A 448,568-nucleotide genomic window follows, 5' to 3' on the forward strand; every position below is an offset into this window, starting at 1 on the left:
ATCGGCCGCGACCGCGAAGCCGCGCCCCGCGCCGAACTGGTGCGGAACCGTCGCCAGCAAGGCGCAGGCCGTCAGGATGCCGCCGATCCGGGCGCTTGCAGGAAACATGGCTGGGTCCGCCTTCTGGATCGTCCAGCCATAGCCGGCCCTTGCACGACGTGCAATTCGTCAGCCGCCCGCCACGAAGGGCAGGCGATAGCTGATCGCTTCGGCCAGGTGGGGGGCGCACACCGCGTCCGACCCGGCCAGGTCGGCGATGGTGCGGGCGGTCCTCAGGATGCGGTGATAGCCGCGCGCGGTCAGGCCCAGCCGGTCCGAGGCCCTGAGGATCAGCGCCCGGCCTTCCTCGTCCGGGGCGGCGATCCGGTCCAGCAGCGCACCCGACGCCTCGGCATTCACGCGCACCTGCGGGTGGTCGCGGAACCGCGCCGCCTGAACGTCCCGCGCCGCCGCGACCCGCGCCGCGACCTGCGCCGATGTGTCCCCGCCGGGCGGCAGCTCCAGGTCGGCAAGCCCCACCGCCGGCACCTCGAGCCGCAGGTCGAAGCGGTCCATCAGCGGGCCCGAGATCTTGCCCATGTAGTCGCCCCCGCAGACGGGCGCGCGCGAACAGGCGCGGGCGGCATCGGCCAGATAGCCGCAGCGGCAGGGGTTGGCGGCGGCGATCAGCAGGAAGCGGCAGGGATAGCGGACATGGGCATTCGCCCGGGCCACCACGACCTCGCCGGTCTCGATGGGCTGGCGCAGGGTTTCCAGAACCTGCCGGGGAAACTCGGGGAACTCGTCCATGAACAGCACGCCGTTATGGGCCAGGCTGATCTCGCCCGGCTTGGCGCCGCGCCCGCCGCCGACGATGGCGGCCATCGAAGCGGTGTGATGGGGTTCGCGGAAGGGCGCGCGGCGCGAGATGCCGCCATCGTCCAGCGTCCCGGCCAGCGAATGGATCATCGAGGTCTCCAGCGCCTCGACCGGGCCCAGCGGCGGCATCAGGCCGGGCAGGCGCGCCGCCAGCATCGACTTGCCCGCGCCGGGAGGGCCGACCATCAGCAGGTGGTGGCGCCCGGCGGCGGCGATTTCCAGGGCGCGCTTGGCGCGTTCCTGGCCTTTCACCTCGGACAGGCAGCCACCGGCGGGCGGTTCGCCGATCATGCCGGGCCGGGCGCGGGCCAGCGGCGCGCGGTCGGTCAGGTGGTCGATCACCTCGCGCAGGGTGGCGGGGGCAAGGACCGGAACCGCATCGACCCATGCCGCCTCGGGGCCGCAGGCGCGGGGGCAGATCAGCGCGCGGTCATCCTCGGCCGCGGCCATGGCGGCGGGCAGGGCGCCGGCGACCCCGACCAGCCGCCCGTCCAGCGCCAGTTCCCCCAGCGCGACGCAGCGCGACAACTCGTCGCCGGGAATGATGTCCAGCGCGGCCAAAATGGCCAGCGCGATGGGCAGGTCGAAATGCGAGCCTTCCTTGGGAAGGTCGGCGGGCGACAGGTTCACCGTCAGGCGGCGGTTCGGCATGGCGATGGCCAGCGCGCCGAAGGCGGCCTTGACGCGCTCTCGCGCCTCGCTCACGGCCTTGTCGGGCAGGCCCACGACGGCAAATCCCGGCAGGCCTGCCGCAACCGAACACTGAACCTCGACCAGCCGCGCCTCGATCCCCTCGAAGGCGACGGAATAGGCGATTGCGACCATGACTTTCCCTTCACGTTCCGCATGGGTTAACGGCAGGAGCCTTAAGGAAGGGTTAATGGCCGGGGATTGCTTGCAGCACGGGGGGCCTGGGGCTATGTGACGGGCACGCTAGATCGAGGTGGCAAGATGAACGGCAAGCGGATCCTGCTGATCGTGGGCGGGGGCATCGCGGCGATGAAGGTGCCGCAGTTGATCCGCCTTCTGCGGGCCGAGGGCGCCGCCGTGACGCCCGTCCTGACCAAGGCCGGCGCGCAGTTCATCACCCCCATGACGCTGTCGGTCCTGGCCGGGGAAAGCGTGCATGACAGCCTGTGGGACGCCGCGTCCGAGGCCGAGATCGGCCACATCCAGTTGTCGCGCAACGCCGATCTGGTCGTGGTTGCGCCGGCCACGGCGGACCTGCTGGCCAGGATGGCGCAGGGGCTGGCCAGCGACCTGGCCTCGACGCTGCTGCTGGCGACGGACAAGCGCGTGCTGGTGGCGCCGGCGATGAACGTGCGGATGTGGCATCACCCGGCGACGCAGCGCAACCTGCGGACCCTGCGCGAGGACGGCATCCTGTTCGCCGGCCCCGAGGACGGCGACATGGCCTGCGGAGAGTTCGGAACCGGCCGCATGTCCGAGCCCGAGGCGATCCTTCAGGCAATCCGCGCCCATCTTGCCCCGTCCTCGCCGCTCAGGCTGTTGCCCGAGGCGCAGGTGCGGTCGGGGATGCTGTCCGGGCGGCACGTGATCGTGACCTCGGGGCCGACGCACGAACCGATCGACCCGGTGCGATACATCGCCAACCGGTCCTCGGGGGCGCAGGGCGCGGCGATCGCGGCGGCGCTGCGCGATCTGGGCGCCCGCGTCAGCTTCGTCACCGGCCCGGCCGAGGTTCCGGCGCCCGCCGGGGTCGAGGTGGTGCGCGTCCAGACCGCCCGGCAGATGCGCGATGCGGTCGAGGCCGCGCTGCCCGCGGATGCCGCCGTCATGGCGGCGGCGGTGGCGGACTGGCGGATCAGCAACGCCTCGCCCAGAAAGCTGAAGAAGGATGGCTCGGGCCAAGCCCCGCTGCTGGAGATGACCGAGAATCCCGACATCCTGGCCTGGATCAGCCAGGACGGCGCGCGGCGGCCCCGGCTGGTGGTCGGCTTCGCGGCCGAAACCGACGATGTGGTTGCCCATGCCACCGACAAGCGGCTGCGCAAGGGCTGCGACTGGATCGTGGCCAATGACGTCAGCGAAGGCACCGGCATCATGGGCGGCACCGAAAACGCCGTGACCGTCATCACCGCAAACGGCCCCGAGGAATGGCCGCGCATGGGCAAGGACGCCGTGGCCCGCAGGCTGGCGCAGAAGATCGCCGAGGCGCTGTCATGAGAACCTATCTGGACTGGAACGCCACGACCCCGCTGCGGGACGAGGCCAAGGCGGCCATGCGCGAGGGCATGGAGATCGTGGGCAACCCGTCCTCGGTCCATGCCGAGGGGCGGGCGGCCAGGATGGCCATGGAACGCGCGCGTGAACAGATCGCCGCGGCGCTTGGGGCCGAGGGCGCCGACGTCATCTTCACCTCGGGCACAACCGAGGCCGCGGCGATGGTGCTGGCGGGCAAGGCCATCCACTGCGCGGCCGTCGAACACAGCGCGATCAAGATCTGGTGCGAGCAGGATCTGGAGGTGGACGGGAACGGCATCGTCACCGTGCCCGATCCCGCCCGGGCCAGCCTGCAGCTGGCCAACAACGAAACCGGCGTTATCCAGACCCTGCCGCAGGGGCTGGCGTCCAGCGACCTGACGCAGGCCTTCGGCAAGATCCCCTTCGCCTTCAACTGGCTGGGCGTGACGGCGGGCTTCGTCAGCGCGCACAAGCTGGGCGGGCCCAAGGGGATCGGCGCCCTGGTCGTCAGGCGCGGCACCGATGTCGAGGCGATGATCCGCGGCGGCGGCCAGGAACAGGGCCGGCGCGGCGGGACCGAGAACCTGATCGGCATTCTGGGCTTTGCCGCGGCGGCGACGGCGGCGCAGAAGGATCTGGAAGCCGGGCTGTGGGACGAGGTCGCGGCCCGGCGCGACGCCCTTGAGGAACGCCTGCTGTCCTTGCCCGGCACCATCGTCGCGGGAAAGGGCGCCAGGCGCTTGCCGAACACCACCTGCCTTCTTACATCGGGCTGGAAGGGTGAGACCCAGGTCATGCAGATGGATCTGGCCGGCTTTGCCATTTCGGCAGGCTCTGCCTGTTCGTCGGGGAAGGTCCGCGCCAGCGGCGTGCTGCAGGCCATGGGGTTCGATGATAAGGCCGCGCAATCGGCGATCCGGGTTTCGATAAGCCCAGCTTTGGGCGAGGATCAGGTGAACCGATTTGCGGATGCGTGGGAAAGCGCGTATTCACGTTGGCGCGAACGGATTGGCTAGGCCACGGCCCAGCCCGAGGAAGGACAAGGGATGACTGCAACCACCGATCTTGATGTGCGCGAGGGCGTCGACCGCGAAACGGTCGAGGCCGTGCAGAGCGTCGGCAGCTACAAATACGGCTGGGATACCGAGATCGAGATGGACTATGCCCCCAAGGGGCTGAACGAGGATATCGTCCGCCTGATCTCGCAGAAGAACGAAGAACCGGAATGGATGACGGAATGGCGGCTGGAAGCCTATCGCCGCTGGGTCACCATGGCCGAGCCCCGCTGGGCGATGCTGAACTATCCCGACATCGACTATCAGGACCAGTACTACTACGCCCGGCCGAAAAGCATGGCGGTCAAGCCCAAGTCTCTGGACGAGGTCGATCCCAAGCTGCTGGCCACCTATGAAAAGCTGGGCATCCCGCTGAAAGAGCAGATGATCCTGGCCGGGGTCGAAACCACCGAGGAGGACCGGGCCGATGGCCGTCGGGTCGCCGTGGATGCGGTCTTCGATTCCGTGTCGGTCGGCACGACCTTCAAGGACGAATTGGCCAAGGCCGGGGTCATCTTCTGTTCCATCAGCGAGGCGATCCGCGAACATCCCGACCTGGTGAGGAAATACCTGGGATCGGTAGTGCCCCAGTCCGACAACTTCTTCGCGACGCTGAACAGCGCGGTGTTTTCGGACGGCAGCTTCGTCTATGTGCCCAAGGGCGTCAGGTGCCCGATGGAGCTGTCCACCTATTTCCGCATCAACGCGGAAAACACCGGCCAGTTCGAACGCACGCTGATCATCGCCGACAAGGGCAGCTATGTCAGCTATCTGGAAGGCTGCACCGCCCCCAAGCGCGACACCAACCAGCTGCACGCGGCGGTGGTCGAAATCGTCGTGCTGGAAGACGCCGAGGTGAAGTATTCCACCGTCCAGAACTGGTTTCCCGGCGACGAGGAAGGCCGCGGCGGCATCTACAACTTCGTCACCAAGCGCGCCGACTGCCGCGAGGCCCGCGCCAAGGTGATGTGGACGCAGGTCGAAACCGGCAGCGCGATCACCTGGAAATATCCGTCCTGCATCCTGCGGGGCGACGAATCCCAGGGCGAGTTCTATTCTATCGCCATCGCCAACAACCACCAGCAGGCCGATACCGGCACCAAGATGATCCATCTGGGCCGCAACACCCGGTCGCGCATCGTGTCCAAGGGGATTTCGGCGGGCCGCGCGCAGAACACCTATCGCGGCCTGGTGACGATGCATCCGCGCGCCGCGAACAGCCGCAACTATACGCAATGCGACAGCCTGCTGATCGGCGACAAGTGCGGGGCGCATACCGTCCCCTATATCGAGGTCAAGAACACCTCGAGCCGGGTGGAACACGAAGCCACCACCAGCAAGGTCGATGAGGATCAGCTGTTCTATTGCCGCCAGCGCGGGATGGACGAGGAGGAGGCCGTGGCCCTGGTCGTGAACGGCTTCTGCCGCGAGGTCCTGCAGGCCCTGCCGATGGAGTTCGCGATGGAGGCGCAGTCGCTGGTCGCCATTTCGCTGGAGGGATCGGTCGGATGATCGTCACCACCACCCCCGGCATCGAGGGCCGCGCCATCACGGCCTATCATGGCGTCGTCACGGGCGAGACGATCATCGGCGCCAACATCTTCCGCGACATGTTCGCGGGCATCCGCGACATCGTCGGCGGACGGTCCGGTTCCTATGAAAAGGCCCTGGCCCGCGCCCGGGAAAGCGCGATCTCGGAAATGGAGGATCGTGCCCGCGCGCTTGGCGGCAATGCGGTGGTGGGCGTCGATCTTGATTACGAGGTCATCAACAACATGCTGATGGTGTCGGCTTCCGGCACCGCCGTCACCATCAACTGAGGAAAATCATGCTGAAAATCGACAACTTGCACGTGAAGCTCGAGGAAGAGGACAAGCAGATCCTGAAGGGTCTGTCGCTGGAGGTTCCGGCCGGTCAGGTTCACGCCATCATGGGGCCGAACGGGTCGGGCAAGTCCACGCTGTCCTATGTGCTGTCTGGCCGCGACGGCTACCAGGTGACGGAAGGATCGGCCACCCTGGACGGTCGAAGCCTGCTGGACATGGAGCCCGAGGAGCGCGCCGCTGCCGGCCTGTTCCTGGCCTTCCAGTATCCGGTCGAGATCCCCGGCGTCGGCAACATGACCTTCCTGCGCACCGCCGTGAACGCGCAGCGCAAGGCGCGCGGGCAGGACGAACTGTCCTCGGGCGACTTCCTCAAGCTGGTGCGCGCCAAGGCCGCCGATTTGCAGATCAGCCCCGACATGCTGAAGCGCCCGGTCAACGTGGGCTTCTCGGGCGGCGAGAAGAAGCGCAACGAGATCCTGCAGATGGCGATGCTGGAGCCGCGCATGTGCATCATGGACGAGACCGATTCGGGCCTTGACGTGGACGCGATGCGGCTGGTGTCCGAAGGCGTGAACGCGCTGCGTTCGCCCGACCGCAGCTTCCTGGTCATCACGCATTATCAGCGCCTGCTGAACCACATCCAGCCCGATGTCGTGCATATCATGGCCAATGGCCGGATCGTGACGTCTGGCGGGCCGGAACTGGCCCTTCAGGTCGAGGAAGAAGGCTACGGCGATCTTCTGGCGGAGGCGGGCTGACATGGCTGATACCGCTGTCCGGGCCAAGGACCAGACCCCGACCGTCGAAGGTGCCCCCAGGCACGCGACCCCGCTGGACGCGCGGCTGGCGGCCCTGACGCTGCCGCAGGGGGGCTTTGCCGCCCAGCGCCGCGATGCGCTGGACCGCCTGCGGGACATGGGCCTGCCGGGTCCGCGCGACGAATACTGGCGCTATACGGACCCCCGGGCATTCAACGCCCCCGAGCCCGCGCCCCTGGCCGTCCCGCAGCAGCAGGACACGCCCTTGTTCGACAGGCTGGACCGGCTGACGCTGGTCTTCGTGGACGGCGCCTTCGACGAGGCCGCCTCGGACGATCTGGCGCTCGAGGGGCTGGAAATCACCACCCTTGCCAAGGCCGGCGAGGCTGCCGGATGGGCCGCCGATCTCTATGGCCGGCTTGAAGCCGCAGGCCAGCATCCGGTCCGCCGCCCGTTCGCGGCGCTGAACACCGCGGCTGCCCGGGACGGGCTGCTGATCCGCGTGACGTCCCGGCCCTCCAAGCCCATCCATATCGTGCATCGCCGCGGATCGGACCGCGCGGACGCGATGTGGCATCACCTGATCCGCGTCGAACCCGGGGCGGAGCTGACCCTTCTGGAAACCGGCATGTCCGGCGCGCGGTCGAACAGCGTGATCGAGGTTGACCTGGCCGAAGGCGCCGCCTTCCACCACGTCGCGGTCAAGCGGTCGACCGAGGCGAAGCTGGGCCTGTCGCAGATTTTCGCGCGCGTCGCGGCAAGGGCGCAGTTCAAGTCCTTCACCCTGGCCGTGAACGGCACCCTGATGCGCAACGAGGCGGTGATCGACATGGTCGGCGACGATGCCGTGGCTCATATCGCCGGGGCCGTTCTGGGCGATGGCGGGCTGGCGCCGTTCCATCAGGACGACACCGTGTTCATCAGCCACGGGGCGCAGCGCTGCGAAAGCCGCCAGGTCTTCAAGAAGGTGCTGAAGAACGGGGCGCAGGGCGTGTTCCAGGGCAAGATCCTGGTCAAGCCGGGGGCGCAGAAGACTGACGGCTATCAGATCAGCCAGGCGCTGCTGCTGGACGAACGCAGCCAGTTCCTGGCCAAGCCGGAACTGGAAATCTACGCCGACGACGTGAAATGCTCGCACGGATCGACCACCGGCGCCCTTGACGAGGAAGCGTTGTTCTATCTCCGCTCGCGCGGGGTGCCGCGCGAACGGGCCATCGTGTTCCTGGTCCTGTCCTTCCTGGCCGATGCGCTGGCCGAGGTCGAGGACGAGGAGATCCGCGACTGCATCTATGATCGGCTTGACGTGTGGCTGACCCTCAACGCGGTTCAGTGAAGGCGGCGCCCGCGGGCATGGTCCCGCGGATCCTGCAAAGCTGGGTGGCTCCGCGCCGGGTGGTGCGGGGCCTGTCGGGCATGCCCGAGGGGTCGAAGCTGGCGGTGCTGATGGCGGCGATGCTGATCTTCCTGATCGCCCAGGCGCCCGGGCATGCGCGGCTGGCGCAGCTTGATCCCTCGGTGCCGTTCCAGGTCCGGATGGGCGGGGCGCTGCTGGCCGTGATGTTCATGATGCCGATCCTGGCCTATGCGCTGGCGGGGCTGACATCGCTTCTGTCGCGGCTGACGCCGTGGCGCCTGACGCCCGAGGATGCGCGGCTGGCGCTGTTCTGGGCCTTGCTGGCGGTGGCGCCGGCGATGCTGCTGGCCGGGCTGGTGGCGGGCCTGGTGGGGCAGGAGCCGGCCCTTGCCGTGGTCCAGGGGGTCTGCGGGTTCGGTTTCCTGATGATCTGGGGCGCGGGCATGTCGGCCCTGGCGAGGCGAAGATGACATTCGACGACTTCAAGGCCCTGATCGGCCTGTCGTTCCGCGACCCGCAAGCGGCGGCCCGCGACCTGATGGCGCAGGGCTGGCCGATCCAGGCGCGGTGGATGGCGCTTCTGGCCGCCGTCTCGGTCTCGGCCTTGCTGGCCTCGCTGGCGGCGGCACTGTTCGGCCCGCCCGTCCCGGAAGGGGCCGAGCCCGCCATATTTGCCCAGCAGCCGATGGTTCTGGCGGTCATGCAGATGGGCGCGATCGTCCTGGCCGCGGGGCTGATGGCCGGCGTCGGGCGGATGTTCGGCGGGCATGGCCGGTTCGAGGACGCCCTGCTGCTGACGGTCTGGATCGAGGTCCTGCTGCTGGTCGTGCAGGCGGTGCAGCTGGTCCTGTCGCTGGTCCTGCCGGGCGTGGCCGGCATCTTCGGGCTGCTGGCGATCGCGCTGTTTCTTTGGCTGACGGTGCAGTTCACCAAGGCGCTGCACGGCTTTCACAGCACGCCCAAGGTGGTGCTGGGTCTGATCGGGACCGTTTTCGTGACGGGCTTCGTCCTGTCCCTTTTCGCCGCCGCCCTTGGCATCATGCCGGAGATTCCCCAATGAGCTTCGATATCGACAAGGTCCGCGCCGATTTCCCGATCCTGTCGCGGCAGGTCAACAACCGCCCGCTGGTCTATCTGGACAGCGGCGCAAGCGCCCAGAAGCCGCGCCAGGTTATCGAGGCCGTCACCCGCGCCTACGAAGGGGAATACGCCAACGTCCACCGTGGCCTGCACTTCCTGTCGAACCTGGCCACCGAGAACTACGAACGCGTCCGCGCCATCATCGCCCGCTTCCTGAACGCCCCGCACGAGGACGAGGTGATCTTCACCAGCGGCTCGACCGAGGGGATCAACCTGGTCAGCTATGGCTGGGCCGCGCCGCGGATGCAGCCGGGGGACGAGATCGTGCTGTCGGTGCTGGAACACCACGCCAACATCGTGCCCTGGCATTTCCTGCGGGAACGGCAGGGGGTGGTGCTGAAATGGGTCGAACCCGAACCCGACGGCTCGCTGCCGCCCGAAAAGGTGCTGGCGGCGGTGGGTCCGCGCACCAGGCTGATCGCGGTCACCCACATGTCGAACGTGACGGGCACCATCGTGGACCTGGGCGCCATCGCGCGCGGCACCGACGTGCCGGTGCTGGCCGATGGCAGCCAGGCGGCGGTCCACATGCCCGTCGATCTGGCGGCGCTAGGCGTCGATTTCTACTGCATCACCGGCCACAAGCTCTATGGCCCATCGGGATCCGGCGCGATGTGGATCCGCCGCGACCGGCAGGCGGAGATGCGGCCCTTCCTGGGCGGCGGCGACATGATCCGCACGGTCACGCGCGAGGCCATCGACTATGCCGACCCGCCCCTTCGCTTCGAGGCGGGCACCCCCGGCATCGTCAACCAGATCGGCCTGGGCGCGGCGCTTGAATACCTCATGGACCTGGGGATGGACAACATCGCCGCCCATGAACGCGGCTTGCGCGATTATGCCCGCGACCGGCTGCGCAGTCTCAACTGGCTTCAGGTCCAGGGCGACGCGCCGGACAAGGGGGCGATCTTCTCGATGACCATGCAGGGCGCCCATGCCCATGACCTGTCCACGATCCTGGACAAGCGCGGCATCGCCATCCGCGCCGGCAGCCATTGCGCCATGCCGCTGATGGAGTTCTTCGGGATCACGGCAAGCGCGCGGGCGTCTTTCGCCATGTACAACACCCGACAGGAGGTCGATGCGCTGGTCGAAGGTCTGATCTTCTGTCGCGACCTTTTCGCCTGAATCTTGCAAAGATCTTGCTGACCCCGGCAGATCCTCTTGTCTGCTGCGGCAATGTCTGCATCCCTGCCCGAAACTGCCTCAAGGTGCGGACATGGCCGAGATTCTGGTTCTGGGTGCGGGAATGGTGGGCGTTGCGACCGGGCTGGCCCTGCAGGCGCGCGGCCATCAGGTCACCATCATCGAGCGCGGCGTGCCGGGCCGGGAAACCAGCTATGGCAACGCCGGCCTGATCCAGACCGAGGCGGTCGAACCCTATGCCATGCCCCTGGCGCCCGGGGCGCTGATCCAGATTGCCCTGGGCCTGGGATACGACGTCAAATGGAACATCCCCGGCCTGCTGTCCCAGTTGGGCGCGGTCTGGGCTTATGCCGTCAATTCCCTGCCCGCAGGACACCGCCGCGCCACCCTGACCTGGGGCAAGCTGATCCGGCAATCGACCGAACGCCACGCTCCGCTGATCGAAGCCGCTGGCGCCGACAACATCATCCGCCGCGACGGCTATATCGAGGTCCACCGCACCCCCGCCCGCATGGAAAGGGCCCGCGTCACCGCCAGGCGCTTCATGGACGAGTTCGGCGTCGAGGCGAGGCTGATGGACGGCCGCGCCCTGCGCGCCATGGAACCCGCCATCAGGATCGAGGTCGAGGGTGCGACCCACTGGGCCGATGCCTGGACCTGTTCCGATCCCGGCGGGCTGGTGGCCGCCTATGCAGCGCTGTTCGAACGGCGCGGCGGGCGGATCGTGAACGCCGACGCGGGCGACCTGCACCGCGCGGGCAGCGGATGGCGCGCGGGCGACGAGACGGGCGAACACGCGGTCGTGGCGCTTGGTCCCTGGTCGCCCATGCTGCTGCAGCGCTTCGGCCTGACCGTGCCGATGGTCTTCAAGCGCGGCTATCACCGCCACTACCGCATGGAGACGCCGCCGAACCACCCCGTCGCGGACTTCGGCAACTCGGTCGTGCTGTCGCCGATGCGGCGGGGCCTGCGCATCGCCACCGCCGCCGAACTGACCAGTCACCCGCGCCTGACCCCGCCGCAGTTGAAGCGCGGCGAACGGGCCGCCCGCGAATTGTTCGACATCGGCCCCCCGGTCGAGGCCGAACCCTGGACGGGCCGCCGCCCCTGCATCCCCGACATGCTGCCGGTGATCGGACGGGTGCCGGACCAGCCCAACCTGTGGGCGCATTTCGGCCACGGCCACCAGGGCTTCACCCTCGGTCCGGTGACGGCGGAAATCCTGGCTCGGGAACTGGACGGCGGGCAGGGCTGGGCGGAACTCCAGCCCGCGCGCTTCAAGCGCTGACCGGCGCTTCTTCTTTGCCGAAATACCCTCGGGGGTGAATTGGCCGCAGGCCAAGAGGGGCGCGAGCGCCCCTTCCGCCGCGTTCCGCCTTTCAGCCCGGTTGACTTTCCCGCGCGCCACCACACCTTACAGGCTCTGCCGCATGAAGGTTGCCGATGGGCCACAACAACACCAACGCGCCGGTCGCGCGCCCGATCGAAGTCACCCGCCCCAAGCTGGAGGGCGGGCGGCGCTTCGTCATGAAAAGCGACTTCCAGCCTGCGGGCGACCAGCCGACGGCCATTGCGGAACTGACGCAGGGCGTACAGGCGGGCGAACGCGACCAGGTGCTGCTGGGGGCGACCGGGACCGGCAAGACCTTCACCATGGCCAAGGTGATCGAGGCCACGCAGCGCCCGGCCATCATCCTCGCCCCCAACAAGACGCTGGCCGCCCAGCTTTACGGCGAATTCAAGGGCTTCTTCCCCGACAACGCGGTGGAATACTTCGTCAGCTATTACGACTACTACCAGCCCGAGGCCTATGTGCCGCGCAGCGATACCTATATCGAGAAGGAATCGCAGATCAACGAGGCCATCGACCGGATGCGCCATTCGGCCACGCGCGCGCTGCTGGAACGCGACGACGTGATCATCGTGGCCTCGGTTTCCTGCATCTACGGTATCGGCTCGGTCGAGACCTATTCGGCGATGACCCAGGACATGGTGGTGGGCGACAGCTATGACCAGCGCGAGTTCATCGCCCAGCTTGTCGCCCAGCAGTATCGCCGTCTGGACGCGGCCTTCCAGCGGGGCGGCTTCCGCGTCAAGGGCGACGTGGTCGAGGTCTGGCCCGCCCACCTGGAAGACCGCGCCTGGCGCTTCGACTTCTTCGGCAACGAGCTTGAGGCGATCACCGAATTCGACCCGCTGACCGGCTCGAGGACCGACAACTTCCGCCAGATCCGCATCTATGCCAACAGCCACTACGTCACGCCGCGCCCGACGCTGCAGCAGGCGATCAAGGGCATCAAGGCGGAACTGCAGGCCCGTCTGAAGCAGCTTGTCGACGAGGGCAAGCTGCTCGAGGCGCAGCGGCTGGAGCAGCGCACCAATTTCGATCTGGAAATGCTCGAGGCCACCGGCGTCTGCAACGGCATCGAGAACTACAGCCGCTACCTGACCGGCCGCGCCCCCGGCGAGCCGCCCCCCACGCTATTCGAGTTCATCCCCGACAACGCCATCGTCTTCGCCGACGAAAGCCATGTCAGCGTGCCGCAGATCGGCGGCATGTATCGCGGCGACTTCCGGCGCAAGTTCACCCTGGCCGAACACGGCTTCCGCCTGCCCAGCTGCATGGACAACCGCCCCCTCAAGTTCGAGGAATGGGACGCCATGCGCCCGCAGTCGGTCTTCGTCTCGGCCACCCCCGCGCAATGGGAACTGGACCAGACCGGCGGCGTCTTCACCGAACAGGTGATCCGCCCCACCGGCCTTCTGGACCCCGAGATCGAGATCCGCCCGGTCGAGATGCAGGTGGACGACCTGCTGGACGAGATCCGCAAGGTCAGCAAGGCCGGCCTGCGCACCCTGGTCACCACCCTGACCAAGCGCATGGCCGAGGATCTGACCGAATATTTCCACGAACAGGGCATCCGCATCCGCTACATGCACAGCGACATCGACACCATCGAGCGGATCGAGATCCTGCGCGACCTGCGCCTGGGCGCCTTCGATGTGCTGGTGGGCATCAACCTGCTGCGCGAGGGCCTCGACATCCCGGAATGCGGGTTGGTGGCGATCCTCGACGCTGACAAGGAGGGCTTCCTGCGGTCGGAGACCAGCCTCATCCAGACCATCGGACGGGCCGCGCGCAACGTCGATGGCCGCGTGATTCTCTATGCCGACCGGATCACGGGAAGCATGGAGCGCGCGATCGCCGAAACCGAACGCCGCCGCCAGAAGCAGATGGCCTACAACCTGGAACACGGCATCACCCCGCAGACCGTCCGCAAGAACGTCGAGGACGTGCTGGCGGGCCTGTGGCAGGGCGATACCGACCAGTCGCGCGTGACTGCCAGGCTGGACCGGCCGATGGTCGGCGCGAACCTGCAGGCCCATCTGGACGCCCTGCGCACGCAGATGCGCAAGGCGGCCGAGAACCTGGAGTTCGAGGAAGCCGCACGCATCCGCGACGAGGTCAAGCGCCTGGAGGCCGTGGAACTGGCCGTGGCCGACGACCCCCTGGCGCGCCAGTCCGTGATCGAGGAAGCCGCCGAGGAAGCCGTCAAGGCGTCCGGCCGCTCCACCGCCGGCAGGGCAGGACAACGGGGCGGCAACAAGCGGTCCAAGCGCCGGCGCTGAAGCGGGACCCGCCGGGGCGCCAGCCCCGCGCCGTCCAGCCTCAGGCGGCGGTCCTTTCGCGGGCCACGTACTCCTCGACCGCGGCGGCCTGTTCGGGCGTCATGCGCAAGCCCAGCTTGGACCGCCGCCACAGCACGGCCTCTGCGTCGCGCGCCCATTCGTTGCGGATCATCCACTGCACCTCGGCTTCCGTCAGGGTGGCGCCGAAATCGCGGCCCAGATCGGCTGCCGTCCGGGCGCCGCCCAGAACCTGCGCGGCCTCGGTCCCATAGGCACGGACCAGCCGCATCGCCCAGGCGGGCGTCAGGAAGGGATGGTCGTCCCGCAGCGTTCGGGCCAGGGCCTCGGCCCCGTCCACCGCGAAGTCGCCGCCCGGAAGATGGGCGCCTGCCGTCCAGGACCCGCCCGCGCCCGGCAGATGCGCCGCAAGCCTGGCCATCGCGGCCTCGGCCAGACGGCGATAGGTGGTGATCTTGCCGCCGAAGACGTGCAGGCACGGGGCGCCCCGATCGTCCAGCGACAGCACATAGTCCCGCGTCGCCGCCGTGGCCGATGCCGAGCCATCGTCGTAAAGCGGCCGCACCCCGGAATAGGTCCAGACCACGTCATCCGGCGTGACCGGCCTGCGGAAATAGCCCGAGACGAAGCGGCAGAGATAATCCACCTCCTCGGGCGTGCAGACGGCGCGGTCGGGCGGGCCGTCGTGGTCCACGTCGGTGGTGCCGATCAGCGTGAAGTCGCCTTCGTAGGGGATGGCGAAGACGATCCGGCCGTCCTGGCCCTGCAAGAAATAGGCCTTCGGATGATCGAACAGCCGCCGCGTGACGATATGGCTGCCCCGCACCAGCCGCACACCCTCGCGGCTGGGCAGATGCGCCACGTCGCGGATCACCTGGCCCACCCAGGGACCGGCGGCGTTCACCAGGACCCTGGCGCGGAACGTCTGGCCGTCGGACAGCCGGATCCGCCAGCCGCCATCCTCGCGCCGCGCCTCGGTCACCCTGGACCCGACCATGATCTGCGCTCCGCGGGCTGCGGCGTCGCGGGCGTTCAGGACGACCAGCCGGGCGTCGTCCACCCAGGCATCCGAATATTCGTAAGCCCGCGTCAGCCGGTCCTGAAGCGGCGCGCCTTCGGGCGCACGGCGCAGATCCAGTGCCGAGGTGCCCGGCAGGATCTGCCGCGCGCCAAGGTTGTCATAGAGAAACAGCCCTGCCCGGATCACCAGGCCGGGGCGATGCCCCCGCCCCCAGGGCATCAGCACGGACAGAAGCCGCGACACCGGCGTGGGGCCGGCGAACCGCATCTTCGGGTCCAGCGGCAGCACGAAGCGCATCGGCCAGGAGATATGCGGCATCGCACGCAGCAACACCTCGCGTTCGCGCAGGGATTCGCGGACCAGACGCAGTTCCAGGAACTCGAGGTAGCGCAGCCCGCCGTGGAACAGCTTGGTCGAGGCGCTGCTGGTAGCCCCCGCAAGATCCCCCTGTTCCGCCAGCCGCACCGAAAGCCCCCGGCCTGTCGCGTCCCGGGCGATCCCGGTGCCGTTGATCCCGCCGCCGATGACGAACAGATCCGTGGACTGGGACATGGCAGGCTTGCTCCTTGATGAAAAACCGAACGGGTTCGCGCGCGGCTGAGGGCCGTGCGTGTTCGGTTTAGCGCGTTTTCTTTCGCTTGACACGTGGATCTTGCGCGTTCTTCTGGAGGCGACGCAGAAAGGGCCGGGAAAATGAACATCCGCCAGATGCAGATCCTCGATGTGGTCCGCGCCTCGGGCCGCGCCAGCGTCGAGGAGCTTTCGGCCAGGCTCGACGTGACCCCCCAGACGATCCGCCGCGATCTGGCGGAACTGGCGGACCAGGGGGTTCTGGACCGCGTGCATGGCGGCGCGATCCTGCGGGGCGGCGTCAGCAACATCGCCTATGACGAACGCCGCCGCATGAACGAAGCGGCGAAGGCGGCGATCGGCCGGGCCTGCGCCGCGCGGATCCCCGACAACAGTTCGCTCATCCTCACCATCGGGACGACGACCGAGGCAGTCGCGCGCGCCCTGCTGCGCCACCGGAACCTGACGGTGGTGACGAACAACATGAACGTGGCCAATATCCTGGCCGCCAACGACAGCTGCGAGGTGCTGGTGGCGGGCGGGTTGCTGCGCCGGTCCGATGGCGGGCTGGTCGGGGACCTGACCAGCGAGTTCATGGCCAACTTCAAGGCGGACTACGCCATCATCGGCTGCTCTGCCCTGGACGGGGACGGCGACATCCTCGACTTCGACCTGGCCGAGGTGCGCGTCAGCCGCGCCATCCTGCGTCAGGCGCGCGAATGCTGGCTGGTCACCGATGCCGCGAAGCTGGGACAGAAGGCGCCGATCCGGGTGGTGTCGCTGGCGGATCTGGACGTGCTGTTCATCGACCGACCGCTGCCGGACAGGTTGCAGCGCCTCTGCGACCAAGCCGGAACACAGGTGGTCGTGGCGTCCGACGGGGCATAAGGGCCTGCGGCGCGGCCCTTCGGCCTTGTCCTGCCTGGGAACGGCGCCCTAGAACCACTGCCCCGGTTCCATCAGGCCCAGCTCCATCAACTGCTGGGCGCGCCAGCCGAAGGGTTCCGAATTGCGCCAGCGAAACCCCGTCACCGCTTCCCGCGACCCCGGATTGGTCGCCAGGGCCTTGGCCGCCCGGAACGAGACGACTGCGGCCGTCAGGTTGTTGTGCCAGGGACAGGAATAGGTGTTGTATTCCGGCAGGTTCAGACGATGGTCCGGTTCCAGCCGAAGGCCGGGGGCAGTGCGGAACAGGGCGATCCGGTCGATCCGCCGGCCCAAGGGGGGCACGTGTTCCTCGAACCGCCAGCGAAGGCCGCCGTGGAAATCAAGCTGCCGCTCCAGCGGCTGTCCGTCCGGTCCCCGACGCGCCAGGGCAAAATATCCCGCGCGGTCGAACATCGCGTCGGACAGGCTGACGCCATTCGGGTCGCGCGACAGATCCGGGGAATACAGGTCGATGACATAGGTCAGCATGGCATCGCGGCGTTCCTCGGCATGGAAGGCCAGAAGCTCGGCCACGCTGCGGGTTTCCGAGAAGGGATAGAACAGGAACTCGGCGTTGTAGCAGTAATACAGCCAGGTGCCTGCGGGAACGGCGGCGATCACCGCATTCACCGCGCCCTGATGGGCCAGCGGATCGCGCGTCTGCCAGTGCAGGTTCGTCACGCGGGGCGCGATCCCGGCCGGGATGGCCAGGGGATCGGGCGACAGGGCCAGGATGTGGCGGAAGCCGATCTGAAGGTGATGGCACAGGGTTTCCTGCGCGGCGGCATCGTCCTCGAGAAGGACGATGGCCAGCGGTCCGCGCGCCAGCACGGGCGGGCGGGACTTCAGGAAGGCCGTCAGAGACGGGTGGGCCGTCACGGCATCACGGCCTTCACCTGGTCAAGGGCCTGCCGCAGCAGTTCGGGGTTGCTGGCGGCGGTTTCGACCAGGCGCCGAAGGGTCGCTTTCTGGCTGTCGCTGATGGCTGCCCCGTCGATGATCCGGTTGACCTCGGCCGCGTCGAACCCTTCGGGCGTCAGCAGCGACTGGATGTGGCGTGCTGCGACGGCGGCGGATGCGGCCTGATCGGTGGCGGCCGCGGCCTCGTTCGCGGCGCGAGCGGCTTCGGCGGCCGCCTGTGCCACGGGCGCCGTCGCGCCGCTGGTGGCAAGGGCCGCGGCATCCGCAGCGCGGTCGGCCGCATCCAGGGCGGCTTCGGCGGCGGCCTCGGCTTCGGCGGCGGCGTCGCTGACGGGCGCCACCTCGGCCTGTTCGGACGCCTGGACGGCTTCGGCGGCGACATCGGCAGCGATGGCTGCCGCATCCGCCGCGGCATCGGCGGCGGCCTCGGTCGCGGCGGCGGCGGGGGCCGCGGCGTCAGGCGCGTCGCCGGCCGGCAGGGGTGCCGCCGGCGCGGTTGGGGCAGGGCGGGGATTGGCCGCCGTCTCAGGCGCGGCCTGCTGGTCCTGCCAGATCCACCACCCCCCAATCCAAGGGCCAGAACGGCGACGAGGGCCAGAAGACTACGCATGGCGGCTTTCCTTGCAGACGGTCCCCGCTGCTATGCCACAGGGGTGGGGCCGGGGAAAGACCGCGCCTTGCAGACCGGCCGCAACAGGCGGCGGCATCGGGGCCAGGCATCAAATCCGGTTGAATATCCCGGCCTTCACGCTTATTTTCCGTCTATTCCGATTTGGCTATCAAAGGAGCACAGCCATAGCCCGCCGACCGCATAACGCACCGCCTACCCGTGATACCGGCCCCCGCGTGAACGAGCGCATCCGAGTATCCGAAATCCGCCTGATCGGCGCCGATGGAGAGAATGTCGGCGTGGTCCCGCCCTCGGTCGGATTGCAGATGGCACAGGAAGCCGGGCTGGATCTGGTCGAAATCTCGCCCAATGCCACCCCGCCGGTCTGCAAGGTCATGGACCTGGGCAAGTTCAAGTATGAACAGCAAAAGCGCGAGGCCGAAGCCCGCAAGAAGCAGAAGATCATCGAAATCAAGGAGATCAAGTTCCGTCCGGGAACCGATACCCATGATTACGACGTCAAGATGCGCTCGGTCATGAAGTTCCTGAGCGAGGGCGACAAGGTCAAGGTCACCCTGCGCTTCCGCGGTCGCGAGATGGCCCACCAGGATCTTGGGCTGGAACTGCTGAACCGCGTCCGCGACGATGTGGGCGAAGCCGGCAAGATCGAATCGATGCCCAAGCTGGAAGGCCGGCAGATGGTCATGATGATCGCGCCGAAGTAAGGCGCGGGTCCGGCCGCGCGGGGAACCGTTGCAAGGACAAGGGCTGCGCGGGATCGCCTGCGCAGCCTTTCCGTTTTGGTGTCGGCGCCCTTAGCGCTGGCCGGCCATCAGCCTGTGCCGGATGACGGCCTGATCGTTGCGGATCATGCCGGGGATCAGGAACAGGTCGATGAAGGCCCAGACGCAGACCAGGGCGATGGGGATCCAGCCGATCAGGATCGGCGCCGTCAGCCAGCCGATGCCCCACATCACCAGCATCAGGATGCCGCTGGCCCAGCGTCCCAGATACATGCGATGCAGGCCGAACCCCCACAGAAGGATCGCCAGCAGATAAGCGACCAGTTGGGACTTGGATTCATTGGCAACCCGCTGCTCGATCAGAAGTTGTTGCTGGACGTTGTCGGACACCGTTCTCTCCTTCCTGGGGCGGCGGCGCCGCCCGGTTCAGATCATAGATAGGAACGCCCGCCCCCCACGCAAGGATGGCGCCCCGGCCCTGCGATCCGGCAGCCGGCCCCCGCGCCGCGGCAGGGGATATTTCGCGGCTTTGGGCGGGCGGCCGCCGCTTGCCGCTTGACCATCGCGGCCGGGATGGGTTCAACGCAGGCAAACCTTTGCGCTGACGACACCGGAAGGCAAGATCATGAAGTTCACCCTCTCCTGGCTCAAAGAGCATCTGGAAACGAATGTCTCCCTGGATCAGATCGTCGAGGCGCTGACCGATCTGGGGCTGGAGGTCGAGGAGGTGCGCGACCCCGCCGCCCGGCTGAAGACCTTCACCCTGGCCCGTGTCCTGCACGCCGAACAGCATCCCGATGCCGACCGCCTGCGCGTCTGCCGCGTTCTGACCGACGAGGGCGAGAAGCAGATCGTCTGCGGCGCTCCCAACGCGCGGGAGGGGATCACCGTGGTTCTGGCCAAGCCGGGTGACTATGTGCCGGGGATCGACGTGACGCTGGGGGTGGGACGGATCCGCGGGGTCGAAAGCCACGGCATGATGGCCTCGGAACGCGAACTGGAACTGTCCGACGAACACGACGGGATCATCGAACTGCCCTCGGGCGAGGTCGGGCAACGCTTCGTCGACTGGCTGGCGCAGAACGTGCCCGAGAAGGTCGACCCGATGATCCACATCAAGATCACCCCCAACCGCCCCGACGCGCTGGGCGTCCGCGGGATCGCGCGCGACCTGGCGGCGCGCGGGCTGGGCAGGCTGAAACCCCTGGCCGAAACCGTCGTGCCTGGGCTCTTCGCGGCCCCCATCGGCGTCACGATCGACCCCGCCCTTGCCGACAAGGCCCCCTATTTCGCCGGCCGGGTCATCCGGGGCCTCAGGAACGGGCAGGCGCCGGACTGGCTGCAGCAGCGCCTGCGGGCGATCGGCCTGCGCCCGATCAACACGCTGGTCGACATCACCAACCTGTTCACCTACGATCTGAACCGTCCGCTGCATGTCTTTGACATGGCAAAGGTTTCAGGCGACCTCTCAGTCCGGCCGGCCCGGGCCGGAGAGGAGATCCTGGCCCTGGACGGCAAGACCCATCGCCTGCCTGAAGGGGCGATGGTGATCGCCGATGCCAACGGCGCCGAAAGCATCGCCGGGATCATGGGCGGAGAGCATTCGGGCTGTTCCGACGAAACCACCACGGTGTTCCTGGAAAGCGCCTATTGGGATCCCATCGCCATCGCGGCCACGGGCCGGGCCATGAAGATCAACAGCGACGCCCGGTATCGCTTCGAACGCGGCGTGGACCCGGCCTTCACGCGGCCCGGGCTGGAACTTGCTACGCAGATGATCCTCGACCTCTGCGGCGGCGAGCCCTCCGAGGTGGCCGAGGCTGGCGCCGTCCCCGACACCGCCCGCGCCTATCGGCTGGACCCGGCCCGCACCGCAAGCCTCGTGGGCCTCGACATTCCCGCCGACCAGCAGCGCGCGACACTGACCGCCCTTGGCTTCCGCATGGAGGGGGACATGGCGCACGTCCCGTCCTGGCGTCCCGATGTCCAGGGCGAGGCCGATCTGGTCGAGGAGATCGCTCGCATCGCCAGCCTCAGCAAGCTGCGGGGCCAGCCCCTGCCGCGCCCGCGCCCGGGCGTGCCCAAGCCGGTCCTGACGCCGTCGCAGGTCCGGGAACGGGCGGCGCGGCGGCAGACGGCCGCGCTTGGCTACAACGAATGCGTGACCTACAGCTTCATCGACCAGGCCTCGGCGGCGCTGTTCGGCGGGGGCGGCGACGCCGTGCGGGTGGAAAACCCCATCAGCAGCGAGATGACCCATCTGCGGCCCGACCTTCTGCCCGGCCTTCTGGCCGCGGCCGCCCGCAACCAGTCGCGCGGCATCGCCGACCTTGCGCTGTTCGAACTGGGGCCGGTCTTCACCGGTGGCGAGCCGGGCGAACAGGCCACGCAGCTGTCGGGGCTGATGATCGGCAGCACGGCGCCGCGCGACCCCTTCGGCAGCCGCCGCAAGGTGGATCTCTACGACGCCAAGGCTGATGCCGAAGCGGTGCTGGCGGCCGTCGGCGCGCCCGCCAAGGTGCAGATCAACCGCAGGCTGGACGCCTGGTGGCATCCAGGCCGGGCCGGCAACATCGCCCTTGGCCCGAACACCCTCGCCACCTTCGGCGAGATCCACCCCCGCGTCCTGCGGGCCTTCGACGTGAAGGGGCTCGCCGTGGCCTTCACCCTGCGCATCGCCAACGTGCCGTTCCCGAAGACCCGGACCGCGACGCGCCCGGCCCTGTCCGTGTCGGAACTTCAGGCCGTCGAACGCGACTTCGCCTTCGTGGTCGATCCGCAGGTCGAGGCGCTGACCCTGGTCAATGCCGCAGCCGGCGCCGACAAGGCGCTGATCGACAGCGTGACCGTCTTCGACCAGTTCACCGGGCTGGAGGGAGAGCGGAAGTCCATCGCCATCACCGCCCGCCTGCAACCGCGCGACAGAACCCTGACGGATGCGGAAATCGACGCCGTCAGCCAGAAGATCATCGACAAGGTCCAGAAGGCGACGGGCGGCACGCTGCGCGCCTGATCCATCCCCTGTGTGCAAATATCCCACAGGGGGTCCGGGGGACGTGAAGTCCCCCGGCCTCCGCGGGACGCCATCAGCCCCGCAGCTCGGCCATCACGAACAGCCGCAACGCCGTCGCCAGCCCGACTTCGGGCGGGCGGGCGTGGTCGATCCGGCCGATCAGGTCCGCGCGGGTCATGCCTCGCGCGCGGGCGGCCTCGGCGAGGCCGCGCCAGAACGCGTCCTCCAACGACACCGAGGTGCGGTGCCCGTCGATCGTCACCGACCGCTTCAGCGGCGGGGTCATGGGGGGCAGGTCAATCATCGTCGCGCGCATCGTCGCGGCGATGCGCGTCGTGGATGCGGGCGGCGCGGTCCGCCTCGGACTGGCGCGCTTCGCGCAGGGGCCTTGGCTCGCCGAACTTCGCGGCGTTCGCGTCGCCAGCCGCGCGTTTCTCGTCGCGGGTGCGCTGCTTGCGGGCCTGGCGCAGGTTGATAATCTTGGTCATGCGGCTCCAACGGAACGGGGCGCGGACATGATACCGCGCCCCGTCCCGATGCGGTCAAGCCCGATCAGCCCTTCGGGCTGATCATGTCCTCGGGGCGCACGACGCGGTCGAAGGTCTCGGCATCGACGAAGCCCAGGTTGATCGCTTCCTCGCGCAGCGTGGTGCCGTTCCTGTGCGCGGTCTTGGCGACCTTGGTGGCGTTGTCATAGCCGATGGTCGGCGCAAGCGCCGTCACCAGCATCAGCGATTCCTTCATCAGCTTCTCGATCCGCGCGACGTTCGCCTGGGTGCCGACCACCATGTTGTCGGTGAAGGACCCCGCCGCGTCCCCCAGAAGCTGCATGGACTGCAGGACGTTGTAGGACATCATCGGGTTATAGACGTTCAGCTCGAAATGCCCCTGCGAGCCGGCAAAGCCCACCGCCGCGTCGTTGCCCATCACATGCGCGCAGACCATCGTCAGCGCCTCGGCCTGGGTCGGGTTGACCTTGCCCGGCATGATGGACGATCCCGGCTCGTTTTCCGGCAGGATCAGTTCTCCCAGCCCCGACCGCGGCCCCGATCCCAGCAGGCGCATGTCGTTGGCGATCTTGAACAGCGAGGCCGCGACCGTCTTCAGCGCGCCCGAGAACATCACCATCGCGTCATGCGCGGCAAGCGCCTCGAACTTGTTGGGGGCGGTGACGAAGGGCAGGCCGGTGATGCGGGCGATCTCGGCGGCGATGGCGGTGTCCCAGCCCTTCCTGGTGTTCAGCCCGGTGCCGACGGCGGTGCCGCCTTGGGCCAGTTCGTAGATGTCGCCCAGGGCCAGCCTGACCCGGTCGATCCCCTTGGCGACCTGATGGGCATAGCCGCCGAACTCCTGGCCCAGGGTCAGCGGCGTGGCGTCCTGCGTGTGGGTCCGGCCGATCTTGATGATGTCCTTGAACTCCTCGGACTTCGCGGCCAAGGCCTTGTGCAGCTTTTCTAGGCCGGGGATCAGCGTGTCGCGCGCCATCATGGCGATGGCCACATGCATGGCGGTCGGGAAGGTGTCGTTCGACGACTGGCCCATGTTCACGTGGTCGTTGGGATGGACGGGCGTCTTGCTGCCCATCTCGCCCCCCAGGATCTCGATGGCGCGGTTCGAGATCACCTCGTTGGCGTTCATGTTCGACTGGGTGCCGGACCCGGTCTGCCAGACGACCAGCGGGAAGTTGTCGTCGAACCTGCCCTCGAACACCTCGGTCGCGGCCTGTTCGATGGCCTTGCCGATAGCGGGATCCAGATCGCCGCTGGCTTGGTTCACCCGCGCCGCCGCCAGCTTGATGGCCCCAAGCGCGCGGATGATCGCGACGGGCTGGCGTTCCCAGCCGATCGGGAAGTTCTGGATCGACCGCTGCGTTTGCGCGCCCCAGTACTTGCTGGCATCAACCTCCAGCGGGCCGAAGCTGTCGGTCTCAATGCGGGTCTTGGTCATCGAAATGCTCCCTCGCGGTTTTGCCGGGTTCTAGCTGCCGCGCGGCCGCAAGGCAATTGGTGTGCCACGGTATGCCCACGCGCATCCGTGGCCCGCGCGCAGCGCCTCATCCCGGCCTTGCGACCGCAACGGCAAGCGTCAGGCAAACAGCATTCCGTCCAGTTCGTTGCCCGCCTCATCGACGGCGTGGCACCAGACCCGGAAGCCGGACAGGGTATGGGGGCCGAAGCTGTTGATCAGCGGCACGTCGGCGGCGTCCATGCCGCGCGCCACCACCACCCGGCCGATGCGGCGGTCGTTGTTGCGGGGGTCGAAGGTCCACCATTTGCCACCCAGAAACACCTCGATCCAGGCCGCGAAGTCCATCGGCGCGTCGGCCGCCGGCACGCCGATGTCGCCCACATAGCCGTTGACGTAGCGGGCCGGGATGTTCAGCGCCCGCAGATAGGCCAGGGCCAGATGGGCGAAGTCGCGGCAGACGGCGAAGCGGTCGGTGCGGGCGCTTGCCGCGGTGCGGTACTGCGAGGCCAGCTTGTAGTCGAAGACCAGGCTGCCGTTCACGTGGTCGACGATGTGCTGGACGCGGTTCCAGCCGGGCGCGACCTGGCCGAACAGGCTCCAGGCCTCGTCGCTGACCAGATCCGCCTCGACATAGCGGGATGCCGTCAGGAACCCCAGAACCTCGGAAGGAAGCGCCTCGACTGGCCATTCGGCGGCACCAGGGTCGGCCTCGTCGCGGGTGCCGGGGTCGTTGAGGGTGATGTCGCTGTAGATCGTGAACGATCCCGCCGGGGCGACCATCCGGCGGCAGATGTTGCCGAAGCGGTCCACATAGCTTTGGACCGGAACATGCGGCGTGGTCCGCGCGTCTTCGGGAAAGACATAATCCCGGTGACGCGCGGGTTCGGGTGTGGTCAGACTGATCAAGGGCGTGTCCTGAGCGGTCTGGATCGTCATCTCGTGCCCCACCCGGATGCGCATCAGGCGACCGTCGCCTCCATCGTGACCTCGGCGTTCAGCAGCTTCGAGATCGGGCAGCCCGCCTTGGCCTTCTGCGCCAACTCCTCGATCTGCGCCCGGTCGCCATTGCCCGAGATCCGGGTGACGAGGTGGGCCTTGGTCACGGTGAAGCCGTCGCCGTCCTGTTCGAGGGTGATCCTGGAGCTGGTCCTGATGTCGATGTCGCCGATCCCGGCTTCGGACAGCATGTTCGACAGCGCCATGCTGAAGCAGGCGGCATGGGCGGCGCCGATCAGTTCCTCGGGGTTGGTGCCCGGCTCGTCGGCGAAGCGGGTGTTGAAGCCGTAGCCCAGATCCTTGAGCGCCCCCGACTGGGTCGAGACCGTGCCCTTGCCGTCCTTCAGCCCGCCCTGCCAGGTGGCCGATCCGCTGCGTGTGAACATCGCCTTGTCCTTTTCTGCGTTCATTGCTTGCCGTGGGAACGCGGCGGAACGGGCAGGGGTTCGCGGCGCACGGAAATATCACCGGCGGGGAAACAGCCGCTGGTGTTCGGCGATGGCAAAACGGTCGGTCATGCCCGCCACGTAATCCAGAACGATGCGGGCGCAGGCAGTTTCGTCACCGGCCTTGCGGGCAACCTCGCTCCAGTGGTCGGGCATCTGGCCCGGATCGTGCAGGAACAGCGGGAACAGGTCGTTGAGCATGGCCGTGACGTTGCTGCGTTCGACGACTACCGACGGCGCGCGGTACATGCGGGTGAACAGGAAGGACTTGATCGCCTTGAGGTTCTGGTAGAGCGGCTTGGAAAAGCGGATGATCGGGCCGTCCATGTCGCGGATTTCCTGGGCCGACTGGGGCTGCAGGCCGGCCAGGCGGTTCTGGGCCACGGCGATCACGTCCTCGACCATGACGCCAAAGACCCGGCGCAGCGCCTCGTAGCGGCGGCGGGTGGGATCCAGCCCGGGATAGAGATGGTCGACTTCCGCGAAGGCGGGGCCGACAAGGGGAAGTTCGGCCAGCTCGTCCTCGGTGAACAGTTCCGCCCGCAGGCCGTCGTGCAGGTCGTGGTGGTTGTAGGCCACGTCATCGGCGACGGCCGCCACCTGCGCCTCGGCGCTGGCGTTGGTGTGCAGTTCCAGATCCCAGTCGGCGTTCACCTCGGCCAAGGCATAGGGCAGGGTCGGGACGGCAGGCCCCGCTGCCGCGCGGCTTGCCCGGATGACCGGCCCGTTGTGCTTGGCGATGCCTTCAAGCGCCTCCCAGGTCAGGTTGAGACCGTCGAAATCGGCGTAATGGCGTTCCAGCCGGGTCACGATCCGCAGGGCCTGGGCGTTGTGGTCGAAGCCGCCATAGGGCTGCATCAGCGCGGCCAGCGCGTCCTCGCCGGTATGGCCGAAGGGCGGGTGGCCAAGATCGTGGGCCAGCGCGACGGTTTCGGCCAGATCGGTGTTCAGGCCAAGCGCGCCGGCGATGGTGCGGGCCACCTGCGCCACCTCGATGGTGTGGGTCAGGCGGGTGCGGAAATAGTCGCCACGATAGGCTTCGCCATCGTGTTCGACGAAGACCTGCGTCTTGTGCTTCAGGCGGCGGAAGGCCGAGGAATGGATGATCCGGTCGCGGTCGCGCTGCCAGGGACTGCGGAAGGTGGACATACGTTCGGGATGCAGCCGCCCGCGGCTGGCCTCGGGATGGCAGGCATAGGGAGCGGTCGCGCTGGACATCGGGCAGGGCCTTCCTTGCAACGGGTGCCACGGACCCTATATTCTGGGCCTGCCGCCGAAAACGGGAACGCCCCATGAACCTGCCGCCGAAAGTCACCGAACGCGCCTTCACCCGCCTGGCCGAGATCAACGATTCCAGCGAGGCGCGCCCCTTGCGGGTGGCCGTGGCCGGCGGCGGCTGTTCCGGCTTCCAGTACGACATCCGGCTGGACCAGGCGCAGCCGGACGATCTGGTGCTGGAGGGGGCTGGCCAGAAGGTCGTCGTTGATCCGGTGTCGCTGCCCTTTCTGGCCGGCGCGACCATCGACTTCGCGGACGAACTGATCGGGGCGCGCTTCGTGATCGACAACCCCAACGCCACGTCCAGTTGCGGCTGCGGGACCTCGTTCTCGATCTAGCCGCAGATCCTGTTGCGGGTGTCCAGGTCGATGTCCAGCCGGCGCAGCCCCGGTGTCGGCAGGCGGTTGGGATAGTAATCCTCCAGTTCTTCGTCCAGGTCGGTGACCTCGGTCGTCACCGTCAGCCCCTGGCACAGATCCAGCGGCCCTGCCGAGGCGACGCGGACCTTGCCCTCGGTCTCGATCAGGCGGATGATGTAGCCGTGCTTGCGCGCGACCGAGGCGCCGAAGGTCATCGGCTCGGCCATCTCGGTCCACTCGGTCTCGGGCCCGAACAGCGCGTCCTCGCCCTGCCAGTCGGTGCCGTGGGCGAAGCGGACCGTCCAGGTGCCGGGCGGCACCAGCAGGCGGAAATACTGCCCGCCGTGGATATATCCCGCCATCACCGCATCACCCCCGGTCGGCGGCGACAGGAACACCGCGTAGTCGCGCCCGGGCAGCGTCTGGACCACCAGCGGCAGGGTCGCGGGCAGCCCGCTGCGGTTCCACATCAGGCCGGCGCGGGGCCGGTCAGCGGCCCATGCCGGCAGGGCCAGGGCGATCGTCAGCAGAAGGGCAAGAAGGCGGCGCATGGGGTGGAACGCGCTCATCGCGCCTCTGGTTGCCAATCCCGGGACGGCGGATAAAGATGCCGCCATGAAGATCGCGACATTCAACATCAACGGCGTCAAGGCCCGCATCCCGGCGCTGACGGACTGGCTGGCCGGATCCGGGGCGGATCTGGTGGTTCTGCAGGAAATCAAGTCGGTGGACGAAGCCTTTCCCCGCGCCCACTTCGAGGATTTGGGCTGGACGGTCGTCACGCATGGGCAGAAGGGCTTCAACGGCGTGGCGATCCTGTCCAGGCTGCCGCTCGAGGACGTGGTGCGCGGCCTGCCGGGCGACGACACCGACGAGCAGGCCCGCTACATAGAAGCGACGGTCGTCGGCGACCAGGCGATCCGCGTCGCGGGTCTTTATCTTCCGAACGGCAATCCCGCGCCCGGGCCGAAATACGACTACAAGCTGGCCTGGATGGAGCGGTTGCGCCTGCGCGCAGCCGACCTGCTGAGGACCGAGCTTCCGGTGGTGATGCTGGGCGATTTCAACGTCATCCCCGAACCCCGCGACGCCGCCCGGCCGCAGGCCTGGGTGGATGACGCGCTGTTCCTGCCCGAAAGCCGCGCGGCCTTCCGGCGGATCGTGAACCAGGGCTGGACCGATGCCGTCCGCATCCGCGACCCCTGGGCCACGCGCGGGCCGTTCACCTTCTGGGACTATCAGGCCGGTTCCTGGTCGCGCGACGACGGCATCCGCATCGACCATCTTCTGCTGTCGCCGCAGGCCGCCGACCTTCTGGTGGAAACCGGCATCGACAAGGAAGCCCGCGCGGCCGAAAAACCCAGCGATCATGTGCCGGTCTGGGTGCGGCTAGCCGCCTAGAGGACCAGCACGCCCGAATGCTTGGCCTTGTGTTCGGGTTCGACATGGATGGTGATCTGCGCGTCGTCCAGGCGCTTTTTCAGCGCGGCCTCAATCCGGTCGCAGATCGCGTGGGCTTGCGCCACGGGGATTTCCCCGTCGACGACCAGATGGAAGTCGATGAAGGTCATCGAGCCGGCGTGGCGGGTGCGCAGATCGTGTGCCTCGATCGCGCCATCCGCATGGTCCGAGATGGTCGCGCGGATGTCGCGAAGCACGTCGTCCGACACCGCCTTGTCCATCAGCCCGCCGACCGAGGCCGACATCACCCGCCAGCCGGACCAGAGGATGTTGACGGCGACCAGCCCCGCCAGGATCGGGTCCAGGATCGGATATCCCGTGGCGATGGCCACGGCCACGCCCAGGATCACGCCCGCCGAGGTGACGACGTCGGACAGCAGGTGATAGCCGTCGGCGACCAGGGCAGGCGACTTCAGGCGCCGCCCCTGCCGGATCAGCACAAGGCACCAGGCTGCGTTGATGCAGCCCGCGACCCCGTTCAGCAGCAAGCCGTTCAGTGGCGCGTCCAGCGGCCGGGGATCGCGGATGCCCTGATAGGCCTGTTCCAGGATCAGCAGCGCCGCGACGATGATCAACACCCCTTCCAGCACGGCCGACAGGAACTCGGCCTTGTGGTGGCCATAGGGGTGGCCACGATCGGCAGGACGCTGCGCGATGCGAATGGCGATCAGCGCGGCCAGGGCAGTCGCCACGTTGATCGTGCTTTCCAAAGCGTCCGACAGAAGCGCGACCGATCCGGTGACCTGCCAGGCCAGCGTCTTGAGGCCCAGGACCACGATCCCGACCGCGATGCTGCCCAGGGCGATCCTGATGGTGCGATTCATCGCGACGGTCCTTCGTGTCGTGGCCTCCCGCCCCGGGGCGTCTGACAGATCAAGGGGTCAGTTGCAACTGGAAAGACATCCGCTGGACGTCCGCGGCGGGCGCCGACAGGCCCATGCGGCCTATGGCGGCTCTCCGTGGCCGCGTCGGTGGTCTGGATGTGGCTGGCGGAGGGTTCAGGCCCTACCTGTGGGGCCTGACCAGGGCAGGCGTCTGCCCGGCGGGCGCGGCCATCATCCTGCGGGGGCCGCGCGCCGCCTGATCGTCAGTCGCCGTCGTCGCGCACCTCGTCGTCGTCGCCAAAGCGGGCGTCGTCGGAATATTCGTCCTCGCCCTCGTTCACGTATTTCGCGCTGAGCGCGATTGAGTGGTTGTCGTGGATCGGATCCATGACCACGTCCGACGGGATCTCGCCGGCCAGCCATTCGCGCAGTTCCTCGCGGATCTCGGACGGCTCCTGGCCCGTGGCCTCGGCCAGATAGGCGACGAAGGCGCGCTGATCCCCGTCGATCTCGTCCAGGTCGGATTCATCGACCTCGGGCCATTTCTCGACGATGGCCTCGTAGAAGGCGGCCCAGTTCTGTTGCACATGGCTCCATTTCATCAGTATCCGCCTCCCATCGACGATTGCGCCCAAGTCGCAATCCCGGTTATGTCTTCGCCCACGCCCGCGACCGTGTTGCAGCCGGCCAGCACCATGCAGGCCAGCAGCGTGCCCAGCACTGCTCTCATTCCTCTGCCTCCTGCCACCACAGCTCGGGCATGAAGCCCGGCCAATCTCCGTAAAGCGGCGTTCTTTGGGCAGGATAGCGCAGGTCCGCGGCATGGGCCAGCCGCGAGACCGGCGAGAACCCTGCCGGTATCACGTAACGCCCCGCCGTCAGGATTCGATCCAGCGCCTGAACGGCTGCGGTGAAGTCGGCGTCCGATTGCGCATTGACCATGGCGGCGATGGCGGCTTCGGCGGCGGGGCTTTTCATGCCCATCCAGTTGCGGCTGCCGGGCTGGTCGGCCGCGGCCGATCCCCAGTAGAGCATCTGTTCGTTGCCCGGCGACAGCGACAGGGCGCGTTCGTACCAGGTCATGTCGAACTGGAACTCGTTGGTGCGCTGCACGAACTGCGCGGCGTCCAGAAGCGTGATGCGGACCTGCATCCCCAGGTTCCGCAGCGCCTGGACATAGATATCCGCGATCTGCTGGGTTTCGGACGCGCTGCGCATGGCGGTCCCGGACTGGTTCAGCAGGATCTCGAAGGCGAAGGGCTGCCCCTGGGCGTTTCTCAGGACGCCGTCCTGAACGGTCCAGCCCGCCTCGGACAGCAGGGACATGGCCCGCCGCAGCCCCGCCCGGTCAAGAACCCGGTCCGAGCCCTCGGGCAGCTCATAGCCTTCGATCGTCCCGGGGGACAGGTCGGCTGCGAAGGGCGCCAGCAGGTCGGCCACGCGGCCCGTCGCGGGTCCGGGCTGCATCGCCAGATCCGAATTGGCGAAATACGAGGTGATCCGCCGGTCCTTGCCGCCGTTCAGCGTGTCGTTGATGAAGCGGAAGTTGAACGCCTCGATCATAGCCTGACGGACGCGCCAGTCGGAAAACAGCGGATTGCGCGTGTTCATCACCAGGCCCATGATCCCCGAGGGCCGGCCGCTCGGGATCTCGGACTTGACGGCATCGCCGCGCGCCATCAGCGGAAATCCGTAGTCCTGATCCCACCGGTTCGCGGACAGTTCACGCCAGACCGTGACCTCGCCGGCCTTGAAGGCCTCGAACATGGCGTTGGCGTCGCCGAAATAGTCGTAGCGGATCACCTCGATGTTGTTGCGCCCCCGGTTCACCGGCAGATCCTGTCCCCAGTAGTCGGGATCGCGGCGGAAGGTGATCATCCGGCCGGGGTCAACCTGATCGACGACATACGGCCCCGATCCGATCGGCGGCTCCAGCCCCGACGCGGAAAAGTCCGTTCCCTGCCACTGCGCCTTCTTCAAGACCGGGCGCAGTCCCATCAGCATCGCCAGTTCCCGGTCGTTTTCCGAGAAGGTGAAGCGGATGCTGCGGGGGCCGGTCTGTTCCATCTTCGTCACCTTGGCCCAGGCGCCGTGATAGCGTGGATGGCCCTGCGTCCCCAACACCTCATAGGACCACATCACGTCCTCGACAGTGACCGGGCTGCCGTCGGAAAACCGCGCCTCGGGGCGCAGGGTGAACTGCACCCAGCTGCGGTCCGGCGCGGTTTCGACGCTTTCGGCCAGCAGGCCGTAGAGGGTGAAGGGTTCGTCCAAGGTGCGATACATCAGCGTCTCGGCCACATGCGCGCCGACGCCCCATGCTGCGTTGCCTTTCAGGACCCAGGGCTTCAACGAGTCGAGATCCCCCCGGTTCGGCCAAGCGAATCATCCCGCCCTGTGGCGCCTTGGGGTTGACATAGGGAAGTTCCGAAAATCCTTCCGGTAGAGCGGGTTCCCCATACATCGCGATGGCGTGGGCCGGTTCCGCACGGGCTGGAAGCGACATTGATGCAACACAGGGAAAAGCGGCCAAAAACAGGCACAAGGGGCGAAGAAGTGCCAATTTGCTAACGTTTCTTAAGATTCTCACTGCCTGTCCGCCCGCGTTTCTTGTTTTCGATACGATTTCAACAAAGTTGCGCGGGGATCGTCAATGGCGGGTCAAACTTCTCGGTTGGACTTTCGCGGGCGTTGGCGTATAAATGACTTACTGCTCGATAGGTTTCTTGCCTGTATGAAACCTGCCTCATGACTTGCGCCCGCCTTGTGCGGGCGCTTTTTTTCACCATGCTGCACCTGCAAAAGGGCTGCGGGACCACGTCGCGCGGTTGAAGCCATCCATGAGGAGCGGGGCGATGTTCGAGAAGTTTCTGGCCGGTAAGACGGCAGTCGTGACGGGTTCTAACTCGGGCATCGGGCTTGGGATCGCCCACCAGCTGGCCAGGGCCGGGGCGGATGTCGTCCTGAACAGCTTCACCGACCGGGACGACGATCATGCCCTGGCCGAAAGCCTTGCGCGCGAACATGGCGTCGCGGTCCGCTATGTCAGGGCGGACATGTCCCGGGGCGAGGACTGCCGCGCCCTGATCGCCCAGGCGGGGCGCTGCGACATCCTTGTCAACAACGCCGGCATCCAGCACGTCGCCGCCATTCCCGATTTCCCGGTCGAGAAATGGGACGCGATCATCGCCATCAACCTGACATCCGCCTTCCATACTACGGCTGCGGCCCTGCCGCTGATGCGGGCTGCCGGCTGGGGGCGGATCATCAACGTGGCCTCGGCGCACGGGCTGACGGCAAGCGCCTACAAGGCCGCCTATGTCGCGGCCAAGCACGGCCTTGTCGGCCTGTCCAAGGTGACGGCGCTGGAAACCGCGAAAGAGCCGATCACCTGCAATGCCATCTGCCCGGGCTACGTCCTGACCCCCCTGGTCGAGGCGCAGATCCCTGACACCATGAAGGAATACGGCCTCGGTCGCGACGAGGTCATCCAACAGGTGATGCTCGAGCGCCAGCCCTCCAAGGAATTCGTCTCCGTCGAACAGCTGGGGGACACGGCGGTGTTCCTGTGCAGTCAGGCTGCGGCGCAGATCACCGGCACCACGATCAGCGTGGACGGCGGCTGGACCGCGCTGTAGGGGCGGGCGGGCCCCGGTCAGGCGAGGGCGTCCTCGATGGCGCCCTCGATGGCACCCGGTGCCAGATCGGTCAGGTTCCTGTCGATTTCCCTGTGCAGGCGGAACTGCAATTCCTTGTGGTAGCGCTTCCGAAGCACGCTCAGGGTCGGGGCATCGGCGATCACCACCACATCATCCACCTTGTGCCTGAGAACCATCGCGTTCAGGTAATCGGCAAGCTGCGCCGCAAAGGCCAGCGCCTCGTCGCCGCCCCAGGCGACCCGCGCCGCGTTCCCGCAGTGCGGTAGCCGGTTCAGGCTGTCGGGGCTGACCCGCTCGATCTCGGACAGGTGGACGCCATGCTCGGCCTCGTTGCGGAACAGTCTCGCCGAATGGCCGTCGGCAACGACGACCAGTGCGTATGGGGGCAGCATTGTCTCCTCCTGTTCCGGTGCTGCCAGGGGAACGCCGGCACCAAGAGGTCAGTTGCAGGCGTCGCAGAACTGCCGGATGCGATCGACCGCCGCCGCCAGCCTGTCGTCGCTGGTGGCGTACGAGATACGGAAATGCGGCGACAGGCCGAAGGCCGCGCCAAAGACCACCGCCACCCCCGCCTCGTCCAGCAGCGCATTGGCGAAGGCTTCGTCATCCGCGATCAGCCGTCCGGCCCCCGAGGTCTTGCCGATCAGCCCCGCGATCGAGGGATAGACGTAGAAGGCCCCCTGCGGCACCGGGCACTGGATCCCGGAACAGGCGTTCAGCCCCGCCACCACCAGATCGCGCCGCCGCTGGAAGACGGCGCGGCTTTCCGTGATGTAATCCTGCGGCCCGGTCAGCGCCGCCTCGGCCGCGTACTGGCTGACCGAGCAGGGATTCGACGTCGATTGCGACTGCAGCTTGGCCATGGCCTTGACCAGCGGTTCGGGCGCCGCGCCATAGCCGATGCGCCAGCCGGTCATCGCGTAGGCCTTGCTGACGCCGTTCATGGTCAGGGTGCGGTCCTTCAGCCGCGGCTCGACCTGTGCGGGCGTCGCGAAGCGGAAACCGTCGAAGACAAGATGTTCATAGATGTCATCCGACAGGACCCAGACCTGCGGGTGGCGCAGCAGCACGTCGGTCAGCGCCTGCATCGCCGCCCTGTCATAGCCCGCCCCCGAGGGGTTCGACGGCGAATTGAGGATCAGCCACTTGGTGCGCGGGGTGATCGCGGCCTCCAGGGCCTCGGCCGTCAGGCGAAACCCCTGGTCCAGGCCGCAGGCGACGATCACCGGCCTGCCCCCGGCCAGCAGCACCATGTCGGGATAGCTGACCCAGTAGGGCGCGGGGATGACGACCTCGTCGCCCTCATCCAGCGTCGCCATCAGCGCGTTGAACAGGATCTGCTTGCCTCCCGTGCCCACGGTGATCTGGGTGGGCGCGTAGTCCAGCCCGTTCTCTCGGGCGAACTTGTCGCAGATCGCCCGCTTCAGCGACGGCGTGCCGTCAACGGCGGTATAGCGCGTGTGGCCTGCATCGATCGCTGCCTTGGCAGCCTCGCGGATATGGGCCGGGGTGTCGAAATCGGGCTCTCCGGCGGACAGGGCGATGATGTCGTGCCCCTGCGCCCGCAGTTCGGCCGCGCGCGTCGTCATCGCGATCGTGGGCGAGGGCTTGATTCGGGTCAGGCGGTCTGAAAGGAAAGCCATGGCGGCCCCCGATGGTTGGAACGGCGTCGGGCCTTGGCTTAGTCTGCGTCCGGGTGAACGGCAAGCGCGGCGGAAGGATGAACGAATGACGGAAACGGCCGATAGCCGCCTGCGGCGCCTGAGGATGCGCAGCTGGCGGCGCGGGATGAAAGAGATGGACCTGATCCTGGGTCACTTTGCCGACGGTCCGCTGGGATCGCTGGATGAGGCAGACCTGGAGGCCTATGAGGCGGTGCTGACGGAAAACGACCAGGATCTGTATCTGTGGATAACCGCGCGGGTGAACGGCGGCCCCCATCGCGGCCCCCAGCCGATCGCGGCGATGCTTGACCGCATCGCCGCCCATGCCGCCCAGCGGCTCAAGCCGGTCCGCTAAAATTTTCCCCAATCGCTTGCGGAAGTTGCCTTGCATTAACTGAAGATTTTGGATTCTGCGGCATGGTGGGTTCATGTCGAACAAATCAGGACCGCGAGACGCCATGATCTCACCCGCGCCGCGCGATATGCGCCCCCAGGCCGACGTCCAGGCCCTGCCGGATCTGGCAGACACGACCGACGCCTATCTTGAATCCCTGCAGCTTCTGGAACGGCTGCACCGGCTGATGCTGGATCTGGTCAAGGACGAATTCGAACGCCTGGGCCAGCACGACCTGACCCCGGTGCAGGCGATGATCCTGTACAACCTGGGTGGGGCCGAGGTGTCGGCAGGCGAATTGCGGTCCCGCGGCATGTATCAGGGATCGAATGTCAGCTACAACCTGAAGAAGCTGGTGACGATGGGCTACGTCCATCACGAACGCAGCGACATGGACCGCCGGTCGGTGCGGGTCAAGCTGACGGTCCAGGGTCAGGCGATCCGCGACATGGTCCACCGCCTGTTCCTGCGTCATGCCGAAGGGCTGGCCATGTCCGGCGTGCTGGAAGACCCGCCCCTGGACAGGGTCAACCTGCAGAACCGCCGGATCGAGCGGTTCTGGCTGGAGCAGATCCGCTATATCTACTGAGGCGCCCTACCAGTGGCCGGTGTTTTCCATGCTGGCCCAGGGTTCCGCGGGGGGCAGGTGATCGCCTTCCTGCAGCAGTTCGATGGACACGTTGTCGGGGCTGCGCACGAAGGCCATGTGCCCGTCCCGCGGGGGGCGGTTGATGGTGACGCCGGCATCCATCAGCCTCTGGCACATCTCGTAGATGTTGCCGACCCGATAGGCCAGATGCCCGAAGTGGCGGCTGTCCGAGGGAAGCCCTTCGTCTCCGTCCCAGTTGTAGGTCAGTTCGACCGGGCATTCCGGCTGGCCCGGGGGGGCCATGAAGACCAGCGTGAAGCGGCCCTTGTCGTTGTCGATGCGGCGCGTTTCCTCAAGCCCCAGCAGCTTGAAGAAGGCCATGGTCTTGTCCAGATCCTTCACGCGGACCATTGTGTGCAGATAGCGGATGTTCACGGGTCAACCTCCTGTCAGGGTTCAGCGGCGGCGCAGGTATTCGTAAAGGGTGCAGCAGGGCGCCTGGCTGCGCAGCACGACGGCCGCCAGGCAATGCCACTCGGCCGGATTGAAAGGGGGAAGAAGGCGTCGGCGCCCTCGACCGCAAGATCGACCTCGGTCAACAGCAGCCGGTCGGCCAATGGCAGCATCGCCCGGTAGATGCCGGCACCGCCGATGCCATAGACGCGGCGATGATCTGCGGCATGGGCATGGCCCAAGGCCTCGCCAGGCGTGGCGACGACGTTTTCCGCAAGGCCCCGATCGGACGAGACCACCAGGTTCAGCCGGTTCTTCAGCGGCTTGACGGGAAGGCTTTCCCAGGTGCGGCGGCCCATGATGACCGCGCCGCCGGTGGTTTCCCGCTGGAAGAAGGCCAGATCCTCGGGCGCGCGCCAAGGGATGGCGTTGTCCTTGCCGATGGCGCCGTTGCGGTCGCGGGCCGCGATCAGGGTCAGCATCAGACCGCCACCGGGGCCCTGATGGCCGGATCGGGGTCATAGTCCAGCACCTCGAAATCCTCGAAGCGGAAGTCGAAGATCGAGGACACCTCGCGGCGCAGGCGGATCCGGGGCAGGGGCTTCGGGGTCCGGGCAAGCTGGGTGCGAACCTGGTCCAGATGGTTTGCGTAGATATGGGCGTCGCCGATCGAATGGACGAAGTCGCCGGGCTCGTATCCCGTCACCTGGGCCAGCATCACCAGCAACAGCGCGTAGGAGGCGATGTTGAACGGCACCCCCAGGAACATGTCCGCGGACCGCTGATACAACTGCAGATGCAGCCGTCCGCCCAAGATGCGCACCTGCCACAGCGTGTGGCACGGGGGCAGGGCCATGTCGGGCACTTCACCGGGGTTCCAGGCCGAGACGATCAGGCGGCGCGAGATCGGGCGTCCTGCGGATCGCCTCCACAAGGTCGGCGATCTGGTCGACATGCCCCGCAAAGAACAGCGGACGGCCTTCGGCGTCCAGCCCGCTGGGCACCAGCCTGGGAAAGCGGCGCCACTGCTGGCCATAGACGGGGCCCAGATCGCCGCTTTCGTCCGCCCATTCGTCCCAGATCGACACGCCATTTTGTTGCAGATAGCGGATATTGGTGTCGCCCGACAGGAACCACAGCAGTTCGTGGATGATCGACTTCAGGTGCAGCTTCTTGGTCGTCACCAGGGGAAAGCCTTCCGACAGACGGTAGCGGCACTGCAGCCCGAAATGACTGATGGTGCCGGTGCCGGTGCGGTCCGTGCTGTCCTGGCCCTGTTCCAGAACCGTGCGCAGGGCATCGTGATACTGTTGCATGTCAGACGTCCAGCTCTTCGGCGAAGCGGGCGTTTTCCTGGATGTATTCGAAGCGCAGTTCCGGCTTCTTGCCCATCAGGCGTTCGACCAGATCGCCGGTTTCGCCGCCTTCCTCGTCGTCGATGCTGACCCGGATCAGCTTGCGGGTGGCGGGGTTCATGGTGGTGTCCTTCAGATCCTTGGCGTCCATTTCCCCCAGGCCCTTGAATCGCTGCACGTCGATCTTGCCGCGGCCGCCCAGGCCCTTGGCCAGCATCCGTTCCTTTTCCGCGTCGTCCGCGACATAGACGCGATGCGCGCCCTGCGTCAGCCGGTAAAGCGGCGGGCAGGCCAGGTACAGGTGGCCCTTGTCGATCAGCGGCCGCATCTGCGTGAAGAAGAACGTCATCAGCAGGCTGGCGATGTGGGCCCCGTCCACATCGGCGTCGGTCATGATTATGACCTTTTCGTAGCGCAGGTCATCGACCTTGAATCTGGATCCCATACCCACGCCAAGTGCCTGGCATAGATTGCTGATTTCCTGGTTGGCACCCATCTTGGTCGAGGCCGCGCCCAGCACGTTCAGGATCTTGCCCCGCAGCGGCAGAAGCGCCTGGTTGGTGCGGTCGCGCGCCATCTTGGCGCTGCCGCCGGCGCTGTCGCCCTCGACGATGAACAGTTCCGTCCCCTCGCGGCTGGTGGCGCTGCAATCCACCAGCTTGCCCGGCAGGCGCAGCTTCTTCGTCGCGGTCTTGCGGGCGGTTTCCTTTTCCTGCTTGCGGCGCAGGCGTTCGTCCGCGCGCAGGATCAGGAAATCCAGGATCGCGCCCGCCGACTTCGTGTCCGCCGCCAGCCAGGTGTCGAAGTGGTCGCGCACGGCGTTTTCGACCAGCCGCGCGGCCTCGGTCGTGGCCAAGCGGTCCTTGGTCTGGCCGACGAATTCAGGTTCGCGGATGAAGCAGGAAACAAGCGCGCAGCCCCCGGTCAGCAGATCCTCGCGCGTGATGTTGGCCGCCTTCTTGTTGTTGATCCGCTCGCCATAGGCACGCAGCCCCTTCAGGATCGCGGCCCAGAAGCCCGCCTCGTGCGTGCCGCCTTCGGGGGTCGGAACGGTGTTGCAATAGGACTGGATGAAGCCGTCCTTCGACGGCGTCCAGTTGATCGCCCAATCCACCTTGCCCGGTGCCCCCTGGCGGCGGAAATCGACGCTGCCGGCGAAGGGCCGGTCGGCATAGGTGCTGGCGCCCGTCAGGGTCTCGGCCAGATAGTCCGCCAGCCCGCCCGGAAAATGGAACGTCGCCTCGCGCGGGGTTTCCCCGTCGTCGATCTCGGACTTCCAGCGGATCTCGACGCCGCTGAACAGATAGGCCTTGGACTTCACCATCTTCAAAAGCCGCGCGGGCTTGAAGCGGTGGTGGCCGAAGATCTGTTCGTCGGCGTGGAAGACCACCGTGGTGCCGCGCCGGTTGGGCGCTGCCCCGATCCGTGCCACCGGCCCCTGCGGCACCCCGCGCGAAAAACGCTGCTCGAACAGTTCCCGGTTGCGCGCCACCTGCACCACCATGCTGTCTGACAGCGCGTTCACGACCGAGGCGCCCACCCCGTGCAACCCGCCCGAGGTCTGGTAGGCATCGCCCGAGAACTTGCCCCCTGCATGAAGCGTGCAGAGGATCACCTCGAGCGCCGACTTGCCGGGAAACTTCGGATGCGGATCGACGGGGATGCCGCGGCCGTTGTCGCGCACCACCACGCTGTGATCGCCCAGCAGTTCGACCTCGATGCGGGTGGCGTGTCCCGCCACCGCCTCGTCCATGGCGTTGTCGAGGATTTCCGCCACCAGGTGATGCAGGGCGCGTTCATCCGTGCCGCCGATATACATGCCGGGCCGCTTGCGCACGGGCTCCAGCCCCTCCAGCACCTCGATCGAGGCGGCGGAATAGCTGTCGGTCGCATCGGCTGCGGAAAGAAGGTCGTCGGCCATCTGGTTCTGCTCTTGTTCTTGGTGCGGCTGGTGGGACTATCTCATGGCGAAAACGTCATGGCCAGAGCCGCCGGACCGGTCGCCGTCCTGCGGGACAAGGTCCGGTGCGCAGAAGGCGGGAGACGCCTGTGATCCGGCAGGATGGCATGTCGGCACTGCGGGCGCCGGTTTCAATGTCACTCGGGCTCGGCCAGCCGGGCCTCCCACATCCTGCGGAAGGCGGGGCGGGCCTGGCAGCGTTCCAGCCAGGCCATGACCGCGGGAAACTGGCCCATCAGCGCGCCGTAGCCCTGCGCATAGCGCAGAACCTCGGCCAGGTTCAGGTCGGCCACCGTGAAGCGCCCGCCGACCAGGTGCTCGTGCGTCGCCAGATGGTTTTCGATCACCTTCAGGGGGCGGACCAGCCGTTCGGCGGCATTGGTCACGATGGCCTGATCCCCGCCCGGCTGCGCGCGCGAGGGCGCGTGCAGGAACAGGATCGTCAGGGCGTCGGGTTCGACGCTGGTGGCGGCGTAAAAGCTCCACTGCATCATCAGCGCGTCCTCGGCCAGATCGGCCGGGCCGAGGCTGCCGCCATACTTGCGCGCCAGATACAGCGTCGCCGCCAGCGATTCCCCGACCACCAGCCCGTCATCCTCGATCACCGGGATGGTGCCTGCCGGCGACAGCGCCAGGAAGGCCGGCGACTGGGTGTTCAGGGGCGCCTCGGGGGCGGCGGGGTTGGCGACGCGATAGGCCTGGATCACGGGGATCTGGCGGAACTCCAGCCCCATCTCGTGGCAGAGCCAGACGATGCGGGATGCGCGCGAGCGGGTGACGCCGTGGATGGTCAGCATGGCAAGCTCCTTCTTCGGGGACGCGGCGATGGCCTCCGGTGCGCGTCAGACATGACGGATGATCCGCACCGGCGCAAGCAAGGCCCCGTGACCGGGCCGCATTTGATGCAGGTCAAGGAACCGCCCCCGGATCCGGTCTAGACCCAGGGCGCGAAACAGGAGCGATAATCACATGTCCAGCCCCGAGTTGGACCACCCCAGCCTTTACGCCAAGCGGGAGCCGATCTTTCCCAAGCGCGTCAAGGGGCGGTTCAGGAACCTCAAGTGGACCGTCATGGCATTGGCCCTGGCGGTCTATTATGTCATGCCGTGGATCCGGTGGGACCGCGGCCCGTCCATGCCGGACCAGGCGGTGCTGGTCGATCTGGCGAATCGGCGTTTCTTCTTTTTCTGGATCGAGATCTGGCCCCACGAATTCTATTTCGTGGCGGGCCTTCTGGTGATGGCGGGGCTTGGGCTGTTCCTGTTCACCAGTGCGCTTGGGCGGGTCTGGTGCGGCTACGCCTGCCCGCAGACGGTCTGGACCGACCTTTTCATCGTCGTCGAACGCTGGATCGAGGGCGACCGCAACGCGCGCCTGCGCCTGCACCGCCAGCCCTGGGACGCGCGCAAGATCAGGCTGCGGCTGTTCAAGTGGGCGGTCTGGCTGCTGATCGCGCTGATGACAGGCGGCGCCTGGATCTTCTATTTCACCGATGCGCCGACGCTGCTGGAAAACCTGCTGACCGGGCAGGCCCATCCGGTCGCCTATACCACCATGGCGATCCTGACCGGGACCACCTTCCTGTTCGGAGGCTTCGCCCGCGAACAGATCTGCATCTATGCCTGCCCCTGGCCCCGCATCCAGGCCGCCATGATGGACGAGGACACGCTGACCGTCGCCTATCGCGAGTGGCGGGGCGAGCCGCGCGGCAAGACCAATGTCCGCCACCGCCCGGCCGCCGTCGCCTTCCAGGCCGAGGCGGAAAGCCACGCCGCCGGTCCCGCCGCCGGCGGCAAGTATCCGCCCGTTCCTTATCCGGGCGTGCCATCGGGCGTCGGCGGCCCTGTCCCGGCCGCGTCGGCGGGCGATTGCATCGACTGCCTAGCCTGCGTGAACGTCTGCCCCATGGGCATCGACATCCGCGAGGGCCAGCAGTTGGAATGCATCACCTGCGCCCTGTGCATCGACGCCTGCGACGAGATCATGGACAGGATCGGCAAGCCCCGCGGGCTGATCGGCTACATGGCCCTGAAGGACGAGACGGCCGAACGCGCTGGCGCCAGGCCGAAGTCCGTCTGGAAGCACATCTTCCGGCCCCGCACGATCCTGTATTTCACGCTCTGGGCCGGGATCGGCATGGCCCTGATCCTGGCGCTGTTCCTGCGCTCGCCCCTTGACGTGAACGTGTCGCCGGTGCGCAACCCGCTGTTCGTGACCATGTCCGACGGCTCGATCCGCAACACCTACGAGGTGCGGCTGCGCAACAAGCGGCACGAGGCGCGCGAGTTCGGCTTTGCCGTCGAAGGCGCCGAGGGACTTGAGGTCGTGGTCGAGGGTTCGCCGGCAGGCCTGGTCACGGTGCCGGCGGACGACACGCTGAGCCGCCGCCTGTACGTGACCGCCCCGGCCGGTTCGGATCTGGCCGCAAGCGCGACGACGCCCCTGGATCTGGTGGTGCGCGACAACCGCGACGGGACGACCGCATCGGTCGGCACGGTCTTTCATGGAAAGGGCAACTGAGATGGCACGGGAACTGACGGGACGCCATGTCCTCATCATCACGCTGTCGGCCTTCGGCGTCATCATCGCTGTCAACCTGGTGATGGCCTTCCTGGCTGTGGGCAGCTTTCCGGGGCTCGAGGTGAAGAACAGCTATGTCGCCTCGCAGCAGTTCGATCGGGAACGCGCCGCGCAGCAGCATCTTGGCTGGACGGCGTGGGCCAGCCAGGACGGCGGCCAGATCGCCATCGAGATCGTTGACGGCCAGGGCCGCCATCCCGTCCTGCGGGACTTCTCGGCCACGATCGGCAGGCCCACGCACAAGCGCGACGATGTGACGCCGGCGTTCGATCTGGCCGGCGGCGGCGTCTATCGCGCGCCGTTGCAGCTGGCGCCCGGGGCCTGGACCATCCACGTCCAGGCGGTTGCCCCCGACGGCACGCCCTTCCGGCAGCGCCTGGACCATCTTGCCGGTGTGAAGGGGAACTGACATGGCCGACCTGACCGCATCGGGCTTCAGCGCCTGCCCGGCCTGCGACGCAGCGCCGCTGGCGCAGCGCCTGGCCGACCGGGCCGAGGTGGCGCAGGGCACCGTCATCCTGTCCCTGCCCAAGGCGCATTGCGCCACCTGCATCACCGATGTCGAAACCGCGCTGTCAGGCCATCCCGGGGTGCGCAGCGCCCGCGTCAACCTGACGCTGCGCCGCGTCACCGTGGATGCGCCCGGTCTGACGGCCGACGACCTGATCCCGGTCCTGGCGCGCGCGGGCTACGAGGCGCACGAGCTTGACCCCGACGCGCTGTCGGCCACCACCGCCGACCGGCAGGGCCGCGACCTGCTGATGCGGATCGGCGTGTCGGGCTTCGCGATGATGAACATCATGATTCTGTCGGTGGCCGTCTGGTCCGGGGCCGAAGCCGCCACCCGCGACCTGTTCCACTGGATCAGCGGGGCCATCGCGCTGCCCACGGTGTTCTTCGCGGGACAGCCCTTCTTCCGCAGCGCCTGGGCCGCGATCCGCGCGGGACGGCTGGGGATGGACGTGCCGATCTCTCTGGCGCTGATCCTGGCCAGCGCGATCTCGGTCTATGAAACCGCGCGGTCGGGGCATCACGCCTATTTCGACGCCGCCGCGATGCTGTGCTTCTTCCTGCTGATCGGCCGCTATCTGGACCACCGCACCCGCGCCATCGCCCGCTCGGCCGCCGCCGAACTGACGGCGCTCGAGGTGCCGCGCGCGACCTTGCTGCTGGAGGGGGCCGAACAGACCGTCGCCGTGGCCAGCCTGCGCCCGGGAGACCTGATCCGCGTCCGGCCCGGCGCGCGCATCCCGGCAGACGGAGAGATCGTCGAGGGCCGCTCCGAGATCGACCGGGCGCTGCTGACGGGCGAGACGCTTCCGGTGCTGGCCCAGCCGGGCCAGATGCTGTCGGCAGGCGAGGTGAACCTGACCGGCCCCCTGACCCTGCGCGTCACCGCGGCAGGTCGCGATTCGTCGCTGGCCCGCCTGACCGCCCTGGTCGAGGCCGCCGAGGCCGCGCGCGGGCGTTACACCTCGCTGGCGGAACGTGCCTCGCGCCTCTATTCCCCCAGCGTTCACCTGATGGCGTTGTGCAGCTTCGCGGGGTGGTTCTGGGCCACCGGCGACCTGCGGCTGGCCGTCAACATCGCAGCCGCGGTGCTGATCGTGACCTGCCCCTGCGCGCTGGGACTGGCGGTTCCGGCGGTGGCGACGGCGGCCTCGGGCAAGCTGTTCCGGCGCGGGCTGCTGATCAAGGACGGCACCGCCCTGGAGCGCCTCGCCGAGGTCGACACCGTCGTCTTCGACAAGACGGGCACCCTGACCCTGGGGCGCCCGACGCTGGTCAGCGCCCAGCCGCTGCCCGCCGAGCTGCGACCGGTCGCGCGCGCCCTGGCGCAGGCATCCGCCCATCCCCTGTCCCTTGCCCTGGCACACGCCCTTGCCGATCAGCCGGCGGCCGAACTGACCGATCTGGCAGAACATCCGGGCTTCGGGGTGTCGGCCCGCTGGCGGGGGCGGCGGGTCCGGCTGGGCCGCGCCGACTGGCTGGACGCGGCCGAGGACGATGACGCGCGTCCCACAAGCGCCACCTGGCTTGCCGTCGAAGGCCAGGCTCCGGTGCGGCTGGATTTCACCGATGAGCCGCGTCCCGGGGCCGCCGACTGCATAGCCCGGCTGCGCAGCGCCGGGCTGCGGGTGGTGTTGATCTCGGGCGACCGGGCGGCGGCGGTGGGCGATCTGGCCGCCCGCCTGGGCATCGACGACCATCACGCCGCCGTCGATCCCCGCGGAAAAGAGGCAATGGTGGCGGATCTTGCCGCCCGGGGCGCGCGGGTCCTGATGGTGGGCGACGGGCTGAACGACACCGCCGCGCTGGCCCGCGCCCATGCCTCGATCTCGCCCGCAAGCGCCCTGGACGCGGCGCGGGTCGCCAGCGACATGGTGCTGACTGGCGCCGATCTGGTGCCGGTGGCCGAGGCGATCGCCACGGCCCGGCTGGCCACCCGGCGGGTCCGGCAGAACTTCGCGATCTCGATCGCCTACAACGTCGTGGCGGTGCCGCTGGCCGTGGCGGGCATGGTGACGCCGCTGATTGCAGCCCTGGCGATGTCGCTCAGCTCGATCACGGTGACGCTGAACGCGCTGCGGCTGCGCGACTGAAAGGACAGGCCGATGCAGATCCTCTCGATCCTCATTCCCGTTTCCCTGGGCCTTGGCGCGGCAGGTCTTGCCGCCTTCGTCTGGGCGCTGCGCGCGCGCCAGTTCGAGGATCCCAAGGGCGACGCCGAACGCATCCTCAGCGACCAGTGGGACGACCGGCCGCGCCCCGATTGACGCGGCGCGCATGAGAAAGGGGCGGAGTCACCTCCGCCCCTTTCTGCGATGCGTCGGCGGCCGCCGGTCAGTGGCTGACGACCTGACATTCCTCGGAACGGCTGAGCAAGCGCTCGCAGACCAGTTCGGCGTTGGCCCTGGTGAGATTGGCGAAGCTGGGCTGGAAGCCGCGGCTGGTGTCGGCCACATGGCGCTGCGCCCCGCCCAGAACCGCGCCATCCTCAAGCGCGCTGCGCAGCAGAAGCTTCTCGGCCTCGGCTCTGGACTTGAACATCCCCAGCGTCACCCCCCAGGTGCGGCCGCTGTTGGCCGGCCGCGAGACGATTTCCAGTTCCTCGGGGTTCGTGCGGTCGCCTTCGCCCATTGCCGCAAGGATCACGGTTTCCGACCGCGGCTTGGGCGCGGGCGAGGCCAGCAGGGACATCGAGGAACCGCCACCGGGGGGCACGGCTTCGGCGACGGCGCGGGCAATTGCCTCGGGGTCAGAACCCGGATCTGCGCTGTCCGAGGACGCGGCGAGGGCGGCGGTGCTGGCCGAGGCCGACCGGGGCGCCGGCAGGGGACGGGCGGAAGCCGCCAGGACGGGCGCGGCAAGGCTGGCCGACTGCGTCTGCTCCGAAACGGGGGCTGGCGCCTCGGCGACGGCGGTTGCGCCGGGCCGGCCGATGGGACGAGCACTGGAGGCCAGCGTCAGGCCGCCGGCGGGGCTGGGTTCGGGCGCGGGTTGGGGCGCCTGCGCCACCGCGGCGGTCGAGGCCAGGGCAGGGCGGCTGACGCGCATCGGCGGCGCGGATGCCGAAAGCACCAGTCGCTGCGTCTGCGGTGCGGTCGCCGCGGCGGTGGGTTGGACCTGGGCGCGACGGACCACGCGCTGCGCCAGCAGGCGCGGCGCCTCGGGGCGGACCTCGCGGACGCGGCTGGGGATGCGGGCGAAGCCGGCATCCAGCAGTTCCGCCATCACCTGGTTGCGCTGCGCGGTCGAGGTGCCGCCCAGCACGGTCGCCACAAGACGCTTGTTGCCGCGCTGCGCCGAGGCGGTCAGGTTGAACCCCGCGGCGCGCGTGTAGCCCGTCTTGATCCCGTCCGCGCCTTCATAGGCGTCCAGGAAGCGCTTGTTGGTCGAGGAAACCTGCGCGATCCCCGCATCCGCCGAACGGCGCGAGAAGATGTTGTAGTATTGCGGGAAGTCATAGAACAGCCGCCGCCCGAGGATGGTCATGTCATGGGCGGTTGAATAATGCCCTTCCGTCGTCAGGCCGTGGGCGTTGCGGAAGTTGCTGTTCCGCATCCCCAGGGCGCGCGCCATCTGGGTCATCTGCTGGGCGAAGGCCTCCTCGGACCCCGCCAGACCCTCGCCGATGGCGGTGGCGGCATCGTTGGCCGACTTGATCGCGGCGGCGCGGATCAGATAGCGCAACTCGATCCGCTGCCCCGCCCTCAGGCCCAGCTTCGAAGGCGGCTCGGAGGCGGCATTGGTCGAAACCGGAAACTGCGAATCCAGCCGGACCTGGCCACGCTCGATCGCCGTGAAGGCCAGATAGAGCGTCATCATCTTGGTGAGGGACGCGGGATGAAGCCGCGTATCCTCGTTCTGGCGGTAGATGGGCTGGCCGGTGCGCGCGTCGATCACATAGGCGGCGAAAGGGGCCGCCGAAAGCGTCGCCGGCGCCAGGATGGCCAGCAGAAGAAAAGCCCACAGTCGGGCTGTCTGGAAAATGGGGATCACTGTCGCTGTCTCTCTGCCTCGGGACGGCATGTCGTTTGTTGCATGCCCTTGCTTAATTTTCCGATAATAACACGTCGTTCACGGTCATGTAACCAGTCATTTGGTGAATTTTACTGCCCCCGTTCGCGCGCGGGCGGGGTTTCATCGGCGCTGAAATGCACTATATTGCAAGCGGAACCCCATCAGCTTGACCAGACTGGACCCATGGCGCACTGGATGACGGACGGCGACGGACCCGACGACCACATCGAACTGGCCGTCAAGCCGCGCACGCGGACGCAACGGCCGCCGATGTACAAGGTGCTGATGCTGAACGACGACTTCACGCCGATGGAATTCGTGGTCCACGTCCTCGAGCGGCTGTTCAACATGACCCACGCCCAGGCGATCGAGATCATGCTGACCGTGCATCGCAAGGGCTTGGCGGTGGTGGGCGTCTTTTCGCACGAGGTCGCCGAAACCAAGGTCGCGCAGGTCATGGAACTGGCGCGACGGCAGCAGCACCCGCTGCAATGCACCATGGAAAAAGAATAGCAGTGACGACGACACGCTTGGCCCTGGCCCTTCCGGGTGACGCGCCCGAGGGGGATTTTCTTGTGATCGGCGCGCGGGGCGGCGATGATCTGTCGCCGCTGGATCCCCGCCGGACGGTGATCCAGCAAGGCCATTTCCCCGATCACCGCGCCCTGGCAGCCCGCGGCTTTCAGGTCGCGACGAAGGCCAGCGGGCGATTCTGACGGGGCGCTTGTGATCCTGCCCCGATCACGGGCCGAGGCCCGTTCCCGCATTGCCGATGCCGCCGCGCGGCTGGGGCCGGGGGCGGCGCTGTGGATCGATGGGCAAAAGACCGACGGGGTCGATTCGGTCCTGAAGGACTTGCGTCGGCTTGCCCCCGTGGACGAGGTGCAGAGCAAGGCCCACGGCAAGATCTTCCGCGTCATCGTGCCCGCGGGCGACTGGATGCCCGGCGACTGGGCAAGCGCCGCGCGGGAAGTGGTGCCCGGCTTCGTGACCCGTCCGGGCGTCTTTTCCGCCGATGGCGTCGATCCAGGATCGGCGATGCTGGCCGCGGCGCTGCCGGACCGGATGCCGGCGCGGGTCGCAGATCTGGGCGCGGGCTGGGGCTGGCTGTCGGCCCAGGCCCTGACCCGGCCCGGCATCGAGGTGATCCACCTGGTCGAGGCCAGCCACGCCGCGCTCGAATCGGCGCGCGACAACATCACCGACGCGCGGGCGGTCTTTCATTGGGCCGATGTCCGTGATTTCACGCTGCCCGATCCGGTGAACGGCGTCATCATGAACCCCCCTTTCACCAGGAGCGTGCCGCCGACCCGCGCATCGGCGCCGATTTCATCGCGGCCGCCGCGCGGCTGCTGACCGGGGCGGGACGGCTGTGGATGGTCGCGAACCGGCACCTTCCCTACGAGCAGGTTCTGACGCAGCATTTCGCGCAGGTGACCGAACTGCGCGGCGACAACCGCTTCAAGGTGATCGAGGCAACCGGCGCAGGCCGTGGCGCCGCGCGCAGGGGACGGCGCTGATGGGCCTGTCGATCCAGGGCAGGACTGCCATCGTCACCGGCGCGGGACGCGGAATCGGCCTGGCCGTCGCCCGCCGTTTCGTTGAGCTTGGCGCGAACGTGATGTTCGCCGATGCCGACGAGGGCGCGCTTGCCAAGGCCATGACGGATTACGACGAACGCGACCCTTCGGTGCGCAGCTTCGCGGGACGGATGTCGGAAAAGCTGGCAATGGCCAACCTGCTGTCGGCGACGCTGGATGCCTTCGATCGGGTGGATATCCTGGTGAACGCGCATCGGCTGGTCAAGGCCTCCGATCCGCTGGACACCGACCTCGAGGTTCTGGAACAGCTTCTGCGCCAGAACATGATCGCCGGGCTGAGGATGACGCAGATCGTCGCCAGGCGCATGATCCGGCAGGCCGAGGACGACCCCGACGCCGTCACCGCAGGGGCCATCGTCAACCTCTCGACCCTTGCGGCGCTTGATCCGGTACCGTCGATGCTGGGCTATTCCATTGCCTATGCCGCGCAGGAACAGGCCACGCGGGGCATGGCCCTGGCGCTTGCGCCCCATCGGATCCGCGTGAACGGCATCCGCTTTGGCAGCGTCATGTCCCACGAGCTCAAGGATTCGCTGCGCGACAAGCCCGACCTGCGCGACCGCATCATCGCGGCGACGCCGATGGGCCGGATCGCCCCTGCCGACGAACTGGTGGATACGGTCCTGTATCTGGTCAGCGACGCGGCGCGCTTCGTCACCGGCCAGATCCTGACCGTCGATGGCGGCCGCAGCCTAGCCCGGCAGGTCGGGGTGCAGACGGCCTAGCCCTGCTGTTCGGGATAGGCGGCCCGGCAGGCCTGCACGACCGCCGCCGCCCTGTCGGCCAACTGGGCCTGCCGCGCCGCCAGGTTGTCCCGCTTGCGCTGTTCGGACGCGGGGTCGATCGGCACCCGGTATCGTTCGGTGTCCACGTAGTCCCGCCAGCAGGGTTCGTAGTCCACGACCGTCCGGCCGTCCCTGTCGCGCCAGATCCGGCGGCACTGGGTCAGCCGGTCCCGCACCACCTGCCGTTCTTCCCAGGCATAGCCGCGCGCCAAGTTCCCCTCGACCTCGGCCAGCAGGCGGCTGACGGCGCGGTATTCGCCGGTGTTGCTGCTGATGCAGCGTTCCTGGGGGTGCCGCAGGCCGCCACCAGCAAGGGCAGGACCAGGGTTGCGGCGAAGGCGGTGTTGCGGGTCATGGCCTGTCTCATTACAGCGGTGGTGGATGCTAGCGCCGCGCCGCCCGGCTGGCAAATGAAGTTGAGGACACGTCGATGGAACAGGAACGCAGCAGCGCCGCCGCATGGTTCCGCAGCCTGCGCGACCGGATCGTTGCCGCCTTCGAGGGGCTGGAGGATCGCGGACCGGGCAGCGATCCCGCGGGGCGGTTCGAGGTGACCGCCACCACCCGCGCCCAAGATGGCGGCGGCGGGCTGATGTCCGTGATGCGCGGCGGCCGCGTCTTCGAGAAGGTCGGCGTCAACTGGTCCGAGGTCCACGGCACGCTTGCGCCCCGTGCCCAGGCGGCGATGGCGTCCCGTGGCGTGCCGGGCATCGACCGCGACCCGCGCTTCTGGGCCAGCGGCATCAGCCTTGTCGCGCATTTGCGCAACCCTCATGCCCCGGCTGTGCACATGAACACGCGGATGTTCTGGACGCCGGGCGCCTGGTGGTTCGGCGGCGGCGCCGACCTGAATCCCTGCATCGAATACGCCGAAGACACCGCACATTTTCACGCCACCCTGCGCGCGGCCTGCGACGCGCATGACGCGGGCTATTACGGCCGCTTCAAGGCTTGGGCGGACGACTATTTCTTCATCCCCCATCGCGGCCGGGCCCGCGGCGTCGGCGGCATCTTCTTCGACGACCTGAACACCGGCGACTGGCAGGCCGACTTCGCCTTCACCCGCGCGGTGGGTCAGGCCTTCCTGCCCGCCTTCCTGCCGCTGGCCGAAATGCGCATGGCGACGCCCTTCACCGACGCCGACCGCGACACGCAGCTGATCCATCGCGGGCTTTATGCGGAATACAACCTTGTCTATGACCGCGGCACCAAGTTCGGGCTGGAGACCGGCCATAACGCCGACGCCGTGCTGATGAGCCTGCCGCCGCTGGCGAAGTGGGTCTGACGCCCGCGGGGGTCAGCCCACCGACACCGCCAGCAGCCAGCCCACGCCCGCCAGGATCAGCCCAATCCCCAGCAGCTGGGACGGCGCGGCCTTCTGGCGGAACAGGCGTCCGGACAGAAGCTGCGCCATCACCACCTCGACCAGGGCCAGGGTGCGGACATTGGCGGCGGATGTGGTCGCGAATCCCACGAACCAGAAAAGCGACGCGAAAGCCCCCAGAAAGCCCGCCCCCAGGGAGGTGCGCCACTGCGACAGGATCCCCGCCAGGGCGCGGCGGTCCCGCGCCAGCAGCCAGCCGGTCATCAGCACGGCCTGGATGCCCAGGCTGATCGCCAGGATCGTCACCGCGCGAAGCGCATGGCTTCCCTCTGGTAAGGCCAGCAGCGCCGCCCGAAATCCCAGGGACGACAGCCCGAACAGCGCCCCCGACAGCACCCCCGTCGCCACCGCCCCCCAGGCCGCCTGGCCCCACCGCGCCCCCGAGGCCAGAACGACACCCAGCGTCGCCAGCCCGATCGCCCCCAGCCGCGCCGGACCCAGAGGCTCGGCCAGGACGACGGCGCCGACCAGGGCCAGGGTCACGGGTTCGGTCTTCATCAGCGCGGTGGCGATGCCGAAACCCTGCCCGCGCATGGTGACCAGCATGAGGGCCGTCGCCGCGGTCTGGGTCGCCGCGCCCAGCAGGGTCCAGCCCAGCACCGCCGCATCGGGCCGCGGAATGGGCAGCCAGACCGCAGCGAGGCCCAGAGCCGCGGCGGCAAAGGGAAAGCCGAACACGAACCGAACCGCCGTGGCGCCGATGGTGCCGACCTGCCGCGTCAGCCCCGCCTGTGCCGCGTTGCGCGCGGTTTGCGCGGTGGCCGCGATCAGGGTGGCCGCGACCCAGATCATGCGCTGCGGACGGCCTCGATCATCGCGGCGACATGGGCGGGGTCGGCATCCGGAGTGATTCCGTGACCCAGGTTGAAGATGTGGGGTCCGCCGCGCAGGGCGCGGGTGATCCGCTGCGCCTCGGCCACCAGGGCGGGGCCGCTAGTGACCAGATGGCGCGGATCCAGGTTTCCCTGCACACAGCCGTCCGGCTGGACATGCCGTGCCGCCCATTCCGCGCTGACCGAATTGTCCAAGGCCACGCAGTCGGCGCCCGTCGTGCGCGCAAAGCCGACATAGCGTTCGCCGGCCTCTCGGGGGAAGGCGATGACAGGGATACGGGGGTGGCGTTCCTTCAGCGCCGCGATGATCCGCCGGGCCGGAGCAACGGCGAAGTCGTCGAAATCGCTGCCCTTCAGGCTGCCCGCCCAGCTGTCGAACAGCTTGACCACCTCGGCCCCCGCCTCGATCTGCGCGGACAGATAGAGGATCGTGGCGTCCGTAATGCGGTCGATCAGCGCCGAGAAGGTCGCCCGGTCCTGATCCTTCAGCCGGTGCGCGGGCCCCTGATCGCGGGTGCCGCGTCCCGCCACCATGTAGGTCGCCACCGTCCAGGGCGCGCCGGCAAAGCCGATCAGCGCGGTGTCCCGCGGCAGTTCGCGCGACAGGATGCGCAGGGTCTGATAGACGGGCGAAAGACGGTCGTGGATGGCCTCTGCCGGCCTGAGGCGCGCCAGGTCGTCGGCCGTCGTCAGGGTCGACAGGCGCGGCCCCTCGCCGGTGACGAACCACAGATCGGCGCCAAGTGCCTGCGGGACCAGCAAGATGTCGGCAAACAGGATAGCGGCGTCGAAGCCGTATCGCCGGATCGGCTGCAGCGTCACCTCGGCGGCAAGCTCGGGCGTGTAGCACAGCGACAGGAAATCGCCCGCCTGCGCGCGCGTGGCGCGGTATTCGGGCAGATAGCGGCCCGCCTGCCGCATCATCCAGATCGGCGGAACGGGCAGGCGTTCACCGGCAAGGGCACGCAGAAGAAGTTTTGTCATGACGCCTCCTGCGGGACCTTCAAGGCGACGCGGGGGGCGTTGTCAAGCTGCCCGCCTGCCGCTATGCGAGGGGGCATGATGCAGATGCCCGATCCCACCCGGCCCCTGAAGATCGGAACGCGCGGCTCGATGCTGGCGCTTGCCCAGGCCCACGAAACCCGCGACCGTCTGGCTGCCGCCCACGATCTGCCGGCCGATGCCTTCGAGATCGTCGTCATCAAGACCACCGGCGACCGGATCGTGGACCGCCCCCTGAAGGAGATCGGTGGCAAGGGGCTGTTCACCAAGGAGATCGAGGATGCCCTGATTGCGGGCCGAGTCGATATCGCCGTGCATTCCATGAAGGACATGCCGACGATCCAGCCCGAAGGTCTGGTGATCGACTGCCTGCTGCCCCGAGAGGATGTGCGCGACGCCTTCGTCAGCCCGTCCTTCGCGGCCATCGGCGATCTTCCGGCGGGATCGGTGGTCGGAACCTCCAGCCTTCGCCGGCGGGCGCAACTGGCCCAACGCCGGCCCGACCTGCGTCTGGTCGAGTTTCGGGGGAACGTCCAGACCCGACTGAAGAAGCTGGAAGAAGGGGTTGCTGCGGCCACCTTCCTGGCGATGGCAGGTCTTTCGCGGCTGGACATGCTGCATGTCGCCCGCGGGCCGATCGATCCGGCCGAGATGCTGCCCGCCGTGGCGCAGGGCGCCATCGGCATCGAACGGCGGCACCAGGACGAGGCGGCAGCAAGGCTTCTGGCGCCGATTCATCACGACCCGACGGGGCACCGCGTCGCCGCCGAACGCGCCTTCCTGGCCAGGCTTGACGGTTCCTGTCAGACGCCCATCGCCGGGCTGGCCGAAGTCCGCGAGGGAACATTGCTTCTGCGGGGAGAGATCCTTCGGCCGGACGGGTCGGCCTCGATCAGCGGGCACCGCGAAGGGGTGCTGACAGACGGCCCGATGATGGGCGCAGACCTGGCCGAAGAACTGCTGGCGCGGGCAGGCGACGGGTTCTTCGACGCCCCCTGACCCTCTCGCGGGTTCAATAGCTGCGGATCAGGCCGACCAGCCGCCCTTGAATGCGCACGCGATCCTCGGGCAGGATCCGCGGCTCGTAGGCGGCGTTGGCGGCCTCCAGCGCGATCATCCCGCCCCGGCGGCGATAGCGTTTCAACGTCGCTTCGCTTCCGTCCACCAAGGCCACGATGATGTCGCCATTCTCGGCGGTGTCCTGTTCGCGGATCACCACAACGTCGCCGTCATTGATCCCGGCCTCGATCATCGAATCGCCCTGCACCTCGAGCGCGTAATGATGTTCCCGCCCCGACAGCATGGTGCCCGGCACCGCCACGTGGTGCGACACCTCGGAAATCGCCTCGATCGGCACACCGGCGGCGATCCGCCCCATCAACGGCAGTTGCACCGCCGGGCTGTCCACGATCGAGATGGCGCCGCGCGGTCGGGCCGGTTTCGCATTGGCAATGACCCGGGGCGAGAAACCCGCCGGCTTTCCATCAGCCTCGGTCGCGGGCGCAGGACCTTGCAGGGCGTCGGGAAGGCGCACGATCTCCAGTGCGCGGGCGCGATGGGGAAGGCGTCGGATGAAGCCCCGTTCCTCCAGCGCCGTGACAAGACGATGGATCCCGGACTTCGAGCGCAGATCGAGCGCTTCCTTCATTTCATCGAAAGAGGGCGGGACGCCATCGCGCGCCATCCGCCTCTGGATGAAATCCAGCAGCTGGATCTGCTTCTTGGTCAGCATCTGGTTCATCCCCGACATCGCATTGTTCCGTGTATGTTCTATAGCACAAGCTGGATCGCGTCAATGCAACAGACCATAAGGACCTGAATATTTAGTTAATCCCTCACCCGCGGAGCGGGATGAACGGGACGATTTCTCCGGCCAGGCGGGCGGGGTCGTGGGCTGCTCTGACAAGAAGCGCGTCGGCTTGGGCCATCAGCGACAGGCGGGCAGAATCCTGGTTCGAAAAGGGCTGGATGACCGGCACATCCGGTCCTTCGGTCAAGGTGGCGCGCAGGTAATGCTGCCGGGGCCCTTCAGCGGGAAGATCGGCGGCCAGACGCCCCTTGAGAACCTTAACTTCTGGAACACCCCCAGCATCGCCGTGATGATAGGTTGCATGAACAAGATCGCGCAAACCATTGCAGAAACCGGATTCCCAGGAAGGCCCAGCATGGCGACGCCAGACAGATTTCCGGCCATAAGCGGCTTGCCCGGACGCATCGCGACCTTGTAGAAGGCCCTTTCGAGACCCAGATCGCCGGCCACCCTGCCGATCAGGTCGTGATCCCCAACGGATGCGCCGCCGATCGTGACCAGCAGATCGGCCTGACGGGCTGCGGCGAAACCGGCACGAAGGCTGTCCTCGGTGTCGCGAGCGATCGGCAGGATCATCGGCTGGCCCCCCGCCTGCCGCACCAGGCCGGCGATGGCCAGATCGTTCGAACTGATGATCTGGCCCGGTCCCGGGTCGGTTCCCGGCGGCACGAGTTCGTCGCCCCCTGCCAGGATCGCGACCTTGGGCCGCTGGGCCACGGTCACGAAGGGCAGGTTCATCGCCGCCAGCAGGGCGATGTCAGCCGCCCGCAGCCTGCGCCCGGGTGGGATCGTGCTGCCCTCGCGGAAATCGTCCCCCGCGCGCCGGATGTTGTCGCCTGCTGATTGGAGGTCGATGGTGATGCGATCGCCGTCGCGCGTGACGTTTTCCTGCATCACGACGCGGTCATAGCCCGGGGGAACAGGCGCACCCGTGAAGATCCGCACGGCTGTTCCGGGGATGGCCGTGCCGTTGAAGGGATGGCCTGCGGCCGACTCGCCGATCACCATGAGGTTTTGGCCCGCGTCAGCCGAACGGACCGCGTAACCGTCCATGGCCGAGGCATCGAAGGGAGGCTGGGTCATCCGCGAAACCGCCGGCTGCAGCAGGACCCGGTCCCAGGCCTGGTCCAAGGCCACCTGCTCGCCCTTCGCTGGGGTCGCGAGCGCCAGAACCCGTGCCAGGGCTTCTTCGACCGAGATCACAGATCTGCCTCGTAGACTCCGGATTTGCCGCCGCTTTTTCGCCTTAATCTGATCCGGGTTATGGTCATCGACTTCTGGGCGGCCTTCAGCATGTCGTAGATGGTAAGGCACGCGACCGAGGCGGCGGTCAGGGCTTCCATCTCGACCCCTGTCTGCCCGGTGGTGCGCACCGTCGCCGTGACCCGGATGCCGGGCAGCGACGGATCGGCGGTCAGATCCAGCGCGACCTTGCTGAGGGGCAGGGGATGGCACAAGGGGATCAGGTCGGCCGTGCGCTTCGCGGCCATGATCCCGGCCAGCCGGGCAACCCCCATGACGTCGCCCTTTGCGTTGCTGCCCTGGGCCAGGGCCAAGGTCTCGGCGGACATGGTGACGCAGCCTTCGGCCACGGCCTCGCGCGTTGTCGCAGGCTTGTCGGATACGTCCACCATGTGCGCCTGTCCGCTGTTGTCGAAATGCGTCAGGCTCATGCGGCGGGCTCCAGGATCCGGCGGGTGGCGGCGGTGACATCGGGCTGGCGCATCAGGCTTTCTCCGATCAGGAAGCGGCGTGCGCCGACCCTCATCATCGCGGCCAGATCCGCTGCGGTGAACAGCCCGCTTTCGCAGACGATGTCCCGCCCGGCAGGAATACGCGGCGCCAGTTCGCGCGTCACGCCAAGATCAAGCTCGAACGTCCTGAGATTGCGATTGTTTATGCCGATCAGCGACGATTTCAGGCGCAGCGCCCGGTCAAGTTCCCTGCCGTCGTGAACCTCGATCAGCGCGTCCATGTTCCAGTGATGCGCCGCGTCCTCGAGTTCGGCCGCAAGGGTGTCGTCAACCGCCGCCATGATGATCAGGATGCAGTCGGCACCCCAGGCACGGGCCTCGATGACCTGGTAGGGGTCGTAAAGGAAATCCTTGCGCAGGGCCGGCAGGTCGCAGGCCGCGCGGGCGGCAGCCAGAAACTCGGGTGCGCCCTGGAAGCTGGGCCCGTCCGTGAGGACCGAAAGACAGGCGGCCCCGCCCTCCTGATAGGCCCTGGCCAGGGAGGGCGGGTCGAAATCCGCCCGGATCAGGCCCTTCGAGGGGCTGGCCTTCTTGATTTCGGCGATAAGCGCGGGGCCGTCCGCGGCCTTGGCCGCCAGCGCCCGCGCGAAGCCGCGCGGGCCGGGCGCGGCGCGTGCGGCAGCCTCGAGGTCGGCAAGGGGACGCGCGGCCTTGGCGGCCGCGATCTCGTTCAGCTTGTAGGCCTTGATCTTGTCCAGAATGTCCATGGCGGTGTTCTAGCGCCGCCGGCCGGCTTGGGAAAGGGCGATCAGGCCGGCATCTCGTGCGCCCAGGGGGGATTGGCGCCCGGACGAGAGACGGTGATCGCCGCCGCCTGCGCCCCCAGGGCTAGGGCCTGGGCGATCTGCCCGGAGGTGAGCTTGGCCAGCCCCGCCTTCGTCAGCACCCCCTGACGGCGCAGGCTGGCCAGCACCCCGGCGTTGAAGGTGTCGCCCGCCCCGATCGTGTCGGCCACGGTAGTGCGGATCGCGGGCACGGTGACGGGGCCGCCCGCCCAGTACGCCCGGGCGCCTGCGGCCCCGCCGGTTTGCAGCACCATCCTTGGCCCTTGCCCCAAGACCTGACGCGCCGCGTCGTCGGGCGTGGACCCGGGATAAAGCCATTCCAGATCGTCGCCGGACAGCTTGACGATGTCCGCGCGTGCGATCAGCCGCGCCAGGCGCGCGCGATAGGCATCGGCATCCTGGACGAAGAACGGCCGGATGTTCGGATCCAGCATGACCGGCAGGCGCTCGCCGTCGCGGGCGATCAGCGCCTCGATGGCCGCGCCGCAGGGATCGGGAACCAGGCTGATGCCGCCGGCGAACAGCGCCTGGATGCGGCCGGGCAGGGTGGGAATGTCCTCGGGCCTCAGCATCCGCCCGGCCGAGCCTTCGTCATAAAAGGAATAGCGCGCCTCGCCGCCCGACAGGGTCACCAAGGCCAGCGTCGTCAGCCGGTCGGTGCGGGGGCAAAGGTCGGTGTTCACGCCGGCCTCGGACAGCGGCCCCAGCAGGGTATCGCCGAAGGCATCGCGGCTGATCGGCCAAAGATAGGCCACCGGCTCGCCAAGCCGGCCCAGGGCAATGGCAGTGTTGTACACCGACCCGCCGGCCAGGGGGCGGAACGTCCCCCCTTCGGGCACCATGTCGATCAGCGATTCGCCGGCGCACAGGATCATCCTACCCTCCCCACAAGTCTTGGCCCACGCTGCCCCGTCGCAGGGTACCGTGGCCGTCCGTTCGCAGCAGATACAGGACAGGCGTTACCGCGACCAGACCCGCGATCGCCTGGCACGCGCCATCCGGGCCGCGACCGGCAAGGGTCAGCGCCGGTCAGATTCCCTTTCCCTGGCCCAGCAATTCGCCGGCGATCTGGCGGACGATCGGCTCGGCCTCGGCCGCGGACATGCCGGGGCTCAGCCGCGGGTCATAGAGGATCTGCAGCAGCAGTTCGTCGTGCCGGGTCAGCAGGGCGAACTCCTCGTCGTCGTTGAAGACCGATGGCCGTGCGGTCGGGCTGTCGTTTGCCAGGCCCATCCCCTGGGCCAGTTCCTCGTGGATGCACGAGGTCTGCAACAGGGGCGGAAGTTCGGCCCGGATCAGGGCAACGGCGTTGGAATAGACCGGCTCGGCGCCGCGCGAATAGGCGAAGACCGTGCAGAAGTTGTCGGGATCGAGGTCCTGCATCACGGCGATGTCCTGGGCGGGGATGCCGGGGACCAGTTGCGCGAGCCTGGGGCCGATGGCGCGGCGTTCGTCGTCGGACAGCACCATGACGACGAAGTTTCCGCTGCCGTCGGCCAGCGATACAGGGTGCCCCGTGGCCTGCGACAGTCGCTGCGCGAACTGGCTCACCTCGACCCGGTAGGCCCGGCGCGCAGCCACGTCCGTCGTGGCGCCGAACTCGAGTTGCAGCCGCACCGGATCCCGCCACCGCCGCAGCGGCGCGGGCACGCCGCCCGCAGTGGCCTGCATCCCGCCCGAGCCGTATTCGTCGCGCAGCGCGATGGCGACGAAGTTGCGCGTCAGCGTCTCGGCGTCGATGGGTGCATCCATCGGGATCCGGTCGCGGCGCAGGCGGCCCTGGTCGCGCAAGGTCCTTTCCGCGCGGGAATAGAACTCGCGCTGCGCGTTGCTGGCCAGACTGGCCTTCGTCAGCGCCTCGGCCGCGGCGGCATTGGCGGCGCGGTTGCGCTCGGCCCGGGCCCTGCGCAGCTCGGCTTGGCTGGGGGCGGTATCCTCGGCGCCGGGCCGGGGGCCGGCAGGCGCGGGCTGCGGAGCCGGGTCGCGCGCCTGGCAGGCGGCAAGCGCCAGAACGCCCAGAAGAGGCAGGGTCCGCCAGAAGCCGCTGCGCATCGTCTGCATCATTGCCCGACCGGCGTTCCCTGCCGCCGCGCGGTCGCACGGGCCAGCGTGTCGCGCAGATCGGCCTCCATCCGGGTCAGGTCGCTTTCGGCGGCGGCGCGCCGGGCGCGGCCCTCGTCGGCGATCCGCAGGCTGTCCTCGATCGTCGCGATCAACTGGGCGTTGGCCGCCTTGATCGAATTGATGTCGAAGACGCCGCGTTCGGTCTGGGTGCGGATCTGCACGTTCGCCTGGCGCAGGTTGTCGGCGTTCCGGGTCAGAAGCTCGTTCGTGAGGTCGCTGGCTTCCTTGACGGCACGGGCGGCCTCGGCGCTGCGCTGGATGGTCACGGCCTGGGCAAGCTGCGTTTCCCACAGCGGCACGGTGTTCACCAGGGTCGAGTTGATCTTGGTGACCAGCGACTTGTCGTTTTCCTGCACCAGCCGGATCGAGGGCAGGGATTGCATCGTCACCTGCCGCGTCAGCTTCAGGTCATGGACGCGCCGTTCCAGATCGTCGCGCAGGGCGCGCAGGTCGCGCAGCGCCTGGGCCTTCATCACCTGATCGTCCTCGGGCGCGGCGCTGACGGCCGCCTCCATTTCGGGGATGGCCCGGGTGTCAAGCTCCTGCAGCTTTTCCTCGCCCGCCGCGATGTACAGGGCAAGTTCGTCATAGAACTTCAGCGTGTGGTCATAAAGCAGATCCAAGGCCTTGATGTCCTTCAGCAAGGCCTGCTCGTGGCGCTCCAGCTCGACGGTGATGCGATCGATCTGCGTCTGCACCTCTTCGTAGCTGGCCACGAACCGGGCGAACGGGGCCGAGCGGCCCAGCAGCTTTTCCCACCAGCTGCGCCCGCGCCGCATGTCCAGTTCCGATGTCGAGAACCCGCGGATCGTCGTCACGATGCTGCGCAGGCTTTCGCCCGCGGGGCCGACATCCTTGCTTTTGACATCGGCCAGCATCTTCTGGCTGATCTCCTGCAGGCCCGCCTGGGCCCGCGTGCCGAAGCGGACGATCGAGCCCGAATCGTTCAGGTCGATCTCGTCCATGCGGCGCCGGATCTCGGCCTGAAGCTCGGGGTCGGCGGTGCGGACCGACGGCGGCTCGGGCTGCGGCTGCGGCAGGACCGTGGACGTCACCTTGTCGATTTCGCTGCGGATGTCCTGGGCGCGGCGGCGGGTTTCGTCGGTCATTGTCTTTCTTCCTCTTCCCGGTGCGGGCCAGGCATGTCGCAGCGCAGCATAGGCGGAAAGCGCCGCAATTCAACCGGACTGCGCGCCCGGGGCCGATCCGCCGGCGGGCAGGGTGGATCGCCGGGAAGATCCCCTTCCCGAACGGGCGTCACGGCATGGCCCGAAAGCTGAACGATCCCGCGCCTATCCGAAATGGCAGGTCAAAAGACATTTTAATTCAAACTTTACGCATACCCATCCGGTTGCCGAAGTGTTAACGTGACCTGGTTATCGATCCGGCCCCTTGGCTTGTCCGGGGCATTTGATTCAAGATGTTGTTGTAGGTGGTGATGCAGGTTAAGTCCCGGACGGTTGCCTTGGCCCATGTTGCCCCCTCGCCCTTGGCCAAGGGTGCGCGGCCCTGGCTGTATCGCAGCCTTCTCAAGCGCCCGCTGGACCTGCTGGTGGTCCTTCTGGGTTCCCCGGTAGTTCTGCCGCTGGTCGTGCTTCTGGCCCTGGTTGTCATGCTGGACGGCAAGAACCCGTTCTATTGCCAGCAGCGGGTCGGGCGGAACGGCCGGACGTTCCGCATGTGGAAGCTGCGCAGCATGGTGGATGGGGCGGATCAGTGCCTGGAAGCCTATCTTGCTGGCAATCCCCAGGCCCGCCGCGAGTGGGACGAGACGCAGAAGCTGCGCGACGATCCGCGCGTCACCCGCTTTGGCCGGATGCTGCGCGCCACCTCGATGGACGAATTGCCGCAGTTGTGGAACGTCGTGACCGGCGACATGAGCCTGGTCGGTCCCCGTCCGATGATGCCCGATCAGCAATCGCTGTATCCGGGGCAGGGATATTACAACCTGCGTCCGGGCATCACCGGCTTCTGGCAGACGGCGGGCCGCAACAAGACCACCTTCGCTGCCCGCGCCTCGTATGACGACCGCTACGAACGCGGCCTGACCTTCGCGGGCGACCTGGCCATCCTGCTGCGCACGGTCTCCGTGGTTCTGGGCCGCACTGGCTGCTGATCAGCGGCGTTGTTTCCAGGCGGCCGCCGCCTCGGACGGCAGGATCGCGGCGCATCGGGCATAGCGCGGCACAAGGCGCCGCGGGGCCGAGGCCATCCGCCACGCCCATTCCATGGCGATCCGCCTGACCCATTGCGGCGCGCGGGCCTGGTTGCCCGCCAGAAAATCCAGTCCCGCCCCGACCGAGGCAAAGCCGATCTCGGGGACCAGCGATCGGCCCCGGGCCGCAAGCCGTTCCTGCCGGGGGGCACCAAGCGCCAGAAAGCACAGCCCGGCCCCGCTGTCGCGCACCCGCAGCAACAGGTCGCGCGCCATGTCGCTGTCGGGGTCGAACCCCATCGGCGGCGAGATCAGCGCGTCGATCCGGCACCCCGGCACGCGGCGCGTGATGTCCGCGGCGGCGGCCTTCAGCGCGGCATCGGTGGTGCCGACCAGGGCCAGGCCCACATCCTCATCGGCGGCCAGTTGCGCCAGCGGGATCACCAGATCCGACCCCGTCACCAGATCCACCGGCCGCCGCGCAAGCCTGGACAGCCAGACGATGGGATTGCCGTCCGCCACCACCAGATCCTGCCGGGCATAGGCCTGGCGGAAGGCCGGGTCCTGACGCAGCTTGACCAGATGATCCAGGTTGATCGTCGCCAGCGCGAAGCCCTGGCGGCTGCGCAGGCGCCGGGCGATCTCGGCCAGAAGCGATGCGCGGTCGGGCATGTTGACCCGGACGACCGAGGATCCATACGAGAATTGCATTGCCATGCTCCGCAACGGCCCCAACGGCCACGCCGCTTCCTTGCAGCTTTGCGCGGGCCGTGCAATCGGACCGATCAACCTTTCGGCAGATAGGGAATCCCGCCCGCCAGGTCGCTGTCGTCGATCAGGTGGAAGTTGCTGATGCTTCCGGCCTTGCGGGCCTGCGCGAAGGGCGCATAGTCGGGGTCGCTGGCAAAGGCCCGGGCGGCGTCCTTCGAGGGAAACTCGATCAGCGCGACCAGCGTGCCGCCCAGCGGCTTGCCTTCCAGCGTGTCCACGTTGCCGGACCGGGACAGATAGCGGCCGCCATGACGGGCGGCGATCTCGTGGACGCGGGCCGCGTATTCGGGCACCCAGGAATCATCCGTCACGGTCACGTCTGCGATCAGATGGGCGGGCATCGACCTCACTCCGCTTGGTTTGTCGGGGCCAGATTGCCCGGCCGCGGGGAACCGCGCAAGAACGTGATGATGCGTAGGCGAAAGGATGCAATGGACAGGTTGTTCTTCATCAGGCTTGACGATAATGTGCGCGGCGGCGATTGGCTGCCTTGCGCGCGCGGGCAGACGCCGGCTTCGATCAAACCTTCACACGGGCGGACAGCATGGCCACGCTGACACGATTTCTTGTTCTTGCCGGCGTGCTTGCCGCAATCGTCCCGTCCGGGGTCGCGGCCCAGGCTCCGGGCGGCGAGATGCCGCCGCCCAGCGTCACCGTCGTCACGCTGCAGGCGCAGGACGTGACGCTGACGGCGACCCTTCCGGGCCGTGTCGTCGCCTCGGCCGAGGCGGAGTTGCGCCCGCAGGTCGGCGGCCTGATCGTCGAGCGCCTGTTCGAGGAAGGCAGCGTCGTCGCCAAGGGCGATCCGTTGTACCGCATCGATCCGCGCAGCTATCAGGCGGCCGAGGCGCAGGCCGAGGCGTCGCTGGCCCAGGCCCAGGCGCAGGCCGACGCCGCCCGCCGCGAGGCCGAGCGGGTCGTGCAGTTGCGCGACCGCCGCGTGGCCAGCGAACAGACCCAGGACAGCGCCATTGCCGCCCGCGACGCGGCCGAGGCTGCCGTCAAGGCGGCCGAGGCGCAGGTGCTTGCCGCCCAGATCGACCTGGACCGCACCACCATCACCGCGCCCATCGACGGCGTGATCGGCCTGGCCCAGGCCAGCCCGGGGGCCCTGGTCACCGCCGGGCAGGCCAACCCGCTGGCGGTGATCCGCCGCATCCACCCGGTGCGCGTGGACGTGACGCAGTCCGCGGCCGAGATCGTCCGCTGGCAGCGCATGGGCCCCGAGGCCGCCCTTCCGGCGGGCGCCGACCGCACCGTTTCACTGCGCCTTGCCGATGGAAGCGTCTATGAACACACCGGCTCGATGACCGCAGCCGAACCCTATGTCGACGAGACGACCGGCGTCATCACCCTGCGGATGGAGTTCGCCAATCCCGACGGGCTTCTGCTGCCGGGGATGTATGTGCAGGCCGAAATCCCGCAGGCCCAGCTGAAGGACGCCATCCTGGCCCCGCAGGAAGGCGTCAGCCGCGACCGCCGCGGGCGTCCCGTCGCGATGGTGGTCAACGACCAGAACATCGTCGAGGAGCGCGCCCTGGAAATCGCGCAGGACCGGGGCAACCAGTGGGTCGTCACCAGCGGCCTGACCAGCGGCGACCGCCTGATCGTGTCGGGCCTTCAGCGCATCGCCCCCGGCGCGACCGTGACCCCGCAGGAACGCGGCAACGAAGCCGAGGCGACCGCCTTGGCCGAACAGGCCGCCCCGCCCGCCGGCGCGGCGTCCACCAACTGACGCCACCACAGCGAAGGCGCGACAGATCATGGCCCGTTTCTTCATCGACCGTCCGGTTTTCGCCTGGGTGATCTCGATCATCATCATGGGCATCGGCATCCTGTCGATCCTGACGCTGCCTGTGGCGCAGTATCCGCAGATCGCGCCGCCCTCGGTGACGATCCGCGCCACCTATCCCGGCGCCTCGGCCGAGACGATCTCGAACACCGTGACGCAGGTGATCGAACAGCAGATGACCGGCCTGGACGGGCTGCGCTACATCTCGTCCGGCTCGACCTCGGCGGGCACCTCCTCGACCACCCTGACCTTCGAGACCGGGACGGACGTGGACATCGCCCAGGTGCAGGTCCAGAACAAGCTGTCGCAGGCCACGCCGCTTCTGCCCGAGCCCGTGCAGCGCCAGGGCGTCGTGGTCGAGAAATCCACCGCTGGCTTCCTGATGGTCATCGGCCTGATCGGCAACGAGAACTACGACCAGGCCGACCTGTCCGACTACATGTTCTCGAACCTGGTGGACGATCTGTCCCGGGTCGAGGGCGTGGGCAGCGTGCAGGTCTTCGGGGCGCCCTACGCCATGCGCATCTGGCTGGACCCCAACAAGCTGGCGGCCTACGAGATCGCGCCCTCGGACGTGGTGGCGGCGGTGTCGGCGCAGAACACGCAGATTTCCGCCGGGGCCTTCGGCGACCTGCCCACCGTGGAGGGCCAGCAGCTGAACGCCACGGTCACCGCGCAGTCGCTGCTGTCCACCCCCGAGGATTTCCGCCAGATCGTCCTGCGGGCGCAGGAAAACGGCGGCCTTGTCCTGCTGCGCGATGTCGCGCGGGTCGAGATCGGGGCGGAAAGCTATTCGACGCAGGCCAACTACAACGGCCGCCCGTCGTCGGGCATGGCGCTGTCGCTGGCGCCGGGGGCGAACGCGCTTGACACCGCCGAACGCGTCAAGGCGCGGATGGAGGAATTCGCCCAGTTTTTCCCCGAGGGCGTGGACTACGTGATCCCCTTCGACACCACCCCCTTCGTCGAGATCTCGATCGAGGAGGTGGTGAAGACCCTGATCGAGGCGATCGTGCTGGTCTTCATCGTCATGTATGTCTTCCTGCAGAACTGGCGGGCGACGCTGATCCCCACGCTGGCGGTGCCGATCGTGCTGCTGGGAACCTTCGGGATCATGGCGGCCTTCGGCTTCACCATCAACACGCTGACCATGCTGGCCATGGTGCTGGCCATCGGCCTGCTGGTCGATGACGCCATCGTGGTGGTGGAAAACGTCGAGCGGATCATGGAGGAGGAGGGCCTCGAGCCGCGCGAGGCCACGCGCAAGTCGATGAGCCAGATCACCGGCGCGCTGATCGGCATCGCCCTTGTGCTGTCGGCGGTGTTCGTGCCGATGGCCTTCTTCCCCGGATCGACCGGGGTGATCTATCAGCAGTTCGCCGTCACCATCGTCTCGGCCATGGCGCTGTCGGTTCTGGTGGCGCTGACGCTGACGCCGGCGCTGTGCGCGACGCTGCTGCGGTCCAAGGATCATCACAGCAAGCGCGGGCTGTTCGGCTGGTTCAACCGGAACTTCGACCGCACCACCGCCGGCTATACCGGCGCCGTGGGCTGGATCGTGCGCCGGCCGCTGAGGATGCTCTTGATCTATGCGGGAATCGCCGCCGCGATGGTCCTGCTGTTCCTGCGCACCCCCGAGGGATTTCTGCCCGACGAGGATCAGGGCATCATGTTCGTCCTGATCCAGGCCCCGACCGGGGCCACCGCCGAACGCACCGCCGCCGTGGTGGACCAGGTGCAGGACTATTTCCTGACGCAGGAAAAGGAATCCGTCGATTCGATGTTCGGCGTGGTGGGCTTCAGCTTCGCCGGGCAGGGCCAGAACGTCGGCATCGCCTTCGTGCGGATGAAGGACTGGAAGGAGCGGCCCGATCCCTCGCAGTCGGTTCAGGCCGTCGCCGGCCGGGCCTTCGGCGCGCTGAGCCAGATCCAGGACGCGATGGTGTTTCCCATCGTGCCGCCCGCGGTGATCGAGCTGGGCAACGTCTCGGGCTTCGACTTCTATCTGCAGGCACGCGGCGGACAATCGCACGAGGAGCTGCTGGCGGCGCGCAACCAGTTCCTGGGCATGGCCGCGCAAAGCCCGCTGATCGCCCAGGCCCGCCCCTCGGGGCTGGAGGACGCGGCCCAGTTCCGGCTGGGGATCGACTGGCGCAAGGCCGGGGCGATGGGCGTCACCGCGACCGACGTGGCCAACCTGCTGCAGACCGCCTGGACCGGCCGCTACGTGAACGATTTCGTGGATCGCGGCCGCATCAAGCGGGTCTATGTCCAGGGCGAGCCCGACTCGCGCGCGACGCCCGCCGATTTCGACAAGTGGCGGGTCCGCAACGCGATGGGCGGGCTGGTGCCTTTCTCGAACTTCTCGACCGGAGAGTGGACCTTCGGGCCGCAGGGCCTGAACCGCTATAACGGCATCCCGGCGATGCAAATCCAGGGCAGCCCGGCGCCCGGCGTCAGTTCGGGCGAAGCGATGGCCGAGGTCGAACGGCTGGTGGCGCAGATGCCGGGCTTTGCGGTGGCCTGGACCGGCCTTTCGCTGGAGGAACAGGAATCGGGCGACCAGACGACGCTGCTCTACGCGCTGTCGCTGGCGGCGGTGTTCCTGTGCCTGGCCGCGCTTTACGAAAGCTGGTCGATCCCGCTGGCGGTGATCCTGGTCATGCCCATCGGCGTGCTGGGCGCCCTGATCGGGGCCTATCTGGGCGGCTTCGACAACGGCGTGTTCTTCCAGGTGGGCCTGCTGACCGTGATCGGCCTGACCGGCAAGAACGCGATCCTGATCGTCGAATTCGCGCGCGAACAGTCGGAATCCGGCGTCCCGCTTTACAAGGCGGTGGTCGAGGCCGCGCGGCAGCGGTTCCGGCCGATCGTGATGACCTCGATCGCCTTCACGCTGGGCGTGCTGCCGCTGCTGCTGTCCACCGGCGCGGGGGCCAACGGCCGCAACGCCATCGGCGCGACGGTGATCGGCGGGACCATCGCCTCGACCGTCATGGGCATCCTGTTCGCGCCGCTGTTCTATGTGCTGATGCGGCGCCTGCTGACCCGCAAGGACCGAACGGAGGAGGCGCAGGCCGTGCCTGCCGAGTGATCGACAAGCTGGAGATGTTCCTGGCCGTCGCCAAGGAACGCCATTTCGGCCGGGCCGCCCAAAGCCTGGGGATCACCCAGCCGACCCTGTCGGCGGGCATCAGGCAGCTTGAAGAACAGCTTGGCGTGCTGCTGATCTTCCGCGGCTCGCGCTATGGCGGCCTGACGCCCGAGGGGCAATCTGCCCTGGTCTGGGCGCGCCGCATCGTCGGCGACACCCGCCAGCTGAAAGAGGAGATGCGCGCCACCCGCCATGGGCTTGCGGGCCAGTTGCGCATCGCCGTGATCCCGACGGCGCTGACCTGGGCGGCGCGGATCAGCGCCCGGTTCGGCGCCGCGCATCCCAATGTCGGCATGACGATCCTCTCGCGCACTTCGGTCGAGATCCTGCAGATGATCGACGATCTGACGGTGGATGCGGGCATATCCTATCTGGACAATGAACCCTTGGGGCGGGTCAGCACCGTGCGCCTCTACGACGAACGCTACATGCTGGTCTGCGCCGGGGATTCGCCGCTGGCCCGGCAGGACCGGATCGGCTGGGCCGATCTTGCCGGGCAGCGGATGTGCCTGCTGACCGGCGACATGCAGAACCGCCGGATCATCAACCGCAACCTGATCGAGGCCGGCGTGACCCCTCAGGCCCCGGTCGAGATCGAGTTCCACGGTGGTCTTGGTCGCGCATGTCCTGGAAGGCGGCTGGATCACCATCCTGCCCAAGGACATCGCCGCCTTCCTGACCCAGGGCAAGCCCCTGCGGATGATCCCGCTGGACGGCGCCGGGGCCAGCCACGCCGTCGGCCTTGTGGCCCCCTGGCGCGAGCCCCATACGCCGGTTCTCGAGGCGCTGCTGGCCGAGGCGCGGCGGATGGCGATTGATAGATAGATTCTATCGACTGACGGAACAACGATATTGATTTCCGCATCGTCCCGCTGCTTTGATGGCAGCGAACGATCGTTGAGAGGCCCGTCCATGCACCCCCTGCACCCGATCCGTCCGAGGAGGAGATCCGGGCAATCGTCGCTCCGCTCACCTCGCTCGAGGGGCCGCTACTGCCGATGCTGCACGCCCTGCAGGACGCTTGGGGCTTCGTTCCGCGGGCGGCCGTTCCGGTGCTGGCGGATGTGCTGAACCTGGGCCGGGCAGAGGTGCATGGGGTCATCAGCTTCTATCACGATTTCCGCGATCATCCGGCCGGCCGCCATGTCCTGAAGATCTGCCGGGCCGAGGCCTGTCAGGCCATGGGCGCCGGCGCCTTGGCGGAATCCACCCTGCATCGGCTGGGCATCGGCTGGCACGGCACGACCCCGGACGGCGCGGTGACGGTAGAGCCGGTCTATTGCCTGGGGCTGTGCGCCTGTGCACCCGCCGCCATGATCGACGGGCGGGTGCTGGGCCGCCTTGACGACGCGCGCATGGACCGCATCCTTGCGGGGCTGGGCGCATGAGGATCTTCGTCCCCCTGGACAGCGCGGCGAAGGCGGTGGGCGCCGACGAGGTGGCCGCGGCGGTGGCGCAAGAGGCGTCCCTGCGCGGGCTGGACGTGCAGATCGTCCGCAACGGCACGCGCGGGATGATCTGGCTGGAGCCTCTGGTCGAGATCGCCACGCCCGAGGGCCGGATCGGTTACGGCAACGTCACGGCCGATCAGGTGCCGGCCCTGCTGGACGGCCGGCTGGAGAGCCTGGGACGGGTCGAGGATCTGGACTGGCTGGCCCGCCAGACGCGGCTGACCTTCGCCCGCTGCGGACTGACCGACCCGCTGGATCTGGACGACTATCAGGCGCATGGCGGTCTTGCGGGGCTGCGCCGGGCGCTGACCATGACCGGCCCGCAGATCGTGCAGGAAGTCATCGGCAGCGGCCTGCGCGGGCGCGGCGGGGCAGGCTTTCCGACCGGCATCAAGTGGCAGACCGTGGCCGAGGCCGAGGCCGCGCAGAAATACGTCGTCTGCAACGCCGACGAGGGCGACAGCGGCACCTTCGCCGACCGCATGATCATCGAGGGCGACCCGTTTTCGCTGATCGAAGGCATGGTGATCGCGGGTCTGGGCGTGGGGGCCACGCGCGGCTATGTCTATTTGCGGTCGGAATACCCCGACGCCATCCGCATCCTGACGCAGGCCGCGACCGTCGCCCGCCGGCACGGCCTGCTGGGGCCGGACCTGCTGGGATCGGGCCGCGCCTTCGACATCGAGGTTCGCACCGGCGCGGGCGCCTATGTCTGCGGCGAGGAGACGGCGCTGCTGAACAGCCTGGAAGGCAGGCGCGGCACGGTGCGCGCCAAGCCGCCGCTGCCCGCGATCCAGGGGTTCCTGGGGCAGCCGACGGTGGTGAACAACGTCATTTCCCTGGCCACCATCCCGGTGATCTTCGAAAAGGGCGCCGCCCATTACGCCGGCTTCGGCCTTGGCCGGTCGCGCGGCACGGTGACCTTGCAGATCGCCGGCAACGTCAGGCGCGGCGGGCTGTTCGAAACGGCCTTCGGCCTGACGCTGGATCAGGTCGTGAACGACATCGGCGGCGGCACCGCCAGCGGCCGGCCGGTCAAGGCGGTGCAGGTCGGCGGCCCGCTGGGAGCCTACATGCACATCGACCAGTTCCAGACCCCCATCGGCTACGAGGAGTTCGACCAGCAGGGCGGGCTGATCGGCCATGCCGGACTGGTGGTGTTCGACGACAGCGTGAACATGCTGCGCATGGCCCGCTTCGCGATGGAGTTCTGCGCCATCGAATCCTGCGGCAAATGCACGCCGTGCCGCATCGGCGCGGTGCGCGGCGTGGAAACCATCGACCGCATCGCCCAGGGCGACGCAGAAGCGATCCCGTTGCTGACCGAGCTTTGCGAAACCATGCGGGACGGATCGCTCTGCGCGCTGGGGGGTTCACGCCCTTCCCGGTCATGTCCGCCCTGACCCGTTTTCCCGACGATTTCGCCACCTTGCAGGAGGCAGCCGAATGAGAGACTTCATCATCCCCCCTTTCCGCCGGGCGACGACCGCGACATGGGCACGCCCGCCAAGGTCGGCCTGCCGGTCACGATCAGCGTGGACGGCATCGCCGTGACCGTGCCCGAAGGCACCTCGGTCATGCGCGCCGCCGCCGAGGCCGGGATCATGGTTCCCAAGCTGTGCGCCAGCGACAACCTCGAGGCGTTCGGATCCTGCCGGCTTTGCGTGGTGGAGATCGAAGGCCGCCGCGGCACGCCGGCCTCCTGCACGACGCCCGTCGCGGAAGGCATGGTGGTCCGCACCCAGTCCGACAAGCTGCGCCGGATGCGCAAGGGGGTGATGGAGCTTTACATCAGCGATCACCCGCTGGACTGCCTGACCTGCGCGGCCAACGGCGATTGCGAATTGCAGGACATGGCCGGGGCGGTGGGCCTGCGCGACGTGCGCTACAAGGCGCCCGAGGGGGCGACGTTGCTCAACCACTTCGCGCCGCGCGAGGGCGCAGGCGTGAACGCGCGATACACGCCCAAGGACGACAGCAACCCCTATTTCACCTATGACCCGGCCAAGTGCATCGTCTGTTCGCGCTGCGTGCGCGCCTGCGAGGAGGTGCAGGGCACCTTCGCCCTGACCATCGAGGGGCGCGGCTTCGACAGCCGCGTGAAGGCGGGGGCCGCGGGCGACGACTTCCTGACCTCGGACTGCGTATCCTGCGGGGCCTGCGTCCAGGCCTGCCCGACGGCGACGTTGCAGGAAAAATCGGTGATCGAACTGGGCACGCCCCAGCGGTCGGTCATCACCACCTGCGCCTATTGCGGGGTGGGCTGTTCCTTCAAGGCGGAACTGAACGGCGATCAGCTGGTGCGCATGGTCCCCTACAAGCACGGCAAGGCCAACCGCGGCCATAGCTGCGTCAAGGGCCGCTTCGCCTATGGCTATGCCCAGCACAGGGACCGCATCCTGCGCCCGATGATCCGCGAGACCATCGACCAGCCCTGGCGCGAGGTCGGCTGGGCCGAGGCGCTGGCCTTCGCTGCGACCAGGCTGAAGGGCATCCAGGCGAAATACGGCCGCAAGTCGGTCGGCGTCATCACCTCGAGCCGCTGCACCAACGAGGAAACCTATCTGGTGCAGAAGCTGGCCCGCGCGGTCTTCGGCAACAACAACACCGACACCTGCGCCCGCGTCTGTCATTCCCCCACCGGCTACGGCCTTGGCAAGACCTATGGCACATCCGCGGGGACGCAGGATTTCGACAGCGTCGAACAGGCCGATGTGGTCATGGTCATCGGCGCCAACCCGACCGACGGCCACCCGGTCTTTGCCAGCCGTCTGAAGCGGCGGCTGCGCCAGGGGGCCAGGCTGATCGTTGTCGATCCGCGCCGCACCGACATCGTGCGCTCTCCCCACATCCAGGCGGCGTATCACCTGCCGCTGAAGCCCGGCACCAACGTCGCCGTCGTCACCGCGATGGCGCATGTGATCGTGACCGAGGGGCTGTTCGACCAGGATTTCATCCGCAGCCGCTGCGACTGGGACGAGTTCCAGTTCTACGCCGATTTCGTCGCCGATCCCCGCCACGCGCCCGAGGCCATAGGACCGCTGACCGGCGTTCCCGCCGCCGATCTGCGCGCGGCGGCGCGGCTTTACGCGACCGGCGGCAATGGCGCGATCTACTATGGCCTGGGGGTGACGGAGCATTCGCAAGGCTCGACGACCGTCATGGCCATCGCCAACCTGGCGATGCTGACCGGCAACATCGGCCGCCCCGGCGTGGGCGTGAACCCGCTGCGGGGGCAGAACAACGTCCAGGGCGCCTGCGACATGGGGTCGTTCCCGCACGAACTGCCCGGATATCGCCACGTCAAGCTGCCCGATGTCCGCGCGATCTTCGAGCAGGCCTGGGGCTGCACCATCGACCCCGAGCCCGGCCTGCGCATCCCGAACATGCTGGATGCGGCCGTCGAGGGCACCTTCAAGGGCCTTTACTGCCAGGGAGAGGACATCCTGCAGTCGGACCCCGACACCCATCATGTCGCTGCCGGGCTGGCGGCGATGGACTGCGTGATCGTCCACGACCTGTTCCTGAACGAGACGGCCAACTATGCCCATGTCTTCCTGCCGGGTTCGACCTTCCTGGAAAAGGACGGCACCTTCACCAACGCCGAACGCCGCATCAACCGCGTGCGCAAGGTGATGGCGCCGCGCAACGGTCATGAGGATTGGCAGGTCACGCAGCTTCTGGCGAACGCGCTGGGCGCGGAATGGCGTTATACCCACCCCCGCCAGATCATGGAGGAGATCGCCGCCACGACCCCCAGCTTTGCCGGCGTCAGTTACGACCTGCTGGAGGAGAAGGGATCCGTCCAGTGGCCCTGCAACGAGGCCGCGCCGGACGGCACGCCGCTGATGCATGTGAATGGCTTCGTGTCGGGCAAGGGGCACTTCATGGTGACCGAATACGTGCCGACCGACGAACGCACCGGACCGCGTTTCCCGCTGCTGCTGACGACGGGGCGCATCCTGTCGCAATACAACGTGGGCGCCCAGACCCGCAGGACCCAGAACGTCGTCTGGCACCCCGAGGACGTGCTGGAGATCAACCCCCACGACGCCTTGCAGCGCGGCATCAACGAAGGCGACTGGGTGCGTCTGGCGTCGCGCGCGGGGGAAACCACGCTGCGGGCGACCCTGACGGACCGGGTGGCGGCAGGCGTCGTCTTTACGACCTTCCATCACCCGGCGACGCAGGCTAACGTCGTCACCACCGACTTCTCGGACTGGGCGACGAACTGCCCGGAATACAAGGTGACGGCGGTGCAGGTCAGCCTCTCGAACGGTCCCTCGCAGTGGCAGGAAAGCTACGGCGACCATGCCGGGCGGTCGCGCCGGATCCTGCCCGCCGCCGAATAGGCTGGAGAAGGCCATGAACCTGCCGCCGCCCTTCGGGGCCTGGGACGCGATCCACCACCGCCCCGAAAGCAGCGTCGCGGTGACCCGCGCCCTGCCCGAGGAGGCCGCCATCGCCATGGTCTATGACGGTTCGACCCATGCCGTGATGATGGCGACGCCCGCCGATGTTCAGGACTTCGCCCTGGGCTTCTCGCTGACCGAGGGGATCGTCACCGACCCCGGGCAGATCGCCAGTTGCGAGGTGATCGCCCACGACAAGGGCATCGAGGCGCAGATGTGGCTGGCCGAGGATCGCGGCGCGGCGCTTGCCGCCCGCCGCCGGTCGCTGGCCGGTCCGGTCGGCTGCGGCCTTTGCGGGATCGACAGCATCGAGGCCGCCGTCCGGTCGCTGCCCAGCCTCGCCGGCATCGGCCCGGCCCTGACCGCGGCCGAGATCGCGTCCGCCACCGACTCTGCTGCGCGGCTGGCAGCCGCTGCACGACCGCACGCGGGCAGTCCATGCGGCGGGTTTCCTGCGGCCGGGGCAGGGGGTGGTGCTGGCGCGAGAGGATGTGGGCCGCCACAACGCGCTGGACAAGCTGATCGGCGCGATGGCGCGCCAGGGCGTCGATCCCGCGCAGGGGGCCATCGTCCTGACCAGCCGCGTCTCGACCGAGATGGTGCAGAAATGCGCGATGGCCGGCTGCGCCGTGCTGATCGCCGTATCGGCGCCGACCCTGCACGCGCTGCGCCTGGCCGAAGGCGCCGGCCTGACCCTGGCCGCCTTCGCGCGCGGCGAGGGTTTCGACCTGTTCTGCCACCCGGAACGCCTTCGCGCAAAGGTGTCCGATGTCGCCTGAGAAGATGGTCACGATGGCCAACCAGATCGCCGCCTTCTTCGACACGCAGCCGGGCGATGCGCCCGAAAGGATCGCCGCGCATCTGAAGGACTATTGGGAACCGCGGATGCGCGAGCAGCTGAAATCCTATGTCGCCCAGGGCGGCGCGGGGCTGCGTCCTTCGGTCCGGCAGGCGGCGCAGAGCCTTTGATGCGGGCGCGGTGAAACTGCCCCGCGGCCCCGCGTGTTGAGAAGGGCAATCAACCGGGGCTTCCCATGCGCGACATCGCCGACAAAGTCGATCTTTCAGCCTGCAGGCTGTGCGTGATCCGCAACCGCGGCTCGGGCAAGCAGCAGGCGCAGGCCGATGTCATCCGCGAGGCCCTGCAGGACAAGGTGGCCGAATTCGCGCTGCGTGAAACCGGCCAGGGCGACCAGTTGATCCACCTGGCCAGGCAGGCCGTGAAGGACGGCTTCGATGTGGTCGTGGCGGCGGGTGGCGATGGCACGCAGTCGGCCGTGGCCGGCGCGCTGGCGGGAACCGACACGCTGATGGGGGTGCTGCCGGGCGGCACCTTCAACTATTTCGCCCGCGATCTGGGCGTGGGCGAGACCATCGAGGAGGCGCTGGAAACCCTGCTGGACGCACGGCCCCGCGCCGTCGATGTGGGCCGGATCGACGGCCTCGTGTTTCTCAACAATGTCAGCCTGGGGGTCTATCCGCATATCCTCAAGACCCGCGAGGGCATCTACAAGCGGTGGGGCCGGTCGCGCATCGCCGCCTACTGGTCGGTTCTGGTGGCGATGCGCCGGTTGCGGCATCCGATGCGGCTTGCGGCGATCGTCGATGGCGAGGAACGCCGGTTCACCACCGCCCTGGTCTTCGTGGCCCGCAGCGCCTACCAGCTTGATTCGGTTGGCCTGGACGGGGCGGACGCGGTCCGCAACGGGCAGATGGCCGTGCTGATCGCCAAGGCCCGCAAGCCGCTGCCGCTGATGCGTTCGGCCTTGCGGCTGGCCCTGGGCCTCAGTGCCAAGAACAGCGACTTCGACCTGATCGTGACGGACAGCATGACGATCGAGACGAACCAGCCCCGCCCGCTGGTCGCGCATGACGGCGAAAAGACCCGGATGGAAAGCCCGTTCCATATCGACGTGATGCATGGCGGGCTGAAGGTGCTGGTTCCCGCCGACGGCCGCAGCAAGACGCCGGATCCCAAGGCGTGACCCGCATCGCCCATCTTTCGGACCTGCATTTCGGCTTCCACCGCGCGGAACTGGTCGACCCGCTGCTGGACCGGCTGAACGCCGCCCGGCCGGATCTGGTGGTGGTGACGGGCGATGTGACGCATCGCGCCCGGTCGCGTCAGTATGACCAGGCGGCGGCCTTCCTGTCGCGGATCGAGGCGCCGGTGATGGTGATCCCGGGCAATCACGACGTGCCGCTCTACAACCTGCCGATGCGGTTCCTGGCGCCTTGGCGCGGGTTTCGCCGGGCAATGGGGCCGACGCTGCCCCCGGCCCGGCAGATCGGCAAGGTCCGGGTCCTGCCCCTGAACAGCGCAAACCCCTTCGCGGTGCAGCGCGGCATCATCCGCAACCGGGAACTCGGGCGGTTGGAGGAGGATCTCGATCCCGGGTCGGTCAACATCGTGGCGCTGCATCATCCCCTGGAACACCTGGCCGAGGTCAACAAGGATCTGACCCTGCGTGCCCCCGAGACGCTGGCGCGGCTGGCCCGCGCGGGGGCGCATATCGCGCTGTCGGGGCATCTGCACGTCTGGGCGACCGGTGCGATGCTGGACCAGACCGCCCATCCGGGGCTGCTGCAGGTGCAGGCGGGCACGGCCCTGTGCGGGCGGGTGACGGATCGGCAGAACGAATTCGCGATCCTCGAGGTGGCCGGCCCCCTGCTGTCGATCGAACGCCACATCGCGCCGATGGACCGTACCGCGTTCCAGCCGCCGGAATACGAATACTTCTCGCGCGAGAGCGGGATCTGGGTCGCGCATCAGCCGGCGGAAAAGCCGGTGGTGCCGGGCGCCAGCGAAAGCGTCTTCAGCACCGCGTGACGCGGGGCCGGGCGCAGTTTGGCATTGAGTTGCGCCCCAAGCCGCCCTATATCACGTCCAGTCTTTGGGCGACATGGTCACAACAGGCCACCACGGAACGGGTCGGGCGTCATGCCGCGACCCTTTGTCGTTACCGCAAGGCAGCCATAAAGACCGGCGGAGCCAACCGCATGGCCAGTCAAATCGTCGTAAAGGAAACCGATCATATATGTGCGCTAAAGCGACCATGGAGGAATTCGAAGCCCTCCTCAACGAAAGCTTCGACATCGACACTCCGGACGAAGGTTCGGTCGTCAAGGGCCGCGTCATCGCCATCGAGGCAGGCCAGGCCATCATCGACGTCGGCTACAAGATGGAAGGCCGCGTCGATCTGAAGGAATTCGCAAATCCCGGCGAGGAACCCAGCATCAAGGTGGGTGACGAGGTCGAGGTCTATCTGGACCGCGTGGAGAACGCCCGTGGCGAGGCCAGCATCTCGCGCGAGAAGGCTCGCCGCGAGGAAGCCTGGGACCGCCTGGAAAAGGCCTATGCCAACGAGGAACGCGTCGAAGGCGCCATCTTCGGCCGCGTCAAGGGCGGCTTTACCGTCGATCTGGGCGGCGCCGTGGCCTTCCTGCCGGGGTCGCAGGTGGACGTGCGCCCCGTGCGCGATGCCGGCCCGCTGATGGGTCTGAAGCAGCCGTTCCAGATCCTCAAGATGGACCGCCGCCGCGGCAACATCGTCGTGTCGCGCCGCGCCATCCTGGAGGAAAGCCGCGCTGAACAGCGCGCCGAGGTCATTGCCAACCTGACCGAAGGCCAGGTGGTCGATGGCGTCGTCAAGAACATCACCGAATACGGTGCGTTCGTGGATCTGGGCGGCGTTGATGGCCTGCTGCACGTCACCGACATGGCCTGGCGCCGCGTCAACCACCCTTCGGAAATCCTGTCGATCGGCGAGACCCTGAAGGTTCAGGTCATCAAGATCAACAAGGACAGCCACCGCATCAGCCTGGGCATGAAGCAGCTGCAGGCCGATCCCTGGGATACCGTGGCCGAGAAGTTCCCGATCGGCTCGGTCCATCAGGGCCGCGTGACCAACATCACCGACTACGGCGCCTTCGTCGAACTGGAAGCCGGGGTCGAGGGTCTGGTCCATGTCAGCGAGATGAGCTGGACCAAGAAGAACGTCCACCCGGGCAAGATCGTCTCGACCTCGCAAGAGGTTGACGTGATGGTGCTGGAGATCGACGAGGCCAAGCGCCGCGTCTCGCTGGGCCTGAAGCAGACGCAGCGCAACCCGTGGGAGGTCTTTGCCGAAACCCATCCGGCCGGCACCGTCATCGAGGGCGAGGTCAAGAACATCACCGAGTTCGGTCTGTTCATCGGTCTGGAAGGCGACATCGACGGCATGGTTCACCTGTCCGACATCTCCTGGGACACCCGGGGCGAGGACGCGATCCAGGACTTCCGCAAGGGCGACGTGGTCAAGGCCGTCGTCCAGGACGTGGATGTCGAGAAGGAACGCATCAGCCTGTCGATCAAGTCGCTTGAAAACGAGCACATGGCCGAGGCCGTCGATGGCGTGAAGCGCGGCTCGGTCGTCACCGTCGAGGTGACGGCGATCGAGGATGGCGGCATCGAGGTGGAATACAACGGCGTCAAGTCGTTCATCCGCCGCAGCGATCTGGCCCGCGACCGCCAGGATCAGCGCCCCGAGCGCTTCCAGGTCGGCGACAAGGTCGATGCCCGCGTCACCAACATCGACACCAAGACCCGCCGTCTGGGCCTGTCGATCAAGGCGCGCGAGATCGCCGAGGAAAAGGAAGCCATCGACCAGTACGGCTCCTCGGATTCGGGCGCGTCGCTGGGCGATATCCTGGGCGCGGCGCTGAACCGCAACAACTGATCGCCGCCTTCTCGCGGCCAGGCCCGTCCCGCTGTTGCGGGGCGGGCCTTTTCGCGTTGGCGCGGGCGGGCGGGGGCCGCACCTCCCTTGCGCGCGGGGGACAAAACTGGCATCGCTATGGAAACTGGGGACCTTTTGCTGCGTTGCCTTTTCTCGCAAGTCTTTCGGACGACGACTTGCCGTTACACCGCCTGGGGGAATGATGATCCGGTCCGAACTGATCCAGCTTATCGCTGATGAAAATCCGCACCTGTTTCGGCGCGATGTCGAAAGGATCGTGAACACCGTGTTCGAGGAGATCATCGACGCCATGGCACGCGGGGACCGGGTCGAACTGCGCGGCTTCGGCGCCTTTTCCGTCAAGAAACGAGACGCCCGGACCGGCCGCAACCCCAGGACGGGGAAGCCGTGGACGTGGACCAGAAATACGTTCCCTTCTTCAAGACCGGCAAGCTGTTGCGGGACCGGTTGAACGGGGACGCCTGAACGGATTAACAGGGCGCAGCATCCCGTGCCGCGCCCGGCGGCCGCAACCAAGGACATCCCATGCGCTTTCTCCGACTGATCTTCCTGGTGCTGCTGGCGGTCATCCTGATCGCCGTGGCCTTGGCTAACCGCGACGTCGTGACGCTGTCGGCGTTTCCGGCGAATTTCGGGGCCTATCTGGGGGGCCGCTGGTCGGTGGATCTGCCGCTGTTCCTGGTGATCTTCCTGGCCTTCGCCCTGGGCATGGTGGCGGGCCTGATCTGGGAATGGCTGCGCGAATCCCACCTGCGCCGCGAGGCCAGGGCCAATGCCAGCCGGGCTGCCCAGCTTGAAGGCGAGGTCGGCCACCTGCGCCACCGCCACGCCGCGCCCAAGGACGAGGTGCTGGCGATCCTCGACCGGCCGCGCGCCGAGGCACGGCCCGCCCTGCCGGTGGCCTCGGCCGAACCCGCGCCCGGCACGACCCTGCCTGCCCGGACCTGAGGCGTGGCTCAGGTCAAGATCTGCGGCCTGCGCCGGCCCGACCACATCGCCGCCGCGGCCCAGGCCGGGGCGCGTTATGTGGGCCTTGTGTTCTTCCCGACCTCACCGCGCGCGGTCACGCTGGAACAGGCGGCCGCCCTGGTGCCCCATGTCCCTGTCGGCGTGGCGACGGTCGGCCTGTTCGTGAACCCCGACGACGCCCTGCTGGATCAGGTGCTGGACCGGCTGCCGCTGGACGTGATCCAGCTTCATGGCGGCGAAACCCCCGACCGGGTTGCGGCCGTCAAGGCGCTGACCGGCCTTCCGGTGATGAAGGCGGTCGGCCTTGCAGGCCCCGAGGATCTGCCGGCGCTGACCGATTACGCTCTGGTGGCCGACATGCTGCTGATCGACGCCAAGCCGCCCCGCGACGCGGACCTTCCCGGCGGCAACGGCCTCTCGTTCGACTGGCGCCTGCTGGTCGGGCGGACATGGCTGCGTCCCTGGATGCTGGCCGGCGGCCTGACCGCCCAAAACGTGGCCGAGGCGATCCGGCTGACCGGCGCCCCGGCGGTCGACGTGTCCTCGGGGGTCGAGGCCGAGCCCGGCGTGAAGGACGCGGCCCTGATCCGCGCCTTCGTGGCGGCGGCTTCGTGACGGTCCGGTTCGTTCCGGCCCTGCGCGATCAGCTTCCGGCGGTCGTGGCCCTTCTGGCGGACGACATCCTGGGACGGGACCGCGAGACGACGGACATGCAGCCCTATCTGGCCGCCTTCGACGCCATGCAGGCCCAGGGCGGCAACCGGCTGATCGTCGGCCTGTCGGGCGACAGGGTCGTGGCCTGCTACCAGCTTGTCCTCATCCCCGGGCTATCGGCCGCGGCGATGCTGCGGGCGCAGATCGAGGGGGTGCGGGTGGCCTCGGACCTGCGCGGGCAGGGGATCGGGACCAGACTGATCGTCGATGCCGAGGCGCGGGCGCGCGCGGCGGGATGCGGGCAGATGCAGCTGACCACCCATGCAAGCCGCAGAGACGCCCATCGCTTCTATGACAGGCTGGGCTTCACCCCCAGGCATATCGGCTATAAGAAGGCCCTCTGAGGCTTCTTCTTTGCCCAAATACCCATCTTCAACCGTGAAGGCGAACCCGATGGCCGATGACCTGGTGAACAGCTACAAGACCGGCCCCGACGAACAGGGCCGGTTCGGCATCTATGGCGGCCGCTTCGTCAGCGAAACCCTGATGCCGCTGATCCTGGATCTGGAAGCCGAATACGAACGCGCCAAGACCGATCCGGCGTTCTGGGCGCAGATGGACGACCTCTGGACCCATTATGTGGGCCGCCCCTCGCCGCTCTATTTTGCCGAACGCCTGACCGATCATCTGGGTGGCGCGAAGATCTACATGAAGCGCGACGAGCTGAACCACACCGGCGCCCACAAGATCAACAACGTGCTGGGCCAGATCCTGCTGGCGCGCCGGATGGGCAAGACCCGGATCATCGCCGAAACCGGCGCCGGCCAGCACGGCGTCGCGACCGCCACCGTCTGCGCGCGCTTCGGGCTTCGATGCGTGGTCTACATGGGCGCCCACGACGTCGAGCGCCAGTCGCCCAACGTGTTCCGGATGCGGCTGCTGGGGGCCGAGGTCGTGCCCGTCACCAGCGGCCGGGGCACCCTGAAAGACGCGATGAACGACGCGCTGCGCGACTGGGTGACCAACGTCCGCGACACCTTCTACTGCATCGGCACGGTGGCCGGGCCGCACCCCTATCCGGCGATGGTGCGCGACTTCCAGTCGATCATCGGCAAGGAGGTCAAGGAACAGATCCTCCCGCGCGAGGGGCGGCTGCCCGACACGATCATCGCCGCGATCGGCGGCGGATCGAACGCCATGGGCCTGTTCTATCCCTTCCTCGACGACACGCAGGTTCGCATCATCGGCGTCGAAGCCGGCGGCAAGGGCGTGGACGACCGGATGGAACATTGCGCCAGCCTGTCGGGCGGGCGCGCCGGCGTGCTGCACGGGAACCGCACCTACCTGCTGCAGGACGAGAACGGCCAGATCCTCGAAGGGCACTCGATCAGCGCCGGCCTGGACTATCCCGGGATCGGTCCGGAACACGCCTGGCTGAACGACACCGGCCGGGCCGAATACGTCAGCATCACCGATGCCGAGGCCCTGGAGGCTTTCCAGCTGTGCTGCGCGCAGGAAGGGATCATCCCCGCCCTGGAACCTAGCCATGCCCTGGCTCATGTGATGAAGATCGCCCCCGGTCTGCCGCGCGACCACATCATCGTGATGAACATGTGCGGGCGCGGCGACAAGGACATCTTCACCGTGGCCCGGCATCTGGGCTTCGACATCAAGACCTGACGCCGCCTGCTGCCCTTGCGGCGGCCCTTCGGGCCGCAGCCGGGGCAACCTCAGCCCTGGGCATCGACGGCATGCGCGCGCAGAAGTGCCAGGGGGATGATGTCAAGCGCCCGCGCATGGGTCGCCTCCAGCACCACCTTCGGCGCGGCGAATTCCTGGGCGGCCTGCAGGAAGCGCGCGGCGCAAAGGCACCAGCGGTCGCCGGGGCGCAGCCCATCGAAGCGGTATTCCGGGCGCGGGGTCGTCAGATCGTTGCCCAGATATTTCGACAGGGCCAGAAATTCGGCGTCCACCACCACGCAGACGGTGTGGCTGCCCCGGTCTTCCCGGCCGGTGTCGCAGCAGCCGTTCCGGTAAAACCCGGTCAGTGGCTTCATCGAGCATGGCTCGAGCCTTGTGCCCAGCACGTTCAGCGACGGTTCCATGTCCGATCCTCCTGCCGGTCAGGCTAGCGCCCGCCGCGCCTCGCGCCAAGCCCGGATCAGCGAAAGCGGTCCGTCAGCTGGCGCAGCCTGTCAGCCAGACTACCCGGTTCCTTGGGATCGTCCGGGGCCGGTGCCGAGGGTGGTGCGGGGGACGCTTCGGGACGCGCGGGCAGGGAGCCGGGCGCCTTTTCCGCGGCCTTGGGCCGAGTGCCGCTGTTCCGCGCCGGGTGCGTGCGGGCCGCGACCAGGGTCTGGAACCTCCCGCCGTCGCCCTGCGCCAGGGCCTCGGCTCCGTCGGAAACGCCGCGCAGCAGGTCCTCAAGCCAGTCCTGGTCGGCCTTGGCGAAGTCCGACAGCACGTGGCCGACCACCCGATCCTTGTGGCCGGGATGCCCGATCCCCAGCCGCACGCGCCCGTAATCGGGCCCGATGTGCTGGTGGATCGACCGCAGGCCGTTATGGCCGGCATGGCCGCCGCCCTGCTTGACGCGGCATTTGCCCGGCGGCAGATCCAGTTCGTCGTGCAGCACGATCACCTCTGCCGGCGTCAGCCGAAGATACCGCATCGCCTCGCCCACCGACTGCCCCGACAGGTTCATGAAGCCCTGCGGCTTCAGCAGGGTGACCCGCATCGGCCCCAGCCGCCCTTCCGAAACGAGCCCCTGAAAGCGCGCCTTCCAGGGGGGAAAGCCGTGGTCGGCGGCGATGCGGTCGATGGCCATGAAGCCGATATTGTGCCGGTTGGCCGCATATCTTGCGCCGGGATTGCCCAGGCCCACGATCAGTTTCACCTCTGCCTCCTTGGGTCGGCGGCGTCCGCCGCGGGCCGAAGTTCGTTCCATGCCTTGCAGCGGACCTTGCCGGTTACTAAGACTCTGTCAACCTTTCGCGGCTAACGATGGGATCAGCGCCCTGGCGAATCGCGGGACAGGGACACAAGGCAAGGACAGACGATGACCGATCCGGCAGACTTCTACATGAATACCCTTGTCCCCATGGTGGTCGAACAGACCTCGCGCGGGGAACGGGCCTACGACATCTTCTCGCGTCTGCTCAAGGAACGGATCATCTTCGTCTCGGGGCCGGTCCATGACGGCATGTCCACGCTGATCTGCGCGCAACTGCTGTTTCTGGAAGCTGAAAATCCCAACAAGGACATCAGCATGTACATCAACAGCCCCGGCGGCGTCGTGACCTCGGGCCTGTCGATCTATGACACGATGCAGTATATCCGTCCACGCGTCTCCACGCTGGTGGTCGGGCAGGCCGCGTCGATGGGCTCGCTGCTGCTGGCGGCGGGCGAACCGGGGCTGCGCTATTCCCTGCCCAACAGCCGGGTGATGGTGCACCAGCCCTCGGGCGGGTTCCAGGGCCAGGCCACCGACATCCTGATCCACGCCCGCGAAACCGAAAAGCTGAAGCGCCGCCTGAACGAGATCTACGTGGCCCACACCGGCCGCACGCTCGAGGAAGTGGAGCAGGCCCTGGAACGTGACCGCTTCATGTCGCCGCAAGAGGCAAAGGAATGGGGCCTGATCGACGAGGTCGTGGCCCCGCGGGGCAAGGCGGAACCCGAGAAGAAATAGACTTGTTGGGGATTGTGACGCGCCTGCGTCAACCCTAACATAAAGGGACGGGCCGCGGCGATCCTGTCGCCGCTGGACAATTCAGACGCGGCCCCCGGTATCAGGGCCGCCCGCGGTGGGCAGAGCTGCGGCAATCAAGGAACGTGGACGATGGCAAACCAGTCCGGCAGTGACAGCAAGAACACGCTCTATTGCAGCTTTTGCGGCAAGAGCCAGCACGAGGTGCGCAAGCTGATCGCAGGGCCAACCGTGTTCATCTGCGATGAATGCGTCGAACTGTGCATGGACATCATCCGCGAGGAAACCAAGTCCTCGGGGTTGAAGTCGGGCGACGGCGTGCCGACCCCGAAGGAAATCTGCGCCGTCCTGGACGACTACGTGATCGGCCAGGAACACGCCAAGCGGGTTCTGTCAGTGGCCGTCCACAACCACTACAAGCGGCTGAACCACGGCGGCAAGGGCGACATCGAACTGGCCAAGTCCAACATCCTGCTGATCGGGCCGACCGGCTGCGGCAAGACGCTGCTGGCGCAGACCTTGGCACGGATCCTGGACGTCCCCTTCACCATGGCCGACGCGACCACGCTGACCGAGGCCGGCTATGTCGGCGAGGATGTCGAGAACATCATCCTGAAGCTGCTGCAGGCATCCGAATACAACGTCGAGCGCGCGCAGCGCGGCATCGTCTATATCGACGAGGTCGACAAGATCACCCGCAAGTCCGACAACCCCTCGATCACCCGCGACGTTTCGGGCGAGGGGGTGCAGCAGGCCCTGCTGAAGATCATGGAAGGCACCGTCGCCAGCGTCCCGCCCCAGGGGGGACGCAAGCATCCGCAGCAGGAATTCCTGCAGGTCGACACGACCAACATCCTGTTCATCTGCGGGGGCGCCTTCGCGGGCCTGGACCGGATCATCGCGCAGCGTAACAAGGGCACCGCGATGGGCTTCGGCGCGTCGGTCAAGGAAAACGACGACCGCGGCGTGGGCGAGCTGTTCAAGGAACTGGAGCCCGAAGATCTGCTGAAGTTCGGCCTGATTCCCGAATTCGTCGGCCGTCTGCCGGTCATCGCCACCCTGACCGACCTGGACGAGGAAGCGCTGATCATCATCCTGACCAAGCCGAAGAATGCTCTGGTCAAGCAGTATCAGCGCCTGTTCGATCTGGAAGGCGTGCAGCTGACCTTCACCGAAGACGCGCTGCAGGCCATCGCCAAGCGGGCCATCAAGCGCAAGACCGGCGCCCGGGGGCTGCGGTCGATCATGGAGGACATCCTGCTGGACACCATGTTCGAACTGCCCGGCATGGACAGCGTCGAGGAAGTCGTCGTCAACGAGGAGGCGGTGGACAACCCGCTTGCCAAGCCGCTGCTGATTCATGCCGATCCCAAGAAGGAAACCGCTTCCGCCGGCTGATCGGCAGCGGTTTCTTGCGCGGGGGCGGTTCCGTGCGGGGTTGCCGGGATATTTCTCCGCAGCAGAGGGGGCAGGCTGGATCTCGGATGCGCTTTGCGTCATATCTGCGGCAGCCACGATCGAGAGGTTCCAGCCCCATGTCCTTCCTGCTTCGCGCCCTGACCTGGTGGAACAGCCAGACCATCAACACCCAGTTCTGGACATGGCGCAACGGCATCAAGGTCGGCGAGGATGCGGAAGGCAACGTCTTCTACCAGAACAAGGACGGATCGCGCCGCTGGGTGATCTTCAACGGAGAATCGCAGGCCAGCCGCATCAGCCCGGAATGGCATGGCTGGCTGCACCACACCTGGAACGAGCCGCCGACCAAGGCTCCGCTGGCCCACAAGCCCTGGGAAAAGCCCCACCGCGAGAACCCGACCGGGACCGTGGGTGCCTATTACCCCGAAGGGTCGCTTTATCACGCGGACCAGCCGGTTCGCCGCGACTATGACGCCTGGCAGCCCGAATAGATGACCGCGGGGGCCGAACAACGGGCAGAACTTCTGGTCGGGGCCGTCGTCCTGGCGGTGGCTGCGGGGTTCCTGGTCTGGGGCTTCGGCAAGGGCATGGCGCAGGAAACCGGCTACGAGGTTCGGGCCTCATTTCCCGATGTCGACGGGGTGGCCGTGGGAACCGAGGTGCGTCTGGCGGGCGTACCGGTGGGCCGCGTGTCGGACGTGGCGCTCAACCCCCAGACCTACATGGCCGACGCCCGTCTGACACTGCCCGCCGACATTCTTCTTCCAGCGGACAGCGCCGCCCTGATCCAGTCCGACGGGCTGCTGGGCGGCGCCTATATCCTGATCCAGCCCGGCGGCAGTCCCGACAACCTCCGGCCGGGGGATGAGATCGAGGATGTCCAGGGCGCCGTCAGCCTGCTGCAACTGATGATGAAGTTCGTGGACAGCCAGGCCCAGGACGAGGAAAATTCGTGATCCGGGTCCTGGCCGTCCTGCTGGCGCTGTCCCTACCCGCCGGCGCGCAGCAGGTGGCCCGGGCCGAGGGGGCCTTGCTGCGCGGCCTCGACAAGATTTCGGGCCGCACCACCGATCTGACCCTCAGGGTCGGAGAGGCCGTCCGCTACGGCCGGCTGGAGGTGAGGCTGGGTGAGTGCCGCTATCCCGCCGTTGATCCCAGTTCGGATGCCTATGCGCAGCTGACCATCGCCGACATGACGCAGAACGTCACGCTGTTCAGCGGCTGGATGATCGCGTCGTCGCCGGCATTGTCGGCGCTTGACGACCCTCGCTATGACGTCTGGGTGATTTCCTGCCAGAGCTGATCGGCCCCGGGCAGGGGCTGCGATCGAAGATCCGCCGGCCGCGCAAGGGCGTCGGCAAGCAGCCGGCGGTACGCGGCCCGAGGGATTTCGCGACCTCCCATCCGTTGAAGATGGGGCGTCAGGAACTGCGTGTCGAACAGCACGAAGCCGCAGCGCGCCAGTTGGCTCGAGGTCCACAGAAGCGCCATCTTGGACCCGTTCGGGCGCGCCGAAACCATGGATCTCGCCGAAGAACGCCGCCCCGATGGTCACGCCGAAGATGCCGCCGGCAAATCGCCCGTCATGGCGGATCTCGAGGGCGTGGGCGTGGCCCGCCCGATGCAGCCGCGAATAAAGCCGGGTCAGCGGCGCGTTGATCCAGGTCGTCTCGCGCCGCGCGCAGGCCGCCACCACCGCGTCGAAATCGCAGTCCAGATGCGCCGACCACCCGCCGCGCCGCAGGTCGCGCCGCAGCGACCGCGAGGCGTGGACGCCTCCCACCGGCAGGATCCCCCGCAGCGGCGGGTCGAACCAGTGGAGGCGCGGATCATCGGCGCTTTCGGCCATCGGAAAGACGCCCTGCGCATAGGCCTGCAGCAGTTGCGCCGCCGTCAGCATGGAGGCCGGATCAGCCGAACTTCTGATCCAGCCAGCGTTCCAGCCAGTGGATCGAGTAGTTGCCGGACCGGATGTCGGGTTCCTGGAGCAGCGCGGTGAACAGCGGAACCGTGGTGTCGATCCCGTCCACGATCAGTTCGCCCAGGGCCCGTTGCAGCCGCGCCAGGGCCTCGGGGCGGTCGCGGCCATGCACGATCAGCTTGCCGATCAGGCTGTCGTAGTAGGGCGGGATCGAATAGCCGTCATAAAGGGCGCTGTCGATCCGCACGCCCAGCCCGCCCGGCGCATGATACTGCGTGATCCTGCCGGGGCAGGGCGAGAAGCCGGGAACCTTCTCGGCGTTGATCCGCACCTCGATCGAATGGCCCCGGATCGACAGATCCTCCTGGCGGAACTCCATCTCGTGTCCGGCGGCCACCAGGATCTGCTGGCGGACCAGATCCACCCCGAAGATCGCCTCGGTCACCGGGTGTTCGACCTGCAGCCGGGTGTTCATCTCGATGAAATAGAACTCACCGTCCTCGTAGAGGAACTCGATCGTGCCGGCGCCCGAATAGCCGATGCGGGCGACGGCGTCGGCGCAGATCTTGCCGATGCGGGCGCGTTCCTGGGCGCTGATGGCGGGGCCGGGGGCTTCCTCGAGCACCTTCTGGTGGCGGCGCTGCAGCGAACAGTCGCGTTCGCCCAGATGGACGGCGCGGCCCTGGCCGTCGCCAAAGACCTGGATCTCGATGTGGCGCGGCTTCTGGAGGTATTTCTCCAGGTAGACGTCGGGATTGCCGAAGGCGGCCTTGGCCTCGGCCCGCGCGGTGCGGAAGGCGACCTCGAGGGCCGCCTCGTCCTGCGCCACCTTCATGCCGCGTCCGCCGCCCCCCGCGGTGGCCTTGACGATGACCGGATAGCCGATCTGCGCCGCCACCCGCCTGGCCTGATCGACATCATCCACGCCACCGTCGCTGCCGGGTACGCAGGGCACGCCCAGGTTCTTCATCGTGTCCTTGGCGGTGATCTTGTCGCCCATGATGCGGATATGGTCCGCGCGGGGGCCGATGAAGGTGATGCCGTGGTCCTCGACCATCTGCACGAAGGCGGCGTTTTCCGACAGGAAGCCATAGCCGGGATGGATTGCCTGCGCGCCCGTGATCTCGCAGGCCGAGATGATGGCGGGCATAGACAGGTAGCTGGCCGAGGACGGCGCGGGGCCGATGCAGACGGATTCATCGGCCATGCGGACATGCATCGCGTCGGCGTCGGCGGTGGAATGGACGGCAACGGACGCGATGCCCATCTCGCGGCAGGCGCGGATCACGCGCAGGGCGATCTCGCCCCGGTTGGCAATCAGGATCTTGTCGAACATCGGCTTACTCGACCACCATCAGCGGCGTGCCGAACTCCACCGGGGTGCCGTCGTCGATCAGGATGCGCCTGACGGTGCCCGCGCGGGGGGACGGGATGTGGTTCATCGTCTTCATCGCCTCGACGATCAGCAGCGTGTCGCCCTCGGCCACGGCCTGGCCGATCTGGACGAAGGGCGCGGCGCCGGGTTCCGCCGACAGATAGGCGGTGCCCACCATGGGCGAGGTGACGGCGCCCGGCAGGCTGGCCGGATCCATGCTGGCCGCGGCGGGCAGGGGTGCCGCCGCCGGGGCGGGGGACGCGGCCGCCGGCGCAGGGGCGGCAGCCGCGGGGGAGGGGGCGGGGGCGGGGGCAAACGAGATCTGCCGGCCCTGCTTGGACAGGCTGACCGTCAGGCGGTCATGTTCGCCGTATTCCCGCTTGACCGACAGTTCCGACAGGTCGCTGGACTTCAGCAGGTCCGCAAGCGACTGGATGAACGCCACGTCGCCTTCGTGATGCTTGCCGTTCCTGGAATCGTTGCTCATGCGGTCCTCTGCCAAGTGCGTTCCGTCGGGGCCCGGCCACGACATTTTGCCCGCTTATAGCCTTCATGCCGCGCCAAGGGGAAGGGTTGACGGTTCAGGACCCCCGGGAGGCCTTTTCCGTGATCCCCGAGCTGCCCGCGCGGCGTTCCAGTTCCCGTTCCACATCGGCCAGCGTCACGTCGCGGGCGGCCAGCATCACCAGCAGGTGGAAGATCACGTCGGCCGCTTCGCGCGTCAGCCGGTCGCGGTCGCCCCGGACGGCCTCGATGATCGCCTCGACGGCTTCCTCGCCGAACTTCTCGGCGCATTTCTCGGGGCCGGCGGCCAGCAGCCTGGCGGTCCAGCTTGCGTCGGGATCGGCCGTCCGGCGGGCGGCGATGGTGGCGGCCAGGTCGTGCAGCGCGCTCATGTCAGCCTCATGGGGATGCCGGCGGCGGCCATGTGGGCCTTGGCCTGGGCGATGGTGAAGGTGCCGAAGTGAAAGATCGAGGCGGCCAGCACGGCGCTTGCATGGCCCTCGGTCACGCCCTCGACCAGGTGATCCAGCGTGCCCACCCCGCCCGAGGCGATGACGGGGATGCTGACGGCGTCGGCGATGGCGCGGGTCAGCGGGATGTTGAAGCCGGCGCGGGTGCCGTCGCGGTCCATGCTGGTCAGCAGGATCTCTCCGGCGCCCTTCGCCTCGACCGTGCGGGCGAAGTCCACGGCGTCGATGCCGGTGGGCTTGCGGCCGCCATGGGTGAAGATCTCCCACCGGCCGTCGGCCACGGTCTTGGCGTCGATGGCCACGACGATGCACTGGCTGCCGAAGCGGTCGGCGGCCTGGGCCACCACGTCGGGATCGGCCACGGCGGCGGAATTGAAGCTGACCTTGTCGGCCCCCGCCAGCAGCAGCGCCCGCACGTCCCGATGGCTGCGGACGCCTCCGCCCACGGTCAGCGGAACGAAGCACTGTTCGGCCGTGCGCGTCACCAGGTCGAACATCGTGCCGCGGTTTTCATGGGTGGCGTGGATGTCCAGAAAGCAGATCTCGTCCGCGCCCGCGGCGTCATAGGCCTTCGCCGCCTGCACCGGGTCGCCGGCGTCGATCAGGTCCACGAAGTTGACCCCCTTGACGACGCGGCCATCGGCGACGTCCAGGCAGGGGATGATGCGGGTCTTGAGCATGGCTTTCTCCTTGCGGGACCGTCCTAAGCGCAAACGGGGTTCCGTTGAAGATGCGATTTGCCGGTGATAGCGTGTCGCGAACCGAAGGAGACCGTCATGGACGACCAGCACAAGACCGAACCCCGCCTTACGTCTCTGTCCCACGGCGGCGGCTGCGGCTGCAAGATCGCGCCGGGCGTGCTGACCGGCCTGCTGCGCGGGACGGCGATGCTGCCGGTTCCCGAGGCGCTTCTGGTGGGGATCGAGACATCGGACGATGCGGCGGTCTATCGGCTGAACGACCGGCAGGCGCTTGTCGCGACGACGGACTTCTTCATGCCGATCGTGGACGATCCGCTGGACTTCGGACGCATCGCCGCGACCAACGCGATCAGCGACGTCTATGCGATGGGCGGCACGCCGATCATGGCGCTGTCGCTGGTGGGGATGCCGATCAACACGCTGTCGGCCGAAACCATCGCCCGGATCCTGGAAGGCGGCGCCGCGGCCTGCCGCGAGGCCGGCATCCCCATCGCCGGCGGCCATACCATCGATTCGGTCGAGGCAATCTATGGGCTGGTGGCCCTGGGGCTGGTCGATCCGGCGCATGTGAAGCGCAATTCCGGCGCCCGGCCAGGGGACGTGCTGATCCTGGGCAAGCCTCTGGGGGTGGGGGTCATGTCGGCCGCCCTGAAGAAGGGCGCCCTGCCGGAGGCGGGCTATCGCGCGATGCTGGCGGCCACCACGCGGCTGAACACGCCCGGCCCCGATCTGGCCCGGCTGGACGGGGTTCATGCCATGACCGACGTGACCGGCTTCGGGCTGGCGGGGCACGCCCTGGAGATGGCGCGGGGGTCTGGATGCACGGTGCGGCTGGACTGGGCGTCGGTGCCGCTGCTTCCGGGCGCGCGTGACCTGGCCGGCGCCGGCCATGTCACCGGGGCCTCGGGGCGGAACTGGGCCAGCTACGGGTCCGAGGTGATGCTGCCCGAGGCGTTCGACCCGGTGGACCGCGCGCTGCTGTCCGACCCCCAGACCAGCGGCGGCCTGCTGGTCGCCTGCGCCGGCGATCAGGCGGACGCGGTGCTGGAGGTCTTTGCCGAGCATGGGTTTGCCGAGGCCGCGGTGATCGGCCGCGTGGCGGAGGGCCAGGGCCGCATCGTCGTCGCCTGAGGGCGCGGTCGCCGGGTATTTGGGCAAAGAAGAAGCTGCTCAGGCTGCCCGGGGGTGCGGGCGCGGGCGATCTCGTCGGCGGTCAGGGGGCCGGGGAAGTGGCAGGCGGTCCGGTGGTCGCTGCCGGCCAGGACCGGCACCTCGGCCGCGCAGTGGGGTGCGGCGCGCGGGCAGCGGGTGCGGAACACGCAGCCCGAAGGCGGGCTGACGGGCGAGGGCAGTTCGCCTTGCAGCGGCACCACGCGCGCGGCGGCGTCATGGGCCGGGTCGGGGACCGGAACCGCCGACAGGAGAGCTTGGGTATAAGGGTGCTGCGGTTGGGCATAGAGGCTGCGCGAAGGCGCGATCTCCATGACCTTGCCAAGATAGAGGACCATCACCCGGTCGCTGATATGGCGCACCACCGACAGGTCATGGGCGATGAAGATCAGCGACAGGCCCAGGTCCTTCTGCAACTGCATCAGCAGGTTGATGACCTGCGCCTGGATGGACACGTCAAGCGCGCTGACGGGTTCATCGCAGATGATCAGCCGCGGCTCGACGATCAGGGCCCGGGCAATGCCGATCCGCTGGCACTGGCCGCCGCTGAATTCATGGGGATAGCGGTTGATCTGCCCCGGCAGAAGGCCCACGCGGTCCATCATCCTCTTGACGCGGTCGCGGACCTCTGCCCGGGGCAGCGACGGGTGGTGGGTCACCAGCGGCTCGGCGATGATCTGGCCCACGGTCATGCGGGGGTCGAGGCTGGCCAGCGGATCCTGGAAGATCATCTGGATCTGGCTGCGATAGGCCATCATCTGCCGCGGCGACAGGCCGATCAGGTCGGCGCCGTCGATCCATTCGGCACGGCCCGTCGCCGGAACCAGCCCGATCAGCGCGCGCGCCAGCGTGGACTTGCCGCAGCCGGATTCGCCGACGACGCCCAGCGTCTGCCCGGCCTTCAGCGTGAAATCCACCCCGTTGACCGCCTGCAGGCGCTGCGGCCTGGCCCAGGGCATCGTCCCCGCGCGGCGGATGGAGAAGGCAACCCGCAGGTCGCGCACGTCAAGCAGAGGTTCGGTCACGGGCATGGTCCCTTCCTGAGCGGAGTTCATCCAGAGGCGCAAAGCAGGCCCGCCAGCGATCGGGGGCAAAGCCCGCAAGGGCCGGGGGATCCAGGCAGGCGTCGCGGCGATAGGCGCAGCGTGGCCGGAAGGCGCAGCCCTGCGGCGGGCGGCTCATGTCCGGGGGCTGGCCGGGAATGACGGCCAGTTCGGCGTCATCCCCGTCGATGCGCGGGATCGCCGCCAGCAGACCCTGGGTATAGGGATGGGCGGGATCGGCAAAGACCGGACCCACCGGACCCAGTTCGCGGATGCGCCCGCCATACATCACCGCGACCCGGGAACAGGATCCCGCCACCACCCCCAGGTCGTGGGTGATCAGCATCATCGCCATGCCGAGGTCGCGCTGCAGGTCGGCCAGCAGGGTCATGATCTGCGCCTGCACCGTCACGTCCAGGGCGGTCGTCGGTTCGTCCGCGATCAGCAGCGTCGGGCGGCACAGCAGCGCCATCGCGATCATCACCCGCTGACGCATCCCGCCGCTGAATTCGTGGGGATAAAGGCGCACGCGGCCCCTGGCGTCGGGGATCCGCACCGCGTCCAGCATCCGCACGGCTTCCGCCACCGCCGCGCGCCGGGACAGGCCCTTGTGCAGGACCAGCACCTCGGCCATCTGGTCGGACACGCGCATGTAGGGGTTCAGAGAGGTCATCGGATCCTGGAAGATCATCGCGACCTTCTCGGCCCGGACCTGGTTGATGACCTTCGCCGGGGCGTTGAGGATTTCCTGCCCCTCCAGCCGGACGCTGCCCGAGGCCCGGCCGTTGCGGGCCAGAAGCCCCATCACGGCGAAGGCCAGCTGCGACTTGCCCGAGCCGGATTCGCCGACGATGCCCAGCGTCTCGCCCGGCTGGACGGTCAGGCTGACGTCGCTGACGGCGTGAACCTCGCCGTCATGGGTGCGGAAGCGGACGGACAGATCGCGGATGTCCAGAAGGGCCATGTCAGCGTTCCTTGGGGTCAAGCGCGTCGCGCAGGCCGTCGCCCACGAAGAAAATGCCGAACAGCGTGATGACGAAGAAGAACAGCGGGAAGGCCAGTTGCCACAGCGTGCCATAGTTCATGGTGCCCGCCCCTTCCGAGATCAGCGCCCCCCACGAGGTCAGCGGTTCCTGCACGCCAAGGCCCAGGAAGCTGATGAAGCTTTCGGTCAGGATCATCAGCGGCACCAGAAGCGTGGCATAGACCGCGACCACGCCCAGCAGGTTCGGCACGATATGGCGGATGATGATGCGCCAGGTCGAGACGCCGGTGGCGCGCGCGGCCTCGACGAACTCGCGGTTCTTCAGCGACAGGGTCTGGCCGCGCACGATCCGCGCCATGTCCAGCCAGGAGATCAGGCCGATGCCCAGGAACAGCATCGACATCGACCGGCCGAACATGACCAGCAGCAGGATCAGAACGAACATGTAGGGGATCGACATCAGGACATCGACGGTCCGCATCATCAGCTGGTCGGTGCGTCCGCCGACATAGCCGGCGACCGCGCCGTAAAGCGTGCCCACGACCACCGCGATGCCGGCGCCGACGATCCCCACCAGCAGGCTGACCTGCGTGCCCTGCACGGTGCGCGCGAACAGGTCGCGGCCCAGATCGTCGGTGCCGAAGTAATGACCGTTCGACCACGAGGGACGGCCCATCGTCGCGACCTGCCCCATGACGCTGAAATCCAGCTCCTCGTTCGACCAGACGGCCAGCCGGTTGCCGAAGACCGCGAACAGGACCACCAGCAGCAGGATCACCAGGCCCGTCATCGCCGCCTTGTTGCGCAGGAAGCGCCTGCGGGCATCCGCCCAGGGCGACCGGCCGCGTACCTCGGGCTGGGCCATGCGCGCGGCAAGCGAGCGCATCTTGTCCTGTTCGATCACCATGCGTCAGTACCGGATCTTCGGGTCGATCCAGGCATAGAGGATATCGACCACCAGGTTGAACAGGATGGTCAGCGTGCCGACCAGGATGGTGACGCCCATCATCACCGCATAGTCGCGGTTCAGCGCGCTGTCCACGAAGGCCTTGCCGATGCCTCCGGTCGAGAAGTAGATGTCGATCACCACCGATCCGGTAATCATCGACACGAAGACCGGCCCCAGATAGCTGACGACCGGCAGCATCGCCGGGCGCAGCGCGTGGCGCAGGATCACGCGGCGTTCGGGCAGCCCCTTGGCGCGTGCCGTGCGGATGTGGTTCGACCCCAGCACCTCGAGCATCGAGGACCGGGTGATCCGCGCGATCGAGGCCATGTAGCTGGTGGACAGCGCGATCACCGGCATGATCCAGAAGGACGGGTCCGAAAAGCTCCACCCGCCGCCGGGCAGCCAGCCCAGCCACAGCGTCAGGACCAGCACCAGCAGCGGCGCCATGACGAAGTTCGGCAGCACCTGCGCGCCGATCGAGACGCCGACCGCCAGATAGTCCAGCCAGCTGTTCTGGCGGATTGCGGCCAGCGTCCCCAGCGTCACGCCCACCAGGACCGCCGCCAGGAAGGCCAGCGTGCCGTAGGTCAGCGTGACCGGGAAGCCGTCGGCGATCAGCTGGTTCACGCTGCGGTCGGGATAGACGAAGCTGGGGCCGAAATCGAAATGCGCGACGACGCCCCAGACATAGTTCCACAGCTGGCGCCACAAGGGATCGTCCAGCCCGTATTTCGCATTGAGGTTCGCCAGCACCTGCGGCGGCAGGGCGCGTTCCTGGGTGAACGGCCCGCCGGGCGCCAGATGCATCAGCAGGAAGGACAGCACGATCAGCACCAGCAGGGTGGGGATCGCCACCGCCAGCCGCCGCAGGATGAAGGCGAACATCGGGGCCGCGCCTTATTCCGCGATCCGGTACATATCCTTGGCGTACCAGGCGTTCGTCACGTTCTGCGTCGGGATGCCCTTGACCGCCGGATTGATCATGTCGACCTTGGCATAGTGATAGACGAAGACCGCAGGCACTTCCTCGGCCAGGATTTCCTCGGCCCGCTTGTAGAGCGGCGCGGTATCCTGGGCAATCTCGGAATCGGCCATCAGCTTGTCGTATTCGGCGTTCGACCACTTGCCCGAATTGTAGCCGTCGGTGCGGAACCAGTCGAGGAAGGTCGTCGCCTCGTTGTAGTCCGCGCACCAGGCATAGCGGGCCATGTCGAAGTCCTGGTTCTGCAGGCGGTCGGTGTGGACCTTCCATTCGACGTTGTTCAGCGTGATGTTCACCCCCAGCGGCTTCCAGAACTGCTGCGCGGCAATGGCCAGCTTCTTGTGGTTCTCGTCGGTGTTGTACTGCAGCGTCAGCGACAGGGGGTTGTCGGGGCCATAGCCCGCCTCGGCCAGCAGGGCGCGGGCCTTCTCGGTCCGCTCTTGCTGGGTCATCTTGGCGATCGCGGCGTCGGGAGCCTGGAAGCCCTCGATCGCCCAGTGGGTCCAGCTATAGGCCGCCTTCTGCCCGCCCTGCAGGACCTGGTCCACGATGATGTCGCGGTTCAGGCCAAGGCTCAGCGCCTGGCGGACGCGGACATCCTTCAGCGCCTCGGGACCCTTGTCCGACAGGTTGAGGACATAGGCGTAGGAACAGGCATAGGGGATCGAGGTCGCCTGATCGGGATATTCCTGCGACAGCCGCGGATACTGGCCGGCAGGGATCTGCACGCGGTCAAGCTCTCCGGCAAGATAGCGGGTCAGGCCGATGTTGTTGTCGTTCACCGTGACGCCGCGGACGGTTTCCATCACGACGTTGTCGGCGTCCCAGTAATGGGGGTTCTTCGCCAGCGTGATGTCCACGCCCAGGTTGTGGCTTTCCAGCATGAAGGCGCCGTTGCCGACCAGGTTGCCGGGCTGCGTCCAGGCGTCTCCGTGCTGTTCGACGACCTTCTGCGGCACCGGGAAGGTGGTCGCGTGGGACAGGGTCTTGAGGAAATAGGGGGTGCGGGTGGTCAGCTTGACCTCCAGCGTCCTGTCGTCCACCGCGCGCACGCCCAGCTGGTCCGGCGTCATCTCGCCGGCGATCACCTGCGTCGCGTTCTGGATGTTCATCAATTCCAGGAACCAGGCGTATTCCGATGCGGTTTCGGGGTTGGCGACGCGCTGCCAGGCATAGACGAAGTCCTGCGCCGTGACCGGATCGCCGTTCGACCACCTGGCCTCGCGCAGCGTGAAGGTGTGGGTCAGCCCGTCCTCGCTCTCCTGGTGGCTTTCGGCCACGCCCGGCACCATCGCCCCGGTCGCGTCCTCGTTCATCAGGCCCTCGAACAGCTGGCGCAGCACGTCCGAACCCTCGACATCCGTGTTCTTGGCAGGGTCAAGCGACTTGATCGCGTCCAGAAGCCAGTAGGTATAGGTCTGGCTGTCGGCCAGCGTCTCGCCCTCGGCGGGCTGGACGGCCTGGGCAGGCAGGGCCAGGGCGGCCAGAAGGGCGGTGGTGGTGAACAGCTTGGACATCGGCTCCTCTTTGCGTTGTTCGATGGTCTCTTGATGCGCGCGGGGCAGAATTAACCCATGAGCCCGGGGGTAAAGGCGCTTTCGCCCGCCCGCCCGGTCCCATTCCCGTGAGGAAAACCGGGACTGACCGGCCGGGCACGGCCTTTTCCGGCGGCGGCGCCTTTCCGGCAGGGGATGGTCGGGGTCCGGCCGCCGGCCGCCACGCGGCGTCACATGGCGACCGGGCCGGAACAAGATCTGCCAACAGGGCGCGGATCGCCGAACTTCTTGACCCGTTTTGCCGCTTCGCGCATACCGCAACGGAAATGAACAGTCGGCCTTTCGGCCCATAAGGCTGGAATTCATGGGGGAGGACTCTGGATGAACGGCCTTTTGGCCCTCTCGCGCGGGATCGACCGCGTCAACACCGTCATCGGCAGAGGCGTGTCCTGGCTGATCCTGCTGGCGATCTTCGTCAGCGCGATCAACGCGGTGGTGCGCAAGGCGTTCAGCATGTCGTCGAACGCCTGGCTTGAACTGCAATGGTATCTTTACGGCGGGGCCTTCCTGCTGGCCGCGGCCTATACCCTGCTCGAGGGCGAGCATATCCGCATCGACATCCTGTTCGGCGCCCTGTCGCGCCGCACCCAGCACTGGATCGAGCTGCTGGGCCACATCTTCTTCCTGATGCCCTTCGTGCTGCTGACGCTGTGGCTGACCTGGCCCTGGCTGGCCCGGTCCTACCGCACCGAGGAGATGTCGATGAACGCGGGCGGGCTGTTGCTGTGGCCCGCCAAGGCGCTGCTGTTCACCGGCTTTCTGCTGCTGCTGCTGCAGGGCATGTCCGAGATCGTCAAGAAGATCGCGGTGATGCGGGGGCTGATCCCCGATTACAACGCGCCGTCCGGCCATCATGCGCCGCCCGACCTGGACGAGGAGCTGCTGAAGCAGGCGGGCTTTGTCGATCCCGACCACCCGCTGACCGACATCCCGGTCGACAAGACGCCCAAGGACGCCCGCAAATGATGGAGTTCATCGCGCAGAACATGGCGCCGATCATGTTCCTTTCGCTGATCGTCTTCATGCTGGTCGGCTATCCGGTGGCCTTCGCCCTGGCCGCCAACGGGCTGTTGTTCTTCGTCATCGGCGTCGAGCTGGCGCCGCTGTCGGGGGGTCCATCAACCTCAGCTGGCCGCTTCTGGGGGCGCTGCCGGACCGCTTCTTCGGGGGGGTCGTCGCGAACGAGACGTTGCTGGCCATTCCCTTCTTCACCTTCATGGGCATCGTGCTGGAGAAATCCGGCATGGCCGAGGATCTGCTGGACACCATCGGCCAGTTGTTCGGCCCGATCCGCGGCGGCCTTGCCTATGCCGTCATCATCGTCGGCGCGCTGCTGGCCGCCACCACCGGCGTCGTCGCGGCCTCGGTGATCGCGATGGGCCTGATCTCGCTGCCGATCATGCTGCGCTACGGCTATGACCGGCGGGTGGCCTCGGGCGTGATCGCGGCGTCGGGGACGCTGGCGCAGATCATCCCGCCCTCGCTGGTGCTGATCGTCCTGGCGGACCAGCTGGGCCGGTCGGTGGGCGACATGTACAAGGGCGCGCTGATCCCGGGCCTGGTGCTGACCGGCATCTACATGTCCTACATCTTCTTGGTGTCGATCATCCGGCCGCAGTATCTGCCGGCCCTTCCGAAAGAGGCGCGGACCCTTGGCTCGGGCGTCATGTCGCTGATCGTCGCCCTGGCTGCGGCGGGCGCGATCTTCTGGCTGACGACCCGCTGGCTGGGCCCCGAACACGCGACCGATGCGCCGATCTGGGGCATCGTGATCGCCGTCGCGGTGATCTATGTGGTGGCGCTGCTGGACAAGGCCACGGGCATCAACATGATGTCCCGGCTGGCCCAGCAGGTCGTCATCGTGCTGATCCCGCCGCTGGCGCTGATCTTCCTGGTGCTGGGCACGATCTTCCTGGGCATCGCCACGCCCACCGAGGGCGGCGCGATGGGCGCGGTCGGCGCCCTGGCCATGGCCGGCATCAAGCGGCGGCTGTCGATGGACGTGATCCGCCAGGCGCTTTACGCCACCACGCGGCTGTCGGCCTTCGTCATGTTCATCCTGATCGGCGCCCGGGTGTTTTCGCTGACCTTCTACGGCGTAAACGGGCATCTGTGGGTCGAACACCTGCTGACCTCGCTGCCGGGGGGCCAGTACGGCTTCCTGATCGTGGTGTCGATCCTGGTGTTCTTCCTGGCCTTCTTCCTGGACTTCTTCGAACTGGCCTTCATCATCGTGCCGCTGCTGGCCCCCGCGGCCGAGGCTTTGGGCATCGACCTGATCTGGTTCGGGGTGATCCTGGGCGTGAACATGCAGACCGCCTTCATGCATCCGCCCTTCGGCTTTGCGCTGTTCTACCTGCGATCGGTGGCGCCGAAGGCGGAATACATCGACAAGGTGACCAAGCAGCGGACGGCCCCGGTCAGGACCGGCCAGATCTACTGGGGCGCCGTGCCGTTCGTCTGCATCCAGCTGGTCATGATCGCCATCGTCATCGCCTTTCCGGGCATGGTCATGCACTATCGCGGCCCGGCGATCGACACGTCCGATGTCCGGCTGGAGATCCCGGCCGGCGGCATGGGCAGCGGCGGCGGGTTCGGCTCGCTCGGCGGCCTGGGGGGCCCCTTCGGCCAGCCGGCCCCTGCCGACGGCGCCGCCCCCGCGGCCCCTGCGCCTTCGGGCGGCGGCCTGGGCGGGACGCCGCCGGGTCTTGGGGCGCCCCCTGCAGGTCTGGGCGCGCCTGCGGCACCGGCACCGGCGGCGCCCGCCGGAGAGGCCGCCCCGGCCCAGCCGCAGCAACCCGCGCCGTCCTCGGGCGGCGGGCTGGGCCTGGGCGGGCCGCCGCCGGGACTGGGCGGCGGCAACTGACGCATCCTGGGGCCGGGTTCATCCCGGCCCTTGTCATCCGGCCGTTGTCATCCAGCCCCACCGCCGGCATCCGGGCATGAAAAAACCGCCGCAGGATCGACCTGCGGCGGTTTTTCCATCGGGAAGCCGATCAGCCCTGCTGGGGGGCCAGCTTGCCGTTGCGCTGCTGGATCATCATGAAGGTATCGAAGGTGTATTCCGCGGTCTGGTTGTACAGGTACCAGTCGTCGCGGAACTGCAGCTGCGCTTCGTACTGCCGCTTGAAGTGCTCGTTCTGGGCGGAAATCTCGGCGTAGACCTCGTTGGCGGCGGCGAAGGCCGCGTTCATGATCTCTTCGCTGAAGGACCGCAGCTGTGCCCCCGAGGCCGCCAGTTCCTTCAGCGCCGTCGGGTTGCGATAGTCATACTTGGCCAGCATGTTCTGGTCCGCCGCCTGGCAGCAGGTCCGCAGCAGCGACTTGTAGTGTTCCGGCAGCTCGTCGTATTTGGCCTTGTTGATGAAGAGGCTGACGGTCGGACCGCCTTCCCAGAAGCCCGGATAATAGTAGTAGGGCGCGACCTTCTGGAAGCCCAGCTTGCTGTCGTCGAAGGGGCCGACCCATTCGGCGGCGTCGATGGTGCCCCTTTCCAGCGAGGGGTAGATGTCGCCGCCGGCGATCTGCTGCGGCACCACGCCCAGCTTCTCCACCACGCGCCCGGCAAGGCCGGAAATGCGCATCTTGAGGCCCTGCATGTCGGCCAGCGTGTTGACCTCCTTGCGGTACCAGCCGCCCATCTGCACGCCGGTGTTCCCGCTTGGGAAGGCCACGAGCCCGACGGTGTCGAGGAACTGGTTGTACTGGTCGATGCCGCCGCCGTGGTAGTTGTACGCAGACTTCGCCCGCGCGCTGAAGGTGAAGGGCAGGTCGGCGCCGCAGGCAAAGGCCGGATCCTTGCCCCAGTTGTAGTAGCCCACAGAATGGGCGCATTCCACGGTGCCGTCACCCGCCGCGTTGATGGCGTCAAGACCCGGGACGATCTCGCCTGCGGCGAAGACCTGCAGGTTGAACTTGCCTTCGGTGGCTTCCCGCAGGCGGTTCGCGACTTCTTCCCCGCCGCCATAGATGGTGTCCAGCGATTTCGGGAAGGACGACGCCACGCGCCAGTTGATGGTCGGCGCCTCCTGGGCGATGGCGGGGGCTGCCAGGGTGGCGCTGGCGGCGGCGGCAACGCCGCCGACCGAAGCCGTCGTCAGGAACGACCTGCGGTGCAGCGTCTTGGAATCTTTCATGAACTCTCCTCCAAACAGGGCATCGGGATGGCCTCCCACGGGTTCCCGGCCCGAATGAGGTGCAGTTTAGTGCTTGTCCGCCGTCTGTCGAGTCGTCAGCGGCCCCGCCGCGCAAAAAGAGCGCCGCCCGCGCTGTCGCGGGGCGGCGCTTCGCCTTCGGGATCGCGGGTTCAGCGCAGGATGGACCGGCCCGCGTATTCGGCGGTGGCGCCCAGCATCTCCTCGATGCGGATCAGCTGGTTGTATTTGGCCAGCCGGTCCGACCGGGCAAGGCTGCCGGTCTTGATCTGGCCGCAATTGGTGGCCACCGCCAGGTCGGCGATGGTGGCGTCCTCGGTTTCGCCGGACCGGTGGGACATGACCGAGGTGTAGCCGGCGCGATCGGCCATGCGCACCGCGTCCAGGGTTTCGGACAGGGTGCCGATCTGGTTGACCTTGACCAGCAGCGAATTGCCGCAGCCCTTGGCGATGCCTTCGGCAAGCCGCGCCGGGTTGGTCACGAACAGGTCGTCGCCCACCAGCTGGACCTTGCCGCCCAGGCGGTCGGTCAGCAGTTTCCAGCCCTCCCAGTCGTCCTCGGCGCAGCCGTCCTCGATCGACAGGATCGGATAGGCGCCGCACAGCGCGGCCAGATAGTCCACGTTCTCGGCCAAGGTCAGCGATTTGCCCTCGCCCTTCATCTCGTAGCGGCCGTCGCGATAGTATTCGGTCGAGGCGCAGTCCAGGGCCAGCATGATGTCGTCGCCGGGCTTGTAGCCGGCCTTCTCGATCGCGCGCAGGATGAAGTCCAGGGCGTCGCGCGTGCTGGAGAGGTTCGGGGCGAAGCCGCCCTCGTCGCCCACGCCGGTCGCCAAGCCCGCCGCCGACAGTTCCTTCTTCAGCGTGTGGAACACCTCGGACCCCATGCGGACGGCCTCGCGGATGTTTTCCGCGCTGACCGGCATGATCATGAATTCCTGGATGTCGATGGGGTTGTCGGCGTGTTCGCCGCCGTTGATGATGTTCATCATCGGCACCGGCAGGATCCGCGCCGCCGTCCCCCCCACATAGCGATACAGCGGCTGGTTGGTGGCATCCGCCGCGGCCTTGGCCACCGCGAGGCTGACGCCCAGAATGGCGTTGGCGCCCAGCCGGCCCTTGTTGGGGGTGCCGTCCAGGTCGCACATCATCGCGTCCAAGGCGCGCTGTTCGGTCGCGTCCTCGCCCACCAGGTTCTCGGCGATCTCGCCGTTCACGGCGGCCACGGCCTCCAGCACGCCCTTGCCCATGTAGCGCGCCTTGTCGCCGTCGCGCTTTTCGACCGCCTCGTGCGCGCCGGTGGATGCGCCCGAGGGCACCGCCGCCCGGCCCAGGGTGCCGTCCTCCAGCGTCACGTCGACCTCGACGGTCGGGTTGCCGCGGCTGTCCAGGATCTCTCGGGCGAAGATGTCGATGATGGCGGTCATGGGGCCTCTCCGTTGCCTGTGTCGGCGCCTTCATAGCCGCCGCGGTGTCAGGCCGAAAGCGGCAATTTCACGGCTGCTCGATCTCGGCCCAGATGGGCAGGTGGTCCGAGGCGTCGCGCGCCGGGGCACCGGTGAAGACCCCGCAGCGCAGCAGCGTCAGGTGCTGGGACATGGCGATGCGGTCCAGGCGGAACTGCGGCAGCGGCGCCGGATAGGACGGCCCCGGCGCGATGACCCGGAAGCCCGCCAGCGATTCCAGGCCGCGGCTGTCGTGCCATTCGTTGAAGTCGCCCATCAGCACGATGTTGTCGTCCGCGATCCGCGCCGCCTGCGCCGTCAGCCGCGCCAGCTGCGCCCGGCGCGAGGACCGCGCCAGCCCCAGATGCACGCCGATCACCGTCAGCCGCGGCAGGCGCAGCACCACCGCGCCGCGCGGCTCGATCCCCGGCAGGGGCAGGCGGCGCAGCACCGCCTGCGCGGCCAGTTCGGGACGCATCAGGATCGTCTGCCCGTGCCAGCCCAGCGAATGTTCCCCCGTGGTGGTCATGTTCGCGGGCACCAGCCCGGTGGTCTTCTCGATGAGGCTGCGGGGCAGGGCCTCGGGGCGGGCGCCCAGGCGGAAGTCGACCTCTTGCAGGGCGATGATGTCGGGCTGCAGGGCGGCGATGACGGCAAGATTGCGTTCCGGCGCGTGGGGGCCGGTCAGGCCCCGGCACTTGTGGAGATTATAACTTGCCAGTCTCAGCAACGATGTGGGGTCCTTGGATTTGTGGCGCAGGATAGCCAAGCGCCCTTGGGCCGCAAGGGGCTTGCGCCGCTGCCGGTGCCGGATCAGGTGCCGCAGAAGGTCTGCTGCACGATCTGGTCCTGGCGCGGCGCCGTCGCCAGCCCGGCCCATTCCGGCCGCGCCTCGCGCGGGTGGGTCGCGGCCTGGAACAGCGTCTCGAACGGCGCCATGTCGCCCGCCACGGCCGAGGCGATGGCTTCCTCGACCCGGTGGTTGCGCGGGATGCGCAGCGGGTTGGCGTGGCGCATCAGGTCGGGATCCGGGTTGCGGGCCTGCCAGTCCGCGTGCCAGGCGTCGAAGGCCTCGCGGTCCAGGAACTCGTCCCGGGCGGTGCCGTCGGCAAGGCCCGCGAAGACGCGGGTGAAGTCCGCCCGCTGCTGGGCCATCAGGGTCAGCAGGCGTTCCGCCAGGGGCTGGGCGTGCGCGCCCTCGGTCAGGCCCAGCTTCTCGCCGAAGCGGCGCCGCCAGGCGGCTTGGTAAAGCGGCGCGAAGGAATGGACGGACCGGGTCGCGGCCTCGATCGCGGCCTCGCGTTCGCCCATCAGGGGAACAAGGCAGGTCGCCAGTTGCGCAAGGTTCCAGACCGCGATCTGCGGCTGCTGCGCCCAAGCATAGCGCCCGCCGCGGTCGATGGACGAAAACACCGTGTCGGGATGGTATGCATCCATGAAGGCGCAGGGGCCATAGTCGATGGTCTCGCCCGACACCGACATGTTGTCGGTGTTCATCACGCCGTGGATGAAGCCAAGCGCCATCCACTGCGCGATGGTTTCCGCCTGCCGCGCCACCACGTGATCCAGCAGCGACAGCGGGCCGCTGGCGGTCGGGTAATGGCGGGCGATGACGTGATCCGTCAGCGCGGCCAGGGCGTCCTGCTGTCCGCGCACCGCGAAATATTCGAACGTGCCGACGCGGATATGGCTGGAGGCGACGCGCGTCAGCACCGCCCCGGGCAGGGCGGTTTCGCGCCACACCGTCTCGCCGGTGGCCACCGCCGCGAGGGCGCGGGTGGTGGGCACGCCCATCGCGTGCATGAACTCGCTGACGACGTATTCGCGCAGCACCGGCCCCATCCAGGCCCGTCCGTCCCCGCGGCGCGAAAGGGGGTGGGCCCGCTGCCCTTCAACTGGATGTCGAAGCGCGCGCCGTCGGGGGCCACCACCTCGCCCAGCAGGACGGCGCGGCCGTCGCCCAGTTGCGGGACGAAGCCGCCGAACTGGTGCCCGGCATAGGCCTGGGCGATCGGCTCGGCGCCCTGGGGGACGGCGTTGCCGGCCAGCATGGCCACGCCTTCGGGGCCTGACAGCCAGGCCGGATCCAGGCCCAGCCTGCGCGCCAGCCCCTCGTTCAGCGCCAGCAGGCGGGGTTCGGCGACCGGCGTGGGGGTGACGCGGGCAAAGAAGCCTTCCGGCATCCGGGCATAGCTGTTGTCGAAGTGGATCATGGCGGCTCTCCTTCGTTTCTTACATAGGGCGGGGCCGGCGCATTGCCAGACCGCGCCCTTGCACGACCGAAACCAAGGGCGTATCGCATTCCCCTGAACCAGGAGCCCGCGCCATGAAATTCCTCGACCTCGCCAAAGTCTATATCCGCTCGGGCGGCGGCGGCGCGGGCAGCGTGTCCTTCCGGCGCGAGAAGTTCATCGAATTCGGCGGCCCCGACGGCGGCGACGGCGGCAAGGGCGGCGATGTCTGGGCCGAGGCGGTGGAAGGGCTGAACACCCTGATCGACTTCCGCTATCAGCAGCATTTCTTCGCGAAGTCCGGCCAGCACGGCATGGGCAGCCAGATGACCGGAAAATCGGGCGAGGACATCACCTTGCGGGTGCCCGTTGGGACCGAGATCCTCGAGGAGGACGAGGAGACCGTGATCGCCGACCTGACCGAACCCGGACAGCGGGTGCTGCTGGCGCGGGGCGGCAACGGCGGCTGGGGGAACCTGCACTTCAAGACCTCGACCAACCGCAGCCCACGCAACGCCAATCCGGGGCAGCCGGGGGTGGAACGCACGATCTGGCTGCGGCTGAAGCTGATCGCGGATGCGGGCCTGGTGGGGCTGCCCAACGCGGGCAAGTCCACCTTCCTGGCTGCGGTGTCGAACGCCCGGCCCAAGATCGCGGACTATCCCTTCACCACGCTGCACCCGAACCTGGGCGTGGTCGGCATCGACGGCCACGAATTCGTCATGGCCGACATCCCCGGCCTGATCGAGGGCGCCAGCGAGGGCAGGGGCCTGGGCGACCAGTTCCTGGGCCATGTCGAACGCAGCAATGTGCTGCTGCATCTGGTGGACGGCACCTCGGCGGACGTGGCGGCCGACGCCCGCACCATCCTGACCGAGCTTGAGGCCTATTCCCCGGTCCTGATGGACAAGCCCCGGGTCACGGCGCTGAACAAGATCGACGCCCTGGACGACGAAACCGCTGCCCGACGCCAGGCCGAACTGGAAGCCGAGATCGGCGGCCCCGTCCTGCTGATGTCCGGCGTCGCCAAGCTGGGCGTGACCGAGGTCCTGCGTGCGCTGTGGTCCCTGATCGAGCCGACTCGCCGCAAGGCCAGGGCCGAACCCGAGGCGCCATGGCAGCCCTAGGCCCTGCGCTGGCAAATGCCCGGCGGCTGGTCGTGAAGGTCGGCTCGGCGCTGCTGGTGGACGACCGGGGCCTGCGGGGCGACTGGCTGCGGGCGCTGTGCGACGACGTGGCCCTCTGGCGCGGGCGCGGCTGCGACGTGGTGCTGGTGTCGTCGGGGTCCATCGCGCTGGGCCGGCGGGTGCTGGGGCTGGAAGCGGGGGCCCTGCCCCTGGAACGCGCCCAGGCCGCCGCCGCCGTGGGCCAGATCCGGCTGGCGCGGGCCTATGAGGAGGCGCTTGCCCCCCACGGCGTGACCACCGCGCAGGTGCTTCTGACGCTGGAGGACAGCGCCGACCGCAGGCGATACCTGAACAGCCGGGCGACCATGCAGACGCTGCTGGGTCTGGGCGTGGTGCCCATCGTCAACGAGAACGACACCGTGGCCACCGACGAGATCCGCTTTGGCGACAACGACCGGCTGGCCGCGCAGATCGCCGTGACCTGCGGGGCGGACCAGTTGCTGCTGCTGTCGGACGTGGACGGGCTTTATACGGCGAACCCCAAGACCGACCCGACGGCGCGGCACCTGCCGGTGATCGACCATCTGACCCCCGAGATCGAGGCCATGGGCGGCGATGCCGTTTCGGGTCTCTCCAAGGGCGGGATGAAGACCAAGCTGATGGCCGCGCGCACGGCCATCGCCGGGGGCTGCGCCATGGCGATCGCCGAAGGGTCGGTGCTGCGCCCCCTGTCCGCGGTGGCGAACGGCGCGCGCTGCAGCTGGTTCCTGCCCGAAAGCGATCCGCAGCTTGCCCGCAAGCGCTGGATCGCGGCGATGAAGCCCAAGGGCGCGCTTGTGGTGGACGAAGGCGCGGCCTTGGCGCTGGGCCGGGGCAAGTCGCTTCTGCCCGCGGGGGTCCGCACCGTGGTGGGCGACTTCGGCCGGGGCGACCCGGTGGCCATCACCGGCCCCTCGGGCGAGACGCTGGCGACGGGCCTGACCCGCTATACCGCCGACGAGGCGCGGCGCATCGCCGGCCACCGGTCCGACCGGATCGAGGCGATCCTGGGCTATACGGCCCGCGCCGCCCTGGTCCACCGCGACGACATGGCGCTGTAGGCTTCATCGCAGGCAGGGAACGGCCCCCGGCCGCTGCGCTGTCAACCCCGCCGTCGGAATGGCCTTGCCCCGGCCCTTGGCCCGGGGCAAGGCCCGTTTGCCTCAGGCAGCCTTCTTGCCGCTGCCATAGCGGTCATAGAAGGTCTGGCCGCTGCCGGCCATGTCGCGCAGCAGGTCCGGCGCGGCGAAGCGGTCGCCGTGCTGGGCCGACAGCCTGTCGCAGATCTGGACGGCGCGCGCGGCCCCCAGCATGTCCAGCCAGGAAAACGGCCCGCCCGTCCAGGGCGCGAAGCCCCAGCCCAGGATCGCACCCACGTCGCCTTCGCGGATGTCCTCCAGCACGCCATCCTGGAAGGCACGCACGGCTTCCAGCGCCTGCACGAACATCAGGCGGTGCTGCACCGTGGTCAGATCCGGCTGGTCGTCCGACTGCGGATAGCGCGCGGCCAGCCCTTCCCACAGGCCCTGCCGCTTGCCGTCCTGGTCATAGGCATAGAAGCCCGCCTTGGACTTGCGTCCCATGCGGCCCTGGTCGGCCATCCAGAACAGCACCTCGTCCACCGCGCCGTCGGGGTAGGCATCGCCCATCGCCGCGCGCGTGGCCTTGGCGATCTTCACGCCCAGGTCGATCGAGGTCTCATCGACCAGTTGCAGCGGCCCCAGCGGCATCCCCATCATCTTGGCGGCGTTTTCCACCAGCACGGGGTTCACCCCCTCGGCCACCATGCGGATGCCTTCGTTGATGTAGGGGATGATGCAGCGGTTGGCATAGAAGAAGCGCGCGTCGTTGACGACGATCGGCGTCTTGCGGATCTGGCGCACGAAATCCAGCGCCTTGGCCACTGCGCGCGGTCCCGTCTGCCGGCCCTTGATGATCTCGACCAGCATCATCTTGTCCACCGGGCTGAAGAAGTGGATGCCGATGAACTGGTCCGGCCGGGCGCTGGCGCGCGCCAGATCGGTGATCGGCAGGGTCGAGGTGTTGGTGGCGAAGATCGCGTCCTGCGGGATCGCGGCCTCGGCCTTCTTCGTGACCTCGGCCTTGACCGAGGGATCCTCGAACACCGCCTCCACGATCAGGTCGCAGTCCTCAAGCGCGGCGTAGTCGGTGGTGGCCTTGATGCGGGCCAGAACCTCGGCCTTCTTCTCCTCGGTCGATTTCTTGCGGCTGATGGCCTTGTCCAGAAGGCCTTCCGAATAGGCCTTGCCGCGTTCGGCAGCCTCTTGTCCGGCGTCGATCAGCACCACCTGGATGCCAGCCATGGCGCTGACATAGGCGATGCCCGCGCCCATCATCCCGGCGCCCAGGATGCCGACCTTCTTCACCGACTGGTCCGGCGCCTCGGGGCGGTTCGCACCTTTCTCGAGGGCTTCCTTGTTGATGAACAGGCTGCGGATCATCGCCGTACTGGAGGGGTTCATCAGCACGTGGGTGAACCACCGCGCCTCGATCTTCAGCGCCGTGTCGAAGGGCACCTGCGCGCCTTCATAGACGGCCGAGAGCAGCGCCTTGGCGGCGGGATAGACACCCATCGTCCTGCCGTTCACCATGGCGGATGCACCCACGAAGGTCATGAATCCCGCCGGGTGATAAGGCTCGCCCCCGGGCATCTTGTAGCCCTTCTGGTCCCATGGCTTGACCAGGTCGGCGTCCTTGGCGTTCAGCACCCAGTCGCGGGCGGCAGCGACGGGATCGGCCACCACCTCGTCGATGAGGCCCGCGGCCTTGGCCTTCTTCGGATCCGACAGCTTGCCTTCCAGAAGATATGGCGCGGCGGCCATGGCCCCCAGCTTGCGCGACAGGCGGATGGTGCCGCCGCCGCCGGGGAAGATGCCGACCATGATCTCGGGCAGGCCGATCTTGGCCTTCGGGTTGTCGGCTGCAAAGATGCGATGCGTCGCCAGCGGCAGTTCAAGGCCGATGCCAAGCGCGGTGCCCGGCAGGGCGGCCGCGATGGGCTTGCCGCCCTTCAGGGTCTTGGGGTCCATGCCCGCGCGCTCGATCTTGCGCAGGACGTGGTGCAGCGACATGATCCCGTCGAAGACCTGCTGCGGGCCGCCCTGCTTCATGGCGGCGATGACGTTCAGATCCATCCCCGCGGCGAAATCCTTCTTGCCGCTGGTGATGACGATGCCCTTCACGGCCTCGTCCGCCAGGGCCTCGTCGATCAGCGCGTTCAGTTCCGAGGCGCCGTCCATCGACAGCACGTTCATCGACTTGCCGGGAACGTCCCAGGTGATGATCGCGACGCCGTCGGCGTCCTTCTTCATGGTGAAATCGGTCATGTCCGCAGCCTCCCTCAGACGCGTTCGATGATGGTGGCGGCGCCCATCCCCGAGGCGATGCACAGCGTGGCAAGGCCCAGGGTCTTGTCCTGCCGTTCCAGTTCGTCCAGCAGGGTGCCGATGATGATGGCGCCGGTCGCGCCCAGCGGATGGCCCAGCGCCATCGCGCCGCCGTTGACGTTGACCTTGCCGGGATCGACCTGGAAGGCCTGCATGAAGCGCAGCACCACGGCGGCGAAGGCCTCGTTGACCTCGAACAGGTCGATGTCGTTGATCGAGATGCCGCTTTCGGTCAGGATCTTCTCGGTCACGGGGACCGGGCCGGTCAGCATGATCGTGGGATCGGTGCCGATCTTGGCGGTGGCGCGGATCCGGGCACGGGGCCGCAGGCCGTGGGCGCGGCCGAACTCCTCGTTGCCGATCAGCACGGCGGCCGCCCCGTCCACGATGCCGCTGCTGTTGCCGGCGTGGTGGATGTGGTCGATGCGGTCCAGATGCGGGTATTTCAGCATCGCGACCTTGTCGAAGCCGGGCATCACCTCGCCCATGTCCTTGAAGGCGGGTTTCAGCTTGGCCAGATCCTCCATCGTCGTGCCGGGGCGCATGTATTCGTCGCGGTCCAGGATGGTCAGCCCATTCTGGTCCCTTACCGGCACGATCGAGCGGTCGAAGCGGCCTTCCTGCCAGGCGCGGGCGGCGCGGGCCTGGCTTTCGACGGCCAGCCTGTCGGCCTCCTCGCGGGTGAAGCCGTATTCGGTGGCGATGATGTCGGCGCTGATGCCCTGCGGAACGAAATAGCTTTTCATCGCCAGGGTGGGATCGACCGCAATCGCCGCCCCGTCGCTGCCCATGGGCACGCGGCTCATCATCTCGACCCCGCCGGCGATATAGCCGTTGCCGGCCCCTGCCTTGACCTGGTTTGCGGCCAGGTTCACGGCCTCCATGCCGCTTGCGCAGAAGCGGTTGATCGACAGGCCCGGGATGCGCTCGTCGAGATCCGAGGCCAGAACGGCGGATCGCGCCAGACATCCCCCCTGTTCCTTGACCTGGGTGACGTTGCCCCAGATCACGTCCTCGACCGCGTTGCCTTCCAGGTTGTTGCGGTCCTTGACGGCGTTCAGCAGCCGGGCCGACAGCGCCAGCGTGGTGACTTCGTGCAGGCTGCCGTCGGAACGGCCCTTGCCGCGCGGGGTGCGGGCGGCGTCATAGATGAATGCGTCGGTCATGCGTCCTCCTTGGGCGCCCGGTCCGAGGGGTTGCCGGGCATCAGGTCATAGGGGTGTTTCCAGCCGGGCAGGGCGCTGATGGCGTCCAGCCAGCGGTCGATATTGGGCCAGTCCCTGCGGTCGAAGCCGAAGGGTTCGGGGTAGAACAGGTAGCCGCAGCAGGCGAAGTCGGCGATAGTGGGGCCGGTATGGGCGACCCAGTCGCGGCCCGACAGGTGATCGTCCAGCACCCGGTAGCTGGCCTTCAGCCGCCCCATCAGATAGTCCGCAGCGCCCGCGGGACGCCGGTCCGGGGGAAGGAAGTTCAGCAGGAAGCGCGCCGGACCCGCCTGCCCCGAGAGCCGGTGGTTGTCGAACATCAGCCAGCGCAGCGTCTCGTTCCGGTCAGCCCCCAGGAACCTGCCGCTGCGCTCGGCGATGTGAAGCTGGATGACGGCGGATTGCGTCAGGGTCAGGTCGCCCTCGCGGAAGACCGGAACCTCGCCCATCGGGTTGATGGCACGGAACGCCGGGCTGCGCGTCTCGCCGTTGAAGAAATCGACATAGACGGGCGTCCAGTCGTGGCCCGTCAGTTCGAGAGTCAGCGCCGCCTTGTAGGCATTGCCGGATTCGCCGAAGCACCAGAGTTGTGCAGTCATGCTGTTCCTCCACCGCCGGGGGCTTCGCGCCCCCGGACCCCCGCGGGGTATTTCGACAAAGAAGAAGGGGCTTGATTAACCCTTTCTCAAGGTTTCGCTGTCAGTCCTGTCGATGCGGTACAGGCTGGGGAGCCGATGACCGCCAAAGGAGAAGCCGCCCCGGTTCCTGGCCGAGACATGCCGTACCTGCCGGAAGGCCGGAGGGGCCGGGGCGCACCCGCCTGTGCTTCTTCTTTGCACAAATACCCATCAGGACCCTCCGCCAAGGGCGACGGTTCAGAATGCCTCCGCCTCCAGTTCCATCACCGGCGCGGCGCCTGACTGGATGCGCGCCAGATGGGTGGCCGTCATCGGCAGTTGCCGCTTCATATAGTAGCGCCCCGTCGCCAGCTTGGTCTTCAGGAACGCGGCGTCACCTCGGCCGGCCGCAAGCGCGTCCTGCGCGGCGACAGCCATCTGCGCCCACATGAAGCCCAGCGCGACATGTCCGAACAGGTGCATGAAGTCGTAGCTGCCCGACAGCGCGTCGTTGGGGTTCTTCATCCCGCGCTCCATGAAGAACATGGCGGCGGCCTGCAGATCCTTGGATGCGGCCTTCAGGGGCGCCACGAAATCCGCGGCGACCGGCCCCTCGGCGTGGTTGTTGCAGAAGGCCTTGACCATGTCGAAGAAGGCCATCACGTGCCGGCCCCCGTCCTGGGCCAGCTTGCGGCCCACCAGGTCAAGCGCCTGGACACCGTTGGCGCCTTCGTAGATCATGGTGATCCGGGCGTCGCGGACGAACTGCGACATGCCCCATTCCTCGATATAGCCGTGGCCGCCATAGACCTGCTGGGCCAGGACGGCGGTTTCGAAGCCCTTGTCGGTCAGGAACCCCTTGATGACCGGCGTCATCAGCGACACCAGGCCCTCGGCTGCCGCATCGCCGGAATGGCCGCGGTCGATCAGGTGGGCGCCCCAAAGGACCAGCATCCGGGCGCCTTCCAGGAAGGACTTCTGGTCCATCAGGCTGCGGCGGATGTCGGGATGCACGATCAGCGGGTCGGCCGGCCCGGCGGGATTGGCGGCTCCGGTCACGGCCCGGCCCTGAAGGCGGTCCTTGGCGTAGGCAACGGCGTTCTGGTAGGCGGGCACCGCGCAGGCATAGCCCTGCAGGCCGACCCCCAGGCGGGCTTCGTTCATCATCGTGAACATGGCCCTCATGCCCTTGTGCAGGTCGCCCAGCAGCCAGCCCCGCGCGCCGTCATGGTTCATCACGCAGGTCGCGTTGCCGTGAATCCCCATCTTTTCTTCAAGGGCGCCAACGCTGACCTTGTTGCGTTCGCCCAGCGAGCCGTCCGGGTTCACCAGGAACTTCGGGACGATGAACAGGCTGATGCCCTTGGTCCCCTCGCCGCCGCCCGGCGCCTTGGCCAGCACCAGGTGGATGACGTTCTCCGCCAGATCGTGGTCGCCGGCCGAGATGAAGATCTTCTGCCCGGTGATCAGATAGCTGCCGTCGTCCTGGGGTTCGGCCCGGGTGCGCAGCAGGCCCAGATCGGTGCCGCAATGCGGTTCGGTCAGGTTCATGGTGCCGGTCCAGTCGCAGCTGACCATCCGGGGCAGGTAGGTCTGCTTCTGCTCGTCCGTGCCGTGGGCATGGATTGCGGAATAGGCGCCGTGGGTCAGGCCCTGATACATGTTGAAGGCCATGTTGGCCGACACGAACATCTCGCCCGTGGCCACGCCCAGCACGTAGGGCATCCCCTGCCCGCCGTATTCCGGGTCGCAGTCGAGCGCGGTCCAGCCGCCCTCCTTGACGGCTTGGAAGGCCCTGTCGAAGCCGTCCGGGGTGCGGACCACCCCGTTTTCCAGCCGGCAGCCCTGCTTGTCGCCCACCGCGTTCAGCGGGGCCAGGACCTCGGCCGCCAGCCGGCCCGCCGCCTCCAGGATCGCCTCGGTGAAATCGGGATCCAGATCCTCGTGGCCGGGCAGGCCGGATCGTGACAGCTTCAGCACGTCGTGCAGCGCGAACTGCATGTCGCGGACAGGTGGAAGATAGATCGTCATGGCATTACCCTGTGGTCGTGTCTGGGGACGCGGCGGACAGACGGGCCTCTGCATCGGAAAGCTGCTTCCTGAGATCGGCGATCGCCTCGTTCAGTTCGGCATGCTGGCGCTCCATGTCGTCAAGGCGCTGCCGCGCGACCGCGATGGTCGCGGCGATCTGCGCCCTGTTTCCCCCGCCCGGCTCGTAGAGTTCCAGAAGCTGGCGGATCTCCTCGAGGCTGAAGCCGAACCGCTTGCCGCGCAGGATCAGCGTCAGGCGTGCCCTGTCCCGCCGGTCATACAGGCGATGCTGCCCGCGACGTTCCGGAAAGATCAGCTCGCGCGCCTCGTAGAAGCGCAGCGTGCGGGGGGTCACGCCGAAGGCGTCGCACATCTGGCGAATCGTCATCAGCTCGTCGGACATGGATCGCGGTTCCTCCTCATTCACCGTCTGCCGTCCTTGACCGTGATATAGGGGCAAGTTGACGCGAACGTAAGCAGGACGCCGCGTCACGGGTGAAGTCAAGGGTCAAGATGACGCAGGGTCAACCCATGTCGCTCAGTTCCTGCGCCACCGTCTTGCGCAGCGCCTCGAGGTCGGCGCGCGCGGCCTGCAGGTCGGCGATCTGGCCGTCCAGGACCTTCAGCTGACGATCGGCCAGGTCCAGCCAGACCTGGTACTGTTCGCGCGATCCCTTCTGTTCGTAGATCAGCAGCCACTGGCGGATCTCCTCGAGCGAGAAGCCGAAGCGCCGGCCGCGCCGGATCAGCGTCATGCGCGCGATCTCGCGCGGGCCGTAGAAGCGCGACCGGCCTTCCTTGCGGGGATCCAGAAGCTCGATGTATTCATAGTAGCGCAGCGTCCGGGGCGTGACGTCGAAGAGCGCGCACATTTCCTTGAAGCTGACCGTCTGCTCGTCGGGCATGGGCTCCTCCGTCATGATCCGGGCGCAAGGCTAGCCCCTTGGCGCGTCCCTGTGCAAGGGAGGGGGGTGCGCAAGGGCGGGGCCATGCACCGGAGGGGGTTGAGTGGGCCTGCCGGTCGCGGATAGCCTGCCCGCGGCAGGAACAGGGCGAACAGGAATCCCAGATGACCCAGACCGACATGACCCGGATCGCCCAGCAGTTCATCGAGTCGATCCCCCATGCCCGCGCCCTGGGGATGCGCGTGGACGCGCTGGGCGAGGGGACGGCCACGATCAGCATGCCCTGGGCGGAACATCTGGTGGGCGATCCCCGCAGCGGCGTGGTGCATGGCGGCGTGGTCTCGGCGCTGATGGACACCTGCTGCGGGGCGGCCGTGATGTGCCATCCCTCGGGGCCGGCTTCGACGGCGACGATCGACCTGCGCATCGACTACATGCGGTCGGCCAGCAAGGGACACCGGATCACGGCCAGGGCGGACTGCTATCACATGACCCGGACCGTGGCCTTCGTGCGCGCCGTGGCCCTGGACGAGGACGCGGGCGACCCCGTCGCCGCCGCCACCGGCGCCTTCACGGTGGAACGGTGAGCGCCGTGGTCGATCGTCGCGAACCGCTGGTCCAGATCAAGAACCGCCGCGATTCGGCGCTGTCGGCCCTGGTGTCGGGCGTGCCCTATCTGGCCTGGATGGGCATCCGCTTCGACCGCCGGGGGGACGAGCTGACCGCGATCCTGCCCTATGACGAGAAGCTGATCGGCAATCCGATTCTGCCCGCGATCCACGGCGGCGTGACGGCGGCCTTCCTGGAGACCACGGCGATCATCGAACTGGCCTGGGCCGCCATGTGGGAGGATCTGGAATCCGGCCGGATCGTCCCGGACGCCGCCGCCTCGGGCAGTCCGCCGCGCCTGCCCAAGACCATCGACTTCACCGTGGATTATCTGCGCAGCGGGCTGCCGCGCGACGCCTATGCCCGGGCCAAGGTGGTGCGGTCGGGGCGGCGCTATGCCAGCGTCCAGGTCGAGGCCTGGCAGGACAACCGCGCCCGGCTTCTGGCCCAGGCGACCGGGCATTTCCTGATGCCCGTGGCCTGAGGATGGCCCCCTCCAGCCCCGGCCGTTGACCCATCGGCGGGTGCTGGCGATTGCCCTGCCGATCGTGCTGTCGAACGCGACCGTGCCGCTGCTGGGACTGGTGGATACGGGCGTGATAGGCCAGCTTGGCCGGCCCGAGCCCATCGGGGCCGTCGCCATCGGCGCGGTGATCCTGACCTCGATCTACTGGATCTTCGGGTTCCTGCGCATGGGCACTTCGGGTCTGGTGGCGCAAAGCCACGGGGCGGGCGATACCGCCGAGACCGGTGCCCATCTGCTGCGCGGGCTGATGATCGCGGGGGCCGCGGGGCTGGCCTTCATCCTGCTGCAGATGCCGGTCTTCGCCGCGGCCTTCCGCATCGCCCCCACATCGGCCACGGTCGAGGATCTGGCGCGCACCTATCTGGGCATCCGCATCTGGGGCGCGCCGGCCACCATCGCCCTTTACGCGATCACCGGCTGGCTGATCGCGGTCGAGCGGGCCAGGTCGGTGCTGGTCCTGCAACTGCTGCAGAACGGGCTGAACGCCGTCCTGTCGGTGTGGTTCTTGCTGCCCCTGGACCTGGGCGTGCCGGGGGTCGCCTGGGCCACGCTGCTGGCCGAATACGGCGGGCTGCTGGTCGGGCTGTGGATGGCCCGGCGGGCGGTGGCGCAGGGCCTGGGCGCCGCGGGGCTGTTCGCGCGCGACAGGCTGGTGCGTCTGGCGCGGGTCAACACCGACATCATGATCCGCTCGGTCCTGCTGCAGGCCAGCTTTGCCGGCTTCGTCTTTATGGGCGCGGGGCAGGGGGACGTGACGCTGGCGGCAAATCAGGTGCTGCTGCAGTTCCTGTCGATCACCGCCTATGCCCTGGACGGCTTTGCCTTCGCCGCCGAAAGCCTGGTCGGGCAGGCCGTCGGCGCGCGCAGGCCCGACCAGGTGCGCCGCGCGTCCCGCCTGACATCCGCCTGGGGCATCGGCGGGGCGATGATCCTGGGCCTGGCCTTCTGGCTTGGCGGCGGGGTGGTCATCGACCTGCTGACGACCTCGGCCGAGGTCAGGGCCGAGGCCAGGGCCTATCTGGGATGGGTGGGGCTGGCGCCGCTGATCGGCGTCGCGGCCTGGATGCTGGACGGCATCTTCATCGGCGCGACGCTGACCCGCGACATGAGGATGGCGATGATCTGGTCCACGCTGGTCTTTCTGTCCGCCGTCCTGATCCTGCCGCCGGTCTGGGGAAACCACCGGCTGTGGGCGGCGCTGATGGCGCTGAACCTGTCGCGGGGCATCACCATGGCCCTGCGCTATCCCCGTGCCGAACGCGCGGCGCGGCCGGCGTGACGGGCAGGCCTGCCTACCCGCCGCAGCCGGTGCGCGGACGTTTCGTCAACCGGCCTCGTCGATGATCTGCCGGCGGGCGACCAAGGTCAGTTCGGCCATCTTGGTGCGGATTTCCGATTCACCGACCTTGCCGTCAAGATCAGCCGCCAGCTTGCGATAGACGTCATTTTCGCCCGGCTCCTCGAAGTCCGACGTCACGACCGTCAGCGCATAGGCGCGGGCGTCGTCGCCGGTCTTGCCCAGAAGTCCCGCAGCCCATTCGCCCAGCAGCCGGTTGCGCCGCGCCTCGGCCTTGAAGCGCAGGTTGGCGTCATGCGCGAACTTGGATTCGTAGCCCCGTTCACGATCGTCGAAGGTGGTCATGCTGGCCTCCGTTATGGCTGGGGATGATGTTATCCCCGGCGCGGTTGCTTGCAAGCCTCTCGTATTGCCCCGGGTGTTGCTTGTAAGGTAAGGCCCGTGGGACAAGGACATGCGAAAGGACGCCGCCATGGCACCGCGCCGCAAGAAGATCTACGAAGGCAAGGCGAAGATCCTGTACGAGGGCACCGAGCCCGGCACGCTGGTCCAGTATTTCAAGGACGACGCCACCGCCTTCAACGCGCAGAAGAAGGCCGTGATCGAAGGCAAGGGCGTCCTGAACAACCGCCTGTCGGAATTCTTCATGAACGGGCTGACGAATATCGGCGTCCCCAACCACTTCATCCGCCGCATCAACATGCGCGAGCAGCTGATCCGCCAGGTCGAGATCGTCCCGCTCGAGGTGATCGTGCGCAACTTCGCCGCCGGCTCCATCTCCAAGCGCCTGGGGCTGGAGGAAGGCACCCTGCTGCCGCGTCCGATCGTCGAATACAGCTTCAAGAACGACGAACTGGGCGACCCGATGGTGTCCGAGGAATACATCATCGCCTTCGGCTGGGCCAGCCAGCAGGATCTGGACGACATCGTGTCGCTGGCGCTGCGCGTCAACGACTTCCTGTCGGGGGTCTTCTACGGCGTCGGCATCAAGCTGATCGACTTCAAGATCGAGATCGGCCGGGTCTGGGACAACGACTTCATGCGCCTGATCGTGGCCGACGAGATCAGCCCCGACAGCTGCCGCCTGTGGGACATGAAGACCGGGCAGAAGCTGGACAAGGACGTGTTCCGCCGCAACCTGGGCAATCTTACCGACGCCTATACCGAGGTCGCGCGCCGTCTGGGCCTGATGCCCGCGAACACCACCAGCCTGAAGCCGACCGCGATCAACTGAAGGACGACGCCATGAAAGCCCCCCTGAAAGCCCGGGTCACGATCATGCTGAAGGACGGCGTCCTGGATCCGCAGGGCGAGGCGATCCGCCATGCGCTGGGCGGGCTGGGCCACCGCGGCGTCGCCGGGGTCCGCCAGGGCAAGCTGATCGAACTGGATCTGGACGCCCCGGACGCCGCCTCGGCCCGCGCCGAGGTCGAGAGGATGTGCCAGGGCCTGCTGGCCAACACCGTGATCGAGAAATATTCGATCGAGATCGTCTGACGCGGCGGCAACCTGCGTTTATCGTCAGGTTGCCCTGCGGACCCGGTTGCAAAAACCCGGGGATTGTCGCCCAATGCGCCGATGATGAACGATAAGACCGCCCACATATCCGCGGAACCCGATGCCGCCCCGGTGATCCGCATCGAGGGGCTGCACAAGGCCTATGGCAAGATCGAGGTGCTGAAGGGCGTGTCCCTGACCGCGCCGCGCGGCCATGTGGTCAGCCTGATCGGGTCGTCGGGATCGGGCAAGTCCACGCTGCTGCGCTGCTGCAATCTGCTGGAAAATAGCCAGGCCGGTGACATCAGCTTCGAGGGCGAGATCCGTGCGGTGGAGGGGCAGGGCATGGCCCGCATTCCCGCCGACCGCGCGCAGGTGCTGCGGTTCCGCACCAACCTGTCGATGGTCTTTCAGCAGTTCAACCTGTGGTCGCACATGACGATCCTGCAGAACGTCATAGAGGCGCCGGTGACGGTGCTGCGAGAGGATCGCACCGCCGTTGAGGCCCGCGCCCGCGCGCTTCTGGACAAGGTGGGCATCGCCGACAAGGCCGACGCCTGGCCCGCGCAGCTTTCGGGCGGCCAGCAGCAGCGCGCGGCCATCGCCCGGGCCTTGTGCATGAACCCCAAGGCGCTGCTGTTCGACGAGCCGACCAGCGCGCTGGACCCCGAACTGCAGCAAGAGGTCGTGCGCGTCATCAAGGATCTGGCCGCCGAACATCGCACCATGATCATCGTGACCCACGACATGCGCCTGGCCGCCGATGTCAGCGACCACGTGGTGTTCCTCCACCAGGGCCTGATCGCCGAGGAAGGCCCGCCCGACCGATTGTTCGGCGCGCCGCAGACCGACCGGCTGCGCCAGTTCCTCAGCGCCTCGATGGCGCATTAGAAAAGACGACCAACAGGAGAAGACGAATGAAGAAACTGCTGCTTGCCGCGACCGCTCTGGCCCTGACGGCCGGCATGGGCCTGGCCCAGACCGTGCGCATGGGCACCGAGGGCGCCTATCCTCCGTACAACTTCATCAACGAGGCCGGAGAGGTCGCGGGCTTCGAGCGTGAACTGGGCGACGAACTGTGCCGGCGTGCCCAACTGGAATGCACCTGGGTCAAGAACGACTGGGATCTCGATCATCCCGAACCTGGTGTCGTCGAACTATGACACCATCATGGCCGCCATGAGCATCAACGACGAGCGCAAGGCCGTGATCGCCTTCACGCAGGACTACCTGCCGCCCGCGCCGTCGTCCTATGTGGCGCTTCAGGAGGGCGTGGATCTGGAAGGGGGCGTGATCGCGGTCCAGACCGGCACCGTGCAGGCGTCCCACATCGCCGAAACCGGCGCGACGCTGCTGGAATTTCCCAACATCGACCAGGTCCTTGCCGCCGTCCGCAACGGCGAGGCCGATGCGGGCTTCGGCGACCACGAGGTGCTGCGCCCCTTTGTCGAGGAAAGCAACGACCTGGTCTTCGTGGGTGAACAGGTGAACCTGGACGAGGGCATCGGCGTGGGCCTGCGCCAGTCCGACACCGAACTGCGCGAGAAATTCGACGCCGCCATCACCTCGATGAAGGAGGACGGCAGCCTGAACGACCTGATCCGCAAGCACTTCGGCGAGGAAGCGCAGACCTACAAATGATCTGACGGACCGCGGGCGACCCCGGCGGTCCCCTGGCGGGGCGGATGATGTTTTCCTTTTGCAGCGACCCTTCGGTGCTGGACGGGCTTGCCTGGCTGTCGTGCTATCTGACGACGGGCACGCATATGCTGTTCTATGCCAGCTTCGGGGTGGTCCTGCTGCTGCTGGCGGTCACCGCGCCCATCGCGCTGCTGTTCGGCTATGGCGGCGCGATGGCCTCGCGGTCGCGGATCGCGCCGCTGCGGTGGTTCGGCAGGATCTACACCTTGATGGTGCGGGGCGTGCCGGACATCGTGTTCTTCCTGTTCGTGCCCATCGCCCTGGATCAGGGGCTGGAGTGGCTGCGCCATCAGGCCTTGTGCGACAGCGACGCGCCGGTGCGGCAGGGCAACGACTTCGTCGTCTGCGCGGCCGCCAAGCTGCCGCTGTCCAGCAGCCCCGAATGGGTCCACGACATCTATGCCATGACCCTGGCCGTGGTCGCCTTCTCGATCGTCTTCGGCGCCTTCGCGGCCAATGTCCTTTACGGCGCCATGCAGGCGGTTCCCCGCGCCCAGCTTGAAACCGCCGAGGCCTACGGCATGACGTCGCGGCAGGTCACGCGGCGCATCCTGGTGCCGCAGATGTGGACCTATGCCCTGCCTGGGCTGTCGAACCTGTGGATGATCCTCATCAAGGCGACGCCCCTGCTGTTCCTGCTGGGGATCGAGGACATCGTCTATTGGGCGCGCGAACTGGGCGGGGCCAAGACATCCTCCTATGCCTATCCGCATCCCGACTGGCGGCTCTATTACTTCATCGCCGTGCTGGGGTTCTATCTGCTGATGACCTGGATTTCGGAACGGGTTCTGGACCGGCTGATCCGCCGCCTGTCGGCCGGGCAGGCCACCATGGCCGGCGAGGCGCAGCGCAAGGCGGCCGCGCCATGAGCTGCGCGCAGACGATCCTGGATTATGGGCTTCGTTCGCTGGGCTTCGGCGAACGGCTGCTGCCGCGCACGGACTTCACGCTGTGCCAGCAGGTCACGCTGATCGGGTCGGGCCTGATCTGGAACCTGTATTTCGCCTTCTTCGCGCTGCTGTTCGGCTTTTTCCTGGCGACGGCGCTGGCACTGGCCAAGACCAGCACCAGCCCCTGGCTGCGCCGCCCGGCCGATGGCTTCATCTTCCTGTTCCGCGGCAGCCCGCTGTTCATCCAGTTCTTCCTGGCCTACGAGGCGCTTGTGATGCTGCCCCGCGCCGGGATCGAGATCTTCGGCCTGACGGTGCAGACGGGCTGGCTGGCAAGGGCCTGGGCCGGCGCGCTGATCGTGCTGACGCTGAACACGGCGGCCTATTCGGCGCAGATCTTCCACGGCGCACTGATGGCGGTGCCCAAGGGCGACATCGAGGCCGCCGAGGCCTATGGGATGACCGGCTGGACCAAGTTCCGCCGGATCCTCTGGCCGACGATGCTGCGGCTGGCCTGGCCGTCCTACACCAACGAAGCGATCTTCCTGTTCCACGCCACGACGCTGGTGTTCTTTTCCGGCTTTCCCGCCTTCCAGCAGCGCGGCGACAGCCTGTACTACGCCAGCTATTTCGCGGGCCAGACCTTCAACCCCTTCGTCGCCTATCCCATCGTCGCCGGGTATTTCATCGTGGCGACCCTTGCGCTGATCGGATTGTTCGGCATCGTGAACCGGCGGCTGAACCGCCACCTGCCGGGCGCGGCGCAACGCATCCGCTATCGCCCGAACATCTTCCGGTGAATCATGGACTGGCTGAAAGAACATCCCGAGGTCAAGACCATCCGCGTGGCCGCCGCCGACCTGAACGGCGTCGCGCGCGGCAAGCGCATCCCCGCCCGCTATGCCCGCAAGCTGCTCGAGGAGGGGACCAAGTTCCCCTATTCCGTCCTGAACCTGGACATCTGGGGCGAGGATGTCGAGGACAGCCCCCTGGTGTTCCAGATCGGCGACCCCGACGGGCTGCTGCTGCCGACCGAACGGGGCTTCCTGCCGATGCCCTGGCTGGACGCGCCTACCGCCCTGCTGCCCCTGTGGATGTTCCATCCCGACGGGCGCCCCTACGAGGGCGATCCCCGGCAGGCTCTGGCGCGCGTGGTCGAACGCTACAAGGCGGCCGGGCTGACCCCAGTCGTGGCGACCGAGCTGGAGTTCTTCCTGATCGACGATTCGGGCCGGCAGTTGCGCGTGCCCCCCAGCCCGCGTTCCGGCAAGCGCCGGACGGGGGGCGAGGTTCTCAGCCTGCGGGCGCTGGATGCCTTCGACCAGTTCTTCACCACGCTCTATGACGCCTGCGAGGCGATGGACATTCCCGCCGACACGGCCATTTCCGAAGCCGGGCCGGGTCAGTTCGAGATCAACCTCATGCACCAGCCCGATCCCCTGAAGGCGGCCGACGACAGTTGGCTGTTCAAGATGCTGGTCAAGGGGATCGCGCGCCAATACGGCTTTGCCGGCAGCTTCATGGCCAAGCCCTACGAGACGTTCTCGGGCAACGGGATGCATATGCACTTCTCGATCCTGGACAGCGAGGGGCGCAACATCTTCGACAACGGCGGCGACGAGGGCACGGCGGAACTGCGTCATGCCGTGGCCGGATGCCTGCGCGCCATGCCGGGATCCACGCTGCTGTTCGCCCCGCACGAGAACAGCTATGACCGGCTGGTTCCCAACGCCCACGCGCCCACCGGCATCGGCTGGGCCTACGAGAACCGCACCGCCGCGATCCGCATCCCGTCATCCAGCCCACGGGCGCGGCGCATCGAACACCGCGTCGCGGGGGGCGACGTGAACCCCTATCTGACGGTCGCTGCGATCCTGGGGGCGGCGCTGAACGGGCTGCTGGAAAAGCTGGAGGCACCCGAGCCGTTCAAGGGCAACGCCTATGACCAGCACCTCGATCAGCTTCCGGCAAGCTGGGGCGAAGCGATCGAGGTGTTCCACCGCTGCCCCGAAATGCGGCGCATCTTCCCCGACCACCTGATCGAGAACTTCGTGATGACCAAGCGGCAGGAACTGCACTACATGGCAGAACTGTCCGACGAGGAAACGGTCGAACTGTATCTGGACACGGTCTGAACAGGCCGCTGGGCGACAGGCCACCGTCAGGCCCCGGCCTGACGGTGGCTCTGGCTTCTGCGTCAGGGCTGGTCGGGTGCGATCCGCCAGATGGTGTTCGACAGGTCGTCCGCCACGATCAGCGCGCCGCGCGGATCCAGCGTCACGCCCACGGGGCGGCCCCGGGTGTTGTCCTCGTCCAGCAGGAAGCCCGTCACGACATCCACCGGCTCGCCCGCCGGGCGGCCGTCCTGGAACGGCACGAAGACCACCTTGTAGCCCACCGGCTCTCTGCGGTTCCAGCTGCCGTGCATCCCCACGAAGACGCCTTCGGCAAAGTCCGGGCCCATGACGGGGTCCGAAAAGGCCACCCCAAGCGCCGCGACATGGGAACCAAGCGCATAGTCCGGCGTGATCGCCTGCGCCACGAGTTCGGGATTTTGCGGCTGGGCACGCGGATCGACGGTCTGGCCCCAGTAGCTGAAGGGCCAGCCGTAGAAGCCACCTTCCTGCACCGCGGTCAGGTAGTCGGGCACCAGGTCGGGGCCGATCTCGTCGCGTTCGTTGACCACGGCCCACAGCTGGCCGGTGCCGGGCTGGATGGCCAGTGCGGTCGGGTTGCGCAGGCCGGTCGCATAGGGGCGATGGGCGCCGGTCTGCACGTCGATCTGCCAGATCATCGCCCGGTCCTGCTCGGCCTCCAGGCCGCGCTCGGTGATGTTGCTGTTCGATCCGATCCCCACGTAAAGGAACCGCCCGTCGGCGCTGGCCGTCATCGCCTTGGTCCAGTGGTGGTTGATGATCGAGGGCAGATCGGTCAGCTTGACCGGGGCGGCGCTCGCCTGGGTCTGGCCGTCGGCATAGTCGAAGCGCAGCACCGCGCCCTGCGTGGCGACATAGATGAAGTTGCCGATCCGCGCGAGGCCGTAGGGCGAGTTCAGCCCTTCGGCAAAGACGCCCTGGGTTTCGTAGGTACCGTCGCCATCGGCGTCGCGCAGCAGGGTCAGGCGGTTGCCACCGGCGACGGGGCTTTTGCCAAGCGCCTTGATGAGGCCCGCGATGATGTCCTTGGGCCGCAGCGCGGGCGCACCCTGGCCCTTGCCCTCGGCCACCAGGATGTCGCCGTTTGGCAGCACCAGCGTCTGGCGGGGGATCGCAAGATCCGTCGCGATGGCGGTGATCGAATAGCCTTCGGGAACCGTGGGCAGGTCATCGCCCCACAGCGCGGGCCGGGGGATCACCATGTCGGGCAGAAGGCCGCGCCGGGGTTCGGGCAACTGGACCGAGGTGCCCTGCGTCACAACCTCTTGCGCCGGGGCCGACAGCGGCAGGGCTGCCAGGACCGAGATCATCAAAGCGCCGCGCATCACGCCCACCTTCCGCTGCGAAAACCGCTGAAACCGACCCAGGACGCCAGCAGCGCCAGCAGGGCCGAAATGGCCGACAGCCACGGCGCCTCGGGCATGATCGCCCAGGCGTCCTTGGAATGGATGAGGGCATTGATGAAGCCCAGGACCCACATGGCCAGGACCAGAACGAAATAGACGACCCGCCGCCGGTCGCCACGGTTGGCGCGCAGGAACAGCGCAACCAAGGCCCACAGCAGCACGAAGCCACCGACCAGAAGGCCGCCCGCGTTCAGCCACTGGGCGAAGTTCGACCACTGGATCTGGTAGCTGCGGCCATAGGCGATGTCGCTGGCCAGCGTTCCCAGAAACAGCGGGAACGGAAAGGACAGCAGGATGGCGTGAAGCGGGTGCAGGGGCCTGGGCGGCAGGGGTTCGGACAGGGCAACCACGGCATCTCCTTTCGGTGAAAGCGGGCGGAGCCCGGAGCCGGTTAGTCCTTCAACGCGCGGGACGACAGGCGGTTTCGCGCGCCCGTTGCAAAAGCTGCCTTGCAGTGCCTGTCCTTGCTGCGTCGGCCAGCCCATCCGCGGACAGTCGCCGGCCGATCACGGGCGGTGGTCCAGACCGCCGCTGCCTTCGGGTCCTGCGACAAGCCGCCGCGCCGAAGGCATCTTCGGCGCAATCCGGGCCAGCTTCGACGCTGGGCTGCCTGCCTTAACTGGCCTGGGGACCCGAGGTTTCGAGGATTTCTTCCTCGGCCCGCTGCCACAGTTCGTAGGAAATCGGGTTCTCGCTTTCCTCGAGGATGTGGCCGACCAGCCCGATGGACCGGGCCATCACCCCGAAGCCGCGCACGATCTGCCAAGGGAAGCCGAATTCGCAGCAGATCGCGCCGATCGCGCCGGTGGCGTTGATGGGCAGCATCTTGCCGGACCGCTGTTCCGCGACCGCCTGGATCTTCTGGATCAGCGCGACGTATTCGCCCGACTTGCCGTTCTCGGCCGCGATCTGGAACAGCCGGGGGGCGCGGGGATCGACGGGCTTGTGGACCGGATGTCCCAGGCCCGGCACGATGGCCTTGCTGGCGCGGAAGGCCTCGACCGTCTGCTGGGCGATGGCGTCCAGATCGGCCCCGGTGCCGGCCCGGTCGGGCGGCAGCGCCTCGTAGAGCATCCTGGCCGCGCCCTCCATCGAGCCGACAAAGACCGTCCCCAAGCCGCAAAGCCCGGCCGCCACCGCAGCCTGAAGCGATTCCGGCGCGCCCATGTAGGTCATCCGGGCAACCATGGCCGAAGGCGTGATGCCGTGTTCGACCAGGGTGATGATGATGGCGTTGAAGACGCGGCTTTCCTCGGGCGTGGCCCTGCGGCCGGTCAGTTGCAGGAAGGCGAAGTCGCCCAGGTTCATGTGGCCCAGGATCTCGTTGGGCAGATCAAGGCCGCGCACGCAGATCTTGTCCGGCGTGCTCCAGCCGATCTTCGAGGTGATCTTTCCCTTGCGCTTGCTCATCAGACCGGATCCCATGAAAAGACGTCCGCGGACACTTCCAGCGGCGTGAATTGCGACCTGAGCGCCGGGATGGCGCGTTTGGCGATGTCGTCGGCGGTCCAGCCATCGCCCGAATGGACCGAGCGCACCGGCCGCGGCTGGTTGAACAGGAAGATCTCGTTGTTGCGAACCGCGAAGATCTGGCCGCTGACGCCCTCGGCCTGGTCGGACATCAGGAAACAGGCCATCGGCGCGACCTTGGCGGGCGTCATCTGCTTCAGCTTCTCGACCCGCGCCACCTGTTCGGGCGTGTCGGTCTTGATCGACGAGATCATCCGGCTCCAGGCGAAGGGGGCGATGCAGTTCGACCGCACGTTCCAGCGCCGCAGATCCAGTGCCACCGACTTCGAGAAGGCGGCGATCCCCAGCTTTGCCGCGGCATAGTTGGCCTGGGCATAGTTGCCGATCAGCCCCGAGGTCGAGGTCATGTGGACCAGCGACCCGCTTTCCTGTTCGCGGAAATAATCGGCCGCCGCGCGGCTGGTGTTGAAGGCGCCGTAAAGATGGACCTTCACCACCGCGTCGAAGTCCTCGTAGCTCATCTTGTGGAAGAAGCCATCGCGCAGGATGCCGGCGTTGTTCACCACGGCGTCGATGCGGCCGAATTCCTTGACCGCAGCCTCGACCATGGCGCGCGCGGCCTCGGGGTCGGCGACGCTGCCGCCGTCGGCGATCGCCTCGCCGCCCGCCGCCCGGATTTCCTCGACGACCTTCTGGGCGGCGGTCTCGGTCTGGCCGGTGCCCTTCAGCGACGCGCCCAGGTCGTTGACCACCACCGCAGCCCCTTCGGCCGCCGCCATCAGCGCGATGTCGCGACCGATCCCCCCGCCCGCGCCGGTGACCAGCACCACCTTGCCATCAAGTGCCTTCGCCATCTTCGTCCTCCCTCAGCCTGCCTTGCGGTATTTGTCGAGACTGCCGGAATGCATCACCCGGCCCATCAGCGGCGCGCCGATGATCTGTTCGGCCTTGAGCGCCGCCGCGATCAGTTTTTCCAGGTCGATCCCGGTTTCGATGCCCAGTTCGTGGCACAGGAAGACCGCGTCCTCGGTGCAGACGTTGCCCGCCGCCCGGGCGTGGCCGTGGCCCGCGAAGGGGCAGCCGCCCAGTCCCGCGACCGAGCTTTCGAACATGTCCACGCCCATCGACAGCGCCGCGTGGACATTGGCGATGCCAAGGCCTCGGGTGTCGTGGATGTGCATGCCGATGCGCGCCTGCGGCGCCAGATCGCGCAGCGCGCCGATCATCCGCTTCACCGCCTCGGGGTTGCCCCAGCCCATCGTGTCGGCGATCACCAGGATCGGCACAGGGATCTGCTCCTCGTCGCACAGGCGCAGGATGAAGCGGAAATCGTCGAGGATGCGTTCCTGCGGGATCTCGCCTTCATAGTTGCAGCCGAAGGCGGTCATCACATAGGCCGCATCGACGGTATAGCCCTCTTGCTTGTAGAGGCGCACCCAGTCGCGCTGCCGTTCGCGCATCTCGGCGGACGAGCAGTTGTTGTTGGCCCGGGCGAAGGCCTCCGAGGGATAGAACAGCAGCCGCGGGTCAAGATCGACCTTGTGCGCGCTGAGCGCCTTGCGGAAGCCCTTGTCGTTCAGCCACAGCGAGGTGTAGTTCACCCCCGGCCTGCGCTTGATGCGCTGGAAAAGCTCGGCCGTGTCGGCCATCTGCGGCACGTATTGCGGGCTGACGAAGCTGCCCACCTGGATCCGCTTCAAGCCGGTTTCGCTGAGCAGGTCGATCAGCTCGATCCGCTCCTCGATCGGGTAGATCTTCTTTTCGATCTGGAAGCCCTCGCGCGGTCCTTCCTCGCGGAACTCGACGAATTTGGGAAAGTCGCTCATGGGCTCACTCCTCGGGTGGCTGGATCTCGGCGATGACCTGGCCGCGATCGACCATGTCCCCCTTCGAGACGGTAATCCTGGTGGCGGTCCCGGCGGCGGCCGCCCGGATCGAGATCTCGAGCTTCATGGACTCCATGACCGCGATGACATCGCCCTCGACGACGGCCTGACCGTCGGCGACCTTGACATCGACGATCATGCCGGTCAGCGGGGCAGTCACATCCCGTTCCGCAGCGGCGTCGGCGCCGACGAAATCCAGCGGCGTGGCAGGCCGGAATACCAGCCGGCCTTCGGGGGTGTCCATCTCGATCACGCCGTTGCCGATCCGGGCCTCGATCACCAGCACTGCGTCGCCCATGCCAAGGCGCCAGCGTCCCGGCGCGATCTCGCGCGCCGTCAGGGTGATCGCATCGCCGCTTTCGGACAGGACGCGATAGCGGTCGCCCGGCCCGACCGGCCCCACGCGCAGGTCGTCCGAGCCGCCGTCGATGCCGGTCAGCGTCACCCGTTGGCCCGCTTCCAGCGCATCGCCACCCAGGCCCAGCCGCCAGCCGGTGAAGGTCTCGCGGTTGATCCAGGGGTCGGCGGTCTGGCCGCGCCGGCGGCCAGCCACGAACAGGATCGCGGCGGCGGCCTTCCACAGATCCGGGCGCAGCAGTGGGGCGGGCCGGGTCAGTTCCGCGATCCGCCCGTCGATCCAGCGCGTATGGACCGCCATCCGTTCGAATTCCGGATTGCGCGCCAGGGCGGTCAGGAAGGCACGGTTGGTCTGCACCCCCTCGACCGCGACGTGATCCAGCGCGGTCGCCAGCCGGGCCAGCGCTGTTTCGCGGTCCGGCGCGTGGACGATCAGCTTGGCAATCATCGGATCGTAATAAGGGGTGACGGAATCGCCCTCCTGAACGCCGCTGTCGATCCGCAGCCCCTGCGGCAGACCAAGCGTCGTCAGAACCCCTGTCGAGGGGGCGAACTGCATCGCCGGATCCTCGGCGTAAAGGCGCGCCTCGACGGCGTGGCCATTGATGGTCAGGTCGTCCTGGACCAGACCGAGTCCGGCCCCTTCGGCGATGCGCAGATGCAGCGCGACCAGATCAAGCCCGGTGATCGCCTCGGTCACGGGATGTTCGACCTGGATGCGCGGGTTGACCTCGAGGAAGAAATAGCGGTCCCCGGCGACCAGGAACTCGACGGTGCCCAGGCCGCGATAGTTCAGCGTCTCGCCCAGGCGCACGGCGTCGCGGGCGATGGCGTCCAGCAGCGTCCTGGGCAGGCCCCAGGCCGGGGCTTCCTCGATCACCTTCTGGTGGCGGCGCTGAAGCGTGCAGTCGCGTTCGAACAGATGCACCACATGGCCCTTGCCGTCGCCGGCGATCTGGATCTCGACGTGGCGGGCCTCGGGGAGGAAGCGCTCCAGCAGCAGCCCTTCCGAGCCGAAGGTGGATTTCGCCTCGCGCAGCGCTCCCTCGATGTCTTCCATCAGCGTAGATTCATCAGTGACGAGGCGCTGCCCGCGCCCGCCGCCGCCGCCCACCGCCTTCAGCAGGACCGGCAGGCCCATCCGGCGCACCTCGGCGGCGATTTCGGCCGGATCGGACCGTGCCCCTTCGGCGCCCGCGATCACCGGGACGCCGGCGGCGATGGCCGCCTGCTTGGCGCTGGCCTTGTCGCCGAAGCGCTCCAGCGTCTCGGGCGTCGGCCCCATGAAGATGATCCCCGCCGCTTCCACGGCGCGGGCGAAGTCGGGGTTTTCGGCTAGAAAGCCATAGCCGGGGTGGATGGCATCGGCGCTCGCCGCGCGCGCCGCGGCCACCACCGCGTCGATGCGCAGATAACTTTCCGAGGCCGGTCCGCCGCCGATGCAGATCGACTGCCCGATCTCGCGGACGTGCAGGGCATTGGCGTCGGCCTGGGAATGGACGCCGACGGGGGTGATGCCGGCGGCCCGCGCGGTGCGCGCGATCCGGCAGGCGATTTCGCCGCGATTGGCGATCAGAAGCGTCTTGATCTTCATGGCTCGCCCCTCACATCCTGAACACGCCGAAATGGGTTTCGACCTTGGGTCTGCGCGATGTCAGGTCCAGCATCAGCGCCATAACCTCGCGGGTTTCGCAAGGGTCGATGACGCTGTCGATCCACAGGTTCGAGGCGAAGTTGTAGGCGCCCTGGAAATCCTCGTATTCCTTGCGGATCGGGGCCTTGAAGGCCTCTTCTTCCTCGGGGGTCCAGCTTCTGCCCTCGCGCTCGTTGATCTGGGCGCGGACCTGCGCCAGCACGCTGGCGGCCTGTTCGGGCCCCATGATGGCGGACCGCCCGCTGGGCCAGGCGAACATCGCGTCGGGCTGGAAGGGCCGGCCCAGCATGGCCAGATAGCCCGCCCCGTAAGAGCCGCCGGTGATGATCGTGAACTTCGGCACCCGGGCCGAGGACATGGCGGTGATCATCTTCGCCCCTGCCTTGGCGATGCCCATCTGCTCGACCTCGCGGCCGACCATGAAGCCGTTCACATCCGCCAGGAACAGCAGCGGAATGTCGCGCTGCACGCACAGATTGATGAAATGCGTGGCCTTCAGCGCCGCCTCGACGAACAGCACGCCGGTATTGGCAAGGATCCCGACCTCGTGGCCCAGGATGCGGCCCCAGCCGGTCATGATAGTGTCGCCGTAAAGCGGCTTGAACTCGTGGAAGTCGCTGCCATCGACCAGACGCGCGACGATCTCGCGGTTGTCGGTGGGCACCTTGGGGTCGCGGCTGACGATGCCGTAGATCTCCTCGACCGGATAGGCGGGCGGGCGAGGCGCCGCAGGGGTCTTGCGCGGCACCAGCCGTTCGCCCAGATGGCTGACGATCTCGCGCGTGATGGCCAGGGCATGGGCGTCGTCCTCGGCCAGATGGTCGGTCACGCCGGATACGGACGAATGCATCTTGCCGCCGCCCAGGCTTTCGGCATCGACCTTTTCGCCGGTCGCGGCGAAGGTCAGTTCCGGGCCGCCCAGATACATGAAGCCCTGGCCGCGCACGATCACCACCTCGTCGCAGAGCGCGGGGATATAGGCGCCGCCGGCGGTGCAGGGGCCCATGACCACGGCGATCTGCGGGATGCCGTCGCCCGACATGCCGATCTGCTGGTGGAAGATCGAGCCGAACTGCCCTTCGTCGGGGAAGATGTTTTCCTGATCGGGCAGGAAGGCGCCGCCGGAATCGACCAGGGTGATGACCGGCAGGCGGTTCTTCCAGGCGATCTTCTGGGCGCGGACATGCTTGCGGCAGGTCATGCCGAAATAGGTCCCGCCCTTCACGGTGGCGTCGTTGGCGATGATCATGCAGCGCCGGCCCTCGATCACGCCGATGCCAGTGATGATGCCCGCGCCGGGGGGCACGCCGTCGTATTTGTTCAGCCCGGCAAGTTCGCCGATCTCGAGGAAGGGCGTACCGGGGTCGATCAGCCGCTCGATGCGTTCGCGCGGCAGGATCTTTCCCTTCTGGACGTGGCGTTCCCGCGCCTTTTCCGGGCCGCCGATGCGCTGCTCGCGCCGCAGCGCGTGCAGTTCGTCGATCCTCTGGCGATAGCGTGCGTCGTTTGCCCGGAAGTCGTCCGACCCGGTGTCGAGAAGGGATTTCATGCGTGTCATGGCAGGTCGGGATACTTTCTGAGGACGAAGGCGACCTTGGCGGCACCGGGTTTCTCGAAGGTGTCGGGGGCGACCAGTCGGACATCGGCCTTGAACACCAGGGCATCGCGCAGGCGCTGCTCGATCTTGCTTTTCAGCGCGGGATCGTCGGCGGGATCGCGGCCCGGACCCCGTTCGACGATGACGGTCAGCGCGCCCTGGGTGGTGTGGCCCTCGAAATCGGCCACGATCCGCATGACGCCGTTGGTGTCGGGCACCATCTCGGCGATGACGCTGTTGATGGCCGAGGGGAACACGTTCGCCCCGCGCACGATCAGCATGTCGTCGGTCCGCCCGGTGCAGCGGATCTTGGGGCCGGTGCGGCCGCAGGAACATTCGGTGCCCGTGACCTCGACATAGTCGCCGGACCGGAACCGCACCAGCGGGCTGGCCTGCCGGCCCAGCGCGGTATAGACCATCTCGCCCTTGGCGCCCTGTTCCCAGGGGATGATCCTGCCGGTTTCGGGGTCCAGAAGCTCGGTGATGATATAGTCCATGTTGACCATGTGCATCCCCGACTGGGCATCGCATTCCGCCCAGTAGGTGACGCCCAGATCGGTGCCGCCCAGCATTTCGGTACAGGTCGCGCCCCAGGCCGCCTCGATCTTGGCGCGGATCGCCGGGATGCCGCCGCCCGGCTCGCCGCCGACGATCACGCGTTCGACGCCCAGTTCGCTGGCCTTGCAGCCCAGCACCTCGGGCGCCTTCTCGGCCAGGTGCAGCACGAAGTTCGGCGCCCCCACGACGCAGCGCGGTCGGGTGTCGGCGCAGGCGCGCAGCAGCCGTTCCACGCCGCCGTCGGCCCCCACCGGCACGTCGATCACGCCCATGTATTGCAGGCCCTGCATGACCGGAATGCCGCCGACAAAGCCCTTGGCCAGCGAAAAGGCGTGCAGCGCCATGTCGCCGGGGCGCAGGCCGTTGGCGAAGAAGCATCGCGCCGTCATCTCGTGCCACATCTCGGCATCGGCCTCGGTCAGCGCGATATAGGAGGGGCTGCCGGTGGTCCCGGACGAGGCCTGCATCTGGATGATGTCGGCCATCGGCGCGGCCCGGTGCCTGCCGAAGGGCGGCTCGGCCGCCAGGCTTTCGCGGATTTCCGTCTTGTAGGTATAGGGCAGCTTCTGCAGATCCTCGATGCTGCGGATCTCGTCGAAATCAACGCCCGCTTCCGCGAACTTCTGCTGGTAGAAGGGCGAGTTCGCCTTCAGATAGGCCATCTGCGCGCGCAGACGTTCCTCCTGGATGCGACGCACCTGATCCAGCGGCGTGCCCTCGATCTCGTGCCAGAAGCGATCATTCGCCTTCTGCGCGGCGTCCTGGCGCCGGAAGCGCATTCCGAATTGCATGTCGTCCTCCCTGTCCTGCGGTCAGTAGGACCGCGGCAGACCCATGACCTTTTCCCCGATGAAGCTGAGGCACAGCTCGCGGTTCACGGGGGCGGTGCGCAGCAGGCGCACCAGCGGATACATCTCGTAAAGCCCGGTATCCTCGGTGAAGCCGGAACCGCCATGCGCCTGAAGCGCCGCGTCGACGGCCTCGATGCCGGCCTCGGCGGCGGCGTACTTGGCCATGTTCGACGACGCGCCCGCGGGCAGCTTGCTGTCGAATTCCCAGGCCGCGCGCCGCGTCATCAGGCTGGCCATCTCGACCGCCGTGAAGGCCTTGGCCATCGGGTGCTGGACGCCCTGATGCGCGCCGATCGGCTGGCCGAAGACGTTGCGTTCCGAGGCGTAGGCGACGGCCTTGTTCAGGGCGAAGCGGCCGATGCCGCAGCACAGCGCCGCCAGGATGATGCGTTCGGGATTGAGGCTGTCGAACAGGATCGAGAAGCCCTCGTCCACCTGGCCCACGACATCCTCGGGGCCCAGGTCCACGTCGTCGAAGAACAGCGTCCACTGTTCCTCGGGCAGCGGGATCGAGATCTTCACGCGCTGCTTCTCGACGCCCTTCTTCCTCAGATCCACCGCGAACAGGGTGAAGCCGTCGGTCTTGCGCAGGACCTCGGTATGGGGCTTGGTGCGCGCCACCACCAGACAGTAATCGGCCACCTCGGCGCCGGTGATGAAGGTCTTTTCGCCCGACAGGCTGAAGCGGTTGCCCCGGGGCCGGGCCAGGGTGGTGGCCTTCATGGTGTTCGACCCCGCGCCCGGTTCGGTGATCGCGAAGCAGAACTGGATCTCGCCCCGGCAGGCCGCCGGCAGCAGTTCCTTCTTGTGGAACTCGGTGCCGTGGCTGGCGATGTGGGCCAGCGACATGGTCGGCCCGACCACCATCATCAGCAGCGGAACGCCGTGATTGGCGGTGCCTTCCATGAACAGCGCCATCTCGGTCATGCCAAGGCCGGCGCCGCCGTACTCCTCGGGGACCATGATGCCCAGGAAGCCGTCATCGGCGATCTGGCGGAACATCTCGTGCGGAAACTCGTGCCGGCGCGCGTGCGCCAGCCAGTAATTGTTGTCGAATTTCTGCGCCAGCTGGCCGCCGTATTCATAGATCTGGCGTTGCTCGTCGTTCAGCGTGAAGTCCATCGTCCGTCCTCAAGACTTGAATGCGGGGGCGCGACGGTTCTCGAAGGCGTCCAGCCCCTCGGCCACGTCGTCGCTGGGCAGGGCGCGCACCGCCGCGTCCCGTTCAAGCCGCATCTGCTGGTCGATGCCCAGATCGGCGCCCTCGCGCGCCAGCCGCTTCATCTCGGCGATGCCGGTGCGCGACCGGGTGGCGATCTTCTGGCAATAGTCCAGCGCCGCCTTGTGCAGATCCGCATCGGGCACGACATAGTTCACCAGCCCCGCCTCGCGGGCCTCGTCCGCCTTCAGCCAGCGGGCCGAGAACATCAGATCCAGCGCCCGCCGCATCCCCATGAGCCGCGTCAGCCGCTGCGACCCGCCCCAGCCGGGGATCAGGCCGAACTGCGCGTGCTGGTCGCCGAACTGTGCGGTTTCCGCAGCGAAGCACACGTCGCAGGCCAGCATCAGTTCGATCCCGCCGGCCAGACACAGCCCCTGCACCGCCACGACGACCGGGAGGGAGGAGGTTTCGAGCGCGCGCAGGTTCTTCATGCCGAAGGCGATGAAGTGGTCCAGCGCGGCGGGATCGTTCAATTTGCCCTTCACTTCAGACAGGTCGGCGCCGGTGCAGAAATGCTTGCCCTGCGCGCGGATGAGGATCGCCCGGATCTCGGGCTTCGCCTCGAACTCCGCCCGCGCGGCTGAGATCCGCTCGTGCACCTGAAGGGAAAGGCAATTGAACTTCTCGGGGCGCGCCAGCTCGATGATGCCGGTGCTGCCCTCGGTGGTGGTAATGACGGGATCGCTCATTTCGTGGCTCCCCGGACGCGCTTGTCGTATTGCAGCGCGACGCGGCCGACCTTCTCGCGGGCGATGACAAGCTTCTGGATCTGGGCGGTGCCGTCGCCGATCTGCAGGCCCAGCACGTCGTTGTAGCGCTGATGGTGGGGAAGGTCGGTGGTATAGCCGTAATGGCCGTGCAGGATCAGGCATTGGTGGATGATCTCGCAGGCGGTCTTGGGCAGATACCACTTGCACATCGCCGCCTCGGCGGTGTGGGGCAGGCCGCGGTCGCGCAGATCCAGCGTGTAATAGCACAGCTGGCGCATCATGGTCAGCTGCGTCTCGGCCTCGGCCAGGGGGAAGCTGACGCCCTGGTACTGGACGATCGGGGCGCCGAAGGCCTCGCGCTCCTGCACGTATTTCCAGGTCTCGTCCACCGAGGCCTGCGCCGCGCCCAGACATTCCAGCCCGATCAGCGCGCGGGAATAGTCGAAGCCCGCCATGATCGTGCCGAAGGCGCGGTCCTGTTCGGCCATGATGTTCTCGGCCGGCACGAACACGTCGTCGAAGAACACCGAGCCGCGGCCCACGGGCTTGGTGCCGATGTCGTCGAAATGGGTGCGGCTGATGCCCGGCTGGTTCAGATCGACGAAGAAGGCGCTGACCCCGCGCGATCCGCCGGCGGGATCGCCGGTGCGCGCGAAGACCACCGCCGCGTCCGCTTGGGCGGCGAAGCTCATCGAGGTCTTTTCGCCGTTCAGCCGCCAGCCGTTGCCCGACTTCTCGGCCTTCAGGATCAGGTTCGCCGCGTCCGATCCGCCCCGCGGCTCGGTCAGGCCCAGGCCGATCACCGCGTCGCCGGACACCACCCGGGGCACCCATTCCGAGGCGATGTCGCGCGAGGCGTGCTTGGCCACCATGCCCCCCATCAGGGACCCCAGAAGCTGCACGTAGCTGGCGTTGAAATCGGCATAGGCGATTTCCTCGACGACAAGCCCCGCGGTGACAGAGCTTTCGCCAAGCCCGCCGAACTCCTCGGGCAGGTCGGGCGCGATCAGGCCCAGCGCGCCCATCTCGGAGATGAGGGCGCGGTCGAAGGTATGGCCGCTTGCCCGCTGCTGATAGCTGGGCGCCAGTTTTTCCGTGGCGAAGCGCCTGGCGGTATCGCGAAACGCCTTCTGATCCTCTGTCGGCTGGAATTGCATCGGAACGCCTCTCCCTGTCCCCAAATAGGCCCTTTCCAAAAATCTAACAAATGTTAGAATGACGATCAAGGGGAGTTTTCGGAGGAGGAGAGGGGTCGTGCAGACCACGCAGAAGAACAGCTTCGGGACCATGCTTTCGCCCATCCGCGCCGGGCAGCACAGGCTTCGCAACCGCGTCATCATGGGGTCGATGCACACCCGTCTGGAAACCGAACCCGACGGCATCGCCAAGCAGGTCGCCTTCTACGCCGAACGCGCCCGCGGCGAGGCGGCGGTCCTGGTGACGGGGGGATTCTCTCCCAATGCGGAAGGGATCTTCGACCCCGAGGGCCCGCGGCTGGACGATCCCGAAGCCGCCATGCACCTGCGCCCGATCTGCGAGGCCGTGCAGGCCGAAGGCAGCCTGATCTGCGCCCAGCTTCTTCACGCCGGCCGCTATGCGAAGATCCAGGACTGCGTGGCCCCGTCGCCGATTCGCTCTCCGATCAACCGCCACACCCCGCGCGAGATGACCGAGGCCGACATCCGCCGCACCATCGCCGACTTCGCCTCGGCCGCGGCCAACGCCCAGGCCGCAGGGTTCGACGGCGTCGAGATCATGGGGTCGGAAGGCTATCTCATCAACGAATTCACCGTCACCCACACGAACAGGCGCAGCGACGACTGGGGCGGCAGCGCCGAGAACCGGCACCGCTTCCCGGTCGAGATCGTGCGCGCCGTCCGCGACCGCTGCGGGCCCGATTTCCTCATCATCTATCGGATCTCGGCCGCCGATCTGGTCGAGGGGGCGCGCCCGCCGACGAGATCGCGGCCCTTGCCCGGCGGGTCGAGGCCGCGGGGGCTGACATCCTGAACACCGGCATCGGCTGGCACGAGGCGCGGGTGCCCACCATCGCCTATCACGTGCCGCGGGGCGCCTGGCGCAAGGCCGCGGCCAACGTCAAGCGGGCGGTGTCGATCCCCGTGGTGGCCTCGAACCGGATCAACACCCCGGCCCTGGCCGAGGAGATCCTCGCCTCGGGGGATGCCGACATGGTGTCGATGGCGCGGCCCTTCCTGGCCGATCCGCATTTTGTCCGGAAAGCGCGCGAGGGCCGCGCGGACGAGATCAACACCTGCATCGCCTGCAACCAGGCCTGCCTGGACTTCATCTTTTCCGATCGCCCGGTCAGCTGCCTGGTCAACCCCCGCGCCGGCCGCGAGACCGAGTTCCGCGACACGCCGGCCCAGACCCCGCTGAAGCTGGCGGTCGTGGGCGGCGGCGCCGCCGGCATGGCCGCCGCCGCCGAGGCTGCCCGGCTGGGCCACCACGTCACGCTGTTCGAGGCGCAGGACAGGCTGGGCGGGCAGATCAACCTGGCGCGCGCGGCGCCGGGCAAGGACGAGTTCGACGAGACCCTGCGCTATTATTCGGGGCAGTTGCAGAAGCACGGCGTCACGCTGCGCCTGGGGCAGGGGGCCCGCGCGGATGATCTGCAGGGCTACGATCACGTCGTCATCGCCACGGGGGTGGTGCCGCGCATCCCCGATCTGCCCGGCATCGACCATCCCAGCGTCGCGACCTATGCGGAAATCCTGTCCGGCGCGCGCCTTGCGGGCGAGACGGTCGCGGTGATGGGGGCGGGCGGCATCGGCCATGACGTGGCCGAGTTCCTAGTGACCCACCCGGCCGAGCTTCAGGCGGGAAACAGCTTCTGCGCCAGCTGGGGCGTCGATCCCGACTTCGCGGCGCCGGGTGCCTTAACCGGGGATCCGCTGGCGCCGCTGCCCGCCCGGCGCAAGGTGGTGATGCTGCAGCGCAAGGCCTCCAAGCCCGGCAGCGGCCTTGGCGTCTCGACCGGCTGGATCCTGCGCAACGCGCTGCGCAAGCACGGTGTCGATACCCTGGGGGGCGTCGTTTACGACCGCATCGACGACGCCGGGCTGCATATCCTTCTGGACGGCGAGCCCAGGGTGATCGCGGCGGACACGATCGTGCTGTGCACGGGGCAGGAATCCGAACGCTCGCTGGCCGACGAACTTTCGGCGCGCGGCGTGCCCGTGACGCTGATCGGCGGCGCCCACGAGGCCGCGGAACTGGATGCGCGTCGCGCCATCGACGACGGGGTGCGGCTGGCGCAGGCCCTGTAGCCCGCGAAAGGGGCGGGCGGGCCGCTAGCCCGCCACTCCCGTCCGCCCGACCAGCGCCATCAGCGTCCCGGTCATCGTCGCCACCAGCCTTTCGGTCCCGTCCTTCAGCGCGAAGGCCCGCCCTTCGCTGATGGTCAGGGTCCTGCCCGGCTTGATCACGTCCGCGACGAAGCGGAACCGCTCGCCATCCGCGGGGTTCAGCAGGTTGATCTTGAACTCGACGGTCAGGACCGCCGCGTCGGCCGGCATCAGCGAAAAGGCCGCATAGCCGCAGGCGCTGTCCAGCGCGGTCGAGACGATGCCCGCGTGCAGGAAACCGTGCTGCTGCGTCAGATCCGGGTCATGGGCCATTTCCAGGACGACATGGCCCGGCGACAGGTCGGCGATGCTGATGCCCAGCCGGTGCATGACCTTCTGGCGGTTGAAGCTGTCGCGCACGCGCGCGTCGAAATCGGGGTTCTTCGGCTGGAACGGCATGATCCGGTTCTACTCCTTGCAGTTTTCCACGATCATGCGGGACGGAAGGCATCCCGGTGTTCGGCAATGAAATCGCGGAACCGGCGCGGCGGGCGGCCCAGCAGGTCGCTGACCGTTGTCTCGATCCCCGCCAGCCAGCCCTTGGGCGCGATCGACGCCAGTTCCACCATGGCCGCGGCGACCTCCTCCTGCATCCCGCCGGCCATCATCGCCGCCTTCGATTTTTCGGGCGACAGGGGCGCGCAGGTGACGGCGCGCCCGGTCGCCTCGGACAGCAGGGCGGCGATGTCCTGGCCGGTCAGGGCTTCGGGGCCGGTCAGCCCATAGGCCTTGCCCTCATGGCCCTGGCCCGTCAGCGCCTCGGCCGCGACATCGGCGATGTCGCGCGCGTCGATCCAGGCGACGGGGCCGCCCATATCGTCGTGATAGACGCCTTCGCTGGCGATCGTCCCGGCCTGCCACAGCAGGTTCTGCATGAAATAGGTGGGCTGGACGAAGGTCCAGGCGAGGCCGCTTTCCTTCAGCAGTTCCTGGGTTTCTGAATGCCAACGGCCGAAGGTCAGCCCGGCCTTGGGCGAAGCGCCCAGCCCGGTGGCCAGAACCACGTGCCGCACCCCGGCGGCCTTCGCGGCTTGGATCGCATTGGCCTTCCAGCGGCGCATCTGGGCATGGGCCGGCGTGACCAGATAGATCCTGTCTGCCCCGGCGCAGGCCTGTTCCAGGGCAGCGGGGTCGGCGAAATCCGCGACCACCGCATCGCAGCCCCGGGCCTTCAGGGCGTCGATCCTGGCCGGGTCGCTGGTGACGGCGCGCACTTCCGCGCCCTTGGCCAGAAGCGCATCGACCAACGGCGAGCCGGTCGTGCCGGTGGCTCCGAAAACGACGATCATGGCAAGTCCTTTCTGAGCGCCGCGATGGGCAGCATGGTGTCAGGATTGCTGACGGACGACAGATCCCCGGGATCCTCGCCCAGGAAGGCCGCGCGCACGATCCGCCGCATCGTCTTCATGCTGCGGGTCTTGGGCAGCGCCTCGACGAAATGGATCTCGCGCGGGCGGAAGGGTTTCGACACCACCTCGCCCACGCGGTCCTTGAGGTGCTCGACCAGGGCGGCATCGGGCGTCACGCCCGGCGCGGCGACGCAGATGCAGACCACCGCGACTCCCTTGAGGCTGTCCGGGGCGGCGATGGCGGCGGCATCGACCACCTGCCCGGTGCCGGTCAGGGCGGCCTCGATCTCGGGCGGGCCGATGCGCTTTCCGGCGATGTTCAGCGTGTCGTCCGACCGGCCCAGGATATACCAGGTCCCGTCCGCGTCGCGGCGCACCCAGTCCCCGTGGCGCCACATGCCGGGGAAGGTGGACCAGTAGGTTTCCAGATAGCGCTGCCGGTCGCCCCAGATCCCCGGGGTCAGGCCCAGGGGCGGCTGGGTGACGACAAGTTCCCCCACCTCGCCCGGCGCGGCTTCCCGGCCATCTTCTCGCAGCACCTTCGCACCCACGCCCAGGGCCTCGGCGGAAAAGCCGCCCGGCTTCAGATCGTGCAGGACGGTCGAGGTCAGGATCGCGCCGAACAGCTCGGTCCCGCCGGAAATGTTCAGCGGCACGGCGCGGTGGCGGCAGACATGCCGAAGGTGCCACAGCCAGGCGTCATCGGTCCAGGGTTCCCCGGTCGAGGCGACGATGCGCAGCCGCGACAGGTCAAGATCGGACAGCGGCGCCGGATCCTGCGCCATGAACTGCCGCACCAGGGTCGGCGCGATGCCCAGATGGGTGACCTCCATCCGGGCGGCGATCCGCAGAAGCCTGAAGGGATCGCCGGGCATCGAGGGCGCGCCCTCGGCCAGAACCAGCGTCGCGCCGGACAGCAGCACCGAGAGGATGGTCAGCGGCCCCATCACCCAGCCCATGTCGGTCATCCACAGGTGGCGATCCTCTCGCTTCATGTCGAGGCACAGAAGGAAATCCGCCGTGGCCTTGGCCTGCACGCCAAGATGGGTGTGGACAACACCCTTGGGCCGGCCGGTCGTCCCCGATGTATAGGCGATGAGGAACGGCGCTTCCGCATCGACGGGCTGGGCCGGCCGGCCCGGATCCGCCCGACCGACAGTGGCCTGCCAGTCGAGATCGCGGCCCGGATCGGCCACCGCGCCGCCGAAGCGGCGCAGGCTGAAGACGGTATGGACCGAAGGCACCTCTGTCAGGACCTGGGCCAACGTGGCCTCCATCCACACCGGTCGGCCCCGGCGCGGCGTGGCATCGGCCGTCAGCACCGCCACCGCCCGCGCGTCGCCAAGCCGGCTGGCGATGGCGGGTGGCGCGAAGCCGGAAAACAGCGGCACCGCCACCGCGCCAAGCCGGGCAATGCCCAGAAGCGCCGCCTGGATTTCGGGGATCATCGGCATGTAGATGCCGACCGCCTCGCCGGGTTTCACGCCCCGCGCCGCAAGGGCCGAGGCGACGCGGGCCGCCTCGGCGGCAAGTTCGGCCCAGGTCCAGCTTCGGCGGCTGCCGTCCTCGCCGACCCAGTCGATCGCGGTCTTGCCGCCCAGACCTTCGGCGATCCGGGCGTCCAGGCAGGTCTCGGTCAGGTTCAGGGTTCCGCCGACGCCCCAGCGGATCGACTCGGGGCCGTCCGAGATGTCCCTCAGGCGCGCGGGCGACCGGCTGAAGCGGATGCCGGCGTGGGCCAGGATGCGGCCCCAGAACCAGTCCGGGTCGGCATTGGCGCGGTCGGCAAGATCCTCGTAGCTGGCGGCCCCGCAGTCGCGCAGGAAGGCCGCCAGCGTGCTTGAACGTCGGATATCGGGGTCTGGCTGGAACATCCGTCACCTTTCCTCAGCGCTGGGCAAGCCGCCCGCAAGGCGGCGCGGCGGCAGCGGCCCGTTGCGGCCCCTGCCGCCAAGGGTCAGCCATGCATCGACAACCCGCCCGATACCGAGATGACCTGCCCGGTGATGAAGCCCGCGTCGTCGGACGACAGGAAGCAGATGATGCCCGGATAGTCGCTGGGCTGCGCCAGGCGCTTCATCGGGATCGCCCGCTTGAGGCCCTCGGCGATCTTTTCGCCGGCTTCGCCCTGGGCAACCTCGGCGAACAGCGGCGTATCGGTGGGACCGGGGGCGACCGCGTTCAACTGGACGCCCTTGCGGGCCAGCTCGCGCGCCATGGTCTTGGTGAAGGAAATGATGCCGCCCTTGCAGGCCGAATAGACGGCCTCGCCGGACGAGCCCACGCGCCCGGCATCCGAGGCGATGTTGACCACCCGGCCGCCGCCGTTCTTCACCATTCCCGGAAGCACCGCATGATGCATGTTCAGCGGGCCGTAAAGGTTGATGTCGATGACCTTCTTCCACAGCGCCGCGTCCGTATCCAGGAACGGCTTGATGAGATCCCAGCCGGCGTTGTTCACCAGCACGTTGATCGGGCCCTGCGATTCGAAGGCGGCAACGGCCTCGTCAACCTGGGCGCGGTCGGTGATGTCCACCTTGAAGGCCTGCGCCTTGCCGCCGACCTCGGTGATCAGGCGGACGGTTTCCTGCGCGCCGCTTTCGTTCATGTCGAAGACGGCAACCTCGCTGCCTTCCTCGGCAAAGCGCTGGCATACGGCGCGTCCGATGCCGCTGCCGCCGCCCGTGACGATGACCCGCTTCCCATTCAACCCTCGCATGCCGAGGTCCTCCTCTTGCGCAGACATGTTGGCAAAGAACTTGATTCGACTTGTCCCTCAAGCTATTCTAACAATTGTTAGATTTAATGCAATGGACAGCCTTGTGATCGACACGTATCGACAAAGAATGCGGCAGGACGATGCAGGCAGGATGACCGAGGTTGATCTGAGCAAATCCGAAAGGACGCGCGAAGGCATTCTGTCTGCCGCCGCCCGGCTGTTCCGGCATGAAGGCTACTACGCGACGACGATGCGCGAGATCGCGCAGGAATCGGGGGTCGAGGCCGGCAGCATCTATTACCATTTCCAGTCCAAGGACCAGATCCTGGGCGAGGTTCTGGAACTGGGCGTGCGGCAGCTTTACGAGCAGGTCAGGGAAATCGTCCGCCTGTCCCGCGACAGGCCCGAGGATTTCCGCAAGACCTTCGCGCTGCTGATCGAGACGCATCTGACCTATCTTCTAACCGCCAGCGACTTCACCTCGGCCAATATCCGCAACTATTCGATGCTTTCGGACGAAAACCGCGCGCCGCATCGCGAACTGCGCGCGGCCTATGCCGGGGTCTGGAGCAGTTTCCTGAACGACGCCAAGCGCGCAGGCCACCTGCGAAGCGACATCTCGGTGACGGCGATCCGCCAGTTCATCCTCAGCGCGATGAACTGGACGGTCGAATGGTATGACGTGGACCGCTATCCCGTCCGCGTCCTGGCCGAACGCATGAGCAAGCTGATCCTGGACGGCATGTGCACGAACCGCCGCGCCGATCCGGGCGATCTGACCCTGATCGCCGCCAGTCCGCTCAAGCCCCCGGAAAGCGGCGGCAAGGCCGCCAAGACCCGGGCCGAAATTCTGCGCGCCGCGGCGCGGGTCCTGCGCGACAGGGGTTACAAGGCCACCACGCTGAGACTGATCGCCGAGGAGGCGAACATGAAGGCGGGCAGCGTCTATTACCACTTCAAGTCCAAGGAAGCGATCGTGGACGAGGTTCTGAATGCCGGGCTGAGCGATCTGCTTGCCGGCGTCGGCGCCGCCGTCAAGAAGTTCGACGGGCCCTGCGATCATCACGCCAGGATCGCCAACGCCATCTGGGCGCATCTGGACTTCCTGTTCAAGGCCAGCGAATTCACCTCGGCCAACATCAGAAGCTACGGGATGCTGCCCAACCATTTCCGCGAACGGCATCGCGGCATCCGCCACGAATACGGGCGGCTGTGGGACCGGATCCTGCGCGAGGCGCAGGAGGACGGCGCGATCCGGTCCGACATCAAGATCGTCCCGCTGCGCCAGGTGATGCTGGGGGCCTTGAACTGGACGGTCGAATGGTTCGACCCGAACCGGGCCGGAGAGGAAGGCTATCTCTCGCTGCCCGACTTTTCGGCCATGCTCATCAAGCTTCTGCTGGAAGGCATCTGCAACCGGGAAACCGCGGCCTTCGCGAAACGAAGCGCGGGCTGAACGGGACGCGCTACACCAGAAGGAAGTGATACAGCCCTTCGGCCACGGGTTTGTCCCGGTCGGTCTGCCAGGTGATCACGCTGACGCTGGCGATGCGCTTGCCCTTGCGGGTGACGTTCGCGCGCGAATGCAGCGGGCCCCTGACCGCCGGCCGCAGATAGTCCACGGTCAGGTTGATCGGCTTTGCCGGCACCTCTGCGAAATCGGGGTGGACCGCGATGGCGGCGGTCGCCTCCATGAAGCTTGCGATGATCCCGCCGTGATACAGTTCCAGCACCGGGTTGCCGATATGGCGTTCGTCGAAGGTCATCTCGGCCTCGGCATGAAGGCCGTCGAGGTGCCGGATCTCGAAGTTGAGAAAGCGGAAGAACGGCACCCGCGCCACGTTGGCGTTGACGGTCTGCAGGCTCATGGGCGGTCGTCTCCTTGCGTGGCCGGGTCGAACAGGCCGGTTTCGCCGCGCGTCAGCGCGAACGAGGCGGCGCCGCGGGCGATCTCCTCGTCCTCGTGGCCGTCGAACCAGATGCTGCCGGAATTGAAGGCAATATGGCGCGTCTGCCGATAGCACTGGGCGCGGACGATGACATCGGCGCGGGACTGCGCGGGACGCAGGTAATCGACCCGCAGATCCAGCGTGGCCATCGTGCTGACGCCGTCGATGGTCACGAAGTTCGCCAGGCCGAAAACGCTGTCCAGAAGCGCCGTCAGGATGCCGCCGTGAAGCAGGGTCTGGGCGCTGTCCACGCAGAAATCCGGGTTGAACGGCATCCGGACCAGCACGCCCTCTGTCGAGACTTCCTCGATGCGCAGGGCCATGTGGGTGATGAGCCCCTTTCCCCGGGCGTTCCACAGCTGCGCGATCCGCTCCATCTTCTCTGGGCTGGTCCGGGACATGCGATTTTCCTCAGCGGCCGGTAAAGGTGGGCTTCCGCTTCTCGAGGAAGGCGGCGACGGCTTCGTGGTGGTCCCGGGTCTGATGCATCAGCGCCTGATAGGCCGCGGCGGCGTTCAGGAAGTCCGGCAGGTCCATGCGTTCGGCGTTGCGCATCAGCCGCTTGGCCACGCGGACCGCCCGCGGCGGCTTTGCGGCGATGACCGCCGCGCGTTCTCGGGCGCGGTCCATCAGCCGGTCATGCGGCACCACCTCCAGCACCATGCCCAGTTCCAGCGCCTCGGCCGCATCGACCATGCGGCCCGAAAAGGTCAGCTCGGCCGCCTTCTGATGGCCCAGCCGGCGCAGCAGGAACCAGCTGCCCGCATCGCCGGGAATGATGCCCAGGTTCAGGAACACCTCGCCGAACTTCGCCCGGTCCGAGGCGATGCGCATGTCGCACATCATCGTCAGGTCGCATCCCGCGCCGACCGCAGGGCCGTTGACCGCGGCGATGGTGGGAATGTCCAGGTTGTAGAGCGCCAGGGGCAGGCGCTGCACGCCATCGACATAGGACTGCGCCGCCGCCAGCGGCTCCTTGCGGAACACGCTGTCGGGGTCGTTCATCTCCTTGATGTCGCCGCCGGCGCAGAAGGCCGGGTCGGCGCCGGTCAGGATCATCACGCTGACCTGGGGATCGGCCTGCAGCCTGGCAAGCACGTCAAGAAGCGCGGCGATCATGTCGTTGCCGGTGACCGGGTTGCGTCGCTGGGGATCGTTCAGCGTCACGGTGGCGATGCGGTCCGAGATGTCCAGAAGGACCGGTTGTTCAGGCATTCCGTCCGTCTCCGCGCTGGCGTTTCTCGAACATTTCGGGGTTGATCATGTCGCGCGCGTCATGGCCCATGTGCAGCGTCTCGCCGCCGTCCACATAGATATCCTCGCCGGTGATGAAGCCGCCCAGCTTCGAGGCCAGGAAGATGATCGTGCCGGCGACGTCCTCGGCCGCGCCCATCCGGTTCAGGACCGAACGGTTCAGCCGTTTCCACTGCTCGGGCGGGATGGGATAGCGGCCCAGCGCCTCGGTCTTGATGGTGCCGGGCGCCACGCAGTTCAGCCGGATGCCGTATTCGCCCCATTCGGCGGCCAGCGTTTTCATCATGCCTGTCACGCCCGCGCGGGCGGCGACGGTATGGGCAAAGCCGGTCAGCGCCGAGCGGGCGGAAATCGCCGTGACGAAGACAATGGAGCCGCCGTTCGCATACATGAAGTGTTCGGCCGCCGCCCGCGTCATCTGCCACGACCCGATCAGGTTGTTGCGGATCACCGCCTCGAAGCCCTTGTTGGTGATGTCGCGCGCCGCGGCGATGTACTGGCCGCCCGCATTGTTCACCAGCACGTCAAGCTGGCCGTAATAGTCCTTGATGCGCGCCATGGCGGCGTCGATGCTGGCCTCGTCGCGGGTGTCGCCCGGCACCACGAAGGCCTCGCCTCCGGCCGCGCGGATCATCTGGGCGGTTTCCTGCAAGGGTTCCTCGCGGCGCGCGAACAGCGCCAGCTTCGCCCCGCAGGACGCCATTTCCAGCGCGGTAGCCCGGCCCATGCCCGACCCCGACCCGGTGACAAGGGCGACCTGGCCGGCCATCAGATCGGCTGCGTAACGCTGTGACATGGCGGACCCCCTAGTTCCTCAGCAACTCGCCCGAGATGATGAGCTTGCGGACCTCCTGGGTGCCCGCGCCGACCTCCAGCACCCGGCCGGTGCGATAGAGGCGGTTCACCTCGGTGTCGCGCATGTAGCCCGAGCCGCCGTGGATCTGCACGGCCCGGTCCAGCACGAAGGATGTCGCGGCCGCCGCCTTGAAGATCGCCGCCGCCGTCAGCTTGTGGATCTCGCCGCGCCCGCCCGCGCCTTCCTCGAGCCCCTCGCACATGGCCGCGGTCCTCAGCGACAGGCTGCGCGCGGCCTCGATCTGGGTGTACATCTCGGCCAGCATGGCCTGCACCATCTGGAAGCTGGCGATCGGCTTGCCGAACTGCTGGCGCGTCTTCGCATAGTCGATCGAGATGTCCAGCGCCCGCTGCGCGATGCCCAGCGCGTTGAAGCAGACGATCGCCCGTTCCAGATCCAGCCCCGACATGGTCACCGCCACGCCGCCGTCCAGCCGGCCCACCATGTTGCGCGCCGGCACCCGGCAGTCCTCGAAGACCAGCTCGCCCGTGGGCGATCCGCGGAAGCCCATCTTGTTCAGCTTCTGCGCCACCTTGAAGCCGGGCGTGTCGGTTTCCACGATGAAGGCCGAGATCCCCTTGGCGCCCTTTTCCGGCGAGGTCTTGGCATAGACCAGCACCAGATCCGCGATCGGCCCGTTGGTGATGTAGATCTTGGCGCCGTTCAGGATGTAGTCGTCGCCGTCGCGTCGCGCCGTGGTCCGCATAGAGCCCAGCGCGTCAGACCCCGCGCCCGGTTCGGTCAGCCCCAGCGCCCCGATCAGCGTGCCGTTGCACAGGCCCGGCAAGTATTTGCGGCGCAGTTCCTCGTTGGCGTTGCGGTAGATGTTGTTGACGCAAAGGTTGTCGTGGGCCACCTGGCTCAGCCCGATGGCCGCCGAGGCGCGCGACATCTGCTCGGTGATGATGCAGGCCGAGGTGAAGTCCAGCCCCGCCCCTCCGTATTCCGCCGGCACGTTCAGGCCCAGATAGCCCATCTCGCCCAGCCGGGGAAAGACCCAGGACGGCAGGTCGTCGGTGTCGTCCATCTCGGCGTTCAGGGGATGGAACTCGGACATGAAGAACCGGCCGGCCTGATCGGCCAGCGCCTGCTGTTCGTCGGTCATGAAGTGGGTGGGCAGGTCGGGGATGTTGCGCAATGTCTGGTTCATGGTCGCGTCCTCCCTCAGGCGCGCAGCAGTTCTTCGGCGATGATGATCTTGCGGACCTCGCTGGTGCCCGCGCCGATCTCCAGAAGCTTGTTGGCGCGGAACAGCCGGTTGATCTCGGTGTCCTGCATGTAGCCCGATCCGCCGTGGATGTGGCAGGATTCGGTGACGGCCTTGTTGAAGGCCTCGGCGGCGTAAAGGCAGGCCGCGGCGGTCAGTCGGTGGATCTCGCCGCGTCCCCCGGCGCCCTTGGGCAGCCCGACGCAGGCCGCCAGGGCGCGATAGCTGAAGGCCCGCGCCGTCTCGACCTCGACATAGATTTCGGCCAGCTTCGACTGCACCATCTGAAAGCTGGAGATCGGCTTGCCGAACTGTTCGCGGATCCGGGCATAGTCCAGCGCCAGATCCAGCGCACGTTCAGCCATGCCCACGCAGACCGAGGCCACCATCGCCCGTTCCAGATCCAGCCCGCTCATCACCACCGAGACGCCGCTGTTCTCGGCCCCGATCATGGCCGAGGCGGGCACGCGGCAGTCCTCGAACACCAGTTCGCCCGTGGGCGATCCGCGAAAGCCCATCTTGTCCAGCTTCTGCGCGACCTTGAAGCCGGGATTGTCGGCCTCGACGATGAAGGCGGAAATGCCCTTGGCGCCCCTGGTCTTGTCGGTCTTGGCGTAAAGCAGGATCACGTCGGCGATGGGGCCGTTGGTGATGTAGATCTTCGAGCCGTTGATGACATAGTCGTTGCCGTCGGGCCGCGCGGTGGTGGCCATCGAGCCCAGCGCGTCCGACCCCGCGCCCGGTTCAGTCAGCCCCAGCGCCCCCACCAGATCGCCCGAGCAGAGGCCCGGCACGTACCGGCGCGCCTGCTCCTCGGAGCCGTTGCGCAGGATGTTGTTCAGGCACAGGTTGTCATGGGCGCCATGCGACAGCCCGACGGCCGGGTTCCACTTCGAGATCACCTCGGACACCAGCGCCTGCGTGAACTCGTTCTGGCCGGATCCACCCAGTTCCTCGGGGGCGGTGATGCCCAGAAGGCCCAGCTCGCCCATCTGCCTGAACAGATCCTCGGGCCACCAGTCTTCGGCGTCCATGCGCGCCTGCAGCGGATGCAGCACCTCGCGCGAGACGCGTTCGACATGATCGACGATCTGGCGCTGCTCGTCCGTCAGGGAGTAATTCGCCCTGATGGCCTGAAGGGCCGCGGCATCAACCCCGTTGTCAGCGGTCATCACTGTCTCCTCCCCAACAGCATTCGTTTTCCCCGGCAACATCGCGAAACCGCCGCCACGGGGGCCATTGACCAAAATCAAACATATGTTAGAAAATATTTCAAGCCACGCTTTTCGCGACCTTGCGTCGCCGCCGTGGCTCAGGGGGAAACTAGGGGAGAGGAGCCGGAAGATGACAGGGGATGTCGTCCGTTCGCAGGCCGCGGGCCATCAGCGTCGCATCACCATCTGCCGCCCCGAGCGGCGCAATGCCCTGAACCGCGACGTGGCGACGGGGCTGATCGACGCCATCCGCGCCGCCGAAGCCGATCCCGACTGCCGGGTGATCGTCCTGACGGGCGAGGGGGATCGCGCCTTCTGCGCCGGCGGCGACATCAAGGCCGGCCCCGAAGGCGGCCCCTTCGTCCAGGACCCCGCCGAGCCGGACCATTTCGCCGCCCGGCTGTTCGAGGCGATCCACGCCTGCCGCAAGCCCACCATCGCGCGCGTCAACGGCGTGGCGATGGGCGCCGGCGCCGGGATCGTCTGCGCCTGCGACCTGGCGGTGATGGCGGATCACGCCCGCATCGGCACGCCCGAGGTGATGATCGGCCTGTTCCCCCTGACCATCGTGCCGCCGATGATGCGCGTGCTGCCCCGGCGCCGGTTGATGGAGATGTTCATCACCGGAGAGCCGCTGACGGCCGAGGAGGCGCTGCGCTATGATCTGGTGAACTACGTGACCGCCGCCGACGGCCTGGATGCCAAGGTCGAGGATCTGGCGGCGCGGATCGCGGCGCAGTCGCCGACGGCGATCAGGCTGGGGAAATACGCCTGCCACGCGATGGAGGACATGACCTATTCGCAGCAGATGCGCCTTGCCGAGACGCTGCTGCCCCGGCTCGCCCAGACGCAGGACGCGATCGAGGGGTTCGCCGCATTCATCGCCAAACGCCCGCCCGAGTGGACGGGACGCTAGCACAGCGCGAAGGAGAGGATCATGTCCGAGAGAAAACTGCGCATCGGCTGCGCGTCGGGCTTCTGGGGCGACACGCCCGAGGCTGTCGGCCAGCTGGTTTCCAGGGGCCAGATCGACTATCTGGTGTTCGACTATCTGGCCGAGGTGACGATGTCGCTGATGGCGCGGGCGCGGGCCAAGACGCCCGATGCCGGGTTCGCGCCCGATTTCGTCAAGGCGCTGACGCCCTGGCTGGCGGACATCAAGCGCCAGGGGATCCGGGTGGTGGCCAATGCCGGCGGCGTGAACCCGCGCGGCTGCCGCGAGGCCCTGGCCCGGGCCGCCGAGGCGGCGGGCATCGAGGTCTCGATCGGCGTGGTGCTGGGCGACGATCTTCTGGATCAGGCCGAGGCGATCCGGGCGCGCGGCGTGACCGAGATGTTCTCGGGCGCAGCCTTCCCCGACGGGCTGATGAGCATGAACGCCTATCTGGGGGCGCGTCCCATCGCCGCGGCGCTGGATGCGGGGGCCGACATCGTGATCACCGGGCGCTGCGCCGACAGCGCGGTGGCGCTGGGCCCGCTGATGCACGAATTCGGCTGGACCGACGACGACTGGGACCGGCTCAGCCAGGGATCGCTGGCCGGGCACCTGATCGAATGCGGTCCGCAGGGAACGGGCGGCAACTTCACCGACTGGCAGGACGTGCCCGGCTGGGACGACATGGGGATGCCCATCGTCGAGGTCGCCCCGGACGGCAGCTTCGTGATGACCAAGACGCCGGACAGCGGCGGGCTGGTGGTCCCGGGGTCGGTCGCCGAACAGATGCTCTACGAGATCGGCGATCCGCGGGCCTATCTGCTGCCCGACGTGATCTGCGACTGGTCGGGCGTCACGCTGGAACAGGTCGGCCCCGACCGCGTGCTGGTCAGCGGCGGACGGGGCCTGGGGCGGACGGACAGCTACAAGGTCTCGGCCACCCATGCCGACGGCTGGCGCGCCATCACCACGCTGACGCTGGCCGCCATCGACGCGCCTGCCAAGGCCCAGCGCGTGGCCGAGGCGATCCTCAGCCGCTGCCGGCGGCTGTTCCGGGCGCGCAACCTGGGCGACTTTCGCCAGGTCAGCGTCGAGGTGCTGGGGGCCGAGGCCACCTATGGCGCCAATGCCCGCGCCCGCACCCGCGAGGTGGTGCTGAAGATCGGCGCGGTGCATGACGACCGCGCGGCGCTGGAGATCTTCGCCGGCGAGATCGCGCCGATGGCCATCTCGACCGCCCAGGGGCTGACCGGCTTCTATGCGGGGCGGCCCAAGGTGCAGCCGGTGGTGCGGCTGTTTTCCTTCCTTCAGGTCAAGGCCGAAACGCCGGTCTCGGTCGAGGTGGACGGCCGCAACGTCCCCGTGACCGTCGCCACCGAAGCGGTGCGCCTTGATCCACCGCCGGTCCAGCCCGTCGCCAGCCGCGATGCCGGCCCCGACGGGGTGCGGGTGCGCCTGGTCGATCTGGCCTGGGGCCGGTCCGGAGACAAGGGCGACATCGCCAATGTCGGCATCATCGCCCGCAAGCCCGAATACCTGCCCTACATCCGGTCCGCCCTGACCGAGGAAACCGTCAAGGCCTACTTCGCCCATGTCTGCAACGGTCCGGTCGAGCGCTTCGACCTGCCCGGCAGCCACGCGCTGAACTTCCTGCTTCACGAATCGCTGGGCGGCGGCGGCATCGCCTCGGTCCGCATCGACCCGCAGGGCAAGGGGTTCGCGCAGATGCTGCTCGACATCGAGATCCCGGTGCCCGCCGACCTGGCCGCCCGACACGGGCTGCCTGCTGCCGCGGCGCGTGCCTGAACAGGAGGAAAGATGCGTTTCACCAAGCTTCTTGTCGCGAACCGCGGCGAAATCGCGGCGCGCGTCCTGCGGACGGCCCGCGCGCGGGGGCTGGCGACGGCCGTTCTGCGCCACCCCTCGGAACAGCCGGGGCCGGCGCATCTGCTTGCCGACGAGGTGGTGGAGATCGACGGCCCCACCCCCGTCGCGGCCTATCTGGACATCGCGCAGATCGTCGATGCGGCGCGGCGGGTGGGGGCGGACGCGGTCCATCCCGGCTATGGCTTCCTGTCCGAGAACGCGGCCTTCGTGCGCGCGCTCGACGCCGCCGGGATCACCTTCGTGGGTCCCACCGCCGAGGTCATCGACCTGATGGGCGACAAGGTGCGGGCGCGGGCCTTCGTGGAACAGCGCGGCTTTCCGGTGGCGCCCTCGGCGATCGAGGACGACGACCCGGCGACCTTCGTCGATCGCGCCCGGGCGGTGGGCTATCCGCTGTTGATCAAGCCCTCGGCCGGGGGCGGCGGCAAGGGGATGCGCGTCGTGCGCGAGGACGGCCGGCTTGCCGCCGAGATCGAAACCGCGCGGCGCGAGGGCGAACGCTATTTCGGCGACGGCCGGCTGTTCGTCGAACGCTACATCGAACGGCCCCGCCACATCGAGGTGCAGGTGCTGGGCGACGGGCAGGGCAACGTGGTCCATTTCTGGGAACGCGAATGCTCGATCCAGCGCCGCTTCCAGAAGATTATCGAGGAAACCCCCTCGCCGGCGCTGTCGGCCGCGCAGCGCCAGGACATCTGCGAGACCGCCGCCGGGATCGCGCGCGCCGTCAACTATCGCGGCGCCGGCACGGTCGAGTTCATCTATGCGCAGGACGGGGCGTTCTATTTCCTGGAGATGAACACCCGCCTGCAGGTCGAACATCCGGTGACCGAGATGGTAACCGGCTTCGACCTGGTGGACCGGCAGTTGCGCATCGCCGCGGGCGAGGGGCTGGGCCTGACCCAGGCCGACATTGCGCAGACGGGCCACTCGATCGAGTTGCGCATCTGCGCCGAGGACGCGGCCGCGGACTTCCGGCCCGCGATCGGCGACATCCTGCTGCTGGACGAACCCTCGGGCGAAGGCGTGCGGGTGGACAGCGGCATCCTGGAGGGCGGCAAGGTGACGACCGACTTCGACCCGATGCTGTCCAAGCTGATCGTGCATGGCGCCGATCGTGCCCAGGCCATCGCCCGCGCGCGCCAGGCCGTGCGGAACTACGTCATCCTGGGGGTGACGACCAACACCGGCTATCTGGACGCGATCCTGGGCCATCCCGGCTTCGCCTCGGGCGATGTCTCGACGGGCTTTCTGGCCGAAGAAGCCGCGACGCTGACCGCCCGGGACGATTCGGTGGATCCGTTGCTGATGGCTGCCGCGGCGCTCTCGGACGAGAGGCTGGTGGGCGAGGTGATGCAGATCCCCGAAATGCACCGCCGAATGGGCGGGTGGAGAAACTGATGCGTCGGATATTTCAGATCGCCGGCAGGGAAACCGAATGCTGGCTTGGCCACGACGGCAGAGGTTTCATCCTGAACACCCCTGACGGCGCAATCCCCTGCCGGCTGGATCCCGCGCCCCAGCCGGGGGGCCATGTTCTTCGGACAGGGGGCGTGGCGCGCCCCGTCCGGATTGCCGTGGGGGCGGATGCGACCTTCGTGCATCTGAACGGCCGCGCCTACGAGGTCGGCCGGATCGATCCCGCCCAGCGCCTGGCCGCGCGCGACGCCGGCGCGGCCGGCGACCGCATCCTTGCGCCGATGCCGGGGGTCGTCGTCTCGGTGGCGGTGAAGCCCGGAGACGCCGTCCGGGAAGGGCAGCCGCTGCTGGTCATCGAAAGCATGAAGCTGGAGACCAGCCTGACTGCCCCGCGCGACGGGGTGGTTGCCGAGATGCCATTTGCCGCTGGTGACAGTTTCGGGCTGAAGGCCGTTCTTGCCCAGTTGGCGCCCGAGGAGGAGTGACCATGCGCCGCATCGAGAGCCAGATCGACACGAATGCCGCGGACTACAAGGCCAATTTCGCTGCCATGTCCGAACGGCTGAAGGACTTCCACGCCCGCCAGCACGCCGCCCGCCACGAACGGCCGCAGCGCGACATCGAGCGGCTGGCCCGCCAGAAGAAGCTGGGCGTGCGCGAGCGGCTGGCCCTGCTGCTGGACCCGGGCACGCCGTTCCTCGAATTCTCGACCCTGGCCGCCTGCCGCGAATACGATGGCGCGGTTCCCGGCGCCGCCGTGGTCACCGGCATCGGCATCGTGCAGGGGCGCGAGGTCGCCATCCACGCCAACGACGCCAGCGTGAAGGGCGGCGCCTGGTATCCGCACACCGTGAAGAAGATCGTCCGGCTGCTGGACGTGGCGCTGGAGAACCGCCTGCCGGTCATCCACATCTGCGACAGCGCCGGGGGCTTCCTGCCGCTGCAGCACGGCGTCTTCCCCGACCGCTACCTGGGCGGGCGCGTATTCCGCAACCAGGTCAAGCTGAGCCAGGCGAACATCCCGCAGATCGCCATCGTCGGCGGCCATTGCACGGCGGGCGGCGCCTATGTGCCGACGCTCAGCGACTACAACATCATCATCGAGGGCACCGGCGCGATCTTCCTGGGCGGACCGCCGCTGGTCAAGGCCGCCACCGGCGAGGAAGTCGGGGTGCAGGAACTGGGCGGGGCGGTCATGCACACCTCGCTCTCGGGCACCGGCGACTATCGCGCGGCGACCGAGCAGCATGCCTTTTCCCTGGCGCGCGAGATCGTCAGCCAGTGGAAGCGGATGCCCAAGACGCTGATCGAAACCGCGGCCGTCGAGGAACCCTATTACGACCCGACCGAGCTTTACGGGATCATCCCGAAAGACCGGAAGACGCAGTTCGACATGCGCGAGGTCCTGGCCCGGATCGTGGACGGATCGCGTTTTCACGAATACCAGCCCGATTACGGCACCACGCTGGTCTGCGGCTTTGCCCATATCTGGGGCTACAAGGTCGGCATCCTGGCCAACAACGGCGTGCTGTTCAACGACAGCTCGCTGAAGGCAGCGCATTTCATGCAGCTCTGCAACCAGAACCGCACCCCGCTGGTGTTCTTCCAGAACATCACCGGCTACATGGTCGGGCGCGAATACGAGGAACGCGGCATCGCCAAGGACGGCGCCAAGATGCTGATGGCGCAGGGCGGATCGGTGGTGCCCAAGTTCACGGTGATCGCCAACGCCTCCTACGGGGCGGGCAATTACGGCATGTGCGGGCGGGCCTGGGACGCGCGCACGCTGTTCATGTGGCCGCAGGCGGAAATCGGCGTCATGGGCGCCGACCAGGCCGCCAACACCATGGCCGACGTGAAGATCCGCCAGCTTCAGCGCGAGGGCCGGGAACTGACGGCCGAGGAAATCGCCGCCATCCGCGAGCCGGTGCTGGAAAAGTACCGCCGCGATGTCGAGGCCTATACCTCGACCTCGGAACTGTGGGACGACGGCATCCTGGACCCGGCCGACACGCGCAACGCCCTGGGCATGTCGATCTCTGCCTCGCTGAACGCGCCGATCGAGGATCCGCATTACGGGATATTCCGGCTGTGACGCCCCACGGGGCGGCGATGACCGCGGCGCCCGGGGATCAGGGCGGCACCGTCGTGTCGGTTGACAGCCTGTCGCGCCGCGCTGCAAAATCTAACAAGTGATAGAAAAAGGCCGCGCGGCGATTCGCGCGGCCCGGCTTCCGCGGATGGGGAGACTGCGATGACCGACAAGGCTTATGTAACCGGCGTGGGCATGGTCCCCTTCCAGAAGCCGGGCAAGTCCGACAGCTATGACGTGATGGCGGCGGCGGCGACCCGCGCCGCGCTTGCCGATGCGGGGCTTGGCTATGACAGGATCCAGCAGGCCTATGTCGGCTATGTCTATGGCGACAGCACTTGCGGGCAACGCGCGCTCTATCAGGTGGGGATGACGGGGATCCCGATCGTCAACGTGAACAACAACTGCTCGACCGGATCCTCGGCGCTGTTCCTGGCCCGTCAGGCCGTGGCCAGCGGCGCGGTGGACTGCGCCCTGGCCCTGGGCTTCGAACAGATGCAGCCGGGCGCGATCGGCGCGATGTTTCACGACCGCGTCAGCCCCTTCGCGGCCTTCGACGAGGAAACCGACGAGCTGGTGGGCAACGGAGAGATTCCGCTGGCGCTGCGCTATTTCGGCGGCGCCGGCAAGGCGCATATGGAGGAGTTCGGCACCACGCTGGAGACCTTTGCCAAGATCCGCGCCAAGGCCAGCCGCCACGCGGCCCGGAACCCCGTCGCCCTGTTCCGCCAGGAAGTCACCCCCGAGGAGGTTTTGGCCGCGCCGGTGATGTGGCCGGGCGTGATGACCCGGCTGATGGCCTGCCCGCCCACCTGCGGCGCGGCGGCGGCCATCGTCTGTTCCAAGGAGTTCGCCGACCGGCACGGGCTGGACAGTTCGGTGCGGATCGCGGCGCAGGCCATGACCACCGACGGCCCGGAAACCTTCGGCGCCCACGACATGCGCGAGGTGGTCGGCTTCTCGATGGCCAAGCGCGCCGCCGACCACGTCTATGAGGCGGCGGGCATCGGCCCCGAAGACGTGGACGTGATCGAACTGCACGACTGCTTCGCCCATAACGAACTGATCACCTACGAGGCGCTTGGCCTCTGCGGGCGGGGCGAGGCCGCGCGGTTCGTCGATGACGGCGACAACACCTATGGCGGCAAATACGTCACCAACCCATCGGGGGGGCTGCTGTCCAAGGGCCATCCGCTGGGCGCGACCGGGCTGGCGCAATGCACCGAACTGGTCCAGCAGCTGCGCGGCCAGGCCGAGGCGCGTCAGGTCGAGGGCGCGCGCGTGGCGCTTCAGCACAACCTGGGCCTGGGCGGCGCCTGCGTCACGACCCTGTATGAAAAAGTCTGACGGACGGGCAGGGGGCAAGACAGCATGACCGGAAAACTTGACGGGCGGGTGGCGCTCGTGTCCGGCTCGGGCCGGGGCATCGGGCGGGAAATCGCGTTGAAGCTGGCCTCGGAAGGGGCGCGGCTGGTGGTCAACGACCTGGACGCCGACCCGGCCAACGACACCGCCGAGGCGATCCGCGCCGCCGGGGGCGAGGCCGTGGTCTGCGCCGGCAGCGTGACCGGCGACGGTTTCGCCGAACGCTTCATCGCAACCGCCGTGGACAGCTTCGGCGGGCTGGACATCATCGTGAACAACGCCGGCTATACCTGGGACAGCGTCGTTCAGAAGATGACCGACGAACAGTGGCAGGCGATCATCGACGTCCATCTGACCGCGCCCTTCCGCATCCTGCGCGCGGCCCAGCCGGTCATCAGCGCTAGGGCCCGCGAGGAAGCCGCCGCCGGGCGCGAGGTGTTCCGCAAGGTGGTCAACATCTCGTCCATCGCCGGCACCGGGGGCAATGCCGGGCAGATCAACTATTCCGCCGCAAAGGCCGGGATCCTGGGCGTGACCCGGACCATGGCGAAGGAATGGGGCCGCTACAAGGTCAACGTGAACGCCGTGGCCTTCGGCCCGATCCGCACGCGCCTGACCGAAGGCAGCGCGGCCGGCGACAGCACGATCAAGGTCGAGGACCGCGAGATCAAGGTCGGCGTGAACCCCGACCTTCTGTCGCAGATGGAACGGATGATCCCGCTGGGCCGGGTCGGCACCCCGCAAGAGGCAGCGGGCGCGGTCTATCTGTTCTGCTCGCCCGAATCGAACTTCATCTCGGGCCAGTACATCATCTGCGGCGGCGGGTTCACGATCTGACCCGGGCCGGGTCTGCCCGCCCGCGCGGGGATGTTCCTTGACGCCATTCTTCACCGACGGGGGCTGACAGATGTCGCGACTTGAAACGGCGGTCCCGACCGGATCCGAGGTCTTCGCCCGCAACCGCGAGGCGCAGGCCGCGCGGGTCGAGACCCTGCGCCGCCGGCTGGCCGAGGCCACGGTCGGCGGGCGGGCCGACATGGTGGCCCGGCACCGGGCACGGGGCAAGCTGCTGGTGCGGGACCGCATCGACCTGCTGGTGGATCCGGGCACCGCCTTCCTGGAACTGTCGTCGCTGGCGGCCTATGGCCAGTATGGCGGCGAGGTGCCCGGCGCCGGGATCGTGACCGGCATCGGCATCGTCCACGGCCTGCCCTGCATGGTGATCGCCAATGACGCCACCGTGAAGGGGGGCTCGTTTTATCATGAGACCGTCCAGAAGCACATCCGCGCCCAGGAGATCGCGGCCGAGAACCGGATGCCCTGCCTCTATCTGGTGGATTGCGGCGGCGCCTATCTGCCCGAACAGGACCGGGTCTTTCCGGACGCGCGCCATTTCGGCAACTCCTTCTTCCGTCAGACCAACATGTCGGCCAGCGGGCTGCCGCAGATCTCGGCGGTGTTCGGCGGCTGCACGGCGGGCGGGGCCTATATCCCCGCCCTGTCGGACGAGGTCATCATGGTCCGCGGCAACGCCCGCATCCATCTGGGCGGGCCGTCGATCGTCAAGGTGGCCATCAACGAGGAGGTCGACGGCGAAACCCTGGGCGGGGCCGAGATGCACAGCCGCGTCTCGGGGGTGTCGGACCATCTGGCCCTGGACGAATACCACGCCCTGGCGCTGATGCGCGACATCGTGGCCGATCTGGGCCTGTCGCGCCCGATGGCGCCCAATGCGCCCGCCGCGCCGCCGGACCGCGATCCCGCGGAACTGCTGGGCGTGGTCAGCGCCGACCGCAAGCAGCCCTACGACATGCGCGAGGTGCTGCTGCGGATCATCGACGCCGGGGAGTTCCGCGAATTCAAGCCCGCCTGGGGCGAGACGCTGGTCTGCGGCACCGCCCGCATCCACGGCTATCGCGTCGGCATCCTGGCCAACAACGGCGCGCTTCTGTCGGACAGTTCGCTGAAGGGCGCGCAGTTCGTGTCGATGTGCGATCAGCGCAACATCCCGCTGCTGTTCCTGCACAACATCTCGGGCTTCATGGTCGGCACCGAGGCCGAGCGCGGCGGCATCGCCAAGAACAGCGCCAAGCTGGTCTATGCGATGTCGGTGGCCAAGGTGCCGCGCCTGTCGGTGCTGCTGGGCGGATCCTATGGCGCGGGCAATTACGGCATGTGCGGGCGCGGCTTCGCGCCGCGCTTCCTGTTCGCCTGGCCGACGGCTGAACTGGCTACCATGTCGGCCGACATCGCCACCAACGTGATGCTGGAACTGCGCCGCCAGAAGGGCGGCGATCCCGACCGGATGCAGGCCGACCTGGCGCGGATCGAGGCCGAGGTGCGCGCCCAGTATGGCGAACAGTCCGATCCCTATTACGCCACCTCGCGGCTGTGGGATGACGGGCTGATCGAACCCGGCCAGACCCGCGACATCCTGGGGCTGTGCCTGTCGATCGTGACCTCGGTGCCCGATGCGGGGCGCCACACCCCTGTCTTCAGAATGTGAGGGCTGCCATGACCCCGACCTACCAGACGATCCTTGTCCAGACCGATCCGCGCGGCGTCGCCACGGTCACGCTGAACCGCCCCGACAAGCACAACGCCCTGAACGGCGACCTGATCGCCGAACTGACCGATGCCGCCGATCGGCTGGCCTCGGACCCGGCGGTGCGCATCGTCATCCTGACCGGCAGCGGCAAGAGCTTCTGCGCGGGCGGCGACTTCAACTGGTTCGCCTCGAACATCGACAAGACCCGCGGCGAACGGGTCGAACAGAGCGCCACCCTGGCGCGGCTGCTGCGGCGGCTGGACACGCTGCCCAAGCCGCTGATCGGCCGCATCAACGGGCCAGCCTATGGCGGCGGGGTCGGCATGATCTCGGTCTGCGACTATACCATCGGCGCCGAGGGCGTGCGCTTCGGTCTGACCGAGGTCAGGCTGGGCCTGCTGCCCGCCAACATCTCGCCCTATGTGGTCGCCCGGATCGGCAAGGTCCATTCGCGCGAAACCATGCTGTCGGGGGCGCTTTTCGACTGCGCGCGCGCCGAACGGATCGGCCTTCTGACCGAGGTCGTGGCGCCCGCCGATCTGGACGCCGCGGTGGAGCGGGTGGTCCACGACCACCTTCAGGCCGCCCCTGGCGCGGTGGCCGATACCAAGGCGCTGATCGCCTATGTGGCGGGACATGATCTGGCCACCAACATGGTCTATACCGCCGACCGGCTGGCCGATGCCTGGGAGACCCCGGAAGGGGTCGAGGGGATCAACAGCTTCATCAACAAGGGCGTCCCGTCGTGGCGGGTGGAATGACCTTCACCCGCGTCCTGATCGCCAACCGCGGCGAGATCGCCCGCCGCATCCAGCGCGCCTGCCGCAAGCTGGGCCTGGAAAGCGTCGCGGTCTTTTCGGAAGCCGACCGCGATGCCCCCTTCGTGGCCGAGGCCGATCACGCCGTGGCCATCGGCGGGGCCGCGCCCTCGGACAGCTATCTGAACGTGGCCGCGATCCTTGCGGCGGCGCAGGCGACGGGCGCCGGCGCGGTCCATCCCGGCTATGGCTTCCTGTCCGAAAACGCCGACTTCGCCGCCGCGGTCGAGGCGGCGGGGCTGGTCTTCATCGGCCCGGACCCCCGGGCGATCGCGCGCATGGGCTCGAAGATCGCGGCCAAGGCCGCGGCCGAGGCCGCCGGCGTGCCGGTGCTGCCCGGCTATCGCGGCGAGGATCAGTCCGACGACCGCCTGCTGGACGAGGCGCGCGCGCTTGGCGTGCCGTTCCTGGTCAAGGCCAGCGCCGGCGGCGGCGGGCGCGGGATGCGCCTCGTGACCGATCTGGCGGATGCTGCCGAAGCGATCTCCTCGGCCCGGTCCGAGGCGAGGGGCGCGTTCGGCGACGGCACCGTGTTTCTGGAACGCTATGCGCCGCGCGCCCGCCACATCGAGGTGCAGGTGCTGGGCGACAGCCATGGCACCGTGCTGCATCTGGGCGACCGCGACTGCTCGCTGCAACGCAACCACCAGAAGCTGATCGAGGAGGCCCCGGCCCCCGACCTGCCCGACGCGCTGCGCGACGACATGCGCGACGCCGCCGTGCGCCTGTCGCGGGCCATCGGCTATCGGTCTGCCGGGACGGTGGAATATCTTTATGACGCGGCGCGTCAGGAATACTATTTCCTGGAGATGAACACCCGCCTTCAGGTCGAACATCCCGTCACCGAGGCCGTCACCGGCATCGACCTGGTGGAATGGCAACTGCGCATCGCTCGGGGCGAGCCGCTGTCCTTCGCGCAATCCGACCTGCGCTTCGATGGCCACGCCATCGAAATCCGCATCGCCGCCGAAAACCCCGCCCAGAACTTCCGTCCCGAAACCGGCCGCATCACGCTGTGGTCGCCGCCGGCCGGGCCGCGGCTGGATAGCGGAGTCGAGGCGGGCTCGGTGGTGGGGCACCATTACGATTCCATGCTGGCCAAGCTGATCGTCCATGCGCCCGACCGGGCCGGCGCGATCCGCCAGGCCATCGCCGCCATTGACGCCTTCGCCGTGGGCGGCGTGACGGTGAACCTGGCCTATCAACGCGCTCTGCTGAGCCATCCCGACTTCCAGGCGCCGCGCCACCACACCGCAAGCCTGCCCGAGATGTTCCCGGACGGCTGGGCCGAACCGGTTCCCACGGCGCAGGACATGGCTCTGGCCGCCATCGCGCTGCACCTGCATCTTGCGCCGGCCCCGGTCACACCCTGGCAGGCCCTTGGCGGCTGGCGGATGACCGAGGCCGCCGGGCGTCCGGGCTCGGCCTCGTATTGGGGTGCGGACGACGACGGGCCGATCCGGGTCCTCGGCACCCCGGCCCGACTTGCGGCATCCGCAGAGGGCGGCGACGGCGTGGTGCTGGAGGCTGCGGCCCTGCGGGACGGCGCTTTGACGGGGCGGCTGGACGGCGTGCCGCTGCGGCGGCTTGCCCAGGTGGAACGCGCCCGCGACCACTGGCGGGTGCATCTTCAGACGGCGGCGGGCATGGCGCGGATCGTGCTGCGCGGCCTTGCGGACCGGCACCTGGACCGGGCCTCGGCGGCCGGATCCGGATCGGATCTTCTGGTGGCGCCGATGCCGGGCGCCGTGGCCGAGATTCGGGTGGCGCCGGGCGACAGGGTCGCGGCGGGCGAAACCCTGGTCGTGCTGGAGGCGATGAAGCTTCTGCAAAGCCTGCCGGCGCCGATCGCCGGCACGGTGGCCGAAATCTATTGCGCCCCGGGCGACACGGTTGCCGGGAACGCCCCTCTCATCAAACTTGCTCCGGAGGAAAAGCCATGACGAAACAGGAAGCCATCAGCGCGGCCGACGGCCCGTTCGACGAGGATCTGGGGATGATCCGGGCGCAACTGCGCCGTTTCATCGAAACCGAGGTGACGGCCAGGGCCGATGCCTGGGAAAGGGACGGCATGGTGCCGCGCGACGTGCTGCGCCGGATGGGTGATCTGGGCGTGCTGGGGATGCGCTATGACCCGCAATATGGCGGCGCGGGCCTGGACGTGATGGCCAGCGTGGTCCTGGCCGAGGAAGTCGGCCGTTCGACCTTCGGCGGCTTCTCGGCGACCGTCCTGGTCCATACCGACATGGCCTCGCCGCATCTGGAACACGCCGGGACGCCGGAACAGAAGGCCCGCTGGATGCGCGCGATCACCTCGGGTGAAAAGATCTCGGCCGTCGCGGTCACCGAACCGGGGGCGGGTTCGGACGTGGCGGGAATGCGCACCCGCGCCGTGCGCGACGGGTCGGACTGGGTGCTGAACGGCACCAAGATGTTCATCACCAACGGCGTGCATGGCGACATCTATTTCGTCGGCGCCAAGACCGATCCGGACGCCAAGGGGTCGCGCGGCATCACCATGTTCGTGGTCGAAAAGGGCACGCCGGGCTTTTCGGTGGGCCGGGCGCTGAACAAGACCGGCTGGCTGTGTTCCGACACCGCCGAACTGGTGTTCGAGGATGTCCGCGTCCCGGCGGAAAACGTCCTGGGTGACGTCAACCGGGGCTTCTATTCGGTGATGAAGAACTTCCAGAACGAACGCATCGTCCTGGGCGCGATGGCCTGCGCCGAGGCGCAGACCGCCCTGGACATGACGGTGGACTACGTCAAGCAGCGCAAGGCCTTCGGGGGCGTCCTGTGGGACAAGCAGGCGATCCGCCAGCGGCTGGCGGACTGCCAGACCCGGATCGAGGCGGGACGCCAGCTTGTCTATCACGCCGCCCGCCTGGACGCGGCCGGGCGTGACTGCGTGAAAGAGGTCTCGATGGTCAAGGCCTATTGCGGCGAGCTGGTGAACAGCGTGCTTTACGACTGCGTGCAATTCCACGGCGGCATGGGCTACATGCGCGAGACGCCGGTGGAACGCATGTCCCGCGATGCCCGGGTCCAGGCCATTGGCGGCGGCGCGACCGAGGTCATGCTGGAAGAGGTCGCCAAGCGCATGTGACCGCGCAGCCTGTCCCGTGGGACCGCCTGCCGCGCCTGCCCGGGCCGTGCGGTTTCATCCTGCCCCGGCCATGGGGCGGGTTCCGGACGGGGCGCTTGAAAATCTAACGGTTGTTAGATATGGCTTGGTGGCATTGCACGGGGGGTGGCAGGGTGCGGGAACCGCTGGAAGGCTTGCGCGTGATCGAACTGGGGCACGTGATCGCGGGGCCGCTGTCGGCCACGCTGATGGCGGATTTCGGCGCCGAGGTCATCAAGATCGAATCGCCGGGCCGCACGGACATGGTGCGCGACCTGGGCCCCAAGGCCGATGACGGCGTAGGGACCTGGTGGAAGACCCTGGCGCGGAACAAGAAAATCATCAGCCTCGACTGGAAGAGAGGAGAGGGCCGCGACGTCCTGCGCCGGCTTGTCGAACGCGCCGACGTGCTGATCGAGAACTTCCGCCCCTGCGTGCTTGAACGCGCAGGCGCCGGGCCGGAACAGCTTCACGAATGGAACCCCGATCTCGTGATCCTGCGGATTTCAGGCTATGGGCAGGACGGTCCCCTGCGCGAGAAGCCTGCCTTTGGCCGCGCCGCCGAGGCGATGAGCGGTCTGGCCCACCTGACCGGCTTTCCCGACGGGCCGCCGATGCATCCCGGCTTTCCGGCGGCCGACACGACCACCGGCCTGATGGGGGCCTTCGGGATCATGGTCGCACTGTTTGCGCGCGAAAGAGGTCTGGCGCGCGGGCAGGTGATCGACCTGGCGGTGTTCGAGGCCCTGCTGAGGTTGATGGACTACCCGGTGCCGGCGCTGACCGGCGCCAGGCTGTCGCCCCGGCGCAACGGTCTGCGGCAGCCGCTGGATTTCGTTCCGGGGGGCGTGTTCCGCACCATCGACGGGGTCTGGCTGACGGTTTCGGCCGGCAGCGCGGAAACGGCGCGCCGCCTGTTGCGGGCGGTCGGCGGCGATGCCCTGGCCGAGGATCCGCGCTTTGCCACCCTGGGACAGATGTCGCAGCACATGCCGGTGGTGTTCGACGCCATCAACGACTTCGTCACCGCCCGCACATTGGCCGAGGTCGAGGCCGAGTTCGCCCGGCACGACGCGGTGGCGGCACGGGTTCTCAGCATCGAGGACATCATGGCCGACGACCAGATCCGCCATCGCGGGGACATCGTTTCCGTCGAGGGCGAGGAAACCAGGGTCATCGCGCCGATCCCCCGCCTGAGCGCCACGCCCGGACAGGTCCGCTGGCTGGGGCGGGCGCCCGGGTCGGACACCCGGGCGGTTCTTCGCGAACTTGGGCTGGACGACGCGGCGATCTCTGCCCTGCGCAAGGCGGGGCTTGTGGAACTTGGGGGCGAGGAAGGCGGCTGACCTGCCCGGCGCCGCCGTCGGGTCTCGGCGGGCTGGACGCCGGCCCATGCAGGGCAGGGGCGGCGGCTTCTTGGCACGGATCTCTCGCGCCACGGGATCAGGGGGCGCCATATCTACCGAAAAATAAAAGATTTTTCCTGCGTGCGTCCGGGGTTAACGGTGCCAGGAATAAGTCTTGAAACGTTTTCTAACGTGCGTTAGATTGCCGCAAACACCCCGAATGGGGAACAGGGAGGGGAGCGTCATGAGTAAGGCGCAGTTCGGCGCGTCGCGAGATGAGCTTGCATCGCGACCGACGGTTTATGCAAGCGACTTGTTCTCGGGCAAGACGGTTATCGTCACGGGCGCCGGTGGCGGGCTTGGGCTGGCCATCGCGACGCTGTTCGCCCGGCTGGGGGCCAACCTGGCCATCAACGGCCGCAACGAGGAGAAGCTTGCCTCGGCCGCCGACTTCCTGCGCAGCTTCGGGGGCAGGGTTCTGGCGCAGACCATGTCGATCCGCGACCTGGATCAGGTGACCGGCTTCGTCCAGGCCGTGAACCGGGAATTCGGCGCCATCGACGTTCTGGTGAACAATGCCGGGGGGCAGTTTCCCCAGGCGGCCCTGGATTTTTCCGCCAAGGGCTGGAACGCGGTCATCGACACCAATCTCAACGGCACCTGGTGGATGATGCAGACCGCGGCGCGCCACTGGGTCGAACAGGGGCAGCCGGGGGCGATCGTGAACATCGTCGCCGACATCTGGCGCGGGATGCCGGGCATTGCCCATACCTGCGCTGCCCGCGCTGGGGTCATCTACCTGTCGAAGACGGTCGCGGTGGAATGGGCGCCGCACCGCATCCGGGTGAATTGCGTGGCGCCGGGCTGCTGCGAAAGCAACGGCTTTCACAACTACCCCGAGGAGGGGGCGGCGACGTTCCAGGATTCGAACCCGATGCGCCATGCGGGCGACGAATGGGACGTGGCCGAAGGGGTCGTCTACATGGCGGCCGGATCAGGCAAGTTCGTGACCGGAGAGGTCCTGAACATCGACGGGGGTCAGCAGCTGTGGGGCGATCCGTGGCCCACGGGCAGGCCCGACTATTTCAGGATTTCGTGACAGCAGGACAGCCAGGTGGGGGGCAACGGGGACTGGATGAAGACGCAGGGAAAATCATCAAGCGTGCGGTTCGGTGAGGAGCCGATACTCGAGTGTCGCGGGATCGAGCGGCGCTTCGGCGGCATCGTCGCCGTAACGGGCGTGGACATCGAGATCCTGCCGGGCGAGATCTTCGGCCTTGTCGGGCCCAACGGCAGCGGCAAGACCACGCTGACCAACGCGATCACCGGGTTCTATCCGCCCAACAAGGGAACCGTGCGGCTGTCGGGCAAGGACATCACCGGCACCGCGCCGCACAAGGTCGCCAAGCTGGGGGTCGCCCGGACGTTCCAGAACCTCGCCCTGTTCAACGGCATGAGCGTGCTGGACAACATCCTGCTGGGGCGGCACATCCACATGAACCCCGGCGTGTTGCAGACGGCCTTCTACTGGTGGGCCGCCCGGCGCGAGGAGATCGCCAACCGCGTCGTGGTCGAGGAAGTGATCGACTTCCTGCAGCTCGAGAGCATCCGCAACGAACCGGTGGACGGGCTTCCGATCGGCCTGAAGAAGCGGGTCGAACTGGCCCGCGCCCTGGTGGCCGAACCGCAGATGCTGATCCTGGACGAGCCGATGGCCGGCATGAACCAGGAGGAAAAGGGCTACATGTCCCGCTTCATCCTGGACGCGCGGGCCGAACGCGGCATCAGCGTCCTGCTGATCGAACACCACATGGATGTCATCATCGGCATCTGCGACCGGATGCTGGCGCTGAACTATGGCGAGATGATCGCCAGCGGCATTCCGCGGGACGTGGTCAAGGATCCTCGGGTGATCGAGGCATATATCGGAGGGTCGCATGGCTGACGGAACACCACTTCAGTTTTCCGGTGCCGACACGATGGGCGCCCTGCTGGCGCGGAACGCATCCACCCACGGGTCCGAGATCGCGATGCGCGAGAAGGAGCGGGGGATCTGGAAGGAAACCACCTGGGCGCAATACGCCGACGAGGTGGTGGCCTGCGCCGCCGGGCTCGAGACGATCGGCGTCACCCGGGGCAAGGCCGTGCTGATCCTGGGCGACAACCGGGCGCGCCTTTATGGCGGGATGCTGGCCTCGTCCCTGCTGGGGGCCTATGCGATGCCGGCCTATCCGGGGGCCACGCTGGAGGAGCTTCAGCATTTCCTGGGCGAGGTCGAGATCGTCGCGGCGATCGCCGAAGACCAGGAACAGGTGGACAAGATCCTCGAGCTGCGCGAGGCGGGCGCCAGGGGCATCACCCACATCGTCTATGACGAGGAGCGGGGCCTGGGCTTCTACGAGGCCGAGGGCCTGATGTCCTGGGAACACCTGACCGAAGTCGGCCGGCGCAGGGTGGCCGAGGATCCGAGCCTGCGCGATGACCTGCTGGGCCGGACCCGGCCGGAAGATCCGGCGATCTTCCTGCATTCCTCGGGAACGACGGGCAAGCCCAAGGGCATCGTCCTGAGCCAGAGGAACGTGCTGGCCGCGGCCCGCAACGGCCATGCCGCCGGCGCCTTCGGCGAGGGCGAGGAGATTCTGGCCTATCTGCCGATGGCCTGGGTGGGCGACTATGCCATCTCGGTCGCGGCCGCGCTGCTGCTGCGCTTTACCGTCAGCGTGCCCGAGCGGCAGGAGACGGTGGTGCGCGACATGCGCGAGATCGCCCCGACCTTCTATCTGGCCGCGCCCCGAAGCTGGGACCAGATGCTGACGACAATCCAGGTGGGCATCGAGAACTCGACCTGGCTGAAGAAGAAGCTGTACCACTTCTTCATGGACCGGGCCATCGCCGCCGAGACGCGCAAGCTGAACGGCCAGGGCGGCGGCGCCCTGGAGCCGCTGGGCCGGCTGCTGGGCGAGGCGATCATCTTCGGTCCGATCAAGGACCAGTTCGGCATGAGCCGCCTGCGCAACGCCTTTACCGGCGGCGAGGCCATCGGCGAGGACACCTTCGTGTTCTACCGCGCCCTGGGGATCAAGCTGCGCCAGTTCTATGGCCAGACCGAGAACAGCGCCATCAACGCGGTGCAGGCCCCCGGAGAGGTTCGGCTTCACACGGTGGGCAAGCCGGTGCCGGGGGTCGAGGTGAGGATCGCCGACGACGGCGAGATCCTGGTCCGGTCGGACAGCGTGTTCGGCGGCTATTTCGGCAAGCCCGAGGCGACGGCGGAATCCCTGCGCGACGGCTGGCTGCACACCGGCGACGCCGGCTATCTCGAGGAGGACGGGCATCTGGTGGTGCTGGGCCGCGTGTCCGAGGTGATGTACACGGCCGGGGGCGAACGCTACGTGCCCAACTACATCGAAAACCGCCTGAAGTTCAGCCCCTACATCAAGGATGCCGCGGTGATCGGCGCGGGCCGCAACGAATTGACGGCGATGGTCTGCGTGGACTTCGAATCGGTGGGGCACTGGGCCGAGGTGCACGGCGTTCCCTATGTTTCCTACGCGGATCTGTCGCAGCGCAAGGAAGTGGCCACGTTGCTGCGCGAGGCCTTCCTGCGGGTCAACAAGGCCTTGACGCAGCCGCTGCAACTGAAGCGGTTCGTCAGCCTGCCCAAGGAGTTCGACCCCGACGACGGCGAAATCACCCGTACGCGCAAGCTGCGCCGCAAGGTCGTCGAGGAACGCTATGCGGATGTGATCGCCGCGCTCTATGACGGGGCGCGGGAAGTCCATGTCAGCGCGAAGGTCACCTACGAGACCGGCGAAACAGGGAGGGTCGACAGAACCCTTCCCATCAGGGAGGTGTGAATGGACCCGATTTTTCTGGCAGAACTTGCCATCAACGGGGCCCTGACGGGTCTGCTGTATTCGCTGTTCGCGATCGGCCTGGTGCTGATCTACAAGGCCTCGTCGGTGCCCAATCTTGCGCAGGGCGGCCTGACCATGCTGGGCGCCTACGTGGTGCTGGCCCTGGCCCGCGATGCCGGGATGCCGCTGTGGCTGGCCATCCCGCTGGCCGCCGTCATCATGTTCTGCCTGGGCTTCGGGATTGAGCGCGTGGCGCTGCGCCGCCTTGCCGGTCGTCCCATCGTGATGATCCTGATGCTGACGCTGGGGCTGGACATCTTCCTGCGCGGCACGACGCTGGCGATCTGGGGCGGGACGGCGCGCTCGATGGAACTGGGCGTCAGCTACGAGCCGCTGTTTCTGGGCGACATCTTCCTCAGCCGCATCCACCTGGTCGGGGCGGGGGTCGCCCTGGCGCTGTTCGCCGCCTTCATGATCTTCTTCCGCAGCCGGACCGGCATCAAGCTTCGCGCCATCGCCGACGACTACATGGCGTCCTGGTCGGTCGGCATCTCGGTCGAGCGAGGGGTGGGCCTGTCCTGGGCCCTGGCCTCGGTGGTCGCGGTCGCCGCAGGCGTGATCTGGGGCGAAATCCAGGGCGTGGATCAGTCGCTGTCGCTTCTGCTTCTCAAGGGCCTTACGGTCGCGGTGCTGGGCGGCCTGGACAGCATCCTGGGGGCCATCATCGCCGGCATCATCCTGGGCATCATCGAGAACGTGGGCGCGGATTTCCTCGACCCGCTGGTGGGCGGCGGCAGCCGCGACCTGATCGTTGCTGCCGTCCTCATCCTTACGGTCATGATCCGTCCACACGGGCTGTTCGGCCGCCACGACATCGAAAGGGTCTGAACCATGTTCTACCGGCTTTCCGGTGTCCATCACACCGATTACGTCTCCGACAGCCGCATCTACAAGGTGCCGGCCGACCGGAACCTGGCGGTGTTCTTCCTGCTGCTCGGGCTGGTGGCGCCGTTCATCGTCCCGTCGCTCTATCTCAACAGCTACATGCTGCCCTGGCTGATCTGGACATCGGCGGCACTGGGGCTGAACCTGGTGACCGGCTGGGCCGGACAGCTTCATCTGGGCTATGCGGCGGTGATGGCCGTGGGGGCCTATTCGGCCATCCACGCCGCCCGGTTCGGCATCCCCTGGGAATTCGCGCTGATCATCGGCGGGCTGGCCGCGGCGGTCATCGGCAGCCTGTTTGCCTTCGCGGCGCTGCGGGTGAAGGGTCTCTACCTGGCGCTGACCACCCTTGCGATGCAGTTCGTGATGGACTGGGTGCTGACGCACGTCCCGGCCATCTCGGGCGGTTCGCACGCTTCGCTGCAGTCGCCGCCCCTGGCGCTGCTGGGGCAGCAGATCACCTCGGACGCGGGCTACTATTACGTCGCCTTCGGATGGTGCGTGCTGGTGACGATCTTCATGCTGAACCTCAAGCGGACCGGCCTGGGCCGCGCTCTGGTGGCGGTGCGCGAAAAGGACTACGCGGCCGCGATCCTTGGCGTGAACAGCTTCTACTACAAGATCCTGGCCTTCGCGACGTCGTCCTTCATCGCCGGGATCAGCGGGGCGCTGCTGGTGGCGACGTTCTTCTTCCTGGCCGCGCCCGAGCAGTTCTCGGTGAACGTCTCGATCCAGGTGCTGGCCATGGTGATCGTGGGCGGCCTGGCCAGCATCATCGGATCCTATTTCGGGGTCGCGCTGATCCTGCTGGTGCCCGGACTCGTGAACGGGCTGTTCGCCTCGGCCAGCCAGTCGCTGGGCGTGCAGATCGATGTCGAGATGCTCGCCCATATCCCGAACGCTGTCTATGGCGCGCTGATCGTCATCATCCTGCTGATCGAGCCGATGGGGCTGGGCAAGCTTTACGGCAATGTCCGGGACTACCTGATGATCTGGCCGTTCGACCAGATGCGCAAATAGGAAGACACGCCGATGCAACAGAACACCGATGCACAGCCGATCCTGTCCATGAACAGCGTCGAGGTGCTTTACGACAACGTGATGCTGGCGATCAAGGGCGTCTCGGTTAAGGTACCGCAGGGAGAGATGATCGCCCTGCTGGGGTCAAACGGCGCCGGAAAGAGCACCACCCTGAAGGCGATCAGCGGTCTCTTGAAGTCCGAGCGCGGGCGCGTCAGCCGTGGCGAGATCAGGTTCGAGGGGACAGAGATCACCCACATGCTTGCGCAGAAGCGGGTAGAGATGGGGATCTGTCACGTCATCGAGGGACGCCGGGTCTTCGAACATCTGACCCCGGACGAGAACCTGACCGCGGCCGCGCCCAAGGGCATGTCGAAGGCGACGCTGAATGCGGAAAAGGACCGGATCTACGCCTATTTCCCCCGGCTTGCCGAACGGAAGAATTCGCAGGCCGGCTACATGTCGGGGGGCGAACAGCAGATGCTGGCCATCGGCCGGGCGCTTGTGACGCAGCCAAGGCTCTTGATGCTGGACGAGCCGAGCCTGGGTCTGGCGCCGTTCCTGGTCGAGGAAATCTTCGGCATCATCAAGAAGATCAACGTCGAGCAGGGGCTGTCGGTCCTTCTGGTCGAACAGAACGCCCTGGCCGCGCTTGAAATCGTCTCGGAGGGCTATCTGATCGAGAACGGCCGCGTCGTCATGCACGGCACGGCGCAGGCGCTGAAGGCCAACTCCGACATCCAGGAGTTCTACCTGGGCGGCGGCGAGGGCACGGACTTCCACAACGTCAAGCACTACAGCCGCCGGAAGCGGTGGCTGAGCTAGCGCCGGTCGGCAACAGGGGAGGAAAGGATGAACAGACTGAACGCGATCGTGGCGGGGCTGACCGTCGCAAGCGGATTGATGGTGGGATCGCTGGCCGCGGCAGAGCCGTTCAAGGTCGGCGTCTGCTATGACCTCAGCAAGGCCTATACCTTCGCCACGCCACAGGTCAGCCAGGCGGCCCAGGATCTGGCCAAGCTGATCAACATGCGCGGCGGCATCGGCGGCGAGCCGGTCGAGGTCATCATCCGCGACCACGGCAACGAGCCGCAGCGCGGGATCGAATGCTACACCAGGCTCAGCCGCGACGGGGTGTTCGTCTTCGACACCCTGTCCACGCCGGTGTCCCTGGCGATCCTGCCCCGCGCGATGCAGGACCAGAAGATCCTGATGCAGTCGCTGGTTGGACGGGGCGACGCGGTGGACGGCACCGTGTTCGAGTGGGTCTATCCGGCCGGACCGACCTACTGGGGGCAGGCGGCGAACGACATCGCCTACATCAAGGATCTGCACGACGGCGATCTGTCCGGCGTCAAGGTGGGGTTTGTCTATTTCGACTACCCCTTCGGCCAGGAGCCGATCGAGATCCTCCAGACCCTGGCGGAAAAGGAGGGCTTCGAACTGCTGCTCTATCCCGTGCCGCTGCCGGGCAGCGATCAGGCGGGGGTGTGGTCCAAGGTACGTCGCGACAACCCCGACCACGTGATGTCCTGGATGCTGGGCGGCGCCCATGTCGTCGCCTCGAAGGAAATGGCCCGCAACCGCATCCCGATGGAGAAGTACATCTCGGTCAACTGGCTGAACGAGGTGGACATCGCCAACATGGGCGCGGACGTGGCCATCGGCCTCAAGCGCGGCACCAACGTCGTGGGTGGCTTGGACGTGCCGCTGCGCCAGGAGATCATCACGGAACTTTACGACCAGGGGCAGGGATCGGGTCCGCTGGAGAACACCGAGGACGTTTTCTACAACACCGGCCTTGCCATGTATTCGATCATCTTCGAGGCCGCGCGCAAGGCCGTCGAACTCGAGGGGCAGCCCATCACGCCCCAGTCCTTCAAGGCCGGTCTTGAATCGCTCAAGGACTATGATGCCAATGGTCTGATGGCCCCCATCACGCTGACGGCCGAGGATCATGGCGGCGGCGGCAAGACGCGGATCGAGATGTGGGACGGCCAGACCTGGGTTCCGCAGACCGACTGGCTTGCGGCCTATAGCGACGTTGTCTGGGAGGTGGTCAGGGAAAATTCGGCGAAATACGGGCAGTAAGCTGCCCCGGGAGAGGCTTGGACGTAAACCGCGTGCGAGGCATCTGGAAAACCCGCACATGGATCGACATCAGGGAGTGAGAACATGAGAACAAGACACTATGTCAAGGCGGCCGCCATTGCGGGCGCGTTGATATTGGGCGCGACAGGGGCCTGGGCGCAGGATCAGGAGCCGATCCGGTTCGGCCTCTGCTTCGACCTCAGCAAGTCCTATACGTTCATCTCGCCGCAGGTGGCCCAGGCCGCCCAGGACCTGGCGATGTACACCAACGAAAACGGCGGCATCGAGGGGCATCCGGTCGAGATCATCGTCCGCGACCACGGCAACGAGCCGCAGCGCGGCGTGGAATGCTACGAACAGTTGAAGCGTGAAGGCGTATTCATCTTCAACTTCCTGTCCACGCCGGTGACGAACGCGGTGCTGCCCCGCGCGATGAGCGACGGCAACATCCTGATGCAGTCCTTCGTAGGCCGGGGCGATGCCGTGGACGGCACCGTGTTCGAATGGGTGTTCCCGGTCGGGCCGACCTACTGGCAGCAGGCAGCCAACGACGTCGCCTTCATCAAGGAGCAGATGGGCGGCGATCTGAGCGGGGCGAAGATCGGTTTCATCTATCTGGATTACCCCTTCGGCCAGGAGCCGATCGAGATCCTCGAGACGCTGGCCGAGAAAGAGGGCTTCGAGCTGGAGCTGTATCCGGTGGCGCTGCCGGGCACCGACCAGTCCGGCGCCTGGAGCAGCATCCGCCGCGATCAGCCCGACTACGTGATCAGCTGGCTGCTGGCCGGCGGACACGTCGTGGCTGCAAGAGAGATGCGCCGCAACCGGTTCCCGATCGACCGCTACCTGGCCGTCAACTGGCTGAACGAGGTGGACATCAACAACATCGGCGCCGAGGAGGCCAAGGGCATCCTTCGCGGGACCAACGTCGCCGGCGGGCAAGAGGTGCCCATCATCAAGACCATGCTGGACACCTACTATGCCAACGGCAAGGGCAGCGGTCCCGAGAGTCTGGTGCGCGACGTGTACTACAACACCGGCATCGCGATCTATTCGACCGCTTTCGAGGCGGCGCGCCAGGCGATCGCCGAGAACGGCTGGCCGCTGACCCCGGAAAGCATGAAGGCCGGGTTTGAATCCCTGAAGGACTTCGACGCCAACGGCGTCATGGCGCCCGTAACCGTCACCGCCGACGATCACGGTGGCGGCGGCAAGACCCGCATCGAGCAGTGGAACGGCGAGACCTGGGTTCCGCTGACCGACTGGAGCGCCGACTATCTCGACGTGGTGTGGGAAGTCATCAAGGAAAGCTCGTCCAAGTTCACGGTCGAGTAAGCGAACGGTCCCCCGCGCCCATCGCGGCGCGGGGGATGTCACCGGAACGTGCGGCATCACCAGGAATCAGGACAGGCAGGACATGAACCCGATCGACGTGAAGATCGAGGACGGCATCGCGACCGTCAGCATCAACCGGCCCGAGCGGAAGAACGCGCTGTCGGTGGCCGCGACCAACGGTCTGACCGAGGCCTGGGAACGGATCGAGGCCGATGACGGCATTCGCGTGGCGATCCTCACCTCGGCCGATTGCGGGGTCTTCTGCGCGGGGCTAGACCTGAAGGAAGCCAGCGAGATCGCCCGCAACGAGGGCGTGGACATCCTGTCCAAGATGCGCGACCCGTTCCACGAAACGATGCGCGCCTGCAGGAAACCGATCATTGCGGCGATGACCGGTTCCCTGATGGCGGGCGGCATGATGCTGAGCCTGAACAGCGATCTGCGGGTCGGTCTGAAGGGCACGAAGGTCGGCATCACCGAGGTCAAGATTGGGCGCGGCTCGCCCTGGGCGGCGCCGGCGCTGTCCATGCTGCCGCAGCCGATCCTGATGGAGATCGTCCTGACCGGCGACCTGATGCCGATCGAACGCCTGCATCAATACGGCTTCACCAATTACCTCGAAGATACGCCGGATGCGGTCCGGGCGCGGGCGCGGGATCTGGCGGTTCGCATCGCCAGCGGCGCGCCGCTGTCGGTGGTTGCCGCCAAGGCAAGCGTCCGGGCGACCATGGATCTGGGCTGCGCCCGGGGCCTCGAGGAAGGCAAGCGGCTGCACGAGGTCGTCTATGCCAGCAACGACGCCATCGAAGGCCCACGGGCCTTCGCCGAAAAGCGCGCGCCGGTCTGGACCGGAACCTGAAGGAGACGGAGATGAGCGAACGGATGCGTCTGGACCGCGATGGTCCCATCGGCATTCTGCGCTTCCTGCAGCCCGGCAAGCGCAACCCCTACAGCATCCCCTTTGTCGAGGATCTGGTGGCCCATCTGCGCCAGGCCGAGCAGGACGAGTCGATCCGCGCGGTCATCATGACGGGGGGCGAGCATTTCTGCAGCGGCGGCGATCTGGTGGGCTTTCAGGCCGAGGTTGCCAAGGGCGCGCGGGCCACGTCCGAGATGGTCGACCGGGTACATGACGGCGGCCGCGCGGCCTATCTGTTCCGCAAGCCCTTGATCGCCGCGGTCTGCGGCGTGGCCTTCGGGGCGGGCCTCAGCCTGGCGCTGTCCGCCGACATCGTCGTGGCCGCCGAGGATGCGCGGCTCTGCGAGGTCTTCGCGCGGGTCGGCGGCTGCCCCGACACCGGGTCAAGCTGGCTGTTGCAGCAGCGCGCGGGTGCAGGCGTAGCGCGGATGCTGGTGCTGACCGGCCGCGAGATCGACGGCCGCAGCGCGAAGGACCTGCGCGTGGTCGAGGAATGCGTGCCGGCCGATCAGGTCGAGCCCCGCGCCCTGGAGATCGCCCGCGAGATCGCCGCCCACCCTGCCTTCGGCGTGCAGACCTCCAAGCGGCTGATGCGCGCGGCGGCCGAGTGCAGCTATCTCGAGGCGCTCGAGATGGAGCGGGACGCGCAAAGCGTGCTGCTGTGCGCCCACGACTTCCCCGAGGCCATGAAGGCCTTTTCGGAAAAGCGCAAACCCCGGTTCAAGGACTGCTGAGCCACCAGCGGGCCGGTTCGAACCCCCGGGGTCGCCGGCGGCACCGGAAAGCGGCGGCGGCAAGGCCGCCGCCTTTACCGGTCAGTCGCGATGTTCGGGCAGGGCCTTCAGATCCTCCTTGGACCAGCGCGACACGCCGTGAACGACGCCGTCACCGTCCCGCATCAGATCCAGATCCGTGGCGGGGACAAGCACCGGCTTCGAGCCGATGCCCAGAAAGCCGCCCACGTCGATCACCACCCGCGCGCTGCCGCCCGAGCCGTGGACGTGGGAGATGGTGCCCACCGTGTCGCCGCCCGGGCCATAGATTGTGGCGCCGGTCAGCACCGCGTCGGTCAGTTCGTCCGGCAGAAGCCGGGGATGCTCGGAATGATCCATCTCTGTCCTCCTTGAGCATTGGTCATGGCGGCCAACGTCCCGGACGGCAGGTCGTTCCGAGGCATCAGTTCAGGTATTCCTCGGGATCGACGCTTTCGAAGCCCTGGCGGACCTCGAAATGCACGAAGCCGTCCTGTCCGGCGCTGCCGATGGACTGTCCGGCGGAAACCGTGTCGCCCTTGGCCACGTCCAGGCTGCCCAGTCCCGTATAGACCGTCATCAGGTTGCCGTCGTGGCGCACCACCACGATGGGGGTGCCGGCGGTATCCTCGGTCACGGCCGCGACCGTGCCGGCCCCCGCGGCCTTCACCGCCGTGCCCGCGGTGGCCGAAATGTCGATGCCGTCGTTCCTGCCCTTCTCATAGACGCGGATGATCGAGCCCGAGACCGGCATCTGGAAGCGCCCGCCCGCCGAGGCTGCCGTGCGCGTCGCGCCCAGGTCGGTCACGGGTGTCGGCGGACCGGGATCGGCGGCGGGGGCCGTGGTTTCGGCCGGCAGCGGCTGGGCGGCCGATGGCGGTGGCGGCGTCGGGCTGCCCGTTCCGGGGGCCGTGGTCACGGCGACGGGATCGGGCGGCCGCTGCCCCTGAACCGGCACGATCAGCCGCTGGCCGACCCGCAGCGACATCGAGGAAGGCAGGCCGTTCCACGCCGCAAGATCCTGGACATCGACATCGTAGCGGCGGGCGATCGACCAGGCGGTTTCGCCCGCAGCCACCACATGCTGGGCAGGATTGGCGGGCGCAGGCGCGGCCGAGGCGAAGGGGTCGGCCACCCCGCCGCCCGCGCCCCCGGTCGCTGGCACGCGCTGCGACAGAACCAGCGTCTGCCCCCCGTCAGCGCCGCGTTGGCGGGCAGGGCGTTGTGACGGGCCAGGCGCGCGGCATCCACGCCCAGGCGGGCCGCCACGCTGCCGACCGTGTCGCCGTTCCGCGCCACGACCACCTGATAGTTCGGGAAGGTGATGACGCCCCGGTCGTCGGGCTGCGGACGCGGCACGGCGCGGGCCGCGGCATCGGCGGTGCTCAGCGCGCTGGGCATCCAGCCGCGCAGATCCGGGTCGAAGCCCGTCGCACCGCACGATGCCAGAAGGACGGCCGCAGCACCGGTGCTGGCAAGCCGCTTGAAAATCCTGCTCATTCTATCGTCGTCCTCAACCTGCCTTGCCGCAGATCCGGGTCATGTCGGACCCAACCCTTCGACCAGCGGCACAAATCGCACCTGTCGCAACTCGTCATAGTCGTAGCCGGCTTCGGTCCGCGTCACGCGGATCAGCGTCTGGACGGCGTCGGACTGCCCCACCGGCACCACCATGATACCGCCGATCTTCAACTGTGCCAACAGCGGCCCCGGCGGATCCTCGGCGGCGGCGGTGACAAGGATGCGATCGAAGGGGGCCTGGTCAGGCAGGCCGCGCGACCCGTCGGCCACCTGCGCGGTAATGTTGGACAGGCCAAGCTGGCGGAAGATGGCCTCGGCCTCGTGGACAAGGCGGCGGTGGCGATCTACGGTATAGACGCGGCGGCACAGCCCCGACAGGATCGCCGCCTGATAGCCCGATCCCGTGCCGATTTCCAGCACCGTGTCGCGCGGGCCGGGGTTCAGGGACTGCGTCATCAGCCCCACGACCGACGGCTGGCTGATCGTCTGCCCGCAGGGGATGGGCAGCGGCGTGTCCTCGTAGGCGCGGTCGGCGAACTGGCCGCGGACGAACAGGCCGCGGTCGATCCGCTCCATCGCGGCCAGCACCCGCGGGTCGGTCACGCCGCGAGACCGCAACTGGAACAGAAAGCGCATCTTGCGTTCGGCGGCGTTGTCCTGGTCGTCGGGGCGGTCCGCGGTCATGACAGGCCCGCCGCAATGCTGTCGTCGTCGAACAGACCCGCCATGTCCTGCAGCGAGGCGTGGCAGGTCAGGTCGGCGCGCATAGGGGTGACGGAGATGAAGCCCTCCATGTTCACGGCGACATCGGTTCCGGGACGGGCAGGGGCGTTCTGGGCGCCCCCGGCCGCCCACATGAAGCGACGGCCGTTGGGGGCGGTGTGGGGAACCACGCGGAAGTTCGTGCCCTGCCGCCGCCCCTGGGCCACCACGCGGGCGCCGCGCACCGAAGCCGCGGGGACGGGCGGAAAGTTGATGTTGTAGAACAGCCTGAAATCCGCGTCCGAGGTCCAGTCCCCGTGGTCCAGCAGCCGCCGGATCACCGCCGCGCCGTGCAGACGGGCGGCTTCGAACGGATCTGCCAGGCCCGATGTCCGGGGCCCCAGATACTGCGACAGGGCGATGGCGGGCAGGCCTTGCAGCGCAGCCTCCATCGCGCCCCCGATGGTTCCCGAATACATCGCGTTCTCGCCCGAGTTGTTGCCCCGGTTGACCCCCGACAGCACAAGGTCCGGCGGAGCATCCGTCATGATGTCATAGAGCGCGGCCAGCACGCAATCGGCGGGGCTTCCCTCGGTCGCGTAGCGACGCTCGTCAAGGCGGGCGACCATCGTCGGGTGGGAATAGCTGATGCAGTGGGCGACGCCCGACTGCTCGAAAGCCGGGGCGACGGTCCAGACCTGCCCCGCGGGACCGGCAAGGGCTGCCGCGATCTCGGCCAGGACCTCGAGCCCGGGGGCGTTGATGCCGTCGTCGTTGGTGATCAGTATCCGCATCGTCTGGCCCGCATGGTCCTGCGGCGCCTGGACAGCGCCTGTTCACATCCCCGTTCCTGCTTAGCCGGGCGATGGTCCCGCTTCAAGCGCCAGCGTCCCCGGACAGGGGCGCGGGTCCAGGAAAGCGGTTTGACCTGCCTGCCGGGCCGTTGCATCCTTGTCCCGATGCAAGCGGCACCCGGAACATGCAGATCTATCTTCCCATCGCAGAGGTCTCTGTCAACGCCTTCACGCTGATCGGCCTGGGCGGCCTTGTCGGCCTGATGAGCGGCCTGTTCGGGGTGGGCGGCGGGTTTCTCATCACGCCGCTGCTGTTCTTCATCGGCATCCCGCCCCCCATCGCGGTGGCGACCGGCGCGAACCAGGTGGTGGCCTCGTCGGTGTCGGGCGTCCTGGCCCATGTCAGGCGCAAGAGCGTGGACTTCCGCATGGGAGGCGTCCTGCTGGCCGGCGGCCTCGTCGGGTCCTGGATCGGCGTCTGGGTCTTCACCCTGCTGCAGGATCTGGGTCAGGTCGATCTGGTCGTGCAGTTGTGCTATGTCGTGTTTCTGGGGCTGATCGGCCTGATGATGCTGCAGGAAAGCCTGCGCGCGCTGCGCCGGTCCAGCAAGCCCGGCCAGCGGAAGCGCCTGCACCAGCGGAACTGGATCCACGGCTGGCCGGTAAAGGTCAAGTTCCGCGCCTCGGGACTGTACATCAGCGTCTTTCCCCCGCTGCTGGTGGGTCTTGCTGTGGGCGTGCTGGCGGCCATCATGGGCGTGGGCGGCGGCTTCATCATGGTTCCGGCGATGATCTATCTGTTGGGGATGCCCACCAAGGTCGTGGTCGGCACGTCGCTGTTCCAGATCACCTTCCTGACCGCCTTCACGACGCTGATGCACGCCGTCAGCTACAACACCGTGGACATCATGCTGGCGGTGCTGCTGATCGTGGGCGGCGTGGTCGGCGCGCAGTTCGGCACGACGCTGGGCGCGAAGCTGCGGGCCGAACAGCTGCGGATCCTGCTGGCGCTGCTGGTTCTGGGGGTCTGCGGCAAGCTGGCGCTGGATCTGTTCCTGACGCCGGACGATCTTTACGTCATCCAGCCGGGCATCGGATGATGCGGCTGGTGCTGGCCTGCCTGGTCCTTCTGGCCCTGCCTGCCGCTGCGATGGCGCAATCGACCATGCCGCGGGACGATGCCGACGCCCTGCCGGTGGCGACCGCGCCGGAACGCCCTGCCGAGACCGTGGTGGCGGGCCTGTCCAGCGACACGGTGGCGATCACCGCCAGCTTCGACGGGTCCGACATCCTGATCTATGGCGCGATCAAGCGCGAAGCGCCGATCCCCGAGGGGCCGCCCCTTCAGGTGATCGTGACGGTCGAGGCTCCGTCGCGCGGCGTCACCGTCTGGCGCAAGGAACGCAAGGCCGGGATCTGGATGAATTCCGAAGCCGTGCGGATCGGCGCTGCGCCGGGCTTCTATGCCGTCGCCACCTCGGCCCCGCTCGAGGACATCCTGCTGCCGGAATGGGACAGCCGCTACCGGATTTCCCTTCCCCTGGCGATGCGCGCCTTCGCAGGCCAGCTCGCCGTGGAAAGCGCCGTCCCCTTCACCGAGGCCCTGATCCGCATCCGTCAGGACGAGGGGCTGTATCGCCTGGACGAGGGCAGCGTGTCGCTGATCGACCAGACCCTGTTCCGGGTGGACGTGAACCTGCCCGCGAACCTGGTCGAAGGGGCCTACAAGACGCGGATCTTCCTGCTGCGCGGCGGCGAGGTGATCGACGTCTTCGTGGCGCCGATCAACGTGCGCAAGGTGGGGCTGGAACGCTGGCTTTTCCGCCTGGCCTACGACCAGCCGTTTCTCTACGGGCTGATGTCGCTGCTGGTGGCAGTGGTGGCGGGCTGGGGCGCCTCGGCGGCGTTCCAGCGGCTGCGGCGACCCTAGGGGCCGCAGCCGCAAGGGCCTCATCCGGCGATCAGTTCCGCCTGGCGCACGATCACCTCGGCCTGCTTGATCGAGGCAATGTCGACCAGCCGGCCCTTGTAGACCGTGGCGCCCGCGCCCTCGGCCTTGGCCTTTTCCATCGCGGCCAGGATCTCTCGCGCCTCGGCGACGGCGGCCTCGCTGGGGGAAAAGACCTCGTTGGCCAGGGCGACCTGGCTGGGATGGATCGCCCATTTCCCGACCATCCCTAGCGTGGCCGACCGGCGCGCCTGGGCCATGAAGCCCTCGCGGTCGCTGAAGTCGCCGAACGGCCCGTCCACCGGCAGCAGGCCATGCGCGCGGCAGGCGGCGACGATGGCGGCCTGCGCCCAGTGCCACGGGTCGGGCCAGTATTTCTGCCCCTCGTGGATCATGTAGTAGTTTTCCTGCGTCCCGCCGATCCCGGTGGTCGCCATCCCCATCGAGGCGGCGAAATCGGCGGCCCCCAGGCTGATCGCCTGCATCCGCGGGGACGAGGCCGCGATCTCCTCGACATGGCAGATGCCGGCCGCGCTTTCGATGATGACCTCGAAACTCAGGCGCTTGCCGCGGCCTCTGGCGCGTTCGACCGCCGTCACCAGCGCGTCCACCGCATAGATGTCGCTGGCATTGCCGGCCTTCGGGATCATGATCTGGTCCAGCCGGTCCCCCGCCTGTTCCAGCAGATCCACCACGTCCCGATACCAAAAGGGCGTGTCCAGACCGTTGATCCTGACCGAAAGCGTCTTATCGCCCCAGTCGATGTCGCCGATCGCCTGGATGACGTTCCGGCGCGCCCGGTCCTTGTCGTCCGGCGCCACCGAATCCTCGAGATCCAGGTTGACGACATCGGCGGCGGATTTCGCCATCTTCTCGAAAAGGCTGTCCCGAGAGCCGGGGCCGAACAACTGGCAGCGGTTCAGGCGGGCAGGGGGCAGGGGCTGGGTGCGAAAACTCATGGGGTCCGTTCCAGAAAGATTGGCGTCGCGTCAAGCAATATTGTTTCGCGCCTGCAGCATCAAGTCCGCAGTTGCTTTGTCTTGACGAACCCGGGCTTTCGGCGCAGGACGCAGCCACCGCAACCAGATCCCCGGGGAACAACATGACGCGCACGGTTTATGTCAACGGCGACTTCCTTCCCGAGGATCAGGCCACCGTGTCGATCTTCGACCGGGGGTTCCTGATGGCCGACGGCGTCTATGAAGTGGTCAGCGTCCTGGGGGGCAAGCTGCTTGATTTCGCAGGCCATATGATGCGCCTGAAGCGGTCACTGGACGAACTGGCAATGGACAATCCGCTGTCAGACGACGACTATCTGGCAGCCTTCCGCGCCCTGGTGGACCGCAACGCCATCACCGACGGACTGGTGTACCTGCAGGTCACGCGCGGCAACCCGGGCGATCGCGATTTCGCCTATCCCCCGGCGGGCACCCGCCCCACGGTGGTGATGTTCACGCAGGCCAAGCCCGGGCTGGCCGATGCGCCCGCCGCCCGGACCGGCTGGCGCGTCATCAGCATTGCCGACCAGCGATGGGCGCGCCGCGACATCAAGACGGTGCAGTTGCTCTATCCCTCGATGGCCAAGATGGAGGCCAAGGCGCGCGGGGCGGACGACGCCTGGATGGTCGAGGACGGGATGGTGACCGAAGGCACCAGCAACAACGCCTATATCGTCAAGAACGGCACCATCGTCACCCGCGCGCTGTCCAACGACATCCTGCACGGCATCACCCGCGCCGCCGTCCTGCGCTTCGCCGCCGAGGCGCAGATGCAGGTCGAGGAGCGCAGCTTCACGATCGCGGAAGCGCAGGCGGCGGACGAGGCCTTCATCACCTCGGCAAGCGCCTTCGTGATGCCGGTGGTGGAAATCGACGGCGCGCCCATCGGCACGGGTCAGGTCGGCCCGGTGGCGACGCGGCTGCGCGAGATCTATCTTGAGGAAAGCCGCAAGGCGGCGATCTAGGCGGGCGCCTGCCGGCCGGGCCTCTAGGCCAGACCCTTCGACCCCCGCACCAGCCGCGCGCTGCCGCGGTCCTGCATCAGGCGCGCGGCATCCGGGCCGGGGGCCGGCAAGGCCAGGACGGCATCGCGCAGCACGGCGATCGCGTCCTCGCCCTTGGGCAGGGTCGCGGGATCGACGGGCGCGCCCACGGTCACGCGATAGGGCTGCCTGCGCTTGTTCAGAACCTCGTTGAACAGGGTCACGTCGCGCAGCGTCGGGTGGATGGCATCCAGCAGGTAGAACAGCGCCGAATTGCGGGCCCGGATGTTCATGGGGATGATCGGCACCCCGAACTTGCGCGCGATCATCGCGGCGCTTGCCATCCAGGGACGTTCGTGAAGCCGCAGGCCGCGGCGCTTGGCCAGCCGGCCCGAGGGGAAGATCAGCCCGATCCGCCCCGCCGACAGCGCCTCGCGCGTGTAGTCCATGGTCGCCTTGGTCTTGGCATGGCTGCGCTTTTCCACGCGCCATTCGACGCCGGCAATGAGATCCGCCGTCTGCGGCAGCACCCGGATCATGTCGTGGTTGGCATAGATGAACAGATCGTCGCGCAGATGCGAGATCAGCGCGTGGACCACGATCCCGTCGGCGATCCCCGTGGGATGGTTCGCCACGATCAGGGCAGGGCCGGTGGCGGGGATGTGTTCCATCCCCGCGACCCGGACATCGCGCACGATCAGGTCGGTCATGCGGCGCATGATCTCGACCGTGGGCAGATCGCGGAACTCGGATCCCAGGCGGATCGTCGTCGGATAGCGCAGCAGGCCCATCATCGCCCAGCGGGCGACGCGGTGATGCGGTCTGCCGCTGTAAAGCCACGGCGCCCGTTCGGCGATCAGCGGGTCCAGGCGGGCCTGCATCTCGGCCCTGGCATCGGCGTGATGGTCACTCATCCCGGCCTTTCTGCCCCGCCTGCGGGGCGCCTGCAACCGCGATCATCGACCGGCGGCGATCATCCGCGAAACCATCTCGCGGGTGTTCTTGCTCAAACCCTCGGCCGCGGCCATTCGTTCCAGCGCCGCCAAGGCCTTGGCCCGGCGCCCGGAATCGTAGCGGGTCCAGGTCTCGAAGGCGGAGGACAGGCGCGCTGCGATCTGCGGGTTGACCGGGTCCATGCGCAGCAGCCAGTCGGCCGTGAAGTCATAGCCCGAGCCATCGGCGGCATGGAAGCCGGCGTGGTTCGCGGACAAGCCCCCCAGAAGCGCCCGGAAGCGGTTGGGGTTCTTCCAGTCGAAGTCCTTGCGCTCCGACAGCGCGCGGGCGATCGCCACGGCCTGCCGGGGGGCGCGGCCATCGGCTGCACCGCGAACCACTTGTCCATCACCAGCCGGTTGTCCGCGAACTGGTCATGCAGCGCCGCCAGTTCCGCCTGCCCGCGCCCGCGTCGCAGCAGGGCGGTCAGCGCGGCCATCCGTTCGGTCATGTTGCCGGCGATGCCGAACAGGATCTCGGCCCGTTCGCCGCCGTCGATGCGGGTCAGCAGCCCCAGGACGGCATTGCGCAGCGACCGCCGCGCGGCGTCAGCGGCCTCGGGACGATAGGGGCCGTCCACCGTCATGTCGTCATACAGGGCCGACAGCAGATCCAGATGCGCGCCGGCGATCCGGCGGCACAGGGATTCGCGCGCCTCGTGGATCGCGTCGGGATCGGGGGTGATGCCGTCATCGGACAGGCGGGTGGCGATCTCCTCCTCTCCGGGCAGCTTGAGGCAGAGCGCCCGGAAGGCCGGATCGGCCCCCTGGTCGCCGATCAGCCGGCCGATGGCCTCGACATAGCTTTCCCCGGCGTTCTGGCCCTGCGAAAGCGCCGTCAGCGCCGACAGCGCCAGGTCGCGGCCGGCTTCCCAGCGGGCGAAGGGGTCGGTGTCATGGGCCAGCAGGAAGGCGCGGGTGGCGTCGTCCAGCTGCCGCGGCAGGATCACCGGGGCCGAGAAGCCGCGCAGCGCCGAGACGACCGGCCGTGCGCCCAGGCCGGCGAAGCTGAAGGACTGGCGAGGCTCGGTCATCTCCAGCAGCTGCGTCGGCGCGACCTCGTCGCCGTTGGGGCCGATCAGGCCCACGGCGATCGGGATCACGCGCGGCGGCTTCTCGGGCTGTCCCGGCGTGGGGGGCGTGGCCTGGGCGAAGGACAGGACCAGGCTGCCGCCGGCTTCTTCGGCCTGCCAGTCCTCGGTCATGGTCAGGCGCGGGGTTCCGGCGTCGGTGTACCACCGCTTGAACTGGGTCAGGTCGCGGCCGGTGGCGTCCTCGAACACCTTCAGCCAGTCCTCGATGGTGGCGGCGTCGCCGTCGTGGCGGTCGAAATACAGATCAAGTGCCCGGCGATAGCCGTCGTCGCCCACCAGCCGCTTCAGCATCCCGATCACCTCGGCGCCCTTTTCATAGACGGTCGCGGTGTAGAAGTTGTTGATTTCCTCGTAGCGGTCGGGCCGCGGCGGATGGGCCAGCGGCCCCTGATCCTCGCGGAACTGGCGGCTGCGCAGGGTCTGCACATCCTCGATCCGCTTGACGGCAGCAGACCGCATGTCGCTGGTGAACTGCTGGTCGCGAAAGACCGTCAGCCCTTCCTTCAGGCAAAGCTGGAACCAGTCGCGGCAGGTGATGCGGTTGCCCGTCCAGTTATGGAAGTATTCATGTGCGATCACCGCCTCGATCCGTTCGTAGTCGGAATCGGTCGCGGTTTCCGGGCTGGCCAGCACCAGTTTCGAGTTGAAGATGTTCAACCCCTTGTTTTCCATTGCCCCCATGTTGAAATCGTCCACCGCGACGATGTTGAACACGTCCAGGTCGTATTCCCGGCCGTAGACATCCTCATCCCACCTCATCGACTTAATGAGCGATTCCATCGCGAAGCCGGCACGGTCCTGATCGCCAGGGCGCACCCAGACGTTCAGCGCGACGCGGCGACCCGACCGGGTGGTGAAGCTGTCGCTGACGGCGACCAGATCGCCCGCCACCAGGGCGAACAGATAGGACGGCTTGGGCCAGGGGTCGTGCCATTCGGCGCGGCCCTGCGACTGGCCGACCGGATTGCCGTTCGACAGCAGCACCGGCAGGTCGCTGTCGATGGTGACGTGGAAGGTCGCCATGACGTCGGGCCGGTCCGGATAGAAGGTGATGTGGCGGAACCCTTCCGCCTCGCACTGGGTGCAGAACATGCCGTTCGAGATGTACAGCCCCTCGAAGGCCGTGTTGGCCGAGGGGTCGATCTCGACCTCGGTTTCCAGCAGGAAGGGGTGGCGCGGCAGCGCGGCCGCGGCGAGGGTCAGCGTCTCGTCCTGGCGCGAGAAGTCGGCCGGATCAACCGTCCTTCCGTCGATGGTCAGGCTTATAAGCTTGACCGCCCTGCCGCCATCCAGGACCAGATCGGCGCGCTGAGCCGGATCGCGGGGCGCCAGCGAAAGTTCCGTGCTGACGCGCGTCTGCGTGGGCGCCAGCCGGAATCGCATCCGCGTCGCCGACAACAGGAAGGGATAGGGCCGGTAATCGGCAAGTTCATGCACATTCTGCCCGAAAGTGTCGTTCATCGCATCCTCGGCCTGAAGAAAGCTGCCCCGGCTGGCGGAACCTGTTCACCGCCAAGGTGTTAGTCGCATGAAAGCCGGGTCGCAAGTCGGCTGATTTCCTGCACGGCGCGATCGGTCGAAGCGACAGGTTCCGGTCGGGGAAGCAGATCGGGGGCGGCAGTGAAACCGGTGGTTCAACACAGCACTCTGGAGGCCAGCAATGACCTATGATCCCAACGACCCCAACCGCCCGCGACCCGTTGATCCCGCGCGTCCTGCCGACCCGACCGTGCGGAATGAAACCTATGTCGCGCCGGTCGAGCGTCGATCGTCGCCCCTGCCGCTGATCATCGGCGTCCTTCTGGCCCTGGCCCTGGCCTATTTCGTGCTTCAGCGGTTCACCGGGGACGAAACGGAAGCCGTCGAGGGCGACACCACCACCGTGACAACCACCACCGGGGCCGGTGACGCCGGGGCTGTCGATGCCGAAGCCGCTGCCGACGGCGCCGCCGCAGAGACGGAGGATGCCGCCGAGGATGCCGCCGCCGCCGCTGAAAATGCCGCCGAGAGCGCGGCCGCTGCCGCCGACAACGCCGCCGAGGCCACCGGCACCGCCCTCGAGGAAGTCGCCGAGGAAGCCAGCGACGCTGCGGACGCTGCTGCGGAAAGCGCCGCCGATGCGGCCAGCGACGCGGGTGCCGCCATCGACGACGCGGTGACGGTCGACGAGGAAGAGCCGGCGATCACCACTCCGGCCCCCGCGACCACGACGCCTCCTGCGGGCACCACGGCCCCTGCGGGCACCACGGCCCCCGCGAACTGACGCAGCAAGAACTGGCACGCGACCGCCAGACGACGCCCGGAGCCGCGACGCTTCGGGCGTTTTCATGTCACAGGCTCCTCTGGCCGTGGCGTTGCTATCGCCAAGGCGCGGTCTTGTGAAACATTGTTTCGCGGTGCTATCTGTCGTGCAACCGGAACCGAGCGAGCGGGGGACAACACAGCCATGAAGATTGGCGCGTTGAAGGAAAGTTTCGAGGGCGAGGCGCGGGTCGCGATCACGCCCTCATCTGCCGGACACCTGAAGAAGCTGGGGCACGAGGTCTTCGTGGAAGGCGGGGCAGGGGCACGGGCAGGGTTTTCGGACGAAAGCTATCGCGATGCGGGGGTCACCGTCGTGCCCTCGGCCGCCGAACTGATCCGGTCTGTCGATGTCGTGGCGAAGGTCCGCCAGCCGACCGAGGCCGAGATCGGGCAGATGCGCGAAGGGCAGACGCTGATCTCGTTCTTCTATCCGGCGCAGAACGGCGATCTGCTGGCCCTCGCCAAGGAGAAGGGCATCACCGCCATCGCGATGGACATGGTGCCGCGAGATCAGCCGCGCGCAGAAGATGGACGCGCTGTCGTCGATGGCCAACATCGCCGGCTACCGCGCGGTGATCGAGGCCGCCAACAACTTCGGCCGCTTCTTCACGGGGCAGGTGACCGCGGCGGGCAAGGTGCCGCCGGCCAAGGTGCTGGTGGTGGGGGCCGGCGTCGCGGGTCTCGCGGCCATCGGCACGGCGGTATCGCTGGGCGCGCAGGTCTATGCCTTCGACGTGCGCCCCGAAGTGGCCGAACAGATCGAGTCGATGGGCGCCGAGTTCGTTTACCTGGAATTCGATGAAACCCAGGACGGCGCCGCCACCGGTGGCTATGCCGCCCCGTCGTCGCCCGAGTTCCGCGAAAAGCAGCTTGCCCGCTTCCGCGAGCTTGCGCCACAGATGGACGTGGTCATCACCACCGCGCTGATCCCCGGCCGCGACGCGCCGAAGCTGTGGACCCGCGACATGGTCGAGGCCATGAAGCCCGGCAGCGTGATCGTCGATCTGGCCGCAGAGCGCGGCGGGAACTGCGAACTGACCATCCCCGACGAACGCCACGTGACCGAAAACGGCGTGACGATCATCGGTTATACCGACTTTCCGTCACGCATGGGCGCCCAGGCGTCCGAGCTTTACGGCAACAACGTCCGCCACTTCATCGCCGACCTGACGCCGAAAAAGGACGGCGTGATCGTCCACGACATGGAGGACGACGTGATCCGGGGCGCGACCGTCACCCGCGACCACGACGTGACCTGGCCGCCGCCGCCGCCCAAGGTCGCCGCCATCGCGGCGCAGAAGCCCCGCGAACGAAAGCGCGAACTGACCGTCGAGGAGCGTCGCGCCGCCGAGGTCGCGGCGTTCCGGGCAGAGACGAAGTCGCAGGTGACGCTGCTGGGATCGGGGGCGGTCGTCCTGCTGCTGATCGGGGCGGTGGCGCCCGCCAGCTTCATGGCGCATTTCATCGTCTTCGTGCTGGCCTGCTTCATCGGCTTCCGGGTGATCTGGAACGTCGCCCACTCGCTGCACACCCCGCTGATGGCGATCACCAACGCCATCAGTTCCATCATCATCCTGGGCGCGCTGATGCAGATCGGGTCCGGGTCCTGGTGGATCGTCCTGCTGGCCGCCCTGGCGGTGCTGATGGCGGGCATCAACATCTTCGGCGGCTTCCTGGTCACGCGCCGGATGCTGGCCATGTTCCAGAAGTCGTAAGGGGACAGCCATGGAATACGGATTCACCACCGCGGCCTATGTGGTCGCAGCCGTGCTGTTCATCCTGTCGCTGGGCGGGCTGTCGGGGCAGGAAAGCGCCAAGCGCGCGATCTGGTACGGCATCGTCGGCATGGGGCTTGCCGTTCTGGCGACGCTGATCGGACCGGGGGCAGGCAACTGGCTGCTGTCCGTGGTCATGATCGCCATCGGCGGCGCGATCGGCTGGGTCGTCGCCAAGCGCGTCCAGATGACCGAGATGCCGCAACTGGTCGCCGCGATGCATTCGCTGGTGGGCCTTGCCGCGGTCTTCGTTGGCTTCAACGCGCAGATCGAACTGGCCCGCGTCCTGCGCGCCAAGGCCGAGGAGGGCGTGGACGTCTTCTATGGCTTCGCGGCCGTCCTGGCCCACAAGACCCCGGCCGAGATCGCCATGCTGAAGATCGAGGTCGCCTTGGGCGTCTTCATCGGCGCAGTGACATTCACCGGCTCGATCGTCGCCTTCGGCAAGCTGGCGGGCCGGGTGGACGGCAAGCTCAGGAAGCTGCCGGGCGGGCACCTGCTGAACGCCGGCGCCCTGGGGTTGTCGGTGCTGCTGGCGATCCTCTATTGCACGGGCGTGGGCCCGGCGATCTTCTGGCTGATCCTGATCACCCTGCTGGCCTTCTTCATCGGCTATCACCTGATCATGGGGATCGGCGGCGCCGACATGCCGGTGGTCGTGTCGATGCTGAACAGCTATTCGGGCTGGGCCGCGGCCATGATCGGCTTCACGCTGTCCAACGACCTGCTGATCGTCGTGGGCGCGCTTGTGGGTTCAAGCGGTGCGATCCTGTCCTATATCATGTGCAAGGCGATGAACCGCAACTTCGTCAGCGTGATCCTGGGCGGCTTCGGCGGCGAGACGGGCCCGGCGGCGGAAATCACCGGGGAACAGATCGCCATCGACGCCGAGGGTGTGGCCGCCGCGCTGAACGACGCCGACAGCGTCATCATCGTGCCGGGCTACGGCATGGCGGTGGCGCAGGCGCAAGGCGCCGTCAGCGAGTTGACGCGCAAGCTGCGCGCGGCGGGCAAGACGGTGCGCTTTGCCATCCACCCCGTTGCGGGCCGTCTGCCCGGCCACATGAACGTGCTGCTTGCCGAGGCCAAGGTGCCCTATGACATCGTGCTGGAGATGGACGAAATCAACGATGATTTCCCCAACACCGACGTGGTGATCGTCATCGGCTCGAACGACATCGTCAACCCGGCGGCCCAGGACGACCCGAACAGCCCCATCGCCGGGATGCCGGTGCTGGAGGTCTGGAAGGCCAAGCAGGTCTTCGTCAGCAAGCGCGGCCAGGGCACCGGCTATTCCGGGATCGAGAACCCGCTGTTCTTCAAGGAAAACACCCGGATGTTCTATGGCGACGCCAAGGACAGCCTGAACAAGCTGCTGCCGCTGATCGAGTGAAGGGGGCAGGGGGCGAAGGCGCGCCCCCTGCCGCTGCCCGCGCAGGGGGCCGGCGGGTTGGGACGACCCAGCCCGTTCAGGGAACCAGGGGAACGACATGGCGGCAGAGATCGAACACCCGTTGCGGTACGAGCTGGTCAACGAACTGCACGCCCGGCCGTCGCCGCGCCTGTCGGCGCCCGCGACCTGCGCCTTCGTCGCCTTCAAGGAACCTCGGGATGCCGCCAACCGCGACCGGGGCAGGGACCATGCACATCTGGCCGCACTGACCTCTCGTCACGGCGGGCCGCGGCCGGACCCCGAGGACAGCCATTACCAGGGGCGCCTTGGCAGGCATGACCTGAAATGGGAAAGCCATACGGAATTCGTGACCTACATGGCGACGACGCCCGGCCTGCCGATCCGGCCCTTCGACCCCAGTGCGGCGGCGATCTTTCCGGCGGAATGGCAAGCCCAGGCGCCGGGCCGGCGCGTGGCCGCGGTCATGGTCCAGATCGACATCCTGCCGGATGATCCGGCCGAGACGCTGGATCGGATCGGCACATGGTTCGCGCGCGACAGCCTGACCGCCGTCTGGGTGCTGGAGGAAGCCGCCTTGATCGCCAGCGATTTCCGCATCGACGCCGACGGCTGGATGCGGTTCGCGATCTTCCTGCGGCCCGGCGTCGGCCCGGGGCGCACCGGACGCGTCCTTCACCGCCTGGTGGAACTGGAAACTTACCGGGCCATGTCCATGCTGGCACTGGGCCGATCTCGCGGCCTGTCGCGACGGCTGAACGAACTGGAACCTCGTTTGTCCGCCATCGTGGACGCCATGGACGACGACCGCCGCCCGGCCGAGTCGGTGCTGCACGACCTGCTGGAAGTCGCGACCGAACTAGAGTCCCAGGCGGTCCAGCACTCGTTCCGCTTCGGCGCCACGAAGGCCTACGAGGCGATCGTCATGGACCGGCTGGCGGCGCTGCGCGAGACACGGTTCATGGGGCGGCAGATGCTGACCGAGTTCATGCGCCGCCGGTACCAGCCTGCCATGCGCACCGTTACCTCGGCCGAGGATCGGCTGCGTGCCATGATCGAGCGCACCCGCCGCGCCGCCGATCTGCTGCGAACCCGGGTCGATGTCGAACGGTCGGCCCAGAACCAGGCCCTGCTGGAGCGCATGGACCGCCGCGCCGATCTGCAACTGCGCCTGCAGCACACCGTGGAAGGGCTGTCGGTTGTGGCGATCAGCTATTACGCGGTGGGGCTGCTGTCCTATGCATTGTATCCGGCCGCTTCGGCCCTGGGGGTGGACAAGGCCTATCTGACCGCGGGACTGACGCCGGTCGTGGTGCTGATCGTCTGGTGGGCGATGCGGCAGGTCCGGCGCCGGCTGCACGATGGCAACGCGACCGGCGATTTGTGACTTGCCGCAGCCCGGGGCAGGGGAATAACCACCCCGTATCACCCTCCGGAGACGTTCGTGAAACTGCTTCTTGCCCTTGCCGCGCTTCTGCCGCTGTCGGCGTGCGGCGTTCCCCTGGTGCCCTTTGTCTGATCGGAGCCCTTGATGAAGAAACTGACCCTCTACGGTCTTGGACATTGCTCGACCTGCCAGAAGGCGCAGGCGGATCTGGAACAGCATGGTTGGACGGTCGATTTCCGCGACGTCCAGCAGGACCCGCTGTCGAAGGAAGAACGGACAACGCTGGTCCGCGCCTTCGGCGACAAGATCGTGAACCGCGCCAGCCTGACATGGCGCGGCATGTCCGAGGAAGACCGGGCCGCCGATCCGGTGGCCATGCTGGGGGCGCGGCCCAGCGTCATGAAGCGGCCGGCGATCGTCGCTGACGATCTGCGGCTGCTGGGCTGGACCGCCAATGTCAAGCGCGCCCTGGGCGTGCCGGCCTGAACCTCAGCGGCTGGCCCCCGCCAGCGACCGCATCAGCGGCACGACGGGCGACAGGTCATAGCCTGCCTGGGTCGCCGTGTTCAGCACCTCGGCTTCGGACAGCCTGCCGGCCTGACCCAGCGCCCACAGCACCGTCGAGCGGTGCCCGGACCGGCAATAGGCGACGGCGGGCTTCTGGCCTTCCAGCGCGGCGGCGAAATCCTGGATCAGGTCGGGCGTGACTTGGCCGGGCCGGAAGGGCAGGTAATGGTATTCCATCCCCGCCTCCGCGGCGGCCTTGGCCATCGCCTCGTGATCGATCGCTCCGTCTTCTTCGTCCGGGCGGTTGTTGATCAGCGTCTTGAAGCCCGATCGGGCCAGCAGCGGCACGTCCGACAGGTCGATCTGCGGCGAGACCGCAAGGTTCGGAGTAAGCTGACGCAGGTCCATGACAAGCCTTTCCTGATGCTCACCCGGATTGGCGCATCCCGGTGCGCAATGTCAAGCGTCGGCGGCCGGCGACTTATCGTCCCGACAGGTCAGGCCGGGACATGCGATTCGATCAAGCCAAGCAGGTCTGAAAAGTCGTCGAAGGGCGCCAGATGCGGCAATTCCTGAATTGGCGTCAGGCGATAGCCCTGTGTATAGATCAGGAATGGCACCGGAACCGCCGCGGCGCAGGCGGCGTCGAACTCGCTGTCGCCGACATAGAGGGCGCGCGGCCGCACCGGATCCGCGCCCAGTTCCTGCAGCGCCGCACGCAGAGGAGCCGGATGCGGCTTGCGCTCTGGCACCGAATCTCCGCCGATCACGGATCCGAACAGGGGCGCAAGGTCCAGGTGCGCCAGGATGGCACGAGTGACGGCCAGTGGCTTGTTGGTGCAGATCCCCAGCGGATGCCCGCGGTCGGCCAGCGTATTCAGGCAGCGGGCGACATGCGGGAAAAGCCGCGTCAGCTGCGTCGCGTCCTGGTAGCAGGCCATGAACGCCGCGATGTAATGGGGCTTGCGGTCGTCAGGAAGCTGCTGCGCCGCCATGACCTTCTGCCACAACGCATCGACACCGCCGCCGATGAAGCCGCGGACCTGGGCCAGCGTCAGAGGCGGCACGTCATGCTGCGCCAGGACGGCATTGACGAAGGCATGGATGTCCGGGGCGCTGTCGATCAGGGTGCCGTCCAGATCGAAGACGACCGGACAGGGCGCAAGGCAGACGTTCATGCGGCTTTTCCTTTATGTTCCATAATACAGATTATGTCGGTACCGCCAAGCTACTGTCTGAGCGGCTGATTTCGGAACTTTATCCCCTTCTTCGGCTTTTTTATCTCATTGATGCGACGACCGTAACCCTGGATCCTGAAAGGACAATCCCATGAGAGTGATCACGGCAAGCCTGTGCGGCGGGCTGCTTTTCGTCTTGGCCGCCTGTGGTGACAATGCGACCGAACGGGCCGCGACCGGCGGTCTGGGCGGCGCCGTCATTGCCGGTCCTGCCGGCGCTGTGGTTGGCGGAACCGTGGGCGCAGCGACTGCGAACTGACATGGTTGCTGCCCCGATGCAGGCGGCCGCGTCCCACGCGGCCGCCTTTTTCGTTGGCCTTGCGGGGCTGCCCTGCTTCACCTACATCTGTGTCGCAAAGGCAGAAGGACAGCCCCATGGCCATGGAAGCCCATGACATAGAAGCCCTGATCCGCACGGCATTTCCCAACGCCCGGATCACGATCACCGACTTGGCGGGTGACGGAAACCACTATGCCGCCGAGGTGATCGACGAAAGCTTCCGGGGCCAGAACCGTGTTCAGCAGCAGCGGGCCGTCTATGCAGCCCTCCAGGACAAGATGGCGGGCAAATCCGGCCAGCTTCACGCCCTTGCATTGACCACCAAAGCGCCTGACTGAGGCCCTGCCCCTTGGCCAGACCATCAGAGACAGGATGAAAGACATGACGGAAGTGACGCAGAAAATTCAGGAAATCGTGGATACGACCGACGTCGTTCTGTTCATGAAAGGCACCAGGGAGATGCCGCAATGCGGGTTCTCAAGCCGGGTTGCCGGCGTCTTGAACTACATGGGCGTCAACTACCGGGACGTGAACGTGCTGTCTGACGACGAGATCCGCCAGGGGATCAAGGATTTTTCGGACTGGCCCACCATTCCGCAGCTTTACGTCAAGGGCGAATTCGTCGGCGGCTGCGATATCGTCACCGAGATGACGCTGTCCGGCGAGCTGGATCAGTTGTTCGACCAGAAAGGCGTAGCTTACGACAAGGATGCCGCCGACAAGATCCGGGAAGCCAACGCCTGACCCGCGGATCATCCCGCAAAAGACGGGCCGCTGGATGCGGCCCTTTTTCCCTTACAGGATGTCGTCGCGATAATCGTCCTCGTCGTCGTCATCCTGCTGTTCGCGGAGCTTCGCCGCAAGCGTGACGCCGATGGCGAAGGCCCCCAGCAGCTTTGCCATGCTGGCCGCGTTCGAACTGTTCGCCCGCGACAGGGTGCCGGTGGCGTCCTCGACCCGGCTGCGCACCGTCTCGATCTTTGCGGGGGTAAAGCCCACCGCCTGCGCCGCGTTCCTCGCCACGCCAAAGACGCGCCGTTCCGTATCGTCGGCCAGCTTGTTGGCCCGGTGGCTTGCCTCATCCATCAGCGACGACACCTTGTTGCCCGCCATGTCCATGACGCGCTCGGCTTCCGAACGGGCCTTCAGCAGCGCTGCATCGGCGGCCAGCGACACCCGCGCCTCGACCTCTTTCTTCAGGTCATCTGTCGAAGGCATCTCGTGCTTGGCGTTCTTCGACATTGTGAAAAGGACCAGCCCGACCACGATGAACAGCACCGCCACCGCCAGCGAGGCGAGGGTCGGGCCCCAGCCGAGATTATGGGCCAGGAATGACCAGAGCGCGGCAATCAGGAAGCCGACGGCGATGGCCAGGACGACCCCGGCCACCGCTTTCATGGCCGACCGACGCGCGGTGTCCTTGAGAGCAAGTTGAAGACGCTGCGCATAGTCGAACATGGGAAACGTCCTCAGCGACGGGCCAGGATCAGGCCGACCAGGAAGCCGATGCCGGCAGCGATCCCCAGAGCCTGGGCGGGATTGCGGCGGACCATTTCGGAAACTTCGTCGTAACGCTCCTCGGCGTAATGGGCCACTTCCGAGGCCTTCTGCTGGCCGGTGCTGTAGAGACGCTCGGCCTCGGCCCGGGCGCGGCTGGCATACTCTCCGCCGACCTCGCGGGCCTGCTCAACATAGTCCTGGGCGGTTTCGCGGGCCTGCTTCGCCATGTCGGCGCCGCGGTCCTTGATGTTGCCGCTGCCCGACTTCTGGGTGCCGCTGTCCTTCTGCGCGCCGGCGTCGCGCAGGTCCTCATTGACGTTCTTGGCGCCTTCGCGCAGGTCGTTCTTCACCTGCTGCCCGGTCGCCGTGGCGTCCTTCTTGGCGTTGTTCAGGGCGGGATTCTGTTCTGCCATGGTCATATCCTCGGGTGCGTTGTCACCATCAAGGATCAAACCCGCGGACAAAGACCCGAGTTCCACCGGACCAGTCCGGCCATCGACATTCATGCAGTCCGGGGGATGGTACCGCCTCCCCGGCTCGAACGGGGGACCTCTAGATCCACAATCTAGCGCTCTAACCGGCTGAGCTAAGGCGGCACGGATGCGTTCTCTAACCCTGGATCGACAGGCTTGCAAGCCCGACTTGCCGGGAATCTGCGTGCAGGATACATAAACCCATCACAGAAGGACATCGGGCATGGGCATCAACAGCCAAAGCGACATCGCGGCCAATCTGCAGATCGGGCCGACGGACCAGGGCATGGTGCGGATCTATGTCGAGGCCGAGGGCATCGACCTTCCCCTGGACTTCGATCCCGAAGAGGCGACCGAAATCGCCGAGGAACTGCTGGCGGCGGCCGAGGCCGCGCGTCAGATGGGCAGCAAGGGCGGCAAGCCTAGAAAGCCGAGACGCTGATCGCGTCGGGGTCCGTCAGCCCCTGCAGGCGCAAGGCGGAAGCGCGGGCGAAATCGCGCATGATCCTGCTGCGCCGGGGCCCTGCAAGCCGGGTTTCGGGCGCCATCCGCTGGATCTCTCCGCCATAGGCGTCCGCGCGGATAAGCCCTGTATCCTCGGGCAGCAGATCCGTCGGGAAGTCGCAATCGACAGCCCAGAAATACCGGTCGCACCATTCGACGTAACCCTGCCACTTGCGGTCCTGGATGAAGTCGGCGCGGCAGCTCTTGCATTCGACGATCCAGAATTCACCCTTGGGGCCCATGCTGATGACATCGACGCGCAGGCCGCGCACGGGGGCGAATTCGGTCAGGACGGCGTGATCCATGCTGCGCAACAACCGTCCCACCCCGCGCGCAAGACGCTGGCCGGGCATGGCGGGAAGACCGGGTGCTGGCTGGTTCATGGACGGGTTATAGAACGAAGCGGAAACACGCCGCAACCGGCTTGAACTGCCCCTGCCCCGGTCCTATTTTCTGCCGTGGCGGGTTTCTGCTCTTCTCGCGTGCGGCCATTTTTCCACTGGCCTATAACTTTTCCGAGGGGGCTGGCTCTGGCGTGACCCTGGTCTCGTTAACCGGCGCCCACCTGGTAATCCAGGCTTTCGGGAAATCTCGTGCTGCCGCGGTCGCTGCGGTTCCCGCCACCCCATGAAGCCGCCCTGCCCCGCAGCGGCGGTTTTTCCATGCAAGAAGGGCGGCCTTGCGGCCGCCCTTGTGCGTGACCTGCAGTCTGCGGCTCAGAAGCCGTAGACGACCGAGACGCCCAGGGTGTTGTCCGTGCGGATCTCACGGTCTTCCTGGTATTCGGTGGTATAGCTGATGCGGGTCGCCAGCTGGTCCGACATCTGGAAGTTGACGCCGAACTGGTTGGTGATGACGTCGGCCGAATCTTCCGACGACAGATAGTCGGTGTCGTTGGTGATGAACACCATGTCGTTGAAGCGGTGATACAGCCGCGACGACACGATGTAGCCCACGCCGCTGTCCGACGAGTCATCGACATCCACCACGTCCAGATCGCCGTCGTCGTCCAGGTCGACCAGGTCGAAGCCGGACTTCTGCGCGCCGGTCTGGGTGTAGCGGTAGCCGATACCGGCCTGAACGCGCCATGCGGTCTGTTCGGTGTTGATGACGCGGTAGCCCGGGCCGATGCCGATGAAGCCGTCGCGGGCGAAGTTGCTCAGATCTTCATCGACATCCTCGATGTCGTCTTCGCCGAACTCGTCGCCGTTGGCCAGGCCGTCGATGCTGAAGCGGCCCAGGACGAAGGCATAGAAGCGGTCATTGAAGTAGTAGGCGCCATCATAGATGGTCGACACTTCTTCCTTGTCCTTGTCGCCTTCCTCGTCCTCGCCGAACTCGAGCAGCATCCCGACCGACTGCTGCCAGGGTCCGGCGTTGTTCGACACGCGCCCCGCCAGCGAGAAGTCCTGGCTTTCGTCGTTGCCGGTGCTGCCAGCATAGGTCAGCGCCAACGAGCCGAACAGCCCTTCGCGGCGGTCGGGGTTGCCGAAGCGGGCATCGTCGATGTCGCGTTCGAAGTCGTCCTGAACGGCGTCCTCGACGTCGATGATCCGGTCATTGATGGCCGAGACTCCGGTGGCGTCGGCACCCGCCGCGATCTCGGTCTGGGCAAAGGCCGGGGCGGAAAGGGCAGCCATCAGCGCGGCGGAGCCGGTCAGCAGCGTAATCGTTTTCATTTCATCCTCACGAGCTGAGTTCTGTTGTCCTAGCGCCTGAAAGGACGCCAGAGCATCTCTGCGAAAGATGAAGTAGCGTCGCCCCCATCCGGTTCATAGGTCGGCAGCGAAAGTCACCCGGACGCGGATTTGTGATATCGATCGCTGACACCGGCGGCTGGCGAAAAGTTGCTGAAACATAAGTTTGAGCAAGAGGTTGGGAACCAGATTGCGTTTAATGCAACAAGTTGAAGGACCAACAAAAACTTAGCTGACTAAGGAAAATGATCCTGCGCCGGTGCGGGTGGGACTGGACATAAACCTGTGATTGCACATCTGGCAGGCAGTTCTTTCAGCCGGCGTCACGGCCCAGGATGTTGCAGAATCGACACGCTTGCCAAGGCTTGTTTCCGGTTGTCCCGATCACCTTCTGCGGCGGGTGATTCTTGCGCCCGCCGGTTGTGGCGCGGGAGTCCGGTTCAGGCGCCCGGACCCACCGCCGCGCCCGCTGTTCCGGGGCTTTTCCGCAAGGCCCATGATGACAAGGGCAAACTGCACGCTGGCAAAGACGATGGCATTGGCAGCCACCAGCATGACCCCGGCCAGCCATCCCCCGTCGCTGTTCAGGATCAGGTGGCGCAGATGGGCGATGTCCAGGACAAGCAGGGCCGCCACGAAGCAGATCCCCAGCAGGACGCCGATGGCGGCGCTGCGCAGATAGACGCGGATCATCAACGGCATGACGCCTCCAGCCAGACGCCCCCCCAGACAGGCCCTGTGCATCATACGCCAGACGGGGCAGTTTACAGCAGGAAAAGCGTCGGGCCTCAGAATCCCTCGGGCCGCAGGTCACGGGCCACGTGGTCCAGGACCGCGTTCACGAATTTCGGTTCCCGACCCCCGGAAAGAAAGCTTCGGCCAGGCGGACATATTCGGTGATGACGACCTTGGGGGGGTCTGCGGCATCACCAGTTCGGCCCCGGCGGCGCGGAACAGCGCGCGCAGCACCGGGTCGATCCGGTCGATCGGCCATTTCGCCACCAACCCGCGATCGGTCGCCTGATCGATGCGGGACTGCCAGGTCACGGCGCCGTCCAGGATGCGCGAGAACAGCGCCTCGTCCGCGGGCAGGTGCTGGCCGTCCTCGTCCTCGGCTCCCAGGCGGAACAACTGGAACTCCCTCGTCACCCGCTCGGCCGACTGGCCCGCGGCCTCCATCTGATAGAGTGCCTGAACCGCGTAGAAGCGCGCCCCGCTGCTGAGCGCGCGACGGTCCGCGCGCTTGTCCTTGGCCTTCTGGTCGTTCGCGTTCATCGGTCAGCCCTTGCACAGAGACCGGCTGCAATGTCCCGAAAGCGGGCCCGCGTCAAGCCCCGGAAGGCAGCGGCGCGCCCATCGCCTCGGTCAGGCGGGCGACATAGCGGGCCATGGTATCGACCTCGAGATTGATCGCATCACCGACCGCGACCTCGCCCCAAGTCGTCACTTGCCGGGTGTGGGGGATCAGGTTCACGCCGAAGCGGCTGCCCGCCACCTCGTTGACGGTCAGCGAGGTGCCGTTCAGCGCCACCGAGCCCTTGGGCGCGATATAGCGCGCAAGCTCGGCCGGGGCCTGGAAAAGCACCCGCAGGCTGTCGCCCTCGTCATGCATCTCGACCACTTCGGCCACGCCATCGACATGGCCGCTGACGATATGGCCGCCCAGTTCGTCCCCGACGCGCAGCGCGCGTTCCAGGTTCAGCCTGCGCCCGACCTGCCAGCCGCCCGCGCCGATGTTGGTCCTTGACAGCGTTTCCGCCGAGATGTCCACCGCGAACCAGCCGGGCGCCTTGTCCACCACCGTCAGGCAGACGCCGTCGCAGGCGATCGAGGCGCCCATGTCCACGGTGGCCATGTCATAGCCGCAGTCGATCCGGGCACGCATGTCGCCGCGCATCTCGACCGCCGCGACCCTGCCGATATCCGTGATGATGCCTGTGAACACGTCCAAACCCCCGGTTTCCGGGATGACTAGGCCATTCCGTTTTTGCTCGCAAGCCGTGGCGCCGTTAATTGGCTGTTAACCTCCGCAGTCCTATGCTGTCGGGGTATTTTCCACGGTAGGCTGCGTTGATCCAGGACCATCTTGCCTTCATACCCGGGATCAAGGCCACCGTCACGGCGCCTTGCGACCGGGTTTTCCTGTTGCTGCAGGGTCCGCACGGGCCGTTCTTCGACCGGCTGGGCGCCCTGTTGCGGGCCGCCGGGGCAACGGTCTGGCGATGCGCCTTCAATGCGGGTGACGAATTCTTCTGGTCGGACCCCCGCATCTGCTGCGCCACACCGGCAGCGGCGCCGAATGGCCCGCGCATCTCGCCCGGATCATCGCCGACAAGGGGGTGACGGACATCGTGCTGTATGGCGACGTGCGCCCGGTCCACGCGGCCGCGCGTCAGGCGGCCCGGGACGCCGGCCTTCGGCTGCACGTCTTCGAGGAAGGCTATCTGCGCCCCTACTGGATCAGCTACGAACGCGGCGGGTCGAACGGCCATTCGGCGCTGCTGGACATCTCGCTGCCCGAGATGCGCGCGACGCTGCGCGACACTCTGACCGAGGTGCGACGCCCGCCCGCCCGCTGGGGCGACATGCGCCAGCACAAGGCCTACGGGGCGCTGTATCACTTCCTGGTCCTGGCCAGGAACGGGCGCTATCGGCACTTTGCCAGCCATCGCGCCCTGCCCGTCCTGGACGAATTCCGCCTGAACCTGCGGCGCCTTCTGCTGATGCCGGTCCATTCGGCCGCGTGCCTGGTCCAGTGGCGGCATTTCCGGCTGTCGGGGAAGCCCTATCTGCTGGTGCCGATGCAGCTGGAACACGATTCGAACATGCTGGGCCATTCGCCCTTCAGGTCGAACCGCGACTTCGTGGATCAGGTCGTCGCGGAATTCGCGCGCTCGGCGCCGCGGCATCACCATCTGGTCTTCAAGGCCCACCCGCTGGAGGACGGGCGCGGCCGGAACCGCAGCGCCATCCGGAATGCGGCGGCCCGCCACGGCCTGTCCGGCCGCGTGCATTACTTCCGTGGCGGCAAGCTGGCCGAGATGCTCGCCCACGCCCGTGCCGTCGTCACCGTCAATTCCACCGCGGCGCAACAGGCGCTGTGGCGGGGCCTGCCGGTCAAGGCGCTGGGCCGTGCGGTCTATTGCAAGCCCGGCCTGGTGTCCGATCAGACCCTGGCCGAGTTCATGGCCGATCCCCGGCAGCCGGACACGGCCGCCTACCGCGTCTTTCGCGATTATCTTCTGCAGACCAGCCAGGTTCCCGGCGGCTTCTATTCCCGGCGGTCGCGCGCCCACGCGCTGCGGCTGGTCGCTGACCTGATCCTGGCGCCCGAGGATCCCTATCGCGCCCTGGCCAACGGGCGTTTCCAGCGTCGCCAGCAGATCGGCGAAGATCGGGATTAGGCTTCAGGAAGGTGTGGCGTCCGCCGCCACCGCGGGCTAGATTGCCCGCACAACCGGATGCCAATTCCGGGCGAAGGAACAGGAGTTTCGAGAGGTGACAGTGAAGCTTTCCCCGGCCCGTCCGGTGGCGGGTCTGGCGATGCGCCTGACCCTGATCGTCGCCATGACGCTGCTGGCGGCCTGCAGCCTGCCCAGATCCGGCCCCAGCAAGAACGAGATCTATTCCGGCGCCGTCGAGAATGGCGGCAACACCCACGTGATCTACGTCAACGATCATGTCGCGCGGGCCACGAACTTCACGCCGTCCTACGGCTTCTCCAGCAGTTTCCTGCGCGCCGGCCAGGTCGGCGCCGACGAAATCCGCGCGGGCGACGTGCTGGGGCTCTCGATCTGGGAAAACGTTGATGACGGGCTGCTGTCCTCGCTGGGGGCAAGCTCGACCGCGCTTCAGGAAATCCAGGTGGACAGCAGCGGCTATATCTTCGTGCCCTACGCGGGCCGGGTTCAGGCCGCGGGCACCACGCCCGACCAGCTGCGCCAGATCATCACGGAACGCCTTGCCACCCAGACGCCCGACCCGCAGGTGACGGTGGCGCGCGTCGCGGGCGACGGGGCCACGGTTTCTGTGATGGGCAAGGTCACGGCCCAAGGCGTCTATCCGATCGAACGTCCGACCCGGACACTGGGCGCGATGCTGGCCCGGGCAGGCGGCGTCTCGATCGAGCCGGAGATCGCCGTGGTCACCGTGAAGCGCGGCAACAGCACCGGCAAGGTCTGGCTGACCGACCTCTATTCCAACGCCAGCAACGACATCGCGCTGCGCCCCGGCGACGTGATCCTGGTCGAAGAGGATCAGCGCAGCTTCACCGCGCTTGGCGCCCTGGGCGGCCAGACCCGCGTGCCCCTGGGCAACGAGATGATCAACGCGGTCGAGGCCGTGGCGATGGTCGGCGGCCTCAATTCCAACCTGGCCGATCCGACGGGGGTCTTCATCCTGCGCGACGAACCCGAACAGGTCGCCTCGCAGGTCCTGGGCAAGACGGTCCAGGGATCGCAGCGCATCGCCTATGTTTTGGATCTGACGCGGCCCAACGGGCTGTTCCTGGCCCGCGATTTCCTGATCCGCGACGAGGACACCGTCTATGTGACGGAAGCGCCCTATGTTCAGTGGCAGAAGCGTCTGGCGGCGCTGATCGGCCCGATCAACTCGGCCAATTCGGTCCAGAACCTGGCCCAATGATCCGCCGATGACGGACGACCTCCAGGCCGCCGGGACCAGGGACCGGCGGCTTTTCGCGTTCAACGCGGGCTTCTGGCGCCAGCCCCGGCTGCGGCGGATCCTGCGGTTGGCGGGGTGGAGCCTGCGTGTCGGGCTTCCCGGTCCTTCCGACCGGATCGCCGTCTGGGGCGCCAGCCCGACCGCCTGGCGGGGCCGTTGGGTGGCGGAACGCCGGGGGGCGGGCGTGGTGACGGTCGAGGACGCCTTCCTGCGTTCGGTCCTGCCGGGACGGGCCGCCGGTGCCATCGCCCGGCGCGGGCCGATCGGGCTGCTGATCGACCCGCTGGGGCTCCATTTCGATCCTTCCCGCCCCTCGTTGATCGAACATCTTGTGACCAGCGCCGCGACCGACGGACTTGATGACCGCGCCCGTATGGGAATCGCCCGGCTGCGCGCGGGCGATCTGTCGAAATACAACGTCCACCGCCCCGGCCTGCCCGCCCCCGATGCGGGATACGTGCTGGTGATCGACCAGACCCGGGGCGATGCTTCGCTGATGGGGGCGGGGCGGGAACGGTTCTTGGCAATGCTGGATGCGGCGCGCCGGGAACATCCGGGCCGTCCCGTGGTGCTGCGCAGCCATCCCGAAACCATCCGCGGCCTGCGGCCCGGGCATCTGGGCGGCCACGACCTGCGCCCCGGCGACATCCTCTGCGACCACGAGGTGTCGCCCTGGCGGCTGCTGGAAAACGCCCATGCCGTCTATGCCGTCAGTTCGCTGCTGGGATACGAGGCGATGCTGGCAGGCCACCGGCCGCGGCTGTTCGGCCAGCCCTTTTACGCCGGCTGGGGCCTGTCAGAGGACGAGGCTCCCCTGCCGGCAGGCCGCCGCGGCCACGCCACCATCGAGGCGCTGTTCGCCGCCAGCCATCTGCTGGCCCCGGTCTGGTACGACCCCTGCCGCGATCGCCTGACCGGCTTCGAAGGCGCGCTGGACCAGATCGAGGCCGAGGCCCGGGCCTTCCGCCAGGACCGGGACGGGCATCTGGCCTACGGGATGCGCCTGTGGAAGCGGCGCGCCATCGCCCGGGCCTTCGGCGACGGCGCCGGCCTGCGCTTCACCGGCAGGCCGGGTCCGGGCGTGACGCTGGCCTGGGCAGGCGCGGCTGATCGGGTGCCGGGGGCGGCGCGGGTGGAAGACGGCTTCCTGCGCTCACGCGGGCTGGGGGCGGCCCTGACGCCGCCGCTGTCCCTGGTGGCGGACGACCTCGGGATCTATTTCGACCCGACGCGGGAAAGCCGCCTGGAACGGCTGATTGCCGAAGGCCCGCCGCCGGGGGGCATCCAGCGGGCCGAACGGCTGCTCGCGGCGATCCGCACGGGCGGCCTGACCAAATACAACCTGGCCGCCCCGGCCTATCGCCCCCGGGACACCGGGCGCAGGCGGATTCTGGTGCCCGGCCAGGTCGAGGACGACGCCTCGATCCGGCTGGGCGCGGGGCGGGAACGGACGAACCTCGACCTGCTGCGCCGGGTTCGCGCGGACAACCCGGACGCGCAGCTGATCTTCAAGCCGCACCCGGATGTCGAGGCGGGGCTGCGCCCGGGCGCTGTCGATGCGGGCGGGCTGGCCGACGACGTGGCCGTGGCAGCCGATCCGGTGGCCCTTCTGGCCCAGGTGGACGAGGTCTGGACCATCACCTCGACCCTGGGGTTCGAGGCGCTGCTGCGGGGCGTCCCCGTGACCACCCTGGGGGCGCCGTTCTATGCGGGCTGGGGGCTGACGCGCGATCTGGGGCCGGTTCCCGCCCGCCGCACCGCGCGCCCGGATCTGGCGGCCCTGGTCCACGCCTGCCTGATCGCCTATCCGCGCTATCGCGACCCGATCAGCGGCCTTCCCTGCCCGGTCGAGGTCGTGGTGGATCGGCTGCGCTGCGGCGCTAGCCCGCGCCCCCGGCGCTGCGGCTGCTGGCAAGGGTTCAGGGCAGCCTGGCTGGGCATGACTGGCTGTGGCGGCGCTGAGGGGCGGACCCGCCGCACCCTGACAGGACTTGTATCCTCCTGTGGCTGTGGCCGGGCCACGAAAGAAAAGGAAAAAATCTTGGCGGCTGCTGTTGGCGCATGACGGGCGCAAGCCTTTCGGCACGGTGCAGGACCGCCGTTTTTCCGCCGCGCCGCAGCGGCGGAACAATCTTCCGCGCCGGGCTGCCTGGCGCAAGGGTGGCCTTCCTTGGCAAGCGCCGGCGGCATGGCTAACTGGCTTGCACAAACAGGAAGGCCCGCCATGTCGCTTGTGATATCCCATCTAGTCCGGCGCTTCGGCGCGACCCAGGTTCTGCGCGGGATCGATCTGACGGTCGAACCGGGAGAGTTGATCGCGCTGCTGGGGCCATCGGGCTCGGGCAAGACGACGCTTCTGCGCATCATCGCGGGACTGGACTGGCCGGACGCCGGCGGGCTGTCCTTCGAGGGCGCGGACTGGCTGGCGAAATCCGCCGCCGAACGGCGCATCGGCTTCGTCTTCCAGCACTACGCGCTGTTCCCGCACATGACCGTGCGCGACAACATCGCCTTCGGCCTGTCGGTGATGCCGCGCGCCCAACGCCCGGCCAAGGCGCAGATCGCGGCCGCCGTGGACCGGCTGCTGGCCTTCCTTCAGATCGACGGGCTTGCCGACCGCTATCCGGCCGAACTGTCGGGCGGGCAGCGCCAGCGGGTCGCGCTGGGCCGCGCCATGGCGATCAACCCCCGTGTGCTGCTGCTGGACGAGCCGTTCGGCGCGCTTGACGCCCAGGTTCGCCGCGACCTGCGCCGCTGGCTGCGGGGCGTCCACGACAATACCGGCACGACGACGATCTTCGTCACCCACGATCAGGAGGAGGCCTTTGAACTGGCCGACCGCGTGGTGGTGATGAACGGCGGCGTGGTCGAGCAGATCGGCCGCCCCGACGAGATCTATGACCACCCTGCCACCCCCTTCGTCGCCCGCTTCCTGGGCCTGACGGTCGAGGTTCCGGTGGCGATGCGCGCCGGTCGTGCGCAGGCGCCGGGGCTTGACCTGTCGGCCCTGCCGCGCCGGGCGATGGCTGACGGCCCGGCCACGCTGTTCCTGCGCCCCGCCGACATCCTGCCCGTCCCGGACCCGCAGGCCCCGTTCCGCGTGACCGAGCTTGCCTCGACAGGGGCGCTGCTGCGCGTCGTGGCGCAGGACGACGCGGGCTGCCGGATCGAGGCCGAGGTGCCGCGCCGCGAAGGCCGCGACCTGCGCCAGGGCCAGGGCGTTCTTCTGCGCCCGGCCGTGGGCCAGATCTTTCCCGGCGGCGCCCCCCAGGCCGCCGCGCCCGTCCAGACCCCGCAGATTCTCAAGGAGGCCCGCTCGTGAAGACCCGCCTGACCACCGCCCTCGCCCTCGTGCTGGGGCTTGCCTCGCCGGTTGCGGCCCAGGACGCGATCCTGAACGTGTCCTACGACATCGCCCGAGAGCTTTTCGCCGAATTGAACCCGGTCTTCGCCGAACAGTGGCAGGCTGAAACCGGCCGCACGGTCAGCATCGACCAGTCGCATGGCGGATCGTCCAAACAGGCGCGCGCGATCCTGGAGGGGCTGCCCGCCGACGTGGTGACCTTCAACCAAGTCACCGACATCGACGTGCTGGCCGAGGGCGGCCTGGTTGACGAGAACTGGCGCGAAGCCTTCCCGAACCAGGCATCGCCCTATTACTCGCTGCCGGCTTTCCTGGTGCGCGAGGGCAACCCGAAGCAGATCGACGACTGGGACGACCTGGCGCGCGACGACGTGCAGGTGATCTTCCCGAACCCCAGGACCAGCGGCAACGCGCGCTATACCTATCTGGCGGCCTACGCCTATGGCCTGGACAAGAACAACGGCGATCACGCGGCGGCGCAGGACTTCGTGAGGAAGATCTTCGCCAACGTCCCGGTCTTCGACCAGGGCGGGCGCGCGGCCACGGCCACCTTCGCAGAACGTGGGCTGGGCGACGTGCTGATCACCTTCGAGGCCGAAACCGGGGGCATCGCCGAACAATATGCCGACGCCGCGCTGGAGCGTGTCACCCCCTCGCTGTCGCTGCTCGCAGAATTCCCGGTGGCCATCGTCACCGAGAACGCCGAGGAGAAGGGCAGCCTTGAGGTGTCGAAGGCCTATCTGGACTTCCTCTATTCCCCGGAAGCGCAGCGCATCCTGGCCCGGAACTACAACCGCGTGCATGACGACGCGATCACGGCCGAGTTCGCCGCCAACTTCCCCGAGGTGAAGCTGGTCACGGTCGAGGAGGTCTTCGGCGGCTGGGACAAGGTCCAGGAGGAACATTTCGCCGAAGGCGGCATCCTCGATTCCGTGTTCGTGAACCAATGAGCGCCGCGGCGGTCACATCCGTCCCTGCCGGGCGGCAACGGCGGGTCCTGCCGGGCTTCGGCCTGACGATGGGCCTGACGCTGACCTATGTCGGCGTCATCGTCCTGCTGCCGGTGATCGCCCTGTTCCTCAAGGGCGCGGAAATCGGCCCCCTCCGCTTCTGGGAGATCGTGACCGCCCCCCGCACCCTGGCTGCGCTGCGCCTGACGATCACCGCGGCGGCGCTGGCCACGGTGTTCAACGCGCTCTATGGGCTGCTGATGGCCTGGGTGCTGGTGCGCTATCGCTTTCCGGGGCGCAGGCTGCTGGACGCGATGATGGACATCCCCTTCGCCTTGCCGACGGCCGTGGCGGGGCTGGCGCTGACAGCCCTGTTCTCGCCCAACGGCTGGTATGGGCAACTGCTTGCGCCCGCCGGCATCTCGGTCGTCTATACCCTCTGGGGCGTCGCCATCGCCATGTCCTTCACGTCGATCCCCTTCGTGGTCCGCACCGTCCAGCCCATCCTCGAGGATCTGGACCCCGGCCAGGAGGAAGCCGCCCGGACGCTGGGCGCCTCGCCCTTGCAGACCTTCGTCAAGGTGATCTTCCCGGCGATCCTGCCCGCCTTCTTGGTCGGCACCACCATCGCCTTCGCGCGTTCCCTGGGCGAATTCGGGGCGGTGATCTTCATCGCCGGCAACCTGCCGATGAAGACCGAGGTCGCCTCGCTTCTGGCGGTGATCCGGCTCGAGGAATACGATTACAACGGCGCCGCCGCCATCGCGCTGACGCTGGTTGCCATCGCGCTTGCGCTGCTGGCCCTGTCAAGCTGGCTTCAGGCCCGCCTGACCCGCCGGAGGGTTCCCGCATGACGCCCGCCATCGCCCCCGCGGCCCTTGCCCCGCGTTCGGACCGCAGGATCCAGTGGCTGCTGGTCGGTCTTGCGGTGGCGCTGACGCTGTTCGTCGTCGTGGTGCCGCTGGTCTATATCTTCTGGCGCGCGCTGTCCGAAGGCTTCGCGGTCTTTGCCCAGAACATCCTGGCCCCCGACACGCTGCACGCGATCTGGCTGACCTCCGTGGTCGCGGTCATCACGCTTCCCGTCAACCTGACCATCGGCATCGCCGCCGCCTGGCTGATCGCGCGCTTCACCTTCCCGGGGCGCAAGCTGCTGCTGACGATCATCGACCTGCCGTTCTCGATCTCTCCCATCATCGCGGGCGTCTGCTATCTGTTGCTCTATGGTCGCCAGGGGCTGCTGGGTCCGGCGCTGGCGGCCAGCGACATCACGATCCTGTTCGCGCTGCCGGGCATCGTGATGGTGACGCTGTTCGTGACCTGCCCCTTCGTCACCCGCGAGGTCCTGCCGCTGATGCAGGCGCAGGGGTCCGAACAGGAACAGGCGGCGCTGACGCTGGGCGCGTCGGGCTGGCAGATCTTCCGCCTAGTGACGCTGCCCAACATCCGCTGGGCGCTGCTTTACGGCGCGGTGCTGGCGACGGCGCGGGCGGTGGGCGAATTCGGCGCCGTATCGGTCGTATCCGGGGCGATCCGGGGGCAGACGAACACCTTGCCCCTGCAGATCGAACTGCTGTTCAACGACCTGAACACCGTGGGCGCCTTCGCCGCAGCCTCGACGCTGACGCTGATCGCGCTTGTCGTGCTGATCCTCAAGACCGTGATCGAGGGCAGGACCCGCTGACCGACGCCGCCCCCGGCCTGCCGCCGGATCGTCAGACGACGAAGCGGATGCCGGGGCGGGCCAGCCCGCCGCCCTGGGCCACCACGGTGCCGTCCGCGCGCCAGCAGGCCGCCCCGGTCATGGTGCCGTCGGCGGCGAAGGAAATGGCGTTCATGCCGCCGCCGATGGTCTTGACCAGCCGCACCTCGTGGCCCCGGGCGCGCATGGCATCGGCCTGCGCGCCGTAGGCGGGCTCCAGTTCCAGGTGATGGCCTTCCGTCCACAGCCGCGGGGCCTCGACCGCCTGCTGCAGCGTCATGCGGTGGTCGATCAGGTTGACGATCGCCTGCATGGCAGAGGGAAAGATGCGCACGCCCCCCGGCAGGCCAAGCGCGAAGGCCGGCCGGTCGTCCCGCAGCACGATCATCGGCGCCATCGAGGTCGGCACCCGCTTGCCCGGCGCCACCGACAGCGCCCCGCCCGGGCGCGGGTCATAGTTCAGCATGTAGTTGTTGGGGATGATCCCGGTGCCCGGGACCATGAAGCAGGCGCCCCACAGCCCGTTGATCGTATGGGTCGCGCTGACGATGATGCCGTCGGCATCGGCCACGGTGACATGGGTGGTGTCGCGGCTTTCGTGCCCCATCCGCCGCCGGGCATCCTCCTTGGAGGTGAAACGGTCCACCGGGACCTGCACGAAATCGGGATCGCCTGATGCCTGCCGCCGATCCCGGAAGGCCAGCGTCATGGCGCGGGCCATCAGATCCATCGCCTCCGGATCGCCGAAGCCCATGCCGCGCAGGTCGAACGGCTCGAGCATGTTCAGCATCTGGACGACATGGACGCCCGAGGATGCGGGCGGCGGCGGGCCGGCGACGGTGTGGCCGCGATAGGTGCCCAGGATCGCGTGCCGCTCGACCGCGCGGGCGGCCGCCAGATCGTCCAGCGTGACATGGCCCGCGCCCGCGGCCAGACGCAGAGCCAAGGCGCGCCCCAGGGCTCCGCCATGCAGGGCGGCATCGCCCTGGACCTGGATCAGGCGCAGGCTGTCGGCGTAATCGCCCATCACCAGCCGGGCGCCGGGCGGAAGCGCGGTCCCGTCGGGCAGGAAGACCCGCGCCATGTCGGGATCGGCCAGCAGGTCGTCGCGATGTTCAAGGATCGCGCCGTGCAGATAGGGGCTGACGGCGAAGCCGCGGGCGGCGGTCCGGATCGCGGGCTCCACCACATCGGCCCAGGTAAGCCGCCCGTATCGGCGCTGCATCAGGAACCAGCCGCGCAGGTTGCCCGGGACCGCCACCGCCGAAGGCCCGATGCGGTTGCGCCGCCCCTCGGTTTCCATCCAGGTCTCGGGCCGGTCCGACACCGGGGTGAACATGTCCGCCCGGGCCCCCTGCCCGGCCACCGACAGCGCGTCGATCACCACATGCCGGCCGTCCGCCAGCCGCAGATGCGCGATCCCCCCGCCCGCGACGCCGACCATCATCGGCTCGACCACGGTCAGCGTCAGCAGGGCGGCAACGGCGGCGTCCACGGCATTGCCGCCGACGGCCAGCATCTCGGACCCCGCCATGGCGCCCAGGGGGGCGTTGGCGACCACCACGCCGCGCGAACCGGATGCGGGGGCCTTCTCGCAGGTGAAGGGAAGGGTCATGCCGGGGTCCCGCTGCCTTTCGCCAGCCTGCCCGCGGGCGGCGGCGGGATCAAGCCCGCGCATCCTCCAGGATCATCCGGGCGGCCTTTTCGGCGATCATCATCGCCGGCGCGTTGGTGTTGCCGCTGGTGATGGTGGGCATGATCGAGGCGTCCGCGATCCGCAGCCGCCCCACCGCCCGCATCCGCAGCCGCGGATCCACGACCGAGCCATCGTCGCCGCCCATCCGGCAGGTGCCGACTGGGTGGAAGATCGTGGTCCCCACCGCGCCCGCCGCCTTGACCAGATCATCGTCGGTCTGGAAAGCGATGCCGGGCACATGCTCGCTGGGATCGAAGCGGGTGAAGGCCGGTTGCGCGGCGATCTTGCGCGTCAGCCGGATGGCGCGCACCGCCACCTCGCGGTCGCCGGGGGTCGAGAGATAGTTGGGCCGGATCGCCGGATGGGCCCGGAAATCCGCGCCGGTCACATGGACCGAGCCGCGGCTTTCGGGGCGCAGGTTGCAGACGCTGGCGGTCATGGCGGGGAAGGAATGGACCGGGTCCCCGAACTTGTCGAGGCTGACGGGCTGGACGTGGAACTCGAGGTCGGCGGTCGCCTTGTCGGGACCGGATCTGGCGAAGATGCCGAGCTGGCTGGGGGCCATCGACATCGGTCCCGACCGCTTGAGCAGGTATTCCAGTCCGATCGAGGCCTTGCCCAGCAGGCGCGAGGCCTTTTCGTTCAGCGTGGGCACGCCCTTGACCTTGTAAACCAGCCGCAGTTGCAGGTGGTCCTGAAGGTTCTCGCCCAGCGACGGCACCTCGATCCGCGGGGTGATACCGGCCGCCTGCAGGACATCGCCGCGGCCGATCCCCGAATGTTCCAGCACCTGCACCGATCCGATGGCGCCGGCGGACAGGACGGTTTCGCGCGTGGTCCGCGCCTCATGGCGCTGGCCCTTGTGGTGATAGACGACGCCCCGCACCTCGCCTTCGTCGATCACCAGGCGCTCGACCTCGGCGTTGGTGAGGACCCGCAGGTTGGGGCGGGCCATGACGGGGCGCAGGAAGGCCTTGGCCGCGCTCCACCGCCAGCCGGCGCGCTGGGTGACGTCGAAATAGCCGCTGCCCTCGTTGTCGCCGCGGTTGAAGTCGCCGGTGCGGGGGATGCCCGCCTGTTCCGCAGCCTCCATGAAGGCGTCCAGGACGGCCCAGCGGACGCGGGCGGTTTCCACCCGCAGCTCTCCGCCCGCGCCATGCGCGTCGTCGGCGCCGCGATAGTAGTCCTCTTGCGCCTTGAACAGCGGCAGGACGTCGTCCCAGCCCCAGCCCGTGCAGCCCATCTGCCGCCAGCCGTCGTAATCGGCCGCCTGCCCGCGCATGTAGATCATTCCGTTGATCGAGGAGCAGCCGCCCAACACCCGGCCCCGCGGATAGAGCAGCGACCGCCCTGCCAGCCCCGCCTCGGCCTCGGTCCGGAAGCCCCAATCGGTGCGCGGGTTGCCGATGCAGTAGAGATAGCCCACCGGGATGTGGATCCAGTGATAGTTGTCGCGGCCCCCCGCCTCGAGCAGCAGGACGCGCGCCCGGGGATCTGCCGACAGGCGGTTGGCAAGCACGCATCCGGCGCTGCCTGCGCCGATGATGATGTAATCGTAGCTTTCCATGCGGATTCTCCGAAGGGCGGCCCCGGGCTGGGGCCGCCAGGGATCAGCTTTCCGGCCGGAAGCCCAGCTTGCGGCCCAATTTCGAGGCGAAGAACTCTCCGATCAGCCCGCGCCGGAAGACCAGCACGCAGACCATGAACACCACGCCCGTGATGATCGTCACCGGGAAGTCCGAGGTGGCCAGATAGTTCTGCAGCGTCACCACCAGCCCGGCGCCGACGACCGGGCCGGCCAGCGTGCCGATGCCGCCCAGCAGGGTCATCAGGATCACCTCGCCCGACATCTGCCAGGTGACGTCGGTCAGGGTGGCGAACTGGAAGATCAGCGCCTTGACGCCCCCGGCAAGCCCGGCAAGCGCGGCAGACATCACGAAGGCCCCCAGCTTGTAGCGGCTGACCGAATAGCCCAGCGAGATCGCCCGCTGCTCGTTCTCTCGGATCGACTTGAGGATCATCCCGAAGGGCGAGTTCACGAAGCGCCAGATGATCAGCATCCCCAGGATGAACACCGCGAGGACGAAGTAATACATGGTCATCGGCTGGCTCAGGTCGAAGATGCCGAACAGGACGCCGCGCGGAACCGACTGGATGCCATCCTCGCCATGCGTGAAGCCCGCCTGCAGGCAGAAGAAGAAGAACATCTGCGACAGGGCCAGGGTGATCATCGCGAAATAGATGCCCTGGCGGCGGATGGCGATGGCGCCCATGATCAGCCCCAGGCCGGCGGCGCCGAGGACGCCCAGCAGGATCCCGGCCTCGGGCGACCAGCCCCAGACCTTGACGGCATGAGCGGTGAAATAGGCCGCGCCGCCGAAGAAGGCGGCGTGGCCGAAGGACAGCAGGCCCGTGTATCCCAGCAGCAGGTTGAAAGCCGCCGCGAACAGGCCGAAGGCCAGCAGCTTCATCAGGAAGATCGGATACAGGAACTGCGGCGCCAGCAGCAGCCCGGCCAGGATCACGGCCAGCAGCGCAAGCTGGATGGTGCCCGCCCGGGGATGGACCGCGACATGTTCGACGGCGATGGGTTCGGATTTGCCGGCCATGTCAGGCATCCTTTCCGAAAAGGCCCGCAGGCCGCAGGATCAAGACGATCGCCATGATGACGAAGATCACGATGTTCGAGGCCTCGGGGTAGAAGACCTTGGTCAGCCCTTCGACCACGCCCAGCATGTAGCCGGTGACGATGGCCCCCAGGATCGACCCCATGCCGCCCACCACGACCACCGCGAAGACGATGATGATGAGGTTCGACCCCATCAGCGGGCTGACCTGGTAGACCGGCGCGGCCAGCACGCCCGCGAAGCCGGCCAGTCCCGCGCCAAGAGCGTAGGTCAGGGTCAGCAGCAGCGGCACGTTGATGCCGAAGCTTTGCACCAAGGTCGGGTTTTCGGTGGCCGCGCGCAGATAGGCGCCCAGCTTGGTCTTTTCGATCATGAACCAGACCGCCAGGCAGACGATGAGCGAGGCCACCACCACCCAGCCGCGGTAGATCGGCAGGAACATGAAGCCCAGGTTGACCGCCCCGGTCAGGGCCGCGGGCGGGGCATAGGGCATCCCCGACGCGCCGTAGAAATAGCGGAAGGTGCCCTCGATCGCCAGGGCCAGGCCGAAGGTGAACAGCAGGCCATAGAGGTGATCCAGATTGTAGAGCCGCGACAGCATGGTGCGTTCGACGATGGCGCCGAAAAGCCCCACGATCAGCGGCGCCAGGATCAGCGCCAGCCAGTAGTTGACCCCCCACGGTCAGCAGCAGCAGTGCCGTGAAGGCGCCCATCATGTATTGCGCGCCGTGGGCGAAGTTGATGACGCGCAGCAGCCCGAAGATGACCGCAAGGCCCAGCGACAGCAGCGCGTAGAAGGATCCGTTGATCAGCCCGACCAGCAGTTGCCCCATCAGGGCCTGGACGGGAATTCCGAAGATCATGGTCATGTCACACCCCCAGTTCCCGATGCAGCATGTCCATCCGGTTCGGCAGTTCGGCCACCGGGAACTCGGCGATCATCGTGCCGTGGTCCATCAGGTAGAAGCGGTCAGCGACCTTGGCGGCGAAGCGGAAGTTCTGCTCCACCAGCACCACGGTCATGCCGCGTTGCTTCAGTTGGCGCAGCACGTCGCCGATGGCGTTGATGATGACCGGGGCCAGCCCCTCGGTCGGTTCGTCCAGCAGAAGGCAGCGCGCCCCGGTGCGCAGGATCCGCGCCATCGCCAGCATCTGCTGTTCGCCCCCCGACAGCTTGGTGCCGGGGCTGTTGCGGCGTTCCTGCAGGTTCGGGAACAGCTGGTAGATCTCGGCCACCGACATGCCGCCATCGGCGACCTTCGGCGGCAGCAACAGGTTCTCCTCGACCGAGAGGGTCGCGAAGATGCCGCGTTCCTCGGGGACGAAGCCCAGGCCGGCGCGCGCGGTCCTGTGCAGGGGCACGGACATCATGTCCTGGCCGGCGAAGGTGATGCGGCCGGTGCGCTTGCGCAGGATGCCCATGATCGCCCGAAGGGTCGTTGTCTTGCCCATGCCGTTGCGGCCCAGGATGCAGATCATCTCGCCTTCGTTGACGTGCAGATCCACGCCGTGCAGCACGTGGCTTTCACCGTACCAGGCCTGAAGCCCGGCGGTTTCCAGAAGCGGGGCCGTCATTCCTCGGTTCCCATATAGGCGGTGCGTACGCGCGGATCGGCAGAGACCGTGGCATAGTCGCCCGTCGCGATGATCTCTCCGCGCTGCAGCACGGTGACGTGGTGGCAGATGTCGGCGACCACGTTCAGGTTATGCTCGACCATCAGCACGGCGCGCGACTGCGCCACGTCGCGGATGATGTTCGCGACCATCCGGACGTCCTCCTGGCCCATCCCGGCCATCGGTTCGTCCAGCAGCAGGACCTCTGGTTCAAGCGCCAGGGTCGTCGCGATCTCCAGCACGCGCTTACGGCCATAGGACAGATCGGCGGCGCGGTGGTCGCGGTAGGGCGTCAGGCCCAGATGGTCGATCAACTGGTCCGCCCGCGGATTCAGACGGTCCAGCGACGACAGCGGCTTCCAGAACTGCACGGCCAGCCCGGCCGGGCGCTGAAGCGCGACCTTGACGTTCTCGCGCACCGTCAGGTGCGGAAACACCGCCGAGATCTGGAACGACCGCACCAGCCCCATCCGCGCCACCTTGTCAGGCCGTTCGCGGGTGATGTCCTGACCCAGCAGCGTGATCTTGCCGCGGGTGGGCTGCAGGAACTTGGTCAGCAGGTTGAAGACGGTGGTCTTGCCGGCGCCGTTGGGTCCGATCAGCGCGTGGATGCGGGCATGTTCCACATCCAGATCGACGTTGTTGACGGCGGTGAAGCCGGAAAAATCCTTGCCGAGGCCGCGGGCGGTCAGGACCACCCGCGGCTCGGTTTGCGTCATGGCTGGCGCAGCGTTCATCGGCGCGCCTTACTGGGTGACCAGCGGGCAGCCGCTTTCGGCCGGATCCAGATAGGCTTCTGCCCCCGGGATGGTCGCCAGGACGTTGTAGTAGTCCCATTCCTCGGTGATGTCGGCCGGGGCCTTCACCTCCATCAGATAGACGTCCGAGATCATCCGGCCGTTGGGTGCAACGCTGCCGTTCTGCGCGAACACGTCGCTGACCGGCAGTTCGTGCAGCTTGGCGGCGACGGCTTCGGTTTCGTCCGTGCCGGCGGCCTCGATCGCCTTCAGATAGGACATGACGGCCGAATAGGTGCCGGCATGGACCATGTTCGGCATGGCGCCGGTGCGCTCCATGAAGCGGCGGCCGAACTCCTCGGACTCGGCGTTGCGCTTCCAGTAGAAGCTTTCGGTCAGGTTCAGGCCCTGCGCCGCCTCGGCGCCCAGCCCGTGCACATCGGCCAGCGTGAACAGCAGGGCTGCCAGCTTCTGCCCGCCCTGGGTGATGCCGAATTCGGCTGCCTGCTTGATGGCGTTCTGGGTGTCGGCGCCGGCATTGGCCAGGCCGATCACCTTGGCGCCCGAAGCCTGGGCCTGCAGCAGGAAGGACGAGAAGTCGGTCGTGGCCAGCGGATGGCGAACCGACCCGGTGATGGTGCCGCCGTTTTCGGTGACGAAGGCGCTGGTCTGTTCCTCGAGCGAATAGCCGAAGGCGTAATCGGCCGTCAGGAAGAACCAGGTGTCGCCGCCTTCCTCCACCAGGGCGCCGCCGGTGCCGACGGCCAGGGCGTGGGTATCGTAGGCCCAGTGGAAGCCATAGGGCGAACACTGCGCGCCGGTCAATTCCGTGGTGGCAGCCCCCGTGGTGATGGTGACCTTGTTCTTCTCGCGCGACAGCGCCTGCACCGCCAAGGCCACCGAAGAGGTGGTCAGTTCCATGATGCTGTCCACCTGTTCGGTGTCGTACCACTGGCGGGCGATGTTGGACGCGATGTCAGGCTTGTTCTGGTGGTCGGCGGTCACGACCTCGATCGGCGTGTCCAGAACGGTGCCCCCGAAATCCTCGACCGCCATCAGCGCGGCCTGGTAGGAGTTCTGGCCGCCGAAGTCGGAATAGACGCCCGACTGGTCGTTCAGGATGCCGATCTTGACGACCCCATCCGAGATCTCGGCCACGGCGGGCGCAGCGATCAGGCCGACGGACGCGGCCGACAACAACAGTTTACGCATTCAACCTCCCTTGAATAGGCCCATGGCGCGGCAGCGGGGGCCGCAGCCCGGACCGTATCCTGTCCATGATGACGACGGCCTCTCCAACAGCCGGCGTTGCGCGGCAGGATGACCGCAAAACCGCTTTGACACAAGCGTTCAATGACTTCTAAATTCGTTCAGGTTCTGCACAAATATGAACGATGCCGCTCAGTTGGGATGATCTTCAATTCTTCCTCGCCGTCTCGCGCGAGGGGCAGCTTTCCCGGGCGGCGCGGGTGCTGGGAACGTCGCACGTGACCGTCTCGCGGCGCATCGACCGTCTGGAAAAGGCGCTGAACGTACGCCTGTTCGAACGCAATCCCCGCGGCTACGAGCCGACCCCCGCAGGCCGCCGCCTGGTCGAGACGGCCGAGCGCATGGAGGAGGCGGCCGAGGCCATTCCCGTCGAACAGGGCGGCGCATCGGGCCAGGCAAGGCCGCTGCGGCTGGCGGTGCCGGAAGGCTTCGCCAGCCTGTTCTCGACTTATATGTGGCCCGACTTCATCGCCCGGTTCCCGCACGTGTCGCTGGAACTCATCACCATGCCGCAGATCCTGTCGCTGTCGCGGCGCGAGGCGGACATGACCATCACCCTGGACCCGATCTTCAGCGGCCCCTACCGGTCGGAACGGCTGGCGAACTATACGCTGCATCTTTACGCGACCGACGCCTATCTGGCGGCGGCCCCGCCCGTCGCGCAGCGCGAGGATCTGCGCCAGCACCGCATCATCGGCTATATCGAGGAGATGATCTTCGCGCCCGGCCTGGACTACCTGGGCGAGGTCCTGCCGCGGATCCGGGCTTCGATCAAAAGCTCCAGCATCTTCAACCAGCTGGCCGCGGCCCGGAACGACATGGGGATCGCCGTCCTGCCCCATTACATCGCCGTCAAGTATCCCGAACTGCGGATCATCCTGCCCCGGGACGTGACGCTGCTGCGCAGCTACTGGCTGACCTGCCACCGCGACGTGCGGGCCATGCGGCGCGAACGCGCGGTGATCGGCTTCCTGACCGACAGCCTGCGGGCGCGGGTTTCGGACCTGGTGCGGCCCGGCTAGACAGCCGGTCCCCCGGCGCGTCCAGATCCCGGGGGATGCTGGCGATCCCGGAAGGAATCGAACCCTCAACCTGCCGATTAGAAGTCGGCTGCTCTATCCAGTTGAGCTACGGGACCGCTGGCGGTGTTTTGCGGGATCGTGCCGGGATGCGCAAGTCACAGCGTCAGGGTCATGAAGACGCTGTTGGGATCGGGGCGATAGGCCGCGAAGGGCGGGCAATCGGCAAAGCCCGCCCCGGCGTACAGCCGGCGCGCCGCGGCGAAGCTGGCCTGGGCCCCGGTTTCCAGCGACAGCCGGTTCAGCCCCCGCCGCCGGGCATGGTCGATCAGCCTGTCCAGCATCAGCCGCGACAGGCCGCGGCCGCGCGCCTCGGCCAGGACATGCATCGACTTGATCTCGCCATGCGCGGGGTCCAGACGCTTCAGCGCGGCCATGCCCAAGGGCGCTTGGCCCTGCCGCAGGACGAAGAAGTCGATCGACGCCGAGACCAGCTGCTCGCGCGGCATCATGTGGATCGACTCGCGCGGGGTGTCGGCGTGCATCTCGGCGCTGTGGCGTTCGAACAGCAGCGCCAGATCATCGGCGAGGGGCGATTCAATCGTGAAGGACAGGCTTCTGGTCATGGCGATCCATGGCACGGCGAGGCCAGGTGGAGGGGATCGCGCCGCCCGGCAACCGCATGGAAAAGGGCGGCCCGGCGGGCCGCCCTGCAAGCCAAAGCGGGAAATCAGGCGGCGCGGGACAGCAGCACTTCCTCGACGCTTTTCTGCGCGGCACCTTCGTCAAGCCCCTTCACGGCGGCGACCTCGCGGGTCAGGCGATCAAGCGCCGCCTCGTAGAGCTGACGTTCGGAATAGGACTGCTCGCGCTGATCGTCGCTGCGGTGCAGGTCGCGCACGACCTCAGCAATGGACATCAGGTCGCCGGAATTGATCTTCTGGTCGTATTCCTGCGCGCGGCGCGACCACATGGCGCGCTTGACGCGGGCCTTGCCCTTCAGCGTCTCCAGGGCGCGTTCGATCAGGTCGGGGGTGGACAGGCTGCGCATCCCGATTTCCGAGGCGCGGGCGGTCGGAACCCGCAGGGTCATCTTGTCCTTCTCGAACGAGATGACGAACATCTCCAGCCGCAGGCCGGCAACTTCCTGTTCGTCGATCGAGACGATGCGGCCGACGCCGTGGGCCGGATAGACAACAAAGTCGTCAGGACGGAATTCGTTTTTCTTGGTCTTGGACATCTGGCTTCCTCTAGGTAGTGCCTTTAGAAGGACACAAAGAACCGAAAGCGGCCTATGCCACCTCCGGTCCGCTTATCTATAAAGATGTGGTCCCTGCCTGGCAGAGCAAGGATCGCAACAGTTCCGGGCGCAGATCTTCAGGGCCTCTGACTCCCATCAGATGCGAATGTTTCCTGAACATAGCATAAAAAAGACGCCGGAAAAAGCATCCTCTGGGAACAAAACGCCGCAGGCCGCTGTCTGGCCCGCGCGCTGGGCGATCAGTCGCCCGTCCCGGGCGCCTCGGAGAAATACTTCTCGAGCTTGCCGGGCACGCCATCCATTTCGGCAGCGGTCGGCAGCGGGTCCTTCTTCTGCGTGATGACCGGCCAGAGTTCGGAATACTTCCGGTTGAACTCGACCCACTGCTCCATCGCCGGTTCGGTGTCGGGGCGGATGGCATCGGCGGGGCATTCGGGCTCGCAGACGCCGCAATCGATGCATTCGTCGGGATGGATGACCAGGGTGTTCTCGCCCTCGTAGAAGCAATCCACCGGACAGACCTCGACGCAATCGGTGTATTTGCACATGATGCAATTATCGGTCACGACATAGGTCATCGCAGGCTCCATTCTCGACAGGCGGTAGTTACGCCCGGGGGGCAGATCATTCAAGGCCGCGGGCCCTGAAAAGACCCCCTTCCCGGCCCGCGGCCTGCGCCGCAGATCCTGTCCCTGCCGGCCGCGCCGCCGCTAGAACCCGGTTCCGCCGCCCTCGGCGTCGAGATCGTGATAGAGACCCTGCGCCTCGGTCGCCGGTCCTCGACGCTGCCCCAGTGCCGTCACCGCCAGGGCGCGCACCTCGCCGTGGGCCGAAACGGTGATGCGGTCGCCAGGGCGCACCAGCCGGCCCGGCTTGGTGCAGGACTGGCCGTTAACGCGCACCCCGCCCGCCTCGATCCGTTCGACGGCGATCGCGCGGGACTTGAAGACCCGCGCGAAGAAAAGCCACTTGTCCAGACGCAGCCCGGCAGGCGTGTCGGTCACTTCCGGTCCTTCAGGGCCGCCAGGATCGCGAAGGGGCTGTCGGGATCGGCCTTCTTCTCGGGGCGAGAGGAGAAGGTCGCGGGCTTGTTGTGCTGCGGCTTGCCGCCCTTCTTGAAGCCGTCCTTGCCGCGCGGCTTGCCGCCCTCGGCCTGCGGGCGGTCCTCGCGGCGCTCCCGGTTCGGGCGGCCGCCTTCGGGACGGTCCTGCCGCTCGCCGCGCTCGGGGCGCGCGTCGCGCGGGGTATCCTGGGCATTGCCGTCGCGGCGGGGCCCGCCCCGGCGGCCCTGCCCCTCGCCCTGCGGGCGGCGGTTCGGGCGCGGCCTGGGGGCCCAGCGGAAGGTATAGAAGACCTCCATCTCGGGCGGGGTTTCCTCGACCCGCTCGCCAGACGCCTCTGCCTCGAGGCGGCGCTTCTCGGCCTGCTCGGCCTCCCAGCGGGCGCGGGTTTCGGCGGCCAGGACGCTTTCCTCCTCGGTCATCGGCGCGTCGGAGGCCTCGGCCTCCGGCGCGGGGGCGGCCGCAACGGCGGGTTCTGCCGCCTTGACGCGGGGACGCTCGCCGCGCTCGGCCGCATAGCCCAGCCCTTCCATCAGCCGCGAGAACTGCTCCAGCGTCATACCGGTGATCGACAGCATGTCGGGATTGGCCTCGAAGCCGGCGCGCGTGTCCTGGGTGCGCAGCAGATCCGCCAGCCGCTCCAGCATGTCGATGCGGATCGCCCGTTCCCCTGCGGGCCGGTACCCCGACAGCGTATAGTGCTGTTCGGGCACGTCGGGGATGTGCGGGATCGTCACCAGCCCGGGGGCGGGCTTTCCGGGAAGGTGTCCAGCCCTTCGGCCAGCGACCACAGCACCAGCCGCAGCCGCGTCGGCGCGGGCTTGAGCAGCGCGGGCATGAAGATGGTGAACTGGCCGAAGCGGACCCCGTGCTTGCGCAGCGCGCCGCGCGCGTCCTGATCCAGTTCCTTCACCTCGTTCGCCACGCCTTCGCGCGGCAGGATGCCCAGCGATTCCACCAGCCGGAACGCGAAGCCGCGGGCCAGGCCGGTCAGCGCCTCGTCCTTCTGCAGGCTCAGCAGCGGCTCGAACAGCGCGGCGATCTTGCGGTCGATGAAATGCTGCAGCCGGCGCTTGACCTTGTCGGCGATCTCGGGACCGGCTTCCTCGTCCACGAAGACCTCGACGCCGGGGTGCAGCGCGTCGGAGCCGCGCACCAGCTTGCCCACCGCGGCAGTGCCCCACATCAGGCCGCCCTGTTCGGTATAGTCCAACTCGGTGTCGGGGGCGTTGTAGAACCGGTCCGCCCGCAGGTGGAACTCGGGGCGCAGCGCCTCGTAGCTGGCGCGGTGCAGCATCCGCGCCTCGTCGGCCGATCCGGTCTGGTCGGGGCGGAAGCGGAAGCCTTCCAGGCGGCCGGCGAATTCGCCTTCGACCGTCACTTCGCCCTTGTCGTTCACTTCGGCCACAAGGCTCTCCTTCTGCTTGAGCCGGCGCAGCAGCACGGATGTGCGCCGGTCCACAAATCGTTGGGTCAGCGCCGCGTGGAGCGCGTCCGACAAGCGGTCTTCTACCGCGCGCGTCTCGCCGCGCCAATGGCTTTCGTCCTGCACCCAGCCGGATCTCTGGGCGACGTAGGTCCAGGTGCGGATATAGGCCAGCCGCTTCGAGATGGCGTCGATGTCGCCATGCGTCAGGTCGATCCGCTTGATGGCGTTGCCCAGCCAGTCCGAAGGAATGGCCCCATCCTGAAGGAAGCCGAAGATCTCGCGCCAGCAGGCTGGTGTGTTCGACCGGCGAGATGCCGCGGAAGTCCGGCACCCGGCAGACCTCCCACAGCAGGCGGACATCCTGGCCGCCCTGGACACGGTCGCGGATCTCGGGGATGTCGCGCAGGGCCTTCAGCGCCTGCACGTCGTCGGCGTCCCTGCCCCGCCCCAGAAGCGCATGGCCCGAGGGCGCCTCGAGGCTTTCGATCAGCCGGTCCATGGTGCCGAACTGCAGGTCCGAATTGCGCCAGGTCAGCCGCTGGATCGGCGCGAAGCGGTGATTCTCGATGGCCTCGATCAACCCGTCGTCCAGGATCTCGGCCTCGCCGGTGACGCCGAAGCTGCCGGATTCCGTGTGCCGCCCGGCCCGGCCAGCGATCTGGCCCATCTCGTGGGGGAACAGCGGGCGCACGCGGCGGCCATCGAACTTGTGGGTGGCGCTGAAGGCGACGTGGCGGATGTCCAGGTTCAGGCCCATGCCGATGGCGTCGGTGGCAACCAGGTAATCGACCTCGCCAGCCTGATACATGGCGACCTGGGCATTGCGGGTGCGCGGCGACAGCGCCCCCATCACCACCGCGCAGCCGCCCTTCTGGCGCCGGATCAGTTCCGCCATCGCATAGACGTCATCGACCGAGAACCCGACGATGGCCGAGCGCGCGGGCATCCGGGACAGCTTCTTCGACCCCGACCAGGACAGAGTGGACAGCCGGTCGCGCCGCTGGAACTGCACGCCGGGAATCAACTGTGCAATGGCTGGGCGCATGGTGTCGCTGCCCAGCAGCAGCGTTTCGTGCAGCCCGCGCATCTTCAACATGCGGTCGGTGAAGACATGGCCGCGTTCGGGATCGGCGCAAAGCTGGATTTCGTCGATGGCCACGAAATCGGCGGCGATGTCGGGCATCGCCTCGGTGGTGGCGACCCAGTACTGCACCCGTTCGGGGACGATCCGTTCCTCTCCGGTGACGAGGGCCACGACCGAGGGACCGCGCGCGCGCACGATGCGGTCATAGACCTCGCGCGCCAGCAGGCGCAGCGGCAGGCCGATGACGCCCGTGCGGTGGGCCAGCATCCGTTCGATCGCGTAATGCGTTTTCCCGGTGTTGGTCGGGCCCAGGATGGCCGTTACCCGGCCGCGTTCATGGATTGTCATGGCCTAGATATCGGTGCCGCCCTGCTGGCGTTCCAGACGCGCCACGCCATCTATCGCCTCTTGCTGATGGGGATGGATGGCCAGGCTCTGGCGGTAGGCCTGCAGGGCGCCATCGGTATCGCCGGTTTCCTCGAGCATGATGGCAAGCTGGGTCAGCGCCTGGAAGTGGCGCGGCTCAAGCTGCAGGGTGCGGGCAAGATCCTGCAGCGCGGGGCCGAACTGGCCCAGGGCCGCGTAGGCCACGGCGCGGGTATAGAAGCCGGCGGCGAAGTCCGGGGCGTGATCGGTCAGCGCCGTCAGATGACCCACGGCGGCCTGGGGATCGCCCTCGTCCAGGGCGCGTTCGCCGCGTTGCAGCAGCAGGTCCATCGTGGCCGAGCCGGACCGCGACCATTCCCGCAGGATGTCCGATTCGGCGATGCGCCAGGCTTCGCCCGCGGGATCGGCCAGGCGGCGAAACGCTTCGTCCATGCTGGGGCGGTCCTGCGCGGCCGCCGGACCCAGGGCACCGGCCGCCACAACCAGTAGCGCAACCATTCGGCGAAAGATTACCGCCACGACATCATGGAAATTGTTGCGGACCCGGCGCATATGGGGGATGTTATCCAGCCCATCCCGCGGGCGCCAGCCCACCTGAACCGAAAGAAGTGAAAATGAGCAAAGTTGTGAACGCCGCCGTCGAGAAACTGAACGAGAAGATCGGCAGCTTCGGATCGACTGCGAAATTCGTGATCGAGGACGAAGGCACCATCATGATCGACGAGAACGGCGTTCGCGAAGGCGACGACGAGGCCGAGGTCACGCTGATCGCCAGCCGCGATACCTTCGAGGGGATCCTGAACGGCAGCGTGAACCCGGCCGCCGCCTTCATGACCGGCAAGCTGAAGATCGACGGCTCGATGGGCGTGGCGATGCAACTGGGCCAGGCGTTGTCCTGATCCTGGATGGCGCTTGAACCCGCCCCGTTCCGGCAGTTGCCGGGCGATTCCCTTCGCCCGGCCGAGGCGTTCTGGACGCGGGCCGATGACGGGGTGGCCCTGCGGATCGCCCACTGGACCGCGGGGGCGCAGGGCCGGGGCAGCGTCCTGCTGTTCCCCGGCCGGACCGAATACATCGAGAAATACGCCCGGATCGCCGCGGCGCTGACCCGGGAAGGCTGGCACGTGCTGGCGATCGACTGGCGCGGACAGGGCCTGTCCGACCGGCTGCATCCGAACCGGCGCCTGGGCCATGTGGGGCAGTTTCGCGACTATCAGCGCGACGTGGCCGCCATGCTGGCGGCGGCAAACGACACGGGCCTGCCCCGGCCGTGGCATCTGCTGGCCCATTCGATGGGCGGCTGCATCGGGCTTGGGGCGCTGCAGGACGGGCTGCCCGTCGCCTCGGCGGTGTTTTCGGCGCCGATGTGGGGGATCAACCTGCGGCAGATGCCGCATGGCGTGGCCGTAGGCCTGGCCTATCTGGCCGGGCGGCTGGGACGCGGTGCGCAACCTGCGCCGGGCAGCGGCTCTCTGGGAACCTATGTCCTGAACGAAAGCTTCAGCGCCAATCTTCTGACCGAGGATGCAGACGAATGGTCACACATGCTGCGCGAGGCGGCGGCCTGGCCCGACATGATGCTGGGCGGGGCCAGTTTCGACTGGGTGGGCAAGGCGCTGAACGAATGCTTGCGGCTTTCGCGGCTTCCGTCCCCGGATCTGCCCGCCATCGCCAGCCTGGGCAGCGCCGAACGGATCGTGCTGCCCCAGGCCATCCGCGACCGCATGGCCCGCTGGCCGCGCGGCACGCTGCTGGAGCTTGAGGGCGCGCGCCACGAGGTGATGATGTGCAGTCCCGAACGGCGGCAGGCATTCCTGTCGGCGGCCCTGCAGCTGTTTGCCGATCAGGACTGACCCCCTGCCGCCCCGTTCGATGCCGCGGGCACCGGCCCCACCAGATCGGCCTTCACCGCCGCCGGCAGGCGAAGCCGCAGCTTCTTGATCCGCCGCTGGTCGGCGTCCACGACCTCGAATTCGGCGCCGCCGGCATGGCGGACCACCTCTCCGGGGGCGGGCAGATGACCGGCCAGCACGAAGACCAGGCCGCCCAGGGTGTCCACGTCCTCGTCATCCTCGGGGATGGCCAGCGACAGGCCGGTTTCGGCCTCGACATCCGAAAGCGGCGCGCGGGCCTGGATCAGCCACTGGCTGGGCTTTTCCAGCACCCACAGGCTTCCCTCGGCCTCGTCATGCTCGTCCTCGATCTCGCCGATGACCTGCTCGATCAGATCCTCGATCGTCACCAGCCCGTCCACGCCGCCATATTCGTCGATCACCAGGGCCATGTGGATGCGCTTCTGCTGCATCTGCTGCAGCAGGACGCCGATGGGCATGGAGGGGGGCACATACAGCAGCGGGCGCAGCATCGGGCGCAACTGGAAATCGCCCCCCTGCCCGAAGCCGTGCTTCAGCGCCAGATCCTTGAGGTGGATCATCCCCAGGGGGCTGTCCATCGTTTCGGCATAGATGGGCAGGCGCGAGAAGCCGTGTTCCCGGAACAGCGCCACCAGATCGTCCAGGCTGCTGGTGTCGGGGGCGGCGACCATTTCCGCCTTCGGAACGGCGACGTCATCGACGCGCATCCGCCGCAGGTTCACCATGCCGGGCGCCACCGGGGCCTGTTCGCGGCCGGCTTCGTCCGCATCGTCGTCCCCGCCGGTCAGGGCGTCCAGGAAGCGCCCCAGGAAACCGCGCGCGGCGGGAAGATCCCGCCCTTCCCCTCCGACGCCATCGGCGGCGCTTGCCGCGTTGGCACCCAGGGGCGGGGCAGGTAATCGAGACTCGGAGTTCATCAGACCTTCTCTTGATAAGGATCGGGGATGTTCAGGCCCGCCAGGATCGAACGCTCGGCGGCTTCCATGGTTTCAGCATCGGGGTCGTTCTGGTGGTCATAGCCCAGCAGGTGCAGCGTCGCATGGACCAGCAGATGGGTCACGTGATCGGCCAGGGGCTTTCCCTGCGCCTCGGCCTCGGCCAGGCAGGTGTCGTAGGCGATGGCGATGTCGCCCAGTTCTTCCACGTCCGGCAGGACGGGCACCGCGCCGGCGTCATGGGGCAAATGTTCGACCGAGGGCCAGGACAGGACGTTGGTGGCGCGCGGCTTGCCGCGGAAATCGGCGTTCAACGCGGCGATGCGCGCATCGTCGCAGCCCATGACCACCACCTCGCCGCCGATGCCGTGCCAGCTCAGCGCGGCCGCGACCGCGCGTCCGGCCAGGGCTTCAAGCCCCAGCGTCTCCCATCGGTCATCCTCGATGACGCAATCGGTGGATATGGCGTCAGGCATCGCCTCGCATTGCCCGGCGGGGAACGTATTGTCCGCGCGGTCCTTTTAATTCGCCCCGCGCTAGGGCGGCGGCATCCTCGGTGTCATAGGCCTCGATGATGCGCGCGACAAGCGGATGGCGCACGACATCCTTGGCGGTGAAATAGCTGAAGCTGATGCCGCGCACGCCATCCAGGATGCGTTCGGCATCGACAAGGCCGGACTGCATCCCGCGCGGCAGGTCGATCTGCGTGCGGTCGCCGGTCACGACCATGCGCGACCCCTCGCCCAGGCGGGTCAGGAACATCTTCATCTGCATGGTGGTGGCGTTCTGCGCCTCGTCCAGGACCACGAAGGCGTTGGACAGGGTGCGGCCGCGCATGAAGGCCAAAGGCGCGATCTCGATGCGCTTTTCCTCCATCAGCTTCTGCATCTGCTTGGCCGGAAGGAAATCGTTCAGCGCGTCATAGAGCGGCTGCATGTAGGGATCGACCTTCTCCTTCATGTCGCCGGGCAGAAAGCCCAGGCGCTCGCCCGCCTCGACGGCGGGGCGCGACAGGATGATGCGGTCCACAAGGCCGCCGATCAGCATGGTGACGCCGACGGCCACCGCAAGATAGGTCTTGCCGGTCCCGGCAGGCCCGATGCCGAAGGCCAGTTCGTTCTGGAACAGCGACCGAACATAGGCTTTCTGGGCGTCGGTGCGCGGCTCGATGGATTTCTTGCGGGTCCGCAGTTCATAGTCCCCCGCGGCGAACATCTCGAGCTGCTCGGACGGGGTCGCGGGGGGCGTGCCCTCGACGCCCATGCGCAGTGCGGCCTCGATCTCGGCTAGGGACACCGGGCGGCCCTGTTCAAGCCGCGCGTAAAGCCCCCGCAGCAGCAGGGCGGCCTCGGCCTGGGCCTCGGGGGTGCCGACCACGGCCAGCTGGTTGCCGCGCCGCAGGATGTGGACGCCAAGCGCCTCCTCGATCCGGGCCAGATGGCGGTCGTTGGCGCCGCAGAGGTCGATCAGCAGCCGGTTGTCGGGGAATTCCAGCAGGGTTTCGGCTGAAGGTGTCGCGACGGGGGGCGTTGGCGTAAGGCCCAAATCTTTCTCCTGCGCAGGCGTCTTGGCCTTCATGGTGGCGATCCAGGGGGATTCGCACAAGGTCATGGTGCAGATCAATGTGACAATTCAGCCACAGTCACGCCCCAGGAAGCCGGCCAGGGGCGCGGCCGAATCCATCTTCGCCACCGGGCCGTCCCAGGCGATCCGGCCGTTCTGCAGCAGCGCCACCCGGTCGCCGATCGCGCGGACGGATTCCATGTCGTGGGTGATGGTGATGGCCGTGGCGCCGGTTTCGCGGACGATGCCCCGGATCAGCGCGTTGATCCGTCGGGCGCGGATCGGGTCAAGCCCCGTCGTCGGCTCGTCGAAGAAGATCACCGCCGGGTCGTCGGCAATGGCGCGGGCAAGGCCCGCGCGCTTGGCCATGCCGCCCGAAAGCTCGGCAGGCATCAGATCGGCGGTCTCGGCGGCCAGGCCGACGCGGGCCAGCTTTTCCAGGGCGATGGCGCGGGCCTCGGGATCGGGCATCCGCTGGCGCAGGCGGAACGCCACGTTCTGCCAGACCGTCAGGCTGTCGAACAGCGCCGCGCCCTGGAACAGCATCCCGAAGCGGGCCAGGAACGCCGGCCGCGTCCGGCGGTCCAGGGGCCGGTCCTGCCACAGCACCTGTCCCGCATCGACCGGCACCAGTCCCAGGATGCATTTCAGCAGGACCGACTTGCCGGTGCCCGACTGGCCGATGACGCAGAGGCTTTCGCCCTGCCCCACCGCCAGATCCACGCCCGCAAGGACAGGCTTGCCGCCAAAGGATTTGTGCAGCCCCGTGACACGGATCATTCGAAGAACAGCCCGGTCAGGATGAAGTTCGCGGCCAGGATGCCCACGGCGGCAGCGACGACCGCGGATTTGGTGGCACGCCCCACCCCCGCCGCGCCGCGCGCCGAACGCAGGCCGAACCAGCAGCCGCAGACGGCGACCACCAGGCCGAAGACGGCGCTCTTCAGCAGGCCGGACACCACGTCCCACCGTTCAAGATAGGCCGCGCTGTTGGACAGGTAGGCGGCCGAGCCGAAGCCCAGAGACCGCGTGCCGACCAGCCAGCCACCCATGATCCCGATGATGTCGCCCACGGCCACAAGGGCCGGAACGGTCAGGATCGCGGCCCACAGGCGCGGCGTGACCAGCCATCGCATCGGATCGGTGGACAGCGTCACAAGCGCGTCGATCTGCTCGGTCACCTTCATGGTGCCGATTTCCGCGGCGATGGAACTGGCGACGCGGGCGGCGACCATCAGCCCGCCCAGCACCGGGCCCAGCTCCCGGACCATGCCGATGGCGACGATGGCGGGAACCACGTCCGAGGCCTGGAACCGCGCGCCGCCGGAATGGATCTGCAGCGCCAGCGCCGCGCCGGTGAACAGCGCCGTCAGCCCCACGACCGGCAGCGACAGCCAGCCGATCTGCACCAGTTGCGCCGCGAAGGCGCGCCCGTGGAAGGGCCGCAGGCCGAACAGGCCCCGCGCGGTGAACAGCGCGACGGCGCCGATGCCGCGGGTCAGCGACAGCGTGGCGCGGCCGGTCAGCCGGACCGGCGTCACCGATAGATCCGGTCGTAGCGCCCGCCCAGCGACGTCAGGATCTCGTATCCGATGGTCCCGGCATATTCCGCAAGACGATCAACCGATTGCGCCGCACATATGAGGTCCATTCCAGCCAAAGGCTCGGGCAGGTCCGTGACATCGACGGTAACAAGGTCCATCGACACCCGTCCGACGATGGGACAGGCGACATCACCCGCATAGAGGGTTGCCCCCGTTGAGGAGAGCGACCGCAGGATCCCGTCGGCATAGCCTGCCGCCACCGTGGCGATGCGGCGCGGCGCGTCGGCTGTCCAGGTGGCGCTGTAGCCCACGAACTCGCCCGGCTGGACGGTGCGGGTCTGGATCACCGGCAGGGTCAGACGCACCACCGGCTGAGCCTTTGCGAAGGGCAGCGCGCCGTAAAGGCCGATGCCGGGCCGCACCAGGTCGAAATGGTAGTCCGGCCCCAGCAGGATGCCGCCCGTTGCCGCCAGCGACCGCGGGACGCCGCAGCCGTCGGTCATCCGGCGGAAGGCCGCCAGCTGCGCGGCATTGGCCGGATGGGCCGGATCGTCCGCGCAGGCCAGGTGCGACATGACGAAGTCGGGCCGCGCGGCCAGGGCCTCGTCCCGGATCGCGGCCCAGTCGGCGGGCTCAAGGCCCAGCCGGTTCATCCCGCTGTCCAGCTGGATCGCGAAGGGCCGCCCGCGGCGCAGGGCGCGGTCCCGGAAGAACTGCTCGAGGCTGTTTAGCACCGGCACGAGGCCGGTCAGATCCTCGCCCTCCATATGGCCCGACAGCACGTTGATGCGCGCGTCGCCCGGCAGAAGCGGCCGCAGCGCGCGTCCTTCCTGCGCAAGGGCGACGAAGAAATCCCGCGCCCCGGCCGCATACAGCGCCGGCGCCACCCTGGCCGCCCCCAGGCCGTAGGCGTCGGCCTTGACCACCGCGGCGGTGCGGGCGCCCGGCGCCCGGGCGGCCAGGGCCTTCCAGTTGGCGACGATGGCTTGCAGGTCGATATGCAGCGTCATGAAGGCAGGTTCCGTTGAGGTTGGCACCTTCAACCAGAAATCGACCCGCGCTTCCAGCCCGTTTCAGACGAACTGCTCGCGCAGCAGGCGCTCCTCGAGGCCGTGGCCGCTGTCGAACAGCAGGCGGTGGCGCACGTCCTGCGCGCTGCGGATCTGGACCCGCACGACATGGCGGACCGACCGGGAATCCGCGTCGGCCATGACCGGGCGGCGGTCGGGCGTCAGCACCTCGACCTCGACCCGAGCCGCCTTGGGCAGCAGCGCCCCCGCCAGCGGCGTGGCCGGAACGGGGCGATGGCCGTCAGGGCCAGAACCTCGGAATTGATCGGCAGGATGGGGCCATGCGCGGAATAGTTATAGGCCGTCGAGCCCGCGGGCGTGGCGATCAGCGCTCCATCGCAGACCAGTTCCTCCATCCGCATCCTGCCGTCCACATGGATGCGCAGCTTGGCGGCCTGCGGCCCCTCGCGCAGCAGGCTGACCTCGTTGATGGCCAGCATCTCGTGAATCGAACCGTCGCTGCGAAAGGCGCACATTCTCAAGGGGTTGATGACGGTTTCCTCGGCCGCGTCGAGGCGTTCGATCAGGCCGTCGGCGGAGAACTGGTTCATCAGGAAGCCGACGGTCCCCCGGTTCATCCCATAGACCGGCAGATCCCGATGCGTCAGCGCGTGCAGCGTCTGCAGCATGAAGCCGTCCCCGCCCAGCGCCACGACCACCTCGGCCCGGTCCAGATCCACCGCGCCATAACGCGCCGCCAGAAGGGGCAGCGCCTGTTGCGCGATCTCGGCCTCGCTGGCGGTGAAATGGATCTTTGGCGCCATGATGTTCCTGTCCCTTTGGGCGGCAGGATCGGCCGGCCGGTGCCCCATTGCAAGCCCTGTCGCCCCAGGGGGCCGCCGCGTCGCTTTTTGTGGCTTTCCGCACCGTCACCCATGAGATAAACGGTCCGGCAAACCGCCCCTGGCCAGTCGAAAGGACGCGAGACCATGAACGCCCCGACCCGCGAAACCGGCTTCTTCACCGAGACCCTGGCCCACAGCGACCCCGACATCGCCCGCGCCATCGACCAGGAACTGGGCCGCCAGCGCGACGAGATCGAGCTGATCGCGTCGGAAAACATCGTGTCACGCGCCGTCCTCGAGGCGCAGGGATCGGTCCTGACGAACAAGTATGCCGAGGGGTATCCGGGCAGGCGCTATTACGGCGGCTGCCAGTATGTCGATGTGGTTGAAACCCTGGCCATCGAACGGGCGAAGACGCTGTTCGACTGCGACTTTGCCAATGTCCAGCCCAACAGCGGCAGCCAGATGAACCAGGCGGTGTTCCTGGCGCTGCTGCAGCCGGGCGACACCTTCATGGGGCTGGACCTGAACTCGGGCGGGCACCTGACCCACGGCAGCCCGGTGAACATGTCGGGCAAGTGGTTCAACGTGGTCAGCTATGGCGTGCGCCAGCAGGACCAGCTTCTGGACATGGAAGACATCCGCCAGAAGGCCCTGCAGAACAAGCCCAAGCTGATCGTCGCGGGTGGCACCGCCTACAGCCGCGTCTGGGACTGGGCGGCCTTCCGCCGCATCGCCGACGAGGTGGGCGCCTATCTGATGGTGGACATGGCCCATATCGCCGGGCTGGTCGCGGGTGGCGTCCACCCCTCGCCCCTGCCCCACGCCCATGTGGTGACCACCACCACCCACAAGTCCCTGCGCGGCCCGCGCGGCGGCATGGTGCTGACCAACGACGAAGCCATCGCCAAGAAGATCAACAGCGCGGTGTTCCCCGGCCTGCAGGGCGGTCCGCTGATGCACGTGATCGCCGCCAAGGCCGTGGCCTTCGGCGAGGCGCTGCAACCGTCCTTCAAGGCCTATGCGGCGCAGGTCGTCAAGAACGCGCAGGCCTTGGCGGACGAACTGATGAAGGGCGGCATCGACATCGTGTCGGGCGGCACCGACAACCACCTGTGCCTGGCCGACCTGCGCCCGAAGGGCGTGACCGGCAAGGCGACCGAGGCTGCGCTTGGCCGCGCCCACATCACCTGCAACAAGAACGGCGTGCCCTTCGACCCGGAAAAGCCCTTCGTCACCTCGGGCATCCGGCTGGGCACCCCCGCCGGCACAACCCGCGGCTTCGGCGAGAACGAGTTCCGCCAGATCGCCCGCTGGATCGTCGAGGTCGTGGACGGCCTGGCCGCCAACGGCGAGGACGGCAATGCCGAGGTCGAGAGCAAGGTCAAGGCCGAGGTCGCCGGGCTTTGCGCGCGCTTCCCGCTGTATTCGGGGATGTAACGGACAAGCCGGAACGATGGCCCGCCGTACCGGCGGGCCGGGCCCGGTCTATTCGGCGGCGGTGGCGGCAAGGGCCGCGTTGGCCCGCGCCCGCAGCTGCGCCTCGCGCCAGGTGATGTAGCAGATCGCCCCGATCATCAGCCCTCCGCCCAGGATCACCCACCCGTCCAGGGGCTCGTGAAAGACCAGGACGCCGACCAGGCTGGCCCAGATCAGCTGCAGGAACGTCACCGGCTGCGTCACCGTCATCGGCGCGACGGCGAAGGCTCGGGTCATGCTGTAATGTCCCGCCGTCCCGAAGGCGGCCACCAGTCCCAGCCAGGCAACCTGTTCCCAGGTCGGCGGCACCCAGACGGCCAAGGCGATCGGCGCCAAGCCGACCGACACCGTCAGCGACATCATCGCCACCACCACCGCGGGCGAGACGTGCTGCGTGATGCGCTTGGCGACCAGATAGGACCCCCCGAAGGCCAGCGAGGCCAGGACCTGCGACAGATGCCCCGGATCCAGTTCGCGCAGCCCCGGGCGCAGCACGATCAGCGCGCCCGCGACCGCGACGCCCACGGCGGCGATGCGCCGCGCCGCCAGACGTTCACCCATGAACAGCGCCGCGCCGATCGTCACGACGATGGGGTTGAGAAAACCGATCGCCGTCACCTCGGCCACGGTGATGCGGGACATGGCATAGAACCAGGCGATCACCGCCACGACATGCAGCCCGCCGCGCAGCGTCAGAAGTCCCCAGACATGGGCCGAAAAGCCCGTCCGCAAGGCCGGGACGATCAGCGGCCCCAGAAACACCAGCCCGAACAGGAAGCGGATGAAGGCCGCCTGCGGCGCGGGGACGGCCCCCTCGAGGCCGCGGACGATCCCGTTCACGGCGACGAAGCAGAAGCCCGTCACCAGCATCCATCCGATCCCCGCCAGATCGCTGCGCGTTTGCCCATCGATGTGCATGTCGTGCAGTTGGCCCGCTTTGCCGGGCTGGCGCAAGGTCAATCGACGATCAGGCCCAGGGCGATGGACCACATCAGGATGCCGATGCCCAGGTCCAGCACCTGCCAGGCCCGCGGCCGGGCGAAGACCGGCGCCAGCAGCCGCGCGCCATAGCCCAGGGCGAAGAAGAACAGGAACGACCCGCTCATCGCGCCCAGGCCGAAGACCCCGGGATCGGGCCATTGCGCCGAAACCGCGCCCAGCAGCACGACGGTATCCAGCCAGACATGAGGGTTGAGCCAGGTCAGCGCGGCGATGATCGCCAGGGTCCTGCCCAGGGTCGCACCGCTGCCCTCGGGGCGCAGGGCGGCGCCGCCGCGCCAGGCGGCCCGGAAGGACCGCGCGCCATACCAGATCAGGAAGGCCGCGCCGGCCCAACGCATCGCATCCGCCAGCAGGGGCGCGGCGGCAAGAACCTGCGACATGCCGGTGACGCCCAGCAGGATCAGCAGGGCATCTGACAGGGCGCAGAACAGGCAGACCCAGAAGACATGGCGCCGCATCAGCCCCTGCTTCAGAACGAAGGCGTTCTGCGCGCCGATGGCGACGATCAGCGACAGGCCGGTTCCCAGCCCGGCCGCAAAGGACATCATGACGGCACCTTGCAATGATCCTGCGACTGCGGCCCCGTCACCACCTCCGGCAGGGCCGCTACAGCTGCGCCGCGACCGACTCGGTCAGGTCGAAATTGCCGGTGACGTTCTGCACGTCGTCGTCGTCCTCGAGCGCGTCGATCAGCTTCATCAGCTTCTGCGCGGTTTCCAGATCGGTGATCTCGGTCGGCGACTGGGGCTTCCAGATCAGCTTCGTGCTTTCGGATTCGCCCAGCGTCGCCTCGAGCGCGGCCGCGACCTCATTCAGCGCGGTGTCGGCGCAATAGATCCAGTGGCCTTCCTCGTCGGTTTCGACATCGTCGGCCCCGGCCTCGATCGCGGCCAGCATGACGGTGTCGGCATCACCCACCGACAGTGGATACATGATCTCACCGACGCGGTCGAACATGAAGCTGACCGATCCGCTTTGCCCCAGATCGCCGCCTGCCTTGGTGAAATAGCTGCGGACGTTCGAGGCGGTCCGGTTGCGGTTGTCGGTCATCGCCTCGACCACCAGGGCGATTCCGTTGGGGCCATAGCCCTCGTAGCGGATCTCCTCGTAGTTCTCGGCGTCGCCGCCCTGCGACTTCTTGATGGCGCGGTCGATGACGTCCTTAGGCACCGACCTGGCCTTGGCTTCCTTCACCGCCAGGCGCAGGCGGGGGTTCTTGTCGGGGTCGGGATCGCCCATCTTGGCGGCAACGGTGATTTCCTTGGCGAGCTTTGAAAACAGCTTCGACCGCGCGGCGTCCTGACGGCCCTTGCGGTGCTGGATATTGGCCCATTTGGAATGGCCTGCCATGATCGGTCGTCCTTCGCATGTTCTGACAGTTCAGGTCGGCCCGCTTTTAGTCCAGCCCGCCGGGCTTCCGCAAGACGCGGCGCCACAAGCGAAAGCGCCCGGCCCCCTGCGGGGCGGGCGCTGCGATGGCGGGCGGGGCGATGCCGCCTAGATCCCGACGGAAAGGCCCAGGATGCGGCGGATTTCGCCGTCGCGGGTCAGGCCGCGCGCGGCAAGCTGCGCATCGCTCAGCCGGCTCAGCCGCTCAAGCTCCTGGACGCCGGGCCGAGCCTCGGCGATCCGCACCAGGAAGCGGCCGACGGCCAAGAACGGCGCGGCCAGGACCCCCCAGGACAGGCCCCGCGGGCGGTCGATGGCGGTGTTGGCGGTCGTGTTGGCCATGTGGAAACCCTTTCATACAACACAAAAGACGTTTCCTCCCTGACAGGTCATATCGCGACGACGGCGCCCTTTCTCAACCGCCGATGCTGCATGGCGGCCTTGCGCAAGGCACAGACCGGCCGGTGCCGCCTACAGCGGCCAGAACACCGGGATCACCAGGCAGGCCACGATGCCGCACAGGATGTCCAGCGGCACCCCCACCCGCAGGAAGTCGCTGAAGCGGTATCCCCCGGGGCCATAGACCATCATGTGCGTCTGATAGCCGATCGGCGTCGCGAAGGCGACCGTGGCCGAGAACATCACCGCCACGACATAGGGCCGGGGGTCATGGCCCAGCGACTGCGCCAGGGCGATGGCGATGGGCGTCAGCAGCACCGCGACGGCGTTGTTCGACAGCACCTCGGTCATCACGAGGCCCAGGAAATAGATCGCGATCAGCGTGGCGAAAGGCGGCATGTCGCGCAGCCACGGGGTGGCGAAGTCCACGATCAGGCCGACGGTGCCGGTATGTTCCAGGGCCGCCCCCACGGCAAGCATGGCAAAGATCATCGCCATCAGCCGCCCGTCGATGAACGAGAACGCCTCCTCGGCGTCGATGCAGCGGGTCAGCAGGATCACCGCCGAGGCGAGGAAGGCCAGAACCATGATCGGCGCGACATCAAGGGCTGCCAGCGTCACCACGGACAGAAGGCACAGGATCGCCACCGGGGCCTTTTCGCGGCGATAGGCCCGCGCCGAGGGGCGCGAGACATCGACAAGCCCCATGTCCACGGCCAGCCGGGCGATGTCCTCGGGCGCGCCTTCCAGCAGCAGCGTATCGCCCACCCGCACCACCAGATCGTCCAGCTGCCGGCCCAGGTTCTGGTCGCGCCGATGGGCGGCCAGCACATAGATGCCGTAGCGGCGGCGCAGGCGCATATCGCCCAGCCGGCGCCCCACCAGATGCGCGCCCGGCGAGATCAGCACCTCGACCGTGTCGGTCGCAACGGTGCTGAGCTTGTCGGCCGCCTGCAGGTTCTTGTTGCCCAGGAGTTCCAGAAGGTTCGTCATCTCGGACCGCAGCACCACCCGGTCGCCGGGTTCCAGCACCACGTCTGCCAGTTCGCGGCGCAGCGACGCATCGCCGCGCAGCACGTCGATCAGGTTGACGCCCTCGCGCCTGAACAGGCCCACGCCGACGGCGCGCTGTCCGACCAGGCTGGAATCCTGGGGGATCGCCAGTTCGGTGAAATACTTCATCTCGCGCCGCGACCCCAGGAAACCGGCAAGCGAGGTGCGGTCCGGCAGCAGTCTTCTTCCGAGGATCGCGAAATAGGCGATTCCTGCCAGGATGATGGCGATGCCCACCGGGGCGATCTCGAAGATGGTGAAGGGCTCCAGCCCCTGTTCGCGCGCCACCCCGTCCACCAGCAGGTTGGTCGAGGTTCCGATCAGCGTCATCATCCCCCCCAGAAGCGTGAAGTAGCTGAGCGGCATCAGCAGCTTGGACGGCGACATCTTCAGGCGGCTGGCAAGCTGGATGCAGATCGGGATCATCACCGCCACGACCGGCGTGTTGTTCATCACCGCCGAGGCGACGATCACGAAGCCGAACAGCGCGCAGACTGTGATCGCCGGGTTGGTCGAGGCGCGGGACGTGACGATGCGCGACATCATGTCCAGCGCGCCCGTCCGCAACAGGCCCCCCATGATGAGGAACATGAAGGCGATGGTCCAAGGCGCCGAATTGGACAGCACGTCCACCGCATCATCGACCGGCAGCAGGCCCAGCACCAGCATGGCCGCGGCAGAACCGATCGCCACCACCTCGGGCGGCTGCTTTTCGCGGATGAACTGGATGAAGGTGATCGTGACGATGACCAGCATCGCGATGGATGCGTCGGTCCCGGCCAGTTCGAATCCTAGCATGAGGCCCCTGCGGATAGGCGCCGTCGCCGGCGGGTCGTGAGGGGTGATAGAGGGCTTTCACCCCCTGCCGCAAGCGAAAGCCGAAAACGTTACTGGAAATGGGTCTGCGCCAGCCTGCCGCCCTCGCGCACGGGCTCGATCGCGGTAGCACGGCCGCTGCGGTCGTCGGTGACGACAAGGGCGCCCGACAGCGTCGCCTCGCCTTCGGCGGGGGTGAAGCGGTCGCGGTTCATGCCGGTGATGAAGCGGCGCAAGGGTTCGGTCTTTTCCATGCCGATGACGCTGTCATAGTCGCCGCACATCCCCGCATCCGACTGATAGGCGGTGCCGCGCGGCAGGATCTGCGCGTCCGCCGTGGGTACATGGGTATGCGTTCCCAGCACCGCGCTGGCGCGCCCGTCGCAGAAGTGGCCGGTGGCCATCTTCTCGCTGGTGGCTTCGGCATGGATGTCCACCAGGCTGGCCTGGACCATGCCGCCAGGCGGGTGCGCCCGCAGGACCGCATCAAGCGCCGAGAAGGGATCGTCATAGGGCCGCGACATGAACACCTGCCCCAGCGCCTGCGTCACCAGCAGCTTGCGCCCGCGCGCGTCGCTGACGATGGTGCTGCCCCGGCCCGGGGCCTCTCGGGCGAAGTTCAGCGGGCGGACGATCCGGGGTTCGCGGTCGATGAAGGCCAGCATGTCCTTCTGGTCGAAGGCGTGGTCGCCCAGGGTCAGGCAATCGGCCCCCGCTTCCAGCAGCAGTTGCGCATGGCCCGCAGTGCAGCCGCGCCCGCCGCTGGCGTTCTCGGCGTTCACCACGACCAGATCGGCCTTCAGCCGCGCCCGCATGGGGGCCAGCCTCTCGACGATCCCCCGCCGCCCGGCCCGCCCCATCACATCGCCCAGAAACAGTATGCGCATGAGCGGTCGTTACGCCCAAGCGGCGCCCGCTTCAAGCGCCGTCTGGACGCCCTGAGCGGCCGGCAGGGACCGGGCGCACGGAACCGCCCGGTCGGGCCGTTGTTCTGTTGGCGAACCCAGCAGGAGACGACGATGAATCCCACCGCGCCGGATCTGAACTGCGACGTGGCGATCGTCGGCGCGGGAACCGCGGGCCTCGCGGCGGAACGCGCGGCGCGGCGCGCGGGCGCGCGGACGCTTCTGATCGACGACGGCTTCACGGGCACGCTGTGTGCGACCGCGGGCTGCATGCCCTCGAAGCTGCTGATCGCGGCGGCACGCGCCCATGCCGGACTGAACAGGGCGCGGATGATGGGGATCGACATCCCGGATGCGCGCGTCGATGGCCGGAGGGTGATGCGCCGCCTGCGGGACGAACGCGACCGCTTCGTGCAGGCGACGAAGGCGGGCATCGCGGACATCCCGGAGGGCATCTGCATCGACGGCCGGGCGCGGTTCACGGCGCCGGACCGGCTGGAACTGGACGACGGCCGCACCGTTGGCGCAAAGGCGGTGGTCATCGCCACGGGATCGAAACCCGTGGTCCCGAAGCCCTACGCCGCCCTGGGACCGCTGGTCATGACCAACGACAGCGTCTTCGACCTCGACGATCTGCCCGCCAGCCTGGCGGTCATCGGCGCGGGTCCGCTGGGGGCGGAACTGGCGCAGGCCTTTGGCCGCCTGGGCGTAAGGGTCGCGCTGTTCGACAAGGGCGACAGGCTGGCCAAGATCCGCTGCGACAAGGTGCATCGGGTGTTTCGCGATCTCTATGCGCGGGATGTGGCGCTGCATCTGGGATGCGCGCCCGAACCGTCACGGTCTGGCGACCGCGTCAGGCTGGAATGGGATGGCCGGCACGAGGATTTCGACCGCGTGCTGGTGGCGACGGGGCGGGCGCCCGCGCTTGGCGATCTGGACCTGCAGGCCGCGGGGCTGGCGCTTGACGACAAGGGCACGCCCCGCTTCGACCGCCGGACCCTGCAATGCGGCGAAATCCCGGTCTTCATCGCGGGCGATGCCGATGCCGACGCGCCGGTGCTGCACGAAGCCTCGACAGAGGGAGCCATCGCCGGCAGGAACGCGGCCCGCTTTCCCGATGTCGAAGCCGCAGACCGCCCGCCGCTGTTCACCATCACCTTCACCGACCCGCCCGTGGCCGCCATCGGCGCGGCGCCGGCCGAGGACACGGTCGCCGGATACGCCGATTACGGCGATCAGGGCCGCGCGCGGATCGAGGGCGTGGCCGGCGGGCTGATGCGCCTTGGCGCGGACGCACAGGGACGCCTGGTCGGCGCGGATCTGGCGGTCCCAGGGGCCGAGCATCTGGCCCATCTGCTGGTGGGCGCGATCATGAACGGCAGAACGGCGCGCGACCTGCTGGACATGCCCCTCTATCACCCGACGCTCGAGGAGGGGATGAAGCCCGCCCTGCGCGCGATCTGCAGGGGCGCCAGCCTCGGAACCTCGACCGCGCGCGACATCGGCAACCCACCGGGGGCATGACATGGCAGAACGGCTGATCGACCTGGGCAACGGCTTCTGGAACATCCGCGGCGATCTGCGGATCGGCGGCGTGGTGAATGTCGGCACCCATGCCTCGCTGGTCAGGCTGTCGTCGGGCGGGTTCGTCTTCCTGGATTCCTACGGCTTCGGGGATGCGGTGGCGGAACAGGTGATGGCGCTGACCGATCAGGGCCGCGCGGTGCGGGCGATCCTGAACCTGCATCCGTTCCACACCATCCACTGCCAGACCATGCACCGCATGTTCCCGCAGGCGATGCTGTTCGGATCGGACCGGCACCGCCGCAAATGGCCGGACCTGCCCTGGCAGCCGCAGCCCGTCGAATCGGCGGCGGTCGCCGGGCAGTTTCCCGAGCTGAGCTTTTCGCTGCCAGACGGCATCGACTACATCTGCCAGAACGAACGCGTCCACGCCGGTTCGCTTCTGGCCTATCATCCGGCCAGCGGCAGCCTGCACGTGGACGACACGCTGAACGTGCTGCCCCTGCCCGGCCTGCTGCGCCGGATGATCGGGATGCCCCGCATCAGCTTTCACCCGACGCTGGGCCAGGCCCTCCAGGACCGCCCCGGGGCCGCGCAGGCGTTTCGCGACTGGGCGCTGCGCATCGCGCGGGACTGGTCCGACACGCGCGCCGTCTGCGCCGCCCATTCCGCCACGCTGCGGATCGCGCCCGGCAGCTTTCCCGACCACATCCAGAAAGCCCTTGCCAGCGTCGAAAGGACCTTGAAGCGGTTCGAGGAGAAGCGCCGCTAGTCCAGCCGCGCAATCAGCGAGGACGTGTCCCATCGGCCCCCGCCCATGCGCTGCACGTCCTTGTAGAACTGGTCCACCAGGGCCGTGACCGGCAGCGAGGCCCCGACCTCGTTCGCGGCGGCAAGGCAGATCGCCAGATCCTTGCGCATCCAGTCCACCGCGAAGCCGTGGTCGAAACGGCGCTCGTCCATGCTCTTGTGGCGGTTGACCATCTGCCAGCTTCCGGCGGCGCCCTGGCTGATGACCTCGACGACCTGTTCGACCTCCAGCCCCGACTTCTTCGCGAAGGCCAGCGATTCCGACAGCGCCTGCACCAGCCCGGCAATGGCGATCTGGTTGCACATCTTGGTGATCTGTCCCGCGCCGACATCGCCCATGCGCCGGCAGATCCGGGCATAGGCGGCGACGACCGGGGCGGCGGCGTCGAAATCGGCCTGGGACCCGCCGCACATCACGGAAAGCTGGCCGTTCTCGGCCCCCGCCTGCCCGCCCGAGACCGGCGCATCGACATAGCCCAGCCCCGCCTTGGCCGCCGCCTGCGCCAGGTCGCGCGTCACCGCGGCCGAGACGGTGGTGTGATCCACGAAGATCGCCCCCGCCCTCATCCCTGCAAAAGCGCCGTCAGGCCCCAGGCAGACCTGGCGCAGGTCGTCGTCGTTGCCCACGCAGGCCAGCACGAAATCCGCCCCCTCGGCCGCCTGGCGCGGGGTGTCGGCGCGGGCGCCGCCATGCGCGGCCACCCAGGCCTCGGCCTTGGCGCGGGTGCGGTTGAAGACCGTGACCTCGTGCCCCGCCTTCGCCAGGTGTCCCGCCATGGGCGCGCCCATCACGCCCAGTCCCAGGAATGTCAGCCGTGCCATCCGTGCCCCCCTGTCGCGCAAGTTGAACTGGCGCCTTGCCTCAATTATGCAGCACACCAGCATCCCGCTGCGTCATGGTCAAGCGCATCGGCACATCCGCAAGACAGGCAGCCGACCGGCCCCGAGGATCACCTTCCGTCATGCTGACCCTTTTCCGCTGGCTTCTTCGGCTGACCGTCGGCCTGATCGTGCTGCTGGTGGTCGCCGCGATCCTGGCCTGGTACTTCGCCGTCCGCTCGCTGCCGGACTATGATGCCACCTGGCAGGTCCAGGGCATCTCGGCCCCGGTCGAGATCGTGCGCTCGACCGAGAACGTGCCGCATATCTTCGGCCAGACCGACGAGGACGTGTTCTTCGCCCTGGGCCTTGTCCATGCGCAGGACCGCCTGTTCCAGATGACCCTGCTGCGCCGCGCCGCGCAGGGCCGCCTGTCCGAGGTCTATGGCGCCGGCGCCTTTCCCGCGGACGATCTTGCCCGGCGGCTGGAACTGTACCGCAATGCCGCAGCCTCGCTGCCGTCGCAGGATCAGGCCACGCAGGCGGCGCTGCGGGCCTATGCCGATGGGGTGAACCAGTGGATCGCCCGCATCAACCAGGACGCCCTGGGCCGCGGCGCGCCCGAGTTCTTCGTGTTGCCGCAGGACATCGCCTATTGGCAGCCCGCCGATTCCCTGGCCATCCTGAAGCTGCTGGCCGCCACCGCCAGCAACTCCGCCGCCGAGGAGGTGCTGCGCGCCCGCCTGTCGCTGACCTGGCCCGAACGCGGCCCCGATCTGCTGCTGGGCGAGGGCGATGCCCCTGCCGATCTGCCCCGCTACGCCGACCTGTTCCCCGGCGCGCGTCTGGCGCCGCCGGAATCGCGGCTGGGCGGCGCCCCATCCCGCGACGCGGCGGGGTTGCTGGCGCCGAATCTGGGCCTTGGCGCGAACGTCTTTGCCGCCGGCGCGTCGCGCACGGCGGCCGCCGGCGCGCTGCTGGCCAACGATCCGCAGGCGCCGCTGATCGCGCCGTCGCTGTATTACCTTGCGCGGTTGCAGTTGACGCCGGGGGGGTCATCGGGGCGACGATCCCCGGCCTGCCGGTGATCCTGTCGGGACGCAATCCCCAGCTGGCCTGGGGCATCGCCCCTGCCGCGGTGGACGACGCCGACATCGCCATCGAGGAGATCCAGCCCGGCCAGCCCGGCCGCTATCGCGGCGCAGGCGGCTGGACCGAATTCACCACGCGGCGCGAGGTGATCCGTGTCCTGGGTGAACCGGCCCGCGCGATCACGCTGCGCTCCAGCCGGAACGGGCCGCTGGTGCCGCTGCTGGATCCGGGGCTGGTCGATGTGACGCCGATGGGCCATGTCGCGGCGTTGCGCTGGACGGGGCTGTCGGGCACGGACACCACCATGTCGGCGCTGATCGGCCTGATGCGGGCTGCCGACGCCGACAGCGCGGCCACGGCGCTGGGCCGCGTGGTGGCGCCGGCGATGACGGTCGCCCTGGCCGACAGCGACGGCATCCGGCAGGTGAGCGTCGGCGCGCTGCCGCAGCGGTCTGCGGCCCATCCGACCGGCGGCGCGATGCCCGTTCCCGGCTGGCTGGCCGAAGGCGACTGGTCAGGCCTGATGCCCGTGACCCGGGACAGCCCCACCGAAGGGAACCTTGCCTTCGCGACCGAGGAGCGCGGCCCCCTTGCCCTGCGCCGCGCCCGCCTGTCGCACCTGCTGAACGACCGAGAGGTTCATTCCCGCGACAGCTTCATCGCCGCGCAACTGGACATCGTCAGCCCCGCGGCGCGGTCCCTGCTGCCGCTGGTCGGCGCGGATCTGTGGTTCACCGGAGAGCCCGCCGCGCCCGGAACCCCCGAACGCCAGCGGCAAGAGGCCCTGAACCTGCTGGCGGAATGGGACGGCGCCATGAGCGAGCATCTGCCCGAGCCGCTGATCTATGCCGCCTGGATGGCGGCGCTGCAGGATCGGCTGATCCGCGACGAACTCGGGCCGGTGGCGGACGACATCCGCGTCCTGCATCCGGGCTTCATCGATTCCGTCTTTCGGGACCGGGGCGGGGCCGGCCTGTGGTGCGACATCGTGCAAAGCGCCCCGGTCGAAGATTGCACCACCATCGCCCGGCAGGCGCTTGACCGCGCGATCCTGGATCTGACGGACCGGTTCGGCCCGGACGTGACAAGCTGGCGATGGGGCGACGCGCATCAGGCGCGCCATGTCCATCCGGGGCTGGGCCGGATCCCGGCGCTGCGCTGGATCGTGAGCCTGTCGCAGTCGATCTCGGGCGGGGCCTTCACGGTGTCGCACACCGGCATGATGGGAACCGGAACCGACCGCTTCGAGGCCCGCACCGGCCCGGCCTATCGCGGCGTCTATGACCTGGCGGATCCCGACAGTTCGGTGTTCATCGTCTCGACGGGGCAATCGGGCCATCCCCTGTCGCGCCATTACGACGACCTGGCGGGCCTGTGGCGGCGCGGGGAATACATCGGCATGTCGCTGGACCCCGCGCTGGCGCGCGCCGCCGCGACCGGGATCACCCGGCTGCAGCCGGCGCCCTGAGGTCGTCGAAGACGACGACCTGGCGGATCGCCTTGCCCTTGTCCAGCAGGTCGAAGCCCTCGTTGATTTGGTCCAGCGTCAGGGTGCCCGTCAGCAGCCGGTCCACGGGCAGTTGACCGGCCCGGTACATGCGGATGAAGCGGGGAATGTCGCGCTGGGGAACGCAGGAGCCCATGTAGCTGCCCTTCACGATGCGTTCGTCCGCCACGACGTTCACCGCCGGAAGCCGGAACTCGGCCGTCGGCGCGGCAAGCCCCGCGGTGACCGTCTGCCCGCCGCGGCGGGTGATCCGGTAGGCCAGCTCGAAGGCCGGCACCGCGCCCGCCAGTTCGACGGCGTGATCCACGCCGCCGCCGGTATCGGCACGGATGCGATCCGCCAGCCCCGGCTGGCCCGCGTTGTAGGTCCGGGTGGCGCCCAGATCCCGCGCAAGCGCCAGCTTGTCGTCGGCAAGGTCCACGGCCAAGATTTCGGTCGCGCCGGCCGCCACCGCCCCCAGAAGCGCCGCCAGGCCCACGCCGCCCAGGCCGACGATGGCGACGCTCTGGCCCGGTTGCACGCGGCAGGTGTTCAGCACCGCGCCCACCCCCGTCTGGACCGCGCAGCCGAACAGCGCGAGTTCCGTGAAGGGTATGTCGTCCGCATCCACCCGCACCACCGAATGGCGCGAGACCACCGCATGATCGGCATAGGCGGAAACGCCGCAATGGTGATGCACGTCCGCCCCGCCGCCGTGCAGCCGCATCTCGCCCGACATCAGCACGCCCCGGCCGTTGGCCTCGGCCCCGGGGATGCACAGCGCGGGCCGCCCCTCGGCGCAGGGCAGGCAGGCGCCGCAGGTGGGCTGGAAGGTCATCACCACCCGGTCGCCCGGCGACAGGTCGCGGATCGCGCCGCCAACCTGCACCACGGTCCCCGCGGCCTCGTGGCCCAGCACCATCGGCACGGGGCGCGGCCGGTTGCCGTTGATGACCGACAGATCCGAATGACACAGGCCCGCCGCGCCGATCCTGACCAGCACCTCCTCGGCGCCAGGGGGATCCAGATCCAGCTCCTCGATCACGAGGGGGCGGCTTTCGGCAAAGGGGGCCGTCGTGGGCGAGGCCTTCAGGACGGCGGCGCGGATCTTCATGCTGTTCTCCGGGTGGCGATGGGCGATGTTCACCGCCTGCGGGGGGATGTTCAAGCCCGGCGCCAGCGGTGGAACAGATCGTCGCCAAGGCGCCGGGTCTCGACAAGGCGGAAACGGGGCGCCTCGGCCAGCAGGTCCAGCCCCATCGGACCCACGGCCGCCCGCGCCTCGCTGCCCAGGACGACCCCGGCGGTATAGCCGACAAGCTGATCCACCAGACCCGCCCGCAGCAGCGCCCCGGCAAGGATCCCGCCGCCCTCGCAGAACACCCGCGTCACCCCCTGGGCTGACAGGGCGCGCAGGGCGGCCTCGGGCGGCCCGTCAAGCCGCAGCAGCGGACCATGCGCCGGGCCTTCCGCGGGCATCTGCGGCAGGGGATGCGAACCCAGGACCACCCGCAGCGGCTGGCGGGGCGTATCCAGCCCGCGCACGTTCAGCGACGGGCGATCGGCGCGGGCGGTGCCGCCCCCCACCATCACCGCGTCGTGCACCATGCGCATGGCATGAACATGCAGCCGTGCCGCCGGGCCGGTGATCCACCGGCTTTCGCCGCGGGCCGTCGCGATCCGGCCGTCAAAGCCGGTGGCCAGCTTCAGGGTCACGAAGGGCCGGCCCGTCAGGATGCGCGACAGGAAGCCCGCCTGCAGTTCCGCGGCCTCGGACTGCCGGACGCCTTCGGTCACGGCGATCCCCGCGGCCTGCAGCATCGCGTGCCCGCGCCCCGCCACGCGGGGGTCGGGATCGGTCATCGCCGACACCACGCGGGCGATGCCTGCCTGCGCCAATCCTTCCGCGCAGGGCGGCGTGCGGCCGTGATGGGCGCAAGGCTCCAGCGTGACATAGGCCGTCGCACCCCGCGCCAAGGGCCCGGCCTGATCCAGGGCCATGCGTTCGGCATGAGGCCGGCCGCCCGGCTGGGTCCAGCCCCGCCCGAGGATGCGGCCCCCGCCGACGATCACGCAGCCCACGGCCGGATTGGGCCAGACGCTGCCAAGCCCACGGCGCGCAAGCCGCAGGGCATGGGCCATGTGGTGCAGATCCCGGGGGTCGGCCATGGTCAGTCGGTGCCGGGCACGGGCCGCAGTTCCGACACGAACTTGTCGAAGTCGTCGGCGTCCTGGAAGTTCTTGTAGACGCTGGCAAAGCGGACATAGGCCACGTTGTCGATGCGCGACAGCGACTCCATCACGATCTCGCCGATCGTCTTCGATGGGATGTCGGTCTCGCCCGTGCTTTCCAGGCGGCGGACGATGCCGCTGATCATCTGCTCGATCCGCTCGGGCTCGACCGGGCGCTTCTGCATCGCGATGCGGATCGACCGGGCCAGCTTGTCGCGATCGAAATCCTCGCGACGGCCGCTGGATTTCACCACCACCAGATCGCGAAGCTGCACGCGCTCGTAGGTGGTGAAGCGGCCTCCGCAGGCGGGGCAGAAGCGGCGGCGGCGAATGGCGACGTTGTCCTCGGCGGGGCGGGAATCCTTGACCTGGGTATCCACGTTTCCGCAAAACGGGCAGCGCATCCAGTTGTCCCCTCGGCCGCTGAAATCGCCACCACTATAGGCCAACGGCAGGGATCGGGTAGCGTTATCCACAGACCACAAGATGTTCTTTCCGCGCGATGTGTCCCGAATGCCGCGCCCTCAGGACGGCTGGAAGACCGCCGCGACCTGCCGGCTGTGGGGCGCGCGGCGGTGTTCAACCAGATAGATGCCCTGCCAGGTGCCCAGCATCATCCGGCCCGCGGCCACCGGGATCTGCAGGCTGACCGGCAGGACCGCCGCCTTCAGATGCGTGGGCATGTCGTCGGGCCCCTCGGCCCGGTGGCGCAGCCAGGACATCGAGGGATGGTCCGCCGCGGGCGCGATCCGGTCCAGCCAGCCCAGCAGGTCGGCCTGCACGTCGGGTTCGGCGTTCTCCTGGATCAGCAGCGAACACGAGGTATGCCGCACCATCAGCGTCACCAGCCCGTCGCGGGCGGCGCTGGCGGAAAGCCAAGCCCGCACCTGCGCGGTAAAGTCGTGGCAGGCTGGGCCGTGCGTGTTCAGCGTGAAAAGATGGTTCATTCGGCAGCCTCCGGCGGATCCAGCATCAGGCCGTCGGCGGCGCCGTCATGGTCGGTGGCGATGCGCTTTTGGGTGCGCGCGCCCAGTTCGCGCAGCATCTCGACCTGACGGATCACGTTGCCCGATCCGCGGGTCAGCCGGTCCATCGCCTGCCCGTGCGCCCGCCCCGCCTGGTCGAGCGCGCGGCCAACGGCCTCCATCGATTCGACGAAGCCGGCGACCTTGTCGTAAAGCTGGCCCGCGCGGCGGGCGATCTCGGTGGCGTTGGCCTCGCGGCGTTCGACGGCCCAGACATGCTCGACGGTGCGAAGCGTCAGCATCAGCGTGGTGGGCGTTGTCAGGCCGACCCGGCGTTCCATCGCGAAGCTGGCAAGGGCCGGATCGGCCCGAAGCGCCTCGGAGAACGCGCCTTCGATGGGAATGAACATCAGGACGTAATCCACCGAACCGTCGTCCATACGGTGATAGCCCTTGTCGCCCAGCGTCACCACATGGGCGCGGATCGCCGCGACGTGGCGGCGCAGGGCGGCCTGCGCCTCGGCCGGATCCTCGGCCGTGGCAGCGCGTTCGTAATCGACCAGCGAAACCTTGCTGTCGATCACCAGGACCTTTCCGCGTGGCATCTTCACCACCACGTCGGGGCGCCAGCGTTTGCCGTCATCGTCGGTCCAGCCCGACTGCGTGTCGTAGTGGGTTCCCGCCAGCAGCCCCGATTCCTCGAGCAGGCGTTCCAGGACCATCTCGCCCCAGGCGCCCTGGCGCTGCTTGTCGCCCTTCAGCGCGCGGGTCAGGTTCACCGCCTCGCGCGAGATGTCCTCGGACCGCTGGTGCAGGAAGGCGATCTGCTCGCGGAGCCTGGCGCCTTCCTCGTCCAGAACCTTGTTGCGGGCCTGCAGTTCGGTCTGGAAACGATGGACCTGTTCGCGGAACGGGTTCAGCAGCGCGGAAAGCTGCTCGCCCTGGGCGCGCTGCATGTCACCCTGCTGCGCGCGCAGCGTCTCGGTCGCCAGAACCTTGAACTGCGCAGTCATTTCCTGGCGCAGGTCGCGCAGGGTGCGGATTTCCCGCGCCGCGGCTTCGGCATCCTTTTCCTGGCGCAGGCGCGTCTCGACCAGGTCGGTGCGGGCGGCCGCCAGCAGTTGCCGCGCCTGGTGCAGGGCGTCGGCAAGCCCGTCGCGTTCCTCGGTCAATTCGGACAGACGCTCGGCCTGCGCCTCGAACCGCGCCTGCTGCTGGCCGGCCTGCAAGGCGAAGGCACGCGCTTCCTCGGCCAGATCCCGAAGCTGCGATTCAAGACGAGAGACGCGGGCCTCGGCCGAAAGCCCGCTCCGGCGCCAGCCAATCGCAAGCGCCGCCAGCAGCGCAGCGGCCAGGATCAGAAGGATGCGCAGCGTGGCGAGGTCTTCCAGCAGGCTTGCCATCGGCTCTCCGGGAACAGTCACGGGCACTGTTCATGGTTTGTGCCGTAGGTGCAAGCCTTCCTGCCACGGCCCCGCCGGATCGCGGCAGGGCCGTGGGAATCCTGTCACTGGTCCAGGAAGGACCGCAGCTTGCGCGACCGCGAGGGGTGCTTCAGCTTGCGCAGGGCCTTGGCCTCGATCTGGCGGATCCGTTCGCGGGTCACGCTGAACTGCTGGCCCACTTCCTCCAGGGTGTGATCGGTGTTCATGCCGATGCCGAAGCGCATCCGCAGGACGCGTTCCTCGCGCGGGGTCAGGCTGGCCAGCACCCGGGTCGTCGTTTCCTTGAGGTTTTCCTGGATGGCCGAATCCAGCGGCAGGACCGCGTTCTTGTCCTCGATGAAATCGCCAAGCTGGCTGTCCTCCTCGTCCCCGATGGGGGTTTCGAGGCTGATCGGCTCCTTGGCGATCTTCATCACCTTGCGGACCTTTTCCAGCGGCATCTGCAGCTTTTCGGCCAGTTCCTCGGGCGTGGGTTCGCGGCCGATCTCGTGCAGCATCTGGCGGCCGGTGCGCACCAGCTTGTTGATCGTCTCGATCATGTGGACCGGGATGCGGATGGTCCGGGCCTGGTCGGCGATAGAGCGGGTGATCGCCTGGCGGATCCACCAGGTCGCGTAGGTGCTGAACTTGTAGCCGCGGCGGTATTCGAACTTGTCCACCGCCTTCATCAGGCCGATGTTGCCTTCCTGGATCAGGTCCAGGAACTGCAGGCCGCGGTTGGTGTATTTCTTGGCGATGCTGATGACCAGGCGCAGGTTGGCCTCGACCATCTCCTTCTTGGCCTGCCGGGCCTCCTTCTCGCCGCGCTGGACCTGGGCGACGATGCGGCGGAACTCCTCGATGTCGACGCCGACATACTGGCCGACCTGCGCCATCTCGTTGCGCAACTCCTCGACCTTGTCGCGCGAGCGTTCGAACAGCGCCTGCCAGCCGCGCCCCGCCTGCTGGGACATGCGGTCCACCCAGGTCGGGTCCAGTTCGGTGCCGCGATAGGCCTCGATGAACTCGCGGCGATTGATGCGGGCGGCGTCGGCCAGCTTCACCATGCCGCTGTCGATGGTCACGATCCGCCGGTTGATGCCGTAAAGCTGATCGACCAGGGCCTCGATCCGGCTGCTGTTCAGGTGCAGTTCGTTGACCAGCCCCACCATGCGCGAACGCAGCGCCTGATAATCGCTTTCGGCGGTGGCCGAGAAGCTGTTGTCCTCGTTCAGGGTGGCCGACATCCGCTGGTCCTGCATCGCCGCCAGGGCCTCGTAGTCCCGCGCGATCAGTTCCAGCGTCTCGAGGACCTTGGGCTTGAGGCTGGCCTCCATTGCGGCCAGCGACAGGTTGGCGCCCTCGTCCTCGTCCTCGTCATCCTCGCCGCGCATGGGGTTGCCGTCGGCGTCCAGTTCCTCGCGCTTCTGCGAGGATTCGGCAGAAACGCTGTCGTCGGACAGTTCTTCCTCGGCAGCCTCGTCATCCTCCATCGACTGGCCAAAGGTGGTTTCCAGGTCGATCACGTCGCGCAGCAGGATCTCCTCGTCCAGAAGCTCCTCGCGCCACATGGTGATGGCCTTGAAGGTCAGCGGGCTTTCGCACAGGCCCGCGATCATGGTGTTGCGGCCCGCCTCGATGCGCTTGGCGATGGCGATCTCGCCCTCGCGCGAGAGCAGTTCGACCGAGCCCATCTCGCGCAGGTACATGCGCACCGGATCGTCGGTGCGGTCCAGCTTCTCGGTCTCGGAGGTGGCGACGGCAACCTCGCGCGAGGTCGATCCGACCACGGCGACCGCGCCGCCCTCGGGCTCCTCGGCTCCGTCCTCGTCCTCGATCACGTTGATGCCCATCTCGGACAGCATCGACATGACGTCCTCGATCTGCTCGCTGCTGACCTGTTCGGGGGGCAGAACCGCGTTCAGCTGGTCATAGGTGATGTATCCCCGTTCCCGCGCATCGGCGATCATGCGCTTGACCGCTGCCTGGCTCATGTCCAGCGAGTGGGCGTTGTCGTCCTTGTCGGTCTTGTCGTGATCGTCGTCCTTGGCGGCCATCAAGGGCTCCCTTCTTCAGGCGGCGATTCGCGGCAGGGGCGAATCACTGAACATCATGTCTATATCTAGCGCGCCGCACCCCCGAATCAAAGAGAGCGCGCCACAGGCGATTCGCAGCCCCAGATTGTCCGGGATCCTCAGCGTCGAGGTGGCTTGCGCCAGATCTGACCCTCGACGAACTGCGACAACTGGGCCGACAGCGCGTCGCGGTCCTCGTTGAGGTCCAGGCCGCCGTCCAGTTCCGGGCGTTCGGCGCGGTGGCGGGCACGGGCGATCTGCTGCATCCGCCATGTCAGCCCCTCGTCAGCCTCTCCCTGGATCTCGGCCTCGGCGCGGAGAAGTTCCGTCCCGATGGCGCGCTGCGCTTCGATCCGGTCGAGAAGATTGGCCAGGATCGCGGCGACGGTGTCGGCATCCTGGGTGTCGATCACCGCAGGAGTGAGGCCCAGATGGGCGTCACGTTGCAGCGTTTCAAGGCCGCGCCTGCCGGCATCGCTGTGGGTTTGCCCCAGAAGGTCGAACAGCAGCGCCGAGCGGTCGGGGTCCGACGGGTTCAGCCGTTCCAGCCGCGATTCGACCGGGGCGATCAGTTCCGGGCGCAGGGCGCAGATCAGCAGGCTGGCCCCTTCCAGCAGGGCCAGGGCCGCGTGCGGATCGGCCACGGTGGGCGGGATCGGCAGGGCCGGACGGGCGGTCCGTGGGTGGCCGCCGCGGCCCCTGACGGATCTCTCGCCGGTCCGGCGCGCCGCGGCGCCGAACAGTTCCCACCGTTTGCGGCGCAGTTCCTCGGCGTAATGGGCGCGGGTCGGCTCGTCGGGGATTGCAGCGATGGCATCCCTCAGGCGCTTGTCCAGAGCCGCCTTGCGTTCGGGGCTGTCGAAGACTTGTCCTTCGGTTTCCCGCGCCCAGAGAAGATCGACCAAGGGCCGCGCCTGGTCCAGCAGGGCGGCCATCGCCCCCGGGCCGGCCGCCTTGATGAGATCGTCCGGGTCCTGGCCCGCGGGCAGGATCACGAAGCGCAGCGCCTGGCCCGGCCCGGTCATCGGCAGGGCCAGGTCGATCAGCCGCTGCGCCGCGCGCTGCCCCGCCGCGTCGCCGTCAAGCGCGATCACGGGTTCGGACGACACGCGCCACATCAGGCGCAACTGGTCTTCGGTGATGGCGGTGCCCAGGGGGGCCACGGCGCCCTCGAACCCGGCGCGCGACAAGGCGATCACGTCCATGTAGCCCTCGGCGACGATCAGCCGCTGCCGCTTTGCGACCGCCGCGCGTGCGGGCGCCAGGTTGTAGAGGTTGCGGCCCTTGTCGAACAGCGGCGTTTCCGGGCTGTTGAGGTATTTGGCCCGCGCATGGGGATCCAGCGACCGGCCGCCAAAGCCGATGCAGCGCCCCTGGCCGTCGCGGATCGGAAAGATGATGCGCCCCCGGAAGCGGTCATAGGCCGGACCGCCGCCCTCGGGCATGGCCGACATTCCGGCCTCGACGATCAGCGCCTCGTCGAAGCCCTTGGCGCGCAGGGCCTGCGTCAGCGCGGTGCGCCCGTCGGGGGCAAAGCCGATCTCGAAGCGGTCGAGCGCGGCCTGGTCCAGACCCCGGCGCGCCAGGTAGTCGCGCGCCTGCCCGGCGGCGGCGGTCTGCAGTTGCAGGCGGAACCAGCGGCACGAGGCCTCGGTCACCTCGAACAGGCGGGTGCGGCGGTCGGTCCGTTCGCGGGCGCGCGGGTCGGGTTCTGGCATCTGCAGGCCGGCCTCGGCGGCCAGCAGCTTGACGGCCTCGATGAACTCCATCCCCTCGGCCTCGCGCAGGAACCGGATGGCATCCCCCTTGGCGTGGCAGCCGAAGCAATAGTAATAGCCCTTCTGGTCATCGCAGTGAAAACTTGCGGATTTTTCCTGGTGGAACGGACAGGGCGCCCACCAGTCACCGCGCCCCTGGTTCGACTTGCGCAGATCCCACACGACCTTACTGCCGATCACGCGGCTGATCGGGATGCGGTTGCGAATCTCGTCAAGGAAGCCGGGGGGCAGACTCATGGGGGGATTATCGCGCCGCGGGGGGCGGCAGGGAAAGGGGTATTCGGGCAAAGAAGAAGCGGCGGTCACACCGCGCCGACCGCGCCGCGCGCAAGGCCCCAGTAGATGTCGCCGATCCGACGCCGATCCAGGCGTCCGCCCTCGCGGTACCAGTTCGTCACGCCGGTCAGCATGGCGATCAGCCCCATCGTCGCCAGCCGGGTGTCGTCGATCCGCATCAGCCCCGCCGCCACCCCGTCGCGCAGGATGGATTCAAGCGCCGCCTCGTATTCGCCGCGCAGCGCCGCGATCAGGGCGAAGTTCGCCGGCGTCAGGCTGCGCAGCTCCATGTAGGACAGGAACACCGTATCCGCGTGGTCCAGGCTGGCATTGATGTGGAAGCGCACGAAATGTTCCAGCCGCGCCAGCGGGTCGCCCGGCACGTCCTGCCAGGCGCCCAGAAGGCCACGCATGTGACCTTCCAGCAGATCGAACAGCAGCGCCTGCTTGTCCGGGATATAGGCATAGAGCGCGCCGACCTGCACCCCCACGGCTGAGGCGATCTGGCGCATCGACACCGCTGCGTAGCCGTGGCGCGCGAACAGGCGGCGGGCCTGGGCGCGGATCAGGGGGCCGGTGATGTCGGCGCGGGAGCCTTGGGTGCGGGCCATGCCACGTTCTAGCGCGAGGCAGAACGGCGGGAAAGTCCGTTGCCCGATCCCCGGCTGCGCCGTAAGCATGTCGCCATGAAAAAGATCCTGATCCTTTTGCTGGCCGTCCCGCTGGCCGGCTGTGCGGCCGGGGTGTCGGATTATCCCCGGCTTCTGCCCACCGACCAGATCCTGGCCGAACCCGCCCTGCCCGACCACGTCCCGGATGCCGCCCGCTCGCCCGCGGCGGTCGAGGGGCAGGCCCAGGCCCGGGCCGAGGATCTGCGCCGCCGCGCCGAAGCCCTGCGCGGCCCGGTGATCGAGCCCGACACCCTGTTGCGGATGAGCCCGCAGGACGGGTCGCGCGACTGATTGCCGGGCGCGTCCGCGTCTGGTAAAGAAATCTTACCAAGCCGCGGAGAGCGCCATGCCCGTCGTCACCTCGATCGAAGACCTCAAGCGGATGCACCGCGCCCGCACGCCCCGGATGTTCTACGACTATGCCGAATCCGGCAGCTATACCGAACAGACCTTCCGCGAGAACACGACCGATTTCGCCCGGCTGAAGCTGCGCCAGAAGGTCGCCGTGGACATGTCGAACCGCAGCACGGCCTCGGACATCGTGGGCCTGCCGGCCGCGATGCCGGTGGCGCTGGCGCCGGTCGGCATGACCGGGATGCAGCACGCCGACGGCGAGATCCACGCCGCCCGCGCGGCCGAGAAGTTCGGCGTCCCCTTCTGCCTGTCCACCATGTCGATCTGTTCGATCGAGGATGTCGCCGAACACACGACCAAGCCCTTCATGTTCCAGCTTTACGTCATGAAGGACCAGGATTTCCTGGCGGCGATCATCGACCGCGCGAAACGGGCGAAGTGCAGCGCCCTGGTCCTGACGCTGGATCTGCAGATCCTGGGCCAGCGGCACAAGGATCTGAAGAACGGCCTGTCCGCGCCCCCCAAGCTGACCCTGCCCACCCTGCTGGATCTGGCCTTCCGGTGGCGCTGGGGCATGGGGATGCTGCAGACGAAGCGGCGCTTTTTCGGCAACATCGTGGGCCACGCCAAGGGGGTGGCCGATCCCTCCAGCCTGATGAGTTGGACGGCCGAGCAGTTCGACGAGAAGCTGGACTGGGACAAGATCGCCCGGATCCGCGACCTGTGGGGCGGCAAGCTGATCCTGAAGGGGGTGCTGGACCCCGAAGACGCGCGCATCGCCGCCGATTTCGGGGCGGACGCGATCATCGTCAGCAACCACGGCGGGCGCCAACTGGACGGGGCGCTGTCGTCGATCCGCATGTTGCCCCACATCGTCAAGGCCGTTGGCGACCGGGTGGAAATCCACATGGACAGCGGCATCCGGTCGGGCCAGGACGTGCTGAAGGCCCTGGCGCTGGGGGCCCATGCGACCTGGATCGGCCGCGCCTGGCTGCACGGGCTGGGCGCCATGGGAGAGGCGGGCGTCACCCGCGCGCTGGAGATCATCCGCAGGGAACTGGACATCACCATGGCGCTGTGCGGGGAACGGAACGTCCGCGACATCGGCCCGCAGAACGTGATGATCCCGCGCGGTTTCCTGGATGAATACGACATCCCTCAGCCGATGGGGGCTTCACAAACCGCGCCGGTTGCCGTATAGGCCGCCACCTGCCGCCATGCACCCTTGGAGGATGGCGGCGTCCACAACCAAGTTAGGAACATATCATGGCCAAAGAGATCCCTGATCTGGTGGCCGAGCCGCGCGCGGGGTCAGGCAAGGGGGCCGCCCGCCAAGCTCGCCGCGATGGCAAGGTGCCGGGTGTCGTCTATGGTGACCACAAGGACCCGGTCAGCATCCAGTTCGACTTCAACAAGCTGCTGACCCAGCTGCGCGCGGGCCGGTTCATGTCCACGCTCTTCAACCTGAAGGTCGACGGCCAGGAGGACGTCCGCGTGATCTGCCGCGGCGTGCAGAAGGACGTGGTCAAGGATCTGCCGATCCACATCGACTTCATGCGCCTGCGCCGCACGTCCAAGGTGAACCTGTTCATTCACGTGGACTTCATCAACCACGACAAGTGCCCCGGCCTCAAGCGCGGCGGCACCCTGGTGACGGTGCGCCCCGAGGTCGAGCTGGTCGTGACGGCGGGCGACATTCCCGATCACATCACCGTGGATCTGGAAGGCTTGAACGTGGGCGACACCATTCACATCAACGATGTCGCGCTGCCGGAAGGCGTGAAGCCCACCATCGACCGCAATTTCGTGATCGCCAACATCGCCGCCCCCTCGGCGCTGCGTTCGAGCGACGACGAGGCCGACGAAGGCGCCGCCGAGGAGTGATCCCGGGCGCCCGTGGCTGAATCAGGGCGGCGCCGCACGGTGCCGCCCTTTCCTTGTGCGGGCGGCTTTGCTACCCCTCCACCAGCAGGAGGTCACATGGAACCCATCCACATCGTCGGCGCGGGCCTTGCCGGATCCGAGGCCGCATGGCAGGCGGCCCGCGCGGGGGTGCCCGTCATCCTGCACGAGATGCGCCCCGCCCGGGGAACCTTCGCCCACAAGACCGGCGACTGCGCGGAAATGGTCTGCTCCAACAGCTTCCGGTCCGATGACGACGTGATGAACGCGGTGGGCCAGCTGCACTGGGAGATGCGCGCGGCGGGCGGGCTCATCATGGCGATGGCCGACCGCCACCGCCTGCCCGCCGGGGGCGCCCTGGCCGTGGACCGCGAGGCGTTCTCGGCCGCGGTGACCGAGGCCCTGCAGGCCGAACCGCTGATCCGCATCGTCCCGGGCGAGATCACCGACCTGCCGCGCGACGGCAACTGGATCGTGGCGACCGGCCCGCTGACCTCCGATGCGCTGGCCCAGGCAATCCGCGCGGTGACGGGGACCGAAGCCCTGGCCTTCTTCGACGCCATCGCCCCCATCGTCCATGCCGAAACCATCGACATGTCCGTGGCTTGGGAACAGAGCCGCTACGACAAGGGCCAGACCGAGGCCGAGCGGCGCGCCTATATCAACTGCCCGATGACCCGCGACCAGTACGAGGCCTTCATCGACGCCCTTCTGGCCGCCGACAAGACCGAGTTCCACGAAGGCGAGGCGGCTGGCTATTTCGACGGCTGCCTGCCGATCGAGGTCATGGCCGAACGCGGGCGGCAGACGCTTCGCCACGGGCCGATGAAGCCGGTCGGGCTGACCAACGCGCACAAGCCGGATGAAAAGCCCTATGCCGTGGTCCAGCTTCGCCGCGACAACGCCCTGGGGACGCTGTACAACATCGTCGGCTTCCAGACCAAGATGAAATACGGCGCACAGACCCAGGTGTTCCGCATGATCCCCGGCCTGGAAAACGCCAGCTTCGCCCGCCTGGGGGGATCCACCGCAACTCCTTCCTGAACTCGCCCACCCTGCTGGACGACCGGATGCGGCTGCGGCTTCGCCCGAACCTGCGCTTTGCCGGCCAAGTCACGGGGGTCGAAGGCTATGTCGAAAGCGCGGCCATGGGCCTGCTGGCGGGCCGCATGGCCGCCGCCCAGGCGCAGGGCCGCGACCTGCCGCCGCCGGCCCCGACGACCGCCACCGGGGCCCTGGTCAACCACATCACCGGCGGCGCCGAGGCCAGGACCTTTCAACCGATGAACGTGAACTTCGGCCTGTTCCCGCCGCTGGGAGACGCCCAGGGCGGCCGCAAAGGCCGCAAGGACCGCTATCCCGCCTATACCCGGCGGGCCAAGGACGACTTCAGCGCATGGCTGGCGGCGCAGTAACCCGCTTCGCCCCCTCGCCCACCGGGCTGCTGCATCTGGGCCATGCCTATGCCGCCCTGGTGGCCGCCGGGCTTGCCGGCCCGGGACGGTTCCTGCTGCGGATCGAGGACATCGACCGCGACCGCTGCCGCCCCGAATACGAAGCCGCCATCCACGAGGATCTGGCATGGCTGGGCCTTCGATGGGCCGTGCCGGTCATGCGGCAGTCAGACCGCCTCGCGGAATATCGTGGTGCGCTCGGACGGCTGGCACCGTTGAGCTATCCCTGCCGCTGCCGGCGCGGCGACATCCGGGCTGCGCTCTCGGCCCCGCAAGAGGGGGCGGCCCCGGCCGGGCCGGATGGCCTGGTCTACCCGGGCACCTGCCGCAGCCGCAGCCTGTCGGACGCCGAACCCGGCGACGTGATCCGGCTGGACATGGCCCGCGCCTTCGGCGCCCTGGGCATCGACCGGATCGGCTTTCGCGACCAGGCGGTCATGCCCGACCGGGACCATGTCCTGACGCGCGATCAGGTCCTGGAACGGATCGGCGACGTCATCCTGTCGCGCCGGGGCATGGGCACGTCCTATCATCTCGCGGTCGTGGTGGACGACGCCGCCCAGGGGATCACGCTGGTCACGCGCGGCAGGGACCTGTTCGACGCGACCTATATCCACGTGCTGCTGCAAAAGCTGCTGCGGCTTCCCACGCCCGCCTATCACCATCACCGCCTGATCCGCGACGACACGGGCAGGCGCCTGGCCAAGCGCGACGACGCCCGCGCCATCCGCCATTACCGCGAGGACGGCGCCAGCCCCCGGGACATCCGCCGGATGCTGGGCCTCTAGCCCATCTTCTGTGCGCAAATATCCCGGGGGGGCCGCCGGAACGGCGGCGGGGGCAGAGCCCCCTAATCGGACATGGGCTCCATGATCTCGACCTCGGCCCCGTCGCGCAGCGCGGTATAGAAACAGCTGCGCCGGTTCGTGTGGCAGGCCGGACCCTTCTGGCGCACCAGCACCAGCAGGCAGTCCCGATCGCAATCGATGCGCAGGTCCACCAGATCCTGCACATGGCCCGAGGTCTCGCCCTTCACCCAGAACGACTGCCTGGACCGCGACCAATAGGTGACGCGCCCGGTCCGCAACGTTCGCGCCAGGCTCTCCGCGTTCATCCAGGCCATCATCAGGATCTCGCGGCTGTCGGCATCCTGCGCGATCGCCGGGATCAGGCCGTTGGCGTCGAAGGTCAGGCTGGCGGGATCGAACATCGGGTTTCCTTTCGCGGTGCGCGTCCCTATCTAGGGCAAAGAGCAGCGCATGGAAAAGACCGATGGCCGACAGCGACCTGATGCAGCTTTATTCCCGCAGGATCCTGGCGCTGACGACGGCGATCCCGCATCTGGGGGTGCTGCCGGACTTCGACGGCAAGGCGATGCGGCGGTCCCCCCAGTGCGGTTCCTCGGTCACCGCCTATGTGGCAATGGACGGCGACCGGATCGCCGACTTCCGCCAGGAAGTCCGCGCCTGCGCGCTGGGGCAGGCCTCGGCCTCGGTCCTGGGCCAGGGGGTGATCGGCCGCAGCCGAGCCGAGATCGCCCAGACGCGCGAGGCGTTGCAGGCCATGCTGACCCAGGGTGGAACGCCCCCGGCCGCGCCCTTCGCCGATCTCGAGGCGCTGCTGCCGGCGCGGGACTATCCCAACCGCCACGCCTCGATCCTGCTGGCCTGGGATGCCACCCTTGAAGCCATCGACGAGGCCTGCCTGACATAAAAAGGACCGGCCCGCAGGGGGCCGGTCAGGTGCGCGTGCGGGGATGCGACGGTCGCACAGGCGGGGCGACGTCACGGCAACGCGGGGCAGAGTTCAGGCCTGAAGGATGGCCGGCAGCCAGAGGCTGATGATCGTGGTGACGGTCAGCGCGACAACGCCAACAAGGTCGGACAAGAATTCACGGGACATGGCAACTCCTATGTGTTGCTGATTTGTTCTCATGTTCCGGGCGATTCTGTAAAGAACATTTTAAGAACTTCAGCCGACGGCGATCAGGCGGATCGCCTCGTCCTGGCTCATCAGCCACATCAGCATCCGAATCGCCTGGCCCCGCTGGCTTTCCAGCCCGGGATCCTGTTCCAGCAGGTTGCGGGCATCCTGGCGCGCGACCGCCATCAGCCCGGCCTGATGTTCCAGATCGGCGATGCGGAACCGCGGCAGGCCGGACTGCGCCGTGCCGATGACGTCGCCCGCCCCGCGCATCTCGAGGTCCACCTCGGCGATGCGGAAGCCGTCCTCGGTGTCGCGCAGGGTGGTCAGCCGCCGGGCAGCCGCATCGTTCAGCGGCGGATGATACATCAGCAGGCAGGTCGAGGCCCCCGATCCGCGCCCCACGCGGCCGCGAAGCTGGTGCAGTTGCGCAAGCCCGAAATTCTCGGCCCGCTCGATCACCATGATCGTGGCCTCCGGCACGTCCACGCCCACCTCGATGATCGTGGTCGCCACCAGAAGCCTGGCCCGGCCGCTGGCGAAATCGGCCATGGCCGCGTCGCGCTGTTCAGCCGGCATCTGGCCGTGGACCATCCGCACGATGTCGCCGAAGCGGGCGCGCAGCGACTGGAAGCGCGCCTCGGCCGCGGTCAGATCCGTGACCTCGCTTTCCTCGACCAGCGGACAGACCCAATAGGCCCGGGCGCCCTGGTCCAGCACCCGGCGCAGCCGGTCCGTCACCTCGTCCAGGCGCTGATCGCTGATCATCACCGTGGCGATAGGCTTGCGGCCCGGCGGCTTCTCGTCCAGGACCGAGATGTCGAGGTCGCCGTATTGCGTCAGCGCCAGGGACCGCGGGATGGGCGTGGCGGTCATGATCAGCATGTCCGGCGGAACCTGCCCCTTGGCCGACAGTTCAAGCCGCTGCGCCACACCGAAGCGGTGCTGTTCGTCGATGATCGCAAGGCGCAGGTCGTGGAAGGCCACGCCGCGCTGGAAGACGGCGTGGGTGCCCACCAGAATGTTGATCCGCCCTTCGGCCAGATCCTCCAGCAGTTGCGCGCGCAACTCGCCCTTGTCGCGGCCGGTCAGCGCGGCCAGCCGGATCCCCGCGGCGCGGGCCAGCGGCTCCAGGGCCCGGGCGTGCTGGCGGGCCAGGATTTCGGTTGGCGCCATCAGCACCGCCTGGCCGCCCGCCTCGACCGCGACCAGGGCCGAAAGCAGCGCGACCAGCGTCTTGCCCGACCCCACATCCCCCTGCAGCAGCCGGTTCATCCGCCGGTCGCTGCCCATGTCGGCGGCGATGTCCTGGACCGCGCGGATCTGGGCGCGGGTCGGCGGCCAGGGCAGATGCGCCAGCACCGCCCGGCGCAGCCGGCCGTCGCCTTCGCTGGGCCGTCCCTTCAGCCGCCGCTTGTCCCGCCTGACAAGCGCCAGCGTCATCTGATGGGCCAGCACCTCGTCATAGGCCAGCCGCGCCCGCGCCGGCGCCTCGGACGACAGCTCCCGCGCCGACTTAGGGTCGTGGGCCTGCCGCAGCGCGGTCCCGAAATCGGGCCAGCCGCGCTGCGCCAGCAGCTGCGGGTCGATCCATTCCTGCATGGGCGGCAGGCGGGTCAGCGCGGCCTCGACGGCCTTCACCATGCCCTTGCGCGTCAGGCCCGCGGCCAGCGGATAGATCGCCTCGAACTCGGCCGGCAGCGGATCCTCGGGGCGCTGGATGTGGTCGGGGTGGACCATCTGCGCCAGGCCGTCGAACAGTTCGATCTTCCCGCTGACGATGCGCCGGGCGCCGGTGGGAAGCTGGCTTTCGATCCATTCCTTGCGCGGGTGGAAGAAGACCAGCGTCAGGTCGCCCGCCCCGTCCCCGCACTGGACGCGCCAGGGGCGGCCCTTCGCGGCGGGCGGATGGTGGCGGCCCACCGTCACCTCGACCGTCACGATCTCGGGCGGGCGCGCCTCGGCGATCCGGCCGATGCGGCGTCGGGTGATGCCGCTGCCGGGCAGGGTCAGCACCAGGTCGCGCGGCCGCTCGATCCCCATCTGGGCCAGGGCCTCGCGGCCCTTTGGACCGATGCCCGGCAGGGTGTCGATGCCGGCGAACAGCGGAAACAGCGCCGGCGGCCGTCCCTTGGGCTGGGTCATGAGCCGCCCGCGATGCGCAGCCATTCGTCCTCGTCGATGACCTTGACGCCCAGTCCAGCGGCCTTGGCAGCCTTCGAGCCGGCGCCCGGCCCCGCGATCAGCAGGTCGGTCCTGGCGCTGACCGACCCGGCCACCTTGGCGCCCATCGCCTCGGCGCGCGCCTTGGCCTCGGCCCGCGTCATGCGTTCCAGGGTGCCGGTGAAGACCAGCGTCTTGCCCGAGATCTCGGTCTGTTGCATCTGGCGGGCCTGGGCGGGGATGACCTCGATCTGCGCGATCAGCCGGTCGATGCTGGCCCTCTCGGCTGGCTGCGTGAGGGTGGTGACCAGAGACTGCACCAGGACCGTGCCGATGCCGTTGATCGAGGTCAGTTCGGACCAGGTCGGGCTGGCGGCCATCAACTGACGGCGCGCCCTGTCGTCGGGGGCCGCGAAGGCGGGTTCGGCCGCGGCGGCGTCCACCGCGGCGATCAGGGCGTCCCAGGTGCCGAAATGGCGGGCGAGGATCCCGGCGGCGACCTCTCCGACATGGCGGATGCCCAGGGCGAAGATCAGCCGCTCCAGCGGGATCCGGCGCTTGTCCTCGATGGCGGCGAACAGCTTCTCGACCGAACGGGCGCCGAAACCCTCGCGGTTCTTCAGCCGCGCAATGTTCTGCGCGTCGCGCTCGGCCAGGGTGAAGATGTCGGCGGGTTCGCGGATCGGCAGCATCGGATCGGCGAAGAACATCTCGATCTGCCGGGCACCAAGCCCGTCGATGTCGAAGGCCGCACGGCTGACGAAGTGCTTCAGCTTCTCGATCGCCTGGGCGGGGCAGACCAGGCCGCCGGTGCATCGCCGCACCGAATCGCCCGGTTCGCGAATCGCGGCAGAGCCGCATTGCGGGCAGGTTTCGGGAAAGCGATAGGGCTGGCTGTCGGCGCGCCTGCGCGCCAGATCCACATCCGCGATCTTGGGGATCACGTCGCCGGCGCGATAGACCATCACCCAGTCGCCTTCGCGGATGTCGCGGCCGTCCCAGAATCGGGTTCCCGTTGCTGTCGCGGCCGGCGATGTAATCTTCGTTGTGCAGGGTGGCGTTCGACACCACCACCCCGCCCACCGTCACCGGCTCGAGACGCGCGACCGGCGACAGCGCGCCGGTGCGGCCGACCTGGATCTCGATCCGGTCCAGCCGTGTCCAGGCGGTCTGCGCGGGAAACTTGTGGGCCAGGGCCCATCTGGGCGTCGTCGAGCGGAAGCCCAGCCGCGACTGATAGGACAGGTCGTTGACCTTGTACACGACCCCGTCGATGTCATAGCCCAGCGTCGCCCGCTGCTGTTCGATCTCGGCCCAGACGGCCAGCATCTGTTCGGCGTCGTGGCACAGGCGTGTCAGGGGGTTCGTCCGGAAGCCCAGGGCCGCCAGCCGTCCGACGGCCTCGATCTGCGTCTTGGCCAGCGCCTCGCTGAGCTGGCCCCAGCCATAGGCGAAGAACCGCAGCGGCCGCGAGGCGGTGACGGCGGGGTCGATCTGGCGCAGCGATCCGGCCGCGGCATTGCGCGGGTTGGCGAAGACCCGGCCGCCTTCCGCGGCGTTCAGCCGCTGGAAATCCGCATGGCTCATGTAGACTTCGCCCCGCACCTCGAGGATCCGGGGCGCGCCATCGGGCAGGCGCCTGGGGATCTCGGCGATGGTGCAGGCGTTGGCGGTGACGTTTTCGCCCACGGTGCCGTCGCCGCGGGTCGCGGCCTGGACCAGAACACCGTCCTCGTAGCGCAGTGACAGCGACAGGCCGTCGATCTTGGGCTCGGCGGTGAAGGCCAGATCCGCAGGATTCAGGCCCAGGAAGCTGCTGACGCGGGCCACGAAATCCGCCACGTCTTCGGCGCTGAACCCGTTTTCCAGCGACATCATCCGTTGCGCGTGGACGACCTTGCCAAACCCCTCGGCAACCGCCCCACCGACCGCCCGGGTCGGACTGTCTGGCCGCGCCAGGTGTGGAAAGGCGCGCTCGAGCGCCAGCAGGCGCCGCTTCAGCGCGTCGTATTCCGCGTCGGACAGAACCGGCGCATCCCGGGTGTGATAGTCCTCGTTGGCTTGGGCGATCCGGGCCGACAGATCCGCCATCTCGTCGGTCGCGCGCTTCTCATCAAGCGCGGCCGGATCGGGCAGCACCGTTCCGCTGTCGCCCCGCCCTGCATCCGTCATCGCCGCCTCCGCCTTCCGTTCGTCCCCTTCTATACGACGTTCGGAAGGCGAGGCGACAGGGGTTGTCGCAGAGGTCGGTTGTCGGCTGCCGCGTCAGGCGCCGATTGCCAGACGGTCGGCCTTCGGGGTGGGTTCGCGCAGGACATAACCCCTGCCCCAGACCGTCTCGATATGGCTGTCGCCGCCGATGGCTTCGGAAAGCTTCTTGCGCAGCTTGCAGATGAACACGTCGATGATCTTCAGTTCGGGTTCATCCATGCCGCCGTAGAGATGGTTCAGGAACATCTCCTTGGTCAGCGTCGTGCCCTTGCGCAGGCTGAGCAGTTCGAGGATCTGGTATTCCTTGCCCGTCAGGTTGACGGCCTTGCCGTTGACCTGCACCGTGCGCGCGTCCAGATTGACGACGATCTCTCCGGTCTTGATGATCGCCTGGCTGTGGCCCTTGGATCGGCGGATGATGGCCTGGATCCGGGCCTGCAATTCCTCGCGGTTGAAGGGCTTGGTCATGTAGTCGTCGGCGCCGAAACCGAAGCCGCGCAGCTTGCTCTCGGTATCGTCCGACCCGGTGAGGATCAGGATCGGCGTGTCCACCCGGGCCAGCCGCAGGTGGCGCAGAACCTCCATCCCGTGCATGTCCGGCAGGTCCAGATCCAGAAGGATCAGGTCGTAGTCGTAAAGCTTGGCTAGGTCGATCCCCTCCTCTCCCATGTCCGTGCGAAAGACGTTGTAACTGGCGGCAGTCAGCATCAGTTCGATGGCCCGCGCCGTGCTGGGATCATCCTCGACCAACAGAATTCTCATGAACTTAAGCCCCGATTCGTGTCTCACCTGGTATTAGCATCAACCGATTAGGTTAATATGTCGTTACCATATCTCAGGGTTGATGTCGCGCAATCTATGGTTGCCGGAACCGCTGGATCGAGGTGATCTTCAATGCGGCGGGCCCGTGGACCTTCATGGCGCGTGCCCAGCTGTCCAGCTCTTCCTCGGACAGGCCATAGCGGCGCAGGGCTTCCTCCCTCGGGATCAGGCCGTGGATGACCGCATTCACCACCGTTTCCTTCCGGCTTGCCACCCACCGCGTGTTTTCGGGAGGCAGGTCGGCAAGGGTCAGGATCCTGCCGTCCGGCAGGGTGACGGTGCGCGGGGTGTTGGTTTTCTTCAAGAACATTACCACCTGTCCTATGTCGCTTGCCACGACAGTCGCGCAGATCCTCTAAGACCACGTTGAGGATGACAGGTTTTTCTGCGGTATGACGCTTGAGAATAGGCAGCATTTGCCTATATTTCGACGCAATCTTTAATCCTTGGATCCGTCATGACGCTTCACCACCGCGCCCCTGCCGGCGCGACCGCCCTGAACAGCCTGGGCTTTGCCAAGCCCCCGGCGCAGACCCGGGTGGTCGTGGCGATGTCGGGTGGCGTCGACAGTTCGGTGGTCGCGGCGAAGCTGAAATCCGAAGGCTATGACGTCATCGGGGTGACGCTGCAGCTTTACGATCACGGTGCGGCGCTGGCCAAGAAGGGCGCCTGCTGCGCCGGCCAGGACATCCACGACGCGCGGCGTGTCGCGGAACGGATGGGCTTTCCGCATTACGTCCTGGACTATGAAAACAGGTTCCGCGAATCGGTGATCGACGAGTTCGCCGACGCCTATCTGGCGGGGGCGACGCCCGTGCCCTGCATCCGCTGCAACGAACGGGTCAAGTTCCGCGACCTGCTGGAGACGGCCCGTGATCTGGATGCCGACTGCATGGCGACCGGCCACTATATCCAGCGCAAGGACGGGCCGCACCGGGCCGAGCTTCACATGGCCGCCGATCCCACCCGGGATCAGAGCTATTTCCTGTTCTCGACGACGCAGGAACAGCTTGATTTCCTGCGGTTCCCGCTGGGCCATCTTGAAAGCAAGGCGCAGACCCGCGCCTTGGCCGCCCAATACGGGCTGGCGGTGGCGGACAAGCCCGACAGCCAGGACATCTGCTTCGTGCCGGATGGCGACTATGCCCGGGTGATCGAGAAGCTGCGCCCCGACGCCGCCCAGCCGGGCGAGATCGTGGACCTCGAGGGCAAGGTCCTGGGCTGGCATGGCGGCGTCATCCACTATACCGTCGGGCAACGCCGGGGGCTGGGGATCGGGGGCCTGGGCGAGCCGCTGTATGTGGTGCGGCTGGATCCCGATCAGCGGCGCGTCGTGGTGGGCCCGAAGGCGGCGCTTGCGACCGCGGTCGTTCCCGTCAGCGAGGTCAACTGGCTGGGCGATCAGGCCCTTGTCGGCGAGATCCCGGTGATGGTCAGGATCCGGTCCACCCGTCCGCCGCGTCCGGCGATCCTGCGGCCCATCGACGCCACGCGGGCGCGGGCCGAGGTCGAACTGCTTGACCCCGAGGAAGGCGTCAGCCCGGGCCAGGCCTGCGTCTTCTACGAACCCGACGGCACCCGCGTCCTGGGCGGCGGCTGGATCACGCTGCGTCGGCGCAAAGCTGCCTGATCCGCTGGATCATGGCGCGCAGCCCGTTCGACCGCTGCGATGACAGATGCTCGTCCAGACCCAGGCGGGCCAGTTCGGCCTGCGCGTCGATCCGTCCCACCTCGGCCACCGGCACGCCCGCGTACAGCGCGTGCAGCACCGCGATCAGTCCGCGCACGATCATCGCGTCGCTGTCGCCCTGGAAGTCGAATCGGCCGTCGTCGATCATCGGCATGATCCAGACCTGGCTGGCGCAGCCCTCGACCTTGGTGGCGGGGACATGCAGGGCCGGGTCCATCGGCGGCATCGCCCGCCCCAGTTCGATCAGGTGGCGATACCGGTCCTCCCAGTCATCCAGGAAGTCGAAGGTCTCGGCGATGTCTTCGAAGGCTTGGGTTGCCATGGGGCGGTCCTTTTGGCCTGTGGTTAGCGCGGCCGGGCGGCAAGGTCAAAGTGCCTTTATCCCGAGGCGGATTTCCCCTAACACATCGAAAACGCCAGAGGGATGGTGACATGAGCAAACTGACCGCGCCCCTGCTGATCGCCGTGCTGGCCCTGTCGGGCTGCGGCCAGGGCGGCAGCGGCTGGAACCCGCTGTCCTGGGGCAGCGCGCCCACCAGGACGCTGGAGCCCGAGGGCGGCTATACCCAGGTTTCGGACACCCGCCCGGACATCCCCCAGATCACCGCCGCCCGGTGGGAGCCGCTGAACGAAGGCCGCCTGCTGGTGGTGAACGGCTTCGCGCCGGTCAGGGGCTATTCCTCGGTGGCGCTTGTCACCGCGCGCCCGATGCCGGGCGATCGCCTCTCGCCCGACGCGGACGGCGTGCTGAGGCTGCGGCTGGTGGGCGTGCCCCCCGCCCCGGGCTATCCCGCCCTGCCCGCCCGCCCCGGCGTGGACGACATCACCGCCGCGATGGCGATCTCGTCGGTGCAACTTTCGCGGATCGTGGCGGTCGAGATCGCGAGCGCAGGAAATGTGGTGAGGTTGGGGCGGTAGATCGCTTTCGGCGGCCAAGACTTTAGGTTCAATCGACTTCGGGGGAAGGCCAAACGGCTAGCAACAGGAGTTCGCGTTAGTCCCATCCCATGGCAAGCCCAAGAGCTTTTGTCGCTGAAGCTGAAGCTACAGACCTTAGGATATCATACGCTTCCTTTGGCGCTGATTTCCTGAGCCGGCGCCAAAGGGTTTCGTCGGCAATAGCCTCGGCGGCATCGTGCCCGGCGGGAAGAAGTCGAACTCTGCCCCCATAGAAATCGGGTCCGCGCTGCTGGTCGACAAACTCTATCAATCTGGCCTTCTCAAGTTGAAGAAGTTGGTAGTCCCGGCTGCGCCATTCTGGTCGTGCCTCGGTTCCGCAAAGTGAAAAGCTCCAGTCGTCGAAACAGGGGGCGAAGCGGCTTTGAATATTTTTTCCGGTCGGGTCATCCTAGGTCATGTTGACAAATGGCGGAGCCAGAGCTTGATGCATGCGATGTCGATGAAGCCGCGGAAGCTTTCTGCGGTTTTGTCGTAGCGGGTTGCCAGCCGACGGCTGTTTTTCAGCTTGTTGAAGCAGCGCTCGACCATGTTGCGCAGGGTGTAGATGGTCATGTCGACAGCCTTGCGCACCCTTCGGTTCTTTCGCATCGGTATCATGGGGAGGGCGTTGCGGCTCTCGATGTCTTCCCGAATTTTATCAGAGTCATAGCCCCTGTCTGCGACCAGGACGGCTGGCTGCGGCAGGTTGTCGGCCATCACCAGATCATAGCCGGTGTAGTCGGAATCCTGCCCCGGCGTGATCTCGGTCCTCATCGGGAGGCCAGCGCCGTTGACGCGGAGATGGATCTTGGTCGAGAAGCCACCTCTCGAACGGCCAAGAGCCTCTTTCGGAGTCCCCTTTTGCGCCCGCCGCATGATGATGGGCGCGGATCACGGTGCTGTCGATCATCTGCAGCTTGTCCGGCGCGATCCCAGCGTGGTTCAGCGCGTCCAGGATATCCTCCCACAGCCCGGCAAGGGTCCAACGGCGGAACTGCCGGTAGACCGAGGACCACTTGCCGAACTCTTCGGGCAGGTCGCGCCACGGCGCACCAGTCCTTGCGATCCAGAAAATGCCATCCAGAACAAGACGATGGTCCGCAGGCTTGCGCCCGTTCGGATGCCGGACGGCTCGGATGAAGCCCTCAAAGAATCCCCATTCGTCGTCGGACATCAGGTTGCGTGCCAAGCTCATCTCCTACGTAGAGAGCAGCTTGAATCACAGCGCGAACGCCGGTGGAACCCCTTTTGTCAACATCACCTAGTCTTCGAGTTCAAGAATTAGAACCCGCATAAGATCGCGGTCGCGCTTCACCTGCTCAACCCTCCGCTCACACTCGGCACATCCCCCGCGGCAAAACCGTAGTGCCGCAGCCACCGCAAATCGCTTTCGAAGAACGCCCGCAAATCCGGGATGCCGTATTTCAGCATCGCGATCCGGTCGATGCCCATGCCGAAGGCGAAGCCCTGCCACTGGTCGGGGTCGATGCCACCGGCGCGCAGGACCTTCGGATGGACCATGCCAGAGCCGAGGATCTCCAGCCAGCTGTCCCCCTCGCCGATCTTCAGCTGGCCGCCTTCCCAGGAACAGCGGATGTCCACCTCGGCAGAGGGTTCGGTGAAGGGGAAGTGGCTGGCGCGGAAGCGAAGCTCGACCTCGTCCACCTCGAAGAAGGCGCGGCAGAACTCCTCGAGCGTCCATTTCAGTTGCGCCATGGAAATGTCGCGGTCGATGGCCAGCCCCTCGACCTGGTGGAACATCGGCGTGTGGGTCTGGTCCATGTCCATGCGATAGACGCGGCCGGGGCAGATCACGCGGATCGGCGCGCCCTGTTCCTGCATGGCGCGGATCTGGACGGGGGACGTATGGGTGCGCAGCACATGCGGCGGGCGGTCGTCGCCCGGCGCGCGGTGCATGAAGAACGTATCGTGTTCCTGCCGCGCGGGGTGTTCGGGGGCGATGTTCAGCGCGTCGAAGTTGTACCAGTCCGATTCGACCTGCGGGCCTTCTGCCACCGAGAAGCCCATGTCGGCGAAGATCGCGGTGACTTCCTCGGTCACCTGGCTGATCGGGTGGATGGTGCCCCGCGGGCGCGGGCGGCCCGGCAGCGTCACGTCCAGCCATTCGCCGGCCAGCCTCGCCTCGAGCGCCGCATCCTCGAGCGACAGCTTGCGCGCGCGCAGGGCCGCGTCCAGTTCGTCGCGCAATTCGTTCAGGGCGCGGCCAATGGTCTGGCGTTCCTCGGGCGACATGCGGCCCAGTTCGCGCATCTTCAGGCTGATCTCGCCCTTCTTGCCCAGGGCGGCAAGGCGCACCTCCTCGATGGCGGCGGGATCGGCGGCGCCGTTGATGCGGTCAAGCCATTGCTGGCGCAGCGGGGTCAGATCGTCCATCGTCATGCCTCGTCCTTGTCGGGCAAGGCGTTAGCATTTGCGGCGCCAAGGGGGAAGCCTTCAGCGCGGCGCCACGTCCAGCCACACCCCGCCATGCGGGCGCAGGGTCAGGATCATGCGCGGCTGCGGCGTGCGCCCCGGGATCGCGCGGAACCGGAAGCGCGCGAGAAGGGTGGCCAGGATGATGACGGCTTCCTGCATGGCGAAGCTGGCACCGATGCAGATGCGCGGACCCGCCCCGAAGGGAAGATAGGCATAGCGGTCGGGCGCGGTCAGGAAGCGGTCGGGGTCGAAGGCATCGGGCCTTTGCCACAGCAGGTGGTGGCGGTGCAGCGCATAGATCGGCAGCATGACGGTATCGCCCGGCAGCACCTCGCGCCCGCACAGCCGGTCCTGCGCCTGGGCCGTGCGGGACAGGAAGGCCGCCGGCGGATAAAGGCGCAGCGCCTCGGAGACGATCCGCCCGATCAGCGACAGCCGCGGAAGATCGGCGGCCGTGGCGGCGCGCCCGGCCAAGACCTCCTGCGCCTCGGTTGCGGCGCGGTCCTGGACGGCGGGATCGAAGGCGCACAGATACAAGGCCCAGGCCAGCGTCAGGGCCGTCGTCTCGTGCCCGGCGACGATGAAGGTCAGCAGGTTGTCGCGCAGCTCATCGCGGGTCATGGCGCGTCCGGTTTCGGGATCGGCGGCGTGAAGCAGCAGATCCAGCAGATCGGGGGCGCCCTCGGTGCGGGGGCGCCGCGCCCGTGCGTCAATCGCCCCGTCGGCGATCGCCTTCATCCGGGACAGGCCCGGCCGCGACAGCATCCGCCCCGGGCGCGGTATCCAGCCCGGCAGCCCCAGCACGTCCAGCAGCGAGACCTTGGCCGTCTGGGCGATGTAGGCGTCGATGGCCTGATGCACCGCGTCGCGGTCGAAGGCGTGATCCCCGGACAGGGTCACGTCCGAGATGACCGCAAAGGTCGCGGCCACCGTTTCCTCGAACAGATCCACGGGACCGCGCGCGGCGTCCAGGTGCCGGCAGGATTCCTCGGCGGCGGCCGTCATGATCGGACCAAGCGCCTCGACATGGCGGAGGGCGAAGGCCGGGGCGACCGCCCGGCGCTGCCACCGCCATTGCGGCCCTTCGGCCACGAACAGGCTGTCACCGATCGCCGGTTCCAGGATCTGCTTGGTGACGCTGGACTTCGGATAGTCCTCGACCCGGTCCTTGAGGATGTGGCGCAGGGTCGGCGGGTCCATGACCATGTGGAAGCGCAGGCCGGTCCTGCCCGACACGATTGGCTGGCGCGTCGCGATCTGCGGGATCAGCTCCAGCAGATTGCGACGCGCTGTCAGTGCTGTGCCGATAATTCCCAGCGGTTGCCGGGCCAGAACGACTTTCACGGGCTCCGGGGCCGGTTGACCCTGGACGCCCGTGGTCATGTTCCCGAAATCAGGCAGCCGCCTTCCTGCGGCGCATCAGGGCGAAGGACACCAGTCCCGCCAGCATCAGCCCACCGGCCGCCGGAACCGGCACCGGGGCGATCTTGACCGAGTCCACGTCGAACCCGTCGAAGCTGGAGGTCGAGGGGTATTCACGCGTGGTCACGTCCACAAGCCGGATGTATTCGAAGCTCTGCCCGATCTTGATCGTGCTGACCTTGGCCGTGTTGAAGATCGTGCCCACAAAGCTGGTCACGTCGCTGAGCACCGAATAGATGTCCACGGCCTCGTAGTGGTTGGCACGCGCGGGACCGTGGAAGGTCACTTCCTCCAGCGTCAGCAGCGTGCCGGGGCCATAGCTTGCCCCGTCAAAGCCCAGAGTCAGATAGCCGCCCTTGCCCAGCGAATAGAAGCGTCCGTCGGTTTCGCCCAAGGCGTTTTCGACGGTAAGCCGATCGTTCGCACCGCAGGATGAGGGCCGCGCCGTGCAGGTGCCATAGACGGTCTCGTCGTCGATGATCCTGGTGGCATAGGTCGCGGCTTGCGCAGCGCCTGCCGCCACGGCCAGGACGACACTCAACAACGACAGGCGAATGGTGCGGTTCTGCATGTTTTACTCACTAATAAGGAACGTCTGGCTATCCGTAGCAAAGGTTAACGGCCTGCGGTCGGTTCCGCCAGTTAAGGAAGCTTAACATCACGAAAGGGTGAAGGCAAGCAAAGGCCGGTACAACAAGCAAAAAAGCCCGCCAGGATGGCGGGCTTTCCAGAAGGTATCTCCGTGCGGGAAGTCAGGCAGCGGCTTTCGCTTTTTCGACGATCGCGCCGAAGGCGTCGGGCTCGTTCACCGCCAGGTCGGCCAGAACCTTGCGGTCCACCTCGATCCCGGCCTTCGCCAGCAGGTTGATGAAGCGCGAATAGGTCATGTCGGCGTCCACCAGACGGACGGCCGCGTTGATCCGCTGGATCCACAGGGCGCGGAAGTTGCGCTTGCGGGTCTTGCGGTCGCGGGTGGCGTACTGGTTCGCCTTGTCCACGGCCTGAGTGGCGGTGCGGAAGTTCCGCGAACGGGCGCCGTAATAGCCCTTGGCGGCGTCCAGAACCTTCTTGTGGCGGGCGTGGGTGACCTTGCCGGATTTGACTCGTGCCATTGTTCAGTCCTTCCGTTCAGCGGTTATAGGGCATGTATTTCTTGACGATCTTGGCATCCGCGTCCGTCAGGACGGTGGTGCCGCGCGCGTCGCGAATGAACTTGATCGTCCGCTTGATCATGCCGTGGCGCTTGCCGGCCTGGGCGGACTTCACCTTCCCCGAGGCCGTGAACGAGAACCGCTTCTTGGCGGCCGACTTGGTCTTCATCTTCGGCATTTTCGTCTCCTTGGATCAGAGTGAACATGCGGCTCGGCAATGCCTGGTGGCCGGCCGCACGGGCAGGAAGCGCGCCGTATAAGCGCGCGTGGCGGATTTGGCAAGGGCTCAGGGCGTTGCTGTCGCGCCGCCGGTCAGGCGCGCCCAGGCCTGCGGCACCTGTCCCGGCCCGAACGGCTCGGGCGACAGGTAGGCGGCGGCAAAGATCGCCGCGATCCCCAGGATCAGCATGATCGCGGCCGCGCGCGGCGGGCGAACCTGCAAAAGCTGCACGACCGCCGCGACGACGGACAGAAGGCACAGCGCGATGCCGCCCAGCAACAGGTAATCGGACATGGAGGCCCCCGTGATGATGTTACCGCCAGCGGCTTATTCTGGATCGGAGGCGAAGATCAAGCGTTCGTCGCAGGGGGCGATGCGCACGATATTGGTGCTGCCCGGCACGTTGAAGGGCACGCCGGCGATCACCACCACCTGCCGGGATTCGTCGGCAAAGTTGAACTCTCGCGCGGCGCGGGTGGCGTTGACCACTGCCTCCTTGAAGCGGCCCAGTTGCGGGGTGATGACGCAATGCGTGCCCCAGGTCAGGCACATGCGGCGCAGCACCGATTCGACATGGGTCAGCGCGATGATCGGAACCCGCGGGCGTTCGCGCGCCACCAGGCTGGCGGTCTTGCCCGACTGGCTGAAGGCGCAGATGGCGGCGATGTCGGTGGTTTCCGCGATCTCGCGCGCGGCGGTCACGATGGCGTCGGCCACGGTGTGCAGCTTGTTCTGGCGCGAGGCCTCGATGATGGCGCGATAGTTGCTGTCTGCCTCGACCGAACGGGCGACGCTGTCCATGGTCCGCACCGCCTCGATCGGATAGGCGCCCGCGGCGCTTTCGGCCGACAGCATCACGGCGTCGGCGCCTTCGTAGATGGCATTGGCCACGTCGCTGACCTCGGCCCGGGTGGGCATCGGGCTTTCGATCATCGATTCCAGCATCTGCGTCGCGACGATGACGGGCTTGGCGGCGGATCGGCACTTGCGCACCAGGCGCTTCTGGATCGGTGGGACGGAGTGGATCGGCAGTTCCACCCCCAGATCGCCCCGCGCCACCATGATCCCGTCAGACACCGCCAGGATGTCGTCGAAGGCATCGACCGCGGCCGGTTTCTCGATCTTGGACAGGATCGCCGCGCGGCCCCGGGCCAGGGCGCGCGCTTCCTCGACATCGGCGGCGCGCTGCACGAAGGACAGCGCCAGCCAGTCCACGCCAAGCTCGCAGGCGAATTCCAGGTCCGCGCGATCCTTGTCGGACAGCGCCGCCAAGGGCAGCACCACGTCGGGGACGTTCACCCCCTTGCGGTCGCTGATCGTGCCGCCCACGGTCACGGTGCAGTCGGCGAAGTCCGGGCCGCAGTCATCGACGCGCAGGCGGATCTTGCCGTCGTTCACCAGAAGATTGCTGCCCGGAACCAGGGCCGCGAAGATTTCGGGATGGGGCAGCTGCACCCGGTGGGTGTCGCCGGGCGCCGCGTCCAGGTCGAAGCGGAAGCGGTTGCCCTCCTCCAGGTCGCAGGCGCCGGCGATGAACTGGCCCACCCGCAGCTTCGGACCCTGAAGATCGGCCAGAATCGCGATGGGGCGGCCGGTGTCGGCCTCGACCTCGCGAATCGCCTTGTGGCGGTCGCGGTGGTCGTCGTGGCTGCCGTGGCTCATGTTCAGGCGAAAGACGTCGGCGCCGGTATCGAACAGCGCACGGATCATGTCCTTGGTGCTGGATGCCGGACCCAGGGTTGCCACGATCTTGACGTTGCGATGTCGTCTCATTCCTGCGCCCTTTTTGCCGTTTGCGCTAACTATGGTCCAGAACGCCGGTGGCTGCAACTGGCGCACGAGACCACCTTGGCATAGACAACGGCGGACATGAAGGATCACCGATCGATGACAGAACGCGCCTTCTGGACCGAGGGCGAGGACCGCCCGTCCCGCTGGCTGATCACCTGCGACCACGCGACGAACCGTGTGCCCGACTGGGTGGGGGGCGGCAGCCTGGGCATCGCGCCCGAGGACATGGCCCGTCACATCGCCTATGACGTGGGCGCGGCCGGCCTTGCCTCGCGGCTGGCGGCGCTGATGGACGCGCCGGCAATCTTTTCGGACTTCTCGCGCCTGGTGATCGACCCCAACCGCGGCGAGGACGACCCGACGCTGCTGATGCGCCTTTACGACGGCACGGTGATTCCGGCCAACAAGCACGCCGACGCGGCCGAGCGCGAGCGGCGGCTGGAACGGTTGCACCGTCCCTATCACGACGCCCTGGCGCGGCTGGCCGACAGGCATCCCGACCGCTGCATCTGCGCCATCCACAGCTTCACCCCGCAATTGCGCGGCCGCCCCCCGCGGCCCTGGCAGGTCGGCATCCTGTATTCCTGGAAGGACGTGCGGCTGGGTCCGGCGTTGGTGCAGGCCTGCCGGCAGGCCGGCTGGATCACCGGCGAGAACCAGCCCTATGACGGCCACCTGGAGGGGGATTCCATCGACCGGCACGCGCTGAAGCACGGTCGGCCGAACGTGCTGATCGAGGTGCGCAACGACCTGATCGCCACGCCCGAGGGTCAGGCCGAATGGGCCGCGCGGCTGGCCCCGGTGATCGAGGCGACGCTGGCCGGCCTTGGCAAGGCATGATCGGTTTTCGTGCCGCGTGCCCGGGACCGGCTCAGGCGGCGCGGCGGAAGGTGGCGTAGCGCGGCACCCGGCCCTCGCGCAGCGCCTTCTGCTCGTATCGGGTGCTGATCCAGTCGTCCCAGGCTGCCTCGGTGTGGGCGACCAGATCGAAGCCCGCTCGCGGCACTTCCTCAAGCGCCTGGCGCATGTAGTCGGGGATGTCGGTGGCGATGCGGAATTCGGCGTCCGGCTTCATCACGCGGGCCAGCGGGATCAGGTGTTCCGGCGTGACGAAGCGGCGGCGGTGGTGGCGGGCCTTGGGCCAGGGATCGGGATAGTTCAGGAAGGCGCGGCTGATCGAGGCGTCGGGCAGCACGTCCATCAGGTCGCGCGCATCGCCCGGATGGACGCTGACATTGGTGACGCCGGCGCTGCGTATCTTGCCCAGCAGCATGGCGACGCCGTTGATGAAGGGCTCGCAGCCGATGATGCCCATGTCGGGGTAGCGGGCGGCCATGTGGACCATGTGCTCGCCCCCGCCAAAGCCTATCTCGAGCCAGATCGGGCGATCGTCGCCGAAGATCGCCGCCGGGTCGATGGGCCGGCGGTCCGGGTTGTCCTGCACGGTGATGCCGCGCGGGCGCAGATCGCCCAGATCCTCGGACAGATATCCCTTCTGGCTTTGCCGCAGGGTCTTGCCGTGCCGCCGGCCATAGAAGTTGCGGCGCGGCGGGTTGGGATCGAAGGCGGATCGCGATGCGTCGGACATGGGCGGGGATTGCACCGCAGGCCGCGGCGGGTCAAGCCCCTGCCGGCCCGTCCTATTCCCCCATCAGGCGGCTGATGATGACCGTCACCTCGGGCTTCTTGCCGATCTCCTCCATCGCCACCTGCCGGGTGATCTTGCGGATCGCCTCGTCCATCTTGGCGTCGTCGCGGACGATCCGGGCATCGGCGCCCTCCAGGAACTCGGACAGTTCGCCCTCGATATGGGCGCCCAGATCCTCGCCGCCGCGGGTGCGGCCGGGCAGGCCCATCAGCTCGACCCAGGCATCGGGCAGCACGTTGTCGTCCTCGTCCACAATGACGCTGACCAGGGCGTGGCCGTTCAGCGCCATGCGGATGCGGTCGCGCACCACCCCGTCCATCGCGCCGATCAGCACCGTGCCGTCCAGATACAGCCGCCCGGTTTCCACCTGATCCACGATCCGCGGCACCTCGCCCGTCAGATCCAGCATGGTGCCGTTGGTCGCGATCTCGGCCGAAAGCCCGCGCGCCCGCGCCATCATCACATGCTCGCGCAGGTGAAGATGCTCGCCATGCATCGGGATGACGATCTCGGGCTTCAACAGTTCGTGCAGGGCCTCGATGTCGGGGCGGTTGGCATGACCCGAGACATGGTAGAACCCGTCATCGGCGTCATAGACCTCGACGCCAAGCTCGCTCAGCGCGTTCATGATGCGGCCCACGGACTTTTCGTTGCCGGGGATGGTCTTGGAGCTGAACAGGAAGCTGTCGCCCTCTTTCAGCATCAGCCCCAGATAGCGGCCGCGCGACAGCTGTGCACTGGCGGCGCGGCGTTCGCCCTGGCTGCCGGTGGCCAGCAGCATCACCTGGTGGCGGGGCAGGCCCGCGGCCTCCTCGGGGCCGATGGTGTCGGGGAAATCGGTCAGCACGCCGGTTTCCATGCCGACCGCCACCATCTTGCGCATCGCCCGGCCCAGCAGGCAGACCTTGCGGCCCCCGGCGATGGCCGCGTCCGAGAGGGTCTTCAGCCGGGCGATGTTGCTGGCGAAGGTGGTGGCGACGATCAGGTTCTTCTGCGCCATCACCCAGTCCAGGATCGGGTTGGCCAGCATCGCCTCGGACCGGCCGGGATGGGGCGAGAAGATGTTGGTGCTGTCGCAGGCCAGGATCTTGATGCCGCGCCCCTCGCTGGCGATGTCGTGCCAGGCGATCGGGTCGAAGGCATCGCCCACGACCGGCGTGCCGTCCAGCTTGAAATCGCCCGTATGCACGATGCGGCCGGCGGGCGTGTCGATGATGAGCGCCGAGCTTTCCGGGATCGAGTGGCTGACGGGCACGAACTGCACGGTGAAGGGGCCGGTCTGCGTCACCTCGGGGCGCGGCCCGGTGATCTTGACCGCCGAGGGCGAATGGCCCGCCTCCTCGAGCTTCAGGCGCACCAGGGCGCCGGTGAACTGGCGGGCATAAATGGGCACGTTCAGGCGGCCATAGAGGTGGCCCAGGGCGCCCAGGTGATCCTCGTGCCCGTGGGTGATGAAGATCGCCTCCAGCCGGTCGCGGTTCTGTTCCAGCCAGGTCAGGTCCGGCATGATCAGGTCGATGCCGGGGCTGCCGTCCATGTCGCCGAAGCTGACCCCCAGATCGACCAGGATCAGCCGCTCGCGGCCGGGGTGGCCGTAGCCATAGACATAGGCGTTCATGCCGATTTCGCCCGCGCCGCCCAGCGGCAGATAGATCAGGCGCTCAGCCATTGCCCATCTCCTTGTTGTAATCGTGAATGAGCCGCAGCCCGTGCATCGTCAGATCGTCCTCGATCGCGTCGAACAGGTCAAACCCCTGATCGAACAGCGGCGCAAGCCCCCCGTCGCGACCGCCTTCATCGCGCGGCCGCGTTCGGCGCGGATCTGGCGGACCACGCCCTCGACAAGGCCGATATAGCCCCAGAAGATGCCCGACTGGATGCAGGCCACGGTGTTGGTGCCGATCACCTTGGCGGGCATCGTCACATCGACGTGCGGCAGACTGGCCGCGCCCATGTGCAGCGCCTCGAGGGACAGGTTCACCCCCGGCGCGATCACGCCGCCGATATAGGCCCCGTCCAGGTCCACCACGTCGAAGGTCGTGGCGGTGCCGAAGTCGATCACGATCAGATCGGGTCCGTGCCGGTCGAAGGCCGCCACGGTGTTGACCAGCCGGTCGGGGCCGACCACGGTTCCCGCGTCCACGCGCGGCGCGACCGGCAGCAGGCAGTCGGGCTTGCCCACCACCAGCGGCCTGGTGTCGAAATAGCGGTTGCACAGAACGCGCAGGTTGAACACCACCCGCGGCACGGTGGAACTGATGATGCAGGCGTCGATGTCCAGGGCGAAGCGGCGGCCGGCGATCAGCGTGGACAGCCAGACGAAGTATTCGTCGGCGGTGCGCCGGTGGTCGGTGGCGATGCGCCAATGCGCCAGGAAGCTGTCGCCGTCCCAGACGGAGAAGACGGTGTTGGTGTTGCCGGTGTCGATGCACAGAAGCACGGCTCACGTCCCCGCGAAATAGATGTCGGCGGCGGGAATGACCTGCCTGCCCCGGGGCCCGGTCAGGATCAGCGCGCCGGTCTCGTCGATGCCGTCGAAGCGCCCGGTCGTTTCCGTCCTGCCGGTGCGCGCCACGATCGTCTCGCCCAAGCGGGCGGCGCGGGCCATCCACGCCTCGCGGATCGGGGCAAAGCCGAAATCCCGCATCTGCCGGTGCCGGTCCTGGAAAGCGCCCGCCACCGCGCACAGCAGATCCTCGGGGGCGATCGCAAGGCCGGTCTCGTCCAGCAGGCTGACCGGCCGGGTCGCGCCCGGCTCGATCAGGCCGGGGTCGGGGGCCGAGGCCAGGTTGACGCCGATGCCGATGGCCAGATCCTGGATCATCCCGCCGGACCCGACGCTTTCCAGAAGGATCCCCGACAGCTTGCCGCCGTTCAGTAGCACGTCGTTGGGCCATTTCAGCGCCAGGTTCACCTGCGGGCCGCACAGGCGCCGCAGCGCGTCATGGACGGCAAGCGCGGCGACGAAGGACAGTTGCGCGGCCTCGGCCGGTCCGCCCTGCGGGCGCAGGAACAGCGTCGCAGCGAAATTGCCGGGCGGATCGGTCCAGGCCCTGCCCCGCCGGCCGCGGCCCGCGGTCTGGCGCCGGGCCATGATCCAGGTCGGCCCCGACAGCGTCGGCGCCATCCGCATGGCCTGGGCATTGGTGCTGTCAACCTGGTCCAGGACGTGGCGGGCCACGCCGTCGGGCCAGTCCAGCGGCGCGTCAGCGGCCAACGGCTGGGATCTCGGCCGGGGGCGCCACCAGAAGCGCCGCGTCAACGGGAACCACGACATCGGCCACCAGCGATTCCGCGGCCCGCGCCGCAGCCGTATCGACGCCCCACATCGACACCGCCCCGACCAGCAGCAGCGCTGCGGGCACCACAAGCGCAAGATACTGCACGGCGCCCATCCGGCTTTGCACGCCCTCGGTCTCGGCCCCGAAGAACATGTAATAGACGATGCGCAGGTAATAGAACGCCCCGATGACCGAGGCGATGACCCCCAGCACGGCCAGCCAGGACATCCCCGCCTGGACCGCGGCGCTCAGCACGCCGTATTTGGCGAAGAACCCCAGGAAGGGTGGCACCCCGGCCAGGCTGAACATCAGGAACAGCACCGCGAAGCCCTTGACGGGTTCGGCCTGGGCAAAGCGGTTGAGGCTGTCCAGATCGGTGATCGGGCGGCCGTCGCGTTCCATCGACAGGATGAAGGCGAAGCTGCCGACGTTCATCACCGCATAGATCGCCATGTAGAGCAGCATCGACTGCACGCCGAAGGCCGTCCCGGCGGCAAGGCCGACAAGGGCGAAGCCCATATGCGCGATCGACGAATAGGCCATCAGCCGCTTGATGTTGCGCTGCCCGATGCCGGCGATGGACCCCAGGAACATCGACAGGACCGCAAGCGCCGCGATGATCTGGCCCCAGTCGCCCGGCACGTTGCCGAAGGCGTCGAACATCAGCCGCGCGATCAACGCCATCGCCGCCACCTTGGGCGCGGTGGCGAAGAAGGCCGTCACCGGCGTCGGGGCCCCTTCATAGACGTCGGGCGTCCACATGTGGAAGGGCACAGCCGAGACCTTGAAGGCCAGGCCCACCAGCAGGAACACCAGCCCGAACAGCAGCCCCACCGACAGCTGCCCGCCCACCACGGTCTGCACGATCCCCGCAAAGCTGGTGGTCCCCGAGAAGCCATAGACCAGCGAGGCGCCGTACAGCAGCATCCCCGACGACAGCGAGCCCAGCACGAAATACTTCAGCCCCGCCTCGGAGGACTTGACGCTGTCGCGGCGCAGCGCGGCGGCGACGTAAAGCGCCAGCGACTGAAGCTCCAGTCCCATGTACAGCGACAGCAGGTCGCTGGCCGACACCATCAGCATCATGCCGATCGTGGCCAGGGTGATGAGGATGGGATATTCGAAGCGCAGCAGGCTCTGCCGTTCCAGGTAATCGGCGCTCATCGCCAGGACGGCGGCGGCGGACAGCAGGACGGTCACCTTGGCAAAGCGCGCGAAGGCGTCGTCGGTGAACATGCCGAAGAAGGCCACCCGCGCCGGGCGGTCGGCGAAGCCGGTGTAAAGGCCGATCACCAGCAGCGCGGCGACGGTTGCCCACAGGATCGGGCGCGCCACGGCGTCCTTGCCCAGATAGGCGCCCGCCATCAGCGCCCCAAGCGCGTAGATCGCCAGCACAAGTTCCGGCAGGATGGTCGAAAGATCGAGCGCGGTCATCGTGCGTTCCTCAATGGCTGGCATCCGCCGCGGCCGCCTGGGCGGTCACGGCAAGCCCGTCGCGTCCGTCGTGCGGCAGGGCCTCATTGTAATTGACCAGCAGCGCCTGGACGGCAGGGCCGGTGATATCGGTGACGGCGCGCGGATAGACGCCCAGGAACAGGGTCATGGCGATCAGCGGGACGAAGATCCACTTCTCGCGCGGGGTCATGTCGGTGATCGTCCTCAGGCTTTCGCGCACCAGGGCGCCCAGCGTGACGCGGCGATACAGCCACAGCGCATAGCCCGCCGACAGGATCACCCCGGTCGCGGCAACGAAGGCCACCCAGGTGTTGGCCTTGAAGGTGCCCATCAGGGTCAGGAACTCGCCCACGAAGCCCGAGGTGCCGGGCAGGCCGACATTGGCCAGGGTGAAGAACATGAAGACCAGGGCATAGGCCGGCATCCTGTTCACCAGCCCGCCATAGGCCGCGATCTCGCGGGTGTGCATCCGGTCGTAGATGACCCCCACCAGCAGGAACAGCGCGCCCGAGATGAAGCCGTGCGAGAGCATCTGGAAGATCGCCCCGTCCAGGCCCTGCTGGTTGGCCGCAAAGGCGCCCATGGTGACGAAGCCCATATGCGCGACCGAGGAATAGGCGATCAGCTTCTTCATGTCGGTCTGCACCAGGGCCACCAGCGAGGTATAGACGATGGCGATGGCCGACAGCCAGAAGACCAGCGGCTGCAGCATGTCGCTGGCAACCGGGAACATCGGCAGGCTGAAGCGCAGGAAGCCGTATCCGCCCATCTTCAGCAGCACGGCGGCCAGCACCACCGATCCGGCCGTCGGCGCCTGGACATGGGCATCGGGCAGCCAGGTGTGGACCGGCCACATCGGCATCTTGACCGCGAAGCTGGCGAAGAAGGCCAGGAACAGCAGCGTCTGCATCCCGCCCGTGACGGTCAGGCCCAGGACGCGGATCGGATCGGACGGGAAGTCGTAGGCCAGCAGTTGCGCGATGTCGGTCGTGCCCGCGGTCCAGGCCATGGCGATCATCGCCACCAGCATCAGCACCGAGCCCAGGAAGGTGTACAGGAAGAACTTGAAGGTCGCGTAGATGCGGTTCGCGCCGCCCCAGATGCCGATGATGAGGAACATCGGGATCAGGCCGGCCTCGAAGAACAGGTAGAACAGGATCAGGTCAAGCGCCGTGAACACGCCGATCATCAGCCCTTCCAGCACCAGGAAGGCGATCATGTATTCCTTGACGCGGGTCTTGACGTCCCAAGCCGAAAGGATCGTCAGCGGCATCAGGAAGGTCGTCAGCAGCACGAACAGCACCGAGATGCCGTCCACCCCCATCCTGTAGCGCAGCCCCATGATCCAGGGGCGGTCCTCGACGAACTGGAAGCCGGTATCGGCGGGATCAAAGCCGGCCAGCACGAACAGCGAGATGACGAAGGTCGCCGAGGTGGCGATCAGCGCTAGCCACTTGGCGTTGCGCTGCGCGGCCTCGTCCTCGCCGCGCAGGAACAGCGCCAAGATCCCCGCTGCCACGATCGGCAGGAAGGTGATGATCGAGAGAAGGTTCGTCATGTCAGTGTGCGCCCCGCATCATCACCCAGATCAGCAAGCCCACGATGCCGACGACCATCGCGAAGGCATAGTGGAACACATAGCCCGACTGCACGCGACCGGCGAAGCGCGTCAGGCGCGGGATGATTCCCATCGCCACCCCGTTGATGGCGCCGTCGATAACCGCTGCATCGCCCCCCGTCCACAGCGTGCGGCCGATCCACAGCGCCGGACGGACGAACAGGACCTGATAGATCTCGTCGAAATACCACTTGTTCAGCAGGAAGCGGTACAGCACCGGATGCTGCGCCGCCAGGCGCGCCGGGACCTGCGGGTTGCGGATATACATCAGCCAGGCCAGGCCCAGCCCGATCAGCATGGCGACGAAGGGCGACAGCCTGACCCAGGCGGGAACCTCGTGCGCGTCGTGCATCACGTGGTTGTCCGACCGCATGAAGATGGCGCCCTGCTCGTAGCCCGCCGGGGCCTCGTGACCCTCCTCGGCTTCCCCGGCCGGCGCGGCTTCGGCTTCGGGCGCGGCGGCACGCGCCGGTTCGGCCACTTCCGCATCGGCCACCGCGGTATCGGGCGCCGCGCCGTGGCCGCCCTCGGCCTGCTCATGGGCCGCTTCGGGAAGGCCGAAGAACTGCGGCACGTGATCGCCGAAGAAGCTTTCGTACCAGATCATGCCCGCGAAGATCGACCCCAGGGCCAGGATGCCCAGCGGGACCGTCATCACCGGCGGGCTTTCATGGGCATGGTGATGGGCGTGCAGGGGATCGTGATGATCGTCATGCCCGTGACCATGCGCGGGCGAAGGCTGGACTTCTTCCTCGGACTTGATCTCGGCGTCCCAGACCTGCTGCGGACGCGGCGTCCCCCAGAAGGTCAGGAACATCAGCCGCCAGGAATAGAAGCTGGTCATCAGCGCCGCGATCACCAGCAGCCAGAAGGCGTAGCTCACCCCCGAGGCGTAGGCGCTTTCGATCACCGCGTCCTTCGACAGGAAGCCCGAAAAGCCGATGTGGGTCATCGGGATGCCGACGCCGGTGATGGCCAGGGTGCCGATCAGCATGGCCCAGAAGGTCAGCGGGATCTTCTTGCGCAGCCCGCCATAGTTCCGCATGTCCTGTTCGTGGTGCATCGCGTGGATCACCGATCCCGCGCCCAGGAACAGCATGGCCTTGAAGAAGGCGTGGGTGAACAGGTGGAACATCGCCACCGAATAGACGCCGACGCCGGCCGCCACGAACATGTAGCCCAGCTGCGAGCAGGTCGAATAGGCGATCACGCGCTTGATGTCGTTCTGCACCAGGCCCACGGTCGCCGCGAAGAACGCGGTCGAGGCGCCGATGATCGTCACGAACATCTTCGCCTCGGGCGCGAACTCGAACAGGGGCGACATCCGGCAGACCAGGAACACGCCCGCCGTCACCATGGTCGCGGCGTGGATCAGCGCCGAAACCGGGGTCGGGCCTTCCATCGCGTCCGGCAGCCAGGTGTGCAGGAACAGCTGCGCCGACTTGCCCATGGCGCCCACGAACAGCAGGAAGGCCAGCAGGTTGGCGGCGTTCCAGCCCGTCCACAGGAAGTTGATCTGCGCCTGCGCCAGGTCGTCCACCTGCGCGAAGATCGCGTCGAACTGGATGGACCCCGTCATCCACCACAGCCCGAAGATCCCCATCAGGAAGCCGAAGTCGCCGACCCGGTTGACGATGAAGGCCTTCATCGCCGCCGCGTTGGCCGAGGGCTTGCGGTAGTAGAACCCGATCAGCAGATAGGACGCGACGCCCACGCCCTCCCAGCCGAAGAACATCTGCAGCAGGTTGTCCGCCGTCACCAGCATCAGCATGGCAAAGGTGAAGAACGACAGATAGGCGAAGAAGCGCGCCTTGTAGTGTTCGTGATGGCTCCAGTTGTCGTCATGGGCCATGTAGCCCATCGAATACAGATGCACGAGCGCCGAGACGGTCGTCACCACGATCAGCATGATCGCCGTCAGCCGGTCCAGCCGGATCGCCCATTCGGCGCTGAAGTCGCCCGACACGATCCAGTCCATGATCGGGATGTGCTGCGTCTGCCCGTCGAAGCCCAGAAACAGGATCCAGGAAAACAGCGCGGCTACGAACAGGGTACCGGTGGTCAGGATCTGCGCGGCCTTCTCGCCGATGATGCGCCAGCCGAAACCGGCGATCAGCGCCGCCAGAAGGGGCGCGAACAGGATGAATTGCGCCATGACCCTTACCCCTTCATCACGTTGACGTCGTCCACCGCGATCGAGCCGCGGTTGCGGAAGAACACCACCAGGATCGCCAGGCCGATCGCGGCCTCGGCGGCGGCGACGGTCAGGATGAACATGGTGAAGACCTGCCCCGCCAGATCGCCCAGATGGGCCGAGAAGGCGACGAAGTTGATGTTCACGGACAGCAGGATCAGCTCGATCGACATCAGGATGACGATGACGTTCTTGCGGTTCACGAAGATGCCGAAAATGCCGGCGACGAACAGTATCGCCCCCACGACAAGGTAATGTGTCAATCCGATCATCGTCTTTCGTCCCTCGGGGCCTTGTGCCCGTCCAATATCAGTCGCAGCCGGGGGCGCGCGGGCCTAAAGCCCCTGCCCCGGCTTCACGTCGCGCAGTTCCATGGTCTTGGCCGGGTCGCGATACATCTGTTCCAGCACGTCCTGGCGCTTGACGTCGCGGCGGTGGCGCATCGTCAGGGTGATGGCGCCGATCATGGCGACCAGAAGGATCAGCCCCGCCACCTGGAAGGCCAGGATGTAGCGGTCGTAAAGCACCGTGCCGAGCGCGTTGGTGTTCAGCGCATGATCCACGACCGGCGCGGCCCGCAGGCCCTCCGCCTGGCCCGAGATCTCCCAGCCGCCGAAGGCGACCACCAGCAGCGCCAGAAGCACCAGCCCGATCACCCCCGCCAGCGGCAGATAGCCGGCCATCTCGCCGCGAAGCTGGGCGAAGTCCACGTCCAGCATCATCACCACGAACAGGAACAGCACCGCCACCGCGCCGACATAGACGATCACCAGAAGCATCGCCACGAACTCGGCGCCCTGCAACACGAACAGCCCGGCCGAGGCGATGAAGGCCAGGATCAGCCACAGCACCGAATGAACCGGGTTGCGCGACAGCACCACCATGAAGCCCGCCACGCAGACCGAGATGGCGAACAGATAGAAGGCGAAGGTGATCATTCGGCCTGTTTCCCTTCATGTTCGGCGAAGACGCCCTGCGCGATCTCAAGCGCCTTCTGCATGGCCGGGATGCCGCCGAACATCCCCATCTGGTAGATGACCTCGGCCACCTCGCGCGCGGTGGCGCCGGCCGCGATCGCGTGGCGGATCGTCAGGCGAAGCTGCGGCTCGGCATGGGCGCCCTGCACGGTCAGCGCGGCCACCGTCACCAGCAGCCGAGTCTTGGCGTCCAGGCCGTCGCGGTTGAAGGTGCGCCCGAACCACATCTCCAGCATCTCGGCCGGCATGGTCGGGATCATCTTCTCGAAGGCGCGGGGATCGAGGGTCTCGAGCGCGGGGTTGAAGGCCCGGGCCATTTCCTGGCCGGACTGCATCATCTGCTGGAACAGCTTGGTGAAGGCGTCGCTCATCGGTAGGGCGCGTCGATTGCAAGGTTGCGGGCGATCTCGGCCTCCCATCGGGCGCCGTTGTCCAGAAGCTTCTGCTTGTCGTAGAACAGCTCCTCTCGGGTCTCGGTCGAGAACTCGAAGTTCGGGCCTTCGACGATCGCATCGACCGGGCAGGCTTCCTGGCAGAAGCCGCAATAGATGCACTTGGTCATGTCGATGTCATAGCGCGTGGTGCGGCGGCTGCCGTCCTCGCGCGGCTCGGATTCGATGGTGATCGCCTGAGCCGGGCAGATCGCCTCGCACAGCTTGCAGGCGATGCAGCGTTCCTCTCCGTTGGGATAGCGGCGCAGCGCGTGTTCGCCCCGGAAGCGCGGCGACAGCGGCCCCTTCTCGTGCGGGTAGTTGATCGTCGGCTTCGGCGCGAAGAAGTATTTCACGCCCAGCCCGAAACCCTTCAGGAAATCGACGAGCAGGAAATACTTGGTGGCGCGGACGATGTCGAAGGCCATCAGCGGTCCTCTCCCTCTATGGGCGCGGCGAAGCGGTCGAAGGCCGCCACATAGGCGCGGATCCGCGCCCCGTCGCGGGCCTGTTCGGCGCTGTCCAGGTTGTTGGCCACGAAATGCGCGAACTCGGCCTTGTCTGTTTCCGACGCATTCGCCAGCGCCTCGGCGATCCGGTTAGAATAACTCATGGCTCATGCCCCTGCCCAGCGGGCCCAGAAGGATCCGAACACCTCGTACCGCGCCAGGAAAGCGATCAGCACGACCCAGCCCAGCGACAGCGGCAGGAACACCTTCCAGCCGATCCGCATCAACTGGTCATAGCGGTACCGCGGCACAAGCGCCTTCACCATGGCGAACATCCAGAACCAGAAGACCATCTTCAGGAACATCCAGATCGCGCCGTCGGGCAGGCCGGGGATGGGCGACAGCCAGCCGCCGAAGAACAGCAGCGAGATCAGTGCGCACATCAGCCACATCGCGATGTATTCGCCCGCCATGAACAGCAGGTAGGGCGTCGAGGAATATTCCACCATGAAGCCCGCGACCAGTTCGGATTCCGCCTCGGCCAGGTCGAAGGGCGGGCGGTTGGTTTCCGCCAGGGCGCTGACGAAGAACAGCACCAGCATCGGGAAATGCGGCAGCCAGTACCAGGACAGCAGCCCCGCACCCGCCTGCGCCTCGACGATGGCAGAGATATTCATCGACCCGGTCGAGATGATGACCCCGATGATGATCAGCCCCAGGCTGACCTCGTACGAGATCATCTGCGCCGCCGCCCGCAGCGACGACAGGAACGGGTACTTCGAGTTCGACGCCCAGCCGCCCATGATGACGCCATACACCTCGAGCGAGGAGACGGCGAAGATGAACAGGATGCCCACGTTGATGTCGGCCATCACCCAGCCCGGTGCGAAGGGGATCGCCACGAAGGCCAGCAGCGCCAGCGTCATCGACAGGAACGGCGCCAGGAAGAACACGAACTTGTCGGCCCCGGCGGGGATGACGATTTCCTTCAGCACGTATTTCAGCGCGTCAGCGAAGGTCTGCAGCAGGCCCCAGGGGCCGACGACGTTGGGGCCGCGGCGCAACTGCACGGCGGCCCAGATCTTGCGGTCGCCATAGACCAGGAAGATCAGCGACAGCATGACGAAGGCGATCACCGCCAGACCTTGCGCCAGCATGATCACCGTCACGCCCAGAGAGGATGCCCAAAATTCAGCCATGGCCCGTCCCTATCCTGTCACGCCGCGGGAATGCCGCGTGCCTTGCATTCGCGCAAGGTGTCTTCCGTTTCCATCACCCGCAGACCCATCGGCTTCTGCTCCGACAGCGTGAATGCGGCTCCGATCGTCAGCTTGCCGCCGCGGCTGTCCTGCAGCGTGCGCACATGGCGGCCATAGGGCGCACCGTTGCGACTGGCCCAGCCGGCCAATGCGCAGGTGGCATACGAGAAGGCGATATCGGCGTCCACCCCCTCGCGCAAGCTCGCCGTCACCTCGACCAGATCGGACGCCCCCTGCGGATCAAGCGAGGCGACGCTTGCCCCCAGGAAATCCCGGGGATCGATCTCGGTGCCCTCGGCCCAGGTGGGCAAGGCAGGCTGCGCGCGCGCCGCGAATTCCTCGAGCGCCTTCTGCTGCGCGGTCTGGCGCGGCGGCAGGTCGGTTGCGACGATCCCGCCCAGATCCAGATCCAGATTGGCGTTCAGCGCCATCAGGTCCGCCTCGGTCACGGCAAAGGCGTCCTGCCCCTCGGGGCTGTCGAGCGCCATCGTCGTCACCTGCCCGTCGGGTTCGAGGATCAGGATCTCGCCCGATTTCGTCGAGATGCGCGCCAGGGTCAGCGCCGCCTCGCCGGGAGCGGCCCCGGGGGTGGCGACCCGTGCGGTCATCGTCTCGGGCTTGGGCCTGGGCCGCCCGTCGCCGCCCGCCCCATGCGCGCAGCCCGACAACACCGCCGCGCCCGCAAGGGCGGCGATGACCATGCGCGGCTGGCGAGGAGCTGGCCGCATCGCCGTCACTCGGCCGCAAGGGCGGGCGCGTTGCGCGCCGCGGCCATCCGCGACAGTTCGCCCATCAGGGGGGACGACCGCGCGATCGGGTTGGTCAGATAGAAGTCCTTCACGGCGTTGCGGAAGGCCCCGCGGCCCATGTCCAGCCGCTGCAGGGGCTGCCAGTCGTTTTCCGCGACCTCGTCGATGCGCGCCAGATGCGGCACCGCCTGGATCAGCGCGCGGCGCAGGTCGGCCAGGCTGTCCCAGGGCAGCGTCGCGCCCAGTTCGGCTGACAGCGCCCGCAGGATCGCCCAGTTCTCCTTGGCTTCCCCCGGCGTGAAGTTCGCGCGCAGGGCAAGCTGCGGGCGGCCTTCGGTGTTCACGAACAGGCCGTTTTCCTCGGTATAGCAGGCGCCCGGCAGGATGATGTCGGCGCGATGGGCGCCGCGGTCGCCGTGGCTGCCCTGATAGATCACGAAGGCGCCGTTCTCGGAGGCCGGCGCCACGTCCACTTCGTCGGCGCCCAGGTTGTAGATCACCTCGGCGCCGTCGATGGCCGCGGCCAGACCGCCCTCGGTCACGGCGCCCACATCCATCGCCCCCACGCGCGAGGCGGCGGTATGCAGGATCAGCAGCTTGCAGTCGTCCAGTTCGCAGATGCGCATGGCGTTGGCCAGCACCGCCTCGCCATCGGCCTCGGACAGGGCGCCCTGTCCGACGATCACGATGCCGGGCGTGCCCTTGCTGGACTGGAAGTCGCCCCTGACCAGTTCGGACAGCGCCGCGCGGTCCGCGCCGTGGTGGTGATAGTCATAGGTCAGATCCACCGCCTCGCCCACAAGCGCGACCTGCGCGCCCTGCGCCCAGGCCTTGCGGATCCGGGCGTTCAGCACCGGGGCCTCGTCGCGCGGGTTGGTGCCGATCAGCAGGATGCGCCTGGCCCGGTCGATATCGGCGATCCTGGCGGTGCCGACATAGGCCCCGCGGTTGCCCGCAGGCAGCCGCGCGCCGTCGGTGCGGCATTCGACGTGCCCGCCCAGGCCTTCGATCAGCTGCCTGAGACTGAAGGCGGCCTCGACCGGGGCCAGATCGCCCACCAGCCCCGCCACCCTGCGGCCCTTCATCGCCGCCGCCGCCGCGCGCAGGGCCTCGTCCCAGGTGGCCGGGCGCAGCTTGCCGTTCTCGCGGATATAGGGCTTGTCCAGCCGCTGGCGGCGCAGCCCGTCCCAGACGAAGCGGGTCTTGTCGCTGATCCACTCCTCGTTCACGTCGTCGTGGTTGCGCGGCAGGATGCGCATGACCTCGCGGCCCCTGACATCGACGCGGATGTTGCTGCCAAGCGCGTCCATCACGTCGACCGTCTCGGTCTTGCGCAATTCCCAGGGACGCGCCTTGAAGGCGTAGGGCCGGTTGACAAGCGCCCCCACCGGGCAGAGGTCGATGATGTTGCCCTGCAGGTTCGAGGCCAGCGTCTCGTTGAGATAGCTGGTGATCTCGCTGTCCTCGCCGCGGCCGGTCTGGCCCATCTGGCTGATGCCGGCGACCTCGCTGGTGAAGCGCACGCAGCGCGTGCAGCTGATGCAGCGGGTCATGTGGGTCTCGACCAGAGGCCCCAGGTTCAGCTCCTCGGCGGCGCGCTTCGGCTCTCGATAGCGGCTGAAGTCCACGCCGTAAGCCATTGCCTGGTCTTGCAGATCGCATTCGCCGCCCTGGTCGCAGATCGGGCAGTCCAGCGGATGGTTGATCAGCAGGAACTCCATCACGCCCTCGCGGGCCTTCTTGACCATCGGGCTGTTGGTGCGGATCTCGGACGGGGCGCCGTCGGGCCCGGGGCGCAGATCCTTGATCTGCATCGCGCAGCTGGCCGTGGGCTTGGGCGGGCCGCCCACCACTTCCACAAGGCACATGCGGCAGTTGCCGGCGATCGACAGCCGTTCGTGATAGCAGAAGCGCGGAATCTCGATCCCCGCCAGCTCGCAGGCCTGGATCAGGGTCAGGTTGGGATCGACCGCGATCTCGGTCCCGTCAATCTTGATCGTGCGCAAATCGGCCATCGGTTTCTTCCTTACCTGGCAACCAGAAGCGATCCGGCGATCGTCCCCCGGGCTATCTCTTGCTGCCCCAGACGGCAGAATGTCTCGGGCTGGCCGTTCACCACCCCGTTGGCGGTCATGTAGCGGTCGGCCTCGGCATAGATGCGGCGGCGTTCCTCGCGGCTGTCGAGGAAGGCCTCGATCTGCGCCTCGCTGTAGCCCTGCTCGCGCGCGTAACGTTTCAGCTTGCGGGCCTCCGAGAAGGCGCGGATCAGCCGGGCATCAAGCGTCGGGCAGCCCCTGCGCAGGACATCGGCCACGCGCGCTTGGATCAGGCTGTCGTTGATGTGGCGTTCCTGCGACAGCGGGGGCAGCGCGGCGGCAGGACCGGCAAGCGCGACCGCGCCGGACAGCGCCAGAAGCGCCGCCCTTGCCCTGAAGCGATATGCCGGTGCCGACCTCATTCCGCGGCCATCGCCCCCATGCGGCCGGTGCGCCTGGCCTTGATGCGATCCTCGATTTCCTCGCGGAAGTTGCGGATCAGGCCCTGGATCGGCCAGGCGGCGGCGTCGCCCAGGGCGCAGATGGTGTGGCCCTCGACCTGCTTGGTCACGTCCAGCAGCATGTCGATCTCCTCGACCTCGGCATCGCCGCGCACCAGGCGGTCCATGACGCGCATCATCCAGCCCGTGCCTTCGCGGCAGGGCGTGCACTGGCCGCAGCTTTCGTGCTTGAAGAACTTGGACAGCCGCCAGATCGCCTTCACGACATCGGTGGACTGGTCCATGACGATCATGCAGGCGGTGCCGAAGGACGACCGCAATTCGCGCATCCCGTCGTAATCCATGACGGCGTTTTCACACTGTTCCGCCGTCAGCACCGGGCAGGAGGCGCCGCCGGGGATCACCGCCTTGAGGTTCTTCCAGCCGCCGCGGACGCCGCCGCCGTGCTTCTCGATCAGCTCCTTCATGCTGATCGACATGGCTTCCTCGACCACGCAGGGGGTGTTGACGTGCCCGGTCAGGCCGAACAGCTTGACGCCGGCGTTGTTGGGCCGGCCGAAGCCCGCGAACCATTCCGGCCCGCGCCGCAGGATCGTCGGGGTCACGGCGATGGATTCGACGTTGTTCACCGTCGTCGGGCAGCCATAGAGCCCGGCCCCCGCCGGGAAGGGCGGCTTCATCCGGGGCATCCCCTTCTTGCCTTCCAGGCTTTCCAGCAGCGCGGTTTCCTCGCCGCAGATATAGGCGCCGGCCCCGTGGTGCAGATAGAGGTCGAAATCCCAGCCCGATCCGGCCGCGTTCGCGCCCAGAAGCCCGGCGTCATAGCATTCGTCGATGACGGCCTGCAGCGCCTCCCGCTCGCGGATGAACTCGCCCCGGATATAGATATAGGCCGCGTGCGCGCCCATGGCGAAGCTGGCGATCAGCGCGCCCTCGATCAGCGTGTGCGGATCGTGGCGCATGATCTCGCGGTCCTTGCAGGTCGCGGGTTCGGATTCGTCGGCGTTGATGACCAGGTAGGACGGGCGGCCGTCGGATTCCTTGGGCATGAAGGACCATTTCAGGCCCGTCGGAAAGCCCGCACCCCCGCGCCCCCGCAGACCCGAGGCCTTGACCTGTTCGACGATCTTGTCGCGGCCCCGGGCGATAATCTCGGCCGTTCCGTCCCAATGGCCGCGCTTGCGCGCTCCGGCCAGGCTGCGGTCGCCCATCCCGTAGAGGTTGGTAAAAATGCGATCCTGATCTTTCAGCATCCTGTCCTCGATCCTCTCGCGCGGGCGTCAGGCCTTCCTGCGCCGCCAGATACGCCAGGTCACGATCAGCGACCAGACAAAAGCACCAATGGCGGCCAGATCCGCCAGATAAGCCCATTTCCCGGCCCAGCCATAGTGCTGGCCAAGCCATTGAACCAGCAGCCAGACCGCCATGGCCCCCGCGATGACGATGCCCACAAGGCGCAGCTGCCCCGCGTCGCGGTCGCGGCCCTCGTCCGCCATCACGCCGCCCGCCACAAACGGGGCCGCCGGTTCGGGATCAGGGTCGTGGCCGCCATCGCATCGTTCCGTCGCTGCGCCGCCTCAGCGGCCGGTTGCATCATCCTTCTGTTCCGCCTGCTCGACGGCCCGGGTGCCGGCCGGTTCACGGTCCGATCGCGGACGCCCTGCGGATGCCGCGGGCGCTTCCTGCACGGTCACGCCGGTCGGGTCGGCGGGCTCGCCCGAGCCGGGCTGTGGATGGCGTTCGGGGGCGCTGTCCACACCGCTGCGGTCGTCCGCCGCGGCTTCGGGCCGGCGCAGCCACTTGGTCAGGATCGGCACCTCGGTCCCGTCGATGCGCTTGACCGTCTCGCCGATGTCGCGCGCCAGGGCAGCGCTGGCGTTCAGGTCGTCGCCCTGGCCCTTCAGCCCGGCAAGCGCGACCGGCCCGCCCAGCGGTTCCGAAGAAAAGCGGCCGTTCTGCGGGCCCGGCAGAGGAACCTGCCCGGCCGAGAAGGCGTCGATGAGATCTTCCAGCTTCGCGGCCGTCAGATCCTCGTAGTAGTCCTTGCCGATCTGGGCCATCGGCGCGTTGGCGCAGGCGCCCAGGCACTCGACCTCTTCCCAGCTGAACTTGCCGTCGGCCGACAGCGTATGCGGCGTCGGCGCGATCCTGCGCTTGCAGACCTCGATCAGCTCGCCCGCCCCGCAGATCATGCAGGTGGTCGTGCCGCATATCTGGATATTGGCCACCGAACCAACGGGTTGAAGCTGGAACATGAAGTAGAATGTCGCCACTTCCAGGGCCCGGATATAGGGCATCCCCAGCAGGTCGGCGCAATATTCGATGGCCGGCCGCGACAGCCAGCCTTCCTGTTCCTGAGCGCGCCACAGCACCGGGATGATCGCCGACTGCTGGCGGCCCTCGGGATACTTGGTCATCTGGGCGCGCGCCCATTCCAGGTTGGCGGGCGTGAACTCGAAGCTGTCCGGCTGGACGGGCGAAAGGCGGCGGAGCATCAGCGGTCAACCTCTCCGAACACGACGTCGATGGTGGCGATCAGCGCCGGCACATCGGCAAGCAGATGCCCCCGGGCAAGATAGTCGATGGCCTGCAGGTGCTGGAAGCCGGGGGCCTTCAGCTTGGCCCGGTAGGGCTTGTTGGTGCCGTCGCTGACCAGATAGACGCCGAACTCTCCCTTGGGGGCCTCGACCGCGGCATAGACCTCGCCTGCGGGGACGCGGAAGCCCTCGGTGTAAAGCTTGAAGTGGTGGATCAGGCTTTCCATGTCGCGCTTCATGTCGCCGCGCCTGGGCGGCGTCAGCTTGCCGCGCGCCAGCACGTCGCCCGGACCTTCCGCCCGCAGCTTCTGGACCGCCTGCTTCATGATGCTGGTCGATTCGCGCATTTCCTGCATGCGGATCAGGAAGCGGTCATAGCTGTCGCCGTTCTTGCCGATGGGGATCCTGAAGTCGAACTCGCTGTAGCATTCGTAGGGCTGCGACCGGCGCAGGTCCCAGGCAAGCCCCGAGGCGCGCGCCATCACCCCGGTGAAGCCCCAGTCGAGCGCATCCTGTTCGGTGGCGACGCCGATCCCCACCAGCCGCTGCTTGAAGATCCGGTTCTCGGTCAGCAGCGTGTCCAGGTCGTCCAGGACCTTCGGGAAGGATCTCGCACCAAGCCTCGATGTCGTCCAGCAGATCGGGCGGCAGATCCTGGTGAACCCCGCCGGGGCGGAAATAGGCCGCGTGCAGGCGCGCGCCGCTGGCCCGCTCGTAGAAGATCATCAGCTGCTCTCGCGCCTCGAAGCCCCACAGCGGCGGGGTCAGCGCGCCCACGTCCATCGCCCCGGTGGTGACGCCCAGGAGGTGGTTCAGGATGCGGCTGATTTCCGAATAAAGGACCCGGATCAGACTGGCGCGGCGCGGCACCACGGTGCCCGTCAGACGCTCGATCGCCAGGCACCAGGCGTGTTCCTGGTTCATGGGCGAGACGTAGTCCAGCCGGTCGAAATAGGGCAGGTTCTGCAGATAGGTCCGGCTTTCCATCAGCTTCTCGGTGCCGCGGTGCAGCAGGCCGATATGCGGGTCCGCGCGTTCGACGATCTCGCCGTCAAGCTCCAGCACCATGCGCAGCACGCCATGCGCCGCGGGGTGCTGGGGGCCGAAGTTGATGTTGAAGTTGCGGATCTTCTGTTCGCCCACCAGTATGTCCGACGAGCCGTCGTCATAGGTGTCGGTGCGGATGTCGCCGTCCATGGCCCTTACCCCTTGGTCTTCTCGTCGCCGGGAAGGACATATTGCGTTCCCTCCCAAGGCGACAGAAAGTCGAACTGGCGGTATTCCTGCGTCAGCCTGACCGGTTCATAGACCACGCGCTTCTCGGATTCGTCGTAGCGAAGCTCGACATAGCCGGTGGTCGGGAAATCCTTGCGCAGCGGAAAGCCGGTAAAGCCGTAATCCGTGAGGATGCGCCGCAGGTCCGGGTGCCCCGAGAACAGGATCCCGAACATGTCGAACACCTCGCGCTCGAACCAGTTGGCGCAGGGATAGATCCGCACCAGCGAGGGCACGATCTCGTCCTCGCGGATGGCGGCCTTCACGCGGATGCGGTGGTTCTGATACATCGACAGCAGGTGCCAGACCAGGTCGAAGCGCTGCGGACGTTCGGGGTGATCCACCGCGGTGAAGTCGATCAGCGTCGTGAAGCGGCAGCTGCTGTCGCTGCGCAGGAACTCGATCAGGTCGAGGATGCCGGAGACGGTGGTGGTCACCGTCAGTTCCCCGAACGCGATATGGGTGTCCAGGATGTCGTCGCCGCGCCGCAGCTTGATATGCTCGGCCAGTTGCTCCAGCGCCTCGAGGTCGGGATAGACGGACATCGGCCTACCTCACCAGCGTGCCGGTGCGCCGGATGCGGCGCTGAAGCTGCAGGATGCCGTAGAGCAGCGCCTCGGCCGTCGGGGGGCAGCCTGGAACATAGATGTCCACGGGAACGATCCGGTCGACGCCGCGCAGCACCGAATAGCTGTAATGGTAATAGCCGCCGCCATTGGCGCAGCTTCCCATGCTGATGACATAGCGCGGCTCGGGCATCTGGTCATAGACCTTGCGCAGCGCGGGCGCCATCTTGTTGGTCACGGTGCCGGCGACGATCATCAGGTCCGACTGGCGTGGAGAGGCGCGCGGAGCGATGCCGAAGCGCTCGACATCGTAGCGCGGCATGGCCACGTGCATCATCTCGATCGCGCAGCAGGCCAGGCCGAAGGTCATCCAGTGCAGGCTGCCGTTGCGCGCCCAGTTGATGATGTCCTCGGTGGTGGTCAGCAGGTAACCCTTGTCCTGCAACTCGCGGTTCAGGCTGGCCGTCGCGACCTCGCGGTCGGAACCGGCCGTGTTCGCCCCGGTCATCACGCCCATTCAAGCGCCCCTTTCTTCCATTCGTAGGCAAAGCCCACGGTCAGCACGCCCAGAAACACCATCATCGACCAGAAGGCAGCCTCGGACAGGCCGGCGAAGCTGACCGCCCAGGGGAACAGGAAGGCCACTTCCAGGTCAAAGATGATGAACAGGATCGACACCAGATAGAAACGCACGTCGAACTTCATCCGCGCGTCGTCGAAGGCGTTGAAGCCGCATTCATAGGCGCTGACCTTCTCGGGGTCGGGATTGCGCACCGCAACCACGGCGGCCGCAAGGATCAGGATCAGCGCCAGCGCCGAGGCCATGCCCGCGAAGACGAGGATCGGCAGATAGTCCTGAAGCAAGGTTTCCACGGGCAAGTTCCCCTGTCGGCCGCGGACAAGCTGTAGCTGCCCGCGACGGGTTGGCTGAGCGTCCGTTTAGACCCCTGTGCCTGCGGGGTCAACGGGCGCAAGGCCCCACCACGGCGCGGATTTCGCGGCGTCCCGGCGATGTTCCGAAGCGCGGCGGCCGGCAGGCCCGGCCGTCACAGGCTTTCAGATGGTCATGGGAACGCCGCTCTGCAAGGGATGGCCAGCGCCCGACGGACCATGAAAAAAGGCAGCCCGCGGGCCGCCTTTTCCATTTCGTCGCCGTTCCTTGCAGAGGGGGTCTTACATCCCGGCAGCCTGGCAGTCGGCCAGAGTGATGAGCGTCATGTTGATGGTCCCGGTGAACTCGTCCTGGTCCTGGTTCCCTTCCAGACCGGTCGTCGCGGTCACCGCTGCATCGGTGTCGCCAGCCGCGGCCGTGGCGGGGTTGGGCGAGTCGTCATCGGCATTGCCCTCGTTGCCATGGGTCGGCATCGCGCCGCTCATGGTTCCGGCATCCTCGTCCAGACCGTTCGATTCCACCGAATCGTCGTCGGCGTTGCCCGAGTTGCCCTCCTCGCCCCCCGCGGTCGTCGCGCCCTCGGCCGCGTCGTCGGAACCCATGGCCAGGGTGCGGCAATGTTCGGCCACGGCGGCGCGGTCGGCCTCGTTGATCTGCTGGGTGCCGATCATGTTCTGGGCGAAGGCGGCGGGCGCAAGGCCCATCGCGGCGGCCAGGGCAATCGGGGCGGTCAGGGTCTTGAACTTCATTGCGGTTCTCCATCGGGGGGTTGTGTTGCGGTATTGCTGAACCAACACGCAACCGGCCCGCTTGTTCCGGCAATCCTGCGCACACGAACATCGTGTCGCGGCAAGGCGGGCCCGCGCGGCCCGGCGTTGCGTTCGAGGGGCCGAAGGTCTATCTGAAGGGGAACCGCGACCGAAAGGACAGGGCCTTGCGCGATCTTCGGATTCCCGATCAGAGACACCCGGAAAAGGCCCATCGGCCGGACCAGGAACAGCCCAGGAAGCCCGCCTGGATCCGTGTCAAGGCGCCCACCTCGGACGGCTACAGGCGCACCCGCGACATCATGAAGGAGAACCGCCTGTCCACCGTCTGCGAGGAGGCGGGCTGCCCCAATGTCGGCGAATGCTGGTCCCAGGGCCATGCCACCATGATGATCATGGGCGAGATCTGCACCCGCGGCTGCACCTTCTGCAACGTGGCCACCGGCAAGCCCGGCGCGCTCGACGTCTTCGAACCCGGCCGCGTCGCCCATGCCGTGCAGAAGCTGGGACTGAAGCACGTCGTCATCACCAGCGTGGACCGCGACGATCTGGACGACGGCGGGGCCGACCACTTCGCCCAGACCATCCGCGCCATCCGCCACCGCAGCCCGGATTCGACGATCGAGGTGCTGACCCCCGACTTCCTCAAGTCGAAGCCCGGCGCCCTTGAAACCGTGGTCGAGGCGCGGCCCGACGTGTTCAACCACAACCTCGAGACGGTGCCCGCCCTCTATCCCACGGTCCGGCCCGGCGCGCGCTACTTTCATTCTCTGCGGCTCTTGCAGAAGGTCAAGGAACTGGACCCGGCGATGTTCACCAAGTCCGGCATCATGGTCGGCCTGGGCGAGGATCGGGGCAGCGTGCTGCAGGTCATGGACGACATGCGCGCGGCCGACATCGATTTCATGACCATCGGCCAGTATCTGCAGCCGACGCCCAAGCATCACCGGGTGGCCCGCTTCGTCACGCCCGAGGAGTTCGCGGGCTACGAACGCGCCGCCTATGGCAAGGGCTTCCTGATGGTCTCGGCCACGCCCCTGACCCGGTCATCCTATCATGCGGGCGACGATTTCGCCCGGCTGCGGGCGGCGCGGCTGCAGAAGCTGGGCCGCGCCTGACGCCCCTGCCCGGGCGCCCTCTTGCCAAGCGCCCTGCCCCGCGCTAGGCCACGGTCCAGGGCCCGAGTGGCGGAATGGTAGACGCAGCGGATTCAAAATCCGCCGCCGCAAGGCATGTCGGTTCGAGTCCGACCTCGGGTACCAGCCCTGATCGACAGCGAAGGCGACGCGGCCCGCATGATGCGGCCCTTGCCGCGCCCCGGGCTTCAGTGGGCAGCCGCCTTCTTGCGCTGCCGGGCATTCCTGGCCCACATGTTCAGGCCCTCGACCGCCGCCGAGAAGGCCATGGCGGCATAGACATAGCCTTTCGGGACATGGACGCCGAAGCCCTCGGCGATCAGGGTCGTGCCGATCAGCAGCAGGAAGGACAGCGCCAGCATCACGATCGTGGGGTTCTTGCCGATGAAGGCCGCCAGCGGATTCGCTGCCAGCAGCATGACGGTCACGGCGGTGATGACGGCGACGACCATGATCTCGACATGCGGGGTCATGCCCACGGCGGTGATGATGCTGTCGATCGAGAACACCAGGTCCAGGATCAGGATCTGCACGATGGCGCTGCCGAAGGTGACGCCCACGACGCCGATCATGCTGTCCTCGTGATCGGTGGGATCGACATGGTGGTGGATTTCCTTGGTGGCCTTCCAGACCAGGAACAGGCCCCCGGCGATCAGGATCATGTCCTTCCAGGACAGCTCGTTGCCCAGGATGGTGATGACGGGCTGGGTCAGCTGCACGATCCAGGCGATCGTCGCCAGCAGCCCCAGTCGCAGGATCAGCGCCAGGCCGATGCCGACCTTGCGGGCACGCTCTCGCTGGCCTTCGGGCAGCTTGTTCGACAGGATCGAGATGAACAGAAGGTTGTCGATGCCCAGCACGACCTCCATCACCACAAGGGTGCCCAAGGCCACCCAGGCCTCGGGCTGCTGCATGAGGGCCAGTATGTTCTCCATGAATTCTCCTGTTGCTGCATGGTGTTGCACCGCAAAGGCGCGGTAGCCGGCTTTTGTTCCGCGCGGCCTTGGACCGCGCCTGGGAAACCGGCGCGCGAGGCCTAGCGGACAGGGGTGCGGCCTGTCTAGTCCGCCATGACGGCCCGGCCCGCCAGCCGCAGCGTCTCGGCTAGGTCGTCGAACCAGCCCCCGGCGGGCGTCGTGGCCCGGCGCAGCAGCAGGATCTGCCGGCAGGGCTGCGGGTCCGGGAAGGCCACCGTGGCCAGCCCGGGGGCTGCCGCGCATTCCTGCCGGACCGCCAGGCGCGGCAGGAAGGTCATGCCCATGCCCTGCGCCGCCAGCCGGCACAGCGTGGACAGCGATGCCGCGCCCAGGTTCAGCCGGGCGCCGCGCCGCCCCAGGCCGCAGACCTCCAGCGCCTGATCGCCCAGGCAATGCCCTTCGTCCAGAAGAAGCAACTGCCCCGGATCCAGGTCACGCGGCTCGGGGCGGGCGGTGCCCATGCGGGCGATGCGGTCCCGGCTGCCGGCCAGCAGGAAGGGGTCGGTGAACAGCGGCACCGCCACCAGATCCCCGGCCTCGGGCGGGGTGGCGACCACGGCCACGTCCAGGCGCCCCAGAAGCAGCTCATCCACCAGCCGGTCGGTCTGCGCCTCTCGAAGATGCAGATCCCGGCTGAGATCGCGGGCGCGCAGGATCGGCAGCGCCTCGGGCAGCAGATAGGGGGCGACGGTCGGGATCATTCCCAGCATCAGCCGCCCGCCCTGCCCCGGCTGGCGCGCCGCCTGCTCCAGCCCCGCCATCGCCGCCATCACCTGCCGGGCATGGGCCTCGATCACGCGGCCCTGCGGGGTCAGGACCACGCCCTGCGGCGTGCGCTCGACCAGGGGCGTGCCGATATCGTCCTCGAGGGCGCGGATCTGCATCGACAGCGCGGGCTGCGTCACATGCGCGGCCTCGGCGGCCCGGGTGAAGTTCCCCTCCTGCGCCAGGGCCAGGAAATAGCGCAGCTGCCGCAGCGTGATGTTCATCAGGCCTCCTTATCATCATGATATGAATATTCGATTTCTCTTTATCTGGTCGTTCTGCAAGAAGCGATCAACTTATGTTAAGGAGCCGCAGCATGAGCCACGACACCTTTCGCCCCCGCATGACCACCACCGCCGGCGCGCCCATCGCGTCGAACCAGCACAGCGAAACCGCGGGCGACCGCGGGCCGGTCCTGATGCAGGATTATCAACTGCTGGAAAAGCTGGCCCACCAGAACCGCGAACGGATCCCCGAGCGGGTCGTTCACGCCAAGGGCTGGGGCGCCTTCGGCACCTTCACCGTCACCCACGACATCACCCGCTACAGCTGCGCCTCGATCTTCGGCGCGGTCGGCAAGACCACCCCGATGCTGGCGCGGTTCTCTACCGTGGCCGGAGAGATGGGCGCGGCCGATCACGAACGCGACGTGCGCGGCTTCGCGCTGAAGTTCTATACCGACGAGGGCAACTGGGATCTGGTCGGCAACAACACCCCGGTGTTCTTCGTGCGCGATCCGCTGAAGTTCCCTGATTTCATCCACACGCAGAAGCGCCATCCCCGCACCAACCTGCGCAGCCCCACCGCCATGTGGGACTTCTGGGGCCAGGTTCCCGAATCGCTGCATCAGGTGACGATCCTGATGTCAGACCGGGGCCTGCCGCAGGATCCGACCTTCATGGACGGCTTCGGCAGCCACACCTATTCCTTCTGGAACGGCGACGGCGAACGCTTCTGGGTGAAGTTCCACTTCAAGACCCAGCAGGGCCACCGCTTCTATACCAATGACGAGGCCGCCCGGATCATCGGCCAGACCCGCGAGGGCTACCAGGAAGCGCTGTTCGGCAAGATCGAGCGGGGCGAATTCCCCCGCTGGACGATGTTCGTCCAGATCATGCCGGAACTGGACGCCGAAAAGACCCCCTACGACCCCTTCGACCTGACCAAGGTCTGGCCGCATTCGGACTATCCGCTGATCGAGGTCGGCCAGCTCGAGCTGAACCGCAACGCCGACAACTATTTCGCCCAGATCGAGCAGGCGGCATTCAGCCCGTCCAACAAGGTGCGCGGGATCGGCTACAGCCCCGACAAGATGCTGCAGGCGCGCGTCTTCAGCTATGCCGACGCCCATCGCTACCGGCTTGGGACGCATTACGAACACCTGCCGGTGAACGCGCCCAGATGCCCGGTCCACCACTATCACAAGGACGGGCAGATGAACTTCTTCGGCCAGGTGACGGGCAGCACCGACGCCTATTACGAACCCAACAGCCGCGGCGGCGCGGTCGAGGATCCGGCCTTCGCCGAACCGCCGCTGCGCCTGTCGGGGGTGGCCGCCCGCCAGCCGCACCGCCAGCTGATCGACGACTACGAACAGCCCCGCGCGCTGCATGACCGGGTGCTGAACGACGAGGAGCGGGCGCGTCTCTACAGGAACATCGCCGCGGCGATGGAGGGCGCGGACGAGGATGTTCTGGCCCGCGTGCTGGTGCATTTCGACCGCATCAGCCCCGCCTATGGGGCGGGGATCCGGGCGGCGCGGGCGGAACGGGCCAATCAGGCGATCGCGGCCGAATAGGCCGGCCCGGATCCAGGGTTTGTCGTAGCCAGTGATCGTTTTCGGTCTGCGCGTAACCCGTTCCCTGTTACGGAAGGGGCGCCCCCCGGGCGCCCCTTCTGCCTGTCAGCCGATCAGGCGCGAGCCGCTGCCGTAGGTTTCCTCGTAATGGCGCTCCAGCCGCATCAGGGCCAGGCGCAGCACGATCTTTCCCGACCGGGCCGACCACCCCAGCCGGCGTTCGGTCAGTTCGATCCCCTCCAGAAAGCAGCAGACCCGCAACACGATGTCGCCCATTCCCGGACCAAGGTCGCGCAACGCCATCGCCACCCGGTCGCGGGCCGATTCCGAGCCGCCGCGATAGCCCCCGCCGCTGCGGCTGACGTCGATGCCCGAGGTCATGAAGCCGGTCCAGTTCTGCGTCACGCGGGGCCCCATCTGCGCCAGTTCGAAATCCTCGCGCAGCCGTTCGCCCGCGGCGATCATCCCGGCGGACAGGAACGGCTTGCCCGCGTTGTCGCGCCGCCGCGCCAGAAGCAGCAGCGGGCTTTCGGCGATGTTCACCCGGGTGCGGCGCCGGCGGCCATCCTCGGGATCCTCGATGACCCGCTTTTCCCAGACGCGGTGGCGGTCGGCGTGATCGAAGCCCGCGGGCGCTTCGGCCATGCCGCTGACGTTGTCGTTGGCGACGGGGCTGGCTTCGCTGAAGTCGGCGGGACCGGGCACCGCCTTGCGCTGCCGGGGCGAGCGCAGCATCCCGCGCAACGCCTCGCGACCGGCGGCGGCGATGGTGTATCGCTGCATCCGTCCCGGCGCCGCGGCGGGCAGGACCCAGCCCCGCAGCGCCATCACCTCGGCGGTGCGGCGATCCAGGACCGCCGTCCTGATGTCGTCGCGGCTGACGATCGCCTTGTCCATGCCGTCGGCGGTCACCAGCACCGCGCCCGGTTCGGCCAGGCGCCGCAGGATCCGCAGCAGCTGCCGGTCGTCGATCTGGCCGGGCCGTTCGGCCGTCTCGTTCAGGGCGCCATCGACCAGGGGATCGTCGCGCCGCGCCTCGAATCGGCGGATGCGGCGCAGGATCGTCGAGGCGTGGCAGCCCTCGGACCGCGCCAGGGAACGGATCGACTGACCGCCTTCGACATGGCAAAGATACAGACGGGCGTCATCCGGCATCCCGTCGGAGGGGGTGGTCGTCGTCCCGCTTGGACAACGGTGCTCCGCAGCAAGAGGGTCGATGGCGAAATCACCGGTCAAAAGCGTCATGTCTTGTCCCTTGTCATCCTCGGCAGCAGGGGGAACTGAACTGCCTTGGGTTGCGTTAAGCGTGGTTAATGAACGGCTGATATCAGCAGCTAGCCGCAACATTCCCTAACAAATCCTAAAGATCTGTTGCCCCAGCGAACGCTGCGATAAACACAACGGCAACACCCGCTGAGGTTGTGTGAAGCTGTCCTCACCAACCAGAACGGGACAGTCCTACCATGACCTACATGCCGAACGTGATCGCCTTCCGTCCCCGCCCCGCCGGGGAATCGCTGCGCCGCCCCCGCATCCTGATCCGCGCCGCGCGCGAGGGGCAGGCCGGGTGGCGCCGCGAACGCGACCTGCGGCGCCTGTTGCGGCTTGACCATACCCCCGCCCCGGGCGCTGCCCTGCCCCGCCTCCGGGCCGAGGAAGCCCTGCAGAACGACGCCCGGCTGCAACGCGCGGCCGATTACGACATGCACCGCCATGTCCTGCTGATGATCGCCATCCTGGCCGAGATGCGCGCCGCCGTGGCGGACAGCCCGGCCCCGGTGCGGGCGGGTGCGGGCCTGGGCGCGGCGATGCTGGCGCAGGTGGGCATGGCGCTTTGCGTCGCCGGAACGGCGATCCCGGCGCATCCGTGACCAGGCCTGGGACCGATCCTGTGCCGGGGCACACGTCAGCGCCCTTCGGGCGGCGGTGGGGGCGCCTGTCCTGCCCCGCCTGCGCCGCCCGCCGCTGTTGCACGCCGCGCCGTTGCGGCGTCCGCGCCGACAACACAATGTTAAACCTTTCATGCCAGTATGGGATTCGTTCGGCATCATGGTCGTCGATGCCCGAACCTTCCTCCCTGTTGGACTGCCGCGCCTTCGGGCGCGGCTTTTTTATGGGAAACCTGTCCATCTGACCAGTTGACGGATCGCCGGGCCGCGACTAGCCTGCCCTCCAATGATGACCGGCCAGTCCGGCAGGGAGAGGTTCGCCATCGGGCGATTGGGTCGTGGTTCGTGCCACGACCCTTTTATTTTTGCTGGGCCGCCTTTGGCGGAACGCGGTCAAGCCACGGTGAACGGCGTTGCCCGCTTGCACAATGACAAACCGGAACGGACATGCTAGGCCCGCCCGACGCACTGAGCTAAGGGACGACACAACCATGCCATTCAAACCTTCGCAGGCCCTTCTGGCGGCCCTTGCCGTGATCGCGGCGCCGGCCTTCGCGCAGGACGGCGCCCCGGCGGCGCCAGAAACCTCCGGGGCCCAAACCCCTGCGGCCCAAGCCCCCGATGCGCAGGCTCCGGCGGCGGAAGCTGCGGCGGCCCCGGCACCTGCGGACACCGATGCGCCAGCGGCGGCCCCGGCACCTGCGGACACCGATGCGCCAGCGGCGGCCCCGGCACCTGCGGCCGCCGATGCCCCCGCCGCGGCCGGTGGCGCGGCCGCCCCGGCGGCGGGAACCGCGCCTGCCGCCAATGCCGAGCCGCAGGTCGGGCAGTACTACGTCAAGGAAACCCATCAGGACTGGTCCACCCGCTGCCTCAGGATCGACCAGGGCAAGGATCCGTGCGAACTGTATCAGCTGCTTGAGGACAGCGAGGGCAATGCCGTGGCCGAGATGACCTTGATCCCGCTGCGCAACAGCGCCGAGGTCGCGGCGGGCGCCACGCTGGTGGCGCCGCTGGAAACCGATCTGGTGCAGGGCCTGGGCTTCGCGGTCGGCACCGCCGAGCCGCGCGGCTATCCCTTCAATTTCTGCGCCCCGGCGGGTTGCGTGTCGCGCATGGGCTTCACCCAGGCTGAGCTGGATGCGCTTAAACGGGGCGCCAACGCCACCGTGACGCTGCTGCCCTTCGGCGGCGACCGGGAAAATCCCGTGCGGCTGACGCTGTCTCTGGCCGGGTTCACCGCCGCTTTCGACGCGCTCACGGCCTATGCCAACCAGCCGGCCCCCGCCGAGGAAGCCCCGGCCCAGGCGCCTGCCGCCGAGACGCCGGCCGACTGACCGGCAGATGCGGACCGCGCCCGTCGGGATTCCGGCCGGGCGCGGTCGTTCCGGCCCTCAGATCCGCCGCAGCGCGATCACCGCGTTCAGCCCGCCAAAGGCGAAGGCGTTGGAGAGGACGGCCTCGACCCGCGCATTGCGGGCCTCGTTCGGGACGACGTCCAGGGCGCATTCGGGATCGGCTTCCTGATAGCCGATGGTGGGTGCCACCACACCGTCGCGCAGCGCCATGATGCAGGCCAGCAGTTCCACCGCCCCGGTGCCGCCGATGACATGGCCGTGCATCGCCTTGGTGGACGAGATCATCAGCCGGTCGGCATGATGGCCGAAGGCATGGGCCACGGCGGCGCATTCGGTCTTGTCGTTGGCCGCGGTGCCGGTGCCGTGGGCGTTGATATAGCCCACGTCCTCGGGGTTCAGGCCGGCGTCCTGCAGGGTCGCGGTGATGGCGCGTTCGGCCCCCTGGGCCGAAGGCATCACGATGTCCTGCGCGTCCGAGGACATGGCGAAGCCCACCACCTCGGCCAGGATGTCTGCGCCGCGGGCATGGGCGTGTTCGTAATCCTCGAAGACGAAGACGCCCGCGCCCTCGCCCTGGACCATGCCGTTGCGATTGGCGGAAAACGGGCGGCAGGCGTCGCGGGACATGACGCGCAGCCCTTCCCAGGCCTTGACGCCGCCAAAGCACAGCATCGCCTCGGAGCCACCGGTCAGCATCACCTGCGCGCCCCCCGACCGGACCATCTGGAAGGCAAGACCCATCGCGTGGTTGGAACTGGCGCAGGCGGTGGCCACGGTGAAGGCAGGGCCGCGCAGCCCGAACTCCATGCTGACATGGCTGGCGGCGGCGTTGTTCATCAGCTTGGGGACGACGAAGGGGTGGACGCGGTTCTTCCCTTCCTCGTAGACGGTGCGGTAGTTCTCGTCCCAGGTGTTCAGCCCGCCGCCCGCCGTGCCCAGCACCACACCCGCCCGCAGGCCGAGTGCCCCCTGGAAATCAAGCCCGGACTGGGCGACGGCCTGCTTGGCCGACAGCAGCGCGAACTGCGTGAACTTGTCGTAAAGCAGGATCTGCTGGCGGTTGAAGTAATCCTCGGCCTGCCAGGGATGGACCTGCGCGCCGATCTGGATCGACAGCCTCTCGACGTCGCGGAACTGCAGCGGGCCGATGCCGCAGCGGCCCTCGCGGAAGGCCGCCAGCGTTGTCGGCACGTCGTGGCCAAGCGCGTTGATCGTGCCCGCCCCGGTGATGACGACCCGGCGCTGCCCGTCCTGCCGGGTGAAGGCTGCCGGGGCAGCCTTTCGCGCTGCCTTCCCCCGTTTCATGCGGCCTTCTGCGCCACCAGGCGCTCGACCGCCGCGATGATGGTGCCCATGGTCGAGATGTCGAAGTCGGACTTGCCCGGTTCGTTGGCATTGAACGGGATCGAGATGTCGAACTCCTCCTCAAGCGCGAAGATGGCTTCCACCAGGCCAAGGCTGTCGATGCCCAGGTCCTGCGGGGTGGCATCGTCGGGGATCTGGCCGGGCTCCAGCATGGCCTGATCGGCGATGATCGCCCTGATGCGGTCCCTGATCTGGTCGGTCATGAAGCCTCCTAGCCCTTTTCCAACAGTCGTGTCACGGCCTGCTGAAGCCGCGCGAGTTGTTCGGCGTAGCGCGGCAGGCGGCGGACGGCCTTCTGGATTTCCAGCTGGGTCTCCATCTTGACCGCCGGGTTGCCCAGGATCACGCGGCCCGCGGGCACGCGGGTGAAGATCTTGCTGGCCCCGCCGGCGATCACGTCGTCGCCCACCTCGATGTTGTCGTTCACGCCAACCTTTCCGGCCAGGACGACGCGGTTGCCGATCCGCGCGGACCCGGCGATTCCGACCTGCGAACACAGCAGGCAATCCTCGCCCACGGTCACGTTGTGGCCCAGCATCACCAGGTTGTCGATCTTGGTGCCGCTGCCCACGCGGGTGGCGCGGATCGTGCCGCGGTCGATGGTGGCGTTGGCGCCGATCTCCACGTCGTCGCCGATCTCGACCCCGCCCAGCGAATGGATGCGGGTCCAGTGCTGCTGCCTGATCTCCTCACGCGCGCCCAGGGTGCGGCGGATTTCCTCGATCCCGGATTCCTCGGGGGTGACGAAGGAAAAGCCGTCGCCGCCGATCACGGCGTTGGACTGCACGATCAGCCGGTCCCCTGCCGTCACGCCGTGGGCGATGCGCACGCCCGCGTTCAGCAGGACCTGATCGCCCAGCCGCGATCCGCGGCCGATGCTGACATGCGGCCCGATCCGCGCATCTCGCCCGATCCGCACGTCGGCGCCGATCACCGCGAAGGGCGCCACCGCCGCGCCCTCGCCGATCTGCGCCGACGGGTCGATCACCGCGGTCGGGTGGATGCCCGGGGCAATGTCGGGGCCGGGGTCGAAGACCCGCGTCACGCCCGCCATCAGCAGGCGCGGGCGCGGCGCGAAGATGGCGGCCTTCAGGCCAAGCGCCTGGGGATCGGTGCCTTCGGCCAGGATCGCCATGCTGCCCGGCTTCAGCATCGCGGCGTATCGCGGCGACATGGCCAGGGCGATGACGCCGCCCTCCGGGCCTGCCGGACCGGCCGCCTGCGGTTCGCCCGCCGCGGTGACGGGCAGGCCCAGGTCCCCCCAGGCCTCGGCCCCAAGCGCCTGCGCCAGTTCCCCGATGGTCGTCGTCATGGCTAGCCCCCTTGTCCGAAAGGGGCTTAGACTTTCCGGGCCTATGAATCCAGCCCGGCCTTCTGGATTGCCTCATAGAGCGCGGCGTCGCGCCCATAGACATCCTCGAACCGGCGGATGGTTCCGTCGGCGTCGGGGAAGGCGGTGAAATAGACCAGATGCACGGGCACCGAAGGCGTGAGCTTCAGCCAGACCTCGTCCTTGCGGTCCAGGGCGCGCTGGAACATCGCCTGCGGATCCTCGGTCTGCCGGGACAGCAGCGCATGGGCCAGATCGAAGGGGTCGCCGATGCGGATGCAGCCGTGCGAATGGGCGCGGGTGGCGTTCTGGAACAGGTGCTTGGTCGGCGTGTCGTGCAGATAGATGTTCCAGGGGTTCGGGAAGATGAACTTCACCAGCCCCAAAGCATTGTCATCGCTGGGTTTCTGCCGCAACCGATAGGGAAAGCTGGATGCCGTGTAGCGGCCGAAGTCGATGTCGCCGCGGGACATCACCCGGCCGTTGCCGTCCACCACATCCAGATGCGGCACGGCGTGCCGGTTGGCCTGCAACTTGGGCAGGTATTCCTTGACGGTGATCGACCGCGGCACGTTCCACCGCGGATTGACCACCACATACTCCATCTGGTCCGAAAACTCGGGCGTCTGGCGGTCGGCTTCGGTGCTGCCGACGACGGTGCGGGTGCGGAACGTCTCGACGCCGTTTTCGACGATGCGGGCGGTGTATTCGGGGATGTTCACCCAGACGTGACGGGCCTGCAGATCCTCGGACCCCATCCACCGCATCCGCTCAAGCGCGGCGACGATGGCGCGCTTGCGGCTGTCCTGGGGCACGTCGCCGTTCAGGTGGGCGATGGTCCGGGGGCCGGCGATGCCGTCAGGGGGCAGCCCGACCGCCGCCTGATACCGCGCCACCGCATCCGCAAGAGCCGCGTCATAAAGCCGCGGGTCGTCCGCGGGCGCGGCAAAGCCCCCCGCCTCGAGCCGCGCGCGCAACGGCAGGACGCCAGCGCCCCGCGCGCCCAGGCGCCACGTCGCCACAGCGGCGCGCGGCAGGTCGGCGGGCATGGTCAAGGGTTGGTCTGCCGCCAGTGCGCGCTGCAGTGCCAGATAGGCCGGATGGCGGGGTTGCAGGTCCAGCAGGAACCGCTGGGGGTCCGGCGCCTGGACGAAGTCGCGGATCAACCCGTCGACGGGCGGGCGCCGGACCTCGCGCTTGATGAGCGGATCGACCGAATCAGGGCGAATCACCCCGCCGATCATGTCGCGGATATAGCGGGCAAGGATGCGGGCCTGCGCGATCTCGGCCCCGATATCCGCGGCATCGGCGGACAGCGCAGCCGCGTCATAGCGGCCTGCGGGGATTCCGTGCTGGGGCGCGGTGGCAACGGCATCCTGCAGGGCGGTGCGCAACCTGGCGCCATCGGGCCCCATGAAGATCGGGCGCAGCCCGTGGGCGCCGTAGTACGCCGCAAGATCGGGTTCCGTCGCCGCGGCTTCGGCCAGCGCCATGTCCCGGGGGCTGAAATCCAGCCGTGGTGCCGCGGCCACACCAAAGGCCCCGGCCAGACCGGGTTGCGGCTGTGCAACCCCCGATTGTGCGCCCAACATCAAGGCAATAACCGCCACAAGTGCCCTGCCGCGCATCGTCATTCCTTCTTTATGCCGTTTGGATTCTGCCAGTTTCCCAACCACTTCTCCAGCAAATGCTGGGACGGAAGCAGGCGTTCGACAGCATGGTTGCAAGCGCGCCACAGCCGCGCGGCGCATCTGCCACAAGATCGTGTTCTCGGCAGGATTTCGCCTAAAGTTGTGCGATACTGACGCAACAGGCAGGAAATCCGTTCCCGAGCGCACGAGGTTTTGACATATTGTTAGCTAACCGGAGATAACTTCGGGGCGTCGCAGGGGATGCGGCGGAAAAAGACGAAGCGGGACAGGCGATCTGACATGACATTCGACCTTCTTTCACGTCGCGGCATCCTTGGTGTGTTCGCGGCTACAACCGTGGCGGCAGCACCCGTGATGGCGAACGCCTTCGGGTTGCTGCGCGGGGCCGGCGACATGCGCCGCATCCGCATGTATTCCGGGCGGACCGGCGAAAGCCTGGACACCGTCTATTGGGTTGACGGAAAATACATCCGCGAGGCCCTGAACGAGATCAACATCTTCATGCGCGACTGGCGGTCGGGCGAGGTCATCGGCATCGATCCCCGCACCGTGGACGTCGCCGCCGCCTCGCACCGGCTGCTGCAGACCAACGAACCCTACATGATGCTGTCGGGCTACCGCTCTCCGCGCACCAACGCCATGCTGCGCCGCACCTCCAGCGGGGTGGCGCGCAACTCGCTGCACCTGGTGGGCAAGGCAGCCGACCTGCGGCTGAAGTCGCGGTCGGTGGGCCAGATGTACAGCGCCGCCATGTCCTGCCGCGCCGGCGGGGTGGGCAAGTATTCGCGGTCGAACTTCGTCCACATGGACTGCGGCCCGATCCGCACCTGGGGCGCCTGAAGCGCCCTTCCTTCCCGCACGTGCAGGCCGCCCTGACGCGCGGCCTGCATAGAACATCGCCGCCGCGCCGCGCGTCAAGGCGATGCGCCTTGACGACCCGGCCCGGTTGCTGACACCTTTCCCGGGCAGGGGACGACCACGGGAAGGCGCAAGATGCCGCAGACGACGCGCCGCTACCGCACGGCCAAGAAGATCCAGGCGACCGCCATCCAACTGGCCGTGCGCGATGGTCTGGCCAATGTCACGACCGAGGCGATCGCCCGGGAAGCGGGGATCAGCACCCGCACCTTCTTCAACTATTACCCCTACAAGGAAGCGGCGATGATGGGTCCGCCGCCCGATTACCCCGCCGATGCGTCCGAGCAGTTCGTTGCAGGCCGCGGCACGCTGATCGAGGATCTGGACCGGCTCATCACCGCGCATCTGACGCGGTTTCTGGACGAACGCGACCTGCTGCGCCACATCCTTGCTCTGTCCAACACCGATCCCAAGCTGGACGCGCTGCGCAACTCGACCATCCTGTCGCGCCGGGCGCAGATGCGCGCCCTGCTGTGGAAGCGCTGCCCCGATGCCAAGCCCGCCCAGATCGAGATCCTGGCCGCGGCTGTCGTGGCCGCCACCAATGCCGCCACCAAGGCCTGGGCCAGCGGCGAGGTGGACGACTTCATCGCCGCCGCGCGCGAGAACCTGACCATGATCCAGTCCGCCGCCGGCTTGCTGACGCAGCGCCCGGCCTAGACCGCCAGCATCCTGCGATAAAGGTTGTCCAGGAAGGTGCCGGCCTCGGCGAAGGGATCGTGGCCGGGCCCAAGCACCGCGCGCACCTGCACGTCGAAATCCGCGTAATGCTGGGTCAGCGCCCAGATGGAAAAGATCAGGTGGCGCGGCTCGACGGCGGCCAGGCGCCTCTCGTCCATCCAGCCCTGCAGGATCGCGGCCGCCTGATCGACCACCTCGCGCAGGCCGCCGCCCAGGATCTCGGTCAGGTGGGGCGCGCCCTGCAGGATCTCGTGGGCGAAAAGCCGGCTTTCGCGGGGAAAGCGGCGCGACATCTCCAGCTTGGCGCGCACGTAGCCCAGCACCTCGGCCAGAGGATCGCCCTGCGGGTCGATGCGGGTCATGGGCGCCAGCCACATGTCCAGTAGCGTGGTCAGCAGGGTCTTGTGGATGTCGTCCTTGGAGGCGAAGTAGTAAAGGACATTGGGCTTGGACAGGCCCGCGGCGGCGGCGATCTGGTCGATGGTCGCGCCGCGGAAGCCGTTGGCGGAAAAGGCCGACAGCGCGCCTTCCAGGATCAGGTCGCGGTTCTTCTGCTGGATGCGGGACAGCACCGGCCCGGTGTCTTCTGCCATTCCAGCCCCCCTTGCTGATGCAATTCCAGGCATCGCCCTGGCAGTCGCGGCGACAGGCGCGTGAACGCTTGACTGAACCCTGCCCCGTGGTAGCGTGATCCTGACCAATCGGTCAATAATGGAAGGGGGCCAGCCCCCGGGGACCAGATCCCATCAAGCCAACCCCGCGCCAGAACGGGGGCACGACAGGAAGGACAACGGATGACCGACGCCAGCGGGGCGGTTCCGGCTGCCAACATGACGATCGACGGCGAACGGTTGTGGGACAGCCTGATGCAGATGGCCCGGATCGGCCCGGGCGTGGCGGGGGGCAACAACCGCCAGACCCTGACCGACGCCGATGCCGAGGGGCGCGCCCTGTTCCGCCGCTGGTGCGAGGAGGCGGGCATGACCATGGGCCTGGACCGCATGGGCAACATGTTCATGCGCCACGAGGGCGCCGAGCCCGACCTCGATCCCGTCTATATCGGCAGCCACCTGGACACCCAGCCCACCGGCGGCAAGTTCGACGGGGTCCTGGGCGTGCTGTCGGGGCTGGAGGTGATCCGGACGGTCCGCGACCTGGGCATCCGCACCCGCCGCCCCATTGTCGTGACGAACTGGACGAACGAGGAAGGCGCCCGCTTCGCCCCGGCCATGCTGGCCTCGGGGGTCTTTGCCGGCGTGCTGACCGAGGATTACGCCAACGGCCGCACCGACGCCGAGGGCAAGCGCTTCGGCGACGAACTGGACCGCATCGGCTGGCGCGGCGACGAGGCTCCGGGCGACCGCCGCATCCACGCCATGTTCGAATACCACATCGAACAGGGCCCGATCCTGGAAGCCGAGGGCCGGCAGATCGGCGTCGTCACCCACGGCCAGGGCCTGTGGTGGCTGCAGGTGACGCTGACGGGCAAGGACGCGCACACCGGTTCGACGCCGATGCACATGCGGGTCAATGCGGGCCTGGGCATGGCGCGCATCATCGAGGCCGTGCACCGCATCGCGATGGACCACCAGCCCGACGCCGTGGGTGCGGTCGGCCAGGCCAACCTGTGGCCGAACAGCCGCAACGTGATCCCCGGCCGCGCCGTCTTCACCGTCGATTTCCGCTCGCCCGACCTGGCCAAGCTGACCGCCATGCGCGACAGGCTGGAACGCGAGGCCCCAGCCATCGCCGCGGATCTGGGCCTTGGCATCGAGATCGAGCCGGTCGGCCATTTCGACCCGGTCGCCTTCGATCCGGGCCTGGTCGCCAAGGTCCGCAGCGCGGCCGAGCGGCTGGGCTACAGCCACATGGACATCGTGTCGGGCGCGGGCCACGACGCGTGCTGGATCAGCCGCGTCGCCCCCACGGTGATGATCATGTGCCCCTGCGTCGGCGGGCTGTCCCACAACGAGGCCGAGGAGATCAGCCCCGAATGGGCCAAGGCGGGCGCAGACGTGCTGCTGCACGCGGTGCTGGATGCGGCCGAGATTGTCCGCTGAGGCGGACGAAGGCCCCGGGGCTTGCGCCCCGCGGGCCATGTGAACCAGGATGAAAGGGATGGGGATGAGCACGGTTATTCGGGGCGGAACCATCGTTACCGCCGACCTGACCTACAAGGCGGATGTGTTGATCGAACAGGGCCGCATCGCCGCCATCGGCCAGGGGCTGACGGGCGACAGGGTGCTGGACGCCACCGGCTGCCTGGTCATGCCGGGCGGGATCGACCCGCACACCCATCTGGAGATGCCCTTCATGGGCACCTATTCCAGCGACGACTTCGACAGCGGGACGCGGGCGGCGCTGGCGGGCGGGACGACGATGGTGGTGGATTTCGCCCTGCCCTCGCCCGGCCAGGGGCTTCTGGACGCGCTTCAGATGTGGGACAACAAGTCGGGCCGCGCGCATTGCGACTACAGCTTCCACATGGCGGTGACCTGGTGGGATCAGCAGGTCTTCGAGGAAATGGCGCAGGTGGTGGATCGCGGCATCACCAGCTTCAAGCATTTCATGGCCTACAAGGGCTCGCTGATGGTGAACGACGACGAACTGTTCGCCAGCTTCCGCCGGGTGGGCGATCTGGGCGGGATCGCGATGGTCCATGCCGAGAACGGCGACGTCGTGGCCGAACTGTCCGCCCGCCTGCTGGCCGAGGGTAATACCGGCCCCGAGGCCCATGCCTATTCCCGTCCGCCTCAGGTCGAGGGCGAGGCCACCAACCGCGCCATCATGGTGGCCGACATGGCGGGGGTGCCGCTTTACGTGGTCCATGTGTCCTGCGAGGATAGCCACGAGGCGATCCGCCGCGCCCGCGCCCAGGGCAAGCGCGTCTGGGGCGAGCCGCTGATCCAGCATCTGACGCTGGACGACAGCGAATATCTCAACCCCGACTGGGACCACGCCGCGCGCCGCGTCATGTCGCCGCCGTTCCGCAACAAGATGCACCAGGACAGCCTGTGGGCCGGGCTGCAATCGGGATCGCTGTCCTGCGTGGCGACGGATCATTGCGCCTTCACGACGGAACAGAAGCGCTATGGCCTCGGCGATTTCACCAAGATCCCCAACGGCACCGGCGGGCTCGAGGATCGGATGCCGATGCTGTGGACGCATGGCGTGGGAACCGGCCGGCTGACGCCGAACGAGTTCGTGGCCGTCACCTCGACCAACATCGCCAAGATCCTGGGGATGTATCCCAGGAAGGGGGCGGTGCTGGTGGGCAGCGACGCCGATCTGGTGGTCTGGGATCCCGAGGCCGAAAAGACCATCAGCGCCGGCAGCCAGCAATCGGCCATCGACTACAACGTGTTCGAGGGGCAGCGGGTCAAGGGCCTGCCGCGCTATGTGCTGACGCGCGGGCATGTCGCGGTGACGGATGGTACGCTGGACAGCCGCGAGGGGCATGGCGAGTTCGTCGCCCGCGAACCGCGCGGCACCGTGAACCGGGCGCTGTCGGCCTGGAAGGAACTGACCGCGCCCCGCCCGGTGGAGCGGTCGGGCATCCCGGCCAGCGGGGTGTGACTTGACCGCCATCCAGGCCCGCGACGTTTCCCTGACCTTCCAGACCGCCGACGGTCCCGTCCATGCGCTGAAGGATGTCACCCTTACCATCAACCCCGGCGATTTCGTCAGCTTCATCGGGCCTTCGGGCTGCGGCAAGACCACCTTCCTGCGGGCCATCGCCGCACTGGAGACGCCGACCGGCGGCGCGTTGTCCGTCAACGGCATGACGCCCGACGCGGCGCGCAGGGCACGGGCCTACGGCTATGTCTTCCAGGCGCCGGGGCTTTATCCCTGGCGGACGATCGCCGGCAACATCAGCCTGCCGCTGGAGATCATGGGCTTTTCCCGCGCCGACCGGGCGCAGCGGATCCAGCGGGTGCTGGAGCTGGTGGACCTGGCAGGCTTCGGGGGCAGGTATCCCTGGCAACTGTCGGGCGGGATGCAGCAGCGCGCCTCTATCGCCCGCGCTCTGGCCTTCGACGCCGACATCCTGCTGATGGACGAACCCTTCGGCGCCCTGGACGAAATCGTGCGCGACCGCCTGAACGAGGCGCTGCTGGATCTGTGGAAGAAGACCGGCAAGACCATCGGCTTCGTCACCCATTCGATCCCCGAGGCGGTGTATCTGTCCACCCGGATCGTCGTCATGTCGCCGCGCCCCGGCCGCATCACGCGGGTGATCGACAGCCCCCTGCCCCGCGACCGCCCGCTGGAAATCCGCGACACCCCCCAGTTCATCGCCCTGGCCCAGCAGGTCCGCGAAGGGCTGCGCGAGGGGCACAGCTATGACTGAGGCGGTGGCGCGCAGGAATGGCGGGATCAATCCCCGCCTGCAGAGCGTCCTGCCCATCCTGACCGTGCTGCTGGCGATCGTCGTGATCTGGTATCTGGCGGCCGTCTGGATGAACGCGCCCTGGGTGCGCGATCAGGCGGCGCGGGCCGAGGCGACCCTGACCGCGGGCGATCTGATCCGCCAGACCCTGACGCTGGAACGCCCGGTCCTGCCCGCGCCGCATCAGGTGGCCGCCGGGCTCTGGGACGGGATCGCGGGGCAGGCCGTCACCTCGCGCCGCAGCCTTGTCTGGCACGGCTGGGTCACGCTTTCGGCGACCCTGGCGGGGTTCGCCATCGGCACGGCGGCGGGGATCCTGCTGGCCGTGGGGATCGTGCATAACCGCGCCATGGACCAGTCGGTGATGCCCTGGGCGGTCGCCAGCCAGACGGTGCCGATCCTGGCCATCGCACCGATGGTGATCGTGGTGATGGCCAGCGCCGGGATCACCGGCCTGCTGCCCAAGGCGATCATCGCGGCCTGGCTGTCGTTCTTTCCGGTGCTGGTGGGCATGGTCAAGGGCCTTCGCACCCCCGATGCCATGCAGCTTGACCTGATGCACAGCTGGAACGCCAGCCGCAGCCAGCAGTTCTGGCGGCTGAGGCTGCCGAGTTCCCTGCCCTATCTGTTCGCCAGCCTCAAGGTGGCCATCGCCGCGGCCCTGGTGGGCACCATCGTCGGCGAACTTCCCGCCGGCGCCACGGCGGGGCTTGGCGCGCGGCTGCTCTCGGGCAGCTATTACGGGCAAACGGTGCAGATCTGGTCGGCGCTGTTCGCCGCGGCGATCCTGGCCGCCGTTCTGGTGATGCTGATCGGCGCGCTGGAACGCGTGACGCTGCGGCGCATGGGCCTCGCGCGATGAGCGCGCTGCCCATCCTTGACGTCTGGCTGGCGGCCATGGCGCTGAACGCCTGGCTGGCCCGCTTCGACACCCGGGCCACGCGGCTGGCGGTGGCGCTGATCTTCGGCGCCACGATCCTGCTGCTGTGGGAGATGATCGTGCGCCTCTACGCGGTGCCGGCGGTGATCCTGCCCGCCCCCAGCCGGATCGGCGCCAGCGTCACGGCGAACACGGCGATCCTGTGGACCGACTTCGTCCAGACGATCCTGAAGGGTGCCCTGACCGGCTGGCTGATCGGGGCGGGCGCCGCCATCGCCACCGCCATCGCCATCGACCGCAGCCCGTTCCTGCAACGCGGGCTGCTGCCCATCGGCAATTTCGTGGCAGCCCTGCCCATCGTCGGGATCGCACCCATTCTGGTGATGTGGTTCGGCTTCGACTGGCAGTCCAAGGCCGCCGTCGTCGTCGTCATGGTGTTCTTCCCGATCCTGGTGAACATGGTGGCGGGACTTGCCGCCACCGATCCCATGCAGCGCGATCTGATGGCCAGCTGGGCCGCGCCCTACGGCGCCAGCCTGTGGAAGATGCGCCTGCCCGCCGCCATGCCCTTCCTGTTCAACGGGCTGAAGATCACCACCACGCTGGCGCTGATCGGCGCCATCGTCGCGGAATTCTTCGGCAGCCCCACCCGGGGCATGGGCTTTCGCATCTCGACCGCCGTGGGGCGGCTGGATCTGCCGCTGGTCTGGGCCGAAATCCTTGTGGCGGCGATCGCCGGATCGCTGTTCTATGGCATCGTGGCGCTGATCGAGAAGAAGGTGACGTTCTGGCACCCGTCGCAGCGTCGTCAACGGGGCTGATGCCCCAAACACAGGAGAGGGAAGATGAAGACACTGATGCTGGGCACCGCAATCGCGCTGGCGGCGGGCGCCGCCGGCGCGCAGGATCTGACCCTGCAACTGAAATGGGTCACCCAGGCGCAGTTCGCGGGTTACTACGTCGCCAAGGACAAGGGCTTCTACGAGGAAGAGGGCCTGGACGTCACCATCCTGCCCGGCGGCCCGGACATCGCGCCCACGCAGGTGCTGGCCGGGGGCGGCGCGGACGTGATCGTCGAATGGATGCCTGCGGCACTGGCCGCCCGCGAAAAGGGCCTGCCGCTGGTCAACATCGCCCAGCCCTTCAAGGCCTCGGGCATGATGCTCACCTGCCTCAAGGAAAGCGGCATCAGCGACCCCAAGACCGACTTCAAGGGCAAGACCCTGGGCGTCTGGTTCTCGGGCAACGAATACCCCTTCCTCTCCTGGATGAGCCAGCTTGGCCTGTCCACCGAAGGCGGCCCGGACGGCGTCACCGTGCTCAAGCAGGGCTTCAACGTCGATCCGCTGCTGCAGAAGCAGGCAGCCTGCATCAGCACCATGACCTATAACGAATACGGCCAGGTGCTGGACGCCGGCATCGCCCCCGAGGATCTGGTGACCTTCAAATACGAGGATCAGGGCGTAGCCACCCTCGAGGACGGGCTCTATGTCCTCGAAAGCACGCTCGAGGACGAGGCCAAGGTTGCCGATCTGGCCAAGTTCGTGCGCGCCAGCATGAAGGGCTGGAAATACGCCGAGGAAAACCCCGAGGAAGCCGCCCAGATCGTGCTGGACAACGACGAGACCGGCGCCCAGACGCTGGATCATCAGCTGCGCATGGTCCAGGAAATCGGCAAGCTGACGGCGGGCAGCACCGGCGCCCTGGACGAGGCCGATTATCAGCGCACCGTGGACACGCTGATGGCCGGCGGCTCGGACCCGGTGATCTCGAAAGCGCCGGAAGGCGCCTTCACCCACGTCATCACCGAGGCGGCGCTGAACTGATCCATCTTCTGTGCGAAAATATCCTCGGGGGAATCCCGGAACGGGATGGGGGGCAGACGGCCCCCCTTCTTCCTGCCCTTGCGGCAACGCCTCCGGCGCGGCGGGACGGACCCCTTGACCCGCCCCACCCCCAGGCACAGCCTTGCCGACGACGCCCAGGGCATCGCCTTCGGCAGCTTCATGGCGGCGGTCGGCGTCGTGCTGCTGACGCATCTGGGCTTCGTGACGGGCCAGACGGCGGGCCTGGCGATCCTGATCTCCTACGAGACCGGCTGGCCCTTCGGACTGGTGTTCTTCGTCGTGAACCTGCCATTCTACTGGCTGGGCTGGAAGCGGTTCGGGCCGGTCTTCGTGGCGAAAAGCTTCGTGGCCGTGGCCCTCCTCTCGGCGCTGGCGATGATCCTTCCGGCCCATCTTCAGTTCGGACGGATCAGCCCCCTGGTGGGCGCGGTGCTGGTCGGATGCCTCAGCGGGGTCGGCCTGATCGCGCTGTTCCGGCACGGCGCCTCGCTGGGCGGCGTCGGAATCGTCGGCCTCTATGTCCAGGACGCCACCGGTTTCCGCGCCGGCTGGGTGCAACTGGCCTTCGACGCGGTGCTGTTCCTGGCGGCCCTGGCCCTGCGCGATCCCGTTACCGTGGGGTGGAGCTTCCTGGGCGCGGTGATCCTGAACCTGACCATCGCCGTCAACCACCGCAAGGACCGCTACATCGCCTGAGGGGACAGGGCTGCCTTGCGCACCTTCCCGGCCTGCCGCCTGCTCCAGACTGCCCGAAATGGTGGCAACGACCCGGGGACCAAGTTTTACCATTTGATAAAAAATCGTACCTGTGTCAGCCTGATTCGACCAACAGGAGAGAGCCAGGAGACGCAAATGTCCCAAGCCAGGCTGGCGCCCGGAGTCGTTCCCGGTCGCATTACCCCGCATGAACTGGCGGCCAATTTCGCCGATGTCGCCCCGCCCCTGACCCGGCACGAGGCGCGCGTGGCCGCCGACCGCTGCTATTTCTGCCACGACGCGCCATGCATCACGGCCTGCCCGACCAGCATCGACATCCCGCTGTTCATCCGCCAGATCGCCACCGGCACGCCGGACGCTGCGGCAATGACCATCTTTCACGCCAATATCCTGGGCGGCATGTGCGCCCGGGTCTGCCCGACCGAGAACCTCTGCGAAGGGGCCTGTGTCCGCATGGAGGCCGAGGGCGACCCGGTCGCCATCGGCGCCCTGCAGCGATACGCCACCGACGGGATGATGGCCCGGCAGGACCATCCGTTCCGTCGCGCCGCCCCCACCGGCAAGCGCATCGCGGTGGTCGGCGCGGGGCCGGCGGGGCTGGCCTGCGCGCACCGTCTGGCCGCCAAGGGCCATGACGTCACGATCTTCGAGGCCAGGCCCAAGCCCGGCGGGCTGAACGAATACGGCATCGCCAGCTACAAGGCCGTGGACGGCTTCGCCCAGGCCGAGGTGGACTGGATCCTGGGCATCGGCGGGATCGAATTGCGCCACGACCACAGCCTGGGCCGGGACATCACGCTGGAGGGGCTGCGGGCCGGTTACGACGCGGTGTTCCTGGGCATGGGCCTGGGCGGCGTCAACGCCCTGCGGACCGAGGGCGAGGAACGCGGCAACGTCCTGGACGCGGTCAGCTTCATCCGCGACCTGCGCCAGGCCAGCGACCTGACCACCCTGCCCATCGGCCGCGACGTGGTGGTAATCGGCGGCGGCATGACGGCGGTGGACGCCGCGGTGCAGGCGCGCCTGCTGGGGGCGGAAAACGTCACCATCGTCTATCGCCGCGACCAGTCGCAGATGGGCGCCAGCCGCCACGAACAGGACCACGCCACCCGCGCCGGGGTGCGCATCATCTGCAACGCCGTGCCTGTCAGGGTCCACGGCAACGGCACCGTGGTCGAGGTCGAGTTCGCCTATACCGAAGCGGATCCCGATGGCGGGCTGCACCTGACCGACGACCGCTTCCGGCTGAAGGCCGACCAGCTGTTCCGCGCCATCGGCCAGCGGCTGGAGGGCGTGCCGGACGGCCTGTTGCTGGACGGCGGCAAGATCGGCGTGGCCGGCCCCGGCCGCACCAGCATCCCCGGCGTCTGGGCCGGGGGCGACTGCGCCGCCGGCGGCGACGATCTGACCGTCACAGCCGTCGCGGAAGGCCGCGACGCCGCCGAAGACATCGATGCCCACCTGACCGGACGCCCGGTCGAGATTCCCGGCTGAGGAGATCCATCATGGCCGACCTGCGCAGCAATTTCGTCGGAATCAAGTCCCCCAACCCCTTCTGGCTGGCCTCGGCCCCGCCCACGGACAAGGAATACAACGTCCGCCGCGCCTTCCAGGCCGGCTGGGGCGGCGTGGTGTGGAAGACCCTGGGCGCCGAAGGCCCGCCCGTCGTCAACGTCAACGGTCCCCGCTACGGCGTCATCCACGGCCCTGACCGCCGCGTGCTGGGCATCAACAACATCGAGCTGATCACCGACCGCCCGCTGGAGGTGAACCTGCGCGAGATCAAGTCGGTCAAGCGCGACTATCCCGACCGCGCCCTGGTGATCTCGCTGATGGTGCCCTGCGACGAACAGTCCTGGCGCGACATCCTGGCCCGTATCGAGGATACCGGCGCCGACGGCGTCGAACTGAACTTCGGCTGCCCGCACGGCATGTCCGAACGCGGCATGGGCAGCGCCGTGGGCCAGGTGCCGGAATACATCGAGATGGTCACCCGCTGGGTCAAGCAGTACTCGCGCATGCCCTGCATCGTGAAGCTGACGCCAAACATCACCGATGTCCGCAAGCCGGCCGAGGCCGCGATGCGCGGCGGCGCGGATGCCGTCAGCCTCATCAACACGATCAACTCGATCACCTCGGTCGATCTGGACCTGTTCGCCCCCGAGCCCACCATCGACGGCAAGGGCGCGCATGGCGGCTATTGCGGCCCGGCGGTCAAGCCCATCGCCCTGAACATGGTGGCCGAGATCGCCCGCAACCCTGCCACCTACGGCCTGCCCATCAGCGGCATCGGCGGCGTGACGACCTGGCGCGACGCGGCCGAGTTCATGGCCCTGGGCGCGGGCACGGTGCAGGTCTGCACCGCGGCGATGACCTATGGCTTCAAGATCGTGCAAGAGATGATCTCGGGCCTGCGCGACTATCTGGACAGCCGCGACATGGCCATGTCCGACCTGATCGGGCGGGCGGTGCCGAACGTCACCGACTGGAACCAGCTGAACCTGAACTATGTCACCAAGGCCCGCATCGACCAGGATCTGTGCATCAAGTGCGGCCGCTGCTACGCCGCCTGCGAAGACACGTCCCACCAGGCGATCGCCATGAAGCCCGGCCGCGTCTTCGAGGTGATCGAGGAGGAATGCGTCGCCTGCAACCTGTGCCTGGACGTCTGCCCGGTCGAGAACTGCATCGACATGCGCGAACTGGCCGTGGGCGAGATGGACCTGCGCACCGGCCTGCCCCGCGGCCCCTATGCCAACTGGACCACGCACCCCAACAACCCAATGGCGGCCAAGGCGGCGGAATGACCGGTGGTCGGGGCGAGAAGATTCGAACTTCCGGCCTACGGTACCCAAAACCGTCGCGCTACCAGGCTGCGCTACGCCCCGACGCGTTCCGTTTAGCGGATCGCGTCGGGCTGTAAAAGCCCTAGCGGCAGGGCAGCACCGCCAAATCCTGATCCAGGCGGGGATGGGCCATGGCATCGCCGACGGCCAGTCCCAGACGCCGGGCCTCGCCCCCGCCGACCTCCAGGATCATCTGGCGTTCGGGGGCGGGATCGCCGATGGCAGCACCCGGGATGGGCGTTTCGTCCAGCGGCGTCGCCCGGGGATGGATGTGGCGGATCACGCCGGCCGCGTCCATGAAGATCAGATCCAGCGTGATATAGGTGTTGCGCATCCAGAAGCTGACGGGCCGCGGCGTGTCATAGACGAACAGCATCCCGGTTCCCCGCGGCAGGGACTGGCGGAACATCAGGCCCTGCGCCCGCTCGGCCTCGTCGTCGGCCAGTTCGACACTGACCGAGACCTGGCCGCCATCGGTCTGGAAGATCGCCTGGTCCGGACTGCAGGCCACCTGGGCGGCGCAAGGCAGGGCCAGGGCGGCGGACAGAAGAAGGGCCGCCGCCGGGGCCGCCTTACTCGGCGACATGCGCCATGAAGTCCTTGACCTCCTGCGCCTGGTCGCCCAGGTGGTCGGCGCCCAGTGACCGGCATCCCTGTTCGGTGCCGCGGTCCCAGCTGGTGACCTGCGCCGCCATCAGGCCGCGCGGCCCCTCGATGACGCGGATGCCGATCGCCTCGCCGATCGAGAGGTCCGCAAAGCCGGAATGGCGCAGCACCTCGACATGCAGGAAGACGTCGTCGGGATGACCGAAGATGTTGGCGAAGCCGAAACCCTTGGTCTTGTCGAACCACTTCACGCGGGCCGGCCGCAGCGGCAGCGTCTCGAGATGTTCGATCACGCCGTTGTCCAGATCCGCGATGGGCGCCGATCCGTCCGATACCGGCGGTTCGATCGACACCACCTCGGTCGCCTGCAGTCCGCGCGCGGTCGGCTGCATCCAGACCGTCACCCGCGACTGGTCGGCCACCGAGCTGCGTCCGAAGTTCCTCAGGACGTTGGCGTGCAGCAGGATGTCCGCGCCGCCTTCCTCGTTCAGGATGAAGCCATAGCCTCTGGACGGGTCAAACCACTTGACCAGTCCCGTCACCAGCTTCAGCCCCTTCTCATCCGTCATCTCTGCACCACATGCGCTCAGCGCGTCTTGTCCTGACCCGAGTCCAACTCACCACACCGTTCATTCCATACGCCGTCATGCGGTCGTGATCGCGGGAGACCGACGCAAAAAAAACACGCGCCTGTCATCATGGTCAGCCACCGGAACCTTTTCGTCAAGGCCTAGGGTGAGAGCCGCCGCACACTCCATGCACCACTGGCCTCTTTGTCCCAGCGAAATCGGTCGTGCAACCGGAAAGCGCCATCGGCCCAGAATTCGATCTGCCTGGGGGCGATCCGGAAACCGCCCCAGAAGGGCGGCCTGGGCGGGTTCGTGCCGTGGCGCAGGCCTTGGCGCGCGGCCTCGGCCAGCAGGGCCGCGCGGCTTTCCAGGGGCTGCGACTGCCGCGAGGCCCAGGCGCCGATCCGGCTTTGCAGCGCACGGCTGGCGTAATAGGCATCGGCCTTCGGCCCCTCGACCCGGACCACATCGCCCCGCACGCGGATCTGGCGGCGCAGCGATTTCCAGTGCATCACGAAGGCGGCCTTGCCGGTCGCGGCGATCTGCCGGCCCTTGGCGCTTTCGTAGTTGGTATAGAACACGAAGCCGCCGTCCGGCCCCTGGCCCTCGATCTCTTTCAGCAGGACCATGCGCGCATCGGGCATCCCCTGTCCGTCCACCGTCGCCAGGGCGATGGCGTTGGGATCGTTCGGCTCGGTCGTCTCGGCCTCGGCCAGCCAACGTCTTGCAATCTCGAACGGGTCGTCGCCCGCAAACACGCCGTCACGATCCGTCATGGTGCCTTCCTTGCGCTTGATGCCAGGGGCCCTTTGGCCTAAGCACCTGTCACAAAGGGTTGAAAGCGCGAGAGGCCGCACATGTCAAGCGAGCAGAAGCAGGGATTGATGGCTGGCAAGCGCGGCCTTGTCATGGGACTGGCGAACGACAAGTCGATCGCCTGGGGCATCGCCCGCGCGGTGGCGAACGAAGGCGCCGAGCTTGCCTTCTCGTACCAGGGCGAGGCGCTGAAGAAGCGGGTCGATCCGCTGGCCGCGCAGCTGGGATCCTCGCTGGTGCTGCCCTGCGACGTCAGCCACGAAGACTCGATCGACGCGCTGTTCCAGGCCCTGCGCGACCAGTGGGGCAGCCTCGATTTCGTCGTCCACGCCATCGGCTTTTCCGACAAGGATCAGCTGCGCGGCCGCTATGCCGACACCACGCGCGACAACTTCCTGATGACGATGGACATTTCGGTCTATTCCTTCACCGCCGTCGCGCGCCGGGCGGCGGCGATGATGCCGAACGGGGGTAGCCTTCTGACGCTGACCTATTACGGCGCCGAACGGGTGATGCCGCATTACAACGTGATGGGGGTGGCCAAGGCCGCGCTTGAAGCCAGCGTCCGCTACCTGGCCGAGGATCTGGGCAAGGACGGCATCCGCGTGAACGCGATAAGCGCCGGCCCGATCAAGACGCTGGCGGCCAGCGGCATCGGCGACTTCCGCTACATCATGAAGTGGAACGAACTGAACTCGCCCCTGCGGCGAAATGTCACGACCGAGGATGTGGGCAATTCGGCGCTGTACCTGCTGTCGCGCCTGGGCGCGGGCGTGACGGGCGAGACGCACCACGTCGATGCGGGCTATCACGTGGTCGGCATGAAGGCGGTGGATGCGCCCGACATCGCGACGGTCAAGAAGGACTGACGCACCGCGATGACGGTCACGCTGGATCAGCTGGCCCTGTTCGCGGGCGTGCTGGCGGTGGCGATCCTGTCGCCTGGCCCCGGCGTGATCGCCGTCAGCCAAAGCGCCTTCGCCTTGGGCCGCCGGCGCGCGCTGCCCTATGGCTGGGGCCTGGCGGTGGGGGCATCGCTGTGGTGCATCTTCGCGCTGCTGGGCCTGACGGTGATCTTCCGCACGCTGCCCTGGACCTATGTCGCGCTGAAGATCGGCGGCGGCGCCTATCTGCTGTGGATCGCCTTCAAGATGTGGAAACACGCCCCGGACCCGCTGCCCGACCCGGCGGAAAGCCGCCGGGGGACGGGCTTTCTGGGCGGAATGATGCTGAACCTGTCGAACCCCAAGCCGGCGCTGTTCTATTCGGCGGTGCTGCTGTCGGTCTTTCCGGTGCTGCTGGGCGCCTGGGACAAGCTGGCCATCTATGCCACGGCGGTTTCCATCGAACTGGCCTTCTATACGGCGCTGGCCTCGCTGATGGCCTTGCCCTGGCTGCGCCGCAGGTATTATGCCGCGAAGTTCTGGATCGACCGCGCCGCAGGTCTGGCCATCGGCCTGCTGGGCCTGTCGCTGATCCTGCGCCACTGAGAAAGGACCGCCATGATCGACCGCCTTCCCCACGAAAAGGGGTTCCACGTCAGTTGGGACCAGTTGCACCGCGACGCCCGCGCGCTTGCCTGGCGCCTGGACGGAACCGACTGGCGCGCGGTCGTGGCCGTCACCCGCGGCGGCCTTGTGCCGGCGATGATCGTGGCGCGCGAACTGGACATCAGGACCATCGATTCCATCTCGATCCGGTCCTACAAGGGCGTCGGCGCCGAGGCGGGCCAGGGCAAGCTCGAGGTGCTGAACAAGCCCGATCCGGCGCTGATGGGCGACGGCGACGGCATCCTGGTCATCGACGACCTGGTGGATTCTGGTCGCACGCTGGAACTGATCCGCGAGATGTATCCCAAGGCCCATTTCGGCACCGTCTATGCCAAGCCCAAGGGCAAGCCGATGGTCCAGACCTATGTGACCGAGGTCAGCCAGGACACCTGGATCTTCTTTCCCTGGGACATGGCGCTGCAATACGTCCAGCCCTATCGCGGCGAGGATTGAGGCCGGCCCCGGCCGAGATCAGCGGCGGGCAGCCGGAACCCGGAGGCCCACTGGGCATTGTCTTCTCAATCGCGCGGCGTTCGCCCTGCGCGGCATATCAGGAGGAAGACATGCGCAACTTGATGCTCAGCACCGCTCTCGTGCTGCCGTTGATGATGGGCCAGGCCTTTGCCCAGGACACCACCACGACGCCTGCCCCGGCGGATCCGGCCACCGACACCACGATGGGCACGGATGCCGCCCCCGCGGCGGAAGCCTCGGCCGAGGAGGATGCGGAAGCCGCCGAAGGCGCTGACCTCGCCGCCAGCGGCAAGGTCGAACAGCAGCAGGCCGAGAACGAACTGCGGATCGACTGGATCACCGATACGACCGTCAGCTCGCCGGATGGCAATGCGATCGGCGACATCAACGACGTGATCGTCGATGCCGAAGCGGGCACCCTGAAGGCGGCGGTGATCGGCGTGGGCGGCTTCCTGGGCATCGGCGAAAAGCAGATCGCGGTTCCCTGGGACCAGCTGCAGATCAACTATGACGCCCAGCAGATCACCAGCGAACTGACGCAGGAAGAAGCCGAGGCCGCACCCGAATACGTCTATCGCGAGCAGGAAGCGGCCCCTGGCGCGATGGACGCCGCGGGCGGGACCGAAGGCGGCACGGCTGAAGGCGGCATGGCCGAAGATGGCATGGCCGAAGATGGCGCCATGACCGCGACCCCGGATCTCGGCCGCGACCATGGGCACCGATCCGGCCGCCTCGACCACCGCGACGCAGACGCCGATGACGGGCACCGATTCGGCTACCACGCCGACGGCCGAGCCGATGGACCAGCCTGCCGGCGGCGCCGCGGCCCCGGCCACCATGCCCGCCGATTCGGGCGCGATGGAGCCTGAGAGCGACACCGAGGCCGAACCGGCGACTGGCGCTGCGCCTGCGACCAACTGATCCTTCGCACCACGCCAAGACCGGCCCCCTTCGTGGGGGCCGTTTCCGTGTCAGTTGCCGCGCACGAAACGCGCCGCGCCTTCGGCGGCGCGTTGCAGGGCGCGGCTCTTGTTCACGGTCTCCATGAACTCGGATTCCGGGTCGCTGTCATAGACGACGCCGCCGCCGGCCTGGATATACAGCGCGCCGTCCTTCAGGACGCCGGTGCGCAGGGCGATGCACATGTCCATCTCGCCATTGGCGGCGAAATACCCGACCGCGCCCCCATAGACGCCGCGCTTCTCGGGTTCCAGCTCGTCGATGATCTCCATCGCGCGGACCTTCGGCGCGCCAGAAACCGTGCCCGCCGGAAGCCCCGCCAGCAGCGCCGACAAGGCATCCTCGCCCTCGCGCAGTTCGCCCATCACGTTGCTGACGATGTGCATGACGTGGCTGTAGCGTTCGATCACGAACCGTTCGGTCGGGCGGACGGTGCCGGGCTTGGCCACGCGGCCCACGTCGTTGCGGCCCAGGTCCAGCAGCATCAGGTGTTCGGCCAGTTCCTTCTGGTCCCCCAGCAGGTCCGCTTCAAGGGCGCGGTCCTGGGCCTCGTCGGCGCCGCGCGGCCGTGTGCCCGCGATGGGGCGGATCGTCACTTCGCCGTCGCGCAGGCGCACCAGGATCTCGGGCGAGGCGCCGACGATCTGGAAGCCGCCCAGGTTCAGGAAGAACATGAACGGGGACGGGTTGGTGCGGCGCAGGCTGCGATACAGCGCGAAGGGCGGCAGCGGGAAATCCATCCGCCAGCGTTGGCTGGGGACCACCTGGAAGATGTCGCCCGCGCGGATATAGTCCTTGGCCCTCTCCACGGCCGCCAGGTATTCAGCCTTCGAGAAGTTCGATACCGGTTCGCCGATGCGGGCGTCGTGGCCCAGCGCGCGCGGCTCGGACGGCTGACGGTCCAGAGAGCGCAGCGCGTCCATGACCCGTTCCGCTGCCTGGGCATAGGCGGCGCGGGCGTTGCCCGACCCGTCGTGCCAGGCCGGGGCACACAGCGTCACCTCTCCCTTCACGCCGTCGAGGACCGCGACCACCGACGGACGCATCAGCATCGCGTCGGGCAGATCCAGCGGATCGGGGTTCACGTTCGGCAGGCGTTCGACCAGGCGGATCATGTCATAGCCCAGATAGCCGAACAGCCCCGCCGCAACCGGAGGGACGCCTTCGGGCATCGCCTCGATCCGGCTTTCGGCGATCAGCGCCCGCAGGCTGTCAAGCGCGGGCCGGGGGTCGGGCTGGAAGTCGTCGGAAAAGCGCGCCTGCCGGTTGATGCGCGCCTGGCCGTCCCGGCAGTCCCAGATCAGGTCGGGCTTCATGCCGACGATGGAATAGCGGCCGCGGATCTCTCCTCCGGTCACGGATTCCAGCATGAAGGACATGGGCGCGGCCTCGGCCAGCTTCAGCATCAGGCTGACGGGCGTGTCCAGATCCGCGGCCAGGCGGATGGTGACAAGCTGGTTCTGGCCGGCGTTCCAGGCCGCCTCGAAGGCGGCGAAGTCGGGCGTCAGGTCCATCACTGGACCTGCGCGTTGATGGCATTGATCGCGGACTGGTCCAGACGGATCCCCGCCTCGCGCTGCACGGCGCGGGCGTAATAGTCGAAGACGTCGGACTGCAGCGACTGCGCCAGCCGGTCGCCGACCGCGTCGGCGATGCGCTGCGCGTCCTCGCCCGCCAGATCGGCGTCGTGGATGGCGTCAAGGCGCAGCAGGATCACGCGGTTGTCGGCGTCCACGATCTCGATGTCGCCGGGCTCGGTCATGGCGAAGGCGCGCGCCACCGCATCGGCCGGGGCGCCCTCGATCCAGCCGTCGCGAGTGATGTCGCGCACCTCGGTCCACTGCGGCGCGACCTGGCCTGTGGGCGCGGCATCGTTCAGGCGCTGCTCCTCGGCAAGCGCAAGAAGCTGACGATGCGTCTCGGCGCGCCGCCAGTCGGCCTCGACCTCGTCGCGGATCTCCTCGAAGGGGCGCAGCGTGGGGGGCACGACCTCGTCCAGGCGCAGGGCGAACACGCCGCCGTCGTCCAGGCCGACCAGTTCGGGGAAATCCGCCTCGGAGGCCTGGGCGGCCCGGTCGCGGAAGGCCTGATAGCCGGCGATGCTGCCTTCCTCGGGGGTGGCGTCGCGGGACCAGTCGATGGTGCCAAGCTGCATCTCGGTCTCGTCGGCGATCTGTTCCAGCGTCGCACCGCCGGCCAGAAGATCCTCGTATTCGGGGATCCGGTCCTCGATCATGCGCGCCGCGCGGTCCAGGGCGGCCTCGGCCTGCAGATCCTGGCGGGCCTGCTCGAACGGCACGTTCACCGGCTCGAGGATGGCATGGACCGAAAACAGCGCGGGGCCCAGGTCGGTCTGCAGCGGCCCGACGACGCCCGGCTGTTCCAGCGCGAAGACCGCCTCGCCGGCCGCGCCCAGATCCTCTTGCGAAACCTCGCCCAGTTCGGCGTCCTCGGGCTGCAGGCCACGCTGCAGCACGAAGGCCTCGAAGGGCGCGGTGCCCGCGTCGATCTGCGCCTTGGCGGCCTCGGCCTCCTCGGCCGAGGGGAAGACCAGGCGGCTGACCAGGCGACGCTCGGGGCGCTGATACTCGTCGATGTTGGCCTCGTAGGCGGCGCGCAGCGCGGCCTCGTCCAGTTCGACCTCGGGCGCCAGGATTTCCGGCGTCAGCCAGGCATAGGTGATCCTGCGCAGTTCGGGCGCGGTAAAGCGGTCCGCGTTCGCGCTGTGCCAGGCCCGCAGGGTCTCCTCGTCGGGTTCGGCCAGGGGCGCGGGCAGCATGTCCGGGGTCAGTTCGCGCCAGGCCAAGTCGCGCCGCTCGAGGATCCACTGGGCGGTGGTCTCGACCGCGGCCTCGGGCGCGCTGACGCCGCCGGCCACGGCCCGCTGGATCAGCAGGCGGGCCTCGTCGGTGCGAACCTCCCGCTCGAACTCGGCCTCGGTCAGGTTCTCGCGGCGCAACACCTCGGCGTAGGCGGCGCGATCGAAGCTGCCGGTCGGGCCGCGGAAGGCGGGCGCGTCCAGGATCGCCTGGCGCACCCGGTCGTCCCCTACGCTCACGCCGATGCGGCGGGCCTGCTCCTCGAGCGCGGCGGCGGTGACAAGCTGGGACTGCACGGCCTGCGGCAGGCCGATGGCTTGGGCCTGGGCCATGCTGATCGGCTGGCCGGTCTGCTGCTGATAGGCGTTCAGCTGGTTGCGAAGCGCGCGGGCGTAATCGTCGGCGGTGATGGTCGTGTCGCCCACCGACCCGATCGAGGTCGAGCCCCCCGAAAAGCTGGTGACGCCAAAGCCGCCAAGCCCCAGGACCATCAGGCCCATCAGCACCCAGACGATCGTCGATTTCCCGTGTGTCCGCAGGTTCTTCATGGCCCGGCGCTTCCCCTTCTGGTGTCGGAGCCGTCTTTAGGACGGGCGCGGCCCTGCCACAAGCCTGTCAGGCGGAAAGCCCGGCAAGCCTCTCGGCCAGTTGAGCGATCCGGGGCCTGTCGATGTTGGCGAAGGCGATCCGCAGGTGGCGCGCGCCCGCCGGATCGCCGGCGGGCATGAACATGCTGCCGGGCAGCGCCAGCACCCCGGCATCCGCCACCATCCGCCGCGCCAGTTCGGTCGAGCCTTCCGCCAGCGGATGCTCTACCCAGACGAAATAGGCGCCGGCGCTTTTGACGCGCCAGCCCGGCAGGCCGCTCAGCGCCGCCACCGTCGCGTCGCGGCGCGCCAGGATCTCGGCCCGTTCGGCGGCCAGCCAGCCGTCCAGGTTCCCCATCCCCCACAGCGCCCCGGTCTGGCCCAGTTGCGGCGGGCAGATCGCCACGGTGTCCAGGAACTTCTCGACCTGCGCCAGCCGCTGGGCCGAGCCGATCAGCGCCCCCACCCGGTGCCCGGTCAGCCGGTAGGCCTTGGAAAAGCTGTAAAGCTGGATCACGGTCCGGTCCCAGCCGGGCCGCGCCAGCAGGTCATGGGGCGGCCCGTCGCGGCTGTCGAAGTCGCGGTAGGTTTCGTCCAGGATCAGCGCGATGCCCCGCGCCTGCGCCAGATCGAAGAAGCGCCCCACCAGGTCCGCCGGGTATTCCGCCCCCGAGGGGTTGTTGGGCGTCACCAGCACGATCGCGCGGGTGCGCGGGCCGATCAGGCGGGCGGCATGGTCCGGTCCGGGCAGCAGGCCGTCGCCGCATGGCAGGGGCACGGTGGCGATGCCCTGCATGTCCAGCCACATCTTGTGATTGAAATACCAGGGCGCCGGCAGGATGACCTGATCGCCGGCCCCGGCCAGGGTCGCCACGGCGGCGCAGAAGGCCTGGTTGCAGCCCTGGGTGATCGCCACCTGACCGGGATCCACCGCGCCGCCATAGGCGCGGGAAAACCGCGCGGCCACCGCCGCGCGCAGATCCGGGTTGCCCAGCACCGGGCCGTAAAGATGCGCGTCCGGCCGGTTCAGCGCCGCCTCGGCCATGACCTGCCGCAGCGCCAGCGGCGGAGGATCGACAGGCGCGGCCTGGCTGACATTGATCAGCGGGCGGTCCGGGGGAAAGGTCACGCCCGCCAGCCAGCGGCGCGCCTCCATCACCGGGGGGCGGCGGTCGCCGCGAAGGCGGGGTTCAGGATCGGACGCTCAATCACGGCTCAGCCCCTGAAGATCCGACAGGTCGGGTGGCAGCGACAGATCCAGCCCCGGCGCCGCTTGTGCTGCCGGCAGATCCCGCGGCATCGCCGGCGCGGCGTCCGGCCCCTGCGGCATCGCCCGGCCCGGCAGGGTCGGAACGTCGGGCTGGGCCAGAACCGCCGGGCGGTCAAGCTGCGGGGCATCCTCGCCCGTCGCCGGGACGGCCTGGGTCGGCCCGTCCTGTTCGCCCCCGGGCTGAGGGCGGGGTTCGGGCAGGGCAATCGCCACCGGCTCGGGCTCCGCAGAGGGGGCCGGCGCCGCCGGTGCCTGGGGCTGCGCGCGGGGCTCCGATGCCAAGGGCGCCGGCAGGCTGGGCGCCACGTCGCCGCCCCGCCCGAATTCGGACCCCGAAGGAAGATCGACCGCCCCGGCGACAGGGACGGCGGCGACGGGGGCAGCAGCGACGGGGGCAGCGGCGACGGGCGCCGGATCGGCTGGCGCGGCGGGCTGCCGGGGCTGCGGCGCGGCCAGCGGCGCCGGTTCGGCCGGGGCGGGTTCAGACGGGGCGGGTTCGGCGTCCGGCGCGGGCCGCGACAGGGGCGTGGCAAGCGACAGGATAGCAAGGGCCGCGGCGCCGACCGCGCCGCCATGCAGAAGACCTGTCCAGAAACCGCGTGCCATCTGTCCCTTCTTGCCGCTGCCGGTCTTGACCCTCCGGCGCGCTTCGGCCCATCTATAGCGGACCCGCCAAGGCGGGGAAACCGCCACCATGTCAAGGCGCCCAGCATGATCCTTCTGATCGACAACTACGACAGCTTCACCTGGAACCTCGTGCATTACCTGGCCGAGGCCGGGGCCGAGGTCGTGGTGCGCCGCAACGACGCGCTGACGGTCGATGACGCCCTGGCGATGCAGCCCGACGGCATCGTGATCTCACCGGGTCCCTGCGACCCAGCGCAGGCGGGGATCTGCCTTGACCTGATCCGGGCCGCGGCGGATCGGGCGGTTCCGCTGTTCGGCGTCTGCCTGGGCCATCAGGCCATCGGCGAGGCCTTCGGCGGCAAGGTGGTGCGCGCGAACCGCATCATGCACGGCAAGACCGACGCGATCAGCCATGACGGCACCGGGGTTTTCGCGGGACTTCCCTCGCCCCTGACGGCCACGCGCTATCATTCGCTGACGGTGCAGCCGGAAAGCCTGCCCAACTGCCTGCGCGTCAGCGCCACCTCGGACGACGGCACCATCATGGGCCTGATCCACGAGGCGCTTCCCATCGAAGGCGTGCAGTTCCACCCCGAATCCATCGCCTCGGAACACGGGCACGAGATGATCCGCACCTTCCTGGCCCGCTGCACCCCGGGGAAGGCCGCGGCATGACCACCGACATCCGCCCGCTGATCGGCATCGCCGCCACCCGGCCCCTGACCCTGGACGAAGCCGAAGCGGCCTTTTCGGCGCTGTTCGACGGGGCGGCGACGCCCGCCCAGATCGGCGGGCTGCTGATGGCGCTGCGCGTGCGCGGCGAGACGGTGGACGAGATCGCGGCCGCCGCCCGCACCATGCGCGACCGCATGAACCGCATCATCGCCCCCGACGACGCCATGGACATCGTCGGCACCGGCGGGGACGGCAAGGGCACGCTCAACATCTCGACCGCGACGGCCTTCGTGGTGGCGGGCGCGGGCGTGCCGGTGGCCAAGCACGGCAACCGTAACCTGACCTCGAAATCCGGCGCCGCGGACGCGCTGACGGCCATGGGGATCAACGTGATGAACGGCCCGCCCGTGTCCCAGCGGGCGATCCAGGAAGCCGGCATCTGCTTCATGATGGCCACCATGCATCATCCCGCGATGCGCCATGTCGGACCGACCCGAGCGGAACTGGGGACGCGGACCATCTTCAACCTGCTGGGCCCGCTGACGAACCCCGCCTTGGCCAGGCGGCAGCTGACCGGGGCCTTCAGCGCCGACTGGATCCGCCCCATGGCCGAGGTTCTGCGGGATCTGGGCAGCGAGGCGGCCTGGCTGGTCCACGGCGCCGACGGCACCGACGAGATCAGCATCGCCGGCGAAACTCGCGTCGCGGCGCTGAAGGACGGCGCCATCACCGAGTTCACCGTCACCCCCGAGGATGCGGGCCTGCCCCGCCACCCGTTCGAGGCCATCGTCGGTGGCGAGCCCGGCGACAACGCCGCGGCCTTCCGCGCCCTTCTGGCGGGCGAACCGGGCGCCTATCGCGACGCGGTGCTGCTGAACGCCGCCGCCGCGCTGCTGATCGCCGGCAAGGCGGCCGACCTGCGCGAGGGCGCGGCCCTGGCCGCGCGGTCCATCGACAGCGGCGCGGCCGCGGATCGCCTGGACCGGCTGGCGCGGATCACCGGCGCGCCCGAGACATGAAGCCGCCGAAGGCCTGGGAACACCTGCCCTTCTTCCGCGAGGACTGGCCGGCGATCCGCGAGCGGCTGGAAGGGCTGGACGACTGGCTGCCCGGTCCCGCCCTGGTTTTCGCCGCGCTGGAAGCGACCCCGCCCGAACGGGTGCGCGTGGTGATCCTGGGCCAGGATCCCTATCCGACCCCCGGCCAGGCCAACGGGCTGGCCTTCTCGGTCGCGCCGCAGGTGGCCCTGCCGCGGTCGCTGAAGAACATCTTCGCGGAACTGCGCGACGACATCGGCGCGGCCCCCGCCACGGGCGACCTGTCCGGCTGGGCGCGCCAGGGGGTGCTGCTGCTGAACACCTCGCTGTCGGTGCCGCCCGGGGATGCGGGGCGCCATGCCTCCTGGGGCTGGGACAGGCTGGCCCGCGATGCGGTGACAGACGCGCAGAGCCACGGGCCTCTGGCCTTCCTGCTGTGGGGCGCGCACGCGCAGAAGGCCGTCGCGGGCCTGCCGCGTCCGCAGGATCTGGTGATCGCGACGGCCCATCCCTCGCCCTTGTCCGCGCGGCGGGGCTTCTTCGGCAGCAGGCCGTTTTCCCGGATCAATGCCTGGCTGGTGGCGCAGGGACGGCCGCCGGTGGACTGGGCTTCCTGATCAGTCCTGCCCCGATCAGTCCTGTGCCTCGGGCGCGCTCAGCGCCTCGAATCCCGCCTTCTGCCGGTCGGTCCACAGCAGGTGCAGCGTCAGGCCGCCCTCGCCCGGCTCCTCGCGCTGGACGACGCCGGCCTCGTGCAGCCAGGCGCGGCGGCGGCCGTCCGAGAAGGGCAAGATCACCGTCGCCTCCGCCTTGGGCTCGTCCAGGGTTTCGGTCAGATGCGCGTCGATGGCGGCGATCAGGTCGTCCAGCCCCTCGCCGGTCAGGGCGCTGACGGCCTGGATCCCCTGGGTCCGCGCGTCGGTCCGGCGCAGCGCGGCGCGGGTGTCCTCGGACAGGGCGTCGATCTTGTTCCAGACCTCGATCAGGGCCACGTCCTCATCGACCCCCAGGCTTTCGAGGATCTCGGCCACGTCGGCGGCCTGTTCCTCGGTTTCGGGGTGGCTGATGTCGCGGACGTGCAGGATCAGGTCGGCCTCCAGCACCTCCTCCAGGGTGGCGCGGAAGGCGGCGACCAGTTCGGTGGGCAGGTCGCTGATGAAGCCCACGGTGTCCGACAGGATGATCTTGCGCCCCTGCCCCCCCGCGCCCGGCAGGCGGATGGCGCGCATGGTCGGGTCCAGGGTGGCGAACAGCATGTCCTTGGCCAGAACCTCGGCCCCGGTGAGACGGTTGAACAGCGTCGATTTGCCAGCGTTGGTATAGCCCACAAGCGCCACGATGGGATAGGGCACCCTGGCGCGCGCGGCGCGGTGCAGGGTGCGGGTCTTGACCACCCGTTCAAGCTGGCGGCGCAGGCGGGTCATCTGTTCGTCGATGGCGCGGCGGTCGGCCTCGATCTGGGTCTCGCCCGGACCGCCCACGAAGCCAAGGCCACCGCGCTGCCGTTCCAGGTGGGTCCAGGCGCGCACCAGCCGGGTGCGCTGATAGGACAGCGCCGCCAGCTCCACCTGCAGCACGCCTTCGCGCGTGCGGGCGCGGTCGGCGAAGATTTCCAGGATCAGCCCGGTCCGGTCCAGAAGCTTGACGCCCCAGTCCTTTTCCAGGTTGCGCTGCTGGACGGGCGACACCGGCCCGTCGATCAGCACCAGATCGACCTCGGCCGCCTTCAGGCGCTGGCCGATCTCGGCCAGCTTGCCCTTGCCGAACAGGCGGCCGGGATCGGGCTTGCGCAGGCGCGCGACCTCGTCGCCCACGATCTCGAGGCCCGGCAGCGCATGGGCCAGGGCCACGGCCTCGGCCAGGGCATGTTCGGGCTGGCGGCGCTGGGTGCGGCTGGCCAGGTCCGGGTGGATCACGTAGGCGCGGGTCGGCCGGGCTTCGGTGGCGGTGGGTTCAGCCAATCAGTCCTCGCCTTCGTACAGCGAAATGGGCTGTCCCGGCATGATCGTGCTGATGGCGTGCTTGTAGACCAGTTGCGATTGGCCGTCGCGGCGAAGCAGCACGCAGAAATTGTCGAACCAGGTGATGACGCCCTGCAACTTGACGCCGTTGATCAGGAAGATCGTGACGGGCACCTTCGCCTTGCGGACGTGATTGAGGAACGCGTCCTGCAGGTTCTGCTTGTCGCCAGCCATCTTGTTTCCGTTTTTGAACTGTCCCTGTCGGATTTTACATCTAGGCCGTTGACGGGACGCTTGCAAGCGCGTCGCACACGAAAGCGTTACGGCCTCAGCGGCGCCAGAACTGCGGCGAGAACAGCGCCAGCACGGCCAGCGTCTCCATCCGCCCCACGACCATCGCGCCGGCCAGCACCGCCTTGGTGAAGGCCGGCAGGCCCGACCACCCCTCCCACGGGGCCGAGGCGATGCCGGCGGTCCCCTCGAAGGCCGGGGTCAGGGGAATGGCCGCCGCTAAGGGGCCGGTGTTGGTCAGCGCCGCGATCGAGAGGATGGTCGCCGTCTCGATCTCGATGCGCTGGATCGACACCAGCGCCACAACGGCCGCGATCGAGGTTGCGAACAGCATGAAGAAGATGAAGGCCAGGTAGGCGCCCTCGCGGCGCAGGCGGCGGGCGATCTGGCCGCCGCCTGCGACGGAATTGGGATGCACGATGCGCTCCATCTCGCGCTGGCCGTGGCGGGCAAGGGCATAGACGCGCAGCAGCTTCACCCCGCCCGCGGTGGTGGCCACCCCGCCCCCCATCATCGCTAGCCCGGCGAGGATCAGGCCCGGAGAGGTCAGGCCGGACCAGGCCCGCGCGCCCTGCCAGTCCATCGAGGTCCAGCCGGTCGTGGTCAGATAGCTGAGGCCGGTGAACAGCCCGCCCCAGAAGGCGGCTAGCCCATTGCGAAGATCGTACAGGATCTCGGGGGCGTCCGCGGGCGCGTGCAGGGCCTCGATCGCGCCCAGGAAATGGCGCGCAAACAGCGACAGCGCCACCAGCGAGACAAAGCCGCCCGCCATCTTCAGTTCGGGATCGTCGATCAGGCGGTCGCTGGCCCGCAACTCTCCGCCGCCGGGCCAGAAGCGGCGCGACAGCGCCGGGATCAGGAACAGGAACACCGCCACCTCGCCCGGCAGGCCGGAACTGCCCCCCGCAGGTCCGAGGACCGGAGAGATCCCGCTTGTGGACAGCGTGCCCATCGCCCGGCACAGCGCGATCAGCCCGGGATCGCCCAGCAGCAGCAGGATCAGCCACAGCGCCAGCGTCAGTCCGGCATAGACCGGAAACACCGCGACCGCCGACCGCATCAGCCGGTAATGAGGATGGGTCAGCATGGTGTGGAAGCCCGGCTGCGACAGATGCGGCCTGCGGTCGGGCGCATCGGCCGACCGGGGCAGCCGTTCAAGGTATTCGCTGCGGCCATAGGGCTGGGACATGATCTCGAACCCGCCGATGCGCAGGGGCGCCAGGATCGCGGTGGCGGCGACCAGGATGAAGAAGCCGCCCATCCAGCCCGCCATCGCCCGCCACAGGTGCAGCGGCATCGGCAGCAGATCCGCCGAATACAGCGAGGCGCCCGTGGTCGTCAGCGCCGATGTCATCTCCCACCAGGCGTTGAACAGGCCGGTGTCGGGCATCGCCTCGGAAAAGGGCAGCGCCATGACCAGGGGCATCCCGGCAAAGACCGCGAGGATCGTCAGCAGCGTGTCTCGCGGACGCGGCTGGCGCGGATGGGCGGCGGTGGCCAGGCCGACCAGGCCCGCCACCACCAGCACCAGCAGCCCCGAATAGAGGAAGATCCGCGCCAGGGCGTCGTGGTCGGTGACCGATGCGTAGGCGGCCGGCAGCAGCATCGACAGACCGACAAGGCCGGCGACAAGGACGAACAGCGGCAGGCGCAGCAGGCCGGTCATGGCGCCTCAGAAGAAGTCGATCGAGACCTGCAGAAGCCGCTCGACCTCTGGCACGTCCTTGGTCAGGGCGAAGATCAGGATCACGTCGCCTTCCTCGATGCGGGTGTCGGGGGCGGGCATCACGATCCGGTCGCCCTTCTGGACCGCGCCGATCAGCACGCCTTCGGGAAAGTCGATGTCGCGGATCGCCCGCCCCGAGATGGGCGAGGTGGACAGCGCCTGCGCCTCGATCACCTCGGCCTCGGCGTCGCCGATCGAATAGATGTCGCGCACCCGGCCGTGCCGGACGTGGCGCAGGATGGTCGAGACGGTGGTGGCGCGCGGGTTGATATAGGCGTCGATGTCCAGCACCTCCATCAGCGAGACCAGAGTCGGGTCGTTGACAAGCGCGATGGCCAGCTTGGCGCCCGCCTGCTTGGCGCGCACGGCCGCCAGGATGTTGGTCTTGTCATCGTCCGTCACCGCCAGCACTGCGTCGGCGGAAGGGACGGCCGCCTCCTCCAGCAGTTCGGCGGACAGGCCGTCGCCGTTCAGCACGATGGTCCGTTCCAGCCGGTCGGCGGCGAACTCGGCACGGCTGCGGTCGCGCTCGATCAGCTTGGTGCGGATCCGGTCGGGGCGCGCCTCGAGCGCCTGGGCCACGGCAAGGCCGACATTGCCCGCGCCGATGATGGCCACGCGTTCCTGCTTCAGGGGCGGCTTGCCGAAGATTTCCAGCGTGCGGGCCACGTCGTCGCGGTGGCTGAATACATAGATCTGGTCGTTGGGAAAAAGCTGGTCGCCCGGTTCCGGCGCGAACAGCCGTCCCTGGCGGCGCACGCCGACGACGATGGCGCGCAGGGTCGAGAACAGTTCGCTCAACTGCCGCAGGGGGGTGTTCAGCGCCGGGCAGTCGTCTTCCAGCACAATCCCCAGAAGCTGCACCTTGCCGCCCATAAAGGTTTCCACGTCGAAGGTCGATGGCGCCGACAGCCGTTGCAGGGCGGCATTGGCCACCTCGCGTTCCGGGCTGATGACCACGTCGATGGGCAGGTGCGAGGTGGTGTAGAGATCGGAATAGATCGCGTCCAGATAGGCGTTGCTGCGCAACCGGGCGATCTTGCGCGGCACCTGGAAGATCGAATGGGCGACCTGGCAGGTGACCATGTTCACCTCGTCGGAATGGGTCGCGGCGATGATGAGGTCGGCGTCGCGCGCGCCGGCGCTGTCCAGCACGTCGGGATGGCTGGCGAAGCCGGTGACGCCCTGCACGTCCAGGGCGTCGGTGGCGCGGCGGATCAGTTCGGCGTTGTTGTCGATGACGGTGACATCGTTCCTTTCGCCCGACAGGTGCCGGGCGATCTGCCAGCCGACCTGACCCGCGCCGCAGATGATGATCTTCATGCCCGTTCCCCCGCCGCCCGCGGCCTGTCCGTCACGCCCTGCCTATGACGGCGGCGCCCGGCGCGCAACAGCCGCAAGCTGCGGGCGGCCGCGGCGATCACTTGCCCATCAGGAACTCGTCCTCGGCGCGCATCCCGCCGACCACCCCCAGCGATTTCAGCTTGCGGTGAAGCGCGCTGCGTTCCATCCCCACGAATTGCGCGGTGCGGCTGATATTGCCGCCGAAGCGGTTGATCTGGGCCACCAGGTATTCCCGCTCGAACATCTCGCGCGCCTCGCGGAGCGCCATCGCGGTGATCTGCGGCCCAAGCGACAGCGCGTCGCTGTTGTCGGGCGTGGCGCCCTGCGGTTCAAGTTCGGCGGGCTGGATCGGGCCGTGGCCTTCGGCCAGGATCAGCACGCGTTCGATCACGTTGCGCAGCTGGCGGATGTTGCCGGGCCAGCGCATGGATTGCAGCGCGGCGATCGTCTCCTCGGGCAGGTCGCGCGGGGTCAGCCCCTGGGTCCGGTGGCAGACGTCGATGAAGTGTCGCGCCAGCAGGGCGATGTCGTCGCGCCGCTCGATCAGCGAGGGCACCCCGACCGGCACCACATTCAGCCGGTCGTAAAGCTCCTGCCGGAACCGCCCCGCGGCGATTTCGGCCGGCAGGTCGCGGTTGGTCGAGGAAATCACCCGCAGATCCACCCGGACCCGGTCCGCGCCGCCCGCCCGCACGAACTGCTGTTCGGTCAGGACGCGCAGGATCTTCGGCTGGGTTCCCAGGGGCATGTCGCCCACTTCGTCGAAATAGATGACGCCGCCGTGGGCCTGTTCCAGCAGGCCCGGCTCGATGCCGCGCTCGGGGGTCTCGCGGCCGAACAGCACCTCCTCCATCCGTTCCGGCTCGATTGTGGCGCAGGGGACGGTGACGAAGGGGGCGTTGCTGCGCGGGCTGTGGGCATGGATGTAGCGGGCGGCCATTTCCTTGCCGGTCCCGGGTTCGCCCGACAGCATGACGCGGCCGTTGGACTTGGCCACCTTGTCCAGGGTGTCGCGCAGCCGCTTGAAGGCCACCGAATGGCCCAGCATCTCGGCCGAGCGGTCGGCGCCGCGGCGCAGGGTGCTGTTCTCGCGCCGCAGCCGGCTGGTTTCCATGGCGCGGTTCACGACCACCATCAGCTGGTCGATGTTGAAGGGCTTCTCGATGAAGTCGTAGGCGCCCTGCTTGATCGCCGCGACCGCGATCTCGATATTGCCGTGCCCCGAGATGATGATGACCGGCACATCCGGGTTGTTGCGCTTGACCTGCTTCAGGATGTCGATGCCGTCCATCCGGCTGTCCTTCAGCCAGATGTCCAGGACCATCAGCGCGGGCTGGCGGTCGTTCAGCGCGGCCAGGGCCTCGTCGGAATTCGCGGCCAGGCGCGTCTCGAAACCCTCGTCCTTCAGGATATCCGCGACCAGTTCGCGGATGTCGCGTTCGTCGTCGACGATCAGGATATCGCTCATGTCGGTGCTGCCTCATCTTCTTTTGTTTTGGTTTTTCGTTGCGCGCCGCGCACGGGATGGCGTTCCCGCGGCAGGCGGATCTCGGCCAGGGCGCCCTGGCCGTCGGGGCGGTCGGACAGCGACAGGCTGCCGCCGTGTTCCTCGACGATCTTCTTGACGATGGGCAGGCCCAGGCCGGTGCCGCCGCTTTTCATCGTCACGTAGGGCTCGAACAGCCGCGCCCGGTCGGCGGGCAGGCCGGGGCCGTTGTCGCTGATGCGGATGGTGACCGCGTCGTGGTCGGCCCGCAGCGACACCGCGATCCGGGGCGACCAGCCGTCGTCCGCGGTTTCGCGCCTCTCCTCGACGGCCTCGCCCGCGTTCTTCAGCAGGTTGGTGAAGGCCTGCCGCAGCATCCCGGCATCGCAGTCCACGATCACCGGCCCCTCGGGGACGTCGGCCACAAGCGCCCCCTTCAGCGCGTCCTGCTGCAGCAGCGCGACCTCGCGCAGCAGCGCGGCCAGGTCGGTTTCGGCCCGGTCGGGTTCGGGCATCCGGGCGAAGCGGCTGAATTCGTCCACGATCCGGCGCAGGTCGCCGGTCTGGCGGATGATGACGTCGGTGTACTGGTCAAGCGAGGCCTTGTCCTCGGGCGTGGCCAGCCTGCCGAACTTGCGGCGCAGGCGTTCGGCGGAAAGCTGGATCGGCGTCAGCGGGTTCTTGATCTCGTGGGCGACGCGGCGGGCGACATCGCCCCAGGCGGCCATGCGCTGCGCGGTCACAAGCTCGGTCACGTCGTCGAAAGCCACCACGTAACCTTCCAGATCGCCCTCGGCGCCGCGCCGCACGGCCATCCGAACCAGCAGGCTTTCGACGCGGCCCTCGCGCATCAGGCGAACCTCGTCCTGCACGGTCTCCACGACCGAGCCCGACAGGCGGTCGATCAGCGGGCCGAACTCGGGCACCGCCTCGGACAGCAGCGCGTCGATGTCGCGCCGGGGATCCAGCCCCAGCAGGCGGCTGGCCGAGCGGTTGACGAAGTCGATCTCTCCGGCCGCGTCCAGCCCGATCACCCCCGACGTGACCGAGGACAGCACGTTGTCGAACAGCCGCCGCTGTTCGTCGCTGACGCGATAGCTGTCGATCAGTTCCTCGCGCTGCGCCTTCAGCTGGCGGGTCATGCGGTTGAAGGACTGGCCCAGGGTCTGGATCTCGTCGCCGGTGTCGGGTTCCGGCACCTGGACATCCAGGTTGCCGTGGCCCACCTGTTCGCTGGCCTGCGCCAGAAGCCCGATGGGCCGCGACAGGCGCGAGGCGAACCACAGCCCCAGCAGCACCGCGGCCGCCACCAGCAGCAGCGCGAACGCCAGATAGACCAGCGAGAATTCGAACAGCACCTGGCTGCGGGTCTGTTCAAGCTGGCGATAGCTGCCTACGGTCGCGCGGGTATCGTCCACCAGGCTCAGCAGGTTGCCGTCCACGTCGCGCGTCACGTACAGATAGCGGTCGGCCAGCGGCGGCAGGGCGACCAGGGCGCGGAACTCGTTGTTCTGCCAGTCCTCGATCAGCACCACGCGTTCGGATTGGGCGCGGTCCAGATCGCTGCTGGACGGGGCCTCGTACCAGAACAGGTAGGACCGTTCGCCCCGGGCCCGGATCTCTCCGTTGCCGTTGATGATATAGGCTTCCCGCAGGCCGCGCTGGATCAGCGCCTGCCCCTGCCCCAGCAGCAGCCGCAATTCGCCGTCCTCGATCAGCGGATTGGCGCGGCCGGCCTGGGTCAGGACGCCCGCCAGGGCCAGCGCGTCCTCGGTCAGGTCGCGGCGGTGTTCCTCCTGATAGGCTTCGGCGGCGGCTTGCGAGGTGGTGACGACCTGCTGCACCCGCCCCGAGAACCAGCCCTCAAGCCCGATATTGACCAGAAAGCCCGCGAACAGCGCCACCAGCACCGTGGGCACCAGGGCCAGCCCGGCAAAGACCAGCACCAGCCGCGCATGAAGCCGGGATCCGGCGGCGGTCTTGCGCCGGGCGGTGATCAGCCGGGCCATGCGCAGGACGATGATGCCGATCAGGACGATCAGATAGGCCAGATCCAGCAGCAGGATCAGCCGCAGCATCCGGCTCTCGGCGCCCTGGGCCAGCGGGCCAAGCACCGTGGTCGTGGCGATCGCCAGCAGCACACCCACGGCCAGAACGCCCACCGCAACGGCCCCGCGCCAATGGCGCGGCAGACCGACCCCTGCGAGCCTGTCCCAGCTCAGCCCTGATGCGGCACCCGCCATTGCCCCCGCCTGCCGTCTGACGCGGCTTTATGTTGCAGCACCGATACGCTGGCGCTGCCCTCTGTGGCGGTTTTACATCAGTTTGCGGCGGCGTGTCACCTCGATATTCAGATCGGTCAGCTTCTTGCGCAGGGTATTGCGATTTATTCCCAGCAGATCGGCGCATCTCAGCTGGTTGCCGCCGGTGGCGTCCAGGGCCACCTGCAGCAGGGGCCGCTCGATCTCGCGCAGGATGCGGTCGTAAAGGCCCGGAGGCGGCAGGCTGTCTCCATGCAGGTCGAAATAGCGCTGCAGATGCGACTCGACGGATTCCGACAAGGGGCCGGTGCCGCTGCCCAGCGAGAAGCCGGGTGCGGGGTGGTCCACAAGCGCGGGCGCGGCCGGCACCGGCATGGCCGGGCGCGCGCCCTGCTGGCTCAGCGCCTCGCGCATCTCGCCGGCCGAGATGGCGGGGCCGCTGGCGATCAGGGCCAGGCGGCGCATCATGTTCTCAAGCTCTCGGACGTTGCCGGGAAAGGCGTGGGCGCGCAGCAGGGCCGCCGCCTCGTCGCCCAGGATGCGGTCGGGCAGGCCCTGCGTGGCCGCGCGGGCCAGAAGGTGATTGGCCAGCGGCAGGATGTCGTCAAGCCGGGCCCGCAGCGGCGGCACCGTCACCGTCACCCCGGCCAGCCGGTAATACAGATCCGACCGCAGCCGCCCCACCGCCACATCGGCCTGCGGGTCGGGGCCGGCGGTGGTCAGGATGCGCGGCGCGGCGGCGCGGTCGGGGCCGTTTTCCAGCGCTTCGATCAGCCCGATCAGGCGCGCCTGGGCGGCCGGGTCGAAACCCGCGGGGTTTTCGATGATGATCGTGCCGGCGCGCGCCTTGTCGGCGGCGCGGGTCATCGCCTCCTCGGTCGCATCGGCCGCGGTCAGGACGGCAAGCCCCTGGTCGCGGCGGTCCGACAGGTCGTGGAAGGACCGGGCGATGGTGGTCTTGCCCACCCCCGGTTCGCCCGCGATCAGCACGGGCAGGTCGGCGTTGAGGATGCGCGCGACCATGCGGAACAGCGCCTGCATGGCGGGCGCATGACCGATCAGCGGCATCGCGGGATCGGCGGCGGGGCGCGGGACCAGGGCTTCGGGGGCCGGATCCGACCTGCGCGGACGGCGCGAGAGGGCCTGTCCCGCCTTGGCCATCAGGTCGGGCAGGTCGAAGGGCTTGGGCAGGTATTCGAAGGCCTCGGCCTCGGTCGCGCGGATCGCCGTGACGATGGTGTTCTGGGCCGAGATCACGATCACCGGCAGGTCGGGCCGGGTCTGGCGGATCGCGGGAATGCGGTCGATGCCGTTGCCGTCGGGCATCATCACGTCGGTGATGACCAGGTCACCGCGCCCTTCCTCGACCCATTTCGACAGTTGCGCCAGGCTGCCGGTGGCATGGACGCGGCAGCCCGCGCGGGTCAGCGCCTGCGTCAGCACCGTGCGGATGGTGCGGTCGTCGTCGGCGATCAGAACGGTTCCGTCCATGGCGTCGGTCCTTATGCCTTGGGCAACGAGATGCGGAAAACGGTCCGGCCGGGGCGGCTGTCCACGCGGATCAGCGCGCCGTGGTCGGTGATGATTTTGCTGACAAGCGCCAGCCCCAGGCCGGTGCCGTTCTCGCGGCCCGACACGAAGGGCTCGAAGATCTGGTCGGCGATGGCCGGGGGAAGGCCGGGACCGTTGTCCTCGATCTCGATCTGCAGGGGCAGCGGGCGGCCGGCCGGATCGGCGTCGTCCGGCGGCAGGCGCAGGCTGTGGTCGTAGAAGCTGCGCAGCCGGATCACGGGGGCCGCGGTGTCCCTCAGCGCCTCGGCGGCGTTGCGGACCAGGTTCAGGCAGACCTGCGTCAACTGGTCGGCATCGGCCAGGGCATCGGGAAGCGAGGGATCGTATTCCGCCACGATCGCCACCTTCTTCGCAAAGCCCACGGCGGCCGACCGGCGGACCTTTTCCAGCACGTCATGGACGTTGATCGCCCGCAGCCTGGGCCCCGAGGTGTCGCCGAAGCGTTCCACCTGTTCCAGCAGCGACACGATGCGGCGCGATTCGCTGACGATCAGCTCGGCCATCTCGCGGTCGGCGGGGGACGCGTTCATGCCGATCAGCTGCGCCGCGCCGCGGATGCCCGCCAGCGGGTTCTTGATCTCGTGCGCCAGCATCTCGGCCATGCCGATGGCGCTGCGGGCGGCGCTGCGCACGGCGCGGCTTTGCGACTGCAGCCCGCCGGCCTCGTCCTGGGGAACCAGCAGCAGGGACACCGCCCCGCCGATCGCATCCGCCGGACCGGCGTGGACCGCGGCGCGGCGGTCCTGGTGGCCGCCGGCGCGGTCGCCGATCTCGAAGCAGACGCCGGGCTGATACAGCGCCTCATCGCTGTCCTGCACGCGGCGGATCAGCGGCGCCAGCGGCGGCCTGATGCGCAGCCGGGCGCGCATCTCGTCGCCGTCCAGATGCCGTCCCAGGGTCGAGTTGCGCGACATGTTCAGCCAGATCTCGGCCGCGTCGTTCATCGCCGCGACCCGGCCCTCGCCATCCAGCACAAGTGCCGGCAGCGGCAGGGCGTCCCAGCCCGGTCCCGGCCGCACCTGGCCGAAGCCGGCCGGGTCGCGCCGCGTCATGCGGCCACCTGGGCGTCGCCGAAGGCCTGGCCGATCAGCGCCAGCACCGCCGCCGGGCTGTCCGCCCGCAGCAGCCGGTCGCGCAGGGGCGCGCCGCTGGCGTCGGCATACCAGCCCAGATGCTTGCGCGCGACGCGCAGGCCCAGGTCGATGCCATAGAAGTCCAGGATGTCCTCGTAATGCTCGGCCACCGCGTCGGCCAGGGCGGCGCCCTGCGGCACGGCGGGCGCAGGGCTGCCCACCAGGTCGTGGGCGATCTGCGCCAGCCTCCAGGGCGCGCCCTGCGCGCCGCGCCCCACCATTACCGCATCGGCCCCCGAGGCCGCAAGCGCCGCCCGGGCCGAGGCCGCGTCCACCACGTCGCCATTGGCGACCAGCGGCGGGCGGCCGGGCAGGTTCGCCACCGCCCGGATCCGCGACCAGTCGGCCCGCCCCTTGTAGAACTGCGCCCGCGTGCGCCCATGCACGGTCAGCATCCGCACGCCCGCCTCGGCGGCACGGCGGGCAAGGTCGGGGGCGTTGAGGCAGCCTTCGTCCCAGCCCAGCCGCATCTTCAGCGTGACGGGGACCGACACCGCCCCCACGACCGCATCGACCAGCGTCAGCGCGTGATCCAGGTCGCGCATCAGCGCCGCCCCGGACAGGCCGCCCGTGACCTTCTTAGCCGGGCAGCCCATGTTGATGTCGATGATCCGCGCGCCCATGCCTTCGACGATCCGCGCCGTCTCTGCCATCGCCCCGGCTTCGCGGCCGGCGATCTGGACGCTGACGGGCAGCGCCCCTTCGGTCAGCGCCTTGGCGCGCACCGCTGCCCGGGTCGAGGGGCGCGGCGTCACCATCTCGGTCGAAGCGACCATCTCGCTGACCATCAGGCCCGCGCCGTAGCGGGCGACCGCGCGGCGGAACGGCAGATCGGTGATCCCCGCCATCGGGGCAAGAAACACCGGCGGGCCCAGCCGCGTGTCGCCAAGAATGATCGGGTCGCCCAGTTCCATGACCTGTTCCTTCACCTTGCCTGCCACCGCCCGCAAGACCGGGCCGCCGGCAGCCCTTGCCGCTTTTTCCGCCACCGGGGTCTGTGCCCAAAATAGCGGCATCCTGCCTGCTTGATAAGCACCACTCGCGCCCGGCCTGACGCGGCCCTGCTGCCGGACTGTCGCAATCGCAATGGCCTTGGCGCATCCGAATGCTTAGACAGGACCCGGAAGGCAAGGCTCAGCAGGCAAGGGGGACGCATGTTCCTGTCCGTGTTCGATCTGTTCAAGGTGGGAGTCGGCCCGTCGTCGTCCCACACGATGGGGCCGATGGTCGCCGCCGCGCGGTTTCTGGACGAACTGCGCCGGCAGCCCTTCAAGGCCCACGGGCTGAAGGCCAGCCTGCACGGCAGCCTGGCCTTCACCGGCAAGGGCCATGCCACCGACCGCGCGACGATCCTGGGCCTTGCGGGCTTCGTCCCCGCCACGCTGGACGCCCAGGCGGCCGAGGACGCGCTGACGCGCAACCGCGACACCCGGATCCTGTCTCCGCAGGGGCTGGGGGATCTGGCCTTCGACCCCGACCGCGACCTGCGCTTCGACTTCGACCATGCCCTGCCCGGACACGCCAACGGCATGACCCTGTCGGCGACCGACGCGCAGGGCGACGTGATCTTCCACCGGATCTATTACTCGATCGGCGGGGGCTTTGTGCTGACCGACGAGGAACTGGCCCGCAAGGGCGGCGAGAAGCGCAGCGACGACGCGCCCGCGGTGCCATACCCCTTCGCCACCGCTGTCGAGATGCTGGACATGGCCAAGGCGTCCGGCAAAAGCATCGCGCGCATGAAGCACGACAACGAACGCGTGTATCGCAGCGAGGCCGAAATCCGCGACGGGCTGGCGCGGATCTGGCAGGTGATGCGCGACTGCATGGATCGCGGCCTGTCCACCGACGGCATCCTGCCGGGGGGCCTGTCGGTCAGGCGCCGCGCCAAGGCCATCCACGAGAAGCTGCTGGCCGAGCGCGGCATGAACCTGACCGCCCCCCATGTTATCAACGACTGGATGTCCACCTATGCCATGGCCGTGAACGAGGAGAACGCCGCCGGGGGCCAGGTCGTCACCGCCCCCACCAACGGCGCGGCAGGCACCGTTCCCGCGGTGATCCGCTACTGGCTGGATCACGTGCCGGGCGCGTCCGAACGCGACATCCCCGATTTCCTGCTGACGGCGGCGGCGATCGGCGGGCTGGTCAAGCACAACGCCAGCATCTCGGGCGCCGAGGCCGGTTGCCAGGCCGAGGTGGGCAGCGCCAGCGCGATGGCCGCCGCCGGCCTGGCCGCCGTCCTGGGCGGCACGCCGGAACAGGTGGAAAACGCCGCCGAGATCGCCCTGGAACATCACCTGGGCATGACCTGCGATCCGGTGAAGGGGCTGGTGCAGGTGCCCTGCATCGAACGAAACGGCCTTGGCGCGATCAAGGCCGTCAGCGCCGCCAGCCTGGCGCTGCGCGGCGACGGGTCGCATTTCGTGCCGCTGGACGCCGTGATCGAGACGATGCGCCAGACCGGCCGGGACATGTCGGACAAGTACAAGGAAACCTCGCTGGGCGGGCTTGCGGTGAACGTGCCGAATTGTTGATCGAAGCGGCGGCGGGCTGTCGCCACGCCGGTCCGTGCGCGCTTGTGCCGCAGGCGCGGCATTGCTAACGCTGGCGTGACAGTGATCCCAGAAAAGGCCGATCGATGATCCCGCGTCTTGCCCTCGTCGCGCTGATGACCCTGCCGCTTGCCGCCTGCGAAGGCGTCGATCTTCCCACCTTCGGCAGCGCCGAACCCGCGGTCCAGGGCCACCGGGGTCCCCCCACCGTCTCGCCGCTGGAACAGCCGATCGAGACGGGGGCCGAGGCGCGCCCCGTGTCCACCGCCGAGCCCACGACCTACAACACCGCGGCCTTCAGCGCCCGCGGCAACGAGCCCTTCTGGGCGGTCGATGTGGCCGGAAGCACCGCCATCTACAGGACGCCCGACAACCAGAACGGCCGGCCGATCCGCGTGAACCGCCTGAACTTCGCCCAGGGCGTCGAATATGTGGGCGTGCTGTCGGGCCGGCCCTTCGTGCTGAACATCCGCGCCGGCCGGTGCCGGGACACCATGTCGGGAGCGCGCCTGCCCTTCATCGCCCGGCTGACGGTGTCGGGCAGCACCCAGACCGGCTGCGCCGGCCCCGCTGCGCCCGAGGTGGCCCAGGCGGTCGCCGCCGTCCAGGCCCCGGCCCCTGCCGCGCCGCGCTCCGCCCCGGTGGCCAGCCGCCCCGCCGCGGCGCGGCCCGCCCCCGCCCCGGCAGCCGCCGAAGCCCCGGCCGAAACGCCTGCCGAAGCGCCCGCGGCAACCGCGCCGGACGCGCCTGCGACCCCGGCGCCTGCCGCGCCTGCCTCGGAAGGCACCGCGAACCTGCCGCCCGCGCCCGAGGCGGATGCGGGACCGGCGCCCGCCACGGGGGCCGGCGCGCCCGCCGACGCGCCCGCGGCCGACGACGCTTCCACTCCGCCCGCGGAATGACGGCCTGACCGCCCTGCGGCATCCATGACGCATCTGGCCCGCCATGATGCGCCGACGGGATGGCAGCGGGGCAGTTTGCCCTTATGATCCGGCCCATGTTGAACGAGGACACGCCGATGCGCCGATCCCCCCTGCTGAGACGCCTGATGGCGACGACCCTGCCCGCCGCCATGGTGCTGGGATCGGTCAGCACCACCGCCGTCGCCGAACCGATGTATGGCCGGACCATGTCCACCTATGGCCTGCCGGGCGGCGTGGACACGCCGACGGCGGAAACCATGCCCGACGGCACGCTGGGCGCGACCGTGTCCTGGTCGGATTATGGCCGCCGGTCCAGCATCCTGTTCGAGGCGCTGCCCGGACTGACCACGGTGCTGCGCTATTCCCGCGTCGAGGGGATCAGCGACGGGCGCGGGGACGACTATATCTCGGATCGGTCGCTGGATCTGCGCTATCAGGTGCTGGGCGAACGGGGCTGGCGCCCCGCCATCGCGGTAGGCCTGCAGGACCTTCTGGGCACCGGCGTCTATTCGGGGGAATACATCGTCGCCACCAAGTCGATCACCCCGGCGATCCGGGTTTCGGCCGGCCTGGGCTGGGGGGTGCTGGCGGGCAAGCCGCGCACCATCGACGTCGATGACGAAGGCGGCACGCCGAACGTGGACCAGTGGTTCCGGGGCGGCGCCAAGCCCTTCGCCTCGGTCAGCTGGCAGGTCAACGACCGGCTGAGCCTGGTGGCGGAATATTCCAACGACGACTACATCACCCGCTACAGCGACGGCCAGGTGGCCCAGCAGGGCAACGAGCCGGGCAGCGGCGTGAACCTGGGCGCCTATTACAGCTTCGGCGACAGCTATCAGATCGGCGTCTATTCGATCGGCGGCGATACATTCGGGGCGCAGTTCTCGGTCGCGCTGAACCCGCGTCAGGCGCCCTATCCCTCGGGACTGGAAAAGGCGCCTGCGCCGGTGCGCCCGCGTCCTGCCCCCCAGGCCGACCCGGACGGCTGGTCGGGGGTCTGGTCGCAGGATCCGACCGCGCAGCCCGCCATCCAGACCGCCCTGGGCGACGCCATGGCCGAGGAAGGCCAGATCCTGGAAAGCATGGCGCTGGGCCCGACCCGCGCCGAGGTGCGCCTGCGCAACCAGCGTTACGTCAGCCAGGCCGAGGCCATCGGCCGCACCGCGCGCCTGATGACCCGCGCCCTGCCCCCCTCGGTCGAAACCTTCGTCATCACCTCGACCGCCGAGGGGGTACCGACCTCCTCGGTGACGGTGCGCCGTTCGGATGTCGAGCGGCTTGAGAACACCGAGGCCGGGCAGATCGCCGCCGTAGCCGCGCTGTCCGACGCACCCGCCGGCGCGCCCGGGCTGGTGCGCAGCGAAGGGATCTATCCGCGCTTCCGCTGGTCCATCAAGCCTTACCTGGAGCTGGGGGTCTTCAGCGCCGAGGACGGGCTGACCCACGAAGTCGGCGCCGAGGCCCGCGCCAGCTTCGAGATCGTGCCCGGCCTGATCCTGACCGGCGCGCTGCGCCAGCGGGCCTTCGGCGACATCTATCAGCGCGGCCCCGGCAAGGGCCGCAACGACGGCACCTTCTATGGGGTCGAGGAATATCTGAACAACCCCGAACTCGAGACGACGCCGGAAGGCGTGCCGCGGGTGCGTTCGGACACGCGCATGTACACCGGCAACGACAGCCCGGTGATCCCCGAACTGACGCTGGCCTGGTATGCCAAGCCCGCCCCGGCCGTCTATACCCGCGTCACCGCCGGCCTTCTGGAACGCGCCTATGGCGGCGTGTCCACCGAGGTGCTGTGGAAGCCCGCCAATTCGCCCCTGGCCTTCGGGGTCGAGGTGAACCGCGTCACGAAGCGTGACTTCGACCAGCTCTTCGATTTTCGCGACTACGACGTGACGATGGGCCATGTCTCGGCCTATTACGAATTCGCGCAGGGCTTCACCGCGCAGGTGGATGTCGGCAAGTATCTGGCCGGCGACAAGGGCGCCACGCTGACGCTGACCCGCGAATTCGCCAACGGCTGGCGGATCGGGGCCTATGCCACCAAGACCGACCTTTCGGCCGAGGAGTTCGGCGAAGGCAGCTTCGACAAGGGCGTGACGCTGTCGATCCCGCTGGCCTGGGCCTCGGGCCAGCCGTCGCGGGAACGGGTCCAGACCAGGCTGCGGTCGCTGTCGCGAGACGGCGGCGCGCAGCTGGACGTGAACGGGCGCCTGTATGACCGCGTCAGGGACAGCCATTCGGTCAAACTCTATCAGGGCTGGGGGAGGTTCTGGCGATGAACGGCGGCTTGAAGATCACGCTGGCGGCATCGCTGCTGGCCACGCTGGCGGCCTGCGGGAACGACCGCGATACCGGCGTCTTCGGCGCCCTGGCGCAGACCGCAGGGCAGGTGGTAGCCGAACGGCGCGCGCCCGACCAGCCCGCCGCCGCGCCCAAATCCCCCCAGGACGCCGCGGCCGAGGCGCTGCGCGTCAATCCCGGCCCGCTGATCCAGGCCGGGTTCGAGGGGCTGGGCCGCACGCAGGTGATGGCCATGACCGGCCAGAACGGCACCATGCGTACCTACATGACCCCGACCGAGGAGGCGCTGATCCTGCGCGGCGGGATGCTGGTGGGGACGCGCGGCCTGGGCCATGACCTGTCGGTGGCCGAACCCGCGACCGAAGGGCTGATCCGCGCGGGGTCCGCCGGAAGCGGAACCCGGATCATGCGCTATTTCGCAGGCGACGGGATCGAGCGGCCGTTGCGGTTCACCTGCAGCGTGGGCGCGGGCCCCGCCCCCGGCGTGACGGTCGAAAACTGCACGGGCCACGGCACCAGCTTCCAGAACAGCTATATCGTCCAGGGCGGCCAGATCGCCGTATCGCGCCAGTGGATCGGACCCAGTCTGGGCTATGTGACGATCCAGACCTTGCGCCCCTGAGGCGGAACCGGCCCCCGTGGGGGCCGGTCTTCGGCGCAGGTGTCCTCAGCGCCCGGCAAGATAGCTGTCGATGGCCGCGCGAACCCCTTGGTCCTGCACGATCTTCAGCCTGCGGGCGAAGGCTTCCTGAAAACGCGGATTGGCGGCCAGGGGTCCGAACACCGTCTCGTTCGCCAGGAAGGCCAGCGGGTCGCGGCGCGACGCAATGGCGTATTCGCGCAGCGCGTCGCTGTTGTCGTCGTTGGGGGCGATGGGGTTGCCGGCCTCGTCCCGGCGTTCGCAATAGCGGCACCAGAAGGCCACCTCTTGCGCCAGCCCGTCGATGCCGCGGTCGTCCTTCAGCGCGTCCGCCAGCGTCGGCAGGATGAACTTGGGCTGCCGGTTCGATCCGTCCAGGCACAGCCGCGGGATGGTGTCTCCCACCTCGGGATTGGCGAAGCGGCTGACGATCAACTCCAGATAGTCGTCGTAGCTGACGTCGGGGATGGGTTGCAGGGTCGGGATGATCTCGCGCGTTTCAAGGGCGCGCAGCCAGCCGGAAATCGACGGGTCGGCCATGGCGTCGTGGACGAAGTGATGGCCCAGCAGCGCCGAGGGATAGGCGATCGCCGCGTGCCCGCCGTTCAGGATGCGCAGCTTCATCAGCTCGTGGCGGCTGACATCGGCGACGAACTGCGCGCCGACCTTCTCCAGCGGCGGGCGGCCCTGGGGGAAGTGATCCTCGAGCACCCATTGCCGGAAAGGTTCGCAGACCACCGGGGCGGCGTCGATGATGCCGAAGCGGTCGCGCACAAGCGCCCGTTCCCGGTCCGAGGTGGCGGGGGTGATGCAATCGACCATGGAATTGGGGAAGGCCACCTTGCGCCGGATCCAGTCGGCCAACGAGGGATCGGACAGCTGCGCCAGTTCCGTCACCGTGCGCGCGCAGACATGGCCGTTTTCGGGCAGGTTGTCGCAGGACATCACCGTGAAGGGCTCTGCCCCCGCATCCCGGCGCTGCCGCAGCGCGGCCAGGATCATGCCGAAGACGGTCCGCGGTGCGTCCGGGTTGGCCGCGTCGTGGGCGATGTCCGGATGGGCCGCGTCGAAGCCGTCGGTCCTGGCGTTCACATAGTATCCGCCCTCGGTGATGGTCAGCGAGACGATGCGGATGGCCGGGTCGGACATGGCGGCGATCACCGCCTGCGGCTCGACCGGGACGAAATCGATCATGGATCCGATCACCCGGGCGTTCAGCCCCTCCGGATCCAGTTCCACCACCGTGGTCAGCCAGTCCTGCGCCGCCAGCCGGTCGCGCATGGCCGCGTCGCCCGGGCGCACGCCCGCACCGATCAGCGCCCAGTCGTGCCCCTCGCCCAGGTCGAACAGCCGGTCGAGGTAGAAGGCCATATGCGCGCGATGGAAATTGCCAACGCCGACATGCAGGATGCCCGGGCGCAGCGCGGCGCGGTCATAGCGCGGGCGGCCCACGGTCTGCGGCAGGTCCGTCAGCGCGGATGCGGTCAGTGAAACGGCCATGGCCGAACCTTTCTTCTGGTAGGACAAGCCTCAGCTCATCCAGTTGCCGCCATCGACGTTGTAGGTCTGGGCGACGATGTAATCGGCTTCCGAGGATGCCAGGAAGATCGCCATTCCGGTCAGGTCGGCGGCGGTGCCCATGCGGCCGAAGGGAACGGCCTCGCCGACCTCGCGCTTTTTCTGGCCGGGGGCCTTTCCCTCGAACTTCGCGAAGAAGGCGTCCACGCCGTCCCAATGCTCGCCGTCCACCACGCCCGGGGCGATGGCGTTGACGTTGATGCCGTGCTGGATCAGGTTCAGCCCGGCTGACTGCGTCAGGCTGATGACGGCGGCCTTGCTGGCGCAATAGACCGCGACCAGCGGTTCGCCGCGCCGGCCGGCCTGGCTGGCCATGTTGATGATCTTGCCGCCCTGGCCCCGTTCGATCATGCCGCGCGCGACGGCCTGCATCATGAACAGCGTCCCGGCGACATTGACCGCAAAGACGCGGTCGTAATCGGCGCGGGCGATTTCCACGATGGGGGCGGCCGTGAACAGGGCCGCGTTGTTCACCAGGATGTCGATGCCGCCGAAAGCCTTTTCGACCCCGGCCACGCAGGCGTCGATGCTGGCCTGGTCGGTCACGTCCAGCCGCACGGCGATGGCGCCTTCGCCCAAGCTGTCGGCCGCCTGTCGCGCGGCGTCGATGTTGATGTCGCAGATCGCCACGCGGGCGCCCTCGGCCAGATAGGCGCGGGCAAATTCCAGCCCGATGCCGCGCGCCGCGCCGGTGATGAGCGCGCGCCTGCCGTCCAGTCGTCGCATCAGATGCGGTCTCCGTTCCTGTCGAACCTGTGGATCCTGTCCTCGTCCGGGGTCAGCCAGACGGTGGCGCCATGGCGCAGGTCGATATCCCCGGCCGAGCGGACGGTGACCGTTTCGGCCAGGCCGGTGTCTTCCACATAGAAGAAGCTGTCGGAACCCAGATGTTCGGAAACGCCCACCCGCCCCTTCCACTTGCCTTCCGTGACCGAGATGCGGACATGTTCGGGCCGCACGCCGATGGTCGTGGCGCCGTATTCGGCCGCCGGCGCGCCCGAGAACAGGTTCATCCGGGGGCTGCCGATGAAGCCCGCGACAAAGACGTTGCGCGGGGCGTGATACAGATCCAGGGGCGAGCCCACCTGTTCGATCCGCCCTGCCTGCAGGACCACGATCTTGTCGGCCATCGTCATCGCCTCGACCTGATCGTGGGTGACATAGATCATCGTCGTCTTCAGGCGGTTGTGCAGTTCCGAAATCTCCAGCCGCATCCCCACGCGCAGCGCGGCGTCCAGGTTGGACAGCGGCTCGTCGAACAGGAACGCCGCCGGTTCGCGCACGATCGCGCGGCCGATGGCGACGCGCTGGCGCTGGCCCCCCGACAGCTGGCCGGGGCGGCGATCAAGGTAGTTGGTCAGGTTCAGCGCCTTGGCCGCCGCCTCGATCCGGCGGTTCTGCTCGTCCTTGGGAACGCCTGCCATCTTCATCGGGAAGGCGATGTTCTTCCTGACCGACATGTGCGGATACAGCGCATAGGACTGGAACACCATCGCCAGCCCGCGCCTGGCCGGGGACGCATCGGTGGCGTCCTTGCCGTCGATCAGGATGCGCCCGCCGCTGACATCCTCGAGCCCCGCGATCAGGCGCAAGAGCGTGGACTTGCCGCAGCCGGACGGGCCCACGAATACCACGAACTCGCCGTCGTCGATGGTCAGGTCCAGGGGCGGGATGACCTCGACCTCGCCGAACCGCTTGGCCACGCCCTGCAGGGTTATCTGTCCCATGTCGTTCCCCTCATTTCACGGCGCCGAAGGTCAGGCCGCGGACCAGTTGTTTCTGGCTGAACCAGCCCAGCACCAGGATCGGCGCGATCGCCATGACCGACGCCGCCGAGAGTTTCGCCCAGAACAGCCCCTGCGGGCTGGAGAAGCTGGCGATGAAGGCCGACAGGGGCGCGGCGTTGGTGGTGGTCAGCTGGATCGTCCAGAACGCCTCGTTCCAGGCCAGGATGATGTTGAGAAGCAGCGTCGAGGCGATGCCCGGGATCGCCATCGGCGTCAGCACATACAGGATCTCGTCGCGCAGGGTCGCCCCGTCCATCCGCGCGGCTTCCAGGATCTCGCCCGGGATCTCGCGGAAATAGGTATACAGCATCCAGACCACGATCGGCAGGTTGATCAGCATCAGCAGGATCGTCAGACCGATGCGGGTGTCCATCAGCCCGGTGCGCAGGAAGATCAGGTAGATCGGCACCAGCACCGCCACCGCCGGCATCATCTTGGTAGAGAGCATCCACATCAGGATGTCCTTGGTCCGCTTCGTCGGCGAGAATGCCATCGCCCAGGCCGCCGGGATCGCCACGATCAGCGCCAGAAGGGTGGACCCCACCGCCAGGATCACCGAATTGGTGAAGGGCCGCCAGTAGTTGTTCTGGGTCTGGACGGTCTGGAAGCTTTCCAGCGTGAAGGACGGGATCAGGTCGAAGCCGGCGATGGCTTCCTGTTCCGACTTCAGGCTGGTGATGATGGTGTAGAGGATCGGGAAGAAGATCACCAGGGCCACGACCCATGCGGCGATGGTCCAGCCGATCCTGGCCTTCCGGGTGACTGCGCGTGCCATGTGTTTCTCCCCTCAGTCCAGGTTTCGACCGACGGCGCGCATCAGGAAGATGGCGATGACGTTGGCCAGCACGACGGCGATGATGCCCCCTGCCGCCGCGCCGCCGATGTCGAAGTTCAGCCGGGCCGCGCGGTAGATCAGGAAGGTCAGGTTGGTCGAGGCCGTGCCCGGCCCGCCGTTGGTGGTGACCAGGATCTCGGCGTAGATGCCCAGCAGGAAGATCGTCTGGATCAGGATCACCACGGTGATCGCGCGCGCCATGTGCGGCAGCACCAGATACAAGAACCGCGAATGGACCGGCGCGCCGTCCATCTCGGCGGCCTCCATCTGCTCGGTGTCCAGCGACTGCAGCGACGTCAGCAGGATCAGCGTGGCGAAGGGCAGCCATTGCCAGGCGACGATCAGGATGATCGAGAACAGCGGATACTGCGCGAACCAGTCCACGGGCTGGGCGCCGAAGAACCGCGCGATGTCGGCGAAGACCCCGTAGGACGGGTGCATGATCATGTTCTTCCAGATCAGCGCGGCCACCGGCGGCATCACGAAGAAGGGCGAGATGACCAGGATCCGCACGATCCCCTGCCCCCAGATCGGCTTGTCGATCAGCATGGCGATCAGGATGCCGCCGACCACCGTGATGAACAGCACGCCCAGGACCAGCACCAGCGTGTTGCGGATCGCCTCGAAGAAGGCGGGGTCTGTGTAGAAATACCGATAGTTGAACCACCCGGCCCAGCTTGTCATGCCGGGGTTCAGAAGGTTGTAGTTCAGGAACGAGTAATACAGCGTCATGCCCAGCGGCACGATCATCCAGATCAGCAGAAGGATGATGGCGGGTGCCCGCATCAGCCGGGCAAGGCCTTGGGTCTGGCGTGTGGCCATGGCGGAACATCCCTTGCCGGTTGGGCGCGACGGCCCGGAAGCGGCACCGCCCGAGGAGGGGCGGGCGGTGCCTGACAGGTGACAGGGCTACTCGTTACTTGATGTAACCGGCGCGGGTCATCTCGCGCGTGGTGTTGGCCTGGGCCGCCGCAAGGGCATCCTCGGCCGACATCTGCCCGGCAAGCGCCGCCGAGAACTGCTGGCCCACTGCCGTGCCGATGCCCTGGAATTCCGGGATCGCGACGAACTGCCCGCCCGTATAGGGGATGTCCTGGACCGAAGCCTTCTGCGTGTTCGCCGCATTGATCGCAGCCAGGGTCATGGCCGCGAACGGCGCCTCGGCCTGATAGTCGGCGTTCTCATAGAGCGAGGTCCGCGTTCCCGGAGGCGCCGCGCGCCAGCCTTCCTTGCTGGCCACCAGTTCGGTATAGTCCTTCGACGTGGCCCAGGCGATGAAGGTCTGGGCGGCCTCCTGCGCGTCCGAGGATGCCGGGATCGCCAGGCTCCAGGCCCAGAGCCAGTTGCCGTGGTTGTCCACGCCTTCCTTGTTGGGGAATTGCGCGAAGCCCACGTTGTCGGCGACCGTCGAATCCTCGGGGTCGGTCACGAAGCTGGCCGCCACCGTGGCGTCGATCCAGATGCCGCACTTGCCCTGCTGGAACAGCGACAGGTTCTCGTTGAAGCCGTTGGACGACGCGCCCGGAGGGCCGTATTCGTTCATCATCGTCAGATAGTCCGTCAGCGCGGCCTGCCATTCCGGGCTGTCGAACTGCGGCTGCCAGTCGGTGTCGAACCAGCGCGCGCCATAGCTGTTGGCCATGGCGGTCAGGAAGGCCATGTTCTCGCCCCAGCCGGGCTTGCCGCGCAGGCAGATGCCGTACTGTTCCTTGGACTTGTCGGTCATCGCCTCGGCGGCGGTCATGATGTCGGTCCAGGTCGGGCTTTCGGGAATGGTCACGCCCGCGGCCTCGGCCAGGTCGGTGCGATACATCACCATCGCCGATTCCGCATAGAAGGGCGCGGCATACAGCTTGCCATCGACCGACAGCGCCTCGCGCACGGCGGGAATCAGGTCGTCGACGGCGTAATCCTCGCCGAACTCCAGCGGCACCAGCCAGCCCTGCTTGGCCCAGATCGGAACCTCGTAGGTGCCGATGGTCAGGACGTCATACTGGCCGCCCTGCGTGGCGATGTCGGTGGTCACCCGCTCGCGCAGGATGTTTTCCTCGAGCGTCACCCATTCGACAGTGATGCCGGGGTTCGCGGCGGTGAATTCCTCGGTCAGGCCCTGCATGCGGATCATGTCGCCGTTGTTCACCGTGGCGACGGTCAGGGTGACGTTCTCCTGCGCCGCCGCGATGCCGGCCACGGCGCAAAGCGCGGTCGCACCCATCAGGGCGCGGAAAGTGTTGGTCATGCTTATCCTCCCTCGTCGCTTGGGCTTTTGCCACACCGACGGGCAAATCTTCACAAAGCTTGCAGATCTCTGTCAATCGCGAAAATCGGGCCTGTCCAGAGCAGCTTGCTGCCGGATCGGGCGGACCCCAATCAACTCTCCAGCAGCCGCTCCGCCGTCGCTTCCGCGGTGACAAGCCCGTTCACCAGCCCGCCCACAAGCGCCGCATGGATCGCCGCCACCTTCGCGTCACCCGTCGCCACCGCGATCACCGGGCGGCGGCACGCCCGCGGCAGCGGCGCCGAGGCCACGCGGGCGTTGAAGGCGCAGTCGATGACCTGCCCGGCCCGGTCATAGACCCAGCTGGTGATCTCCCCCACCGCGCCAAGGCGGGCCAGTTCCTCCATCTCGGCCCTGCTCACGAACCCGTCCACGAACAGCGGGGCCGTCGCGTCCATCTGGCCGATCCCCACCAGCGACAGGTCGGCCTGCTCGCACAGCCGGATGGTGTTTCGCACCGCGTCCTGGTTGCGCATCGCGGCCAGTTCCGCCGGATCGCGCGCCAGCACCGGCAGCGGATAGGGATAATGCGGGGCGCCGATCCGTTCGGCCAGGCTGATCGTCGCGTTGTAGGGCGAGGCCGATCCGTCCTGCATCATGTTGCCCAGCCGGGACACCACGACATGCTGCGGGCAGGACATGCGCGGAAGCTGTTCGACCGTGGCCTTCAGCGCCCGCCCGGTGCCCAGGCTGACGATGCGGCGCTCGGGCGATTTCAGAACCCGTTCCAGTTCCGTCGCCGCGGCGATGGCGACGCCGGTCAGCAGGTTGGGCGCAGCGGGATCTGAAGGCACCACCTCGGCCGACATCAGTCCGAAACGGTCCGCCAGCGCGCCGGCCAGGTCCATGCAGCGGGCGATGGGGTGGTCCACGCGGACCTTGATCAGCTTCTCGCTGACGGCCATGGCGACCAGGCGCTGTGCCGACTGGCGGCTGACGCCCAGCTTCCTGGCGATCTCGTCCTGGGTATTGCCCGCGACGTAGTACAGCCAGCCGGCCCGCGCCGCATCGTCCAGTCGCACCGCATCGGGGCCGAATCGTCCTGCGTTCACGGGATCGGCGCTCCTTCCTGAAGGGACTTCAAGATTTGCGGAAAGTCGTCCCAGTTGTCAAAGGCGCGCACGGCCGGCGGCAGATCCAGCGGCTCCTCGCCGCGCAGATGGGCGCCGCCGGCGTAATGCAGGACGGTCATCCCCGCCGCAAGGCCTGCCGCGATGCCGGGGGCGCTGTCCTCGATCACCAGGGTCGCCCGGGGGGAGGCGCCCATCCGGTCGGCGGCCAGCAGGAACAGATCGGGCGCGGGCTTGCCGCGGCTGACCTGGCTGGCGGTGAAGACGCGGGAGGCGAAGCGGTCGGCCAGACCCAGTACCGCCAGGGTATGCGCCACCCGCGGCGGGCTCGACGAGGTGGCGATGCAGCAGGGGACCTGCAGGCCGTGCAGCACCGCCACCACGCCCGGCGTCGGCCGCAAGTCGGTCGTGAAGCGGTCCAGCAGGCGGGCGCGGTAGTCCGCTTCGAAGTCGTCGGGCAGGCTTTGGCCGTGGTCCTGGCGGATGGTGCGGGCCACGGTAGGAAAGCTGCGTCCCAGGAAGTCGCGCCGCACCTGGGCGGGCGTCATGGCGATGCCCAGCCCCGCCAACCTGTCGATCAGGACCAGGGCCGACAGAACCTCGCTGTCGGCGATCACGCCGTCGCAGTCGAAGATGACCAGGTCGATGTTCACCGCTGCACCCCTTGGGACGCGACTGCGATAGCACAGCCCGGCCGCGGCGCGAAGCCCGTGCAATCCGCTCGCGCCTGTGCCACCACGGCACCGCCACCAACCAGGGGATCCCATGCGCGCTGTCCTGATCGCTCCGCCGCTGCACAGCCACCTGCGCGCCTTCGAGGCCTTGGCCCGGGAACTGGCCCGGCGCGGCCACGAGGCGGTCTTTCTTGTCGAGTCCGGCATCGCCCTTCAGGACGGCGCGGCGCGGGCGACCCTGCCCGGCCCGCCCGCCCGCCCCCAGCCCCGCCGCCTGCTGCCCGAGATCGTCGCAGGCGCGCGGCGCACCGACCGGCTGTGCCGCGACGGCCTGTCGGTGCTGCGCGCCCTGGCCCCGGACGTGGTGCTGGGCGATCAGATGGAGCCCGCCTCGGGGCTTCTGGCGCGGGCGGCAGGGGTGCCGCTGGCCTCGGTCGCCTGCGCCGTGCCGATGGACCCCGAGCCGGGGATCCCCCTGCCCTTCCTGGGCTGGCCGCACGACCCCACCGCCGAAGGGTTGCGGCGCAACGCCGGTGGTGAACGGGTGGCGGACCTGCTGATGACGCCGCAATCGCGGGTGATCCGTCGCTGGGCGGCCGCCTGGGGGCTGGGCGATCTGCGCCGCCTGCAGGACTGCCTGTCGCCGGATCTGGCGCTGTCGCAGATGGCGCCGGGCTTCGACTATCCCCGCCCGGTGAACGGCGCCCATATCGTCGCCACCGGCCCGTTCCGCTGGGGGCAGGTCGCGCAAGACTTTCCCGAGGATATCCGGCCCGACCCGCAGCGGCCCTTCGTCTATGCCTCTCTGGGCACCTTGCAGGGGCATCGGGCGCGGTTGCTGGCGCGGATCGCGGCGGCCTGCCGGCAGGCCGGGGCCCAGGTGCTGGTCTCTCATGCCGGGTCGCTGACCGAGGATCAGGCCCGCGCCATCCCCGCCGACTGGGTGCGCGCCTTCGTGCCACAGCAGGCGGTGCTGGCGCGGGCGGATCTGTGCGTCACCCATGCGGGGCTGAACACGACGCTGGAATGCCTGGCCGCAGGCGTGCCCATGCTGGCGCTGCCGCTGACCCACGACCAGCCCGGGGTGGCCGCGCGGATCGAACGCTGCGGCGCAGGGCTGCGCCTGCAGCCCTGGCAGCGCGGCACGGCGCGGATCGCAAATGCGGTGCGCGCGCTGCTGGCCGATCCCCGCCACCGTCAGGCGGCACAGGACTTTGCCCGGCGATCGCCCGAATGGACGGGCGCGGCGGGCGCCATCGACCGGGTCGAGGCGCTGCTCAGAAGCCCAGGGCGCGCCAGGCGGTGATCAGGAAGCTGTCCTGGATCCACAGGGCCAGCAGGACCTCGGCCGTGAAGGCCAGCAGGGCCACCGCCCAGCCCGCGAAGGGCAGCGCAAGCGCGGCCCCCAGCACGGCGACTGTGGTATCGCTGAAGGAATTCACGATGCTGTCGCCGTGATAGGCCATCGGATCGTCGGGCGAATAGCCGAACAGTTCGATGACGAAGGGCGTGTTCTCGGCCACTTCCCAGATGGTGCTGCTGACCACGACCGTGGCCATCAGCGTCCACAGCGACCAGTCCGGGCGCTTCCAGCGGACCAGCTTGACCAGCACCGCCCCGAAGACCAGGTGCTGCAGGCTGTACGGATCCAGCAGCGTCCGCGAGTTCAGGCCCGCCTGATTCGGCATGGCCCAGATCTGGCCGCAATCGCAGTTCAGCGGCCGGCCCAGGATCGCCAGCATCGCCAGCTTGCCCAGCAGCGCCAGCAGGATCAGTGCGACGGCTTGTCGCCCCCTGCCCCGGGGGTGCGGCAAATCGCTTGCATCCAGCGTGAGACTGGCGGATCGTTCGTCGGACATCAGCGGGCCGGGGCGGTGTTCATCGGTCATCGGCGCCACAGTAAAGCCGCCATCCGCCATGACAAGGGGCCATGAGATACAAGAGGTTATGACCAATCAGCCGGCCCGGATCGTGGTTGCGGGCGGTGGCCTTGCGGGATCGCTGGCGGCCTTGCGGCTGGCGGGCGCGGCGGGCGTCGTGCTGATCGACCAGCGTCCCGACCCGCTGGCCGGCCACACCTGGTCCTTCCATGACGGCGACATCAATCCCGACCAGCGGATCTGGCTGCGGCCCGCGATTCTGCCAGGCCTGGGACGGGCAGGACGTGCGCTTTCCCGGCTATGGGCGGCGGCTGCGGTCGGGCTATGCCTCGCTGGACGCGGCCAGCCTGGGGGCCGCGCTTGCGGCGACGCCCGGCGTGACGCGCGTGACCGGCCGTGTTGTTTCTGTCGACGGGCGGGGCGTCACGCTGGCGGACGGCCGGCGCATCCAGGGCGACTTCGCGATCGACGCGCGGGGCTTCGCGCCCCACCCGGCGATGGAGGTGCGCTTCCAGAAGTTCCTGGGCCAGGAGGTGCGACTGGCCGCGTCCCACGGCCTGACCCGGCCCGTCATCATGGACGCCACCGTGCCGCAGCGCGACGGCTATCGCTTCTTCTATCTTCTGCCGTTCGACGACCGCCGGCTGCTGATCGAGGCCACCTATTACTCGGACGGCGCCGCCCTGTCCGCAGCCGAACAGCGCGCGGCCATCGCGGACTATGCCGCAGGCCAGGGCTGGCAGATCGCCCAGGTCGACCGCGAGGAACGCGGCGTCCTGCCGATCGCGCTGCGCTTCGACGCCCAGGCCTTCTGGCGCGCCCTGCCGGCAGAAGTTCCCGCCATCGGCCTGCGGGCGATGCGCTTTCACGCGCTGACGGGATACAGCCTGCCCCATGCGGTCCGCAGCGCCGATCTGGTGGCGCGGCACTGGCGTCAGGGTCCGCAAGCCCTGGCCAGGGCCCTGCGCCGCGATCTCGCTGGACGACGCCGGGGCTCAAGGCTTCTACCGGCTGCTGTCGCGGATGCTGTTCGAGGCCGCCGCCCCCGACGAACGGCGCCGCGTGATGGAACGCTTCTATCGCCTGCCGGAACCGCTGATCGAACGGTTCTACGCCGGGCAAGCCACCCTGGCCGACAAGGCCCGCATCCTGACGGGCCGCCCGCCCGTCCCCGTCGGGCGCGCGCTGCGCTGCCTGCCCGAAGCCCTGAAGGTGAAGCCTGCATGAAACACACTCCCGGCAAGACGGCCGCCGTCATCGGCGCGGGCCTTGGCGGCCTTGCGCTTGCCATCCGCCTGCAAAGCGCCGGCATCGCCACCACCGTCTTCGAAAAGCGCGACAAGCCCGGCGGGCGGGCCTATGTCTATCACGACGCGGGCTTCACCTTCGACGCGGGTCCCACGGTCATCACCGATCCCGAATGCCTGAAGAAGCTGTGGCGCCTGTCGGGCCGCGACATTGCAGAACACGTGACCCTGCTGCCGGTCGAGCCCTTCTACCGCCTGTGCTGGGAGGATGGGACGGTCTTCGACTATGCCGACGACCAGCCGTCGATCGAACGCCAGATCCAGGCGATCAACCCCGCCGACGTGGAAGGCTATCGCCGCTTCCTGGCCTATTCCCGCGACGTCTACCGCGAGGGATATGAAAAGCTGGGCACGGTGCCCTTCCTGCATTTTTCCGACATGATCCGCGCCGCCCCGCAACTGGCACGGCTGCAGGCCTGGCGGTCGGTCCACGCAATGGTCGCGCGCCACATCAGCGACGAGCGCCTGCGTCAGGCCTTCAGCTTCCACACGCTGCTGGTGGGCGGCAACCCGTTCACCACCTCGTCGATCTATGCGCTGATCCACGCGCTTGAACGCCAAGGCGGGGTCTGGTTCGCCAAGGGCGGCACCGGCGCCCTGGTGGCGGGCATGGTGCGTCTGTTCCAGGACCTGGGCGGCACGATCCACCTGAACAGCCCCGTGGACCGGATCGAGACCCAAGGCAACCGCGCCACCGCCGTCCATGCGCGCGGGCAGCGCCACGCCTTCGACATGATCGCCAGCAATGCCGATGTGGTCCACACCTATCGCAGCCTGCTGAACGATCCGAAGGGCGACAGGCTGGCAAGGAAGCGCCATTCCATGTCGCTGTTCGTGATCTATTTCGGGCTGCGCGGCCTGCGCCCCGAATTGCGTCATCACATGGTCCTGTTCGGCCCCCGCTATCGCGAGTTGATCGCAGAGATCTTCGGCGGCAGGCAACTGGCCGATGACTTCTCGCTTTACCTGCACGCGCCGTCGGTGACGGACCCCGACCTGGCTCCCGAAGGATGCAGCGCCTATTACGTCCTGGCCCCCGTGCCGCATCTGGGGACCGTGGACATGGACTGGGACAAGGCGGCCGAAGCCTATCGCGACCGGATCCTGGACTACCTCGAGGCGCGCTATATCCCGAACCTGCGCCGCGACCTGATGACCGTCCGCCACTTCACGCCCCAGGACTTCAAGACCGAACTGAACGCGCATCTGGGCTCGGCCTTCTCGATCGAGCCGATCCTGACCCAAAGCGCCTGGTTCCGCCCCCACAACCGCGACGAGCGTTTGCAGAACATGTATATCGTCGGCGCGGGCACCCATCCGGGCGCCGGCATCCCCGGCGTTGTCGGATCGGCCGAGGCGACGGCCTCGCTGATGATCGGGGAACGGGCATGACCGACGCGACGCTGGATCAGGCCCGGCAGTCCATCGCCAAGGGGTCAAAAAGCTTCGCGATGGCCTCGACCTTCCTGCCGCGGGGCATGCACGAGGATTGCGTGATGCTTTACGCCTGGTGCCGCCACGCGGACGACGTGATCGACGGGCAGGAAGCCGGCTTCGCCGCCCAGGCCTCGGGCGACCCTGCCGCGCGCCTGGCCGAATTGCGCGACCTGACGCACCGGGCGCTGCGCGGCGATGCGGCGGCGCCGGTGTATGCCGGCCTGGCCCGCGTGGTGGCCGCGCGCGACATCCCGCACCGCCATGTCGACGAGCTGCTGGACGGCTTCGCGATGGACGTGAACGGACAGGTCTATCATTCCACGCGCGACCTGCTGGAATACTGCTACCGCGTGGCGGGGGTCGTGGGGGTGATGATGGCGCGGATCATGGGCGTGCGGGACGAGGCGGTGCTGGACCGCGCCAGCGACCTGGGGCTTGCCTTCCAGCTGACCAACATCGCCCGCGACGTGATCGACGACGCGCGGATCGGGCGGGTCTATCTGCCCCGCGACCTGCTGCGCGCCGAAGGAATCGAGGCCGTCGATCCCGACGACCTGTCGCAACGCCCGGCCCTGCACCGGGTCGCCCTGCGCCTGCTGGACGATGCCGAGATCTATTACCGCAGCGCCGATGTCGGCATCGCCGCCCTGCCACGCCGCCCCGCCTTGGCGATCGCCGCGGCGCGCAACATCTATCGCCAGATCGGGGTCAGGCTGCGCGCCCAGGGCCCCGATGCCTGGAAGGGGCGCCTGTCCACCACCCGGTCCGAGAAGCTGCGGCTGGCCGCCGCCGCGGTCGGATCAACCGTTCTGGCGCCACGCCGCCGGGCTGCCGCCGTCAGCCGCGACGGGCTTTACATCAGGCCCTGAGCGGGCGGCCTTGTTGCGGTCCAGTTCCCGGACCAGCTTCGGGACCGGCGGCGCGTAGATGAAGCCGAAGCTGACGCAGCCCTCCTTCCCGTCCACTGCGTGATGCAGCCGGTGCGCCTGATACAGGCGCTTCAGGTACCCCTTTCGCGGGATGTAGGTGAAGGGCCAGCGTTTGTGCACCAGCCCGTCATGGGCGATGAAATACAGGATCCCGTAAAGCGTCATGCCGGCGCCCAGCCAGGTGGCGGGCCACCAGCTTTGCCCCCACCAGAACAGGCCGATCGAGACGGCGGCAAAGACCACGGCATAGAGGTCGTTCAGTTCGAAGCCGCCGTCATGGGGTTCGTGATGGGACTTGTGCCACCCCCAGCCCCAGCCATGCATGATGTACTTGTGCGTCCACCAGGCGACCGCCTCCATTGCGGCGACGGTCAGGACGACGATCAGCAGGGGTGCGATCCAGCTCATCGGGCGGCACTCATCGGCTGGGCCTGCGGCACGCGGTCCAGCATCGGCGTGAAGATGGCGTCGATCATGCTGCGGAAGGGTTCCGGCGACAGCCCCGCCCCGACAAGCGCCGCATCGGCCGAGGCCAGCAGCCCGCGACAGCGGCGCAGCGCCTCCTCGGGGCCGAAGACGGCCAGGAAGGTTTCCTTGCCGGAATCCTTGCCGCAGTCCTTTCCCGTCACCGCCGCATCCGACAGCAGGTCGATCAGGTCGTCGGCGATCTGGAAGGCCTGCCCCAGATCCTCGCCGAAGCGGCGCAGCAGGCCCCGCTGGGCGTCGGGCCGCCCTCCCAGGATCGCGCCCGCTTCGACCGCCGCGCAAAGCAGCGCCCCGGTCTTGAGCGCGTTGATCCTGGTAATGCGGTCAAGCGGCGCCTGGGCCATGTCGTCCCGGTCCGAAAAGCCGTTCAGATCCAGTTCCTGCCCGGCCACCAGCCCGTGCCAGCCCATCACCCCCGACAGGATCGCCACAAGCGTGCCCCTGTGGCCGTCCCCCAGACCCGAAATGCCGTTCGCGATCGAGATGGCGTGGTTCAGAAGCCCGATCGCCGTCAGGATCGCCGTCGCCTCGCCGAAGCGGGCGTGGGTGGTGGGCCGGCCGCGGCGCAACTGGGCGTTGTCCATCGACGGCAGATCGTCCACGATCAGCGAGGCCGTATGCACCATTTCCAGCGCCACCGCCATGTCCAGCACCGCGTCGCGGTCGGCGGCCTCGCCCGCCACCAGGTGCAGCAGATAGGGCCGCAGCCGCTTGCCGCTGCCCATCGCGTCGCTGGCGGCGTCGATCAGGCGGGCGGGCGCCGGGGACAGCTGCGACAGGTGGCGCGTGATGCGGGCATCAAGCTGGCGCACGAAATCCGACTGGCTTTCAGAACACGAGGGGACGGGCTTCGCCTTGTCTATCGCCTGCTGGTGCATGAGACTGTCCTTCACAGGGGGCGTTGTGCAAGCAGGCACAGTGCGAAACGACAAGGGCTGACTTGCATGACCCATACCGATCCGTCGCTGGGAAAAGACAATGACTCGGGTCTCACACTTACCTCTCGGAAAGAACAGCATCTGGACGTCGTGCTTGCCGGGCAGGCACGCGCAACAGTAACGACGGGGCTGGAGACGGTCCGGTTCGAACACGTCGCCCTGCCCGAAGTTTCGTGGCACGAGGTGGATTTGTCCACCAGATTCCTTGGCCACCAGATTGACGCCCCTGTGATGATCGGGTCGATGACTGGCGGCCCGCGCCGGGCCGGGGCGATCAACAGCGCCCTGGCGCAGGTCTGCCAGCGGTTGCGCCTGCCCCTGGCGGTCGGTTCGCAGCGCGTCATGATCGAGGGGGGCGAGGCCGCGGGCCTTGACGAAAGCCTGCGCCGGTTGGCGCCCGACATTCCCATCCTTGCCAATTTCGGCGCGGCGCAACTGAACCGGGGCTTCGGCCGCGATCAGGCGCTGCGCGCGGTGGAAGCGATCGGCGCCTCGGCGCTGATCCTGCACCTGAACCCCCTGCAAGAGGCCGTCCAGCCCGAGGGCGACCGCGACTGGCGCGGGCTTGCCGCCAAGATCGGCGCCCTGGCGCGCGACCTTCCGGTGCCGGTCGTGGTGAAAGAGGTGGGCGCGGGCCTGTCCGCATCGGTGATAGCCCGTCTCGCGGCCGAGGGCGTCACCGCCTTCGACGTCGCGGGCGCGGGCGGCACCGACTGGGCGCGGGTCGAGGCCGCGCGGGCCACCGATCCCGACGCGGCGCAGGTGGCGGGTTGTTTCGCCGGCTGGGGGATCCCCACCGCCGACGCGATCCGCGGGGCGCGGCAGGCGGCGCCGCAGGCGACCATCATCGGATCGGGGGGCATTGTCACGGGGCTGGACGCGGCCCGCGCCATCCGGCTGGGCGCGGATGTGGTGTCGCTGGCCGGCGCGGTCCTGGCGTCCGCCATCGACGGGCCGGATGCGCTTGCGCGGCAACTGGACATCGTCCTGCGGCAGTTGCGGACCGCCTGCTTCTGCACCGGCAGCGCCGATCTGTCGGCCCTGCGCCGGGCGCGCCTGCAGACCCCCGCATGAAAAAACGGCGCCCTTCCGGGCGCCGTTCATCCCGATGCCGTCGGATCAGACTGGCCGGCCGCCGCGATCGCCGCGCGCATCCGCCAGCATGTCGCGCTGGTCGTCGATCTCGACCTCGGTGCGGCGGACGGTGTCCGATACCGTCTCGTGATGCGTCTGGCTTGTCTTGCGCAGGCCGATTTCCTCGACCACGCGGGCTTCCTTCTGGACCACCGCCTCCTCGCGGTATTCCTCGGCCTCCAGCGTGCGGTCCCGAAAGGCATCTTCGGTGCCGGTCACGGCGCGATCCACCGGGCGGCGCTCGATCTCGACCCGCTCCTCGCGAAGGTCGATGCTCTCGCTGACCGGTTCCTCGATCGTGTAGGCGCGGACGCGCACGCGGCCGTGGCTGGTGTCGCGCTTGCCCAGGCGCAGCCGCTCCTCGACCACGGGGATCGTCTGCTCGTCGCTGTCGCCGGCCGACGCGGCATAGCCCTGGGACATGCCTTGCGCAGCGCCGGGCGTGACCGGTGCGATGCTTGCGGTCCCCGAGGCCCCGCCGGCGGCACGGCCCTCGTCCCGGGGCTCGTAGCCGCCCCAACCCTCGGACCGCCAGCTTTCCGTGCGTTCGTCCAGATTAATGCTGCCTTCGTCGTCCAGGATGTCCAGGGCGATGTCGTGATGGGCCGCGCCCAGTCCCGTGACCGTCACCAGATAGCCGCCGCGCGACAGGCCCTCGGCATAGGCATGGCGATCTTCCTCGGGGAAGAAGAAGTCGCCCAGCGTGTCCCAGAAGCTTTTGCCCTGGCCCGTGCCGTCGGCGGGCATGTCCGATCCGCCCGACACCATGCGGATATGCGTCATCGGGATCCCGGCCTGCACAAGCCTGTCCACCGCACGCTGCGCGTCGTCCCGGCTGTCGAACATCGCCGACAGAGAGGAACTGCCGGTTGTGCCAAGCTGCTGCGCGCTGCTGGCGCCCACTTCGTTGTCATAGGTCATCAGAATCGTCCTTGCTGTTGGGGTATGGGGGACCGTCGTCCGCGGGGATCCGTTCGATGTGGACGGTCTGGCGGCGGGTCTGCGCCGGGATCTCGACGGTTTCGTGCCGCCTGACGCGCCGAACATGGACCTCCTCTCGGAGATACAGCTCGCGCGTCACGACCAGCCGCTCCTCGACCACCGGGATGATGGTCAGGTCGCCTTCGGTCACCGTCTCGGGGACGCTGTCGATCCGTCGATCGACCGGCACCCGCACCACCTCGACTTCCTCGCTGGAAAGATCGGCGGGAAGGCGATGCTCCACGGTCTCGGTCCGGGTGGCGATGCGGACCCGGCCGGTCAGCACCGTCTGCCGGGCCAGCGACACCTGTTCCTCGACCAGAGGGATGACATCAGGCTTAGGATCGTCCGGCATTGAGGTTTCCTTCATTGATCCCCGGCGCCGATCAGGCATGAGGACAACCCGCCCCCCCGAGCGATGTTCATTCACGACGGCGCGACCTGAGCCGCCGGCGCACCTTCGCCGAATGCCCGGAGCCGCCGCAGCAAAAAGGCGGCCCGGGCATCCGGGCCGCCGCAACGGGTGGTCGTGAAGGGGAAAGTCAGGCGGCCTTGTCGGTCGCGGCGGCGTTGATGACGGACTGGGCAAGCCCGGTCAGCTTCTCGTCGGTGGCGCTTTCTTCCTGCAGCGTCTCGTCCAGCAGCCTGACGGCATCCGTCATGCCCAGAACCTCGGCCCAGGCCTTCAGCGTGCCATAGCGGCTGATCTCGTAATGCTCGACCGCCTGGGCGGCAGCCAGCAGCCCCGCATCAAGCGCCGGGCTGCCCTTGAATTCCTCCATGATCTCCTGGCCCTCGGCGATGATGCCTTCGATGGCGTCGCAGGTCTTGCCGCGCGGGCGCTTGCCGATCAGATCGAACACCTGGGTCAGGCGCTCGATCTGCCCCTGGGTTTCCTGTTCATGGGTCTCGAAGGCGGCCTTCAGCTCCTCGTGCTGGGCAGCGCGGGCCATCTTGCGAAGCGCCTGCGTGATCTTGCGCTCGGCGTAGTAGATGTCCTTCAGGGTTTCGTGGAACAGCGTGTCAAGCGTCTGGTCGGGCATGGGAAACTCCTTGGTTGATCGCCTCGGGCCAGAGAGGTCCGGCCGTGGCATTGCCTTCACAACCGCCCTGGGCGGCGACCGTTCCCCGCTTCCGGGGCGAAGTTGACATTTATTAGCCGGGGCGTCACCCGCTCCGCAGGCGGCTTTCGAACAGCAACCCGTCCTCGTCCAGGATCGGATGCGCGACCGAGGTGAGATGGGCGTTGATCCGCTTGAGGTCGCGCAGGATGTCCAGGTGCAGCGACGAGGTGTCGCGGCTGGCTGCAAGCCCTTCGCGCAGGCGGAACAGGTGGCGCTGCGCCGACTGCCGCTCCAGCTTGCGGATGTCCACCTTCAGTTCCATCAGGCGGCGCGCCATGTCGCGGTCACGCGTCATGAAGACGGTCTGCGCCATCCGCAGGTTTTCCTGCGACATCACGAACATCCGGTCCAGTTCCGCGAAGCCGGGTTCGGAAAAGCGCAGGCCCAGCCCGATCTTCTTGCGCACCTCGGGGGCCAGGCCCTTGTCGATGATGTCGCCTACATGTTCCAGGTTGATGACATAGTCCAGGATGGTGATCGCGCGCCGGCGCTCGTCCTCGGTGGCCTGGTTGCCCAGGCGCGAGAGGTAGGTCTTCACCTCTTGCTGGCGGCGGTCCACGCGCCGTTCCAGTTCGGCGACCTCGGCCAGCGGGGCGGGGTCGTTCTGCTGGAAGGCCAGCCGCGTCTGGGCCAGCATCCGTTCCACCGTGTCGCCGATCGCCAGCACCTCGCGCGCGGCGCCGGCCAGCGCCAGCACCGGGGTTTGCAGGGCGGCCTCGTCCAGCCAGTGGGGGCCGGGCTCGGCGCCGTCCTCATCCGTGGCGACGAACCGTTCCAGGGCGGCGGCCAGCCAGCCGGTGAAGGGCCAGATCGCCAGCGCCAGCGCGAGGTTGAAGGCCAGATGCGCCTCGACCGCGAGGCCGGTCCAGGACAGGGGCGCCTGTTGCAGCGCGGCGCCGATCCACCCGGCGAAGGGCAGCGCGACCAGGCAGCCCAGGGCGCGGATCACCAGGTTGCCCACGGCCACCCGCCGGGCCGGCGCGCCCAGGCCGGCCGTCAGCATAACCGGCACCACGGCCCCGCCCAGGTTGGCGCCCAGCACCAGCACCACCGTCAGCCCGGCCGGCAGCCCCAGCGACAGCACCAGCAGAACCGCCGCCAGCGACGACGAGCAGGCAAAGGCAAGCGCGGCGGAGAGCAGCAGCGCCACCGGCCAGGCCTGATCCAGCATCGGCAGGAAGGCCGCCAGCAGGGGTGATTCGCGCAGCGGCGCGGCCGCGTGGTCCAGCAAGGACAGCGACAGCAGCATCAGCCCGATCCCGATCAGCGCGCGCCCGGTCCCCGCCCAAAGGGGCTTCGCGCGCCTGGACAGGCCGTATCCCCCCAGCAGCAGCGCCGGCGCGATGGCCCCCACCCCTGCCGAGACGACCAGCGCCGTCAGCGCGGTCCCGACATTCGCGCCCAGCAGGACGATCTGCGCCATCCGCCCCCGGATCATGCCGCGGTCCACGAAGGATGCTGTCAGCAAGGCCGTGGCCGTCGAGGATTGCAGGCCAAGCGTCGCCGCAAGTCCCGCAAGGAAGGCGCCCGGGCCGCTGCGCGTGCTGACGCCCAAGGCCATCCGCAGGCGGATGCCGAAGCCTTCGGTAACGCCGTCGCGCACCAGGTTCAGGCCGAACAGCAGCAAGGCCACGGCACCGCCCAGTTGCAGGATGATCATCAGCGACGTCATGCCACCCCCTTTTCCCGTTCAGGGAAGCACGCCCCCTTGGCCTTGCCAATCTATGACCTGCCTAAAACTTTCCAAGACCGGCGGGCGGCGCCCGAAGCCTGGGCCGCCTGCGCCCTTGCCGCCTGCCCCCGCTTCACCACGGCGCGGGAATGGGCTTTAACCGGAAAACAGCCCGCCCGGCGCCCGGCATCGTGCCGCCGGGCCGTCCATGATCCGAAGGTCCATCCATGCCGAAGCTTGTCTATATCCTGAACGGTCCGAACCTGAACCTGCTGGGCCGGCGCCAGCCCGAGATCTACGGGTCCGAGACGCTGGCGGATGTCGAGCGCGATTGCGCGGCGCTGGCGGCCGAACTGGGGGTGCAGACACGCTTTCTGCAATCGAACTGCGAGGGCCGGATCATCGACTGGATCCACCAGGCGCGCGAGGACGGCGCGGGCATCGTCATCAATCCGGCCGCCTATACCCATACCTCGGTCGCGATCCTGGACGCGCTGAACGCGTTTGAAGGCCCGGTGATCGAGGTCCATATCTCGAACGTGCACAAGCGCGAAGCCTTCCGCCACCATTCCTATGTCAGCCTGCGCGCCGATGGCGTGATCGCGGGCTGCGGAACCCAGGGCTACGGGCTGGCGCTGCGCCGGGTCGCGACGCTGATCGGCACCGGCGCATGACGCCGCCTGATGGGCCAGGGATCGCCCTCAGCCCAGCCCGGGCAGGCCCAGCGTCAGTTGCCGTGCCGCCGCCTCGTCGGCAGCCTCCAGCGAGGACAAGGTGACGCCCAGCAGGCGCAGGCCCCGGTCCACCGGGAACAGCGGTTGCAGCAGTCCCGCCGCCACGGCCTGAAGATCGTCCGCGTCCCGCACCGGGCCGGCCAGGGTGCGGCTGCGGGTGATCTGCCGGAAATCGGCATACTTGGCCTTCAGCGTCACGGTCCTGCCCGTCAGGCCCTTGCCCTCGCAGGCCCGCCAGACCTTGTCGGCCAGGCCGGCGATCTCGCGCCGGGCCTGGGGAAGATCGAAGATGTCAGCCGCAAAGGTATCCTCGGCCCCCACCGACTTGCGGATCCGGTGCGGCTCGACCGGGCGGTGGTCGATCCCGCGAGAGATGCCGTAGTACCAGTCCCCGGCCTTGCCGAAGTGACGGCGCAGGTCGTCGGCGGAACGGGCGCGCAGGTCGGCGCCGGTGACGATGCCCAGCCGCTCCATCCGGGCGGCGGTGGCGGGGCCGATGCCGTGGAACCTGCGGACCGGCAGTTCGGCCACGAAGGACGGCCCGCGCGCGGGCGGGATGACCGCCTGCCCGTTCGGCTTGTTCAGGTCGCTGGCCAGCTTGGCCAGGAACTTGTTGTAGGAAATCCCAGCGGACGCGTTCAGCCCAGTCACCTGCCGGATCCGGTCGCGGATCATCAGCGCGATGTCGGTGGCCAGGACAATGCCCTGCTTGTTCCGGGTCACGTCCAGATAGGCTTCGTCCAGCGAAAGCGGCTCGATCAGGTCGGTATGTTCGGCAAAGACCTCGCGGATCTGCTGGGAGACGGCGCGATAGACCTCGAACCGCGGCTTCACGAAGATCAGGCCGGGACAACGCCGCCTGGCCGTGACCGAGGCCATGGCGGACCGCACGCCGAAGGCCCGGGCCTCGTAGCTGGCGGCGGCGACCACCCCGCGCTCGGCGGCTCCGCCCACGGCCACGGGCTTGCCGCGCAGGTCGGGGTTGTCGCGCTGTTCCACCGAGGCGTAGAAGGCGTCCATGTCCACATGGATGATCTTGCGGATCACCTCGTGGTCCCTGCCTTCCGCACCCTTCCCGCCGTCCGCCATCGGCCTGCCGCGTCTCCTGACGTTGTCCCGGTCAATATTAGCCAAGGCCGGGCCGGAAACAAAGCCGGAACATGAAGGACCGGACCCGCCGGGCCGGGCGAACAAATGTTCATCGGCGCGGAATGCGGAAACTTCCTGCCGCGGCGGCGGTTCTGGTGCCGAAGCCACCATTGGGGAACAGAATGGCATTCCAGGATCCCGGAACCGGCAAGGTAAACGAAGGCCTGACCTATGGCCCGCCCGGAGAGCGGACGATCCACCTGTGCATCGACATGCAGCGGTTGTTCGACAAGGGCTCGGACTGGGAGGTGGAGTGGCTGCGCCGCGTCCTGCCCAACATCTGTCACCTGGTCGAACGGATGCCTGACCGCACGGTGTTCACGCGCTTCATCACCCCGCAAAGCCTGGACGACGCGCCGGGAAGCTGGCGGCGCTATTACGAGAAGTGGCCGCAGATGCTGCGCTCGACACTGGACCCGGATCTGCTGCGGCTTCTGCCGGAACTTGAGATTCATGTGCCGCCGGCGCGGATCTTCGACAAGCCGGTGTATTCGCCCTGGATGGACGGCAGGCTGCACGGTCTGCTGCAACAGGACCGGATCGACACCATCCTGATGACCGGCGGGGAAACCGACGTCTGCCTTCTGGCGGCGGTGATCGGCGCCGTCGATCTGGGCTATCGGGTGATCGTGGTGTCGGATGCGGTCTGTTCGTCCGCCGACGACACCCACGACGCGGCGATGGAGATGTATGCCAAGCGTTTCGGCCAGCAGATCGAGATGGTCGAGACGAACAGCCTGATCGCCGCCCTGGCCTAGCCGGGCGGCGGGCAGTCCAGGCTGTCGGCGATCCTGCGGTAGGTTTCGGCGATCGCCAGGTCCAGCTCCATCCCCTCGACGATCACGGCGCCGGGATCCTCTTGTCCGTCGCGCATGACCTGCCGTTCGGCCAGCCAGTCGCAGACCGCCTGCCGCGCGTCGGGGGACAGCAGGCCGGGCAGGGCCTCGACCAAAGCTTTGTAGGCGATCAGCTGGGCGTCCTGGGCCATGACCGGATCAATAGGTCGCAGGGGGGTCGCTGGCGGGGAAGGATCTCGTCCACCGCCTCGTCGACGCGGTCCCAGTCGCGCGGGGGCGCGGACATTTCCTCGCGGCCCGCGGAACGGACATAGCGGGGGTTCGACGACCAGGTGTTGCTGCAGGCCCGGGCGACCAGCCCGCCGACCAGCAGGAACCCCCCGCCGCTATCAAAATATCGCTGTTGCGCATGTCATCGCTCCGTCTTGGTTCGGGGATCAAACGAAGTCGCGGCGGCAGTTGTTCCGCAGCGCGCGCGCCTTCTTCCGGCTGATAAACAGCAAGGCGGAAACCCGATCGCGTTCCGGCGGTTCTGAGGAGGCGGCCTGGCCGCGACACCGACCCTCCCTTCAGACTGCGAGGCCGCACGATGCGTGATTATCCCAAGCCCCCTTCCCCAAGCAGCAGCAGGAACTGCCCGGCAGCTTTCAGAAGATGGACCCCAGGCCCGACCACGGCGAGGAAAGCTGGCGCGGCGCGGGCCGGCTGGAGGGGATGAAGGCCATCATTACCGGCGGCGACAGCGGCATCGGCCGCGCCGTGGCCATCGCCTATGCCCGCGAAGGCGCGGACGTGGCGCTGTCCTATCTGAACGAAAGCGAGGACGCCGAATCCACCGCGCAACTGGTCCGCGACGCGGGGCGCGAATGCCTGACCTTTCCGGGCGACATCTCGGACGCCGCCCATTGCCGCAGGATCATCGCCGAGACCGCCGAGACATTCGGCAGGATCGACATCCTGGTGAACAACGCCGCCCACCAGCGGACCTTCGACAGCATCGAGGAAATCCCCGACGAGGAGTGGCGCCACACCTTCGCCACCAACATCGACGCGATGTTCTACCTCACCAAGGCCGCCGTCCCGCACATGCGGCCGGGCAGCGCGATCATCAACACCGCCTCGATCAATTCGGACACCCCCAGCCCGAACCTGCTGGCCTATGCCACCACCAAGGGCGCGATCCAGAACTTCACCATGGGCCTGGCGCAGATGCTGGCCGAGCGCGGGATCCGGGCTAATGCCGTGGCCCCGGGGCCGGTCTGGACCCCGCTGATCCCCGCCAGCATGGAACCCGAGAAGGTGTCCCAGTTCGGCGCGAACTACCCGATGAAACGACCCGCCCAGCCGGTGGAACTCGCCTCGGCCTACGTCATGCTGGCCGAACCGATGTCCAGCTACGTCTCGGGCACGACGATCGCCGTGACCGGCGGCAAACCCTTGATGTGAGGACGCGAACCATGGCGCATGACTGGGGCGGACGCTGGTCCGACGCGGGGTGGACGATCGGCATCTGGGCGCCGAAGGCGTCCGAGGTGTCGCTGATCCTGAACGGGCAGGATCATCCGATGACGCCGGATTGCGAGGGCTTCCGGACGGCCACGGTCCCTGCCCGGCCGGGCGACACCTATCTGCTGCGGGTGGACGGGACCGAGATCCCCGATCCGGCCAGCCGGTTGCAGTCGGGCGATGTCCACGCGCCGTCGGTGGTCGTGGCCCCGGCCGCCGACCGGGACCGCGACGGCTGGACAGGCCGCGACTGGGCCGAGGCGGTGATCTATGAGATGCATCTTGGCACCTTCACCCCGCAGGGCACCCTCGGGGCCGCCGCGGAAAAGCTGGAGGAACTGGCCCGCCTGGGCATCACTGCGGTCGAGCTGATGCCCCTGGGCCAGTGGCAGGGGGATCGCGGCTGGGGCTATGACGGCGTGCTGCCCTATGCGCTGCACCCGGCCTACGGCACGCCCGACGACCTGCGCCGCTTCGTCGATCGCGCCCATTCGCTGGGCATCATGGTCATCCTGGATCTGGTGATGAACCACTTCGGCCCCGAAGGCGCCTACCTGCACCAGGTCGCGCCGCCCTTCTTCGACGAATCCCGCCATACCCCCTGGGGCGCGGCCATCGACTTCTCGCAACCCGCCGTGCGCGAATACTGGATCCAGTGCGCCGAATACTGGATCGGCGATTATCGCCTTGACGGGCTGCGGCTGGATGCGGTCCACCAGATCAGCGGGCCGGGCGCCAACGACTTCATGACCGAGTTCGCCCGGCGCGTTCGCGCGGTCGATCCCGGCCGCGCCATCCACCTGATCGTCGAGGACGAGCGCAACGAACGCTTCCTGCGCGAGAACGGCTATGACGCCAGCTGGAACGACGACTTCCACCACACCGTCCATGTCCATCTGACCGGCGAATCGGACAGCTATTACGCCAGCTTCGCGCAGGATCCCTTCGGCGACCTGTGCCTGGCGCTGTCGCGCGGCCATGTCGAGGAAGGTCAGCCCCGTTCCGGCCGCGACGAACCGCGCGGAGAGCCCTGCGGGCATCTGCCGCCCACGGGCTTCGTGAACTCGACCCAGACCCACGACCAGGTGGGCAACCGCGCCCTGGGCGAAAGGCTGCTGTCGCTGGCCGATCCCCAAGGGGTCAAGACGGCCTATGCCCTGCTGCTGACCGCGCCCTACATCCCGATGATCTTCATGGGCGAGGAACGGGGCGCGACCACGCCCTTCCTGTTCTTCGCCGATTTCGAGGGCGACCTGGCCAAGGCCGTCCGCGAGGGGCGGGCCGCCGAATTTGCCGGCATCGCCAGCCTGGGATCCAAGGTTCCCGACCCGCTGGCCCCCGAGACCTTCGCCCGGTCCAAGCTGGACTGGCAGCAGGACGCCAACGCGGCGGAATGGCTGGATCTGACCGCCCGCGCCCTCGCCTTCCGACATGACCATGTCGTGCCGCTGCTGAAAAGCGGCCGCAGCCAGCCCGCGCAGGTCACGCGCCACGGCCCGGCCTCGGCCGAGGCGACCTGGTTCTTTACGGTCGGAACGCTGAACCTGCGCCTGTCGCTGGGTCAGGCCGAACCGGCCCTGAAGCCTTTTGAAGACGCGGGATTCTCGCTGGGCCAGATCGGCCGCGATCCCTTTGCCCTTTCCGTCAATGCAAGGTTAACATGAGCAACATTCCCACGGCGACCTACCGGATCCAGATGCGCGACGGGGTCGATTTCGAACAGGTGGTCCGGATCCTGCCCTATCTGGCGGATCTGGGCGTCTCGCACCTGTATCTCTCGCCGATCTTCCTGGCGACCACGGGTTCGACCCACGGCTATGACATCACCGACCCGACCCGGATCGACCCGGCGCTTGGCGGGACCGAGGGCTTCGACCGGCTGGCCGCAGCCGCGCGCGAGAAGGGGTTGGGGATCATCCTGGACATCGTGCCGAACCACACCGCCTTCACCCTGGAAAACCCCTGGCTGCTGGATGTCCTGAAGCATGGCAAGGACAGCCGCTATGCCCGGCACTTCGACATCGACTGGGAGGCCGGGCCGCTGGTGCTGCCCTTCCTGCCCGAGCCGTTCGAGAAGATGCTGGCCGACGGCGCCTTCAGCGTGAAAGACGGCATGTGGCGCTTCGGCGAGGTCGCGGTGCCCCTGGCCGACGCCCAGGCCCCCACCGACGACCTGCGCGCCCTGCACGAAACCCAGCACTGGCGGCTGGTTCATTACGCGCTTGAACGCGACGGCATCACCCACAGGCGGTTCTTCAACGTCACCAGCCTGATCGGGATGCGCGTCGAGGATCGCGCGGTCTTCGACGACACCCACAGCCTGATCTTCGACCTTGTCCGCAGCGGACGGGTCCAGGGCCTACGGGTGGACCACATCGACGGGCTGGCCGATCCGGCGACCTATCTGCAATGGCTGCACGAGGCGCTTCCCGACACCCCGATCTGGGTCGAGAAGATCCTGGTGGGCGACGAGACCCTCCCTAACGGCTGGCCGACCGCCGGCACCACCGGCTACGAGGCGGCGCGGCTGATCGCCCAGCTTCTGACCGATCCGGCGGGGATCGAGACGCTGGACGGCATCTGGCGCCAGTCCACCGGCATCGCCAGCGCGTTCCGCGACGAGCTGCGCCAGGCCAAGCTTGACATCCTGGACAACGAACTGGCCGCCGAACGGCGTCAGCTTGCGGACCTGGCCGCAGTGGCCGCGCAGGGTTCCGCGCTTGCCGAACCCGGTCCCGAATCGCTGCGCGAGGCGGTGACGGCGCTGCTGGTCGCGACGCCGCGCTATCGCACCTATGTCACCGACAAGCCCGGTGCCGAGGATCGCGAGCTTCTGCAGGCCATCGCCGAGGAAGCCGCGAAGGGGGTGCGCGACCGGGCGGTGGTCGATCTGCTGGCCGGGCTGATGCTGAACCCCGACAGCCAGCCCGCGCGCGCCTTCGTGCGCCGCTTCCAGCAGGTGTCGGGCGCCCTTCTGGCCAAGGCGCAAGAGGATACCGCGGGCTTCCGCTGGACGCGCTACCTTCCCGCCAACGAGGTCGGCGCGGAACCCGACGAACCCACCGTGACCGCCGATCACGCGAACGCCTTCCTGAATGCCCGGCGGCCGGCCGACATGACGCTGGTCTCGACCCACGACACCAAGCGGTCGGCGGATTCGCGGATGCGGCTGGTCGCCATCAGCCATCTGCCCCAGGACTTCCAGGCGCTGTTCCAGGCGGCGGCCGCCCTTCCCTCGGCCAACAAGGTCGAGCCGCGGTGGCAGTGGTACATCGTCCAATCCGCCCTCGCCATCTGGGACGGGCAGGCCGACAGGGTCGCGGACCGGGTGGACCAGCACATCGAGAAGGCCATGCGCGAGGCCAAGCTGACAAGCTTCTGGACCAACCCCGACGAAGCCACCGAAACCGCGGCGAAGTCCTTTGCCCGCGACCTGCTGCGGGAATGGCAGGCAGGATCGTCCCCCGCCCTGCAATCGCTGCTGCAACGCGGAGAGGCGCTGTCCTTCGCGCAGCTTGCGATCCAGATGCTGATGCCGGGCTTTCCCGACATCTACCGCGGCGACGAAGGCGGCTTGCTGGCGCTGACCGATCCCGACAACCGCCTTCCCGTGGACTGGACGGCGCTTGCGGCGCAGCCCGACAGGCCGGACAGCAAGCTGCACTGGACACGGAAGTTGCTGGCCCTGCGCCGGTCCCACGCGGATTTCCTGCGCGATGCGACAGCCCGTGTCGAGATGGAGGACAGCACCCTCCGCCTGGTCCGGGAGGGCGCCGGCGGGCAGATCATCGTCGATTTCCGGCAGACGGGGAACCCGGCGCAAGGCGCTGACCTGTCGAGGGATTTCGCGGACGGAAGCTGGGTCGGGGTGAAGCTTTCGGGGCTAGGCGAACAGGGTTAACAAATGATGATCCGCGGAACAATCACGCGTTGTTTCAGTTTGGTAAGCAGACCGCCTGCGCCGCGGTTTGCCTCTCCGAACGAAGGATCGCACCGGTGTCAGCTTTGCAGTCCCAGCCCGCCCTGAAGAAGAACGCGCACACGAACGTCGCCACGATCCTTCTGGCGGGCGGCAAGGGCACCCGGCTGCACGACCTGACGGCCGCCGAAAGCAAGCCCGCCATCCACTTTGCGGGGCGCAACCGGATCGTGGACTTCGCGATGGCGAACGTCGTCAGGTCGGGCCTGGATCGCCTGGTCGTGGCGACCCAGTTCGCCCCGGCCACGCTGCACGGCCATCTGCCTGCGCGGTGGGGCGGGCATTTCGAACCCGGCGCGTTGATCCTCAGCGACGGTCGCGACCGGTATCAGGGGACGGCCGACGCGGTGCGTCACAACTGGACGCAGGTTCAGGAATGGGGGTCGGATCAGGTCCTGGTGCTGGCCGCCGATCATATCTACGACATGGACTATGCCCCGCTGATCGCGGCGCACAAGGCGTCGGGCGCGGCCGTGACGGTGGCGGTCGATGTCGTCCCGGTCACGGCGGCCAGCGGCTTCGGCGTGATGCAGACCGATGCCGGCGGCAGGATCCTGGCGTTCCAGGAAAAGCCGGCGCAACCGCCCGCCATCCCGGGCGACCCCGACAACGCGCTCGTCTCGATGGGGATCTATGTCTTCGAGGCGGCCTGGCTTCGCGACGCGCTGTTCGGCCAGGACCTTGCCGTGCTGGATTTCGGAAACGAGGTGATCCCCGCTGCCGTGGCACAGGGCCAGGCCGTCGCCTATCGCCTGCCGGCGGGTCCGGCGGGCCACGCCTACTGGCGCGATGTCGGCACCCTGGAGGCGCTGCGTCTGTCGCATCTGGACTTCATCGGCCAGCATCAGCCGGCCCGCCTGCCGCGGATGTCCACCCTGTCCGAATGGCATCTGGGCCGCGGCAGCGTGGCGATGCCGGGTGCGCTGGTGCCCGCTTCGGCCCGGCTGACGCGCTGCATTCTGGCGCCCGGCACGCGGGTCCCTGCCGGGCTGGTCGTGGGCGAGGACCCCGACGAGGACAACCTGTGGTTCCGTCGCGACAAGGGAACCGTCCTGATCACCCGAGCCATGCTGGACCGCCGCGAGGCGCTGCGCGTCCCGTTCTCTCTCCACGTAACCCCCGCGCTGCGCTGCAGTCGCGCGATGTCGCCTGAGGTCAATAACATTATGCGTGATAACGGTCAGGCTCCGGCTTTCGATCTGTCTGTCAGCCGCCCCGACATCCTGGGCGCCGAATTCCTGGGCGAGGGCACGAACTTCGCCCTCTATTCGGACCATGCCACCAAGGTCGAGCTGTGCCTTTACGACAAGGCCGGCGAGAAGGAGCTGCACCGGCTGGAACTGCCGGACATGGAAGGCGGGGTCTGGTTCGGCTACCTGCCGGGGATCCAGCCGGGACAGGTCTATGGCTATCGCGTCCACGGACCCTACGAGCCTGAACAGGGCCACCGCTTCAACCCCAACAAGCTGCTTCTGGACCCCTATGCCCGGGAATTGCGCGGGCAGATCCAGTGGGACGACGCGCTGCACGGCTATACCGTGGGCGAGGACGACCTGACCTTCGATACCCGCGACAGCGCGCCCTTCATGCCCAAGGCGGTGGTCGTGGACGCCAAGTTCGACTGGGACACCGACCGGGCGATCCGCACCCCCTGGCAGAGCACGATGATCTACGAGGCCCATGTCAAGGGCCTGACCCAGCTTCACCCGGGCGTTCCCGAAGCCGACCGCGGCACCTTCCGGGGCTTGGGAAGCGACGCGGTGATCGAGCATCTGCTTCGCACTGGCGTCACGGCCATCGAACTGCTGCCGATCCACGCCTTCGCCAACGACCGCTACCTGGTGGAAAAGGGCCTGTCGAACTATTGGGGCTATTCCACCCTGTCCTTCTTCGCGTCCCATGCGCCCTACCTGAAGTCAGGCCAGATCCGCGAGGTCAAGGAGGCGATCCGCAAGCTGCACAAGGCCGGCATCGAGGTGATCCTGGACGTGGTCTACAACCACACCGCCGAAGGCAACGAACTGGGCCAGACGCTGTCCTTCCGCGGCATCGACAACGCGTCCTACTATCTGCTGTCGCCCGACAACCCGCGGCACGGCTTCGACACGACCGGCACCGGCAACACGCTGAACGTCGCGCATCCGATGGTGCTGCGCATGGTCATGGATTCGCTGCGCTACTGGGTCGAGTCGATGCATGTGGACGGCTTCCGCTTCGACCTTGCTTCGACGCTGGGACGCGAGGCGCAGGGCTTCGAACGCGACGGGTCGTTCTTCAACGCGATCCGCCAGGATCCCGTGCTGTCGGGTGTCAAGCTGATCGCCGAACCCTGGGACATCGGCGAAGGCGGCTATCAGGTCGGCGGCTATCGCTGGCCGTTCCGCGAATGGAACGACAAGTTCCGCGACGACACCCGCGCCTTCTGGCGCCGCGATCCGGGGCTGCTGCCCGCCATCGCGGAACGGCTGTCGGGGTCGCCCGTGCAGTTCAACCACAGCCACCGGCCCGCGACCTCCAGCGTGAACTTCGTGGCGGCCCATGACGGCTTCACCCTGTGGGACACCGTCAGCTACAACGACAAGCACAACGACGCCAACGGCGAGGACAACCGCGACGGCCACGACAACAACCTGTCCGACAACATGGGCGCCGAGGGCGATACCGAGGACGCGGGCATCATCCAGGCCCGCATCCGCCGGGTTCGCGGGATGCTGGCGACCGTGATGCTGAGCCAGGGCGTGCCGATGATCCTGGCCGGCGACGACCTGGGCAACACCCAGAACGGCAACAACAACGCTTACTGCCAGGACAACGAGATCAGCTGGCTGGAATGGGACAAGGCGCGCGAGGAAGTGCAGGTCGCCGTCGCGGCCCTGGCGGCCTTCCGCCGCGACCATCCCCTGTCGCAATCCCGCTTTGCAGCCGGACCCGGCGACGCGCAAGGGCGCCAGCCCGTCTTCGAATGGCTGCATCCGCGTGGCGGCGCGATGGAGGAAGGCGACTGGCAGGATGGCGAACTGCGTTGCCTGGGGCTGCACGAGATCTGCCCGGACGGCACCGAACTGCTGATCCTGCTCAACGCCGGGGACGATGCCGAATTTGCCCTGCCCGAAGGGGAATGGACGCAGCGCATCGACACCTCGTCCGACGAGGTTGCCGTGGACCGGCAGGTCAGCGGCACAATGGGCTTGCCTTGGCAGTCCGTCATGGGTCTTGTCCGTGGCGGAAAGACCGACGCCTAAACGAGAAGAGGAGGATCGACATGGATCAGGATCGTCAGGAACGCATCAGGCAGCGCGCCCACGAGATCTGGGAAAGCGAAGGCCGCCCCGAGGGGCGCGACGCCCACCACTGGAGCCAGGCCGAACAGGAACTGGGCGAGGACAGCGAAAACGGCGGCACGTCGCAGGGCGAAACGTCCGGGAGCGATTCGCAGTCCGGCGAAGCCGGTAACGCGGGCGACAGCCAGACCGGCGGCGACGCGCAGCAGACGGCCGCCGCGAAGCCCGCCAAGCCCGCCAAGGCCGGCCGCAAGACCGCGGGGAAATCCTCGGCCAAGGCAGCGAAATCCGGCACCGGCAGCACGTCGGAATCCACGTCCTATCTGAACGACGGTCCCTGACTCCGGGGCCGCAGGGCTGGATCAGTCTTCCGCAGCCAGGGCTTTCTCAAGCTCTGGCAGGAAGCGGTTGGTATAATCCTCGCGCACAAGCGGGCCTGCGTGACGGTGCAGGATGCGTCCCTGCCCGTCGATGATGAAGGTTTCGGGTGGGGCCGTCACGCCCCAGTCGATGGCCCCCCGGCCGGTCGGATCGGTCGCGATGGCCGCGAAGGGGTCGCCCCCGTCGTTCAGGAAGGCCAAGGCATTGGCGTCCGTGTCGCGAAGATCGACGCCGTAGACCGGAAGGGTGGCCGAAAGCTCCGTCAGGGTCGGATGCTCGGCCCGGCAGGGCGGACACCAACTGGCCCAGAAGTTCACCAGCTTCACCCCCGGCTGGCGCAGCATCTCGTCGGTTAGCTGCGTCTTGCCCGGCAAGGTCGTCTGCGGCACCGCGGGCGCCTGCCGGCCTACCATGGCCGAGGGCAGGCCGTTGGGATCGTCCCGTCCCATCCCCCACAGGAACAGCGCTGCCAGGGCCGCGAAGGCGACGGGCGGCACGGCGACCAGGGGCGAGATCCTAGCCACGATGTTCCTGCCTTTCCAGGGCGCGGCGCGCGCGGGCGTTGGCGGCCAGCGTCTGCCAGATCAGCCCCACCAGCAGCGCCAGCGACAGCCCATAGGCGCCCAGGACGGCGCCCGCGTAACGTCCCAACTCGATCATGCGCGCATCTCCCTTGCTTGCAGCGCGGCCAGGCGGCGCTTGCGGATCTCGGTCCGGGTGCGAACCAGCAGCAGCGCCAGGAACAGAAGCCCGAACCCCAGCATCGTCAGATACAGCGGATAGCGATAGACCGCGCTCATCCGTTCGCCGGGCTGGACCGAGAGGCTGGGCCCCTGATGCAGGCCCTGGTTCCAGAAGAACACGGCATAACGCGACAGCAACGCGAAGACCGATCCCACCAGGCACAGGACGGCGGTCAGGTCGGCGGCGCTGTCGGGATCCTCGATCGCCGACCACAGGGCGATATAGCCGACGTAGAACAGGAACAGGATCAGGAAGCTGGTCAGCCGCGGATCCCATTCCCACCAGGTGCCCCACATCGGCTGGCCCCAGACGGCGCCTGTCAGCAGCCCGATCACCGTCATCACCGCGCCGACGGGCGCCGCGGCCTTGGCGGCCAGGGCGCTGACATGGTGGCGGCGGATCAGCCAGATCAGGCTGGCGATCAGCATCATCACCCAGATGTTGATGGCCATCATCGCGGCCGGCACGTGCAGGAAGACGATCTTCACCGTCGATCCCTGGCGGAAATCCTCGGGGGTCAGGAACCCCCAGACCAGCCCCGTGACCGTGCAGACCGCCGCCCCCGCCGCGACCCAGGGCAGGATCGCGCCGGATGCGCGCATGAACTTGACGGGGTTGGCGTATTCCCAGATCGACATGGCATTCCCCTAGCGTCGGCGGGCCTGCGGCTCAAGCCGCTTCATCGCAGGTTGATCCGCAGCGCGGCGGCTGCGGCAAAAGGTATCACACCCAGCGTGCCGGCCGTGATCCCTGCCAGGAACAGCAGCGGCGTGGCGGTCGCGCCGCCTTCCTGCCCGCGGCGGATCATCTCGGTCCCGAAGATCAGCGTCGGGATGTAAAGGGGCAGCACCAGCAGCGACAGCAGCAACCCGCCGCGGCGCAGGCCCACGGTGACGGCCGCCCCGAAGGCGCCCAGCATGGACAGGGCGGGCGTCCCCAGCAGCAGCGACGCCAGCAGCGGCGGGATCGCCCGGGCCGGCAGGTGCAGCAGGATGCCGAACAGGGGCGCGGCCAGGACCAGCGGCAGGCCGGTGGTGATCCAGTGGGCAAGCGCCTTGACCGCCACCGCCCCCTCCAGCGGCAGGGGCGAGGTCGCCAGCAGATCCAGGCTGCCGTCCTCGTGATCCAGGGCGAAGATGCGGTCCAGCGACAGCAGGCAGGCCAGCAGCGCGCCCAGCCACAGGATGCCGGGCGCAATGGGCTGCAGCGCGGCGGTGTCGGGGCCGACGCCGAAGGGAACAAGCGCGCAGAGGATCAGGAAGAAGGCCACGCCCAGGCCGAAGCCCCCGCCCGCGCGGATGGCAAGCGCCAGGTCGCGGCGCAGCAGGGCGGTCACGCGAAGGCCTCGTTGAAGCCGGCGGGGCGGGCGTCCCGCGCCGGCGGGGCCCGGAAGGGCGCCATGTCCAGCACCCGCGCATCCAGCCCCAGGTCGATATGGGTGGCGATCAGCGCCGCCCCACCTTGCGCCAGATGGCCCTGCACCATCCGCGCGAAGCGGGCGACCGATGCCGCGTCCAGCGACACGGTCGGCTCGTCCAGCACCCACAGCGGGCGCTGCGCCACCACCAGCCGCGCCAGCCCCAGCCGCCGCTTCTGCCCCGCCGACAGCGCCGCGGCGGGACGATCGGCCAGGGACGCAAGGTCCATCGCCGCCAGGGCGCCGCCCAAATCGCCGCCGCCGAAGATCCGCGCCCAGAAGCCCAGGTTCTCGGACACGGTCAGCGCGCCCTTCACGCCGTCGGCATGGGCGGCATAGGCCACGGCATCGTCGGCCATATCGATCCGCCCCGACACCGGCGGCTGCAGGCCCGCCACCGCGCGCAGCAGGGTGGTCTTGCCGATGCCGTTCGGACCGCGCAGGATCAAGGCTTGCCCCGCCTCCAGCGTGAAGGACAGCCCGGCAAGCACCCGCAGGCCGCCGCGGGCGACGCACAGATCCTGGACCGCAAGAACGCTCACAGAGGCAGGAGCGCGCAGGCCACCCGCCGCCCTTCCGCGACCGTCACGTTATAGCTGCGCGCCGCGGTGGGCGATGCCATCGGTTCGACCGCGATCCCCGCCTGGGCCAGGGCCGCGGCCAGATCGGCGGGCGCATGGGCCACATCGGCGCCCATGCCCAGAAACAGCACGTCGATCCGCCCCGCAAGCGCCAGAAGCGCCGCGTGATCCGCAAGCCCGCCCCAGCCCTCGACGGCCGAGGCGGTCACCAGAACCGCGCCCCGGAACACCGTCCCGCCGACCCGGAAGAAGCCGGGGCCATAGCCCTCCACCGCAAGGGCACCGCCGAAGTCGCTGGGGGTCAGCTTCATCAGGGACGTTCCGCGTTCTCGAAGGGCGAGGCCGCCAGCTTCGGGTCCTTCTTGGACCAGTCGCGCTTGACGCCCAGCCACAGCACGACGTTCTTGGCGACATAGATCGTGGAATAGCAGCCGACGATCACCCCGAACAGCATCGCGATCACGAAGTCGCGGATCACGTCGCCGCCGAAGATCAGCATCGCCGTCAGCGCGATGGCAGCGGTCACGGCCGTCATCACCGTGCGCGACAGCGTCTCGTTGGCTGTCAGGTTCATCAGGTCGATCAGCGGCCTGGTCTTGTACTTCATCAGGTTTTCCCGCAGCCGATCGAAGACCACGACGGTGTCGTTAACGGAAAAGCCCAGCGTCGTCAGCAGCGCCGCGATGGTCGTCAGGTCGAACTTCAGCTGGAACAGCGAGAACAGCCCCACCGTCAGCAACACGTCGTGGACCAGCGACACCACCGCGCCGATGGCGAACTGCCATTCGAAGCGCAGCCAGATATAGGCCATGATCCCCAGGCAGGCGGCCGCCACCGCATAGACCGCCGTCCTGATCAGTTCGCCCGACACCTTGGGGCCGACCGATTCCACCGACGAAAAGGTGATCTGCGGATCGACCTCGCGCAGCGCGGCCTCGATCCGGTTCAACTGCTCGGGCGAGACCGAGCCGGTTTCGTCGGTCGTGCCGATGCGGATCATCGCCACGTGCCGGTCGGCGCCGAAGCTGGGATCGAAGACCTCGGTGATGGCCAGGTCGCTGAAGCCCAGGTCGTCCAGGGCCTCGCGATAGTCGCCGACCTCGAAGGCGGTGGGACTTTCGGTGCGGATGGTGGTGCCGCCCTTGAAGTCGATGCCGAAGTTCAGGCCCATCGTCAGGACCAGGATGACCGAAGCCACCATCGCCGCCATCGACGCGCCGAAGGTCAGGAACTGCCAGCGGAAGAAGTCGATCCGGGTGTTGTCGGGGACAAGTTTCAGACGGAATGCCATTGCGGTCCCCTTACAGGATCAGTTCTTTGGGCTTGCGCCATTCCAGCCACCACACGATCATCAGCCGCGTCAGGAAGATGGCCGTGAAGACCGAGGTGACAAGCCCGATGGTCAGCGTCACGGCGAAGCCCTTGACCGGGCCGGACCCCAGGAAGAACATCACCGCCGCCGCGATGAACGAGGTCACGTTGGCGTCGATGATCGCGCTCATTGCCTCGTCAAAGCCGTCGCTGATGGCCTTGGCGACGCGCTTTCCGGCGCGCAGCTCCTCGCGGATGCGTTCGTAGATGATGACGTTGGCATCGACCGCCGTGCCCACCGTCAGCACGATCCCGGCGATCCCCGGCAGCGTCAGGGTGGCGCCCATGATCGACATGACCGACAGGATCAGGATCACGTTCACGATCACCGAGACTGAGGCGAAGGCGCCGAACAGCCCGTAGCTGGCGATCATGTAGGCCACCACCGCCACCATGGCGATCACCGACGACAGGCGGCCCGCGTCGATGCTGTCCTGGCCCAGTTCGGGGCCGATGGTGCGTTCCTCGAGGAAGTCCAGTTCCGCCGGCAGCGCGCCCGCGCGCAGCAGCACGGCCAGCCGGTTCGCCTCGTCGAAGTCCATCGACCCCGAGATCTGCCCGGTCCCGCCGGGAATGGCCGACCGGATCACCGGGGCCGAGATCACCTCGTTGTCCAGCACGATCGCGAAGGGCTGGCCGATGTTGGCCGCTGTGTAGGCGCCGAACTTGCGCGCGCCGGAGGGGTTGAAGCTGAAATCCACCGCCGGCTGGCCGTTGGGGTCGGTCCCCGGGACGGCATTGGTCAGTTCCTCGCCGGTGACGACGGGGCTTTCCTCGACCGTGTAGTAGATGCCCTCCTGTTCGGCCGAGGGCAGCACCACCTGCCCCACGCCGGGCCGCGCATCGGGGTCCGTGCCCGTCCCCACGACCGAGTTGAAGGTCAGCCGGGCGGTCGTGCCGATCAGCGCCTTCAGTTCCTCGGCCGAGCCGATGCCGGGCACCTGGATCAGGATGCGGTCCGCGCCCTGGCGGACGATGGTCGGCTCTCGGGTGCCGACCTCGTCGACGCGGCGGCGGATGATCTCGACGCTCTGCTGAACGGTGCGGTCGTCGGTGACGGCCTTTTCGGCGTCCGAAAGCTGCACGGTGATGGTGTTGCCCTGCTGCTGGATGGCCAGGCTTTGCTGGCCCGCCCCGGTCAGGCTGGTGACGGGGGTGGAAAAGCCGCGCACGATCTCGACCGCGCGGGCGATCTGGTCCCGGTTCTCGATCTCGATCGTCAGGGTGCCGTCGAGCGACGGCAGGCGGCGGACCGCGCCCAGGGTGGCGCGTTCCTCGGCCAGCGCGCGGCGCAGTTCGGGCCACAGCGCGTCCATGCGGGCCTTGTAGACATCGGCCACCCGGACCTCGGCCAGAAGATGCGCCCCGCCGCGCAGATCCAGCCCCAGCGCCACGACCGAGGAAGGCAGCCAGCCCGGCCAGGCATCCCGGGCGGCGGCCAGTTCGGGGGTCTCGACCCCGGTCCGCTCGATTTCGGCCACCGCGTCGTTATGGCTCTCGACCCGCTGGTAGAACAGGTTGGGCACTGCGAAGCCTATGCCGAGAAGGCAAAGCGCGACGATCAGGATGCGTTTCCAACGGTCGATCTGCAGCATCTTGCCCAGGCCCCTGCTTTCTGTCGTTCGGTGGCGTCAGGCGTTCGCCGCGACGGGCTCGGTCTTGTTGAGCACCTGCGAGACGGTCGTGCGGATCACGCGGACCCTGACGCCGGTGGCGATCTCGACCTCAAGCTCGTCGTCGCGGACCGAGGACACCTTGCCGATGATCCCCCCGAGGTCACGACGTGGTCTCCCTTCTTCAGCGCCGCGACCATTTCCCGGTGCTGCTTCATGCGCTTCTGCTGCGGGCGGATCATCAGGAAATACATGATCGCGAAGATCAGGATCAGCGGGATGAACTGCGCGAAGGCGGCGCCGGCGCCTGCATTGCCTGCGGCGGCCTGGGCATAGGCGGGGCTGACGAACATGAAACTTTCCCTTTTCGGCTGTCACGGCGGTCTGGCCCGCCCGAATTGGCGCGCAACCTATCGCCGCAGCCCCCGCTTGGCAAGGAAGGCAGGCGGCGGGTCCGGCCGCGAACAGGAACGTGAACGTCAGCGCGTCCGGGGCTGGCCGCGTTCCACCAGCCGGGCGAAGAAGCTGGCGCCGATCGGCAGGATGGCGTCGTTGAAGTCATAGGCCGGGTGATGGACCCCCGCCGTGTCGCCCTGGCCGATGAACAGATAGCAGCCGGGTCGTTCGTTCAGCATGTAGCTGAAGTCCTCGGCCCCCATCTCTCGGCCCGCATCGCCCGCGACATTGGCGGGACCCAGGATCTCCTGGGCGACCCGCACCGCGAAGGCGGTCTGGTCCGGGTCGTTGACGGTGGCGGGATAGCCCTCGACGTAGTGCAGCCTGATCGACAGGTCATAGGCCGCCGCCTGCCCGTCGCAGATCTGCGCCATCCGGCGGCGCACCATGTCGCGGACATGGGGGGCGAAGGTGCGCACGGTGCCGCAGACATAGGCGGTGTCGGGCACGATGTTGTCGGCGCTGCCGGCGTGGATCTGCGTGACCGACAGGGCCAAGTCGTCAAGCGCATAGTGGTTGCGGCTGGAAATGGTCTGGATCGCGTTCACCACCGCCACGGCCGCGACGATCGGATCGGCGGTCAGGTGCGGCATCGCCCCGTGCCCGCCCCTGCCCTGGACGTGGATCTCGAAGGTGTCCACCGCCGCCATGATCGGCCCGGGCGTGGTGTTCATGGCGCCCACGGGCAGGCCGGGGCTGTTGTGCATGGCAAAGACCCGGTCGATGGCGAAGCGGCCCATCATGCCGTCCTGCACCATCGCCTGGCCGCCGCCGCCATTCTCCTCGGCCGGCTGGAAGATCAGCGCGACGCGGCCGGCGAAATTGCGCGTCTCGGCCAGATAGCGGGCCGCGCCCAGCAGCATCGTCGTGTGCCCGTCATGGCCGCAGGCGTGCATCCGCCCCGGCACGGCCGATGCGTAGTCGAGCCCCGTCGCCTCGTCCATCGGCAGCGCGTCCATGTCAGCCCGCAGCCCGATGGTGGGGCCCGGGGCCTGCCCCTCGATGATGCCGACGATGCCCGACCTGCCGATGCCGTCGTGGATCTCGTCCACGCCGAAGGCGCGCAGGCGTTCGGCCACGAAGGCGGCGGTCTGGAAGCATTCGAAGCCCAGTTCGGGATGCCGGTGCAGATGCCGCCGCCACTGGATCATGTCATCCGAAAATTCGGCGATGCGGTTCAGGACGGGCATGTGGACTAAGCACCCTGGCTGTGGCAATGCGCCCATCAGGACAGAAGCGAGGGGAAATCGCAATGACCGACGACACGCGCCGCGACGCGGGGGCCGAGATCGCCCGCCTGATCGACATCATGGCGCGGCTGCGCGATCCGAAGACCGGCTGCCCGTGGGACATCGAACAGGATTTCGGGTCAATCGCGCCCTACACGATCGAGGAAGCCCACGAGGTCGCGGACGCCATCGAGCGGCAGGCCTGGGACGAACTGCCGGCCGAACTGGGCGACCTGCTGCTGCAGGTGGTGTTCCACGCGCAGATGGCCAGCGAAAAGGGCATGTTCGACTTCGCGGATTGCGCGCGGGCGATTTCCGACAAGCTGATCTTCCGGCATCCCCATGTCTTCGGCGACGAATCCCGCGACAAGTCCGCGGCCCAGCAGGTCAAGGACTGGGAGGCGATCAAGGCGGTCGAGCGCGCCGGCAAGGCCGAGCGCGGCACCCTGGACGGGGTGGCGCTGGGCCTGCCCGCCCTGACCCGTGCGGTCAAGCTGCAGAACCGGGCGGCGCGCATCGGCTTCGACTGGCCCGGCCCCGCCCAGGTGCTGGACAAGATCGCCGAGGAAACCGCCGAACTGGTCGAGGCGCGCGACCGCCTGGGGCCCGAAGCGCTGGAGGAGGAGATGGGCGACCTGCTGTTCGTCATCGCCAATCTGGCGCGGCACCTGCAGATCGACCCGGAACAGGCCCTGCGCCGGGCCAACGCCAAGTTCACGCGACGCTTCCGCGCGGTCGAAACCGCGCTTGCCGCCGCCGGCCGCCGGCCCGAGGACAGCGACCTGGCCGAGATGGACCGGCTGTGGGACGAGGCCAAGGCCGCCGAACGGGCCGCGCAACAAGGAAGGGGCTTCGCCCCTCGGCCCGGAGGGCCTTCACCCCAGGGTATTTGCGCAAAGAAGAAGCCGGCTCAGGCAGCCAGTCTCGTGACCTGGTCAAGGGCGGCGTCATAGACCTCGATCCCGCCCCTGGACGCGCCCTCCGAGAGGATGCGCTTCCAGCCGCGCGCGCCGGGCATCCCGTGGAACAGGCCCAGCATGTGCCGCGTGATCTGGTGCAGCCGCCCGCCCGAGGCCAGGTGATCCAGGATCCGCGGGCGCATGGTCCGCGCCACCTGGTCGGGCGCCGAGAAGGGCGGCTCGTCGCCCCAGAGCCGGTCGGCCTGCCCGAGGATGTCCCAAGGCTGGTGATAGGCGGCGCGCCCGACCATCACCCCGTCCATCACCCGAAGATGGCCACGGATCGAATCGCCATCCGCGATGCCGCCGTTGATCGACAGGTGCAGGTCCGGGAAATCGCGCTTCATCCGGTGGACCAGCGGATGATCCAGGGGCGGGATTTCGCGGTTCTCGCGGGGGCTCAGCCCTTGCAGCCAGGCCTTGCGGGCATGGATCGTCACGCGCCGGACGCCGGCTTGGCGCATCCTGTCCAGGAAGTCCGGCAGGACGGCCTCGGGCACCTGGTCATCGACGCCGATGCGGCATTTCACGGTCACCTCGACGGGGCTGGCGGCGATCATGCGCGAGACGCAGTCGGCGACCAGATCGGGCGACTTCATCAGCACGGCGCCGAAGCAGCCCGACTGCACCCGGTCGCTGGGGCATCCGACGTTCAGGTTGATCTCGTCATAGCCCCAGTCCGCGGCGATCCGGGTCGCAGCCTCGAGTTCGGCGGGATCCGAGCCGCCCAGCTGCAGCGCCACGGGATGTTCGACCGCATCGAAATCCAGCAGACGGGGACGGTCGCCATGGATGACCGCGGCGGCGGTCACCATCTCGGTGTAGAGCAGGGCGCGGCGCGACATCAGCCGATGGAAGGCCCGGCAGTGACGGTCGGTCCAGTCCATCATGGGCGCCACGGACAGGGTTGCGGCGTCTGTGACCGGAGGTTTCATCATCTGGCTGTCGCGGCAAGAGGAGGGATGGTGGGTGATAACGGATTTGAACCGCTGACATCTTCGATGTGAACGAAGCGCTCTACCGCTGAGCTAATCACCCGTGGGCGCAGTCTCTAGCAGCCGGGATGGGCGGCCGCAAGGGCGAATCGCAGGCTGTCACTCGGCCGAGGGCTGGGCGGATGGCCGGGTGGCGGCCGGCCGGCGGCGCAGCCGCAGGGTGATGATCTCGCCGCCGCGCTGATCGCGTTCCAGATTGACGCGGGCGCGGCCAAGAGGCGGCACGGCAAGGGTTTCCCCGGCCGACAGCGCCTTGCCAAGCTGGGCCAGGGTCGCCTCGATGATCGGGCGGGCATCGGCCTTCTTGGCGCCGCTGGCCGCCACCACGCGGTCCACGAAATCCTTTTTCTGAAGAACGTGCGCCGCTTGCGGATGGCCCGGAACCGATCCCGGCTCCGCGCCCGGCGGGGAAATACGCTTGATCATCACACACTCCACCAACGAGACCACGAGCCTTAGGGTGGAGCGTGTCGGACCTTACGTCAACATTAATTAGTTAACGGACGGCTTGCGGCGGTCGGGGCGTCAGCGTTCGCCCCGGCCCGGCTTGCCCTTGCGCGGGGCCGCGAACTTGGCGCCGCGGTCCCGGCCGCCCGCGGGCTTCGACGGGCCGGCCTTCGGCGCCCCTGTCCGGCCGGTCTTGGCGCTGCGGTCCTCGGCCGTCCAGCGGGGCTTGCGCGCCCTGGCCTGAGCATCCTCGCCCCGGCTGTCGGTGCGCAGGGCATCCTTCGGCTTGGCGTCGGGCTTGCGCTGCGCCGGGCGTTCTGCGGGACGCGCCGCGCGGTCCAGATCAGGCTCGCCCGGAAGGCGGCGCATGATGAGGTCGGGCTCAAGCTCGGTCGCCTCGCCGAACCTGCCGGCCTGGGCGACGGCAATCTGCACGAAGGTCTCGTTCTCGCGCACGCGGATGGCGCCGATGGCGTCGCGGTTGATGCCGCCGGCGTCGCAGATCTTGGGCAGCAGCCAGCGGGCCTCGGCCCGGCCGGTATGGCCCACCGACAGCGCGAACCAGACGGCCTCGCCGAAGGGAGGACGCTCGCGCGGGGCCGAGGGGGCGCGATCCTGCAGGACGGTCAGTTCCTCGGGGGCGGGGCGGCCTTCGCGCCACAGGCGGATGAAGGCCTGGGCCAGCCGCTGGGGACCGAAGCGGTCCAGCAGCACGCCCGCCATAGCCGATTCCTCGTCGTTGCCGTCCTTCAGCGCCGGGTGGTCCAGCATCCGGGTATCGTCCTGGGCCCGAACCTCGTCGGCCGAGGGGGCCGGTCCCCAGGAGGCCTCGACCCGGGCGCGCTTGAGCAGCATCTGGGCCTTGCGCAGGTCCGAAGGCATGACGATCAGCGCGGACACGCCCTTCGAGCCTGCCCGCCCGGTGCGGCCCGACCGGTGCAGGAGCGTGTCGGGATTGGTCGGCAGGTCGGCGTGGATCACCAGTTCCAGGCCCGGCAGGTCGATGCCGCGCGCGGCCACGTCCGTCGCCACGCAGATCGAGGCCCGACCGTCGCGCAGCGCCTGCAAGGCATGGGTCCGTTCCTGCTGGCTCAGTTCGCCGGACAGGGCCACGGCCTTGAAGCCCCGGTTGCCCATGCGGGCCAGCAGGTGGTTGACGTTGGCGCGGGTCTTGCAGAAGATGATCGCGGTGCGCGCCTCGTGCAGGCGCAGGATGTTGAAGATCGCAGGCTCGCGGTCGCGGGCGGCCACGGTGAAGGCGCGGTATTCGATGTCACCATGCTGGCGCGATTCGCCCTGGGCGACAATGCGCAGGGCGTGGCGCTGGAAGGTGCCGGCCAGCTGTTCGATCGCCGGCGGCACGGTGGCCGAGAACATCAGCGTGCGGCGGTCGGCGGGCGCCGCCTGCAGGATGAATTCCAGATCCTCACGGAAGCCCAAATCCAGCATCTCGTCGGCCTCGTCCAGCACCGCGACGCGCAGCGCCGACAGGTCCAGCGAGCCGCGCTCGATATGGTCGCGCAACCGGCCCGGCGTGCCCACGACGATATGCGCGCCCCGTTCCAGCGCCCGGCGTTCGCTGCGGTAATCCATGCCGCCGACGCAGGTGGCGATGCGGGCGCCGGCCTGGGCGTAGAGCCAGCCCAGTTCGGCCGCGACCTGCAGCGCCAGTTCGCGCGTCGGCGCAATGGCCAGCCCGACGGGGGCAACCGCATCGGGCAGCGCGTCGCCGTCCAGAAGTTGCGGCGCGATCGCCAGCCCGAAGGCCACCGTCTTGCCCGAACCCGTCTGTGCCGAAACCAGCATGTCGCGGCCCGCGGCATCGCTGCCCAGAACCGCCTGCTGAACCGCGGTCAGGCTGGCATAGCCCTTGTCCGCCAGAGCCGCGGCCAGCGGCGCGGCTATCGTGTTGTCTGTCATGTCATCGCCAGAATGGGGGTGCCTTACACCCGTGTGATGGCACCGCGATCCTTTGCGACAGACATCTCCCCGCGTCCGCCGTCCCGGAAATCCGAAGCCGAAGGGGCGCTTCTACGGGGACTGGTGGCGGAAGTCAAAGGAATAAGGCCTCAGCCCATGCCAAGCGCCTGCTTGTACATCTCCAGGATGGCTTCCTCTTCGGCGATGTCGTCGCGGTCGCGCTTGCGCAGGGCCACGATCTTCTTCATCACCTTGGTGTCATAGCCGCGGGCCTTGGCCTCGGCCATGACCTCTTTCTGGCGTTCGGCGATGTCCTTCTTCTCGGCTTCCAATTGCTCGAACTGCTCGATGAACTGGCGCAGCTCGTCCGCGGCCACGCTGTAAGCCTGATCGTCCATCATCGCGATTCCTTCCCGTAGTGATCCTGCCCGTCCTTGGCCGCACCTGTTAGGCGGTCTTGCCGCGCGGCGCAATCGCCGCTAGGGCGCGGGCGGTGATGGGCGGGGATGATCCGATGACGATTTTCGACGGGCTGATCTGGGGCGGCGCGGTGCTGACGCTGGCGGGGGTCGCGGCGCTGATCTGGTGCATCCTGACGGTGGCGCGCGCGCGCCGGGCGGGGCTGGACGACGCGGCGCTGCGCGAACGGATGCGCCGCGTGGTGGCGGTGAACATGGGCGCGCTGGCGGTGTCGATGATCGGGCTGATGGCGGTCATCGCCGGGATCCTGCTGGGCTGATGCGCGCGCTTGTCCAGCGCGTGACCGAGGCGTCCGTCGCGGTCGAGGGAACCGTCATCGGCCAGACCGGGCGGGGGCTTCTGGTGCTGGTCTGCGCCATGGCGGGCGATGACGAGGCGGCGGCGGCGCGGCTGGCCGCGCGCGTGGCCAGGCTGCGCATCTTTCGCGACGATCAGGGACGGATGAACCGGTCGCTGCTGGACACCGGGGGCGGCGCCCTGGTGGTCAGCCAGTTCACCCTGGCCGCCGACACGCGCAGCGGCAACCGCCCCGGCTTTTCCTCCGCCGCCGCGCCGGACGAGGGGCGGCGGCTTTACGAATTCTTCGCCGAGAGCCTGCGCGCCCAGGGCATCGCTGTCGAAACCGGCAGCTTCGGCGCCGACATGGCGGTGCGGCTGGTCAATGACGGGCCGGTGACGATCTGGCTGGACACCGCCGACCGCGCCTAGAGGATGAAATCCCCAGCCCCCAGCCGGGCCACGTCGTCCACCCATATCTCGAAATCGGCGGTCTTGTTGCCGTTCACGTCGCCCAGGACCAGCACGCCCCCGGCCTGCTTGACCTGCCACACCGAATGCGCGGCGGCGCCACCCGCCAGGGCGAAGGCCTGGTTTCCGCCCCGCCCGGGATGGGCGTCGATGGCCGACAGGTCGATGTCGTCCTGCCCGGCGTGGAACTGCAGGACCGCGTCGCGCTGCGTCCCCTTGGCGCTGTCGCCCGCGTTGCGGAACACGAAGACGTCGCGCGCCATGTCCAGACCCGCCAGCATCCGGTCCTGACCGGCGCCCCCCTCCAGCATGTCGGCGCCGGGAGCCCCTTCAAGCCTGTCCCGGCCGGTGCCGCCGCGAAGCTGGTCCCGCCCTTCGCCTCCGGCCAGGCGGTCGCTGCCCGAACCGCCATACAGCAGGTCGTTGCCCGTCCCGCCGATCAGCGTGTCGTCGCCCCCCTGTCCCCACATCCGGTCGTCACCGCCCCAGCCCTCGAAGCGGTCGGCATAGGCGCTGAGGTCGATCGCATCGGGGCCCGCGAAGATCGAGGCGTAGATCCGGCGGTCGTCGGCATTCCCCCCGGTAATGCCCGCCTTGTAGATGCCGGAGGCAGAAAACGAGACATCCTGGACCAGAAGGATGTCGCGACCGTCATAGAACTCCTCGAGGAGGCCGGTGACGGTCCCCGAGACCACGGCCCCCCGGTCGCCGAAGCGGATGCCCGACCCGCCGAGGGTCAGGACCAGGTCCGTGTAGCCGTCATAGCCGTTGATGGCATAGACATCCTGATAGATCCGGCCGCCATAGGTTTCGAAGATGTCGTTGGAAAAGAGATCCTCCCAGAAGTTGCGGGAGTAGAAGTTGATGTCGATCGCAAGGCTGTCGACCTGAAAATCGGCCTTGACCGTTGCCATGGCGGATCCTTGGGAAGGCGAGGTGAACGGGGACCGCGGGTCCCCGGGCTTCATCCTGTCACCGCGCCCCGGACAGCGCCACGCCGAACTTTAATCTTCGTTAACCGCCCCTTGGCGGTGACGTAACGGAACGGGCCCAAGGCAGGAACGGGCTTGACTTGCACGGCGCGAAGGCCCATCTGGGTCCTGTCGACACCCGCTGCCGCGTGAGCAGCCGCGTTTTCGCCAAGGGTCCGGCATCTCATTCCAGTTTCCCATTCACGCGGGGAGGCTTGCGGGCATCCTCGTATCGCGCCCGCACCCCTGCCGATCGCCGCGCATCGACGCGGCCCCTGCCCTGCATCCGATACGGGGGATGCGGGGACGAGAGATTGATGGAACACAAGAACCCCCGCCGCCCGGCGCGCGCCCAGAAGCCGCGGACAGCGCCGCATCTTGACGCGAACGAAGGCCGCCGCGCCCCGGCGCGCGATCCGCTGCCCACCGGCCCCTTCGCCGACATGGGCATCGACCACCGCATCAACGCCAATGTCGCGGCGATGGGGCTGACCAAGCCCACGCCGATCCAGAGCGAAGCCATTCCCGCGGTCGTCAAGGGCCGCGACGTGCTGGGACTGGCCCAGACCGGGACCGGCAAGACAGCCGCCTTCGGCCTGCCGATGCTGACCCGGCTGATCAACTTCGGCAAGAAGCCCGATCCCCGGACCTGCCGGGCGCTGATCCTGGCGCCGACCCGCGAACTGGCGACGCAGATCGCCACCAATATCGACGCCTATGCCGAGGGAACGCCGATCCGGTCGTTCCGCGTCGTCGGCGGGGCGTCCATCAACGTGCAGACCGAACGGCTGGCGCGCGGCGTCGATGTGCTGATCGCCACGCCGGGCCGGCTGATGGACCTGATCGAGCGCCGCGCCATCAGCCTCGAGGCCACCACCTATCTGGTGCTGGACGAGGCCGACCAGATGCTGGACATCGGCTTCATCCACACCCTGCGCAAGATCGCGCGGATGCTGCCCCGCGACCGCCAGACGCTGCTGTTTTCCGCCACCATGCCCAAGCTGATGGAGGAACTGGCCGACACCTACCTGACCGATCCGGTCCGAGTCGCCGTGAACCCTCCGGGTCAGGCGGCCAAGAAGATCGAGCAGGGCGTGCATTTCGTCAACCAGGGCGACAAGGCGACGCTGCTGGCGGAATACCTGTCCAAGCATCCGGGCGAACTGGCGATGGTCTTTGGCCGCACCAAGCACGGCTCGGAGAAGCTGGCCAAGCTGCTGGAGAAGTGGGGCTTCGCCGTCGCGGCCATCCACGGCAACAAGTCGCAGGGCCAGCGGGAACGCGCGCTGGACGCATTCCGCAAGGGCGCCACGCAGGTGCTGGTGGCGACCGACGTGGCGGCGCGGGGCCTGGATATTCCCGAGGTCGCGCATGTCTACAACTATGACCTGCCGAACGTGCCGGAAAACTATGTCCACCGCATCGGCCGCACCGCCCGCGCGGGCCGCGAAGGCCGCGCCGTGGCCTTCTGCGCCCCGGCCGAGGTCGGCGAACTGCGCGCCGTCGAAAAGGCTATGAAGGCCGCCATCCCCGTGATCGGCGGCGAGGTGCCGGCCGGTCCGGTTCCCGCCGCCCGTCCGCAGGGCGGCAGCCGTGGCAAGCCCATGGGTGCCGGCGCCGGCAAGCGTCCGACGCGCGGCCCGTCGCGGCAGCCGCGAAGCCGTCTGGCCTGACGGCGGGGGGCGCCGTCGCCTCTTTGGGTATTTGAACAAAGAAGAAGCCGCAGGAGATGCCTTCTGCGGCTTCTTGGCCATCTTGCTGACCGCCTGCCCCGGCGCTATCTGGCGCCATGGCCAAGCTGTATTTCCATTACTCGACCATGAACGCCGGCAAGAGCACGCTGCTGCTGCAGGCGTCCTACAACTATCGCGAACGGGGGATGCAGACGCTGCTGCTGACGGCGGCCATCGACAGCCGCGCGGGCCAAGGCCGAATCGCCAGCCGCATCGGCATCGGCGAGGACGCGACGACCTTCGACGCCGGCACCGACATGTTCGCGCTGATCGCGCAACGCGGCGCCGGCTGCGCCTGCGTCTTCGTGGACGAGGCGCAGTTCCTGTCGGCAGAGCAGGTGTGGCAACTGGCGCGCGTCGCGGACGATCTGCATGTTCCGGTGATGTGCTACGGCCTGCGTGTCGATTTCCGGGGCGAGCTGTTCCCCGGATCGGCCGCGCTGCTGGCCCTGGCCGACGACCTGCGCGAGGTGCGCACCATCTGCCACTGCGGCAGGAAGGCCACCATGGTCATCCGCCGGGACGATGGCGGCCGCGCCGTCACCGAAGGCGCGCAGGTGCAGGTCGGCGGCAACGAAACCTACGTGTCCCTGTGCCGGCGCCATTGGCGCGAAGCCACCGGGCACTGACCATCAATTCTATCTCAGGATGTGTCGCCCGCGTTGCGGGACGCAGGGCCTTGTTGTAATCCTGAGAGCCAAACAGGCAAAGGATCTTCCATGCGCGCGTTCCTGCTGCGGCTTCTTGCCGTTCTCACTCTGGCCGCCCCGGCGCAGGCCTTCGAGACGACGGCAAGTTCGGCCTGGGTCTATGACGTGAACACCAGCACGGTGCTGATGTCGAAGAACGCCGAAGTCCCGATCCCGCCCGCGTCCATGTCCAAGCTGATGACGCTCTACATGGTGTTCGAGGCGCTGGAGAACGGCCGCCTGAAGCTGGACGACACGCTGCCGGTGTCCACCAAGGCCTGGAAGATGGGCGGATCGAAGATGTTCGTCGAGCCGCGCGACACGCCGACCGTGGACCAGCTGATCAAGGGCGTGATCGTGCTGTCGGGCAACGACGCCTGCGTGGTGCTGGCCGAGGGGCTGGCCGGGACCGAGGACGCCTTCGCCCGGCAGATGACCGAACGCGGCAAGGCCCTGGGGCTGAAACATTCCGTCTTCAAGAACTCGACCGGCTGGCCTGCCGAGGGTCATGTGATGTCGGCCGAGGATCTGGGGATGCTGGCCATGCACCTCATCAACGACTTTCCGCAGTATTACGACGACTTCGCCCTGACCGAGTTCCGCTACATGGACCGGGTGCCGTCGAACCGCTTCAACCGCAATCCGATCCTGAAGCTGGACATCGGTGCCGACGGTCTCAAGACCGGCCACACGCAGGAGGCGGGCTATGGCCTGGTCGGATCGGCGGTGCAGGACGGGCGGCGGGTGATCTTTGTCATCAGCGGCCTGCAGAGCGAAACCGCCCGCGCCGAGGAAGCCGAGCGGATCGTGAACTGGGCCTTCCGCCAGTTCAGCATGGAAACCCTGGTTCCCGCCGGTGAGACGGTGCTGGAGGCGCCGGTCTGGCTGGGGACCAAGGGCCGCGTCGGCCTGACCACGAAGGACGGGGTGAACGTGCTGCTTCCGGCCGGGTCGCAGGATCAGGTGAAGGTCGAGGCGGTTTACGATTCGCCCATTCCCGCGCCCATCGCCAAGGGCGACCAGGTCGGCCGGCTTGTCGTCTCGGTTCCCGGCACCCGGGATGCGGTGACGCCGCTGCTGGCGGCCGAGGACATCGCCGAGGCGGGCTTTGCCGGGCGCATGAAGGGCGCGGTGATGCAGCTGGGCCACAAGGCCATCGAGGCCGCCGGTCTTTGATGTTCATCAGCTTCGAGGGGATCGACGGCTGCGGCAAGTCCACGCAGGCCCGCCTGCTGGCCGATGCCCTGCGCCTGGAGGGGCGCGACGTCGTCCTGACGCGCGAGCCCGGCGGCAGCCCGGGGGCCGAGGAGATCCGCCGCCTGCTGGTCGAGGGGGCGGGCGAACGTTGGTCGGCCGAAACCGAATGCCTGCTGTTCACCGCCGCCCGCCGCGATCACCTGGAACGCACCATCCGCCCGGCGCTTGCCGCGGGCCGGACCGTCATCACCGACCGCTTCGCCGACAGCACCCGGGTCTATCAAGGCGCCACGCGGGGCGAGTTGCGCGGCTTCGTGGACCGGATGCACGATCTGGCGATCGGCGCCGAACCGGACCTGACCCTGGTGATCGACCTGGATCCGGCCACCGCCCTTGGCCGGGGCAGCGCCCGGGGCGGGGCCGAGGACCGCTTCGAGCGGCTGGGCCTTGACTTCCAGCAGCGCTTGGCCGCCGGCTTTCGCGCCCTCGCGGCCGAGTTTCCCGCCCGCGTCCGCCTGATCGACGGTCGCGGCAGCCAGGCCGAGGTCGCCGCCCGCATCCGGGCCGCGCTGTGAAGGCCGATCCGGACGACATTCCCGAACCCGACCGTGTCCCCGGCGCCCCGCATCCGCGCCACACCGACCGGGTGATCGGGCAGGACGCCGCCATCGCCCGGTTCGTCGAGGCCGCCCGGGACGGAAGGCTGCATCATGCCTGGATGCTGACCGGCCCCCGCGGCGTCGGCAAGGCCACGCTGGCCTGGGCGATCGCCCGCTGGGTCCTGGCCGGCGCCTCTGGTCCCTTCGGCGCCCCGGACACGCCGCAGGCGCGGCGCGTCGCGGCCCTGTCGGAACCGCGCCTGCACCTGGTCCGCCGTCCCTGGGACGACAAGGCGGGCCGCCTGTCGGCGCAGATCACCGTGGACGAGATCCGGCGGCTGCTGGCCTTCTTCCACCTGTCCGCAGCCGAGGGAGGCCGCCGCATCGCCATCATCGACGCGGCCGACGACATGAATATTGCCGCCGCCAACGCCTTGCTGAAGGTGCTCGAGGAACCGCCGCGCGACGCGCTGATCCTGATGGTCGCGCACCAGCCTGCGGGCCTGCTGCCCACGATCCGGTCCCGCTGCCGCACCCTGCGCCTGGCGCCGCTGCAACCCGCCCAGATGGGCAACGTGCTGTCCCACCTGGGCATCGACGAGGATGCCGAGGCGCTGGCCGCCCTCTCGGACGGGTCGGTGGGAGAGGCCTTGCGCCTGGCCGGCCAGGGCGGCCTGGACCGCTATCAGCAGCTTGTGGACCTTATGGCCACCCTGCCCCGCCTGGACCGGCCGCTGGCCGCCGCCTTTGCCGATGCGGCGGCAGGACGCGCGGGGGCCGAAGGCGATCCCTTCGACCTGACGATGACGGTGCTGGACCGCTTCCTGGCGCGCGCCGCCCGCGCGGGGCTCATGGGACCGCCCCTGCCGCAGGCCGCGCGGGGCGAGGGCGCGCTGCTGGCCCGGCTGTCGCCCGATGACCGCGCCGCGCGTGCCTGGGCAGAGGCGCAGGCGCGGCTGTCCGCACGCGCCCGCGCGGGCCGGGCGGTGAACCTTGACCCTGCCGCGCTGGTGATGGATATGCTGATCGAACTGGCGCATCTGCCGCCCGCGCGATCCGCTCTGCCAGCCAAAGGTTGATCCATGTCCCCAGCGGTTCCCGTGCCGATCGTCGACAGCCATTGCCATCTGGATTTCCCCGATTTCGACGGCGAACACGACGCCCTGATCGACCGCGCCCGGGCGGCGGGCGTCACCCGGATGGTGACGATCTGCACCCGCCTGCGCCAGGAACCCCGGGTCCGCGCCCTGGCGGAACGCTATGACGGCGTCTTCTATGCCGCCGGCACCCACCCGATGAGTGCGGCCGACGAGCCCCTGGCCACCGTCGATCAGCTTGTCGGCCTCTCGGCGCATCCGAAGTTCGTGGGCATCGGGGAGACGGGGCTGGACTATCACTATACCGCCGACAGCGCCGACCGGCAGGCCGAAAGCCTGCGGATCCATGTCGAGGCCGCGCGCCGCACCGGCCTGCCGCTCATCATCCATTCCCGCGATGCCGACGACGACATGGCCCGTATCCTGACCGAGGAATACCGGGCGGGGGCGTTTTCCTGCGTGATGCACTGCTTCACCTCGGGTCCGGTCCTGGCGCGAACGGCAATCGATCTTGGCTTCTACCTGTCCATGTCCGGCATCGCCGCCTTCCCACGTTCGGCCGAACTGCGCGCGATCTTCGCCGCGGCCCCTCCGGACCGCCTCCTGGTGGAAACCGACAGCCCCTTCCTGGCCCCGCCGCCCCATCGCGGCAGGCGCAACGAACCGGCCTATGTGGCGAACACCGCGGCCATTCTGGCCGAAGCCTCGGGCATGGACTATCAGCAGCTTGCGGCGCAGACCTCGGCCAATTTCGACCGGCTGTTCGCGAAGGCGGCCGCATGATCCGGGCGACGATCCTGGGCTGCGGTTCCTCGGGCGGCGTGCCGCGCCTCGGGAACCGCTGGGGGGCCTGCGACCCGGCGGATCGCCGGAACCGCCGCCGGCGCTGCTCGCTTCTGGTGGAACGGCTCAGACCGGCGGGGGTGACGCAGGTCCTGATCGACACCGGCCCCGACCTGGTGCCGCAACTGCTGGACGCAAATGTCGCCACCCTGGACGCGGTGGTCTATACCCATGCCCATGCCGACCATATCCACGGCATCGACGATTTGCGGCAGGTGGCGTTCAACGCCGGCAGGCTGATCCCCGCCTGGGCCGACATGCCCACCTCGGAACAGTTGCTGGACCGCTTCGGCTATATCTTCAAGACCCCGCCCGGCAGCTACTACACGCCGGTCTGCGACCTGCACCTGATCGACGGCCCGATCCGGGTGGACGGTCCGGGCGGCCCCGTCACCCTGATCCCCTTCCGCGTCCAGCACGGCGAAATCACCGCCCTGGGCCTGCGCATCGGCGGGCTGGTCTATCTTCCCGACGTGTCCGACATCCCGCAGCCCGCCTGGCCGCTGATCCACGGGGCCGAGGTCTTCATCTGCGACGCCCTGCGTCCCCAGCCCCATCCCAGCCATGCCCATCTGGCGCAGGCGCTGGACTGGATCGCGCAGGCCGGGACGCCCCGCGCCGTGCTGACCAACATGCATATCGACATGGACTACGCCCGAGTCGCCGCCGGCACGCCCGACCACGTCCAGCCCGCCTTCGACGGCATGGTGATCGAAGCCAGTTCGGACACGCCCGACCATCCCGCCGCGCTATGAGCGCGCTGTTCAACATCATCGTCCCGGTCTTCCTGATCGTGGGCTTCGGCTATCTGGTCGCCTGGCGCGGCCTGTTCCGCGAAAGCGCGGTGGACGGGCTGATGGTGTTCGCCCAGAACTTTGCTGCGCCGACGCTGCTGTTCGCCTCGATGGCGCGGCTGGACCTGGGGGCCGAGTTCCGGCTTGCCCTGATCCTGCCCTTCTACGCCGGCGCCTTTTCCAGCTTCTTCCTGGGCTGGGTTGGGGCGCGGCTTCTGTTCCACCGACCGCCTGCCGATTGCGTGGCGATCGGCTTTGTCTGCCTGTTCTCGAACAGCCTGCTTCTGGGCATCCCGATCATGGAGCGCGCCTATGGCCCGGACTCGCTGTCGGGCAACTGGGCGATCATCGCGGTCCATTCGCCGCTGCTCTATACCTTCGGCATCACCGTCATGGAGTTCACGCGCGCCCGGGGCAGCGGGTTGTCGGTGGGCCGCGTCGCCCTGCGCGCCATGACGGGGGTGCTGCGGACGCCGCTGGTGATCGGCATCATGGCGGGCATGGCGATGAACGTGCTGCAACAGGCAGGGCTGGTGATGCCCGAAGGCTTCTGGGGGGCCGTGGACATGATCGCCGGCACCGCGCTGCCGGCCGCGCTGTTCGGCCTGGGCGGCGTTCTCTATCGCTATCGGCCTGAAGGGGATGCGGGCGCCATCGCGATGTGCTGCGCCTGTTCGCTGCTGGTCCATCCGGGCATCGCCTACGGGCTGGCGCGGCTGACGGGGCTGGACGATGTGGGCCTGCGCTCGGCAGTGATGACGGCGGCGATGGCGCCGGGGGCCAATGCCTATCTCTTTGCCAATCTCTACGGCGCGGCCCGGCGGGTGGCCGCGACGGCGGTGCTCGTCGGCACCGCCCTCTCCGTCCTGTCGATCTGGATGTGGCTGGCGATCCTGCCCTGACGCCGCGTCTTCTTTGCCCAAATACCCCACAGGGGGTCCGGGGGACATGACGTCCCCCGGCCTAGCGGGGCGTCACGCCGCGGATGCGCTCGGACCGGCGGCGCAGCAACTCAACCGTCGTCAGCAGCGCGATGGAAAAGATCACCAGCAGCGTCGCCACCGCCAGGATCGCCGGGCTGATCTGTTCGCGGATGCCGTTCCACATCTGGCGCGGGATGGTCTGCTGCTCGGGCCCGGCGATGAACAGCACCGCCACCACCTCGTCGAACGAGGTCACGAAGGCGAACAGCGCGCCCGAGATCACCCCGGGCAGGATCAGCGGCATGGTCACCCGGAAGAAGGTCGTCCTGGGATTGGCCCCCAGCGACGCCGCCGCCCGGTTCAGCGACTGGTCGAAGCCCACCAGCGTCGCGGTCACGGTGATGATGACGAAGGGGATGCCCAGGGTGGCATGGGCCAGGATCACGCCCGCATAGGTGCCCGCCAGCCGCCCGCAATCGGTGGGCAGGCCCAGCAGGCCCAGAAGTTCGCAGGGGTTGGAATAGAAGAAGAACATCCCCGTGGCCGTGATGATCAGCGGCACGATCATGGGCGAGATCAGGATCGCCATGATCGCCCGGCGGAAGGGCATCTCGGGCCGCGACAGCCCCAGCGCCGCCAGTGTCCCCAGCACGGTCGCCAGCAGCGTCGAGAACACCCCGATGATGATCGAGTTCTTGGCCGCCCGGACCCAGTGCGCGTTGTTCCAGGCGTCCGACCAGAAAGCCCAGCCCGTGGCGTCGGGGTTCTGCATCCCGAAGGTCAGCAGGCTTTCATACCAGCGGGTGCTGTAGCCTTCGGGATCGAAGGACAGCATCCGGTCGGTGAAGGTGAAATAGGGCTCGGCGTTGAAGGACAGCGGGATGATCACCAGGATCGGCGCGATCAGGAAGAAGAAGATCAGCCCGCAGATCACCAGATAGGCGTAATGCCAGACGCGCTCCAGCGGCGTTGCATAGGTCGGAACGGCCATGGATCACCCCAGCTTCAGGTTGTCGATGCCGACCATGCGGTCATAGACCCAGTACAGCAGCAGCACCGCGGCCAGAAGCAGCGCGGCAAGCGCCGCCGCCATCGACCAGTTCAGCGTGTCGGTCATGTGCATGGCGATCATGTTGGAAATCAGCTGGCCCGACGATCCGCCGACCAGCGCCGGCGTGATGTAGTATCCGACCGCCAGGATGAAGACCAGCATCGCCCCCGCGCCCAGCCCCGGCAGCGTCTGCGGGAAGTAGACCCGGCGGAAGGCGGTCCAGCTGGTCGCGCCCAGCGACCGCGCTGCGCGGACATAGGACGGGTTGATGGTGCGCATCACGGAATACAGCGGCAGGATCATGAAGGGCAGCAGGATATGCGTCATGGCGATGATCGTGCCGGTCTGGTTGTAGATCATCTGCAGGCGCCCGTCCGGGCCGATCACCCCCAGCCACACCAGGATGTCGTTGATGACGCCCTGCTGCTGCAGCAGCACCATCCAGCTTGTGGTCCTCACCAGCAGCGAGGTCCAGAAGGGCAGCAGGACCAGGATCATCAGCAGGTTCGACCTGCGCATCGGCAGCGTCGCCAGCAGATGCGCGACGGGAAAGCCCAGCACGAAGGTGATGCCGGTAATCAGCAGCGACAGCCAGAAGGTTCGCATGAACAGCATGACATAGACCCGCTGCCCTTCCTCGACCTGCTGGATGCTGCCGTCCTCGGCCCGCGTGCGGTCCAGGGCCGCCAGGTAGAAGTTGCCGGTGATCGGCGCCGATGCATCGCGCATCGCGCTCCACAGCCGGGGGTCTGCCCAGTCCTCGTCGATCTCCAGCAGGGCGGCCTGATAGGGCGGCTCGATCCCGCGGCGCACCTGCCTGCCGGTCGAGGTGAACAGCGACCGCGTCCCCGGCACGTCGTAGTTAATGCGCGTGCCCACCACGCCGATGGAGCGCGCCTCGGCCGCGGCCTGAAGGTCGGTCGCCAGCGCGGTCCAGGCAGCCTCGTCGGGCGGGGTGCCGCGCGGGTTCTCGGCAAACCATTGGGACAGCTGCGGCATGTTGGCGGAAAAGCCGTCGTTGTAGAAGGACCGCTGCAGCATCTGCCCGATCGGCACCACGAAGGTCACCAGGATGAAGGCCAGCAGCGGCAGCACAAGCAGAAAGGCGCGGCGCCGCGCCATCGACTGCGACCGCGCCAGCGCGCGCGCCAGCGGCCTGCCGTCGGCGGTCCGCAAGGCGCCGTCGGTCAGGCCGGTGGCTGTCGTGGCAATCGCTGCGTGCGGATCAAGGGCGTTGGCCATGTCTTCCTCGGACGTCTTTGCGCCCCCCGCATCCGGCGGGGCGGCAGTGCTTTCGGATCAGCTAGCCAGCCAGCTGTTGAACCGTTCGGTCAGTTCGGCGTCGTGGTCGGCCCAGAACCCCGCATCGTTGACCAGGGCGCGCTCGGCGTTCTGGGGGGTGGTCGGCAGATAGGGCGCCATTTCGGTGGTGCCGTCGCGATAGGTGCCGACGCTGGCGGCCGCGGACTTTCGCGGCGGGCCGTAGGCGATGTATTTCGACAGATCCGCCTGCCGCGCCGGATCCGAGGCGAAGGCGATGAACTGCATCGCCAGGTCCCTGTTGGGCGCGCCCATCGGCACCACCCAGTAATCCATGTCCAGGTTCGCGCCGTCCCAGACGAAGGCGAAGGGCCTGCCCTCGTCCACAATGGCGTCGAAGATCCGGCCGTTATAGGCCAGCGTCATCGACACCTCGTTGTCGGCCAGAAGCTGCGGCGCCTGGGCGCCGGCTTCCCACCACACCACCTGATCCTTGATGCTGTCCAGCTTGGCGAAGGCGCGGTCCACGCCTTCGGGCGTCGAAAGGACCTCGTAGACCTGGTCGGGCGGCACGCCGTCGCCCAGAAGGGCGAACTCGAGCGCGTATTTCGGGCGCTTGATGATGCCACGCTTGCCCGGGAACCGCTGGGTGTCGAAGAAATCCGCCACCGTGGTGGGCGCGCCGTCCGGGAAGGCTTCGGTATTGTAGGCGATGACCGTGGACCACACCATGATCGCCGTGGCGCATTCGTGCAGCGCCTGGGGCAGGTAATCCTCGGTCGCGGGGGTGCCGTCGGCGGCCGCGGGCAGAAGCGCCGGGTCGATCGGCTCGATCAGCCCCTCGTCGCACAGCCGCAGCACGTCCGACTGCTCGACGTCGAAGACATCGCTGGTGACGTTGCCGGCCTCGACCTGGGCCTTCAGCGTCGCGGGCGGGTTGTCGTTGTCCACCATCGTCGTCTGGATGCCGGTTTCGGCGGTGAAGGGCTTGGCGAAGGCCTCGTTCACGGCGGCCCCGAAGGCGCCGCCATAGGTGGTGATGGCGATCGGCCCCTCCTGCGCCTGGGCCGCTGCCCCGGCGATCAGCGCCAGTGCCGTTCCTGCGATCAGTCGTCTGGTCATGGTTGTGTCTCTCGAAGCCGTGGCGGGTGGCGGCGTCCGGTCAGGACGCGGCCAGCCAGCTGTTGAAGCGCTCGGTCATCTCGGCGTCGCGGTCGGCCCAGAATTCGGGGTCGTCCACGACGGCCGTGGTCAGATGCTCTGGCTGGGTGGGCATGTGCGGGGCCATTTCGGTGGTGCCGTCCTGATACATGCCGACCAGCGGCGCCGAGGACTGGCGCGCCGGGCCATAGGCGATGTACTTGGCCTGGTCCGCCAGCGGCTGGGTGCCGGTGGCGAACTTGACGTATTCGACGGCGGCTTCCGGATTGGGGGCGTCCTTGGGCACCACGAAGGCGTTGATTTCCAGATACTGGCCGTCCCAGATCACCTCGAAGGGCTTGCCCTCGCCCACCATGGCGTCGAAGATCCGGCCGTTGTAGACCGTGGTCATCACCACCTCGCCGTCGGCCAGCAGCTGCATCGGCTGCGCGCCGGCCTCCCACCAGATGACGTCGTCCTTGATCGTGTCCAGCTTGGCGAAGGCCCGGTCCACGCCTTCCGGGGTGTCCAGCACGTCATAGACCTGGTCGGCCGGGACGCCGTCGGCGATCAGCGCCAGATACAGCGTCCGCTTGGGCGACTTGGGAAGGCCGCGCTTGCCCGGAAAGCGGTCGGTGTCGAAGAAGTCCGCGACGGTCGCGGGGGCCTCGTCCGGGAACTTCGTCTTGTCGTAGCCGATCACCGTGCCCCAGACGATGTTGCCCACCGCGCAGTCCGTCAGCGACCCTTCGACGAAATCCTCGGCGGCGGGGGTGCCGTCGGCGCCCGCGGGCAGATCGGCGGGATCGAACTCCATCAGCGCGCCTTCGTCGCACAGCCGGATCGCGTCGGCCATCGCCAGGTCGAAGACATCGCCCGTGACGTTGCGCGCCTCGACCTGCGCCTTCAGCGGGGTGGCAGGGTCATCGGCGGCGATCATGTTGGCCTTGATGCCGGTCGCCTCGGTAAAGGGCTTGTTGTAGGCCTCGACCTGGCTGACCTCGTAGGCGCCGCCCCAGGAGACGACGTTGACCTCTTGCGCGGCGGCCGGAAGCGACATGCCGATCAGCGCCGTTGACAGAACCAGAGTGGTTTTCACGTTTACTCTCCCATTGACGACTGGGGCCGTTGCCCCTTGCTCTTGGCCCGGTGGGGCATCGGGCGGGCGGCGTTCCGCCCGCCCTGGTCGGCTCAGCTGGCCAGCCAGCTGTTGAACCGCTCGTTCAGCTCGGCATCGCGGTCCACCCAGAACTCCAGGTCCGATCCAAGCGCGTTGGTCAGGTTGGCCTCGGTGGTGGGCAGGTGGGGGCCCATCGGCGTGTCGGTGCCCTCGATGTTGCCGACAAGCGCGGCCGCCGAACGGCGCGGGGGACCGTAGCTGATGAATTCGGCCGCGCGGGCCTGCGGCGCGGGCGATGTCGTCCAGGCCACGAACTTCAGCGCATCCTCGAGGTTTTCGGCGCCCTTCGGGATGACCCAGCCTTCCATTTCGTAGATCTGGCCGTCCCAGATGATCTGGAAGGGCTTGCCCTCGGCCTGCGCGGCGTTGAAGATCCGGCCGTTGAAGGCATAGGCCATGGTCACTTCGCCATCGGCCAGCAGTTGCGGCGGCTGGGCGCCCGCTTCCCACCAGATCACGTCGTCCTTGATGCTGTCCAGCTTCGCGAAGGCGCGGTCCACGCCCTCGGGCGTGCCCAGGACCTCATAGACCTCGGCGGCGGGGACGCCATCGGCCATCAGCGCCAGTTCAAGGTTGAACTTCGCGCCCTTGCGCATGGTCCGCTTGCCCGGGAACTTCTCGAGGTCGAAGAAGTCGGCGGGTGTCGCGGGCTTGGCATCGGGGAACTTGCTGTCGTCGAAGGCCAGGACCATCGAATAGACGTCGGTCGCCACGAAGCAGTCCGTGATCGCGCCTTCGATGAAATCCTCGGTCGCGGGGGTGCCGTCCTCGGCGGGGACCAGGATCGCCGGGTCGATCTCCTCGAGCAGGCCTTCATCGCACAGCCGCACCGCATCGGCATATTCGACCGAGGCCACGTCGGTGGTGACATTGCCGGCCTCGACCATCGCCTTGATCGGGGTGGCGGGGTTGTCGGCATCGGCGATGTTCACCTTGATGCCCGTCTCGGCCTCGAAGGGCTTGGCATAGGCTTCCAGGTGGCTGTTCCCATAGGCCCCGCCCCAGGACAGCAGGTTCACGTCGGCCAGAACGGGCGAGGCGATCAGGCCAAGCGCGGTGGTCAGGGCAAGCGTCTTTCTCATCTATCACTCCAACTGCAGGGACATGCGGCATTCGCCGTCGTTCGTGGGCCGGCGGCGGCTTCAGACCGGGTCAAGCGCCCGGGCATCCGCCGGATGCCAGCCGACCTTGATCTGCTGGCCCGGCTCCAGCCGGGTCTGGCCGATCGTGTTGCGCATCTTCATGACGAAGTCATCGCTGCCCGCGACCTTCAGGCGCGCGCGCAGGATGTCGCCCATGTAGATGACCTCGCAGACCTCGGCGCCGATCATGTGGGCCCCGGGGGGCATCATCTCGGGCTTGAACTCGACCCGTTCGGGGCGGACCGACACCAGCACCTGCTGGCCCTTCTGGCGCACGTTGACGGGCGTGGCGTCGATCACCTCGCCAGTCTGCAGGCGGACCAGCGCCCGGTCGTCCGACAGATCCTCGATCACGCCGGGCAGCTTGTTGTTCTCGCCGATGAACTGGGCCACGAAGCTGTTCTCGGGCCGCTCGTAGAGATCGGCGGGCGCGGCAAGCTGCTGGATGCGGCCGTCGTTGAAGACCGCCACGCGGTCCGACATGGTCAGCGCCTCGCCCTGGTCGTGGGTGACATAGACCACCGTGATTCCAAGGCGATGATGCAGGTGCTTGATCTCGAACTGCATGTGTTCGCGCAACTGCTTGTCCAGCGCACCCAGCGGTTCGTCCATCAGCACCAGCTCGGGGTCGAAGACCAGCGCGCGGGCAAGCGCGATGCGCTGCTGCTGGCCGCCCGACAGCTGCGCGGGACGGCGGTTGGCGAAGCTGCCCATCTGCACCATGTCCAGCGCGCGGGCGATGCGGGCCTCACGGTCGGCCCTGGACATGCCGCGCACCTCCAGCGGGAAGGACAGGTTCTCGCCCACCGTCATGTGCGGGAACAGCGCATAGTTCTGAAACACCATGCCGATGCCGCGCTTGTGGGGGGGAACCTGGTTGATCGGGCGCCCGGCCAGACGGATCTCACCATGAGTCGCGGTCTCGAAGCCGGCAAGCATCATCAGGCAGGTGGTCTTGCCCGATCCCGACGGGCCCAGCATGGTCAGGAACTCTCCCTTCCCGATGGACAGGTTCAGATCCTTGACGACAAGCGTCTGGCCGTCATAGCTTTTCTGCACATGCTCGAAGGCGACGAAAGCATCGCCGCGGCGGTCGTCCAGCAAAAGGCGCTCTCCCTCAGTTCTGTTTTCGTTGTTCAGCGCGCCTTCACGTTAGCCGCGTCATCGGCGCCCGCGCAACACCGTTTGCGACATTTCTTGGCGCCAGAAGGTCGCTTCCATGCCGGTGCCCCGCAAGCCCGGGATTTGGGCATCGCGGCCCGCAGGACAGGCAGCCGTGCCCGGGCTTGTGCCCGCGGACCCCCGCGGCTAGCGTCGCGGCCGACCCGAATCCGGCCGCCCGCGCCGCCACCTGCCAAGGACGCGCGTCCTTCGCCCGAACCGAAGGACCGCCATGCTGGAAGCCGCGCTGTTGTTCGCCGCCGCATTCTTCGGCGGGATGCTGAACGCCGTCGCCGGGGGCGGCACCTTCATCACCTTTCCGGCACTGGTCTTCGTGGGCATCCCCCCCGTCACCGCCAACGCCACCAGCACCATCGCCGCCCTGCCCGGCTACCTGTCGGCGGCGATCGCCTTTCGCAGCGACATCCGCCGCATCCGGGACGCGCCCTTCGCCCGGCTGACGGTCTGGACCATGATCGGCGGCGCGGTGGGCAGCGGGCTGCTGCTGGTCAGTTCGAACAAGGCCTTCTCGGTCCTGGTGCCCTTCCTGCTGCTGGCCGCCACCCTGGTCTTCTACCGCGCCGAGGACGTGCGCCGCATGGCGTCGCGCTGGCGGTCGGTGGTCAAGCCCTTCGGGCTGGGCATCCTGCTGCCGGTCGCGGTCTATGGCGGCTATTTCAACGGCGGCCTGGGGATCATCCTTCTGGCCGTCTTCGCGATGTGGGGCATGACCGACCTGCACGCGATGAACGGGCTGAAATGCTGGCTGTCCTTCGCGCTGTCGCTGATCGCCTTCGCCATCTTCGCCGTGGGCGGGGCGGTGGCCTGGGGACCGGCGGCGCTGATGGCCGTGGCCACGATCATCGGCGGCTATGCCGGCGCGCCGGTGGCCCGGCTTATCCCGCGCGACAGGCTGCGCCTGCTGATCGCCGTCGTGGGCTTCGGCATGACGGCGATCTTTTTCTGGCGTCTCATCCAAGGAGCATGAGCATGAACGACATCAAGCGTATCGAGACCGGCCCGCGCATGAGCCAGGCGGTGATCGCCAACGGCATCGTCTGGCTGGCGGGCCAGGTGGGCGAGGCGGGCGCGTCGGTGCCCGACCAGACCCGGGCGGTGCTGGAACAGGTGGACCGCCTGCTGGCCCAGGCCGGCACCGACAAGACGCGCATCGTGTCGGCCCAGGTCTGGCTGGCCGACATGGCCGATTTTGCGGAAATGAACGCCGTCTGGGACCAGTGGGTGCCGCAGGGCCACAGCCCCGCCCGCGCCACCGGCGAGGCGAAGCTGGCCACCCCCGACTACAAGGTCGAGGTGATCGTCACCGCCGTCCTGTGACCGCGCCCAGGACCGATCGGGCGGCGCGCAGGCCCGGCGCCTCGCCCCCCTTGCCCAGCCGGTCCAGGGTCAGATCCATGGCGTCCAGCTGGGCCTGGCGCGCGGCCGGGTCGTTCAGCAGCCGCAGCAGCGCTTGCGCCATCGGGCCGGGCCGGCAGTCGCGGCCCAGGAACTCGGGCACCGCGCGCGTGTCGCTGACTAGGTTGACCAGCGTCACCGTGTCGGTCCTGAGAAGCATCCCCACCAGCACCCGGCTGAGCGGCGCCATGTCGTAGCCGATCACCATGGGCACCCGGTTGGCCGCCAGATCCAGGCTGACGGTGCCCGACGCCGCCAGCGCCAGATCGGCGGCAGCGAAGGCCGCGCGCTTGCCGTCGGCGTCCTCGACCACAAGGGGCGGGACCGGCCATTGCGCGGTCTGGCGACGGACGCGGGCGGCGACATCCCGCACCGTCGGCAGCACCACCTGCAGGTCGGGGACCTGCCGGCGCAGGTCGTTCAGCGCTTGGCCGAAGCGGGGCAGAAGACGGCCGACCTCTCCGCCTCGGGATCCGGGCAGGCAAAGCAGGATGGGGCTCTCGGGCGGGATGGCATGGTCGGCGCGAAACAGCGCGGCCTCGTCCGGGCCGGCGACGCGGGCGGTGGCGATGGGGTGGCCCACGAAGTCGCAGGTCATGCCGGCCGCCTGCATCAGCGGCGGCTCGAAGGGCAGGATGGCCAGGACGTGATCGACCACCTCGGCCATTTTCAGGGCCCGCCCCGGCCGCCAGGCCCAGACCGAGGGCGCGACGTAATGGATCACCCGCAGGTCAGGGCGCTGCGCCCGCGCCGCCCGGGCCACGCGCAGGCAGAAGTCCGGGCTGTCGATGCCGATCAGGGCGTCGGGATTCTCGGCCACCACACGGGCCGCGGTCTCCAGGATGCGGCGCCTCAGGTGGCGGTATTTCGGCAGCACCTCCCAGATGCCCATGACGCTCAGTTCCGCCATGGGAAAAATGCTCTCCAAGCCTTGGGCGGCCATCGCCTCGCCCCCGATCCCGACGAAGCCGGCGCCGGGCGCCAGCTCGCGCAGCCCGCCCATCAGCACCCCGCCCAGCTGGTCGCCCGAAGGTTCGCCCGCGATCAGGAAGAACTTCATGCGCCGCGCTCCGCTGCTGAGGCCCTTGGGTATTTGGGCAAAGAAGAAGCCGGTTTCTTCTTTGTCTAAATACCCGAAGGCGACATCGCCCACAAAAACAACCCCGCCGCTTCCGCGCGACGAATGGCCTCGGTCCGGTCCAGCAGGATCACGCCGCCGGCTTGCCAGGCGATCCCGGCCAGCCCCGCCTCGGCCGCCTGGGTGACGCTGTCGGGCCCCAGTGTCGGCAGGTCGATACGCATGTCCTGCCCGGGCTTCGGAGCCTTGTAGAAGACGCCCCTGGCGCCCTTGGGATCGGGACGCAGCCCGCCATGACGGCGCGCGAAGTCCAGCATCGCCGCGGTGCCCGGCAGCGTCTCGATGGCAAGGCACTGGCCCTGCGCCACCACGTTGCCCTGCCCCACGTCCAAAGGCCCCAGGGCCGCATGGATCCGCGCGGCCCGCGCCGCGTCGCGGCGGTCGGCGGCCGAAGGCTCGCCCGCCAGCACGCCCTCGGAGGGGATCAGGTCGGGCGCGACCTCCGCGACCGAGGCGATGGCCAGGCCATGATCCTCGAACACCTCCAGCACCGCGCGCAGCGCGCCGTCGTCGCCCGACTGCATCGCCATCATGATGCGCGGCACAAGCTGGGCGGTCCGGGTGTCGAACAGTTCGGGATCCAGGCGCGGGCGGCGGATCGCCCCGGCAAAGACCACCCGTGAGACGTCCTGATCCGCCAGGCTCTCCAGGAAGGGCACCAGCCGTTCCAGACGGAAGGGCCGGGCCTGCACGCTGTCGGGCACGAAGCCGTCCAAGGCAAAGACCAGCGGCGCCTCGAGCGCGGCGGCGACGGCGGGGGCTAGGGCGCCCTCGCCCGCGATGACGGCTGTCCTGGTCATCGGGTGCTGCTCATGCGGGCTTGGGGGTCAGGAAGCTGCGTTCGGTCGGCCCCAGGATGAAGTCCAGGACATCGCGCACCATGCCGGTCGCGCCCCCCTCGGCCATCTGCCGGGCCCGGTCGCGAAAGCTGCCGCCGCCCAGCCGGTCCAGCATCTCCCGCAGGTCGTGGATGTCGGCGCGGCTGGCGCCCCGGCGCTTGAGTCCCACCAGGTTCAGACCGTCCAGATGCCCGCGCGGCCCCTGCACCAGCCCGTAGGGGATCACGTCCGCCGTCACCATCGTCACCGCCCCGATCATCGCCCCGCGTCCGATCCGCACCCACTGATGCACCCCCGACAGCCCGCCGATGATGACGTCGTCATCCAGGTGGCAATGCCCGGCCAGCGAGGCGTTGTTGACCAGGATCACGCGGTCGCCCAGCTGGCAGTCATGGCCGACATGGCAGCCGGCCATGAACAGCCCGTCATTGCCCACGCGCGTCACGCCCCCGCCGCCCTGCGTGCCGGGGTTCATGGTGACGTATTCGCGGATGCGGTTGCGGGCGCCGATTTCCAGCCGCACGTCCTCGCCCCTGAATTTCAGATCCTGCGGCACCTCGCCGATCGAGGCGAAGGGAAACACCACCGTGCCCTCGCCGATCGTGGTGTCGCCGGCGATGGCGACGTGGGATTTCAGTTCCACCCCATCGCCCAGCCGCACCCTGGGGCCGATCACGCAGAAGGGCCCGATCCGCACGCCGTCGCCGATCCGGGCGCCGCTCTCGATCACGGCCGAAGGGTGGATCAGGCTGTCAGCCATCGGTTTTCAGCGCCATCATGGCCGTGAACTCGGCCGAGGCGCAAAGCTGGCCGTCGACAAGGGCGCGGCCCTCGAACTTCCAGATCTTGCCGCCGCCGCGCAGCGCCCGGCAGTGCAGTTCCAGCATGTCGCCCGGCACCACCATGCGGCGGAACTTGCACTTGTCGATGCCCATGAAATAGGTCGCCAGGGGCTTGTCGATGATGTTCATGCTGACGCCCACGATCACCGCCGAGGTCTGGGCCATCGCCTCGACGATGGTGACGCCCGGCATCACGGGTTCTTCCGGGAAATGGCCCTGGAAATGCGGCTCGTTGCAGGTGACCATCTTGATGCCGACGCCGCTTTCGTGGGGGACGATGTCGCGCACCTTGTCGATGAACAGGAACGGATAGCGGTGCGGGATGATGCGCTTGATCAGCGCCAGATCGGCCTGGGCACTGGGGGCGGTCGCGCGCGTTTCTTCGGCCATGGTCGTTCCTTCGGGAGGTTTTTCCCCGGTTAGCAACGCGGTCGGCCATTGGCAAGCGCCCTGCCCCGAACGGCTCAGGCGGTGGGCGCCACCCTGCCGGGCCGGCCCTCGCGCAGCCAGCCGGTCAGGATCAGCCCGGACACGAGGACCAGCCAAGCCCAGCCAGGTAGAAGCGGACGCCGTTCCAGCCCGGTGACCGAGGCGGCCTCGCGCGGGGTGATGGCGATCCAGTCGCCCAAGGCGGCCGCGCCGTGGGCATCGCGGCCCGGCGCGACGGTCCGCAGGTCGGGGACGCCTTCCGCCAGCGCGACCACCCCGCCCCCCGTGGCCTGAACCAGGGGCGCCAGGGCCGAGGCATCGGCCACGGTCTGCTCGAACTCACGCGGTGCCGCGGGGCCGATCGCCAGCACCCGGCGCAGGTCGCCGTCCTGCAGGCGGTAAAGCCCCGGTTCGGGCGCCGTCCAGTCGGCGGTGAAGCGGCCCGGGCCCGTCTCGGTCAGCGGCACCTCCTCGGTCTGGCCGTCGGGGCGGGTCACGACCAGCGGGCCGGCGCCGTCGCCCATCGTGCGGCGGGTGAAGCGCACCGCCAGATCGCCCGAGACATCGGCCAGAAGGGCCTCCTCCTCAAGCTCGGGCTCCTTCATCGACCAGTGGGCGATGCGGCGCAGCAACTCGAGTTGCGGGCCGCCGCCCTCGAAGCCGCGGCCCCAGAGCCAGACCTGGTCCGAGGTCAGCAGCGCCACACGCCCCTCGCCCACGCGGTCCAGGATCAGCAGCGGCTCGTCGTCGATGCCTGCCATCGCCACCTGCGCCCCGGCGTCCGGCGTCACCGTGGACATCCGCAGCCAGCGGCCCCAGGACGCCTCCTCGCCTTCGGATCCGGGCAGGCCGGCGGTGACGGGATGGCGCTGCCCGTCCTCGGTCAGGCGCGGCCGGAAGGGTTCCTCCAGGACGCGGCCGGTCGGCCGGGCGGGCAGGATGCGGCCCAGGGGCGACAGATACAGGCTTTCGACGCCGGCCATCTCGGGCCCGGCCGAGACCAGGATCGCGCCGCCTTCCTCGACATAGCGCGCGATGTTGGCATAATAGTCGGGCGGCAGGATCCCGCGGACGCTGTAGCGGTCGAAGATGATGAGGTCGAAGTCGCCGATCCGCTCCATGAACAGTTCCTGGGTGGGAAAGGCGATCAGCGACAGTTCGTTGACCGGCACGCCGTCGGACTTGTCGGGCGGGCGCAGGATGGTGAAGTGGATCAGGTCCACCGCCGCATCCGACTTCAGCAGGTTGCGCCAGGTCCGCTCGCCCGCGTGCGGCTCGCCCGAGACCAGCAGGACGCGCAGCCGGTCGCGCACGCCGTTGATGCTGACGGCGGCCGAGTTGTTGCGGTCGGTCAGTTCGGCCGCCTCGGGCGCCGCGACGGCGGGCGCGTCGAAGCCGATCTGCACGACGTTCTGGCCGGCGTGGTCCAGCACCAGGGGCAGGCTGATCGGCTGGCCTAGCGGCACCGCCACGACCTGCTCGTCCTCGCCGTCCAGCGACAGCCGCAGGTTCACGGAACCGGTCTGCGCCTCGGGCGGGACGGCGCCCTGATCCTCGACCCGCAGGCGGATGGTCACCTCCTGGTCGATCAGGCCGAAGGCGGGCGCCTCCTCGATCACCAGGCGGCGGTCCCAGTCCTGGGGGCGGCCCGTCAGCAGGATATGGACCGGGGCAGGGACCGCTTCTGGCAGCATGGCCGGATCGTGCAGGCGCCCGTCCGTCACCGCGATCACGCCCGCAAGCCGCGCCTCGGGTTCGGCGGCGATGGCGCGGGCGATTTCGGTGGCCAGAAGCGTGCCGTCGTCGGCATCGCCCACCGTCACGCGGCGCAGCTCGGTGTTGGGCAGCGCGGTGATCTGGCGGGTCATGGCCTCGACCGCCGCGTCGGTCTGCGCGGCCCGTTCGGGCAGGGTCTGGCTGGCGGACCGGTCGTCAAGCAGGATCACGATGTCGGAAAGGCCCGCGCGGCTGCCGATCTCGATGGCGGGGCCGGCAAGGGCCAGGGCGGCGGCAAGCCCGGCCAGCCCCCGCCAGGCCCAGCCGCGCAGCCCGCGCCACAGCGCGAGGCCCGCCACCAGCAGCGCCAGCACAGCCAGCGCGGCGATGGCCCACCAGGGCAGCAGCGGGTCGAAGCGAAGCTGGGTCATGGGCCAAGCATCTCCTCGGTCCGCATCCGGTCCAGCAGGGCCGGCACATGGACCTGGTCGGATTTGTAGTTGCCCGTCAGCACATACATGATGAGGTTCACGCCGAACCTGAAGGCCATCTCTCGCTGCATCTCGCCTTCCCAGCCGCCGCCGATGGGGAACGTGGGAAAGCCGCTGTCGTCCACCGCCCAGGCCTCGGCCCAGGAATTGCCGCCGATCACCACCGGGCTGACGCCGTCGTTCAGCTGGCGGAAGGGCACGCCCTCGGCGGCTTCGGCCCCGGCGGGGGGCGCCTCCAGCCAGACCGGGTTGCCCTGCCAGCGGCCGGGAAAATCGGACAGCAGATAGAAGCTGCGGGTCAGCACGTGATCGTCGGGGACCGGGGCCAGCGGCGGGATTTCCAGCGGCGCGGCCAGGGCCTGCAGGGCCTGGGACATGTCCGGCCCGCCCACGCCGGTCACGTCGCCGTCGCGGGTGTCGAACAGGATCATCCCGCCCGAGCGCAGGAAATGGTTCAGCCGCACATAGGCCTGCGGCGAGGGCGCGGGCTGGCTGTCGGTGATCGGCCAGTAGAGAAAGGTCAGCACCGACAGGTCGTCCCGGTCCAGGTCGATGCCCACCGGTTCGCCGGGCTCGACCGAGGTGCGCTGCGCCAGCAGCCTCGACAGCCCGCTCAGACCCTCGCGTGAGGTGGTGTCGATGCGCTCGTCGCCGGTGATGACATAGGCAAGCGCCACCTCGTTGGCGGCGCGGACCAGATCGGGGTCCACCTCCTGGGCCTGTGCGGGCGGCGCGGGCTGGACCAGCAGCGCCAGCAGCAGCGCCGCGGCGGCGGCGGCGCGTCCGCCCCGCGCCAGCAGCGCCGAGCCCGCCGCGTCAAGGGCCAGGATCAGCGCCGCAAGGGCCAGAAGCGCCCCCTTGAGGTCGCGCCCGCCGGTGGCGCCGGCAGCCTCGACCGTGGCGCCGGGCCAGTCGGCCAGGACCAGCGGCCCGCCCGCGTTCAGCGCCGCCCGCCGGTCCCCGGCGGCATAGATGCCCGCCGGGCGTTCCGGTCCGGGCCCAAGCGCCAGATCGGCGGCCGGCACCGGGGCAAGCCCTTCGGCGGGCGAGGCGCGGCCGAAGCCGTCGAGGACCGTTTCCGGTGTCCAGAACGGCTGGTCGCGGTCGTCGGCGGCTTCCTCGGTCGGGGTGACGCGGGCCGTCTGCACCAGCCGGTCCAGCATCTCGACGAACAGGCCCGAGATCGGCAGGTTCGACCATTCCGCATTGGCGGTGACGTGGAACAGCACGACCTGCCCCTGGCCCAGGCGGTCGCGGGTCACAAGCGGCGTGTTGTCCGACAGCGAGGCCAGCGTCCTGTCGGCCAGATCGGGCGCGGGCTGTGCCATCAACTGGGCGCGGACCGCGACATCCTCGGGCGGGGTCAGCCCCGCAAAGACCCCGTCGGCGGCGAAGGGCGCGATGCCGCGCGGGTCGCCCCAAGACAGCGCGCCGCCGATGTCGCGCCCGCCCTGGCGCAGCGCCACGGGGATCAGCGGTTCGTCCTGAAGCCCCTCGAACGCGGCCATGCGCGGCCCGGCAAAGCGGATCAGCAGGCCGCCGTCCCGGACCCAGGCGGCAAGGTCGTCCGCCTCGGCCAGATCCACCTGGTCGGCCAGAACGATCACGTCGGGCGCGGTGTTCAGCACGTCGCCCAGGCCACCCTCGACAAGGTCCGTCGTCGGGGCAAGGGCACGGCGCAGGTAGTGAAGCTGGGACAGCAGCTGCTGTCCCTCGGCTTGGCGGTCGGCCTCGCCCACAAGCGCCACCTTGCGCCGCTTCACCCGGTCGTCGGCCAGCACCACCGCGCCGGCGTGGGATTCGCCCTCGATCTGGAATCGGGTGATGCGGTTGCGCAGTTCGGGCGGCAGGTCGATCGCGGTCGGGCGGGTCGTGACGCCGGCGGCCGCGGCCGCTTCGCCCGGCGTCAGGCGCGCCAGTTCGCGTTCGACGCCCTGCGGGTCGGGGCCGATGGCCAGGACCGCCGGCGCGGCATCGTCGGTCGCCGACAGGGTCAGCGAGGGTGTGTCGCCCGCGTGCAGCGACAGCGACCGCAGGGGGCGGGCGGGGGGGACGACCGTCACGGGGCCGCGCTGCGCCAGGGCGGCCAGCCAGGCAGAGCGGTTCGGATGATCCAGCCCGTCGGCAATCCACAGCGTCGCAAGCCGCCCCTCGGGCGCATTGACCAGGGCCGCCGCAGGATCGTCGGGAAGGCCGGTGGGCCAGGGGGCGGGTTGCGCGGCCCGCAGCCCGGCCAGCAGGCTGTCGGCAGGCGCGAAGGGCAAGGCGCCCGGTGCAGCCCGCCCGTCGGCCAGCAGCAGTGCGGCGGGGCGGCCTTCGGCTGCGGCCTGGGTCAGGGCGGATTCGGCGCGGGTCAGCCGGGCGGGCCAGTCGGGCGCAGCGGCCCAGCCGGCATCCAGCACCACCAGCAGGGGACCGCCGTGCCCCGACGCCGCCACGGGCCGCCAGCTTGGGCCGGCGAAGGCCAGGATCAGCGCGGCCACGGCGGCCAGCCGCAGCAGCAGCAGCCACCAGGGGGTGCGCCGCGCGACCGGTACGCGGTCCACCAGCCCGCGCAGCAGCGCGACGCCCGGAAAGGCCACCAGCCGCGGCGCGGGCGGCAGGGCGCGCAGGATCACCCACAGGACCGGCAGCGCGATCAGCGCGGTCAGCACCCAGGGCGCCGCGAAGCCTATGGGTCCCAGCATCAGCATCAGTCGGCAAGCACCTGATAAAGCCAGCTCAGCGCGGCGGCGGGGGGATGGGCGGTGGCGTGGTGGCCGAACTGCCAGCCGGCGCCGGCGGCCTGCTGGCGCAGCCAGTCGCGGCGTTCGGCCAGTCGGGCCAGGTAGGCCTCGCGCAGGCCGCCGGCGTCGCGGCTGTCGTGCCGGATAGCGCCGGACAGCGACCGGAACAGGACCGCGCCGGACCAGGGAAACACCTCCTCGTCGGGGTCGAGGACCTGCATCAGCACGCCCTTCACGCCGATCCCCGCGGCGCGGGACAGAAGCGCCTGCACCCAGGCCGGATCGTCCAGGAAGTCCGACAGGATCACCAGCCGCTGGTTGGGCCGCAGCACATCCGCCGAAGGCGCGTCGCCGTCGCCCCGCCCGCGGGTCATCGCGGCGATCTGTTCGGCAAGCCGGTCCGCCTGCACCCGGCCCGCCCGCGCCGGCTGGCCCAGCAGCCCCACCTTCTCGCCCCCGCGCAGCAGGACCATCGCCAGGGCCAGCGCCAGCAGTTGCGCGCGCTCGCCCTTGGGGGGCGGTCGGGCGCGCCGGCATAGGCCATCCCCTGCCCCGCCGAGATCCACAAGCCCACCGCCTGGGCGGTCTGCGCCTCGCGGTCGCGCACGAACTGGGTGTCGGACCGCGCCGACCTGCGCCAGTCGATCGACCGCGCGGTATCCCCGGGTCCTGCGGGACGGTACTGCCAGAAATCCTCGCCCGGTCCGCCGCGGCGCAGCCCGTGCGCCCCGGGCGCGATCATCGCCGCCAGACGTTCGGCAGACAGGATCAGCGCGGGCAGGTGCCCGCTTGCCGTCTGCGCGCGGGCGCGAAGATCGGCGGCAGACGCGGTCATGCCGCCTGGCGCGCCCCGAGGCGGTCTTCCAGCAGCCGCCCGATCACGCCGTCCACCGTCTCGCCCCGCGCGCGGGCGGCGAAGGACAGCGCCATGCGGTGCCGCAGCACCGGCGCGGCCATCGCCTCGACATCCTCGAGGCTGGGGGCGAAGCGGCCGTTCAGCACCGCCCGCGCCCGCGTCACCATCATCAGCGCCTGCGCGGCCCGCGGTCCCGGCCCCCAGATCAGGCTGTCGCCCAGGAAGCCCGCGGTTTCGGCACTGCCGGGACGGCAGGACCGGACCAGATCCAGGATCGCCTCGACCACGCCCTCGCCCACCGGCATCTGGCGGATCAGGCGCTGCGCGGCGATCAGGCCGTCGGCGTCGAAGGCGGCATGGGCGCGCGCGTCCTCGACCCCGGTGGTGGCCATCAGGATCCGCCGTTCGGTGTCGCGGTCGGGATAGTCCACGTCGATCTGCAGCAGGAAACGGTCAAGCTGCGCCTCGGGCAGCGGATAGGTGCCTTCCTGCTCGATCGGGTTCTGCGTGGCCAGGACGTGGAACGGCCGGCCCAGGGGGCGGTGCTGGCCGCTGATCGTCACCTCGCGTTCCTGCATCGCCTGCAGCAGCGCGGACTGCGTGCGGGGGCTGGCGCGGTTGATCTCGTCGGCCATCAGAAGCTGGGTGAAGACCGGCCCCTCGATGAAACGGAAGGCGCGGCTGCCGTCGGGCAGGACGTCCAGAACCTCGGATCCCAGGATGTCGGCGGGCATCAGGTCGGGGGTGAACTGGATCCGCTGGCTGCCCAGGCCCAGGACCGTGGACAGCGTATCGACCAGCATGGTCTTGCCCAGACCTGGCTGGCCGACCAGCAGCGCGTGGCCCCCCGACAGGATCGCCGCCAGGACCTGTTCAACAATCTGGTGCTGGCCGACGAAGCGCCGTTCGATGCTGGCGCGGGCGTCGGCAAGGACTTGCCCCAGCTGTTCGACCTGCGCGACCAGAATATCATCCGAAGCCATGACAACGCTCCTCGACTGCTCTAGAACCGGACCATAAGGGGATAACCGAAAGGCGACTACAAGGAATGCCAGATCGCGGTGACAAAGCTGTGAGCGCCGAGGGCCTTGCCGCAGCGGCAAGCAAGGCGGGCAAGCGGGGGCTTCCGCCCGTGCATCTGTGGGATCCGCCCTTCTGCGGCGACTTGGACATGGAGATCCGCGCCGACGGCACCTGGTTCCACGAGGGCACGCCGATCGGCCGGCCGGCGATGGTGCGGCTGTTTTCCACCATCCTCAAGCGCGAGGGCGACCGCTTCTTCCTGGTGACTCCCGTTGAAAAGGTTGGCATCCGCGTGGCGGACGCCCCTTCGTCGCCGTGGATGCCGAGATCGGGCCCGACGCCGTGACCTTCACCACCAATGTCGGCGACAGCGTCACCGCGGGCCCGGACCACCCGATCATCCTGCGCGGCGACGCGGCCGAACCCCGGCCCTATGTCCATGTCCGGTCCGGCCTCGAGGCGCTGATCGACCGCAAGACCTTCTACCGCCTTGCCGACGCCGCCACCCAGGAAGGCGGCCGCACCGGGATCCGGTCCGGGGGCGTGTTTTTCCCGCTGGAGCCCTGATGCCCCGCTTTGCCGCGAACCTGACGATGCTGTTCACCGAACTGCCCATGCTGGACCGATTCGCCGCCGCGGCGGATGCGGGCTTCGCGGGGGCCGAGATCCTGTTTCCCTACGACCTCGCCGCCCGCGACCTGTCGCGCGCCGCCATCGCCGCCGGGCTGGACTTCGTGCTGATGAACACCCCGCCCCCCAACTGGGCGGGCGGCCCGCGCGGCTTCGCGGCCGAGCCGGGGCGCGAGGAGCGGTTCCGCAGCGACTTCGACCGAGCCCTGCGCTTTGCCGAGGCGCTGCGCGCGCGCCACATCCACATCATGGCGGGCTATGCCCAGGGCCCCGAGGCCCGCGACACCTTCCTGGCGAACCTGTCCTGGGCCGCCGCCCGCGCGCCCCATGTCAGCCTGACGATCGAGCCGCTGAACCCCAAGGACCAGCCCGGCTATTTCCTGGCCGACTTCGACCTGGCCGCGGACCTGATCGCCCAGGTCGCCGCCCCGAACCTGGGGCTGCAATACGACAGCTACCACGCCCATCTCATCACCGGCGACGCGATGGCCGTCTGGCGCCGGCACGCGGCCATCATCCGCCACATCCAGATCGCCGGCGTTCCCGGCCGGCATGAGCCCAAGGGCGGAATGATCGACTATCCGGGCTTTTTCGCGGCCCTGGACCGCTGGGGCTACAAGGGCTGGGTCAGCGCGGAATACGACCCCGCCACGCTGACCATGCAGGGCCTGGACTGGCTGCCGCGCCCCGCCGCCGGGGGTCCGTCGGGGGAACCGCCCCTGCACGATCGCGTTACCGCTGTGACGCCGTCCGGAACAGCCGGATCCAAAGCGTGATCAACAGCGGAGCTTCCCATGAATTCCATCATCTATATCGTCGGCCTGGTGGTCATCGTCCTGTTCATCCTGTCCTTCCTGGGGCTTCGCTGAGCTTCGGCGGGTTGCGGGCCGAACCCGCCTTCGCCGCAGCCCGTTCACGGGCGTGATCGTCCCCGCCTGACAGACTGGCGCGCGGAAAGGGCCGCATCCCGGGCAGGCTCGCATCGCGGGGTGTCGGCTACGCCGCACGGCATTGCAGACCCGGCCAGGACACCCGTCGCCCCGCGGCGGGTTTCCGGTTTCGGCGCCTGGGGCCGCGCCAGTTTTCGTCTGGTGTTTTGGCCTGCGATTGTTTAGGGCGGCCGCAAATCGAAAAGGTCGCCCATGGACATCCGCAACATCGCCATCATCGCTCACGTTGACCACGGCAAAACAACGCTGGTGGACCAGCTGCTGCGCCAGTCGGGGTCCTTCCGCGAGAACCAGGCCGTCGCCGAGCGGGCGATGGACAGCAACGACATCGAACGCGAACGCGGCATCACCATCCTGGCCAAGGCGACAAGCGTCGAATGGAAGGGCACCCGCATCAACATCGTGGACACCCCCGGCCACGCCGATTTCGGCGGCGAGGTCGAACGCATCCTGTCGATGGTCGATGGCGTCTGCCTGCTGGTCGATGCCGCCGAGGGGCCGATGCCGCAGACCAAGTTCGTGACCTCGAAGGCGCTGGCCCTGGGCCTGCGCCCGATCGTCGTCCTGAACAAGGTGGACAAGCCCGCCGCCGAACCCGACAACGCGCTGAACGACGTGTTCGACCTGTTCGCCAACCTTGGCGCCAGCGACGAGCAGCTGGACTTTCCCCATGTCTATGCCTCGGGGATCGGCGGCTGGGCGGATGCGACGCTGGACGGCCCGCGCAAGGACATGTCGGCGCTGTTCGACCTGATCCTGTCGCACGTCCCGCCTCCGAAACAGATCGCGCGCATGGACGAGCCCTTCCAGATGCTGGCGACCACGCTCAGCGCCGACCCGTTCCTGGGCCGGCTGCTGACCGGCCGGGTCGAGGCCGGCCGCGCCCGAGCGGGTGACACGCTGAAGGCGCTGTCGCGTGACGGCGAGCGGATCGAGCAGTTCCGCATCAGCAAGGTGCTGGCCTTCCGCGGCCTGAACCAGACCACCATCGACGAGGCGCAGGCGGGCGACATCGTCACCCTGGCCGGCATGTCCAAGGCGACCGTGGCCGACACGCTCTGCGCGCTGGAGGTGGACACCGCCCTGCCCGCCCAGCCCATCGACCCGCCCACCATCAGCGTGACCTTCGGCATCAACGACAGCCCGCTGGCCGGGCAGGACGGCAAGAAGGTCCAGTCCCGCGTCATCCGCGAGCGCCTGATGCGCGAGGCCGAGGTGAACGTCGCCATCAAGGTCGAGGACACGCCGGGCGGCGACGCCTTCGTGGTCTCGGGGCGCGGCGAACTGCAGATGGGCGTGCTGATCGAGAACATGCGCCGCGAGGGGTTCGAGCTGTCCATCAGCCGCCCCCGCGTCATCTTCCGCGACGAGGACGGCCAGCGGCTGGAGCCGGTCGAGGAAGTCATCATCGACGTGGACGACGACTATACCGGCGTGGTGATCGAAAAGCTGACCGGCGACCGCAAGGGCGAGATGGTGGACATGCGCCCGGCAGGCCATGGCAAGACCCGGATCGTCGCCCATGTGCCGTCGCGCGGGCTGATCGGATACCACGGCGAATTCATGACCGACACCCGCGGCAACGGCGTGCTGAACCGCATCTTCCACGGCTGGACCCCCTACAAGGGTCCGATCCAGGGCCGCCGGCAGGGCGTTCTCATCAGCATGGAGGACGGGGTGTCGGTGGCCTATGCGCTGTGGAACCTCGAGGATCGCGGCAAGATGTTCATCGGCGCGCAGGAACAGCTTTATCAGGGCATGATCATCGGCGAACATTCCCGCGACAACGATCTGGAAGTGAACCCGCTGAAGGGCAAGAAGCTGACCAACGTCCGCGCCTCGGGCACCGACGAGGCCGTGCGCCTGACGCCCCCGGTCCGTATGTCGCTGGAAGAAGCCATCGCCTATATCAACGACGATGAGCTGGTCGAGGTGACGCCCAAGAACATCCGCCTGCGCAAGCGCCATCTGGACCCCCACGAGCGCAAGCGCCAGGCCCGCGCCGAAGGCTAGGGCGCGACCTGACGATTTGGCGATCTTCGCGGCGGTCCCGCGGCTTGGTAATGTCGTTGCGGGACCGGTCGACTCGTGCGCCGGATCGTGGGGAACACGCCCGGCGGCCGGGGCTGGATGCGACCCGTTGCGAAAGCGGCCGGCCTGTCGCCAAGGGATCGTCCGGCAGGGGGCCGGTCGATCGTCCCGTGCCTTGTTGTTCAGGATCCGACGATGAGCAGACAGGACACCATCATGACCGGGCTGGGGCTGCACGGTCAGGCCGTGGCCGCAATCATCGAGATGACCGAGGCCTCGGGTCGGGGAGAGCCGGATCTGGATCAGGTGGCCAGCCGGATCGGCGTTCCGTGCGAGGAACTGGCGCGGATCTTTCCCGACAAGGAAAGCCTGATCGTCGCCGTGATCCAGCAGGCCCTGGTCAGGTTGATGGATACCTGCACCAAGGCGGTGGTGAAGGTCGATCCCGATGATGCGGTCGGCCAGTTCCTGTCCCTGGGCAAGGCCTATGTCCGCTGGGCCGCGGATCATCCCGTCCAGTTCCGCATGATCGCCAGCCACCCGACGCTGAACGTGGTGCGGGTTCCCGACCTGCGCCGTTACCTGGATCTCGATGACCGACCTGATGACGCGGATGCTGGAACGGGCGCGCGACGCCGGGCGCCTGCGCAGCGACGAGGACATCCCCATGCTGGTGCTGTCGTCGCGTGTCTTCGCCTACGGGCTGGCCCACATGATCGTCGAAGGGCGGTCCGAAACCTGGCTGCCCGGCCGCACCCCACTGGAGGCGGCGGAACAGGCCCTGTCGGATTTCGTCCGCCGGATCGCCCGGGCGACCATCAAGACCCCGCGCCGCCGCGGCTGAACCCCGGCGGCCCGGCACATTGAACGAATGCCTTTAAGCCAGACCTGTCGTCGCGGCAGATTGCCGGTCCGGGCTTAACCGGATCTTCAGATCGCCGTGCCAGTCTGGCACCAGGGGCCCGGCCTGTCCCACAAGGACCTGTCGCGGCCAGTGGGGACGCGCAGCGCACTGCCGTTCCCCGGCTGCGGCGGATCTGGGGTTCCGCCGCAGCCACCGCCTCTCCGTGACGGACGGGCGGGCTTTTCCCTTTCGGTCGCAGGCACCTTGGGCTATCTGACGCCCAGGCCGCAGCAGACGAAAGACGAGGCACCGTGACCGACTACATCATCAGGGACATCTCGCTGGCCGATTACGGCCGCAAGGAACTGGACATCGCCGAAACGGAAATGCCCGGCCTGATGGCATTGCGGGCAGAATACGGCGCGGCCAGGCCGCTGGCGGGCGCGCGCATCGCCGGCAGCCTGCACATGACGATCCAGACCGCCGTGCTGATCGAGACGCTAACCGCCTTGGGCGCAAGCGTCCGCTGGGCGTCCTGCAACATCTATTCGACCCAGGACCACGCCGCCGCCGCCATCGCCGCGACCGGCGTTCCGGTCTTTGCCATCAAGGGCGAGACGCTGGCCGAATACTGGGCCTATACCGACCGCATCTTCCAGTTCGCCGAAGGCACGGCCAACATGATCCTGGACGACGGGGGCGACGCCTCGATGTATGTCCTTCTGGGCGCCCGGGTCGAGGCGGGAGAGACCGGCCTGATCGACCTGCCCACCAGCGAGGAGGAGGAGGCGCTGTTCGCGCAGATCAAGAAGCGCATGGCCGAAACGCCCGGCTGGTTCACCCGTCAGCGCGACGCCATCAAGGGCGTCTCCGAGGAAACCACCACCGGGGTCCACCGCCTGTATGACCTGCACAAGCGCGGACTGCTGCCCTTCCCGGCGATCAACGTGAACGACAGCGTCACCAAGTCGAAATTCGACAACAAGTACGGCTGCAAGGAATCGCTGGTGGACGGCATCCGCCGCGCCACCGACACGATGATGGCGGGCAAGGTGGCGGTCGTCTGCGGCTATGGCGACGTGGGCAAGGGTTCGGCGGCCTCGCTGCGCGGCGCGGGCGCCCGCGTCAAGGTGACCGAGGTCGATCCGATCTGCGCCCTGCAGGCCGCCATGGACGGCTACGAGGTCGTGCTGCTGGAGGACGTGGCCGCCACCGCCGACATCTTCGTGACCACCACCGGCAACCGCGACGTCATCCGCATCGAGCATATGCGCCAGATGAAGGACATGGCGATCGTCGGCAATATCGGCCATTTCGACAACGAAATCCAGGTCGCCGCCCTGCGCAACCACAAATGGACCAACATCAAGGACCAGGTGGACATGATCGAGATGCCCTCGGGCAACCGCATCATCCTGCTGAGCCAGGGCCGGTTGCTGAACCTGGGCAACGCCACCGGCCATCCGTCCTTCGTGATGTCGGCCAGCTTCACCAACCAGGTGCTGGCCCAGATCGAATTGTGGACCAAGGGCGACGACTATGCGCCCGGCGTCTATATCCTGCCGAAGGCGCTGGACGAGAAGGTGGCGCGGCTGCATCTGGACAAGGTGGGGGCGAAGCTGACACAACTGTCGCGCGAACAGGCCGACTATATCGGCGTGGCACCCGAAGGCCCCTTCAAGTCAGATCACTATCGGTACTGATCCATGGAATATTCGCTGTTCACCTCGGAATCCGTGTCCGAAGGCCATCCCGACAAGATCGCCGACCAAATTTCCGACGCGATCCTGGACGCCATCCTGGCCGAGGATCCGCGCGCCCGCGTCGCCTGCGAAACCATGGTCAAGACCGGCGTCGCCATCATCTCGGGCGAGATCTCGACCGATGCCTGGGTCGATCTCGAATCCATCGTGCGGGGCGTCATCAACGACATCGGCTATACCTCGTCGAATGTCGGCTTCGACGGCTCGACCTGTTCGGTCATCAACATCATCGGCAAGCAGTCGCCCGAGATCAACCAGGGCGTGGACCGCGGCAATCTCGAAGATCAGGGCGCGGGCGATCAGGGGCTGATGTTCGGCTATGCCTCGGACGAGACCGACGTGCTGATGCCGGCGCCGATCACCTATGCGCACCGGCTGGTGGAACGGCAGGCGGCGGTGCGTCGCGACGGCACGCTGAAATGGCTGCGCCCGGACGCAAAGTCCCAGGTCACCCTGCGCTACGGCGCCGATGGCCGCCCCGAGGGCATCGACGCGGTGGTGCTGTCCACCCAGCACAACCCGGAAATCACCTTGTCCGACCTGCGCGAGGCGGTGATCGAGGAAATCATCAAGCCGGTCCTGCCGGCCGAATGGCTGTCGGACGCGACCAAGTATTTCATCAACCCGACCGGCAAGTTCGTGATCGGCGGGCCGGTGGGCGACTGCGGGCTGACCGGGCGCAAGATCATCGTGGACAGCTATGGCGGCATGGCGCGGCATGGCGGCGGCGCGTTTTCGGGCAAGGATCCCTCGAAGGTAGACCGTTCGGCGGCCTATGCGGGCCGCTGGGTCGCCAAGAACATCGTGGCGGCAGGTCTTGCCAGCCGCTGCGAGATCCAGGTCAGCTATGCCATCGGCGAGGCGCAGCCCACCTCGATCAGCCTGAACACCTTCGGCACCGAAACCGTGCCTCACGACCGGATCGTGGCGGCGGTGCGCGAGGTCTTCGACCTGCGCCCCTTCGCCATCATCCGCGACCTGGACCTGCTGCACCCGATCTATCGCCCCACCGCCACCTACGGCCATTTCGGGCGGCAGCCCTATCAGCTGAACCGCGGCACGGCCTTCAGCTGGGAAAAGACCGACCGGGCCGAGGCGCTGAAGGCGGCGTTGACCTGAAGGCGCGCGCCCTTATCCCAAACCCGCGGGGGTGGGATCCTATCCCACCCTTGCGCCGGGCGTTCCGTAAAGCGCCTTGGCGCGGTTCTCGAAGGCGCGCACGATCCGCAGCATCGCCTCGTGGAACACCACGCCGATCAGCTTTTGCAGGATCATGTTCCTGAACTCGAAATCGACGAAGAAATCGACATGGCAGCCGCCCTCGGGGCGGTCGGTGAAGGTCCAGCCGCTGCGCATGTACTTGAACGGACCGTCCAGGTATTCGGTGTCGATCTTCAATGCCCCGCTTTCGCGATCGGCGGGCCACAGCACCACCCGGCTGCCGAAGCGTTCGCGGAACACCTTGAAGCTGATGACCAGATCGGCCTCGATCTCCTCGGCGCCATCGGGGCGGGTCTCGCGCGACCGGATGCGGGCGGCGCTGTTCCAGGGCAGGAACTGCGGATAGCTTTCGACATCGGCCACCAGATCGAACATCTGCCGGGCGCTGTAGGGAAGGTCGCGGGAATCCTGATGATGGGGCAAGGCGGTCTCGCAGGGTTCGGTCTTGAAGGACGACCCGCTCTCTGATCGAGTCGCCCCGATCTAGCAGGAGGGCACCACCGTGAACAACCTGATCTGGCTGCTTCGGGCGTCAAGATGGGCGCGAAACCCGCCAAGCGCCCGCGTCGTCAGGATGGTCCTGCTGATCGTGGCGGCGGGTCTGGCGATCGCGGCGCTTGAATGGCTGGACCTGTGGCCCGACTGGGCGACGATGGACCAGGGCCGGGCGCCGCGCGTCCCGCGCTAGCGCCGGCGGCGCACCGGGACAGGCCGGGCCTGCCTGTGATGCCGGATCATCCCGGCGCCAAGCGCCAGGGTCAAGACCGTCAACGCTGTCAGCATGATGTTTCCTCCTGTAGCGGGGCCCCTTTCACAGGCCGGCCGCCTTGAACGTGTCGCACTGGGCCATGTCGCCCGATTCGAAGCCGCGCATCAGCCATTCCTGCCGCTGCGCCGCGCTGCCGTGGGTGAAGCTGTCGGGCATGGGCGTCCGCCCGGCGCTGGACTGGATCACGTCGTCGCCCACCGCCTGGGCTGCGCCCATCGCCTCTTCCAGATCGCCGGCCTCGATCGTCCCGAACCGCTGCTGCGCCTGCCGCGCCCAGATCCCCGCATAGCAGTCGGCCTGAAGCTCGGTCAGGACCGAGATCCGGTTCGCATCGGCTTCGCCCAGCTGCGAGCGGAGCCGGTTCGTCTCGCCCAGGGTGCCCGTCAGGTTCTGGACATGGTGGCCGACTTCGTGCGCGATGACATAGGCATAGGCGAAGTCGCCGCCTGCCCCCATGCGGCTGGCCATCATGTCGAAGAAGTCTGTGTCCAGATAAACCCGTTCGTCGCCGGGGCAGTAGAACGGCCCCATGGCCGAGGAGGCGCCGCCGCAGGCCGATTGCACGACGCCGCTGAACAGGACCAGCCGGGGTTCGCGGTAGGAAACGCCCGCCTGTTCGGGCAGGACCGGCCCCCAGACCTCTTCGGTGTCGGCCAGCACGACCGACACGAAGTCGCCCCATTCCTGCTGTTCCTGCGTCAGCGGCCGGTTTTCGCCCGGCTGACCCTGGTCAAGCCCCTGCACCACCGGCGAGATGTCGATGCCGAAGAAATAGCCGACCGCCAGGATCGCCAGCATCCCCACGATACCGACGCCCCCTGCCCCGGCCGCGCCCATGCCGCGACGATCCTCGATGTTGCTGCTGCCGCGCCGTCCCCGCCACTGCATGTGCCCTGACCTCCATCGCCCCCCGCGGGGCTGTCATCACCCAAACACCGGCCCGCCCGCCCGGTTCCGCCGGCAGCGCCGGGCGCCACCTTCACAGCGCCGCGACCTTCGGGCACAAGGCTTGACGCCGCCTTCGCGCGGGCCGATCCACGCAGCATCGCGGATCGAGGGGCATGATGGACGGACAACGACTTTCCCTGCTGGCGGGTGCCGGATCGGCGGCGCTGCTGGTCGCCGCGCTTGGCTTTCAGGCGGCGGGCTATGCGCCCTGCGAATTGTGCATCCTGCAACGCTGGCCCCATGTCGCGGCGATCGTCCTGGCCCTGCTGGTGTGGTGGACGGGGCGGGTGCGCGGGCTGGCCATCCTGGGCATGATCGCGGCGGGCATCGCCATGGGCCTGGCCATCTATCATACCGGGGTGGAATGGACGCTGTGGCCCGGCCCCTCGCATTGTTCGGGCAGCATCGGCAACATGGCCCGGATGTCGCCGCAGGATCTGATGACGCGGCTGCAGTCGGCCCCGGTCGTGCGCTGCGACGAGGTGGCCTGGCGCTTCCTGGGCCTGTCGATGGCCGCGTGGAACGCGGTCTTTTCGGCGGGCCTGGCGGTGGTCTGGGGGGTGGCGGCACGGCGGGCCGGAAAGGGCTGAAAATACCGTCCCAAGATTGCCTCGGGGGGCCGCGTCACCTATATGTAAACCAACACGTTGTTGAGGAAATCCCGTGGCCGACACCCCCGAAGACGACCTGCCCGAAACCTCCGGGGCGGGTGAGGAAACCACCGCTGCGACCCGTCAGGTGATGCCCCATGACGGTCCGGTGATCGACATCAGCACCGAGATGCGGACCTCGTATCTGGATTACGCCATGTCGGTCATCGTCAGCCGGGCGATCCCCGACCTGCGCGACGGGCTGAAGCCGGTGCACCGGCGCATCCTCTACGCGATGGACGAAAGCGGCAACACCGCCGACAAGGCCTATCGCAAGTCCGCACGCCCGGTGGGCGACGTGATGGGCAAGTATCACCCGCACGGCGACGCGGCGATCTATGACGCGCTGGTGCGGATGGCGCAGGATTTCTCGATGTCGCTGCCGCTGCTGGACGGCCAGGGCAACTTCGGGTCGATGGACGGCGATCCCCCCGCGGCCATGCGCTACACGGAAGTGCGGATGGACAAGCCCGCGAACTTCCTGCTGATGGACATCGACAAGGACACGGTCGATTTCCAGGACAACTACGACGGCAAGGACCGCGAGCCGACCGTCCTGCCGGCGCGCTTTCCCAACATGCTGGTCAACGGCGCGGGCGGCATCGCCGTGGGCATGGCGACCAACATCCCGCCCCACAACCTGGGCGAGGTGATCGACGCCACGCTGGAACTGATCGATAACCCCGACCTGCCGACCGAGCGGCTGCTGGAGATCATCCCCGGCCCCGACTTTCCCACCGGCGCGCTGATCCTGGGCCGGTCGGGCGCGCGCAAGGCCTATCTGGAAGGCCGCGGCAGCGTCATCATCCGCGCCCGCACGCATATCGAGGAGTTGCGCAAGGACCGCTGGGCCATCGTCATCGACGAGGTGCCCTATCAGGTCAACAAGGCCAGCCTGATCGAACGCATCGCCGAACTGGCCAAGGAAAAGCGCGTCGAGGGCATCGCGTCGGTGCAGGACGAATCCGACCGGCAGGGTGTGCGGGTCGTGGTGGAACTGAAGCGCGACGCGACGCCCGACGTGGTGCTGAACCAGCTGTTCCGCTTCACCGCGCTGCAGACCAGCTTTGGCTGCAACATGCTGGCGCTGAACGGCGGGCGCCCCGAACAGCTGACGCTGCGCGACTTCCTGACCCACTTCGTCAGCTTCCGCGAGGAGGTCGTCGCCCGCCGCACCGCCTATGAACTGCGCAAGGCGCGCGAACGCAGCCATGTGCTGTGCGGCCTGGCCGTGGCGGTCAGCAACGTCGATGAGGTGGTGGCCACCATCCGGTCCTCGGCCGACGCGGCCGAGGCGCGCGAGCGGCTGATGGAACGCCGCTGGCCGGCCCACGACATCCTGGAATACCTGCGGCTGATCGACGATCCGCTGCACCCGGTCAACGACGATGGCACCTACAACCTGTCGGAAACCCAGGCTCGCGCCATCCTGGACCTGCGCCTGCAGCGCCTGACCCAGCTTGGCGTGCAGGAAGTCACCAGCGAACTGCAGCAACTGGCCGATTCGATCCGCGACTATCTGGCGATCCTTGGCTCGCGCGAGCGGATCATGGGCATCATCAGCGACGAGCTGCGCGAGGTTCGCGACCTGTTCGCCGTTCCCCGCCGCACCGAGATCACCGAATGGTCCGGGGACATGCTGGACGAGGATCTGATCGAGCGCGAGGACATGGTGGTGACCATCACCTCGGGCGGCTACATCAAGCGCACCGCCCTGGCCGAGTTCCGGTCCCAGCGGCGCGGCGGCAAGGGCCTGTCGGGCATGGCCACCAAGGAAGACGACGTGGTGACGACGCTGTTTGTCGCCAACACCCATACCGAACTGCTGTTCTTCACCACCGATGGCATGGTCTATCGGCTGAAGACCTGGCGCCTGCCCCTGGGCGGGCGAACCGCCAAGGGCAAGGCCATCGTCAACATCCTGCCGATCGAGCCCGGGGTGTCCATCGCCGCGCTGATGCCGGTCGATGCGCCGGAAACGGAATGGGAAAACTATCAGGCGGTCTTCGCGACCTCGGACGGGGACGTGCGGCGCAACGCGCTGTCGGACTTCACCAACGTCAAGTCGAACGGCAAGATCGCCATGAAGCTGCCCGAGGGCGTCGAGCTGGTGGGCGTGCGTATGGCGACTGAAGACGACGACGTGATGCTGGTCACCGCGCTTGGCCGGGCGATCCGCTTCCCGACGACCGATGTGCGGGTCTTCAAGGGCCGCGATCTCGACCGGCGTGCGGGGCATCCGCCTGGCCGAGGGCGATCGCGTCGTCAGCATGTCGGTGATCCGCCACTTCGAGGCCGATCCGGCCGAACGCGCCGCCTATCTGAAGATGCGCCGCGCCGTGGCCGGCGCCCTTGACGACGGGGCCGAAGCCGACGAGGACGAGGACAGCGTCGCCGAGGCGGCGATTACCCAGGAACGCTATGCCGAAATGTCGGCGGCCGAGGATCTGATCCTGACCATCACCGCCCACGGCGCGGGCAAGATCAGTTCCAGCCACGATTACCCGGTGCGCGGGCGCGGCGGCCAGGGGGTGATGGCGATGGACAAGGCGATGCGCGGCGGCGCCCTGGTGGCCAGCTTCCCGGTCGAGATGGACGACCAGATCATGCTGGCCACCTCGACCGGGCAGTCGATCCGGGTGCCGGTGGACGGCATCAGCTTCCGGTCGCGCAGCGCGGGGGGCGTCAGGGTCTTCAACACCGCCCCCGGCGAGGAGGTCGTTTCGGTCGCACGGATCGCGGAACAGGGCGACGACGAGGAAGCCACCGACGCATGACGTCAGGGCCCGGCAGCCCCCGGGCCCTTTTCCAGCGAGGACAGATTGACCCCATCCAGCGAAGAGGTGCTGCGGCAAAGGCTCCAGACGGGGTTCCTGGGCATCATCGCCTTCTCGCTGGTGCTGTTCCTGCTGTTCCAAGCCCGCTTCGTGCTGATCTGCCTGGCCATCGCGATCATCCTGTTCTCGCTGACCTCGGACGCGATCCAAGCCATCTCGACGCGGCTCAGGGTGCCGAACTGGCTGGCGACCACGCTGGCGCTGATCGGCATCACCCTGGGGCTGATCTGGCTTTCCACCACCATCATGGCCCAGATCAACGAGGTGGTCAGCCGCGCCATCGCCTATGCCGAATCCGTGCAGATCGCGCTGACCGGCCTGATCGAGCGGTTCGGCCCCGACGCGCAGACCCGGCTGCTGGCGGCGCTGACCGAGTTCAACATCACCGGCTGGCTTCGGTCGCTGGCCGGGCAGGCCTCGGGGCTGCTGTCGGGCAGCCTGCTGGTGATCCTGTTCGTGGGGTTCATGTTCGCCGAACGCGCCTGGCTGCCGATCAAGGTGGAACGGCTGACGGGCGACCCCGACCAAGCGATGCGGGTGCGGCTCATCATGGCATCGATCATGCGGCGGGTGAACCGCTATCTGGTGGTCAAGGCCTTCATCAGCGCGCTGACGGCGGCGGGCGTCTGGCTGATCTATGTCGTGGCGGGCCTTGAACTGGCCGTGGCGATGGCGCTGCTGACCTTCGTGCTGAACTTCATCCCCAACATCGGCTCGGTCATTGCCTGGGCGATCACCGTGGCCCTGGCCTTCGTGCTGACGGGGGATTCCACCACCACCATCGCGGTGGGCCTGGCCTGTCTGCTGGTGCATTTCATGCTGGGCAATATCCTGGACCCGATGCTGACCGGGCAGACGCTGCAACTGTCCAGCTTCGGCATCATCCTGTCGCTGGCCTTCTGGGGGGCGATCTGGGGCATCGCCGGGGCGTTCCTGGCGGTGCCGATCATGGTCGCGGTGATGATCGTCTGCTGGCACATCCCCTGGCTGCGCCCCGTCGCGATCCTTCTGTCGCGCGAGGGGCTGGCCGACGTGGATCCCGCCGGACGCTAGCCGCCCGGCAACCGATCACCCGGCGGGACCAGCCAACCCCGGCGAATCTTCAGCGGCGACCCCGGCTGCCGCGGGTCCGCCCTTGGCGTCCTTCGGCGCGACGGGCGGCTTTCCGGCGGCAAAGGCCCCCGCCAGCGTTTCCGGGTTGCGCAGCCAGATGTCGCGCTGCGCAAACGGGATCTCGATGCCTTCCTCGGCGAAGCGTTCGACGATCCGGTGGTTGATCTCGTTCTGGACCGAGCCCTTGCCGTTCACGTCGGTCACCACGACGTACAGGACGAAATCCAGCCCATCAGCGCCAAAGCCGTTGAACAGCACGAAGGGGGCGGGGTCGATGGTGGCGGTGGGCTGGTCCTCGGCGATCTCGCGCAGGATCTCGGCCACGCGGCGGGTATCGCTGCCATAGGCGACGCTGACATTGATCGTCAGGCGCCCGCGCAGGCTGCCGCGGGTCCAGTTGGTCACCTGCTGCGTGATCAGGTCGCCGTTCGGAATGATGACCTGCTGGCGGTCGAAGGTCTCGATCTGCGTGGACCGGACCGAGATCCGCCGGACGATGCCCTGCTGGGTGCCGACGCCGATCCAGTCGCCCACGCCGACCGGGCGTTCGATCAGCAGGATGATGCCAGACACGAAGTTCGACACGATGTTCTGAAGGCCGAAGCCCAGCCCGACCGACAGGGCGCCGGCCACGATGGCAAAGGACGACAGGCTGATCCCGGCCGAGGTGATCGCCAGCAACGCTGCCAGGATGATGCCCAGATAGCCGATGCCCGACACGACCGCGTTCTGGCCGCCCGCGTCCAGCCTGGTCTTGGGCAGGACCGAGGTGCGCAGCGCCCCCTGCACCGCGCGGGTGATCGTGTAGCCGATCGCGAAGACCAGAAGGAACATCAGCACCGCGCCGGGCGACAGGCGCACGCCCCCCAGGGTGACGCCCTGCCGGAAGCGGTTCCAGTATTCCGCCAGTTCGTTGGGCGAAGCCCCCCAGATCAGCAGAAACAGCGGGATCGACAGCAGGACCAGCGCAAACCCGATCAGCAGCGGCGCCAGCCCGTCGCGCGCCCCTTCCTCGCCGCGCTTGAGCATGTTGAACAGGTCGGCGATGAAGTCCTGCAGCAGGATCAGCAGGCCCAGCAGGGCAAGCGTCTGGATCCACGGCCAGATCAGCAGGTTGCCGATGTTGACATAGCCGATCGCGGCCGCGATCACCGCGGCGATGGCCAGCGGCCGGCTGACAGCGCCCGCCAAGGACAGCACGCGGTGGCGATAGCTGGTCCCGGACTGGTCGGGCCAGGGCTTCAGGCGCCGCAGGATAAGGCCCAGCTTGAACAGTAGCCCCGCCGCGACGGCGATCAGCACGAAGTGCCAGACCCCCGCCGCGCCTTCGGCGAAGTCCATCGGAATGCGCTGAAGCCGCGAACTGCGTTCCGTCAGGCCGGACAGCGGCAGGAAGGCCACCGAGGCGACATGGTGGACCGCCAGGGCAGCCGCCAGCGCGTTGATGAGCCAGCGGGCCTTGGGACGATCCTGGGCGGCAACGTTCAGCGTGTCGTAGGCGACCGACTTGGTCGGAAACAGCTGCCGGGCCAGCCAGGCGGCGCCGAACAGGATGACCCCGGCGGTGGGCAGCGCCTCCAGGAAGGGGCGCGTCCAGGGGCCGAAGATCTCGGTCGCGGCCAGCGCGCTGATCAGCAGGTAGATCCCGATCATCGGAAGCACGATCTGCGCCAGCGACACCACGAAGGCCACCACCGCCCGCGAATAGTCCATCGCCCGCGCCGAAAGCCGCGACGGCAGCGCCTCGACCCAGCGGCGGCCCAGCGTCAGCAGCAGGACCGCCGCGACCAGATAGCCGCCGACCTGCGGCAGGCGCGGACGCAGTTCCGGCCACGTGGCGCGTTCCGCGATCCGTTGGCCGGTGTTTTCCCAGATGCCGTTCACCAGGCGCGACGTTTCCGAAGCGGCAAGAAGCCAGTTCGCCGGCAGCAGGGGCGAGGGCGACAGCCGCGCCAGTTCGCTGACCTGGCGTTCGGTCACCGCCTCGTCGATGCGCTGCACAAGCGCATCCGCGCGGCTGAAAGCCTCGACCGCAGCAAGGCGGGGCGCCTGCAGTTCGGAAAGCTGTTCCTGCAATTCGGCGCGCCGGGCGGCGATGTCCTCGGGCTCGGTTTCGCCCTCGGCCGGGGCCGGTCCAAGCGCCGCGATCTGCTCCTCGACCGTGGCGATCTCGTCGGCGTTGATGTCCTGCGCGTCCTCGAACCGGCTGCGCCAGTCCACGATGTCGGCGCGGATCTCGTTCAACCGGTCGATCGGCGTGGCTTCGTCGCCGACCAGTTCCTCGCTCTGCGTCGCGACCTGCTCCCATGCCTGATAATCGGGGGGCGTCGGCTCCTGCGCCCAGGCGGGCGAGACATGAACGATCAGGACCGTCAGGACGACGGCCACGATGGCGCGGATCATGGAGGTCAGCCTTCGTAAACTTCGGGAATGTCGGGCGCTTCGCGCGTCAGCCAGCCGGGCACGGGAAGGCCCTTGGCGCGCAGGAAGTCCGGGTTGAACAGCTTGGTCTGGTAGCGGTTGCCGTAATCGCACAGGACCGTGACGATCCTGTGTCCCGGCCCCATGTCGCGCGCCATGCGGATGGCGCCCGCGACGTTGATCCCGGACGATCCGCCCAAGCACAGCCCTTCGTGTTCCAGAAGGTCGAACACCACCGGCAGCGCCTCGGCATCGGGGATGCGATAGCTGAAGTCCGGGGTGAAGCCTTCCAGGTTCGCGGTGATGCGCCCCTGCCCGATCCCCTCGGTGATCGAGCTTCCGGGCGAGTCGAACTCTCCGGTGGTATAGAAGGAATGAAGCGCCGCGCCCTCGGGATCGGCAAGGCCGATCTTCACGCCCTTGGGCTGCAGCACCTCGGCCACGCCGGCCAGCGTGCCGCCCGAACCGACCGCGCAGATGAAGCCGTCCACCTTGCCGCCGGTCTGCTCCCAGATCTCGGGGGCGGTGGTTTCGACATGGGCCTGGCGGTTGGCGGTGTTGTCGAACTGGTTGGCCCAGATCGCCCCGTTGGGTTCGGTCCGGGCCAGGGCTTCGGCCAGGCGACCGGAATAGCGGACGTAGTTGTTGGGGTTCCTGTAGGGGGCGGCCGGAACCTCGACCAGATGCGCGCCCGCCAGCCGCAGCATGTCCTTCTTTTCCTGGCTCTGGGTTTCCGGGATCACGATCACCGACCGAAAGCCCATCGAGGCGCCGACAAGCGCCAGCCCGATGCCGGTGTTTCCCGCCGTCCCCTCGACGATGGTCCCGCCGGGCCGCAGGACGCCCCGCGCCACCGCGTCCTTGATGATGTAAAGCGCCGCGCGGTCCTTGACGGACTGGCCGGGGTTCATGAACTCGGCCTTGCCCAGGATGTCGCAGCCGGTCGCCTCGCTGGCCTGCCGCAGGCGGATCAGGGGGGTATTGCCGATCATGTCGGCCAGATCAGGGCAAATTCGCATGGTCAAGCAACCTTCCGGTCTGGATCGAGTTCCGTGCTACCTACACATTGCCCCCGCCAGGGCACAACCCCGCGCCCCTTTTCACCCCGCCCCGCCCCCGTCCAACTGGGACCGCAGCGCGTCCTGCCGCAGCTCCAGCCACAGCGCCAGCATGGCCAGGGGGCCGTTGACCACCTGTCCCGACAGGGCCATCCGGGTCAGGTCGGCGCGGCCGATCACATGACCGCGAATGTCCTCGGCTTCGCTGTCCAGGCCGTGGATCCCGCCCGTGCCGTCGGGAAGGTCGGCGATGCCCACGTAAAGATACAGATATTCGCCCAGGATGCCCGGGCTGGGATAGTGGTGGATCGCCGGGAACAGCCTCGAGACGCTCAGGTCGGCCTCCTCGCGCGCCTCTCGGCGGGCGGCCTCCTCGACGGTTTCGCCCGCGTCGATGCGGCCGGCGACAGCCTCCAGAAGCCACGGCTGGGGGTCGCGGCGCAGCACCGGGGCCATGCGGAACTGCTCGATCACCAGCACGCGGTCGCGCACCGGGTCCCAGGGCAGCACGACCACCGCATCGCCGGACACCAGCACCTCTCGGCGCAAGGCCGGGGTCATCCCCCCGTCATGGGTGCGGTGGCGGATCCGGCACACCTCGACCGAGAAGAAGCCTTCGAAGCCTCGGTGCCGGCCCAGAATCTGCAGATCCTCGGGGGAACGCGGCGCCACAAGCGGGCTGCCCGTGAAAGGCCCCCCGGCGCCCCGCAGTTCCGAGCCGGCGACCGCCCCGATCGCCGGCAGATGGGCGGCGACCGCATCGGCAGGCTGGTCGGCCGGCGCGGCCAGGACATGCCGGGCGATGGCGGCGGCAAGCTCGGGCTGCGCCTCGCCCTCGAACTTGCCGCACCCCAGGCCGAGGATCCCGTCCCGCGGCCCAAGGCCCATCACCGCCGCATAGCGCAGCAGCGGCGGGTTCGGCCGCACCCGCACGGCGCGGCTGGTCCCCTGCCCCGGATCAAGGCGCGGCCAGCCGTCCCTGTCGATGCCGGCCCTGGCGCCGCCGGCCAGAACGCCGGGCAGATCCTCGGGCCGCCCGGTCAGGCCCAAGGCGGCCAGCATGGCGGGATGCGCCAAAACACCCGCCAGCAGGACGGTTCCGTTCACAGTTGCCGCCCCCGCAATTCGGCCGCGGCAGCGAACCCCATGTCGCGCGAGGCGCGCGTCAGGAACGCGTCGAAGCCCGCGAACATCACGCCCGACAACGCTCGGCCGCCGTCCGATCCGGCATAGATCGTGTAAAGGTCAAGCTGCGCGTCGCTGAGGGGCGTATAGGCCAGGAACAGATAGGCGCCGATCCAGCTTTCGGTATCGGCCCGCATCCGCGGTTCTTCGCCCCAGGCCTCGGCGATCATCTGGCTCTCGGCCATCGGCATCAGGAAGCCGCCGCCCGCCTGGAACCCCCGCGCGAAGGCAAGCGAGGCGTTCATCCCGCCCGCCACGTTCGCGTCGATCAGGCCAGCCGCCTCGATCAGGCGGACGATCCGGGCCGCGCGGGGGCTTGACCGCGCCCGAGCCTGCGCCCAGGCGGCCCGCGCGGCGGCCTCGGTCTCGTCGTCCAGCATGGCTCGGCGGGCAGCTTCCTCCAGCGACAGAAGCTGCCGCCCAAGCCCGGTGCGATAGAAGGCCAGACCGGCCCGCAGATCCTCGGGGTCGGCACCGGGCAGGGCCTCGGCCACCCCGCGCAGGAACAGCGCCCGGAACCGGGCGGGCTGATGGATCGCCCCCACCCGGTCCAGCCAGCGTCCGGTGCCGCCCCGGGGAAACATCGTCTCGGCCATTTCCGCGCCCTCGGCCAGGGCCTCGTCGCGCAGGATCGGCGCAAGGGCGTCAAGCTGCATCACCTCCCAGATGGTCAGGGCCGTCTGCCGATGCTGCGCCAGCGGTGTCTCCTGCCGATCGGGGACCGCCTGCGCGAAGACCGGCTGGGTCAGGGTGACCAGAAGGCAGAACAAGAGAAACCGCAGCATCCGGGCATCCTTTCATGCGACAGAAGCTTTTTTCGACAAAAGCACTTGCGCTTCAACCCCTGCCCCTCTAAATCCCCGCCTCACCACCCAGAAGCGCGGAGAGGTGCCGGAGTGGTCGAACGGGGCGGTCTCGAAAACCGTTGAGCCTTCACGGGTTCCGTGGGTTCGAATCCCACCCTCTCCGCCACACTTGCCACGATTACTGTAGTTACATCAATTGGTTAGTTGGCTCGTGTGCTTGCCTCAGGTTACACATGAGGTTACACAGCGTGGTTCTAGTCTTTGAAGTTGGGGCGATCCGGGTCATGTGTCAGCACATCGAACCGAAGGGAAACAGGTGGTACTACCGGCGGCGCATCCCGTTGGACTGCCGTGAGCTTCACAGAGTCCCTCAGAGCAAGAAGGCCCCTGAACAGCTCTACTTTTCCCTGAAGACAGCGAACAAGGCGGAAGCATGCAAGCTGGCCGTCAGCCATACCCGGCGACTCGATGCTCTTTGGAAAGCACACAGGGAAGGCCAGCATCTCCCGCACGAGATCACCATCAGCCTGCTTCTCAACCAGCTCGATCAGCGCCATTCTCTCTTCGGTCATCGTCATCTCCGTTGTCGGTTCCAGGTCTCGCAACCCGAACCTTCTTTTGTGGATGCCGCTCGGTTTGCGAGGAATTTCTGATCGTCCGGACATGTGATCGAGTGCGGTCTTTTGTCAGGCCTGTAAGTGCGGCTGACTGGCGCCGCTGGCCGGGATGGTGATGCGCGGAGCGGGTCCACATCTCCAACAGCGAACTCGAGGCTCGGAGAAGGTTTCTGGTTTTCCCGACCCGGATCATGTCGATCATTTGCCCATGCAGATCATGCCTTCCTCACAACTCGGTGGCCCGAGCGCCCCTTCGGCGCCCCGCGGCGCGAGGCCCAGCGGATCACGGCTGTCGCTCCGATGACTGGCAACCGTCGTATGTCACGCTGCCCCATCTTCGAGGTCTTCCCCAGCTTCTGCTTGCCGCCGGTGGAATGCTGCCGCGGCACCAGGCCAAGCCAGGCGGCAAAGTCGCGACCCCGGCGGAACTGGTCCATCGGCGGGGCGAAGGTCTCGACCGCGAGCGCAGTGATCGGGCCGACGCCCGGCATCGTCTGCAGTTGGCGCGGCATTTCCGCTTCCTGCGATACGGCCGCGATCCTCGCTTTCAGTGCATTGATGCGGTCGGTCAGATGCGTGATCTGCTCGAGGAGCATACGGCAGATCTCACGCGCCAGATCTGGAATGTCGGCCTCAGGATCTTCGATGACCCGTTTCAGGCGCGGCACATAGCCGATCCCCTCGGGGGCGACATCGCCAAACTCATAGAGATGCGACCGCAGCGCGTTCACGGCCTCCGTGCGCTGCTTCACGAGCTGCTCGCGTGTCCGGAACGCGACGGCCCGCGCCTGCTGGTCAGCCGATTTCGGCTCGACAAAGCGCATGGTGGGACGCAGGGCGGCCTCAACGATCGCCTCGGAATCGGCGGCGTCATTTTTCTGCCGCTTCAGGAACGGCTTGACGTAGTGCGGAGCGATCAGCCGGACCTCATGCCCGTGCCGCGCCATTTCCCGCGCCCAGTGATGCGCGCTGGCGCAGGCCTCCATCGCCACAAGACACGGCGACTGCTCCGCCATGAACGGGCGAACTGCGCTGGTGAAAGTTTCTTCCGGAACAAGACGGACCCGTCCGCCGCCGCGCCGTGCACCTGGAACACGTTCTTTGCCAGATCGACGCCGATGATGGTAACTTCTCCCATGGATGCCCTCTCCTTCAGCTTGTGCTTCGACACCACGAGTGTGGCACATCGCGATGCCGTCAGGGGAGAGCGGCATCCACCCCATCTTCGAAGATCGGCGGTGACCGCCAGCGTCACCCACGGCCGCGCGGCTTGCGCTACGCCGGAGGCTCCGCGCGCGGCCTCCTACACCACCACCCGGGACACTGTTTCGTAAAACCGGAAACAGAACCGGCGAAGGTCCGGTGTCTGATGGCATGCCTCCTGCGGATAACCGCCGGTCCTGAGGCGCCAGTGGCTCGGGGCTTTGCGCATCGGAGCCGGAAGTGTTAATTTGTCTGCGAACGCGTCAGAACGGCGCGGATGGTGGTACAGTCATGGTTCAGCCTGCGCGAGAACCGCAGCATCAGGCGGGCATTGATGCTCCGGCTGGCAACCTGTTGCCCTATGATCCCGAAGAATGGAAGCAGCGGGTAGCGGCTGCCCGTGCCCAGCGGGAGAAAGTCCTGCGGCAGCGTGCGCAAGAGCAGCCGCCGGCAGTCGGATATGGGCCTGAAGGGCCGGTCGGCGCCGCCGGACGGCCTGCCGTCCAGCCTGTGACGGTGCCGCCCTCCGCCGTGCCGGCGCTGACGGACGGCCCGGACGGCGCCTGGACGGAAGGCGCAGCCGTCGCAGCGCCTTCGCTTGATCGGCACCCGGCGCCTGCAGGCCGCGTCCGGATGATGGGCAACCCTGCGGTCGATGGCCGTTTGCGTCCGATGCTGGTCGGGTTGGTCCTTGGCGGCTTGGCGGGCGCCTCTCTTGTCGGGTTCGGCATAACCCGTACTGGTGGGGTCGATCCCGCCCGACACGATGCCACAGCCCTTTCCTCGGCTGGTCCGTCCGTCGATGCTGCGCCGTTCTCGGCGGCACCGGCCGCTCCGCCGTCCCTGGCCCCTCCGGTCCCTGATCCGGAAGTCCTGCCGTCTGCCCAAGGGCAGGCAACCGCCCTTGCGCCCCGCGATGTGCCGTCTGCGCCCTCGGTTCCCCGACCGGAACTGCCGGCCGTGTCGGCATCGGCCCTGGCCCCCCGCCTGCCAGCGGTCGGACCGCTTTCCTTCACGCCCGGGCGTCCAGACCTCGAGGCAGAGCCCGGACTTGCGGCGGCGCCCGGCTTGGCCTTCCATAAGGCGCGGCCGGCTTTCCCGGTCCCGCGCCTGCAGCCTGCCCCTCTGCAGGGGCCCGAGGGCGACGCCAGCCCTCGGCCGATGCCGTCCATCACGGAAACGCCGCGGATGCGGCTGGCGGTCTATGTCCCCCAGCGCCTTGCGGCCCAGCGTCGGGACCAGACCATGACGCAGCTTGCGGACCAAGGGTGGTCACCCGAGGAGACATCGACGCCGTTCACGATCGGGGAAACCCATGTCCGGTACTTTCACCCGCAGGATCGCGCGGCAGCCGAGGAACTGGCAGGCCAGCTGGACGCCGAGGCGCGTGATTTCCTTGGCTTCACGCCGCCCCCGGAGGAGGGGTATCTGGAACTGTGGCTCGGCGGTCGAGGAGCGCCGCCCGCGCCCAAGCCCGTGATCGCGCGCGGTACCATGCCGGAGCCTGCCCAGGCTACTGGCGCAGGAAGAGGCAGCGGGATATCTCAGGGGACTGCGGAAGGCCGCAGGCGCGCCGTTTCCGGCAGGGGGGACAGCGAATGGCCGCGAACCATCAGCGGCCGAAATCTTGCCGGCGTCAGGAGCATCGGCGGTGGCGATGCCGGGGCAGCCGGAACCAGTAGCGGCCGTGCCGGCGGGGGTAGATCCGGTGACCCGGACGGCCGTACCGGCGCCAGTGCAACCGATGGCGGTAGCGCAGGTCGCAGCAACGGCGGAGGGGGTGGCAGCGGCGGCAGCGGACATGGTGCAGCGGGCGGAAACAACGGCGGCAGCGCGGCGGGGCGCGGCGACGGGCTTGGAAGCGGCGGCACAGGCGGCAGCGGTAGTACCGCAGGGGGCAGCGGCGGCGGCATCGGGAGCGGCGGCAGCGCGGGCGGCACCGGGAGTGGGAGCGGCGGCAGCGCAGGCGGGAGCGGCGGCGGGAGCGGCGGCGGGAGCGGCGGCGGGAGCGGCGGCACGGGGGGGAGTGGCGGAAACGGGAACAACGGCGGCAATGGACATGGAGGCGGCGGCGGCAATGGCGGTGGTGGCAACGGCGGTGGAGGAAACAGCGGCAGCAACGGCGGTGGCAACGGCGGCGGCGGACACGGCGGCGGCAATGGCGGTGGTGGACACGGTGGCGGCAATGGCGGTGGTGGACACGGCGGTGGCAACGGCGGCGGCGGCGGACACGGCAATGGCAGCGGCGGCGGTGGCAACGGCGGTGGTGGACACGGCAATGGCGGCGGCGGACAGGGAGGTGGCAACGACGGTGGCGGACGCGGTGGGGGCAATGGCGGGGGCGGAAACGGCGGGGGCAACGGTGGTGGTGGCAACGGCGGGGGCAATGGCGGCGGCGGAAATGGTGGTGGCAACGGCGGCGGCGGTGGAAACGGAGGCCGGGACTGATTGGCCGAGGATTGAAACGCCTCCTGCCAGAGGGGAATGACCAAGCAGGCCTACCCCTGGAAAGCCGGCCGCTGAAGACGCAGGCCGGCAAGGGGCGCGGGAAGCAGCGGACGCTGAAGCAGATGCGAGCCCGTCCCTCAGGCCGGATCGCGTCGCCTCCTTGCAGCCGGTTCGGCGTTTGCCGGCGCCGAACAGCAGCCGGCAGGAGACGCCCGCAGCGCGCGGGTCAGGCCGACCATGACGCGCGTGCCTCCATCGCGACGGGGCCATCGGCATAGGATGTCCACAGGCGCAGCCCCTCCCCTTCGGCGCAGGCGTTGAGGGTGAAGTCGGCGATGTCGAACAACGGCGACAGCGAGCGGAAGCTGAACTGCACCGGCCGGCTGCCGCGCAGCCTTTCGGCGAACTGGACCAGCATCGTGGCCTGCAGCGGGCCGTGGACGATCAGGCCCGGATAGCCCTCCTGCCTGGTCGTGTAGGGCGTGTCGTAATGGATCCGGTGGCCGTTGAAGGTCAGCGCGGAATAGCGAAACAGCAGCGCCGCCGAAGGCGCGACCGTGGCGCGATGCGCACAGGGGGCCTCGGCCGGGGCAGGCCTGCCGCCCCCGCCCGCGGTCTCGGCGCCGCGATAGACGATGTCCTGGCGCTCCTCGACCGCCAGGCGGCCCGCGCTGTCGATGCGGTGATCGAGGGTGACGAAGCACAGCGTACCCGTCCGGCCCTCTTTCACGGTGACGTCGCGGATGGTCGAGCGGCGGGTGACGCGGTCGCCAACGCGGATGTCGCCGTGAAAGGTGAAGGCACCGCCCGCCCACATCCGGCGCGGCAGCGGCACCGGGGGCAGGAAGCCGCCGCGCGCGGGATGGCCGTCCACGCCCAGCCCGCTGGTGGGCGCGGCGGGCGGGGCGACGCACAGATGGATCATGACCGGGGCGGCCTCGCCGTCCCTGGCCTGCCCGTCCTGGTCGAAGGTGGCCTTGAAGCGGTCCGCCATGGCATCGGTGACCAGTTCCGACCTGGTCTCGACACGCCCGATCCACTGGCGCAGGTGATCGATGTCCAGGCCGCTCATGCGCTTTCCCTGACCTTCGGCAGGGCCGGGACCGCGCCATAGCTGCGCGGTTCGCCCACGAAGACGGCGCCGGGGGCCGGATAGCTGACCGGGCCGTTCGGGGTGTCCACGGTGATGCGGCGCAGTTGCGAATGGCCGGACAGGCCCGCCATGTCGTTGACCGAGGCGAAGGCCACATCCGCCGCGATCAGCCCCGCGGTCGCTTCCTCGGCGGTCTTCGACGCAAAGGCCACGGCCACGGCAGCATCCGTTTCCGGGCGGTTCTGCACGCGCGCCACGTTGGTCGCGAAGCGCGGATCGCGCGCCATCTCGGGGCGGTTCATGAAGACGTCCGCGAACTTGGCGAATTCCCGGTCGCTCTGGATCGAGATCAGGATCTGGTTGCCATCCTTGCAGGTGAAGACGCTGTAGGGCGAGATCGAGGGATGCGCCAGGCCAAGGCGGCGCGGGGACTTGCCGCCTTCGTGGTTCATCAGCGGCACGGTCAGCCAGTCGGCCATCACGTCGAACATCGAGATCTGGATATTCGCGCCCTTGCCGTCGATCCCGCGACGGATCAGCGCCTCGAGGATCGCGGCGTGGGCGGTGGCGCCGGTGGCGATATCGACCAGCGACACGCCCACCCGCGACGGCTCCTCGGGGCCGCCGGTGATCGAGCACAGGCCCGATTCGGCCTGGATCAGCAGGTCATAGGCCTTGCGGTCGGCCATCGGCCCGGTTTCGCCGTAACCCGAGATCGAACAGGCGATCAGCCGCGGATAGTCGGCGGCCAGCCTGTCGAAGCCGAAGCCAAGCCGGCCCAGCGCCCCGGGCTTGAGGTTCTGGACCAGCACATCCGCGCCGGCAAGCAGGCGGGCCAGTTCGTCCTTGTGTTCAGGCAGCGTCAGATCCAGGGCGATGCTTTCCTTGCCCCGGTTCAGCCAGACGAAGTAGCTGGCCTGACCCCTCGCCACGTCGTCATAGCCGCGCGCGAAATCGCCCTCGGGGCGTTCGATCTTGATGACCCGCGCGCCCGCATCGGCCAGACGCGAGGTGGCGAAGGGCGCGGCCACCGCCTGTTCGATGGCCACCACGGTCAGCCCCTCCAGAGGCAGCGTTCCCATCAGAAGCTCCGCGGCAGGCCAAGCACGTGCTCGGCGACATAGGACAGGATCAGGTTGGTCGAGATCGGCGCGACCTGATAGAGGCGGGTCTCGCGGAACTTGCGCTCGACATCGTATTCGCAGGCAAAGCCGAAGCCGCCGTGGAACTGCAGGCAGGCGTTCGCGGCCTCCCACGACGCCTTGGCGGCCAGGTATTTCGCCATGTTGGCCTGGGCGCCGCAGTCTTCGCGCGCGTCGTACCGGCGGCAGGCCTCGAACCGCATCAGGTTGGCGGCCTCGACCTCGATGAAGGCTTCGGCGATCGGGAACTGCACGCCCTGGTTCTGGCCGATGGGACGGCCGAAGACCACGCGCTCGGTGACATAGCGCGACACGCGGTCGATGAACCAGTAGCCGTCGCCGATGCATTCGGCGGCGATCAGCGTGCGCTCGGCGTTCAGGCCGGTCAGGATGTACTTGAACCCCTGCCCTTCCTCGCCGATCAGGTTCTCGGCCGGGATCTCGAGGTTGTCGAAGAACAGCTCGTTGGTCTCGTGGTTGACCATGTTCAGGATCGGGCGCACGGTCATGCCCGATGTCATGGCTTCGCGGATGTCCACCAGGAAGATCGACAGGCCCTCGGACTTCTTCCTGACCTCGGAGAGCGGCGTGGTGCGGGCCAGAAGGATCATCAGGTCCGAATGCTGGACGCGGCTGATCCAGACCTTCTGGCCGTTGATCACGTAGCGATCGCCCCTGCGGGTGGCCGTGGTCTTGAGCTGGGTGGTGTCGGTGCCGGTCGTGGGTTCGGTCACGCCCATCGACTGCAGGCGCAACTCGCCCGTAGCGATCCGCGGCAGGTATGTCCGGCGTTGCTCCTCGGACCCGTGGCGGATGAGCGTGTTCATGTTGTACATCTGCCCGTGACAGGCCCCGGAATTGCCGCCCGCCCGGTTGATTTCCTCCATGATGATCGAGGCTTCTGTCAGGCCCAGCCCCGAGCCCCCGTATTCTTCGGGGATCAGCGCGGCCATCCAGCCGGCCTTTGTCAGGGCATCCACGAACTCCTCGGGATAGGCGCGAGCCTCGTCGATCCTGCGGTGGTATTCGTCGGGAAACCCGGCACACAGCGCACGCACCGCGTCGCGAATGTCCTGATATTCGTCCGTGACTTTCTGAAGCATGGCATCCTTCCAGACCATCGTTTGCAACCAAGCCTGCGCGACGGCTGGCGATATATCAAATATATGTTGTCGATAGCCTATAGAGGGATTTGTTATCTGTCTGCCGCACGGTTGCCGCAGGTCGCCATTCCCGGAATGAGGTTCCGGCCACGCCCGACATGACGCAGGGCGGGGACCTTGCCCAGTAAAGCTTCGGCCCGGTCCTCATAACATCCCGGTATGGCAGACGCAGCAAGCCTCTATTTGATGTTCGGGCGAAAGCGTGTTTCCTTCCGGGGCCACTGGAAACATCATGACCGATCCAACCACCACCCAGGCCGTTGCTGCTGCGAAGACCTGCCCGACCGGCGTGGACACGCTGACCGTGCTGACCGCTGCGTTCGCGCGCTGTGGCGCCGGGCGCATCCTGGACATCGGCTGCGGCGACGGCAGCCTTGCCCAGGCGCTTGACGGATGCGGCTACCGCGTGACGGGCATCGACCCCGCCGCCGCCGCCCTGGCGCGGGCGCGCGAACGGCTGCCCGCGGCCGACTTCCGTTGCGCCCTGGCCGAGGCGCTGCCCGAGGATCTGGGGCGCTTCGACGCCGCCTGCTTCGTCAACTCGCTTCATCACGTCCGGCCGGACCGGATGCAGGACGCGCTTCTGAATGCGGTTGCGGCGGTGGGCCGGACCGGCATCGTGCTGGTCGTCGAACCGCTGGCCCAGGGCAGCTTCTTCCGGGCGATGCGCCCGGTCGAAGATGAAACGCGCATCCGCGCCCAGGCCGCACAGGCGGTCGAAACGCTGATCTCTGCCGGGCGCGTGACGCTGCGCGATCTGCGCCGGTGGAACCGCGAAAGCCGCTTTGCCGGGCTGGACGACTTCATCGCCTATCTTGCGCGCGCCTTGCCCGAACGCGCCCAGGCCGCCCGCAGGAACGATGCCGCGCTGGCCCGGGCCTGGCGCGACAACATCCGCAGCATCGACGGCCTGGCGACCCTGACACAGCCCATGATCTGCTGGACCCTTGCCGCCCCGCAGGAGCCGCGGCGGTGATCGACCTGCGGCAGCTTCGCTATTTCGTGGCTATCGTCGAACAGGGGTCGCTGTCGCGCGCCGCGACCTTCCTGCACGTCGCCCAGCCGGCCCTGTCGCTGCACGTGCGCAACATGGAGGCCGACCTGGGCACGGCGCTGCTGTTTCGCAGCCCGCGCGGGGTCCAGCCGACCGAGGCGGGAATGATCCTGCTGCGCCACGCCCGGATCATCCTGGACCAGCTGACCGTCGCCGAGGAGGAGATCCGCGGCCACCAGAACGATCCCGAGGGCGAGGTCCGGCTGGGCGTGCCCGGCACGATCGGGCAAATCCTGGCGGTCCCGCTGATCTCGGCCGTCCATCTGCGCTATCCGAAGATCAAGCTGCGCATCGCCGAGGCCATGAGCGGCTTCATCCTGGACTGGATGCGCGAGGAAAGGATCGACCTGGCGGTGCTGTACGGCGAGGCCGAGGACCACGGCATCCGGACCGAGCGGCTGCTGGACGAGCGGCTTCAGTTCTTCGGGCCGCCATCCAGGCTGCCGGACGAGGATCTGCCCGAGGCAGGCGGCGAGCTCACCTTCGGCACGGTCCTGGGGCTTCCGCTGATCCTGCCCGGTCCCGGCC

Annotated in this window: 411 protein-coding genes, 6 tRNA genes and 33 pseudogenes (2 of these 450 running past the window's edge); 193 read left to right on the forward strand and 257 right to left on the reverse strand. The window is 68.1% G+C overall.

Annotation, left to right across the window (positions count from 1 at the left end; genetic code table 11):
- Together ACZ1HC_RS10860 and ACZ1HC_RS10865 are read right to left on the reverse strand one after the other, a co-directional pair.
- Positions 1-108 carry the start of a hypothetical protein gene (locus tag ACZ1HC_RS10860; protein WP_472699987.1) on the reverse strand. It extends 1,290 nt beyond the left edge of the window, so only the first 108 of its 1,398 coding nucleotides appear in the window; the start codon lies at positions 106-108; its stop codon lies off the left edge, out of view.
- 60 nt (positions 109-168) lie between these two features.
- Entirely contained in the window at positions 169-1,683 is a 1,515-nt protein-coding gene (locus ACZ1HC_RS10865; RefSeq protein ID WP_472699988.1) for a YifB family Mg chelatase-like AAA ATPase, read from the reverse strand.
- A gap of 126 nt (positions 1,684-1,809) precedes the next feature.
- Between ACZ1HC_RS10865 and coaBC the strand changes: the two genes are divergently transcribed.
- The 11 genes from coaBC (at position 1,810) to uvrB (ending at position 13,972) form a co-directional block, all read left to right on the forward strand.
- Entirely contained in the window at positions 1,810-3,045 is a 1,236-nt protein-coding gene (gene coaBC / locus ACZ1HC_RS10870; RefSeq protein ID WP_472699989.1) for a bifunctional phosphopantothenoylcysteine decarboxylase/phosphopantothenate--cysteine ligase CoaBC, read from the forward strand.
- A complete protein-coding gene (locus tag ACZ1HC_RS10875; RefSeq protein ID WP_472699990.1) occupies positions 3,042-4,079 on the forward strand; it encodes a cysteine desulfurase family protein in 1,038 nt (345 codons plus the stop codon). Before coaBC ends, ACZ1HC_RS10875 begins: the two co-directional genes overlap by 4 nt.
- Positions 4,080-4,109: 30 nt before the next feature.
- Entirely contained in the window at positions 4,110-5,630 is a 1,521-nt protein-coding gene (gene sufB / locus ACZ1HC_RS10880) for a Fe-S cluster assembly protein SufB (RefSeq protein ID WP_472699991.1), read from the forward strand.
- Positions 5,627-5,938, forward strand: coding sequence for a heavy metal-binding domain-containing protein (locus ACZ1HC_RS10885; RefSeq protein ID WP_472699992.1), 312 nt, complete (start codon positions 5,627-5,629; stop codon positions 5,936-5,938). The genes sufB and ACZ1HC_RS10885 overlap by 4 nt, the downstream gene beginning before the upstream one ends.
- An 8-nt stretch (positions 5,939-5,946) precedes the next feature.
- Positions 5,947-6,702 carry a Fe-S cluster assembly ATPase SufC gene (gene sufC, locus ACZ1HC_RS10890; RefSeq protein ID WP_472699993.1) on the forward strand — a complete coding sequence of 252 codons (756 nt, stop codon included), beginning with the start codon at positions 5,947-5,949 and terminating at the stop codon, positions 6,700-6,702.
- A gap of 1 nt (position 6,703) precedes the next feature.
- Entirely contained in the window at positions 6,704-8,035 is a 1,332-nt protein-coding gene (locus ACZ1HC_RS10895; RefSeq protein WP_472699994.1) for a SufB/SufD family protein, read from the forward strand.
- Between the two features lie 17 nt (positions 8,036-8,052).
- A complete protein-coding gene (locus ACZ1HC_RS10900; RefSeq protein WP_472699995.1) occupies positions 8,053-8,526 on the forward strand; it encodes a hypothetical protein in 474 nt (157 codons plus the stop codon).
- On the forward strand, positions 8,523-9,116 hold the full coding sequence (locus ACZ1HC_RS10905) for a Yip1 family protein (RefSeq protein ID WP_472699996.1): 594 nt from the start codon (positions 8,523-8,525) through the stop codon (positions 9,114-9,116). Before ACZ1HC_RS10900 ends, ACZ1HC_RS10905 begins: the two co-directional genes overlap by 4 nt.
- Positions 9,113-10,324 (forward strand): cysteine desulfurase, encoded by a 1,212-nt coding sequence (locus ACZ1HC_RS10910; RefSeq protein WP_472699997.1) that lies wholly within the window; start codon positions 9,113-9,115, stop codon positions 10,322-10,324. Before ACZ1HC_RS10905 ends, ACZ1HC_RS10910 begins: the two co-directional genes overlap by 4 nt.
- A gap of 91 nt (positions 10,325-10,415) precedes the next feature.
- Positions 10,416-11,630, forward strand: coding sequence for an NAD(P)/FAD-dependent oxidoreductase (locus ACZ1HC_RS10915; protein ID WP_472699998.1), 1,215 nt, complete (start codon positions 10,416-10,418; stop codon positions 11,628-11,630).
- Positions 11,631-11,785: 155 nt separating this feature from the next.
- The gene (uvrB, locus tag ACZ1HC_RS10920) at positions 11,786-13,972 is read left to right on the forward strand and encodes an excinuclease ABC subunit UvrB (protein ID WP_472699999.1); all 2,187 of its coding nucleotides are present in this window, start codon (positions 11,786-11,788) and stop codon (positions 13,970-13,972) included.
- A 40-nt stretch (positions 13,973-14,012) separates the two neighbouring features.
- On the opposite strand, the gene glpD is transcribed toward uvrB, so the two are convergent.
- Entirely contained in the window at positions 14,013-15,563 is a 1,551-nt protein-coding gene (glpD, locus tag ACZ1HC_RS10925) for a glycerol-3-phosphate dehydrogenase (RefSeq protein WP_472700000.1), read from the reverse strand.
- A 141-nt stretch (positions 15,564-15,704) separates the two neighbouring features.
- Here glpD and ACZ1HC_RS10930 point away from each other — a divergent pair, with 141 nt between their 5' ends.
- Positions 15,705-16,469 carry a DeoR/GlpR family DNA-binding transcription regulator gene (locus ACZ1HC_RS10930; RefSeq protein WP_472700001.1) on the forward strand — a complete coding sequence of 255 codons (765 nt, stop codon included), beginning with the start codon at positions 15,705-15,707 and terminating at the stop codon, positions 16,467-16,469.
- A gap of 48 nt (positions 16,470-16,517) precedes the next feature.
- Here ACZ1HC_RS10930 and ACZ1HC_RS10935 read toward each other — a convergent pair whose 3' ends face one another.
- Both ACZ1HC_RS10935 and ACZ1HC_RS10940 read right to left on the reverse strand, forming a co-directional pair.
- Positions 16,518-17,387: a glycosyltransferase family 2 protein gene (locus ACZ1HC_RS10935; protein WP_472700002.1), complete on the reverse strand. Its 870-nt coding sequence runs from the start codon at positions 17,385-17,387 to the stop codon at positions 16,518-16,520.
- Positions 17,384-17,770 (reverse strand): hypothetical protein, encoded by a 387-nt coding sequence (locus ACZ1HC_RS10940; RefSeq protein WP_472700003.1) that lies wholly within the window; start codon positions 17,768-17,770, stop codon positions 17,384-17,386. The genes ACZ1HC_RS10935 and ACZ1HC_RS10940 overlap by 4 nt, the downstream gene beginning before the upstream one ends.
- Before the next feature lie 505 nt (positions 17,771-18,275).
- Between ACZ1HC_RS10940 and infC the strand changes: the two genes are divergently transcribed.
- Positions 18,276-18,764: a translation initiation factor IF-3 gene (gene infC / locus ACZ1HC_RS10945; RefSeq protein WP_472700004.1), complete on the forward strand. Its 489-nt coding sequence runs from the start codon at positions 18,276-18,278 to the stop codon at positions 18,762-18,764.
- Between the two features lie 90 nt (positions 18,765-18,854).
- Here infC and ACZ1HC_RS10950 read toward each other — a convergent pair whose 3' ends face one another.
- Positions 18,855-19,172, reverse strand: a complete 318-nt coding sequence (locus tag ACZ1HC_RS10950; protein WP_472700005.1) for a TM2 domain-containing protein — start codon at positions 19,170-19,172, stop codon at positions 18,855-18,857.
- A gap of 235 nt (positions 19,173-19,407) precedes the next feature.
- Between ACZ1HC_RS10950 and pheT the strand changes: the two genes are divergently transcribed.
- On the forward strand, positions 19,408-21,795 hold the full coding sequence (pheT, locus tag ACZ1HC_RS10955; RefSeq protein ID WP_472700006.1) for a phenylalanine--tRNA ligase subunit beta: 2,388 nt from the start codon (positions 19,408-19,410) through the stop codon (positions 21,793-21,795).
- Between the two features lie 73 nt (positions 21,796-21,868).
- Here pheT and ACZ1HC_RS10960 read toward each other — a convergent pair whose 3' ends face one another.
- The 6 genes from ACZ1HC_RS10960 to ACZ1HC_RS10985 all read right to left on the reverse strand — a co-directional run bounded on the left by ACZ1HC_RS10960 (position 21,869) and on the right by ACZ1HC_RS10985 (position 26,423).
- On the reverse strand, positions 21,869-22,099 hold the full coding sequence (locus ACZ1HC_RS10960) for a ribbon-helix-helix domain-containing protein (RefSeq protein WP_472700007.1): 231 nt from the start codon (positions 22,097-22,099) through the stop codon (positions 21,869-21,871).
- Positions 22,092-22,283 carry a DUF4169 family protein gene (locus ACZ1HC_RS10965; RefSeq protein ID WP_472700008.1) on the reverse strand — a complete coding sequence of 64 codons (192 nt, stop codon included), beginning with the start codon at positions 22,281-22,283 and terminating at the stop codon, positions 22,092-22,094. The genes ACZ1HC_RS10960 and ACZ1HC_RS10965 overlap by 8 nt, the downstream gene beginning before the upstream one ends.
- 64 nt (positions 22,284-22,347) lie before the next feature.
- Positions 22,348-23,742, reverse strand: coding sequence for a class II fumarate hydratase (gene fumC, locus ACZ1HC_RS10970; protein WP_472700009.1), 1,395 nt, complete (start codon positions 23,740-23,742; stop codon positions 22,348-22,350).
- Positions 23,743-23,880: 138 nt separating this feature from the next.
- Complete coding sequence (locus ACZ1HC_RS10975) at positions 23,881-24,669, reverse strand: transglutaminase-like domain-containing protein (RefSeq protein ID WP_472700010.1); 789 nt, start codon at positions 24,667-24,669, stop codon at positions 23,881-23,883.
- A 53-nt stretch (positions 24,670-24,722) separates the two neighbouring features.
- Positions 24,723-25,145, reverse strand: coding sequence for an OsmC family protein (locus ACZ1HC_RS10980; RefSeq protein WP_472700011.1), 423 nt, complete (start codon positions 25,143-25,145; stop codon positions 24,723-24,725).
- 78 nt (positions 25,146-25,223) lie between these two features.
- Positions 25,224-26,423 (reverse strand): deoxyguanosinetriphosphate triphosphohydrolase, encoded by a 1,200-nt coding sequence (locus tag ACZ1HC_RS10985; protein ID WP_472700012.1) that lies wholly within the window; start codon positions 26,421-26,423, stop codon positions 25,224-25,226.
- A 74-nt stretch (positions 26,424-26,497) separates the two neighbouring features.
- Between ACZ1HC_RS10985 and ACZ1HC_RS10990 the strand changes: the two genes are divergently transcribed.
- A complete protein-coding gene (locus ACZ1HC_RS10990; protein WP_472700013.1) occupies positions 26,498-26,821 on the forward strand; it encodes a HesB/IscA family protein in 324 nt (107 codons plus the stop codon).
- On the opposite strand, the gene ACZ1HC_RS10995 is transcribed toward ACZ1HC_RS10990, so the two are convergent.
- On the reverse strand, positions 26,818-27,411 hold the full coding sequence (locus ACZ1HC_RS10995) for a hypothetical protein (protein WP_472700014.1): 594 nt from the start codon (positions 27,409-27,411) through the stop codon (positions 26,818-26,820). The two genes, ACZ1HC_RS10990 and ACZ1HC_RS10995, sit on opposite strands and share 4 nt — an antisense overlap.
- A 46-nt stretch (positions 27,412-27,457) precedes the next feature.
- Here ACZ1HC_RS10995 and xth point away from each other — a divergent pair, with 46 nt between their 5' ends.
- Positions 27,458-28,243 carry an exodeoxyribonuclease III gene (xth, locus tag ACZ1HC_RS11000; protein WP_472700015.1) on the forward strand — a complete coding sequence of 262 codons (786 nt, stop codon included), beginning with the start codon at positions 27,458-27,460 and terminating at the stop codon, positions 28,241-28,243.
- On the opposite strand, the gene ACZ1HC_RS11005 is transcribed toward xth, so the two are convergent.
- The 4 genes and pseudogenes from ACZ1HC_RS11005 to ACZ1HC_RS11020 all read right to left on the reverse strand — a co-directional run bounded on the left by ACZ1HC_RS11005 (position 28,240) and on the right by ACZ1HC_RS11020 (position 31,633).
- Positions 28,240-29,127, reverse strand: coding sequence for a cation diffusion facilitator family transporter (locus ACZ1HC_RS11005; RefSeq protein ID WP_472700016.1), 888 nt, complete (start codon positions 29,125-29,127; stop codon positions 28,240-28,242). The two genes, xth and ACZ1HC_RS11005, sit on opposite strands and share 4 nt — an antisense overlap.
- Before the next feature lie 263 nt (positions 29,128-29,390).
- The gene (locus tag ACZ1HC_RS11010) at positions 29,391-29,729 is read right to left on the reverse strand and encodes a hypothetical protein (RefSeq protein WP_472700017.1); all 339 of its coding nucleotides are present in this window, start codon (positions 29,727-29,729) and stop codon (positions 29,391-29,393) included.
- The gene (locus ACZ1HC_RS11015) at positions 29,729-29,857 is read right to left on the reverse strand and encodes a hypothetical protein (RefSeq protein WP_472700018.1); all 129 of its coding nucleotides are present in this window, start codon (positions 29,855-29,857) and stop codon (positions 29,729-29,731) included. Before ACZ1HC_RS11015 ends, ACZ1HC_RS11010 begins: the two co-directional genes overlap by 1 nt.
- Positions 29,854-31,633, reverse strand: a pseudogene (locus tag ACZ1HC_RS11020) (extracellular solute-binding protein). Before ACZ1HC_RS11020 ends, ACZ1HC_RS11015 begins: the two are co-directional and overlap by 4 nt.
- Positions 31,634-31,982: 349 nt before the next feature.
- Here ACZ1HC_RS11020 and ACZ1HC_RS11025 point away from each other — a divergent pair.
- A complete protein-coding gene (locus ACZ1HC_RS11025; RefSeq protein ID WP_472700019.1) occupies positions 31,983-32,765 on the forward strand; it encodes a 3-hydroxybutyrate dehydrogenase in 783 nt (260 codons plus the stop codon).
- 17 nt (positions 32,766-32,782) lie between these two features.
- On the opposite strand, the gene ACZ1HC_RS11030 is transcribed toward ACZ1HC_RS11025, so the two are convergent.
- On the reverse strand, positions 32,783-33,178 hold the full coding sequence (locus ACZ1HC_RS11030; protein WP_472700020.1) for a baeRF12 domain-containing protein: 396 nt from the start codon (positions 33,176-33,178) through the stop codon (positions 32,783-32,785).
- Between the two features lie 48 nt (positions 33,179-33,226).
- Positions 33,227-34,429, reverse strand: coding sequence for a pyridoxal phosphate-dependent aminotransferase (locus ACZ1HC_RS11035; RefSeq protein ID WP_472700021.1), 1,203 nt, complete (start codon positions 34,427-34,429; stop codon positions 33,227-33,229).
- Positions 34,430-34,514: 85 nt separating this feature from the next.
- Between ACZ1HC_RS11035 and ACZ1HC_RS11040 the strand changes: the two genes are divergently transcribed.
- A complete protein-coding gene (locus tag ACZ1HC_RS11040) occupies positions 34,515-34,805 on the forward strand; it encodes an FAD assembly factor SdhE (protein WP_472700022.1) in 291 nt (96 codons plus the stop codon).
- A 127-nt stretch (positions 34,806-34,932) separates the two neighbouring features.
- The gene (locus ACZ1HC_RS11045; RefSeq protein WP_472700826.1) at positions 34,933-35,433 is read left to right on the forward strand and encodes a MarR family winged helix-turn-helix transcriptional regulator; all 501 of its coding nucleotides are present in this window, start codon (positions 34,933-34,935) and stop codon (positions 35,431-35,433) included.
- Between the two features lie 6 nt (positions 35,434-35,439).
- On the opposite strand, the gene ACZ1HC_RS11050 is transcribed toward ACZ1HC_RS11045, so the two are convergent.
- The 5 genes and pseudogenes from ACZ1HC_RS11050 to ACZ1HC_RS11070 all read right to left on the reverse strand — a co-directional run bounded on the left by ACZ1HC_RS11050 (position 35,440) and on the right by ACZ1HC_RS11070 (position 39,998).
- Positions 35,440-35,868 carry a VOC family protein gene (locus ACZ1HC_RS11050; protein WP_472700023.1) on the reverse strand — a complete coding sequence of 143 codons (429 nt, stop codon included), beginning with the start codon at positions 35,866-35,868 and terminating at the stop codon, positions 35,440-35,442.
- A 21-nt stretch (positions 35,869-35,889) separates the two neighbouring features.
- Positions 35,890-36,368 (reverse strand): annotated as a pseudogene (locus ACZ1HC_RS11055) (dihydrofolate reductase).
- A pseudogene (locus tag ACZ1HC_RS11060) lies at positions 36,368-37,202 on the reverse strand (thymidylate synthase). Before ACZ1HC_RS11060 ends, ACZ1HC_RS11055 begins: the two co-directional pseudogenes overlap by 1 nt.
- 1 nt (position 37,203) lies before the next feature.
- Positions 37,204-39,162, reverse strand: coding sequence for a DNA topoisomerase IV subunit B (gene parE, locus ACZ1HC_RS11065; protein WP_472700024.1), 1,959 nt, complete (start codon positions 39,160-39,162; stop codon positions 37,204-37,206).
- Positions 39,163-39,338: 176 nt separating this feature from the next.
- Positions 39,339-39,998: a glutathione S-transferase family protein gene (locus tag ACZ1HC_RS11070; protein ID WP_472700025.1), complete on the reverse strand. Its 660-nt coding sequence runs from the start codon at positions 39,996-39,998 to the stop codon at positions 39,339-39,341.
- 172 nt (positions 39,999-40,170) lie between these two features.
- Here ACZ1HC_RS11070 and ACZ1HC_RS11075 point away from each other — a divergent pair, with 172 nt between their 5' ends.
- From ACZ1HC_RS11075 to ccoS, 4 genes are read left to right on the forward strand one after another with little or no spacing between them, the layout of a single operon-like run.
- Positions 40,171-41,721: an RdxA/RdxB/FixG family protein gene (locus ACZ1HC_RS11075; protein ID WP_472700026.1), complete on the forward strand. Its 1,551-nt coding sequence runs from the start codon at positions 40,171-40,173 to the stop codon at positions 41,719-41,721.
- 1 nt (position 41,722) lies between these two features.
- On the forward strand, positions 41,723-42,190 hold the full coding sequence (locus ACZ1HC_RS11080; protein ID WP_472700027.1) for a FixH family protein: 468 nt from the start codon (positions 41,723-41,725) through the stop codon (positions 42,188-42,190).
- Position 42,191: 1 nt separating this feature from the next.
- Positions 42,192-44,384 carry a heavy metal translocating P-type ATPase gene (locus ACZ1HC_RS11085; protein WP_472700028.1) on the forward strand — a complete coding sequence of 731 codons (2,193 nt, stop codon included), beginning with the start codon at positions 42,192-42,194 and terminating at the stop codon, positions 44,382-44,384.
- Between the two features lie 12 nt (positions 44,385-44,396).
- The gene (ccoS, locus tag ACZ1HC_RS11090) at positions 44,397-44,558 is read left to right on the forward strand and encodes a cbb3-type cytochrome oxidase assembly protein CcoS (protein WP_472700029.1); all 162 of its coding nucleotides are present in this window, start codon (positions 44,397-44,399) and stop codon (positions 44,556-44,558) included.
- A 67-nt stretch (positions 44,559-44,625) separates the two neighbouring features.
- On the opposite strand, the gene ACZ1HC_RS11095 is transcribed toward ccoS, so the two are convergent.
- Positions 44,626-46,284, reverse strand: coding sequence for a D-alanyl-D-alanine carboxypeptidase family protein (locus ACZ1HC_RS11095; protein WP_472700030.1), 1,659 nt, complete (start codon positions 46,282-46,284; stop codon positions 44,626-44,628).
- A gap of 216 nt (positions 46,285-46,500) precedes the next feature.
- Between ACZ1HC_RS11095 and clpS the strand changes: the two genes are divergently transcribed.
- The 4 genes and pseudogenes from clpS to ACZ1HC_RS11115 all read left to right on the forward strand — a co-directional run bounded on the left by clpS (position 46,501) and on the right by ACZ1HC_RS11115 (position 48,631).
- Positions 46,501-46,818, forward strand: coding sequence for an ATP-dependent Clp protease adapter ClpS (clpS, locus tag ACZ1HC_RS11100; protein WP_472700031.1), 318 nt, complete (start codon positions 46,501-46,503; stop codon positions 46,816-46,818).
- A 2-nt stretch (positions 46,819-46,820) separates the two neighbouring features.
- Positions 46,821-47,021, forward strand: coding sequence for a hypothetical protein (locus ACZ1HC_RS11105; protein ID WP_472700032.1), 201 nt, complete (start codon positions 46,821-46,823; stop codon positions 47,019-47,021).
- Between the two features lie 322 nt (positions 47,022-47,343).
- Positions 47,344-47,825 (forward strand): annotated as a pseudogene (locus ACZ1HC_RS11110) (class I SAM-dependent methyltransferase).
- The gene (locus tag ACZ1HC_RS11115; protein WP_472700033.1) at positions 47,825-48,631 is read left to right on the forward strand and encodes an SDR family NAD(P)-dependent oxidoreductase; all 807 of its coding nucleotides are present in this window, start codon (positions 47,825-47,827) and stop codon (positions 48,629-48,631) included. The pseudogene ACZ1HC_RS11110 and the gene ACZ1HC_RS11115 overlap by 1 nt, the downstream one beginning before the upstream one ends.
- On the opposite strand, the gene ACZ1HC_RS11120 is transcribed toward ACZ1HC_RS11115, so the two are convergent.
- The gene (locus ACZ1HC_RS11120) at positions 48,628-48,903 is read right to left on the reverse strand and encodes a hypothetical protein (protein WP_472700034.1); all 276 of its coding nucleotides are present in this window, start codon (positions 48,901-48,903) and stop codon (positions 48,628-48,630) included. The two genes, ACZ1HC_RS11115 and ACZ1HC_RS11120, sit on opposite strands and share 4 nt — an antisense overlap.
- Before the next feature lie 218 nt (positions 48,904-49,121).
- Between ACZ1HC_RS11120 and hemF the strand changes: the two genes are divergently transcribed.
- Complete coding sequence (gene hemF / locus ACZ1HC_RS11125) at positions 49,122-49,976, forward strand: oxygen-dependent coproporphyrinogen oxidase (RefSeq protein ID WP_472700035.1); 855 nt, start codon at positions 49,122-49,124, stop codon at positions 49,974-49,976.
- 12 nt (positions 49,977-49,988) lie between these two features.
- On the opposite strand, the gene ACZ1HC_RS11130 is transcribed toward hemF, so the two are convergent.
- Both ACZ1HC_RS11130 and hemE read right to left on the reverse strand, forming a co-directional pair.
- On the reverse strand, positions 49,989-50,867 hold the full coding sequence (locus ACZ1HC_RS11130; RefSeq protein WP_472700036.1) for an EamA family transporter: 879 nt from the start codon (positions 50,865-50,867) through the stop codon (positions 49,989-49,991).
- Positions 50,864-51,892, reverse strand: coding sequence for a uroporphyrinogen decarboxylase (gene hemE, locus ACZ1HC_RS11135; protein WP_472700037.1), 1,029 nt, complete (start codon positions 51,890-51,892; stop codon positions 50,864-50,866). Before hemE ends, ACZ1HC_RS11130 begins: the two co-directional genes overlap by 4 nt.
- A gap of 75 nt (positions 51,893-51,967) precedes the next feature.
- Here hemE and hemC point away from each other — a divergent pair, with 75 nt between their 5' ends.
- Positions 51,968-52,909: a hydroxymethylbilane synthase gene (gene hemC, locus ACZ1HC_RS11140; protein WP_472700038.1), complete on the forward strand. Its 942-nt coding sequence runs from the start codon at positions 51,968-51,970 to the stop codon at positions 52,907-52,909.
- Between the two features lie 13 nt (positions 52,910-52,922).
- Here the strand turns inward: hemC and lexA are convergent, their stop codons facing one another.
- From lexA to ACZ1HC_RS11175, 7 genes and pseudogenes are all read right to left on the reverse strand, one after another.
- Positions 52,923-53,642: a transcriptional repressor LexA gene (gene lexA, locus ACZ1HC_RS11145; RefSeq protein WP_472700827.1), complete on the reverse strand. Its 720-nt coding sequence runs from the start codon at positions 53,640-53,642 to the stop codon at positions 52,923-52,925.
- A 103-nt stretch (positions 53,643-53,745) separates the two neighbouring features.
- A pseudogene (locus ACZ1HC_RS11150) lies at positions 53,746-54,923 on the reverse strand (molybdopterin molybdotransferase MoeA).
- On the reverse strand, positions 54,920-55,393 hold the full coding sequence (moaC, locus tag ACZ1HC_RS11155; RefSeq protein ID WP_472700039.1) for a cyclic pyranopterin monophosphate synthase MoaC: 474 nt from the start codon (positions 55,391-55,393) through the stop codon (positions 54,920-54,922). Before moaC ends, ACZ1HC_RS11150 begins: the two are co-directional and overlap by 4 nt.
- A complete protein-coding gene (gene trpC / locus ACZ1HC_RS11160; RefSeq protein WP_472700040.1) occupies positions 55,390-56,181 on the reverse strand; it encodes an indole-3-glycerol phosphate synthase TrpC in 792 nt (263 codons plus the stop codon). The genes moaC and trpC overlap by 4 nt, the downstream gene beginning before the upstream one ends.
- A gap of 41 nt (positions 56,182-56,222) precedes the next feature.
- Positions 56,223-57,134, reverse strand: a complete 912-nt coding sequence (locus ACZ1HC_RS11165) for a carbohydrate kinase family protein (RefSeq protein ID WP_472700041.1) — start codon at positions 57,132-57,134, stop codon at positions 56,223-56,225.
- 154 nt (positions 57,135-57,288) lie between these two features.
- The gene (locus ACZ1HC_RS11170; RefSeq protein WP_472700042.1) at positions 57,289-58,311 is read right to left on the reverse strand and encodes a DUF2927 domain-containing protein; all 1,023 of its coding nucleotides are present in this window, start codon (positions 58,309-58,311) and stop codon (positions 57,289-57,291) included.
- An 8-nt stretch (positions 58,312-58,319) separates the two neighbouring features.
- Positions 58,320-59,492, reverse strand: a complete 1,173-nt coding sequence (locus tag ACZ1HC_RS11175) for a toxic anion resistance protein (RefSeq protein WP_472700044.1) — start codon at positions 59,490-59,492, stop codon at positions 58,320-58,322.
- Between the two features lie 356 nt (positions 59,493-59,848).
- Here ACZ1HC_RS11175 and ACZ1HC_RS11180 point away from each other — a divergent pair, with 356 nt between their 5' ends.
- Positions 59,849-60,499 (forward strand): sugar transferase, encoded by a 651-nt coding sequence (locus ACZ1HC_RS11180; RefSeq protein ID WP_472700045.1) that lies wholly within the window; start codon positions 59,849-59,851, stop codon positions 60,497-60,499.
- Here ACZ1HC_RS11180 and ACZ1HC_RS11185 read toward each other — a convergent pair whose 3' ends face one another.
- Together ACZ1HC_RS11185 and ACZ1HC_RS11190 are read right to left on the reverse strand one after the other, a co-directional pair.
- Positions 60,500-61,249 (reverse strand): WecB/TagA/CpsF family glycosyltransferase, encoded by a 750-nt coding sequence (locus ACZ1HC_RS11185; protein WP_472700046.1) that lies wholly within the window; start codon positions 61,247-61,249, stop codon positions 60,500-60,502.
- A 74-nt stretch (positions 61,250-61,323) separates the two neighbouring features.
- Positions 61,324-61,650, reverse strand: coding sequence for a DUF1330 domain-containing protein (locus ACZ1HC_RS11190; protein ID WP_472700047.1), 327 nt, complete (start codon positions 61,648-61,650; stop codon positions 61,324-61,326).
- 203 nt (positions 61,651-61,853) lie between these two features.
- On the opposite strand from ACZ1HC_RS11190, the gene ACZ1HC_RS11195 reads away from it, so the two are divergent.
- The 16 genes and pseudogenes from ACZ1HC_RS11195 (at position 61,854) to trpB (ending at position 80,160) form a co-directional block, all read left to right on the forward strand.
- Positions 61,854-63,044 carry an efflux RND transporter periplasmic adaptor subunit gene (locus ACZ1HC_RS11195; RefSeq protein WP_472700048.1) on the forward strand — a complete coding sequence of 397 codons (1,191 nt, stop codon included), beginning with the start codon at positions 61,854-61,856 and terminating at the stop codon, positions 63,042-63,044.
- 28 nt (positions 63,045-63,072) lie between these two features.
- Complete coding sequence (locus ACZ1HC_RS11200) at positions 63,073-66,195, forward strand: efflux RND transporter permease subunit (protein ID WP_472700049.1); 3,123 nt, start codon at positions 63,073-63,075, stop codon at positions 66,193-66,195.
- Positions 66,192-67,080 (forward strand): annotated as a pseudogene (locus ACZ1HC_RS11205) (LysR family transcriptional regulator). Before ACZ1HC_RS11200 ends, ACZ1HC_RS11205 begins: the two are co-directional and overlap by 4 nt.
- 122 nt (positions 67,081-67,202) lie before the next feature.
- Positions 67,203-67,643, forward strand: coding sequence for a formate dehydrogenase subunit gamma (locus tag ACZ1HC_RS11210; RefSeq protein ID WP_472700828.1), 441 nt, complete (start codon positions 67,203-67,205; stop codon positions 67,641-67,643).
- Positions 67,640-69,156 (forward strand): annotated as a pseudogene (locus tag ACZ1HC_RS11215) (formate dehydrogenase beta subunit). Before ACZ1HC_RS11210 ends, ACZ1HC_RS11215 begins: the two are co-directional and overlap by 4 nt.
- 43 nt (positions 69,157-69,199) lie before the next feature.
- Complete coding sequence (gene fdhF, locus ACZ1HC_RS11220) at positions 69,200-72,058, forward strand: formate dehydrogenase subunit alpha (RefSeq protein WP_472700050.1); 2,859 nt, start codon at positions 69,200-69,202, stop codon at positions 72,056-72,058.
- 13 nt (positions 72,059-72,071) lie between these two features.
- Positions 72,072-72,897, forward strand: a pseudogene (gene fdhD / locus ACZ1HC_RS11225) (formate dehydrogenase accessory sulfurtransferase FdhD).
- A complete protein-coding gene (locus tag ACZ1HC_RS11230) occupies positions 72,887-73,087 on the forward strand; it encodes a formate dehydrogenase subunit delta (RefSeq protein ID WP_472700051.1) in 201 nt (66 codons plus the stop codon). Before fdhD ends, ACZ1HC_RS11230 begins: the two are co-directional and overlap by 11 nt.
- Positions 73,088-73,152: 65 nt before the next feature.
- Entirely contained in the window at positions 73,153-74,103 is a 951-nt protein-coding gene (locus ACZ1HC_RS11235; RefSeq protein WP_472700052.1) for a diacylglycerol/lipid kinase family protein, read from the forward strand.
- A complete protein-coding gene (locus ACZ1HC_RS11240; RefSeq protein ID WP_472700053.1) occupies positions 74,100-74,948 on the forward strand; it encodes a metallophosphoesterase family protein in 849 nt (282 codons plus the stop codon). Before ACZ1HC_RS11235 ends, ACZ1HC_RS11240 begins: the two co-directional genes overlap by 4 nt.
- Before the next feature lie 208 nt (positions 74,949-75,156).
- Positions 75,157-76,836 (forward strand): 30S ribosomal protein S1, encoded by a 1,680-nt coding sequence (gene rpsA / locus ACZ1HC_RS11245; protein ID WP_472700054.1) that lies wholly within the window; start codon positions 75,157-75,159, stop codon positions 76,834-76,836.
- 202 nt (positions 76,837-77,038) lie between these two features.
- A pseudogene (gene ihfB / locus ACZ1HC_RS11250) lies at positions 77,039-77,322 on the forward strand (integration host factor subunit beta).
- 60 nt (positions 77,323-77,382) lie between these two features.
- Positions 77,383-77,805, forward strand: a complete 423-nt coding sequence (locus ACZ1HC_RS11255; RefSeq protein WP_472700055.1) for a LapA family protein — start codon at positions 77,383-77,385, stop codon at positions 77,803-77,805.
- 3 nt (positions 77,806-77,808) lie between these two features.
- Positions 77,809-78,441, forward strand: a complete 633-nt coding sequence (locus ACZ1HC_RS11260) for a phosphoribosylanthranilate isomerase (protein ID WP_472700056.1) — start codon at positions 77,809-77,811, stop codon at positions 78,439-78,441.
- A complete protein-coding gene (locus ACZ1HC_RS11265) occupies positions 78,438-78,884 on the forward strand; it encodes a GNAT family N-acetyltransferase (protein WP_472700057.1) in 447 nt (148 codons plus the stop codon). Before ACZ1HC_RS11260 ends, ACZ1HC_RS11265 begins: the two co-directional genes overlap by 4 nt.
- Positions 78,885-78,933: 49 nt before the next feature.
- Entirely contained in the window at positions 78,934-80,160 is a 1,227-nt protein-coding gene (gene trpB / locus ACZ1HC_RS11270) for a tryptophan synthase subunit beta (protein ID WP_472700058.1), read from the forward strand.
- 50 nt (positions 80,161-80,210) lie between these two features.
- Here the strand turns inward: trpB and ACZ1HC_RS11275 are convergent, their stop codons facing one another.
- Positions 80,211-80,585, reverse strand: coding sequence for a DUF2237 family protein (locus ACZ1HC_RS11275; RefSeq protein ID WP_472700059.1), 375 nt, complete (start codon positions 80,583-80,585; stop codon positions 80,211-80,213).
- A gap of 56 nt (positions 80,586-80,641) precedes the next feature.
- Positions 80,642-81,376 carry an aminoacyl-tRNA hydrolase gene (pth, locus tag ACZ1HC_RS11280; RefSeq protein ID WP_472700060.1) on the reverse strand — a complete coding sequence of 245 codons (735 nt, stop codon included), beginning with the start codon at positions 81,374-81,376 and terminating at the stop codon, positions 80,642-80,644.
- A 162-nt stretch (positions 81,377-81,538) separates the two neighbouring features.
- Between pth and ACZ1HC_RS11285 the strand changes: the two genes are divergently transcribed.
- The 5 genes from ACZ1HC_RS11285 (at position 81,539) to ACZ1HC_RS11305 (ending at position 84,911) form a co-directional block, all read left to right on the forward strand.
- Entirely contained in the window at positions 81,539-82,171 is a 633-nt protein-coding gene (locus ACZ1HC_RS11285) for an ATP-dependent Clp protease proteolytic subunit (protein WP_472700061.1), read from the forward strand.
- A gap of 150 nt (positions 82,172-82,321) precedes the next feature.
- Positions 82,322-83,587 carry an ATP-dependent Clp protease ATP-binding subunit ClpX gene (gene clpX, locus ACZ1HC_RS11290; RefSeq protein WP_472700062.1) on the forward strand — a complete coding sequence of 422 codons (1,266 nt, stop codon included), beginning with the start codon at positions 82,322-82,324 and terminating at the stop codon, positions 83,585-83,587.
- Between the two features lie 137 nt (positions 83,588-83,724).
- Positions 83,725-84,099: an NADH:ubiquinone oxidoreductase subunit NDUFA12 gene (locus ACZ1HC_RS11295; protein ID WP_472700063.1), complete on the forward strand. Its 375-nt coding sequence runs from the start codon at positions 83,725-83,727 to the stop codon at positions 84,097-84,099.
- Positions 84,100-84,564 carry an outer membrane lipid asymmetry maintenance protein MlaD gene (mlaD, locus tag ACZ1HC_RS11300; protein ID WP_472700064.1) on the forward strand — a complete coding sequence of 155 codons (465 nt, stop codon included), beginning with the start codon at positions 84,100-84,102 and terminating at the stop codon, positions 84,562-84,564. It begins immediately after the preceding gene.
- Positions 84,561-84,911 (forward strand): DUF2155 domain-containing protein, encoded by a 351-nt coding sequence (locus ACZ1HC_RS11305; protein ID WP_472700065.1) that lies wholly within the window; start codon positions 84,561-84,563, stop codon positions 84,909-84,911. The genes mlaD and ACZ1HC_RS11305 overlap by 4 nt, the downstream gene beginning before the upstream one ends.
- Here ACZ1HC_RS11305 and aat read toward each other — a convergent pair.
- The 5 genes and pseudogenes from aat to hisF all read right to left on the reverse strand — a co-directional run bounded on the left by aat (position 84,878) and on the right by hisF (position 88,558).
- Positions 84,878-85,508, reverse strand: a pseudogene (aat, locus tag ACZ1HC_RS11310) (leucyl/phenylalanyl-tRNA--protein transferase). The gene ACZ1HC_RS11305 and the pseudogene aat overlap by 34 nt on opposite strands.
- A 10-nt stretch (positions 85,509-85,518) precedes the next feature.
- The gene (gene accC / locus ACZ1HC_RS11315; protein WP_472700066.1) at positions 85,519-86,865 is read right to left on the reverse strand and encodes an acetyl-CoA carboxylase biotin carboxylase subunit; all 1,347 of its coding nucleotides are present in this window, start codon (positions 86,863-86,865) and stop codon (positions 85,519-85,521) included.
- 4 nt (positions 86,866-86,869) lie between these two features.
- Complete coding sequence (gene accB, locus ACZ1HC_RS11320) at positions 86,870-87,391, reverse strand: acetyl-CoA carboxylase biotin carboxyl carrier protein (RefSeq protein WP_472700067.1); 522 nt, start codon at positions 87,389-87,391, stop codon at positions 86,870-86,872.
- Positions 87,392-87,485: 94 nt separating this feature from the next.
- Positions 87,486-87,800, reverse strand: a complete 315-nt coding sequence (locus ACZ1HC_RS11325; protein ID WP_472700068.1) for a phosphoribosyl-ATP diphosphatase — start codon at positions 87,798-87,800, stop codon at positions 87,486-87,488.
- Entirely contained in the window at positions 87,797-88,558 is a 762-nt protein-coding gene (gene hisF / locus ACZ1HC_RS11330) for an imidazole glycerol phosphate synthase subunit HisF (RefSeq protein WP_472700069.1), read from the reverse strand. Before hisF ends, ACZ1HC_RS11325 begins: the two co-directional genes overlap by 4 nt.
- A 96-nt stretch (positions 88,559-88,654) precedes the next feature.
- Between hisF and selD the strand changes: the two genes are divergently transcribed.
- Positions 88,655-89,710, forward strand: a complete 1,056-nt coding sequence (gene selD, locus ACZ1HC_RS11335; protein WP_472700070.1) for a selenide, water dikinase SelD — start codon at positions 88,655-88,657, stop codon at positions 89,708-89,710.
- A gap of 71 nt (positions 89,711-89,781) precedes the next feature.
- Here selD and ACZ1HC_RS11340 read toward each other — a convergent pair.
- From ACZ1HC_RS11340 to ACZ1HC_RS11360, 5 genes and pseudogenes are all read right to left on the reverse strand, one after another.
- Positions 89,782-90,780: pseudogene (locus ACZ1HC_RS11340) on the reverse strand (oligopeptide/dipeptide ABC transporter ATP-binding protein); the annotation flags it as partial.
- Complete coding sequence (locus tag ACZ1HC_RS11345; protein ID WP_472700071.1) at positions 90,755-91,756, reverse strand: oligopeptide/dipeptide ABC transporter ATP-binding protein; 1,002 nt, start codon at positions 91,754-91,756, stop codon at positions 90,755-90,757. The pseudogene ACZ1HC_RS11340 and the gene ACZ1HC_RS11345, both read right to left, overlap by 26 nt.
- A 1-nt stretch (position 91,757) precedes the next feature.
- A complete protein-coding gene (locus tag ACZ1HC_RS11350; RefSeq protein WP_472700072.1) occupies positions 91,758-92,684 on the reverse strand; it encodes an ABC transporter permease subunit in 927 nt (308 codons plus the stop codon).
- A 3-nt stretch (positions 92,685-92,687) separates the two neighbouring features.
- On the reverse strand, positions 92,688-93,611 hold the full coding sequence (gene oppB, locus ACZ1HC_RS11355) for an oligopeptide ABC transporter permease OppB (RefSeq protein ID WP_472700073.1): 924 nt from the start codon (positions 93,609-93,611) through the stop codon (positions 92,688-92,690).
- A 12-nt stretch (positions 93,612-93,623) separates the two neighbouring features.
- Positions 93,624-95,225 carry a peptide ABC transporter substrate-binding protein gene (locus tag ACZ1HC_RS11360; RefSeq protein WP_472700074.1) on the reverse strand — a complete coding sequence of 534 codons (1,602 nt, stop codon included), beginning with the start codon at positions 95,223-95,225 and terminating at the stop codon, positions 93,624-93,626.
- A gap of 360 nt (positions 95,226-95,585) precedes the next feature.
- On the opposite strand from ACZ1HC_RS11360, the gene ACZ1HC_RS11365 reads away from it, so the two are divergent.
- Positions 95,586-96,230: a TRAP transporter small permease subunit gene (locus ACZ1HC_RS11365; protein ID WP_472700075.1), complete on the forward strand. Its 645-nt coding sequence runs from the start codon at positions 95,586-95,588 to the stop codon at positions 96,228-96,230.
- Positions 96,227-98,130: pseudogene (locus tag ACZ1HC_RS11370) on the forward strand (TRAP transporter large permease). Before ACZ1HC_RS11365 ends, ACZ1HC_RS11370 begins: the two are co-directional and overlap by 4 nt.
- Before the next feature lie 130 nt (positions 98,131-98,260).
- Here the strand turns inward: ACZ1HC_RS11370 and ACZ1HC_RS11375 are convergent.
- From ACZ1HC_RS11375 to ACZ1HC_RS11390, 4 genes and pseudogenes are all read right to left on the reverse strand, one after another.
- Positions 98,261-99,382: a TRAP transporter substrate-binding protein gene (locus ACZ1HC_RS11375; protein WP_472700829.1), complete on the reverse strand. Its 1,122-nt coding sequence runs from the start codon at positions 99,380-99,382 to the stop codon at positions 98,261-98,263.
- Between the two features lie 188 nt (positions 99,383-99,570).
- Positions 99,571-100,845, reverse strand: a complete 1,275-nt coding sequence (eno, locus tag ACZ1HC_RS11380; protein WP_472700076.1) for a phosphopyruvate hydratase — start codon at positions 100,843-100,845, stop codon at positions 99,571-99,573.
- A gap of 67 nt (positions 100,846-100,912) precedes the next feature.
- Positions 100,913-101,593, reverse strand: a complete 681-nt coding sequence (locus ACZ1HC_RS11385) for an endonuclease/exonuclease/phosphatase family protein (protein WP_472700077.1) — start codon at positions 101,591-101,593, stop codon at positions 100,913-100,915.
- 83 nt (positions 101,594-101,676) lie between these two features.
- Positions 101,677-103,076, reverse strand: a pseudogene (locus tag ACZ1HC_RS11390) (protein adenylyltransferase SelO).
- A 113-nt stretch (positions 103,077-103,189) separates the two neighbouring features.
- Here ACZ1HC_RS11390 and obgE point away from each other — a divergent pair.
- Together obgE and proB are read left to right on the forward strand one after the other, a co-directional pair.
- The gene (gene obgE, locus ACZ1HC_RS11395) at positions 103,190-104,221 is read left to right on the forward strand and encodes a GTPase ObgE (protein ID WP_472700078.1); all 1,032 of its coding nucleotides are present in this window, start codon (positions 103,190-103,192) and stop codon (positions 104,219-104,221) included.
- Entirely contained in the window at positions 104,209-105,321 is a 1,113-nt protein-coding gene (gene proB, locus ACZ1HC_RS11400) for a glutamate 5-kinase (protein WP_472700079.1), read from the forward strand. The genes obgE and proB overlap by 13 nt, the downstream gene beginning before the upstream one ends.
- Positions 105,322-105,423: 102 nt before the next feature.
- Here proB and ACZ1HC_RS11405 read toward each other — a convergent pair whose 3' ends face one another.
- The 6 genes from ACZ1HC_RS11405 to ACZ1HC_RS11430 all read right to left on the reverse strand — a co-directional run bounded on the left by ACZ1HC_RS11405 (position 105,424) and on the right by ACZ1HC_RS11430 (position 112,425).
- Positions 105,424-107,607 carry a 3-hydroxyacyl-CoA dehydrogenase NAD-binding domain-containing protein gene (locus ACZ1HC_RS11405; protein WP_472700080.1) on the reverse strand — a complete coding sequence of 728 codons (2,184 nt, stop codon included), beginning with the start codon at positions 107,605-107,607 and terminating at the stop codon, positions 105,424-105,426.
- A 14-nt stretch (positions 107,608-107,621) separates the two neighbouring features.
- Positions 107,622-108,833, reverse strand: coding sequence for an acetyl-CoA C-acetyltransferase (locus tag ACZ1HC_RS11410; protein ID WP_472700081.1), 1,212 nt, complete (start codon positions 108,831-108,833; stop codon positions 107,622-107,624).
- The gene (locus tag ACZ1HC_RS11415; protein ID WP_472700082.1) at positions 108,830-109,471 is read right to left on the reverse strand and encodes a glutathione S-transferase family protein; all 642 of its coding nucleotides are present in this window, start codon (positions 109,469-109,471) and stop codon (positions 108,830-108,832) included. Before ACZ1HC_RS11415 ends, ACZ1HC_RS11410 begins: the two co-directional genes overlap by 4 nt.
- A gap of 276 nt (positions 109,472-109,747) precedes the next feature.
- Positions 109,748-111,520, reverse strand: coding sequence for an acyl-CoA dehydrogenase C-terminal domain-containing protein (locus tag ACZ1HC_RS11420; RefSeq protein WP_472700083.1), 1,773 nt, complete (start codon positions 111,518-111,520; stop codon positions 109,748-109,750).
- Between the two features lie 4 nt (positions 111,521-111,524).
- Complete coding sequence (locus tag ACZ1HC_RS11425) at positions 111,525-111,923, reverse strand: MerR family transcriptional regulator (RefSeq protein ID WP_472700084.1); 399 nt, start codon at positions 111,921-111,923, stop codon at positions 111,525-111,527.
- A 121-nt stretch (positions 111,924-112,044) separates the two neighbouring features.
- Positions 112,045-112,425, reverse strand: coding sequence for a MerR family transcriptional regulator (locus ACZ1HC_RS11430; protein WP_472700085.1), 381 nt, complete (start codon positions 112,423-112,425; stop codon positions 112,045-112,047).
- Positions 112,426-112,589: 164 nt separating this feature from the next.
- On the opposite strand from ACZ1HC_RS11430, the gene ACZ1HC_RS11435 reads away from it, so the two are divergent.
- From ACZ1HC_RS11435 to ACZ1HC_RS11445, 3 genes are read left to right on the forward strand one after another with little or no spacing between them, the layout of a single operon-like run.
- Positions 112,590-113,012: a PaaI family thioesterase gene (locus ACZ1HC_RS11435; protein ID WP_472700086.1), complete on the forward strand. Its 423-nt coding sequence runs from the start codon at positions 112,590-112,592 to the stop codon at positions 113,010-113,012.
- A 5-nt stretch (positions 113,013-113,017) separates the two neighbouring features.
- Entirely contained in the window at positions 113,018-113,518 is a 501-nt protein-coding gene (locus tag ACZ1HC_RS11440) for a PaaI family thioesterase (protein ID WP_472700830.1), read from the forward strand.
- A gap of 25 nt (positions 113,519-113,543) precedes the next feature.
- Positions 113,544-114,839: an MATE family efflux transporter gene (locus ACZ1HC_RS11445; protein WP_472700087.1), complete on the forward strand. Its 1,296-nt coding sequence runs from the start codon at positions 113,544-113,546 to the stop codon at positions 114,837-114,839.
- A 45-nt stretch (positions 114,840-114,884) separates the two neighbouring features.
- On the opposite strand, the gene ACZ1HC_RS11450 is transcribed toward ACZ1HC_RS11445, so the two are convergent.
- Positions 114,885-115,202, reverse strand: a complete 318-nt coding sequence (locus ACZ1HC_RS11450) for a DUF1476 domain-containing protein (protein ID WP_472700088.1) — start codon at positions 115,200-115,202, stop codon at positions 114,885-114,887.
- Positions 115,203-115,329: 127 nt separating this feature from the next.
- On the opposite strand from ACZ1HC_RS11450, the gene purC reads away from it, so the two are divergent.
- The 7 genes and pseudogenes from purC to ACZ1HC_RS11485 all read left to right on the forward strand — a co-directional run bounded on the left by purC (position 115,330) and on the right by ACZ1HC_RS11485 (position 121,080).
- The gene (gene purC, locus ACZ1HC_RS11455; protein WP_472700089.1) at positions 115,330-116,091 is read left to right on the forward strand and encodes a phosphoribosylaminoimidazolesuccinocarboxamide synthase; all 762 of its coding nucleotides are present in this window, start codon (positions 115,330-115,332) and stop codon (positions 116,089-116,091) included.
- 23 nt (positions 116,092-116,114) lie between these two features.
- A complete protein-coding gene (gene purS / locus ACZ1HC_RS11460) occupies positions 116,115-116,354 on the forward strand; it encodes a phosphoribosylformylglycinamidine synthase subunit PurS (RefSeq protein ID WP_472700831.1) in 240 nt (79 codons plus the stop codon).
- 81 nt (positions 116,355-116,435) lie between these two features.
- Positions 116,436-117,245: an ABC transporter ATP-binding protein gene (locus ACZ1HC_RS11465; RefSeq protein WP_472700090.1), complete on the forward strand. Its 810-nt coding sequence runs from the start codon at positions 116,436-116,438 to the stop codon at positions 117,243-117,245.
- Between the two features lie 26 nt (positions 117,246-117,271).
- Positions 117,272-117,995: pseudogene (locus ACZ1HC_RS11470) on the forward strand (transporter substrate-binding domain-containing protein).
- A gap of 47 nt (positions 117,996-118,042) precedes the next feature.
- On the forward strand, positions 118,043-118,924 hold the full coding sequence (locus ACZ1HC_RS11475) for an ABC transporter permease (RefSeq protein ID WP_472700091.1): 882 nt from the start codon (positions 118,043-118,045) through the stop codon (positions 118,922-118,924).
- On the forward strand, positions 118,921-119,745 hold the full coding sequence (locus tag ACZ1HC_RS11480) for an ABC transporter permease (protein WP_472700092.1): 825 nt from the start codon (positions 118,921-118,923) through the stop codon (positions 119,743-119,745). Before ACZ1HC_RS11475 ends, ACZ1HC_RS11480 begins: the two co-directional genes overlap by 4 nt.
- Entirely contained in the window at positions 119,746-121,080 is a 1,335-nt protein-coding gene (locus tag ACZ1HC_RS11485; RefSeq protein ID WP_472700832.1) for a glutamine synthetase family protein, read from the forward strand. It begins immediately after the preceding gene.
- 62 nt (positions 121,081-121,142) lie between these two features.
- Here the strand turns inward: ACZ1HC_RS11485 and ACZ1HC_RS11490 are convergent, their stop codons facing one another.
- From ACZ1HC_RS11490 to ACZ1HC_RS11540, 11 genes are all read right to left on the reverse strand, one after another.
- Positions 121,143-122,426 (reverse strand): PQQ-dependent sugar dehydrogenase, encoded by a 1,284-nt coding sequence (locus tag ACZ1HC_RS11490; protein WP_472700093.1) that lies wholly within the window; start codon positions 122,424-122,426, stop codon positions 121,143-121,145.
- Positions 122,426-122,857: a DUF2231 domain-containing protein gene (locus ACZ1HC_RS11495; protein WP_472700094.1), complete on the reverse strand. Its 432-nt coding sequence runs from the start codon at positions 122,855-122,857 to the stop codon at positions 122,426-122,428. Before ACZ1HC_RS11495 ends, ACZ1HC_RS11490 begins: the two co-directional genes overlap by 1 nt.
- Positions 122,858-123,122: 265 nt before the next feature.
- Positions 123,123-123,917, reverse strand: coding sequence for a citryl-CoA lyase (locus ACZ1HC_RS11500; protein WP_472700095.1), 795 nt, complete (start codon positions 123,915-123,917; stop codon positions 123,123-123,125).
- Positions 123,917-124,831, reverse strand: a complete 915-nt coding sequence (locus ACZ1HC_RS11505) for an SDR family NAD(P)-dependent oxidoreductase (protein ID WP_472700096.1) — start codon at positions 124,829-124,831, stop codon at positions 123,917-123,919. Before ACZ1HC_RS11505 ends, ACZ1HC_RS11500 begins: the two co-directional genes overlap by 1 nt.
- 12 nt (positions 124,832-124,843) lie before the next feature.
- Positions 124,844-125,803 carry a hydroxymethylglutaryl-CoA lyase gene (locus ACZ1HC_RS11510; RefSeq protein WP_472700097.1) on the reverse strand — a complete coding sequence of 320 codons (960 nt, stop codon included), beginning with the start codon at positions 125,801-125,803 and terminating at the stop codon, positions 124,844-124,846.
- 4 nt (positions 125,804-125,807) lie between these two features.
- The gene (locus ACZ1HC_RS11515) at positions 125,808-127,814 is read right to left on the reverse strand and encodes an acetyl/propionyl/methylcrotonyl-CoA carboxylase subunit alpha (protein WP_472700098.1); all 2,007 of its coding nucleotides are present in this window, start codon (positions 127,812-127,814) and stop codon (positions 125,808-125,810) included.
- Between the two features lie 10 nt (positions 127,815-127,824).
- Positions 127,825-129,432, reverse strand: a complete 1,608-nt coding sequence (locus tag ACZ1HC_RS11520; protein WP_472700099.1) for an acyl-CoA carboxylase subunit beta — start codon at positions 129,430-129,432, stop codon at positions 127,825-127,827.
- On the reverse strand, positions 129,429-130,820 hold the full coding sequence (locus ACZ1HC_RS11525; RefSeq protein WP_472700100.1) for a phenylacetate--CoA ligase family protein: 1,392 nt from the start codon (positions 130,818-130,820) through the stop codon (positions 129,429-129,431). The genes ACZ1HC_RS11520 and ACZ1HC_RS11525 overlap by 4 nt, the downstream gene beginning before the upstream one ends.
- Positions 130,821-130,841: 21 nt before the next feature.
- Positions 130,842-132,002: an acyl-CoA dehydrogenase family protein gene (locus ACZ1HC_RS11530; RefSeq protein WP_472700101.1), complete on the reverse strand. Its 1,161-nt coding sequence runs from the start codon at positions 132,000-132,002 to the stop codon at positions 130,842-130,844.
- 9 nt (positions 132,003-132,011) lie between these two features.
- Positions 132,012-132,791 carry an enoyl-CoA hydratase/isomerase family protein gene (locus ACZ1HC_RS11535; protein WP_472700102.1) on the reverse strand — a complete coding sequence of 260 codons (780 nt, stop codon included), beginning with the start codon at positions 132,789-132,791 and terminating at the stop codon, positions 132,012-132,014.
- A complete protein-coding gene (locus tag ACZ1HC_RS11540) occupies positions 132,788-133,969 on the reverse strand; it encodes an acyl-CoA dehydrogenase family protein (protein WP_472700103.1) in 1,182 nt (393 codons plus the stop codon). The genes ACZ1HC_RS11535 and ACZ1HC_RS11540 overlap by 4 nt, the downstream gene beginning before the upstream one ends.
- A 130-nt stretch (positions 133,970-134,099) precedes the next feature.
- Between ACZ1HC_RS11540 and ACZ1HC_RS11545 the strand changes: the two are divergent.
- A pseudogene (locus tag ACZ1HC_RS11545) lies at positions 134,100-136,099 on the forward strand (oxidoreductase).
- 24 nt (positions 136,100-136,123) lie between these two features.
- On the opposite strand, the gene ACZ1HC_RS11550 reads toward ACZ1HC_RS11545, so the two are convergent.
- From ACZ1HC_RS11550 to ACZ1HC_RS11565, 4 genes are all read right to left on the reverse strand, one after another.
- Positions 136,124-136,576, reverse strand: a complete 453-nt coding sequence (locus ACZ1HC_RS11550) for a PaaI family thioesterase (protein ID WP_472700104.1) — start codon at positions 136,574-136,576, stop codon at positions 136,124-136,126.
- 32 nt (positions 136,577-136,608) lie between these two features.
- Positions 136,609-137,466 (reverse strand): SDR family oxidoreductase, encoded by an 858-nt coding sequence (locus ACZ1HC_RS11555; RefSeq protein WP_472700105.1) that lies wholly within the window; start codon positions 137,464-137,466, stop codon positions 136,609-136,611.
- Positions 137,463-139,400: an AMP-binding protein gene (locus tag ACZ1HC_RS11560; protein ID WP_472700106.1), complete on the reverse strand. Its 1,938-nt coding sequence runs from the start codon at positions 139,398-139,400 to the stop codon at positions 137,463-137,465. Before ACZ1HC_RS11560 ends, ACZ1HC_RS11555 begins: the two co-directional genes overlap by 4 nt.
- An 83-nt stretch (positions 139,401-139,483) precedes the next feature.
- The gene (locus ACZ1HC_RS11565) at positions 139,484-140,245 is read right to left on the reverse strand and encodes a glucose 1-dehydrogenase (RefSeq protein WP_472700107.1); all 762 of its coding nucleotides are present in this window, start codon (positions 140,243-140,245) and stop codon (positions 139,484-139,486) included.
- A gap of 151 nt (positions 140,246-140,396) precedes the next feature.
- Here ACZ1HC_RS11565 and ACZ1HC_RS11570 point away from each other — a divergent pair, with 151 nt between their 5' ends.
- Positions 140,397-141,701, forward strand: coding sequence for a TetR/AcrR family transcriptional regulator (locus ACZ1HC_RS11570; protein WP_472700108.1), 1,305 nt, complete (start codon positions 140,397-140,399; stop codon positions 141,699-141,701).
- Between the two features lie 10 nt (positions 141,702-141,711).
- On the opposite strand, the gene ACZ1HC_RS11575 is transcribed toward ACZ1HC_RS11570, so the two are convergent.
- From ACZ1HC_RS11575 to ACZ1HC_RS11600, 6 genes are read right to left on the reverse strand one after another with little or no spacing between them, the layout of a single operon-like run.
- Positions 141,712-142,113, reverse strand: coding sequence for a PaaI family thioesterase (locus tag ACZ1HC_RS11575; RefSeq protein WP_472700109.1), 402 nt, complete (start codon positions 142,111-142,113; stop codon positions 141,712-141,714).
- The gene (locus ACZ1HC_RS11580; RefSeq protein ID WP_472700110.1) at positions 142,110-142,595 is read right to left on the reverse strand and encodes a PaaI family thioesterase; all 486 of its coding nucleotides are present in this window, start codon (positions 142,593-142,595) and stop codon (positions 142,110-142,112) included. The genes ACZ1HC_RS11575 and ACZ1HC_RS11580 overlap by 4 nt, the downstream gene beginning before the upstream one ends.
- Positions 142,596-142,605: 10 nt before the next feature.
- A complete protein-coding gene (locus ACZ1HC_RS11585; protein WP_472700111.1) occupies positions 142,606-143,409 on the reverse strand; it encodes an enoyl-CoA hydratase-related protein in 804 nt (267 codons plus the stop codon).
- The gene (locus ACZ1HC_RS11590) at positions 143,402-144,244 is read right to left on the reverse strand and encodes an SDR family NAD(P)-dependent oxidoreductase (RefSeq protein WP_472700112.1); all 843 of its coding nucleotides are present in this window, start codon (positions 144,242-144,244) and stop codon (positions 143,402-143,404) included. The genes ACZ1HC_RS11585 and ACZ1HC_RS11590 overlap by 8 nt, the downstream gene beginning before the upstream one ends.
- 10 nt (positions 144,245-144,254) lie before the next feature.
- Complete coding sequence (locus ACZ1HC_RS11595; RefSeq protein WP_472700113.1) at positions 144,255-145,454, reverse strand: acyl-CoA dehydrogenase family protein; 1,200 nt, start codon at positions 145,452-145,454, stop codon at positions 144,255-144,257.
- A 14-nt stretch (positions 145,455-145,468) separates the two neighbouring features.
- Positions 145,469-146,683, reverse strand: a complete 1,215-nt coding sequence (locus ACZ1HC_RS11600) for an acyl-CoA dehydrogenase family protein (protein WP_472700114.1) — start codon at positions 146,681-146,683, stop codon at positions 145,469-145,471.
- A 172-nt stretch (positions 146,684-146,855) separates the two neighbouring features.
- Between ACZ1HC_RS11600 and ACZ1HC_RS11605 the strand changes: the two genes are divergently transcribed.
- The 22 genes from ACZ1HC_RS11605 (at position 146,856) to ACZ1HC_RS11710 (ending at position 173,159) form a co-directional block, all read left to right on the forward strand.
- A complete protein-coding gene (locus ACZ1HC_RS11605) occupies positions 146,856-147,641 on the forward strand; it encodes an enoyl-CoA hydratase/isomerase family protein (RefSeq protein ID WP_472700115.1) in 786 nt (261 codons plus the stop codon).
- A 21-nt stretch (positions 147,642-147,662) separates the two neighbouring features.
- On the forward strand, positions 147,663-149,465 hold the full coding sequence (locus tag ACZ1HC_RS11610) for an acyclic terpene utilization AtuA family protein (RefSeq protein ID WP_472700116.1): 1,803 nt from the start codon (positions 147,663-147,665) through the stop codon (positions 149,463-149,465).
- A gap of 12 nt (positions 149,466-149,477) precedes the next feature.
- Positions 149,478-150,947, forward strand: coding sequence for an acetyl-CoA carboxylase biotin carboxylase subunit (locus ACZ1HC_RS11615; protein ID WP_472700117.1), 1,470 nt, complete (start codon positions 149,478-149,480; stop codon positions 150,945-150,947).
- A complete protein-coding gene (locus ACZ1HC_RS11620; RefSeq protein WP_472700118.1) occupies positions 150,947-151,450 on the forward strand; it encodes an acyl-CoA carboxylase biotin carboxyl carrier protein subunit in 504 nt (167 codons plus the stop codon). The genes ACZ1HC_RS11615 and ACZ1HC_RS11620 overlap by 1 nt, the downstream gene beginning before the upstream one ends.
- A 2-nt stretch (positions 151,451-151,452) precedes the next feature.
- Positions 151,453-153,060, forward strand: coding sequence for an acyl-CoA carboxylase subunit beta (locus tag ACZ1HC_RS11625; RefSeq protein ID WP_472700119.1), 1,608 nt, complete (start codon positions 151,453-151,455; stop codon positions 153,058-153,060).
- A gap of 159 nt (positions 153,061-153,219) precedes the next feature.
- A complete protein-coding gene (locus tag ACZ1HC_RS11630; protein ID WP_472700120.1) occupies positions 153,220-154,404 on the forward strand; it encodes a lipid-transfer protein in 1,185 nt (394 codons plus the stop codon).
- A gap of 24 nt (positions 154,405-154,428) precedes the next feature.
- Complete coding sequence (locus tag ACZ1HC_RS11635; RefSeq protein WP_472700121.1) at positions 154,429-155,259, forward strand: SDR family NAD(P)-dependent oxidoreductase; 831 nt, start codon at positions 154,429-154,431, stop codon at positions 155,257-155,259.
- A gap of 70 nt (positions 155,260-155,329) precedes the next feature.
- Positions 155,330-156,928, forward strand: a complete 1,599-nt coding sequence (locus tag ACZ1HC_RS11640; protein ID WP_472700122.1) for an acyl-CoA carboxylase subunit beta — start codon at positions 155,330-155,332, stop codon at positions 156,926-156,928.
- Between the two features lie 8 nt (positions 156,929-156,936).
- Complete coding sequence (locus tag ACZ1HC_RS11645) at positions 156,937-157,731, forward strand: crotonase/enoyl-CoA hydratase family protein (protein ID WP_472700123.1); 795 nt, start codon at positions 156,937-156,939, stop codon at positions 157,729-157,731.
- Positions 157,728-159,731: an acetyl/propionyl/methylcrotonyl-CoA carboxylase subunit alpha gene (locus ACZ1HC_RS11650; RefSeq protein WP_472700124.1), complete on the forward strand. Its 2,004-nt coding sequence runs from the start codon at positions 157,728-157,730 to the stop codon at positions 159,729-159,731. Before ACZ1HC_RS11645 ends, ACZ1HC_RS11650 begins: the two co-directional genes overlap by 4 nt.
- Positions 159,728-160,894, forward strand: coding sequence for an acyl-CoA dehydrogenase family protein (locus ACZ1HC_RS11655; RefSeq protein WP_472700125.1), 1,167 nt, complete (start codon positions 159,728-159,730; stop codon positions 160,892-160,894). The genes ACZ1HC_RS11650 and ACZ1HC_RS11655 overlap by 4 nt, the downstream gene beginning before the upstream one ends.
- A gap of 119 nt (positions 160,895-161,013) precedes the next feature.
- A complete protein-coding gene (locus ACZ1HC_RS11660) occupies positions 161,014-162,258 on the forward strand; it encodes a CaiB/BaiF CoA transferase family protein (protein ID WP_472700126.1) in 1,245 nt (414 codons plus the stop codon).
- Between the two features lie 244 nt (positions 162,259-162,502).
- The gene (locus tag ACZ1HC_RS11665; RefSeq protein ID WP_472700127.1) at positions 162,503-163,357 is read left to right on the forward strand and encodes an SDR family oxidoreductase; all 855 of its coding nucleotides are present in this window, start codon (positions 162,503-162,505) and stop codon (positions 163,355-163,357) included.
- 63 nt (positions 163,358-163,420) lie between these two features.
- Complete coding sequence (locus tag ACZ1HC_RS11670; protein WP_472700128.1) at positions 163,421-164,203, forward strand: ABC transporter ATP-binding protein; 783 nt, start codon at positions 163,421-163,423, stop codon at positions 164,201-164,203.
- Entirely contained in the window at positions 164,196-166,115 is a 1,920-nt protein-coding gene (locus ACZ1HC_RS11675) for an AMP-dependent synthetase/ligase (RefSeq protein ID WP_472700129.1), read from the forward strand. The genes ACZ1HC_RS11670 and ACZ1HC_RS11675 overlap by 8 nt, the downstream gene beginning before the upstream one ends.
- Positions 166,116-167,003 carry a branched-chain amino acid ABC transporter permease gene (locus ACZ1HC_RS11680; protein ID WP_472700130.1) on the forward strand — a complete coding sequence of 296 codons (888 nt, stop codon included), beginning with the start codon at positions 166,116-166,118 and terminating at the stop codon, positions 167,001-167,003.
- A 3-nt stretch (positions 167,004-167,006) separates the two neighbouring features.
- Positions 167,007-168,080, forward strand: coding sequence for a branched-chain amino acid ABC transporter permease (locus ACZ1HC_RS11685; protein ID WP_472700131.1), 1,074 nt, complete (start codon positions 167,007-167,009; stop codon positions 168,078-168,080).
- 12 nt (positions 168,081-168,092) lie between these two features.
- Positions 168,093-168,905 carry an ABC transporter ATP-binding protein gene (locus ACZ1HC_RS11690; protein ID WP_472700132.1) on the forward strand — a complete coding sequence of 271 codons (813 nt, stop codon included), beginning with the start codon at positions 168,093-168,095 and terminating at the stop codon, positions 168,903-168,905.
- Between the two features lie 27 nt (positions 168,906-168,932).
- A complete protein-coding gene (locus ACZ1HC_RS11695; protein WP_472700133.1) occupies positions 168,933-170,171 on the forward strand; it encodes an ABC transporter substrate-binding protein in 1,239 nt (412 codons plus the stop codon).
- 84 nt (positions 170,172-170,255) lie between these two features.
- The gene (locus tag ACZ1HC_RS11700) at positions 170,256-171,506 is read left to right on the forward strand and encodes an ABC transporter substrate-binding protein (RefSeq protein ID WP_472700134.1); all 1,251 of its coding nucleotides are present in this window, start codon (positions 170,256-170,258) and stop codon (positions 171,504-171,506) included.
- A gap of 82 nt (positions 171,507-171,588) precedes the next feature.
- A complete protein-coding gene (locus tag ACZ1HC_RS11705; RefSeq protein ID WP_472700135.1) occupies positions 171,589-172,365 on the forward strand; it encodes an enoyl-CoA hydratase/isomerase family protein in 777 nt (258 codons plus the stop codon).
- Between the two features lie 11 nt (positions 172,366-172,376).
- Positions 172,377-173,159: an enoyl-CoA hydratase/isomerase family protein gene (locus tag ACZ1HC_RS11710; protein ID WP_472700136.1), complete on the forward strand. Its 783-nt coding sequence runs from the start codon at positions 172,377-172,379 to the stop codon at positions 173,157-173,159.
- Between the two features lie 81 nt (positions 173,160-173,240).
- On the opposite strand, the gene ACZ1HC_RS11715 is transcribed toward ACZ1HC_RS11710, so the two are convergent.
- The 4 genes from ACZ1HC_RS11715 to surE form a co-directional block, all read right to left on the reverse strand.
- Positions 173,241-173,537: a PRC-barrel domain-containing protein gene (locus tag ACZ1HC_RS11715; protein WP_472700137.1), complete on the reverse strand. Its 297-nt coding sequence runs from the start codon at positions 173,535-173,537 to the stop codon at positions 173,241-173,243.
- A 64-nt stretch (positions 173,538-173,601) separates the two neighbouring features.
- Positions 173,602-174,312: a peptidoglycan DD-metalloendopeptidase family protein gene (locus ACZ1HC_RS11720; protein WP_472700138.1), complete on the reverse strand. Its 711-nt coding sequence runs from the start codon at positions 174,310-174,312 to the stop codon at positions 173,602-173,604.
- Between the two features lie 404 nt (positions 174,313-174,716).
- The gene (locus tag ACZ1HC_RS11725; RefSeq protein WP_472700139.1) at positions 174,717-175,382 is read right to left on the reverse strand and encodes a protein-L-isoaspartate(D-aspartate) O-methyltransferase; all 666 of its coding nucleotides are present in this window, start codon (positions 175,380-175,382) and stop codon (positions 174,717-174,719) included.
- On the reverse strand, positions 175,379-176,194 hold the full coding sequence (gene surE, locus ACZ1HC_RS11730) for a 5'/3'-nucleotidase SurE (RefSeq protein WP_472700140.1): 816 nt from the start codon (positions 176,192-176,194) through the stop codon (positions 175,379-175,381). Before surE ends, ACZ1HC_RS11725 begins: the two co-directional genes overlap by 4 nt.
- Positions 176,195-176,379: 185 nt before the next feature.
- Here surE and ACZ1HC_RS11735 point away from each other — a divergent pair, with 185 nt between their 5' ends.
- Complete coding sequence (locus ACZ1HC_RS11735; protein ID WP_472700141.1) at positions 176,380-177,294, forward strand: sulfite exporter TauE/SafE family protein; 915 nt, start codon at positions 176,380-176,382, stop codon at positions 177,292-177,294.
- Positions 177,291-178,124 (forward strand): TIGR02186 family protein, encoded by an 834-nt coding sequence (locus ACZ1HC_RS11740; RefSeq protein WP_472700142.1) that lies wholly within the window; start codon positions 177,291-177,293, stop codon positions 178,122-178,124. Before ACZ1HC_RS11735 ends, ACZ1HC_RS11740 begins: the two co-directional genes overlap by 4 nt.
- Positions 178,125-178,144: 20 nt before the next feature.
- Here the strand turns inward: ACZ1HC_RS11740 and ACZ1HC_RS11745 are convergent, their stop codons facing one another.
- On the reverse strand, positions 178,145-179,101 hold the full coding sequence (locus tag ACZ1HC_RS11745; protein WP_472700143.1) for an L-malyl-CoA/beta-methylmalyl-CoA lyase: 957 nt from the start codon (positions 179,099-179,101) through the stop codon (positions 178,145-178,147).
- Between the two features lie 143 nt (positions 179,102-179,244).
- On the opposite strand from ACZ1HC_RS11745, the gene ACZ1HC_RS11750 reads away from it, so the two are divergent.
- Positions 179,245-180,105 (forward strand): D-amino-acid transaminase, encoded by an 861-nt coding sequence (locus ACZ1HC_RS11750; RefSeq protein WP_472700144.1) that lies wholly within the window; start codon positions 179,245-179,247, stop codon positions 180,103-180,105.
- 23 nt (positions 180,106-180,128) lie between these two features.
- Here ACZ1HC_RS11750 and ACZ1HC_RS11755 read toward each other — a convergent pair whose 3' ends face one another.
- Together ACZ1HC_RS11755 and pepN are read right to left on the reverse strand one after the other, a co-directional pair.
- Complete coding sequence (locus ACZ1HC_RS11755; RefSeq protein ID WP_472700145.1) at positions 180,129-181,037, reverse strand: 1-acyl-sn-glycerol-3-phosphate acyltransferase; 909 nt, start codon at positions 181,035-181,037, stop codon at positions 180,129-180,131.
- A 42-nt stretch (positions 181,038-181,079) separates the two neighbouring features.
- Positions 181,080-183,670, reverse strand: a pseudogene (pepN, locus tag ACZ1HC_RS11760) (aminopeptidase N).
- A 199-nt stretch (positions 183,671-183,869) separates the two neighbouring features.
- Between pepN and ACZ1HC_RS11765 the strand changes: the two are divergent.
- The 5 genes and pseudogenes from ACZ1HC_RS11765 to ACZ1HC_RS11785 all read left to right on the forward strand — a co-directional run bounded on the left by ACZ1HC_RS11765 (position 183,870) and on the right by ACZ1HC_RS11785 (position 189,572).
- Positions 183,870-184,472, forward strand: coding sequence for a hypothetical protein (locus ACZ1HC_RS11765; RefSeq protein ID WP_472700146.1), 603 nt, complete (start codon positions 183,870-183,872; stop codon positions 184,470-184,472).
- Positions 184,473-184,655: 183 nt separating this feature from the next.
- Positions 184,656-186,228, forward strand: a pseudogene (locus ACZ1HC_RS11770) (Re/Si-specific NAD(P)(+) transhydrogenase subunit alpha).
- Positions 186,229-186,238: 10 nt separating this feature from the next.
- A complete protein-coding gene (locus ACZ1HC_RS11775) occupies positions 186,239-187,681 on the forward strand; it encodes an NAD(P)(+) transhydrogenase (Re/Si-specific) subunit beta (RefSeq protein ID WP_472700147.1) in 1,443 nt (480 codons plus the stop codon).
- 97 nt (positions 187,682-187,778) lie between these two features.
- Complete coding sequence (locus ACZ1HC_RS11780) at positions 187,779-189,086, forward strand: DUF3422 family protein (protein WP_472700148.1); 1,308 nt, start codon at positions 187,779-187,781, stop codon at positions 189,084-189,086.
- Positions 189,087-189,230: 144 nt separating this feature from the next.
- Complete coding sequence (locus ACZ1HC_RS11785; protein WP_472700149.1) at positions 189,231-189,572, forward strand: arsenate reductase family protein; 342 nt, start codon at positions 189,231-189,233, stop codon at positions 189,570-189,572.
- Between the two features lie 3 nt (positions 189,573-189,575).
- Here the strand turns inward: ACZ1HC_RS11785 and ACZ1HC_RS11790 are convergent, their stop codons facing one another.
- On the reverse strand, positions 189,576-190,001 hold the full coding sequence (locus ACZ1HC_RS11790; protein ID WP_472700150.1) for a TIGR01244 family sulfur transferase: 426 nt from the start codon (positions 189,999-190,001) through the stop codon (positions 189,576-189,578).
- An 89-nt stretch (positions 190,002-190,090) separates the two neighbouring features.
- Positions 190,091-190,771: a phosphoglycolate phosphatase gene (gph, locus tag ACZ1HC_RS11795; protein ID WP_472700151.1), complete on the reverse strand. Its 681-nt coding sequence runs from the start codon at positions 190,769-190,771 to the stop codon at positions 190,091-190,093.
- 151 nt (positions 190,772-190,922) lie between these two features.
- On the opposite strand from gph, the gene ACZ1HC_RS11800 reads away from it, so the two are divergent.
- From ACZ1HC_RS11800 to grxD, 3 genes are all read left to right on the forward strand, one after another.
- Positions 190,923-191,090: a hypothetical protein gene (locus ACZ1HC_RS11800; protein ID WP_472700152.1), complete on the forward strand. Its 168-nt coding sequence runs from the start codon at positions 190,923-190,925 to the stop codon at positions 191,088-191,090.
- A gap of 116 nt (positions 191,091-191,206) precedes the next feature.
- Complete coding sequence (locus ACZ1HC_RS11805; protein ID WP_472700153.1) at positions 191,207-191,449, forward strand: BolA/IbaG family iron-sulfur metabolism protein; 243 nt, start codon at positions 191,207-191,209, stop codon at positions 191,447-191,449.
- Positions 191,450-191,492: 43 nt separating this feature from the next.
- Positions 191,493-191,855 carry a Grx4 family monothiol glutaredoxin gene (grxD, locus tag ACZ1HC_RS11810; RefSeq protein ID WP_472700154.1) on the forward strand — a complete coding sequence of 121 codons (363 nt, stop codon included), beginning with the start codon at positions 191,493-191,495 and terminating at the stop codon, positions 191,853-191,855.
- Between the two features lie 51 nt (positions 191,856-191,906).
- On the opposite strand, the gene ACZ1HC_RS11815 is transcribed toward grxD, so the two are convergent.
- The 3 genes from ACZ1HC_RS11815 to ACZ1HC_RS11825 all read right to left on the reverse strand — a co-directional run bounded on the left by ACZ1HC_RS11815 (position 191,907) and on the right by ACZ1HC_RS11825 (position 193,207).
- Positions 191,907-192,569, reverse strand: coding sequence for a phage holin family protein (locus tag ACZ1HC_RS11815; RefSeq protein ID WP_472700155.1), 663 nt, complete (start codon positions 192,567-192,569; stop codon positions 191,907-191,909).
- 11 nt (positions 192,570-192,580) lie between these two features.
- Positions 192,581-193,024, reverse strand: a complete 444-nt coding sequence (locus ACZ1HC_RS11820) for an ElaB/YgaM/YqjD family protein (RefSeq protein ID WP_472700156.1) — start codon at positions 193,022-193,024, stop codon at positions 192,581-192,583.
- Between the two features lie 106 nt (positions 193,025-193,130).
- Positions 193,131-193,207 (reverse strand) — tRNA-His (locus tag ACZ1HC_RS11825).
- A gap of 100 nt (positions 193,208-193,307) precedes the next feature.
- Here ACZ1HC_RS11825 and ACZ1HC_RS11830 point away from each other — a divergent pair.
- Positions 193,308-193,526, forward strand: a complete 219-nt coding sequence (locus ACZ1HC_RS11830; protein WP_472700157.1) for a DUF6324 family protein — start codon at positions 193,308-193,310, stop codon at positions 193,524-193,526.
- On the opposite strand, the gene ACZ1HC_RS11835 is transcribed toward ACZ1HC_RS11830, so the two are convergent.
- From ACZ1HC_RS11835 to ACZ1HC_RS11855, 5 genes and pseudogenes are all read right to left on the reverse strand, one after another.
- On the reverse strand, positions 193,507-193,971 hold the full coding sequence (locus tag ACZ1HC_RS11835; protein ID WP_472700158.1) for an MmcB family DNA repair protein: 465 nt from the start codon (positions 193,969-193,971) through the stop codon (positions 193,507-193,509). The two genes, ACZ1HC_RS11830 and ACZ1HC_RS11835, sit on opposite strands and share 20 nt — an antisense overlap.
- A gap of 333 nt (positions 193,972-194,304) precedes the next feature.
- A complete protein-coding gene (locus ACZ1HC_RS11840) occupies positions 194,305-195,267 on the reverse strand; it encodes a DUF481 domain-containing protein (protein ID WP_472700159.1) in 963 nt (320 codons plus the stop codon).
- Between the two features lie 402 nt (positions 195,268-195,669).
- A complete protein-coding gene (locus tag ACZ1HC_RS11845) occupies positions 195,670-195,987 on the reverse strand; it encodes a hypothetical protein (protein ID WP_472700160.1) in 318 nt (105 codons plus the stop codon).
- 86 nt (positions 195,988-196,073) lie between these two features.
- Positions 196,074-196,560, reverse strand: a pseudogene (gene nusB, locus ACZ1HC_RS11850) (transcription antitermination factor NusB).
- Positions 196,561-196,612: 52 nt separating this feature from the next.
- Positions 196,613-197,230, reverse strand: coding sequence for a riboflavin synthase (locus ACZ1HC_RS11855; RefSeq protein WP_472700161.1), 618 nt, complete (start codon positions 197,228-197,230; stop codon positions 196,613-196,615).
- Positions 197,231-197,624: 394 nt separating this feature from the next.
- On the opposite strand from ACZ1HC_RS11855, the gene ACZ1HC_RS11860 reads away from it, so the two are divergent.
- The 7 genes from ACZ1HC_RS11860 to cysW all read left to right on the forward strand — a co-directional run bounded on the left by ACZ1HC_RS11860 (position 197,625) and on the right by cysW (position 205,966).
- Positions 197,625-198,689 carry a capsular polysaccharide export protein, LipB/KpsS family gene (locus ACZ1HC_RS11860; protein ID WP_472700162.1) on the forward strand — a complete coding sequence of 355 codons (1,065 nt, stop codon included), beginning with the start codon at positions 197,625-197,627 and terminating at the stop codon, positions 198,687-198,689.
- A gap of 139 nt (positions 198,690-198,828) precedes the next feature.
- A complete protein-coding gene (locus ACZ1HC_RS11865) occupies positions 198,829-199,929 on the forward strand; it encodes a polysaccharide biosynthesis/export family protein (RefSeq protein ID WP_472700833.1) in 1,101 nt (366 codons plus the stop codon).
- A gap of 7 nt (positions 199,930-199,936) precedes the next feature.
- Entirely contained in the window at positions 199,937-202,033 is a 2,097-nt protein-coding gene (locus ACZ1HC_RS11870; RefSeq protein WP_472700163.1) for a capsular polysaccharide biosynthesis protein, read from the forward strand.
- Positions 202,034-202,192: 159 nt separating this feature from the next.
- Entirely contained in the window at positions 202,193-203,290 is a 1,098-nt protein-coding gene (locus ACZ1HC_RS11875; RefSeq protein WP_472700164.1) for a sulfate/molybdate ABC transporter ATP-binding protein, read from the forward strand.
- A complete protein-coding gene (locus tag ACZ1HC_RS11880; protein ID WP_472700165.1) occupies positions 203,287-204,282 on the forward strand; it encodes a sulfate ABC transporter substrate-binding protein in 996 nt (331 codons plus the stop codon). Before ACZ1HC_RS11875 ends, ACZ1HC_RS11880 begins: the two co-directional genes overlap by 4 nt.
- On the forward strand, positions 204,279-205,136 hold the full coding sequence (cysT, locus tag ACZ1HC_RS11885) for a sulfate ABC transporter permease subunit CysT (RefSeq protein WP_472700166.1): 858 nt from the start codon (positions 204,279-204,281) through the stop codon (positions 205,134-205,136). The genes ACZ1HC_RS11880 and cysT overlap by 4 nt, the downstream gene beginning before the upstream one ends.
- Positions 205,133-205,966 (forward strand): sulfate ABC transporter permease subunit CysW, encoded by an 834-nt coding sequence (cysW, locus tag ACZ1HC_RS11890; RefSeq protein WP_472700167.1) that lies wholly within the window; start codon positions 205,133-205,135, stop codon positions 205,964-205,966. The genes cysT and cysW overlap by 4 nt, the downstream gene beginning before the upstream one ends.
- A gap of 31 nt (positions 205,967-205,997) precedes the next feature.
- Here the strand turns inward: cysW and ggt are convergent, their stop codons facing one another.
- The 7 genes and pseudogenes from ggt to ACZ1HC_RS11925 form a co-directional block, all read right to left on the reverse strand.
- Positions 205,998-207,599 carry a gamma-glutamyltransferase gene (ggt, locus tag ACZ1HC_RS11895; protein ID WP_472700168.1) on the reverse strand — a complete coding sequence of 534 codons (1,602 nt, stop codon included), beginning with the start codon at positions 207,597-207,599 and terminating at the stop codon, positions 205,998-206,000.
- A gap of 49 nt (positions 207,600-207,648) precedes the next feature.
- The gene (locus ACZ1HC_RS11900; RefSeq protein WP_472700169.1) at positions 207,649-209,247 is read right to left on the reverse strand and encodes a GMC family oxidoreductase; all 1,599 of its coding nucleotides are present in this window, start codon (positions 209,245-209,247) and stop codon (positions 207,649-207,651) included.
- Between the two features lie 43 nt (positions 209,248-209,290).
- Complete coding sequence (locus ACZ1HC_RS11905) at positions 209,291-210,289, reverse strand: branched-chain amino acid ABC transporter permease (protein WP_472700170.1); 999 nt, start codon at positions 210,287-210,289, stop codon at positions 209,291-209,293.
- 1 nt (position 210,290) lies between these two features.
- Positions 210,291-211,176 (reverse strand): annotated as a pseudogene (locus tag ACZ1HC_RS11910) (branched-chain amino acid ABC transporter permease).
- 1 nt (position 211,177) lies between these two features.
- Positions 211,178-211,882, reverse strand: coding sequence for an ABC transporter ATP-binding protein (locus ACZ1HC_RS11915; protein ID WP_472700171.1), 705 nt, complete (start codon positions 211,880-211,882; stop codon positions 211,178-211,180).
- A complete protein-coding gene (locus ACZ1HC_RS11920; protein WP_472700172.1) occupies positions 211,879-212,658 on the reverse strand; it encodes an ABC transporter ATP-binding protein in 780 nt (259 codons plus the stop codon). The genes ACZ1HC_RS11915 and ACZ1HC_RS11920 overlap by 4 nt, the downstream gene beginning before the upstream one ends.
- A 9-nt stretch (positions 212,659-212,667) precedes the next feature.
- Positions 212,668-213,870: an ABC transporter substrate-binding protein gene (locus ACZ1HC_RS11925; protein WP_472700173.1), complete on the reverse strand. Its 1,203-nt coding sequence runs from the start codon at positions 213,868-213,870 to the stop codon at positions 212,668-212,670.
- Between the two features lie 182 nt (positions 213,871-214,052).
- Here ACZ1HC_RS11925 and ACZ1HC_RS11930 point away from each other — a divergent pair, with 182 nt between their 5' ends.
- On the forward strand, positions 214,053-214,949 hold the full coding sequence (locus ACZ1HC_RS11930; RefSeq protein WP_472700174.1) for a LysR family transcriptional regulator: 897 nt from the start codon (positions 214,053-214,055) through the stop codon (positions 214,947-214,949).
- A 39-nt stretch (positions 214,950-214,988) separates the two neighbouring features.
- Here the strand turns inward: ACZ1HC_RS11930 and ACZ1HC_RS11935 are convergent.
- From ACZ1HC_RS11935 to ACZ1HC_RS11965, 7 genes and pseudogenes are all read right to left on the reverse strand, one after another.
- Positions 214,989-215,065, reverse strand: a tRNA-Arg gene (locus ACZ1HC_RS11935).
- A gap of 39 nt (positions 215,066-215,104) precedes the next feature.
- Positions 215,105-215,572: a GNAT family N-acetyltransferase gene (locus ACZ1HC_RS11940; protein WP_472700175.1), complete on the reverse strand. Its 468-nt coding sequence runs from the start codon at positions 215,570-215,572 to the stop codon at positions 215,105-215,107.
- A 104-nt stretch (positions 215,573-215,676) separates the two neighbouring features.
- Positions 215,677-216,186, reverse strand: coding sequence for a CarD family transcriptional regulator (locus ACZ1HC_RS11945; protein ID WP_472700176.1), 510 nt, complete (start codon positions 216,184-216,186; stop codon positions 215,677-215,679).
- 260 nt (positions 216,187-216,446) lie between these two features.
- A complete protein-coding gene (gene fdxA / locus ACZ1HC_RS11950; protein ID WP_472700177.1) occupies positions 216,447-216,785 on the reverse strand; it encodes a ferredoxin FdxA in 339 nt (112 codons plus the stop codon).
- A 132-nt stretch (positions 216,786-216,917) separates the two neighbouring features.
- On the reverse strand, positions 216,918-217,211 hold the full coding sequence (locus tag ACZ1HC_RS11955; protein WP_472700178.1) for an RNA-binding S4 domain-containing protein: 294 nt from the start codon (positions 217,209-217,211) through the stop codon (positions 216,918-216,920).
- Positions 217,208-220,129 (reverse strand): annotated as a pseudogene (locus tag ACZ1HC_RS11960) (helicase-related protein). Before ACZ1HC_RS11960 ends, ACZ1HC_RS11955 begins: the two are co-directional and overlap by 4 nt.
- A gap of 3 nt (positions 220,130-220,132) precedes the next feature.
- On the reverse strand, positions 220,133-220,720 hold the full coding sequence (locus ACZ1HC_RS11965) for a tetratricopeptide repeat protein (protein ID WP_472700179.1): 588 nt from the start codon (positions 220,718-220,720) through the stop codon (positions 220,133-220,135).
- A 62-nt stretch (positions 220,721-220,782) separates the two neighbouring features.
- Here ACZ1HC_RS11965 and ACZ1HC_RS11970 point away from each other — a divergent pair, with 62 nt between their 5' ends.
- A complete protein-coding gene (locus ACZ1HC_RS11970; protein ID WP_472700180.1) occupies positions 220,783-221,067 on the forward strand; it encodes an SCP2 sterol-binding domain-containing protein in 285 nt (94 codons plus the stop codon).
- A gap of 6 nt (positions 221,068-221,073) precedes the next feature.
- Positions 221,074-222,021, forward strand: coding sequence for an alpha/beta hydrolase (locus tag ACZ1HC_RS11975; RefSeq protein ID WP_472700181.1), 948 nt, complete (start codon positions 221,074-221,076; stop codon positions 222,019-222,021).
- On the opposite strand, the gene ACZ1HC_RS11980 is transcribed toward ACZ1HC_RS11975, so the two are convergent.
- From ACZ1HC_RS11980 to ACZ1HC_RS12010, 7 genes and pseudogenes are all read right to left on the reverse strand, one after another.
- A complete protein-coding gene (locus tag ACZ1HC_RS11980; RefSeq protein ID WP_472700182.1) occupies positions 222,012-222,959 on the reverse strand; it encodes a hemolysin family protein in 948 nt (315 codons plus the stop codon). The two genes, ACZ1HC_RS11975 and ACZ1HC_RS11980, sit on opposite strands and share 10 nt — an antisense overlap.
- A complete protein-coding gene (ybeY, locus tag ACZ1HC_RS11985; RefSeq protein WP_472700183.1) occupies positions 222,959-223,453 on the reverse strand; it encodes an rRNA maturation RNase YbeY in 495 nt (164 codons plus the stop codon). The genes ACZ1HC_RS11980 and ybeY overlap by 1 nt, the downstream gene beginning before the upstream one ends.
- On the reverse strand, positions 223,446-224,522 hold the full coding sequence (locus tag ACZ1HC_RS11990) for a PhoH family protein (RefSeq protein WP_472700834.1): 1,077 nt from the start codon (positions 224,520-224,522) through the stop codon (positions 223,446-223,448). Before ACZ1HC_RS11990 ends, ybeY begins: the two co-directional genes overlap by 8 nt.
- Positions 224,523-224,609: 87 nt before the next feature.
- Positions 224,610-225,320 carry an ABC transporter ATP-binding protein gene (locus ACZ1HC_RS11995; RefSeq protein ID WP_472700184.1) on the reverse strand — a complete coding sequence of 237 codons (711 nt, stop codon included), beginning with the start codon at positions 225,318-225,320 and terminating at the stop codon, positions 224,610-224,612.
- The gene (locus tag ACZ1HC_RS12000) at positions 225,317-226,081 is read right to left on the reverse strand and encodes an MlaE family ABC transporter permease (RefSeq protein ID WP_472700185.1); all 765 of its coding nucleotides are present in this window, start codon (positions 226,079-226,081) and stop codon (positions 225,317-225,319) included. The genes ACZ1HC_RS11995 and ACZ1HC_RS12000 overlap by 4 nt, the downstream gene beginning before the upstream one ends.
- Positions 226,078-227,094 (reverse strand): alanine racemase, encoded by a 1,017-nt coding sequence (alr, locus tag ACZ1HC_RS12005; RefSeq protein ID WP_472700186.1) that lies wholly within the window; start codon positions 227,092-227,094, stop codon positions 226,078-226,080. Before alr ends, ACZ1HC_RS12000 begins: the two co-directional genes overlap by 4 nt.
- A 63-nt stretch (positions 227,095-227,157) precedes the next feature.
- A pseudogene (locus ACZ1HC_RS12010) lies at positions 227,158-227,918 on the reverse strand (NAD kinase).
- Between the two features lie 165 nt (positions 227,919-228,083).
- On the opposite strand from ACZ1HC_RS12010, the gene glyA reads away from it, so the two are divergent.
- Positions 228,084-229,379, forward strand: a complete 1,296-nt coding sequence (gene glyA, locus ACZ1HC_RS12015; RefSeq protein WP_472700187.1) for a serine hydroxymethyltransferase — start codon at positions 228,084-228,086, stop codon at positions 229,377-229,379.
- Positions 229,380-229,427: 48 nt separating this feature from the next.
- Here glyA and ACZ1HC_RS12020 read toward each other — a convergent pair whose 3' ends face one another.
- From ACZ1HC_RS12020 to ACZ1HC_RS12045, 6 genes are all read right to left on the reverse strand, one after another.
- Positions 229,428-230,336: a DMT family transporter gene (locus ACZ1HC_RS12020; RefSeq protein WP_472700188.1), complete on the reverse strand. Its 909-nt coding sequence runs from the start codon at positions 230,334-230,336 to the stop codon at positions 229,428-229,430.
- 38 nt (positions 230,337-230,374) lie between these two features.
- Positions 230,375-230,968 carry a LysE/ArgO family amino acid transporter gene (locus ACZ1HC_RS12025; RefSeq protein ID WP_472700189.1) on the reverse strand — a complete coding sequence of 198 codons (594 nt, stop codon included), beginning with the start codon at positions 230,966-230,968 and terminating at the stop codon, positions 230,375-230,377.
- A 58-nt stretch (positions 230,969-231,026) separates the two neighbouring features.
- Entirely contained in the window at positions 231,027-231,770 is a 744-nt protein-coding gene (locus ACZ1HC_RS12030; RefSeq protein WP_472700190.1) for a YebC/PmpR family DNA-binding transcriptional regulator, read from the reverse strand.
- Between the two features lie 147 nt (positions 231,771-231,917).
- On the reverse strand, positions 231,918-232,151 hold the full coding sequence (locus ACZ1HC_RS12035; protein WP_472700191.1) for a hypothetical protein: 234 nt from the start codon (positions 232,149-232,151) through the stop codon (positions 231,918-231,920).
- A gap of 129 nt (positions 232,152-232,280) precedes the next feature.
- Positions 232,281-234,059 (reverse strand): SLC13 family permease, encoded by a 1,779-nt coding sequence (locus ACZ1HC_RS12040; protein ID WP_472700192.1) that lies wholly within the window; start codon positions 234,057-234,059, stop codon positions 232,281-232,283.
- 89 nt (positions 234,060-234,148) lie between these two features.
- Entirely contained in the window at positions 234,149-234,964 is an 816-nt protein-coding gene (locus ACZ1HC_RS12045; RefSeq protein WP_472700193.1) for a TIGR00282 family metallophosphoesterase, read from the reverse strand.
- 132 nt (positions 234,965-235,096) lie between these two features.
- Between ACZ1HC_RS12045 and ACZ1HC_RS12050 the strand changes: the two genes are divergently transcribed.
- Complete coding sequence (locus ACZ1HC_RS12050) at positions 235,097-236,506, forward strand: dihydrolipoyl dehydrogenase (RefSeq protein WP_472700194.1); 1,410 nt, start codon at positions 235,097-235,099, stop codon at positions 236,504-236,506.
- Position 236,507: 1 nt separating this feature from the next.
- Positions 236,508-237,278 carry a hypothetical protein gene (locus tag ACZ1HC_RS12055; protein ID WP_472700195.1) on the forward strand — a complete coding sequence of 257 codons (771 nt, stop codon included), beginning with the start codon at positions 236,508-236,510 and terminating at the stop codon, positions 237,276-237,278.
- Here ACZ1HC_RS12055 and ACZ1HC_RS12060 read toward each other — a convergent pair.
- Positions 237,275-238,138 carry an NAD(P)-dependent oxidoreductase gene (locus tag ACZ1HC_RS12060; protein ID WP_472700196.1) on the reverse strand — a complete coding sequence of 288 codons (864 nt, stop codon included), beginning with the start codon at positions 238,136-238,138 and terminating at the stop codon, positions 237,275-237,277. The two genes, ACZ1HC_RS12055 and ACZ1HC_RS12060, sit on opposite strands and share 4 nt — an antisense overlap.
- Positions 238,139-238,278: 140 nt before the next feature.
- On the opposite strand from ACZ1HC_RS12060, the pseudogene ACZ1HC_RS12065 reads away from it, so the two are divergent.
- Positions 238,279-240,695, forward strand: a pseudogene (locus ACZ1HC_RS12065) (penicillin acylase family protein).
- Here ACZ1HC_RS12065 and ACZ1HC_RS12070 read toward each other — a convergent pair.
- From ACZ1HC_RS12070 to ACZ1HC_RS12105, 8 genes are all read right to left on the reverse strand, one after another.
- The gene (locus ACZ1HC_RS12070; protein WP_472700197.1) at positions 240,670-241,881 is read right to left on the reverse strand and encodes a zinc-dependent alcohol dehydrogenase family protein; all 1,212 of its coding nucleotides are present in this window, start codon (positions 241,879-241,881) and stop codon (positions 240,670-240,672) included. The pseudogene ACZ1HC_RS12065 and the gene ACZ1HC_RS12070 sit on opposite strands and share 26 nt — an antisense overlap.
- Positions 241,878-242,855, reverse strand: a complete 978-nt coding sequence (gene ribD, locus ACZ1HC_RS12075) for a bifunctional diaminohydroxyphosphoribosylaminopyrimidine deaminase/5-amino-6-(5-phosphoribosylamino)uracil reductase RibD (protein WP_472700835.1) — start codon at positions 242,853-242,855, stop codon at positions 241,878-241,880. The genes ACZ1HC_RS12070 and ribD overlap by 4 nt, the downstream gene beginning before the upstream one ends.
- Before the next feature lie 29 nt (positions 242,856-242,884).
- Complete coding sequence (gene nrdR / locus ACZ1HC_RS12080; RefSeq protein WP_472700198.1) at positions 242,885-243,349, reverse strand: transcriptional regulator NrdR; 465 nt, start codon at positions 243,347-243,349, stop codon at positions 242,885-242,887.
- 120 nt (positions 243,350-243,469) lie between these two features.
- Positions 243,470-243,892, reverse strand: coding sequence for a secondary thiamine-phosphate synthase enzyme YjbQ (locus ACZ1HC_RS12085; protein WP_472700199.1), 423 nt, complete (start codon positions 243,890-243,892; stop codon positions 243,470-243,472).
- Complete coding sequence (locus tag ACZ1HC_RS12090) at positions 243,889-245,313, reverse strand: DNA recombination protein RmuC (protein ID WP_472700200.1); 1,425 nt, start codon at positions 245,311-245,313, stop codon at positions 243,889-243,891. Before ACZ1HC_RS12090 ends, ACZ1HC_RS12085 begins: the two co-directional genes overlap by 4 nt.
- Positions 245,314-245,417: 104 nt before the next feature.
- A complete protein-coding gene (gene rpoD / locus ACZ1HC_RS12095) occupies positions 245,418-247,391 on the reverse strand; it encodes an RNA polymerase sigma factor RpoD (protein WP_472700201.1) in 1,974 nt (657 codons plus the stop codon).
- 137 nt (positions 247,392-247,528) lie between these two features.
- Entirely contained in the window at positions 247,529-249,424 is a 1,896-nt protein-coding gene (gene dnaG / locus ACZ1HC_RS12100; protein WP_472700202.1) for a DNA primase, read from the reverse strand.
- 65 nt (positions 249,425-249,489) lie between these two features.
- Complete coding sequence (locus ACZ1HC_RS12105) at positions 249,490-250,074, reverse strand: TetR/AcrR family transcriptional regulator (protein WP_472700203.1); 585 nt, start codon at positions 250,072-250,074, stop codon at positions 249,490-249,492.
- A 75-nt stretch (positions 250,075-250,149) separates the two neighbouring features.
- On the opposite strand from ACZ1HC_RS12105, the gene ACZ1HC_RS12110 reads away from it, so the two are divergent.
- From ACZ1HC_RS12110 to gluQRS, 5 genes and pseudogenes are all read left to right on the forward strand, one after another.
- Positions 250,150-250,425 (forward strand): hypothetical protein, encoded by a 276-nt coding sequence (locus tag ACZ1HC_RS12110; RefSeq protein WP_472700204.1) that lies wholly within the window; start codon positions 250,150-250,152, stop codon positions 250,423-250,425.
- 55 nt (positions 250,426-250,480) lie between these two features.
- Complete coding sequence (locus ACZ1HC_RS12115; RefSeq protein WP_472700205.1) at positions 250,481-251,689, forward strand: alpha-hydroxy acid oxidase; 1,209 nt, start codon at positions 250,481-250,483, stop codon at positions 251,687-251,689.
- 65 nt (positions 251,690-251,754) lie between these two features.
- Entirely contained in the window at positions 251,755-252,372 is a 618-nt protein-coding gene (locus tag ACZ1HC_RS12120) for a 50S ribosomal protein L25/general stress protein Ctc (RefSeq protein WP_472700206.1), read from the forward strand.
- A gap of 96 nt (positions 252,373-252,468) precedes the next feature.
- Positions 252,469-253,805: pseudogene (trmFO, locus tag ACZ1HC_RS12125) on the forward strand (methylenetetrahydrofolate--tRNA-(uracil(54)-C(5))-methyltransferase (FADH(2)-oxidizing) TrmFO).
- Positions 253,787-254,632 carry a tRNA glutamyl-Q(34) synthetase GluQRS gene (gene gluQRS, locus ACZ1HC_RS12130; RefSeq protein ID WP_472700207.1) on the forward strand — a complete coding sequence of 282 codons (846 nt, stop codon included), beginning with the start codon at positions 253,787-253,789 and terminating at the stop codon, positions 254,630-254,632. Before trmFO ends, gluQRS begins: the two are co-directional and overlap by 19 nt.
- A gap of 62 nt (positions 254,633-254,694) precedes the next feature.
- Here the strand turns inward: gluQRS and hisI are convergent, their stop codons facing one another.
- Positions 254,695-255,054 (reverse strand): phosphoribosyl-AMP cyclohydrolase, encoded by a 360-nt coding sequence (hisI, locus tag ACZ1HC_RS12135; RefSeq protein ID WP_472700208.1) that lies wholly within the window; start codon positions 255,052-255,054, stop codon positions 254,695-254,697.
- A 62-nt stretch (positions 255,055-255,116) separates the two neighbouring features.
- Between hisI and ACZ1HC_RS12140 the strand changes: the two genes are divergently transcribed.
- Positions 255,117-255,557 carry an iron-sulfur cluster assembly scaffold protein gene (locus ACZ1HC_RS12140; protein ID WP_472700209.1) on the forward strand — a complete coding sequence of 147 codons (441 nt, stop codon included), beginning with the start codon at positions 255,117-255,119 and terminating at the stop codon, positions 255,555-255,557.
- A gap of 258 nt (positions 255,558-255,815) precedes the next feature.
- On the opposite strand, the gene recG is transcribed toward ACZ1HC_RS12140, so the two are convergent.
- The 4 genes and pseudogenes from recG to sciP form a co-directional block, all read right to left on the reverse strand.
- Complete coding sequence (gene recG, locus ACZ1HC_RS12145) at positions 255,816-257,912, reverse strand: ATP-dependent DNA helicase RecG (protein WP_472700210.1); 2,097 nt, start codon at positions 257,910-257,912, stop codon at positions 255,816-255,818.
- A pseudogene (ligA, locus tag ACZ1HC_RS12150) lies at positions 257,909-260,102 on the reverse strand (NAD-dependent DNA ligase LigA). The gene recG and the pseudogene ligA overlap by 4 nt, the downstream one beginning before the upstream one ends.
- A 93-nt stretch (positions 260,103-260,195) precedes the next feature.
- The gene (ctrA, locus tag ACZ1HC_RS12155; protein ID WP_472700211.1) at positions 260,196-260,903 is read right to left on the reverse strand and encodes a response regulator transcription factor CtrA; all 708 of its coding nucleotides are present in this window, start codon (positions 260,901-260,903) and stop codon (positions 260,196-260,198) included.
- A gap of 94 nt (positions 260,904-260,997) precedes the next feature.
- Complete coding sequence (sciP, locus tag ACZ1HC_RS12160; RefSeq protein WP_472700212.1) at positions 260,998-261,273, reverse strand: CtrA inhibitor SciP; 276 nt, start codon at positions 261,271-261,273, stop codon at positions 260,998-261,000.
- Positions 261,274-261,420: 147 nt separating this feature from the next.
- On the opposite strand from sciP, the gene mnmA reads away from it, so the two are divergent.
- A complete protein-coding gene (mnmA, locus tag ACZ1HC_RS12165; protein ID WP_472700213.1) occupies positions 261,421-262,593 on the forward strand; it encodes a tRNA 2-thiouridine(34) synthase MnmA in 1,173 nt (390 codons plus the stop codon).
- Here the strand turns inward: mnmA and ACZ1HC_RS12170 are convergent.
- Positions 262,565-262,975 (reverse strand): SufE family protein, encoded by a 411-nt coding sequence (locus ACZ1HC_RS12170; RefSeq protein ID WP_472700214.1) that lies wholly within the window; start codon positions 262,973-262,975, stop codon positions 262,565-262,567. The genes mnmA and ACZ1HC_RS12170 overlap by 29 nt on opposite strands.
- Before the next feature lie 110 nt (positions 262,976-263,085).
- Here ACZ1HC_RS12170 and ACZ1HC_RS12175 point away from each other — a divergent pair, with 110 nt between their 5' ends.
- Positions 263,086-263,571 carry a hypothetical protein gene (locus ACZ1HC_RS12175; RefSeq protein ID WP_472700215.1) on the forward strand — a complete coding sequence of 162 codons (486 nt, stop codon included), beginning with the start codon at positions 263,086-263,088 and terminating at the stop codon, positions 263,569-263,571.
- Between the two features lie 435 nt (positions 263,572-264,006).
- Here ACZ1HC_RS12175 and ACZ1HC_RS12180 read toward each other — a convergent pair.
- From ACZ1HC_RS12180 to pyk, 8 genes are all read right to left on the reverse strand, one after another.
- Positions 264,007-264,787 (reverse strand): IS5 family transposase gene (locus ACZ1HC_RS12180; RefSeq protein ID WP_472700216.1). Its coding sequence is split into 2 segments (ribosomal slippage): positions 264,007-264,451 and positions 264,450-264,787, totalling 783 coding nucleotides; the frame shifts between segments, so codons are not numbered across the junction.
- Positions 264,788-264,903: 116 nt separating this feature from the next.
- The gene (gene pheS, locus ACZ1HC_RS12185; RefSeq protein WP_472700836.1) at positions 264,904-265,986 is read right to left on the reverse strand and encodes a phenylalanine--tRNA ligase subunit alpha; all 1,083 of its coding nucleotides are present in this window, start codon (positions 265,984-265,986) and stop codon (positions 264,904-264,906) included.
- Between the two features lie 60 nt (positions 265,987-266,046).
- Positions 266,047-267,411, reverse strand: coding sequence for a cytochrome P450 (locus tag ACZ1HC_RS12190; RefSeq protein ID WP_472700217.1), 1,365 nt, complete (start codon positions 267,409-267,411; stop codon positions 266,047-266,049).
- Between the two features lie 10 nt (positions 267,412-267,421).
- A complete protein-coding gene (locus tag ACZ1HC_RS12195) occupies positions 267,422-268,021 on the reverse strand; it encodes a VPLPA-CTERM sorting domain-containing protein (protein ID WP_472700218.1) in 600 nt (199 codons plus the stop codon).
- A 181-nt stretch (positions 268,022-268,202) separates the two neighbouring features.
- Positions 268,203-268,562 (reverse strand): 50S ribosomal protein L20, encoded by a 360-nt coding sequence (gene rplT / locus ACZ1HC_RS12200; RefSeq protein ID WP_472700219.1) that lies wholly within the window; start codon positions 268,560-268,562, stop codon positions 268,203-268,205.
- Positions 268,563-268,578: 16 nt separating this feature from the next.
- Positions 268,579-268,779: a 50S ribosomal protein L35 gene (rpmI, locus tag ACZ1HC_RS12205; RefSeq protein WP_472700220.1), complete on the reverse strand. Its 201-nt coding sequence runs from the start codon at positions 268,777-268,779 to the stop codon at positions 268,579-268,581.
- Positions 268,780-268,887: 108 nt separating this feature from the next.
- Positions 268,888-269,115, reverse strand: a complete 228-nt coding sequence (locus ACZ1HC_RS12210; protein WP_472700221.1) for a hypothetical protein — start codon at positions 269,113-269,115, stop codon at positions 268,888-268,890.
- 33 nt (positions 269,116-269,148) lie between these two features.
- The gene (pyk, locus tag ACZ1HC_RS12215; RefSeq protein ID WP_472700222.1) at positions 269,149-270,594 is read right to left on the reverse strand and encodes a pyruvate kinase; all 1,446 of its coding nucleotides are present in this window, start codon (positions 270,592-270,594) and stop codon (positions 269,149-269,151) included.
- A gap of 114 nt (positions 270,595-270,708) precedes the next feature.
- Between pyk and ACZ1HC_RS12220 the strand changes: the two genes are divergently transcribed.
- Positions 270,709-271,452, forward strand: a complete 744-nt coding sequence (locus ACZ1HC_RS12220; protein WP_472700223.1) for an N-formylglutamate amidohydrolase — start codon at positions 270,709-270,711, stop codon at positions 271,450-271,452.
- Positions 271,453-271,483: 31 nt separating this feature from the next.
- Here ACZ1HC_RS12220 and trmB read toward each other — a convergent pair whose 3' ends face one another.
- From trmB to ACZ1HC_RS12340, 24 genes and pseudogenes are all read right to left on the reverse strand, one after another.
- The gene (gene trmB, locus ACZ1HC_RS12225; RefSeq protein WP_472700224.1) at positions 271,484-272,200 is read right to left on the reverse strand and encodes a tRNA (guanine(46)-N(7))-methyltransferase TrmB; all 717 of its coding nucleotides are present in this window, start codon (positions 272,198-272,200) and stop codon (positions 271,484-271,486) included.
- A 52-nt stretch (positions 272,201-272,252) separates the two neighbouring features.
- The gene (locus ACZ1HC_RS12230; RefSeq protein ID WP_472700225.1) at positions 272,253-273,929 is read right to left on the reverse strand and encodes a ribonuclease J; all 1,677 of its coding nucleotides are present in this window, start codon (positions 273,927-273,929) and stop codon (positions 272,253-272,255) included.
- Positions 273,922-274,700: pseudogene (locus ACZ1HC_RS12235) on the reverse strand (type III pantothenate kinase). The gene ACZ1HC_RS12230 and the pseudogene ACZ1HC_RS12235 overlap by 8 nt, the downstream one beginning before the upstream one ends.
- A 3-nt stretch (positions 274,701-274,703) precedes the next feature.
- Positions 274,704-275,477 carry a biotin--[acetyl-CoA-carboxylase] ligase gene (locus ACZ1HC_RS12240; RefSeq protein ID WP_472700226.1) on the reverse strand — a complete coding sequence of 258 codons (774 nt, stop codon included), beginning with the start codon at positions 275,475-275,477 and terminating at the stop codon, positions 274,704-274,706.
- Positions 275,467-276,975, reverse strand: a complete 1,509-nt coding sequence (gene nuoN / locus ACZ1HC_RS12245; protein ID WP_472700227.1) for an NADH-quinone oxidoreductase subunit NuoN — start codon at positions 276,973-276,975, stop codon at positions 275,467-275,469. The genes ACZ1HC_RS12240 and nuoN overlap by 11 nt, the downstream gene beginning before the upstream one ends.
- Before the next feature lie 10 nt (positions 276,976-276,985).
- Positions 276,986-278,554, reverse strand: a complete 1,569-nt coding sequence (locus ACZ1HC_RS12250) for an NADH-quinone oxidoreductase subunit M (protein ID WP_472700228.1) — start codon at positions 278,552-278,554, stop codon at positions 276,986-276,988.
- Between the two features lies 1 nt (position 278,555).
- Positions 278,556-280,769: an NADH-quinone oxidoreductase subunit L gene (gene nuoL, locus ACZ1HC_RS12255; protein WP_472700229.1), complete on the reverse strand. Its 2,214-nt coding sequence runs from the start codon at positions 280,767-280,769 to the stop codon at positions 278,556-278,558.
- A 5-nt stretch (positions 280,770-280,774) separates the two neighbouring features.
- Positions 280,775-281,080, reverse strand: coding sequence for an NADH-quinone oxidoreductase subunit NuoK (gene nuoK / locus ACZ1HC_RS12260; RefSeq protein WP_103173177.1), 306 nt, complete (start codon positions 281,078-281,080; stop codon positions 280,775-280,777).
- 63 nt (positions 281,081-281,143) lie between these two features.
- A complete protein-coding gene (locus ACZ1HC_RS12265) occupies positions 281,144-281,746 on the reverse strand; it encodes an NADH-quinone oxidoreductase subunit J (protein ID WP_472700230.1) in 603 nt (200 codons plus the stop codon).
- Positions 281,743-282,156, reverse strand: a complete 414-nt coding sequence (locus tag ACZ1HC_RS12270) for a carboxymuconolactone decarboxylase family protein (protein ID WP_472700231.1) — start codon at positions 282,154-282,156, stop codon at positions 281,743-281,745. Before ACZ1HC_RS12270 ends, ACZ1HC_RS12265 begins: the two co-directional genes overlap by 4 nt.
- A complete protein-coding gene (gene nuoI / locus ACZ1HC_RS12275) occupies positions 282,153-282,644 on the reverse strand; it encodes an NADH-quinone oxidoreductase subunit NuoI (protein WP_472700232.1) in 492 nt (163 codons plus the stop codon). The genes ACZ1HC_RS12270 and nuoI overlap by 4 nt, the downstream gene beginning before the upstream one ends.
- Positions 282,644-282,829 carry a hypothetical protein gene (locus ACZ1HC_RS12280; RefSeq protein WP_472700233.1) on the reverse strand — a complete coding sequence of 62 codons (186 nt, stop codon included), beginning with the start codon at positions 282,827-282,829 and terminating at the stop codon, positions 282,644-282,646. Before ACZ1HC_RS12280 ends, nuoI begins: the two co-directional genes overlap by 1 nt.
- A 3-nt stretch (positions 282,830-282,832) precedes the next feature.
- Positions 282,833-283,864, reverse strand: a complete 1,032-nt coding sequence (nuoH, locus tag ACZ1HC_RS12285) for an NADH-quinone oxidoreductase subunit NuoH (RefSeq protein ID WP_472700234.1) — start codon at positions 283,862-283,864, stop codon at positions 282,833-282,835.
- 17 nt (positions 283,865-283,881) lie between these two features.
- The gene (locus ACZ1HC_RS12290) at positions 283,882-284,652 is read right to left on the reverse strand and encodes a hypothetical protein (protein WP_472700235.1); all 771 of its coding nucleotides are present in this window, start codon (positions 284,650-284,652) and stop codon (positions 283,882-283,884) included.
- A gap of 5 nt (positions 284,653-284,657) precedes the next feature.
- Positions 284,658-286,688: an NADH-quinone oxidoreductase subunit NuoG gene (gene nuoG, locus ACZ1HC_RS12295; protein ID WP_472700236.1), complete on the reverse strand. Its 2,031-nt coding sequence runs from the start codon at positions 286,686-286,688 to the stop codon at positions 284,658-284,660.
- 11 nt (positions 286,689-286,699) lie between these two features.
- Positions 286,700-287,131 carry a DUF5333 domain-containing protein gene (locus ACZ1HC_RS12300; protein WP_472700237.1) on the reverse strand — a complete coding sequence of 144 codons (432 nt, stop codon included), beginning with the start codon at positions 287,129-287,131 and terminating at the stop codon, positions 286,700-286,702.
- Complete coding sequence (nuoF, locus tag ACZ1HC_RS12305) at positions 287,128-288,423, reverse strand: NADH-quinone oxidoreductase subunit NuoF (RefSeq protein ID WP_472700238.1); 1,296 nt, start codon at positions 288,421-288,423, stop codon at positions 287,128-287,130. Before nuoF ends, ACZ1HC_RS12300 begins: the two co-directional genes overlap by 4 nt.
- Positions 288,424-288,450: 27 nt before the next feature.
- Positions 288,451-288,666: a DUF5337 domain-containing protein gene (locus tag ACZ1HC_RS12310; RefSeq protein WP_472700239.1), complete on the reverse strand. Its 216-nt coding sequence runs from the start codon at positions 288,664-288,666 to the stop codon at positions 288,451-288,453.
- 81 nt (positions 288,667-288,747) lie between these two features.
- Positions 288,748-289,665, reverse strand: coding sequence for an NADH-quinone oxidoreductase subunit NuoE (gene nuoE / locus ACZ1HC_RS12315; protein ID WP_472700240.1), 918 nt, complete (start codon positions 289,663-289,665; stop codon positions 288,748-288,750).
- A pseudogene (locus ACZ1HC_RS12320) lies at positions 289,665-290,904 on the reverse strand (NADH-quinone oxidoreductase subunit D). Before ACZ1HC_RS12320 ends, nuoE begins: the two are co-directional and overlap by 1 nt.
- A 5-nt stretch (positions 290,905-290,909) precedes the next feature.
- Complete coding sequence (locus tag ACZ1HC_RS12325; protein WP_472700241.1) at positions 290,910-291,527, reverse strand: NADH-quinone oxidoreductase subunit C; 618 nt, start codon at positions 291,525-291,527, stop codon at positions 290,910-290,912.
- 4 nt (positions 291,528-291,531) lie between these two features.
- Entirely contained in the window at positions 291,532-292,065 is a 534-nt protein-coding gene (locus ACZ1HC_RS12330) for a NuoB/complex I 20 kDa subunit family protein (protein WP_472700242.1), read from the reverse strand.
- Entirely contained in the window at positions 292,056-292,421 is a 366-nt protein-coding gene (locus ACZ1HC_RS12335) for an NADH-quinone oxidoreductase subunit A (protein ID WP_472700243.1), read from the reverse strand. The genes ACZ1HC_RS12330 and ACZ1HC_RS12335 overlap by 10 nt, the downstream gene beginning before the upstream one ends.
- Positions 292,422-292,721: 300 nt before the next feature.
- Positions 292,722-293,189, reverse strand: coding sequence for a hypothetical protein (locus ACZ1HC_RS12340; RefSeq protein ID WP_472700244.1), 468 nt, complete (start codon positions 293,187-293,189; stop codon positions 292,722-292,724).
- A gap of 185 nt (positions 293,190-293,374) precedes the next feature.
- Between ACZ1HC_RS12340 and lipA the strand changes: the two genes are divergently transcribed.
- Together lipA and ACZ1HC_RS12350 are read left to right on the forward strand one after the other, a co-directional pair.
- Positions 293,375-294,325: a lipoyl synthase gene (gene lipA, locus ACZ1HC_RS12345; RefSeq protein ID WP_472700245.1), complete on the forward strand. Its 951-nt coding sequence runs from the start codon at positions 293,375-293,377 to the stop codon at positions 294,323-294,325.
- Between the two features lie 60 nt (positions 294,326-294,385).
- Positions 294,386-294,469: transfer RNA gene (locus ACZ1HC_RS12350), tRNA-Leu, on the forward strand.
- A gap of 62 nt (positions 294,470-294,531) precedes the next feature.
- On the opposite strand, the gene ACZ1HC_RS12355 is transcribed toward ACZ1HC_RS12350, so the two are convergent.
- Together ACZ1HC_RS12355 and ACZ1HC_RS12360 are read right to left on the reverse strand one after the other, a co-directional pair.
- Entirely contained in the window at positions 294,532-295,278 is a 747-nt protein-coding gene (locus tag ACZ1HC_RS12355; protein ID WP_472700246.1) for a TerC family protein, read from the reverse strand.
- 125 nt (positions 295,279-295,403) lie between these two features.
- Positions 295,404-296,309 carry a LysR substrate-binding domain-containing protein gene (locus tag ACZ1HC_RS12360; protein ID WP_472700247.1) on the reverse strand — a complete coding sequence of 302 codons (906 nt, stop codon included), beginning with the start codon at positions 296,307-296,309 and terminating at the stop codon, positions 295,404-295,406.
- Positions 296,310-296,401: 92 nt separating this feature from the next.
- Here ACZ1HC_RS12360 and ACZ1HC_RS12365 point away from each other — a divergent pair, with 92 nt between their 5' ends.
- Entirely contained in the window at positions 296,402-297,883 is a 1,482-nt protein-coding gene (locus ACZ1HC_RS12365; protein WP_472700248.1) for a catalase, read from the forward strand.
- Positions 297,884-297,988: 105 nt separating this feature from the next.
- Here the strand turns inward: ACZ1HC_RS12365 and ACZ1HC_RS12370 are convergent, their stop codons facing one another.
- Positions 297,989-299,128 carry a DUF6456 domain-containing protein gene (locus tag ACZ1HC_RS12370; protein ID WP_472700249.1) on the reverse strand — a complete coding sequence of 380 codons (1,140 nt, stop codon included), beginning with the start codon at positions 299,126-299,128 and terminating at the stop codon, positions 297,989-297,991.
- 218 nt (positions 299,129-299,346) lie between these two features.
- Between ACZ1HC_RS12370 and ACZ1HC_RS12375 the strand changes: the two genes are divergently transcribed.
- Positions 299,347-299,754 carry a DUF6477 family protein gene (locus ACZ1HC_RS12375; RefSeq protein ID WP_472700250.1) on the forward strand — a complete coding sequence of 136 codons (408 nt, stop codon included), beginning with the start codon at positions 299,347-299,349 and terminating at the stop codon, positions 299,752-299,754.
- A 509-nt stretch (positions 299,755-300,263) separates the two neighbouring features.
- Positions 300,264-301,109, forward strand: coding sequence for an invasion associated locus B family protein (locus tag ACZ1HC_RS12380; RefSeq protein ID WP_472700251.1), 846 nt, complete (start codon positions 300,264-300,266; stop codon positions 301,107-301,109).
- Positions 301,110-301,166: 57 nt separating this feature from the next.
- Here the strand turns inward: ACZ1HC_RS12380 and ACZ1HC_RS12385 are convergent, their stop codons facing one another.
- The 4 genes from ACZ1HC_RS12385 to ACZ1HC_RS12400 are packed head-to-tail and all read right to left on the reverse strand — an operon-like array spanning position 301,167 to position 305,357.
- Positions 301,167-302,435 carry a beta-ketoacyl-[acyl-carrier-protein] synthase family protein gene (locus tag ACZ1HC_RS12385; protein WP_472700252.1) on the reverse strand — a complete coding sequence of 423 codons (1,269 nt, stop codon included), beginning with the start codon at positions 302,433-302,435 and terminating at the stop codon, positions 301,167-301,169.
- Positions 302,432-302,698 (reverse strand): acyl carrier protein, encoded by a 267-nt coding sequence (locus ACZ1HC_RS12390; RefSeq protein ID WP_472700253.1) that lies wholly within the window; start codon positions 302,696-302,698, stop codon positions 302,432-302,434. Before ACZ1HC_RS12390 ends, ACZ1HC_RS12385 begins: the two co-directional genes overlap by 4 nt.
- Positions 302,699-302,706: 8 nt before the next feature.
- On the reverse strand, positions 302,707-303,807 hold the full coding sequence (gene lpxD / locus ACZ1HC_RS12395; RefSeq protein ID WP_472700254.1) for a UDP-3-O-(3-hydroxymyristoyl)glucosamine N-acyltransferase: 1,101 nt from the start codon (positions 303,805-303,807) through the stop codon (positions 302,707-302,709).
- Positions 303,808-303,848: 41 nt separating this feature from the next.
- A complete protein-coding gene (locus tag ACZ1HC_RS12400; protein WP_472700255.1) occupies positions 303,849-305,357 on the reverse strand; it encodes a L,D-transpeptidase family protein in 1,509 nt (502 codons plus the stop codon).
- A gap of 399 nt (positions 305,358-305,756) precedes the next feature.
- On the opposite strand from ACZ1HC_RS12400, the gene mepK reads away from it, so the two are divergent.
- Positions 305,757-306,317 (forward strand): peptidoglycan L,D-endopeptidase MepK, encoded by a 561-nt coding sequence (gene mepK, locus ACZ1HC_RS12405; RefSeq protein WP_472700256.1) that lies wholly within the window; start codon positions 305,757-305,759, stop codon positions 306,315-306,317.
- A gap of 153 nt (positions 306,318-306,470) precedes the next feature.
- Positions 306,471-307,055: a TetR/AcrR family transcriptional regulator gene (locus ACZ1HC_RS12410; protein ID WP_472700257.1), complete on the forward strand. Its 585-nt coding sequence runs from the start codon at positions 306,471-306,473 to the stop codon at positions 307,053-307,055.
- On the opposite strand, the gene ACZ1HC_RS12415 is transcribed toward ACZ1HC_RS12410, so the two are convergent.
- On the reverse strand, positions 307,052-307,669 hold the full coding sequence (locus tag ACZ1HC_RS12415; protein WP_472700258.1) for a TetR family transcriptional regulator C-terminal domain-containing protein: 618 nt from the start codon (positions 307,667-307,669) through the stop codon (positions 307,052-307,054). The two genes, ACZ1HC_RS12410 and ACZ1HC_RS12415, sit on opposite strands and share 4 nt — an antisense overlap.
- Before the next feature lie 201 nt (positions 307,670-307,870).
- Here ACZ1HC_RS12415 and ACZ1HC_RS12420 point away from each other — a divergent pair, with 201 nt between their 5' ends.
- The 9 genes from ACZ1HC_RS12420 to preA all read left to right on the forward strand — a co-directional run bounded on the left by ACZ1HC_RS12420 (position 307,871) and on the right by preA (position 317,717).
- Positions 307,871-309,136: a Zn-dependent hydrolase gene (locus ACZ1HC_RS12420; protein ID WP_472700259.1), complete on the forward strand. Its 1,266-nt coding sequence runs from the start codon at positions 307,871-307,873 to the stop codon at positions 309,134-309,136.
- 64 nt (positions 309,137-309,200) lie between these two features.
- Positions 309,201-310,652 (forward strand): dihydropyrimidinase, encoded by a 1,452-nt coding sequence (hydA, locus tag ACZ1HC_RS12425; RefSeq protein WP_472700260.1) that lies wholly within the window; start codon positions 309,201-309,203, stop codon positions 310,650-310,652.
- A 1-nt stretch (position 310,653) separates the two neighbouring features.
- The gene (locus tag ACZ1HC_RS12430; protein ID WP_472700261.1) at positions 310,654-311,427 is read left to right on the forward strand and encodes an ABC transporter ATP-binding protein; all 774 of its coding nucleotides are present in this window, start codon (positions 310,654-310,656) and stop codon (positions 311,425-311,427) included.
- Positions 311,428-311,464: 37 nt separating this feature from the next.
- Positions 311,465-312,328, forward strand: coding sequence for an ABC transporter permease (locus tag ACZ1HC_RS12435; protein WP_472700837.1), 864 nt, complete (start codon positions 311,465-311,467; stop codon positions 312,326-312,328).
- 35 nt (positions 312,329-312,363) lie between these two features.
- Entirely contained in the window at positions 312,364-313,167 is an 804-nt protein-coding gene (locus ACZ1HC_RS12440; RefSeq protein WP_472700838.1) for an ABC transporter permease, read from the forward strand.
- A gap of 24 nt (positions 313,168-313,191) precedes the next feature.
- Positions 313,192-314,172: an ABC transporter substrate-binding protein gene (locus ACZ1HC_RS12445; protein ID WP_472700262.1), complete on the forward strand. Its 981-nt coding sequence runs from the start codon at positions 313,192-313,194 to the stop codon at positions 314,170-314,172.
- 114 nt (positions 314,173-314,286) lie between these two features.
- Positions 314,287-314,889 carry a YitT family protein gene (locus ACZ1HC_RS12450; RefSeq protein ID WP_472700263.1) on the forward strand — a complete coding sequence of 201 codons (603 nt, stop codon included), beginning with the start codon at positions 314,287-314,289 and terminating at the stop codon, positions 314,887-314,889.
- 156 nt (positions 314,890-315,045) lie between these two features.
- The gene (locus tag ACZ1HC_RS12455) at positions 315,046-316,404 is read left to right on the forward strand and encodes an NAD(P)-dependent oxidoreductase (protein ID WP_472700264.1); all 1,359 of its coding nucleotides are present in this window, start codon (positions 315,046-315,048) and stop codon (positions 316,402-316,404) included.
- Between the two features lie 11 nt (positions 316,405-316,415).
- On the forward strand, positions 316,416-317,717 hold the full coding sequence (preA, locus tag ACZ1HC_RS12460) for an NAD-dependent dihydropyrimidine dehydrogenase subunit PreA (protein WP_472700265.1): 1,302 nt from the start codon (positions 316,416-316,418) through the stop codon (positions 317,715-317,717).
- 4 nt (positions 317,718-317,721) lie between these two features.
- Here the strand turns inward: preA and ACZ1HC_RS12465 are convergent.
- From ACZ1HC_RS12465 to pdxH, 4 genes are all read right to left on the reverse strand, one after another.
- A tRNA-Pro gene (locus ACZ1HC_RS12465) sits at positions 317,722-317,798 on the reverse strand.
- Positions 317,799-317,838: 40 nt separating this feature from the next.
- On the reverse strand, positions 317,839-318,342 hold the full coding sequence (locus ACZ1HC_RS12470; protein WP_472700266.1) for a DUF192 domain-containing protein: 504 nt from the start codon (positions 318,340-318,342) through the stop codon (positions 317,839-317,841).
- Complete coding sequence (locus tag ACZ1HC_RS12475; protein WP_472700267.1) at positions 318,329-318,931, reverse strand: cold-shock protein; 603 nt, start codon at positions 318,929-318,931, stop codon at positions 318,329-318,331. Before ACZ1HC_RS12475 ends, ACZ1HC_RS12470 begins: the two co-directional genes overlap by 14 nt.
- 161 nt (positions 318,932-319,092) lie before the next feature.
- Positions 319,093-319,707, reverse strand: a complete 615-nt coding sequence (gene pdxH / locus ACZ1HC_RS12480; RefSeq protein WP_472700268.1) for a pyridoxamine 5'-phosphate oxidase — start codon at positions 319,705-319,707, stop codon at positions 319,093-319,095.
- An 81-nt stretch (positions 319,708-319,788) separates the two neighbouring features.
- Here pdxH and fabI point away from each other — a divergent pair, with 81 nt between their 5' ends.
- The 4 genes from fabI (at position 319,789) to ACZ1HC_RS12500 (ending at position 322,640) form a co-directional block, all read left to right on the forward strand.
- Positions 319,789-320,616, forward strand: a complete 828-nt coding sequence (fabI, locus tag ACZ1HC_RS12485) for an enoyl-ACP reductase FabI (protein WP_472700269.1) — start codon at positions 319,789-319,791, stop codon at positions 320,614-320,616.
- A 9-nt stretch (positions 320,617-320,625) separates the two neighbouring features.
- Positions 320,626-321,237 carry a LysE family translocator gene (locus tag ACZ1HC_RS12490; protein ID WP_472700270.1) on the forward strand — a complete coding sequence of 204 codons (612 nt, stop codon included), beginning with the start codon at positions 320,626-320,628 and terminating at the stop codon, positions 321,235-321,237.
- Between the two features lie 12 nt (positions 321,238-321,249).
- Positions 321,250-321,750 carry a xanthine phosphoribosyltransferase gene (gene gpt, locus ACZ1HC_RS12495; protein WP_472700271.1) on the forward strand — a complete coding sequence of 167 codons (501 nt, stop codon included), beginning with the start codon at positions 321,250-321,252 and terminating at the stop codon, positions 321,748-321,750.
- 110 nt (positions 321,751-321,860) lie between these two features.
- A complete protein-coding gene (locus ACZ1HC_RS12500) occupies positions 321,861-322,640 on the forward strand; it encodes a PRC-barrel domain-containing protein (protein ID WP_472700272.1) in 780 nt (259 codons plus the stop codon).
- 102 nt (positions 322,641-322,742) lie between these two features.
- On the opposite strand, the gene trpE is transcribed toward ACZ1HC_RS12500, so the two are convergent.
- From trpE to ACZ1HC_RS12520, 4 genes and pseudogenes are all read right to left on the reverse strand, one after another.
- The gene (gene trpE, locus ACZ1HC_RS12505; protein WP_472700273.1) at positions 322,743-324,245 is read right to left on the reverse strand and encodes an anthranilate synthase component I; all 1,503 of its coding nucleotides are present in this window, start codon (positions 324,243-324,245) and stop codon (positions 322,743-322,745) included.
- Positions 324,245-326,098 (reverse strand): peptidylprolyl isomerase, encoded by a 1,854-nt coding sequence (locus ACZ1HC_RS12510; RefSeq protein WP_472700274.1) that lies wholly within the window; start codon positions 326,096-326,098, stop codon positions 324,245-324,247. Before ACZ1HC_RS12510 ends, trpE begins: the two co-directional genes overlap by 1 nt.
- Positions 326,099-326,165: 67 nt before the next feature.
- A pseudogene (locus ACZ1HC_RS12515) lies at positions 326,166-327,334 on the reverse strand (aminotransferase).
- A gap of 7 nt (positions 327,335-327,341) precedes the next feature.
- A complete protein-coding gene (locus tag ACZ1HC_RS12520; protein WP_472700275.1) occupies positions 327,342-328,013 on the reverse strand; it encodes a hypothetical protein in 672 nt (223 codons plus the stop codon).
- 105 nt (positions 328,014-328,118) lie between these two features.
- On the opposite strand from ACZ1HC_RS12520, the gene ACZ1HC_RS12525 reads away from it, so the two are divergent.
- The 3 genes from ACZ1HC_RS12525 to ACZ1HC_RS12535 are packed head-to-tail and all read left to right on the forward strand — an operon-like array spanning position 328,119 to position 330,363.
- Positions 328,119-328,709, forward strand: a complete 591-nt coding sequence (locus ACZ1HC_RS12525) for an anthranilate synthase component II (protein WP_472700276.1) — start codon at positions 328,119-328,121, stop codon at positions 328,707-328,709.
- A complete protein-coding gene (gene trpD, locus ACZ1HC_RS12530; protein ID WP_472700277.1) occupies positions 328,706-329,728 on the forward strand; it encodes an anthranilate phosphoribosyltransferase in 1,023 nt (340 codons plus the stop codon). Before ACZ1HC_RS12525 ends, trpD begins: the two co-directional genes overlap by 4 nt.
- Complete coding sequence (locus tag ACZ1HC_RS12535; RefSeq protein WP_472700278.1) at positions 329,725-330,363, forward strand: uracil-DNA glycosylase; 639 nt, start codon at positions 329,725-329,727, stop codon at positions 330,361-330,363. Before trpD ends, ACZ1HC_RS12535 begins: the two co-directional genes overlap by 4 nt.
- 15 nt (positions 330,364-330,378) lie before the next feature.
- Here the strand turns inward: ACZ1HC_RS12535 and hflX are convergent, their stop codons facing one another.
- The 9 genes from hflX to dusB all read right to left on the reverse strand — a co-directional run bounded on the left by hflX (position 330,379) and on the right by dusB (position 342,434).
- Positions 330,379-331,707 carry a GTPase HflX gene (gene hflX / locus ACZ1HC_RS12540; protein ID WP_472700279.1) on the reverse strand — a complete coding sequence of 443 codons (1,329 nt, stop codon included), beginning with the start codon at positions 331,705-331,707 and terminating at the stop codon, positions 330,379-330,381.
- Positions 331,708-331,941, reverse strand: a complete 234-nt coding sequence (gene hfq, locus ACZ1HC_RS12545; RefSeq protein WP_020949330.1) for an RNA chaperone Hfq — start codon at positions 331,939-331,941, stop codon at positions 331,708-331,710.
- 94 nt (positions 331,942-332,035) lie between these two features.
- Positions 332,036-333,664 (reverse strand): potassium transporter TrkG, encoded by a 1,629-nt coding sequence (locus ACZ1HC_RS12550; protein WP_472700280.1) that lies wholly within the window; start codon positions 333,662-333,664, stop codon positions 332,036-332,038.
- A gap of 6 nt (positions 333,665-333,670) precedes the next feature.
- Positions 333,671-335,047, reverse strand: coding sequence for a Trk system potassium transporter TrkA (gene trkA / locus ACZ1HC_RS12555; protein ID WP_472700281.1), 1,377 nt, complete (start codon positions 335,045-335,047; stop codon positions 333,671-333,673).
- Positions 335,048-335,144: 97 nt separating this feature from the next.
- Positions 335,145-336,536, reverse strand: a complete 1,392-nt coding sequence (gene ntrX, locus ACZ1HC_RS12560) for a nitrogen assimilation response regulator NtrX (RefSeq protein WP_472700282.1) — start codon at positions 336,534-336,536, stop codon at positions 335,145-335,147.
- Complete coding sequence (locus ACZ1HC_RS12565) at positions 336,533-338,797, reverse strand: sensor histidine kinase NtrY-like (RefSeq protein ID WP_472700283.1); 2,265 nt, start codon at positions 338,795-338,797, stop codon at positions 336,533-336,535. The genes ntrX and ACZ1HC_RS12565 overlap by 4 nt, the downstream gene beginning before the upstream one ends.
- A gap of 72 nt (positions 338,798-338,869) precedes the next feature.
- Positions 338,870-340,306, reverse strand: coding sequence for a response regulator (locus ACZ1HC_RS12570; RefSeq protein WP_472700284.1), 1,437 nt, complete (start codon positions 340,304-340,306; stop codon positions 338,870-338,872).
- An 11-nt stretch (positions 340,307-340,317) separates the two neighbouring features.
- Entirely contained in the window at positions 340,318-341,439 is a 1,122-nt protein-coding gene (locus ACZ1HC_RS12575; protein ID WP_472700285.1) for a two-component system sensor histidine kinase NtrB, read from the reverse strand.
- Entirely contained in the window at positions 341,436-342,434 is a 999-nt protein-coding gene (gene dusB / locus ACZ1HC_RS12580; protein ID WP_472700286.1) for a tRNA dihydrouridine synthase DusB, read from the reverse strand. The genes ACZ1HC_RS12575 and dusB overlap by 4 nt, the downstream gene beginning before the upstream one ends.
- A gap of 240 nt (positions 342,435-342,674) precedes the next feature.
- Between dusB and ACZ1HC_RS12585 the strand changes: the two genes are divergently transcribed.
- The 4 genes from ACZ1HC_RS12585 to ACZ1HC_RS12600 all read left to right on the forward strand — a co-directional run bounded on the left by ACZ1HC_RS12585 (position 342,675) and on the right by ACZ1HC_RS12600 (position 347,924).
- Entirely contained in the window at positions 342,675-344,057 is a 1,383-nt protein-coding gene (locus ACZ1HC_RS12585) for an L-serine ammonia-lyase (RefSeq protein ID WP_472700287.1), read from the forward strand.
- A 104-nt stretch (positions 344,058-344,161) separates the two neighbouring features.
- Positions 344,162-344,977, forward strand: a complete 816-nt coding sequence (locus tag ACZ1HC_RS12590) for a hypothetical protein (protein ID WP_472700288.1) — start codon at positions 344,162-344,164, stop codon at positions 344,975-344,977.
- 116 nt (positions 344,978-345,093) lie between these two features.
- On the forward strand, positions 345,094-347,280 hold the full coding sequence (locus ACZ1HC_RS12595) for a YjbH domain-containing protein (protein ID WP_472700289.1): 2,187 nt from the start codon (positions 345,094-345,096) through the stop codon (positions 347,278-347,280).
- Entirely contained in the window at positions 347,277-347,924 is a 648-nt protein-coding gene (locus tag ACZ1HC_RS12600) for a YjbF family lipoprotein (RefSeq protein ID WP_472700290.1), read from the forward strand. The genes ACZ1HC_RS12595 and ACZ1HC_RS12600 overlap by 4 nt, the downstream gene beginning before the upstream one ends.
- Before the next feature lie 45 nt (positions 347,925-347,969).
- On the opposite strand, the gene ACZ1HC_RS12605 is transcribed toward ACZ1HC_RS12600, so the two are convergent.
- From ACZ1HC_RS12605 to ACZ1HC_RS12640, 8 genes are all read right to left on the reverse strand, one after another.
- Positions 347,970-349,442, reverse strand: a complete 1,473-nt coding sequence (locus ACZ1HC_RS12605; protein WP_472700291.1) for a mannitol dehydrogenase family protein — start codon at positions 349,440-349,442, stop codon at positions 347,970-347,972.
- Between the two features lie 30 nt (positions 349,443-349,472).
- Positions 349,473-350,246, reverse strand: a complete 774-nt coding sequence (locus ACZ1HC_RS12610) for an L-iditol 2-dehydrogenase (RefSeq protein ID WP_472700292.1) — start codon at positions 350,244-350,246, stop codon at positions 349,473-349,475.
- Positions 350,246-351,247: an ABC transporter ATP-binding protein gene (locus ACZ1HC_RS12615; RefSeq protein ID WP_472700293.1), complete on the reverse strand. Its 1,002-nt coding sequence runs from the start codon at positions 351,245-351,247 to the stop codon at positions 350,246-350,248. The genes ACZ1HC_RS12610 and ACZ1HC_RS12615 overlap by 1 nt, the downstream gene beginning before the upstream one ends.
- Positions 351,248-351,257: 10 nt before the next feature.
- The gene (locus ACZ1HC_RS12620; protein WP_472700294.1) at positions 351,258-352,082 is read right to left on the reverse strand and encodes a carbohydrate ABC transporter permease; all 825 of its coding nucleotides are present in this window, start codon (positions 352,080-352,082) and stop codon (positions 351,258-351,260) included.
- A 12-nt stretch (positions 352,083-352,094) separates the two neighbouring features.
- Entirely contained in the window at positions 352,095-352,964 is an 870-nt protein-coding gene (locus ACZ1HC_RS12625; protein WP_472700295.1) for a carbohydrate ABC transporter permease, read from the reverse strand.
- Positions 352,965-353,058: 94 nt separating this feature from the next.
- Positions 353,059-354,381: an ABC transporter substrate-binding protein gene (locus tag ACZ1HC_RS12630; RefSeq protein ID WP_472700296.1), complete on the reverse strand. Its 1,323-nt coding sequence runs from the start codon at positions 354,379-354,381 to the stop codon at positions 353,059-353,061.
- A gap of 131 nt (positions 354,382-354,512) precedes the next feature.
- Positions 354,513-355,472, reverse strand: coding sequence for a sugar-binding transcriptional regulator (locus tag ACZ1HC_RS12635; RefSeq protein ID WP_472700297.1), 960 nt, complete (start codon positions 355,470-355,472; stop codon positions 354,513-354,515).
- Positions 355,469-356,143, reverse strand: a complete 675-nt coding sequence (locus ACZ1HC_RS12640; protein WP_472700298.1) for an HAD family hydrolase — start codon at positions 356,141-356,143, stop codon at positions 355,469-355,471. The genes ACZ1HC_RS12635 and ACZ1HC_RS12640 overlap by 4 nt, the downstream gene beginning before the upstream one ends.
- 112 nt (positions 356,144-356,255) lie before the next feature.
- Here ACZ1HC_RS12640 and ACZ1HC_RS12645 point away from each other — a divergent pair, with 112 nt between their 5' ends.
- Positions 356,256-357,470 (forward strand): glycosyltransferase, encoded by a 1,215-nt coding sequence (locus ACZ1HC_RS12645; RefSeq protein WP_472700299.1) that lies wholly within the window; start codon positions 356,256-356,258, stop codon positions 357,468-357,470.
- On the opposite strand, the gene ACZ1HC_RS12650 is transcribed toward ACZ1HC_RS12645, so the two are convergent.
- Both ACZ1HC_RS12650 and ACZ1HC_RS12655 read right to left on the reverse strand, forming a co-directional pair.
- A complete protein-coding gene (locus tag ACZ1HC_RS12650; RefSeq protein WP_472700300.1) occupies positions 357,442-358,053 on the reverse strand; it encodes a DUF2585 family protein in 612 nt (203 codons plus the stop codon). The genes ACZ1HC_RS12645 and ACZ1HC_RS12650 overlap by 29 nt on opposite strands.
- 66 nt (positions 358,054-358,119) lie before the next feature.
- Positions 358,120-358,242, reverse strand: a complete 123-nt coding sequence (locus tag ACZ1HC_RS12655) for a hypothetical protein (RefSeq protein WP_472700301.1) — start codon at positions 358,240-358,242, stop codon at positions 358,120-358,122.
- Between the two features lie 11 nt (positions 358,243-358,253).
- Between ACZ1HC_RS12655 and crtY the strand changes: the two genes are divergently transcribed.
- Positions 358,254-360,743 (forward strand): lycopene beta-cyclase CrtY, encoded by a 2,490-nt coding sequence (gene crtY, locus ACZ1HC_RS12660; protein ID WP_472700302.1) that lies wholly within the window; start codon positions 358,254-358,256, stop codon positions 360,741-360,743.
- Positions 360,740-361,657, forward strand: coding sequence for a phytoene/squalene synthase family protein (locus ACZ1HC_RS12665; protein ID WP_472700303.1), 918 nt, complete (start codon positions 360,740-360,742; stop codon positions 361,655-361,657). Before crtY ends, ACZ1HC_RS12665 begins: the two co-directional genes overlap by 4 nt.
- Here ACZ1HC_RS12665 and ACZ1HC_RS12670 read toward each other — a convergent pair.
- Both ACZ1HC_RS12670 and ACZ1HC_RS12675 read right to left on the reverse strand, forming a co-directional pair.
- A complete protein-coding gene (locus ACZ1HC_RS12670; RefSeq protein ID WP_472700304.1) occupies positions 361,589-362,125 on the reverse strand; it encodes a sterol desaturase family protein in 537 nt (178 codons plus the stop codon). The genes ACZ1HC_RS12665 and ACZ1HC_RS12670 overlap by 69 nt on opposite strands.
- On the reverse strand, positions 362,122-363,081 hold the full coding sequence (locus tag ACZ1HC_RS12675; protein ID WP_472700305.1) for a polyprenyl synthetase family protein: 960 nt from the start codon (positions 363,079-363,081) through the stop codon (positions 362,122-362,124). Before ACZ1HC_RS12675 ends, ACZ1HC_RS12670 begins: the two co-directional genes overlap by 4 nt.
- Before the next feature lie 66 nt (positions 363,082-363,147).
- Here ACZ1HC_RS12675 and fni point away from each other — a divergent pair, with 66 nt between their 5' ends.
- Complete coding sequence (gene fni / locus ACZ1HC_RS12680; protein WP_472700306.1) at positions 363,148-364,215, forward strand: type 2 isopentenyl-diphosphate Delta-isomerase; 1,068 nt, start codon at positions 363,148-363,150, stop codon at positions 364,213-364,215.
- A gap of 45 nt (positions 364,216-364,260) precedes the next feature.
- Here the strand turns inward: fni and ACZ1HC_RS12685 are convergent, their stop codons facing one another.
- The 4 genes from ACZ1HC_RS12685 to ACZ1HC_RS12700 form a co-directional block, all read right to left on the reverse strand.
- On the reverse strand, positions 364,261-365,196 hold the full coding sequence (locus ACZ1HC_RS12685; RefSeq protein ID WP_472700307.1) for a YsnF/AvaK domain-containing protein: 936 nt from the start codon (positions 365,194-365,196) through the stop codon (positions 364,261-364,263).
- Complete coding sequence (locus ACZ1HC_RS12690) at positions 365,186-365,611, reverse strand: YsnF/AvaK domain-containing protein (protein WP_472700308.1); 426 nt, start codon at positions 365,609-365,611, stop codon at positions 365,186-365,188. The genes ACZ1HC_RS12685 and ACZ1HC_RS12690 overlap by 11 nt, the downstream gene beginning before the upstream one ends.
- Positions 365,612-365,798: 187 nt before the next feature.
- Positions 365,799-366,299: a YciE/YciF ferroxidase family protein gene (locus tag ACZ1HC_RS12695; protein ID WP_472700309.1), complete on the reverse strand. Its 501-nt coding sequence runs from the start codon at positions 366,297-366,299 to the stop codon at positions 365,799-365,801.
- 124 nt (positions 366,300-366,423) lie between these two features.
- Positions 366,424-368,052, reverse strand: coding sequence for a Na/Pi cotransporter family protein (locus ACZ1HC_RS12700; protein WP_472700310.1), 1,629 nt, complete (start codon positions 368,050-368,052; stop codon positions 366,424-366,426).
- 227 nt (positions 368,053-368,279) lie between these two features.
- Between ACZ1HC_RS12700 and aroQ the strand changes: the two genes are divergently transcribed.
- Positions 368,280-368,726, forward strand: a complete 447-nt coding sequence (gene aroQ, locus ACZ1HC_RS12705) for a type II 3-dehydroquinate dehydratase (protein ID WP_472700311.1) — start codon at positions 368,280-368,282, stop codon at positions 368,724-368,726.
- 27 nt (positions 368,727-368,753) lie between these two features.
- Here aroQ and dinB read toward each other — a convergent pair whose 3' ends face one another.
- The gene (dinB, locus tag ACZ1HC_RS12710; protein WP_472700312.1) at positions 368,754-369,833 is read right to left on the reverse strand and encodes a DNA polymerase IV; all 1,080 of its coding nucleotides are present in this window, start codon (positions 369,831-369,833) and stop codon (positions 368,754-368,756) included.
- Positions 369,834-370,057: 224 nt separating this feature from the next.
- Here dinB and ACZ1HC_RS12715 point away from each other — a divergent pair, with 224 nt between their 5' ends.
- Positions 370,058-370,693, forward strand: a complete 636-nt coding sequence (locus ACZ1HC_RS12715; RefSeq protein WP_472700313.1) for a cysteine hydrolase family protein — start codon at positions 370,058-370,060, stop codon at positions 370,691-370,693.
- Here ACZ1HC_RS12715 and ACZ1HC_RS12720 read toward each other — a convergent pair.
- Positions 370,690-370,923, reverse strand: a complete 234-nt coding sequence (locus ACZ1HC_RS12720; RefSeq protein WP_472700314.1) for a hypothetical protein — start codon at positions 370,921-370,923, stop codon at positions 370,690-370,692. The genes ACZ1HC_RS12715 and ACZ1HC_RS12720 overlap by 4 nt on opposite strands.
- Positions 370,924-371,386: 463 nt before the next feature.
- On the opposite strand from ACZ1HC_RS12720, the gene ACZ1HC_RS12725 reads away from it, so the two are divergent.
- The 6 genes and pseudogenes from ACZ1HC_RS12725 to ACZ1HC_RS12750 all read left to right on the forward strand — a co-directional run bounded on the left by ACZ1HC_RS12725 (position 371,387) and on the right by ACZ1HC_RS12750 (position 379,839).
- A complete protein-coding gene (locus ACZ1HC_RS12725; protein WP_472700315.1) occupies positions 371,387-372,178 on the forward strand; it encodes an SDR family oxidoreductase in 792 nt (263 codons plus the stop codon).
- Positions 372,179-372,189: 11 nt separating this feature from the next.
- On the forward strand, positions 372,190-373,902 hold the full coding sequence (treZ, locus tag ACZ1HC_RS12730; protein WP_472700316.1) for a malto-oligosyltrehalose trehalohydrolase: 1,713 nt from the start codon (positions 372,190-372,192) through the stop codon (positions 373,900-373,902).
- Positions 373,899-376,139, forward strand: a complete 2,241-nt coding sequence (gene treY / locus ACZ1HC_RS12735; RefSeq protein ID WP_472700317.1) for a malto-oligosyltrehalose synthase — start codon at positions 373,899-373,901, stop codon at positions 376,137-376,139. Before treZ ends, treY begins: the two co-directional genes overlap by 4 nt.
- 95 nt (positions 376,140-376,234) lie before the next feature.
- Positions 376,235-377,260 (forward strand): annotated as a pseudogene (locus ACZ1HC_RS12740) (sugar phosphate nucleotidyltransferase); the annotation flags it as partial.
- 123 nt (positions 377,261-377,383) lie between these two features.
- Positions 377,384-379,459: a glycogen debranching protein GlgX gene (glgX, locus tag ACZ1HC_RS12745; protein ID WP_472700839.1), complete on the forward strand. Its 2,076-nt coding sequence runs from the start codon at positions 377,384-377,386 to the stop codon at positions 379,457-379,459.
- 20 nt (positions 379,460-379,479) lie between these two features.
- Positions 379,480-379,839, forward strand: a complete 360-nt coding sequence (locus ACZ1HC_RS12750; protein WP_472700318.1) for a DUF2934 domain-containing protein — start codon at positions 379,480-379,482, stop codon at positions 379,837-379,839.
- 21 nt (positions 379,840-379,860) lie between these two features.
- Here the strand turns inward: ACZ1HC_RS12750 and ACZ1HC_RS12755 are convergent, their stop codons facing one another.
- From ACZ1HC_RS12755 to yajC, 9 genes and pseudogenes are all read right to left on the reverse strand, one after another.
- The gene (locus ACZ1HC_RS12755) at positions 379,861-380,403 is read right to left on the reverse strand and encodes a DsbE family thiol:disulfide interchange protein (RefSeq protein ID WP_472700319.1); all 543 of its coding nucleotides are present in this window, start codon (positions 380,401-380,403) and stop codon (positions 379,861-379,863) included.
- A complete protein-coding gene (gene ccmD / locus ACZ1HC_RS12760; protein ID WP_472700320.1) occupies positions 380,396-380,539 on the reverse strand; it encodes a heme exporter protein CcmD in 144 nt (47 codons plus the stop codon). Before ccmD ends, ACZ1HC_RS12755 begins: the two co-directional genes overlap by 8 nt.
- Complete coding sequence (locus tag ACZ1HC_RS12765; RefSeq protein WP_472700321.1) at positions 380,536-381,261, reverse strand: heme ABC transporter permease; 726 nt, start codon at positions 381,259-381,261, stop codon at positions 380,536-380,538. The genes ccmD and ACZ1HC_RS12765 overlap by 4 nt, the downstream gene beginning before the upstream one ends.
- Positions 381,262-381,302: 41 nt before the next feature.
- On the reverse strand, positions 381,303-381,959 hold the full coding sequence (gene ccmB, locus ACZ1HC_RS12770; RefSeq protein ID WP_472700322.1) for a heme exporter protein CcmB: 657 nt from the start codon (positions 381,957-381,959) through the stop codon (positions 381,303-381,305).
- Entirely contained in the window at positions 381,956-382,582 is a 627-nt protein-coding gene (gene ccmA / locus ACZ1HC_RS12775; RefSeq protein ID WP_472700323.1) for a heme ABC exporter ATP-binding protein CcmA, read from the reverse strand. The genes ccmB and ccmA overlap by 4 nt, the downstream gene beginning before the upstream one ends.
- On the reverse strand, positions 382,579-382,932 hold the full coding sequence (locus tag ACZ1HC_RS12780; protein ID WP_472700324.1) for an Mth938-like domain-containing protein: 354 nt from the start codon (positions 382,930-382,932) through the stop codon (positions 382,579-382,581). Before ACZ1HC_RS12780 ends, ccmA begins: the two co-directional genes overlap by 4 nt.
- Complete coding sequence (gene secF / locus ACZ1HC_RS12785) at positions 382,932-383,912, reverse strand: protein translocase subunit SecF (protein WP_472700325.1); 981 nt, start codon at positions 383,910-383,912, stop codon at positions 382,932-382,934. Before secF ends, ACZ1HC_RS12780 begins: the two co-directional genes overlap by 1 nt.
- 10 nt (positions 383,913-383,922) lie before the next feature.
- A complete protein-coding gene (gene secD / locus ACZ1HC_RS12790) occupies positions 383,923-385,587 on the reverse strand; it encodes a protein translocase subunit SecD (protein WP_472700326.1) in 1,665 nt (554 codons plus the stop codon).
- A 36-nt stretch (positions 385,588-385,623) separates the two neighbouring features.
- Positions 385,624-385,859 (reverse strand): annotated as a pseudogene (gene yajC, locus ACZ1HC_RS12795) (preprotein translocase subunit YajC).
- Between yajC and ACZ1HC_RS12800 the strand changes: the two are divergent.
- Complete coding sequence (locus ACZ1HC_RS12800) at positions 385,776-386,081, forward strand: hypothetical protein (protein WP_472700869.1); 306 nt, start codon at positions 385,776-385,778, stop codon at positions 386,079-386,081. The pseudogene yajC and the gene ACZ1HC_RS12800 overlap by 84 nt on opposite strands.
- Before the next feature lie 3 nt (positions 386,082-386,084).
- Here the strand turns inward: ACZ1HC_RS12800 and ACZ1HC_RS12805 are convergent, their stop codons facing one another.
- Positions 386,085-387,251, reverse strand: coding sequence for a M20 aminoacylase family protein (locus tag ACZ1HC_RS12805; RefSeq protein ID WP_472700327.1), 1,167 nt, complete (start codon positions 387,249-387,251; stop codon positions 386,085-386,087).
- Positions 387,252-387,313: 62 nt separating this feature from the next.
- Here ACZ1HC_RS12805 and mazG point away from each other — a divergent pair, with 62 nt between their 5' ends.
- Positions 387,314-388,243, forward strand: coding sequence for a nucleoside triphosphate pyrophosphohydrolase (gene mazG, locus ACZ1HC_RS12810; protein WP_472700328.1), 930 nt, complete (start codon positions 387,314-387,316; stop codon positions 388,241-388,243).
- On the opposite strand, the gene dusA is transcribed toward mazG, so the two are convergent.
- The 5 genes from dusA to ACZ1HC_RS12835 all read right to left on the reverse strand — a co-directional run bounded on the left by dusA (position 388,201) and on the right by ACZ1HC_RS12835 (position 392,012).
- On the reverse strand, positions 388,201-389,187 hold the full coding sequence (gene dusA, locus ACZ1HC_RS12815; protein ID WP_472700329.1) for a tRNA dihydrouridine(20/20a) synthase DusA: 987 nt from the start codon (positions 389,185-389,187) through the stop codon (positions 388,201-388,203). The two genes, mazG and dusA, sit on opposite strands and share 43 nt — an antisense overlap.
- A gap of 25 nt (positions 389,188-389,212) precedes the next feature.
- A tRNA-Val gene (locus ACZ1HC_RS12820) sits at positions 389,213-389,287 on the reverse strand.
- A gap of 56 nt (positions 389,288-389,343) precedes the next feature.
- Positions 389,344-389,670 (reverse strand): HU family DNA-binding protein, encoded by a 327-nt coding sequence (locus ACZ1HC_RS12825; protein WP_472700330.1) that lies wholly within the window; start codon positions 389,668-389,670, stop codon positions 389,344-389,346.
- A gap of 99 nt (positions 389,671-389,769) precedes the next feature.
- Positions 389,770-391,611, reverse strand: coding sequence for a DEAD/DEAH box helicase (locus tag ACZ1HC_RS12830; RefSeq protein WP_472700331.1), 1,842 nt, complete (start codon positions 391,609-391,611; stop codon positions 389,770-389,772).
- A gap of 149 nt (positions 391,612-391,760) precedes the next feature.
- Positions 391,761-392,012, reverse strand: a complete 252-nt coding sequence (locus ACZ1HC_RS12835; protein WP_103172693.1) for a DUF2312 domain-containing protein — start codon at positions 392,010-392,012, stop codon at positions 391,761-391,763.
- A gap of 113 nt (positions 392,013-392,125) precedes the next feature.
- Between ACZ1HC_RS12835 and ACZ1HC_RS12840 the strand changes: the two genes are divergently transcribed.
- Entirely contained in the window at positions 392,126-392,350 is a 225-nt protein-coding gene (locus ACZ1HC_RS12840) for a hypothetical protein (RefSeq protein ID WP_472700332.1), read from the forward strand.
- Complete coding sequence (gene dtd / locus ACZ1HC_RS12845; RefSeq protein ID WP_472700333.1) at positions 392,350-392,799, forward strand: D-aminoacyl-tRNA deacylase; 450 nt, start codon at positions 392,350-392,352, stop codon at positions 392,797-392,799. Before ACZ1HC_RS12840 ends, dtd begins: the two co-directional genes overlap by 1 nt.
- On the opposite strand, the gene ACZ1HC_RS12850 is transcribed toward dtd, so the two are convergent.
- Positions 392,796-393,752 carry a calcium-binding protein gene (locus ACZ1HC_RS12850; RefSeq protein ID WP_472700334.1) on the reverse strand — a complete coding sequence of 319 codons (957 nt, stop codon included), beginning with the start codon at positions 393,750-393,752 and terminating at the stop codon, positions 392,796-392,798. The genes dtd and ACZ1HC_RS12850 overlap by 4 nt on opposite strands.
- 500 nt (positions 393,753-394,252) lie before the next feature.
- On the opposite strand from ACZ1HC_RS12850, the gene ACZ1HC_RS12855 reads away from it, so the two are divergent.
- From ACZ1HC_RS12855 to ACZ1HC_RS12890, 8 genes are all read left to right on the forward strand, one after another.
- Complete coding sequence (locus tag ACZ1HC_RS12855) at positions 394,253-395,482, forward strand: DEAD/DEAH box helicase (protein WP_472700840.1); 1,230 nt, start codon at positions 394,253-394,255, stop codon at positions 395,480-395,482.
- A 116-nt stretch (positions 395,483-395,598) separates the two neighbouring features.
- The gene (locus tag ACZ1HC_RS12860) at positions 395,599-396,171 is read left to right on the forward strand and encodes a thymidine kinase (protein ID WP_472700335.1); all 573 of its coding nucleotides are present in this window, start codon (positions 395,599-395,601) and stop codon (positions 396,169-396,171) included.
- A 90-nt stretch (positions 396,172-396,261) separates the two neighbouring features.
- Positions 396,262-397,407, forward strand: a complete 1,146-nt coding sequence (locus ACZ1HC_RS12865) for a D-alanyl-D-alanine carboxypeptidase family protein (RefSeq protein WP_472700336.1) — start codon at positions 396,262-396,264, stop codon at positions 397,405-397,407.
- Positions 397,407-398,003, forward strand: coding sequence for a dTMP kinase (tmk, locus tag ACZ1HC_RS12870; RefSeq protein ID WP_472700337.1), 597 nt, complete (start codon positions 397,407-397,409; stop codon positions 398,001-398,003). Before ACZ1HC_RS12865 ends, tmk begins: the two co-directional genes overlap by 1 nt.
- Positions 398,000-399,106, forward strand: coding sequence for a DNA polymerase III subunit delta' (locus ACZ1HC_RS12875; RefSeq protein WP_472700338.1), 1,107 nt, complete (start codon positions 398,000-398,002; stop codon positions 399,104-399,106). Before tmk ends, ACZ1HC_RS12875 begins: the two co-directional genes overlap by 4 nt.
- Before the next feature lie 3 nt (positions 399,107-399,109).
- Positions 399,110-399,907, forward strand: coding sequence for a TatD family hydrolase (locus tag ACZ1HC_RS12880; protein WP_472700339.1), 798 nt, complete (start codon positions 399,110-399,112; stop codon positions 399,905-399,907).
- Positions 399,904-400,722, forward strand: coding sequence for an MBL fold metallo-hydrolase (locus ACZ1HC_RS12885; RefSeq protein ID WP_472700340.1), 819 nt, complete (start codon positions 399,904-399,906; stop codon positions 400,720-400,722). The genes ACZ1HC_RS12880 and ACZ1HC_RS12885 overlap by 4 nt, the downstream gene beginning before the upstream one ends.
- The gene (locus ACZ1HC_RS12890; protein ID WP_472700341.1) at positions 400,719-401,663 is read left to right on the forward strand and encodes an AEC family transporter; all 945 of its coding nucleotides are present in this window, start codon (positions 400,719-400,721) and stop codon (positions 401,661-401,663) included. The genes ACZ1HC_RS12885 and ACZ1HC_RS12890 overlap by 4 nt, the downstream gene beginning before the upstream one ends.
- Before the next feature lie 61 nt (positions 401,664-401,724).
- Here the strand turns inward: ACZ1HC_RS12890 and ACZ1HC_RS12895 are convergent, their stop codons facing one another.
- From ACZ1HC_RS12895 to ACZ1HC_RS12920, 6 genes are all read right to left on the reverse strand, one after another.
- Positions 401,725-402,675: an ABC transporter permease gene (locus tag ACZ1HC_RS12895; RefSeq protein ID WP_472700342.1), complete on the reverse strand. Its 951-nt coding sequence runs from the start codon at positions 402,673-402,675 to the stop codon at positions 401,725-401,727.
- A gap of 3 nt (positions 402,676-402,678) precedes the next feature.
- Positions 402,679-403,977, reverse strand: a complete 1,299-nt coding sequence (locus ACZ1HC_RS12900) for an ABC transporter permease (protein WP_472700343.1) — start codon at positions 403,975-403,977, stop codon at positions 402,679-402,681.
- Positions 403,978-404,034: 57 nt separating this feature from the next.
- Positions 404,035-405,117 carry an ABC transporter substrate-binding protein gene (locus ACZ1HC_RS12905; protein ID WP_472700344.1) on the reverse strand — a complete coding sequence of 361 codons (1,083 nt, stop codon included), beginning with the start codon at positions 405,115-405,117 and terminating at the stop codon, positions 404,035-404,037.
- 40 nt (positions 405,118-405,157) lie between these two features.
- Positions 405,158-406,234: an ABC transporter substrate-binding protein gene (locus ACZ1HC_RS12910; RefSeq protein WP_472700345.1), complete on the reverse strand. Its 1,077-nt coding sequence runs from the start codon at positions 406,232-406,234 to the stop codon at positions 405,158-405,160.
- Positions 406,235-406,326: 92 nt separating this feature from the next.
- Positions 406,327-407,397 carry an ABC transporter substrate-binding protein gene (locus ACZ1HC_RS12915; RefSeq protein WP_472700346.1) on the reverse strand — a complete coding sequence of 357 codons (1,071 nt, stop codon included), beginning with the start codon at positions 407,395-407,397 and terminating at the stop codon, positions 406,327-406,329.
- Positions 407,398-407,457: 60 nt separating this feature from the next.
- Positions 407,458-408,561 (reverse strand): ABC transporter ATP-binding protein, encoded by a 1,104-nt coding sequence (locus ACZ1HC_RS12920; RefSeq protein WP_472700347.1) that lies wholly within the window; start codon positions 408,559-408,561, stop codon positions 407,458-407,460.
- 289 nt (positions 408,562-408,850) lie between these two features.
- Here ACZ1HC_RS12920 and ACZ1HC_RS12925 point away from each other — a divergent pair, with 289 nt between their 5' ends.
- Both ACZ1HC_RS12925 and ACZ1HC_RS12930 read left to right on the forward strand, forming a co-directional pair.
- Positions 408,851-409,606: a sulfite exporter TauE/SafE family protein gene (locus ACZ1HC_RS12925; RefSeq protein ID WP_472700348.1), complete on the forward strand. Its 756-nt coding sequence runs from the start codon at positions 408,851-408,853 to the stop codon at positions 409,604-409,606.
- Between the two features lie 2 nt (positions 409,607-409,608).
- Positions 409,609-409,956 carry a RidA family protein gene (locus ACZ1HC_RS12930; protein WP_472700349.1) on the forward strand — a complete coding sequence of 116 codons (348 nt, stop codon included), beginning with the start codon at positions 409,609-409,611 and terminating at the stop codon, positions 409,954-409,956.
- On the opposite strand, the gene lpxB is transcribed toward ACZ1HC_RS12930, so the two are convergent.
- The 9 genes from lpxB to ACZ1HC_RS12975 all read right to left on the reverse strand — a co-directional run bounded on the left by lpxB (position 409,940) and on the right by ACZ1HC_RS12975 (position 420,054).
- Complete coding sequence (gene lpxB, locus ACZ1HC_RS12935; RefSeq protein ID WP_472700350.1) at positions 409,940-411,094, reverse strand: lipid-A-disaccharide synthase; 1,155 nt, start codon at positions 411,092-411,094, stop codon at positions 409,940-409,942. The two genes, ACZ1HC_RS12930 and lpxB, sit on opposite strands and share 17 nt — an antisense overlap.
- Positions 411,095-411,159: 65 nt before the next feature.
- Positions 411,160-411,972 carry an LpxI family protein gene (locus ACZ1HC_RS12940; RefSeq protein ID WP_472700351.1) on the reverse strand — a complete coding sequence of 271 codons (813 nt, stop codon included), beginning with the start codon at positions 411,970-411,972 and terminating at the stop codon, positions 411,160-411,162.
- A gap of 10 nt (positions 411,973-411,982) precedes the next feature.
- Positions 411,983-412,771 carry an acyl-ACP--UDP-N-acetylglucosamine O-acyltransferase gene (lpxA, locus tag ACZ1HC_RS12945; protein WP_472700352.1) on the reverse strand — a complete coding sequence of 263 codons (789 nt, stop codon included), beginning with the start codon at positions 412,769-412,771 and terminating at the stop codon, positions 411,983-411,985.
- Positions 412,764-413,243, reverse strand: a complete 480-nt coding sequence (gene fabZ, locus ACZ1HC_RS12950) for a 3-hydroxyacyl-ACP dehydratase FabZ (protein ID WP_472700353.1) — start codon at positions 413,241-413,243, stop codon at positions 412,764-412,766. The genes lpxA and fabZ overlap by 8 nt, the downstream gene beginning before the upstream one ends.
- Before the next feature lie 74 nt (positions 413,244-413,317).
- Entirely contained in the window at positions 413,318-415,429 is a 2,112-nt protein-coding gene (locus ACZ1HC_RS12955; RefSeq protein ID WP_472700354.1) for a hypothetical protein, read from the reverse strand.
- On the reverse strand, positions 415,426-418,182 hold the full coding sequence (locus tag ACZ1HC_RS12960; RefSeq protein ID WP_472700355.1) for a DUF4159 domain-containing protein: 2,757 nt from the start codon (positions 418,180-418,182) through the stop codon (positions 415,426-415,428). Before ACZ1HC_RS12960 ends, ACZ1HC_RS12955 begins: the two co-directional genes overlap by 4 nt.
- On the reverse strand, positions 418,182-418,688 hold the full coding sequence (locus tag ACZ1HC_RS12965; RefSeq protein WP_472700356.1) for a hypothetical protein: 507 nt from the start codon (positions 418,686-418,688) through the stop codon (positions 418,182-418,184). Before ACZ1HC_RS12965 ends, ACZ1HC_RS12960 begins: the two co-directional genes overlap by 1 nt.
- Entirely contained in the window at positions 418,586-419,050 is a 465-nt protein-coding gene (locus ACZ1HC_RS12970; RefSeq protein WP_472700357.1) for a DUF58 domain-containing protein, read from the reverse strand. Before ACZ1HC_RS12970 ends, ACZ1HC_RS12965 begins: the two co-directional genes overlap by 103 nt.
- Positions 419,047-420,054 carry an AAA family ATPase gene (locus ACZ1HC_RS12975; protein ID WP_472700358.1) on the reverse strand — a complete coding sequence of 336 codons (1,008 nt, stop codon included), beginning with the start codon at positions 420,052-420,054 and terminating at the stop codon, positions 419,047-419,049. Before ACZ1HC_RS12975 ends, ACZ1HC_RS12970 begins: the two co-directional genes overlap by 4 nt.
- Positions 420,055-420,119: 65 nt before the next feature.
- On the opposite strand from ACZ1HC_RS12975, the pseudogene ACZ1HC_RS12980 reads away from it, so the two are divergent.
- From ACZ1HC_RS12980 to typA, 3 genes and pseudogenes are all read left to right on the forward strand, one after another.
- Positions 420,120-420,661, forward strand: a pseudogene (locus tag ACZ1HC_RS12980) (DUF1285 domain-containing protein).
- Positions 420,661-421,500, forward strand: a complete 840-nt coding sequence (locus ACZ1HC_RS12985) for a hydroxypyruvate isomerase family protein (protein ID WP_472700359.1) — start codon at positions 420,661-420,663, stop codon at positions 421,498-421,500. The pseudogene ACZ1HC_RS12980 and the gene ACZ1HC_RS12985 overlap by 1 nt, the downstream one beginning before the upstream one ends.
- Positions 421,501-421,866: 366 nt before the next feature.
- Positions 421,867-423,687, forward strand: a complete 1,821-nt coding sequence (gene typA, locus ACZ1HC_RS12990) for a translational GTPase TypA (protein WP_472700360.1) — start codon at positions 421,867-421,869, stop codon at positions 423,685-423,687.
- 320 nt (positions 423,688-424,007) lie between these two features.
- Here typA and ACZ1HC_RS12995 read toward each other — a convergent pair whose 3' ends face one another.
- Entirely contained in the window at positions 424,008-424,187 is a 180-nt protein-coding gene (locus ACZ1HC_RS12995; protein WP_472700361.1) for a hypothetical protein, read from the reverse strand.
- A 110-nt stretch (positions 424,188-424,297) separates the two neighbouring features.
- Between ACZ1HC_RS12995 and ACZ1HC_RS13000 the strand changes: the two genes are divergently transcribed.
- The 3 genes from ACZ1HC_RS13000 (at position 424,298) to metK (ending at position 427,431) form a co-directional block, all read left to right on the forward strand.
- Positions 424,298-424,549 (forward strand): hypothetical protein, encoded by a 252-nt coding sequence (locus ACZ1HC_RS13000; protein WP_472700362.1) that lies wholly within the window; start codon positions 424,298-424,300, stop codon positions 424,547-424,549.
- Between the two features lie 311 nt (positions 424,550-424,860).
- Positions 424,861-426,252, forward strand: a complete 1,392-nt coding sequence (gene ahcY, locus ACZ1HC_RS13005; RefSeq protein ID WP_472700363.1) for an adenosylhomocysteinase — start codon at positions 424,861-424,863, stop codon at positions 426,250-426,252.
- A gap of 3 nt (positions 426,253-426,255) precedes the next feature.
- A complete protein-coding gene (gene metK / locus ACZ1HC_RS13010; RefSeq protein ID WP_472700364.1) occupies positions 426,256-427,431 on the forward strand; it encodes a methionine adenosyltransferase in 1,176 nt (391 codons plus the stop codon).
- A 39-nt stretch (positions 427,432-427,470) separates the two neighbouring features.
- On the opposite strand, the gene ACZ1HC_RS13015 is transcribed toward metK, so the two are convergent.
- On the reverse strand, positions 427,471-427,956 hold the full coding sequence (locus ACZ1HC_RS13015) for a type II toxin-antitoxin system RatA family toxin (RefSeq protein ID WP_472700365.1): 486 nt from the start codon (positions 427,954-427,956) through the stop codon (positions 427,471-427,473).
- Positions 427,957-428,035: 79 nt separating this feature from the next.
- On the opposite strand from ACZ1HC_RS13015, the gene ACZ1HC_RS13020 reads away from it, so the two are divergent.
- Positions 428,036-428,221, forward strand: a complete 186-nt coding sequence (locus ACZ1HC_RS13020; RefSeq protein WP_472700366.1) for a hypothetical protein — start codon at positions 428,036-428,038, stop codon at positions 428,219-428,221.
- A 123-nt stretch (positions 428,222-428,344) separates the two neighbouring features.
- Here the strand turns inward: ACZ1HC_RS13020 and ypfJ are convergent, their stop codons facing one another.
- Positions 428,345-429,190, reverse strand: a complete 846-nt coding sequence (gene ypfJ / locus ACZ1HC_RS13025) for a KPN_02809 family neutral zinc metallopeptidase (RefSeq protein WP_472700367.1) — start codon at positions 429,188-429,190, stop codon at positions 428,345-428,347.
- A 176-nt stretch (positions 429,191-429,366) separates the two neighbouring features.
- Here ypfJ and ACZ1HC_RS13030 point away from each other — a divergent pair, with 176 nt between their 5' ends.
- The 3 genes and pseudogenes from ACZ1HC_RS13030 (at position 429,367) to ACZ1HC_RS13040 (ending at position 433,790) form a co-directional block, all read left to right on the forward strand.
- Positions 429,367-429,840, forward strand: coding sequence for a disulfide bond formation protein B (locus ACZ1HC_RS13030; protein WP_472700368.1), 474 nt, complete (start codon positions 429,367-429,369; stop codon positions 429,838-429,840).
- A gap of 73 nt (positions 429,841-429,913) precedes the next feature.
- Positions 429,914-432,677: pseudogene (gyrA, locus tag ACZ1HC_RS13035) on the forward strand (DNA gyrase subunit A).
- 45 nt (positions 432,678-432,722) lie between these two features.
- Positions 432,723-433,790 carry an AI-2E family transporter gene (locus ACZ1HC_RS13040; RefSeq protein WP_472700369.1) on the forward strand — a complete coding sequence of 356 codons (1,068 nt, stop codon included), beginning with the start codon at positions 432,723-432,725 and terminating at the stop codon, positions 433,788-433,790.
- A 15-nt stretch (positions 433,791-433,805) separates the two neighbouring features.
- On the opposite strand, the gene ACZ1HC_RS13045 is transcribed toward ACZ1HC_RS13040, so the two are convergent.
- The 4 genes from ACZ1HC_RS13045 to ACZ1HC_RS13060 all read right to left on the reverse strand — a co-directional run bounded on the left by ACZ1HC_RS13045 (position 433,806) and on the right by ACZ1HC_RS13060 (position 439,299).
- A complete protein-coding gene (locus ACZ1HC_RS13045) occupies positions 433,806-436,253 on the reverse strand; it encodes a DUF3772 domain-containing protein (RefSeq protein ID WP_472700370.1) in 2,448 nt (815 codons plus the stop codon).
- 5 nt (positions 436,254-436,258) lie between these two features.
- On the reverse strand, positions 436,259-437,290 hold the full coding sequence (locus ACZ1HC_RS13050; RefSeq protein WP_472700841.1) for a cysteine synthase A: 1,032 nt from the start codon (positions 437,288-437,290) through the stop codon (positions 436,259-436,261).
- 81 nt (positions 437,291-437,371) lie between these two features.
- Positions 437,372-438,436 carry an NUDIX domain-containing protein gene (locus ACZ1HC_RS13055; RefSeq protein ID WP_472700371.1) on the reverse strand — a complete coding sequence of 355 codons (1,065 nt, stop codon included), beginning with the start codon at positions 438,434-438,436 and terminating at the stop codon, positions 437,372-437,374.
- Positions 438,433-439,299: a hypothetical protein gene (locus ACZ1HC_RS13060; RefSeq protein ID WP_472700372.1), complete on the reverse strand. Its 867-nt coding sequence runs from the start codon at positions 439,297-439,299 to the stop codon at positions 438,433-438,435. Before ACZ1HC_RS13060 ends, ACZ1HC_RS13055 begins: the two co-directional genes overlap by 4 nt.
- A gap of 97 nt (positions 439,300-439,396) precedes the next feature.
- On the opposite strand from ACZ1HC_RS13060, the gene ACZ1HC_RS13065 reads away from it, so the two are divergent.
- Both ACZ1HC_RS13065 and ACZ1HC_RS13070 read left to right on the forward strand, forming a co-directional pair.
- Positions 439,397-439,486 (forward strand) — tRNA-Ser (locus ACZ1HC_RS13065).
- 118 nt (positions 439,487-439,604) lie between these two features.
- Positions 439,605-439,751: pseudogene (locus ACZ1HC_RS13070) on the forward strand (DUF6538 domain-containing protein); the annotation flags it as partial.
- Between the two features lie 434 nt (positions 439,752-440,185).
- Here the strand turns inward: ACZ1HC_RS13070 and ACZ1HC_RS13075 are convergent.
- Positions 440,186-441,075 (reverse strand): annotated as a pseudogene (locus tag ACZ1HC_RS13075) (IS110 family RNA-guided transposase); the annotation flags it as partial.
- 2,118 nt (positions 441,076-443,193) lie between these two features.
- Here ACZ1HC_RS13075 and ACZ1HC_RS13080 point away from each other — a divergent pair.
- A complete protein-coding gene (locus tag ACZ1HC_RS13080; protein WP_472700373.1) occupies positions 443,194-443,628 on the forward strand; it encodes a hypothetical protein in 435 nt (144 codons plus the stop codon).
- A 186-nt stretch (positions 443,629-443,814) separates the two neighbouring features.
- Here ACZ1HC_RS13080 and ACZ1HC_RS13085 read toward each other — a convergent pair whose 3' ends face one another.
- From ACZ1HC_RS13085 to ACZ1HC_RS13095, 3 genes are read right to left on the reverse strand one after another with little or no spacing between them, the layout of a single operon-like run.
- Complete coding sequence (locus ACZ1HC_RS13085) at positions 443,815-444,660, reverse strand: HTD2 family dehydratase (RefSeq protein ID WP_472700374.1); 846 nt, start codon at positions 444,658-444,660, stop codon at positions 443,815-443,817.
- Positions 444,657-445,763, reverse strand: a complete 1,107-nt coding sequence (locus ACZ1HC_RS13090) for a CaiB/BaiF CoA transferase family protein (RefSeq protein WP_472700375.1) — start codon at positions 445,761-445,763, stop codon at positions 444,657-444,659. The genes ACZ1HC_RS13085 and ACZ1HC_RS13090 overlap by 4 nt, the downstream gene beginning before the upstream one ends.
- The gene (locus tag ACZ1HC_RS13095; protein ID WP_472700376.1) at positions 445,763-446,926 is read right to left on the reverse strand and encodes an acyl-CoA dehydrogenase family protein; all 1,164 of its coding nucleotides are present in this window, start codon (positions 446,924-446,926) and stop codon (positions 445,763-445,765) included. Before ACZ1HC_RS13095 ends, ACZ1HC_RS13090 begins: the two co-directional genes overlap by 1 nt.
- Positions 446,927-447,218: 292 nt before the next feature.
- Between ACZ1HC_RS13095 and ACZ1HC_RS13100 the strand changes: the two genes are divergently transcribed.
- Positions 447,219-447,962 carry a class I SAM-dependent methyltransferase gene (locus tag ACZ1HC_RS13100; RefSeq protein ID WP_472700377.1) on the forward strand — a complete coding sequence of 248 codons (744 nt, stop codon included), beginning with the start codon at positions 447,219-447,221 and terminating at the stop codon, positions 447,960-447,962.
- Positions 447,959-448,568 carry the 5' portion of a LysR substrate-binding domain-containing protein gene (locus ACZ1HC_RS13105; RefSeq protein ID WP_472700378.1) on the forward strand. The gene runs 344 nt beyond the window's last position, so the window shows 610 of its 954 coding nt (coding positions 1-610); the start codon lies at positions 447,959-447,961; the stop codon falls past the right edge of the window. The genes ACZ1HC_RS13100 and ACZ1HC_RS13105 overlap by 4 nt, the downstream gene beginning before the upstream one ends.

The sequence above is a fragment of the Paracoccus sp. BR5-17 genome, assembly GCF_055693925.1.

Bases quoted from the DNA above. Each gene is read 5' to 3' on its own strand.
- ACZ1HC_RS11585 (WP_472700111.1), bottom strand. From the start codon at position 143,409: ATGCCTGAACAACCGGTCCTTCTGGACATCTCGGACCGCATCGCCACC.
- ACZ1HC_RS11325 (WP_472700068.1), bottom strand. From the start codon at position 87,800: ATGAGCGCGCTGCACGACCTGGCCGCCACCATCGCCGCCCGCCGGACG.
- ACZ1HC_RS12630 (WP_472700296.1), bottom strand. From the start codon at position 354,381: ATGACCAACACTTTCCGCGCCCTGATGGGTGCGACCGCGCTTTGCGCC.
- selD (WP_472700070.1), top strand. From the start codon at position 88,655: ATGGACGACCAGCACAAGACCGAACCCCGCCTTACGTCTCTGTCCCAC.
- rpmI (WP_472700220.1), bottom strand. From the start codon at position 268,779: ATGCCGAAGATGAAGACCAAGTCGGCCGCCAAGAAGCGGTTCTCGTTC.
- ACZ1HC_RS12490 (WP_472700270.1), top strand. From the start codon at position 320,626: ATGACGGTCACGCTGGATCAGCTGGCCCTGTTCGCGGGCGTGCTGGCG.
- ACZ1HC_RS12880 (WP_472700339.1), top strand. From the start codon at position 399,110: ATGTCCCCAGCGGTTCCCGTGCCGATCGTCGACAGCCATTGCCATCTG.
- ACZ1HC_RS11820 (WP_472700156.1), bottom strand. From the start codon at position 193,024: ATGGCAGAACAGAATCCCGCCCTGAACAACGCCAAGAAGGACGCCACG.
- treZ (WP_472700316.1), top strand. From the start codon at position 372,190: ATGGCGCATGACTGGGGCGGACGCTGGTCCGACGCGGGGTGGACGATC.
- hisF (WP_472700069.1), bottom strand. From the start codon at position 88,558: ATGCTCAAGACCCGCATCATCCCCTGCCTGGACGTCGCCGATGGCCGC.
- preA (WP_472700265.1), top strand. From the start codon at position 316,416: ATGGCCGACCTGCGCAGCAATTTCGTCGGAATCAAGTCCCCCAACCCC.
- ACZ1HC_RS11560 (WP_472700106.1), bottom strand. From the start codon at position 139,400: ATGTTCCAGCCAGACCCCGATATCCGACGTTCAAGCACGCTGGCGGCC.
- ACZ1HC_RS12665 (WP_472700303.1), top strand. From the start codon at position 360,740: ATGACCGACGCGACGCTGGATCAGGCCCGGCAGTCCATCGCCAAGGGG.
- ACZ1HC_RS11035 (WP_472700021.1), bottom strand. From the start codon at position 34,429: ATGGCTTTCCTTTCAGACCGCCTGACCCGAATCAAGCCCTCGCCCACG.
- ACZ1HC_RS12250 (WP_472700228.1), bottom strand. From the start codon at position 278,554: ATGACGAACCTTCTCTCGATCATCACCTTCCTGCCGATCGTGGCAGCG.
- ACZ1HC_RS11870 (WP_472700163.1), top strand. From the start codon at position 199,937: ATGACGGACGACCTCCAGGCCGCCGGGACCAGGGACCGGCGGCTTTTC.
- ACZ1HC_RS12550 (WP_472700280.1), bottom strand. From the start codon at position 333,664: ATGACCGGCCTGCTGCGCCTGCCGCTGTTCGTCCTTGTCGCCGGCCTT.
- ACZ1HC_RS11845 (WP_472700160.1), bottom strand. From the start codon at position 195,987: ATGCCGTTGATGATCCGCGTCTATCTGCGCAGCGCCGCCATCGGCGTC.
- cysW (WP_472700167.1), top strand. From the start codon at position 205,133: ATGACGCCCGCCATCGCCCCCGCGGCCCTTGCCCCGCGTTCGGACCGC.
- ACZ1HC_RS12445 (WP_472700262.1), top strand. From the start codon at position 313,192: ATGAAGACACTGATGCTGGGCACCGCAATCGCGCTGGCGGCGGGCGCC.
- trpB (WP_472700058.1), top strand. From the start codon at position 78,934: ATGGCCGATGACCTGGTGAACAGCTACAAGACCGGCCCCGACGAACAG.
- fabZ (WP_472700353.1), bottom strand. From the start codon at position 413,243: ATGGCCGAAGAAACGCGCGCGACCGCCCCCAGTGCCCAGGCCGATCTG.
- trkA (WP_472700281.1), bottom strand. From the start codon at position 335,047: ATGAAGATCATCATCTGCGGCGCGGGTCAGGTCGGCTGGCAGATCGCC.
- purC (WP_472700089.1), top strand. From the start codon at position 115,330: ATGGCACCGCGCCGCAAGAAGATCTACGAAGGCAAGGCGAAGATCCTG.
- glyA (WP_472700187.1), top strand. From the start codon at position 228,084: ATGAACGCCCCGACCCGCGAAACCGGCTTCTTCACCGAGACCCTGGCC.
- ACZ1HC_RS12765 (WP_472700321.1), bottom strand. From the start codon at position 381,261: ATGTCGATCTGGGAATACGCCAACCCCGTCAAGTTCATGCGCGCATCC.
- ACZ1HC_RS11805 (WP_472700153.1), top strand. From the start codon at position 191,207: ATGGCCATGGAAGCCCATGACATAGAAGCCCTGATCCGCACGGCATTT.
- ACZ1HC_RS12415 (WP_472700258.1), bottom strand. From the start codon at position 307,669: ATGGCAGAAGACACCGGGCCGGTGCTGTCCCGCATCCAGCAGAAGAAC.
- nuoL (WP_472700229.1), bottom strand. From the start codon at position 280,769: ATGGCGCAATTCATCCTGTTCGCGCCCCTTCTGGCGGCGCTGATCGCC.
- nuoH (WP_472700234.1), bottom strand. From the start codon at position 283,864: ATGGCTGAATTTTGGGCATCCTCTCTGGGCGTGACGGTGATCATGCTG.
- ACZ1HC_RS11685 (WP_472700131.1), top strand. From the start codon at position 167,007: ATGTTCTACCGGCTTTCCGGTGTCCATCACACCGATTACGTCTCCGAC.
- ACZ1HC_RS11430 (WP_472700085.1), bottom strand. From the start codon at position 112,425: ATGCCCGACGAGCAGACGGTCAGCTTCAAGGAAATGTGCGCGCTCTTC.
- ACZ1HC_RS10990 (WP_472700013.1), top strand. From the start codon at position 26,498: ATGAACCTGCCGCCGAAAGTCACCGAACGCGCCTTCACCCGCCTGGCC.
- ACZ1HC_RS11875 (WP_472700164.1), top strand. From the start codon at position 202,193: ATGTCGCTTGTGATATCCCATCTAGTCCGGCGCTTCGGCGCGACCCAG.
- ACZ1HC_RS12300 (WP_472700237.1), bottom strand. From the start codon at position 287,131: ATGAGGTCGGCACCGGCATATCGCTTCAGGGCAAGGGCGGCGCTTCTG.
- ACZ1HC_RS11665 (WP_472700127.1), top strand. From the start codon at position 162,503: ATGAGTAAGGCGCAGTTCGGCGCGTCGCGAGATGAGCTTGCATCGCGA.
- ACZ1HC_RS12360 (WP_472700247.1), bottom strand. From the start codon at position 296,309: ATGAACATCACGCTGCGGCAGCTGCGCTATTTCCTGGCCCTGGCGCAG.
- ACZ1HC_RS12120 (WP_472700206.1), top strand. From the start codon at position 251,755: ATGGCCAAAGAGATCCCTGATCTGGTGGCCGAGCCGCGCGCGGGGTCA.
- ACZ1HC_RS11995 (WP_472700184.1), bottom strand. From the start codon at position 225,320: ATGATCCGTGTCACGGGGCTGCACAAATCCTTTGGCGGCAAGCCTGTC.
- ACZ1HC_RS11580 (WP_472700110.1), bottom strand. From the start codon at position 142,595: ATGTCCCGGACCAGCCCAGAGAAGATGGAGCGGATCGCGCAGCTGTGG.
- ACZ1HC_RS13095 (WP_472700376.1), bottom strand. From the start codon at position 446,926: ATGCTTCAGAAAGTCACGGACGAATATCAGGACATTCGCGACGCGGTG.
- nuoK (WP_103173177.1), bottom strand. From the start codon at position 281,080: ATGATCGGATTGACACATTACCTTGTCGTGGGGGCGATACTGTTCGTC.
- ACZ1HC_RS11620 (WP_472700118.1), top strand. From the start codon at position 150,947: ATGCGTCGGATATTTCAGATCGCCGGCAGGGAAACCGAATGCTGGCTT.
- ACZ1HC_RS11480 (WP_472700092.1), top strand. From the start codon at position 118,921: ATGAGCTGCGCGCAGACGATCCTGGATTATGGGCTTCGTTCGCTGGGC.
- ACZ1HC_RS12110 (WP_472700204.1), top strand. From the start codon at position 250,150: ATGAAAAAGATCCTGATCCTTTTGCTGGCCGTCCCGCTGGCCGGCTGT.
- ACZ1HC_RS12645 (WP_472700299.1), top strand. From the start codon at position 356,256: ATGCGCGCTGTCCTGATCGCTCCGCCGCTGCACAGCCACCTGCGCGCC.
- ACZ1HC_RS12805 (WP_472700327.1), bottom strand. From the start codon at position 387,251: ATGCCCGTCCTGAACCGCATCGCCGAATTTTCGGATGACATGATCCAG.
- ACZ1HC_RS11295 (WP_472700063.1), top strand. From the start codon at position 83,725: ATGTCCTTCCTGCTTCGCGCCCTGACCTGGTGGAACAGCCAGACCATC.
- treY (WP_472700317.1), top strand. From the start codon at position 373,899: ATGAGCAACATTCCCACGGCGACCTACCGGATCCAGATGCGCGACGGG.
- ACZ1HC_RS11030 (WP_472700020.1), bottom strand. From the start codon at position 33,178: ATGCTGCCCCCATACGCACTGGTCGTCGTTGCCGACGGCCATTCGGCG.
- ACZ1HC_RS12280 (WP_472700233.1), bottom strand. From the start codon at position 282,829: ATGAGTTATTCTAACCGGATCGCCGAGGCGCTGGCGAATGCGTCGGAA.
- ACZ1HC_RS10895 (WP_472699994.1), top strand. From the start codon at position 6,704: ATGGCTGATACCGCTGTCCGGGCCAAGGACCAGACCCCGACCGTCGAA.
- ACZ1HC_RS11775 (WP_472700147.1), top strand. From the start codon at position 186,239: ATGGAATACGGATTCACCACCGCGGCCTATGTGGTCGCAGCCGTGCTG.
- ACZ1HC_RS11085 (WP_472700028.1), top strand. From the start codon at position 42,192: ATGGCCGACCTGACCGCATCGGGCTTCAGCGCCTGCCCGGCCTGCGAC.
- fumC (WP_472700009.1), bottom strand. From the start codon at position 23,742: ATGACCAAGACCCGCATTGAGACCGACAGCTTCGGCCCGCTGGAGGTT.
- ACZ1HC_RS11725 (WP_472700139.1), bottom strand. From the start codon at position 175,382: ATGACCGCGGACCGCCCCGACGACCAGGACAACGCCGCCGAACGCAAG.
- ACZ1HC_RS12840 (WP_472700332.1), top strand. From the start codon at position 392,126: ATGACGATTTTCGACGGGCTGATCTGGGGCGGCGCGGTGCTGACGCTG.
- ACZ1HC_RS12475 (WP_472700267.1), bottom strand. From the start codon at position 318,931: ATGACGGATGAGAAGGGGCTGAAGCTGGTGACGGGACTGGTCAAGTGG.
- nuoI (WP_472700232.1), bottom strand. From the start codon at position 282,644: ATGGCCTTCGACATCGTCCGCGCCACCAAGTATTTCCTGCTCGTCGAT.
- ACZ1HC_RS11365 (WP_472700075.1), top strand. From the start codon at position 95,586: ATGAACGGCCTTTTGGCCCTCTCGCGCGGGATCGACCGCGTCAACACC.
- ACZ1HC_RS10865 (WP_472699988.1), bottom strand. From the start codon at position 1,683: ATGGTCGCAATCGCCTATTCCGTCGCCTTCGAGGGGATCGAGGCGCGG.
- ACZ1HC_RS11930 (WP_472700174.1), top strand. From the start codon at position 214,053: ATGCCGCTCAGTTGGGATGATCTTCAATTCTTCCTCGCCGTCTCGCGC.
- fni (WP_472700306.1), top strand. From the start codon at position 363,148: ATGACCCATACCGATCCGTCGCTGGGAAAAGACAATGACTCGGGTCTC.
- ACZ1HC_RS12190 (WP_472700217.1), bottom strand. From the start codon at position 267,411: ATGACCACGGGCGTCCAGGGTCAACCGGCCCCGGAGCCCGTGAAAGTC.
- pdxH (WP_472700268.1), bottom strand. From the start codon at position 319,707: ATGACGGATCGTGACGGCGTGTTTGCGGGCGACGACCCGTTCGAGATT.
- ACZ1HC_RS11070 (WP_472700025.1), bottom strand. From the start codon at position 39,998: ATGCTGACCATCCACGGCGTCACCCGCTCGCGCGCATCCCGCATCGTC.
- ntrX (WP_472700282.1), bottom strand. From the start codon at position 336,536: ATGAGCGATATCCTGATCGTCGACGACGAACGCGACATCCGCGAACTG.
- ACZ1HC_RS11900 (WP_472700169.1), bottom strand. From the start codon at position 209,247: ATGGAAAGCTACGATTACATCATCATCGGCGCAGGCAGCGCCGGATGC.
- ACZ1HC_RS11780 (WP_472700148.1), top strand. From the start codon at position 187,779: ATGGCGGCAGAGATCGAACACCCGTTGCGGTACGAGCTGGTCAACGAA.
- sciP (WP_472700212.1), bottom strand. From the start codon at position 261,273: ATGTTCTTGAAGAAAACCAACACCCCGCGCACCGTCACCCTGCCGGAC.
- ACZ1HC_RS11450 (WP_472700088.1), bottom strand. From the start codon at position 115,202: ATGACCACCTTCGACGATCGTGAACGGGGCTACGAATCCAAGTTCGCG.
- ACZ1HC_RS11715 (WP_472700137.1), bottom strand. From the start codon at position 173,537: ATGGATCATTCCGAGCATCCCCGGCTTCTGCCGGACGAACTGACCGAC.
- ACZ1HC_RS11755 (WP_472700145.1), bottom strand. From the start codon at position 181,037: ATGAGTGACCATCACGCCGATGCCAGGGCCGAGATGCAGGCCCGCCTG.
- ACZ1HC_RS12140 (WP_472700209.1), top strand. From the start codon at position 255,117: ATGGCCGACAGCGACCTGATGCAGCTTTATTCCCGCAGGATCCTGGCG.
- ACZ1HC_RS12620 (WP_472700294.1), bottom strand. From the start codon at position 352,082: ATGGCACGCGCAGTCACCCGGAAGGCCAGGATCGGCTGGACCATCGCC.
- ACZ1HC_RS12290 (WP_472700235.1), bottom strand. From the start codon at position 284,652: ATGCGGCCAGCTCCTCGCCAGCCGCGCATGGTCATCGCCGCCCTTGCG.
- rpoD (WP_472700201.1), bottom strand. From the start codon at position 247,391: ATGGCCGCCAAGGACGACGATCACGACAAGACCGACAAGGACGACAAC.
- ggt (WP_472700168.1), bottom strand. From the start codon at position 207,599: ATGACCCTTCCCTTCACCTGCGAGAAGGCCCCCGCATCCGGTTCGCGC.
- ACZ1HC_RS12925 (WP_472700348.1), top strand. From the start codon at position 408,851: ATGCTGGAAGCCGCGCTGTTGTTCGCCGCCGCATTCTTCGGCGGGATG.
- ACZ1HC_RS12105 (WP_472700203.1), bottom strand. From the start codon at position 250,074: ATGGCCCGCACCCAAGGCTCCCGCGCCGACATCACCGGCCCCCTGATC.
- pheT (WP_472700006.1), top strand. From the start codon at position 19,408: ATGAAGTTCACCCTCTCCTGGCTCAAAGAGCATCTGGAAACGAATGTC.
- ACZ1HC_RS12355 (WP_472700246.1), bottom strand. From the start codon at position 295,278: ATGGAGAACATACTGGCCCTCATGCAGCAGCCCGAGGCCTGGGTGGCC.
- ACZ1HC_RS11040 (WP_472700022.1), top strand. From the start codon at position 34,515: ATGACGGAAACGGCCGATAGCCGCCTGCGGCGCCTGAGGATGCGCAGC.
- ACZ1HC_RS11490 (WP_472700093.1), bottom strand. From the start codon at position 122,426: ATGCGCGGCGCTTTGATGATCTCGGTCCTGGCAGCCCTGCCGCTGTCG.
- ACZ1HC_RS12975 (WP_472700358.1), bottom strand. From the start codon at position 420,054: ATGGCTTCGGATGATATTCTGGTCGCGCAGGTCGAACAGCTGGGGCAA.
- ACZ1HC_RS11690 (WP_472700132.1), top strand. From the start codon at position 168,093: ATGCAACAGAACACCGATGCACAGCCGATCCTGTCCATGAACAGCGTC.
- ACZ1HC_RS12370 (WP_472700249.1), bottom strand. From the start codon at position 299,128: ATGACGCTTTTGACCGGTGATTTCGCCATCGACCCTCTTGCTGCGGAG.
- parE (WP_472700024.1), bottom strand. From the start codon at position 39,162: ATGGCCGACGACCTTCTTTCCGCAGCCGATGCGACCGACAGCTATTCC.
- ACZ1HC_RS11505 (WP_472700096.1), bottom strand. From the start codon at position 124,831: ATGGCGAAGGCACTTGATGGCAAGGTGGTGCTGGTCACCGGCGCGGGC.
- gph (WP_472700151.1), bottom strand. From the start codon at position 190,771: ATGAACGTCTGCCTTGCGCCCTGTCCGGTCGTCTTCGATCTGGACGGC.
- ACZ1HC_RS12610 (WP_472700292.1), bottom strand. From the start codon at position 350,246: ATGCGACGACTGGACGGCAGGCGCGCGCTCATCACCGGCGCGGCGCGC.
- ACZ1HC_RS11970 (WP_472700180.1), top strand. From the start codon at position 220,783: ATGAGCAAAGTTGTGAACGCCGCCGTCGAGAAACTGAACGAGAAGATC.
- ACZ1HC_RS10905 (WP_472699996.1), top strand. From the start codon at position 8,523: ATGACATTCGACGACTTCAAGGCCCTGATCGGCCTGTCGTTCCGCGAC.
- dnaG (WP_472700202.1), bottom strand. From the start codon at position 249,424: ATGAGTCTGCCCCCCGGCTTCCTTGACGAGATTCGCAACCGCATCCCG.
- ACZ1HC_RS12085 (WP_472700199.1), bottom strand. From the start codon at position 243,892: ATGAACCATCTTTTCACGCTGAACACGCACGGCCCAGCCTGCCACGAC.
- ACZ1HC_RS11200 (WP_472700049.1), top strand. From the start codon at position 63,073: ATGGCCCGTTTCTTCATCGACCGTCCGGTTTTCGCCTGGGTGATCTCG.
- ACZ1HC_RS10995 (WP_472700014.1), bottom strand. From the start codon at position 27,411: ATGAGCGCGTTCCACCCCATGCGCCGCCTTCTTGCCCTTCTGCTGACG.
- pyk (WP_472700222.1), bottom strand. From the start codon at position 270,594: ATGAGACGACATCGCAACGTCAAGATCGTGGCAACCCTGGGTCCGGCA.
- ACZ1HC_RS11175 (WP_472700044.1), bottom strand. From the start codon at position 59,492: ATGACCGACGAAACCCGCCGCCGCGCCCAGGACATCCGCAGCGAAATC.
- ACZ1HC_RS12565 (WP_472700283.1), bottom strand. From the start codon at position 338,797: ATGGCGGGTGCCGCATCAGGGCTGAGCTGGGACAGGCTCGCAGGGGTC.
- ACZ1HC_RS12365 (WP_472700248.1), top strand. From the start codon at position 296,402: ATGAGCCACGACACCTTTCGCCCCCGCATGACCACCACCGCCGGCGCG.
- ACZ1HC_RS11630 (WP_472700120.1), top strand. From the start codon at position 153,220: ATGACCGACAAGGCTTATGTAACCGGCGTGGGCATGGTCCCCTTCCAG.
- secF (WP_472700325.1), bottom strand. From the start codon at position 383,912: ATGGCATTCCGTCTGAAACTTGTCCCCGACAACACCCGGATCGACTTC.
- ACZ1HC_RS12310 (WP_472700239.1), bottom strand. From the start codon at position 288,666: ATGGCGGACGAGGGCCGCGACCGCGACGCGGGGCAGCTGCGCCTTGTG.
- ACZ1HC_RS11565 (WP_472700107.1), bottom strand. From the start codon at position 140,245: ATGCGAGGGTTGAATGGGAAGCGGGTCATCGTCACGGGCGGCGGCAGC.
- ACZ1HC_RS11700 (WP_472700134.1), top strand. From the start codon at position 170,256: ATGAGAACAAGACACTATGTCAAGGCGGCCGCCATTGCGGGCGCGTTG.
- ACZ1HC_RS11405 (WP_472700080.1), bottom strand. From the start codon at position 107,607: ATGACCGATTTCACCATGAAGAAGGACGCCGACGGCGTCGCGATCATC.
- ACZ1HC_RS11435 (WP_472700086.1), top strand. From the start codon at position 112,590: ATGACCCAGACCGACATGACCCGGATCGCCCAGCAGTTCATCGAGTCG.
- ACZ1HC_RS11515 (WP_472700098.1), bottom strand. From the start codon at position 127,814: ATGAAGATCAAGACGCTTCTGATCGCCAATCGCGGCGAAATCGCCTGC.
- ACZ1HC_RS11660 (WP_472700126.1), top strand. From the start codon at position 161,014: ATGGCTTGGTGGCATTGCACGGGGGGTGGCAGGGTGCGGGAACCGCTG.
- ACZ1HC_RS12695 (WP_472700309.1), bottom strand. From the start codon at position 366,299: ATGCCCGACCAGACGCTTGACACGCTGTTCCACGAAACCCTGAAGGAC.
- hfq (WP_020949330.1), bottom strand. From the start codon at position 331,941: ATGGCTGGCGACAAGCAGAACCTGCAGGACGCGTTCCTCAATCACGTC.
- ACZ1HC_RS10900 (WP_472699995.1), top strand. From the start codon at position 8,053: ATGGTCCCGCGGATCCTGCAAAGCTGGGTGGCTCCGCGCCGGGTGGTG.
- ACZ1HC_RS11230 (WP_472700051.1), top strand. From the start codon at position 72,887: ATGTCGCCTGAGAAGATGGTCACGATGGCCAACCAGATCGCCGCCTTC.
- pheS (WP_472700836.1), bottom strand. From the start codon at position 265,986: ATGGACGATCTGACCCCGCTGCGCCAGCAATGGCTTGACCGCATCAAC.
- nuoG (WP_472700236.1), bottom strand. From the start codon at position 286,688: ATGGCCGATTTGCGCACGATCAAGATTGACGGGACCGAGATCGCGGTC.
- fabI (WP_472700269.1), top strand. From the start codon at position 319,789: ATGTCAAGCGAGCAGAAGCAGGGATTGATGGCTGGCAAGCGCGGCCTT.
- nuoF (WP_472700238.1), bottom strand. From the start codon at position 288,423: ATGCTGAAAGATCAGGATCGCATTTTTACCAACCTCTACGGGATGGGC.
- ACZ1HC_RS12970 (WP_472700357.1), bottom strand. From the start codon at position 419,050: ATGACCGCGTCTGCCGCCGATCTTCGCGCCCGCGCGCAGACGGCAAGC.
- oppB (WP_472700073.1), bottom strand. From the start codon at position 93,611: ATGTTCGCCTTCATCCTGCGGCGGCTGGCGGTGGCGATCCCCACCCTG.
- ACZ1HC_RS13045 (WP_472700370.1), bottom strand. From the start codon at position 436,253: ATGATCCGCGCCATCGTGGCCGTCGTCCTGACGGTCCTGATCGTTCAT.
- ACZ1HC_RS11965 (WP_472700179.1), bottom strand. From the start codon at position 220,720: ATGCGCCGGGTCCGCAACAATTTCCATGATGTCGTGGCGGTAATCTTT.
- recG (WP_472700210.1), bottom strand. From the start codon at position 257,912: ATGACCCAGCCCAAGGGACGGCCGCCGGCGCTGTTTCCGCTGTTCGCC.
- ACZ1HC_RS12725 (WP_472700315.1), top strand. From the start codon at position 371,387: ATGGACCCCAGGCCCGACCACGGCGAGGAAAGCTGGCGCGGCGCGGGC.
- ACZ1HC_RS13080 (WP_472700373.1), top strand. From the start codon at position 443,194: ATGGACATGGAGGCGGCGGCGGCAATGGCGGTGGTGGCAACGGCGGTG.
- ACZ1HC_RS13090 (WP_472700375.1), bottom strand. From the start codon at position 445,763: ATGGGAACGCTGCCTCTGGAGGGGCTGACCGTGGTGGCCATCGAACAG.
- coaBC (WP_472699989.1), top strand. From the start codon at position 1,810: ATGAACGGCAAGCGGATCCTGCTGATCGTGGGCGGGGGCATCGCGGCG.
- obgE (WP_472700078.1), top strand. From the start codon at position 103,190: ATGAAATTCCTCGACCTCGCCAAAGTCTATATCCGCTCGGGCGGCGGC.
- hemC (WP_472700038.1), top strand. From the start codon at position 51,968: ATGATGCAGATGCCCGATCCCACCCGGCCCCTGAAGATCGGAACGCGC.
- trpE (WP_472700273.1), bottom strand. From the start codon at position 324,245: ATGGACCTGACGCCCGACTTCGCCGCCTTCGAGGCGGCCTGGAACGCC.
- ACZ1HC_RS11425 (WP_472700084.1), bottom strand. From the start codon at position 111,923: ATGTCCGACGAGCTGATGACGATTCGCCAGATGTGCGACGCCTTCGGC.
- ACZ1HC_RS11190 (WP_472700047.1), bottom strand. From the start codon at position 61,650: ATGCCCGCCCATCTGATCGCAGACGTGACCGTGACGGATGATTCCTGG.
- ACZ1HC_RS11650 (WP_472700124.1), top strand. From the start codon at position 157,728: ATGACCTTCACCCGCGTCCTGATCGCCAACCGCGGCGAGATCGCCCGC.
- ACZ1HC_RS12960 (WP_472700355.1), bottom strand. From the start codon at position 418,182: ATGCTGATGCTGGGACCCATAGGCTTCGCGGCGCCCTGGGTGCTGACC.
- fdxA (WP_472700177.1), bottom strand. From the start codon at position 216,785: ATGACCTATGTCGTGACCGATAATTGCATCATGTGCAAATACACCGAT.
- ACZ1HC_RS12900 (WP_472700343.1), bottom strand. From the start codon at position 403,977: ATGGCCAACGCCCTTGATCCGCACGCAGCGATTGCCACGACAGCCACC.
- ACZ1HC_RS11575 (WP_472700109.1), bottom strand. From the start codon at position 142,113: ATGAGCCTGCAGACCGTCAACGCCAACGTGGCGCGGGTGCCGTTCTTC.
- ACZ1HC_RS11255 (WP_472700055.1), top strand. From the start codon at position 77,383: ATGCGCTTTCTCCGACTGATCTTCCTGGTGCTGCTGGCGGTCATCCTG.
- ACZ1HC_RS12440 (WP_472700838.1), top strand. From the start codon at position 312,364: ATGGCGCTGAACGCCTGGCTGGCCCGCTTCGACACCCGGGCCACGCGG.
- ACZ1HC_RS11025 (WP_472700019.1), top strand. From the start codon at position 31,983: ATGTTCGAGAAGTTTCTGGCCGGTAAGACGGCAGTCGTGACGGGTTCT.
- ACZ1HC_RS12385 (WP_472700252.1), bottom strand. From the start codon at position 302,435: ATGAAACGGGGGAAGGCAGCGCGAAAGGCTGCCCCGGCAGCCTTCACC.
- ACZ1HC_RS11345 (WP_472700071.1), bottom strand. From the start codon at position 91,756: ATGGCCCTTCTGGACATCCGCGATCTGTCCGTCCGCTTCCGCACCCAT.
- ACZ1HC_RS12885 (WP_472700340.1), top strand. From the start codon at position 399,904: ATGATCCGGGCGACGATCCTGGGCTGCGGTTCCTCGGGCGGCGTGCCG.
- mnmA (WP_472700213.1), top strand. From the start codon at position 261,421: ATGACGCTTCACCACCGCGCCCCTGCCGGCGCGACCGCCCTGAACAGC.
- ccoS (WP_472700029.1), top strand. From the start codon at position 44,397: ATGCAGATCCTCTCGATCCTCATTCCCGTTTCCCTGGGCCTTGGCGCG.
- trpD (WP_472700277.1), top strand. From the start codon at position 328,706: ATGACCACCGACATCCGCCCGCTGATCGGCATCGCCGCCACCCGGCCC.
- ACZ1HC_RS11800 (WP_472700152.1), top strand. From the start codon at position 190,923: ATGAGAGTGATCACGGCAAGCCTGTGCGGCGGGCTGCTTTTCGTCTTG.
- ACZ1HC_RS11735 (WP_472700141.1), top strand. From the start codon at position 176,380: ATGCAGATCTATCTTCCCATCGCAGAGGTCTCTGTCAACGCCTTCACG.
- ACZ1HC_RS10910 (WP_472699997.1), top strand. From the start codon at position 9,113: ATGAGCTTCGATATCGACAAGGTCCGCGCCGATTTCCCGATCCTGTCG.
- nuoE (WP_472700240.1), bottom strand. From the start codon at position 289,665: ATGCTCCGCCGCCTTTCGCCCGTCCAGCCGGACAGCTTCGAGTTCACG.
- ACZ1HC_RS12780 (WP_472700324.1), bottom strand. From the start codon at position 382,932: ATGAAGCTGACCCCCAGCGACTTCGGCGGTGCCCTTGCGGTGGAGGGC.
- typA (WP_472700360.1), top strand. From the start codon at position 421,867: ATGGACATCCGCAACATCGCCATCATCGCTCACGTTGACCACGGCAAA.
- ACZ1HC_RS11415 (WP_472700082.1), bottom strand. From the start codon at position 109,471: ATGACTGCACAACTCTGGTGCTTCGGCGAATCCGGCAATGCCTACAAG.
- ACZ1HC_RS12035 (WP_472700191.1), bottom strand. From the start codon at position 232,151: ATGGCCAACACGACCGCCAACACCGCCATCGACCGCCCGCGGGGCCTG.
- clpX (WP_472700062.1), top strand. From the start codon at position 82,322: ATGGCAAACCAGTCCGGCAGTGACAGCAAGAACACGCTCTATTGCAGC.
- ACZ1HC_RS12210 (WP_472700221.1), bottom strand. From the start codon at position 269,115: ATGTCCGATTACCTGTTGCTGGGCGGCATCGCGCTGTGCCTTCTGTCC.
- ACZ1HC_RS12045 (WP_472700193.1), bottom strand. From the start codon at position 234,964: ATGCGCATACTGTTTCTGGGCGATGTGATGGGGCGGGCCGGGCGGCGG.
- gluQRS (WP_472700207.1), top strand. From the start codon at position 253,787: ATGGCTGGCGGCGCAGTAACCCGCTTCGCCCCCTCGCCCACCGGGCTG.
- ACZ1HC_RS11350 (WP_472700072.1), bottom strand. From the start codon at position 92,684: ATGGTGATCGAACAGGACAAGATGCGCTCGCTTGCCGCGCGCATGGCC.
- lpxA (WP_472700352.1), bottom strand. From the start codon at position 412,771: ATGGCTGACAGCCTGATCCACCCTTCGGCCGTGATCGAGAGCGGCGCC.
- ACZ1HC_RS11815 (WP_472700155.1), bottom strand. From the start codon at position 192,569: ATGTTCGACTATGCGCAGCGTCTTCAACTTGCTCTCAAGGACACCGCG.
- ACZ1HC_RS11920 (WP_472700172.1), bottom strand. From the start codon at position 212,658: ATGAACGCTGCGCCAGCCATGACGCAAACCGAGCCGCGGGTGGTCCTG.
- rpsA (WP_472700054.1), top strand. From the start codon at position 75,157: ATGTGCGCTAAAGCGACCATGGAGGAATTCGAAGCCCTCCTCAACGAA.
- ACZ1HC_RS12520 (WP_472700275.1), bottom strand. From the start codon at position 328,013: ATGGCACGCGGTTTCTGGACAGGTCTTCTGCATGGCGGCGCGGTCGGC.
- hemF (WP_472700035.1), top strand. From the start codon at position 49,122: ATGGAACAGGAACGCAGCAGCGCCGCCGCATGGTTCCGCAGCCTGCGC.
- ACZ1HC_RS11830 (WP_472700157.1), top strand. From the start codon at position 193,308: ATGGGCATCAACAGCCAAAGCGACATCGCGGCCAATCTGCAGATCGGG.
- metK (WP_472700364.1), top strand. From the start codon at position 426,256: ATGGAATATTCGCTGTTCACCTCGGAATCCGTGTCCGAAGGCCATCCC.
- ACZ1HC_RS11710 (WP_472700136.1), top strand. From the start codon at position 172,377: ATGAGCGAACGGATGCGTCTGGACCGCGATGGTCCCATCGGCATTCTG.
- ACZ1HC_RS12895 (WP_472700342.1), bottom strand. From the start codon at position 402,675: ATGGCCGTTCCGACCTATGCAACGCCGCTGGAGCGCGTCTGGCATTAC.
- ACZ1HC_RS11655 (WP_472700125.1), top strand. From the start codon at position 159,728: ATGACGAAACAGGAAGCCATCAGCGCGGCCGACGGCCCGTTCGACGAG.
- ACZ1HC_RS11765 (WP_472700146.1), top strand. From the start codon at position 183,870: ATGACCTATGATCCCAACGACCCCAACCGCCCGCGACCCGTTGATCCC.
- ACZ1HC_RS12340 (WP_472700244.1), bottom strand. From the start codon at position 293,189: ATGAAGTTCAAGACCCTGACCGCCCCGATTGCCCTGGCCGCCGCGATG.
- accC (WP_472700066.1), bottom strand. From the start codon at position 86,865: ATGTTCGACAAGATCCTGATTGCCAACCGGGGCGAGATCGCCCTGCGC.
- ACZ1HC_RS11130 (WP_472700036.1), bottom strand. From the start codon at position 50,867: ATGATCTGGGTCGCGGCCACCCTGATCGCGGCCACCGCGCAAACCGCG.
- ACZ1HC_RS12500 (WP_472700272.1), top strand. From the start codon at position 321,861: ATGCGCAACTTGATGCTCAGCACCGCTCTCGTGCTGCCGTTGATGATG.
- ACZ1HC_RS11605 (WP_472700115.1), top strand. From the start codon at position 146,856: ATGACAGGGGATGTCGTCCGTTCGCAGGCCGCGGGCCATCAGCGTCGC.
- ACZ1HC_RS12720 (WP_472700314.1), bottom strand. From the start codon at position 370,923: ATGGCCCAGGACGCCCAGCTGATCGCCTACAAAGCTTTGGTCGAGGCC.
- ACZ1HC_RS12025 (WP_472700189.1), bottom strand. From the start codon at position 230,968: ATGATGTCCTTTGCGGCCGGGCTGGGAACCGGCCTGTCGCTGATCGTC.
- fdhF (WP_472700050.1), top strand. From the start codon at position 69,200: ATGGGCACGCCCGCCAAGGTCGGCCTGCCGGTCACGATCAGCGTGGAC.
- ACZ1HC_RS11615 (WP_472700117.1), top strand. From the start codon at position 149,478: ATGCGTTTCACCAAGCTTCTTGTCGCGAACCGCGGCGAAATCGCGGCG.
- ACZ1HC_RS11045 (WP_472700826.1), top strand. From the start codon at position 34,933: ATGCGCCCCCAGGCCGACGTCCAGGCCCTGCCGGATCTGGCAGACACG.
- ACZ1HC_RS12670 (WP_472700304.1), bottom strand. From the start codon at position 362,125: ATGAGCTGGATCGCACCCCTGCTGATCGTCGTCCTGACCGTCGCCGCA.
- nrdR (WP_472700198.1), bottom strand. From the start codon at position 243,349: ATGCGCTGCCCGTTTTGCGGAAACGTGGATACCCAGGTCAAGGATTCC.
- ACZ1HC_RS12955 (WP_472700354.1), bottom strand. From the start codon at position 415,429: ATGACCCAGCTTCGCTTCGACCCGCTGCTGCCCTGGTGGGCCATCGCC.
- ACZ1HC_RS10980 (WP_472700011.1), bottom strand. From the start codon at position 25,145: ATGTTCACACGCAGCGGATCGGCCACCTGGCAGGGCGGGCTGAAGGAC.
- ACZ1HC_RS11975 (WP_472700181.1), top strand. From the start codon at position 221,074: ATGGCGCTTGAACCCGCCCCGTTCCGGCAGTTGCCGGGCGATTCCCTT.
- ACZ1HC_RS11170 (WP_472700042.1), bottom strand. From the start codon at position 58,311: ATGCGCAGCGGCTTCTGGCGGACCCTGCCTCTTCTGGGCGTTCTGGCG.
- ACZ1HC_RS12715 (WP_472700313.1), top strand. From the start codon at position 370,058: ATGGCATTCCAGGATCCCGGAACCGGCAAGGTAAACGAAGGCCTGACC.
- tmk (WP_472700337.1), top strand. From the start codon at position 397,407: ATGTTCATCAGCTTCGAGGGGATCGACGGCTGCGGCAAGTCCACGCAG.
- ACZ1HC_RS12060 (WP_472700196.1), bottom strand. From the start codon at position 238,138: ATGGCACGGCTGACATTCCTGGGACTGGGCGTGATGGGCGCGCCCATG.
- mlaD (WP_472700064.1), top strand. From the start codon at position 84,100: ATGACCGCGGGGGCCGAACAACGGGCAGAACTTCTGGTCGGGGCCGTC.
- ACZ1HC_RS11185 (WP_472700046.1), bottom strand. From the start codon at position 61,249: ATGCAATTCTCGTATGGATCCTCGGTCGTCCGGGTCAACATGCCCGAC.
- ACZ1HC_RS12930 (WP_472700349.1), top strand. From the start codon at position 409,609: ATGAACGACATCAAGCGTATCGAGACCGGCCCGCGCATGAGCCAGGCG.
- ACZ1HC_RS11610 (WP_472700116.1), top strand. From the start codon at position 147,663: ATGTCCGAGAGAAAACTGCGCATCGGCTGCGCGTCGGGCTTCTGGGGC.
- ACZ1HC_RS11835 (WP_472700158.1), bottom strand. From the start codon at position 193,971: ATGAACCAGCCAGCACCCGGTCTTCCCGCCATGCCCGGCCAGCGTCTT.
- xth (WP_472700015.1), top strand. From the start codon at position 27,458: ATGAAGATCGCGACATTCAACATCAACGGCGTCAAGGCCCGCATCCCG.
- sufC (WP_472699993.1), top strand. From the start codon at position 5,947: ATGCTGAAAATCGACAACTTGCACGTGAAGCTCGAGGAAGAGGACAAG.
- ACZ1HC_RS11940 (WP_472700175.1), bottom strand. From the start codon at position 215,572: ATGACCAGAAGCCTGTCCTTCACGATTGAATCGCCCCTCGCCGATGAT.
- mazG (WP_472700328.1), top strand. From the start codon at position 387,314: ATGACCGACGACACGCGCCGCGACGCGGGGGCCGAGATCGCCCGCCTG.
- ACZ1HC_RS11705 (WP_472700135.1), top strand. From the start codon at position 171,589: ATGAACCCGATCGACGTGAAGATCGAGGACGGCATCGCGACCGTCAGC.
- ACZ1HC_RS12915 (WP_472700346.1), bottom strand. From the start codon at position 407,397: ATGAGAAAGACGCTTGCCCTGACCACCGCGCTTGGCCTGATCGCCTCG.
- ACZ1HC_RS12860 (WP_472700335.1), top strand. From the start codon at position 395,599: ATGGCCAAGCTGTATTTCCATTACTCGACCATGAACGCCGGCAAGAGC.
- ACZ1HC_RS11695 (WP_472700133.1), top strand. From the start codon at position 168,933: ATGAACAGACTGAACGCGATCGTGGCGGGGCTGACCGTCGCAAGCGGA.
- ACZ1HC_RS11635 (WP_472700121.1), top strand. From the start codon at position 154,429: ATGACCGGAAAACTTGACGGGCGGGTGGCGCTCGTGTCCGGCTCGGGC.
- ACZ1HC_RS12600 (WP_472700290.1), top strand. From the start codon at position 347,277: ATGAACGGCGGCTTGAAGATCACGCTGGCGGCATCGCTGCTGGCCACG.
- ACZ1HC_RS12195 (WP_472700218.1), bottom strand. From the start codon at position 268,021: ATGCAGAACCGCACCATTCGCCTGTCGTTGTTGAGTGTCGTCCTGGCC.
- ACZ1HC_RS12685 (WP_472700307.1), bottom strand. From the start codon at position 365,196: ATGACCTATGACAACGAAGTGGGCGCCAGCAGCGCGCAGCAGCTTGGC.
- ACZ1HC_RS11075 (WP_472700026.1), top strand. From the start codon at position 40,171: ATGTCCAGCCCCGAGTTGGACCACCCCAGCCTTTACGCCAAGCGGGAG.
- ACZ1HC_RS11510 (WP_472700097.1), bottom strand. From the start codon at position 125,803: ATGAGCGACTTTCCCAAATTCGTCGAGTTCCGCGAGGAAGGACCGCGC.
- ACZ1HC_RS12650 (WP_472700300.1), bottom strand. From the start codon at position 358,053: ATGACCGATGAACACCGCCCCGGCCCGCTGATGTCCGACGAACGATCC.
- ACZ1HC_RS11530 (WP_472700101.1), bottom strand. From the start codon at position 132,002: ATGGACTTCACGCTGAACGACGAGCAACGCCAGATCTATGAATACGGC.
- ACZ1HC_RS12835 (WP_103172693.1), bottom strand. From the start codon at position 392,012: ATGATGGACGATCAGGCTTACAGCGTGGCCGCGGACGAGCTGCGCCAG.
- ACZ1HC_RS12390 (WP_472700253.1), bottom strand. From the start codon at position 302,698: ATGACCGACCAGATCAGGGACCGCATCAGGGCGATCATCGCCGATCAG.
- lexA (WP_472700827.1), bottom strand. From the start codon at position 53,642: ATGCTGACCAAGAAGCAGATCCAGCTGCTGGATTTCATCCAGAGGCGG.
- ACZ1HC_RS11540 (WP_472700103.1), bottom strand. From the start codon at position 133,969: ATGCAATTCCAGCCGACAGAGGATCAGAAGGCGTTTCGCGATACCGCC.
- ctrA (WP_472700211.1), bottom strand. From the start codon at position 260,903: ATGAGAATTCTGTTGGTCGAGGATGATCCCAGCACGGCGCGGGCCATC.
- ACZ1HC_RS11645 (WP_472700123.1), top strand. From the start codon at position 156,937: ATGACCCCGACCTACCAGACGATCCTTGTCCAGACCGATCCGCGCGGC.
- ybeY (WP_472700183.1), bottom strand. From the start codon at position 223,453: ATGCCTGACGCCATATCCACCGATTGCGTCATCGAGGATGACCGATGG.
- cysT (WP_472700166.1), top strand. From the start codon at position 204,279: ATGAGCGCCGCGGCGGTCACATCCGTCCCTGCCGGGCGGCAACGGCGG.
- ACZ1HC_RS10885 (WP_472699992.1), top strand. From the start codon at position 5,627: ATGATCGTCACCACCACCCCCGGCATCGAGGGCCGCGCCATCACGGCC.
- gpt (WP_472700271.1), top strand. From the start codon at position 321,250: ATGATCGACCGCCTTCCCCACGAAAAGGGGTTCCACGTCAGTTGGGAC.
- ACZ1HC_RS11840 (WP_472700159.1), bottom strand. From the start codon at position 195,267: ATGAAAACGATTACGCTGCTGACCGGCTCCGCCGCGCTGATGGCTGCC.
- ACZ1HC_RS13050 (WP_472700841.1), bottom strand. From the start codon at position 437,290: ATGCGAATTTGCCCTGATCTGGCCGACATGATCGGCAATACCCCCCTG.
- ACZ1HC_RS12575 (WP_472700285.1), bottom strand. From the start codon at position 341,439: ATGACGCGGCGCGACCCGGCCGGCTTCGGCCAGGTGCGGCCGGGACCG.
- ACZ1HC_RS12230 (WP_472700225.1), bottom strand. From the start codon at position 273,929: ATGGCTGAGCGCCTGATCTATCTGCCGCTGGGCGGCGCGGGCGAAATC.
- ACZ1HC_RS12590 (WP_472700288.1), top strand. From the start codon at position 344,162: ATGATCCCGCGTCTTGCCCTCGTCGCGCTGATGACCCTGCCGCTTGCC.
- ACZ1HC_RS11915 (WP_472700171.1), bottom strand. From the start codon at position 211,882: ATGACGGCCCCGCTTCTGGAAACCGCCGGGCTTCAGGCCTGGTACGGT.
- ACZ1HC_RS10915 (WP_472699998.1), top strand. From the start codon at position 10,416: ATGGCCGAGATTCTGGTTCTGGGTGCGGGAATGGTGGGCGTTGCGACC.
- ACZ1HC_RS12605 (WP_472700291.1), bottom strand. From the start codon at position 349,442: ATGGCCGTTTCACTGACCGCATCCGCGCTGACGGACCTGCCGCAGACC.
- ACZ1HC_RS12055 (WP_472700195.1), top strand. From the start codon at position 236,508: ATGGCAGAACGGCTGATCGACCTGGGCAACGGCTTCTGGAACATCCGC.
- grxD (WP_472700154.1), top strand. From the start codon at position 191,493: ATGACGGAAGTGACGCAGAAAATTCAGGAAATCGTGGATACGACCGAC.
- lpxB (WP_472700350.1), bottom strand. From the start codon at position 411,094: ATGAAGTTCTTCCTGATCGCGGGCGAACCTTCGGGCGACCAGCTGGGC.
- ACZ1HC_RS11420 (WP_472700083.1), bottom strand. From the start codon at position 111,520: ATGACGATCTATCTTCCACCTGTCCGCGACATGCAGTTCGCGCTGCAC.
- ACZ1HC_RS12170 (WP_472700214.1), bottom strand. From the start codon at position 262,975: ATGGCAACCCAAGCCTTCGAAGACATCGCCGAGACCTTCGACTTCCTG.
- ACZ1HC_RS12830 (WP_472700331.1), bottom strand. From the start codon at position 391,611: ATGACAGACAACACGATAGCCGCGCCGCTGGCCGCGGCTCTGGCGGAC.
- ACZ1HC_RS12410 (WP_472700257.1), top strand. From the start codon at position 306,471: ATGCCGCAGACGACGCGCCGCTACCGCACGGCCAAGAAGATCCAGGCG.
- ACZ1HC_RS11275 (WP_472700059.1), bottom strand. From the start codon at position 80,585: ATGGAACCGTCGCTGAACGTGCTGGGCACAAGGCTCGAGCCATGCTCG.
- ACZ1HC_RS12700 (WP_472700310.1), bottom strand. From the start codon at position 368,052: ATGACGTCGCTGATGATCATCCTGCAACTGGGCGGTGCCGTGGCCTTG.
- ACZ1HC_RS12455 (WP_472700264.1), top strand. From the start codon at position 315,046: ATGTCCCAAGCCAGGCTGGCGCCCGGAGTCGTTCCCGGTCGCATTACC.
- ACZ1HC_RS11535 (WP_472700102.1), bottom strand. From the start codon at position 132,791: ATGAGCGATCCCGTCATTACCACCACCGAGGGCAGCACCGGCATCATC.
- ACZ1HC_RS11005 (WP_472700016.1), bottom strand. From the start codon at position 29,127: ATGAATCGCACCATCAGGATCGCCCTGGGCAGCATCGCGGTCGGGATC.
- ACZ1HC_RS12270 (WP_472700231.1), bottom strand. From the start codon at position 282,156: ATGAGCGACGCCTTCACCAAGCTGTTCCAGCAGATGATGCAGTCCGGC.
- aroQ (WP_472700311.1), top strand. From the start codon at position 368,280: ATGCCGAAGCTTGTCTATATCCTGAACGGTCCGAACCTGAACCTGCTG.
- ACZ1HC_RS11525 (WP_472700100.1), bottom strand. From the start codon at position 130,820: ATGCAATTCGGAATGCGCTTCCGGCGCCAGGACGCCGCGCAGAAGGCG.
- surE (WP_472700140.1), bottom strand. From the start codon at position 176,194: ATGCGGATACTGATCACCAACGACGACGGCATCAACGCCCCCGGGCTC.
- ACZ1HC_RS12855 (WP_472700840.1), top strand. From the start codon at position 394,253: ATGGGCATCGACCACCGCATCAACGCCAATGTCGCGGCGATGGGGCTG.
- ACZ1HC_RS12985 (WP_472700359.1), top strand. From the start codon at position 420,661: ATGCCCCGCTTTGCCGCGAACCTGACGATGCTGTTCACCGAACTGCCC.
- ACZ1HC_RS11570 (WP_472700108.1), top strand. From the start codon at position 140,397: ATGACCGAGGTTGATCTGAGCAAATCCGAAAGGACGCGCGAAGGCATT.
- ACZ1HC_RS12585 (WP_472700287.1), top strand. From the start codon at position 342,675: ATGTTCCTGTCCGTGTTCGATCTGTTCAAGGTGGGAGTCGGCCCGTCG.
- alr (WP_472700186.1), bottom strand. From the start codon at position 227,094: ATGACGCTGCATATCGACCTGCAAGCCATCGTCGCCAACTGGAAGGCC.
- ACZ1HC_RS11410 (WP_472700081.1), bottom strand. From the start codon at position 108,833: ATGACCGACGCATTCATCTATGACGCCGCCCGCACCCCGCGCGGCAAG.
- ACZ1HC_RS10960 (WP_472700007.1), bottom strand. From the start codon at position 22,099: ATGATTGACCTGCCCCCCATGACCCCGCCGCTGAAGCGGTCGGTGACG.
- secD (WP_472700326.1), bottom strand. From the start codon at position 385,587: ATGCTGCAGATCGACCGTTGGAAACGCATCCTGATCGTCGCGCTTTGC.
- ACZ1HC_RS11640 (WP_472700122.1), top strand. From the start codon at position 155,330: ATGTCGCGACTTGAAACGGCGGTCCCGACCGGATCCGAGGTCTTCGCC.
- dtd (WP_472700333.1), top strand. From the start codon at position 392,350: ATGCGCGCGCTTGTCCAGCGCGTGACCGAGGCGTCCGTCGCGGTCGAG.
- ACZ1HC_RS12420 (WP_472700259.1), top strand. From the start codon at position 307,871: ATGACCGACGCCAGCGGGGCGGTTCCGGCTGCCAACATGACGATCGAC.
- ACZ1HC_RS12615 (WP_472700293.1), bottom strand. From the start codon at position 351,247: ATGGGACAGATAACCCTGCAGGGCGTGGCCAAGCGGTTCGGCGAGGTC.
- moaC (WP_472700039.1), bottom strand. From the start codon at position 55,393: ATGAGCCTGACGCATTTCGACAACAGCGGACAGGCGCACATGGTGGAC.
- ACZ1HC_RS12090 (WP_472700200.1), bottom strand. From the start codon at position 245,313: ATGGCAAGCCTGCTGGAAGACCTCGCCACGCTGCGCATCCTTCTGATC.
- uvrB (WP_472699999.1), top strand. From the start codon at position 11,786: ATGGGCCACAACAACACCAACGCGCCGGTCGCGCGCCCGATCGAAGTC.
- ACZ1HC_RS13060 (WP_472700372.1), bottom strand. From the start codon at position 439,299: ATGCTGCGGTTTCTCTTGTTCTGCCTTCTGGTCACCCTGACCCAGCCG.
- ACZ1HC_RS11790 (WP_472700150.1), bottom strand. From the start codon at position 190,001: ATGGACCTGCGTCAGCTTACTCCGAACCTTGCGGTCTCGCCGCAGATC.
- ACZ1HC_RS12850 (WP_472700334.1), bottom strand. From the start codon at position 393,752: ATGGCAACGGTCAAGGCCGATTTTCAGGTCGACAGCCTTGCGATCGAC.
- ACZ1HC_RS12380 (WP_472700251.1), top strand. From the start codon at position 300,264: ATGCCATTCAAACCTTCGCAGGCCCTTCTGGCGGCCCTTGCCGTGATC.
- ACZ1HC_RS11945 (WP_472700176.1), bottom strand. From the start codon at position 216,186: ATGTCCAAGACCAAGAAAAACGAATTCCGTCCTGACGACTTTGTTGTC.
- ACZ1HC_RS12030 (WP_472700190.1), bottom strand. From the start codon at position 231,770: ATGGCAGGCCATTCCAAATGGGCCAATATCCAGCACCGCAAGGGCCGT.
- ACZ1HC_RS13085 (WP_472700374.1), bottom strand. From the start codon at position 444,660: ATGAGCGGCCTGGACATCGATCACCTGCGCCAGTGGATCGGGCGTGTC.
- ACZ1HC_RS12570 (WP_472700284.1), bottom strand. From the start codon at position 340,306: ATGGACGGAACCGTTCTGATCGCCGACGACGACCGCACCATCCGCACG.
- trmB (WP_472700224.1), bottom strand. From the start codon at position 272,200: ATGTCCGACGCATCGCGATCCGCCTTCGATCCCAACCCGCCGCGCCGC.
- dusB (WP_472700286.1), bottom strand. From the start codon at position 342,434: ATGGAACTGGGCGACCCGATCATTCTTGGCGACACGCGGCTGGGCCCG.
- ACZ1HC_RS11015 (WP_472700018.1), bottom strand. From the start codon at position 29,857: ATGAGAGCAGTGCTGGGCACGCTGCTGGCCTGCATGGTGCTGGCCGGC.
- ACZ1HC_RS12115 (WP_472700205.1), top strand. From the start codon at position 250,481: ATGCCCGTCGTCACCTCGATCGAAGACCTCAAGCGGATGCACCGCGCC.
- ACZ1HC_RS12940 (WP_472700351.1), bottom strand. From the start codon at position 411,972: ATGACCAGGACAGCCGTCATCGCGGGCGAGGGCGCCCTAGCCCCCGCC.
- ACZ1HC_RS12375 (WP_472700250.1), top strand. From the start codon at position 299,347: ATGACCTACATGCCGAACGTGATCGCCTTCCGTCCCCGCCCCGCCGGG.
- ACZ1HC_RS12595 (WP_472700289.1), top strand. From the start codon at position 345,094: ATGCGCCGATCCCCCCTGCTGAGACGCCTGATGGCGACGACCCTGCCC.
- ACZ1HC_RS11980 (WP_472700182.1), bottom strand. From the start codon at position 222,959: ATGAACTCCGAGTCTCGATTACCTGCCCCGCCCCTGGGTGCCAACGCG.
- ACZ1HC_RS11555 (WP_472700105.1), bottom strand. From the start codon at position 137,466: ATGATCGTCGTTTTCGGAGCCACCGGCACGACCGGCTCGCCGTTGGTC.
- ACZ1HC_RS11740 (WP_472700142.1), top strand. From the start codon at position 177,291: ATGATGCGGCTGGTGCTGGCCTGCCTGGTCCTTCTGGCCCTGCCTGCC.
- ACZ1HC_RS12675 (WP_472700305.1), bottom strand. From the start codon at position 363,081: ATGCACCAGCAGGCGATAGACAAGGCGAAGCCCGTCCCCTCGTGTTCT.
- proB (WP_472700079.1), top strand. From the start codon at position 104,209: ATGGCAGCCCTAGGCCCTGCGCTGGCAAATGCCCGGCGGCTGGTCGTG.
- nuoN (WP_472700227.1), bottom strand. From the start codon at position 276,975: ATGACCGCGCTCGATCTTTCGACCATCCTGCCGGAACTTGTGCTGGCG.
- ACZ1HC_RS12220 (WP_472700223.1), top strand. From the start codon at position 270,709: ATGACAGAACGCGCCTTCTGGACCGAGGGCGAGGACCGCCCGTCCCGC.
- ACZ1HC_RS11550 (WP_472700104.1), bottom strand. From the start codon at position 136,576: ATGCCGTTCCAGCCGAAGAACCCCGATTTCGACGCGCGCGTGCGCGAC.
- ACZ1HC_RS11745 (WP_472700143.1), bottom strand. From the start codon at position 179,101: ATGAGTTTTCGCACCCAGCCCCTGCCCCCTGCCCGCCTGAACCGCTGC.
- ACZ1HC_RS12625 (WP_472700295.1), bottom strand. From the start codon at position 352,964: ATGGCCACACGCCAGACCCAAGGCCTTGCCCGGCTGATGCGGGCACCC.
- ACZ1HC_RS11165 (WP_472700041.1), bottom strand. From the start codon at position 57,134: ATGATCCTGTGCGCCGGCGAATCGCTGATCGACATGGTGCCCGAAGGG.
- ACZ1HC_RS11865 (WP_472700833.1), top strand. From the start codon at position 198,829: ATGCGCCTGACCCTGATCGTCGCCATGACGCTGCTGGCGGCCTGCAGC.
- ACZ1HC_RS11475 (WP_472700091.1), top strand. From the start codon at position 118,043: ATGTTTTCCTTTTGCAGCGACCCTTCGGTGCTGGACGGGCTTGCCTGG.
- glpD (WP_472700000.1), bottom strand. From the start codon at position 15,563: ATGTCCCAGTCCACGGATCTGTTCGTCATCGGCGGCGGGATCAACGGC.
- ACZ1HC_RS12470 (WP_472700266.1), bottom strand. From the start codon at position 318,342: ATGTCGCCGAGTAAGGCGGCCCCGGCGGCGGCCCTTCTTCTGTCCGCC.
- ACZ1HC_RS11625 (WP_472700119.1), top strand. From the start codon at position 151,453: ATGCGCCGCATCGAGAGCCAGATCGACACGAATGCCGCGGACTACAAG.
- hydA (WP_472700260.1), top strand. From the start codon at position 309,201: ATGAGCACGGTTATTCGGGGCGGAACCATCGTTACCGCCGACCTGACC.
- ACZ1HC_RS12690 (WP_472700308.1), bottom strand. From the start codon at position 365,611: ATGCCGGACGATCCTAAGCCTGATGTCATCCCTCTGGTCGAGGAACAG.
- ACZ1HC_RS12510 (WP_472700274.1), bottom strand. From the start codon at position 326,098: ATGAAGAACCTGCGGACACACGGGAAATCGACGATCGTCTGGGTGCTG.
- hemE (WP_472700037.1), bottom strand. From the start codon at position 51,892: ATGACAAAACTTCTTCTGCGTGCCCTTGCCGGTGAACGCCTGCCCGTT.
- rplT (WP_472700219.1), bottom strand. From the start codon at position 268,562: ATGGCACGAGTCAAATCCGGCAAGGTCACCCACGCCCGCCACAAGAAG.
- ACZ1HC_RS10965 (WP_472700008.1), bottom strand. From the start codon at position 22,283: ATGACCAAGATTATCAACCTGCGCCAGGCCCGCAAGCAGCGCACCCGC.
- ACZ1HC_RS11465 (WP_472700090.1), top strand. From the start codon at position 116,436: ATGATGAACGATAAGACCGCCCACATATCCGCGGAACCCGATGCCGCC.
- ribD (WP_472700835.1), bottom strand. From the start codon at position 242,855: ATGGCCCATGCCCTGCGGCTTGCGCGCCGTGGGCTTGGCAGCGTCTGG.
- ACZ1HC_RS10930 (WP_472700001.1), top strand. From the start codon at position 15,705: ATGAACATCCGCCAGATGCAGATCCTCGATGTGGTCCGCGCCTCGGGC.
- ypfJ (WP_472700367.1), bottom strand. From the start codon at position 429,190: ATGCAGTGGCGGGGACGGCGCGGCAGCAGCAACATCGAGGATCGTCGC.
- ACZ1HC_RS12175 (WP_472700215.1), top strand. From the start codon at position 263,086: ATGAGCAAACTGACCGCGCCCCTGCTGATCGCCGTGCTGGCCCTGTCG.
- ACZ1HC_RS11785 (WP_472700149.1), top strand. From the start codon at position 189,231: ATGAAGAAACTGACCCTCTACGGTCTTGGACATTGCTCGACCTGCCAG.
- ACZ1HC_RS11595 (WP_472700113.1), bottom strand. From the start codon at position 145,454: ATGAACCAGACATTGCGCAACATCCCCGACCTGCCCACCCACTTCATG.
- ACZ1HC_RS11360 (WP_472700074.1), bottom strand. From the start codon at position 95,225: ATGTCCAAGCTGTTCACCACCACCGCCCTTCTGGCCGCCCTGGCCCTG.
- ACZ1HC_RS11600 (WP_472700114.1), bottom strand. From the start codon at position 146,683: ATGACCGCTGACAACGGGGTTGATGCCGCGGCCCTTCAGGCCATCAGG.
- ACZ1HC_RS12040 (WP_472700192.1), bottom strand. From the start codon at position 234,059: ATGCTAGGATTCGAACTGGCCGGGACCGACGCATCCATCGCGATGCTG.
- ACZ1HC_RS13030 (WP_472700368.1), top strand. From the start codon at position 429,367: ATGGACGGACAACGACTTTCCCTGCTGGCGGGTGCCGGATCGGCGGCG.
- ACZ1HC_RS12535 (WP_472700278.1), top strand. From the start codon at position 329,725: ATGAAGCCGCCGAAGGCCTGGGAACACCTGCCCTTCTTCCGCGAGGAC.
- ACZ1HC_RS13100 (WP_472700377.1), top strand. From the start codon at position 447,219: ATGACCGATCCAACCACCACCCAGGCCGTTGCTGCTGCGAAGACCTGC.
- ccmD (WP_472700320.1), bottom strand. From the start codon at position 380,539: ATGATCGAGTTGGGACGTTACGCGGGCGCCGTCCTGGGCGCCTATGGG.
- glgX (WP_472700839.1), top strand. From the start codon at position 377,384: ATGCGTGATAACGGTCAGGCTCCGGCTTTCGATCTGTCTGTCAGCCGC.
- ACZ1HC_RS12865 (WP_472700336.1), top strand. From the start codon at position 396,262: ATGCGCGCGTTCCTGCTGCGGCTTCTTGCCGTTCTCACTCTGGCCGCC.
- ACZ1HC_RS12825 (WP_472700330.1), bottom strand. From the start codon at position 389,670: ATGATCAAGCGTATTTCCCCGCCGGGCGCGGAGCCGGGATCGGTTCCG.
- mepK (WP_472700256.1), top strand. From the start codon at position 305,757: ATGACATTCGACCTTCTTTCACGTCGCGGCATCCTTGGTGTGTTCGCG.
- ACZ1HC_RS11195 (WP_472700048.1), top strand. From the start codon at position 61,854: ATGGCCACGCTGACACGATTTCTTGTTCTTGCCGGCGTGCTTGCCGCA.
- ACZ1HC_RS12325 (WP_472700241.1), bottom strand. From the start codon at position 291,527: ATGTCCGTCTATCCCGACCTCGAGGCGCTGGAGCAACTGGCCGAGCAT.
- crtY (WP_472700302.1), top strand. From the start codon at position 358,254: ATGACGGCGACATCAATCCCGACCAGCGGATCTGGCTGCGGCCCGCGA.
- ACZ1HC_RS13000 (WP_472700362.1), top strand. From the start codon at position 424,298: ATGACCGACCTGATGACGCGGATGCTGGAACGGGCGCGCGACGCCGGG.
- ACZ1HC_RS11925 (WP_472700173.1), bottom strand. From the start codon at position 213,870: ATGCGTAAACTGTTGTTGTCGGCCGCGTCCGTCGGCCTGATCGCTGCG.
- ACZ1HC_RS11675 (WP_472700129.1), top strand. From the start codon at position 164,196: ATGGCTGACGGAACACCACTTCAGTTTTCCGGTGCCGACACGATGGGC.
- lpxD (WP_472700254.1), bottom strand. From the start codon at position 303,807: ATGACGACGACCATCGGGGAACTGGCGCAGGCGCTTGGGGCCGAGGCC.
- sufB (WP_472699991.1), top strand. From the start codon at position 4,110: ATGACTGCAACCACCGATCTTGATGTGCGCGAGGGCGTCGACCGCGAA.
- ACZ1HC_RS10985 (WP_472700012.1), bottom strand. From the start codon at position 26,423: ATGTCCAGCGCGACCGCTCCCTATGCCTGCCATCCCGAGGCCAGCCGC.
- ACZ1HC_RS12265 (WP_472700230.1), bottom strand. From the start codon at position 281,746: ATGATCACCTTCGCCTTCTATCTGTTCGCCATCTCGGTCTGCGTGGCG.
- ACZ1HC_RS11590 (WP_472700112.1), bottom strand. From the start codon at position 144,244: ATGTCACAGCGTTACGCAGCCGATCTGATGGCCGGCCAGGTCGCCCTT.
- ACZ1HC_RS11115 (WP_472700033.1), top strand. From the start codon at position 47,825: ATGGGCCTGTCGATCCAGGGCAGGACTGCCATCGTCACCGGCGCGGGA.
- ACZ1HC_RS11905 (WP_472700170.1), bottom strand. From the start codon at position 210,289: ATGGCCGGCAAATCCGAACCCATCGCCGTCGAACATGTCGCGGTCCAT.
- ACZ1HC_RS11680 (WP_472700130.1), top strand. From the start codon at position 166,116: ATGGACCCGATTTTTCTGGCAGAACTTGCCATCAACGGGGCCCTGACG.
- ACZ1HC_RS11010 (WP_472700017.1), bottom strand. From the start codon at position 29,729: ATGAAATGGAGCCATGTGCAACAGAACTGGGCCGCCTTCTACGAGGCC.
- ACZ1HC_RS11285 (WP_472700061.1), top strand. From the start codon at position 81,539: ATGACCGATCCGGCAGACTTCTACATGAATACCCTTGTCCCCATGGTG.
- ACZ1HC_RS11235 (WP_472700052.1), top strand. From the start codon at position 73,153: ATGCGCGACATCGCCGACAAAGTCGATCTTTCAGCCTGCAGGCTGTGC.
- ACZ1HC_RS12020 (WP_472700188.1), bottom strand. From the start codon at position 230,336: ATGCACATCGATGGGCAAACGCGCAGCGATCTGGCGGGGATCGGATGG.
- ACZ1HC_RS12890 (WP_472700341.1), top strand. From the start codon at position 400,719: ATGAGCGCGCTGTTCAACATCATCGTCCCGGTCTTCCTGATCGTGGGC.
- accB (WP_472700067.1), bottom strand. From the start codon at position 87,391: ATGAGCAACGATTCCAGGAACGGCAAGCATCACGAAGGCGACGTGGCG.
- ACZ1HC_RS11520 (WP_472700099.1), bottom strand. From the start codon at position 129,432: ATGACACGCATGAAATCCCTTCTCGACACCGGGTCGGACGACTTCCGG.
- hisI (WP_472700208.1), bottom strand. From the start codon at position 255,054: ATGTTCGATCCCGCCAGCCTGACCTTCGACGCCAACGGCCTGATCCCG.
- ACZ1HC_RS12330 (WP_472700242.1), bottom strand. From the start codon at position 292,065: ATGGGCGTGATGACCGGGGCGAACACGGCCGGTTCCGACCGCGAGGTC.
- ACZ1HC_RS10875 (WP_472699990.1), top strand. From the start codon at position 3,042: ATGAGAACCTATCTGGACTGGAACGCCACGACCCCGCTGCGGGACGAG.
- eno (WP_472700076.1), bottom strand. From the start codon at position 100,845: ATGACCGCCATCATCGACATCTTCGCCCGAGAGATCCTGGACAGCCGC.
- ACZ1HC_RS12905 (WP_472700344.1), bottom strand. From the start codon at position 405,117: ATGACCAGACGACTGATCGCAGGAACGGCACTGGCGCTGATCGCCGGG.
- dusA (WP_472700329.1), bottom strand. From the start codon at position 389,187: ATGATGAAACCTCCGGTCACAGACGCCGCAACCCTGTCCGTGGCGCCC.
- ACZ1HC_RS12965 (WP_472700356.1), bottom strand. From the start codon at position 418,688: ATGGTCCTGCTGCGCGGGGGCGAGAAGGTGGGGCTGCTGGGCCAGCCG.
- ACZ1HC_RS11080 (WP_472700027.1), top strand. From the start codon at position 41,723: ATGGCACGGGAACTGACGGGACGCCATGTCCTCATCATCACGCTGTCG.
- ACZ1HC_RS11750 (WP_472700144.1), top strand. From the start codon at position 179,245: ATGACGCGCACGGTTTATGTCAACGGCGACTTCCTTCCCGAGGATCAG.
- trpC (WP_472700040.1), bottom strand. From the start codon at position 56,181: ATGGACATTCTGGACAAGATCAAGGCCTACAAGCTGAACGAGATCGCG.
- clpS (WP_472700031.1), top strand. From the start codon at position 46,501: ATGACGGACGGCGACGGACCCGACGACCACATCGAACTGGCCGTCAAG.
- ACZ1HC_RS12750 (WP_472700318.1), top strand. From the start codon at position 379,480: ATGGATCAGGATCGTCAGGAACGCATCAGGCAGCGCGCCCACGAGATC.
- ACZ1HC_RS11500 (WP_472700095.1), bottom strand. From the start codon at position 123,917: ATGAGCAAGCGCAAGGGAAAGATCACCTCGAAGATCGGCTGGAGCACG.
- ACZ1HC_RS12050 (WP_472700194.1), top strand. From the start codon at position 235,097: ATGAATCCCACCGCGCCGGATCTGAACTGCGACGTGGCGATCGTCGGC.
- ACZ1HC_RS12525 (WP_472700276.1), top strand. From the start codon at position 328,119: ATGATCCTTCTGATCGACAACTACGACAGCTTCACCTGGAACCTCGTG.